Origin of the sequence: Pigmentiphaga litoralis (genome assembly GCF_048632615.1) — a bacterium.
GTDB classification, from domain to species: domain Bacteria; phylum Pseudomonadota; class Gammaproteobacteria; order Burkholderiales; family Burkholderiaceae_B; genus Pigmentiphaga; species Pigmentiphaga litoralis_B.
Window position 1 is genome coordinate 2,247,393 of sequence record NZ_CP184479.1, and the last position, 459,484, is coordinate 2,706,876.

The following is a 459,484-nucleotide window of genomic DNA, read 5'->3' on the forward strand; positions in this document are numbered from 1 at the left end:
CCCTTCCAGCTTGACGTTCTTTTCCAGCAGATATTCGTGGATGTCGATCAGGCGGCATCCCGGAAAGATCTTCTCGAATTCGTAGCCGGCCAGCTGGTCGTAGCAGGTGCCACAGCTGACCACCACCGTCTTGATATCCAGGTAGTTCAGCGTGTTGGCCATGCGATGGAACAGCACGCGGTTGTCGGTGATGATCTTTTCGGCCTTGTCTTCCATGCCGTTGCCGCGTTGCGGGTAGCCGCAGCACAGGTAGCCCGGGGGCAGGACGGTCTGCACGCCCACGTGCCACAACATGGCCTGGGTCGCCAGGCCCACCTGCGAGAACAGGCGCTCGGACCCGCAACCCGGGAAATAGAAGACAGCTTCGGTATCGGCGCTGGTCGCCTGCGGGTTGCGGATGATCGGGACGTATTTGGCGTCTTCGATATCCAGCAGCTTGCGCGCGCTTTGTTTGGGCAGGCCGCCCGGCATCTTCTTGTTAATGAAGTGCACGACTTGCTCGCGCATGGGCGCCTTGCCGACCGTGGCCGGCGGCAACTTGGTCTGCTTGCGGGCGAACTTGCCCAGCACGTCATTGGCCAGCCGCTGGGCCTTGTAGCCGATGTCCACCATGGCCGTGCGGGTCGCATTGATGGTGCGCGGATCCTTGGCGTTCAGGAAGAACATGGCCGCCGTCGTGCCCGGGTTGAACGACTTCTTGCCCATGCGGCGCAGCAGGCTGCGCATCTTCATGGACACGTCGCCGAAGTCGATATCGACCGGACAGGGCTTTTCGCACTTGTGGCAGACCGTGCAGTGGTCGGCCACGTCTTCGAATTCTTCCCAATGCTTGATGCTGATGCCGCGCCGCGTCTGCTCTTCGTACAGGAAGGCTTCGACCAGCAAGGACGTTGCCAGGATCTTGTTCCGGGGCGAGTACAGCAGGTTGGCGCGTGGCACGTGGGTCGCGCACACCGGCTTGCACTTGCCGCAACGCAGGCAGTCCTTGATGGCGTGAGAAATCTCGCCAATGTGGCTTTGCTGCATGATGAGCGATTCATGGCCCATCAGGTTGAAGCTGGGCGTGTAGGCATGACGCAGGTCGCCGCCCGGCATCAGCTTGCCTGCATTGAAGTGATTGTCGGGGTCCACGCGGCGCTTGTAGTCCTGGAACGGCGCCAGTTCGGCTTCCGACAGGAATTCGTACTTGGTGATGCCGATGCCGTGCTCGCCCGAAATCACACCGTCCAGCGACCGCGCCACGTCCATGATGCGCACGACCGCCTCGTTGGCTTCCTGCAGCATTTCGTAGTCGTCGGAATTGACCGGCAGGTTGGTGTGCACATTGCCGTCGCCGGCGTGCATGTGCAGCGCGACGAACACGCGCCCCTTGAGCACCTTGTCGTGGATTTCCTGCGCCTTGGCCAGGATGGGCAGATAGGCCGCCCCCAGAAAAATGCGCTGCAGCGGCGCGCGCAGCTCGGCGCGCCACGAAATTCGCACCGTGCGGTCCTGCACCACGTCGAACACCCGCGCGTCGGGCTGGCGCTGCAGACGTTCCTGCAAGGCGGGCAGCGTATTGCCCAGGCCAATGCGGGCGAATTCGCCCAGCGTATCGGCCAGCGGCAGATCCATGTTGCGCAGAACCCAGTTCCAGCGTTCGCGCACGGCGCTCAGCAGTTCCAGCGCCTGCACCGGCCGGTCGCCCAGCAGGTCTTCCGGCGACAGCTTGTCGCCCTCGCCGTCCTCGCTCTTGCCCAGCGGCAGGTCGCCGTCGAAGAAGGGCATCAGCTGATCGATCAGCTTGAGCTTGTTGCGCGTCGACAGTTCGATGTTGATGCGTTCGACTTCGTCGGTGTACTCGCCCATGCGCGGCAGCGGGATCACCACGTCTTCGTTGAGCTTGAAGGCGTTGGTGTGGCGCGCGATGGCGGCGGTGCGCGACCGGTCGGCCCAGAACTTCTTGCGGGCTTCGGGACTGATGGCAACGAAGCCTTCGCCATGGCGCGTGTTGGCCAGGCGCACGACTTCGGACGCGGCCACGGCCACGGCGTTGTCGTCGTCACCCACGATGTCGCCGATCAGCACCATCTTGGGCAGGGTGCCGCGCTTGCTCTTGGTGGCGTAGCCGACGGCGCGCAGGTAGCGCTCGTCCAGGTGTTCCAGGCCGGCCAGGATCGCGCCGCGCGCCATGCCTTCGCCGTCCAGGTAGTTCTTGATCTCGACGATCGACGGAATGGCGTCGCGCGCCTGACCGAAGAATTCCATGCAGACGGTCCGCACGTGTTTGGGCATGCGATGCAGCACCCAGCGCGCCGACGTGATCAGGCCATCGGTCCCTTCCTTCTGGATGCCCGGCAGGCCCGACAGGAACTTGTCGGTCACGTCCTTGCCCAGGCCTTCCTTGCGGAACACGCGGCCGTGGATCTCGAGCGTTTCGCTGCGCAGCGGACGCTCGCCCGGGGCGTGCGCGCCATCGGACCAGATGCATTCGAAGCGGGCCACCGCCACGTCGTGGATCTTGCCCAGATTGTGGTCCAGGCGCGTCACTTCGAGCCAGTTGCCCTGCGGGTCCACCATGCGCCACCAGGCCAGGTTGTCGAGCGCGGTGCCCCACAGCACGGCTTTCTTGCCGCCGGCGTTCATGGCGACGTTGCCGCCCACACAGGACGCTTCGGCCGACGTGGGGTCGACGGCAAAGACAAAGCCCGCCTTGTCGGCCGCGTCGGACACGCGTTTGGTGACCACGCCCGCGCCGGAGAAGATCGTGGCGACCGGCTTGTCGACCCCGGGCAGCGGGCCGAGCTCGACTTCGCTCAGGGTTTCCAGCTTTTCGGTGTTGATGACGGCCGACTTCCACGTCAGCGGCACGGCGCCGCCCGTGTAGCCCGTGCCACCCCCACGCGGGATGATGGTCAGCCCGAGCTCGATACAGGCGCGCACCATGGCGGCGATTTCGAGTTCGGTATCGGGCGTCAGGACGACGAACGGAAATTCCACCCGCCAGTCGGTGGCGTCGGTGACGTGGGACACGCGCGACAGGCCGTCGAACTTGATGTTGTCCCGCCGCGTGATGCGGCCCAGGGTCTTGAGCGCCCGGCGACGGAGTTCGGCCGTGTCGGAAAATTCCAGTTCGAAGGCCTGCACCGCGGCCCGCGCCATGTCGAGCAGGCGGCCCACCTTGCCGTCGCGTTCGCTGTCGGCGGGTTCGCGGCGGCGCTGCACCTCGCGCAGGCGGTGTTCCAGCGCGTCGACCAGCGCGCGGCGGCGCTTGGGATTGTCGAGCAGGTCATCCTGCAGATACGGATTGCGCCGCACCACCCAGATATCGCCCAGCACTTCGTACAGCATGCGGGCCGATCGGCCCGTGCGCCGTTCTCCCCGCAGGTCGTTCAGCATGTCCCAGGCTTGCGGCCCGAGCAGGCGCTGAACGATCTCGCGATCGGAAAACGACGTGTAGTTGTAGGGGATTTCGCGCAGCCGGGTAGCGGCGGGCGGAGCGACGAGGTCGAGAGGCAGCGGGGCGTTCATGATGGGTAAAACTTCTTCCCTTGGGCCGTCATTCTAGCCGACGGCCCGATGTGCAGGTGGGGAAAGCCCGACAGGACGGGCAAAGGCGAGTCATCCGCGAGGCGGTGGCCGGGCGGCGGGCGCGGGTGACGCTGGCGGAAATCGTCAGCCGAACCGAGCGTTATAGCTTTTTCGGAGAATCCGACACTGACGACGCCGTCGGGCGTCAACAACACCGGCCGCTTGACAAGGGTCGGCTGCGCGGCGATCAGCGCCAGCCATTCGTCATCGGTCTGGGGATTCTTGACCGGGTCCGGCAGGTTGCGCCAGGCCGTGGACGATCGGTTGACCAGCGTTTTCCATCCGCCTACCTGGGCCGACCAGTCTTGCAGGGTAGCGGCCGGCAGCGGCGCCTGGCGGTAATCGACGAAGTCGTGCGCGATGCCCTGGGCGGTCAGCCACTTGCGCGCGTTCCGGCAGGAATCGCAGTTGGGCAGGCCGTAGAGCGTGGTCGAGGTCATGGAACGGATCGCATACAGAAAGGGGTGGCCGAAACCGATGTTACCGGCGGGGCCCCCGCGCGGTCAGTTCGGCGAAAACATCCACAGCAACGCTGCGGTCATGGTGATGTACCGGGCCAGTTTGCCAATCGCCATGTACAGCACGCTGGGCCAGAAATCGAGCTTGAGCCAGCCGGCCACGGCGCACAGCGGATCGCCCACCAGCGGCACCCATGACAGCAGCAGCGTCTTGGGACCCCACCGGTCCAGCCAGCGCCTGGCGTGTGCGTGCCAGCGGCCGTGCTGGGCATGATCGCCATGATGAAGCTCGATCGGCCGCGGCGGCCCGTGGTGCCCTTCGGCCAGGCGGTGCGCTTCGTGGCGGTGCCGCAGGCGGTCCACGCCGTTCTTGGCGGCGCGGCCCATCCAGTAGCTGATCATGCCGCCCACCGTGTTGCCCAGGGTGGCCGTGGCGACCGCGTACCAGAACATCTCAGGCGATATTTTCACATATCCGAACACCGCCGGCTCGGAACCGAGCGGCAGCAGCGTCGCCGAGATCAGGCTGACGACGAAAATCGCCGACAGCCCGACCTCGGGCAACGCCAGGGTGGCGAGCAGCCAATTGACGGAGGATTGGATCCAGGCTTCCATGCGCGGTGTCCGAACGGGGCGCGGTTGCTACGGCGTGGCAACCGCGCCCTGCCCGCCTCACTCCATCCGGATGTCGGCTTCTTTTACCAGCGTCGACCACTTGGTCGATTCGCTCGCGATGAAGGCACCGAAGGTCTCGGGCGTGCCGCCGCCCACCTGGCTGCCCGAATCGAGAATGGCCGTCTTGAGCGGACCGGCATCGAGCAGCTTGTTGATTTCGGTGTTCAGGCGCTTCAGGATGGCTGGCGGAGTACCCGCCGGGGCAACGATGCCCTGCCAGTTATACGACTCGAACCCGGTCAGGCCCGACTCGGCCAGGGTCGGCACGTCGGGCAGCACGGCCAGGCGCTTGGTGGACGTGACGGCCAGCGGCCGGATCTTGTTGGCCTTGATCGACGGCAGCGCCGCATAGCCCATCTCGAACATCATGGGAATGTGCCCGGCCAGCAGGTCGGTCGCAGCCAGGTTGCCGCCCTTGTAGGGCACATGGACGATGTCGATCTTGGCCTGCATCTTGAACATTTCGCCCGACAGATGGTGTGCGCCGCCGACGCCCGACGATCCGAACGCCAGCTTGCCCGGCTGCTTCTTGGCCAGGGCGATCAGTTCCTGCACGGACTTGGCCGGAACCGAATTGGCCACGCTCAGGATCAGCGGACCGGTTTCGATCAGCACCACGGGCGCCAGGTCTTTCAGGGGCTGGTAGGGCAGGTTCTTCATCAGGCTGGGGTTGACCGACAGCGGGGCCAGGTTGCCCATGCCGATCACGTAGCCATCGGGGGCGGCCTTGGCGATCGCGTCCGTGCCGATCACGCCACCCGCGCCAGCCTTGTTTTCCACCACCACGGTCTGGCCCAGGGCCTTGCCCAGTTGCTCGCCGATCAGGCGCGCGCGGGTGTCGGCAAAGCCGCCAGCCGCATACGGGACGATCAGGCGGATTGGCTTGCTGGGGTAGTCGCTTTGCGCGTGGGACGGGGCGGCCGCCGCGAACGCGGCAACGCCTGCCAGTGCGGCAACCAGGGAAGTGAGTCGAGGCAGACGGCCGGTCTGGCGCGTCGTGAAGGAATAAGGCATGCGTGCTCCGTGTCGTGCTGTCGTTTTTGTGTCCGGCCCGCTCGCGCGGCGGACCGTCGGGCAGAGCATATCCCAGGTTGCGGGCGCCCCCGTACGGCAGGTGGTCAGCCCCCACCCTTGCTCACGATTTTTTCCTGCCTGTACAGATGTGTCACACTATTTGGCTTCGCCAACCGCTTACGCATCCACCGCCATGTCTACCGACTACCTCAAGCGCATCCTGACCGCCAAGGTCTACGACGTTGCCGTCGAAACCGCCCTCGACCCTGCCCCGCAGCTGTCGGCGCGCATTGGCAACACGGTGCTGCTCAAGCGGGAAGACACGCAATCGGTGTTCAGCTTCAAGCTGCGCGGCGCCTACAACAAGATGGCGAACCTGCCGCCCAAGGTCCTGGCGCGTGGCGTGATCGCCGCGTCGGCCGGCAACCATGCCCAAGGCGTCGCCCTGGCGGCGCAGCGCATGGGCTGCCGCGCCGTGATCGTCATGCCGGTCACGACGCCGCAGGTGAAAGTGGACGCCGTGCGCGCCCGCGGCGCCGACGTCGTGCTGTTCGGCGAAAGCTTCACCGACGCCTACCACCATGCCAAGGAACTGGAAGCCAAGCAGAAGCTGACCTTCGTGCATCCGTTCGACGACCCGGACGTGATCGCCGGACAGGGCACCATCGGCATGGAAATCCTGCGCCAGCATCCCGGCCAGCTCGATGCCATCTTCGTGGCGATCGGCGGCGGTGGCCTGATTTCCGGCGTGGCGGCTTACGTGAAAGCGCTCAGGCCCGAGATCAAGATCATCGGCGTGCAGACCGAAGAATCCGACGCCATGATGCAAAGCGTGCGCAAGGGCCGCCGGGTGACCCTGCCCGACGTCGGCCTGTTTGCCGACGGCACCGCCGTCAAGCTGGTGGGCGAGGAAACCTTCCGCCTGGCGTGCAAGTACGTGGACGATTTCGTGGTGGTCGACAGCGACGCCATCTGCGCGGCGATCAAGGACGTCTTCCAGGAAACCCGCAGCGTGCTGGAACCGTCGGGCGCGATGGCCGTGGCCGGCGCCAAGCAATACCTGGCCGCCAACAAGTGGAAGAACAAGACCGTGGTGGCGATCGCCTGCGGCGCCAACATGAACTTTGACCGCCTGCGATTCGTGGCCGAACGCGCCGAAGTGGGCGAGGCGCGCGAAGCCGTGTTCGCGGTGACCATGCCCGAAGAACGCGGCAGCTTCCGCCGCTTCTGCGAACTGGTCGGCGGCCGCAGCGTGACCGAATTCAACTACCGCATGGGCACGTCGGCCAAGGCGCACGTGTTCGTGGGCCTGCAGATCTCGGCGCACGGCGAGTCGGCCAAAATTGCCGCCAACTTCCGCCGCAACGGCTTTACCGCGCTGGACCTGTCGCACGATGAACTGGCCAAGACCCACCTGCGCCACATGGTGGGCGGCGCGGCGCCGATGGCCGACAATGAACTGCTGTACCGCTTTGAATTTCCCGAGCGGCCAGGCGCGTTGATGCGTTTCCTGAGCTCGATGTCGCCCACCTGGAACATCAGTCTGTTCAACTACCGGAACCTGGGCGCGGACTATGGCCGCATCCTGGTGGGCCTGCAGGTGCCGCCGTCGGATCAACAGGCCTTTGCCGATTTCCTGAAGGACCTGGGCTACCGGTACTGGGACGAGTCCAAGAATCCGGCCTACGCGTTGTTCCTGCGCTAAGCGTTCTTACGGTCTGACAAAAGCCTCCTGCATGGAGGCTTTTTTCGCCTGGGCGCAAGGCGACTGGCGCCGCGAGGTGCATTGGCCGTACCCGGTTCACGAATCGTGAATTGCCGAACCACGCCCCGCGCGTTGTTCGGCTGGGGGCCTCTCTGTAGATTGCGTCCACCCCGCAATACGGCCGCTGTTTGCCGTCGGTGGCCGTCAATGACCCGATACGGGCCCCCAGGAGACACCCCATGAACACCCACGCACCCGATGCGCCCAAGGCGTCGCGCCAGACTCGCAAGGCGACCGCCAGCGGCTGGATCGGCTCCGCCCTCGAGTACTACGATTTCTTCATCTACGCGACCGCCGCGGCGCTGATCTTTCCGCAGATCTTCTTTCCCAAATCCGACCCGAAGGTCGCCATCATTGCGTCGCTCGCCACCTATGGTGTCGGCTACGTGGCGCGGCCGATCGGCGCCGTCGTCCTGGGCCACTGGGGCGACACGGTCGGCCGCAAACGCGTGCTGATCCTGTGCATGTTCCTGATGGGCCTGTCGACCGTGGCCGTGGGGCTGTTGCCGACCTACGACCAGATCGGCCTGTGGGCGCCCGCCATGCTCGTGGCGCTGCGCCTGGTGCAGGGCTTTGCGGTGGCCGGCGAAATTTCCAGCGCCAGTTCCATGATCCTGGAACACTCACCGTTCGGCCGCCGGGGCTTCTATTCCAGCTTCACGCTGCAGGGCGTGCAGGCCGGCCAGGTGCTCGCCGCCGCCGTGTTCCTGCCGCTGGCGCACTACATGTCGCCCGACGCCTTCCTGTCGTGGGGCTGGCGCGTGCCGTTCATCATGAGCTTCCTGGTTATCGTGGCCGGCTACATCATCCGCCGCCAGGTGCACGAAACCCCCGTGTTCCGGGAAGTGGACGCCAAGGGAAAGGTGCCCAAGGCGCCGGTGATCCAGGCCGTGACCGACAGCTGGCGCGACATGCTGCGCGTGACCTTGTGCTCGCTGATGAACGTGATTCCCGTCGTGGCCACCGTGTTCGGCGCTGCCTATGCCGTGCAGCCCGGCTACGGCATCGGCTTCGCCAAGGACGTCTATCTGTGGATCCCGGTCATGGGCAACATCCTGGCCGTGCTGGTGATCCCGTTCGTGGGCAACCTGTCGGACCGCATCGGCCGCCGCCCGCCCATCATCGTGGGCGCCCTGGTTTCCGGCCTGCTGTCGTTCGGCTACCTGTATGCCATCAGCATCCACAACGTGCCGCTGGCCATCGTGTTGTCGCTGCTGATGTGGGGCGTGGTTTACCAGGGCTACAACGCCGTCTTCCCAAGCTTCTATCCCGAAATGTTCCCGGCGCGCACCCGCGTGTCCGGCATGGCGATTTCGCAGAACGTCGGCACCGCCTTCACCGCCCTGCTCCCCGCGCTGTTCGTGACGGTGGCGCCGCCCGGGTCCACCGACATTCCGTTCACCATCGGCATGATCACCCTGAGCATTTGCGGCATTGCGGCGCTGTCGGCGTGGACGGCCCGGGAAACCTACCGCGTGCGGATGGATGACCTGGGCAATCCGCAGGCCCAGCCGGTGGACAAGGCCGAATACCTGCGGCTGCGCGCCCAGACCATGGCGAAGGGAGACGCGGGCGACCCGGCCGCGGTGCCGCCGACGCCGGCGCGCCATTGATCATCAGGACGCCGCCATGATCTCAGGAACGACCCGGCTCATTGCCCACATCGGCTACCCCACGGAAAGCTTTCGAGCGCCGATGATCTACAACCCCTGGTTCGACAGCCAGGGCATCGATGCCGTAGTGGTGCCTATGGGCATCCGCGCCCAGGACTATCCCGCGACCTTGTGCCAGTTGTTCACGCTGACCAATCTGGCGGGCGCGCTGATCACCATGCCGCACAAGATCACCACCCTGGATCTGGTCGACGAAGTGACCACCACGGCCCGGGTGGCCGGCGCGTGCAACGCCGTGCTGAAGCGGGCCGATGGATCGCTGCTGGGCGATATGTTCGACGGCGCAGGCTTCGTGCGCGGCGTGCAGCGCAAGGGCATCGCACTGACCGGCGCGCGGGTGCTGGTGTCGGGCAATGGTGGCGTCGGCTGCGCCATTGCCGCCTCGCTGGCTGCCGCCGGTGTGGGGGAACTGGCGCTGTATGACGTGTCGGACGCGTCGTCCCACGCCCTGGCCTTGCGGCTGTCTCGAGCACTATCCCGATCTGGTGATCCAGACGGGATCGAACGACCCGGCCGGCTTCGACGTGATCGTCAACGCCAGCCCGCTGGGCATGCAGCCCGGCGACCCCCTGCCCTTCGACGTGTCACGCATCGATCCCCGCATGTTCGTGGGCGAGGTGGTGATGAAGGAAACCATGACGCCGCTGCTGAAGGCGGCGCAGGCGAAGGGCTGCGGTTTCCAGGTCGGTACGGACATGCTGTTCGAGCAGATCCCGGCCTATCTGGAGTTTTTCGGGTTCGGAACGGCGACGGCGGACGAGTTGCGAAAGGTGGCGCGGTTGCCGGCGTAACCAGACCGCGATTTCCCAGACGGCGTCTGGGAAATCGGCTGGCACGCGGCACCGCGATGCCGGAGGTATCAGAACAGGTACGATGCGCTCAGCAACACCCCACGCGGCGCACCCGGCATGCTGTTCGACCGCCAGTAGCGCTTGTCCAGCAGGTTGGTCATGGCCAGCGTGACGGTCCAGGGCATCGGACGCCAGCCAATCGAGGCGTCAACGCGCGCGTAGCCGGGCATGCGGCTGGTGTTGGCCAGGTTTGCCCATTGGGGGCCGACGAAGGTAGCGCCCGCTTCCAGATACCACGCCGGCGCAGGCACGTAGCGCACGAACAGGCTGCCGTTGAAGCTGCCCGTGTTGGCAAGGTGCCGCCCTGTGTTGGCCGGCGTCATGCGGTCCTCACGCACCGTGCTGCGCTGCAGACCCACCCCACTGCGCAGATACCAGTCCGCGGAAACGCGTCCCGATGCACTGAACTCCATGCCGCGCGACCCGTCCGAACCGCGTACGGCGAACGTGTACGGATCGTTGGTCGCGTCAGGCTGGTATCTGACGTTGTAACGACGCAGGTCGTACACCGCGAACTGGGTCGATACACGTCCGTCCAGCCAATCGCTTTTGATGCCCGCCTCGTATTGGCGCGAATATTCAGGTTCCGCATCAAACACGGCGCTGGGCGCAGTCGACACACTCAACATGCCGCGTCCGCCATACGGCGCGAAGCTCTTGCTATACGATCCATACACGCTGTGCGCGTCCAGCGGACGCCACACCAGCCCGACGCGCGGGCTCCACGTTTGTCCGCTGTGATGGCGCTGCGCGCCGGTAATACGATTGGTGCTGTGGAAGCGGTAGCTGTCAAAGCGGACGCCCGTGAGCAATGTCCACTGTGGTGTCAGCGTCATCACGTCTTGCAAGTACGCGGCGCGTGATGTGGCGTCGTGCCGGTTGTGCTGCGTGGGGGCACCCTGCGGCGGCCGTATGACCCAGCCTGCGGGGCCTGGGGGATCGTACGGGTCGATGAATGAATTGGACGAACCGCTGGATAGGCGCGGACTGCGTTCTTCTTCGGTCGCTTCGACCCCCATAAGCAGTTCGTGTTGCACTCCAAACGTGGCCAGCTTGCCCGACACATCAAGAATGTGTGTCTGCGTTACATTGCGCGTCTGCTGCCATGCGTAATTCTGACGGACGCGGCCGGGCCAGGTGCATGACTGGCCTGCACTGGTCTGGCGTGCGGCGTTGCAATAGGTGCCGGCAAAGTAGTGGTCGAAGTCCTGATCTGCCTGGCGATGGCTGGCTATCCAGCGCACGGACCAATCCTGACTGAACTGCCACGACACGTCCGACCGAAACATGCGCAACGTGTCCTGGATGTAGTCGCCTGGGTGCGCAAAGCCATTGCGCACTGAAACGCCGGCAGGCAGATTGTCGTAGCCGGGGCCCCGGTCAGGCACGCGCCAGACGTCGTCGTGGGTGTATTGCGCGACCCATTTGAGGCCGCGCTGGTTGTCGTAAAGGAGGCTGGGCGACACCATCGTGTTGCGGTTGCGGATGCCGCTGCGAAACGCGTGCGCCTGCTCACGATCGGCGCTTAAGCGCACCGCCCAGTTCGGCGACAGCACGCGATTGACGTCGAAGTTCGCGCCTCGGTTCTGCCACGAGCCGGCGCGCAAGCCGACACTGCTGACGGCATCGAAGCTGGCCTGTTTGCTGATCAGATTGACGACGCCCCCACCTGCCCCGCGGCCGTACAACACCGCGGCCGGCCCTTTGAGTACTTCGATCCGCTCGACGTTGGCCGTGCTGCGGCGGACCTGTCCACTTTCGCGGATGCCGTCGCGGTAGAAGTCGCCGTAGCTGGCTTCGAAGCCGCGGATCATGATTCCTTCGCCGCGGGTGTCGTAATAGCTTTCCACCCCGGGTACGCCTTGCAGCATGACGCTCAGGTCGTTGATGCCATAGGCTTTGAACTTGCTGACTTCGATCGAATCGATGGTCTGAGGGATGTCCTTGACCTTCATGTCCGTGCGTGTGGCAGTGGATACGCTGCGTGCACGCGCGTCGTCCGGGTCGAGTGCATCGACGCTGACCTGGATGGTCGATAAGGTGCGGGACGCGTTGGCTGCCTCGGCGCCGTCCTGGCGTTGTGACCCGGACTGCAACTGCCTATCGACGTGCGCTTGCGATGGTGGCGACGCCGAGGACGGCTGCGCTTGCGCCTGTGCTCCGGCGAGTCCTGCGCCCAGCATCCACCCGATCGTCAGGCACTTGCGCGGCCACTGACCTCGACCACGCCTCAATGACATCTCCATTTCGCGCTCCCTGCTGCGTGGCGCAGCAAAAAGCGGTCATGGGACCATGATCTTCCAAGCCGAAATATTGTGAATGATTCTTATTTACTAATAACCCAAGGTTGGATTGACGACCAGTTTTTCTGATGCATTCTTTCTTAGGCACCGCCTTCTACGGCGTCAGCAACACCCCCAAACGGGCTGTGCCGATAGAACGGGCCAAGGTCGTCGGCCAACTGACCCACCACCTCTTTCCAACGCGCGGCGGGGGCGTTGCCCTCTAGGCTCGCGCGGACCTGGGCGATCAGTTCGGCGCGCATGCGGGCTTCGTCGACCGTTATGACGCGGCCGTCTGCAACAACCTGTCGGCCGCCGACATACACCTCCCGCACGTGCCCGGCATGGGCGCGCGCGAGGAGGATGTCGAGCGGGTCGACGTCGTCGAACAAGGCGTCGTCGTCCACGGCGTCCCAATCCAGCACCAGCAGGTCGGCGGGGGCGCCGACGACGAGGCGACCGCCGGATTCCGCGGCGCTATCGTTAACGGTTCGGCCGGCCATGTTGCCAACCCGACTGCTATCGGAACGGCCGCCACGGGCCGACGGGGCGCGCTCTGCGGTATCCGCCAACGCACCCGCCACGCTGCCCTGCAGCTTGCCTGCTTCCCTGCGCTCTCCTTCCATTCCGATCACACTGCGCCGCCCGTTGCGCGCGGCGAAGCGCCACAAATCCGCGGGGGTCATGTCGACGTCGTAGCCCCAGCCGCGGTGCAGGGCGTAGGCCAGGCGCATTTCGCGCAGGGCGTCGTCGTCTTCATCGAGGGCGAGGCCGTCCAGGCCCATGGCGACGCGGCAGCCCTGGCGCAGCATCTCGCCGACGGGGGCGATGCCGGACCGGATGCCGAGGTTGGAGCTGGTGTTGACGGCGATGGTGACGCCGCGCTCGGCCAGTAGCACAAGTTCGTCGGGCCGCGCCCAGACGCAGTGCGCGAGGGTGAGGCGCGGGCTGAGCAGGCCGATGTCGTCCAGGTAGCGGACCATGCCGTCCGGAAAGGTGCGGTCGGCCCACTCGCGCTGGTAGCGGGTTTCGAGCAGGTGCATGTGCACGGGCCGGCCGGTGTCGGCGCTGGCCTGGGCAATGGCGGACAACAGAGGGGTGCTGCACCATTGCACGCCGCCGGGGCCGTATTGTAGGGTGACGTGGCTGGTGTAGCCCCCGGCGCGCAGCATGTCGCCCACGTCGTCCACGCGCGCCAGGTAGTCGGCGGGCGACAGGGGCGATGGTTTCAGGCGCGCGGCGACGTCGTCGCGAATGTCGGGGCGCACGGCGGCAAGTACGGTGGCGTCGTCGGCATAGCCGATGGCGTGGCGGTCGCTGATCGCGACGGCAAAGCCGATGTTGACGCCGACGTCGCGGGCCGCGCGGGCGACGGCCTCGGCTTCGTCGACATACGGCAGGCTGCCTTGCACGCGGGTGTAATGGACCATGAGGTGGGAGACGCCGTGCCGGACCGATCGCGCAAAGGACGTGGCCGCGCCCAGGTAGGGGTCGGCCGGCGGCGTGACGCCCAGAAAGGGCAGCCAGCCTTCCAGGGGCGTGCAAAGGCGCCCAGGGTGGCGCTGCGGAAGGTGCGGGCGTGGTCGTGCGCGTTGGCCAGCGCGGGCAGGATGAGACGGCGGGGTGCCGCGGGCGACGTGTTCGGTGCGGCATCCCGGGAGGCGCCCGGTGCCACATCCGGTGCGGCGTCCCGGGAGGTGCCCCGGGTGGCGTCCCGTGAGGCGCCCGAAGCCTCGTTGATCGCCGCGATCCTGCCGCCTTCGATGACGACCTGGACATGCTTGCGAGCCGCTTCGACCCCCGGGTCGGCCAGCAGAAAATCGGCGTCAAGGACGAGGGCGCTGGCGGCACCCGATGAATGTGGACTGCGTGGGTCTGTCATGGCGCCCTCCCCTTTTCAACCCTGCACCAGGATAGCCCCGCAGCCTTCATGCCGCAGGGCTATCCCCGTTGTTAAGCGGATCGCGATCCCGGCCTGGCGAGCAGGGTCGCGACCATCATGCTCGTTTACTTGGCCGAGAACTGACGTTCCGCCAATGGCGGCAGGAAGCTGCGGTCGAACACGTCTTTGGCCGCGGGTTTGGCCGTCAGTTCGAAGGCCTTGGCCAGCTGGTCGATGGACCGCGCAAAACGTGCGTCGTTGACGTCACCCACGCCGTTCTTCATGGCTTCGGGCGTCAGCACGACGTTCTTCAACGCGTACATCAAGCGGCGCTTTTCCAGATCTTTGTTGATAAGCGGCTCGCGCTTCGCCAGGGCGTCGATGGCGGCATCGGGGTTGGCGATGGAATCGCGCACGCCCTTGTTGATGGCCCGCACAAGGCCGGCCACGACTTGCGGTTTGTCCTTCACCAGCTGGCGGGACACGAGCACGCCGTTGCCATACAGGTCGATGCCGTTGTCCGAATAGTTGATCCAGCGGATGTCTTTGTCGGGGTCCACGTTCTGGGCGACCAGGTTCATGTAGCTGGTGACGGTGAACACGGCGGATGCGTCGACCTGGTCGCGCAGCAGCATCTGTTCTTGCAGGTTGGGAGCCATATTGGTCCACGTCACTTTGGACGGATCGATGCCGTTCTTTTCGGCCAGTACCAAGAACATTTTGTAGGCCGCGCCGCCGGCGGGCGAGCCGATCGTCTTGCCCTGCAGATCCTTGACCGTGCGGATGTTGCTGCTGGCCTTGGTCATGATCGCGTAGGGCGCGGTGTTGTACAGCATGTAGACCATGACGGGCGCCTGATCGGGGCGCGTGGCGGCGGCTTGCACGATGGCGTTCACGTCGCCAAAGGAAGCCTGGTAGGTGCCGGCCATGACCTTGGTCACGGCATTGGCCGACCCGTCACCCTGGTCAACGACGAGGTCGATTTTTTCTTGCGCGAAGTATCCCTTGTCCATGGCCAGGTAGTACCACGCGTGGATGCCCTGGTGCTTCCAGTCGAGCACGAACTTGATCGGCGTCACAACAGCCGGCGCTTGCGCCTGGGCCATGATCGGTGCGAACACGGAGGCGACGAGCGCGCCAAGAAGCACGCGGCGGAGCGGAACGAAACGCATGGTGGAGATCCTGGTGAGTGGAAGAAAAAGGGGTCGCTGGCCGGACGGGCTCCCGGGTGGATTATCGGAAGCACGCCGGCGCGGAAAGACCGGCAGCCTGTTGGCCGATTGCCTCAGATCGCTTCGAACAGCACGTCTTGCGCGCCTTCCCACAGCACCTTCTTGCCCAGGGCTTGCAGGTGTTCCTTGCCCTCGACCAGGGTCAGGAAGTGGTTGCCGGCGAGCTGCCCCATGCGGCTGGAAAACGAGCATGGGCCGTAGGCCAGGATGATCTCGGTTTCGCTGTAGCCGCCCGGATAGAACAGGATGTCGCCCTTGGACGGATGGCTGGTGTGGTTTTCGAAGTCGACACCCAGGCGGAAGTCGCCCAGCGGAATCCAGCAGCCTTCGCCGCTCCAGCGCACGTGGATCAGCTTCTGTCTGTAGGGCAGCAGCTTTTCGAAGGCGGCGACGGTCAGCGGCGCGTCGGGGTGCGTTTCGGCAATGAAGGTGTAGCCGCCCGCGGTCATGCGGATGCGTTTGATCGGCGAGGCAGTGGCGCCTGCGGTACCGCTGTTGCTGTCGGGCGTGTTCGGTGTCGTCATGCTCGTCTCCTGGCTCACGCTTTTTCGATCCATTTGGTGACGGTGGGCGCTTTCCAGTCGGCCAGTCCGTCGAGCAACGATGCCGGGTCGGCATCGATGACGATCATGTCGCGGTGTTCGGTCTTCAGGAAGCCTTCGTCCACCGCGCGCGTCAGCATGGCGCGCATGGGGTCGTAGAAGCCCCGCACGTTGAGCGCACCGCAGGCCTTGGTGTGGTCGCCCAATTGCGTCAGCGTGGCGGCTTCGAACAGTTCTTCAAGCGTGCCCAGACCGCCCGGCATGGCAATGAACGCGTCGACCAGATCGGCCATGCGCGCCTTGCGGGCCCGCATGTCGGTCACGATTTCATGTTGCGTCAGCTTGGGATGCAGATGACCCCGGTCGTGCAGCCGTTGGTTGATGATGCCAACCACTTTGCCGCCGGCTTCCAGCGCCGCGTCGGCCATCAAGCCCATGAGGCCCTTGTGCGTGCCGCCGTAGACCAGGGTCAGTCCGCGGCAGGCGATTTCGGTGCCCAGGGCGCGGGCGGCATGGGCGTATTCAGGGGATGCGCCAAAGTTGGATCCGCAAAAGACCGCCACGCTTTTGAGCAAGGTGGGCGACGCGGTGATCGCGTCGATGGGAGAAGTCGATGTCGTCATGAAGATTCTGGAAAGGTTGATGGGCTCAGGCCATGGCCATGTCGGTCTTGCGTTGGGTCCAGCCGGTCAGCCGGCCTTCGATAAACGCAGAGATGGCATATAAGAGCACACCCAGCACGGCCAGGATGAACAGGCCGGCAAACACCAGCGGCACGTCAAAGTTGCCACTTGCAATCATCATGACGTTCCCGATCCCCTTGTTGGCGGCCACGGTTTCAGACAGCACGGTGCCGACGAACGACAGGGTGATGGCGATCTTGAGCGACGCGAACAGGTAAGGCAAGGCACGCGGCAGGCCCACGTTCCACAGAATGTCGCGCTTGCTGGCGCCCAGCACCTTGAGCACGTCTTCCAGTTCAGGTTCCGTCGTGGCCAGACCGGTCGCGACGTTCACCACGACCGGGAAGATGCTGATGACGAGCGAGGTCAAAATGGCGGGCACGGTGCCCGACCCGAACCACACCACGAAGATCGGCACCACGGCTACCTTAGGGATGCTGGAAAAGCCGACCAGCAGTGGATAGGCCACGTCGTAGGCAAGCCGCGATGAGCCAATGATGACGCCGATCACGATGCCGACCAGCACGCCCAGGGCGAAGCCGACCACGGTCGTGTACAGCGTCTGCACCGTGTGCGGCCACAGCAGCGGAAATTTCTGCCACAACACCACTGCGATCTGCGAGGGTCGCGGCAGCACCAGGTCGGACACGCCGCTGGCCAGACAGATCACTTCCCAGAGCAGGAAGAAGCCGACCAGCGTCAACGCCGACAGCAGGTAGCGTTTGGTCTTTGGGTTCATCCGCGTGGCGGGCTTGGCCGTGGCCTTGACGGTGGGGAGGGAGGGGGATGCCGCGCTCATGCGACTCTCCTTGGGTTGGGGACATCAGGGGTGACGAGGCCAGCGGTCGGTGCTGCGGGGTTCGAGGCTCCCCCGGCAACCGCGTTCGCAACAGCGTCCGACTCGGCCACCGGCTGCACGTCGCCATCGGTCCGAGCATGGGCGATCCGCATGCGCAGTTCCTGCACCAGGGTCGCAAACTCAGGTGCGTAGCTTGATTCCAGCGTGCGCGGGCGTGCGAATTCGACCGGCCGGTCTTCCAGGATGCGGCCGGGGCGCGAGCTCATCACGCAAATGCGGTTGGCCAGGTAGGCCGATTCGCGCAGGTCGTGCGTCACCAGCAGCACCGTGGGCCGCTTGGTGATCCACAGGTCCTGCATGATGGCCCACAGCTCTTCACGCGTGAACTGGTCCAGCGCGCCAAAGGGCTCGTCCAGCAACAGCAGTTGCGGTTCGTGCACCAGCGCGCGGCACAAGGAGGCGCGCTGCAGCATGCCGCCCGACAGCTGCCACGGACGCTTGTCGCCAAAGCCTTTCAGGCCGACCTGCGCCAGCAGCGCTTCGGCGCGCTCGGCAAATTCGCCTTTTTTCTTGCGGGCATATTCCGACCGGAAGGGTTCGACGATCTTGAGCGGGATCATGACGTTCTCGCGGATCGTCAGCCATGGCAGCATCGTCGGGTTCTGGAAAGCCAGCCCGATCCGCACGCGGGGGGCATGCGGGTTGTGGATGCGCGCGCCTGGCGACCCGGCTTCGCGGCCGCCCACGATCACCGCACCCGACGTGGGCGTGAGCAGCCCGCCCACCAGCTTCAGGATAGTGGACTTGCCGCAGCCGCTGGGCCCGACCAGCGCCACGAAATCGCCCTTGTCGATACGCAGGTCGGTGTGGTCCAGCGCGATCGTGCCGCCGCCATATTGCAGCGAGACGTTGGCCAGATCGATGAACGATTGGGTCATGGCAGCTTTCCTTCGATCACGTCGGCGGACGGCCGCGCGCTGATGGGGGCGCCTTCCGGCCGTGTCAGGATCGCGGTGGTGTAGGTCTCGGTATTGCGCGGCTTGGGCGTCGGCATCTTCTGCACGGCCTTGACCGACACGCCCCACCCCGCGGCGTCTTGCACCAGGGCGCCGTCACGCATCACGAAGCGGCCACGCACCAGCGTATGGATCGGGTAGCCCTTGACGACGCGGCCGTTCCACGGCGAGATCTTGCTGACGCTTTGCAGCTTGCCCTGGTTGACCACGCCCTGCTTGTCCATGTCGACGATGGCGATGTCGGCATGCGAGCCGGCGGCGATCACGCCCTTCACGCCATACAGGCCCCAGGCCTTGGCGGGATTGACCGCGCTCCAGCGCACGTAGTCCATCAATGTTGCGCGGTCCTTGTTGATCTCGGTCAGCATCAGCGGCATTTGCGTTTCGACACCCGGGAAACCGCAATCGCAATCCCAGATGCTTTCGCGGGTTTTTTCTTCGGGGGTGTGCGGCGCGTGATCGGTGGCGATCATGTCGATGGTGCCGTCGAGCAGCGCATCCCATAAGGGCTGGTTATGGCGCGCTTCGCGAATCGGCGGGTTCAGCCGCAGGATGCCGCCCAGGCGGGACATCTCGTTCACGTTCATCAGCATGTATTGCGGGCAGGTCTCGGCCGTGACGTCCACGCCGCGGCGTTTGGCTTCGCGCAGCAGATAGAGCGAATCGGCCGAGCTGTGATGCGCGATGTGCACGCGGGCGCCGGTCCATTCGGCCAGCGTGACCACACGGCCAATGGCTTCGATCTCGGCCACGGCCGGACGCGCGGCCAGATGCGCGAAAGGATCATTGCGGCCGGCGGCCTGCAGCTTGGCCTGGCGCCGCGCCATGATGGACGAATTCTCGGCATGCACGACGGTACGAATACCGAGCGGCGCCAGTTTTCGAAGCCTTCGAGCAGGCAGCCGTCGGTGGGCGCCGGCAGGTTGCCGAAGGTGTTGCCTACAAAGGCCTTGAAGCTGGTCACGCCGGCGTCCAGCAGCTCTTCAAGGCGGTCGACGGTATCGTCGCCGAACAGGCCGTGAATGCCGAAGTCCACATACGACGACTCGGCCGCCTTCTGCTTCAGGCGCAGCGCTTCCACGGTGCCGGTGGCCGGGTTGGTGTTGGGCATTTCGAATACGGTGGTCACGCCGCCGCAGGCCGCCGCGGCCGACCCGGTCTTCCAGGTTTCCTTGTTGGGGTAGCCGGGATCGCGAAAGTGCACATGGCTGTCAATGGCGCCGGGCAACAGGTACAGGCCGTCGGCACGGATTTCCTCGCGGGCCGACGGCATCAGGTCGTCATGGCCCACCGCGACGATGATGCCGTTGTCGATGGCAACCGATGCCTCGATGATGTGATCGGGCGACACCACTTTGCCGCCGCGGATAACCAGGTCTACCTGACTCATGACTTCATTCCTTGCTCAAATGCCGTGCGGCAGACGTCGAACCCTGCGTCGGCCGCTGCCGAAAAAATGCTTAGAGAGATGCCCATCCGCCGTCGACCGGCAGATCCGCGCCGGTAATCTGGCGCGACGCATCGCTGGCCAGGAACAGGCAGGCGTTGGCGACGTCCTCGTCGACGGTCACGCGGCGCAGCGCATAGTCCATCGCGTGCCTGGTCATGGCTTCTTCCAGCGTGATGTTCAGGCGCTTGGCCATGTCGGCGCATACCTTCTCGCGGAACCGGGGGCCATCGACCATGCCGGGGGCGACGTTGTTGACATTGATGTTGTGCGGCCCGGCTTCCAGCGCGAAGCTCTTGGTGATGCCGCGCAGGCCCCACTTGGATGCCGAGTACGCCATGCGGCCGGCGCGGCCGCGCATGCCGAAGGTGCCGCCCACGTTGACGATCTTGCCGTAGCGGCGCGCGATCATGCCGGGCAGCACGGCGTGCATGGTGTTGAAGCAGCCGGACATGTTCAGGCGGACGATCTCGTCGAATTCCGCCGCGGTGGTTTCCCAACCCGTCTTGCCGATGGGACCCGATCCGCCGGCCACGTTCACCAGCACGTCGACGCGGCCGAACGCTTCCTCGGCGGCGCGGCCCAGGGCTTCGGTCTGGGTATCGTCCGTCAGGTCGCACGGGACGACCAGGACCTTGACGCCCAGGTCGCGCGCTTCAGCCGCCACGGGGTCGATCGCGGCCACGTCGCGGCCCGTCAGCACCAGCGCGCAGCCTTCCTTGGCGAACGCCAGGGTGATCGCGCGGCCCATGCCTTTGGCCGGACCGGTAATGACCACCACTTTGTCTTTCAACTGCAAATCCATCATCTTTCTCGCGTGTGTTCTGGTGAGCCGGCGCCCGCGCCAGGAGGTTCAGGCGCCGATCGGGGTCAAGGCATCAAAGCTTGGACGGGCGGTCCGCGCGTGCCGGCAGGAAGCTGCTGTCGAACACGTCGCCAGCGGGCGGCGTCGTCGTCAACTGGTTGGCTTTCACAACCAGATCGATCGACTTCTTCAGGCGCGCTTCATCGACGGCGCCCAGGCCGATCCGGGCGACTTCGGGATGGCTCATGTCACGCTTGAGCGTGGCCAGCAGCTTTTCCTTTTCCAGTTCGGGCTTGAGCAGCGGCTCGCGCTTGAGCACGGCGGCCAGGCCCTCGTCAGGATTCGCCACCACTTCCTTGATCGCCTTGTTTAGGGCGCGCAAGAAGCCCTTGACCGCTTCGGGGTTCTCTTTCGTGAACTTGCGCGAGAACATGATCGTGTTGGAATACAGATCGAGGCCGTAGTCGGCGTAGCGGATGAAGCGCAGGTCTTTTTCCGGATCCAGGCCGCTGGCCTTGGCCGCGAAATACACCGTGTTGATGTAGCCGAACACGCCGTCCACCTGATCGCGGATCAACATCTGTTCGCGCAGGTTGGGCGCCATGTTGCTGATCTTGACCTTGTTCAGGTCAAAGCCCGCGGAACCCGCCAACGTGGGAAACAGCTTGAGCGCGCCGTCATTGGCCGGGCCACCCAAGGTCTTGCCTTCGAAATCCTTGGGGGTCTTGATCGGGCTGCTGGCCTTGACGACCACCGTGAACGGGGCCGAGTTGTACAGGGTATAGACGCCCACCGGCGCGTCGGCCGGCCGCTTGGCGGCGAAGTCGATCAGGGCGTTCATGTCGCCAAAGGCGGCGGTGTAGGTACCGGCCGCGACCTTGGGCACACCGGCGGCCGACCCTTCGCCCTGGTCGATCTCGACATCCAGGCCTTCGGCCTTGAAGTAACCCTTGTCCTGCGCCAGGAAGAACCAGGCTTGCGGGCCTTCGTACTTCCAGTTCAAGGTCAGCTTGATCTTGGTCTGCGCGCTGGCTGCGGTCGGCAGCACGGCGAAGGTCAGGCCCAGGGCCGTGGTAGCGGCGGCCGACACGGCAAACTTCTTGAAACTCGCAATCATGAAATGCTCCTGAGGGGTGGCGGAGGACACACGGGGTAATACGCAAAATGCGGGGATCGGTGCTGCGTGATGCGCAGCGTGGGTTGCTGCGGGATCAGCCCTGCTCGCGCAGCGCATCGGTCAGCGCGGCCGACGTCGCCACGAAGCCATGCAATTGCCGCACGATGAAGTGGATGGCCTGGGTCACGTACTCGGGCGACGCGGTGCTGCACGCATCGCTCAACAAAATGTTGTCGTAGCCAATGAAGGCCGCGTCCTGCAGGGTCGAGAACACGCAGCGGTCGGTATTCACGCCGGCATACAGCAGGGTCGTGACGCCCTGCTGGCGCAGCAGGCTGTCCAGTTCGTTGTCCCAGAAGCCGCTCAGGCGATGCTTGTGAACGGTGATGTCGCTGGCGTCCACCGTCAGTTCTTCCACCACCTGGGCGCCCCAGCTGCCTTGCACCACGCTTGGGCCATGGTCGAGCGGCGACGTCTCGGCATAGCCGACGCCATCCCCCGTGCGCTTGCCCTTGAACAGTACGGTGGGCGGCAGGTTGAGGCGGTCGGCACGGATGCCCCAGTTCACCCACACCACGCGGCCCGAGGCGGCGCGCCAGGCGTCCAGCAGGGCCGCAATGGCCGGAATCGGACGGCGCATGGGCGACACGTCGATGCCCTTCTGGCCAAACCAGCCTTCGGGGTGGCAGAAGTCGTTCTGCATGTCGATGATGATGAGCGCCGTGGCCGCTACGTCGATTTCGATTGGATGGTCATCGGCGGCAAACTGCACCGGACGCGGCACATGGGGCGGCCGGACCAGGCTGAGCGCCTCGCCGCGGCGCGTCCAGACGTTACCGGGGGCCGGGCCGAAGGTCGTGGCGGATGTCGAAAAGGTCATGGACGGGGCGCAACAAGAAAGTCGGAATAACGGAAAGGGCGTCGGCATCGAACCCCGGCGGCGGATTCGACAGGCGGGCAGCGCCGCCCCGCGTCAGCAACCCGGCAGGCACCGATAGCGGGCATGCCGTGTCCTTGGCATTACCTAATGCAATGCCCGTACCTGTTTTGCGATTTCACCGCTTCGATTGATTGCCGATTTAGCGTTACTCTGTTGCCGATACGGCATCGGTAGCCCGATAGCGCGGTAAACAGGGCGTCTTGCGGCGGCGTGGGTTGGCGCGTCATTGGAACGCGCGGCCACCTGCGGGGGCTGGCGCGCGGGATCGCGCGAAGCGTGACGTCACGGGGTCCGCGTTGTGCAGCGGCGATAGGCAGGCCGGCGCACCAGACCGGTGCACCACTGTGGGGCAACGATGCCCTAACCAAAGCGGCCCCGCTATAAGGACACCGTCATGAATCACCTGCGTTTTCTGCGTTATGTCGACGAAGTGGCCCGCGTCGGATCGATCCGGCAGGCGGCCGAGCGGCTGCACGTGGCGCCATCCGCCGTGATCCGCCGCATCCAGGACCTGGAAGACGAACTGGGTACGGCGATTTTCGAACGGCTGCCACGCGGGATGCGGCTGACCACGGCGGGCGAACTGTTCGTCGACTACATCCGCAGCCGGAACGCGGAACTGGACGGGGTGCGGTCGCAGATCGAGGAACTCAAGGGACTGCGGCGCGGCAACGTGCGGCTGGTGATCAGCCAGGCGCTGGCGCCTGCTTACCTGCCCCAGGCCGTGGCCACCTTCCGCAAGACGCATCCTCTGGTCGCGTTCGAGGTGGACGTGGGCGACCACGTGCATGCGCTGACGTCGCTGCGCAATTTCGATGTGGACCTGGGATTGGTGTTCAACCTGCCGCCCGAAGCGGACGTGGAAGCGATCGCGCAGTTCGACCAGAAGCTTGTGGCGGTCATGCATCGCGACCATCCCCTGGCGGGCCAGGAAACGGTACGGCTGCGCGATTGCGCGGACTATCCGGTAGTGCTGCCCGACCGGGACATTGCCGGCCGCCAGATGCTGGAACGCTTCATGATGCGGTCATCGATTTCGCTGCGGCCGCTGATCGAAAGCAATTCGTTCGAATTCCTGCGCGGCTGCCTGTATTACGACAACGCCATCTCGTTCCAGATCGATATCGGCGCGGTGACCGACGGCGGCGCGGTGGTCGTCAAGGACATCGCGGACCGAAATTTTCCGCGCGGCAAACTGGTGCTGGCCAGCCTGCGGAACCGGCAGTTGCCGACCATTGCGCATGCGTTTGCCGAACATATCCGGCAGACTTTGCATGGGCGTCAGGACACGCCAGGCGATGAGCCGGCGTGATCAGTCGTCGCCCACCTCGAACAGCTTGCGGTGTTCCCGGATCGCGTAGCGGTCCGTCATGCCCGCAATGTAGTCGGCAATGGCGCGCGCCTTGCCCTTCTCGACCCGTTCCTGGTATTGCGTCGGCAGCATGCGCGGCTCGTCGAAAAAGGCGGTAAACAGGTCCCGCACGATGCGTTTGGCCTTGCTGGTCGTGCGCCGCACCTTGTAGTGCATGTACAGCTGTTCGCGCAGGAATACCTTCAGCTCGTCGGCCTCGGTCCGCACGCCGGGGCTGAAGCCGACCAGGGACGGCGACTGGCGCACGTCGTCGATGGTTTGCGGCGCCGCGTCGGCAATGCGCGCGGCGCTGGTCTGCGTCAGGTCGATGATCAAGGTATTGATCATGCGGCGCACGGTTTCGGTGATCATGCGGCGTTCGGCCAGGCCGGTATATCGCGCTTCGACCATGGCGCGGTGCCGCGCGAAGATCCGCACCGACTGCAGCTGATCGAGCGTGATCAATCCTGAACGCAGGCCATCGTCGATATCGTGGTTGTTGTAGGCGACTTCATCGGCCAGGTTGGTCAGTTGCGCTTCCAGCGACGGCTGCGTGCGCGCCAGGAACCGTTCGCCTACGTCACCCAGCCGTTTGGCGCGTTCCAGCGAACAATGCTTCAGGATGCCTTCGCGCGTTTCGAACACCAGGTTCAGGCCGTCGAAATCGCCGTAGCGTTCTTCCAGTTCGTCCACCACCCGCAGGCTTTGCAGATTGTGTTCGAAGCCCCCGCATCCGGTGCGAATTCGCGCATGCAGGCGTTCAGCACATCCTGCCCGGCATGGCCGAAAGGCGTGTGACCCAGGTCGTGCGCCAGCGAAATGGCTTCGACCAGGTCTTCGTTGAGCCGCAGGTTGCGGGCGATCGACCGGGCGATCTGCGCGACTTCCAGGCTGTGCGTCAGGCGGGTGCGGAACAGGTCGCCTTCATGGTTCACGAACACCTGGGTCTTGTATTCGAGCCGCCGGAACGCGTTGGAATGAATGATGCGATCGCGGTCGCGCTGGAATTCGGTGCGCCCTTCGGCCGGCGTTTCGGCATGCCGGCGGCCGCGCGACTGTTCGGGGTGCGCGGCGTAGGGCGCAAGCATCGTGGGGATGGACAGCGCGGGATTCGGCGGAGTGGCAGACATGGTGTCCCTGGAAAGGCGTGCAGAGGCTGCGGTACAGATGATGCCGAATGCGCAGGATACAAGTCGCGGCAGGACAGAACTGGCGCAGGCGCGAAGGGAGATGGCTCTGGCCGCGGCGAAAGCCAACCCTCAAGACGCCCTGCCATACGTGCTGCGTCACCGGAATGACGCCGCCGGGCCCGCCTGGCTACGCGACGACCGTCGCCTGCGCGCCCGCCGTTTTTGCCACGGTCAGTTCCAGCGCCTGCCGCACCTGGTCTTCGGGCGCGGGCGTGCGGACGGCTTCGCCCAGGCGGGGCAGCAGCACGAAGCGGATCTGGCCGGCTTCGGTCTTCTTGTCGCCCTGCATGTGATCCAGCCAGCGTTCGGCGCCCAGGTCGGGCCCGTACACGGGGCAGCCGATCGCCTGCACCAGGGCCCGGATGCGGTCGGCATCGCGTTGCGGCAGGCCGCAAGCGGTGACCGACAGTTCGGCGGCCTGCACCATGCCGCAGCCCACGGCCTCGCCGTGCAGCCAGGTGCCGAAACCCAGGCCGGCCTCGATGGCATGGGCGAAGGTGTGTCCGAAATTCAGGATGGCGCGCAGGCCGGTTTCGCGCTCGTCTTGCGACACCACGAACGCTTTCAGTTCGCAGGACCGCGCAATGGCATGCGCCACGGCAGCCGGTTCCAGCGCGCGCAAGGCCGCAACGTTGTCTTCGCACCAGGCAAAGAAGTCGGCGTCCAGGATGGCGCCATACTTGATGACTTCGGCCAGGCCCGCGGAGACTTCGCGGGGCGCCAGGGTATCGAGCACGTCGGTGTCGATTTCGACGGCCAGCGGCTGATAGAAGGCGCCGATCATGTTCTTGCCGATCGGGTGGTTCACGGCCGTCTTGCCGCCCACCGACGAGTCGACCTGCGACAGCAGCGTAGTGGGCACCTGGATGAAGCGGATGCCGCGCATGTACACGGCGGCCGCGAAGCCGGCAATGTCGCCGATCACGCCGCCGCCCAGGGCCACGATGACCGCGCGGCGGTCGCAGTGCTGCGCCAGCATGCCGTCGAAGATCAGGTTCAGCGTCTGCCAGTCCTTATAGGCTTCACCGTCGGGCAGTTCGATGCGCAGCACCTTCTTGCCCGACTTGGCCAACGCGGCTTCGGCCCGGTCGGCATACAGGGCGGCCACCGTCGGGTTGGTGACCAGGACCAGGGTGGTGGCGTCGGCCGGCACGGCGTCGGCAAGGTGATCGAGACGGCCGGGAGCGATGCGGATCGGATAGCGTCCGCCCGGCGTATCGACACGGACTTCTTTCATAAACACTCCAGGGGCGGCAAGTCGGAAACCGGTGTGATCGGCTTGTCGAAGCTTAGCAGCAAGGGCAGGATGCGGTGGACCAGGCGGGTCACGGACATCCTGCCGGTATCCACGACCAGGTCCGCGATCTCTTCGTACAGCGGCTCGCGCGCGACCAGCAGCTCGGTAATCTTTGCCAGGGGGTCGGCGGTGCGCAGCAGCGGGCGATTGCGGTCGTAGCGGGTGCGTTGATAGAGTTCTTCGGCGCGGGCCCGCAGGTACAGCACGCGGCCGCGTTCGGCCAGGATGCGGCGGTTGGGCTCGGCCATGACCACGCCGCCGCCGGTGGCCAGCACCACGCCCGACTTGCGGCTGTATTCGTCCAGCACATGGGCTTCGCGGGCTCGGAACCCGGCTTCACCTTCCAGTTCGAATATGGTGGGAATCCGTACGCCGCAGCGGGTTTCGATCACCTGGTCGATATCGACGAATTCCCGGCCCATGGCGCGGGCCAGGCCGCGGCCGATCGTCGTCTTGCCGGCGCCCATCATCCCGACCAGGAACAGCGGCGGGATGAAGACGTCGGCGTCGACACGGACGATCTCGACGGAACAGGAAGCAAACGTAGCGGCAATCACGGCAAGGGCGGCTCGGACGCCGTCGGGTTGGTTACGGCCCCATTATCCCGCAAGGACGACCGTCGCGGCAAAATTCGGGGGCAATCCCCTAGGTAACAGGCCCGATCCCGGGTCCGAATCGCGCCGGCCGCCGGTCCGGCACGCCCCCGACATGGCCGATCCTTCAATGTGCAGCTTGTTACAGGAACACGGCTTGCGCCGGATGGTCTATCCGCCTACGCCGCCCGATGTTCCTATAATGGGTTGGTCTTTGCCCCTCAAGTTGTCCCCCTCATGACCCGAATTTTGCTCAAGGTTGCCGGCGTCCTTGCCGGATTGGCCGTCTGCGTCGCCCTACTGGTCGGGCTGGCGCTGGCGCTCGCCTATCCGAATCTGCCGGACCTGGACGCACTGACCGATTACCACCCGAAGGTGCCGTTGCGTGTCTATACCTCCGACAACGTGCTGATCGGCGAATTTGGCGAAGAACGCCGCAACGTGGTTCGTATCCGCGATGTGCCGGACGTGCTGAAGTCGGCCATCCTGTCAGCCGAAGACGACGGCTTCTACCAGCATGGCGGTATCGACTGGACCGGCGTGCTGCGCGCCGCGTTCACCAACGCCATCAACCTGCAGAAAAGCCAGGGCGCCAGCACGATCACGATGCAGGTGGCCCGCAATTTCTATCTGTCGTCCGAAAAGACCTATACGCGCAAGCTGTACGAAATCCTGTTGACCTTCAAGATCGAGGCCAACCTGACGAAAGACCAGATCCTGGAGCTGTACATCAACCAGATCTACCTGGGCCAGCGCGCCTACGGTTTTGCGTCGGCGGCACGGATCTATTTCGGCAAGCCGGTGGCGGAACTGACGGCGTCGGAAGCGGCCATGCTGGCCGGCATTCCCAAGGCGCCGTCGCGCTACAACCCGGTCGTCAATCCCACCCGCGCCACACTGCGCCAGCAATACGTGCTGCGCCGCATGCACGAGCTGGGCTATCTGACGGACCCGGAATACCGCGCCGCGCTCGAAGACAAGATGAAGATCAAGCCGCTGGGCGGCGAATTCGCGGTGCGGGCCGAGTACGTGGCCGAACTGGCCCGCCAGCTGGTCTATGACATCTATAAGGAAGACACGTACACCCGTGGCCTGAACGTCTATACGACGGTCAACAAGGCGCAGCAGGACGCCGCGTACGAAGCGCTGCGGGACGGCGTGATGGACTACGAACGCCGGCACGGCTATCGCGGCCCGGAAGCGTTCGTGGACTTGCCCGACGGCATTGACCGTGACGCCGAAAAGCTGAACGAAGCGGTGGACGACGCGCTGACCGACCATCCCGACAACGACGACCTGCTGGCCGCCGTGGTGCTGTCGGCCGACGCGAACAAGGTGCGCGTCGCGCGCAGCGCGGGCGAGATCATCGAAATCACCGGCAAGGGCCTGCGCTTTGCGGCGTCGGGCCTGAACGCCAAGGCGCAGCCGACGCAGCGCGTGCGCCGCGGCGCCATCGTGCGGATCATGAAGACCGGCGGCGAGTGGGAAATCCTGCAGTCCCCGGCGGTCCAGGGCGCGTTCGTGTCGACCGACCCTCGCGACGGCGCCATTCGCGCCATGGTGGGCGGTTTCGACTTCCAGCGCGGCAAGTTCAACCGGGTCACGCAGGCCTGGCGCCAGCCCGGATCGAGCTTCAAGCCCTTCATTTACGCGGCATCGCTGGAACGCGGGCTGACACCGTCGACCATCATTTCCGACGCGCCCTTCGTGCTGGAAGCCGCGGCCACGGGCTCGCAGCGCTGGGAACCCAAGAACTACGACGGCAAGAACGAAGCGCCGATGACGATGCGTCAGGGTCTGGCCAAGTCCAAGAACCTGGTGTCGATCCGGATCCTGCAGACCATCGGGCCGCAGTACGCGCAGGACTACATCACCCGCTTCGGCTTCGAGGCGGCGCGTCACCCGGCCTACCTCACGATGGCGCTGGGCGCGGGCGCGGTCACGCCCTTGCAGATGGCGGGTGCCTACTCGGTGTTTGCCAACGGCGGGTATCGCGTCACGCCGTTCCTGATCGACAAGGTGACCGACGGCAGCGGCCGGGTGCTGATGCAGGCCCGTCCGGCCAAGGCGGGAGACGAATCGGTACGCGCCATCGACGCCCGCACCGCCTTCATTACCGACACCATGTTGCGCGACGTGGTGCGCACCGGCACGGCCCGCGCAGCGCTGGCGCTCAAGCGCACCGACGTGGGCGGCAAGACCGGGACGACGAACAATTCGGTGGACGGCTGGTTCGCAGGCTATACGCCGCAACTGGTGGGCATTGCCTGGCTGGGCTACGACCAGCCCAAGTCGCTGGGCGTGCGTGAAACCGGCGGCGGCGCAGCCATGCCGATCTGGCTGGCGTACATGCAGAAGGCGCTGAAGGGCGTGCCGCAGCAGGAACAGGTCATGCCGCCGGGGATCGTGACCGCCAACGGCGACTACTATCTGTCGGAATTCCCGCCTGGACAGGCAGTGGCGACAGTGGGGGTGGCGGCGCCCAAGGAAGAAGATCCGATGTCGCGCCTGATCGACGGACTGGGCAATCTGATCGGAGGCAATGGCAACCCGTCCAACGCCCCGCGACAGGCAACCCAGCCGGACTACCTGCCCTGATGCCAGCGTACGGCGTAAGCTGCCGTACTATGTTCTTTCCAAGGCTGAAGGGCTGAACGCCCGAAGCCGGTTGACTGGCCCCCGCATTGCGCAGGGGGCCGGTGTCCATCAGGGAATGGCGACGACCAGGATGCGGCCGGATTGCTCCGAACAGATGCGGCTCAGGGCGGCGCCCAGTTCTTCGCCCGACCGCGTGTCGATCCACTGGCCGTTGTCCTGATAGCGGTAGTGGAAACCGCCGCTGCGGCCCGCCACCCACATTTCCTTCATGGGCGCCTGGCTGTTCACGACGACCTGGGACCGGTCCTGGAACGTCAGCGTCAGCACATTGCCGCTGCGCTCGCATTCCAGATCGACGTCCAATTCATCGAACCACACATCGGCCTGGGCTTCGATCGATCCGATGATCGCCTCGGCTGCGGCAACAAACTCGCTTTCGTTCATAATTTCACCTATGCCCGACATGACACCTCCACGCACCGCGCGCGCCGCATGCCAGCCATCCTTTGGGTTAGCAGATGCACGCATTGTAGCCAGCGGCGAGCGTCTCGCCCCCAATACCCCTGACGCCACCCGTGCTGCTCCGGCCGCGCGCTGGATGGCGCGGGGTGCGGCCGTCGCGGGGCTGGCATTGCTGGCTGCCTGCGGCCAGAAAGGCCCGTTGTTCGTTCCCGATGACGCCGGCAAGCCGATTCCGCCCACGACCTCCACCACCTATCCAAGCTCGTCGACCGCGACCCGCACTACGTCGCAGAACCGCTCCACCTTCCCCACCCTGCCCTGATTCCGCCATGACCGATACCCGAGTCCCTGCCGCGGGCGCGCAAGCGACCCCTGTCGGCAGCCCCTATTTCGCCTACCGCGACGGCGTGCTGCACGCCGAAAGCGTGTCGGTGGCCGACCTGGCGGATCGCCTGGGCACGCCGTTGTATGTCTATTCGCGCGCGGCCCTGCATGCCGCCTACGGCGCCTACCGCGACGCGATCGGCAGCCACGATGTGCTGGTCTGCTACGGCATGAAGGCCAATTCGAACCTGGCCGTGCTGCGCGAATTCGCCAAGATGGGCGCGGGCTTCGACATCGTGTCGGCGGGTGAACTGCAGCGCGTGCTCGCCGTGGGCGGCGATCCGTCCAAGGTGGTGTTTTCGGGCGTGGGCAAGCAGGCCTCGGAAATGCGGATGGCGCTGGAAGCCGGCGTGAAATGCTTCAACGTCGAGTCCATTCCCGAACTGCACCGCCTGTCGGCCGTGGCCCATGCCATGGGCAAACGCGCGCCGGTGTCGTTGCGGGTGAATCCCGACGTGGACCCCAAGACCCATCCGTACATTTCCACCGGGCTGAAAGAAAACAAGTTCGGCATTGCCATCGAACAGGCGCTGGACGCCTACCGCAATGCCGCCAGCCTGCCAGGCATCAAGGTCGTGGGCCTGGATTGCCACATCGGGTCGCAAATCACCGAAGCGTCCCCCTTCCTGGACGCTCTCGACAAGCTGCTGGACCTGTTGGACCTGCTGGCGGCCCATGACATCCACATCGAACATCTGGACCTGGGCGGCGGCCTGGGCATCCGGTATTCGGACGAAACCCTCCTGTCCCCCACCACCCTGCTGAACGCCGTGTTCGAACGCCTGCTGGCGCGCGGTTATGGCGACCGCCAGATCGTGCTGGAACCTGGCCGTTCGCTGGCCGGCAATTCGGGCATTCTGGTGACACGGGTGGAATACCTGAAGCACACGGATTCCAAGCTGTTCCTGATCGTGGACGCGGCCATGAACGACCTGGTGCGCCCGACCCTGTACGAGGCCTATCACGGCGTGCTGCCGGTCGTGCCGCGAACGGACGTGGTGACGCGCAACTACGACGTGGTCGGGCCGATCTGCGAAAGCGGCGACTGGCTGGCGCGTAACCGCGACCTGGCCGTGGCTGAAGGCGACCTGCTGGCGTTCGAGTCGGCCGGCGCCTATGGCATGGTGATGGCAAGCAACTACAACACGCGCCCGCGCGCCGCCGAAGTGATGGTGGACGGCGCCAACTTCCACGTGGTGCGATCGCGGGAAACCGTGGCGCAGTTGCTGGCGCTGGAATCGACGCTGGGGTGATGGGTTCCGCCTGCTAGCGCTTGCGTCCCTTCCACCACCGCTGCACACGCCAGGCCATCAGCACCGCGAACACCGCCGTGTAGATGCCCACCGTGGCAAAGTCATTCTTGCCGGCTTTCTGCCACCAGTAGTGCAGCAGGCCCAGCGTAACGATCAGGTAGATCAGCTTGTGCAGGGTCTGCCACCGGCGGCCCAGCCGCCGCATCCAGCCCTTGGTCGACGTGACCGCCAGCGGGATCAACAACAGAAACGCCGCAAACCCTACCGTAATGAACGGGCGCTTGATCACGTCCCGCACGATGGCAATCGCGTCGAACCACTGATCCCACCACACATACGTGGTCAGGTGCAGACAGACGTAAAAGAAGGCGAACAGTCCGCACATGCGCCGCACCTGCAGCAGCATGGGCTGCTTGATCCAGCTGCGCAGGGGCGAGATCACCAGGGTGATCAGCAAGGTCACCAGGGTCCAGGTGCCGGACGACCGGGTCAGGAATTCGACCGGGTTGGCGGTCAGATCGTTGGTCACGCCCAGGTAGACCCATCGCGCCAAGGGATACAGGAACGCAATGAACAGCAGGATCTTGAAGGTCCGCAGCGGCATGCCGAAGACCTTGGGCGCAGCGGCGGCGCGGGGCGCGCCGGCCGCTGCCCCGCCGCGCGCCGCGCTAGAAGGGGCGGCGGCAGCGGGCCGCGGCGACACGGCGGGCGACACGGCGGGAGACGGCGAGACGGGCGGCATGGCGTCGGCGCTCAGTAGTTCTTCTTCAGGTCCATGCCCGCGTACAGCGATGCGACCTGATCCGCGTAGCCATTGAACGGCAGCGTCTTGCGCTTGGGCGAGAACAGCCCGTCCTCGCCAATGCGGCGCTCAGTGGCCTGGCTCCAGCGCGGATGCGGCACGTCCGGGTTGACGTTGGCGTAGAAGCCGTATTCGGACGAGGCGGCCTTCATCCAGCTCGTGACCGGCTGCTTTTCGACGAAACGGATCTTGACCAGCGACTTGCCCGACTTGAAGCCGTATTTCCACGGGGCCACGATGCGCACCGGCGCGCCGTTCTGGTTGGGCAGCGTCTCGCCATACACACCAAAGGTCAGCAAGGCGAGCGGATGCATGGCTTCGTCCATCCGCAAGGCTTCGACATAGGGCCATTCCAGCACGCGCGACCGCAGGCCGGGCATGGTTTCCGGCTGCGTGGCGGTCACGAATTCGACAAACTTGGCATTGCCGGTCGGCTCGACACGCTTGATCAGTTCGCTCAGTGAAAAGCCCACCCACGGGATGACCATGGACCAGCCTTCGACACAGCGCAGGCGATACACCCGTTCTTCCATCGGCGCCATTTTGCGCAGATCGTCCAGGCCGATGGTCATCGGCTTCTTGACCTCGCCTTCGATCGCCACTGTCCAGGGCTTGGTCTTGAAGCGGCCGGCATTGTCCACCGGGTCGCCCTTGTCGGTGCCGAATTCGTAGAAATTGTTGTAGCTCGTGACGTCCTTGACCGGCGTCAGCTTGTCCATCACGACGAACTGGGGATTGCGCGTCGCGACCAGTTTGTCGCCGGTGGTGGTCTGGGCAAAAGCCTGGCGATTGGTCCAGCCGGCCAGGCCCATGGCCGCGGCGGCGGCGCCGGCCTGCAGCATGAGACGGCGGCGATCCTGATAGACCGACTGCGCGGTGATCTCGGAGGGAGCGATGTCCCCGGGTCTACGTATCAACATGGCAACTCCTGGCGCTGGACGGGGCGTTCCCCGCCCAAGGTGAAGACTCAGAGTACCTGAGGCATGGGAGCTATTGTCGGGCGGCATCGCGCGGCCATGTATCAACTTTTTATAAACACCGGGGCGCAAACTCCAGCAGGAACCCATCGGGCGCCCCCGAAATGAAGCCGGCATCCGGGGGTTGCGAGGGCGCCGCGCCTTGCCAAGGCGCCCCTGTCCTAGGTGCCCCTGCCCCAAGGCGCCCCTGCCGCTTACCTGGCAAGCGCCGCCTTGACTGACTGCGCCAACGGCGTGGTCGGGTGGCCGATCAACGCCGACAAGGCGCGGCTGTCATCGAATAGCGCCCCTTTGGAGGCGGCAACATCCCACGAGGCCAGGGCGGCGGCAAAGCCTTCGGGCAGGCCGGCCTTGACCAGGGCGGCGGCATAGTCGGCTTCTGGAATGCTCTGGTAAGCGACCTGCCTGCCGGACTGGGCGGTGATCTCGGCAGCCATTTCGGCCAGTGTGTAGGACGTATCTCCGGCCAATTCGTAGGTCTTGCCGTCATGCCCCTGCCCTGTCAGCACCGCCACCGCGGCGTCGGCATAGTCGGCACGCGACGCCGACGCAATGCGCCCGTCCGCCGCGCTGCTGTACAACGTGCCCAGCGCCAGCGCCGGAGCGACCGACGCCGTGTAGTTCTCGGTGTACCAGCCGTTGCGCAGGATCGTGTAGATCAATCCCGACGCCTTGAGTGCCTTTTCCGTCTCGAGGTGTTCCGGCGCCAGACTGAGCGTGGAGCTGTCGGCATGGAGCAGGCTGGTATAGACGACGCGGCCTACACCCGCCTTCCTTGCGGCGTGGATGACGTTGATGTGCTGCGCAACCCGCTGCCCGATCTCGCTGCTGGAGATCAGCAACAGGGTGTCGACGCCGGCCAGCGCCGCTTCCAGCGCGGCGGGCTGGGTGTAGTCGGCGGCCCGGGCGTCGACGCCCAGGGTGCTGGCGCGCTGGACGTCGCGCACGATCGCCACAACGTCGGTGGCTGGCACGCGCTGTTTGAGCCGGTCGATGACAAGACGGCCCAGTTCGCCGGTGGCGCCCGTGACGGCAATGGTCATGATGTGTCCTTCATTTGGAAAATAAGAACACCGACTATAGGCGCTTCGCTTATTATTAGTAAGTACGCACGTAAAGGTAAGTATGCAGAACGATTCGATTGGCCTTGTGACTACTGAACTGGCCTCGGCGTCCCCGCCGTCGCTGTCCGACAAGTTGCAACGCGGCGATGTCATGGCGGCGGACTGCCCGTCGCGGCAGGTCCTGCAGCACCTGACCAGCCGGTGGGGGTGCTGGTGCTCATCGCCTTGTTGCAGGGCACGCAGCGCTTCAGCCAGTTGCGGCGCAAGATCGGCGGAATCAACGAACGGATGCTGGCGCAGACGCTGCAGTGGTTGGAAGCCGACGCCATGGTGCACCGGCGCTCATTCAACACCGTCCCGCCCCATGTCGAGTACACGCTGACGCCGTTGGGGGCCGAAGCGGCCGAGAAGGTGCGCGACCTGGTGGACTGGCTGGAGACGCACATGCCGGCCATCGCGCAGGCCGCACAGGCGGTGGACGGGGTGGAAAAGGCGACTTGACCCGGCCTGAAACGAAACAACCCTGCCTGGGCAGGGTTGTTGTCGAGCCCGACGCCGCCCCAGTCAGGGATGCGGCAGCGGGTGCAATCCGGTCACCGCGCCGCCGTCACAGCTCTCCGTACGAATGCAGGCCCGACAGGAACATGTTCACGCCCAGGAAGGCGAAGCCCGTGACCAGCAGCCCGACCAGCGCCCAGTACGCCGCGCCGTCGCCCCGCAGGCCTTTCATCATGCGCATGTGTAGCCAGGCCGCGTAATTGAGCCAGACGATCAGCGCCCAGGTCTCTTTCGGGTCCCACTGCCAGTAGGCGCCCCAGGCGTCGGCCGCCCACAGCGCGCCCAGAATGGTGGCCACGGTAAAGAAGGCAAAGCCGACGGCAATGGCCTTGTACATGATGTCGTCAAGGATCTCGAGCGCGGGCAGCCGTTCGGCGATCCGCCGGCGGCCAAGCAGGATGCCGCCCACGATCAGCGCCACCACGGCGGCATACACCATCCAGTAGGCGGGCATGCCGCTTTGGCGGAACACCATGGGTTCCAGGCCCAGCAGCACGCCCAGCAGGAACAACGGCGACAGCTTGACCCACGACGTCGTCTGCCCGTGCGACTTGACCAGGTAGGCAAACGCCACCATGGCCGCCAGCGAGAACGTGCCATACCCAATGAAGTTGGCCGGCACATGCAGCTTCATCCACCAGCTCTGCAAGGCGGGCACCAGCGGCTGGATTTCCTGCGCGCCGCGATCGAAGGTGTACCAGAGCAGGAACGCCACGGCCGATGAGATCACCAGCAGCACGAACCCGCCAAGACTGCGCGTATCGTACTTCTGTTCGTAATACAGGTAGAACAGCGCCGTGATCAGCGAAAACAGCACGAATACTTCGTACAGGTTGCTGACCGGAATGTGGCCGATATCGGGGCTGAGCAGGTAACTTTCGTGCCAGCGCACCAGTAGGCCGGTCAGGCCGGCAAACACGGCCGACCAGCTGAGCGCGGTGCCCAGCCAGGCGCCCGTGGCGCTGCGGCCGATCAGGCCGATCCAGTAACAGGCGGTGGCCAGCACGAACAGCGTGCACATCCACAGAATCGCCGATTGCGAGGACAGCAGGTATTTCAGGAAGAACGCCTGATCGCCCCGTGCCAGATCACCGCCATACGCCATGACCGCCAGGCCGCCGCTGATCGTCACCGCGATCATGAGCGAGCGCAGGGGCCGCCACAACCAGCCCAGCCAGGCCAGCACAATGACGCCGCCCCCCAGGATCAGCTTGTCGTAATAATTCATGATGCCGCCGGTGTGGCGGTACGCGAACACGGCGCCGGCCACCAGCAGCAGCGCAAAGACGGCGTCGGTCCAGTCGACGCGGCGCGAACCGGCGTCGACGGGCGGCTTGCGCAGGGGGCCGTTGGCCGTGCGGGAAGAAGTCAGTTCCATCAGCTACCACCTTTGGTGTCATGCGCTTGGATGTCATGGCCTTGCCGGCCCGGGCTGTCGTTGTCGTAATCGTGCGGCTGCCGGTCCCGCAGCACGTCGGCCAGATCCGCCTTGAGCACGTCATATTCCCGATTGAAATCGAGCGTGCGGCGTTGCGAGGTCATCGCCATCCGCGTATCCGAACCCACGTCGCCTGCTGGCGCCGGCTTGATCCACAGCCACACCCGCCGCTCGCGAATGTAGAACATCGAAAACACACCCAGCACCAGCAGCAGGCAACCCAGGTACACGGCCGTCTTGCCCGGCGTACGGCTGACCTGGAACACGCTGGCCTGCACGTGGTTGAAGCTGGACAGGCTGAGCAGCACCGGCGCGGGATACAGGAACATGTCGGACAGGGCCGCCACCGACATCTGGGTCCAGGTGGACGCCTGTTCGACCTCCGGACCCGTGCGGGCCAAGGGCGCCAGGCCCAGGCGTTCGCGCGCGACATTGCGCAGTTCGGCCATGGCGCCGCCCAGCAGTTTTACCACTACATCGGCCGCGCGTTGCTGTTCCGCGGCCGGCACGTTGCCTTCCAGAAAGCGGGCAATCGCTTGCAGGCCGCCCGTGGCGAAGGTGTCCAGCGCGCGCTGCGCGGATTCGCGCAGTTGCTGCGTCAGGGCGTCGCCCCCCGATCCGGCGGCCAGGCGGTTGCTGTCGGCGAACCGGCGCGCCGCCAGTTCGCGGGCAGCCGGGTCCTGCAGCGCGGCGCGCAACCCCAGGAATTCTTCCATGGTCGATTTGGCGTCGGCCGGAATGCGCACGTAGCGGAACTCGTCTTCCGGATTGGCCCGCATGCCGTTCAGGAAGACCGGCGTGCCTTCCACATCCACCGGCAGCATGTAGTTGTTGAATTCGTAGGCCTGGCCGCTGGCGTCGCGCAGCTTGTACTGCACGCTGGGCCCGACGTTGCGGAAGTCCTTGTCGTGCCCGACCTTGGCGGCGCTGCCCGCGACCGACGCCACGTGCTCGCGCAGGGCCTGCGGCGCCGGCGTCCCGACCTGGGACGCAAAGTTTTCGACGTTGATGGGACGAAAGCCGCTGAATTCGACGGTCAGGTCTTTCAGGTCCTTGAGGTCACGCGTGCCGCCCCTGGTGTTGGTGTCGAAGCTGGCGCGCGTCGTGTCATTGGTGTTGCCGTTCGTGCCGCCGTTTGCGCTGCTGGCCGGCACCAGGGACGCCGTCCCCCCACCTTGCCTTCCACCGGAAACGAATAGTTGTCCGCCCCCCGCAGCGCATGCCCGACCAGGCTGAGCGTGCTGCCGCCGTCGTCAAAGCTCGACTGATACACCGTCACGCCCTTGTAGCGCAGCGGCTCATTCACTTCGATCTTTGCGGGAAATTTGTCGCCGGTTTCACCGTCGGTGACTTCGACTTCGCTGGCGAACAGGCGCGGCATGCCGGTCGAGTAGTACTCGACGATGAATTTCTTGAGTTCGATCGTGAAGGGCAGCGGCTGGACCATGGCCCCGTCGCCGACCAGCACAATGGCATTGCGGCTCTGCCCGCCTTCGGGAATCAGCACGTTGGCGCGAAAACTGGGGTTGTCGATGCTGAGTCGACCGCTGGGCGGCACGTCGGCAATCGCCATGTTGTCGTGCAGCGGTATCTTGCTCCCCAGCCACACCTGCAGGCGCACGGGCATCTCGCTATCAAGCAGCCCGCCGATGCAGATGATGACGATGGCGGCGTGCGCAAAGATGTAGCCCAGCCGGTTGCCCGTGCCGGTCTTTGCCGCGATCAGCGTCGCGTCGCCATCCTGCCGCAGGCGCAGCTTGTAGCCGCGGCGCTTGAGCAGCGCCGTCGATGCCTGGACCGCCTCGTCCACCGGCACGGCGCCATCCACATGGGCGCGGTGATGGAAGGAGTTGAAGCTCGACTCGCGCATGTGCTCGCGATAGGTCCGCATCTCCTTGACCATCTTGGGCGCATTGCGCACCAGGCAGATGGTGGTCGACACGACCAGGAAGCCCATGATCAACAAGAACCACCACGCGTTATAGACGTGGTAAAGCGAGAACGTGTCGAACACCTGATACCAGAAGGGCCCGAACTGGTTCACATAATTGTTGGACGGCTGGTTCTGGACCAGCACGGTGCCCACCACGCTGGCGACACAGATGAAGGACAGCAGGCTGACCGCAAAGCGCATGGAGCCCAGCAGTTCCACGACGTCGTCCCGATAGCGGGCGGCTCCCGTGGTGCGTTGGACCGGTGTTGAAGCATTCATGGAATCGAAAACCTTGCCGAGGCGGCACGGGTGGGCGGACACATCGCCCGCTGCGGCAGGGTCGCCGCGCTAGAACGATAACAGGCGGGACCCGGGGAACGTGCGAAAGAGCAGGCCGGGCGTGACAAGGGGCGGATCGCTCCGCCCCTTGTCAAAGACCGATGGCCCGCATGGCGGTTCCAGCCCGGATCAGCGCAGGCCGGCGATGTAGTCGGCCACGGCCTTGATTTCGGCGTCGGACATGCGCGATGCCACGCCGGTCATGGCCACGTTGTTGTGACGCGCGCCACTGCGGAACGCCACCAGTTGCGCTTCGGTGTATTCGGCGAACTGGCCGGCGATGCGCGGATATTGCGCGGGCATGCCGGCGCCGTTGGCCGCATGGCACGACGCGCAGGCCGGGATGTTCTTGGACGCCACGCCACCGCGATAGATGCGCTGGCCAAGTTCGACCGTGTCCTTGTTCTTGGCGGTGGCCGGCTTGAGCGTCTGGGCGCCGATGTAGGCGGCCACGTTACGCATGTCTTCGTCGGTCAGGGGGCCGCCATGGCGTTCATGACCGCGCTGGGCCGCTCGGGCGTCTTGGCGCCTTCCTTGACCTTGAAGTTCACCAGTTGCTTGTACAGGTAGTCGGGGTGCTGCCCGGCAAGCTTGGGATTGGCCGCGCCGGCACTGTTGCCGCCCGGCCCGTGACAGCTCGCACAGGCCACGATGTTGCGGGCGGCGTCGCCGTTCGCGTAGAGCTGTTCGCCCTTGGCCGGGTCGATCTTGGGACGGGCCGGCGCCGCGGCGGGCGCGTCGGCGGCAACGGACGGCGACAGGGCCGTGGCACCAAACATCAGACCGCTCGTGACGAGCATCAGGGACAGCACACGCTTCATGGAAAACCTCGACGTCCTAAATTCCCGCGACCCAAAATCCCGCGAGTCGATACCCGCGAGTCAGATTCCTGAACTGCCAGGCCAATCCGCCGCCGGCGTGCAGCGACTCGGTGCCCGGTATTGCTCAACTCCGGCATGTTCCCCGTCAGTTGCTGAGTGTTCGTTGCTGCTTGTGGTGATGCCTGGTAGTGCTGTTGTGTTGCTGCTGCCGCCGGATGTCTGGCATCCGGTCGTTGGCACGGATGTCTCACATCCGTTCTTGTAAACCGTCGCTTGGGGAAAGTTCAACCGGATACGTTCAAACCGGTGGGTTCAACCTGGTTTGATCAACCTGGTGGTTCAACCCTGCTTTGCGTCTTCCCCCGCGCAAACCTTTATTCGCCTTGCCAATCGCTTCGTGCGATTGCCGTTCTTGTGCGCTCGCCGTTCCATGCCGCTACAGCTTCGTGCCGCTGCAGCTTCGTGCATCCGCACTTCCTGCGCTTCCGGATAGTCGGCGCTCTGGCCGGGCCACTGCACTATGCAGCGATGCGGCTGGCGCTCAATCTTCAGGAAACCTCTTATTATAGCAAGGAGTCAGGACAGAGATCATCGAACCACGATAAAGGAACAACAACGATGGCGATCTACCAGCTTGGGGAAAACACCCCTTCCGTGCCCGAATCGGCCTATGTTGCCGAAGAAGCGGTCCTGATCGGCAAGGTGGTGCTGGGCGAACATGCCAGCATCTGGCCCGGCGCCGTGCTGCGCGCCGACAACGACACCATCCGCATCGGCGATTCCAGCAACGTGCAGGAAGGCGCGGTGCTGCATACCGACCCGGGGCTGGAACTGAACATCGGCGACTTCGTGACCGTGGGCCACCAGGCCATGCTGCATGGCTGCACCATCGGCGACGGGTCATTGGTAGGCATCCAGGCCGTGATCCTGAATCGTGCGGTGATCGGCAAGGACTGTCTGGTCGGCGCGGGCGCCATCGTGACCGAAGGCAAGACCTTTCCCGACCGGTCGCTGATCCTGGGCGCACCCGCCAAGGTCGTGCGGGAATTGAGCGACGAAGACATCGCCCGGATCCGCAGCGGGGTGCAGGGTTATGTCACGCGCCAGGAAACCTTCAAGAAGACGCTCAAGCGCGTGGGCTGACTGAAGGGGTGGACTGTCCCGTCCTACCCCATGGCCCGGCCGCGACAGCCAGGCTTTACAATGGGCGTCCTTGTCCTTCGGCGCTCTTTGCCCCCCTATTGTGTCCATCCTTCATCGCGCCCACTTCACGACCTCCGCTGCCCGGCTGGATCAACTGCCGCCGCCCAGCGCCCCCGAGGTCTGCTTTGTCGGGCGCTCCAACTCGGGCAAGTCGTCGGCCATCAACGTCCTGACCCAGCAGCGCCGCCTTGCGTTTTCGAGCAAGACGCCCGGACGCACGCGCCTGATCAACATGTTCGGCATGCCTGACAAGCTCGAACCCGAACGCGATATCGGCTACCTGGTCGACCTGCCCGGCTACGGCTACGCATCGGTCGCGCGCGAAGACCGCACGGCCTGGGCCCACGTGCTGGGCGGCTACCTGCGCGACCGGCCGTCGCTGGTGGGCATCGTGCTGCTGGTGGACATTCGCCGCGGCGTGACCGACCTGGACCGGAACCTGATCGAATGGATCGCGCCGTCGGGCAAGCCCGTCCTGGCGCTGCTGACCAAGGCCGACAAGTTCGCCTACGGCCAGCGCGTCAAGATGCAGTTCTCGGTCAAGCAGGAACTGGCCGCCATCGGCATGCTGCACACCGTGCCCTTCTCTTCCACGCATCGTATCGGGCTGGAAGACGCGACCACGCACATCGAAAACTGGATCTCGCCCCAGGTTGCCGCCTGACCCCGCTGCGTCCATAGCCGGAAAGCCATCATGAGCCAACACGCCGTATTTGCCGATTTTCCCGCCGGCCGTCCCCGCCGCCTGCGCCGCGACGACTTCACGCGCCGCCTGGTCCGCGAACATGCCCTGAGCGTCGATGACCTGATCTATCCGGTGTTCGTGGCCGAAGGCAATGGCTTGCGCCAGCCCGTGCCGTCCATGCCGGGGGTGGAACGCTACAGCCTCGATACCCTGCTGCCGGTTGCCGAGCAGTGCGTGGAACTCGGCATTCCGGTGCTGGCGCTGTTCCCGGTCATCGACGCGTCGCTCAAGACCCCCGACGGCGTCGAAGCGACCAACCCCGACGGACTGATTCCACGCGTAGTGGCCGAACTGAAGAAGCGCTTTCCTGAATTGGGCGTCATGACCGACGTGGCGCTGGATCCGTACACCAGTCATGGCCAGGACGGCGTGATCGACGACGAAGGCTACGTGATCAACGAGATCACGACCGAGATCCTGGTGCGTCAGGCATTGGTGCAGGCCCGATCCGGCGTGGACATCGTGGCGCCCAGCGACATGATGGACGGCCGCATCGGCGCCATTCGCCAGGCCCTGGAAGCCAATGACCTGATCCACACCAAGATCATGGCCTATTCCGCCAAATACGCCAGCGCCTTCTACGGCCCGTTCCGCGACGCCGTGGGATCGGCCAGCAACCTCGGCAAGTCCAACAAGGCGGCCTACCAGATGGACGCCGGCAACATCGACGAAGCCCTGCGCGAAGTCGCGATGGACCTGCGCGAAGGCGCCGACATGGTCATGGTCAAACCCGGCATGCCCTACCTGGACGTGCTGCGCCGCGTGAAGGACACCTTCCACGTGCCTACCTTCGTCTATCAGGTCAGCGGTGAATACGCGATGCTGAAGGCGGCCGCCGCCAATGGCTGGCTGGACCACGACAAGGTCATGATGGAATCGCTCCTGGCATTCAAGCGCGCCGGCGCGAACGGCATCCTGACCTACTTCGCCATCGACGCGGCGAAGCAACTGCGACGCTCGTGAGCCCGGGCCTGCTCGCCGGCGCGGCCACGGCGCACGGCATGGACGTTCTGTGGATCGCCGATCATGGCACCGCCCATGCGGCGCACAGCGGCGTCATCCCGTCGCTGAAAACCGCGCAGCAGGGTTTTCTGTGGATCGACACCACGGTCGACAGCCTGGTGGCCGACCCGGAAGGCTGGCGATCGCGCATCGAAGAGATGACTGGCGTGCGGCTGCACGACCTTCACCTGCAGGACGCCGCCAACCCGGCCCACCCCTCGTACTTCGACAACACGGCCAGCTACGAGATGGTGATCTTCCGCCGCCTGGCCACCAATGAATCGACCGAGCCCAACGGCACCGCCCTTGGCGAACCCGGCAGCATTCCGCTGCTTACCAATCTGCAGACCCACCCGATTGCATTCTTCGTGCTGCCCCGCGCGCTGGTCACCGTGCGCCATGGCGACAGCACCAGCTGCGCGCAAATGAAGCGGCGTCTGCACGAACTGCGCGACCCGGCCCCTGCCCTGACCATCCACAATGATGGCACCCGTGTGCTGGGCAGCGTCGGCACGCTGGCCCGCGCGCCCGCCGGGCCCGCCGAATTGATGCTGCGGCTGCTGAACGCCATGGTGGATCGCTATCTGGCCATGCGCCAGCCCCTGACGAATCAGCTGGACCGGTGGCAGCGCGAATTGCTGAACCCCAGCGGACGGTTCCGCAACTGGCTGGCCCTGCTGGACGCGCGCATCGTGCTGCGGCGGCTGGAAAACCTGTGCGAAGAACAGTACGACGCCATGGGCGAACTGCGCGACGCGGCCATGGACCGCAGCGACGCCGCAGCGGGCTCGGGCGCTTTCGATGCGCGGCGCGACGCGCTGCTGGTGCGTATCAACGACGTCATGGAACACATCGGCCGCGTGCTGAATCACGCGCGGCGCATGGAATCCTCGGTGGAAAACGCGGTGCAGCTGCACTTTTCAGCAACGGCGCACCGCACCAACGAGATCATGCGGATCCTGACCGTGGTGACCGTGCTGTTCATGCCGCTGACCCTGATCACCGGCATCTTCGGCATGAACGTGGACCAGATGCCGCTGGTGCATCATCCCGAGGCGTTCTGGTGGATCATGATCGGCATGCTGACGGTCGCGACCGCCCTGTGGATCTGGTTTTCGGCACGGCGCTTTCTTGAGTCCCGGCCGTACCGTATCGCCGAGGCGCTGGCCCGCAAGGCCGGCCTGCGCAACGGGCGCGGATCGCATTCCGGGGACAGCCGGATCTGACGCGGTGGTGGTGGCCGTGGCCGTGGCCGTAGCCGCGGCGGTAGCGGCTTGCGGCCCCCGCTTCCGGTAACGCGGCTTGGCTTTGCTCGGCTCTTCTCAGCTCGGCTCTTCTCAGCTCGGCTCTGCTCTGGACTGCTCTGGGCTGCGCTCGCCCCGGCTCGCCGCGGCCCGGTTACCGTGACGCGGCGCTGCTCGCCAGGACTTTGTCCAGCGCGCTGGCAAAACGTTCGGCGTTCTGGAAACCGATCACCCGCACGTCACGAATGACCTCGCCACCCGGGCGGAAAAACACGATGCCCGGCGGGCCGAACAGCGAGAATCGCTTCAGCAAGGCCTTGTCATCCGTATTATTGGCGGTCACGTCCACCTGCACCATGCGGATGTTTGCCAGCCGTTTGACCACCTCGGGCTTCGGAAAGGTGAAGGCTTCCATTTCCTTGCACGACACGCACCAGTCCGCATAGAAATCGAGCATGACCGGACGGTCGGATGCCACGACCAGCGCATCAAGTTCAGCCACGGTGCGAATCTGCTCGAAGTGCTCGGCGCCCTTGCGGGTGACAGGCTTGAGAGCGGGGGCAGTCGGAATCGGAACCGCACCGGGTGCAGCACCGCCCGAAACACTGGCCCCCTCGTTGCTTGCCTGGCCTGCGCGGCCCTCCGGCACGCTGCCTGCAGGACGGCTCTGGGTGATGGCCGAGGCAGTGGACGAAAGGGTGACCGAAGGGGTGGCTGAGAGGCTAGCCGAGGAGCTGGCCGAGGAGCCGCCTGCCAGGCCTTCCCTAAAGCTGCTTGCGCCGCTGCCGACCGTCGCCGCGCCAGGCGCGACGTCCATGCCATGTGCGCCGCCGTTCGCGGCGCCCTGCCACGCGCCAGAGGACACGCCAGAGGACGCGCCTGGCGCAACGCTCATGGACGGGGGTTGCAGGGCGGAACCGAGCACGGCCTGGGCGGATGACGCGGTCGAGGCGCCAGCATCCTGGCCTGCGCCGGCCACTTGCCCGGGACCTGCACCTACACCTACACCTGCACCTGCACCTGCACCTGCATCCGCACTCCCTTCGAAGCCGCCACTCCTCACTGCAACGCCTGTCCCGGCTCCACGCCCTGCCCCGGCATCCGCGTCATATTGCCCACTCGCCAGATGCGCGAGCGGCGTCCACGGATCCCGCCCGCCGCTCGCCACGCCCACCCACTGCAGCAGGCCCAGCAGGGCAAACAACACGCCCACCCCCTTGACCATGCGTTGCCCCACGCTGACGGGCGCCGGCAGCGCGTCAAACGCATGCAGCAGGGCCGCGGTCAGCACCGCGAGGACGCCCCAGCCCGCCATCTGCACCGGGCCAGAGAGGACGGGGGACAGCATCCACCACGCGACCGCAAGCAGCAGCATGCCGAAGAAGCGTTTGACGCCATCCATCCAGGCTCCGGCACGCGGCACCAGGGCGCCGGCCGACGCGCCCGCGAGCAACAGCGGCACGCCCATGCCCCATGCCAGCGCGAACAGCGCCAGGCCGCCCAGCAGCACGTCCCGCGTCTGCGAGATGTACAGCAGGGCTCCGGCCAGCGGCGCCGCCACGCAGGGTCCGACGATCAGCGCCGAGATCGCGCCCATCGCCAGCGCACCCGTCGCCCGGCCTGCCGGCAGACGCGCCATGTGGGCAGACAGCCGGCTCTGCATGCCTACCGGCAACTGCAGCGTGAACACGTCGAACATGGCCAGCGCCAGCACGGCCAGCAGCACTGCAAACGCGCCCAGCACCCATGGCCCCTGCAAGGCGGCGGCCAGGCTTTCGCCGCTCAGTCCCGCGGCCACGCCCACGGCGGTGTAGACAACCGACATGCCCGCCACGTACACGGCTGCCAGACCGAGCCCGCGCAGCCGGGGCCGCGTGCTGCGCGCGGTGTCGCCCACCAGGATCGACGACAGGATGGGTACCATCGGCAGCACGCATGGCGTCAGCGACAGCAGCACGCCCAGCACCAGAAACACCAGCACCGTCTGCATCAGGCCGCCGCCGGCCAGCAGGTCGGCCAGGCCGACGTCGTCGCTGTGGATCATGCGGGTCAGGCGCGAGGCCAGCCCGTCGTCCACGGCAAACCCGCCCGCGACCGACGCCAGCTTGACGGTGTATTGCGTAGGGGGATAACACAGGCCGGCGTCGGCACAGCCCTGGGCAGTGGCGATCAGCGTCAGCGGCCGGGCATCATGACTCGCCCGCACGGGCACCCGCACCGTCACGCTATCCCGGTACGTTTCGACGTCTTTGTTGAACGTCAGGTCGAACTTGATCTTGCCTGGCGGAATCTGTGGCTCGCCCAACACCGTGCTTGCGGGCGCGGTCTCGAACCGGAACTGCTCGCGGTACATGTAGTACCCCGGCGCGATGCCCCAGCGCAGCTCGGCCAGATCGGGCGACGCCATCACCGCCGAAAAGGTGAATGCCTTGTCGGGCGGAAGGAAGTCGGGGTCGGCAGCGCGCGCCGCCGCCGACGTGAACAGCATGATGGCAGCCACCAGGAGCAGCCACGTCAGCGTGATGGCACGACGAACGACGCGATGGACCGTGCCATGAACGCCGCGATCGACCACGCCATGAACACCGCGTTCAATTACGCCATGAACGCCGCGATCAACCACGCCATGAACGGCCTGCTCCACCTCGTCACCCACGGCCCGGCACGCCGCACGGTCGCCGGCAGGCTCACCGGTCTCGGCACGCCCAGGCGAGGCGCTTCGGCCAGGGGTACACGACGCATCCGCGGCAATCACATCGCCACGGCGATCGACAGGCAATGCAGGCATCACGCTTGGGTTTCTTCCCGTATCCAGTCCAGGTAGGCCGGCAAGCCGTCCTCGGCGGGGACGACCAGGATTTCCGGCACGTCGTAAGGGTGCAGTTCGGTCAAGGCCGCGATCAGCGCGTCGCGGCGGGCGGCAATGGTCTTGATCCACATCGGCCATTCCGTGGCATGTTCGACCAGTCCTTGCCACCGGTAGACAGACCGCATCGGCGCGCCGACGTTCACGCACGCCGCCAGCTTCCGATCGACCAGCGTTGTCGCGATCCGGTCCGCCGTCTCGGCGTCGGGGGCGTTGGTAATCACCAGGAGGACAGTGTCGGTCAGCATCGGCGGCACGGAAGACAGGGATCAATGGCCTCAATCTTACCGCGTTGCCCGCGGCGGCCGGCGCGCAGGTCCCGCCCCACACCCGTGCCATGCATTAGCTCAGCTAATGCATCACCGAAAAATGATCGTTTGCGGCCCGCTGGACGCGCGCCCTAGTATGCACTCGACCCAGACTTCGTCGTTCCGATCCCGCTGACTTCTTTTTTCGACTCCGCATGCATCCCATCTTCTTGCACGTTCCTGCATTCCGTTCCGGCCTGACCGCCGCCGCGCTGTGTGTTGCCGCCGTCGTGTGCGCCACGCCTGCTGCCTATGCGCAGGACGCATTTCCGTCCAAGCCGATCACCGTCGTCATCCCGTTCCCGCCCGGCGGCATCAATGACAACGTTGCGCGCCCGGCGCTCAAGAAGATGGGCGACCTGCTGAACGTGTCGTTCGTGGCCGAAAACCGCGCCGGCGCCAGCGGCACCATCGGCACCGGCGCGGTGGCGCGCGCCAAGCCGGACGGCTACACGCTGCTGCTGGGTGCGGCCAGCACCATGGCCGTCGTGCCGAACATGATGAAGACGGCGCCCTACGCGCCCATGAAAGATTTCGTGGCGGTGGGCGGTCTGGCCTCGGTGCCCAGCGTGCTGATCTCGGCCCGCAAGGACCTGTACCCGAACTATGCCGCCGTGCAGGCTGCGGCCAGGCAGACACCCGACCGCCTGACCTTCGGGTCGGCCGGCGCCGGCACGTCGCACCACGTGCAGATGACCTTCCTGAACCAGCAGACCGGTGTGTCCATGCTGCACGTGCCCTATAAGGGCAGCGGTCCGGCCATGGCCGACCTGCTGGGCGGCCAGATCGACTTCCTGATGGACCCGTTGCCCACCACGCTGCCGCAAGTACAGGGCGCCAAGGTCGTGCCGATCGCCATCACCAGCGCCAAGCGGTCGCCGCTGTTGCCCAATGTGCCGACTTTTGTCGAACTGGGCGTGAAGGATTTCGTAGTCACGACCTGGTTCGGCTTTTTGCGCCGGCCGGCACGCCGCCGGACGTCATCGCCAAGCTGTCGAGCACGCTGAAAGAAGCCCTGGCCGACCCCGAAGTGGTCAAGAACATGGAACAGCGTGGGCTCGATCCCATGTACAAGCCATCGGCGGAGATGGCCGATTATGTGGCCAAGGAAAATACCTTGTGGAAGCGCGTGATTGCAGAGACGAAAATGGCGCTTGAATAAGCCCTGATATCGTTGCTTCATGCGCAGAACCCTGCCCCCGCTCACCACCTTGCGGCCGTTCGAATCCGCCGCCCGCCTCGGCTCGTTTTCCGCGGCGGCGGAAGAACTCGCGCTCACGCAGGGAGCAGTCAGCCTGCAGATCCGCAATCTGGAAGACTTTCTGGGCAGGAAGCTGTTCGAGCGCAAGGTGCGCAAGGTCGTGCTGACCGATGACGGCAGGGAGTACTACGACACCTGCCGCCGCGCGCTGGAAGAGCTGGAGCGCGTCACGCGGCGCATGCAGGGGCAGGACGGCCACACCATCGTGACCGTGTCTGCCCTGCCGACCATTGCCACCATGTGGCTGATGCCCAAGCTGTCCGATTTTTCGTCGACCTATCCGGATATCGAGGTCCGTGTCGTGACGTCTATCGCGCCAGTGGATCTGCGCGGCAGCGATGCCGACATTGCCTTGCGCGTCGGCCGCCTGCCCGGCAAGCACTATCCACGCGGCCTGCCAGGCATCGACCTGGTCATGACCGAACATTGGGAAGGCGTGGTTGCCGACTATCTGTTCGACGACGTGCTGGTGCCGGTCATTTCACGCAAGCTGCTGGATCAGGGCGCGCGCGTCGAACAGCCGCGCGACGTACTGAAGTATTCCTTGATCCACACGGCCAGCCGGCGCAACGCCTGGCGCGACTGGCTGCGCGCGCATGACGTGCCCGAAGAAAAGCATCGCAGCCCGGTCGAATACGGGCATTTCTTCATGGCGGCCAAGGCGGCGCTGGACTGCAAGGGCATCGCCATCATTCCGCACAAGCTGTTCGAAACCTATCGCCACCGATCGAACGATCTCATCGCGCCGCTGGCGCCCGACGTTCCAAGCGCGGGCGAGTACTACATGCTGACCCACGAATCGCGGATCGATTCGCCCGCCATCCGGATCCTGCGCAAATGGATCCTGCTGATGGCGGATGCAGAAAGGCCGCTGGCAACATGATGGACCCCGCGTTATCGCGAACGCCTTCCGCCCGATCCAATGTCCCAAGATTCGTTTCTACCCACTCCCTGAACCCGACTACGGCACAACAGCCTTCATAAAGGAGACATCCATGTCCACCCCCGCACCCCGCTTCGCGTCGGTATCGCCGGCCTGGGCGCCGTTGGCCGCCACCTTGCCACCGTGCTCGACGCCGGCATTCCCGGCCTGACCCTGGCGGCGATTGCCGTCCGTGACGAAGCCAAGGCCCGCGCCAGCGTGACGCTGACCGGCTCGCCGGTGTTCACCGACATTGCCAGCCTGGCATCGCATTGCGACATAGTGGTCGAATGTGCACCGGCTGCGCTGATGCGTGACATTGCCGTGCCTACCCTGACGGCCGGCAAGATCCTGGTCGCCCTCAGTTCAGGCGCCCTGCTGTCCAATATGGACCTGGTCGACCTGGCGCGCGAGCACCAAGGCCAGATCATCGTCCCGACCGGCGCCCTGCTGGGCCTGGATGCCGTCAACGCCGCCGCCGAAGGCGTGATCCATTCCGTCACCATGACGACCCGCAAGCCCGTCAAAGGCCTGCTGGGCGCGAAATACCTGGTCGACAACAACATCGACATCGCCGGTATTACCGAACCCATGCGCATCTTCAGCGGCACGCCGCGCGAAGCCGCCGTGGGCTTCGCCGCCAACCTGAACGTGGCGGTGGCGCTGTCCCTGGCGGGCATCGGCCCTGACCGCACCAAGCTCGAAGTCTGGGCCGACCCCAACGTGGAACGCAACATCCACCGCATTGAAGTCGATGCCGACTCGGCCTCGTTCTCGATGGAAATCCAGAACATCCCGACCGAAAACCCCAAGACTGGCCGGATCACCGCGCTGAGCGTGATCGCCGCCCTGCGCAAGCTGACCGCGCCGATGCGCGTGGGTACCTGACATGGCGGGTATCCCCCGGCAATGACCGGCCGCGAGGCAACCGACGCCGCCGCGATCGACGTCGCGCTGTGCTGCGAGCACCCCGAAGCCGCCAGCTGGCAGGCCATGCTGGCCGACTTGCTGCCCGGCGTGCGCCTGCATGCTTGGCCCGCTGCCTGCCCCGACGCCCGCGCCGCTATCGTGTGGTCCCCCAGCCAGGCCTTCTTCGATGCCCATCCGCGTCTCCAAGTCGTGTTCAACATGGGCGCCGGCGTCGACGCGATCCTGAAGCTCAAGCTGCCTGCGGGCGCGCGCATCGTGCGGATCGAAGACGGCGGCATGGCTGTGCAGATGGCCGAATACGCCTGCCACGCCCTGTTCCGCCACGTACGCGAATTCGATGTGTATGACGCCGAGCAGGCTTCCGGCCGCTGGGCGCCCCGCCCTGCCCGCATGCGCCAGGACTTCCCGGTAGGCGTGATGGGCCTGGGGGCGTTGGGCAGCGTGGTCGCCCGCAGCGTGGCCGGCTTTGGTTACCCGGTGCTGGGCTACAGCCACTCGCAAAAGCACATCGATGGAGTGACCTGCTACGCCGGCGACGCGTTGGACGATTTCCTGGCCGCCACCCGCGTGCTGATCTGCGTGTTGCCGCTCACGGCGGCCACCCGCGGCATTCTGCGGCGCGAAACGCTGTCCAGGTTGCTGCCGAACGGCTATGTCATCAACATGGCGCGCGGCGCGCATCTGGTGGAAGACGACCTGCTGGCGCTGCTGGACGAAGGTGTGCTGGCCGGCGCTGCATTGGACGTAATGCAGACCGAACCGCTGCCCGCCGGGCATCCGTTCTGGACGCATCCCCGCATCCGTTTCACGCCGCACATCTCGGCACAGACCATCGTGGCCGAAGCGATTGCGCAGATGGCACCGCGCATTGCTGCCTGGCAGCGGGGCGAGGACGTGGGTGGTGTGGACGCGGCTCGGGGGTATTAAGGCTGCGTCTGCGACCCGGCGTCGCAGCGAGGGGCGCAGGGTGCCTAGTTGGCGAGGCGCTGAGGTGACGAGGCGCTGAGGTGACGAGGTGCTGAGGTGACGAGGCGCCAAGGCGCCAAGGTGCTGATGCGCTGAGGTGCCAAGGTACTGAGGTGAAGAGGTGCCGAAGAGCCAGGTACTCGGGTGACGAAGCGCCCTGCGTAATGCAGCCGGTCCGCCACGCGCGGACGAAAACGCCGACCAAAACGCGGACGAAAAAAGGCCGGGATCTCCCGGCCTTCTTCATTTCGGCACTGCAGAAGTCGTGGCGCGATTACTCGACGTCGACGGCTTCCGTTTCTTCAGCGCGGTCAACCAGTTCCATGTAGGCCATTGGCGCGTTGTCGCCCTGACGGAAACCCATCTTCAGGATACGGGTGTAGCCACCGTTGCGTTCCTTGAAACGCGGGCCGATTTCGGCGAACAGCTTCACGACCAGATCGCGGTCGCGCAGGCGGGCGAACGCCAGACGCTTGTTGGCCAGCGTGTCTTCCTTGGCGAGCGTGATCAGCGGCTCGACGACACGGCGCAATTCTTTTGCCTTGGGCAGCGTGGTTTTGATGGCTTCGTGGGTCAGCAGCGACACGCACATGTTGCGGAACATGGCTTGGCGATGGCTGCTGGTGCGGTTGAGCTTACGAAGACCGTGACGATGACGCATGGTAATTCCTTGTAGATGAATCTATGGTGCGGACGTTGCCGCAGGATCCAGCTCTTCTATCAGCTTGCTTGCGCGCGCTGCGGGCCGGGATAGTGCCCTGGTCGTTGCCAACCAGGGCGCGTAATTGTAGTACGCATCGGGCGTGGGTGGGCAGTTAATTGCCTGCCACGCCCGATGTTGCAGAACTCAAACGGTGCCTGACTGGAGACGGTACGGGGCGAGTCGCCCCGGCACGGCCCATTCCCGGCACCGCCAGTTCCTGCCGAACGCCTTACGGGCGCTCGAGGCCCAGCGGGGGCCAGTTTTCCAGCTTCATGCCGAGCGTCAGACCGCGCGCTGCCAGCACTTCCTTGATTTCGTTGAGCGACTTGCGACCCAGGTTCGGGGTCTTGAGCAACTCGTTTTCGGTACGCTGGATCAGGTCGCCGATGTAGTAGATGTTTTCGGCCTTCAGGCAGTTGGCCGAACGCACCGTCAGTTCCAGATCGTCGACCGGACGCAGCAGGATCGGATCGATCTGCGGCGTGCCGCGGGCAGGCGCTTCGATCGTTTCGGTCGAGCCTTCCAGCGCCGCGAACACCGACAGCTGATCCATCAAGATGCGAGCCGACTGGCGCACCGCTTCCTCGGGCGAGATCACGCCGTTGGTTTCGATGTCCAGCACCAGCTTGTCCAGGTCGGTACGCTGTTCCACACGGGCGCTTTCGACCGTGTAGCTGACACGGCGGATCGGGCTGTACGACGCGTCGAGCACGATGCGGCCCACGGCGCGCGAGTGATCTTCGGCAAAGCCGCGCAGGTTGCCCGGCACATAGCCGCGGCCCTTCTCGACCTTCAGTTGCATCTCGAGGCGACCGTTGTCGGTCAGGTTCGCGATGACGTGATTCGGGTTGATGATTTCGACGTCGTGCGACAGTTCGATATCGGCCGCGGTCACGACGCCTGGGCCTTGCTTGCGCAGGGTCAGCGCGACTTCATCGCGGTTGTGCAGCTTGAACACCACGCCTTTCAGGTTCAGCAGGATGTCGACCACGTCTTCACGGACGCCGTCGATGGCCGAGTATTCGTGCACGACACCGGTGATCTGCACTTCGGTCGGCGCATAGCCCGCCATCGACGACAGCAGGATGCGGCGCAGCGCATTGCCCAGGGTATGACCATAGCCGCGTTCGAACGGCTCCATGATCACCTTGGCGTGATTCGGACCGACGCCTTCGACGTCGATATTGCGTGGCTTCAGAAATGCGGCATTCGCCATGAACGATTCCTTATCAATACCCTCGGCTCGTTACACCGATAAGGCTGGGGAAATACGCGTTAGCGTGGGCCCGAAGTGGGCGTGCAAGCGGACTTGCGGGTAGGCATGCAAGCGGACTTGCAAGGACGTGCGGTAAGGCTTTACAGGACTGAGGCCCCGTGCGGCAACAGGTGCCGGACGGAGCCTTTCAGAAAACCAAAAACCGCGCCACCAGGGCGCGGCTGTCTGGCACTGTCCCGGATTAACGCGAGTACAGTTCGACGACCATCGATTCATTGATGTCGCGGGCGACGTCAGCGCGGTCGGGAACCTGCTTGAAGGTGCCTTCGAGCTTGTTGGCGTCGACGCTGACCCACTGCGGCATGCCTTGCGAGGCGGCCAGGGTCAGGGCTTCTTGAATACGGGCTTGCTTCTTCGCCTTTTCGCGGACGACGACGACGTCGCCGGCCTTGATCTGGATCGACGGCACGTTGGCGGTGACACCGTTCAGAGCGAAAGCCTTGTGGCTGACCAACTGGCGCGCTTCAGCGCGGGTCGAGCCGAAACCCATGCGGTACACCACGTTGTCAAAACGCGATTCCAGCAGCTGGATCAGGTTTTCGCCGGTGTTGCCCTTGCGGCGGTCGGCTTCTTCGAAGTACTTGCGGAACTGCTTTTCCATGATGCCGTACATGCGCTTCAGCTTTTGCTTCTCACGCAGTTGCAGGCCGTAGTCCGAGGTGCGCGAACCAGAGGTGCGACCATGTTGACCAGGCTTGCTTTCCAGCTTGCACTTGGAGTCCAGCGAACGGCGCGCGCTCTTCAGGAAGAGGTCGGTGCCTTCACGACGGGACAGCTTGCATTTGGGGCCAATATAACGTGCCACGATATTCCTTTTATCTGTCAGGCCAGGCGTCTTGCATGCGCCAGGCGAGGAGTTTGCCTGTAACGGGGACGGTCGTTTTCACGAACGCGGCAAACAGTGGTCTTGCATTCAGGCGTTCTTGGCAACCAGGCCAAGGCGCCCCCAACAACTTGCGTACAGCTTGGCAGGGCCAAACTTGAATACGACGACTTAGATACGACGACGCTTCGGCGGACGGCAACCGTTGTGCGGCACAGGCGTGATGTCGGCAATGCTCGAGATCTTGATGCCCAGTGCGTTCAACGCGCGGACGGACGATTCGCGACCTGGGCCAGGACCCTTGATGCGCACTTCGAGCGTCTTGATACCGTATTCCAGCGCAACGCGGCCGGCGGCTTCCGCAGCAACCTGCGCTGCGAACGGGGTCGACTTACGCGAGCCCTTGAAGCCAGCACCACCCGACGTCGCCCACGACAGAGCATTGCCCTGGCGATCGGTGATCGTGATGATGGTGTTGTTGAAGGACGCGTGGACGTGCGCGATACCGTCCGAGACGCTCTTCTTGATTTTCTTGCGAACACGCTGCGAAGCATTGTTGTTCGGTGATTTCGCCATTTTTCAATCCTTGACTGGGTGACAGCCGTCTCAGCTCCAGGTATGCCGTCTGCACGGCGACCCGGATCTGAAATTACTTTTTGAGCGATGCGGCTGCGCGACGCGGACCCTTGCGGGTACGAGCGTTGGTGCGAGTACGCTGACCGCGCACTGGCAGACCGCGCTTGTGACGCAGACCACGGTAAGAGCCGAGGTCGATCAGACGCTTGATCGACAGTTGGATCTCGCGACGCAGGTCACCTTCAACGGTGAATGCGTTCACGTGTTCACGAATCCGCTCGAGTTCAGCGTCGTTCAGATCCTTGACCTTCTTCGAGCCGAGCACGTTCGCCGATTCGCAGATCATGCGAGCGCGGGTACGGCCGATGCCGAAGATTGCCGTCAGACCGATTTCGGTGTGCTGATGCGGCGGAATGTTGATGCCAGCGATACGGGCCATAACGTTTCCTTGAATACCTAAACCGTAGGACGGAACCTGAGGTTCTTAGCCCTGACGTTGCTTGTGGCGCGGGTCGGTGCAGATGATCCGCACTACGCCCTTGCGCTTGATGACCTTGCAGTTACGGCAGATCCGTTTAACTGATGCCATTACTTTCATGATTGACTCCTAGTCTTTCTTCAGCGCACCGGCTGGTTCCCGCCCTTGAAGTTCGCCTTCTTGAGCAAGGAATCGTACTGGTGCGACATCACGTATGCCTGTACCTGGGCCATGAAATCCATGGTGACCACGACGATGATCAGCAAGGACGTGCCGCCGAAATAGAACGGGACGTTCCAACGCAAAACCAGAAACTCTGGCAGCAGGCACACCAACGTGATGTAGATGGCGCCAGAAAAGGTCAGGCGCATCAGGATCTTGTCGATATACCGCGCTGTCTGCTCACCGGGACGGATCCCTGGAACGAACGCGCCACTCTTCTTCAGGTTATCGGCGGTCTCGCGGCTGTTGAACACGAGGGCCGTATAAAAGAAGCAGAAGAACACGATCGCGATGGCATACAGCGAGATGTACAGAGGTTGTCCGGGAGACAGCGCGCCGGCCAGGTCTTTCAACCACCGCATGCCATCGCCACTGGAGAACCAGCTGGCCACCGTTGCCGGAAACAGGATGATCGACGATGCAAAGATCGGCGGAATCACCCCAGCCATATTCAACTTCAGAGGCAGATGCGAGCTTTGGCCGCCGTACACACGATTGCCCACCTGACGCTTGGCGTAGTTGACGACGATCTTGCGCTGTCCGCGTTCGACGAACACCACAAAAGCCGTGACCAACACCACCAGGACGATGATGAACAGCGCGGACAGGACTGCCATGGCGCCCGTATTGACCAACTCGAACAATCCGGCCAGCGCGTGCGGGAGACCCGCGGCGATACCCGAGAAGATCAGGATGGAAATACCGTTGCCCAGACCACGTTCCGTGATCTGCTCACCCAACCACATCAGGAACATCGTTCCCGTGACCAACGAAATCATCGTCGTGACGCGGAAGACCATGCCCGGATCAATGACCAATCCAGCTTGCGACTCCAGGGCGACAGAGATACCCACCGCCTGAACCATCGCCAACGCCAACGTACCGTAGCGTGTGTACTGCGTGATCTTGCGTCGCCCGGCCTCGCCTTCTTTCTTGATCGCTTCCAACGACGGCACGATGACCGACATCAGCTGCATGATGATCGACGCCGAAATGTACGGCATGATCCCCAATGCAAAGATCGAGAAACGCGAAAGCGCACCGCCCGAGAACATATTGAACAGGCCCAGAATGCCGCCCGAGTTCTGGTTGAACAGGGAAGACAACTGGACCGGATCAATCCCCGGAACGGGGATGTGTGTACCGATCCGGTACACCACCAGGGCGAGCAACAGGAAAACCAGCCGACGTTTCAGATCGCCGTACTTGCCTGGTTTACCCAGTGCGTTCGCATTAGCCAAAGCTTAGCCCTCGAGTGTCAGACCAACGAGCCGCCGGCGGCTTCGATCGCTGCCTTGGCGCCGACCGTTGCCGTCAGACCCTTGAGCGCAACCTTGCGGGAGAGCTCGCCGGACTTGATGACCTTGACGTACCGCACGGCCTGGCCAACCACGCCGGCCTGCTTGAGCGCCTGCAGGTCGATATCGTCGACAGGCAGGGCTTGCAGATCGGACAGGCGAACCTGCGCGTACAGATGCTGACCGAGCGAGGTGAAACCGCGCTTGGGCAGACGGCGGTACATAGGCATCTGACCGCCTTCGAAACCGACCTTGTGGAAGCCGCCCGAACGGGACTTCTGTCCCTTGTGGCCGCGACCTGCCGTCTTGCCGAGACCGGAACCGATACCACGGCCGACCCGACGCTTGGCGTGCTTGCTGCCGATAGCCGGCTTGAGCGTATTCAATTGCATGCTAGACCTCTCAGGCTTCCGACACGGTGACCAGATAGGCCACCTTGCGGATCATCCCGCGGACTTCGGGCGTGTCTTGCAGGACGCGCGTGGTGTTGATGCCACGCAGTCCCAGGCCACGCACGGTAGCGCGGTGCGACTCGGGCGTCCCGATAGGGGAGCGCACGAGCGTCACTTTGACGTTCTTGGTGTCTGCCATGGTTTACCCCAGGATCTCTTCGACGGACTTGCCACGCTTGGCGGCGATATCCGACGGGGTCGAGCACAGGCCCAAACCGTTGAGCGTGGCGCGAACCAGGTTGTACGGGTTGGTCGAGCCGAGGCTCTTTGCAACCACGTTCCGCACGCCCAGGACGTCGAAAATCGCGCGCATCGGGCCGCCGGCGATCACGCCAGTACCTTCCGCAGCGGGCGACATCAACACCGTGGAGGCGCCGTGCTTGCCGACGACCGTATGGTGCAACGTACCGTTCTTGAGCGGCACCTTGATCATGCGGCGGCGGGCTTCTTCCATTGCCTTCTGGACTGCGACCGGCACTTCACGCGCCTTGCCCTTGCCCATGCCAACGCGTCCGTCCCCGTCGCCGACTACCGTCAGCGCCGCGAAACCGAGGATACGACCACCCTTCACGACCTTCGTCACGCGGTTGACCGCGATCATCTTTTCGCGAAGACCGTCGTCACGCTCTTCCGACGCGGAATTCTTGCCTTGCATCTTGGCCATGTAATCCTCGCTTAAAACTTCAGGCCGGCTTCACGCGCGGCATCGGCCAGGGCTTTGACGCGGCCGTGGTAACGGAAACCCGAGCGATCGAACGCCACGTTTTCGATACCAGCTGCCTTGGCCTTTTCGGCCACGCGTTTGCCTACCAGGGTTGCTGCAGCAACATTGCCACCCTTGCCGGAGTCGCCCGAAATCTGCTGGCGGACTTCCGGTTCGACGGTAGAGGCGCTGACCAGCACCGTATCGCCTTCGGGAGAGATAATGTTTGCGTAGATGTGCAGGTTCGTGCGGAACACCGACAGGCGATGCACACGCAACTCGGCGATCTTTTTGCGGGTTGGAACCGCACGACGCAAACGAGCTTGCTTTTTGTCCATGATTCGTCCTTGCCAGCGCTTTATTTCTTCTTGGTCTCTTTAATGACGACCTTTTCGCCGACATAACGTACGCCCTTGCCCTTGTAGGGTTCGGGTTCACGGTATGCGCGGATCTCGGCTGCCACCTGACCAACTCGTTGTTTGTCGGCGCCCTTCAGGACCACTTCGGTCTGCGTCGGGCATTCGACCTTCACACCAACTGGCATCGGGTGCACGATGTCGTGCGAATAACCGAGCTGCAGTTTGATGGAGTCGCCTTGTGCCTGGGCACGGTAACCCACGCCAACCAGGCTCAGGCGACGCTCGAAACCCTTGCTGACGCCAGTGACCATGTTGGCCACCAGTGCGCGTACGGTTCCGGACATGGCCTTTGCTTCGCGCGAGTCATCGGCTGCGGCAAACGTCATCTTGTTCGAATCGAGGTCGATCTTGACCTGGCCGGTCAGCGCCTGGGTCAGCGAACCGAGAGGACCCTTGACGGTGATCTCCTGGTCATTGATGCTGGCCTCGACGCCTTTCGGCATTTCGACGGGGTATTTAGCAATACGTGACATATCGAACTCCTTAAGCCACGTAGCAGAGGACTTCGCCGCCCACGCCGGTGGCGCGTGCCTTGCGATCCGTCATCACGCCACGCGAGGTGGAGACGATGGCCACGCCCAGGCCGTTCAGGACCTGAGGAATGGCGTCATGGCCTTTGTAGATACGCAGGCCCGGCTTCGAGACGCGGTCGATGCGCTCGATGACGGGACGGCCTGCATAGTACTTCAGGGTAATTTCGAGTTCCGGCTTGCCACCGTTCGGGTTCACCTGGAAACCGTCGATGTAGCCCTCGTCCTTCAGCACAGCGGCAATGGCCGCCTTCAGCTTCGAGGAGGGCATCGTCACGGAAGCCTTGTCTACGCGTTGCGCATTACGGATGCGCGTCAGCATATCGGCGATCGGATCGCTCATGCTCATAAATGCTCTCCTACCAGCTTGCCTTGGTCATGCCCGGAACTTCGCCGCGCATGGCCATCTCGCGCAGCTTGTTACGAGCAAGACCGAACTTGCGGAATGTGCCACGGGGGCGACCGGTCACCGCGCAGCGATTACGCTGGCGGGTGGGGTTGGCGTTACGGGGCAGTTGCTGAATCTTCAGGCGTGCCTGGTAACGTTCTTCGTCTGTCTTCGACGTATCGTCGATGATCGCTTGCAGGGCGGCACGCTTGGGGGCGTACTTTGCTGCCAGCTTTACGCGCTTTGCATCGCGATTGATGAGTGAGAGCTTAGCCACTGCACACCCCTTAGTTACGGAACGGGAAGCGGAAGGCTGTGAGCAGCGCTTTTGCTTCGTCGTCAGTCTTTGCCGTGGTCGTGATGCTGATGTTCAGCCCACGAAGCGTGTCAATCTTGTCGTAGTCGATCTCTGGGAAGATGATCTGTTCTTTCACACCGACGTTGTAGTTGCCGCGGCCGTCGAATGCACGACCCGAAATACCGCGGAAGTCCCGAACGCGGGGAAGAGCAACCGTCACCAGACGATCGAGGAATTCATACATGCGCTGACCGCGCAGGGTCACCATGCAACCGATCGGGTAGTCCTCGCGGATCTTGAACCCGGCAATTGCCTTGCGCGACTTGGTGATGACCGGCTTCTGGCCAGCGATCTTGGTCAAATCGCCAACAGCGTGCTCGATGACCTTCTTGTCGGCAACCGCTTCCGAGACACCCATGTTCAGGGTGATCTTGGTGATGCGGGGCACCTGCATCGTGCTTTTGTATTCGAACTTGGCAAGCAGATCAGGAACGATCTTCTCGCGGTAGTAGTCTTGGAGACGAGCCATTTCTATGTTCTCCGTTTACGCTTTCGAACCAACGGACTCGCCGCTGGAACGGAAGACGCGCACGCTCTTGCCGTCGACTTCCTTGATCGCCACGCGGTCGGCCTTGCCGGTCGCAGCGTTGAAAATCGCCACATTCGAGATGTGGATAGGCATGGTCTTGTCCACGATGCCGCCCGGCTGGTTCTGCATCGGGTTCGGCTTCACGCTTTTCTTGACGACATTGATGCCTTCGACCAGCACATGGTTTTCGTCGACACGAGCCAGCACGACGCCGCGCTTGGTCTTGTCTTTACCAGTGAGAACGATGACTTCGTCGCCTGTACGGATCTTGTTCATCTTGACCCCTTACAGCACTTCGGGCGCCAGCGACACGATCTTCATGAACTTCTCGGTACGCAGTTCACGCGTAACGGGTCCGAAGATACGAGTACCGATGGGCTCGAGCTTGGCGTTGAGCAACACGGCGGCATTGCCGCCAAAACGGATAAGCGAACCGTCTTTACGACGAACGCCCTTGGCGGTGCGAACCACCACGGCGTTATAGATTTCGCCCTTCTTAACGCGCCCACGCGGAGCCGCATCCTTGACGCTGACTTTGATCACGTCGCCGATGCCGGCATAGCGGCGCTTGGAGCCGCCGAGCACCTTGATGCACATAACTGAGCGCGCACCGGTGTTGTCGGCCACATCCAACTTGGTCTGCATTTGAATCATGGTTTACCCTATTCCAACTTAACCCGAAGCATTCCGGAACCCAGTGCGCAACCTTGGGTTGCTACCAGATCCCACAACGCAGCCGATCAGTTTTGGTCCCGTAAGACTGCCAGCTGATGCCGACCGCCCTGGGTTGAAATTCCTGATGCGAAGGTTTGCACCTACCGCTGCCTGCTTGTAGACCACCGGCATGGCATGAAATGCAGTCATGAAAACGACGCGCACCCCTTGCACACCACCGCTGGGCTGAAGACCTGGCAGTAGACACTGGCCCCTGCTTTTCTGCCCTGATGTGTTCCCGCCTAGAGAGGCTGTGACGCCAGACCAGAAGGAAGCCAATGAATATAGCGCGGTTTTCGTGCTGTGGCAATACCCAGTTCAAGGCGACTTGGTGACACCGCAACAACACACGGGTGCTCATCCATTAGGTGCGGGCGCTTGCGAAAGAACTGGATGGCCCATGGCGCATCTGGCAGACTTGCCGCGCGGTCTGATGATCCGCCGCTGCCGCCAACCGCCATGCCGGACGCCGTCCTGCGGCCGTAAATGCGTCGGCGCGGCCAGGTAGCTTCCTGGCCGGTTCCTTTGCCTATTGGAGCACCGACATGACGGACAAGCCTACGCAGCAACCCATCGACCTTACGGAAGCCGATCTGGACTTGATCATCGGCGGCGGAACCGCGGTCAATGCGGGCAGCCTCAACCTGGCCAACCTCAACGTTCAAGGCATGGATCTCGAGACGGCCATGATGGCCGTCCAGTCGCAGCGCGCCACGTTGCTCGAAGATCAACTGAAATCGCAGATCGCCAGCGTGCAGGCCAAGAACGATCAGATCGGCCATTTGAATGCCGCTGTCGGCAGTTTGACCACCGCGGCCAACTCCTTCCAGTCCGGTGACCACGCCGATACCCAACTGGGTGCGCATCTGTCCGGGTCGGCCAAGACGGACCTGATCAACAGCACGATCAGCTCGCTCAAGGCGCACGGCGTGGGCGAAGAACAGCTCAAGGACGGCCAGCTGACCCGGGGTGAAGTGGAAAGCCTGATCTCGTCCACCAAGTCGCAGATCGACGCCGCGTCGAATTCGCAGCAGATGGACATGCTGCGCCTGCAATCGCTGTCCAACAAGCGCAACGAAGCGTTCGACGTCATGACCAACTTCGTGAAGAAGATGCAGGAAAGCCGCAGCTCGATCATCGGCAACATGCGCTGAAGCCAATTCGCCGGTTTCGTCTGTGCGCAACAGTGCGCATAGGAAACCGGCACTGAATCTGGCAAACTTCACCCGCCGCGGTCGATCCGACCCAAGGGCGGTTCCATCGTGTAACGGGTGACAGGGCGGCGGCTTGCCGCCGGCTGTCCCTCACGCCGGCCGCCTCTCCTCCCGCATTCCTCCAAGCAGACAGGCATGACCCAGCGTGAATCGTTGTTCCGCGCCGCCGCGGCAAATGCCGTGATCGAAAACACGGCGTTCGACGATTCACTAAGGATCATGCGGCCGCGCCTGTGGGTCGCCGGCGCGGTGCTGGCGCTGCTGGTGGCGGGCGCCCTGGCATGGAGCTTCTTCTTCACCATTCCGGTTGCGGTGTCCGGCCAGGGCATCCTGCTGGCGCCGGGCGGCGTGACCGACATCTTTTCCGAAGCCAATGGCCGGCTGCAGGCGATCACCGCCAAGCCCGGCGATGTGGTCAAGGTGGGTGACCTGATCGCCCGCGTGGAACAGCCGGAAGTACGGCTGAAGCTGACGCTGGCGCAGGGAGAACTGCAGGATGCCGAAAAGCTGCGCCGCCAGGTGATCGACCTGCAAGGACGCGACACGGGTGCGCGGGGCGGTTTCGAATCGGCGCGGCTGGTGTCCCTGAACGGGCGCATCGAGGCCCTGCGCAAACGGGAAGCCGTGCTGCGTGAACGGGCCGACGTGATGGGCAACCTGGTCACCAAGGGCTTTGTGACGCGCGATCATGCGCTGTCGGCCAGCCAGGACCTGCTGACGCTGACCAGCCAGATTGCCGATGCCGAAGATGAACGCAACAAGATGCAGGCCGAGGCCGAAGTGCGGCGCAGCGCGGACCAGCGCGCGCTGCTGGAAGCCGATCAGAAGGTGACCAATGCGTCGCGCGGGGTGCAGGCGCTGCGCGAGCAGCTGACGCGCATGGACGCGGTGCTGTCGCCGTTTGCCGGCAAGGTCATCGCCACCAAGGCGAATGTGGGCCAGATCGTGCAACCGGGCACGCCCATCCTCACCCTGGAACGGCAAGGCGCGGCGCGGGCCGGCGTGCCGATGGTGGTGGTGTACGTCACGGCGGCCGATGGCAAGAAGATCAAGGTGGGCATGCCGGCCGAAGTGTCGCCGTCCACCAGCCGGCGCGAAGAAGAAGGCTTCATGCGTGGCCGCGTGGTGCGCGTGGCCGATGTGCCGGCCAGCAGCGCCAGCATGGCCCGCGTGCTGCAGAACGACCGCCTGGTCGAGACCTTCATGAGCGGGCTGCGCACGCCGTTCGAAGTCGAAGTGGAACTGGAAACCGAACCGGGTGATCCGACGACCCCCGTATGGTCGTCGCAGCGGACCCGCGCCCTGAAAGTGGACAGCGGCACCCTGGCCGATATCCGTTTCACGGTGCGCAGCATGCCGCTGATTGCCGTGGCCATTCCTGCGTTGCAGGATCGTGGCCAGGCGGCGCAGCCTTGACCCGTGCCATGAAAGGAAGCCTTTTCGGGCGCCGGCGCACCCCCACCGTCCTGCAAATGGAAGCGGCCGAATGCGGCGCCGCGGCCCTGGGCATCGTGCTGGCGCACTTCGGGCGCTGGATCACCCTCGAGGAACTGCGGGTGGCGTGCAACGTGTCGCGCGACGGCAGTTCGGCCGCGGCCATCGTGCGGGCAGCGCGCCACCATGGCATGCAGGTCGTGGCCCAGCGGATGGAGCCGGCGCACCTGCGCACGAATCCGATGCCGGCCATCGTGCATTGGGGCATGAACCATTTCCTGGTGGTCGAAGGGGTCGGGCGCGGGGTGGTGTACCTGAACGATCCGGCGCAGGGCCCCCGCACGGTGTCGGACGAGGAGTTCGACCGCAACTTCACGGGTATCGTGCTCACGCTGACGCCAGGGCCGGACTTCGTTCCGGCGGGCCACAAGCCGTCGATCCGCCGCGCACTGGAAAGCCGCATCCAGGGCACAGGGGGGCGCTGGCCTTCGTGCTGGCGCTGTCGGCCGTCCTGATCGTGCCGGGCTTGCTGGTGCCGGTGTTCACGCAGGTGTTCGTCGACCAGGTGCTGGTCAATCATTTCGACAGCTGGCTGGTGCCGCTGCTGGCCGGCATGGGCATCTGCGCGGTCGTGCACGGTCTGCTGGTCTGGCTGCAGCGCGACGCCATGCTCCGCTTCGAGACGCGGGTGGCCCTGCTGGGCGCGCTGCGCTTCGTGAATCACGTGGTGCGTCTGCCCGTGGCCTATTTTGCGCAGCGGCACCCCGGCGATGTGTCGAGCCGCGTGATGCTGAATGATCGGATCGCCCAGCTGGCCGCGGGTGACGTGGGACTGCTGCTGTTCAACATGATCACCGCGTCGGCCTACCTGGCCGCGATGACCTGGTATGCGCCTCGGCTGGCGGGCGTCGTGCTGCTGTTCGCGCTGGCGAGCCTGGGCATTCTGTCCTTGCTGTCCCGCGCGCTGGCGGACGACAACCGGCGGTTGCTGTCCGCCTTGACCATGCAGACCGGCTTTGCCAAGCAAGGGCTGCAGATGGTTGAAGGGTACAAGGCCAATGGCACCGAGGACCACCTGCGCAGCCGGCTGGTATCGATGAATGCCCGCGTCATGAATCTGCGGCAGGCGCTGGCCACCCGGCAGGTGCGCCTGACTGCGCTGCCCCGGCTGGTGGCCACGGCCGCTGGCGGCATCGTACTGGTGCTGGGCGGGAATATGGTGGTGGCCGGCGACCTGACGATAGGCATGCTTGTGGCGTTCCAGGCGCTGATGGCGGGCTTCATGTCGCCGGTCGGCCAGCTGGTGCAGCTGGGCAGCAAGATCCAGGACGGCCAGGCCTACCTGCAGATGGTGAACGACACCATGCAACACCCGCTGGCGATCGAGTTCACCGCCCGGCCCGAAGGTGATGGCGGCAAGGCCCGCCCGGCCGGCAAGCTGGAAGTGCGCAACCTGTCGTTTTCGTATTCGCCAGGCGTGGCGCCTTTGCTGGATGGCATTTCCTTCACGCTTGCGCCCGGCCGCCGGCTGGGCATCGTAGGCGCGTCGGGGTCGGGCAAATCGACGCTGGCGTCATTGCTCGCGGGCCTGCTTCCGCCCAATCAGGGCGAGATCCTGATCGACGACCGCAACATTGCCGAGATGCCGCGCGCGGCGTTCCGTCAGGCCCTGGCCTACGTCGATCAACGGTCGGCCATCTTCCAGGGCACGGTGCGTGACAACATCAGCCTGTGGGACCCCAGCCTGCCCGACGACCGCCTGATCGCCGCCGCGCGTCTGGCCCTGATCCACGACACCATCCTGCAACGCCCGGGCGGCTATGGCGCCGCGGTGGCCGAAGGCGGGACCGATTTGTCGGGCGGACAGCGCGCCCGGCTGGAAATCACGCGCGCGCTGGTGCGCGACCCGCGCCTGCTGATCCTGGACGAGGCCACCGCGGCCCTGGACAGTGACACGGAGGCGGCACTGTTCGGCCACCTTCGCGGCATGGGCGCCACGCTGGTGGTGATCGCTCACCGGCTGACTGCCGTGCGGGACTGCGACGAAGTCATCGTCCTGGACAAAGGCCGGATCGTGCAGCAAGGCGACCCCGATGTATTGATCGGTATGGCAGGCCCTTTCCGCACCCTGATGACCGAGGTGGACGCATGAGCGCCCGGCCCCTGCCCCCGGCGGGCTCGCACGACGAACCGCGCGCCGGCGAGCCATCCGCCCAGACGCCTGGACCGGGTGCACCCGACGAACCGGCCTTGCACGAAGTCACGTCCGCCACCTTTGCGCTGGACACGGTCGGCGACTGCTTTGTGGTGGCGACCGGTGAAGTGCGCGTGTTCGCCGCCTCCACCACCGACGCGATCGCCCGCCGGCCCATCGCACGCATCGCTGCGGGCGGATTGCTGTTCGGCGTCGGGACCAGCTTTTTGGCGACGAGACCCTGATCGCCGTCCGGACGCGGGACACGCACGTGTTCCGCCTGCCCGGCCGTTCGTGGGCCGTGCCGCAACCCTCCGCGGAATTTGCCGACGGACTGGACGCGTGGATCGCCACGATCATTGCCGGCGTGGCGCGGGTGATCGAGCCCAAGCCGCGCGCCAACGTGGTGGTTTCCCCGGAACAGGCTTTTGCCGTCGCGCAGGCCGGCGACGTGTTGGGCACCCACGGCCGAAGCATGTGGGCGCGCGTTCATGGCAGCAGCCGCCTGTTGGGCCTGGAAACCGTGTCGCCCGGCCTGGTGCCGCTGACCGCCAGCCACTGGCTGGTGCTGGATGCGGGCGCGCCCATCGAAACCCTGAGCTGGCAGGACGGGCTGGCTGGCGACGACTGGCATGAACGGCTGGACGTGTTCCATGAAGCCATCGTCGAACTGCTGCCGCTGGTGCGGGGCCTGGGCGAAGCGGACGAATTCAACCGCCTGACCGCCCGCCGCGCGGCGGAACGCCATGCCGAACACGACACCGCCGGCCGCTTTGCCGGCGTGCTGGGCAACCCGCTCCCCCAGCGGCGTGGCCAGCGCCGAACCGCTCCTGGACGTCATGCGCCGGATCGGCAAGACACTGGATATGGCCATCGAGGCGCCCGTGCGTGCCCGGCAGGCGCAGGTGGACCGTCCCGCAACGGCGCAGGAAATCGCGCGAGCGTCAAAGATCCGCCTGCAGCCCGCGCGGCTGAAGAACGACTGGTGGCGAGCGGATGGCGGCGCCTTTCTGGCCGAACGACTGACCGGCGAGCCCGTGGCCCTGCTGTTCCGGGGCGGCCACTACGATGAAGTGGACCGGCACGACGGCACGCGCCGCGTCACCGCGACGACCGCGGCCGAACTGTCGGCCTCGGCCTGGACGATGTTCAAGCCGCAGCGGCCCGGCAAGGCCTCCTTCGCCAATCTGTTTTTCGACAGCATGAAAGGGAGCCGCGGCGACCTGCTGGGATTCTTCGCGACCATGCTGGTGGGCAGCGCGCTGGCCCAGGTACTGCCCATGGCGACCGGGTTCATTCTGGGTGTGCTCGCACCGTCCGCCATGACCAGCCAGCTGGCCCAGGTCGGCGTGGCCATCGTCATGATCGGCGTCGTCGGCTACCTGCTGCAGGTGGGCGGAGAGATCGCCAAGCAGCGGGTGCAGGCGCGCAGCAATGGCGAGTTGTATCGGGTGATCTGGGACCGGATCGCCAGTCTTCCGCTCAGCTACTTCCGCACCCAGGGCAGCGCCGAGCTGGTCGGGCGCGCCGGATCGGCGATTTCGGTGCCGACCGGCGTGCAGATCTTCCTGTTCACCGCGGCGGGCAGCCTGGGCATGATGGTGTCCAGCCTGGTCACCTTGCTTCTGAATCATCCGCTGATTGCCCTGGTGGCCCTGGGCCTGGCGACCCTGCAGGTGGGTATCGGCGCGCTGGCCGGCTATCTGCAAGCCCGCGCCTATCTGAATGGCGAACAGCTGGAAGGCCTGGCCGACAGCCTGTTCGTGCAGATGATCAACGGCCTGATCAAGCTGCGGTCGGCTGGCGCCGAAGACCGCGCCGTCACGCGATGGGGCGACCGCTTTGCCGCCATGCGCCGCCGGATGGTCAAGGCACGGCGGGTCATGAATGCGTACGAAGCCACCCTGACGGCCCTGTCCCTGCTGTCCGCCGCCGTGCTATTTGCCGTGGTCCACCTGCTGAATCAGGGCGATCCGGCCAGCGCTTTGCCGGTCGCCAAGGTGGTGGCCACCCTGACGGCGTTTGCCATCCTGCTGTCGGCGGTGGGGCAGCTGACCGCAGGACTCCTGTCGGTGTGGATGCTGGCGCCCAGCTGGAAATATGCGTTGCCGCTGCTCGAAACGCAGCCCGAGCCCACCGCGGGGCGCAGCGACCCGGGCGAACTGACAGGCGCACTGGAATTTTCGAACGTGCAGTTCCGCTACGGCAGCGACGGGACGGTGGTGTTTGGCAACTTGAGCTTCAAGGCCGCGCCGGGCGAAATGATCGCCATCGTCGGCCCGTCCGGCTGCGGCAAGTCCACCCTGGTGCGTCTGGCGCTGGGGCTGGAAACGCCCTCGTCAGGCGCCGTATATGTGGACGGCCAGGATCTCCGGTCCATGCACCCCGCCGCCTACCGGACGCAGGTAGGCGTGGTGCTGCAGGACGGCGCCCTGCCGCCGGGCACTTTGCTCGAGATCGTGCGGGGCACGTCGAATGCCACCGTGGACGAGGTCTGGCGCGCGCTGGCACAGGCCGCCGTGGCCGACGACGTCGCCGCCATGCCCATGGGAATCCATACCCTGCTGCACGATGCGGCCCGCACGCTGTCGGGAGGCCAGGTGCAACGACTGGCCCTGGCCCGGGCCTTCGTGCAGCAGCCCCCATCCTGATCCTGGACGAGGCCACCAGCGCGCTCGACAACACCACGCAGGCGATTGCCATGCGCACCATTCTTGGCCTGTCGTCGACACGTATCGTGATCGCTCACCGTATCAGTACGATCCGGCAGGCCGATCGCATCCTGGTGCTGGGCCAGGGCAAGGTCGTGGAAGAAGGAACCTACGACGAACTGGTGGCGCTGGACGGCGCCTTCGCCAGACTGGCCGCGGCATAGTCGGAAGGAGGAAGAAGGCCGGCGTACGCCGGTCTTTGCTGACGACGGCGGACGTGAGCATCGCTGCCACCGACGCTTCCCAATGGGAGGCTCGCCGCGACGTTCCCGCGCTGACGCCCCTGCATCGACGCCGACGCGGCGACGCCCACGCATCAGAAGCCCCAGACGAAAAAACGCGGAAGTCCTTCCTGCAGTTGCCTGCAGGGCGGTCTTCCGCGTTCCTAGTGCTTGTCGACCCGCGGCTTGCGCCGCCGGGTCACCGCAGGATCAGACGATCCGTGCGGCTTCCAACAGGCGAACCACGGTCCATGCCTTGGTCTTCGAGACCGGGCGTGTTTCCGAGATCTCGACCAGGTCACCGGTCTTGTACTGGTTCGTTTCGTCGTGTGCGTGGTACTTGTTCGAACGCACGATGATCTTGCCGTACAGCGGGTGCTTGACGCGCCGCTCGACCAATACGGTCACGGTTTTGTTCATCTTGTCGCTCGTCACACGGCCCGTCAGAGCACGCTTCAGTTTTGCTTCGCTCATGATTACTTCCCGGCCTTTTCGCGCTGCACGGTCCGTACACGCGCGATGTCGCGCCGTACTTTGCGTAGCTGGCTGCTATTGGAAAGCTGCTGGGTAGCCATCTGCATACGCAGACTGAACTGGGCCCGGAGCAGACCTTCGAGCTCTTTGGTGAGCTCTGCTTCGTCTTTCGAACGGAATTCGCTTGCTTTCATTCCTATCCCCTTACGCGCCGATGTGGCGCGTAACGAAGGTGGTCGAGATCGGAAGCTTGGCGGCCGCCAGGCGGAAAGCCTCGCGCGCCAGTTCTTCGTTCACACCGTCCATCTCATAGAGCACTTTGCCCGGCTGGATCTCGGCAACCCAGTACTCAGGGTTACCTTTACCGTTACCCATCCGAACTTCAGCAGGTTTCTGCGAAATCGGCTTGTCTGGGAAAATCCGGATCCAGATCCGGCCGCCGCGCTTGATGTGACGCGAGATCGCGCGGCGAGCCGCTTCGATCTGACGCGCCGTCAAGCGACCGCGGCCCGTGGCCTTGAGACCGAATTCGCCGAACGACACGTTAGCGCCGCGCGTGGCCAATCCGGTGTTACGGCCCTTTTGTTCCTTGCGGTATTTTCTGCGTGAAGGCTGCAGCATCTTTATTCTCCGTCTTTGGCAGGCGCGGCTGCATCAGCCGGCTTGCGCGGCGCGCGCTTGGCAGCGGCGCCAGCATCCGGTGCGGCAGCTGCGACAGCGCCGTCACCTTCAGGCTTGCGGCCACCACGACCACGCGGGGCGCCAGGACGATTGCCCGGACGCTCGTTGCGGTCATTGCGGTCGTTGCGGGGGCCACGACGCGGCTTGCGCTCATCGTCCTTGCTCGCTTCCGGCACGGCATTCTGTTCGGCTGTGCCAAGGGTATCGCCCTTGTACACCCAAACCTTGATGCCGATCAGGCCGTAGGTCGTGCCGGCTTCCGAAGTGCCGTAGTCGATGTTCGCGCGCAGGGTGTGCAGCGGCACACGGCCTTCGCGGTACCACTCGGTACGGGCGATTTCGATGCCGTTCAGACGACCGGCGCTCATGATCTTGATGCCTTGAGCACCCAGACGCATCGCGTTCTGCATGGCGCGCTTCATGGCGCGGCGGAACATGATGCGCTTTTCGAGCTGTTGCGAGATCGAGTCGGCGATCAGCTGGGCGTCGATTTCCGGCTTGCGGATTTCTTCGATGTTGACGTGCACAGGCACGCCCATCAGACGCTGCAGATCGGCTTTCAGGATTTCGATGTCCTCGCCCTTCTTGCCAATCACCACGCCCGGACGAGCCGAGTAAATGGTGACGCGCGCATTCTTGGCCGGACGCTCGATGATCACGCGACCGACGGAAGCGCCTTTCAGCTTCTTCTTCAGGTATTCGCGAACCTTGATGTCTTCCGCGAGCATGACGGCGTAGTTGCTGCCGTTGGCGAACCAACGGGAGGACCAATTACGGCTGACCGCGAGTCGGAACCCGGTTGGATGAATCTTCTGTCCCATCGTGGCTCCTTAGTTGCCGACCGTGACCACGATGTGGCAGGTCTGCTTCTCGATCTTGACGCCGCGGCCCTTCGCACGAGCGTCGAAACGCTTGAGCGAGGTGCCCTTGTCGACGATGATGGTCTTGACCTTCAGTTCGTCAATGTCGGCGCCGTCATTGTGCTCGGCATTCGCGATAGCGGATTCGACCACTTTCTTGATGATGCCGGCGGACTTCTTGGGCGTGAACGTCAGGATGTTGATGGCCTGAGCGACCGACTTGCCGCGGACCAGGTCCGCAACCAGCCGAGCCTTCTGGGCCGAGACGCGGACGCCGCGCAGTTTTGCTGTGGTTTCCATAGCCCCGATTACCTCTTGGCCTTTTTGTCCGCAGCGTGGCCCTTGAACGTACGGGTCAGCGCGAACTCACCGAGCTTGTGACCAACCATGTTCTCGTTGACATACACGGGAACGTGCTGACGGCCATTGTGCACAGCGATCGTGAGCCCGATGAAATCGGGCAGGATCGTGGAACGGCGCGACCAGGTCTTGATTGGGCGTTTGTCTTTTCCGGCCGTGGCGGTCTCGACCTTCTTGAGAAGGTGAAGATCGACAAACGGTCCTTTCTTGATAGAACGTGACATGCTTGCCTCGCTTACTTCTTCTTGCGCCGCTGGACGATCATATTGCTCGTCCGCTTATTGCGGCGGGTCTTGAAACCCTTGGACGGAGTGCCCCAGGGGCTGACCGGTTCGCGTGCTTCGCCGGTGCGACCTTCACCACCACCGTGGGGATGATCGACAGGGTTCATTGCAACGCCACGAACGGTAGGACGAATACCACGCCAACGCGTTGCACCGGCTTTGCCGATCTGGCGCAGGCCATGCTCTTCGTTGGAAACTTCGCCGATGGTAGCGCGGCACTCGATGTGCACCTTCCGGACTTCGCCGGAGCGCAGGCGAACCTGAGCGTAGGTACCTTCACGAGCCAGCAGCACTGCCGAAGCACCGGCCGAACGCACCATCTGGGCGCCCTTGCCAGGCAGCATCTCGACGCAGTGAATCGTCGAACCGACTGGAATGTTGCGGATAGGCAGGGTGTTGCCAGCGCGGATAGGCGCTTCGACACCCGACAACAGCGTTGCACCGACTTCCAGACCGCGTGGCGCAATGATGTAGCGACGCTCGCCGTCGGCGTAGCACACCAGAGCGATGTGCGCCGTGCGGTTAGGATCGTATTCAATACGCTCGACCTTGGCCGGAATGCCGTCCTTGGTCCGCTTGAAGTCGATGACACGATAGTGTTGCTTGTGACCACCGCCACGATGACGGGTAGTGACATGGCCGTTGTTGTTGCGGCCAGCGTTCTGGATCTGTTTTTCCAGAAGCGCGTCGAGCGGGCGGCCCTTGAACAGGTGGGGATGAACCACCTTGACCATGCCGCGACGGCCGGCGGAAGTCGGCTTTAGCTTAACGAGGGGCATTTACTTCACCTCCTGCGCAAAGTCGATTTCCTGACCTGGCTTCAACGACACGTACGCCTTTCTTTCGTTCCGGCGACGACCCATGAAACGGCCAAAGCGCTTGACTTTGCCCTTGGTATTGAGCACCTGCACGGACTCGACCTGCACCTTGAAGAGCAGTTCGACGGCAGCCTTGATTTCTGGCTTGGTGGCATCCTGGATGACACGGAAAGCCACTTGCTCGTTCTTGTCGGCAATGAACGTGCTCTTTTCGGAGACGATCGGGGCCAACAGGACTTGCATCAGACGTTCATTCTTGCTCATCCCAGCATCTCCTCGAGCTGAGCGATCGCTGGCTTGGTGATCAACACTTTGTTGTAGTGGATCAGCGACAGCGGATCGGCGTAACGGGACTCGACCACGGCGACGTGCGGCAGATTGCGCGTGGCCAGGTAGACATTTTCGTCAACCGTATCGGTGATGATCAGCACCGACGACAGACCGAGCGTCTTGAGCTTGTCAGCGGCCAACTTGGTCTTGGGCGACTCGAGCACAAACGCATCGACGATCGCGATACGGTCTTCACGGGCCAACTGGGAGAGGATCGAGCGCATGCCGGCGCGATACATCTTCTTGTTGACCTTCTGGCTGAAGTTTTCGTCGGGCGAGTTCGGGAAAATCCGACCACCCCCACGCCACAGCGGCGACGACGACATACCGGCACGAGCGCGGCCCGTACCCTTCTGGCGCCACGGCTTCTTGGTCGTGTGCTTGACTTGCTCGCGGTCCTTCTGGGCGCGGTTACCGCTGCGGGCGTTGGCTTGATACGCCACGACCACCTGGTGAACCAGCGCTTCGTTGAATTCGCGGCCGAAAATGGTATCCGGGGCGTTCACGGTTGCGGACGACTGGCCCTGATCATTCAGAAGCTTGAGTTCCATTGTCAGGCTCCTTTGATTGCGGGACGCACGACGACATTCGCGTTGGCGTGGCCAGGGACGGCGCCACGGACCAGCAGCAGGCCGCGTTCGGCGTCCACACGAATGACTTCGAGGTTTTGCACAGTGCGTTGCACGTCACCAAGGTGACCTGCCATCTTCTTGCCTGGGAACACGCGACCCGGATCCTGCGCCATACCGATGGAGCCAGCCGAGTTGTGCGAAACCGAGTTACCGTGCGATGCACGGTTCGACGAGAAGTGGTGACGCTTGATCGCGCCCGAGAAGCCCTTACCGATCGTGGTACCGGTCACGTCGACTTTCTGGCCAACGGTGAACACGGACTCGACAGCGACAACGGCGCCTGGAGCGAATTCGGCCGCTTTGGCCGGATCAAGACGGAATTCTTTGAGCACGCTGCCTGCTTCGACACCCGCTTTCGCGAAGTGACCGGTAAGCGGGCTGGTGACGCGCGATGCGCGGCGCGTACCAAACGTGACCTGGACGGCTGCGTAGCCGTCGGCTTGCGGGGACTTGACCTGGGTCACACGGTTGTTCGACACGTCCAGTACCGTCACAGGGATGGATTCACCATCGTCCGTGAAGATACGGGTCATGCCAACCTTGCGACCCACCAAGCCTAGCCGGAATGCGGCTGGCGTGGAGGTCGTCGATTGGGTCGACATCGTTTTCTCCGTTCCCGACTGCGATTGGCCGGGGCTAAAAATGGCATTACGCCAGAATGTGGTAGGTACTGCGGTAGAGCTTTGATGCGTTGCCAGCAGGGCTGACGCTCGATTCAGGCGATCCACGCGTCTGCCATCTGCTTGTCGGCAATCTGCCAGTCGAACTTATACCCGTGGTCGAGGCAAGGCCCCGGGGCAAAACCCATTGACTACGCAAAAAATTGCTGGCAAGCCGGCAAGTATAGCTTGCACCCCGCGCTCATTACAAGGGCGGGGTGCAAATACGAGACGATTAGTTCAGGGCGATTTCGACGTCGACACCTGCGGGCAGGTCCAGGCGCATCAGCGCGTCAACGGTCTTGTCCGTGGGATCCACGATGTCCATCAGGCGTTGATGGGTGCGGATCTCGAACTGATCGCGCGACGTCTTGTTGACGTGCGGCGAACGCAGCAGATCGTACCGGCGGATACGGGTCGGCAGCGGCACGGGACCACGGACGACGGCGCCGGTCCGCTTCGCGGTTTCAACGATTTCAGCGGCCGATTGGTCGATCAGCTTGTAGTCGAAAGCCTTGAGGCGGATGCGAATCTTTTGCTTTTTCATGGGACATTCCTAAAGAGCGAGGGTGGATGACGCCGTGGCGCCTTCCGAAGCATAGTGGTGGAAAGCGCCGAAGCGCTTTCCGGACGTAGGTACCGAGTCTTACTTCAGGATCGTGGCAACCACACCGGCGCCGACGGTACGACCGCCTTCACGGATGGCGAAGCGCAGACCTTCTTCCATGGCGATGGGGGCCAGCAGCTTGACCGTGATCGACACGTTGTCGCCTGGCAGAACCATTTCCTTGTCTTGCGGCAGTTCGATCGAGCCGGTCACGTCCGTCGTACGGAAGTAGAACTGGGGACGATAGCCGTTGAAGAACGGGGTGTGACGACCGCCCTCTTCCTTCGACAGCACGTACACTTCGGCCGTGAAGTCGGTGTGCGGCTTGATCGAACCGGGCTTGCACAGCACTTGGCCGCGTTCCACGTCTTCGCGCTTGGTGCCGCGCAGCAGGATACCGACGTTGTCGCCAGCCTGACCCTGGTCGAGCAGCTTGCGGAACATTTCCACGCCCGTGCAAGTGGTCTTGACCGTGTCCTTGATACCGACGATTTCGATTTCTTCGCCGACCTTGACAATGCCGCGCTCGATACGACCGGTCACGACCGTGCCGCGGCCCGAGATCGAGAACACGTCTTCCACAGGCATCAGGAAGGCGCCGTCCACGGCGCGCTCAGGCGTCGGGATGTACGAATCCAGTGCGGCGGCCAGCGCATTGATGGCCTGCTCGCCCAGTTCGCCCTTGTCGCCTTCCAGCGCCAGCTTGGCCGAACCCTTGACGATCGGGGTGTCGTCGCCCGGGAAGTCGTACTTGCTCAGCAGCTCGCGCACTTCCATTTCGACCAGCTCGAGCAGCTCGGCGTCGTCGACCATGTCGCACTTGTTCAGGAACACGACGATGTAAGGCACGCCCACCTGGCGAGCCAGCAGGATGTGTTCACGCGTCTGGGGCATTGGGCCGTCAGCGGCCGAGCACACCAGGATTGCGCCGTCCATCTGGGCAGCGCCCGTGATCATGTTCTTGACGTAGTCGGCGTGGCCCGGGCAGTCAACGTGTGCGTAGTGACGCGTTGCGGTTTCGTACTCGACGTGCGCCGTGTTGATCGTGATGCCGCGCGCTTTTTCTTCAGGCGCCGCGTCGATCTGGTCGTAGGCCTTGGCTTCGCCGCCAAATGCCTTCGACAGCACGGTGGTGATCGCTGCCGTCAGCGTGGTCTTGCCATGGTCGACGTGACCGATGGTGCCAACGTTGACGTGCGGCTTGGTACGTTCAAACTTGCTTTTTGCCATGATTTCTCTTCCTGCAGATGCTCTGGAGGTTCAGTGTGATTGCGTGATGCCTGCCAATTACTTGGCGCGGGCGCTCATGATTGCCTCGGCGACGTTCTTAGGCGCTTCAGCGTAATGCTTGAATTCCATCGTGTACGTTGCACGACCCTGGGTCGCGGAACGCAGCGTGGTGGAATAACCGAACATTTCAGCCAGCGGAACTTCGGCCTTGATGGCCTTGCCGCCGCCCACCATGTCGTCCATACCCTGGACCATGCCGCGACGCGAGGACAGATCGCCCATCACGTTGCCTGCGTAGTCTTCCGGCGTTTCGACTTCCACGGCCATCATCGGTTCCAGCAGAACCGGGCTGGCCTTGCGCATGCCGTCCTTGAATGCCATCGAGGCAGCCATACGGAACGCGTTTTCGTTCGAGTCGACATCGTGGTACGAACCGAAGAACAGGGTGACCTTCACATCGACCACCGGGTAACCGGCCATCACGCCAGCCTTCAGCGTTTCGATGCAACCCTTTTCCACGGCCGGGATGAATTCGCGAGGAACCACACCGCCCTTGATGGCGTCGACGAATTCGAAGCCCTTGCCCGGTTCCTGGGGCTCGACCTTGAGCACCACGTGACCGTATTGACCGCGACCGCCCGACTGCTTGACGAACTTGCCTTCGGACTCTTCGCAGGTCTTGCGGATCGTTTCGCGGTACGCGACCTGGGGCTTGCCCACGTTCGCTTCCACGTTGAATTCGCGCTTCATGCGATCGACGATGATTTCCAGGTGGAGCTCGCCCATCCCGGAAATGATGGTCTGACCCGATTCTTCATCGGTATGCACGCGGAACGACGGATCTTCCTGTGCCAGACGGTTCAGCGCCAGGCCCATCTTTTCCTGGTCGGCCTTCGTCTTAGGTTCCACGGCCTGCGCAATCACGGGCTCGGGGAAGATCATCTTTTCGAGGGTGATCACGGCTTCGGGATCGCACAGCGTTTCGCCGGTCGTGACATCCTTCAGGCCCACGGCCGCGGCGATGTCGCCTGCCAGGACCTGCTTGATTTCTTCGCGCTGGTTCGCGTGCATTTGCAGCAGGCGGCCCAGACGTTCCTTCTTGCCCTTGATCGGGTTGAACACCGTGTCGCCCGAGTTGATCGAGCCGGAGTACACACGAATGAAGGTCAGCTGACCCACGAACGGGTCCGACATCAGCTTGAACGCCAGCGCCGAGAACTTTTCCTTGTCGTCGGCATTGCGGGTGATCGGCTGATCGTTGTCGTCGGTGCCTTCGACCGGCGGAATGTCCACGGGCGACGGCAGGAATTCGACGACGGCGTCGAGCATGGCCTGCACGCCCTTGTTCTTGAAGGCCGAACCGCAAAGCATCGGCTGGATTTCGCAGGCGATGGTGCGCACGCGAATACCCTGCTTGATTTCTTCTTCGGTCAGTTCACCGGTTTCGAGGTACTTGTTCATCAGTTCTTCTGACGATTCAGCAGCGCTCTCGACCAGCTTTTCATGCCATTCGTTGCAGGTGTCAACCAGTTCGGCCGGAATGTCGGCGTATTCGAACTTGATGCCCTGGCTGGCTTCGTCCCAGACGATGGCCTTCATCTTGACCAGGTCGACGACGCCCTTGAAGGTGTCTTCGGCGCCGATCGGCACGTGCAGCGGAACCGGATTGGCCTTCAGGCGAAGACGCATCTGGTCGTAGACCTTGAAGAAGTTGGCGCCGGTACGGTCCATCTTGTTCACGAAGGCCAGGCGCGGCACGCCGTACTTGTTGGCCTGACGCCAGACGGTTTCCGACTGGGGCTGAACGCCACCCACGGCGCAGTAGACCATGCAGGCACCATCGAGCACACGCATCGAGCGTTCGACTTCAATCGTGAAGTCGACGTGTCCCGGGGTGTCGATGATGTTGATGTGATGCTCGGGGAAATTCCCGGCCATGCCTTTCCAGAAGCAGGTCGTGGCAGCCGAGGTAATGGTGATACCGCGTTCCTGCTCCTGCTCCATCCAGTCCATCGTCGCTGCACCGTCGTGCACTTCGCCGATCTTGTGGTTGACGCCCGTGTAGAACAGAACACGTTCGGTCGTGGTGGTCTTCCCTGCGTCGATGTGCGCGGAGATGCCGATATTGCGATAACGCTCGATCGGGGTCTTGCGGGCCATGATCGGATTCCTTGTGACTTGAGTAGTCGGCCTGCCGGCAGCCGCCGGCAGGCGCGGTGTTGCTTACTTGCGGGCGATTACCAGCGGAAGTGGCTGAATGCCTTGTTGGCTTCGGCCATCTTGTGCGTGTCATCGCGCTTCTTGACAGCGCCGCCACGGCCTTCGGCCGCGTCGAGCAGTTCGCCGGCAAGGCGAAGGTCCATGGACTTTTCGCCACGCTTCTTGGCGGCTTCACGCACCCAGCGCATGGCCAGTGCCAGGCGGCGCACGGGGCGCACTTCAACCGGCACCTGATAGTTCGCACCGCCAACGCGGCGGCTCTTGACCTCGACGATCGGCTTGACGTTGCCGATGGCCTGACCGAACACCTCGAGAGGGTCTTTGCCGGCCTTGGTCTTGATTTGCTCGAACGCGCCATAAACGATCCGCTCTGCAACGGCCTTCTTGCCGGAGAGCATGATGATGTTCATGAATTTGGCGAGTTCCACGCTTGCGAACTTTGGATCAGGCAGGATTTCGCGCTTGGGTACTTCACGACGACGTGGCATTTGAACACTTCCATATGTCAGTTCAGTTGAACCGCTGAGCAACGCGCTCGCGGCCATGGTTGTCCTTGTGGCTCATGCCTGGACAACCCCTTACTCGCACAGCTTCCTGCAACTTCGGGCAGGTGACGCTGGCGGGACAAAACCGGTAAAACGACCCGGGCGATGCACGATGTGCGATGCCGCGGGCTGAAACGCCCTTAGACCTTCTTGGGACGCTTCGCGCCGTACTTGGAGCGCGACTGCTTGCGGTCTTTCACGCCTTGCAGGTCGAGCGAACCGCGCACGATGTGATAACGCACACCTGGCAAGTCCTTTACCCGGCCGCCGCGCACGAGCACAACCGAGTGCTCTTGCAGGTTGTGGCCTTCACCGCCGATGTACGAGATGATCTCGAAACCGTTGGTCAGGCGGACCTTGGCAACCTTCCGCAGTGCGGAGTTAGGCTTCTTTGGCGTGGTGGTGTAAACACGCGTGCAGACGCCGCGACGCTGCGGGCTGCTTTCCAGAGCAGGACTCTTGCTCTTGGCGTGGCTGGATTCGCGCGGCTTGCGCACGAGTTGGCTGATAGTAGGCATGGCCCTCTTCCGTAACCTGGTTAGGTCTCTGGGGTTAGTCTGTGAGCGGATGCTGGCGAACCGGCATGCACGAGGCCGCACATAAAAAACGAGTGCACGCAAAGACCTGCTTGCACGTATGTGCGGACTAAAAGTTTTACTGCTGGGTTTCTACTGCTGGGGAGGGTTGTGCCGCGACGCGGCTCTTGAACAGCAGATGGGGTACCGCAGCTCGGCAAGGTGTCTAGGCCGGTGGTGTCGGGCAATCTGCAAGGCGTGGTGTCAAGGCACGGCAGGCAAACGGGGTTTTCACCCAGCGGGTTATTCACCCAACGGGCTTTTCACCCTTCCCGACCCCCCGACAACCTGCGTCGGCACTGGGTCAATCTGCAACTAAAGAACGCGCGGCCCGGGCGAGCCGACTCCAGAGAGCCTTTAATGATAGCCCGGGGTTGTGGAACAGTCAAATATGGGGACGGGGAAACCCCAAGGTGACGCCGGGGTGGCGTGTTTACGACATCCCGGCGCGTCGTGCACGCCTCTGTTGCTGGTCAAGGCGAGGTCGGGTCACGGCAGGTGAGGTCAGGCCTGTGCCAGGCCGGGTCAGGCCTTGGCCGTCCCGGTCAGGACCCCCTGCGCATTTGATCCAGCTCGATGGATTCGAACAGGGCCTTGAAGTTACCTTCGCCAAAGCCCTCGTCACCCTTGCGCTGGATGATCTCGAAGAAGATCGGGCCGATCACCGTCTGGGTGAAGATCTGCAGCAGCAGTCCCCCGCCCGGCGCACCGTCCACCAGGATCTTGTTCTTGAACAGCGCCGGCACGTCTTCGCCATGGCCAGGCAGGCGCTTGTCCAGCAGTTCGTAGTAGGTGTCGGGCGTATCCAGGAACACCACGCCCGACTGGCGCAGCGCTTCGACCGTCTGGTAGATGTTGCTGCTGCCCAGGGCGATGTGCTGGATCCCTTCGCCGTGATACAGGTCCAGGTATTCCTGGATCTGGCCCTTTTCGTTGTTGCCTTCTTCGTTGATCGGGATGCGGATCAGGCCGCAGGGCGACGTCATGGCCTTGGACTTGACGCCGGTCACCTGCCCTTCGATGTCGAAATAGCGGATTTCGCGGAAGTTGAAGTAGCGCTCGTAGAAGTCGGCCCATTCGTTCATGCGGCCGCGGTGCACGTTGTGCGTCAGGTGGTCGATGGTGACCAGGCCGGCCCCGCGCGGGTGCAGGTCTTCCTGGGCGTGCTCGGTATCGATGGGCTCGAAGTCCACGTCGTAGATGTCGATGTCGCCAATCCCGCCGTTGCGGCCGCCCTTGCCGCGCCATCGGTCCACGAAATAGATGACCGAGTCACCGATGCCCTTGATGCCAGGAATGTTCAGTTCCATGGGGCCGCTCTTGGCGTCGAAGCCCCAGGCGCCCAGTTCCAGTGCGCGCTTGTACGCGAAGGCGGCGTCTTCGACCCGAAAAGCGATGGCGCAGATGGACGGGCCATGCTGGCGCGCGAACCGCTGCGCGAAGGAGTCGGCCTCGCCGTTGACGATGAAGTTGATGTCGCCTTGCCGGTACAGCACCACGTTCTTGTGACGGTGCCGGGCAATCGCCTTGAAGCCCAGGTTCTCGAACACCTTGCCCAGGGCCTCGGGATCGGGTGCGGCATATTCGACGAACTCGAAGCCGGCGGTGCCCATCGGGTTGTCCCACAGTTCGAATGGGGGGTCATGTCTCGCTCCAGAAGCACGGACGGTTGCCGTGCGCAGGCAGGTGGATAGGGGCACGCCGGACAGCGCGCGCGCTGGCTTTGATTCTAGGGAAGTCACGGAGGCAGAAGATTGCCTTTGGTGCTTCATTCACGACTACGCAAGCAATACTATTGCTGTAATACGCCAATTCATGGCAGGAGATGCCCATGCAGGATTTGGACCGCACGGACCGCCGCATTCTGGAGGTGTTGCAGCAGGACGGCCGCCTGACCAACCAGGAACTGGCCGACCGCGTGTCGCTGTCGCCCAGCCCCTGTTTGCGGCGGGTACGGCGGCTGGAAGAAGCCGGCGTGATCCGTCAGTACGTGGCGCTGGTGGACGCCGACAAGGTCGGCCTCGGGCTGCTGGCGTATGTGAGCGTTCGCCTGCAGAAGCATGTCGGCGGCAGTCACCTGCCGATCGATGAATTCGCGCGCGACGTGCAGCGCTGGCCGGAAGTGGTGGCCTGCTATGCGATGACAGGAGACATGGATTACCTGATGCGTATCCAGGTGGAAGACCTGGCGCATTTTTCTCGGTTTGCCATGGATACGCTGATGAAGCACCCGGCCGTGATCGACATACGGTCCAGCTTTACGCTGAAGAAGATCAAGGAAACGACCGCGCTGGGGGTGTGACCGTTCGCCTTCAGGCGTCCGGCTCGTTAGCCAGCATGCTGCGCACATGGGCGGCCAGGGCATCCAGTACGAAGGGCTTGGCGATCATCTCCATGCCCGGCCGCAGGAATCCCGATCGCAGGGTGGCGTTTTTGGCATAGCCGGTCATGAACAGGATTTTCAGGTCGGGCCGCAGGTCGCGCGCGGCTTCGGCCAGGTCGTGACCGTTCAACCTGGGCATGCCCACGTCGGTCACCATCAGGTCGATCTGCTGGCTGGATTGCACCACGGCCAACCCTTCCAGGCCATCGCACGCTTCGACCGTGCGATACCCCAGGCCTTCCAGCACGTCCAGCACCACCATGCGCACGGCGGCGTCGTCTTCCACCACCAGGACGGTCCTGGGGCCGCCTTCCGGCGCCGAACCATCCAGTTCGAGGTGCGGCGGGTCCTGCGGCACCTCGTTGGCGGTGTCGCCCAGCTGGGCAGGGTCGACACACCGCGGCAGATAGAGCCGCACGCTGGTGCCCACGCCCACTTCGCTGCGGATGCGCACGTGGCCATTCGACTGTTTGGCAAAACCATAGATCATCGACAGGCCCAGCCCGGTGCCCTGCCCGATCGGCTTGGTCGTGAAAAAGGGGTCGAAAGCCTTGGCGATCACCTCGGGCGGCATGCCCACGCCCGTGTCGGTTACCGACAAGGCGACATAATCCCCAGCGCGCATGCCGTCCTGCCGGCGCACGTAGGCGTCGTCCAGGGTCACGTTGTTGGTGGTGATCGCGAGTCCGCCACCTTCGGGCATGGCGTCGCGGGCATTGATGACCAGATTCAGCAGCGCGTTTTCCAGCTGATTCGCATCGGTGTAGGCCGGCCACAGATCCTTCGCCAGCGATACTTCCAGCACGATGCCCTCGCCTATGGTCCGGCGCAGCAATTCTTCAAGCGACGTAACCAGGGTGTTCAGGTCCAGCGCGCGGGGATCCAGCGACTGCCGCCGTGAAAACGCCAGCAGGCGATGGGTAAGCGCCGCTGCCCGCTTGGCGGCGGTGGTGGCGGTATCGATGAAGCGGCCCAGGTTGTCCACCCGGCCCAGCCGGATGCTGCGACGGATCAGGTCCAGCGGGCCGATCACGCCCTGCAGGATGTTGTTGAAGTCGTGCGCGATACCGCCCGTCAGCTGGCCGACGGCTTCCATCTTGTGCGCCTGGCGCAATTGATCTTCGGCCTTGCGCAGGGCTTCCGCAGCTTCCTTTTCGCTGGTGACGTCGCGGCCCACGCCGTGCACGCCCACATCGTCGGCGGCGGCGCGCCACGCGAACCACCGATGGCTGCCGTCCTGGTGCCGCACGCGATTTTCGAACTGGAGCGTGGGCATGCCATGGGACAGCTGGGCCACCGCTGCCTGCGTCGCGGCCTGGTCGTCGGGGTGGACCAGATCCAGGAAGGACGCGTCCACCAGGTCGGCGGGTTCCCAGCCCAGCGCCGTTTTCCAGGCCGGATTGAGCGCCAGGATGCGCATGTCGAAGCCGGTGGCCAGCATCACGTCCGTGGAAAGCCGCCACATCCGGTCCAGGTCGGCGGTGCGCTGGGCAACCCGCTGCTCCAGGGTCTCGTTCAGCCTTTCCAGCTGCAGGGTGGCGCTGGCGCGTTTGAGCGCCGCCCAGGTGCGATCGGCCACGTTGCGCACGAAGTCCAGCTCGGACGCCGCGAAATCCCTGGGCAGGTGATGATGCAGGAAGAACACGCCCTCGAGCTGCCCCTGTTCGATCACGGGCACGTTCACCATGGCCCGCACGCCAAGCCGCAGCAGGGCTTCGGCGTGGATAGTGCTGCGCGTATCCCGCAGCACGTCCGGGATCACGATCGTGTCGCCATCGAGCAGGCGGGCCGTGGTCTGCCCGTAGTCGTCGAACCGGTGTTCGCCGGCCAGACTGACCATCGCCGGGCCGGCGGTCCAGGCGTGTTCGATACGAATGCTTTGCTGGGTCGGATCCACCTGGCCGTAGCCCACGCGCGACAGCCCTCCCATGCGCGCCAGCATCGATACCGCCGCCGACACGATGTCATCGGTGTCATTCAGATCCCGCAGCCGGTCGCCCAAGTCCAGCAGCGCGGACTGGCGTTCTTCGGCCAGCTTTCGAGCGGTCACGTCGCTGACGATGATGCTGGCGAATTCGGGCTTGCCCGACGCATCCTTCAATGCGGAGACATGGTTGCTGACCCAGACGATATCGCCGTCCGGGCGCACGATCCGCTGTTCCACGAAAAACGGTTCGCCGCGCGTACGCAGCAAGGTCATCAGGCGCCGCGTTTCGTTCTGGTCCCTGGCGTGCACCAGTTGCTGGACGTGCTGGCCCACCAAGGTGATTTCAGGCCGTCCCACGATCTCGCAAAAACGCTGATTCACCATGACGATGCGCGCGTCCATGTTGACCTGGACGATGCCCACCGCCGCCTGGTTGATCAGCGCGTCCATTCGGGTACTGTGCAGGCGGGCGGCTTCTTCGGCGCGTTTGCGTTCGGTAATGTCGAACACCAGCACATAGCAGCCACTGACGCGCCCGTCTTTCATCCGGCGCGGCAGGTATTGCATCAAAGCGTGGTGGGGCGTGCCGTCGGCATGCGGCGCGTAGGCTTCGAAGTGGGCCGGGATGCCGACCAGCGCGTCTTCCAGGTGTTTGCGCCGCAGTTCGTAGGCATGGTCGCCCAATACCTCGCGCACCGTCTTGCCGTACAGGGCCTGCGGCGGCAGGCCGAACCATTCCAGGTAGGCCCGGTTGTTGAAACGGAAACGCTGTTCGGCGTCCACGTAGCCGATCAGCGCCGGCAACGCGTCCGTGATCAGCCGCAGTTCTTCGGCGCTTTCGTGCAGGGCCTGTTCGGCACGCTTGTACTCGCTGATGTCCCACGCCACGCCGGAAACGGAACGCGGGGTGCCGTCGTCGTGGTAGCTGCACTGCCCGCGCAGCGCGATCCAGCGCACGCGCCCTTGCGTGACGACCCGGTATTCGTCCTGGTAGGCCTCGCCGCTACGGATGGCCGAGCGGGCCGCCTGTTCGGCGCGCTCGCGGTCTTCGGGGTGGACGTTGCGCAGGAAGTGGGCCAGCGACGCGCCGCGCGCGGCCTCGGCAGCGGTGACGTCATACAGGGCGGCATACCGTTCGTCGGCGTAGACGCGGTCATGCGTGACGTCCCAGGTCCACGAGCCGATCAGTTGCGAGCCGAGCAGGCTGTATTCGGGCGCTTCGTCGCTGGCGCGCAAGGCATCCCGCGTGGCCATGGCCTGGTGGACCAGGGTCACGTCGCATTGCAGGGCGATGTAGTGGGTGACGGCGCCGGTGGCGTCCGCTATCGGGCTCAGGGCGATCCGGTTCCAGAAGAGCGCGCCGTCTTTGCGGTAGTTCTGCACATCGACATACAGGCGCCGGCGTTCGGCGACGGCTTCGCGCATGGCCCGGATCGCGGCGTTGTCGGTCAGCGGCCCCTGCATGAACCGGCAGTTGCGGCCAAGGATTTCGGCCAGCGCATACCCCGTCAGCGCGGTGAACGCTTCGTTGGCGAAGACGATGGGCTGTTCGGCCTCGCGTACATCGGCCACCACCACGGCCATATCGCTGTTGTGAAGCGCATCGAAAAGCCCGCCCAGGCCCGACAGGCTTTGCAGCGTCTCGTGCGGCGCGTTGGCGAGCGATTCCCGCGAAGTAACAGCCATGACATCCCGATAGAGCTTTGTGCCGTCACCACCGACTGGCCAGGCTAGTTTATCAACCTTCCTTCCAGCTCGACCGTTGGAGAGTGTGTATGGATGCGTCCTTCGCAGGGTGCGCGCAACGCCTGGCGTCGTTGCGTCCGGCGCGACAAAACAGCGTCCTGCCGGGCAAACAGGCGAAAAAAGCCGCACTGCGTGAAGCAGAGCGGCTTTTTGGAACGGACGCCCGCACGAAGCGGAACGTCCGGATACTGCAAAGACCTTGCGTTACACCTGGGTGTCGTCGCCAGCGTCGTCCTGGGGAGCTGCGCCCACGGTTTCCGGCGCGGTCGTGAAGATCGTGCTTTCGTCGAAGGTGTTGCCCACATCGGCGAACACGACTTCGCGTTCGGCCGCTTCCAGCGCTTCTTTTTCCTTGCGGGCCTGGTGGAAGGCCATGCCGGTACCTGCGGGAATCAGGCGGCCGACAATGACGTTTTCCTTCAGACCACGCAGTTCGTCGCGCTTGCCCATGATGGCGGCTTCGGTCAGGACACGCGTGGTTTCCTGGAACGATGCAGCCGAAATGAACGAGTCGGTCGACAGCGAGGCCTTCGTGATACCGAGCAGCACGTCGTAGTGCGTGGCAGGACGGCGGTTGTCGGCAGCGCAACGATCGTTCTCGTTGAGCATTTCGGCACGTTCGACCTGTTCACCGGTGATGAAGGACGTTTCGCCCGCATCCACGATGACCACACGGCGCAGCATCTGACGCACGATCACTTCGATGTGCTTGTCGTTGATCTTCACGCCCTGCAGACGGTACACATCCTGCACTTCGTCGACGATGTAGCTGGCCAGCTTCTCGATACCCTGCAGACGCAGGATGTCGTGCGGGTCGGCCGGGCCGTCCACGATCATTTCGCCCTTGTTCACCACCTGGCCGTCGTGCACCAGCACCTGCTTCTCTTTCGGGATCAGGAATTCGTGGCTCACGCCGTCCAGATCGGTGATGACCAGACGCTGCTTGCCCTTCGTGTCCTTACCGAACGACACCGTGCCGGTCACGTCGGCAAGCATGCCGGCGTCCTTGGGCGAACGGGCTTCGAACAGCTCGGCCACGCGGGGCAGACCCCCGGTAATGTCACGCGTCTTCTGCGATTCTTGCGGAATACGCGCCAGCACTTCACCGACACCCACTTCCTGTGCATCGCGCACGGTGATCAGCGCGCCGACCGGGAAGGAGATGCTGACCGAGTGATCGGTACCGGCGATCTTGACTTCTTCGCCCTGCTCGTTGAGCAGCTTGACCTGCGGACGCACCGTCTGCTTGGAGCTGCCACGCGTTTTCGGCGTGATGGCCACCAGGGTCGACAGGCCCGTGACTTCGTCGAGCTGACGGGCCACGGTCACGCCTTCTTCCACGTTCTCGAACTTGATCGTACCGGCATGCTCGGTAATGATCGGACGAGTCAGCGGATCCCAGGTCGCAAGCTGCGCGCCGGCCTTGACCGTCGAGCCGTCGCCATGGACCAGGATGGCGCCGTACGGCACCTTGTGGCGTTCGCGTTCGCGGCCGCTGTCATCGACGATCAGGATTTCACCCGACCGCGAGATGGCGACCTGTTCGTTCTTCACGTTGGTCACGTAGCGCATGGCGCTGGTGAACCGCACCGTGCCGTTCGACTTGGTTTCCACGCCCGACGCCAGCGCCGCACGCGACGCCGCGCCACCGATGTGGAACGTACGCATCGTCAGCTGCGTGCCCGGTTCGCCGATGGACTGGGCGGCGATCACACCGACCGCCTCACCCACGTTGACCGACGTGCCACGACCCAGGTCGCGGCCATAGCAGGCGGCGCACAGGCCATGACGCGTTTCGCAGCTCAGCGGCGAACGCACCTTGACTTCGTCGATGCCCAGGCTTTCGATCAGTTCGACCGCGTCTTCGTCGAGCAGCGTGCCCGCTTCGAACACGGTTTCCTGCGTGTCGGGGTTGATCACGTCGGAGACGGCCGTACGACCCAGGATACGGTCGCGCAGCGGTTCGATGACTTCACCGCCTTCCACCAGCGCCTTCATGTTGAAGCCGAAGGTGGTGCCGCAATCTTCTTCGGTGATCACCAGGTCTTGCGTCACGTCGACCAGACGACGGGTCAGGTAACCCGAGTTCGCGGTCTTCAGTGCCGTGTCGGCCAGGCCCTTACGAGCGCCGTGGGTCGAAATGAAGTACTGCAACACGTTCAGGCCTTCACGGAAGTTTGCCGTGATGGGCGTCTCGATGATCGAGCCGTCAGGCTTGGCCATCAGGCCCCGCATGCCGGCGAGCTGGCGAATCTGGGCCGCGGAACCGCGCGCGCCCGAGTCGGCCATCATGTAGATCGAGTTGAACGATTCCTGGCGCGTGGCATTGCCATGGCGATCGGTCACGGGCTCGGTCGACAGTTGCTCCATCATGGCCTTGCCGACGCGATCGCCTGCCTTGCCCCAGATGTCCACCACGTTGTTGTACCGTTCCTGCGACGTGACCAGACCCGACGAGTACTGCTTGTCGATTTCCTTCACTTCCTTGCTGGCTTCGGCCAGGATGCCGACCTTGGCGTCCGGGATCAGCATGTCGTCCATGCAGATCGAGATACCGCCGCGCGTGGCCAGGCGGAAGCCCGACTGCATCAGCTGGTCGGCGAAGATGACCGTGTCGCGCAGGCCGCAACGGCGGAACGACTGGTTGATCAGGCGCGAGATTTCCTTCTTCTTCAGTGCCTTGTTCAGCACCGAGAAGGGCAGGCCCTTGGGCAGGATCTCGGACAGGATCGCGCGGCCGACCGTGGTTTCAAAGCGGCGCAGCACGGGCTGCCATTCGCCTTGTTCGTCACGTTCGTATTCGTTCAGGCGCACGGTGATCCGCGTCTGCAGTTCCACGAACTTGTTTTCGTAGGCGCGCAGCACTTCCGACACGTCAACGAAGTGCGTGCCTTCGCCGCGACCGTTCACACGTTCGCGCGTGGCGTAGTACAGGCCCAGCACGATGTCCTGCGACGGCACGATCGACGGTTCGCCGTTGGCCGGGAACAGGATGTTGTTCGAGGCCAGCATCAGCGTGCGGGCTTCGAGCTGCGCTTCGATGGACAGCGGCACGTGAACGGCCATCTGGTCACCGTCGAAGTCGGCGTTGAACGCCGCGCAGACCAGCGGGTGCAGCTGGATCGCCTTGCCTTCAATCAGCACCGGCTCGAACGCCTGGATACCCAGGCGGTGCAGCGTCGGTGCGCGGTTCAGCATGATCGGATGTTCGCGGATCACCTCTTCGAGGATGTCCCACACCACCGGTTCCTGCGTCTCGACCAGCTTCTTCGCCGCCTTGATGGTCGTGGCCAGACCCATCATTTCCAGACGGTTGAAGATGAAGGGCTTGAACAGTTCCAGTGCCATCAGCTTGGGCAGACCGCACTGGTGCAGCTTGAGCTGAGGACCCACCACGATGACCGAACGGCCCGAGTAGTCGACGCGCTTGCCCAGCAGGTTCTGACGGAAACGACCGCTCTTGCCCTTGATCATGTCGGCCAGCGACTTGAGCGGACGCTTGTTGGCGCCCGTCATGGCCTTGCCGCGGCGACCGTTGTCCAGCAGCGAGTCGACGGCTTCCTGCAGCATGCGCTTTTCGTTGCGCACGATGATTTCAGGGGCCTTCAGCTCGAGCAGACGCTTCAGACGGTTGTTGCGGTTGATCACGCGGCGATACAGGTCGTTCAGGTCGGACGTGGCGAACCGGCCGCCATCCAGCGGCACCAGCGGGCGCAGCTCGGGCGGCAGGACGGGCAGCACTTCCAGGATCATCCAGTCGGGCTTGATGCCCGACTTCTGGAAGCCTTCCAGCACCTTCAGGCGCTTGGAAATCTTCTTGATCTTGGCGTCCGAACTCGTGGCCTGCAGATCGGCACGGAGCGTTTCCACGTCGCGGTTGATGTCGAGATTGCGCAGCAGTTCGCGCACGGCCTCGGCACCCATCACGGCGCGGAAGTCATCGCCGTACTCTTCCGTTTTTGCCAGGAAGTCGTCTTCCGACATGATCTGGCCGCGCTTGAGCGGCGTCATGCCTGCGTCGATGACGCAATATGCTTCGAAGTACAGCACGCGTTCGATGTCGCGCAGCGTCATGTCCAGGACCATGCCCAGACGCGACGGCAGCGACTTCAGGAACCAGATGTGCGCGACCGGGCTGGCCAGCTCGATGTGGCCCATGCGTTCGCGGCGCACCTTGGCGAGCGTCACTTCGACGCCGCACTTCTCGCAGATCACGCCGCGGTGCTTCAGGCGCTTGTACTTCCCGCACAAGCATTCGTAGTCCTTGATGGGACCGAAAATCTTGGCGCAAAACAGCCCGTCGCGTTCAGGCTTGAACGTACGGTAGTTGATGGTTTCGGGCTTCTTCACTTCCCCGAACGACCATGACCGGATCTTTTCCGGCGACGCGATGCCAATACGGATGGCGTCGAACTGTTCTTCCTGCGTAACTTGCTTGAACAGATCCAAAAGCGCTTTCATGGCGACTCCTATCAGTTACGTTCGAGATCCATGTCGATCCCGAGCGACCGGATTTCCTTGACCAACACGTTGAACGACTCGGGCATGCCCGCATCGATCACGTGGTCGCCCTTCACGATGTTCTCGTAGACCTTGGTACGGCCGTTCACATCGTCGGACTTGACGGTCAACATTTCTTGCAGCACATACGACGCGCCGTACGCTTCCAGCGCCCACACTTCCATCTCCCCGAAGCGCTGGCCACCGAACTGGGCCTTACCGCCCAACGGTTGCTGCGTCACGAGCGAGTACGGGCCGGTGGAGCGGGCGTGCATCTTGTCGTCGACCAGGTGATGCAGCTTCAGCATGTGCATGTAGCCGACAGTCACGGGGCGTTCGAACATTTCGCCGGTACGGCCATCGAACAGGTACGCCTGGGTCTTCGAATTCGCCAGCTTCAGGCGTTCCGCGATGTCGTCCGGGTAGGCGAGATTCAGCATGTCGCGAATGTCGTCTTCGGTCGCACCGTCGAACACGGGCGTGGCGAACGGAACACCGTTCTTCAGGTTGTTGGCCAGTTCGATGACGTCGTCATCGCTGAACTCTTCAAGGCGCGCGGAAGTCCCGGTGGAGTTGTAGATCTTGGTGAGGAATTCACGGATCTTGGCCACTTCGATCTTGCGTGCGTCGCGCAGCATGTCATTGATGCGCAGACCCAGGCCCTTGGCCGCCCAGCCCAGGTGGACTTCGAGCACCTGCCCGACGTTCATCCGCGAAGGCACGCCCAGCGGGTTCAACACGATGTCGGCGGGCGTACCGTCGGCCATGTGCGGCATGTCTTCGATCGGGGTGATCTTGGAGACCACACCCTTGTTCCCGTGACGGCCTGCCATCTTGTCGCCAGGCTGCAGGCGGCGCTTGACGGCCAGATACACCTTGACCATCTTGAGCACGCCCGGGGGCAGCTCGTCGCCCTGCGTCAGCTTCTTGCGCTTTTCTTCGAATGCCAGGTCGAACTGGTGACGCTTCTGTTCGATCGACTCTTTCGCCTGCTCGAGGGCGGTCGCGCCGCCTTCGTCGGCCAGGCGAATGTCGAACCACTGCCAGCGGTCCAGATCCGTCAGGTATTCGCGGGTCAGCTCGGCGCCCTTGGCCAGCTTGCGCGGGCCGCCGTTCACGGCCTTGCCGATCAACGTCTTTTCGATACGATCGAACGTATCGTTTTCGACGATGCGCAGCTGGTCGTTCAGGTCGGTGCGATAGCGCTTGAGTTCGTCGTCGATGATCGACTGCGCGCGCTTGTCGCGCACGATGCCTTCACGCGTGAACACCTGCACGTCGATGACCGTGCCGACCATGCCCGACGGAACGCGCAGCGACGTATCCTTCACGTCGGAGGCCTTCTCGCCGAAGATGGCGCGCAGCAGCTTTTCTTCAGGCGTCAGCTGGGTCTCGCCCTTGGGCGTGACCTTGCCGACCAGCACGTCACCGGCTTCGACTTCGGCGCCGATGTAGACGATGCCCGACTCGTCCAGACGGCCCAGCTGGCCTTCGGACAGGTTGCTGATGTCGCGCGTGATTTCTTCCGAACCCAGCTTGGTGTCACGGGCAACGACCGTCAGTTCCTCGATGTGGATCGAGGTGTAGCGGTCTTCTGCCACGACCCGTTCCGAGATCAGCATCGAGTCTTCGAAGTTGTAGCCGTTCCACGGCATGAACGCGACCAGCATGTTCTGACCCAGGGCGAGTTCGCCCAGGTCGGTCGATGCACCGTCGGCCAGCACGTCGCCACGAGCAACGATGTCGCCCCGGCGCACGATAGGACGCTGGTTGATGTTCGTGTTCTGGTTCGAACGGGTGTACTTGATCAGGTTGTAGATATCCACACCGACTTCGCCGGCGGCGTTTTCGTCGTCATTGACGCGGATCACCACGCGGTCGGCATCGACGTAGTCGACCAGGCCGCCACGCAGGGCCTGCACGGTCGTACCCGAGTCGACGGCCACGGTGCGTTCGATACCCGTACCCACCACCGATTTTTCCGGACGCAGGCAAGGCACGGCCTGGCGCTGCATGTTCGAACCCATCAGTGCACGGTTCGCATCGTCGTGTTCCAGGAACGGAATCAGCGACGCGGCGACCGACACGATCTGCGACGGCGCAACGTCCATGTAGTGCACGTTGTCACGCGCGGTCAGCATGGTTTCGCCGGCTTCGCGGCAGGCCACGAGGTCGTCGGTGAAGTGCCCTTCGGCGTCCAGGCTCGCGTTCGCCTGGGCGATCACGTAGCGGCTTTCTTCGATGGCCGACAGGTAGTCGATCTGATCCGTGACCTTGTTGTCCACGACCTTGCGATACGGCGTTTCAAGGAAGCCGTATTCGTTCAGGCGGGCGTACAGCGCCATGGAGTTGATCAGGCCGATGTTCGGACCTTCCGGCGTTTCGATCGGGCACACGCGGCCATAGTGGGTCGGGTGCACGTCGCGGACTTCAAAGCCTGCGCGTTCGCGGGTCAGACCGCCCGGGCCCAGTGCGGAGACGCGACGCTTGTGCGTGATCTCGGACAGGGGTTGGTCTGGTCCATGAACTGCGACAGCTGGCTCGAACCGAAGAACTCCTTGATGGCGGCCGAGATCGGCTTGGAGTTGATCAGGTCGTGCGGCATCAGGTTTTCGGCTTCGGCCTGGCCCAGACGTTCCTTGACGGCGCGCTCGACACGGACGAGACCGGCGCGGAACTGGTTCTCGGCCAGTTCGCCGACACAGCGGACGCGACGGTTGCCCAGGTGATCGATGTCATCGATCTCGCCACGGCCGTTACGCAGTTCGACCAGGATCTTGATCGTGTCAAGAATGTCCTGGTTCGTCAGCGTCATGGTGCCGGTGATTTCGTTGCCACGGCCCAGACGGCTGTTGACCTTCATGCGGCCCACGCGCGACAGATCGTACGTCTCTTCGTTGAAGAACAGACGATGGAACAGTGCCTCGACGGCGTCTTCGGTTGGCGGCTCGCCAGGACGCATCATGCGGTAGATCGCCACGCGCGCGGCGGTCTGGTCGGTCGTTTCGTCGACGTTCAGCGTCTGCGAAATGTACGGACCCTGGTCCAGGTCGTTCGTGTACAGCGTCTCGATCGTGCGGACGTTGTGGTTGCGCAGCTTGTCGAGCAGCGTTTCGGTCAGCTCATCGTTCGCGCTGGCGACGATTTCGCCGGTTTCTGGATCGACGGCGTTCTTCGCCAGCGAGCGGCCCAGCAGGAAATCTTCGGGCACGGAGATGCGTTCCGTACCGGCGGAAACCAGGTCACGGATGTTCTTGGCGTTGATGCGCTTGTCTTTCGCGACCAGCGTCTTGCCCAGCTTGTCGTTGATGTCGAAACGCGCGACTTCACCCTTCCAGCGCTCAGGCACGAACTCCATCAGGCCACCTTCGCTCTGCAGCTCGAACGTGTCGAAGCTGAAGAAGTGCTCGAGGATGGTCTCGGGGGTCATGCCGATCGCCTTGAGCAGGATCGTCACGGGCATCTTGCGACGGCGGTCGACGCGGAAGAACAGGATGTCCTTCGGGTCGAATTCGAAGTCGAGCCACGAACCGCGGTAAGGAATCACGCGGGCCGAGAACAGCAACTTGCCGGAGCTGTGGGTCTTGCCGCGGTCGTGCTCGAAGAACACGCCCGGCGAGCGGTGCAGCTGCGAAACGATGACCCGTTCCGTGCCGTTGATCACGAACGAACCCGTCGTCGTCATGAGCGGAATCTCGCCCATGTAGACTTCCTGTTCCTTCACTTCCTTCACGGTGGGCTTGCTGGCCTCGCGGTCGAGCAGCACCAGGCGCACCTTGGCGCGCAGGGGCGATGCGAAGGTCAGGCCCCGTTGTTGGCATTCCCGAACGTCGAAGGCGGGTTCGCCAAGCACATAGCTGACAAATTCCAGCCGGGCCATCTGGTTGTGGCTGACGATGGGGAATATCGAGGTGAACGCGGCTTGGAGGCCCTCATCCTTCCGACGCAGAGGAGCGGTCTCTTCTTGCAGAAAGGTCAGGTACGATTCAAGCTGGGTAGCCAGCAGATACGGGACGCTTTGGACGTCCTCGCGCTTGGCGAAGCTTTTGCGGATGCGCTTCTTTTCGGTGAACGAGTAGGGCATGAGCACTCCGACTCAGGTTGCGTGAACCGCGGGCGGCGGTCCTAAAATACGACTTCGAAATCTGGGCAGAACGTCCAGCAGCCTGGCTGGCGTCCCTTCAACCGGAAGGTATCCGGCACGGGTTTCGGGTTCGAAGGCGGCGGCCTGGGCCACCTGCGCACCGGAAATCCGTTACATCGGGCTTTCTATGACACCGGAAAGTCCGAGTAATTCCCCTGATAAGGGGTCAAGAAAACACCCCTTTCAGAACGCAAAAACCCGGAGGTCGTTTTGACGGACCCCCGGGTGCATGCAGAACCGAAATTACTTGATATCGGCCTTTGCACCAGCTTCTTCGAGCTTCTTCTTGGCGGCTTCGGCGTCAGCCTTCGACACGCCTTCCTTCACTGCCTTCGGGGCGCCGTCAACGACGTCCTTGGCTTCCTTCAGGCCCAGGCCGGTCAGCTCGCGAACTGCCTTGATGACGTTGACCTTGTTGGCGCCGACTTCGGCCAGGATGACGTTGAATTCGGTCTGCTCTTCAGCAGGTGCCGCAGCAGCAGCGCCGCCGCCAGCAGCGGCCGGGGCTGCAACAGCAGCTGCCGACACGCCGAACTTTTCTTCCAGATCCTTGATCAGTTCCGACAGTTCCAGAACGGTCAGGCCAGCGATAGCTTCAATGATTTCTGCTTTGTTCAGTGCCATTTTCTTTAGATTTCCAAATAGTTTGATACCAGGTGCGGTAGTCGCTTTTGTCTAACGAAGTCCTTGCAGGCCGGCTTATGCCGCTTCTGCCTGCTTGTCGCGTACGGCGGCAAGGCCGCGCACGAACTTGGACGGAACTTCGTTGAGCGTACGCACAAACGTTGCGATCGGGGCTTGCATCGTGCCGAGCAGTTTTGCCAGCAATTCTTCGCGCGAAGGCAGGGAGGCCAGGGCCTTGATGCCTTCTACGTCCATCTGGCTGCCCGGGAGCGAGCCGGCCTTCAGAACGAGCTTGTCATTGGTTTTGGCAAAGTCAGCCAGTACTTTTGCTGCAGCCACTGGGTCGGCGCTCACTGCATAGATCAGCGGACCGCTCAGTTGCTTGGACAGACCCTCGAAAGGGGTGCCCGCGATGGCGCGAATGGCCAGCGTGTTCTTCAGAACACGCAGGTAAACACCCGACTCACGTGCTTTCTTGCGCAGTACGGTGACGGCAGCGACGTCCAGACCCCGGTACTCTGCGATGATGATCGATTGAGCCTTGGCAACTTCTACCGAGATCTCTTCGATGACCACCGTTTTCTCTTTACGATTGAGACTCACGGTCGAACACTCCATCAAAAGACGCTTGGGGAAATCCCGTTGCGTCAACCGAACGCGGCGAACCTGGTCGAGTTCTTTGGATAAGAATTCTTCCTGGGACCGCCGTCTACGCTGGATCCGCTGCTTGGCCTGTTCTTGGCGCACTGGGCGTTGCAACAGGATTCGCCAACGGTTTTAAGATCTGCGGATCGGCCTCCTGCCTGAGCAGGCGGCACCCTCGTTTCTCTCCCGCGGTCTTTGACAGCAACACCCTTGTTCCGGCGAACCGGCCGCGGGGTGCAGCCCAAAGTTTGGTACTACGGATACTGCAGGGCGTGGCGCGCGGTTTCCCACGCGTTCCACGCCGGACGCCTATCAGGCCGTCAGCGACGCCTGGTCGACGCGAACGCCGCCGCCCATGGTGGACGACACGGCCAGCTTGCGCAGGTAAACGCCCTTGGCCGACGCCGGACGGGCCTTGTTCAGGGCATCGACCAGTGCGACCAGGTTGGACTGGAGCTGTTCGACGTTGAACGATGCACGGCCGATCGTGGCGTGGATGATGCCTGCCTTGTCGGTACGGTACTGGACCTGACCGGCCTTGGCGTTCTTGACGGCGGTCGCGACGTCGGGCGTCACGGTACCGACCTTCGGGTTCGGCATCAGGCCACGGGGACCCAGGATCTGACCCAGGGCACCGACGACGCGCATCGTGTCAGGCGACGCGATGACGATGTCGAAGTCCATCTGACCGGCCTTGATCTGCTCGGCCAGGTCTTCCATGCCGACGATGTCGGCGCCGGCGGCTTTCGCCTGCTCGGCCTTGTCGCCTTGGGCAAACACGGCCACGCGCACGCTCTTGCCGGTACCGGCGGGCAGGACGACGGAGCCACGAACCAGCTGGTCGGACTTCTTGGCGTCGATGCCGAGCTGCACGGCCAGGTCGATGGATTCATCGAACTTGGCGGTGGCGGTGTCCTTCACCAGCGCGAGCGCTTCGGCGACGGGGTACAGCTTGGTGCGGTCGATCTTTGCGCGGACCGCGGTAATGCGTTTCGACAGACGTGCCATGATTACAGACCCTCTACCGTGATGCCCATGCTGCGGGCGCTACCAGCGATCGTACGAACCGCTGCGTCCAGGTCGGCCGCAGTCAGATCGGGTTGCTTGGTCTTGACGATTTCTTCGACTTGCGCGCGCGTCAGCGTGCCCACCTTGCTGGTGTGCGGCGTGGGCGAGCCCTTCTGGATGCCGGCAGCCTTCTTGATCAGGATGGTCGCTGGAGGCGACTTCATCACGAACGTGAAGCTCTTGTCGGCAAAAGCGGTGATCACCACGGGAATCGGCAGACCAGGCTCCATGCCTTGCGTCTTGGCGTTGAACGCCTTGCAGAATTCCATGATGTTCAGACCGCGCTGACCCAGCGCAGGACCGATAGGGGGATGGGTTGGCTTTACCAGCTGGAACTTGCAGCTTGATGAAGCCGACGATTTTCTTCGCCATGGTGTGCTCCTTTCGGGTTCAATCGCCCTGTGACAGGGCTCCCCGAGGTTGCCGGCCGGGATTTTCGGCATCGCAGACGCCGAAACCCGGATGACGCTGGCCGCAGCGCGTCATCCGGTCATACATCCGAGAATCAGGACTTTTCGACCTGACTGAAATCGAGTTCCACCGGGGTCGAGCGACCGAAAATGGTCACGGACACGCGCAGCTTGCTCTTTTCGTAGTTGACGTCTTCGACGTTGCCGTTGAAGTCCGCAAACGGACCTTCCTTGATGCGGACCATTTCGCCCACTTCGAACAGGACCTTGGGCCGTGGCTTTTCCACGCCTTCCTGCATTTGCGACAGCATGTCGTCGACTTCTTTCTGGGAGATCGGCGTGGGCCGGTTGCCCGAACCGCCAATGAACCCCGTGACCTTGTTGGTGTTCTTCACCAGGTGCCACGTTTCGTCGGTCAGATCCATCTCGACGAAGACATAGCCCGGGAAAAAGCGCCGTTCGGTCACGGACTTGCTGCCACCCTTGACTTCGATCACTTCTTCGGTGGGGACCAGGATCTGACCAAAAGAGGTTTCCAGACCGGCGCGCTCCACACGTTCCATCAGCGCCTTTTGAACGCTTTTTTCCATGCCAGAGTAGACATGAACGACGTACCAACGCTTGCTCATCGCTTCATTCCGCCGTTTTATTTCCAACCGAGAAGCAGGTCGTACAGCACCCATTCGATCGATTTGTCAGTCAGCCACAGAAAAACCGCCATGATCACCACGAACGCGAACACGGCGCCGGTGGTCTGGATGGTTTCCTTGCGGTTAGGCCAGACGACCTTGCGGGTCTCCTGGTAGGAGTCTTGTGCAAATGCGATGACCCGGCGGCCGGGTTCGCTGAACCACGCGATCACCAGAGCAACGACCAGGCCGGCAATGACGACGCCAACGCGGGCAATGGTAGGGCTCGACGACAAGGCGTAAAAGCCCACCAGTCCGGCCACGAAGGCGGCAATGGCCAGGCCCACTTTGACACGATCGGTGGAACTCGTTACGGTTTCGACGTTTGGATTCGACATCTGTTCGTCCGGGCCGCTTCAGCAGGACTGAAGGCGGCTGTGCTTGCAAAGACAACCCGGCTCTTGCGGCGCCATGCAAGCTTCAGACCGAAGCTCGGACATAGAACCCGCGAGCTCCGGGAGAAAGTGGCAGGGGAAGAGGGAATCGAACCCACAACCTTTGGTTTTGGAGACCAACGCTCTGCCAATTGAGCTATTCCCCTAAAGTCTCAAGCGCCATCCGGGGATGACGCTCGTTTTTAACCTACCGACGAAGATTTGGCGGCTTCGCCTGACTGCGGCTTTCGGACTTTCTAGGAAGCTTTCAGACCGGCTTTTGGCCCGTCGTCTGCATTCTTGTCCGGCAAGGCAGCCGTTGCAAAAAGCGTTTCCGCTCCTTGCAACCCAGCATATTACTTCAGAATCGTGGCAACCACACCGGCGCCGACGGTACGACCGCCTTCACGGATGGCGAAGCGCAGACCTTCTTCCATGGCGATGGGGGCCAGCAGCTTGACCGTGATCGACACGTTGTCGCCTGGCAGAACCATTTCCTTGTCTTGCGGCAGTTCGATCGAGCCGGTCACGTCCGTCGTACGGAAGTAGAACTGGGGACGATAGCCGTTGAAGAACGGGGTGTGACGACCGCCCTCTTCCTTCGACAGCACGTACACTTCGGCCGTGAAGTCGGTGTGCGGCTTGATCGAACCGGGCTTGCACAGCACTTGGCCGCGTTCCACGTCTTCGCGCTTGGTGCCGCGCAGCAGGATACCGACGTTGTCGCCAGCCTGACCCTGGTCGAGCAGCTTGCGGAACATTTCCACGCCCGTGCAAGTGGTCTTGACCGTGTCCTTGATACCGACGATTTCGATTTCTTCGCCGACCTTGACGATGCCGCGCTCGATACGACCGGTCACGACAGTGCCGCGGCCCGAGATCGAGAACACGTCTTCCACAGGCATCAGGAAGGCGCCGTCCACGGCGCGCTCAGGCGTCGGGATGTACGAATCCAGTGCGGCGGCCAGCGCGTTGATGGCTTGCTCGCCCAGTTCACCCTTGTCGCCTTCCAGCGCCAGCTTGGCCGAACCCTTGACGATCGGGGTGTCGTCGCCCGGGAAGTCGTACTTGCTCAGCAGTTCGCGCACTTCCATTTCGACCAGCTCGAGCAGCTCGGCGTCGTCGACCATGTCGCACTTGTTCAGGAACACGACGATGTAAGGCACGCCCACCTGGCGAGCTAGCAGGATGTGTTCACGCGTCTGGGGCATTGGGCCGTCAGCGGCCGAGCACACCAGGATTGCGCCGTCCATCTGGGCAGCGCCCGTGATCATGTTCTTGACGTAGTCGGCGTGGCCCGGGCAGTCAACGTGTGCGTAGTGACGCGTTGCGGTTTCGTACTCGACGTGCGCCGTGTTGATCGTGATGCCGCGCGCTTTTTCTTCAGGCGCCGCGTCGATCTGGTCGTAGGCCTTGGCTTCGCCGCCAAATGCCTTCGACAGCACGGTGGTGATCGCTGCCGTCAGCGTGGTCTTGCCATGGTCGACGTGACCGATGGTGCCAACGTTGACGTGCGGCTTGGTACGTTCAAACTTGCTTTTTGCCATGGCTGACTCCCGCCTGGATGCCTGCTACTACTGGAATGGAACTGGAAGGGACGCGATGCCCAATGTGATACTGGTGCCCACTACGCGGATCGAACGCGTGACCTCTCCCTTACCAAGGGAGTGCTCTACCACTGAGCCAAGTGGGCGAATTCTGGATACTGCGAATTCGGGGTACTACGATTTGCGATGCTGCGTGTTGCGCGCAGCGGGTACTGGAGCGGGTGAAGGGAATCGAACCCTCGTCGTAAGCTTGGAAGGCTTCTGCTCTACCATTGAGCTACACCCGCCTGCCTAGTTACCACTGGCACTTCTCAACCTGCACTTCGCCATCTGCACTTCGCCATCTGCACTTCGCCGTACTTCACTTCTTCACTGCTTTCACAACGCACTTGCATGCGCATTGGTTGCACGCGCATTTGCTATGCACATCTACCATGCATGCGCATTCATTTGCGCATCTACCATGACGTCCAGCCAAAAAGGACTGGTGGAGGAGATTGGATTCGAACCAATGTAGGCGCAAGGCCAACAGATTTACAGTCTGCCCCCTTTAACCACTCGGGCACCCCTCCGTCAGGGAGCCTGAGATTATGCAGCAGTGATTTTCAGAAGTCAACTCGCGTGGCAGAAAGAATGTGATCAGCGCACCAGGGGCACCGTGCGGATGGTTTCGCCCAGCGGCGGCAAGGTGGCCGCGCGCACCTCGACGCGCTCGCCGCCCTGGTTCAGCACCACCCCGCTGCGGCCGACTTCGGCCAGCGTGACGCCTTCGGCCAGGTCGTTGCCGACCGCATAGGCGCGGGCCGGGCGGCCGTCGATGGCCAGGACGGCCGAGCCGCGCGGGCCGGCCGAGATCAATCCGGCGACCACGACCTGGATCTTGGCGCCGCTGCCTGTGCCGAACCAGCGCGACACGGGTTGCGTATCCGTGGCAAGCGTGGTGCTGGCGGCGGCGGTGGGCGGCGCGGGTGGGGGCGACGGGGCAAAGAGAATGGCCCCCCAGACGCCGATGCCGGCGGCCAGCGCCACGACGGCGGCGCGCTGCACCAGACGGGGAAGATAACGCGGGGTGGTCAACGGCATGGCAGCGTGGCTCCGGCGTGCGCACGGAGCGGTCCGTGTCGCAGAAAACCCTCAATGTTGGGGCCTGAATGTGACAGGAATACCCTGTCATGAAATGTCATATAAAGCAGCGATAATAGATGATGCCTTTCGCGCCTTTGGAGTTTACGCTGTGATCAAGAGCCGTCCCCAGTCCCGCCGCCAGCAGGGTTTCACGCTGATCGAAATCATGGTGGTGGTCGTCATCATGGGCATTCTTGCCGCGCTGGTCGTGCCGCGTGTGCTGGACCGCCCCGACCAGGCCCGCGCCGTGGCCGCCAAGCAGGATGTGTCCGGCATCATGCAGGCGCTCAAACTGTATCGGCTGGACAACGGCCGCTATCCCACTACCGAACAGGGCCTGCGCGCGCTGGTCGAACGGCCGGCCACCGGCCAGGTGCCGCCCAACTGGAAGCAGTATCTGGATCGCCTGCCCGCGGACCCCTGGGGCAATGCCTATCAATACCTGAACCCCGGCGTGCGGGGTGACATCGATGTGTTTTCGCTGGGGGCCGACGGCCAGCCCGGTGGCGACAATGCCAATACCGACGTGGGTTCCTGGGACCTCTGACCGCCTGCTGTGACTCGTCTACGCCCTTCCCCTCCCCGCGGCGCTCGCGCCGCCGGGCGGCCGGTTTCACGCTGATCGAATTGATGGTGGTGATCGTCGTCATCGGCATCGCCGCGGCCGCGATCGGCGTCAAGGCGTTTCCGGATCGGCGGGCGGTGTTGAAGGAAGACGCGCAACGGCTGGCGCAGCTGTTTGCGGTGGCGCAGGGCGAAGTGCGGGCCGACGGCCGGCAGATTACCTGGCAGGCGGACGACGCCGGCTACCGCTTCATGCGACGGGCGCGGGTCTATGCCCCGGGCCGCGCCACGCCCACGGCGCTGTCCAGTACCCAACTGGACGTGTTTCCGCGGGATGACCTGCTGCGCCCCCGGCCCTGGCGGGACGGGCCCGTGAAGGTGTCGGTGCTGCCCGAAGGCGCGCCGGTGTTCACGTCGGAATGGATCGCGCCCCCTATGATCGTGCGGCTGCAGAACCTGGATGCCACGGTCACCATCGTGCGCGACGAGGCGGGACGGTATGCGGTCCAATGAGTCCGGGTTCACGCTGATCGAAGTGCTGGTGGCGCTGGCGATCGTGGCGGTGGCGCTGGCCGCATCGGTGCGAGCGATTGGCGTGATCGCACAGAACAATGCGGCGCTGCGGACCAAGTCGCTGGCGCTGGTCGCGGCCGAAAACCAGATGGCCGAATTGCGGCTGGCGCGGCTGATGCCATCGCCGGGGCGGCAGGTGAACGCCTGTCGGCAGGGCCGGCTGCTGATGCAATGCGAAAGCATCTTCACGAATTCGGATAACACCAATATCCGGCAAGTGACGGTGCGGGTGCACCCGGAAGGCGTGCCGACCGAGACGTTGGCGCAGATCAACGGTTTTCTGACGGCCCTGCCATGACCGCGCGGCAAAGTGGTTTCACCCTGATCGAAGTGCTGGTGGCCATTACCTTGATGGCGCTGGTCAGCATCATTGCGTGGCGCGGGCTGGAAAACGTCAGTTCCCAGCAGCGCCGGCTGACCGATGACGCCGATGAAAACGATACGGTGATCCGGATGCTCGGGCAGTTCGAACGTGACGTGGCCCTGCGGGCGCCGGATGCCTTGCTCGGGACCGGGGTCAATGGCTTGAACGTGGCAACGGGCGGTGGCACGGCGACCGGGACCGGAACCGGCACGAACACCGCGACGAGCGGAGGCGTCACGACCGGCACCTCGACCGGCGCGTCCGGGACGAGCACGGGTACCGGCACCGGCACTGGCACTGGCACGACCGCCATCGCCGGCGTGCCGCCTTCGCTGCTGCCGCAAAGCATTCTGGTGACGACGTCGGGGCAACCGGACGGCCCGGCGCGAGTGGAAATGATCCGCAGCGACGCCGCCAATCCGGGCGCGTGGCAGCGGGTGGTGTGGTTCCAGGACGGCACGGTGCTGCGACGAGCCGTGGGCGCGTCGGCGCGGCGGTATCCGCTGCCGCCCGTGGGCCCGGCCGCCGTGATCCTGACCGGCGTGTACCGCTTTACCGTGCGCGGCTGGCTGCCGGGCAATGGGTGGGTGACGACGCCCTTTCCGACCACGGGAACGCCCTTCACGGGGCTGGAATTGTCGGTGCAACGGCTGCCCGCCGACGGCCGCGAGCGGTACGCCCGCGTGGTGATCCTGGAATGACGAGCATGCCGACAGCGATGCCGCGTCCCACCAGGGGCCGGCCACACATGCAGCGTACGTCCGCCAGCCCGGCGGCCGGCGCAGCAGAACGCCGTGTCTTTTCCGCGTGCCGCCGCCACCAACGCGGCATGGCGGTGATCAGCGCGCTGCTGATCGTCACCGCCGTGGCGCTGCTGATTACCGGGCTGTTCCAGCGGCAGGCCGCGTCGGTGCGCGCGGTGGAAAACGAACAGGCGCGGATCCAGGCGCGGTGGCTGTTGCAGGGCGGGCTGGACTGGGCGCGGCTGGTGCTGCGCGACGACGCGCGGCGCAACAGCACGACGCGGCTCGATACGCTATGGGCGACGCCGGTGGAAGACACCCGGATCCAGCGCCCGGGGGACGATCGTATTGCCGTGTTTTCGGGCCGGATCGAGGACGAACAGGGCAAATTCAACCTGCGCAACTTGGCCAGCGCGGGGATTCCGCAACCGGTCGAGGTCGCGGCCTTCCAAAGGCTGTGCGCGATCCTTGGCCTGCCGGGGTCGCTTGCGCCGCAAGTGGCGCTGCGGGTGGCCAGCGCACAGTCATCGCCCAGCCGCGGCGGCGAGTCGGGCGCCGACGGCGCCGGTTCGCTTGCGGGCGCGGGCGGTTCTACCGGCAGTCTGTCGTCCGGATCGGACAGCGCCGGCCAGGGCCCGACGGCGCCCATGATCCGCGGCGTGGACGATCTGCGCGGCCTGACCGATGTGGACGACGCCGTCATCGACAAGCTGCGGCCCTTCGTGACCGTGCTGCCCGGGATCACTGCCGTGAACGCCAATACCGCCAGCGCGGAAGTCCTGGCCGCCGCGGTGCCCGGGCTGTCGCTGTCGCAGGCCCGCGCGCTGACCGAACGCCGCAACGCCGGCGCCTATTTCAATGATCGTGCCGACTTCGGCAACCGTCTGGCCAATCCGGACATTCAGCTGACCGATACGCAGATCGTGACGGTCAGCAAGTGGTTTTCCGTCAACGGAACCGTGACGCTGGAGCGTGCAGCGGTCACAATGCAAGCGCTCATTTCGCGCGAGAACGCCACCACTCCCAGCGTGGTGTGGAAAAGGGAAACGAATTGAAGACCATATTGCGACTGGAGCTACCGACGCTGCAGGCGCTCACGCCCGGCTCGCTGATCGAGTTTGCGCTGCTTGACCGCCAGCACACCGTGCTGCGCACGGGTGAGATGTCCCTGTCCGAGATCGCGGGCACCGTGCCTGGCGATCGGGTCGAGGCCATTTTGCATCCGGGCGACACCATCGTCACCACGGTCACGGTGCCTCCCTTGCCACCGCACCGGATGGGCGCGGCCGTGGCGGGCGCGGTCGAACCGATGCTGCTGGGCGAGATCGAGACGCTGGCGGTGGCCCATGGCGCCCGGCATGCCGACGGCACCGTGGCGGTGGCATGGGGCCCGCGCGAGCACTTGGCGCGCGCGCTGGCCGTGCTGGCCGACGTGGGCCTGTCGGCCGACGCGCTGCTGCCGGCCCCGCTGGCGCTGGCGCAGACCGACAACGGCTGGACCGCTGCCGTGCGCGATGGCTATCTGATCGTGCGCAGCGGGCCGGAATCGGGCTATTGCTGGGCGGTCGACACCCTGACGCCGCAAGATGGCGTGGAGCCGGCAGCGGCGGCCTTGCTGCTGGCCATGGAACCCGCCATGCCGGCGTCGGTGGGGTGGGTGCCGCCCGCGCCCATCGGCTGGGTGACGCCGGAAGCGGTCGAATCGCGGACGTTGGCGGCTGAAGCGCGCTGGTCGGGCGTGGCGCCTTCGTGGTCGCTGGCCCTGGCCGACCTGCAGCCGCGCCATGCCGGACGCTCGCGCTGGCGCAAGCCGCTGATCTGGACGGCCGCGGCGGCGGCGGTCTGGCTGCTGGGGCTGAACATTCACGCCTGGCAACTGAGCCGGGAAGAGCAGGCGCTGCGCCAGCGGATGGTGGCCCAGGTCAAAGCCGCGTTTCCGGACCTGCCCGTGATCGTGGATCCGCTCAAGCAGGCCGAGCAGCGCCGCGACGCTCTGCGCACAGCCGATGGCAAATTCGGCAGTTCCGACTTCCTGCCGATGTCGCTGGCCGCGGCCGACGCGTTGCCGCAGGCCGCCAGCAACCTGACGGCGGTGTCCTATGCCGACGCGGAACTGCGCCTGAAACTGGTTGACGACGGCATCGGCATGGTCGGTCCCGCGGCCGTGACGGGCTCCACGCCGGGCGCCGGTGCGCCGCCGCGCCGCCTGAGCCTGCAACGCACGCCTTCGCCGGCCACTGGCCGCAATGCGCCCACGGCGCAGACGGCAGGCATCGACCCGGCCGTGCTGCAACGCGCGCAGGCCCTGGGCCTGAACGTGGATCGGGTCGAAGGCATGTGGCGGTTCCGGCTGGCGTCGGCGGGATCGAATGACGCCGCGGGTGGCGCGGGCGTGACGGTTCGCGGCGGGGTGACACGATGAACGCGCGGCTGAACGAACGCATGAATGCCCGCGTGGCGCCCGCGCTGCGCAAGCGCACCGAAGGCCTGTCTCGCCGCTGGGCCCGGCTGGCGCCGCGCGAACGCCGTCTGCTGGCGATCTGCGGCACGGTAGTCGGTCTGGCCCTGGTCTTCCTGGTGCTGATCGAACCGGCGTGGACCACGTATCGCCGTCTGCAGGTCCAATTGCCCCTGTTGCGCACGCAGGCCGCCACGGTGGACGCGCTCACACTGGAAGCGCGCAGCCTGCAGCGTGCATCGGGCGGCAGGATGACGCCGGCGGAAACGCGGCAGGCCTTGGCCGACAGCCTGCGCCAGGCAGGGATTGCGGGCACGCTAGAAGACATTGCGCCGCCTGCCGACCAGCCCACGTCCGACGCGGGGCTGCAGGTCAGTGTCGACAAGGTGTCGGCGACCGCCCTGATGCAATGGCTGGCCGCCGTGCCCGCGCAGACCCGTCTGCGGCTGGTGCAGGCCGAGCTGGAACGGCCGAAAGATGAAAACGGACGCCTGCTGGTCGGCAAGGTGTCAGGCCTGATGCTGTTCGTGGCGAATACGACTCCGGGGGCGACCACCCCCGCGAGCCAGGGACGTTGATGCGCACGATTCCGAAAGTCCTGATCTGTGTCGCGATTGCCGTCGTGTCCGCTCTTGCCGTCCTGCCTGCCCGCTGGTTAATCCGCGCCCTGCCCGATACCTGGCCGCTGGCCATTGTCGATGCGTCGGGCACGGTATGGAACGGGTCGGCGCTGATGGCGATCGGCCCGCCCGAAGCCCGCAGCACCCTGCCCACGCCCTTGAACTGGCGCCTGGCCTTTGACGGGGGACCGCACCTGGTGCTGTCCCACCTGTGGCTGGACGGCCCGATGACCTTGCGTCTGGAAACGCGGGGCGTGATCCTGTCGGCTCGCACGCTGCGCCTGCCGGCCAGCACGCTGGCGCAGCTGGGCGCGCCGTTCAACACCCTGAAGCCGGGCGGCGACCTGTCGCTGCGCTGGCCCGCCATGCGCCTGAACGGCAGCGTGCCCGTGGGCGAGCTGCTGACGGTCGAATGGAAAGACGCATCGACCGTGCTGTCCATGCTGCGCCCGATCGGCCGCTATCAGGTCCGCCTGACCGGGGATGCCGGCGACGCCATCGTGTTTGCCGTCTCGACCCTGGAAGGACCCCTGATGGTCGAAGGCACCGGACGCTGGGCCCAGCGGGGCGGCGTCCAATTCAACGGCGTGGCCCGACCCGCGCCGAATTCCACTCCTGAAGTCCGTGCGGCGCTCGACAGCACCTTGTCCGCGCTGGGCCGCCGCACCGGCGACGATTCACTCCTGCAAGTTGGCCGATAACATCATGCCCACCTCTTTCCTCCAGACGTCCACCTACCGGTCGTCGCCGCGCACCCTGGCTACCCGGGCGATCGTCGCGGCGATGTCGGCCGCGTTGCTGACGCTGGCGCTTCCACCGGCTACCGCGGTCGCGCAGGTTGCGCGCGCCACGGCGCCCGATGGCGGCGTCGTCCTGAATTTCGTCAACACCGAGCTCGACGCCGTAGTGCGCGCGCTGGGTCAGTTCACCGGCAAGAATTTCCTGGTCGATCCGCGCGTGAAGGGTCAGCTGACCCTGGTGTCGGAAACACCGGTCAATCGCGATACGGCTTACCGCATGCTGCTGGGCGCCCTGCGCATGCAGGGCTTTGCGGTGGTGGAAGCCGATGGCATCAGCAAGGTCGTGCCCGAAGCCGACGCCAAGCTGCAAGGCGGCGCGGTGACCAGTGGTGGCCGGGGCGACCAGCTGGTGACCCGGGTGTTCAAGCTGAACTATGAAAGCGCGACCAATCTGGTGCCCGTGCTGCGTCCGATGATCGCGCCCAACAACCCGATCAACGCCTACCCCGGCAACAACACGCTGGTGATCACCGACTACGCGGACAACCTGCGCCGTATCGCCGACATCATCGCCAGTGTGGATACGCAGTCGTCGGTGGCGACCGACATGATCGAGATCAAGAACGGCATTGCCACCGACGTGGCCGCGCTGGTCACCCGCCTGATGGACCCGGGTGCGAGCGGCGAAGCGACCAATCGCGTGACCGCGATTGCCGATCCGCGCACCAACAGCGTGCTGATCCGCGCCAGCAGTCCGGCGCGGACCCGGCTGGCGCGCGACCTGATCGCCAAGCTGGACAATCCGTCGTCCCGCGCGACCAACATGCACGTCGTCTACCTGCGCAACGCTGAGGCCGTGAAACTGGCCGAGGTGCTGCGCGGCGTGTTGACCGGCCAGTCCGGCGGCAGCGGCGGCTTTGGCGGCAGCAACAGCGGCAATCTGCTGGGCGGCACCAGCTTCGGCGGCACCAGCGCCAACACCACCGGCGGCTTTGGCGGCACGGGCAATACGTCAGGCGCGCTGGGCAGCAGCGCGCTGGGCGGCGCCAGCACCACCGGCGGCGTGGGCTCGGCGTTGGGCGGCACCACGGGCGGCTTTGGCGGCACCGGGACCGGCACCGCAACGGGCACCACCTTCAGCGGCGGCGGCGCCACGGTCCAGGCCGACGCCACCACCAACACGCTCATCATCACGGCGCCCGAACCGCTGTACCGCAGCCTGCGCGAAATCGTCGACATGCTGGACGTTCGGCGCGCGCAGATCTTCGTCGAAAGCCTGATCGTGGAAGTGACCGCCAGCACCGCAGCCGAATTCGGCATCCAGTGGCTCAGCGGCGCGGGCAACCTCAGTTCCACATCGAGCGGCACCGGCGCCTTTGGCGGCACGGCTTTTGGCGGCGCGGGCACCAACCTGCTGGGCGTCGCGGCCAATCCGGCGTCGCTGGGCAACGGCCTGAGCATCGGCATCACCAACGGGTCGGTGAGCATTCCTGGTGTCGGCACGGTCACCAACCTGGGCTTCCTGGCCCGCGCCCTGGAAAGCAAGTCGGGCACCAACATCCTGTCGACGCCGAACCTGCTGACGCTGGATAACGAAATCGCCAGCATCATCGTGGGCCAGAACGTGCCCTTCATTACCGGTTCGTACGCGCAGACCGGCACGGGCGGCACCACGGCCAGCCCCTTCCAGACCATCGAACGCAAGGACGTGGGCCTGACGCTCAAGGTCAAGCCGCAGGTGTCCGAAGGCGGCACGGTCAAGATGCAGATCTATCAAGAGGTCAGCAGCGTCGATTCGGCCACCAACACGGCAGGCATCATCACCAACAAGCGCGCGATCGAATCGAACGTGCTGGTGGACGACGGCCAGATCATCGTGATCGGCGGTCTGGTGCAGGATTCGGTGACCGGCGCGGTCGAAAAGGTGCCGGGCCTGGGCGACATTCCCTACATTGGCGGCCTGTTCCGCTATGACAGCCGCCGCCGCGCCAAGACCAACCTGATGGTGTTCCTGCGCCCGTACGTGGTGCGCGAAGGCACGCCCAATTCCAACCTGCTGATCGACCGCTACGAGTACATGCGCGCCACCCAGGCGCAGGTGCAGCCGGGCGAACACTGGCTGCTGCCGGACATCAAGGGCTCGGAACTGCCGCCGCGCGTGCCGGGCGAGGGCGATCCGCTGCCGCGCGCCAATTCACGAGGCATGGTGCCGACCACCATCCCGCGCGACATTTCCGCGACCTTTGCCGAAGGCCCGACCACGGTGCTGCAGATTGCCGCCACCCCGACCGAAAACGATGCGCAACTGACCGCGCGCCGCGTGTCCGATGCCGGCTTCAACGCCTACGTCGAACAAGGCGAAGGCCAGGTCTGGTACGTTCGTTCGCGCGTCGCCCGCGATATGCTGACCCTGGATACCACGCTGTCGACCCTGCGCCAGCTGGGCTACTCCGCCGAGATCGTGACCCGACCATGAATCCCCTGCCCTACACCTGGGCCCGCGCGCAACGGGCGCTGCTGAACATCCGGCCGGATGGGACGACGTTGACGGTCAGTCCGCGCACACCCGCCTGGGCGATTGCCGAAGTGCAGCGCCGGCACGGCGCGCTGCGCATCCAGCGGGTGCCCGATGCCGAGCTGGAAACCAAGCTGGCGGCGTCGTACGCCGACACGGGCGACGCGGCGTCGGTGGTGGGCGCGGCCGAAAACGAGATCGATCTGGCGCGGCTGATGCAGGAGATCCCGGAAATCGAAGACCTGCTGGAAACGCAGGACGATGCCCCGGTGATCCGCATGATCAATGCCTTGTTCACGCAGGCCGCGCGCGACGGCGCCAGCGATATCCACATTGAAGCGTTCGAGACGCATTCGGTGGTGCGCTATCGCGTGGACGGCACGCTGCGCGACGTGGTCAGCCCGCGCAAGGCGCTACACGCCGCCCTGATCTCGCGGATCAAGATCATGGCCAATCTGGACATTTCGGAAAAGCGTCTGCCGCAAGACGGCCGGATCGCGCTGCGGGTGGGCGGCCGGCCGATCGACGTGCGGGTGTCCACCCTGCCGACCGGCCATGGCGAACGCGCCGTGCTGCGTCTGCTGGACAAGGAAGCAGGCCGGCTGGAACTGTCGCGCCTGGGCATGGACGCGACGCTGCTCAAACAGATCGACCGGTTGATCCGCCAGCCGCACGGCATCGTGCTGGTTACGGGCCCGACCGGCAGCGGCAAGACCACCACGCTGTACGCGGCGCTGGCGCGGCTGGATGCCAGCACCACCAACATCCTGACGGTGGAAGACCCGATCGAATACGACCTGCCCGGCATCAGCCAGACCCAGGTCAACGCCAAGATCAACATGAGCTTTGCCATGGCCCTGCGCGCGATCCTGCGGCAGGACCCGGACGTGATCATGATTGGTGAAATCCGCGACCTGGAAACCGCGCAGATCGCCGTGCAGGCCTCGCTGACGGGTCACCTGGTGCTGGCCACGCTGCACACCAACGATTCCGTTTCGGCCGTGACGCGGCTGACCGACATGGGCGTCGAACCTTTCCTGCTGTCGTCGTCCTTGCTGGGCGTGGTGGCGCAGCGTCTGGTGCGGCGGCTGTGCCAGGAATGCAAGGAAGCCAGCATCGAACCCGATGGACGGACCGTGTACCGGCCGGTCGGGTGCCCGGCGTGCAGCCATACCGGTTACAGCGGCCGCACCGGCATCCATGAACTGTTCACCATCGACGAGACGCAGCGCCGCCTGATCCACGAAGGCACGAGCGAAGAAGACATGCGCCAGGCCGCGGCCGCCGATGGCATGCTGAACATGCGGCAGGACGGCGAACGCTGGATCCGGTCAGGGGTGACCTCGCCTGAAGAAGTGATCCGTGTGACGCGGGACGCCTGACCATGCCGTCCTATCGATACGAAGCGTCGGACGCGATCGGCAAGGTCGAACGGGGCCTGATCGACGCCGACAGCCCCCGCGCCGCACGCACTCAGCTGCGGGCGCGCGGCCTGACGCCGCTGGCGGTGGATTCCGTGGCCGCGCAGGACAACGCGGCTGCCGGCGCGCCCCGGCCGCTGTTCGGCGCCAAGATGTCCGACTCGGAACTGGCCTGGACCACGCGCCAATTGGCCAGCCTGCTGTCCGCCCGGCTGCCGCTGGACGCCGCACTGACCGCGACCGCCGAGCAGGCCGAACGCAAGCACATCCGCGAGGTGCTGACTACGATCCGGTCCGACATCCGCGCGGGTCATCGCCTGGCGGATGCGCTGGCGACCCGGCCGCGGGACTTTCCGGAAATCTACCGGGCGCTGATCGCCGCCGGCGAAGAGTCGGGCGACCTGGCGCAGGTCATGGAAAAGCTGGCCGACTACATCGAAGAGCGCAACACGCTGCGCACCAAGGTGCTGACGGCCTTCATCTACCCGGCCGTGGTGGCCTGCGTGTCGGTCGGCATCGTCATCTTCCTGTTGGGCTACGTGGTGCCGCAAGTGGTCAGCGCCTTTTCGCAGGCGCGCCAGGAATTGCCGCTGCTGACCCGGGTGATGCTGGGGCTGAGCGACTTCGTGCGCAGCTGGGGCTGGCTGGTCGGCATCGGTCTGGCGGCGGCCTTTACCGGCTGGCGCATGATGCTGCGGGCGGCGCCAGCCCGGCTGGCCTGGCATTCACGGCTGCTGCGCACTCCGGTGGCCGGGCGGTTCATTCTGGGGCTGGATGCGGCGCGGTTTGCGTCCACGCTGGCGATCCTGACCGGTAGCGGCGTGCCCTTGCTGCGCGCGCTGGATGCGTCGCGGCAGACCCTGGGCAATGACCGATTGCGGGCGTCGATCGACGATGCCACCACCCGGGTGCGGGAAGGCGTGTCGCTGGCGTCGGCCCTGCAGGTCCAGAAGACTTTCCCACCCTTGCTGATCCACCTGACGGCCAGTGGTGAAAAGACCGGCACCTTGCCAGAATTGCTGGAACGCGCCGCGCAGACCCTGTCACGCGAAGTGGAACGCAAAGCCATGGCCATGACGGCGCTGCTGGAACCGTTGATGATCCTGCTGATGGGCGGTTTCGTGCTGCTGATCGTGCTGGCGGTGCTGATGCCTATCATCGAGATCAACCAGTTGGTGCGTTGACGGCCTGCGACTGCCGCTCGCGGCAGGGCGCGATGTCGGCCAAGGCTGTCGTCCAGCAATGCAATCGTTCAGCAATTTTCCGTTGACCAGGAGTGCCCGATGACAAGCGCCTACGACTTTTCCGCCAATGATCTGGATGGCGTCACCCGTTCCCTGGACGCCTACCGGGGCAAGGTGCTGCTGATTGTGAACGTCGCGTCCAAGTGCGGCTTTACCCCGCAATATGCGGGACTGGAAGCGCTGTACCGTGACTACCGGGCGCAAGGGCTGGAAGTGCTGGGCTTTCCGTGCGATCAGTTCGGACATCAGGAACCGGGCGATTCCGAGGCCATCCGCAGCTTTTGCACTCTGACCTACGACGTGCACTTTCCGGTGTTTGCGAAGATCGACGTGAACGGCGACAAGGCGCATCCCCTGTTCCAGTGGCTCAAGTCGAGCAAGCCGGGACTGCTCGGGACGGAAGGCATCAAGTGGAACTTCACCAAGTTCCTGGTCGGACGCGACGGGCAGGTGCTGCAGCGCTATGCGCCAACGGACAAACCGCAGGCGATCGAGCCGGATATCCGGGCCGCGCTGGCTGGCTGATCGCAGACGCGGCGACCGGCCGGCTTCCTGGGCGAACGGCCGGAGCCCGCCCGGTCATTGCCGGACCGCACCGTCCCGCATCATTTCCAGAACGGCCTGGTGTCGTCCAGCGCCTTGAACTCCGCTTCGGCGCCTTGGTACAGCCCCTCCAGCCGCGCGCCGATCCAGCCCACGGCGAACCATGCCGCCGGCTGCGTCTCGGCCAGCTTCAGATAGGTTTCGCGCGCCACCACCAGGTCATTGATCTCACCCAGCGCGTCCTGCAGCACCGACAGGCGCTTGCGGTAAGGCTTGACGTGCTCGGCGTCGAACAAGGACTCGGTAAACGACAGGCCATAACGCAGGCGCTTGGCCAGCTTGCGCAGATCGTGCCGCGCCTCGTCTTCCAGGCAATGGAAACGGCGGCCGTCCGCCACCAGGCGCCGGTGCCACTTCTTGAGGCGCTTGACCACGGGCGTCGCCAGCTTGCCTGGCTGCAACGGCACGGCCACCACCGACGTCATGGGCGCCAGCAGCGGTGCAGGCTCGGGGCGCACGCCCACGCTCCACGCCAGCACATCCAGCAGCCAGGTCTGGAACGGGGGCGACGCGGCCACCACGGCAGCGTCGGGCGCATTGCCCGCCTGCGGCAGATGGACCGGCGGCATGCCCGCGGCGGTCAGCAGGGGCACGACCGTTTCGCCCAGCACATCGCCATCGCGCGCTTCGCCAAACTGGCCGAAGAAATCCGCTGCAGCGTCCTGCGCCGCGTCGTCCGGCAACGGCGCCCAGCCCTTGAACAGCCGCCATGCCGACCGCAAACGCCGCATGCCCACCCGCAACTGATGCACATGCTCGGCGCCAATGGTGGCAGCGCCCACCGCACTGTCGATGCCCGACAGCGCCGCGGCGTTGCGCACGATCTGGTCCAGGCACTCGGCGGTTATCAGGTCCAGCGCCTGCCCCGGCGTTGCGCGCGGCGCCAGCGTGACCTTGCCTGCCAGGGTCGGCGCCCAGTAGCGGGCGATCTGTTCCTGGCGGACCTGCACGCGTTCGGCCTCGGGCGCGGCGGCAATCGCGGCGGCGGCGTTGGCCAGGCGGTCGCCCCGTTCGGCCTTGCTGCGTACGTCCAGCACCAGCTTGTGCTGCACCGTCCACTTCTTGGCCAGCGTGAACAGCGCGCTCACCCGGCCCGACATCAGTTCGAATTCCACCTCGTGCAGCGGCAGTTCCAGGTCGCCCGCGCGCACGACGCCATCGTCGTACGCGGCTTCGACCGTGCCGGTGCGGGTGCGGATTTCACAGCGGGTGCGCCAGACGTCGGTCTCGTACCGCAAGGTCAGGTCGCCCTTCAAATGGGCGAAGACCGCCTCGGCGGGAGTACCGGCATACACCGACAGATCCAGCTGCGGGGTGCCGCGGGGATGATTCATTTCGACCCGGGTCAGGGCATCCTTGCCTGCCATCTTGAAGGTCTGCACCCACCGGCGCCCTTCCTGGCGCAGCCGGATCGCGGCGTGCTGGCGGGCAAGCTGACGGTCGGGCGTGTCGAAATACATGGCACGCAGGCGGAGACGTTTCTGGCCACCCGCGGCCAGCGTGGTGGCAATGGCCTTGCGGGCCTCCACCGGTACGGACAGCTTGATTTCTTGTTCTTGCATTCGGGGTTCTTGGATGAAGACAGGGCGCGAGCCAATATTGAGCGTTGACCGATGGTAGCGTTCCGACCCCGGAAATTTGATGACAGGTCATCAAACGGTCAGATTTGGTCGCCATTTTCCGGGCGCGTGGGGCCTCACTCACGTCAAACGGATCAGTGCGACGGGGCGCCGCATCGATCCACCGGGCGCTTGCCTGTATTCTTGAGCGACAGGGACTAGCCCCGCACAAGACACGGCATGACCGTGCATGGCCCACCCGGGAGACGCATGAACCTCAATCAGCTCGACCTGAATCTGCTCCTGATCTTTGACGCCCTGATGCAGACGCGCAGCGTCACGCTGGCGGGCGAACGGGTCGGACTGTCGCAATCGGCCGCCAGCAATTCGCTGCAGCGCCTGCGCGACGCGTTTGGTGACCCGCTGTTCGTGCGTACCCCGGCAGGCATGCAGCCGTCCGCCCTGGCATTGGAAATGGAAGGCGAGATCCGCGCCGCCCTGGGCGCCTTGCGCGCGGTGGTCGAGCGCGACCGCCATTTCGACCCGGCCACGTCCCGCCGCACCTTCCGCATGCTGATGAGCGACATCGCCCAGCTGGCGCACCTGCCGGCGTTCGTGGCGTCGCTACGCCGCGAAGCGCCGAATGTCGACGTGATCAACGTCGCCCTGCCCCTGCGCGACGCCAAGGTCGCCATGGCCAGCGGCGACCTGGACGTCGCCACCGGCTTCCTGCCCGATCTGGGCGCCGACTTCCATCGCCAAAGCCTCTTCAACGAACACTGGGTCGCCGTCGTCAGCCAGCACCACCCCACCATTGGCGACACCCTGACCCGAGAGCAATACCTGGCCGCCGCCCACGTCAGCTACCGGCCCTCGGTGTCGATCCACGCGTCGCTCGACGCGCTTCTGGAAGCGCAATGCTCTGGCCTGGGCATCCGCCGCCGCGTCATGCTCGCCGTGCCGTTCGTAAGCGGGCTGGCGCAGATCGTGGCCCTGTCCGACCTGGTGCTGACAGGCCCGCACGGCCCGGCCTCGTCAATGGCGGAAGTGGCTGCCGTCAAGATCGTGCCCCTGCCCTTCGAATTGCCGGAAATCGATTTGAATATCCAGTGGCACGAGTGTCTGCACCGGGATCCCGGGAACCAGTGGTTCCGGCAGCGGTTCGCGGCGCATTATTGCGCGGAGCAGGTGCGCTTCGCCCCCCATCACCCGCGTCCATTTCCGACATTCAGACTATCCATTGGACCGATCCGGGGTCCGCTTCCTAAGATGGCTTCGCTTCCCGGCGCATCGATGCGCCGGCGACTTCTTCCCGCCAGACCACGTTCTGCCGGACGCCCGCCATCACAAGAACCCAGAGGCCCCGCCATCATGAGCCTGTCCCCGGATACCCTGACCGCTCCGACCCCCGCCGCGCACAGCACGCCGCCCGTTCCCGCCACCGCGCCCCGTCTGCCCGACCACCGCGACCTGTACTACGGCGGCGCCTGGCATGCCCCGCAGGGGGTATGCCGACACCTTCAACCCGGCCACCGGCGAATCGCTGGGCCCATGCGCCGATGCCAATCCCGACGACGTGAACGCCGCCGTGGCGTCGGCCAAGACGGCGTTCGACACCTGGAGCCGGACCAAACCGGCGGACCGCGCGGTCATGATGCGCAAGGTGGCGGCGGTGCTGCGCGACAACGCGCTGGACCTGGCACTGCTGGACGCCGCCAACTGCGGCAGTCCGGTGCATGAAATGGTGCGCGACGTGCGTAACGCGGCATCGCAATTCGATTTCTTTGCCGGCCTGGTGACCGAGATCAAAGGCGACACGATTCCGATGGGCGAAGGGGTCATCAATATGTCGGTGCGCGAGCCCTATGGCGTCGTGGGCCGCATCGTGGCCTATAACCATCCGTTGATGTTCACGGCCGCCAAGAGCGCCGCGCCGCTGGCGGCCGGCAACACGGTGGTCATGAAGCCGCCGGTGCAGGCGCCGCTGTCGGCCTACCGACTGATGGAATTGGTGGACGGCATTTTCCCGCCCGGGGTGTGGAACGTGATCAGCGGCGGCACGCCCTGCGGCGTGGCGTTGTCCGAGCACCCGGACGTGCCCTTCGTGTCCCTGATCGGCAGTGTGGCGACCGGCCGTGCCGTGGCGCGCGCGGGGGCGGAACGGCTCAAGCGCATCACTCTGGAACTGGGCGGCAAGAATGCGTGCGTGGTCTACCCCGACGCGGATCTGGAGCGCGCCAGCACGGGCGCCGTCAACGGCATGAACTTCACGTGGAGCGGGCAGTCCTGCGGGTCGACGTCGCGGCTGTTCGTGCACGCATCGGTGCACGACGAGGTGGTGGCCAAGGTGCTGGAAAAGATCCGCCACTATCGGCCGGGTATCCCGACCGACATGGACACGACCATGGGCGCCATCGTGTCGCGCGCGCAGCACGACAAGGTGATGCGGTACATCGACATCGGCAAGGCCGAGGGCGCGACCGTGGCGTGCGGGGGCAAGGCGCCTGACGATCCCGCGCTGAGCAAGGGCTGGTTCATCGAACCCACGGTGTTCACCGGGGTGACGGCGGACATGCGTATCGCCCGCGAAGAAATCTTTGGCCCGGTGCTGTCGGTGATTTCCTGGACCGATGAAGACGAGATGTTCAAGCAGGTCAACGCGGTGGAATACGGATTGACCGGCGCCGTCTTCACGCGTGACCTGGCCAATGCGCATCGCGCGGCCGGCCGCATCCAGTCAGGCTTCATCTGGGTCAACAACGCCGGGCCGCACTTTCTGGGCACGGGGTATGGCGGCTACAAGCAGTCGGGCATCGGCCGGGACGAATCGATCGAAGAACTGCTGTCGTACACACAAAGCAAGAACATCAACATCACCCTGTAATGCGGGCCCCGGCCGATGCCGGCGGGTTCGCACCGAACGGGGCTGGGCCGGGTGCGACCCGCGGTGCCCCGGCCTCCCGACAGGCCGCAAGTCCGGGATGACACGACAACAATGAGGAGACATCGATGATCCACCTGTTTACCAAGACCCTGGGCGCCGCCGCCCTGTTCGCGGCCCTGATTCCGATGGCATCCGCGCAGACCGTCGGCGGCGCTTCGAGCGCAGCAAGCAGCGCTGCGGCCGGCGCCAATCCCGGCGCCAACCCAGGCACCGCCTGGTCCCCCACCAAGCCCATCAACCTGGTCGTGCCCGTGCCGCCCGGATCCAGCACTGACATGCTGGCCCGGCTGCTGGCCGAACGGCTCCCGGCCACGCTGGGCCAGACGGTGATCGTCACCAACCGGCCAGGCGCCAGCGGCATGATCGGCGCGGCGTCCGTGGCGCGGGCCGAGCCCGATGGCTACACCTTGCTGCTCAGCCCCAGCACCCTGCTGGGCGCCCCGCATGTGCTGCCCAAGGGTGCGGGCAGCGGGGTGGATGTCGTCAATGACCTGACGGTCATCGTCAAGACGGCGTCGTCCCCCTGGTCATCCTGGCGCACCCGTCCCTGGGCGTGAAAACGCCGCGCGAACTGGCCGCGTACGCCAAGTCGCATCCTGGCTTGCCCTACGCGTCGTCGGGGTCGGGATCGCCGCAGCACATTGCCGGCCAGCTCTTTTCCAAGGCCACCAAGACTGACCTGACCCATGTCCCGTACAAGGGCGTGATGCCGGCCGTCATGGATACCGTGGGTGGCCAGATCAAGCTGGTCTTTTCGGCCCTGGGCGGCGTGACGCAATACATTGACGGCGGGCAACTGGTCGCCATCGCCGTGACCGAAAAGGCTCGCAGTTCCTTGCTGCCCAGTGTGCCCACCCTGACCGAAAGCGGCATTCCGGGCGTCGAGCTGAACGTGTTCTTTCCCGTGATGGCGCCAGCCAAGACACCCGCGCCGGTGCTGGCGCGATTGAACCGCGAGATCAACGCCGTGATGCGGTCGCCCGATGTGAAGGAGAAGATGCGCACGGCGGGAGTGGAAACGCTAGGCAGCACGGTCGACGACGCGCAGCGCGAAGTGCGGGAGGAATACCAGCGTTACGGGCAGGTGGTGGCCGAGTTCAATATCAAGGCGGATTGAGCGGAGCGCGGGCGGCGGCAGGCGATCGCCGTGCCGAAGTTGATGCAAGGCGTCGCGCCCGGGCCAAGCCGCCGAGCAGCAACGCCGGCGACGCGGACCGCTTACCTGAAGACCTGAATACCGAAATACACACCGACAGCCAGGAAAAAGGGCAGACCATCAAGGCCTGCCCTTCTTTTTGCCCCACCGAAAGCGCCTTGCCCGGGAGCCCTTGGCAACGCGTCACCCCGGTCAGAACCGCGTATTGCGCTTGACCGACCACCGCGCCGAAAACGCCCCCAGCGCCGCCACCGCCACCACGAACACCGCCAGCCACAGCGGGTCGGGCATGCGCAGTGCGAACTCCGCACCGTATGTCCGGGCCAGGTCCGCCAGCGCCGCGTTCAGCGGCCCCAGCGCCAGCGCCACCACGCCAATCGCCCCCAGCGCCGAGATCGCGCAACTGACCGCGCCCAGGTACAGGAACGGCCGGCGCACGAAGGATTCGGTGGCGCCCACCAGCCGCGCCACGCCGATCTCTTCGCGCTGCGACAGCGCCTGCATGCGCACGGTGTTGAATACCGCGGCCAGCACGGCCACGGCCACCACCAGCCCCAGGAACAGCAGGCCCATGCGGCCAAAGCGGATGATGGCTTCCAGCCGCTGCACCCAGGCGCTGTCCAGCTGCACCACGTCGACCTTGCCCCACTGGCTCCAGTTCGCCTCCAGGCGTTTGGCGCGCGCGGTCAGGTCTTCATCGCCCGACAGCGTCACCACGACCGCATCGGGCAGCGGATTGCCGGGCAGCACGGCCAGGGCGTCGGCATAGGCCGGATTGGCCTTCAGGTCGGCCAGGGCCTTGTCGCGCGGAATGATGCGGACCTTGTCGACGTCGCCCTGATGGTCCCGGCGGATACGATCGGCCACCGCGGCCGTCTCGTCAGGCGTGGCTTCCACCTTCATGAAGACGGTGATTTCAGGCGCCGCGGCCAGGTGGTTGGCCACCGGCTGCAAGGACAGCAGGGCGGTGGTGCCAAGCAGCGGAATCGCCAGCGCCAGCATGATCACCAGGAAGTTGGCGATCGATGAAAACGGCTGCGCGATCAGGCGGCGCAGCGTGACGGCCAAGGCATACCGGTGTTGCCGGATCAGCGGGCTCATGGGCGCGCTCCGTGGCTGCGGGACGCGCGCGGCGTGCGAGCGCCCAGGTCGGTCAGCCGGCCGCCTTCGATGTGCAGCACGCGGTGCGCGTAGTCGTCGATCAACGATTCGTCGTGGGTCGCAATCACGGTGGTGACGCCGACCTGGTTGAAGTCGCGGAACACGTCGGCAATCCGCTGCGCGCTGTCGCGGTCCAGGTTGGCGGTGGGCTCGTCCACGATCAGCAAGGCCGGGCGGTTGACGATGGCGCGGGCAATGGCCAGGCGCTGCTGGTCGCCGCCCGACAGTTCCTGCGGCCGCAGCTTGTCCTTGTTCGCCAGCCCGACCTTGTCGATGGCGGCGCGGGCGCGTTTTTCGGCGGCGGCCCGCGAATGGCCGGTCACGATCAGGGGAAACAGCACGTTTTCAAAGGCGTTGCGATCCTGGAGCAAGTGCACGTCTTGCAGGATGGTGCCGACGGCGCGGCGAAAGTAGGGGCGGGCGCGGCCAGGCAGCTTGCCGACGTTCTGGCCGTTGACCAGGATGGTGCCGCGCGTGGGAACGTCAAGGCCGCTGATCAGCTTGAGCAAGGTGGACTTGCCGGCCCCGGACGGGCCCGACACGAACACGAACTCGCCGGCGGCTATCCCGAAGTTGACGTCGGCCAGGGTGTCGATGCCGCGCCCGTACGATTTATAGACTTGCTGGAATTCGATCATGAGAAGGAAATAGTAACGCGCCTGACTGCAAGGATATCGCCCGGGCGGTTCTCAGCCCTCGGGACCCATGCTAGGGTACAGGCCAAGTCCCGCAGACGGGTGATTTATAGTCCACCCCCTGCACGCAGAAAGGAAAACGAGATGAAATTGTTGAAATCAGCCGTAGCCGCGATCGGCTTGCTGGGCGCCGTCCAGATGGTCCAGGTCGCGCACGCGGGCGCCACGCTCGATGCCGTCAAAAAGAAGGGCTTCGTGCAATGTGGCGTGTCCACAGGCGTGGCCGGTTTCAGCAATCCCGACAGCAAGGGCGTCTGGACCGGCATCGACGTGGACCTGTGCCGCGCCGTGGCCGCCACCTTGTTCGGGGACGCCACCAAGATCAAGCTCACCCCGCTCAACACGCAACAGCGCTTTACGGCCCTGCAGTCGGGCGAGGTGGATGTCCTGCCCCGCAACACGTCGATCACCCTGCAGCGGGATACCGCGCTGGGTCTGAACGGCGCAGGCGTCAACTTTTACGACGGCCAGGGCCTGATGGTCGCCAAGAAGCTGAACGTGAAAAGCGCCAAGGACCTGAACGGCGCGGCCATTTGCATGCAGCCGGGCACCACCACCGAACTGAACCTGGCCGACTACTTCCGCGCCAACAAGATCACCTTCAAGCCGGTGGTGATCGACAAGTTCGACGAAGTCATCCGCGCTTTCGCGGCCGGCCGCTGCGATGCCTACACCACCGATGCGTCGGGCCTGAACGTGATCCGCACGACCAAGCTGCCGAATCCCGACGACTACGTCGTGCTGCCCGAGCTGCTGTCCAAAGAGCCCCTGGGCCCCATGGTGCGCCAGGGCGACGACCAGTGGCTGGACATCGTGAAGTGGACGCTGAACGCGATGATCGAGGCCGAGGAATACGGCGTCACGTCCAGGAATGTCGACCAGATGCTTAAAAGCCCGAATCCGAATATCCAGCGCCTGCTGGGCGTGGTGCCAGGCGTGGGCAAGAATCTGGGCGTGGACGAAAAGTGGGTCTACAACGTCGTCAAGCAGGTGGGCAATTACGGCGAGAGCTTCGAGCGCAACCTGGGCCAGGGCAGTCCCATGAAGATGCCGCGCGGCGCCAATGCGCTGCACACCCAAGGCGGCCTGATGTACGCACTGCCCCTGCGGTGATGCGCATGTCGATGCCCGCATTGAACGCCGCAGCCGTTGCCGGCGGCGCGGGTGCACGGTTCATCGCTGCGGCCCCATGCGCCTGAGCTGGAGCAACCCGGCGGTCCGCGCCACGGTCTATCAGATCGTGGCGGTGGCCTTGGTCGTGCTGGCCGTGGCCACCCTGGTATCCAACACCCGGGCGAACCTGAACGCGCTCAATATCCAGTCGGGCTTCGGGTTCCTGGATGCCGAGGCCGGCTTTGCGATCGGCGAAACCCCCATCGCCTACGGCCCGCAAGATACCTACGCCAAGGCGATTGCCGTCGGGCTGCTGAACACCTTGCGGGTCGCCGCGATCGGCATCGTGCTGGCGACCCTGCTCGGCACCCTGATCGGCATCGCGCGGCTGTCAAGAAACTGGTTGATCGCCAAGCTGGCCAGCGGCTACGTGGAACTGTTCCGCAACGTGCCGCTGCTGCTGCAACTGTTCTTCTGGTATTCGCTGATCACCGAAAACACGCCGGGCCCCCGGCAGGCGGTTGCCCTGTTGCCGGGCGTGTTCGTGTCCAACCGCGGCATCAAGTTCCCCCTGCCGGCGGAAGCACTGGCGTTCGACCTGGCGCTGGGCGGCTTCGCGCTGGCCGTCGTGGCGTCGCTGGGGTTCGCACATTGGGCGCGGCGCCGGCGGGATGCCGCCGGCCAGGCGCCGCCGGTGGGCCGCTGGGTGGTGGCGATGCTGATCGGCCTGCCGGTGCTGGGATGGCTGGCGGGCGGCGCGCCGCTGGCGCTGGACATGCCGCGCCTGCAGGGCTTCGACTTCGTGGGCGGCGCGACGCTGACGCCGGAATTTGCCGCGTTGCTGATCGGGCTGGTGATCTACACGGCTGCGTTCATTGCCGAAGTGGTGCGGTCGGGCATCCAGTCGGTCGATGCCGGCCAGTGGGAAGCGGCCGAGGCCATCGGTCTGCGCCGGGGCGCCGCGCTGCGCCTGGTGGTGCTGCCGCAGGCGCTGCGCGTGATCATTCCGCCCATGACGAACCAATACCTGAACATCACCAAGAACAGTTCGCTGGCGGTGGCGATCGGCTATCCGGATATCGTGTCGGTCGTGAATACCACGCTGAACCAGACCGGCCAGGCCATCGAAGGCATCCTGATCATCATGGCGGCCTATCTTGTCGTGAGCCTGACGATTTCGGTGCTGATGAACTGGTACAACCGCCGCATGGCGCTGACCGAGCGCTAGCGCATGGCCACCTCGTCCTCACCCATCGTGGATGCGCCCGCGCCATCACAGCGCATGTCGCCGCTTGCCTGGGTCCGCGCCAACCTGCTGTCGTCGCCGCTCAACATCCTGCTGACCCTGCTGGGCGTGTGGGTCCTGGTCATGGTGCTGCCGGCGGTCATCGAATGGGCGCTGATCCGCGCCACCTTCGTTGCGCCGTCGGCCGACGCCTGTCGCGACACGGGCGGCGCCTGCTGGGCCTTCATCGCCGAAAAGCACCGGCTGATTCTGTTTGGCCTGTATCCGTACGACGAGCAATGGCGCCCACTGATCGCGTCCATCGTCCTGATCGCGGCGTTGATCGTCAGTTGCCTGCGGCGGTTCTGGAACCGCTGGCTGGCCGCGATCTGGGCCGTCAGCATCGCGCTGGTCGCGGGACTGATGTGGGGCGGCTTCCTGGGTCTGTCGTATGTCGAGACGACCAAGTGGGGCGGCCTGCCGCTCACCCTGATCCTGTCCACCGTGGGCGTGGCCTTTGCGTTTCCGCTGGGCGTGCTGCTGGCGCTGGGCCGGCGATCGTCCTTGCCGGTGATCAAGGCGCTGTGCGTCGTGTACATCGAACTGATACGCGGCGTGCCGCTGATCAGCCTGCTGTTCATGTCGTCGGTCATGCTGCCCCTGTTCTTTCCGGAAGGCTTTGGTGTCGACAAGCTGCTGCGGGCGCAGATCGCGATCATCCTGTTCGCCGCCGCCTATTTGGCCGAGCTGGTGCGCGGCGGGCTGCAGGCGATTCCCAAAGGGCAGTACGAAGGCGCCGACGCCATCGGCCTGAGCTACTGGCAGCAGATGCGGCTGGTGGTGCTGCCGCAAGCGCTGAAGGTCGTGATCGCGCCGCTGGTCAGCCTGTTCATTGGCGTGTTCAAGGACACGTCACTGGTCGTCATCATCGGCATCTTCGACCTGACGCAGTCGACCAAGGCCGCATTGACCGATGCCGCCTGGCCCGGGTTTTCGACCGAGGCCTACGTGTTCGTCGCGGCCATCTACTTCGTGTTCTGCTATTCCATGTCCAAATACAGCCAGGCGCTGGAACGCCGATTGGAGAACCGTCGTGAGTGATGCCAAGCCCCTGATCGAGCTATCGGGCGTCAACAAATGGTTCGGCCCGTACCACGTGCTGCGCGACATCGACCTGACGGTCGCGCGCGGAGAACGCATCGTGATCTGCGGACCCTCGGGCTCGGGCAAGTCCACCCTGATCCGCTGCATCAACCGGCTGGAACAGCACCAGCAGGGACGCATCGTGGTCGACGGCATCGAACTGACCAACGACCTCAAACATATCGATGCCGTGCGCCGTGATGTCGGCATGGTGTTCCAGCACTTCAATCTTTTCCCGCATCTGACCGTGTTGCAGAACCTGACCCTTGGGCCGATCTGGGTGCTGAAGCAACCCCGCGCGCAAGCCGAAGCCACCGCCATGCGCTATCTGGAACGCGTCCGCATTCCCGAGCAGGCCAACAAGTATCCCGGCCAGTTGTCGGGCGGACAGCAGCAACGCGTGGCCATTGCGCGGTCCTTGTGCATGGCGCCCAAGATCATGCTGTTCGACGAACCCACCTCGGCGCTCGACCCCGAAATGGTCAAGGAAGTGCTGGATGTCATGACGTCCCTGGCCGACAGCGGCATGACCATGCTGTGCGTCACGCACGAAATGGGGTTTGCCCGCCAGGTGGCCGACCGCGTGCTGTTCATGGACCAGGGGCGGATCGTGGAACAGAACGCGCCCGACGCCTTCTTTACCCACCCGCAGCACGAACGCACGCGGATGTTCCTGAGCCAGATCCTGCATTGACGGGCCATGGACCTCAAGCTGTTTGAAGACCTGATTGCCCTGGCGCGCACCCAAAGCTTCGTGCGCGCGGCCGAATTGCGGCATGTGACGCATCCGGCATTCGGCCGCCGCATCCGTGCACTGGAAACCTGGGCAGGCGCACCGCTGGTCGAACGCAACCGCACGCCGGTGCAACTGACGGCCGAAGGCGAAGTCCTGCTCAAGACCGCCGAACGCACCGTGGAAAGCGTCACGCAGGCGCGCACTCAGCTGCAGCAGCACGGCGGCGCGGCCGACACCCGGGTACGGCTGGGCACGGGCCGCACCCTGGCCCACACCCTGGCCGCCGACTGGCTGGCCCGGCTGACCTATATGCCGCGCAGCCCGATCCGAGGCAAGGCGCAGATCGAGATCCTGACCGGCGCCACGCAAGACCTGGCCGTGCACCTGGAACAGGGCAAGGTGGACCTGCTGTGCTGCTATGAACACCGCGCGCTGTCCATCCCGATCAACGGGCACCGCTACCGCCACCTGACCCTGGCCCATGAAAAGCTGGTGCCGGTCAGCATTGCCGATGCGCAGGGCGCGCCGCGATTCGCGCTGGGCCACACCGACCGCGCCGCCCCACTGATCTCGTATGGCCAGACGCTTGCGATGGGCCGGCTGCTGTCCGACCACTTCGAACGCAACGGCGCACCCATCTCGCTTACCCCGTTCGTGCGCTGCGATTCGGCCGACGCCATCTACGAATTCGTCCGCAAGGGCCTGGGTGTTGCGTGGTTGCCATGGTCGATGGTCGCCAGCGACTGCCGCCGCAAGACCATGGCGGTGCTGGGGGGACGCAGCGACGAAGTCCCCTTCGAAGTCCGCCTGTACCGGGCGCGAGCGCGGCAGAGCGACATGCTGGAAGCCATCTGGACCGCCACCGAATCGCATCGCTAGCCGCCTGGCCTGAACCGATACGGCACGGCATGGTGCTGAAACGGCACATTGACGGCATCCCCCTTCGGCAGCATAGACGTTTCTGAAATCTGCCATCCCCCTCCGGAGTCCTCATGTCCCCCTGCTTCCGCCGCCGCGCGCTGGCCGTCACCCTTGCCTTGACCTCCGTGGCTGCCGTGCCGGCCGCCTTCGCCCAGGGCAACTACCCCAGCCGCCCGATCACCATCGTGGTCGGCTATCCGGCAGGCGGCAGCACCGACCTGACGGCTCGCCTGTTCGGCGCCGAGCTGTCCAAAAAGATCGGCCAGCAGGTCGTGATTGAAAACGTCGGCGGCGCCGGCGGCGTGATCGGCGCCCAGCGCGTCATCAAGGCTGCGCCCGACGGCTACACCCTGCTGGTGGGCGCCTCGAACGAAATGGCCATCGCCAAGCTGATCAACAAAGCCGTCAAGTACGACGGCCTGAAAGACTTCACGCCGATCGGCCTGATCAGCACGCAGCCGCTGGTGCTGGTGTCGTCGCTCAACTCGGGCGTCAAGACCGCGCCGGAATTCCTGGCCCAGGTGCGCGCCAACCCGGGCAAGTACAGCTTCGGATCGTCGGGCGTGGGCACCGGCCTGCACCTGGGCGGCGAAATGGTCAAGGAAGCCGCCAAGCTCGACCTGGTGCACGTGCCTTACCGCGGCGTTGCGCCCCTGACCAACGACCTGGTCGGCGGCCAGCTGCAATTCGGCGTGTTCGTGCTGTCGAGCGCCCTGCCCCAGATCCGCGCCGGCAAGGTCCAGCCGATCGGCCTGCTGCAGACCAAGCGCACCCCGCTTGCGCCTGAGATCCCCACCATGGCCGAAACGCCAGAACTCAAGAACGTCAACATCGACCTGTGGTTCGCCCTGTACGGCCCCGCCGGCCTGCCCGAGCCCGTGGCCCAGAAGCTGCAGCAGGCATTGAACGAAGTCGTCAACACGCCTGAGTTCCGCACCAAGATGCAGGAAACCGGCGCCAGCGTTGCCGCTGCCGGCTTCGACCTGGCCAAGTTCCAGGCGGCCGAAACCGCCAAGTACAAGCGCATCGTCGACGTCGCCAACATCCAGGAATAAACCATGGCCAGCCACGATTTCCTGCTGCCCTACCCCGATCTGAGCGTCGAGCGGGCCGGCAATACCGGCGTCGACGGGGTCTGGCATTTCGACTCCGGCGTGCCTGGCCGCCACGTCATGATCAGTGCGCTGGTCCACGGCAACGAACTGGCCGGCGCGTGGGCGATCAAGGACGCCCTGGCGCTGGGTCTGCGCCCCCGCCGCGGCGCGCTGACCCTGGTCTTCGCCAACCTGGGTGCCTTCGATACGTTCGATGCGGCCCAGCACGACAAGTCCCGCTTCCTTGACCAGGACCTGAACCGGGTCTGGAGCGCCGACAAGCTGGCCGACCCCACGACCCGCGAACGCCAGCGCGCCGTGGCCCTGCGCCCGTTCGTCGAAAAAGCGGACTGGCTGCTGGACCTGCATTCCATGCACGAACCGTGTGCGCCGCTGCTGCTGACCGGCATGCAGCCGCGCAACCTGGAACTGGCTCGCCAGATGGGCGCCCCGCGTCACGTCATCGTCGACGCCGGCCACAAAGACGGCGTGCGCATGCGTGACTTCGGCCGTTTTGGCGAAATGGAAGACAACGGCACGCGCAGCCTGCTGATCGAATGCGGCTTCCACGGCGCACTCGAAAGCCGCGACGTGGCCCGCGACCAGGTCGCCCGCTTCGTGCTGGCGTCCGGCATCGTGGATGACGGCGACTTCCCGGCCGACTGGTTCATGCCCCTGCCCGACGAACAGCTGGCCATCCAGGTGACCGATGCCGTCGTGGCGCGCAGCATGGACTTCAGGTTTTCACAGGACTGGCAAGGTCTTGAAGAATTGGAAAAGGCCGGCACGGTGATCGGCTGGTCGGACGGCGAACCGGTCGTGACGCCTTATGACAACTGCACGCTGGTCATGCCGTCGTTGCGGCAACTGCTGCCCGGCGTGACGGTCGTGCGGCTCGCGCGCCGCGTGGCGTGATGCGTGGATGTCTTAATGCGTTGATGCTTTGATGCGTTGATGTAAGTGATGGCGGTTCGGGACCTTGTGTCGTGAACCGCGCAGTTTCCCCAGGCCCTGGCGAGTCGTTCAACGACTTTCCGGGGCCGTCATGTTTTTGAGGACGCGTAAGTGCGGCGGGCAATTCGCGGCGGGGTAGTTGCAGCGGGGTAGTTGCAGCGGGGTAGTTGCGGTGGGGTACTTGCGGTGGGGTAGTTGCGGTGGGGTACTTGCGGGGAACGAGTTGCGGGGTACTTGCGGCGGGGTACTTGCGGAGAGCAAGTTGCTGGGCGGCAGGGGCCGACCGCTGTCTGCTTAGCAGGTGCAGGGCAGACGGCTGCCGCCCAACCGCTGTCGGATGCCCCGCAGGCGAAAAGCCGAGAGACGCGACAGGCCGCACCTAGGCCGAAGCGAAGCCAAGGCTAGCCAAGCATGGGCCGCCTGAATCTTACGACCTTGCGTGCCGGCCGTTTACAGCCCAAGCACCGCGCCCGCGAATTCATCCGCCACGAACGGCTGCAGATCCTCGATCCCTTCGCCCACGCCGATCCAGTACACCGGAATCGGCCGCACGCCCTGCGCACCTGCAGCCACGGCGGCCAGAATGCCGCCCTTGGCCGTGCCGTCCAGCTTGGTCACGATCAGGCCGGTCAGGCCGATCGCCTGATCGAACGCCTTGATCTGCGCCAAGGCGTTCTGGCCTGTATTGCCGTCGATCACCAGCAGCACTTCGTGCGGCGCCGTCGGCTCGGCCTTGCCAATCACCCGCTTGATCTTCTTGATCTCTTCCATCAGGTGCAACTGCGTCGGCAACCGCCCGGCCGTGTCGATCATCACGACACCCATGCCCCGCGCCTTGCCCGACTGCACCGCGTCGAACGCCACCGCGGCCGGATCACCGCCGTCCTGCGCGATCACCGTCACGTTGTTGCGGGCGCCCCACTCCACCAGCTGCTCGCGCGCCGCCGCCCGGAACGTATCGCCCGCCGCCAGCAGCACCTTCTTGCCCTGATTCTGGAAGGTGCGCGCCAGCTTGCCGATCGACGTCGTCTTGCCCGCGCCGTTCACACCGGCCAGCATCGTCACCACCGGGTACGGCCGGTCCAGCGCAAACGTCTTTTCCAGCGGCCGCAAGTGCGCCGCCAGCACGTCGCGCAGCACCACCTTCACCTGCTGCGCATCTTCGATCCGTTCCTGCTTCACGCGGGCACGCAGGCTCTTCAGCAGCGACGTCGCCGCGTCCACGCCCGTGTCCGCCATGATCAATGCGGTTTCCAGCTCTTCAAACAGGTCCTCGTCGACCTTCACGCCAATGAACAGCGACGTGAAGTTCTGACCCGTGCGCGACAACCCCGTCTTCAGCCGATTCAGCCAGCTCGCCTTGGCGGCTTTTGCGGCGGCGGGCGCAGGCTCGGGGATCGGAGCCGAAGGTGCGGGCGCGATCGCGATCGGTGTCGACACGGCGGGCGCCGGTGTCACGCTTGGTGCGGGCGCCGGGACGGTGGGTGTGACCGCATGGTCCGGCAGCACAGGCGTCGGGGCCGCCACCGGCGGCGCCTCTCGCGCCGGTTCGGCGCTGGGAGACAGCCGGGTGAAGAACGACCGCACGGCGGAAACCGCGCCGGCAGGAGCGGGGGCGGAGGCTGGAGCGGAGGCTGGAGCGGGGGCGGGAGCGGGGGTGGGGGCTGGCGCGGGTGTTGAAGCCTGCGCCGGACTGGAGGCAGGCGTCGAGGCCGCAGCGGTCGGCTTCGCGGTTGGGGCTGGGGCCGCTGCCGGGGTTGGAGCCGCTGCCGGGGTTGGAGCCGCCGTTTGCGCGGGTCGTACTGTGGCTGGCGCCGCAGAGGCCGCAGCCGGTGCCGGAGGCGTTACGGACTGAGCCGGTGCGACGGGAGTCGCGGCAGACGGGACCGGCTGTGGGGGTGCAACAGGAGCCGCACTCGGCGCTGCAGCCGGTGGGGCTTGCACCGGCGTCGCGGAGGGCGCGGCAGATGCTACCGAAGGCGTGGAAACTGTCGGGGCGGCGGCGGGGGCGTTTGCAGTGGCGTCGCCGCAGGCGCGGCAGGTGCTACTGGCGCTGCCGCTGGCGCGGGAGGTGGAACCAAAACTGACGGCGTCGGTGCCGCAGCAGCGGGCGATACGGCTGGAGACGCAACATTCGCCGGCACAGCAGCAGCGGCGGGCGCCGCAGGTGCAGGTGCAGGTGCAGGTGCAGGTGCAGGCGCCGAAGACGCAGGAGCCGACATTGGCGCTACTGCAGGTGCAGGTACAGGTGCAGACGTTGACGGAACCGCAGGTGCGGGTGCCGACGTTGCCGGACCTGCAGGCGCAGGTGCAGGTGCAGGCGCAGGTGCAGGTGCCGACGTTGCCGGACCCGCAGGCGCAGGTGCAGGCGTTGGCGCGGCCGGTGGCAGGAAAGATTCGGTTGCTGGGACGTCCGGCAACGGCGAAACGGGCGGAAGGAAAGACTCTGCAGGCGCAACGATGTCAGGCGTTGGCGTGACGGGCGGCAGGAACGATGCCGCAGGCGCCTCGGCCGGCACGGGCGTGACGGGCGTGACGGGCGGCAGGAAAGAGGTCGGGGCTGGAGTCGGGGCAGAAGCCGGCGTCGCGGCACCGGCGGCTGGGACCGCAGCAGCCGCAGGCGCAGACGCAGCAGCCGGCACTGCGGGCGCAATAGCGGCCACCGCGGGCGCAGTAGCGGCCACCGCGGGCGCATCAGCCGGCACCGCGGGCGCGGCGACCGGCGCCGCCGGCGTGCCTGCCGTCGACCCATCAGGCACACTGGGGGTAGCAGGCGAGGAGGCTGGTGCCGCAGGCGCAACCGGTTCAACACCAGGCCGCGCGCCCCCAGCAGGAGCAGAAGCCGGAACCGACGCAGGCGCAGGCGTCGCAGCAGGCGCCGGAACTGACGCCGCCCCTTCCCTTGCCGCGTCCCGCGCTTCCGCCTCGCGCCGCTGCGCGTCCTGGTCCTGAGTGACCTCGTCGGCCTTCGGCTCCGGCGTATCGGTCTTGAAGATTTTTTCTTGAAGAAACTGAACATGAAAACCTGTCTGATGAAGCGTCACGGCGGGCCTGGCGGGCACGGGTCGCCGCGGATCAACCCGTCCACGCCCGCACCGTCCACCATCCGCCAGGTCGTCGCGCCAGCACGCGCGGCGCAGACGACATAGAATCCCCTGATTCTACCGGTCAGACATCATGCCACCATCCACCAAGCCGCGCGTCCGGCCAAAAGCGGTCATCCCGCACAAAATCCGCATCATCGGCGGGCAATTCAAACGGACGACCATCCCGGTCATCGATCGCGCCGGCCTGCGTCCGACGCCCGACCGTGTGCGCGAAACGCTGTTCAACTGGATCACCCATCTGTGGGACGGCGAATTCGACGGCCGGCAGGTGCTGGATGCGTTTGCCGGCACGGGGGCGCTGGGACTGGAAGCCGTGTCGCGCGGCGTCGCCAGCGTCGTCATGGTGGAACACGACCGGGGCGCCATCGCTGCCCTCAAGGCCATCTGCGACAAGCTGCACATCACCAACGTCACCCTGATCGCCGCCGACGCCATGGTGGCCATTCCGCGCCAGGCGCCGACCCGCTTCGACCTGATCTTCCTGGATCCCCCTTTTGGCGGAGACTGGCTGGAACGTGCCATTCCCAAGGCGCTGGCGGTGCTGGCCGATGACGGTCTGCTGTACATCGAAGCCGAAGCCGTCGTTCCGCCGCCACCCGGCATGGAACTGCTCCGCATCGACCGGGCGGGGGCCGTGCATTCGCATCTGTTCCGCCGCCAGGCCACTGCTGAGTAAGCACTCGCTATCGCACCATCGCGCGTCATTCCATGCATGCTCAGCGCTGCCTCGGTCGTGACCGCGTATCCGCCTGCACGGTGGGCGGACGGCCGCAAGCCATGCAATGACGGCGGCGTCTCGGCCTTCCTGTGCGGACTGACCCTGATATCAGCCTGACAACGGTGCCGTCGTAACCCATTAGGTCTAGAATCTGCCGGATGGCGGGCCCGATTTGCTGCAACGCGGAAATAAGGAAATAATCCGGGTAAAGTGCTGACGGGTTCCTGACCGGTGTCCTGGCCCGGTCATGCCCGAACCCGCCAAGCAGGTCCGCACACAGCATCTGCATACGCGAGTCCGCATTACAAGAGGCAGCATGCCCCATCCCCTCGGAGCCTACGCATGATCATCGCCGTTTATCCCGGTACGTTCGACCCCATGACCCGCGGACACGAAGACCTCGTCCGCCGCGCCGCCGGCCTGTTCGACAAGCTGGTGGTGGGTGTCGCGGTCAGCCGCAACAAGGCGCCCTTCTTCACCGTCAGCGAGCGGGTGGAAATTGCGCGCGAGATCCTGGGCCATTACCCGAATGTGCAGGTCGCCAGCTTTTCCGGCCTGCTCAAGGATTTCGTCCGGGAGCAGAACGCCCGTGTGATCGTGCGCGGCCTGCGCGCCGTGTCCGACTTCGAATACGAATTCCAGATGGCAGGAATGAACCGATACCTGCTGCCTGATGTCGAAACCATGTTCCTCACGCCGTCCGATCAGTACCAGTTCATTTCCGGGTCGATCGTGCGGGAAATCGCTCAGCTGGGCGGTGACGTGAGCAAGTTTGTGTTCCCGTCCGTCGAGCGCTGGCTGCAGGCCAAGGTCACCCAGCTGGGCGGTCGCGACATCGGCTGAATCCGGCTTCCGGATCCGGCAAGAACTGCCCAAGGATTGCCGCATATGGCACTGCTCATTACCGACGAATGCATCAATTGCGACGTCTGTGAACCCGAATGTCCCAATGACGCCATCTACATGGGCGAGGCGATCTACGAGATCAATCCTGGCCTCTGTACGGAATGCGTCGGCCACCACGCCGAGCCGCAATGCCAGGTGGTGTGCCCGGTCGAGTGCATCGAATTCAACCCGGAATGGCGCGAAGACCAGGGCCAGTTGATGGCCAAGTACCAGCACCTGACGCAGCGGCTGGAACAGGCGAACCCTTGACGTTTGCCAGCTGACAGTCGCCGGCTGACCGCTCAGGCAGCCCGCCCAGACCCATTCATTCAGGCCCGCGCGGCCTCAAAACTCCAGCGTTATGTCGACCGCATCGCCCACGGCAATGACGGCGTGCGCCGGCGCATCGACAATCGCGTTTTCGCCAAAGGTCACGCCCCCGGTCCGCTGGCTGCGGAAGCCGGTCAGGGTCGTCATGGGTTCGGCATGGCGTTGCCCGGTAACCTGATCGGTATTGGGCACTTCGCAGCGCACGCAGGGCTTGACCAGTCCGAAGCGGATGTCGCCCACCTGCAGCAAGGCCACGTAGTCCTCTTCGAAGGCATCCAGGCCGCTCAGCACGACGTTGGCGCGGAAACGGTCCATGCCGACTTCCTGTTGCCCCCGTTCGACCAACCTGCGGTTCAGTTCCGCCAGGGACGCCTCGTTGGTCACGAGCACCGGATAGCCATCGGCAAACGCGTACACGTGCCGGGGGGCGAAGCCGGCCGTTTCCGGATGGGCCGCCAGCCAGTCGGTCACGTAGTCCACGCCCGCCACGCGATGCGCTTGCGGATGCACCTTGACCAGACGGCAGGGCGTCTGCAGCGCCGCGCTGAACCATTGCGCCGCCAGGTCCCCTTCATCCACGGCGTCCACGGCATCCCGCCACACCGTGACCTGTAAGCGAACACTGTCGTCGTCTTCGATCACGTCGATCGGCACGTCCAGCCGCGGCATGCCCGGATAGGTGACGGTCAGGAAGCCATCGTGGATGCCGGTCCCGATGCGCGCCATGGCGGGCAGGCCGCGTTGCGTGAGGAACAGGCCGTCGGGCGTGACCAGCATCCAGCGGCGATCGTTCTGCAGCCCCGCCATGCCGATGGCGCTGTGTTGCAGAGCGATGCCGCCGCAGGACTTGATCGGATAGATGTAGAGCCCGGAAACGGTGACGGTCATGAATTTTGCCTGATGCCTGATTCGCCTAACGATTGAAAAGACCCTTGAGCCGCTCTCGCAGCGGTTCACGGGCAGGACTGCCACCTTCCATTGGCGCGCCATCGCCCTGGCCGCCCTGCCCCGCAGGCGCCGTAGCGCCATCCCGCAAGGTGTCGGCGCCGGCGCTGATCGCTCCGCGCAGCGCGTCGCTTCCTGCCTGGCTCCAGCGGATGCGGGTGGTCGGCTGGTCGATCGGCCCGCTGACATGCACCGGCACCGCCAAACCGCGCAACAAGGCCAGTTCCTTGCCTTCCTGGCCAGCCAATGCGGCCGTGATGTTGACACGCAGCATCAGGTCCAGCGTGCCCGCCGGCACGTCGATACGGGCCGGATCGCCTTCGGTCACCCGCAACAGCGGCGACTTCAAATTGAAATCGCGCACGGTGCCCAATCCGTTGGCAAAGGTGACGTGCGCGGTCATGTCCGTGAAGTCGGTGCGCCGGGCCGCGTCCTGCTGGGCTGTCATGTCACCGGCGCCCGGCAGCCTGGCGCCCCCGGCCAGCGACCGGAATTCGCGCAGCGACTGGGCCAGATTCACGCCCTGGATCGCCCCGTCGCGCACCTGGGCCTGCACGGTGCCTTCTAGGTTGCGCTTGAGCGCGTCGACGGTCTTGCCGCTGGCGGCCAAAGCCAGGTTCAGCGTACCGCGGCCCGCCAGCGCGCGGGTACCCGTCAGGTCAGACAGTAGCGGCTGCAGTTGCACGCTGGTCAGGGATCCCGATGCCCCCACCCGCTGTGCATTGCTGTCGGCAAACAAAGCGCCATTGAGACGTCCGCCGTACAAGGCGGCCCGCAGATTGGACAGTTCGGCCCGCCCGCCCGCGATCCGCAGGTTGGCGCCGACATCTTTCGCCTTGATGCCGCGCGCCACCAGGGACTTGAATTTGACGGATCCGTTTACCGTCACCCCCTGCAGGCCCGACATATCCACGGGCTCGTCGACCTCGGGCCGCCGGGACGCCGTCGTGCCAGGCGCCGTCGTGCCGGCGCTGCTTCGCGCCCCTGGCCAAAGGGCGTCGAAGTCGAAGGTATCGGCGATCATCGAAAAACTGATGCGGGGCGCGTCCCATTGCGCCGCATCGGCCACGACGGAGAAGGCATCCCCACCCACAAGGCCGTCCAGCCTGGCAGCAAGCACTTGCTTGCCCAGATCGCCCCGCAGATTGCCGGTCAGGGGGATCTGCAAGGTCTTGGCGGGCAGCGCCGGGTCATCGATCTGCACTTGCGCGGTCATCGCGGGCAGCGTCAGGGTCCGCTGTTTCAGGCTGGCTTCGAGTGGCGATTCGCCCGTGACCCGCACCACGCGGGGACCTTGCCGGAATTCGGCATTCACATGGAACTGGTCCAGCCGCAGCCTGTCGCCCGTCCCGGATATGCCCGCCAGGGAAAATCGCGCGTCCATGCCGGGTTGACCCGTCAGCCGCGCACGCCCGGTCATGCCTTCACCGCTTGCCTGCTGCTCGGTGATCGACAGGCGCGGCACGCTTAGCGACGCCTCGAAGGGGTCGCTGTCGGCCTTGCCCTGGGCGGTGACCGACAGCTTGTCGACCTCGAGCCGGCCGGCGCCCAGTTCGACGGCGGCACGGGCAGCGTCGATGCGCGTTTCGATCCCCGTCAACGGCGTTGTTCCGGCCACATCCCCCTGGAACAGAATGGCTACGTTCGTCGCGGCAATGGCCGACCGCCGCACATCGTAGGCCACGTCGCCTCGGGCAGTGAACGCAGTGGCGCGTACCGATGGCAGCACGCCGGTCGCCCGGAAGTCGAGGTTGCTCAGCGCCACGGTGCGGCCCGACGGATCGAACCGCATCGTTCCCTGGCTTTCGACGGCAGCATCGAGCCGGGGCGACTGCCCCAGCACCCGGGCGGACGCATCGAACGCAAACGGCACCCCCGGGGCCATCCGCCCGGTCGTGGCCGCCACCCGTTCGAAACGCAAGGACGTACCGGTCGCAAAGTCGCGGTAGGCCAGTTCGCCGCCCGTGAAGTCCATGCCGGCCACGTCCAGTTGCACCGACGTGCCTTCGGCCGCGATCGCGCCCGCGGTGGCTTCGCGCATCGGCACCGGCGCCGTCTGCAGATCGTTGTTCTGCGCGGTGGCGATCAGGTCATCGAAGTTGAACTTGCCGTTGCGGTTCCGGACGATGTTGGCCTTCAACCCGCTGACCCGGACGTGGTCCAGGACGATCTGCCGGGACAGCAGCGGCCACAGGGCGACCGACACCCGCGCGGAATCGATCACGGCAAAGGTCTGGGTGGAATGCGGTTCGGAAAGCGACAGTTTTTCGACGTACACGCCCGGCCGCGGAAACAGCGCCAGCTTCAGGTCGCCGTCGATCCGCAAGGTGCGGCCGTAGCGCTGCTTGATGGTGTCGGCCACGGGCTTGCGATAGCTGTCGGGGTCGACCAGGACCAGCAGCGCAAGAACGCCTATCGTCACGAGCACCGCCACCGCCACTGCGCCGATCGCGATGCGCCGGAACCACCGCATGAAATTCTCCAGGGTCAACGCGGGCCGGCGCCTTGCGCGCCCCACCCGGTGTAACCCCGAAATCATACCCACTTTCCATCCGGCCCCTTGAGCAGGACCAGGACAAAGTCAGGCAGAGCGATCGATGACTCCACCCGCAAGGCGCAATTGTCGGCCATTCCGGATGGTCATGGATGTCACACTCCCTGCCCGTGCGACCCCGGAATGCAGGTATGCTTTTCAACGACAACGAGGCGGACGGCGTGCTGGCCGCCTGGCTCGTGTGCATGCCTTCACTTCTTTTCGTACCTGGCACAGCCGTCGTGCCCTCAGGAACCCGCCATGCCCTCTTACCCGCAACGCCTGACCGCCCGTGAAGCCGACATCGGCGGCGGTGTGAAGGTGCACCGCCTGATTCCGTCCCGGCAGCGCCGGCTGATCGGCGCCTGGTGTTTTCTTGACCATGCGGGCCCGGCCGTGTTCGAAACGGGCGGCGGCATGCGGGTGGGTCCGCATCCGCACATCGGCCTGCAGACGTTCACCTGGATGCTGGAAGGCGAAGTCCTGCATCGCGACAGCCTGGGCAATGAACAGGTGATCCGTCCCGGCCAGGTCAACCTGATGACGGCCGGCCATGGCATCAGCCATACCGAAGAGTCGCTGCCCGACCAGGAACGCCTGCACGCCGCGCAGCTGTGGATTGCCCTGCCCTACGATGACCGCAACGTGGCGCCTGCCTTCGACCATTATCCCGACCTGCCGCAGTGGACCGACCAGGGCGCCACCTTCACGCTGCTGGCGGGCGAGATGAACGGCGAACGCGCCCCCGCGCGCATCTACTCGGACCTGCTGGGCGTTGACCTGGCCAGCACGGAACGGGTCACGCTGACGCTGCCGTTGCGGCCCGACTGGGAATACGGTTTCCTGCCGCTGCAGGGCGGTATCGAGATCGACGCCGACGCATTCGGCCCCAATGAATTGGCGTTCCTGGCGCCGGGTACCGACAGCATCACCGTCACCCTGGCGCCGGACTCGCGCATCCTGCTGGTGGGTGGCGCGCCGTTTGGCCGCGAGATCGTCATGTGGTGGAATTTCGTTGGCCACAGCAAAGAAGAAGTGGCAGACGCGCAGCACGCATGGGAAGCGGAATCGCCCCGCTTCGGCACGGTGACCGGCTTCGACGGCCCCCGGCTGGTGGCGCCGCCGCTGGCCTGGCGCTGACTTGACGGGCCGCCGATGTCCATCCCGCATCCTGCCGTCACGCGCCGCGCATCGTCTTCGCTGCCGCTCATCATTCTGCTGCTGGTCGGACTGCTGCTGGGCCTGAACGCCAGCCTGGTCAAGCTGGGCATCGCGGCGGGCTGGCCGCCGCTGTCCTTCTTGTTCTGGGGCGTGCTGGGCGGAGGCGTCCTGCTGCTGGGCGCGGCCGTGTTCATGGGCGATCGCCCTGGCACCCGGCCGCAAGACTTCGTCTACTACCTGGTGGCCGCCCTGGTCAGCATGGCGCTGCCCAATGCCCTGGCCTACAGCGCCGTGCCGCATGTGGGGGCTGGCTTCGTGTCCTTGTGCATGGCCTTCCCGCCCCTGTTGACCTACGTGTTCGCGCTGGGCCTGCGCATGGAAACCCTGCGGGTGGTGCGCGGTGTAGGCATCGTGCTCGGCCTGATCGGCGCGCTGATGCTGACCTTGGGCAAGGCGGGCCAGGGTCCGGTCGAACCGCTGTGGATGGCGGCCGCGATGGTCGGACCGGTGTTCCTGGCAATAGGCAACATCTACCGTACCAAGTGGTGGCCCAAGGGCGCCAGCGCCATGTCGCTGGCGCCGGGCATGCTGTTGGGCGGGGCGCTGCTGGTGCTGCCGTGCGCGCTGTTGACCGGGTCACCGGTACTCGATCTGCCCTGGAACGGTGTCGGCGTGTGGATCGTGATCGTCCAGATGGTCACGTTTGCCACCACCTACGCCCTGTACTTCGTGCTGCAGAAAATCGCCGGGCCGGTCTACATGAGCCAGATCGGTTCGATCGGGGCCGTCTCAGGCGCGGCGATTGCCGTGTTCGCCTTGGGGGAACGGGCCAACGTGTTGCTGGTGCTGGCCGCCGTCGTCGTGTTGACCGGGGTCGTGCTGGTGAGCCGCAAACCTGCCTGATCATCGACACAATGAGGACTTGCCATGCCCGCATCGCGTTCGTCTGCTCCTGCTTCGATTCGTGTTGGTATTGGCGGATGGACGTACGAGCCCTGGCGCGAGACCTTTTATCCCGACGATCTGCCGCAGAAAGATGCATTGCACTACGCCAGCCGGCAGGTCACCGCGATCGAGATCAACGGGACCTATTACAGCGGCCAGAAGCCCGAGACCTTTGCCAAGTGGCGCGATGACACGCCCGACGGCTTCCTGTTTTCGGTCAAGGCCTCGCGCTATGCGACCAACCGGAAGGTACTGTCCGAGGCGGGCGAATCGGTAAACCGTTTCGTCAACGGCGGGGTGACCGAACTGGGCGACAAGCTGGGGCCGATCCTGTGGCAATTCGCCGCCACCAAGGTGTTCCAGCCCGACGATTTCAGCGCATTTCTGGACCTGCTGCCCGACCGTGTCGCCGGCGTGCGGATGCGGCATGTGATGGACGTGCGACATCCCAGCTTCATGACGCCCGCCTACCTGGCGCTGGCGCGCAGGCACAAGGTAGCGACGGTGTTCACCGACTCCGACGAATTTCCGTCCTTCGCGGATCCGACCAGCGATTTTGTTTATGTGCGCCTGATGCAGGCGCAGAGCCGGCTCAAGACCGGATATGAGCCCAAGGCCTTGACCCAGTGGGCGGCCCGGGCCCGTGCGTGGGCGGCCGGGTCCTTGCCTGACGACGTACCGATGGTGCCAGGCGCCAAACCCGCGACATCCGGCAAGCGTGACGTCTGGATGTTTTTCATCAACGGCGCGAAGGAACGGGCGCCGGCGGGGGCGATGGCCTTGATCAAGCGTTTGGACAAGGCGGACTGAGCAAGGGGGCTGAGCAAGGCTGACTGAGCAAGTCGGGGCCTGACCAGGTGAGCCCGTTGCCTGCATCCCGAGCGGGTGGTTGCGTCCAGGGTGATTCCGTCCAGGGTGATTCCGTACACGGCGGTTCCGTACACGGTGATTCCGCCTGCGGCCCTCGCGCAAACGGTCAGATGCCCCGCGGCGGCGCGCCCGCATACATCGCCAACCCGGCCTTGAAGGCCTCGTAGCGCACGGCGCCAAGCTCCTTGCACACCTCGTCTTCCGCCGCTTCGACCGCCGCGCGAAACGCCGTCAACCAGGCCAGGCCCTGGGGCGTGAACGACACGATGCGGGCGCGGCCATCGGTCGGATCGTCGCGCCGCTGCACCAGTCCTATCGTTTCCAGTTCGGCCACCAGTGCGCCCATGGATTGTTTGGTGATGCCCGCGCGCGCCGCCAGATCCGTCAGACGGGTCCCGTCCACATCCAGATTGCGGGTGACCTGGATGTGGCACGGCTTGCATTCGCGGTGGCCCGCCTCGGCCATGAACGCAAGGATGCGCGACTCGAAGCGCGCAACGGCGTTGTTCAGAAGACGGCCGACATTATGTCGACGCCATTGATCGGATCGGGATGATGAGGTCATGGCGTCACTCCGAAGGACGTGCCAGCGTGACGGGGAGCAGCGACCGCAGCGCCGGTGGCAGCACCGGCGGCAGCGCCGGTGGCAGCGGCCTGGCTGCGCGACACCGGCCACCCCAGCGCCTGCCCCAGCACACCCGCCGCATCGGCGTCCGAATTGCCGCGCCAGGCCACGATCTGGTCGGGCCGGATCAGCGCCAGGTCGGCCCCGTACAGATCCCGCGCGTCGGGGTGCGCGACGTCCACCACATCCAGCAGGACACCCCGGCGTTTCGCCGCGTCCAGGAACGCCTGGGCATTGGGCGCCGATGCGCTCAGGCGCAGTACCGTCCAGTCGAAGCCGAACGTGTCGTACAAGGACCGCCCATCCTCCAGCCACAGATGTGGCGGCCGGCCCCCGGGCAAGCGGTGGGCACGTAATCGTTCGGCACATCGGGCGGCGGCGCCGTGCCATCGGACACGATGATGGGCGATCCGTCATAGCGGCCGCCAAATGTGATGCCGGGTATGTTGAACTCCCGGCGTCCATGTTCCGACAGATACGCGCCTGCCGCCGCACGCGCCGCTTCTCCGTCTGCCGTGTCGTCCTCGATCTCTGCCGCGGGCGTAAATCGCCCCAGCGACTCGGCAAACGTGCGGGCGTACGCGGTATTGCGTAGCGCCAGCGGCCGACGCTCGATGCCGTAGCTGTCCAACAAAGCGGGGGCGCGTGCCCACGCAGCACCGCCGCCAGCTTCCACGACAGATTCACGGCATCTTCCACGGCCGTGTTGTAGCCCAGGCCGCCCGTCGGCGTGAACAAGTGGGCGGCGTCGCCCGCCAGGAACACCCGCCGTGTCGAGAACGCGTCGGCCACCAGGCAATGCCCGGCTGTCCAGGTCAGCCGCGACAGAATACTGACGCCGAACGTAGCCCCTGTCGCGGCGTGCAGCATGGCCTTGGCGTCGTCTTCGGTCAGTTCGGCTTCCTGCTCGTTCGCGTGCAACTGCGTGTGGAAGGCAAATTCGCCCTTGCCGTCGACGGCCGCCATGAAGGCTCGCCGGTCGCGATTGAAGCTGACGTTCATCCAGGCCGGCGCGTGCGGCACGACCCGGTAGAAATCCGGTGCGCGAAAGTAGATGGCATACATGCGCCCGCCCATGAAATCGCGCTGCACCCCCGTTTCGCCGCCGTACCGGATGCCCAGGTGCTGACGCACCGCGCTGCGGGGCCCGTCCGCGCCGATGGCATAACGCGCGCGCACGGTCTGCCGGTGACGCGTCGCGCTTTCTTCCAGGTCCACCTCAACGCCTTCGTCGTACTCGCGCAGGGCCAGCATCCGCCATCCGTAGTGCACCGACACGCCATCCAGGCTTTCGGCATGGCGCCGCATGACGGCTTCCACGTACTTCTGCGAGACGCGATGCGGCAGTTCGGCCGCGCTCCAGGCGCCTCGCAATGACTTGACCAAGGTCGTGGCGTCGCGGGCCGATGGCAGCCTGAAGCGTGCCAGTTCGTGCCGCGCGTAGCGCGTGAAATAGGCGATGTCGGTTGGAAAGTCTGGCGACAGCCCCTCTGGCGGACCTCGTCGGCAAAACCCAGGCGCCGGTAGTGTTCCATGGTGCGCGCCTGCGTTGCGTTGGCCTGCGGGTTGAAAGCCGTACCGGGCTTGTCGTCGACCAGCAGCACGCGGACGCCCCGGCGTCCCAGCTCGTTGGCGGCCATCAAGCCACAGGGGCCCCCGCCGATGATCACGACTTCGGTCTGTGCTGGAACCATGGGTGTCTCCGGTAAGTGCCGGCCTGATGGCCGATCGTAAGCCAATCTTACCAATTTGCGGCCCTGGGGCAACCCTTGATCCTGCCGTTGCTGCAGACCAGGAGCCCCTGTCAGGTCTGACAGGCTCATGTTTGCGCCGCGACGCCCCCACAAGGGACTCGCCCGCTCTGGGGCGCCCCGTCGGTTTCCCCTTACTCACGTTCCCCCGCCAGGGGCCGACAAGCTGGAACACCCTGCAGGGCGCGCGACGGCGCTGCCGCAGGCGCATCGTCCCGCTCCCGCCCGCCGGCGGTCCCTCAAGGCCCTTTTCATGAAACTCAAACACCAGCTCTGTGCCGCGTTCGGCGGCATGGCATTGATGGTCCTGGCCACCGGCCTCCTTACGTACTGGAGCGTCGCGTCGATCGAAGCGCGCACCATCGACATGGACGCAGCCGCAACCAACACCCAGCTTGCCCTGAAGCTGCCTGACCAGATGGACCTGATCCGCGAACGCGGCATCAAGAGCCTGTTCATCGACGACGCCAACGACATCCGTACGCTCGACGCCCTGCGCGAAGCCGGCATCCGCCAGAACGACGCCACCCTGCAGGCCCTGCAGCGCACGGTCACCACCGAACAGGGCAAGGTCCTGCTCGACGCCGCCCGCGCCGCCCGCCAAGCCTACCGCGAACGCGAGACCGCCCTGCTGCGCGGCGCCCGCAGCGCGGATCGCGACACGCTCATGGCGTCCATCGACCGGCAACTGGGCGATAGCGTCAAGACCTACCGCGCCGCCTTCGACGCGCTAAGCGAATTCCAGACCGCGCGCTTCCAGGCCAGCCGCGAAGCCGCCCACGCCACCGTCAGCCAGGCGCAAGTGCTGGCCATTGTCAGCCTGCTGGCCTCGGTGGTGATCGCCGTCATGCTGACCGCATGGATCCTGCGATCCACCCAGCGCACCATTGGCGGCGACCCGCAAGACGCCGCGCGCAGCGTGGCCTTGATCGCCAGCGGCGACCTGGCGCAGCACATTCCCTCCGCCCACCCCGACAGCCTGCTCGCCAACCTGGAAAAAATGCGGGTGGAATTGAATGCCGTCATCGGCCGGCTGAAGCTCAACGCCAAACAGCTCGTCAGCTTCGCCAGCGAATTGGCCACGGCGTCCAGCGATGTGGCTGCCGGCGCCGGGCGCGGCAGCGAATCGGCGTCCAGCATGGCTGCGGCCATCGAAGAAATGACGACCAGCATCACCGAACTGTCCCACAACGCCGCGGCTGCCGCCACCTCCACCCAGCAGACAGGCACCGTTGCCGCCTCGGGCAGCGCCAAGGTCATGCAGCTGTCCGACAGCATGACGGTGTTGACGGCCAGCGTCACCGACGCAGCCGCCAAGGTCACCGAACTGGGGGATCAATCCGAAGAAATCCGATCGATCGTCGATCTGATCAAATCCATTGCCGATCAGACCAATCTGCTGGCATTGAATGCCGCGATTGAAGCGGCACGCGCAGGTGACGAAGGCCGCGGCTTTGCGGTCGTGGCCGACGAAGTCCGCATGCTGGCCGAACGCACCGCGCAATCGACCCAGGACATCTCGGCCAAGATCCGCAACATCCAGGCCAACGTGGAAGGGGTGATCGGCATCATGTCCGCCACGGTTGCCCAGGTCGCCCAAGGCGAACAACTCGCCGCCGACGGCGCCAAGGCCATTACCGATATCGAAACCGCAACCCGCAGCGTCATCACGATGGTCCACAACATCAGCGACGCCATTCGCGAAAACTCCATGGCCAGCGAAGACATTGCCAAGACCGTCGAACACATCGCCATGCAGTCCGAAGAAAACAGCCAGTCGTCTTCCGTCGTAGCGCGGACGGCCACGCAGTTGAGCGGGCTGGCGGGGGAACTGGATGAAATGTCGGGGCAGTTCAGGACGCGGTAATCAGGGGGCGCAGTGATGCGCTGAAGCCAGCGCGTTCCAGGGCGCTGCCTTCATGCCGCAGTGCTCTGTCCCAAACGCTGTTTAGTGTTACGCCGATGGCGCGACCGCGGCGCCTTCGATGCCATGACGCTTCAACGCATCCGCCACGAAGCCACTGGCCTTCATGGATTCGACAAAGGCAGCCAGGTGCCGTGCCGCCGCCGCATCGCGCGACTTCGGCAAACCCATGGCCTGCCGGATCTCCATGAAGCGCCCCGGCAGCACCCGTAGTCCGCCCAGCCGCTGCGCATCGCCTTCCAGTTGCTGCCGCACACCGGCCGCCACGTCGGCGCCCTCGGCCAGGAAGGTGTCGACCACCGAAGGGGATGTGGGTGCGCGCACGATGCGCGCCTCTTTCAGCGCGCGGGTCAGGTATAGGTCATAGGCACTTCCCTTGCCGACCACCACCGAATGCGCGGCCTGATCGACCTCGTCATTGCGGGTCAGCGGCGATGCGTCGCGCACCAGATAGCAGCCTTCGATCAGCACATACGGTTCGGTAAAGGCAATCGCTTCGCCGCGCAGCGGATCGACCGCAAAAACCCACATCGGCCGCCTGGGCCGATACCGCGGCAACCGACTCGCCCGCACTCTTGAACACAACCAGTTCATGCTCGACACCCAGCTGCCGGGCAAGCTCGCGGGCCAGGTCGATCGAGACACCGAACGGTTCTCCGCTGGCCGGATCGAGGTTGGCAAGAATCGGATTGCCGACATTGATCGACACGCGCAAGCGGCCGGTCGGTGCATAAGCGTCAAGCAAGGAAGCATCGATAGACATAAGAACTCAATTTTCCACAGAAGGGGTCAGAAAGCCCGGGCTCGGGCCACAGCACAAATCGATCGACGTCGTCGTTTCCAGCGTCTCGGAAAACCAGGCGGATATCGCGGCCTGCCGCGTACCCAGGTAGACAGGGTGACTTTCGTCATCCAGGCGCATGCTCAGGTCGTGACCCGGGACAAGCACCGTGCCCTCCCGGCGCCGCCACCAGTGCCATATCGTGTCCAGGCTGCCCAGGCTGCTGGCGCGGTCGCCGGTATCCGCCACATCGCGCGACAGCAGTTCCGCGCGATTCTTGGCCGCGTCGCCGGTAAACAGCACGTCGCCTGCGTCACTTGTCCAATAGAACAGCAGATGGCCTGGCGTATGGCCCGGGGCGTCGATCGCCTGCAGGCCGGGCAGAAAGACATCGCCGCCCTGCAGCCGGCGGACGGAGGGTGATGCATTCAGCTCCCGCACATACAACTCGGGCAGCGGGTTGAAGCCTGGCGGTTGCGCGGCGGCCCATGCCAACTCCGTGGCGCCGATCCACACCGTTGCGTTTGGGAACAGCACGAAGTTCACGGCGTGGTCGTAATGGGCATGGGTCAGCACGACGTCGGTCACGTCGACAGGCGCAACGCCGCGCGCCTGCAGTTGCTTCAGCAGCGGCTTGCGCATGCCGAACGCACCCACATCGATCAGGACCACGCGGCCTTCGGTGCGCAGCAGCGTGACGGTGCTCCAGCCCAGCCCGCCGTGGCAGACGGCGCGGCCGGGGTAGCCCTGGATCAGGACGTCCATCTGTGGTGGACGTGACGGCGTGGATGCAGCGGCGGACCTCGCTGCTGACGGGGTCGCGGCGGGTGTCATCCTCATTCCGCCTTGATGCCCGCATCGCGCACCAGCGTGCGGTATTGCGCCAGTTCATCGCGCATCAGCTTCGCAAAGTCCGCGCGCGTGCCGCCCACGATATCGTTGCCGCCCTCATCGGCCAGCCGGCGGATCACGTCGGGATCCTTCAACGCGGCCACGGCCGCCGTTCGGATCCGCTCAAGGATCGCCGGGTCGGTTCCGGCTGGCGCCAGCAGTCCCTGGAACTGCGTCACCTTGAAATCCTTGAAGCCCAGCTCTTTCATCGTGGGCACGTCCGGCAAGGCGCTTGCCCGCGTATCCCCGGTCACGGCGAACGGCCGAAGCTTGCCGCCGCGAATGTGCGGCACGGCCGTCACGACGGTGTCGAAGCCGAATGACAACTGCCCGCCAAGCAGATCAGCCAGTGCCTGGGCATTACCCTTGTAGGGCACATGCGTCATGCCCGCCTTGGCCGTCAAGGCCAGCAACTCACCCGCCAGATGCCCGCCCGACCCGATGCCCGCCGACCCATAGGTCAACTTGCCCGGCTGACGCTTCGCCGTGTCGACCAGCTCATCCAGCGACTTGATCGGCGACGCCACCGGCACGACCAGCACATACTGGTAACTGGTCAGTTGCGTGATCGGGGCCAGGTCCTTGACCGGGTCATACGGCACCTGCTTGTACAGCACCGGATTGACCACCAATGGGCCGCTGGCGTCCATCAACAACGTGTAGCCATCGGGCTTGGCCTTGGCGACCTGATCCGTGCCGATCTGGCCGTTGGCGCCCGGCTTGTTCTCCACGACAAACGTCTTGCCGAGCGAATCGGACAACTTCTGGGCAACCACCCGCGCCGTAATGTCCGCCGCCCCGCCCGCCACGTAAGGCACCACCACCGTGACCGGCTTAGTGGGATAGGTCGATGCATCCGCTGCCGCGCCCGGGGCGCTGGTCGCCGCGAGCGCCGTCAAAGCCACTGCCAACAGGCATGCTTTCATGTCTTCCTCCAATAATGCTTATGAGTCGTGCCGGGTTCAAGCCGCGGCACCTTGGTCGGACGGCTCAGGGCAACTGACCAGATCACCCCGCCAGCGCCGCGCATTCCCGCAACTGCGCCAGCACCGCCGGATCGGGCACGAACCCGTCCGCGCGATGGCGCGCCAGCTTCTCCAATTCGATCTCGCCCGGCACGATCACCGGCTTGTCGCCATCCACCGCAGGGCTGCCGTGCAGGATGGCCGCGAAGTCATTCATGCGATCCGTCAGCCACGCCGTCGATCCCAGCACCGACGTGTCGATCAGAATGAAGAAGTGCCCCAGGTTCTGCGGCTCGTCGGGCGCATCCACCCACGACTTCACGTGCGTCAGGTAGGCCGCGTTCGACAGCAGTCCGGCAAACAGATCCACCATCAGCGCCAGGCCATAACCCTTGTGACCGCCCACCGGCAGCAAAAAGCCATCCAGCGCCGCTTTCGGGTCGGTCGTCGCGCGGCCGTCCTTGTCGGTCGCCCACGTGTCGGGAATGGCCACGCCCTGCTTCAAGGCGTTGCGGATCTTGGCGCGCGCCACCACGCTCATCGCCATGTCGAGCAGGAAGGGTTGACCGCCCGGGTTGGGCACGCCAAAGCCGATGGGACTGTTGCCCAGCCGCGCGTCGCTGCCACCCCACGGCGCGATGGTCGTGGTGGCATTGCTGCCGATGATGCTGGCAAAACCTGCCTCGGCCGCCATCAACGAGTACGGCGAGATCGGACCGAAATGGTTGCTGCCTCGGGCAAAGGCCACGCCCACGCCGCATGCTTTCGCGGCCTCCATCGCGGCCCGCAAGGCATGCATGCCCACCAGGGGACCCACACCGTTGTCACCGTCAACCAATCGCACCGCCGACGCCACCGCATTCACAGTGACCTGCGCTGTCGGATTGATGCCGCGGACTTTCAGCCGATCGCCATACGATTCGATGCGGCTCAAGCCATGCGTGCTCAGGCCGAACAGATCGGCAAGCACCAGCACCTTGGCCACGTCTGCGGCGTCGGCCTGGGGCAGGCCAAGCCCTTGGAAAGCCCGTGTACCCAGGGCAAGAAGCTCGTCTTCGGACATTGCCGTCGTGGCATGTGTTTGCGAATTCATGATGATTCCTGATGTTCGTTAAGTGACAGGGTGGCTTCAGCGTCAGTTGGCCTGCAGCCGCGCGGCGTGGACTACCTTGGCCCAGCGCTCGCCCTCTGTTCGGATGAAGGCAGCGAACTCGGCGGGGCCCTGCCCCATCGTCTCGCTCGAATCGTGTTCCAGCCGGTGCTGGACCGCGTCCGACCGCAGCGCCTTGAGCGCCTCCGCGTTCAGGCGCGTGATGACCTCGGGCGGCGTATTGGCCGGCGCCAACAGCCCGAACCATTGCGAACTTTCAAACCCGGGATAACCTAGTTCCGCCACGGTGGGCAGGTCGGGCAACACAGGCAGACGCTTGGCCGACCCGACCGCAATCAGACGGATCTTCTGTGCCTGCACGTGGGGCAACAGTCCGGGCGTGCCCGCCGCCGCCGCATCGATATGCCCTGCCAGCAAGTCGGCAATCTGCGCACCCGTGCCCTTGTACGGCACGTGCGTTACGTCGATTCCCGCCGCCGTCTTCAGCATTTCAAACGCCAGATGCCCCGCGCTGCCATTGCCCGCGGACCCATAGTTCAGCGCACCCGGCTTGGACTTGGCCAGGGTCACGAATTCGGCCAGCGTAGTGGCCGGCGTGCCGCTGGCCACGGCAAACACCATCGGTAAGCGGGCCAGCAACGTGATGGGCGCAAAGTCCTTGTTCACGTCATAGCTCAGGTTCGGCATCATCGCCGGGTTGACCGCAAACGTACCCACGTGGCCCAGCAGCAAGGTGTAGCCATCCGGCCGCGCCCGCGCCACTTCCTGCGTCGCGATCGTGCCCTGCCCGCCGCCCTTGTTCTCCACCACCACCGCCTTGCCCAGGCCCTTCGCCATCTCGGTCGCAATGGCCCGCGCGATCACATCGGAACTGCCACCCGGCGCGTACGGCACCAGCAAACGGATGGGGCGGCTCGGCTGCCACGTCTGCGCAAAAGCCGGGGCCGCTACGCAAGCGGACACAGCGGTGATCGCGGCCGCCACACACCAGAAAGGAAGGCGGCCACGGCGCGCCGTCACGGTTGAAACTTGCACTGTCGTCTCCAGAAAGCACCGGTCGTATCGGTTTGTGCAGCCATTCTCGTGACGCTTGAATATGCTGTAAAGTGCAAATATTCGATCAACTCTTGTGCAAAACGCGTGAATTTCGATCTAGCCGACTTGCGCGCCTACCTGGCCGTGGCCGACCTGGGAAGCTTTCGGGCCGCGTCCGAAGCCATGCATCTATCCCAATCCGCCCTGTCCCGGCGCGTGGACAAACTGGAAGATGCCCTGGGCGTAAAACTGTTCGAGCGCACCACCCGGCGCGTCGACCTCACCACCATCGGCCGCGGCTTCGTTCCCAAAGCCCGCAACGTGCTGAACGAGTTGGAGACGGCCTTGCTCGGCGTGCAAGACGTCGCCGAAAAAATCTCCGGCGAAGTCACCATCGCCTGCGTCCCCTCCGCCGTCGCCTACTTCCTGCCCGACGTCATCCGCCAATACCACGCGCGCTACCCACGCATCCGCATCCGCGTCATCGACGAATCGTCATCGGTCATCCTGACCGCCGTCGCGCGCGGCGAAGCCGACTTCGGCCTGACGTACATCGGCACCCAAGACGCCGATATCGAATTCCATTCGTTATTGCGGGAAGCGTTCGTGGTGGCGTTGCGCGGCGATCATCCGCTGGCGCGCAAACGCAAACTGTCCTGGGCCGAACTGAGCGGCCACGACTTCATCAGCCTGGCCCAAGGCAGCGGCAACCGGTTCCTGGTGGATCAGGCGCTGGCCAACAGTCCGCATCGGCCGCGTTGGTTCTGCGAAGTGCAGCACGTACCGGCGCTGGTAAGTTTGGTAGAGGCGGGGGTGGGAATCGGCGTCGTGCCGCAGCTGGCCATGCCGCCGAAGGGGCATGCCACGCTGGCGACGGTGCCCTTGGTCAATCCGGATGTCAGCCGCGAGATCGGACTGATCCACCGGCGCGGGCGGGCGTTGAGCCCGGTTGCGCAGTTGTTGTTCGATTTGTTGGTGGAGATGCGGCGGTAGGGGTGGCAAGGGCCATCGCCGCCACTGGCCTGCGGGATGGCAAGCCTGAGCGGTTACCGCTGTTGCGCTCTGAGCGCAGCATGTGGAGGTCGTTGAATCACGCATCCGCGTCATGATCCACAGAGTTGCCCAACTCCCGCTCGATCTGCTCAATGCTGGGCAAGCTGGTCTGCAATTCGGCAGGTAAAGACTCTCCACCAGCTGATACTCGGCGACGCCCAGCGGTTGGGTGTTATTGCGCAGTGCGTATTGAGCCACTACCTTATTCTTGCCTTTGCACAGCAGCAGGCCGATGGTCGGACCATCGGTCGGATGCTTCACTTGTGTGTCCACCGCCGTCAGGTAGGAACCCAATTGGCCCAAGTGCTCAGGCTTGAACTTGCCACCTTTGAGGTCAATCACCAGGTAGCAGCGCAGTTCGAGGTGATAGAACAGCAGGTCGATGAGAAATTCGTCACCGCGCACGCAGTCGATGGCGGCCGATGTCGGCGAAGCGCGCGCCCAGCTCCAGCAAGATGTCGGCGACGTGCCTTTCCAGCGCCCTTCAACCTACCGTTCTTTAGCATCATCGGTCAGACCGAGTACGTGGAACCGGTACGGATCCTTGATCGACCTGCGTGTCCAGGGAATTGCAGCGCAAGGAGCGTCGCGGAAAGTTGGTGATCGCCTTGCCCGTGGGTACCAGCAGCCAGGACTCGATTTAAGTCACGTAGTAGGTGGCGTGACCAGTTATATTCGACGGCCTTGGCGAGGTACCACTTGTCGGCATCTAAGCCAAGCAGTTCGTCCAACATCGCTAGGTGTTAGTACCAAGCCAATTGTGCAAGCACCGCTTGCACAAACGAATTCTTGGCCCGACCTCACCAAAGGCATATATGTACTTAAGGTTGCGCAGAAAAAAGCCGTTCATGTTAGGAAAGGCGGTGCGCAAATCCCGCAACAGCAGATCAATCACCTTGGTGCCGCCCCTGAACGGCCTGCTGAGCCAGGATGCCGCCAACGCTTCAGCAGTTCTTGATTTTGTTATGAATGTACCAAGATGCTAAAGCCTAGTTGGCTGCCTAGTAAAAAAAGCCTCATAAAAATCTAAAATCTTACGCAAGCTTCCAACCGTCGTCAGCGGAAGCCGATCCGCCACATCGCCTGGCGCCGCGCACGACTCGGCTAAAAACCAGCCGACTTGCTTCTTACTAGGTTTTGCTGAGGTCTGATAATGGGCTCGCACTAGCTCAACAAACTCTTGCCCAAGCAACTTCTCTATTGCCAAACCGCCAAAAGATGCATCTACATCTCTTAATGTCGACAATCTATCGCCGCCTATGAACCAGTCTTCAGCATACTTGGCAGCGGCTTTTCTACCCTCGGCATCATCATCGAGGAGCATAGCAAAATTCTGCCCTTGCGCCATCAGTTGGCTCAGGACCGGACCTAATGCACCAGACCCTGTCCCAGGCAAAACGTTAAACGAATAAATTCTGCCAGAGATGCGCATTGCTAGTGTTAATGCATAGTAGTCAGAAATTCCTTCAACGATGAGGTATGGCGCTGACCCAATAATTTCCGGCGACACATATTCTAGCTTTTCGATAACAGGCTGAAAGTAGCTAGAGCGCGTCGGAAAACTCGAAACGAATTGGCGGTATGGCGTAGCCGTGATATTGGTAGGCTTGGTATCGAGCCCAAAGTTATCCGAGCTATCGTAATCCAACGCAGCATTCTCGATGATAAAAGCCGCGCCGAGCCAACGCGGGTTTATCATATGATGGCTGTGCGTAGAATATATGATCTTGTTCTCGTCCGAAGCAATTTTTGAAAAGCTTGTCAGCAGTTCAGCCTGCGCTTTAGCGTGAAGATTCGCCGCAGGCTCGTCGAAAATAAATATAGTTTTACGTTCTTTACCTTTTTTGAAACCTGTAAAAAGCAGAAATGAAAAGAACCAGCGGAATCCGAGCGACCTTTCGTTAATGGCGTACTTCGACTCTCCATCGGATACATGAAACGTAGCATATGGAAGGTCACCCTTTTCTGCATCAACGTTCCAGTCGATAGAGATTGATTTCGCCGATATAGCGCGCTGAAATACCCTCTGCCAGCTCCCAATCACTTCTTTAGTAATAGCACTCGATATTTTTTGAAAAACTGAATCAATTGGCGTTTTACTTGCACTTCCGAATAACATTGAAAGCCAAGTCGCACTTTTTTGGCTTTCCTTGTAGTCCTCAATCCGCTTTGCCACATGTTTTTCTAACGACAAGCTTTCATGCAGGCTATCAAGAATATCTTGAAGCACAAATCTGTAATGCCTGTTTTGCGCTGTTTCTCCTTGGTGTTCTTGGAGATATATTCTTGCCGGCATGTCGACCAGAAACGTCGGAAAATATGAAACCTGCTGCAGACGATCCTGAACGAAGTCAACGCTTTCAGACCAAAAATCGTCCTGATCACTGTCCGTCGGACGTTTATAGACCTCGAAATTTTTTCCTCGCGCTTTCCTTACCATTAACGGCAAAGCCCAAATATTCTTCGTGCCTTTGAGCGTGCTGTCTTCGAAAGAAAAGGTTCTTGTCGCCGTTATGGGTGTCATAAGGGGAGCGGGATCAAGGACAAGACTGAACTTTTTTGCTAGGGCCTGAAGCCCTTCGATATCCTTCTCAATTAGCGATATTTCAGCACCGACTCTTATTTTTCCAGAGTACGCCGCTTTACGGTGCATCGGGATCAAGCTCAAACCAGTAGCTTTGGCATAGGGACCGTCGAACAAGCTTGCAACCGACCTGTCTCCAGTGACGAAATGCGAGAGTGCCTCAAGAATGGTCGTCTTCCCGCTTTCGTTTAGTCCAATCAACGTCAAAACTGGGCTAGTCGCTTTTCCCTCGAGATCAATTTCAACATTCTCAATCCCCTTAAAATTCTCGATGAAAAACTTGTTGATCCTCGGCATTCCATCCCCTTCACTTAACACAGAATGAAGAAAATCCTTCGATTAAAGCACCTGAGACACGATAATCACACTATCCCAAAGCGACTGATTACGTCTACAGCGAAGCTCCTGCTGCTGCGCTTACGGCTTAATTTGGGGTGTCACTAATGAACGCTTTTTAAGAGTGAAAGTGAGTTTCGGCACTGCAGGCAGTCTTAACTTCGTTACAAGCGTCCTTATCTTGATGAACTAGGCGTAGAAGATCGCAAACGCCCATCATAATATTTTTTGAGTAACAAGCTAGCATTACTCGAGCTGCCGTCACTGTGGCTTTACCCACTGACGGGTTAAGTATGTCGGATTGCGCCGGGAGGAAGCGATCGATTTTCTGCCTAGTTATGTGGATTTGGGGGGCAACATCGCCCTTAAAGGATCGGGGACGAATAACGGTCGGGAGCGCACAGTGCCCATCAGCACCGCGGAGCAACGCGACGTGCTCCAGGCAGCACACCACCTAGCAGGCACAAGGTCATTGATCCCAGCAAACAAGACCTACATCCAGCAACGGCACGTCTACGATGGGCAGTGCAAGGCGGCGGGTCTGAGCCATACGCATGGCCTTCGTCATCAGTACGCGCAAAGCCGCTATGAGGCTCGGACGGGGTGGCCTGCACCAGCAGCGGGAGGGCCACCCGTCAGGACGCTGAGCGATACACAGCGAACCCAGGATACCGCAGCACGACAAATCATCAGCCGAGAGCTTGGGCACGAACGGCTGCAAGTTACGGCTGTTTATCTCGGAAGATAAACAGCTTGGCATCCGCTACTTCACCACCTCCATCAGCTTGCCGAAACTGTCCACCACGTCGTACTTGACGTTCTCCGGGGCGTAGCGGCGGTTCATCTCGTCGAAGAACTTGCGGGCACACTTGATCTTGGTCTTTTCGATCTCGCGCAGGTCCATCGAGGACATGGACCCCTTGGTTTCCGCCACGAAATAGATGTGCTTGACCGCGCCTTCCTTGAAGCTGATCGCCCAATCCGGGTTGTAGTCGCCCACGGGCGTGGGAATAAGGAACCCGCGTGGCAACTTGGCATAGACCACCACTTCATTTGCTGTGTCCAGCTCTTTCACGAACTCCCGCTCCACCTTCGAATCCGTCAGCACATAGTCGTAGATGTGTCGCTGGAGCTTGTCACCGGCCTTGCTGAAGTCCTGCTTGGTCTGCCCGGCAGTGAAGATGTCGAGGTCGAACTTGTCCTCGACGGGATCGTAGGCCAGATGTTCGATGATGACTGTGGCTTTCTGCTCGTTGATAAGTCGCGTGGCCTCGGCGATGAAACTTTCCGGGTTAGTCTTGAACTGCGCAAAAACCGCGACGTTAATACCCTTGAGGATTTCCGCCACCATGCGGCGAGTCAAGTGAGTACCTTCGGCCAGCTTGCCGATCAGGTCGTACTTGACTGCAGAATGAATCGACTGCTTGTTGTATTCGGTCTTCGTTTCGGAAACCTTGAAACCATCGCCATGCTTTAGCGCCTCACCAGTCACCTGGTCGATCTGTTCGCCAGCCTGGATGGTGTATTGCAGCGGGGTCACGCGCAGAGCTGCGTCCAACTCCTTGACCGCCTTTTGCACCAGCTCGTCCGAGTCGAAATCGACACTGTAGGCCGCCTTGCGATTGATGCGGTTCCACAGCGCCTTGAACTCCTGCTTGTCGAAATTGGCGTTGAGCGGGTTCTTCTTAGGTTTACGGTCGTCGCCAATGTCGGGCAACTGGCTGGCGCTGAACACACTGTCGATAAGCTGGTACACCTGCGCGGCGTGCGGCTTCAGCTCGTCTGGCAGATCGGCCAGCGTTCCAGTCTTCTTGGCATCGTGATACGCACCCGCGATCCGATCTGAATCGTCTGTGTAGTCGTTCTTGACCAGATAGCGGTAGATTTGCTTCGCTAGTTGCGGCGTAACCGGCACGTCCCCGGTCGCCGTTTTCAGCACCTTGCCGGTAAAGTATTCCTCGTTTGCCACGCGCGGACGTTCCGACAGCGAATCGCTGATGTCCTTCTGCAGCGCGGCCACAAAGTCCTTGTAGCTCTCGCTGGCGACCACGGTCAGCACGTTCACGTCGTGCACGGTAGCCGGATGATCCATCCGGTCGCCCGTCTGGTTGACGGACAGCCGCAAGCCACGCCCCACCTCTTGTCGGCGTGTGACCTCGTTGTTGTAGTAGGGATGCTTCAAGAAGCAGATCACGAAGACATTAGGGTTATCCCAACCTTCGCGCAGGGCCGAGTGCGAGAAGATGAAACGTACCGGCTCTTCGAATTTGAGGAGTTGCTCCTTCTTTCGCAGAATCAGGTCATAGGCATCCACATCGTCCGACAAGCCTTTGTTTTCACCTGTCTTCGCAATGCTCGGATCAACGTCGCGCTTGCTCTTCTTGTCGATGGAGAAGTAGCCGCTGTGGGTCTTGTCGGCCGGAATGCCCTTCAAGTACTTGACGTAGGCAGTCTCGTCCAGATGGAGCACCTCGTTCAGGTACTGTGTGTATTCCTCTTCAAAGATGCCCGCGTATTGGCCCTTTTCGTCCACCTGTGCGTAGTCGCGGTACTTGACCACCTCATCAATGAAGAACAGGGTCAGCACCTTCACGCCCTGTTGGAACAATGCCTGTTCCTTGTCGAAGTGCGCCTTGATCGCCTCACGAATCTGGATGCGACGCAGCGCCGCTTCAGTCACGTCGCCAGTGGCGTCACCGACCGTCAGCTCCACGCCATTGGTAAAGCTCAGGGTGTCGGTGTTGGCGTTGATGTCTGCCACCACATAGTCGCGGTACTGATCCAGCCCGCCCGACAGATCGAACAAGTTGTTGCCTTTGCTGAGCTTCTTCACCACGCGCTTGATGTTGCCTCCCGTCAGCTTCTGCTCGAACTCGACGCGTGCCTCGGGCGGCTTCTTGCTCGAAATCTCGATGGACTGCAGGTACAGATAACGCGCGGTACCCGCCAGGCCCTTCACCGCGATGCCGCGCACGGCAATTTTCTTAACCAGCTTCTGGTTGTAGGCGTCCAACGCATCCAGGCGATGAATCTTGTTGTGGGTGGTCTTATGGGTGGCCGAGTAGCGCAGCACCATCAGCGCCTTAAACGCCTCCAGCGATTTCACCGTCGCCGCACCTTCCATCTTCTGCGGCTCATCCAGAATCAGGATCGGACGGTTGGCACTGATCACGTCGATGGGTTTGCGGGACTGGAAGTCATCCAACACGTCGTAAATGCGACGGTTTTCCGCCCCGCGCGAGGCGAACGCCTGCACGTTGATCACCATCACATTGATGCCCGCGTCCGACGAAAAACTCTCAAGGTGGTGCAGCTGCTTGGAGTTATAGATGAAGTAGCGCGCCTTCTTCTGGTACATCTCCAGGAAGTGCTCGGCGGTGATGTCCAGCGACTTGGCCACGCCCTCGCGGATGGCGATACTGGGTACCACGATGATGAACTTGCTCCAGCCGAACAGCTTGTTCAGCTCGAAGATGGTCTTGATGTAGCAGTAGGTCTTGCCCGTGCCGGTTTCCATCTCGATGTCGAGATTGACCTTGGCCACCTTGGTTTTGACCAGCGCATCCGACAGCGGCAGATTCTGACCCCGCTGGACGGCCTGGATGTTGTCCAGCAGCGCTGTTTCCGACAGCGTGAGGTCAGCGTTGCGAAACGCAGCCTCCTTTTCCGCCGCAGCCTCAGACGAAGCGGCCTCCAGCGCGAGCGCTGCTTGCGGGCTCTCTAGGGCTGCTTTCCGGCTACCAGGATCGAGCCGGTAGCGAATGCCGCCGTGATGTGGAACCTGCCCCTTGAAGCAGTCCACCACCGCCTGCACTGCCGCCGTCTGGTAGGCCTGCGTCTTGAACTTCAGTTTCATCGCCGCTCCCTCAGATGCTCTTCACTTCGGTGGATGGCGACAGCAGCTTGAAGATCTGCTCCACGTTGATCTTGACGGCGCTGTCCTTGAATCCGGCATCGCGGAACACCACACGCAGGGGCTTGTGCGTGGCCAGTTCCTTGACGAACGCTTCGTCCACACCACCGTGCGCGTCAAAACAAGCAGCCAGAGCGTTGCCATCGCCAAAGAACACGTCCTTGCCCTGGATGACCTTCTTCTCAATGGGTAGGGCGAGGTCAACACCCCAGTCCAGCATCACCTGGAACAGCAGGTCTTCCGCCGTGCGGTCAGGCTTGATGTTGTCGACGAACAGGTTGAGGTTGGCTTTGTCGAGCGCATCGGGGGCGTAGTAGACGTCGGCCATATTGGAGGTTTCAATCCTTAGGACGCGAAAACCAACGTCCACGTTCGGGTACTCATTGCTGATTTTCTTCCCCGCACGACGGATACGTTCTTTGCCAATATCTGCGATGGATTCGTAGCCGGCTTTAAATGCCTCACTATGCATATCAGTTAACTCTGGCAGTTGCACCATAATGAACTTGCGAGCGCCACCATCATCAGCGTTGAGTTGCATGACCGCGTGGGCGGTCGTTGCGCTTCCGGAGAAAAAATCTAGGATCAGGGATTCCTCATTCGACCCTATTGCTGTTATCAGCTTGATCAATGCAACCGGCTTCGGAAAATCGAAAATCCCCTTGCCCAACAATGCCTGCAACTCCTTGGTTCCCTTATTTGAAATAATTTCCTTGTCGGCCAATACCGTTTTCGCCATCTGAGACAGTTTTCGCTCTTTCTGGAAAATCCGAATTTCTCCATCTTGTCCCTCGTAAGCCAGCAAACTATCTTTTTCTTTCTCAGACTTGTCTTTGCCCCAGCGCCAGACGCTCTGCAACCCATCAACAGTACTCGCCTCAACCTTAACGGCTCCATCGAAGGGAACGGTGAATACCTTGAAAAATCCGTTGGCATCCGATTTTTTCTTGTCTACAAAGAACGGATATCTAAGATTGGGCCTGTTCGTTGAATTAAAGGCCTGCACATTTCTGTTTCGCAATCCTTTGAGCGTAAATCCTCCAAATTCATCGCTATGTGGATGTTCAAGACCTTCGACGAATATCTCATTCAAATTGGCATATTCTTGATTTTTGCAGTACGCCAGCATGTAATCATGCGTCTTGGCAAAAGAACCGTACCTCCGCCCCTCTGGTTTGACAATCACGGTTAGTTGAGCCACGAAGTTTTCGCCACCAAAAATCTCATCACAAAGCCGGTGGAGATTGGAACCTTCGTTGTCATCGATTGAAATAAAAATCACGCCATCGTCGGCAAGAAGATTACGCGCCAGCTTTAACCGAGCATAAATCATGCTCAGCCAGTCCGAGTGAAAACGGCCATTGCTCGGCGTGTTGTGTGTTAGTCGATTTCCTTCTTCATCTTTTTGATTGCTGCGAAGTTTGTAAGACTCCATATCCTCGGCAAAGTCATCTTCGTAGATGAAATCGTTGCCCGTGTTGTACGGCGGGTCGATGTAGATCATCTTTACCTTGCCCAGATATGTTTCCTGCAATAGCTTCAAGGCATCAAGGTTGTCGCCTTCGATGAACAGGTTCTTCGTCGTATCGAAATCCACGCTTTCCTCGCGCACCGGGCGCAGGGTCTTGACAATCGGCGCATTGGCCGTCAGCAACGCCTCGCGCTTGCCTGGCCAATTGAGGTGATAGCGCTCCTGCGGCCCCTCGACGATGGAGCTGGACAGCTCCTGCCTGAGCTGGTCGAAGTCCACCTTAAGCGCGACGCTGCCGTCCTCGCCTCGCGCCTCGGTCACGCAGCCGGGGAACAAGTCGCGGATGCGCGCGATGTTGTCTTCGGTCAGGTTGGGCGAGTGCATCTTCAATTTATCCATTACTCAATCTCTTCTTAAACGGGTGTTCTCGGCATCGAAGTGAAAACAGGCTGCAAAGCCTTATTCGTCATCCTCACCGTCAAATCTCTTCAACTCTGAAAATCTGTCTTTCATGGTGGGGTTGCCATGCGTCAGTTTTTTGATCGTCACGTCCTGCGCCTTATTGTTGGCCAGGCGCAGATTGCGATCGGTGCTCAGCAAAGCATCCTTGGTTTTCTGCAGATGATCGATCGACTTGTCGATCTCTTCGATGGCCTTCGTGAATTGCCTAGAAGCGAGATCGTAGTTCCTTTCAAACCCTGTCTTGAACGCTTCCAGCTTACTTTCAAAATTGGTGATATCGATATTCTGGGCCTTGACCAGTGTCAGTTCCGACTTGTAAACCAGGGACTTCATAGCCGCGTTACGCAACAATGTGATGATCGGAATAAAAAACTGTGGCCGGATGACGTACATCTTTGAGTATCTATGGAATACATCGACGATTCCGGTGTTGTACAACTCGCTCTCGGGCTCAAGCAGAGAAAACAGAACGGCGTATCCGCAGCCCTTCTCTGTTCGATCCTTGTCCAGTTCCCTCAAGAAGTCTTCGTTCCTCTTTTTGGTCGCCGTTTCATCGCTCTCATTCTTGATTTCGAACATGATTGAGACGATTTCGATGCCATCCTCATCCAAATCCGGAAAATTTAGTCGCCTTTGCTCCCGCTACGCGCGTCGTTGTCTTTCTCAAAGTACGCTCGCGGAAAGCTGTGGCACGAATCCGGTTGAATTCGATTTCGCAGTGCAGTTCGAGAGTTTCACCAACCATTTTCGTCGACAACCGAGCCTTCATATCCCGAAGGCGTTCGATTTCGTGCTCGCGATCCTTGATCTGTATTTCGTACCTTTCCTTCAGCGACTTTTCGGCCAGATCCTTCTCAAGCTCCTTGCGCTGCAAGCCGCTCTTCAGTTCATCGCGCTCCTTTTCAACTGCGCTGACGGCTTCAGTTACCGCAATTTTTTGCGCAAGATTGCTGGCATCCAGTTTCGATTTCAGCTCTTGTATCTCCGCCTCTCTTGCCGCCGCTATTTTCTGCAATTCACTGGCAAGTCTTGCCTCCGCTAATGCTGACTCGGCTTGCTTGTCGCGCTGTGCTTGAACCAAGTCGCTGGCCAGCGCGTCACGCTCTTTCTCTATGACCTTCAGCGCATCTGCCACTGCCAGTTGCCGCGCAACATCTCCGGCGTCCAGCTTGGCCTTTAACTCTTTGATCTCCCCCTCTTTGTCAGAGAGGGATTTTTGTAGGTTAGCGGTAGCCTGGGCTTCAGCGAGCGCAATGGCGGCTTGCTTTTCAAGCTTGGCTTGATCCAGTTCATTGGCCAGCGTGTCACGCTCTTTTTCCATTGCGCCCAGCGCTTCGGTTACCGCGAGCTTGTGCGCAACCTCGGCGGCATCGAGTCTGGCCTTCAGTTCCTGGAGTTCGGCGTCTTTCGCAGAAGCAGCCTGCTGCAACTCGCTGGTTATCTTGGCCTGAGCAAGCTCAACCGCATTACATTTCTCCTGTTCGGCCAACTCCAGCCGCTCATGCAACTGCTTTTCAAAATCATTGTCGCGTACTTGCTTCAGTATGTCCGCATACCCAGCCTCATCAATCTTGAATGCCTTCCCGCAGTGGGGGCAGATGATTTCATGCACGGTTATTCTCCTTTCGCCCTGGCCAGGATTTGTAGCAGCATCTCGGGCACTTCACCTTCCGCCCTGAGCGTTGCCGTGCGGTATGCAAGTTGATTTTTTGCGAGGCTGATACCTGTACTGCTCTCTAAATCTTGGCAGGCGGCAACCCAAGCCTCCCACTTTTCGGATAAAAATCCCTCAATGTGATCATCTAGAATTGCCACATTCTCAGCCGTCCTAGCCGCCGGGAAATCTTCTTGATCCAGCCCAAAGTACTGGAGTAGTTTCCTGTTCTCTTTTACGTTCTGATTGCGTTCGCTATCAATTTTTTGCTGTATTTTCCCACTAGCTGTTGCACGCGCTACACAACCAGCGTCGGCATCAAAGAGAGCATATGCAGGAACGCCTATCGAATCCAAAATTGCATGCGCAAGTGGAATTGAGGTTTTTCCTCCCACAAAGACTATGGAAACCCCTGCCGCCTCCAGTGAGCCGGGAGACAATCTATCGCCGAGGCCATAGAAAACGGATGACTCTGTCGGGCCCTCTACAAGAAAAACTCGGTTAGCGAAGAGTGCTATGGCTAGCTGGTCGGCTATATTGTGGTCAAGTCGGCGGTCGACCACCTCGCCATCCACGATCCCGTAGAGCTTGGCCTTCACGTCCGCGATAGTTGCATAGTGAATAGAAACCACCGGAGTCTCATCAGCCGACCTTGTTAGCCTCCTGACTTGGTCAAAATGGCGTGCTTCAAGAAAGTATGGGCTATGCGTTGCATAAGTCACCTGGATGCGCTTAGCTGCATCTTCTGCAAGCGACCTGAGAATCTTTGCAAAGGCTTGTGCCTGGATCGGATGCTGAAAGAGTTCTGGCTCCTCAATAGCCAAACAAATAACCCCCTCGGCCGAAGCCGCGCCAGACTGAGCTAGTAGCTGGAGTGCTGAAATCAGGATCGTGCGCTGAAATCCATGACCCTGCCTTTCTACAGCAGTCTCGGTTGCGCCATCAAGTACAGCTACTTCAAATGTCGTCTTAGGGGCCTTAAGCTCTACGTCTGCGGGAGAAACGGTAACGGAGCGCCCCGGCGAATACGACGCGACAACCTCATTTAGCTGAGTCGTGATGGCATCAAGCTGTTCTTTGAACTTCTCTTCATAGACCTGCTGTTGCTTGGCACGCGACTCTTCGACAATTTTCGCAATTTCCTCGTCTGCGGCAGCACGATCAACTGAACGCTCAAGAATTCTGCCAATGATGCTCGACTTGCCATCGATCGACTCTTCGCTTGCGCGAAGGTCGGCAGTAACAAGTACGAAGTCGAAGAGGCCGCTCATCTTGCCACCGCTGTTGAAACCAAAGAAGTTGGTTTGCAGTGCTTCAGGAGCATCAATCAATTGATCGGTGTGAGCGGATTCCCATGCTGTCATTGCCTGTTCAATAGCAGTAGCCGTATTAGCCGATGGCAAACCCAATCCTGGATTATCTGTACGCAGCTTGGAATAAAGTTCTTTCTTGGCAGCAGCACCGCTAGCCGCCTTGATTGCATTGAATTCTGGAAACCCTTTTGCATTAGCGGAGAGAACATCGGAACCGTCTGATGAACGGCGCTTCCATGCAGTGAACGTAACCGCCCCTTCTGGGGTGTACTTTCCAAGCGCCTCTCGATCCTTTTCAGTGAGATCGGCGAATGTGATCTGAACCTCGATATCTTCGTCAATCGCTCCAAAAGAGCAGTCTTTCTCTGTCAGTAAGGCAGGCTTACCGTTGAAGAACCAATCAAGCGCACGAAGCACAGTGGACTTACCAGCCCCGTTCGGCCCGATGAAGGTCGTGACGGAGTCGAAGGGAATCGTAACGTCTTTCAACGTGCGGAAGTTTTTGATGCGGGCGGATTGGATCTTCATTTCGGTTTCAACTCCTTGAACCTGTTATCTGTTTTTTGAGTTCGTCCAGCTCTATTTTCAGCTTCCGCAGTTTGGCATTGATCTCTACCTTGCGATTGAACTGCTTTTCCTTGGCCAGCCGCGCCGTGGTCTTATCCATTTCGCGCTGCTTGGCTTGTGCCTGTTCAACGCGCGCCACCAGCTCGGCCAGTGTTTCCTGTGGCCGCGCTGACAGCGGGATTAAGCGGTGCAGCAATTGCTCGTACATGCCGCCCAGATGCAAGGCCACGGGCATTGCGGTGCGTTCGCTATCCATTGGCAGCCAGTCCGATGCAAAGTAGTCCGAGAGCACCCAGCGGCTAGCGTCGGCTTCGTTCGGGCGCTTGTGGGCGGCAGTCACCTGAGTTCTATCGTCGAAGGTCAGCTCGAACACGATCGGAAACGGGATGGCCCCGTCGATGCAGCGCAGCACATCGGCGTGCAATTCGGCCGTCTTGAGCTGAATGATGAAAATCTGGATTTCCGGTACGCCGTGGCGCGCAGGGAGATGGAGCGTCTCCGGGGCCAGCTTGTACTGCCAGACGATCTGTTCCACCTGTTTGACGAACAGGTCTTTGAGCCGGTCATTAGCTCCGCTGTGCTCGTAGATCTTGCTCTTGGGCAGAACGCGTCCAAAGGCGGCCTGCTTGGGGTAGGCGATCAGCGCACTCATCCAACCTCCTGAATCACGAGGAAGCTGATAAGTTCGAAGTCGTCCAGGCCGGAGATGGTTCCCGTGAGCGCCGTGGTCTTGCCAACGGTGAACAGGCTGTCCAGATCCCTTTCTTCCTTCACCTCGATCATTGAACGAATGGATTGGCCCAGCAGATCGGAGTAGGACTGCATCTTGCGGCCCTCCGATGTTTCCTGATTGAAGCGCTGGCAAGCCTCAATCATGGGCTTGTCCCGCCCTTTGCAGCATGTGCGCGCCAGGTCGAGCAGGCGTTTGACCTCGGTGTGGTCGTGGATCACCTCGCCCTCGCGGTTGATGTAGACGAGGTAGTACGGGTGCAGGCGGTTGTGCTGGTTGAGGTTGACGCCTGAATTGCGATTGCGCAGCGTGAAGATCACCCCTGGGCGCAGCCCCATCTCAGGCTGGGCGGGCACGACGGCGTGCATCCCGTTGGGCCCATTGCTCAGTTCGCCGTGGGCCTTGACGTAGTTAAGCAAGTCCATGCGGAAGTCGTTGAGGCCTAGATCTGTGATGGAGACACCGGTCTTCAAATCTTCCAGCTCGATGACTTCTTCCTGCAAGCGGCGCAGTTGCTCTTTTCGGTACGACACGTCGTTGGCCTGAGCGGACAGCACGTTGTCGTCGCCGGTGGCGGTAACGTCGGCGATCATCATCCGACTCTCAACGCGCTCCTTTAGGTTGATGTATTCATCGAGCGAGATGTCGGGCCAGTAGTTGACAAGCTGGATGCTGCTGTTGGGCGAGCCGATACGATCCACCCGACCAAAGCGCTGGATGATGCGCACCGGGTTCCAGTGAATGTCGTAGTTGATCAGGTAATCGCAGTCTTGCAGGTTCTGGCCTTCGGAAATGCAGTCGGTGCCGATCAGGAGGTCGATTTCGTGCGGCTCGTCCGGCAGCACTACAGCCTTCTCTTTCGAGCGAGGAGAGAACAGGGTGAGCAGTTCCTGGAAGTCGTAGTTGCGCTTGTGTATGCCGCTCTTGATGGTAGACTGCGGCGCGCCCTTGCCGGTGACCTTGGCGGTTTGGATGGCGTCCCTGGCCAGCAGCTCCGGTGCAAGATTGGTGTACAGGTAATCGGCGGTGTCGGCAAAAGCGGTGAAGATCAGCACCTTCCTGTTGCCGGGGTTGATGGGGTTGTCGATCTTCCCGAGCAGTTGCGCCTTGAGGTGCTGCAACTTGGCGTCGTCCTGCGGGGTGATCTTGTTCATTGAGGCCAGCAGAGCGTCGATAACCTGCAAGTCCACCTTGAGTTCGTGCTCCCAGGATGGCAAGTCCATGTCAGCGAGGTTGATCTTGATCTTCCCGCCGATCTCGCCGCCCTCATCACTAAGCATTGGCAGGTCGTCGTCCTCGGCATCCAGCCCCTCCAGCACATCCGTAAGGTCACTCACTGTCGCCGCGCCACCAGATTGGTTGAACGCGGCAATTTTGGCCAGCGTCGCTTCGTTGTTGGCGCGCAGCGATTGCAGGGTGAGTCGGAATGACTGTACCGAGCTTTCGAGGCGCTTGAGCAAGTTGACCGTCATCAGGGCCTGCAGGCTCTTTTCGCGGTCAGCCTGACGCAGCGTGCTCTTGCCGCCAACCTTTGTGTCGTAGATCTCCTCGTACTTTTTCAGACGACTGGGCAGGATGTAGCTGATGGGCGCATACACGGCCAGTCTGAGTAGGGAGAGCTGTTCGAAGATTTCGTTAAAGCCCAGCACGTCTGACCGCTCGGTCAGGCGGCAGTGGAACGACAGCGGCTTGCGGCGCTCGGGAAACTGGCCGATGTCCTTGGTGTCGTAGAAAGTCTGGATGTGCTTGCGCGAGCGGGCGATGGTGACGCTGTCGAGCAGCTCGAAGAAGTCGAAATCCAGCGAGTCAAGGATTGCTCGCGCGGTGCGCCCTTCCGGCGGCAGCTTTGACCAGGTGTTGAAGACTGCCTGGGCATTGCGAAAAACTTCTTCCACCGACTTGCTGGTGCGCAGTTTCTTGCTGAGGCTTTCCGAGTCGCCTTCGTAGGCCAGCGCAAGCTGGTTGCGCAGGTCGTTGAAGCGATTGTTGACTGGTGTAGCCGATAGCATCAGCACCTTGGTCTTCACCCCTTCCTGAATGACCTTGCGCATCAGCTTCTGATAGCGCGTTTCCTTGTCCTTGTAAGCGTCGTTGTTACGGAAGTTGTGCGACTCGTCGATGACGACCAGATCGTAGTTGCCCCAATTTATGCGGTTGAGCGGTGTGCCGAAGGATTCGCCGCTGGTGCGCGAAAGATCCGTGTGACACAGCACGTCGTAGCTGAACCGGTCGCGGGCGAAGATATTGGTCTTGAGGTTGCGGTTGTAGTTGAGCCAGTTGTCGGCCAGCTTCTTGGGGCAAAGTACCAACACGGATTTGTTCCGCAACTCGTAGTACTTGATTACGGCCAGCGCGGTGAAGGTCTTGCCGAGGCCTACGCTGTCGGCCAGGATGCAACCACTGTAGGTTTCCAGCTTGTTGATGATGCCGGTGGCCGCATCCTTTTGGTAGTTGAAGAGCTTGTTCCAGATCAGCGTGTCCTGGTAGCCCGTGCGATCGTTGGGCAACACGTCTTCGTCGATGTCGTCGAGGAACTCGTTGAAGACGTTGTAGAGCATCAGGAAGTAGATGCTCTCGGGCGAGTTCTCCTGATAGACCGAGGCGATGTGCTCGCAGATCTGCTCAGTCACGTCCTCAAGTTTTTCGGAGTCGTTCCAAATCTGGTCGAACAGACTTAGGTAGGTGGCAGAAAAGGGGCCTCGTTCATCTTGTTGACGAGGTTGGACACCGCATTGCCTTGCTGATAGCCGAGATCGACGGCGGTGAACCCATGCAGGGGCATGTACGCCGTGTCGGTGCAGCCAGCCTGCACGCAGACGAATTGCTGCATGGGCGCTTTAGTGCGGTTGCTGCGGAACGTGGCCTTGCGTTGTATCCAGTCGGCACATTCCTTGGCCACCGCCCGCTGGGTGAGCTTGTTGCGAAGCTGGATTTCAAACTCGCTGCCGTAGAGGCTGCGTTCGCGGTCGAGCTTGGGGATATGGAATTCCTTGCGCTCCTTGCGAATTTTGTCGGTAACCTCGTTAGCTACAAAGGTGGGCGAGGTGAAGATGAAGCTCAGCTCGTCAATCTTTTCCAACTCGGTTTTCAGCGCCTCGAAGGCGTACATCGAAAAGCACGAGGCTGCGATCCTCAGGCGCGCGCCGGGCCTGAGGGTCTGCTTAAGATCGTCGCCCAACAGGCGGCTAATGTTGTCGATTATTTCCATCGTGCTCCCCTTACGCTCGCTTGATCCATTTCGCGCCTCGCCCCTTGCCCGTTGATTCGATCAACCCCTCTGATTTCATCGCCCGCAGCACTAGCCGCACCATGTCCCTGCTTACGCCCGGGCAGGCCTCTTCAATTTCGGAAATCGAAAACGGCAGAGTGCGTCCCAGGACTTCCGCACGCACCCGGTCGCCTTTACTGCCACGGCCACGCTCAATGGTGCCGACACCCTCCTCAAACTCGCGATAGGCCCGTAGCAAGGCCCCCAGAAGTAGTCTAGCCAGGGCTTAACGTCGTGCTGCCCCTGGTGCCATCCCTGCGAACTGGCTTCCAGCGTTTCGTCATAACCTTCCTTGGTTTCCTCGAAGATGCGTTCCAAACTGATGTAGCGACCCACGGCATAGTCGAAGTGGTAGAGCAGCAGCAGGGTCAGCAAGCGGGACATGCGGCCGTTGCCGTCCGGAAAGGGGTGGATGCACAGGAAGTCGAGCATTGCCAGCGGCACCAGTACCAGAGGGTCGGTCATATGCTGCTCCAGTGCGGCTGCGTAGCGCCCGGTCAGATCAGCCATGGCCATTGGCGTGAGATGCGCAGCGCCTGGCTGGGTGCGCAAACGCGAAGTGCTATCCGGGTAACGCCCAATGATGTCGTTATTGGTAGCCTTCCAGTTCCTGCCCGCCTTCGGCAAATGGCGGTACAGCAGGGTGTGCAGCTGTCGCACCACTCCCTTACCGAAGGGCATGTGCGCGGCAGACTCGTGGATCAGCGCCATGACATCACGGTAGACGGCGATTTCCTGTTTGCAACGGCTCTTTGGCGTTGCGTTGCGGATGACCAAAGACTTCAGCCGCGAGGGTGCGACGACAACGCCTTCCAGCCGGTCGGATGATTTCGTAAACTCCACCACCGCGATCTGACGTAGCCCCTTGAGGGCTTCGGGCGACTGTGCGGCGAAGAGTTGCTGCCTCCCTTTGTACTCGCCCACTGTGCGCAACGTGGCCACCTGAATGCCATCGAAACCAAGCGCGGCAAGGTACTCGGGTGTGACCGAGTGCATGAAAGTCTGAGCCTAGGTTATCCAAATGGGGCAATCATAGCCATTAAATGGGGCATTTTCTCTAGAATTGCCTCACTAAAGGTGTTTGCCTACCCATATATTTAACAAAGGCGGTCTCAAGGGGCCAGCATGACTAAACGGGAAAGAAATATATAGAACGATCCATAATAAAGGCAATTAATAAGAAATTACGCCTCCCTATTCCACTGCTCACCTCATTTTCAGACTCCACATGGGGCAACGACGAATGGCAAGGGGACGATTAAGGGCAACAGCCTTATTCGATCAAGGAGAACGTCTCTCTGGCCATTCGTTCTGCAATACCCGGCCAGATCGTCCTTATGCTGTGCCACCGATCTCCGATACAGTCGAATAACCCGCCCAGTCTTGCAACAGCGTCCTGCTCTGCTCCAGCAGCAGCACTTTGTTGTACGTCGCCCGCACCTTGTTACTTTCTACCTGGGCAAACACCCGTTCGATTGCATCAGGCCGGTGGTCGTTCTCATCGGCCGAAGTGGAAAAAGGTCGTCCTACAGCAATGCGTCGCTGTGCCCGGCTAGGTCCACGTCGCGCGTCGCGCAGGCGAGCAGATTGGGCGTAAAGAAGCCTTTTTCGCTTCAGCGCGGAAACAGATAGCGGCCACCGCCCGTAATGCACTGCAAACCCCTCAGCGCGGCGATGACCTGCGCAGACATTAGGCTGACATGATTACGTCGCGTTTTCATCTTCGCCGCAGGTCGACGCCACAACACATCCTCAGAGTCGAACTCACTCCACTCGGCATTCGCCGCTTTCTCTGGACGACAGGCGGTCAGCGCAATCAGCCGCAGGCACAACGAAGTTTCCGGATATCCCTGGTAGCTGCGCAACTTTTGATAGAACTTCTAGATTTGCTCTCGCGTCATCGCCGCCTTGTTCTCGCTGAACGGCACGTGCAGCAGCACAGGAAGACTGGGAGGAAATTTAGCCTCGACCAGACCGCGCACCACCGCGAAGTCAAAGATCACCGACAGATCGCCTTTGACATGAATCGCGGCCCAGGCTCCGTGGAACTTTCATTCCTCCAGCAGCGGGCGAATCTGCTTCACCCCAATTTCGCTCATCGGCATCCCATCGAATTTCGGCGACAGGTACTTCCTGATGCAGGATTCTTACGTGCGGTAGGAGTTGAGCGCAAAGACAGGCTTGATCTCGGCCAGGTACGCTTTCGCTACCTTGGCAAACGAGCTTTCACGAGCACGCTTGTGCTCCTCCAGTGCTTCCAGGTTACGCTGCTTGATCTGTTGCCGCTCATGAGCAGGATGGATGCCTTGCTTGACCAAGGCACGCGCTTTCTCGCGGGCCGCGCGCGTCTCCGCAAGGCTTACTTGAGAAAAGCCGCAAATGGCAAAGAGGTTTTCCTTGCCTTGCAGGCGGTACTTCCACCACCAGAGCTTGCCGCCGGTGGGCTTGACCAGCAGGAACAAGCCCCCGCCGTCTAAAAGTTTCCAATCTCGATCAGTCGATTTGGCCGACCTGACCTTGAGGTCGGTGATTAGGTCTTCGGGCATCGTTGGACTCCACTATATGGGTAGAAGTGCCCCCACGGCTGAACACGAGTACCCCCAACGCTACCCCCAATTTTTCAGACCTCGATGAACAATAGGAACGCTCAGTAGACCGTATTGTTTCGCAGGCCCTTATTTTTGAAAGACCCGCTCACTCCGTCAAGCGCTACCGAACGCTGCTGAGTTTCGAAAAATACGTCAGACATTGAACAAAAAGTTCATCACATCCCCATCCTGCACCACATACTCCTTCCCTTCCGCGCGCATCTTGCCCGCTTCCTTGGCCTTCTGCTCGCCACCCAGCGCAACGAAATCGTCGAACGCAATCGTCTGCGCACGGATATACCCGCGCTCGAAATCCGTATGGATCACACCCGCAGCCTGCGGCCCCGTCGCACCAATCGGCACGGTCCACGCGCGCACTTCCTTCACACCCGCCGTGAAGTAGGTCTGGAGCCCCAGCAGCTTGAACGCCGCGCGGATCAGGCGGTTCAGGCCGGGTTCTTCCATGCCCATGTCGGCCAGGAACTCGGCGCGATCGGCTTCTTCCATCTCGCCCAGTTCCGCTTCGATCGACGCGCAGATGGCGACCGTGGGCGCGCCCTGCTTGTTCGCGTATTCCGTCAGGCGATCCAGCAGCGGATTGTTGGTGAAACCGTCATCGGCCACGTTGCCCACATACATGGCGGGCTTGGCCGTGATGAAGCACATTTCGCGGATCAGGAACAGTTCGTCCGCCGACAGGCCCATGCCGCGGACGGGTTTGGCTTCGTTCAGCTGGGCAATGCAGCGTTCCAGCAGCGCGACCAGCTTGGCCGCGTCCTTGTCGCCCGACCGGGCCTGCTTGTTGAAGCGGTGCAGCGCTTTTTCAGCGGTCTGCAGGTCGGCCAGGGCCAGTTCGGTTTCGATGACTTCGATGTCGGAAATCGGGTCGACCTTGCCGGCCACGTGGATCACGTTGGGATCTTCGAAGCAGCGCACCACATTGATGATCGCGTTGGTCTCGCGGATGTGGGCCAGGAACTGGTTGCCCAGGCCTTCGCCCGTGCTGGCGCCCGCGACCAGGCCGGCGATGTCGACGAATTCGACGGTGGCGTGCACGATGCGTTCCGGGTTGACGATCTTGGCAAGGGCGTCAAGGCGGGGGTCGGGCACTTCGACCACGCCGACGTTCGGTTCGATCGTGCAGAACGGGTAGTTTTCGGCGGCGATGCCGGCTTTGGTCAAGGCGTTGAAGAGAGTGGACTTGCCGACGTTGGGCAGGCCGACGATGCCGCATTGGAGCGCCATGGGGTTTCCTTAAAGTAATCAAGGCACTGCCCAACGCAAGCGGGGGCCAGGTGCAAAATGGGGCCGGAACAGCGGGCACCGGATACCACCGGCGCCAAGCACTGAAGCGCCGCGCCGGAAGCCGGCGGCGCTTGGGGAAGACGGGTCAGCGCGGCAGATTCCGGCCTGACCGGAATCTGCCAATCCGCGATTGTATCGTCCCCGGGTGTGGGGGACCAAACGTGGCATTGTGCCGAGTTCACCCAGTAACCCCTCGGAATGCAAACCTTGCATGTGGATTGGCATTGCGCTTCCCATAGGCGTCGAGTTACCTACCGGCTTTGTACAGGCTTTTGTCATTGCGACGGCAGGATGTTTTTGGCAGCGTAATTCCACGACTGACGAAGTCGCCCTAACCGGACATAGCATGCGCTTCAAGAGGGCACCTCCGCTGTGCCGTCAATTACCAGCGTAGCTATGTCAGCAAGCTATCCCCTGCCAAATCGGCCGCACCATCGCCTCCGTCATCCGTCCACCAATGACGACACATTCGGAACGTTCCATATCCACGCGCAATGGTTCCCGCAGATTGCACAGATTGCTGATGCCATTCCGCATGTCGCTGCGATTGTCGCTGGCATGATTGCCCGGGGGTCGAGTATCCATTGCGAATTCGCATCGGTCACCCGGGAAGTGCCATTGGTCATTCGCCAGCCCAACCGCGTCCTTGTGTTGGAACACAGAATCAACCGGGGCACTGACTTTTATTCGGTCAGGACGTTCTACGAAGAAGCTGCAGGAACACAAAAAATAAAGGCCCCAAGATTGGGGCCTTCGAGTGAGTCAGATCCGCGAGTAGCCGAAGATCGCCCTTAGTATGTGTGCATGGCTGCCCATGCAGTGCTGTCGGGGTAGGACAAAGATCGTCCGCTACTATCAGGCTCGCCTGTTTTGCCTGCCGCCTTGGAGTGCATCTGAGCCGATGTCAGGGGGTGCTCAGGCCTCGTGTTCTTGCGGTGATTTGACTCCCGCCCAGCATACCCAACATTGACCAGCAAGGCAACGGTGGGAAACCGCTCCACCGACCACATGGCGGGTCAAAAAAGTGAAACATGCCCGCAAGCAGCGCGGTTTGCGACCGTCCTTGCGATGCACCCGACTCACTGCTGTACAGCACGTACGCGTTGCGCGCGTCGCCTGCCGCGCGTTGATGCGCGGTGGCCAATTGCAGGATCGTGCGTTTGGACAGCGAATAGTTGGATACCAGGTGCACCTGGTGGTACTTGGGCTTGAACCGTGTCGCTGCCACGTCGCCGGTCGTGTACGCATAGCCTGCACCCAGCATCCAGTGCCCGGTCGCATCGAACGACACATTGGCTTCCAGGTTGCGGAAGCGCACGTCGGACGTAGGCAGGCCGATCGCGGAACTGCCGAGGCCGTCGAAGCGGGTCTGCGTGTACACCACCGCGTATTTCAGTTTGTCCGCCTGGTAGTCGGCGCCGATGCCGTAGGTCGTCATGGCGTTGGGCGCAAGCGCGGCGGGCGTGATGGCCGATGTCGGCGTGACGGCGGGGAACACGACGGTGTTCCAGTTGCCTTCGGGCACCGAGGTGGCCGGGTTGTTGACGCGAAGGTAGCCCGCAGCCGCCGAGAATCCACCCTGCCGATAGCGCAGGCCGGCACTGCTGGCGCTGTTGGGCTTGCCCGAACCGGCCGATTCTCCCATTGCGTAGACGGCGCCAGCCTGCACGCCGCCGATGTCGGGACTGACGTACTTGATGCTGTTGTTCAGGCGGAATTGGTAGTTCAGGTTGTCGTTGTCCCCGACGTGCGCTATGTAGCCGTTCCATTTGCCCGTGGCGGCGTACGGCGCAAGAAAGTCGGCAACCATGTCGTACTGCCTTCCAGCAGTCAGCCGGCCCGCCGCGACGTCGGACACGCCTGCATAGGCCTGGCGACCGAACAGCCGGCGGCCCTGGAACGACGAACCACTGCTCAGGTCGAATCCGCTTTCAAGCACAAAGAGCGCTGAACGGCCGCTGCCCAGCGATTCCGTGCCCTTGATGCCCCATCGTGACGGCCCCGTTGCGAGCCCGGTGACGCTATTGCCGCCGCTGTCACTGACGTGGCGCAAGCCTGTGTACAGCAGCCCGTACAGCGTCGTCGTGGATTCGGCGTGCGCCGCGCTGATACATGCGATGGCGAGACCTGCTCCCATTAGCCATGTCTTCATGTTTTCTGCTCCCGGTAAGTCGATTGCAGGACGGCATGTGCCTTCCGCTAACGCAGGCTAGAGGGACTGAAAACGTGTAACAAGACGGGCGCAAGACTTCGTTCGCATCGCCTCACTATCCGGCATTGATCGCCACAATTCGCACGAATTTTGCGGGCGCCGACAGGGTTCCGGCACGGTCACTAGACAGGCGTCGATCCCCTGTCGCGATCCAGGAAAACCATGACATCCGCTTTGCTGGATTGCACCGCGAATAGGCATTGAAGCAAGAACAAAGAGGCAATCGGAACTCGTGATTGGCAGGGTGCGCCGGCATTCGATCGCGGTGCTAAAAAGCGTTCACCTGCAGGCACCTTTTCCACTTACTGCGCCCTGCGGCGCACTCTTTGTCGAGACCCGCCATGCCTTATTCACTTGCCGCGGCGCGCATCGTATTGCGCGCCCTGCTCTTCGCGTTTGCCCTGCCCTTTGCACACGCTGTGCACGCCGACACCACCATCGCCATCGCAAACCTGGGTCCGCACCCGGCGCTGGCGCAGGTCATGGCCGGCTTCAAGGAACAGATGGCACGCCATGGGCATGTCGAGGGCGCCAACACCCGATACCTGTACAGCGACGCGAACTTCACGCCTGCCTTGATGCCGCAGATGTTCTCGCAACTCGCAAGCGCGGCGCCCAGCCTGATCCTGACCATCACAACGTCGGTATCGCAGACGGCGATCTCGGCGGTCAACGACCGCAAGGTGCCGCTGGTGTTCGCCCTGGTCACGGACCCGGTCAAGGCAGGGCTGGTGCCGTCATGGGACAGGGGCAGCGCGCGGTTTGCCGGTTCGTCCGACCTGCAGGACTTCGACGCGGTGCTGGCCATGGGCAAACGGATGTTCCCGCATGCCACATCGTTCAGCACACTGTTCAACCCGGGAGAGGTCAATGATGTCGTGACCACCCAGTTGATGAAGGAAGCCGCCGCGCGTGCGGGCCTGGCGTTCACGGCGATCAGTGTCGACACCGTGGGCGACATTCCGCAACGCGCGCAATTGATGCGCGGCACGGGCTTTGTCTACATCACGGGATCGAACCTCGTGCAATCGGCGATCCCGGCTGTCGCCGCCGTCGCCAAACAATTGAAGGTGCCGGTCTACAGCTCGGAAACGGAGCTTGTGAAAACCGGCTTGGCAGCGGCCAATTTTGCGGTGTCCCTGAAGTCAGTCGGCGCCAATGCCGCCGACGTGGCCAATCAGATCCTGAAGGGCACCCCCACGTCGCAGATCGCCACCATCCGTCCTGCTTTGGCCGACTACATCACCACGATTAGCCGAAAAAATTCCGGGAACTGGGGCTGACAGTGCCATCCAGTTTCGACGACTGCAACTGCTTTGCCGATTGATATATCGGCTGTCCGCAGACCTCTATCAAGACTCTTCTCATGCTTACTATCCAGCACCTTCAGAAGCTGTTCTACGCCGGCACGGCAGACGAACGCATTGCCATCGACGGCGTGTCGCTGACTCTGGCGCCCGGCGATTTTGCGGTGGTCGTAGGCGGCAATGGAGCCGGCAAGTCCACCTTGCTGAACATGATTGCCGGTGAATTGTCGTCCGATGCCGGCGTCATTCGCATCGACGACCAGGACATCACCCACCTGCCCACCCACCGACGCGCCCGGTACATTGCACGCGTTTTTCAGGACCCTGCGATCGGCACAGCGGCTGCCTTAAGCATCGAAGAAAACCTGGCGGTCGCCGCCCAGCGCGGTGCGCGGCGTACCTTCGGCTGTGCGCTCTCGGCATCTGCGCGGCAGGATCTGCAGGCTCGGCTGGCCTCGTTCGGCCTCGGCCTGGAGAACCGCTTGAAGGCACAGGCCGGCCTGCTGTCGGGCGGGCAGCGGCAGGCGCTGTCCCTGCTCATGGCGGTGTGGCGGGAACCCCGCCTGCTGCTGCTCGATGAACACACGGCCGCGCTCGATCCCAAGACGGCCGAGACCGTCATGCGCGTAACCTCGCAGGTCATTTCCGAGACCGGCATTACCACCCTGATGGTCACGCACAACATGCAGCATGCGCTGACCTACGGCAACCGACTGATCATGATGCAGCACGGCCGCATCCTGGCCGACCTGCCCCACCGCGTCAAAAAAACGCTGACGGTGGAACGCTTGGTGGCTGCCTTCGATGACGCCACTCACCTTTCTGTCGCGGCCTAACCATGACCCTTCTCTCCACTTTCGCAAATCTCATACCGATGGGCCTGATGCAGGGCCTGATCTACGCGCTGATTGCCCTCGCAGTCATGATCCCGTTCCGTATCCTCAACTTCGCCGACATGACGGGCGAAGGCACCCTGGCGTTCGGCGCATGCGTTTCCGCCAAATGTCTGGTCTTGGGAATGGAGCCGGTGTCTGCGTTGCTGGTCGGCGCCTTGGCGGGCTTTGCCGGTGGCGCACTGACTGCCGCCGTCCACGAAAAGGTCAAGATCAACTCGCTGCTGTGCGGCATCCTGGTGCTGTCGATGCTGTATTCGATCGACATCCGGGTAATGGGACAGCCGAACATCGCCTTGTTCTCGGTCACCAGCCTGTTCGATTATCTACCCGGTACCGAAGGCGGCCTGCCGCATCGCATCGGCTTGCTGGCGGCTGTCGACGTACTGCTGGTGGCGGCGATCATCTGGTTTCTTGGCACGCAACACGGCATCGCCATCCGCGCGATCGGATCCAGCCCGGCGATGGCGCGCGCACAGGGCATCAACGTCAAAGCCTATACGTTGATCGGCCTGGGCCTGGCCAACCTGATCGCCGCGTTCGGGGGCGGCCTGCTGGCGCAGAATCAGGGCTTTGCCGACGTCAATATGGGTTTCGGCACTCTGATCAACGGACTGGCATCTCTGTTGGTAGGCGAAGCCATCATTGGCCACCGCACCTTGCTGCGGCAGGTCGTCGCGCCGGTGATCGGGTCGGTCGTGTACTTCCAGTTGATCTCGCTCGTGCTGGCATGCGGCTTCCAGCCATCCGACCTCAAGATGGTCACGGCGGTGTTCGTGCTCGTGACGCTCTTTGCATTGGCGAAGCGCAAGCCGGCGCGCGGCAAGGCGTTATCGGGCAGCACACGGGCGTTTGTAGCCAAGGCCGGCGGCTAAGGGGAAGGAGGCCGTATTTCCCCGCCTGACGACCCGTTCCTGCCCCGGCATAGGATGACGAACCTTGGCCTGTAATGCCCGCGCGCCGGATGACCGATCATGCACTCTTCCCTTCCATCTGCTCAATACGACGGTCTATTCCGCACTCGCCTTGCGGGTGCCGGCGCGACGACCACCACCACGTTTGCACGTCTGCGGCATGACACCCTGGCCGATGCACCTACCGACCCCTCCGCGCCCGGCGCGGGCCTGTACGGCTCCCGCGTGCCGGTCTCGGATGATCCCGCCGAAGGGCATTGGGAAATGATGGGCCTGCATGATGACGCCTACCTTGTCATATCGGAATGCCAGTACCTGCGTGCACGAACCGAAATCGTTCCACCCGAAGATTTCGTCGAGTTCCACTTCTACCTGAAAGGCCCTGCGCAGGTTTCGATTCCGGAAGCGGGTGAGGTCCATATCGACGGACCCACGCTTACGATCGTGCAGCAGGGCAGCGTGTGCTGTCGGGTGTCATGCCAACCGGGGCTCTGGCGGGCCGTCAGCCTGTACGTCCGGCGCAGGCGCTTCGAACGTTTTCTGACGGCGGCGTTGGGCCCGGATCATCCATTGCACACAAGATTGCATCCGATCGGCAGCGCGCATCTGTCCTATCTGCACCTGCCCGTGGGTGCCGACGCACTGCATGCCGTCGAAAAGCTGATGGGCAACCCTTACACCGGCCATCGGCGCCTGATGTATGCCGAAGCCAAAGTGTGTGAAATCCTTTGTGCCGCTCTGGATCAGTGGGAAGCATTCGCCGACGCGCATACCGCCGAACACGTCTTTTCGGGCCGTGACCTGCGGCTCATCGAAAAGGCCCGTGACATGCTGCTTGCCGACATGTCGCACATGCCGACGATCCCTACGCTGGCGCGGGCGGTTGGCACCAATACGTCCAAGCTCAAACGCGGCTTCAAGTTCATGTACGGGCAAACGGTGTTCAAGCTGGGCCAGACCCGCCGCATGGAACACGCGCTTGACTTGCTGATGGACAGCCGCATGTCGGTCAGCGAAGTGGCGACTGCGGTCGGGTACCAGCATCAGACAAGCTTTACAGCGTCCTTCCGCGACCACTTCGGCTTCGCGCCACGCGATGCGCGGCGCATGCGGCAAGCGCAGTTGGTGGTGCTACCCGCCACAAGCGCCTGCGGCCCTACAACACCGACGACTCACACCCATCCATCGGAATGATCGCGCCCGACACATAACTGGCCAGGCTCGACGCCAGGAACACCGCCACGTTCGCGATCTCTTCCGGTTGCGCAATCCGTCCCATCGGGATGCCCTTGACCTGCTCGGCCAGCAGCTCTTCGGGCGGCCGGCCCGACGCCCGCGATTGCACGGCCAGGCCTTCGTCCACCCGCGTCGTGTGCGTCAGGCCGGGGTTGATGCCGTTCACCCGCACCCCAAACGGCGCGTAGGCCTTGGCGTAGCCGACGGTGGCCAGCATGAGCGCGGCGTTGGCCGACCCGCCGGCGATGTGCATGGTGCTGGGGCTGCGGCCGCCCTGGCCGATGATGTTGACGATGCTGCCCTTCTTGCGGGCCACCATGCGTTTGGCGACGGGTTCGAGCAGGTGCATGTAGCTGAAGTACTTGGCGTCCATGGCCTGGCGGAAGGCGTCGGGGCCGAGCTCGGCGGGTGCGTTGCGGCGGGCGGCGCCGGCTGAGTTGACCAGTACGCCAATGGGGCCGACGTCGCGCTCGATCGCGTCCACCACGGCCGCGGCGGCGGCCGGGTCGGTCATGTCGGCGGCGTAGACCGCCATATCGTGCCCGGCGGCCTGCAGTTGCGTGCGGGCGGTGGCCAGGTTGCTTTGGCTGCGCGAGATGCCGACCACGCGCGCGCCCGCGGCGGCAAAGGCTTGCGCGCACGCATAGCCAATGCCCTTGCTGGCGCCGGAAACGACGACCACGATCCCTTCGAACGACAACACCATATCCATCACCTCCGTTTCAGGCCTGCAGCAGGCCGGGTGCCCAGGTCCGCAGCGCCACGATCAGCAGCATGGGCCCGGCATTGAATGACGCGTGCAAGGCAATCGACGCGCCGATGCCAAATCGTACCCGCATCCAGCCCAGGACGAGACCGGTGATCCATTGGGGCAGCACGAGCAGGGGGAGCAATGCGAGCCACGCGCCGCCCAGGGAATAGTTGGCCAGGTGCAGGCAGGCGAACAGGGCTGTCAGACCGTGGAAGATGTAGGGGAAGCGGCGGCTGTAGCGGCGCAGGCGGCCAAAGCGCCAGCGATGTTTTTTCGCGGCCAGGATCGATGCGATGCCGCCCGCAGCGATGACCACGCCGGCCACGACAAACGGGCGTGGCCCCAGCAGCAGTCCAACGAACAGCACGGGCGCCAGCCAGACCGCCTGGGCCGGCCGCCGCATGCCCAGGCGGAACAGCAGTTCTTCGATGACGGGCGCCCAGGCAACCACCAGGAACCACGACAGCACGCCTGCAGGCAGCTTGCGTTCGGTGCCAGACAGGGTCGCGACCGATACGGCGAGTGGGCCCAGCACCAGCAGGTTAATGGTCCAGAGCAGCAGCAGCCAGAAGGCGAGCCGGCTCAATGACAAGCCGCCCAGCCATTCCGCGCGCCAGGCCGGCTGCGGGGAACGAGGGCGATGCGGCGTGAGCCGCGGGCGGCGCACGAAGCGCAGCAGGTCCAGGAATTCTTCGGAGAATCGGGTGGCGCGCAGGCGGGCCGAGCTGCCGAGGTTGTCGGGATTGCCTGGGTAGCCGGGTTGGCCGGGGCTGCCGAGGTTATCAGGATTGCCAGCACTGTCCGGCCTTCCGCAGCTATCTGCCTCCGCAGGGTCTCTGACCTGGCGGCCCGAGCTGCCGGCGGCGTCAGGAGCCCCGGACTCAGGCCGGCCGTCCCCGTCAGCCATTCCCGCTATGCAGCTGCTGCATCGCCTGCTCGAAGTCGCCCTTCAACAGTGCGGGAATCACCGCGCGCGACCGCGTTAATGTGTCGTCGATCTTGTCCTGCTCCTCGCGCCGAGGCTGATGCAGCACGAAATCGATCACCTGCTGGGCCAGCCCCAACGAACGCGGATGCCCGATGCCCAGGCGCAGCCGCCAGAACTGCGGCGAGCCCAGCGCGGACTGAATATCCTTGAGGCCGTTGTGGCCCGCATGGCTGCCGCCCTGCTTGATCTTGGCCTGCCCGGGCAGCAGGTCCAGTTCGTCATGGACGACCAGCACCTGCTCTGGCACCAGCTTGTAGAACCGCGCTAGCGCACTGACGCTTTGTCCCGAGCGGTTCATGTACGTCATGGGCTTGAGCAGCAGCACGGCCGCGCCGTCGTGGCGGGCCTTGCCGACGTGGCCAAAGAACGCCTTGTCGGCGGTGAAGGGCGCGCGCAGGTCATCGGCAAGCTGGTCGAGCAGCCAGAAGCCGGCGTTGTGGCGGGTACGTTCGTAGTCGGGGCCGGGGTTTCCCAGGCCAACGATCAGGCGGATAGGTTCGGGCATGACTCAGACGGTATCGTGCGGACGCTGAAAAATCAAAAGCCCTGGTGTGCAGGGCACATCCAGGGCTAGTGAAACGCTGAAACGGATCGGTCCGGCAGGCCGGACCGCGGGCAAAGCCAGATTACTTGGCTGCTTCGTCGCCGGCGGCAGGCGCCGGGGCGTCGGCCACTTCGTCTTCCGTCATCACGTTGGCGGCGCCGCCACCGACCAGTGCGGTCACGATCACCGGATCGTCACCCGAGTGCGACGAGAACGTCACGCCCTTGGGTGGCTTGATTTCCGACAGGTGAATCGACTGACCGGCGACCAGCTGGCCCAGGTCCACTTCGATGAACTGGGGCAGGTTGGCGGGCAGGCAGTTCACTTCGATTTCGGTGAACACGTGGCTGATCGTGGCCGAGCTCAGCTTCACGGCAGGAGACGTTTCCTGGTTCATGAAGTGGAACGGAACCTTGGTGTGCAGCGCCTTGCCAGCGGCGACGCGCTGGAAGTCGATGTGCATCACTTGTTGCTTGTACGGGTGCCACTGAACAGCGCGCAGCAGGACCTGGCTGCTCTTGCCTTCCAGTTGCATGTCGAGGATCGATGCGTGGAACTCTTCCTTGCGCAGGGCATGGAAGACTTCGTTGTGATCGAGCTCGATGTTCAGCGGTTGTGCGTCCGCGCCATAAACGATGGCGGGCACGCGGCCGGCGAGGCGCAGGCGGCGGCTCGCACTCGATCCCTGTTCGCTACGCGGTGTGGCGTTGAATTTCATGGTTTTCTCCAAAGGGCGGCAGGCGTATGCCTGCACGCGACGCACAGGACGCGACCACCGCGTCCCGTCCGACAATGCCGCGACCAGCACCGCCGGTTCACCCGTCGCTTCTGAACACCAGAAGCGATCAGGAAAATAGGGGGTATTACTCGACGAACAGCGAGCTGACCGAGTCAGCGCGCGAGATGCGAAGCATCGTTTCGCCGATCAGTGCCGCGCACGACAGGTGGCGGATACGGCCACATGCGCGGGCAGCGTCGTTGGGCGGAATCGTGTCGGTCACGACGAGTTCGTCGAGATCGGATTCGGCGATGCGGCCAATGGCCCCACCCGACAGCACGGCATGCGTGCAATACGCATACACGGCAACGGCGCCACGCTGCTTGAGCACCTGGGCGGCCTTGCACAGCGTTCCCGCCGTGTCGACCATGTCGTCCATGATGATGCAGGTACGGCCATCGACGTCGCCGATGATGTTCATGACTTCCGACACGTTGGCCTTGGGCCGGCGTTTGTCGATGATGGCCAGGTCGGCTTCGAGCCGCTTGGCCAGCGCCCGGGCCCGCACCACACCGCCAACGTCCGGAGACACGACGATCAGGTTGGCCAGGTTGCGCTTCCAGATGTCGCCCAGCAGGATCGGGGCGGCATAGATGTTGTCGACCGGGATATCAAAGAAGCCCTGGATCTGGTCGGCATGCAGGTCCATCGTCAACACGCGGTCGACACCGACGACCTGCAGCATGTTGGCAACGACCTTGGCCGAGATCGCCACGCGCGCGGAGCGCGGACGGCGGTCCTGGCGGGCATAACCGAAGTAAGGGATGGCTGCCGTGATACGACCCGCGGATGCCCGACGCAGGGCGTCGACCATCACCATGATTTCCATGAGGTTGTCGTTCGTCGGGGCACAGGTGGGCTGCAGAACGAAGACGTCTTTACCGCGGACGTTTTCGTTGATCTCCACCATGACTTCGCCGTCGGAGAACCGACCCACGCTCATCTTGCCCAGTGGCATGCCAAGATGGCTGGCAACGTCTGCTGCCAGCCGGGGATTGGCCGTCCCCGTGAAAATCATGAAATTTTCTTGCGCCATGACGCATCGCCCGTGGCTATGGCTCTAGGAGCCGATCGACAAAACAACAAAGCTGTTGATACCAACGGAGTGATCCGAGGGCATCAACAGCTTTTCGGTCAAGAGCGGTGGCTGGGGAAGAAGGATTCGAACCTTCGCATGCCGGAATCAAAATCCGGTGCCTTAACCAGCTTGGCGACTCCCCAACACTTGGCCCAGATCAAGCACGCCTGATCAAGGCCGTAAAAACTTGCAGCGTACGTTTCCCGGCTGTGTCGGCAAACATCGCGTATAGCAGTCGGCGAATTTTCATCAGCGCGATCGCTATTTTACCTCATGATTCGATCTGTTCAAGCCACCCATTCTAGCAGGGGATGGACAGCGAGGCCGGCACATACACGGTTGATCCTCACGTACGGCAGATCGGTCATGCTTTCTTCTACTGCGGCACTTTCAACACAACAGCGCTGGCGCATTCTACCGGCGATTTGTTCAACCGCCCAGCTTGCCTGTTCAGGCGTGTCGCATTCCACGAACAGACATGCACCCGATCCGGACATCCTGACCTTGCGGCCTGGATCAAGCGCATTGGACTGCATTCCGCTGGCCAACACTTCGGTCACCACGCCCGCGATACGGGCCACTTCCGGAAACCTGGCAAATGCAACCGGCTCAAGGTCATTCTTCAACGCGCCGAAACGATCCGGCGTGTCACTGACCTTACTGTCCTGCCTGCCGCTGTTTTCTCCGGGACAAGTATTGCTCCCAGAAAAGTCCGCTATTCTGACTGGAGCAGAATCTCTTGTCAACTCGGGGGCGCGAAATATCTCTGGCGTAGGCACGCTGGCGTCCGGCTGGACGATCACATACCAACGTGGCGGCAGGTCCAGCGGACGGAGTTGCTCGCCCACGCCCTCGGCGAATGCATTGCGGCCAAATACGAACACGGGCACGTCGGCGCCTAGCGGCAGCGCCAGTTCCATCAGTTGCTCGCGGGTCAATCCGCAGTTCCACAGACGGTTCAGGGCCAGCAGCACGGACGCGGCGTCGCTCGATCCGCCGCCCAATCCGCCGCCCATCGGAATCCGTTTGACCAGTTCGATCTCGGCGCCCAGGGTGCAGCCCGTGGCGGCCTGCAAGGACCGAGCGGCACGCACCACCAGGTCCTCGTCTTCGGGCACCCCAGGAACGTCGTTCAGGCGCGTGATGCGCCCATCCTCGCGCGTGGCGATGTGCAGCGTGTCCTGCAGGTCGATGAAGCGGAATGCCGTCTGCAGCAGGTGATAGCCATCGGCGCGGCGGCCGGTCACGTGCAGGAACAGATTGATCTTGGCCGGGGCCGGAATGTCGCGCAAAGATGGCATGGGTGCGGAAGCAGGAGTGGATGGCTGCGCGGTCAAGGCAAGCAGGCCAGACCGCGCCTGACCCCTACGGCGCCAGCCTACTAGGGCGTGTTGATCACCAGCCGAAGATCGACATTCTGCCCGGTGGACTCTTGCCGCTGCAAGGCCATGCGGGTCGGGCCGGCAGCATCGTATTGCGACGCCTGCACCTGCCAGCCGGCCTGCTCGAAGGCCGTGGGGCGGCCCTGGGCGTCTTTTTCGGTGACGGTGGCGGGTGGGCTGTCGGGCAAGGTGCCGCGCAGCCAGTCGCGCATGCCGGCGACCGGAATGCGGCTGCCCAGCACCAGGGCAACCAGCGCGTCGGGATTCAATGCGTGGGTTTCGGCGCCGTTGGCTTCGCGCAGCATGGCGCCTTGCGGGCCGGCCTCGACGCGGGCCAGGGTCGCACCGAGGGGCGACACCAGATCAAGCACCAGGCTCTGGCCATCGTCGCGCCAGGCAAAGCCGCCCTGCACGGCGTTCTGCTTGCCGCCGACTTCATCGACCCGCAGGGCGAATCGGCCGACCCGCGACAGGGCGGTGGCTGCCGGTGCTTCGGCCGCGCCAACCGGCACAGGAATGGGAACCGGAACGGCGCAGGCGGACAGCGCGCCGATCAGGATTGCGGGAATCAACAGACGCGCCAGACGAGAACGGGTCACACCGGCATTCGCCACCGCTGCATGTGCAGACCTCGTCACTTCCGGCCCTGCTACCACTGCTGACTTCAAAGCGTCGCCTCCAGGCGGGCCAGCGTCGTACGCAGCACTTCGTTGCCGGGATCCTTCTGGCTCACGTCACGCCACAATTGACGCGCCTTGTCCTGCTGGCCCGAAGCCCATAGCACTTCACCAAGGTGGATCGCGATTTCGGCGTCGGGACGCAAGCTGTAGGCGCGCTCCAGATAGGACAAGGCCTTGGCGTTGTCGCCCATCCGGTAATAGACCCAGCCCATGCTGTCGATGATGAAGGCGTCATCGGGCTGCAGATTCAGCGCGCGTTCGACCAGCGCCTTGGCTTCGGGCAGACGCAGTTTACGATCGGCCAGCGAGTAGCCCAGCGCGTTGTAGGCATGCGCATGATCCGGCTTGACCGCGATCACCCGGCGCAACAGCGTTTCCATCTCGGCGATCTTGCCTTCGCGCTCGTTCAGCATGGCAAGGTCGTACATGATGACGGGGTTGTCGGGATACTTGGCGTTGGCATCGGCGAGCACCTTGGTGGCCTCGTCCATCCGGTTCGCGTCGCGCAGGATCTGCGATTCGGTCATGGCGACCTGGACGCCTTCGCGGGTGTCGCGGGGATCCAGGATGGCCAGCACCTTGCGGGCATCGTCCAGACGGCCCTGCTTGGCGCGGATCACCGCCTGGCGCAAGCGGGCCGGGAACGCCGCGGCCGGGTCCTGAACGCCTTGCAGCAACTCGAAGGCGTCGTCATACCGCTTCTGTTCTTCGGCCACCTGAACGCGCAGCAGCAAGGCGGCATTGCCTTCGGGCGGCGTCGGCACGGGCTGGCCAGCCGCCGCGCGCTGATCTTCGATGGCCGAATACTGCTTCAGGTACTTTTCGGCATCGTCGAGCTGACCGGTCTGGTAGGCCAGCGCGCCCTGCATGTACAGCACTTCGAAGTCTTCGGGATTGGCGCGCGCCATGGAATCGAGTTCGGCGCGGGCTCCCTCGACATCCTGCACCTGGGCCAGCGCGCGCACCAGCAGCACACGCAGTTCGCGTGCCTTGGGGTGCGATGCAATGAAGGCGCGGGTGGCCGCGATGACCTTGTCGGGTTCGCTTTCAATGCCGGTCTGCAGCACCAAGGCCGCCGCGGCTTCGGAATCCGGCTGCGCAGCTTGCGCGGCGCGGGCTTCCCGCAAGGCGCGCGGCGCGTCATTGGCGGTAGCCGCCGCACGGGCCAGGGCCATGCGGGCTTCCGGCAGATCGCGTACGTCGGCCAAAGCCTCGTCAAGGATGTCGAGCGCGCGGCGGCGGTCTTCCAGCCGGCCCAGCACGCGGCGTGCTTCAACAATGGCGGCAGGCTTTTCAGAAGCGCTGGCAGTGGCGATGCGCGAACGCAGCGCGGCGCCCAGGCCTTCGATACGGCCGGCCGCGGCAGCCAGCGACAGCGAGGTCTGGCGGGCTTCTACGTCGGCCGGGTCCAGCTCGACCCAGACCTGCGCCGCGTCCAGGGCACGCACCAAATCGCCGGAAGTGAGCGCGAACTCAACCGCGCGGCGCGCCAGGCGGGGATCCCGGGTAAAGCGGGCCAGTTCCAGCGACGTGCCCGTGGCTGCCGACAGGGCGCCCCGCTGGGCCGCGACTTCGGAAGCCAGCACCTGGAACAGGATTTCGCCGGTCAGCTCGACTTGCGGCAGCGCCTTGGGCGCGCCCGCGCGTGGCCCCTGGGGCGACACGCTCAATCCGGGCACCAGGAAGCCGTCGGACGGTTCTTCACCACCCGATTGGGCAAAGGCCATCGTGCTTGCCAACAGGCCCAGCCCGAGCGCCGCCAACTTCCTGCGATACGTGTTTGACAACATGGCACAATTCCTCGGCGCATCCTAGGCGCCAGCCCGACAGTGGGGATGTTAGCACTGGGTTCCTGACGATCAGGCCCCACCTTGAGTCCAGCTGTGGACCAGTTCGGTCCAGTCCTGCGGTCTTGCGCCTTCCGGGTTGCAGTGGATGGCGAAAGGCGCTGACTGGCAGTGGATATATCGGACCACGCCCAGCCTTGCCGGTTCAACCCTTGCTGATCCGGGCAAGGCAAATCGGTCACGGCCACCGAGCCATCCGCCCTATTCCCGCAGCATTTCCGGAAACAAGTCCAGCAACAACTATGCCAGAACTCCCCGAAGTCGAGGTCACACGGCGCGGTATCTCTCCGACGGTCGACGGCCAGGTCTTGCGCCGCCTCGTGGTTCGCGAAACGCGCTTTCGCTGGCCCATTCCCGATGACCTGTCCCAGCAGGTCGACGGCCGCAGCGTGTCGGCAGTCGCCCGGCGCGGCAAGTATCTGCTCTTGCCTTTCGATACCGGCACGATGATCGTCCATCTGGGCATGTCCGGATCGCTGCGCCACGTCCATCCGGACGATGCGCCGCGCAAGCACGATCACGTGGATTGGGTGTTCGATCGCGGCGTGCTGCGCCTGCATGACCCACGGCGGTTCGGCGCGGTGCTGTGGCATCCGGCGGGGGATGGCGACGTACTGGCCCATCCCCTGCTGGGCCACCTGGGCATTGAACCCTTCGACCCCCGCTTCGACGGTGGATGGCTGCATCGCCATACGCGCAATCGCTCGCAGTCGGTCAAGCAGGTCTTGCTGGGCGGGGATATCGTGGTCGGCGTCGGTAATATTTACGCGTCCGAAAGCCTGTTCCGTGCGGGCATTCACCCAAAGACCATTGCGTCCCGGATCGGCCCCAAGCGTTATGACAAGCTTGCCGAGGCGGTCAAGGCCACCCTGGGCAGCGCCATCGATGCGGGCGGCAGTTCGCTTCGGGATTATGTCGGGGCGGGCGGCGAGTCGGGCTACTTCCAGATCGGCGCGTATGTGTATGACCGGGCCGGCATGCCGTGCCGGGTGTGCACGACGCCAATCCGCAAGATCGTGCAGGGTCAGCGGGCCACGTACTATTGCCCACGTTGCCAGAAGCCTTGACCGCCCGGGCGCGAATCGCCGCGGCGGAGTCCTTTGCGGCAAGGCCTTTTGCGGCAAGAGCCTTTGCGACAGGACCCTCTGCGACGGCCTGCCCCGTTCCGGCCTTGCGACTGAGCCGTCTGGCCTTGCAACCAAGCCGTCCGGCCTTGCGACCGAGCCGTCCGGCCTCGCAACCGAGCCGTCCGGCCCATCGCGTCCCACACGACGCGCCTCTTTACCGCTTCGTATTTCCATCCCCATGAGCACGTTTTCCGAGCACGTCGTCACGTGGCAGCGCCAGCACGGCCGCCACGCCCTTCCCTGGCAGAACACCCACGACCCGTACCGCATCTGGCTATCGGAAATCATGCTGCAGCAGACGCAGGTGGCGACAGTCATCCCCTACTACGAACGCTTCCTGGAAAAGTTTCCGACCGTGGCGGACCTGGCGCGCGCGCCGGCTGAAGACGTGATGCAGCTGTGGGCCGGCCTGGGCTACTACACCCGCGCGCGGAACCTGCATGCCTGTGCGCAGCAGGTGCTGGCCAACTGGGGCGGCCAATTTCCACCGACGGCGGCGGATATCGAGACGCTGCCGGGAATCGGGCGATCGACCGCAGCGGCCATTGCGGCGTTTGCGTATGGCGAGCGCAGCCCGATCCTGGATGGAAACGTGAAGCGGGTGTTCGCGCGGCATTTCGGGATCGAAGGGGATCCGTCCAAGCGGCCGGTGGAGCTAATCATGTGGGGACTGGCAGGTGAACACCTGCCCGCGGTGAGCAGCACAACCGCGGACGATATGCGGTCGTATACGCAAGGGCTGATGGATCTTGGCGCGACAGTCTGTACGCGGGGTGCCCCGGACTGCGGGCGCTGTCCGGTGCGCGGGACGTGCGTGGCGCTGCGGGAAGCGCGTCAGTATGATCTGCCGACGCCCAAGGTGCGCAAGAAGTCGCCGGAAAGGGAAACCGGGATGCTGGTGGTGGAGCGGGAGGGATGTGTGCTGCTCAAGATGCGGCCGTCGCCAGGGATCTGGGGCGGGCTGTGGAGCCTGCCCGAGTTTCCCCTGGAGCAGGGCGCGGAGGCGGCTTGGCGGCAACTGGGCGTGCAAGCCGACGAGGCGTTTGCGTTGCCGGTGTTTTCGCACACCTTTACGCATTTCAAGCTGCATGTGACGCCCTGGCATGTCCGGGTGCAGACGGGAGCGGTAGTGGCCGCGGACGCCGGCGCATTGCCAGGGCTGGACGCGCAGACGAGACCTGACACGCAACCGGGATTGAACACGCAACCGGGTCTGGACGCGCAGCCAAGTCTGGACACACAGCCAGGCGTAGATGCGCAGCCAGGTCTGGACACGCAGCCAGGCGTAGATGCGCAGCCAGGTCTGGACACGCAGCCGGGCGTAGATGCGCAGCCAGGTCTGGACACGCAGCCGGGGCTGGATTCCGATCGGACGACGTGGTGGTGGATGCCTGTGGATCAGGCAGCGGATGCCGCGCTGCCCGCGCCAGTCAGGAAGTTGTTGGCGGGGTTGTTCGTGAAAGGTGAGTTGTTCTAAAGGCCAGCGGGTAGGTTGTTTAACAGGACAGCGGGTAGGACGTGTAAAGGCTCAGCAGGCGGGTTGTTCCAAGACGCAGCAGGCAGGTCGTTCTGAGGCGCAGCAGGCAGGTTCTTCTAAGGCGCGGCACGCGGATCGCGCTGCGGTCGGAATGGCACGCGCCTGCTACCGGGTGCTCGCGGGTCCCAGCCGCGCAAGGGCGGCAAGGAACGCAACCCTAGGCGGGAACGGGCACGGCGGGTGGGACGCGCCGGGTACCCGGCGCCGCGGCGTCCGACAGCACGCTTGCGGTCAGGGCGATCTCGGATTGCGCCAGGGCCACAAACCTTGCTGCCAGGTCAGTGGGATGGTCGTTGTGATGCGCGAGGTACAACGGGCAATTGCTGGTCGAAGCCGCCAGCGGCGCGTAATGGATCCCGGCGGTTTGCAGGCTGGCATACACGTCCGGCAGCAGCGAAATACCCACGCCCGCCGACACCAGTCCGACGATGGTGACGGCTTCGCGGGCTTCCTGGCCCAGATGCGGGACCATGCCAGCGTCGTTGAACAGCTGAGTGATCTGTTCGTGCAGGCCGCAGCTGATATCGCGCGGGAAGAGAATCAGCGGTTCGTCGGCCAGTTCCTTCACGGCCAAGGGACGATTCAAGGCCGCCAGAGGGTGATCCGTGGGCATGACCACACGCAACTCGTTGTTCCACAGCTGGACAAAACGCAGATGCGCGGGCGGCTGGAACTGTGGCGCGGGCCGCATCAGGCCAATGTCGATGCTGCGGTCTTCCAGCGCGCGCAGCTGGGGGCCGGTCGGCATATGGACGATTTCCAGGCGGGCAAGCGGATAGTGGCGGCGGAAGCGTTTGATCAACTGGGCAAAGCCAGGGATCAGCGGAACGGAGTTGGTGAACGCAATGCGCAGCAGCCCGGTTTCGCCCTGCCCGGCCAGCTTGGTTAGGCGGACGGCGCTTTCCATCTGGTTCAGCGTAAGCCGGGCCTGTTCAAGGAACACGACGCCCGCTTCGGTCAGCGTGATGCTGCGGTGCGTGCGGTCGAACAGCCGGGTGCCCAGCGCATCTTCCAGCGCGCGGATATGCATGCTTAGCGGCGGCTGGCTGATGTTCAGGTTGCGGGCGGCCACCGTAAAACTCATGGCTTCGGCCACGGCCACGAAGTAACGCAGTTGACGTAAGTCCATCCACTTGCCTTGAAGATCCTGCATCGCAGCACGAACCCATTCATATTTCGGTATAGGTCGGCGCGAAAACATATATTTGACTGCTAGTCGCCACGTCTTGCAACATGACGTACGTGATGTTGCGTGCGTGCCTTGCGTGCATGCCACGCGCCAGCGGCCAGCGCCTAGATCGCATGCCCGCTCTTCTTTCCACCGCGCCGCGCGCGCCCTTTTTCCCGGAACCCCGCAATGATCATCGATTGCCACGGTCACTACACCACCGCCCCCAAGGCGCTTGAAGACTGGCGCAACCAGCAAGTCGCCGCCTTCAACAACAAGACGACGCCGCCCAATCCCGCCAGCCTGAAGATCAGCGACGACGAATTGCGCGAATCGATCGAGACCAATCAGCTCCGGATCATGAAAGAGCGCGGTCACGATGTGACGATCTTCAGCCCGCGTGCGTCTTTCATGGCGCACCACATCGGCGATTTCCAGGTGTCCGCCACCTGGGCCGCCATCTGCAATGAAATCTGTTTCCGTGTGGCCGAGCTGTTCCCCGAACACTTCGTCCCTGCGGCCATGCTGCCGCAAAGCCCGGGCGTGGACGTTGCCACCTGCATTCCGGAACTGACCCGCTGCATCGAAGAATTCCGCAACGTGGCCGTCAACCTGAACCCGGACCCTTCGGGCGGGCACTGGACGGGCAAGCCGCTGAGCGACCGTTCGTGGTATCCGCTGTACGAAAAGCTGGTCGAGTACGACGTGCCTGCCATGGTCCACGTCAGCCAGAGCTGCAACGTGTGCTTCCACACCACCGGCGCCCACTACCTGAACGCCGACACGACCGCATTCATGCAGTGCCTGGAATCCGATCTGTTCAAGGACTTTCCATCACTGCGCTTCATCATCCCCCATGGCGGCGGCGCCGTGCCCTACCACTGGGGCCGCTTCCGCGGTCTGGCCCAGGCTTTGAAGAAGCCTGAGCCGCGCGAGCACCTGCTAAAGAACATCTTCTTCGACACCTGCGTCTACCACCAGCCCGGTATTGACCTGCTGACCGAAGTGATTCCGGCGGAAAACATCCTGTTCGCCAGCGAAATGATCGGCGCCGTTCGCGGCATCGACCCCGACACGGGCCATTACTTCGACGATACCCGTCGTTATGTCGACAACACCGACCTCGCGACCGATACCCGCCAGATGATTTTCGAAGGCAACGCCCGCCGCGTGTATCCGCGTCTGGATGCGCTGTTGAAGTCGCAGGGCCGGTAAGCGCCCAAGGCGGACCTGCCGGCAGGTCCGCTTGGCTCTCCCGGTCGATTTCATCCACAGATTGCCCGGGCGGACACTGCGCTTTGACATAAAAAAGCCCCCGAGATCATCGGGGGCTTTTTAGTTCAAGCCACGCACGGGCCCTAGGTTTGCACCAACGTGCGATGCCGATTGATCCCCATCAGGATCCCCGCGGCGCACCCCAGCGTCAGCAGCGCCGTGCCCCCGTAACTCATGAATGGCAGGGGCACGCCCACCACGGGAAGGATGCCGCTCACCATCCCCATGTTCACGAACGCATAGACGAAGAACACCATCGTCAGCGCCCCGCCCAGCAATCGGGAAAATAGCGTGGGCGCGTTGGCGGCGATGGTCAGCCCGCGGATCAGCAGCAACAGGTACAGGACCAGCAGCACCACGTTTCCGACCAGCCCGAACTCTTCCGCGAACACCGCAAAAATGAAGTCGGTGGTCCGCTCGGGAATGAAGTCCAGATGCGTTTGTGTGCCCTGCATCCATCCCTTGCCCAGCGTGCCACCGGACCCCACCGCAATGGTCGACTGGATGGTGTGGAAGCCCTTGCCTAGCGGATCGGACCCAGGGTTGAGGAGGGTGCACACGCGGTGCTTCTGGTAGTCGTGCAGGATGACCCAGTCCAGATCGCCTTCACACAAGTCATGTTCGAACGTGACCAGCGACCCCAACGCCAGGGTGACGACGACCGTGACCGGGATCAGGAGCTTGAAGGACAGGCCGGCAAAAAACAGCACGAAGAACCCCGCGCCAAACACCAGCAGGGCCGTGCCCAGGTCGGGCTGCAGCACGATCAGCGCGAAGGGCACCCCCATCAGCAGACCGGCCACGACAAAGTCACGCACCCGCAGCCATCCCTGATGCCGATGGAAGTACCAGGCCAGCATGAGCGGCACCGCGATTTTCATCATTTCGGACGGCTGGATGCGCGTGACCCCCAGTTCCAGCCAGCGCGTGGCGCCTTTGCTGGTGATGCCGGCGACTTCGACCGCGATCAGCAGCACCACGCCCAGCACATAGATCGGCACCGCCAGGCGCATCAGCGCATGGGGCGAAAACTGCGCCAGCAGCCACATGGCGGCCAGCGCAATCCCATAGTTGCGCAGCTGATCGGCAAAGCGGCCGTCAAAGCCGCCGCCCGCCGAATACATGGACATCAGGCCGATCGATGCCAGCGCCATCAGCACCAGCAACAGGGGCACGTCAAAGACCAGGATCGCGCGTGCGATCGTCTCGCGCCACGAACGGCGACTGCCAAATGGCGAACGTTCAATCAACCTCGACTCCCCGGTTGGGTGGCGTGGCCGGCGCGGGCTCGCCCGGCTTTTTGCCAAGCAACCAGTAATCAAAGATCTGGCGGCCCAGCGGCGCGGCGATGGACGCGCCCCAGCCGGCGTTTTCAACGATCAGCGCAACGGCAATGGCGGGCTGGTCCATGGGCGCAAAGGCCATGAACAGCGCATGGTCGCGCAGGCGTTCGTCGATGCGGCTGGCGTTGTAGCGTTCGCCGGCCTTCAGGCTGTAGACCTGCGCGGTGCCGGTCTTGCCCGCTGCCTGATAGGGCGCGCCGACGAACGACTTGGCGGCCGTGCCGACCGTGGTCACCGCAGCCATGCCTTCCTTGACCACCTTGATGTTGGCCGGCTTGAGCGGGATGCGATAGCTTTCCTTGCTCACGGTCAGGGTCTGTTCACCGGTGCCGCTGTCTTGCAGCGCCTTGACCAAATGGGGCTTCATGTAGACGCCGTTGTTGGCGAGCACCGACGTGGCCTGGGCCAGCTGGAGCAGCGTGAAGGCGTTGTAGCCCTGTCCCACGCCGACCGACAGCGTTTCGCCGGCATACCAGCGCTGTTGTTCAGGCCGCTTGTAGGCTTTGCGTTTCCAGGCCGTGGACGGCAGCACGCCGGTCCGCTCGCCACCCAGGTCGATGCCGGTGATCTGTCCGAAACCGAAGGGCTTCATGAAGTCGTGAATGGTGTCCACGCCCATTTCGCTGGCCAGCGAATAGAAATACGTGTCCGACGAGACGGCCAGGGCGCGCTTCATATCGATGTGGCCGTAGTGCGCTTCGCCAGCGTTGCGAAAGCGTCGTCCGCCAAACTCGAAGTAACCCGGGTCGTACATCGTGGCGTAGGCCGAACGCGTTCCGGTTTCCAGCCCGGCCAGCGCCATGAAGGGCTTGTAGGTGGAGCCGATCGGGTAGGTGCCGTACAGGGGGCGGTTCAGCAGCGGACGGTCGGGCGATTCATTCAGCGCCTTCCAGCTTTCCACGTCGATGCCGTCCACGAACAGATTGGGGTCGAAGGACGGGCGCGACACGAAGGCCAGGATGTCGCCGGTCTTGGGTTCGATGGCGACCAGCGCGCCGCGGCGGTTGCCGAAGGCCTTTTCGGCTACTTTCTGCAGTTCGATGTCGATGGACAGGATCAGGTTCTTGCCGGACACGGGGGCGTGCGGGACAGAGTGCGGACGGCGCGGCCCCCGGCGGTGACCTCGACTTCTTCGACACCCGTCTTGCCATGCAGGACTTCTTCGTAGGACTTTTCGATGCCTTCCTTGCCGATGTGATCGGTGCCGCGATAGTTGGAGCTGACGCCCTGCTCTTCCAGCCGCAGCTGGTCGCGCTGCGCGATGCGGCCGATATAGCCGACCACGTTGGCCGCGGATTCGCCTTCGGGATATTGCCGCAGCAGGCGGGCCTTGACCTCGACCCCCGGAAAACGGAAGGCCTGGGCCGAAAAACGGGCGACTTCTTCGTCGGTCAGCCGGCTGCGCAGTGGCAGGCTTTCAAAACGGCGCGACTCGCCCACCAGTTGCTTGAAACGGCGGCGGTCGCGCGGTTCGATGGCGATCACCTTGGCCAGCGCGTCGATGGTTTCGTCCAGCTTGCCCGCCTTGGATGGCGTGATTTCCAGGGTGTAGGCCGAGTAGTTGCGCGCCAGCAGCACGCCGTTGCGGTCGACGATGATGCCGCGATGAGGCGTGACGGGCACGATCGAGATGCGGTTCTGTTCCGCCCGCGCGGCGTAGTCGTCGTGCTTGTCGACCTGCAGATACCAGAAGCGCCAGGTGAGCAGGCCAAAGCAGATCAGCACGAAGCCCACCGCGACCACCAGGCGCAGCCGGAAGCGGTGAAGATCGCGTTCGGTGTTCTTGAGTTCAGTCATGCATGCAGGGCCGCGTTCAAAGGCCGATCATCAGATCGGACGGGTATCGTCGGGGTCGACCGGGCGGCGCTGCGGCGCCTGCAGGATCCATCCGGCGATCGGCCACAGCAAGGCGGCAATCACGCAATTCAAGGCCCACCACCAGCCGGGCCACGTGCCATCGAGCCAGCCCCGCAGCAGCAGCACGACAAATTCCGAAAAGAAGAACAGGGGCAGCACGTGCAGCGCCTGCGACCAGGGCGAAAACCAGGCCAGCCGGCGGTGCAGCAAAATCGCAAAGAACGACATCAGGGTGTACGACAGGGCGTGCTCACCCAGCCGGGCGGCGCCATGCACATCCATCAGCAGCCCGAAGCAGAAGGCAGCCAGCATGCCGACCCGCCGCGGTTCGTGCACGCTCCAGAACACGAGGCAGATCGCCAGCACGTCCGGCACCCCGCCCACCTGGCCCCACGGCAGCAGATTGATCAACCATGCGACAAACAAGGTTATCCAGATGAAGCTTGGCTGGACCGGCAGCAGCAGGTGTTCAGTGCGTGTGCGGGGACGCGGAAGCGTAGAAGGCGCTTTCATTGCAAGCCAATCAGGAAGGGGGAGCTGCCGGTTCGTCTTTGTTCGGCGCCGCGAGTTCCGGGGCAAGGGACTGCAACACCAGAAAATGCCGGTATCGGTCCAGACCCGCCACCGGTTTGCACACGACGCGGGCAAAACCGAAGCTGGCGTCGCGCTCGACGATTTCCACCTTGGCAACCGGAAGGCCTTCCGGGTACACCCCGTCAAGGCCACTGGTGACCAGTGTATCCCCAACCTGGATGTCGGCATCCGCGGCCATGAAGCGCAGGCCCAGCCGGCCACCCGATTCCCCCCCGCTGGTGACCCCGCGCAGGCCGTTGCGCAGTACCTGCACCGGGATCGACTGGACGCGATCGGTCAGCAGCGCCACTTCGGAACTGATCGCGGTGGTGCGGATCACCTGGCCGACCACGCCGCCATCGTCGATCACCGGCATGCCGGCCTGGACCCCGGCGCGCGTGCCCTTGTCGACGATCAGCCGGCGATTGAACGGGTCCCGCGCTTCGAACAGCACCTGCACCAGCACGGCAGGCACCTGGGCCCGCTCGCTGGCGCCGAGCAATCGCCGCAACTGGGCGTTTTCGGCCGCCAGTTGCGCCGCCTGGGTGGTGACCTGGGCCATTTCGATGCGCTGGCGCTGCAGCAGTTCGGCTTCCTGTTGCCCGGTGCTGCTGATTTCGAAGAATTCGGCGATGTGACGGATGCCGTCACGCGGCAGCAGCATCGCCCGCTGGAAGGGGTAGACGGCCACGCTGACGACTTCGCGCATGGCGTCGAGCGCGCGCATGCGGCTGTCGACCACCAGCAGCACTATCGAGATGAACGCGAAGAAAGCGAGCCGCACCCAGGCGGGCGGACCTTGCTTGAAGAAGGCGGGGGGACTGTATTGCATGGAGATCGAGGGTACCGCGTCCTGCAATAGAGGGCTTGGCACCCTGGGGATTCAGGAAATCCCGCCCTGCCCGCCGTGATTCAGGTCGGAAGGACGGGACCCGAGCCCGGCGGCGGACTGCGTATGCGTACTGCTTATTCGTACGTGAAGATCGCGCCGAGCTTGTCCATTCTTTCGAGCGCCTGACCGCAGCCACGAACCACGCAGGTCAGCGGGTCTTCGGCAACGATCACGGGCAGGCCGGTTTCTTCCTGCAGCAGGCGGTCCAGATCGCGCAGCAATGCGCCACCGCCCGTCAGCATAATGCCTTTCTCGGTAATGTCGGCGCCCAGTTCCGGCGGCGTCTGTTCCAGCGCGATCTTGACGGCCGACACGATCTGATTGAGCGGGTCGGTCAGGGCTTCAAGGATTTCGTTGGACGAGACCGTGAAGCTGCGCGGGATGCCTTCGGACAGATTGCGGCCCTTGACTTCCATTTCCTTGACTTCGGAACCCGGGAAGGCCGAACCGATGGCCTTCTTGATCAGTTCGGCGGTGGGTTCGCCGATCAACATGCCGTAGTTGCGGCGGATGTAGTTGACGATGGCTTCGTCGAATTTGTCGCCACCGACCCGGACCGAACCCTTGTACACCATGCCGCCCAGCGAGATCACGGCGACTTCGGTCGTGCCCCCGCCGATGTCGACCACCATGGAACCGCTGGCGTCGGACACCGACAGGCCGGCGCCGATGGCCGCGGCCATCGGTTCTTCGATCAGGTACACGTTGCTGGCCCCGGCGCCCAGCGCGGATTCGCGAATGGCGCGGCGTTCGACCTGGGTCGACCCGCAAGGCACGCAAATGATGATGCGCGGACTGGGCGCGAACAGCCCCTTCGGATGCACCATGCGGATGAACTGCTTCAGCATCTGCTCGGTCACGGTGAAGTCGGCGATGACGCCGTCTTTCATCGGACGGATGGCTTCGATGTTGCCTGGCACGCGGCCAAGCATCTGCTTGGCTTCTTTGCCGACCGCCTGAATGGTCTTTTTGCCATTCGGGCCGCCTTCTTGACGAATCGCAACGACCGACGGCTCGTTGAGGACGATGCCCTTGCTGCGGACATAGATCAACGTGTTGGCCGTGCCAAGGTCGATCGCCAGATCGTTGGAGAAGTAACTGCGAAGGAAACCGAACATGGGAATCTTTTTGAAGAGCGGTGCGCGGGGGCGTTCCGGTAAACACGAAATGATAACTTATAATCGACTGCAAATACCCCGGTAACTGCATCAAAGTCTTGCATAAGCGGTCTAATTTGCGGACTACCCCTTGCATCCGGGACGATTCACCCAGCATGACGACAGTTCGTTCCGGACCGTCGTTTGCCATCGTCCTTCCCCTATTGCCATGGCGCTTATCGAAAACGACGTGACGCGCATTGCGCGGCTGGCCCGACTGGATCTGGCGGCCGAACAGCGTCCCCAAGTCCTGAATGACCTCAACGGCATCTTCGGCCTGATCGAGCAACTCCAGTCGGTCGACACGAAGGGCGTCGAGCCCCTCACCCACCCCATTTCGGCGATCGAAGACGTCGTGCTGCGCCTGCGCGCCGACGCCGTGACCGAGACGTCCGGTGTCGAGGCCCGCAGCAGCCTGATCGCCAACGCCCCCGCCATCGACGACGGCCTGTTCCTCGTGCCCAAGGTGATCGAGTAAGCCATGTCCCTTCCCTTGCATACCGAATTCGACGGCATTGCCGCGCTGCGTGTCGCGCTGGCCGAGCGCCGCATTTCCGCGGTCGACCTGGCGCAGAGCGCCCTGGCCGCGATCGACGCGCGCCGCGACCTGAATGCCTTCCTGGATGTCGACGCCGACCTGACGCTGGCCCAGGCCCGCGCGGCCGATGCCGCCTTGGCGGCGGGCCAGACCGCCGGCTCGCTGGCCGGCATCCCGATCGCCCACAAAGACGTGTTCGTCACGCGCGGCTGGAAAACGACCGCTGCCAGCAAGATGCTGGAAGGCTACGTCAGCCCGTTCGACGCCACCGTGGTGGAACGCCTGAACGCGGCCGGCGCGGTCACGCTGGGCAAGCTCAACTGCGATGAATTTGCGATGGGCTCGTCCAACGAAAATTCAGCCTATGGCCCCGTGCTGAATCCCTGGGACATCCGTGCGGTGCCGGGCGGATCGTCGGGCGGGTCGGCGGCGGCCGTGGCGGCCGGACTGGTCGTGGGCGCCACCGCCACCGACACGGGCGGCTCGATCCGCCAGCCGGCTGCCTTCTGCGGCGTGTCGGGCATCAAGCCGACCTACGGCACCGTGTCGCGCTACGGCATGATCGCCTACGGGTCCAGCCTGGATCAGGCCGGCCCGATCGCCCGCCACGCGCGCGACCTGGTGGAATTGCTGGACCCGATCATGGGCTTCGATCCCCGCGATTCGACCAGCCTGGAGCGCTGCGGCGACAACCCCAATGCATCAGGCCGGCTGCGCGACGAATTCGACGCCTTCGTGGCCCAGGCGCAGGCCAGGGGCGACAAGCCGCTGCAGGGCCTGCGGATCGGCATCCCGCGTGAATTCTTCGGCACTGGCCTGGCCGCCGACGTGGCCATGGCGGTCGACACCGCGCTGCAGCAGTTCGAAGCGCTGGGCGCCGTGCGGGTGGATATTTCATTGCCGCGCACCGAACTGTCGATCCCGGCCTACTACGTGATCGCGCCGGCCGAAGCGTCCAGCAACCTGTCGCGCTACGACGGCGTGCGCTACGGCCACCGCGCGAGCCAGTACACCGGCCTGGCCGAGATGACCAGCCGGTCGCGCGCCGAGGGGTTCGGCCCCGAAGTGCAGCGGCGCATTCTGCTGGGCACCTACGTGCTGTCCCACGGGTACTACGATGCGTACTACCTGCAGGCGCAAAAGCTGCGCCGCCTGATCGCCGACGACTACCAGAAGGCGCTGGGCAGCCAGTGCGACGTGATCGTCGGACCGGTGGCGCCGTCGGTGGCGTGGAACCTGGGCGAAAAGTCCAGTGACCCGACCGCCATGTACCTGGCCGACATCTTCACGTTGAGTCTGAACCTGGCAGGTCTGCCAGGGGTGTCCATCCCTTGCGGCTTTGGCCAGGGCGCGGTCAATGCGCAGCGCCCCGTGGGCCTGCAGATCATCGGCAATTATTTCGACGAAGGCCGGCTGCTTGGCATCGCCGACGCGTTCCAGAAGGTCACCGACTGGCATACGCGCCGTCCGGCAACGGTTTAATGCCCGGGCCGTCTGGTAAATCCAGGCGGCGCCCCGATATGCTTTACCTGGGCGCGCGGCTTGTCTTGGCGCCCTTACTTACACACAGGTTCATCGAATGTCTGGCCAGTCCTGGGAAGTCGTCATCGGTCTCGAAACGCACGTGCAGTTGTCCACGTCGTCCAAGATTTTTCGGGCAGCAGCACCCGGTTCGGCGCCGCGCCCAATACCCAGGCCAACGCGGTCGACCTGGCCCTGCCCGGCACCCTGCCCGTCATGAACCGCGGCGCGGTCGATCGCGCCATCGCGCTGGGCCTGGCCCTGGGATCGACGATTCCGACGCGGTCAATCTTTGCGCGCAAGAACTACTTCTACCCCGACCTTCCCAAGAACTACCAGATCACGCAGTTCGAGATTCCGGTCGTGCAGGGCGGCCAGCTCAGCTTCTTTGTTGGTGAAACCGAAAAGACGATCAACCTGACCCGCGCGCACCTGGAAGAAGACGCCGGCAAGTCGCTGCATGATGACTTTGCGGGTCCGCATGGCGAAAAGTCTACCGGCATCGACCTGAACCGCGCCGGCACCCCGCTGCTGGAAGTCGTGACGGAACCCGAAATGCGGTCGGCCGACGAAGCCGTGGCCTATGCCAAGGCGCTGCACGGCCTGGTGGTGTGGCTAGGCATCTGCGACGGCAACATGCAGGAAGGCTCGTTCCGGATCGACGCCAACGTGTCCGTACGCCCGGTGGGCCAGAAGGAATTCGGTACCCGCACCGAGGTCAAGAACGTCAACTCGTTCCGGTTTCTTGAACGCGCGATCCAGTACGAAATCCGCCGCCAGATCGAATTGATCGAAGACGGCGGCACCGTGGTGCAGGAAACCCGTCTGTACGACCCCGATCGCGACGAAACGCGCAGCATGCGGTCGAAAGAAGACGCGCACGATTACCGCTACTTCCCGGACCCCGACCTGCCCCCGCTGGTGATCGGCCAGGACTGGATAGCCCGCGTGCGAGCCGAGATGCCCGAGCTGCCGGCCGCCAAACGTGCCCGCTTCGAAGCCGATTACGGCCTGACGCCCTACGACGCCGCGCAACTGACCGTGTCGCGCGCCACCGCCACCTACTTCGAATCCGTTGCGCAGGCCCTGCCCGCCGGCCAGGCCAAGCTGGCCGCCAACTGGGTGATGGGCGAACTGGCGGCGGCCCTGAACCGCGACGAGCGTGACCTGGCCGACAGCCCCGTCACCCCGGCGCAGCTGGCCAAGCTGATCACCCGCATTGCCGACGGCACCATCTCGAACAAGATCGCCCGCGAAGTGTTTGGCGCGATCTGGGCGGGCGAAAACGGCGGGGACGCCGACGCCATCATCGACGCGCGCGGCCTGAAGCAGATCAGTGACACGGGCGCGATCGGCAAGATGATCGACGACGTGCTGGCCGCCAATCCCGCCATCGTTGCCGAATACCGCGCGGGCAAGGAAAAGGCGTTCAACTCCCTGGTGGGCCAGATCATGAAGGCGGCCAAGGGCAAGGCGAACCCCACCCAGGTCAACGAACTGCTGAAGCAGAAGCTGGCCTGACCATGCCCCCGTCCCCCGTCTGGTTGATCCGGCACGGCGAAAGCACCGCCAATGCCGGGCTGATGACGCGCAATGCGTCCGTCAGCCCGCTGACGGCGCGGGGACGCGAACAGGCCGAACGCACGGCCGAAAAGGTGGTCACGCGGCCCGACCTGCTGATCGTGTCGCCCATGCAGCGCGCTATCGAAACCGCCGCGCCCATCGTGGCGCGTTGGCCCGGCGTGCCGCAGGAAACCTGGCCGATCCAGGAATTCACGTATCTGTCGCACGCCAAGGTGCACGGTCTGAACGTGGCCGGCCGTCGTCCGATGGCAAGCGCTTACTGGCAGCGTGAGAATCCCGACTATGTCGACGGCGACGATGCCGAATCCTTTGCGCAGTTCGCCCGGCGGCTGCAGGCGTTCCACGAACGGCTGCTGCAGCAGACCGGGTTCGTCGTCGTGGTCGGGCACGGGCAATTTTTCCATGCGTACAAGACCGCACTGGAACGCGGCCTGGAAGTATCGCCCCAGTGGATGCGGGAATTCCGGCGGGCGGACCTGGTGACGCCGCTGTCGAATGGCGAAATCCTGGTGGTAGAGCCGGCGGGGATCGTGCTGGCGTGATCTTGCTGGCTTGATCTTGCTGGCTTGACCGTGCTGGCTTGATCTTGCTGGTTTGATCGGGAGGGCTTGATCGGTAGCGCCCGCAGTCGGCGGTGGGCATCGGGTTCTGCGATGCGGCTTTCAGGGCCGGCTGCACTATTGTCCCGGTGTCACCGCGCTTGGGTTCCTGGCAAGGATATGCGGGTGCAAGCCGATGTCCTTTCAGTCGCAGGGCCGACCGTAGATCGTGTCGCACCATGACTCCGAGGCGCCCAGCGTCGCCGACAACGTCCTTCCGTGCTTCATCAACGTCGCTTTGTGCCGCTCTGCTTCCGGCTCGACCCGCGGCGCCAGCCCGGTCAGCGTCAACGCACCCACGAACTGATCCTGGTCCCCGAACACCGGCACCGCCCAGGACGTGGTGAACGGGTTGTACAGGCCGCTGGAATGCGTCGGCAGTTCATCGGGCGTCGCCATCCGCCTGTCCCCTCGCACCCACACATGGAAGATCTGGCCGGTCGCGCTGTCGTCGATATCCAGCAGACTGCCCGCAACCAGTTGATCGTGCACGCCTTCCGTCGGCTGCAGGCGGAACAGACACAGGCGCTGCCCTTCGCTGGGCACGTAGTACGACGCGGTTTCCCCGCTTTCTTTCGACAGCGCTTTCAGGGCCGGCAGCACCATGTCGCCCAACCGAAAGCTGCGTTCGTACACTCTTCCCAGATACAGCACGCGCGGCCCCAGGGCGTATCGGCCATCGTCGTGCCGCACGACATAACGGGTGCGGACCAGGGAATTGAGCAGCCGGAAAATCGTGGTCTTGTGCAGTGGCAGCCGTGCGGACAGATCGGCCAGGCTCAAACGGTCCGCGCCGACCTTGAAGCAGTCCAGCACGGCCAGAGCCCGTTCCACTGCGGTGACGCCGTCATTGCTCATGATGCTTGATGTCCTTGTTCGTTCCAGCTGCGTCGGTGTTCGCGACCTGCACCGTCTTACCTTCCAACTGACCCCGCCGCTTCGTTGTACAGCGTACAACGCTATTGTATATAGTAAATTGCGATGAAACAGCGCTGCATGCACGCAGTCCGCGTTGTTGACCTGCGATCGGGGGCGGCTTCCGCATCGATCCAGGTCGACATCACGGCGTCCAGCTCAAGCCAGTCGACATAACGAGAGACACCCGCCCATGACCTCCCCTTCCTCACCCGCCGACCGCCCGCTGGCCGACCTGCCACTGGCCGACCTTGACTGGCTGACCTCTACCCTGCTCGCCGACGTGGGCGCCCATGCCATGGCCAGCCGCATTCATCCCGTCGACCCGGAAAGCCGCGTGTACGGCCCTGCGCTGACGGTGTCCGTGCCCCCGGCGACAATCTGGCCATTCACTTGGCGCTGACCCTGGGCCGCCCGGGTGACGTGCTGATCGTCGATGGCCAGGGCTACACCGAACGTGCGTTGATGGGCGGCATCATGTGCACACAAGCCAAGGCCACCGGATTTGCGGGCGTCATCGTCGACGGCGCCATCCGCGACCAGCTCGAACTGAAAAAACTGGGCCTTCCCGTATTTGCGGCCGCATCGCATCCCGCCGGCCCGACCAAAAAGGGCGACGGCGCGGTGCTGCAGCCCGTGGTGTGCGCCGGCGCCCCCGTGATGCCCGGCGACTGGATCTTTGGCGACGCCGACGGCGTGGCGGTGCTACCCGCCGCGCGCAAGAGCGAGCTGCTGACCAAGGCCCGCGCCAAGTTCGAACGTGAACAGACAAGAATGGACGCGATTGCCGCCGGCGTGCTGACCCCGCCCTGGCTGGAAGGAGAACTGGCGAAGGCCGAGATCCGCGTTGGCGAACGGCTGACGTAAGCCTTCGACAGGGCGGATGGCCGCTGCGACCCAGACACGTCGGACACGCGCGCGCCACCTGCGCTCGGATCAAGACATCGACATCGGAACGAGACGCCTGCTACCGACTTACGCCTTGCCTACGACACAAGCAAGGCAGGACACCCAAGCCGCCTTGACGCGGCACGTGCCCGCCGTCACTTGCACCACGCATAACACTGGAGACGACCATGACATTACCCGCTACCCGCCCTGCCCGGCGCACCATCTCGAGCACCTTGCTGCGCACGACCCTGAGCGCCACGCTTGCGCTTGGCAGCCTTGCGGCCTTTGGCATCCACTCTGCCCACGCCCAGACCTTCCCCAGCAAATCGATCCGCATGGTCGTGCCCTTTGCCGCTGGCGGCCCGGCGGACGTGGTGGCCCGTGAACTCGCGCAAAAGCTTGGCCAGCAACTTGGCCAGACTGTCGTCGTTGAAAACAGCGGTGGCGGCCATGGCGTGCCGGCCATGAACGCCGTCGGCCGCGCGCCGGCAGACGGGCACACCGTCCTCATGGCGGCGTCCGGCAACGTCACCATCCAGCCGCTGACCATGCGCAGCAGCGCTGAAGCCATGGCCAAGCTCGTTCCGGTCGGCCTGGTATCCAGCAGCCCGCACGTGTTCGTCATCAGCGCCAAACTGCCGGTCACGACCTTCCCGGAATTCCTGGCCTACGCCAAGGCCAACCCCGGCAAGGTCAACATTGCATCGGCCGGCACCGGCGGCGTCGCCCACCTGGGCATGGAATTGATGAAATCGCTTAGCCGCACGCAGATCGAACACATTCCGTACAAAGGCACGTCGCAGGTCATGGTGGACCTGACCTCGGGTCAGGTGCAGGGGCTGTTCAGCAGCATGCCATCCCTCAAGGCCAGCATCGACAAAGGCACCATCCGCGCGTTGGGCCTGACCGCGCCCAGCAAGGCCGCCGACGCCGCCACGCTGCCACAATTGTCGGCTACGTTGCCCGGCATGGAGTACACGACCTGGTACGGCCTGTACACCACCGCCGGCACCCCGCCCGCGATCGTCCAGACGTTGAACGCCGAACTGCGCAAGGCCCTGACCGACGCGGCGCTGGTCGCCAAGCTGCGCGACCAGGGGGTCGACCTGATCGCCAGTTCACCCGAAGAACTCGACGCGCGCACCCGCGCCGACACGGCAAAGTGGGGCAAGCTGATCAAGGATGAAAACCTGAAGCTGGATTGAGGTCACGCACCGCGTCGTTGATCGACGGCTTACAACGCAAAAACGGCGAGCCTGGGCTCGCCGTTTTTGCGTTTGCCTGGACGATGCAAAAAAGGCGCCCATCGGGCGCCTTTTTCGATCACCATCCGCTTACAGCACGCCGTACTTGGCGCGGTAGCTCAGGACCGCTTCGCGGTGCTGTTCGAACTCGCCGTCATGCGTGTTCTGGATCACGTCAAGAATGTCGTCCAGCGACGCGATGCTGACCACCGGGCAACCGTGGGTGTGTTCCACGTCCTGCACGGCGGAATGCTTGGACAGTTCGTCGTCGGCGCCCACGCGTTCCATCCGGTCCAGCGCGATCAGCACGGCGGCCGGGGTCGCCTTGGAGGCCTGGATCAGCTTGACCGACTCGCGCACTGATGTTCCGGCCGAGATCACATCGTCGATGATGACGACGCGGCCGGTCAGGGGCGCGCCCACCAGCGATCCGCCTTCGCCGTGGTCTTTCGCTTCCTTGCGGTTGAACGCGAACGGCACGTCGCGACCGCGGGCGGCAAGTGCGATCGCCGTGGCCGTCACCAGCGGAATGCCCTTGTACGCCGGGCCGTACAGCATGTCGAATTCCACGCCCGACGCCAGCAGCGCCTGCGCGTAGAACTCGGCCAGCTGGCCAACGGCCGCGCCCTTGTTGAACAGGCCGGCGTTGAAGAAGTACGGGCTCAGGCGGCCGGCCTTCGTCGTGAAGGCACCGAAACGCAGCACACCCTGTTCCGTCGCGAAGCGGACGAAATCAGTGCGGAAGCGGCCCGGATCGTCCAGGCTGGCGTTGGTTTGCGGCAGGCCGGATTCGGCGGCGCGGGAGGGGTCGATTGAGTTCTGGGGCACGGCGGTCACGGTACAGGATCACTACGGCGCGGAAACAGCTCCGGCGGCACGCTCGGCCAGCGCGGCGGCGCTGCGGACGCGGCGGATGCACTGACGGAGACTGGCGCGTACCTTACAACATTTGCCCGTCCGCGTCGCGTCCAGCGGGGATTTTTCGGGTCCTGGAAGCAATCTTTACCGTAAGGCGCCGCCTTGCAGCTGTCTCTGACGGCTGGCTGAAGCCGCACGCAAAGCCGGTCGTCTGCCGACCCGCGGCGACGCCGCGGGCCGATCAGACCGCGAAGCATGCCGTGGATCGATCAGGCGTTGCTTGCGCGGGAGTCGCGCGATATCACACAGCGGCACGATAGCGTGGCGCCGGGGTATTGCTGGACAAGTGCGGCGCCATGGTATGCCGCGCCGCTTCGTAGGCGTTCCACTCCTCGACCTGATGCAGCGACGGAATGGTCACGGCCTCGCCCCGCTCGAACCCCAGCAGCGCCGCATCAACCAAGTCTTCGGCGCGCATCACGATCTCCGCCGGAAGGTGCTCCACCGGCAGTCCGCCTGTTGCCCAGAAGTCTGTGGCGGTGGCGCCAGGCAGCACGGCCTGCACGCGCACGCCCTTGTCGGCCAGCTCGTGCCGCAGGGATTGGCTGAACGCCAGCACGAAGGCTTTGCTGCCACCGTATACGCCGTTCAGCGTCTCGGGCGAGATGGCGACAATGGACGAAATGTTGATGATCGCTCCGCTGCCGCGTGCCACGAAGCCCGGGGCGGCTGCGTACGTCAGCCGCGTCAGCGCCGTTACGTTGAGGTCGATCATGCGTGACATCTGCTCCACGTCGCTGTCCAGCAAAGGGGTGTGCGTTCCGCTGCCGGCGTTGTTGACCAGCAGCGTAATGCCGGCGTCCTGGCGAAGCTTGGCTTCTACTTTGGCCAGTGAAACAGCGTCGTTCAGGTCGGCGGGGAACACTTCAACCGCGCGACCCGTGCGGGTACGAATGTCGTTGGCCAGCGCCTTCAAACGCTCCACGTTCCGGGCGACCAGAACCAGGTCGTAACCGCCTTGAGCGAGCCGGTCGGCATACAGGGCGCCGATGCCGCTGGAAGCGCCGGTAATGAGGGCGGTGCCAGGCTGGAATGATGTCATGGTGGGGTTCCCGTGCATTGAGTGGTTGCGATGGGTGGAATCTTCCCAATTCGGCTGAATGGCGTAAATGACGTATATAGTCGTCTTTTCAGACATCCACCCACATCCGTCCATGCACCGCATCGGCTATGTTCTTCCACCAGGCTTCCAGGTCATGGCGCTGGGTACCCAGGCCGTCTTCGAGTTTGCGAACCTGGTCGCCGACGAACCTTTTTACGAGGTGGAAAACTATTCCGTGACAGGCGGTGAAGTTCGCGCTTCGCTAGGCCTCACCGTGCACACCCGGACCTTGTCCGTGCGCAGTACCGCCGACACCTGGATGGTGGTGGGTGTGCTCGACCCCCTGGTCACCACCTTCCCGGGCGAACTGCTCCATTTGCTGGCCAGTTGCAGCGCGCGTGCGCGCCGTACCGCAGGCTTGTGCACCGGGGCATTCGTGCTGGCTCAGGCGGGGCTGCTGGAAGGACGGCGTGCCACCACGCATTGGTCGTTCGCCGACGCTCTGCGCGAACGCCACCCGAACACCCAGGTCGAGCCTGACCGCATTTACATTGCCGACGGTCCCGTGTGGACCTCGGCCGGCATGACGGCCGAATTCGACCTTGCGCTGGGCCTGGTCGAGAAAGACCTGGGCACGGGTGTGGCCCGGGACGTCGCGCACCGGCTGGTGATGCACCAATACCGCAGCGGCGGACAGTCGCAGCACTCTGAAATGCTCAGGTTGGCGCCAAAATCCGACCGCATCCAGGTGGCACTGGACTATGCGCGTCGCAACCTGGCGCGTACGCTAAGTGTGGAAGACCTGGCCGAGGTCGCCAGCCTGAGCCCGCGTCAGTTCAGCCGCGTCTTCACGGCCGAGACAGGCAAGTCGCCGGCCAAGGCGGTGGAGGCGTTGAGACTGGAAGCGGCTCGGCTGATGATCGAACAAAGCCGCCACCCACTGCAAGTGGTCGCGCGGGAGACCGGTTTCCGGGACGGACGTCACATGCGCGAGGTATTCATGCGTGGCTTTGGCGTATCGCCGCAGGCCGTACGCCAGCATGCGCGCACGACGGGCTAGCAGGCCACGCTGCGGAATCGCCTACAGCTGAAAGTCGTAATCGACGGTCAGCGGCGCATGATCGCTGAAACGTTCGTCCTTGTAGATCGCCGCCGCCTTGGCGCTGCCGGCAATGCCGCCCGTCGCGATCTGGTAATCGATCCGCCAGCCCACGTTCTTGGCCCAGGCCTGGCCGCGATTGCTCCACCAGGTGTAGGCCTCGCCAGTGGTTTCGGGATGCAGCTGGCGGTAGACGTCCACCCAGCCCAGCTCTTCAAAGATCCGTGTCAGCCACGCGCGTTCTTCAGGCAGGAAACCACTGTTCTTCAGGTTGCCCTTCCAGTTCTTCAGGTCGATCTCGCGGTGCGCGATGTTCCAGTCGCCGCACAGCACGACCTGGCGGCCGCAGCGGACCAGGTCGGCCAGGTGCTGGAAGAAGTGCGCCATGAACGCGAATTTGGCGCTCTGGCGATGTTCGCCGCTCGATCCCGACGGCAGGTACAGCGAAATGACGGACAGGCCCTCGTAGACCAGTTCCAGGTAGCGCCCCTCGGCATCGATTTCGGGCACGCCCAAGCCCTGGATGACCTGGTCTGGCTGCTTGCGCGCGTACACCCCCACGCCGCTGTAGCCCTTCTTTTCGGCGTAATGGAAATAGCCGTACAGGCCCGGGGGATTCAGCATCTCGGCCGTCAGGTCCGCCGCCTGCGCCTTCAGTTCCTGCATGCAGACAAAATCGGCGTTTTGCGCGGCAAGCCACGGCAGGAAGCCTTTGTTGTAAGCGGAACGGATGCCGTTGAGGTTGGCGGAGATGACGCGAAGCATGGGGTGAAGAATCCTGAAGTGGGACGATGGGTGATCGTGGGGTGCACTTATACACCCTATCCCGGCACGTCGCGCACCAAGTCCTTCAACGCTTCCTACATCCTTAGCAACGCGTGATACAGCAGGTTGGTGCCCGCCATGAAATCATCCATGTCCATGGCTTCTTGCGGGTTGTGCGACCCGTGTTCGTTGCGGATGAAGATCATCCCTGACGGGATGCCGGCATTGGCGAACAGGGCGGCGTCGTGGCCCGCGCCGCTGGCGACTTTTTCGACCGGCAAGGACAGGTGGCCCGCCGTCTCCAGCAGCGTTTTCACAATGCCGGCGTTCATGACGGCAGGCGCCGACGCAATGCGGCGGTCGAACTCGAAACGCACGCCGCGCTGGCGCGCCACGGCTTCGCATTCGTCGCGCATCACCTTGTAGAAGGCCTCCAACGTATCGGTGCTTTCGCTGCGCACTTCAAAGCTGAAGTTGACCTGGCCGGGAATGCGCGACACGGCATGTTCGGCGGGGTCGGTGCCCATGATGCCCGACGTCACCACCAGGTCGTTGCCGCGTTCCAGCAGCACGCGCCAGTGTTCGTCCAGGCGCATCAGCAGGTCGGCCACCGCAAAGACGGCGTCTTTGCGCAGCCAGCGTGGCACGGCGCCGGAATGCCCGGGTTCGCCTATGCATGCCACGCTGTTGTGGCGCAGGTTGCCGCGGATGCCCGAGACGATGGCGGTGGGCCATTTGCGGGCGACCATGATCGGGCCCTGTTCGATGTGCAGTTCCAGGTAGGCGTGCACCTTGGCTACCCAGGGCATGGCCGTGCCGGCTGCAACAACGTCGACATCCACGCCGGCGGCGGCCATGGCTTCACCCATGCTTTTGCCGTTGCGTTTGTTGACGAGGGCCAGGTCGTCGGCGGTCAGTTTGCCGAGGATGGCGCTCGATCCCATGTAGGCCTTGCCGAACCAGGCGCTTTCTTCGCCGCGCATGCCGGCCACCATCAGGGGGTGGGCCAGTTGCCGGCCTTCGTCCTTCAACCGTTTCAGGCAAAGCAGTCCGGAAATGACGCCTGCCAAACCGTCGAAGTTGCCGCCCTGCGGCACCGAGTCGACGTGCGAGCCGACGACCACCGGGGCCGCATCGCCGCTACCCGGCAAGGTGAACAGGCGATTGGCGGCGGCGTCGGTCTCGACCTCCAGGCCTTCCTGTTTCGCCCATTCCGTCAGGTAGTCCAGCGTGGCCGTTTCCGATGCGCCATAGCTTTCACGGGACACGCCCACGCCGTCGAAGCTCAGGTCGCGCACGTGGTCGAACAACGTCGCGGCCAGCGCGTGGTCTTCGGCGCTGAAGGACATCGCCGCGGAGGACGATGCCGCCGAGGACGAGGCCCCGGATGCCGACGTCGACGCCGGCTGCGAGGGAGATGCCGGCGCGGATGTCGACGCCGGTCCGGCGGCAGTTCGCACGGTGTTCTGCAAGGCGGTGTCTGTCATGAACTTCCTTCTGCGGGCCGTCAGGCCATCGCTTCGAATGGCACGAAGCCGGTGTCTTCGACCGCGCCTATCAGACTGCGCAGATCGGTCATGCCCTGCTGCCGGCAGAACGCGCCCAGACCGTCGATCACGTCGATCATGGCCGTGGGGCGAATGAAGGTGGCGGTGCCGACCTGCACGGCCGTGGCGCCGGCCAGCATGAATTCCACGGCGTCATCCGCCGTCGATATGCCGCCGCAGCCGATGATGGGAATCGAGACGGCGCGGTGGCACTGGTACACCATGCGCACCACGATGGGCTTGACGGCCGGACCCGACATGCCGCCCATGACGTTGCCCAGTTTCGGGCGGCGCGTGCGGATGTCGATGGCCATGCCCAGAATGGTGTTGGCCACCACCAAGGCTTCGGCGCCTTCGTCTTCGGCAGCCTTGGCCACCGCGGCGATTTCACCGGTGTTGGGCGTCAGCTTGACCCATAGCGGCAGGCGCGTGGCGGCGCGCAGGGTCCTGACCACCGAGGCCGTGGATCGCGCATGCATCGCGAAGGCCTTGCCGTCTTCTTCGATGTTCGGGCACGAAATATTGGCTTCGATCGCCGCCACGCCCGGCACGTCGGACAGGGCCGCCGCCAGTTCGGCGAAGCCGTCGCTGGTGGGGGCCGAGATGCTGACGACCAGGGGCGGCGTGAAGCCACGATAGAAGGGCACGGACTCACGAATGAAGTACTCGGATCCCTTGCTGGGAATGCCGATGGCATTCAGCATGCCGCCCTGCACTTCGGCCACGCGCGGCACCGGATTGCCGCTGCGCTTTTCGGCCGTAATGGTCTTGGTGACGAACGCCCCCAGCCGATTCAGGTCGATGGTGTTGGCCAGGCCATCGGCAAAGGTGCCCGAGGCCGGCATGATCGGGTTCTGCAGGCGCAGCCCGCCCACGTCGATCGACAGGTCCACCACCGTGTCGTCAGACAGGCCAGGGCGCACCATCACTCCGTCTCTTGCATTCATCACGTCACCTCCGCAAGCGGAAACACGGGGCCATCCCAACAGACCCGTTTGCTGACCAGGTGGTCGCCTTCGCGAAAGGCGCGCACGCAGCAATAGCACATGCCGATGCCACAGGCCATCTGCTGTTCCATGGCCACTTCGCCGGGCACGCCCAGCTCGTTGCCCAGCCGTTGCATCAACGCGGTCAGGCGCTGCGATCCGCAGGTGTAGAAGGCGTCGGCCTTGCCCGCCTTGTGCAGTTCACGCAGCAGGGCTTCGACCTTGTCGACCGAGCTGGTCAGGGCTTCGTCGGTGACTTCGATCACCGTCGCGCCGGTGCCGCTGAAGCGCGTCTGCGACATCAGGTTTTCCGCATCGCGCGCGCTCAGGATCGCGGTCACGCCCACGCCGGCCGCGGCCGCCAGATCGGACAGCGGCGCCAGGGTGGCCAGGCCCACGCCACGGCCAAGCACCACGATGTTGCGGGCCCCGGGCGGCAGCGAGAAGCCCACGCCCAGCGGGCCCAGCATTGGCAGCGTGTCATTGGGCATCAGGGTTGCCAGGCCGCGCGTGCCCGCGCCCGTCACCTTGTACAGAAATTCCACCTGACCCGTTGCGGGATCGGCGCGGTAGGTGCTCATGGGGCGGCGAAAGAACGGCGAATCATCGGCCGTGACCGGGCACAGCAAATGGAAGAACTGGCCGGCCACCGCCTGCGCGGCGCGCCCGTCGGCTTGCAGCACCAGATGCTTGTAGTCGCGATTGATCCAGTCGTTGCTGATGACGCGGCCGGCGGTATCGGGCGCCGGCACGCCGCCGCAGCCCGATGCGCTGCCCGCGCACGACGACGCGCGAGGCGCCGGCTGGGCCGCTGCCGCGCCCGGGTGTTGCAGCGATGGGTCTTGCACCGGTTGGCCCTGCATGGAGGAAGTCTGCATGAGGATGTCCTGAAAACGGGGCGAGGGCCGGCGCTTGCGCGCGGCCCCTTCCCTTGCATCGAAGGTGCGCGGACGGGTCAGTCCAGCGCGGCGCCCTTGCGTTCCGGAATCAGGAACAGGGTGGCAAAGATGTCGAGCACGTAGATCGATGCGAGCAGCGCGATCGCGGCGCTGAACGAATACTTCGAAGCCACGGCGCCCACGGCGAGCGGACCGAAGCCGCCGACCGCGCGGCCGATGTTGAACAGCACGTTCTGGGCCGTGGCCCGGGCGGCCGTGGGGTACAGCTCGGAGATCAGCGCGCCGTAGCCGCCGATCATGCCGTTCACGAACATGCCCATGATGGCGCCGCCGATCAGCAGCGCGTATTGCGATTCGAGCGCCGAGTACGCCAGCACGGTCACGATCGCGCCCACCTGGTAGAACAGGAAGATCGGGCGGCGGCCAACGCGGTCCGCAAGCTGGCCGAACAGCCAGATGCCGAAGGCCATGCCCAGGATCGTGACCGACGTCCACATGGCGGACTTGGTAAGCGAGTAGCCGAATTGCTTGCTCAGGTACGACGGCATCCAGATCATCACGCCGTAGTAGCCGAAGTTCTGCACCGACGTCAGGATCACCACACCAATGCTCATTCGGGTGGTGGCGGCGTCAGCCACCAGCATCTTGAACGAGTTCTCTTTCTTGGCGACCTTCTGGTTTTCGATGAAGATCTTGGGTTCGCCAATGAAGTGGCGAATCACGAAGGCGGCCACCGCAGGCAGTACGCCCACGGCGAACATGCCGCGCCAGCCGATGATGGGCAACAGCAACGGAGTCAGCAGCGCCGCGGCCAGCACGCCCGCTTGCCATCCCAGGCCCACATACGACGACATGCGCGCACGCTGTTCCGGACGGCAGGCTTCGGCGGCCAGCGCCATCCCGATGCCGAATTCGCCGCCCAGGCCGATACCGGCGATGGTGCGATAGATCAGCAGGTCCCAATAGCCGGTGGCCAGCGAGCAGAGGCCGGTAAAGATCGCGAACAGCAGAATGGTCCAGTTCAGCACGCGCACCCGGCCGTACTTGTCGCTGAGCCAGCCAAACACCACGCCGCCAAACACCGCGCCCACCAGCGTCCAGGTAACCAGCGAACCGGCTTGCGTGCCGGAAAAGCCCAGGTCGGCCGAGATCGCCGCCAGGATGAAGCCCAGGATCAGCAGATCGAAGCCGTCCAGCGCGTAGCCCACGGTCGACGCAATGACGGCCTTGCGCGCGTAGCTGTCGGTTTCCACCAGATCAGGCGAGGCGGCGGGCGCACCCGGCTTGCCGGCCATGCTGGCTGTGTTGTTGCTCATGTCCACTCTCCGAGGGAAACGAATATCAGGATCGAATAAGAAGATGGGAAAGCCGGGACCCTGCGTCGTTGCCTATCGCCTTGTGAGCGGACCTGTCCGGGGACTCGTCTTTTTTTAGACTAAGACACTTTTTCTTACTTCTCAAGCGTTTTTTATCTAAGCTGATACTTCGCGCGCTTATGTGGCGAAAGCCGCAATCGCGGCGCACCAAACCCAGGCAAACCCCTAAAACCAAGCACTTGACCGGTGCATTCGAGGGATTTATGCCCTGCCATGGTTCGCATCGAAAAACGCCGTGGCGCAACCGCTTCTAATTTTTTAGACTAGGTGTATGGATACTGCCGTCATTCCCCATCAGTCGATCGACTTCCAGGCCATCGGCGAGCGCCTGCGCGCCTACCGCCTGGGCGCATCGCTGCGTGCCGAAACCGTGGCCGACCAGCTTGGCGTGTCGCGCGCGGCCGTATACCGGATGGAGAAAGGCCATATCGTCAAGATCGAAACGCTGGAACGGCTGGGCGTCATCCTGAACACGTCGCTGGCGTCCCTGCTCGGCGTCGGGGCCGAGTACTACACGTCGCCGGTTGCCTACATCGAACGCATGCGCCAGCTGGAAACCGACGCGACGCGGATCATGGCGCACTTCGAACCGATTTCCTTTCTGCTGACGTCCGATGATTACGCCGCGCATCTGGAACAGATGCTGCGCGAAGGCAATCCCGATCAGGACGACCCGCGCATCGCCGCGGTCATGAAACTGCTGAACGATCGCAAGCGCGCCTTTTCGCGCCGGCGGCCGCCCATCATCAGCCTGATCGGGCTGCGCGAGATCGAACGCTTCGTCCATTTCGGCCTGGTGGGCCGGATCGACCTGCCCCCTCGGTGCGCATGGAACGGTCGCTGGCCGCGCGGCGCGAGGTCGAACGCATCATCGCGCTGCTGCAGGAACACCCCATGGACATGCAGATCGGCATCGTCGACGGCAGCATGCCCAACGCCACCTTCCAGGTGTTCGAACGCCCGGGCGCGTCGTTCGTGGCGGTCAGCCCGTTCCGTTTTGGCGAGCTGCCCAACATCACCACCGGCATCGCGCAGGTGACTGCCGCGCCACAGGCAGTCGAGCTGTATACGAAAATGGTGGAAGATCTGTGGCAACGATCCTATAAGGGACAGAAAGCCGCGGATCTTTTGGGTAGCATGCTAAAAGTTGTCTAATCTCACGCCACACGTCACGCCACACAAAGAAGTCATGGAAGAAACCACTATCGGGCCCGTCGTCGCCAGGTTGTTGCTGGAGTCCGGCGCCGTCCACGTCACCGGCGGCAAGCCTTTCATATTGCGCTCCGGCTGGGCCAGCCCCGTCTATGTGGACGTCCGCAAGCTGATTTCGTCGGTCGCGGCGCGCACCACCCTGAACGAAGCGGCCCTGTCGGTCGTCAAGAACCGCATCGGCCTGACGGAAATCGACGTCATCACCGGCGCCGAAACCGCCGGCGTACCCTACGCCGCCTGGCTGGCCGACCGCCTGTCGCTGCCGCTGCAGATTGTGCGCAAGAAGCCCCTGGGCTTTGGCCGCAATGCACAGATAGAAGGCGAAGTGGTGGCTGGCAACCGTGCGCTGCTGGTCGATGACCTGACCACCGATGGCCAGAGCAAGCGCAATTTCTGCCTGGCGCTGCGCGGCGCCGGACTGCAGGTGCGCCATCTGCTCAGCATCTTCTATTACGATACGTTTGCCGAAAGCCGCCGCACGATGGAAGAACTGGACATCCAGATCCATGCGCTGGCCACCTGGCAGGACATCATCGGGCTGGCCAAGGCCGACAATTTCCTGACGCCCGGCGATATCGACAAGGTCGAACTGTTCCTGTCGCACACGTCCGACTGGTCGAAGGCGCACGGCGGCATCGGCCGCCTGAACTGATTGCTGATTGCCACCGCCCGATCCGTTTTTCCGATTCCCTTACCCGTTGCCCCTTGGTTTATGAACTTCTCTGAATTGATCCAACGTTTCGCCGCCCAGGTCCCGGGGACCGACAGTTTCCTGAAGGTCAAGGAAGGCACGCTGGCGCTGATTTCCAGCGACTCGGAACATGCGGGTGCGTACTTCCTGATCTACGGTTTCGCGCGGTCCTACGTGATCCTGTACGAAGACCAGGGCATCGACCCGGCATTTGCCGAAACCGCGAAGCAGCAGCTGCTGTCCTACATGAATCGCCTGAACGACGCGTTTGCGTCGGGCAAGGCCGAAGACATGGTGGCCGCGCAGAACTGGATCGTGCTCGACTACGGGCGTAGCGGTAAGATATTTTGAACCCGCCGTCCTCGCCGGATAGCCCGGCGGTGGCTGCGTCGTCGCTTTACACCAACCGGCGGGTCGCGCCGCTGCTGGCCCTCGGCTTCGCGAGCGGGCTGCCGCTGGCGCTCACTACCGGCACCCTGCAGGCCTGGGCCACGGTCGACGGCGTCTCGCTGCAGGCGATCGGCTTCCTCACGCTGGTGGGTTCGGCCTACACGCTCAAGTTCTTGTGGGCGCCCCTCATGGACCGCTACACGCCGCCGCTACTGGGCCGGCGCCGTGGCTGGATGGTCCTGACCCAGATCCTGCTTGCGATCGCCATCATGGCGATGGGCGCCCTGTCGCCGCGCGAATCGCTGCTGCCGCTGGCATTGATCGCGGTATTCGTCGCGTTCTGCTCATCCTCGCAAGACATTGCCTTCGATGCCTACCGCACGGACGTCCTGCGGACAGAAGAACGCGGTGCGGGCGCCGCCATCTCGGTGCTTGGCTACCGCCTGGCCATGCTGGTGTCGGGCGGACTGGCGCTGGTGATTGCCGATTCCTGGCTGGGCTGGGGCCCGACTTACGTCGTCATGGGCGGCCTGATGGGCCTGTCGGTCTTGGCCACCCTGATCGCCCCCGAACCGGACCACCCTGCCCGCGCGCCACGCACCCTGGGCGAAGCCGTCACCGGGCCGCTCAAAGAATTCTTCAGCCGCCAGGGCGCGTTGACCGTGCTGCTGTTGATCGTGCTGTACAAGCTGGGCGATGCGTTTGCCGGCAGCCTGTCCACCACCTTCCTGATCCGCGCGGCCGGCTACAGCGCCACTGAAGTCGGCACCATCAACAAGCTGCTGGGCCTGGGCGCCACCATCATTGGCGCCTTGAGCGGCGGCGCCCTGCTGGCGCGCATCGGCCTGTTCCGGTCGCTCATGCTGTTCGGCATCCTGCAGGCCATCTCCAACCTGGGCTTCTGGCTGATCGCCGTCAGCGACAAGAACATCGTGCTGATGGCGTCCGCCGTCGGCGTCGAAAACCTGTGCGGCGGCCTGGGCACGGCCGCCTTCGTGGCCCTGCTGATGGGCCTGTGCGACCGGCGCTTCTCCGCCACCCAGTTTGCGTTATTGTCGGCCCTGTCGGCCGTGGGCCGCACCTACCTGGCCGGCCCCCTGGCGCCGCCCCTGGTCGAAACCTACGGCTGGCCCACTTTCTTCATGCTGACGGTTGCCATCGGCCTGCCCGGACTGGCGCTGCTGTGGTGGCGCCGCGCCGACATTACCCGTCTGGACCGCACGGAGTAAGGCGATGCTTTTCGTCTCGCTGTACGTGATCGCGATCACGGCGGAAGCCATGACGGCCGCCCTGTCGGCCGGCCGCCGCAGCATGGACTGGGTCGGCGTGTGCGTGATCGCCTGCGTCACCGCCCTGGGCGGCGGGTCCTTGCGCGACGTGCTGCTCGGCCACTATCCACTGACCTGGGTCAAGCACCCGGAATACCTGCTGATCACCGCCGCCGCGGCTTTGCTTACGGCGTTCATTGCGCCGGTGATGCGGCGGCTGCGCGCTTTGTTCCTGCTGCTCGATGCGCTGGGGCTGGTGGTGTTTACGGTGATCGGCTGCCAGGTGGCGCTGGAGATGCAGCTGTCGCCAATCATCGTGCTGGTGAGCGGCATGATCACCGGCTGCTTTGGCGGCGTGATGCGCGATGTGCTGTGCAACGAAATTCCGCTGCTGTTCCGGCATGAACTCTATGCCAGCGTGTCGGTGCTGGTGGGTCTGGTGTTCCTTGGCACCCTGTACGTGGGCATGCCGCAGCAGGTGGCGGTGCTGGCGGCGATGGTGACGGGGCTGGTGGTACGGTTGCTGGCGATCCGGTTCGACTGGCACATGCCGAAGTTCGTGTATCGGGACGATTGGAGGTAGAGCCCCCCTAGGCGCTTCGCGCCTCCCCCAGGGGCGGCACTGGCGGGCTGGCAAAGCCAGACCCGCGGTGCCCTGGATGGGGGTGTCTTGGGTCGGGCGGGTGCGCGGTGGTCTGGATGGGGGTGTCTCGGGTCGATGCGCGGTGCGGAGATCGAAAGTCCACGAGCCTTCAGTACCGACAGTTGCTGGACAATCGTCAGGTAGGGCTTGGTGTAAAGAGCCATGCACCCTACAAAATAGAAAACCCGCCCGTACGTCTTTCGACGCAGAGGAGCGGGCCGTGTTGGATGGATAGTATCGAATGACACATTGAAGTCCAGACCTCCAGGCCTGAATCGATATAACTACGCATGCCACCACCACCCATCGGCTGATGCCTGTCGCTGTTCATGCGTAGCGCGCTGGTGCGCGATCGTCGAGGTGGATCCAGGGCACCGCGGAGCTGGCTTTGCCAGTCCGCTGGTGCCGCCCCTGGGGAGGCGCGAAGCGTCAAGGGGGGCTACATACTCCGCGTGACCTCGTTGAAGAGCCAGCTTGGGTTGTATTCCGGGAAGCGGTGCAGGTAGGTCTTGTCGGGGGTGTCGGCCACGGCTTTGGCGCGGGCGTAGTTGCCCCAGCGGGGGTCGTAGGCGTCGGCGTAGGGGAACGGAAGGCCGGGGTCGAACTGCCAGGGTTTGCCAAGCTGGTTGATGTGCAGGCTGGTCTTGTCGGGGGCGTATCGGCTGTTGACATATTCCAGGTGCACGCGGGTCTTTTCGATGTACGGGATCAGGAAGGCCATGGCATTGGCCATGCTGCCATTGCCGGCGGCGGAGGCGCGGTAGTCGTACAGCGACACGCCGTCCACGTTCAGGGCCTGCGCCAGCAGGACCAGGCCGCGCAGGCTGTAGCAGTGGTAGCCCAAAGCGTCGCGGCCGCGGAAATCGACGGTTTCGCCGCCGGGTTCGATGTGTTCGCCCAGGAAAGTGCGAGTGGCGCTGATGACCCAGTCCAGGTCCGCGCGGGAATCGATGGCCAATGCGCTGACGGCGACGTTGCACAGGCCGTGCGACATCCAGTTGTTCCGGCCGGCCGTCCGGTCGGCGGTGATACGTTCGAACCAGATGCGGTTGCGGTCGACGACTTTGCGCAGCCATGGCTCGATGATGGCGCGGTCGGCGTCGGACAGGGCGTCGCGCACGTGAAAGTAGGCGACGGCCGGGTTGAGCAACGTTTCGTCGATCAGGGGATTGCCGTAGGGTTCGTGCACGCGCGCCCAGGCGACCAGCATGTTGCGCAAGACGAGCAGCGTGTCAGCGCGTCGATGGCAGCGCCAGTCGAATGCGGCGGCGCGGATGCGGGACAGGTTGGTTTCGGCCAGGTGGGCAGCCGCGATCTGCGCGGCGGTCATGTCAGGCAGGCTGACCGGCTGGTACTCGGTTTTTGAACCTGCCAGGTAGGTGACGGGTGTGGGCGTGACCTGGGCGAATGCATCGGCGTGGCGCTTCAGTTGGCCTTGCATCTGACGGATCAGGGGTCCCCCTCGGCCATGCCGAGCAGCCGGTCCCATCCCTGCGCCGTCAGGAATTCGCCAATGCCCCCCGCCGCCGCGCTGTACCGCGGCGCCGCGGCGCGCGTATCGGGCACGGTGGCCGAAGGCGGCGTTGTAGCGGGCGGCGCGCCATCCGCCGGCGGCAGCACGGGCATCACGTCATCCACCTCACCACCGCCGCACCCGGCCAGCAGCCAGGGAGCCACGGCCAGCGACGCTCCCGCCGACATCAGGCGGCGGCGAGATGCCGAGTCGGGACCCCAAGCATCGCACCCCGCAGGCGCGTCATAGGAAGCAGGCGAAAAGTCCGCTGCCCCGCAAAAAGGGAAAAGTCGGTCAAGGTGAGTCATCGCAGTCAACCAGTAAGGGACGAAAGACGCACCCATCACCGGATGCGCAGGCAACACGACAACCTATCCGCTACCGACCCGCTGAACCACTGACAATCCTGACAGCTACACTGCGTGCAACAAGCATTGCCACGCACCAAGACACCCCCATCCAGGGCACCGCGGATCTGGCTTCGCCAGTCCGCCAGTGCCGCCCCTGGGGAGGCGCGCAGCGCCTTGGGGGTTACTCCACCAGTGCCGCTCAAAGGGGAGCCGCAAAGCGCCCAGAGCGGCTCTTCCCCCAAGAAGCCAACCCCAACCACCACGCCCCCGCCCGCACCAAGACACCCCATCCAGGGCACAGCGGATCTGGCTTCGCCAGTCCGCCAGTGCCGCCCCTGGGGAGGCGCGCAGCGCCTAGGGGGGTTACTCCACCAGTGCCGCTCAAGGGGAGCCGCAAAGCGCCCAGAGCGGCTCCTCTACCAAGAAGCCAACCCCCAACCACCACGCCCCCGCCCGCACCAAGACACCCCATCCAGGGCACAGCGGATCTGGCTTCGCCAGTCCGCCAGTGCCGCCCCTGGGGAGGCGCGCAGCGCCTAGGGGGGCTTAAAACCTCGCCAATCCCCGCTCCGACAGCAAATCGTGGAACAGGCCCTGCATCGACTCCCTCAGCCACTTGTTCACCGGGTCATGGTGATAGCGCCGGTGCCAGTGTTGCCGCAGCGCAAACACGGGCGAAGGGAACGGCAGGCGGTGGATGCGGATGTTGCTGGCGTGGGTGACGGCGTGGGCCGCCTCGAGGGGCACCGTGGCGATCAGGTCGGATTGCGCGACGATGCCAAGCAGCGCAATGAAGTGCGGCACGCGCAGCTTGACGCGAGGCTGCTCGGCGCCGGAGGCCAATAGAGACCGGTCGAACACCTCCATGCTACGCAGCGCGGTATGGGCGGCAATGTGGGGCGCGTCGAAGTACCGCTTGGCGGTCAGCCGTTTGCCGACATGGGGATTACCCGCGCGTGCAATGCAGACGAAACTGCTGGTGCCCAGTTGCTGCTGAAAGAAATTGTCTTTGCTCAGGTCGGGAAAATAGCCCATCGCCAGGTCGACTTCGCCGTTGGCAAGCGCCGCTTCCAGCCGGTCAGGCGTCAACGACAGCACCCGAAACGTCATGTTGGGGGCGACAGTTTCCGCAAACCGCAGGATTCTTGGCAGGAAATACATCTCGCCAATATCCGCCATACAAAAGCGGATTTCGCGGTCAGACGTGGCGGGATCGAAGGTTCTGGTGTCAAAAACCTCTTTTTCCAGCGTTTCCAGTATCAAACGGATGGGAACGGCCACGGCCTGCGCGCGGGGGTGGGCCGCATTTCGTTGCCGATCCGGACAAACAGGGGGTCGTGCAGCAGCGCGCGCAACTTGTTCAAGCCGTAGCTCATGGTGGGCTGGCTCAGTCCCAGGCTCTCGGCCGCCGCCGTGACGCTGCGGGTCCGCAAGACCGCTTCGAAGGTCTTGAAGAGCTGGAAATCGATGCCATCCAGATTCATTTTTTAAATACCTTCTATCGAAACTATTGGATTGAACAATTCGGGCAGCGCTCACTAAGATAGCCCAAAATATTCTAGAGAGGCTGTCATGGAGACAAGATCCGACACGACGTCCGGCGAGTTCATCATCGCGGGCGGTGGCATCGGGGGCATCGCAACGGCGCTGGCCCTGGCCCGTCAGGGGCGCAAGGTGCGCGTGCTGGAACGTGCGGCCGAGCTGGGCGAAATCGGCTATGGCCTGCAGCTGGGGCCGAACGCCTACCGCATGCTGGAACACCTGGGCGTGGCCGATCAGCTGAAGGACCGCGCGTTTTTCCCCAATAACCTGGTCATGATCGATGCGATCGACGGACGGGAACTGACCCGCATGGCGCTGGGCTCGGATTTCCAGGCCAAGTTCGGCTACCCCTATTCGGTGATCCACCGCAGCGACCTGCACCAGATGCTGCTGGATGCCGTGCGCGACATGCCGGGCGTCAGCATCGAAACGTCCAAGGGTGTGCAAAGCTTTACGCAGAACGCGGATGGCGTGGAAGTGACCTGTGAGGACGGCAGCGTCTATCACGGCACCGCGCTGGTCGGCGCCGACGGCCTGAAATCGCGGGTGCGCGCGACCCTGCTGGACGACGGCGCGCCGCGCGTGGCGGGTCAGGTCGCGTACCGCGGCGTGGTGCCGATGGAAGAGATTACCGACACCACCCATGCGGACGACGTGGTGCTGTGGGTCGGCCCGAACCTGCACATGGTCCAGTACCGCCTGCGCGGCGGCAAGGTCATGAACAACGTGGCCGTGGTCGAGAACGACGACTTGCGCCTGGGCCGCACCGAGACGATCGGGCCGGACGAAATGGAACGCATCTTTGCGCCGTGTACCGAAAACGTCCGCAAGAACCTGGGCTATGTGCGCAAGGACCGCAACTGGGTGCTGTACGACCGAGACCCCAAGGCGGGCTGGTCGCAGGGCCGCGCCACGCTGCTGGGCGACGCCGCCCATCCCACGCTGCAATACATGGCGCAGGGCGCATGCATGGCGCTGGAAGACGCGGCCGTGCTGGCGCACAAGATCACCACGGTGCCCAGCCTGGATCAGGCGCTGCTCGATTATGAGCATGCTCGATATCTGCGCACCGGACGCATCCAGCTGACCTCGCGCTTTTTCTGCGGCATCTGCCACGCCGGCGGCGGCGCGCGCGACGTGCGCAACAGCCTGGTCGAAAACCGGCCGAAGAACAGCACGTTCGAGATCGACTGGCTGTACAGCGGCATCGTTCTGTAAGGCATCCACAAGGCCGCCGCGGGAAGGATTCTTCGCGGCGGCGCAACGTGCTGCCAGCCCGTGATCGGGCCGCGGCAATACGACACGACAGAACACAACAACGCAGCAACACGACGACACAGCAACGCAGCACATCGACATGGCGCACGGACGGGGCACACGACACCGCAGCACCCACCCGCCCGTTCTGACGCGCTGCCCTTTCCCGCTTACTTCTTTCCAGGACATGCCTGATGGCCATCCAGCTTCCCGATTCCGAACTCGTCGACAAACTCGTCTATGCCAACCGCATCCTGTATGACCACGGCATTGTCGATGGCCTGGGGCACGTCAGCGTGCGCCATCCGACCGAGCCCGGCGTGTTCCTGCTGTCGTGCAACCGCGCGCCGGCCATGGTCCGCCGGCAGGACATCGTCTGCTATGACTTCGACGGCAACACGGTGTCGGATTCCAAGGAACGTCCCTACCTGGAGCGCTTCATCCACGCCGAGCTGTACCGCGCGCGGCCGGACGTGATGTCGGTCGTGCACAGCCATTCGATGAGCGTGATCCCCTTTGCCATCACCAAGCATGCGCTCAAGCCGGTGTTCCACATGTCCAGCTTCCTGGGCGCCGGATCGGCCCACTTCGAGATCCGCGACGCGGGTGGCGATACGGACATGCTGATCCGCGACAAGCATTTGGGCGAGGCGCTGGCCAAGTCGATGGGCGACTGCAATTGTGTGTTGATGCGGGGCCACGGGTCGACCGTGGTGGGCGGGTCGATCGAAGCGGCCGTGTTCCGCGCGATCTACACCGAAATCAACGCGCGCCTGCAGCTGGAAGCGCAGGGCCTGGGCGAGATCACCTTCCTGAATGGCGAAGAAGCGCGCCTGGCCACCGAGATGAACGAAGGGCAGCTGCCGCGTTCGTGGAATCTGTGGATCAAGCGTCTGGGCAACGTCGATCTCGACCAGTGAGACAGCGGCAGCGGATCGTTGCCGAAATCAACAGAATGATGGACGGGCACAACGATGCCCGGACCGACCGCGCAAACGCGAGGAGACTGACGTGGCAATGCATTTTTCGATCCAGAAGCGCTGGATGACGAGCGCCCTGGTGGCGGTGGCGGCAACCGGGGCGCTGACCGGCGCCGCGGCACGGGCCGCCGACGCCTACCCCAACAAGACCGTGCGCCTGGTGGTGCCGTATGGCACGGGCGGCGGGTCCGACATCCTGGCGCGCCAGATCGGCGCGGGCCTGGCGCCGATCTGGGGCCAGGGCGTGGCGGTGGAAAACAAGGCAGGCGCCTCCGGCAATATCGGCAGCCAGGACGTGGTCCGCGCGCCTGGCGATGGCTATACCCTGCTGCTGCAGAACTCGACCATGGTTAGCAACCTGGGCCTGACGGGCAAGCTGCCGTACGACGCCGAAAAGGATCTGACTCCGATCATGATCCTGGGCGTGACGCCGATCGCGCTGGCGGCGCATCCGTCGGTCAAGATCAGCAACGTCAAGGAACTGGTTGCGATCGCCAAGGCCAAGCCGGACTCGCTCAGCTACGGGTCCTGCGGGATCGGGACGCCGCAGCACTTCGTGATGGAACTGGTCAAACAGAAGGCCGGCATTACCGCGACCCACGCCGGCTACAAGGGCTGCGCGCCCGCGCTGCAGGACGTGCTGGGCGGCCAGGTGCCGCTGGCGATCGTCAGCGCCAACCTGGTGGCGCCGTACGCCAAGAGCGGCCGCCTGAAGGCCGTGGGCGTGTCCACCGCGCAGCGCTACGAGCTGATGCCCGATACCCCGACGTTCGAAGAACAGGGCCTCAAGCCCTTCGACTTTTCGATCTGGTACGCCCTGATGGGACCGGCAAAACTGCCGGCCGATGTGGTCGCCAAGATCACCGCCGACGTGACCAAGGTGCTGGCCGATCCGAAGGTGAAAGAGAACCTGTCGAATGCCGGCGTGGAAGTCACGAAGGGGTCGGCGCAGGACCTGACCCGGCTGATCAAGGAAGACACGGCGCGCTACATGCAGTTGGCCAAGAGCGCCAACATCCAGGCCGAATGAACGCAGACTGAGCAACACACCGCGATATGACGCAGGCAACAGACCTGCGCGACGCATCCCTTCAATGAAGGACGGAGGAGACAGCATGACCGATGGACGCATGAATGCGGGCAGCAGGATGAATCAAACCCCGATGACGCACGACGCAGCCTCTTCCACGCACGCTTTTCCGGCGCGGTCGCAAACGGACACGTCGGCGCGCGTGCGCCTGGCCTTGTACGTCGCCGCTGCCGTGGCCGGGGCGGCGGTACTGGCGGTGGCCGCCACGTACGCGCCCGCGGCGCGCGCCGCGGACCGCAAGGCCGACAGCTACCCCGATCATCCGATCCGGCTGGTGGTGCCCTTCCCGCCCGGCGGCGGCAATGACACCCTGGGCCGCCTGGTGGCGCAGCGGCTATCGACCACCCTGGGCCAGACGGTGGTGGTGGAAAACCGCGCGGGCGCACTGGGCAATCTGGGCACGGAACAGGTGGCCCGCGCCAAGCCCGACGGCTACACGCTCACCCTGGGCTTCGTGGCCAATTTTGCGATGACGCCCAGCCTGAGCAAGGCGGGTTATGACCCGAACAAGGACTTTGCGCCCATCAGCATGGTCGCGCAGGGCTACCAGATCCTGGTCGTGAATCCGCAATTGCCGGTCAAGAGCGTGTCGGAACTGGTCGCCCTGGCCAAGGCCAAGCCGGGCGAATTGAACTACGCGTCGGGCGGCAACGGATCGCCGCTGCATCTGGTGGCCGAGCTCTTCAAGATGCAGACGGGCACCGACATCCAGCACGTGCCCTACAAGGGCAGCGCGCCCGCGGCCTCGGCGGTCATCAGCGGCGAAACCCAGATGGTGTTCGGCGGCGTGGTGTCCACCCTGCCCTTCGTGCCGACGGGCCGCCTGCGCGCACTGGCCGTCACGTCGCCCACCCGCATTGCCGCGGCGCCGGATGTGCCCACGCTGAACGAACTGGGCTACCCCGGTATCGAAGCCAGTTCCTGGTATGGCCTGTTCGCCCCCGCCGGCACGCCGCCCGCGATCGTTGCACGGCTCAACCAGGAAATGGTCAAGCTGGCCAAGGATCCGGATTACCGCGAACAACTGAACAAGCAGGGACAGGAAGCCATGTCCAGCACCCCCGACGAACTCGCGCGCTACGTCCGGTCCGAATCCGAGAAGTGGGGCCGCGTGATCAAGACCGCAAACATCAAGGCCGATTAATGAATCCCCTTCCGCTTACCCTGGCGCTTGGTCCGTACGACCATACCCGCGACGTGACCGACGGTTCGATCCCCGTCGAAGGCGTCGCGCTGCGCACGCTGAACCTGCCGATCGAAGAAATCTTCTACCGCTTCACCTTGCATCGCGAGTGGGACATTTCCGAGATGTCGATGGGCAAGTACATCGCGCTGCGCTCGCAGGACGACCCGGGCATCCAGGCGCTGCCCATCTTCATTTCGCGCGCCTTTCGCCATTCCATGTTCTACGTGAAGGAAGGCAGCGCCATCCAGCGTCCGGAAGACCTGGCGGGCAAGCGGATCGGCGTGCCGGAATGGGCGCAGACGGCGGGGGTGTATGGCCGCGGATTCCTGAGCGACTATCTGGGCATCGACCTGAAAGGCATTACCTGGGTGCAGTCCGGCGTGAACCAGGCAGGGCGGGCGGAAAAGGTCAAGCTGCACTTGCCCGAGGGCATGCAGTACCACCCCGTCAAAGACAAATCCCTGAACGACATGCTGATGTCGGGCGAGCTGGACGCCGTCATGTCGGCCCGTCCGCCGATGGCCCTGGGCAAGGGCGTCGTGCGCCTGATGCCCGACTACCAGGCCGCCGAAGAACAGTACTTCCGCGATACGAAGATTTTCCCGATCATGCACGGTCTGGTGGTCCGTGGCCCCGTGCTGCAGGAACACCCCTGGGTCGGCATGAACCTGGTCAAGGCCTTTACTCAGGCCAAGCACCAGTCGATGGAGCGGCTGTCGGACGTGACCGCGTCACACGCGCCGTTCGCGTGGATGGCCGAATACGCCAACCGCATGAAGTCCATTTTCGGCGAAGACTTCTTCCCGTATGGCATCGGGCCGGATGCGGGCGGACAGATCAACGTCGCCACCCTCGACGCCTTCTGCAAGTTCGGCCACGAGCAGGGTATCTGCGCGCGCCGGCTGTCGGTCGAGGAATTGTTCCCGAAAAACGTGCTCAGCTCGTTCAAGGTATAGCGCGCGAGCCGAACCGGAGAGATCCCATGAATGACATGAACGTGTATTACAAGACTCTGGACCAGCAGCATCTGGCGCCCCTGTGGGTGGTGTTGAAGGGCCTGGTGCCTTCCGAGCCCAAGTCGAAAGCCGTGCCCTTCCAGTGGCACTTCGACGAGGTCCGCCGCCCGCTGCTCGAAGCGGGTGAACTGATTACCGCCGAAGAAGCCGAACGGCGCGTGCTGGTGCTCGAGAATCCCGGCTGGGCCGGCAAGTCGCAGATCACCGACACGCTGTACGCGGGCCTGCAGCTGATCCTGCCGGGCGAAGTGGCGCCGGCCCATCGCCATACGCAGTCGGCGCTGCGCTTCGTGCTGGAAGGCGCGGGCGGCTACACCGCGGTCGACGGCGAACGCACCACCATGCACCCCGGCGACTTCATCATCACGCCGTCATGGACCTTCCATGATCACGGCCACGACGGCACCGATCCGGTCATCTGGATGGACGGCCTGGACGTGCCGCTGGTGTCCTTCCTGAAGGCCGGCTTTCGTGAAGAAAACGAGTCGGCCTCGCAGACGATCGCGCGGCCCGAGGGCGACGCCCTGGCGCGCTACGGCAGCGGCCTTCTGCCGATCCGCAACAGCCGCAAGACGCACACGTCGCCCGTCTTCAACTATCCCTATGACCGCACGCGCGAAGCGCTGGGCCAGATGGTTCGCTTCGAAGACATCGATCCGCATCGCGGCCTGTGCCTGCGCTACGTGAACCCGACCAGCGGCGACTGGGCGATCCCGACGCTGGGCACCACCATGCAGCTGATCCCCGCGAACTGGCAAGGCAAGACCTACCAGTCCACCGACAGCGGCGTGCTGGTGGTGATCGAAGGCGAGATCACCATCGAGATGTTCGGCACCGACGGCACTGCCGCCGAGCGCTTCACGCTCAAGCCGCGCGATGTGTTCGCGCTGCCAGGCTGGGCCGCGCACCGCATCGTTGGCGGCGCGTCGGACTCGGTGGTGTTCGCGTTCAACGATCGCCCGGTGCAGGAAAAACTCGGCCTCTGGCGCGAAAAGCTGTAAACGCTTCGTTGCACGCAGCCGGTGTCACGTAGGTGGTGTCACGCAACCGGCATCAAGCAGTTCGCAGCATGCAACCCGTTCTACCCGCAACTTTACCCACCGGCCGCATCGTTACCGTGCGGCCGGCTTACCTCGTTTCCAGGAGAATCCCTTGACCATCATCGCCCGCTTCAACGACAACCGCCTTGGCGTGGTGCAAGGTGACGTCATCAAAGACGTGACATCGGTCCTTGACCGGCTGCCCGCCCATCACTACCCCCTGCCGACCCACGACATCTTCATCGCCGCGTTGCCCGAGCTGCTGGGCGCGATCGAAGGCGAAGCCGACAAGGCCGAAGGCATTCCGCTGTCCAGCGTCACCTTCCTGAGCCCGGTCGCCAATCCCGGCAAGCTGGTCGCGGCGCCCGTGAACTACCTGAAGCACCTGGAAGAAGCGCAGACCGATCCGGCGCTGCATCACCAGAACCAGATCGCCACCATCCACCGCGCGGGCCTGTTCCTGAAAGCCACCAGTTCGCTGGTGGGCTCGTCGCACGGCATTGAAGTGGCCATGCCCGACCGCCGCACCGACCATGAAATCGAACTGGCCGCGATCATCGGCAAGCGCGCCAAGAACGTGAGCAAGGAAGAAGCGCTGGAATACGTGGCGGCCTACAGCCTGGGCCTGGACATCACGATCCGCGGTCCGGAAGAACGCAGCCTGCGCAAGTCGCTGGACACCTATTCCGTGCTGGGCCCCTGGATGGTCACGGCCGACGAAATCCCCGATCCGGGCAATCTGGACTTCTCGCTCGAGATCAATGGCGAGGTGCGCCAGCGCGCCAACACCCGCGACCTGATCCTGGGCGTAGCCGAATTGATCGAGCTGGCCTCGCGCTTCTACACCCTTGAGCCAGGTGACATCATCTACACCGGCACGCCGGAAGGGGTTGCCCCTATCTTGCCGGGCGACACACTCCACGCCAGTATCGAAAAAGTAGGTGAATTCACGGTCGAGGTGCGCGCCGCCTGATCGTCAACCACCCCTACAACCAAAACAGAAAGGGATGACATGGATCGGAGACAGTTTGTACAGAACGGCATTGCCCTTGCCTTGGCATCCACGATGGCGCCTGCGTTCGCGCAGACCGCCAGTGGCGCGAAGTGGCCCACCAAGGCCGTGCGCCTGATCGTGCCGTTTCCCGGCGGATCGGCCCCCGACGTGATCGTGCGGCACCTCGCCCAGGTATTGGGCGATAAATGGAAGCAGACGGTGATCGTCGACAACCGCCCTGGCGGCAGCGGCGTGATCGGGCTCAATAATCTGCTCACGTCGCCGGTCGACGATCACACCTTTGCGTTCACGCAAGGGTCGGCCATTTCCATCGTGCCGCGCACGATCAAGAACATCCCTTTCAACATCGAACGCGATTTCGTGCCGGTGTCCTTCAGCATGCTGGCGCCGCTGGTGCTGGCCGTGCCGGTGGACTCGCACTTCAAGTCTGTCCAGCAGTTCATCGACGAAGCCAAGGCCAAGCCAGGCACCTTGCCGGTGGCCGACGTGGGGGTGTATTCCTATCCGCATCTGGCCGGCGAATACTTCGGGCTGAATGCCGGCGTCAAGTTCCTGCACGTCCACTTCACCGGCGGCCCGCCCGCCATCCAGGCCACGATTGGCGGCCACACCCAGGCCGTGATCGAAGGCATGGGCCCGATCCTGCCCTTCGTGCAAAGCGGCCGCTTGCGGGTGCTCGGATCGTTCGGCAGCGAACCCTATCCGGGTCTCGAAAAGGTCGAGCTGATCAGCAAGACCGCACCCAAGACGGTGATCGACGGGTGGTTCGCCACCATCGCGCGCAAGGGCACGTCAGCCTCGGTCATCAATCAATTGAATGCCGACATCAACCAGGCCATGGACGCGCCCGAAGTCCAACGCGCCCTGAAGGACCAGGTGCTGTTCGCACACAAAGGCCCGCCGGCCGATCTGAAAAAGTGGATCGACGACGAAAATGCCAAGTGGGGTCAGGTGATGGACACGCTGGGGATCAAGCCGGAATGATCGATCCGGCGTGATGAACGCCGTGGCGACCCGGGCGGGGCATTCGCCCTGCCACGGTCACCCTGTTGCACTCACCCTGCCGTGAAGCGATACACCGCCAGCGTGCTGCGTAGCCCCGGCGCAACGGTCACTTCGCGATCGTTGGCGAACGTGGCGCGTTCCAGGATGCGCAGGCCCAGCTTGCGGGCCAGGTCTTCGAAGTCGGCCAGCGTGCACAGGTGGATGTTGGGCGTGTTGTACCACTCGTAGGGCATCTGCTTGCTGACCGGCATGCGGCCCCGCAGGATCGACCAGCCGTGCGTCCAGTGGCCGAAATTGGGGAAGGACACGATGCCTTCCCGGCCCACGCGCATCATTTCCAGCAGGATCCGTTCGGTGTTGTGCACGGCCTGCAAGGTCTGCGACAGCACCACCGTATCGAAATGGCCGTCCTGGAACAGGGCCAGCCCGTCTTCCAGGTTCTGCTGGATCACGTTCACGCCGCGGCGCACGCAGGCGATCACGCTGGCATCGTTGATTTCGACACCGACCGTGCGCGCATGCTGCCTGTCGCGCAGGTGCGCGAGCAGCGTGCCGTCGCCGCAGCCCAGGTCCAATACGCGCGAGCCGTCGGCGATCCAGCTTGCGATCCGCGCCAGGTCGGGGCGGATGCCATTGCGATGGCCGGCGTTCATGCGCGCTCCCCCAATCCCAGCTGCATCGCGATCTTGTCGTAATACCCGCTGACTACCGCGTGGTACCGGCTGTCGTCCAGCAGGAAGGCGTCATGCCCGTGCGGCGCGTCGATCTCGGCATAGGTGACCGGCAGGCCGTTGCTTAACAGCGCCTGCACGATTTCGCGCGAACACGATGGCGGAAAACGCCAATCGGTCGCAAACGACGTCAGCAGGAACTCGGCCTTGACCGGCGCCAGCGCCTTGGCCAGGTCGCCCCCTGCATTCTTGGCAGGGTCGAAATAGTCCAGGGCCCGTGTGATCAGCAGATAGGTGTTGGCATCGAAATACTTCGAGAACTTCTCGCCCTGGTAGCGCAGATAGGACTCGACTTCGAATTCCACGTCGTAGCCGTAATGGAAGGCGCCATCGGCCGCCGGGGCACGCTGGGCGCGGCCGAATTTTTCGGCCATGTCGTCGCCGGACAGATAGGTAATGTGGCCGATCATGCGCGCCACCGACAGGCCATGGCGCGGCACCGTGTCGTGCGCGTAGAAGTCGCCGCCATGAAAATCAGGGTCGGTAATGATCGCGCGCCGCGCCACTTCGTTGAACGCAATGTTCTGCGCCGACAGCCGCGGCGTGCTGGCCACCACCACGCAATGGGCCAGCCGGTCCGGATAGGTCACGGCCCAGCCCAGCGCCTGCATGCCGCCCAGGGACCCGCCCATGACCGCCGCGAAGCGTTCGATGCCATACAGATCGGCCACGCGCGCCTGGGCGTGCACCCAGTCTTCGACCGTGACGACCGGGAACGCCGCGCCGTAGGGCTTGCCGGTTGCGGGGTCGATGCTGCCCGGCCCGGTCGAACCAAAGCACGAGCCCAGGTTGTTGATACCGATGACGAAGAAGCGGCGTGTATCCAGCGGCTTGCCCGGCCCGACCATGTTGTCCCACCAGCCCACGTCCGACGGATCATTGGCCGCGATGCCCGCGACATGGTGCGAGGCGTTCAGCGCATGACACACCAGCACGGCGTTGCTGCGGTCGGCGTTCAGGGTGCCGTAGGTTTCGACCATGAGCGAATACGGGCCGAACGACGACCCGCTGGACAACGCCAGCGGCTCGGTGAATTCGATCAGGCGGGACTCGACCACGCCCACGGAACCCGGGTCGCGCGCAGGCGAAGGCGAAGCAGCAGGAACAGGGGTCTGGGGGGAGCGGTCGGGGCTGTGGCAGCCGGCGCCGGGTGCGGGGCAAGCGCCGCGGATGGGCGCACAGTGGGCAAAGACGAAGACACGAAGAGCTCTTTAGCAGGATTTTTATGAGGCGCCCGCAAGCGGGTCAGGCAAATCGGCGCCGGAACCCTGGAATTGTAGCATCGGGGGGTGCAGGGCCTTGTCGAACAGGGTCACACCGGCCGGGCGGGCGGCCTCGACATGCTGGCGCAGCGCCAGCTGGAACGGCGAGAAAGCCTTGTCTTTGCGGTAGACCAGATAAAGCGGAATCGCCATCTCCAGGCCGGGCGTTCGCACCAGGCGCAGCTCGCCATACCGCAGGTCCTGTTCCACCGACGACCTGAGAAAGAAACACACACCCACGTCGCGGCGCACGGCCTCTTTCTGCGCTTCGGGGTGGCCCAACTCCAGCACGATGCGGCGCGAGGGCACGCCGTTGGCCCGCAACTGCCCTTCTTCCAGTTGCTGCATGACGGTGCTGTTGGACGTGCTGACGAACGGCAGGCCGGCCACCGCTTCGCGCTCCACGCTGTCGCCCACCCAGCGGCTGGCAGGCGCGGTCACCAGCCACAACGGTTCGATCCACAGCGGTTGCGCGGTCAGTCCTTCCAGGTTCTGCGTTGGCGCGATGATGGTGACCGCAAAATCGCAGGCGCCGGTGCGAGTGGCTTCCAGCGCCACTTGCGGATTGGAAATCGCCAGCTGCACCAGGCCGTCCGGATACGTCGCGTGGAAGTCGCAGATGATGCCCGGCACCTGGTACGACCCCGCGCTCATGGAAGCGGCCACAACCACCTTGCCCGGTCCGATGTCGGTCGCGCCGCCCAGTTCGCGTTCCAGTTCCCGCGTGCGCGTGACGGTTTCGTGCGCCCACTTCAGGACGCGTTGCCCGGTGGGCGTCAGCGCGATGCCTCGGCCTTCGCGGCGGATCAACCGCGCGCCCAGCGTGGTTTCCAGGCTGCGGATATGGGCGGTCACCACAGGCTGGGAAATGCACAGGAAGTCGGCGGCGCGCGTCACGCTCTGGAGTTCGGCCACGACGCAGAACACCTCCATCTTCTGCAGGGTGAGGTGGGAATCGAAGCCACGCACGGACGTCTCCTGGGACGCGCGCGGTCTCATAGCCGCGCGCCTATGGTTTGTGCCCCCATTTTGAATTGGACGTATGCATGGCGCCTACCTAGGATCGGCCCCATCTACGGAGACACCATGGCACTCGATAACACCAGGAAATGGGTAGAGGGCATCCACCGGGCGGCGACCCTGCTCGAGGTCACGCTTGCCGCCGCGCTGGTCGCGGCCGTCGTCATGAACGTGATCAATATCATTGCGCGGTATGTGTTCGGCCAGTCGCTGACCGGCGTCGATGAATGGCAGGTCTACCTGATGGTGGCCATGGCGTTTGCCGGATCGGTCGTGGCGGCGGTACGCGGCCAGCATCTGCGCATGGATGTGCTGACCCGCTACTTTCCGCGCGTTGCCCGGCGGATCGTGGGCGCGATCGAAGCCGTCAGCGCGGTGCTGCTGTGCGGCTTTGTGTGCGCCATTTCCACGCACTACGCCACCCGCATGCATGCCATTGGCAGCGTGAGCGAAAACGGGCACATCCCGATGTGGCTGCCGCATTCGATCGTGGCGCTGGCCTTTGCGGCCATGACCCTGGTAGGCCTGGCGGATCTGGTGCTGCGGCTGAAGGGCTCGCGCCTGGTGGCCGCGCCGCCCGCGGTCGACGTGGCCGCGCAGGCGCCGGCGCCGGAGGCCGCATCATGAGCTTCGCCCTGGGCGTGCTGCCCATCGCCCTGCTGCTGCTTGGCTTTCCCATCTTCCTGGTGTTGCTGGCGGCGGTCAGTTGTGCATTGGTGTTCTTCATGGACGTGCCCTACACGGCGCTGCACCAGAACCTGTTTGGCGCCATCGACGCCTATGCTTTGCTCGCGATTCCCTTCTTCATTTTTGCGGGCGAATTGATGGGGCGCGGATCGGTGGCGGACCGGTTGGTCGGCTTCGTCAATGCGGGCGTCGGGTCGGTGCGCGGCAGCCTGGCGGTCACGACCGTGGGGTCGTCCGCGCTGTTCGGCGCCATTTCTGGCGTCAGCGCGGCCACGGTCGCGACCATCGGCCGGGTGATGCTGCCGGCGCTTCGGCGCAGCGGCTATCCCGAGAAGTTTTCGGCCGGCCTGCTGACCGCGGTGGGTGCGATCGACATCATCATCCCGCCCAGCATTCCCATGATCGTGTACGGCGCGGCCGCGCAGCAGTCGGTGCCGCGGCTGTATGCGGCCGGTGTGCTGCCCGGGCTGCTGCTGGCCGGCATGCTGTGCATCTACGTGATGGCCTATGCACGCAAGCACCGGATAGGCGGCGGTGAACGGTTTTCGTGGAAAGCGTTTGGCGCGGCGGCGGCGCGCGGCACGGGGGCCCTGGGCGCACCGGTCATCATTCTGGGCGGCATCTACGGCGGCGTGTTTTCGCCCACTGAAGCGGCGGCCGTGGCCTGCCTGTACGCGATCGTCGTCGCCCGCTATTTCTATCGCGAACTGTCGTGGCGCGACATATTGGCCAGCGCGGGCACCACCGCCGTCTTCACCGGGCAGATCCTGATCATCGTGGCCTGCGCCAATGTGTTCGGCTGGCTGCTCACTATTCATCAAGTGCCCGCCAGCCTGGTGCAATGGCTGACCGACCTGCAGCTGCCAGGCTGGACGTTGCTGCTTGCCATCAACGTGCTGCTGCTGGCGGTGGGCTGCTTCATCGACCCCCTGTCGGCCATCCTGTTGTTGTCGCCACTGCTGGTGCCCCTGGTCACGGCCATTGGCGTGGACCCGATCCACTTCGGGATCATTGTCACTGTCAACCTGTCGATCGGCCTCTTCCACCCGCCCTTCGGCATCAACATTTTCGTGGCGCAAAGCGTGCTGAAGCTGCCGCTGGAAACGATCTACCGGGGCATTGTGCCCTTTGTCTTCATCTACCTGATCGCGCTTGGCCTGATTACCTACATCCCCGCCATTTCGCTGCTGGGCGTGCGCCTGCTGGTGAATTGACGGACCACGACGCCTATAAAAAACTGCCTGGAGACACCGCCATGAATCGTCGTCAACACTTGCTGCACCTGGCCAGCCTGGCCGGCTCCGTCACTGCATTGGGGCTGCCGTCGTGGGCCTGGGCGCAGTCCATGACCATGAAGCTGACCGCCACCACGTCGGAAGACCTGGGCATCGACTGGCTGACCGCCTACAAGGCCAATATCGAAGCGGCCACGCAAGGCAAGGTCAAGGGCCAGGTCTACCCGGCCAGCCAGTTGGGCACCGCGCAGCGCACGATCGAAGGCGTGAGCATGGGCACGATCGAAATGGCCATGAATGCGTCGGGCATGTATGAAGGCCTGGATCCGCGGTTTGGCGCGTTGGCCGTGCCGGGCGTGTTCGACAACATCGACCATGGGCTGAAACTGCTGGCCGATCCGGACACGCGCAAGCGGATGGCATCGATCGCCACCGGCAAGGGGGTCGAGGTGCTGACCACGCTGATCCATTCCCAGTGCAGCATCGTGTCGCGCAAGCCGGTGCGCAAGCTGTCCGACCTGAAGGGCCAGAAGATCCGGGTGCCGGGATCGTCCATCCTGATCGCGCAGTTAAAGCAGCTGGGCGCGAATCCCGTCTCGATGTCCCTGGGGGAAGTGCTGCCGGCTTTCCAGAACGGGACGCTGGACGGTGTGTATTCCGGCACGCCGATTCCGTCGGCGCTGAAGTACTTTGACGTGGCCAAGGCGCAGACGCTGCTGCCATCGACCTATATCGCCATCGTCGGCCTGGTCAGCCCGACTTTCTTCAAGACGGCCGGCGCGCTGGATCCGGCCTTGCGGCAGGCGGCCCGCAAGACGGACGACGAGGTGGCGCCCCGTGTGCATGCCCGCGTGCAGGAAGCGCGTGCGATCTGGGAAAAAGGCGGCGGCGAGATGATCGAACTGTCGGCCGCCGACGCCAAGGCCTATCTGGACGCCGTGATCCCGGCCGCGCAAAAGGAACTGACCCCGGCCGCGCGGCAGGACTACGACGCGCTGCGAGCCATTGGCGCCAAGTACCGGAGCTGATGATGACCCGTCACGATCACACGTACGACTACATCATTGTCGGCGCCGGGTCGGGCGGCTGCACCCTGGCCTACCGGCTGGGCGCGGATCCGTCCTTGAAGATCCTGGTGCTGGAAGCCGGCGGTCCGGATCGTTCGCCCCTGATCAAGGTGCCCCTGACCTGGGGCCTGATCCTGAAGCACCGCTTGTACGACTGGGGCTACTTTACCGAGCCCGAGTCCGGCATGGACAACCGCCGCATCGAATGCGCGCGGGGCAAGGTGCTGGGCGGATCCACGTCCATCAATGGCATGGCGTATGCGCGTGGAGCGCGTGCCGATTACGACCACTGGGGACACGACCTGGGGCTGACGGGCTGGAGCTACGCCGACGTGCTGCCCTACTTCAAGCGTGCCGAATCATGGGAAGGCGGGGCCAGCACTTTCCGGGGCGGCAACGGGCCGCTGACGGTCACCCGCATGCAGTACGAAGACCCCCTGGTCGACGCCTTTCTGCAGGCGACCGACCGGATGGGGTATGGCCGCAGCGACGATTACAACGGCGCACGCCTGGAAGGCTTTGGCCCCATGCAGGCCACGATCCGCCGCGGCAAACGGTGGAGCGCCGCATCGGCCTATCTGCGCCCCGCCGTGGCGCGCGGCAATGTCACCGTGCGCACCGGTGCGATGGTGCATCGGGTGGTGCTGGAACACGGGCGCGCGGTGGGCGTGCAGGTGCTGGGCGAGTCCGGAACGGAGCTGATCCGCGCATCGCGCGAGGTGATTCTGGCAGGCGGGGTCATCAATTCACCGCAACTGCTGATGCTGTCAGGTATCGGCAACGCGCAACATCTGCAGCAGCACGGCATTCCGGTCGCGGTGGACCTGCCCGGCGTGGGGCAGAACCTGCAGGACCACATTGTGTGTGACGTGCGATGGAGGCGGACCGAACCGGGCCCGATGCACCGGGCCTTGCGTCTGGACCGCATTGGCGCGGACCTGGCCCGCACCTGGATGTTCGGCACCGGGATATCGAGCAAAGTGCCGGCGGCGGCGGTAGGGCTGGTGCGCAGCGATCCGTCGTTGGCGCTGCCCGACCTGCAGATCATGCTGGCCGCCGCGCCCATGACGGCGGGCCCGCATCTTGGACCTCTGTTGAAACCCTATGTGGATGCCTTTGCGTTGAAGGGCATTTTCATTACGCCGGAAAGCCGGGGGCATGTCGGGCTGGCCAGTGCCGACCCGCGTGCGCCGGCCGTGATCACGCAGAACTTCCTGTCCACCGAGTACGACCGCCGCGCGGTGCGCGAGATGGTGCGCATCATGCGGCGCATTGGCAATTCGGCGTCGCTCGAGCCCTTCCGGGCCGAAGAACTCGCGCCCGGGCCCGACGCCGCCAGCGACGCGGACATCGATGCCTTCATTAGGCGGGTGGCGATCACGCTGCACCATCCGGTGGGTACCTGCAAGATGGGCACGGACCGGGACGCCATGGCCGTGCTGGATACGCAGATGCGGGTGCGCGGGGTGGACGGCTTGCGGGTGGTGGACGGCGCCGCCCTGCCCCGCACGGTGCGCGGGCCCACCAACGCGCCGATCATCATGATGGCGGAGAAAGTGTCGGACGCCATGCTGGGACGGCCGCCACTGGCGCGGGTGGAACTGGAATCTGCGGTGGCAGAGGCCGGAGCGATGACAGCGCCGTCGGCCGGCGCGGACCCTAGATCAGACCCTGAAGGATCGCCTGCGCGACCGCAGCCTGCTTATTCGTGACGTTCAGCTTCAGGAACGCGTTGCCCAGGTGGAAGTTCACGGTGCGTTCGCTGACGCCCAGAATGCAGGCGGTTTCCCAGCTGGTCTTGCCGATCGACGCCCAGCGCAGGCATTCGCTTTCGCGGGCCGACAGGGGCGACTTGCGGGACGGCGGATGCGGCAGCCGGCGGTAGGCGTCCAGCGCCAGCGACGCGGCGTGGGCGATGCAGGCTGGAAAGTGTTCGTTCTTGCGCGCGGTTTGCGACGCGACGTTGTCGGCAAAGGCAAGCAGGATGCAGCCCGCCACTTCGCACGGGCGGCGCGCTTCGGACGGCACCAACAGCCCACGACGCACGCCCAGCTTGCGCAGGCTGGCGTAGTTGCCCGGTTCGTTGTCGCGCCGGTCGGGCCGCACGCAGAACCAGGTATGGGACAGGGGGTGACCCCGCCCAGCGGATGGGGCGCCAGCAGATCGTGCAGCGGCGGGATCAGGTCTTTCCACCACCCGGCCAGGTCGTCGCACAGCCATAGCGCGGGCAGGTTTTCGGCCGACCGGTCAACGACCAGGAAGGCGTGGTGCAAGGCGCCAAGCGCGGCGGCGAAATGGCGCAGGGCGTCGGCAATGTCGACAGCCCCTGCCGCGTCGGCCAGCGGACGCAGCGCAGCCAGGGCTTTCAGCTCTTGCCGATGCAGGGCCGCATCGGCTTCGAGCGAGGCGTCTGGCGCCGGATTCATCATGACTTGCGTGAAAGTAAACATTACCGCAACCTGTAAGATTCGGTAACATAGTATTTCAGTTGCAACAGATTCTCAACGTCAGTGGGCGCTTTATCTGTTTAACAACGTCAAGTCCATTTCGGCCGCTCGGTTCAGTACTGTCGCCACTTTTGCGCGCAAGGCATTGGAATGCGCAGCCAGGATTTCCCGCTTCACGTCCAGCAGCTGGGTCGGGTGCATGGAAAAGTGTGTCAGCCCCAGGCCCAGTAACAACCGGGTCAGTTCCGTGTCTCCGGCCATCTCGCCGCAGACCGACACGCGTTTGCCCGCCCGGGCGCCCGCGTTGATCGAATTGGCGATCAGCCGCAAGACCGCCGGATGCAGCGGGTCATACAGGGCGTCCACGTCCGGGTCGGTCCGGTCGATGGCCAGGGTGTACTGGATCAGGTCATTGGTCCCGATCGACAGGAAGTCGAAGGCTTCGATAAAAGGTTCGATCGCGATCGCCACGGCGGGCACTTCCACCATGGCGCCGACTTCGATGTCGGTGGCATACGCCACGCCCCGCGCGTCCAGGTCGCGCCGGGCCGACGCAATGGCGGCGTACGCTGCCCGCACCTCCCGCAGGTGGGCGATCATCGGGATCAGGATCTGCACCTTGCCATGCACCGACGCGCGCAAGATGGCGCGCAGCTGCGTGGCGAACAGTTCGGGCCGGGCCAGACAGTAGCGGATCGCGCGTTGCCCAAGGGCCGGGTTGGTCGCCACGGTGGCTTCGCCGTCCAGCGTCTTGTCGGCGCCAATGTCCAGCGTGCGAATGGTGACCGTCTTGCCGCCCAGGGTCCGCACCACCATGGCATAGGCTTCGTACTGCTCGTCTTCGTCGGGCAGCGTGTCGCGGCCCATGAACAGGAATTCGCTGCGGAACAGACCGATGCCGTCGGCGCCCGCATCGGCCGCCGCCTGGGCTTCCTCCGGCAGTTCGATGTTGGCGCACAGGGTGATCTCGACGCCGTCCAGCGTGATCGCGGGCACATCCTTGAGCGTGGCCAGGTCGGCGCGTTCCAGGGCGTAGTCGGACTGCCGGCGGCGGTATTCATCCAGCACGCGCGGCGCCGGATTGACGAGCAGTACGCCCGCCTCGCCATCGACGATGACGGTATCGCCATCGCGCATCAATGACCGGGCCGAGCCCAGCGCCACCACGGCGGGTACCCCCATGCTTCGGGCGACGATGGCCGTGTGGGACGTGCCGCCACCCAGGTCGGTCGCGAACGCGGCGAACCGGCCGCCGCGCAGCTTGAGCATGTCGGCGGGCGAAATATCGTGCGCCACCACGATCAGGGGATCGCTGTGTTCCGTCAGGGTCGATTCGCGCCAGGTGCGCTTGCTATCGGTGCCGGCCAGGGCGTGCAGGATCCGTTCGATCACCTGGCGGATGTCGTTGCCCCGCTCCCGCATGTATTCGTCGTCCATCATCGCGAACTGCTCGCCCAGCGCCTGGCCTTGCGCGGTCAGCGCCCATTCGGCGTTGTAATGGCGGGTGCGGATGATTTCGACCGGCTCGACCGAGATCATCGAGTCGGCCAGGATCATGCTGTGGACCTGCAGGAACGCGCCCAGCTCGCGCGGCACGTCGGCCGGCAGGTCGGACGCCATCTGCGCCAGTTCGTCGCGGGCGGTGGCGATCGCGGCCTGCAGGCGCGCGCATTCGGCGTCGACATCTTCGGGGGCGACCCGGTAGTGGGACACTTCGAGCGCCGCGGCGCCGATCACCACCACGCGCCCGATCGCGTAGCCCCGGGACACGCCCAGCCCGTGCAGGGCCAGCATCGCGCCGCTCATGGCTAGTCGCTTTCGCCGAACTTGTTGTCGAACAGCGCCCGGATCTGCTCGAGCGCCTCGGCCGCGTCGTCGCCTTCGGCGTCGACCGTGACGACACTGCCCAGCCCGGCGGCCAGCATCATGACACCCATGATGCTTTTTGCATTGACGCGGCGCGAGCCGCGGGCGATGTGGATCTCGCTGCGGTGCTTGCTGGCAAGCTGCGTCAGCTTGGCCGAGGCCCTTGCGTGCAGCCCCAGCTTGTTGGTAACGGTGATATCTACGGAGGGCATCGTCAGGGTTCTTCAGGTCCGCCGTCGGTGCGCAAAATGCCTTGCGTGCCGCCGGCCAGCGCGCGTTGCGCCGTGTCGTCTAAGGAAAGATGCCGGTACGTGAGTGCCCGCAACAGCATCGGAATATTGGCCCCGGCAATTACCGCCGTGGGTGTGCCGGCGCCCTGCGCCAGACCGGACGCCTTGCCGGCCAGATTGGCCGGGGTCGCCCCCACCATGTCGGTAATCACCAGCACACCCGTTCCGCGGTCGACCGTTTCGATGCAGCCACGCACCTTGTCGAGCGTTACCGCCGGATCGTCATGCGCTCCCACATCATAGGCCAGCACGTCTGACATCGCACCGAATACATGCGCGACACTTGCCAGCAGCGCGGACGCCAGCGGGGCGTGCGCCACAATGACCACGCCGGGCATCAGCGGGTCGCGCGTCCGGGCACCGCCACCGCCGCTTCGAGCGCCTGGGCGAACATCGCGCCCACGTCGAAACCGGTCTGCTCGGTGATTTCGGCAAAGGTGGTCGGGCTGGTCACGTTGATCTCGGTCACGTACTCGCCGATCACGTCCAGGCCGACCAGCAGCAGGCCCCGCGCGGCCAGTTGCGGGCCCAGTTCGCGGGCGATTTCCCAGTCCTTGTCGGACAGCGGCTGGGCCACGCCCCGGCCGCCGGCGGCCAGGTTGCCGCGCGTTTCGCCGGCGGCGGGAATACGGGCCAGGCAGAACGGGACCGGCTCGCCGCCAATGATCAGGATGCGCTTGTCGCCCTGGGTAATCTCGGGAATGAAACGCTGCGCCATGATGCTGCTCTGGCCATAGTTGGTCAGGGTCTCGAGAATGGCGTTCAGGTTCAATTCATCATGGCGCAGGCGGAAGATGCCCGTGCCGCCCATGCCGTCCAGCGGCTTGACGATGACGTCCTGGTACAGCTGGTGGAAGGCCTTGATGCGCGACATACTGCGCGTGACCAGGGTCGGCACGGTCAGGTGCGGAAATTCGGCAATCGACAGTTTTTCCGGATGGTTGCGGATGCTGGCGCCGGAATTGAAGACGCGGGCGCCCTGGGCTTCGGCGCGTTCCAGCATGTGGGTGGAGTACAGGTATTCGATGTCGAACGGGGGTCCTTGCGCATCAGCACGGCGTCGAAGGCGGTCAGGGGCGCGTCGGCCGCCTCGCTTTCGGTCCACCAGTCATGGCCGTGCGGGTCGGCCGCGGGCACCAGCGCGATAGGCGTGGCCGATACGCGGACGTCTCCTTCCATGACATACAGGTCGCCCTGCATGGCCACGCTGAGCGTATGCCCCCGCGCCACCAGCGCGCGCATCATGGCGACGGAGGTGTCTTTGTAGGCTTTTAGAAGGGGGAGCGGGTCCAGAATGAAGAGTACGTGCATGATCGCCTCAGAGTTCCTCCAATAGTAACGCAGCCCCCCGGGCGCTGCGCGCCTAAGGGGGGCTCTACCTCCCGTTGAAGGCTTCGGCGATCTGTTTGGCGCTGGTGCGGATCCTGACGATCGCGTCGCCGGCGGCGTTCGCCAGTTCCATGCCTTTGTGGGCCTGGCCCAGGCTGTCGCCCATGCTTTCGATGGCGACGCGGGCGCCGTCCTGGATGGTGGCGACCATGACGCTGATCTCGCCGGTGGATCCGTTGGTGCGCTCGGACAGTTTGCGCACTTCATCGGCGACGACGGCAAAGCCGCGTCCGGCGTCGCCTGCACGGGCGGCTTCGATGGCGGCGTTCAAGGCCAGCAGGTTGGTCTGCGACGCAATGTCCCGGATCGTCTTGACGATGGACGAGATCTGCTGCGACTGGCTGCCCAGGGATTCGAGCACGGCGGACGTCTTCTGGATCGATTCGGTGATCTTGCGCACTTCCAGCACGGCTTCGTTGATGACCTGGGCGCCCTGCTCCGAAATGGCTTCGGTCTCGTTGGACACCCGGTAGGCGACCCGGGCGTTTTCCAGTTCGTGCTTTTGGGTCGACACCCGGTTGGTGATGTCGGCGGCGAACTTGACGACCTTGATCAGCTTGCCGGTGGCGTCGAACACCGGGTTGTAGGACGCTTCCATCCACACCACGCGGCCGTCCTTGGTCTGGCGCGCGTATTCCCCCGACATGAATGTGCCGGCGTTCAGCTGTTCCCAGAAGCGCGCATATTCGGCGCTGGCCGTGAATTCCTGGTTGCAGAACATGCGGTGGTGACGGCCCAGGATTTCATCGGCCGAATACCCCATGACTTGCAGGAAGTTGTCGTTGGCGGACATGACGGCGCCGTCGGGCGTGAATTCGATCACCGCCATGGACCGGTTCAAGGCGGCCTGGCGGCTGGCCAGTTCGCGTTCTCGGTGCTCGGCGCCGGTCACGTCGGTCGCGATTTCGATCACGCGGCTGACCTGGCCGTCGGCATCGATGACCGGGTTATAGGTGGCGTCGACCCAGATGATGCCGCCGCTGGCCGACAACCGTTGATAGCGGCCGGCCACGGTAACGCCGCGTCGGACCCGGTCCCACACCTCTTTGTAGGCGGCCGACAACCCGGTGGCCGTGTCGCACAGGATGGCGTGGGGCTGGCCGCGCAGGTCGGCCGGATCGCGCTCGAACAGCGCCGCGTAGCGGCGATTGGCCTGCAAAACGATGCCATCGGGCGTGAACTCGGCCATCAGAACGGACTGGTCGATCGCGCGCAGCGAGGCAGCCTGCTCGGCGCTGCGGCGCTCGCTGTCGGCGAGCTCGAGGCGAAGCTTTTTGTCAGAAAGGCAAACATAGGTTCCTGGGGCGCGTGGCAGAACGAGGGGTGATCGGACAGGATTCGCCAACAGCAGCCGCAAGGGTGGGAATTCCGCACGACGCGAACTGCTCGAAAGCTGAAACATATCGTCGCAAGTCAACGTCCCACTGTCGTCCCAGTCCCGTCCCAAGGTCGTCCCAATCTCGTTTTAGCGTCGTCCCAGTCTCGTCCTAGCACCGTCCCAGCCGCGTCGTAGTCAACCTGGGTGAGCTGCCTTCTCCTGGGACGTCCGCTAAAAAAGCCGCATTTTGAACGAATGCGGCCTTTTCGCGACAGCATCAATGCCGCGCCACCCCCAACAGGCCATCCAGCAGGCCCGGGTCGTCCAGCAGGGTTTTCGCCGGCGCGGCATGCACCACGCTGCCCCGTTCCAGCACGATCGCGTCGTGGGTGATGCCCAGCGCCTTGCGGGCGTTCTGCTCGACCAGGATCACCGACATGCCTTCGTCGCGGATGATCTGCTGCAGCACGGCCAGCAGTTCCTGCACGATGATCGGCGCCAGGCCTTCCAGCGGTTCGTCCAGCAGCAGCACCTGCGGGTTGAGCATCAACGCCCGCCCGATGGCCAGCATCTGCTGTTCGCCGCCCGAAAGCTGGTTGCCCAGATTGGCCTTGCGTTCCTGCAATCGCGGAAACATCTGATAGATGCGCTGCACAGTCCATGGGCCGGGAACGGCCACGGCGGTCAGGTTCTCTTCGACCGTCAGCGACTTGAAGATGTTGCGTTCCTGCGGGACCCAGCCAATGCCCGCCAGCGCGCGCTGGTCGGGCCGTAGCGTCGTCAGTTCCTTGCCATTCAGCATGATGCTGCCCGCGAACCGCCGCGTGTGGCCGACGATCGTATTGATCAATGTCGTCTTCCCGGTGCCGTTGCGGCCCAGCAGGGCCAGGGCCTGCCCCTGCCCCAGGGTGACGTCGATGCCGGCCAGCACCTTGGCCTCGCCATAGCCGGCGACCAGGCCGGACACTTTCAACAAGTCAGGCATATGCGCTCCCTGCCAGTTCTTCGCCAAGGTACACGGCCTTGACGCGCGGATCGCGGGCGATGTCGGCATTGCTGCCTTCGGCGAACACGGCGCCATTGACCAGCACCGAGATGCGATTGGCAAAGCTGAATACCAGGTCCATGTCGTGTTCGATCAGCAGGATGGTCACGTCGTCAGGCAGCGCGCCGACCGTGTCCAGGATCTCGCGGCGTTCGCCATCCGGCACGCCGGCCACCGGTTCGTCCAGCAGCAGCACGCGCGGCTTGGCGGCCAGCGCCAGGGCAATTTCCAGCAGGCGTTGTTTGCCGTAGGGCAGCACGCTGGTGCGGCGATCCATGACGTCGGTCAGGTTGCACTGTTCGAGCCAGGCGCCGCACTCGTCCATGATCTCGCCGCGCCGGCCCAGCGCGCGGAACCACGACGACCCGATGCGCTGCCGCTCGGCAATCGCCACCGCCAGCGCTTCGGCCGGGGTCATCTCCGGAAACAGCTGGTTGATCTGGAAGGTGCGGACCAGGCCGCGGCCGGCGCGTTCATGCACGGGCAGCCCGGTAATGTCTTCGCCTTCCAGTTCGATGCGGCCGCTGGTGGGCGGAATCACGCCGGTCAGCAGGTTGATGAACGTGGTCTTGCCGGCGCCGTTGGGCCCGATCAAGGCCTGGCGCGCGCCGCGTTCGACGGTCAGGGACACGTCGTTGGTGGCCACCAGCCCGCCAAAGCGGCGAGTCAGGTTGAAGGTCTGAAGAACGATGCTCATGACGATGTGCTCCCGCCGCTGCGCTTGAACCAGGTCCACGGGCGGACCAGGCGGTCGTGTCCGACGACGACGATGATCACCAGCAGCATGCCGATCCAGAACTGCCAGTATTGAGGGGTGATGCCGGACAGCCAGTCCTGCATCAGTTTGAAGACGATGGCGCCGATGATGCCGCCATACAGGTAGCCCGCGCCGCCGATCACCAGCATCAGCAGCACGTCGGCCGACCGGTGGAAGTCCAGCACGTCGAGCGACGCAAAGCCCGTGGTCTGCGCAAGCAAGGCGCCCGCGACACCCGCATAGGCGCCCGCCATGGTGTAGATGGCGGCGCGGCGGCGGTTGACGTTGACACCCATCGCGGCGGCGCGCAGCGGGTTCTGGCGCACCACCTGCAGGGACATGCCAAAGGGCGACTTGATGACGAAGCGCGCCACGAAGAACAGGATCGCCAGCACGGTAAGCGAGTACAGGTAGGCCGTGCGGCCGAACAGGTCGAATTCGAACGTGCCGAACAGCGGCACCATGGTGACACCGGTCAGGCCGTCCGCGCCGCCCGTCAGCCAGTCCAGTTTGTTCGCGACTTCGTACATGATCAGCGCGACCCCCAGGGTCACCATCAACCGGGTCAGGTCGGTACCGCGCATGACCAGCACACTGCTGACCAGGCCCAGCAAGGCGCTGAGCCCGGCGGCGGCCAGCAGGCCCAGCACCGGGTCGATCCCGAAGTGTTTGGCGAGCAAGGCGGCCGAATAGGCGCCCAATCCGAAGAAGGCGGCGTGGCCCAGCGATACGATGCCGGCGTAGCCCAGGATCAGGTCGAGCGACACGGCGAACAGCGCCAGAATGGTCAGTTCATTCAGCAGCAGAAAGCCGCGAGGCAGCACGAAGGCCGCGGCAAAGGCGACGACCCAGAACAGCACTTCGAGCGGACGCAGCCTGGACCAGCGCGCACCGATCGAACGGATGGCGGCGGTGTCGGCAAGGGGAGCGGCGCCCGCGGCGGTGATCGCCGCGGGTGCGGTAGCGGCGGGCGAGGCGGACTGAAGGGGACGGTTCATTTCACCCCTCCACGCGCGAAGAAGCCCTGGGGACGCCACATCAGGGCGATGATCATGACGCAGTAGATGATGAATGCTCCCATGGTGGGGATGTAGTACTTGCCGGCCACGTCGGCGATGCCCAGCAGCAGCGACGCCAGCAGCGGTCCGGTGATCGTTGTCGTTCCGCCCACCGCCACCACCACCAGGAAATAGATCATGAACTTGAGCGGAAAGGTCGGGTCGAGGCCCAGCAGGTCGGCGCCCAGCGCCCCGCCCAGTCCGGCCAGGCCGGAACCGAAGGCAAAGGTCGACAGGAAGACCAGGTTGATGTTGATGCCCAGCCCGCTGGCGGCGCGGGGGTCGTCCACGGCCGCGCGCAGGCGGCTGCCAAAGCGGGTTTTGGTCAGGATCAGCTGCAGCGCGATAACGAGCGCCACGCAGATCACGATCACGAACAGCCGGTAGTGGCCGATGCCCACGCCGCCGATCTCGGATCGGCCGCTGAGCCATTCGGGCAGTTGCAGGAACTGCTGCTGCGAGCCCAGGAAGTAGTCGACCGCGGCCATGGCCATGAAGGTCAGGCCAATGGAAAACAGCACTTGGTTCAGGTGCGGCTGCCGGTATACACGCCGGTACAGGGCGCGCTCCAGCACCGCGCCCAGCAGCGCCGACACGATGAAGGCAATGGGCAGGCACAGCAGGAAGGGCACGCCGAACCGCGACATGAGCAGGACGGTGACATACCCGCCCGCCATCGCGAAGGCGCCGTGCGCAAGGTTGATGAAGTTCATCAGCCCCATCGTCACGGCCAGCCCGCAGGCCAGCACGAACAGCAACATGCCATAGGCAATGCCGTCAAAAAGAATCGTAAGCATGGTGGTCCACTACATAAGCGGTTGAGGTGGTCATAGGCTGAAAACGACGCGCGGTCATCGCCGGACAGGCGTCCGGATCAATCGCGCGCCGGGAATCTGGTCCAGGGCCTGCTGGTTGCGCAGCACCGCCTGCATATTGCGCAGCGCGATGCGGGCGTGTTCGCGCATCAGCGCTTCGGCGCGCGTGCCTTCACGGCCTTCGATCGCGGCCAGCACCATCCAGTGCTGGTCCTGCGCGACGGTCAGGGTGCGCCACGCTTCCCCGTCGCTGGCCTGCGCCAGCAGGAACCCATTGGGCGACGCGAACGGCAGGCTGCTGGCGCGGCTGATCTGGCGCGCGATCACGGTGCTGCCGGGCAGGTGCATCAACATGCGGTGGAACTGGCGGTTCAGTTCGACATAGCTGGACAGGCTGTCCACGCTCTTGTCGGTATCGCACAGGACGGCGTCGATGTCGGTCAGGCAGTCGCGCATGGCGGACAGGTCGCCGGGGGACACGCCGCGCTCGGCCGCCATCCGCACCGACAGGCCTTCCAGCGTGCCACGCACTTCGATCGCATCGCGGATCTCGTCTTCAGTAAAGGCGCGCACGGCATAGCCGCCCGACGGAATCACTTCGAGCAGGCCTTCGTCTTCCAGACGGGCCATCGCGGCGCGGATCGGGGTGCGGGATATCGCCAGCCGATCGGCCAGGCTGGGTTCGGACAGGCGCATGCCGGGCGCCAGTTCGCCTGACAGGATCAGGTCGCGCAGGCGCAATTCCGCGGCGGTGGTCTGCGTGCCGCCTGCCTTGGGAGTGGCATCGGCGCCGCGCAGGTCGGCTAGCGAGCGCGGTATCATGCCGCGCCTTTCGTGCCTTGACGGCAACGGCGCGTGCGGGACTGACAGCACGTACAGGAAAGAAGATGCGCCATGGTTGTCTCGGACCGGCTGCGTGTTATGAACCGAGACTGTATACAGGATGCGCCGGTAAGAGCAACGACTTCACGGACGCTCTAGGGAAAACGCTCAGCACGGGCAGGATGTATACAGACCCGGTACACATTCGGCAGTGACGGCGCGGCAGTGTGAGCGGTAAGGCGGGCGTGTCACGCGGAGCGGGTGCGACGTTCATGCCGCCCAGCCGCGGCGTTCAAGCTGCGCCCAGGTACGCCTTCTTCACCGCCGGGTCCGCCGCCAGGTCAGCCGCGTTCCCCTGCAGGATCACGTGCCCGTGCTGCAATACATAGGCGCGGTCGGCCAGTTCCAGCGCGATCCGCGCGTTCTGCTCCACCAGCAGGATCGTCTGCCCGGCGGCTTTCCACTGGAACAGCACTTCGTAGACCATGTCCACGAACTTGGGGGACAGGCCCATGGACGGCTCGTCGATGCAGATCAGCCGGCCGCGCCGCAACCAGGCGCGGCCCAACGCCAGCAGTTGCTGTTCTCCGCCAGACAGGGTCCCCGCGGCCTGTTTGCGGCGTTCGGCCAGGCGCGGAAAGGCGGTCAGCACCGCGTCCAGATCAGCGGCGACGCCAGCCTTGTCGGCGCGTCGCGGGTAGGCGCCCATCATCAGGTTGTCGATCACCGACATTTCCGGAAAGACGCGGCGGCCTTCTGGCACGCTGGCCACGCCCAGGTCGATCACGTCGGCCGGGGACATGCCCTGGATGGGTTTGCCCTCGAACAGGATGCGGCCGCGTGACGGATGCGCCAGGCCCAGCACGGATTTGAGCGTGGTCGACTTGCCCGACGCGTTGCCGCCCAGCACCCCCACCACTTCACCGGCCTGCACGTGCAGGCTGACGTTGAACAGGGCCTGCACGGCGCCATAGTGCACGTCGATATCGTCGACGACGAGAAAGGAAGGAGCGGGTTCAGCCAAGATGCGCATCCGACGAAGCAGGTCTGAAAGAGGCCGGGGCTCCGGGCGCCCCGCTGCCCCGGCTGCGGCCCAGGTAGGCTTCCACGACTTCGGGGTGATCGAGCGCGGCCTCGGGCGTGCCTTCAGCCAGCAGCCGGCCGTGATTCAGCACCATCACACGATCGGCCACACGCCGCACCAGCGACAATTTATGTTCGACCACCAGGATGCCCAGGGCCGGACGCAGCCGCCGCAGCGCCAGCACCAGGTCGGTCAGCTCGGCGGTTTCGGTCGGGTTCATGCCGGCGGCCGGTTCGTCCAGCAGCAGGTAGTCGGGCCGCGCGGCCAGCACGCGGGCGATCTCGAGCCGGCGGCGGTTGGCGTACGACAGCGTGTACGCCGGCTGATCGCGGCGCGGCCACAGGCGGTCGCCGAACAACTGCAACGTGTCGCGCACAATGGCTTCCTGCTCGGCTTGGCGCTGGCGCCAGCCCTTCAGACCCAACAGCGCGCCCGCGATTTCGTGCAAGGGATTGGCCATGCGCGTGCCCGTGCCGCGCAGCAGCCGTGCCTGTACGCCAAGCAAGGTGCTTTGCCAGACCGTCAATGCCGGAAACACGCGCGATGTCTGGAAGCTGCGGCCCACGCCCAGCCGCGCAATGCGTTCCGCGGACAGGCCGTCGATCCGCCGCCCGTCCAGCCAGATGCGGCCGCTGGTGATGCGGTCCACGCCGCTTGCCAATTGCAGCAGGGTCGACTTGCCGGCGCCGTTCGGGCCGACCAGCGCCAGCGTCTCGCCAGGCGCCAGCCGCACCGTGACACCGTCAACGGCTTTCACTCCGCTGAAGTGCCGGGCGACGTTGTCCAGAAAGAGGCCCTTGGGTGCCGAGTTTGCGGCCATGATTTGTTCCGCCATGACCTACCGTGCCCCCAGCAGGCCCTGCGGGCGCCACCGCAGCATCAGCAACAACACCAGTCCGTAGGCAATCATTCGCCATTCCGCAAAGGGCCGCAGCACCTCGGGCAGCAGGGTCAGCAGAAAGCCAGCCAGCGCGGCGCCGGTCACGTTGCCCAGGCCGCCCAGCACCGCCATCGTCAGCAGCAGCATCGACGCCTGCACCGTAAAGCTTTCGGGGCTGACCACGTTCTGCACGTACGCGAACAATCCGCCGGCCGTGCCGGCCAGCAGGCCCGACACGGCAAAGCCCATGAGCAGATAGCGCTGCACCGGAATACCCGCGACGTGCGCGGCCAGCCGGTCTTCGCGGATGCCGCGCCACACCCGGCCGATCGACGATTCCATCAGCCGCTGCACCAGGAACAGGCCGACCGCGGCCACGCTGGCCACCAGCCAGAACTTGTCGGTCACCGACCCCAGGCGCAGCCCGCCCAGCAAGGCAAACTGCGGCGCCGGAATGTTGACGAAGCCCATGGGCCCGCGCGTGACGGACAGCCAGGTCATGAAGACCAGGAACAGGATCTGGCCAATGGCCAAGGTGCCCAAGGCGGCGGTATGACCACTCAGGCGCGCCAGGGGCAACGCGGCCACCGTGGCGACGCCCGCCGTCAGCAAGGCCGCACAGGGCAAGGCCAGTTCGGTCGGCAGACCGTAGGTGTGCGACAGCACGGCCACGCCATACGCCCCCACGCCATACAGGCCGGCGTGCCCGATCGACAGGATGCCGATCGCCCCGGACACCAGCGTCACACTGGCGGCCAGCAGCGTAAAGATCATGCCGTAGATCACCGCCTGCAACAGGTAGCCGCTTTGCGTGATCAGCGGCAGCAGGCACAGCACCGCGCCCGCCACCAGAAATCCCCACGGCGGCAGTTCCCACACGCGGTGCGTCCCGCGCTGGCTGGAGGCCGACGCCAGCAGACTGGTGGTGGGCATGGACCCGCTGGCCGCGCCTCCGCCGCCCAGCGCATCCAGCCGCCGGTCGCCCAGCAGGCCCTGCGGACGGAACACCAGGAACACCAGCACCAGCGAAAACGCCACCAGGTCACGAAAGCCTTCACCGATGTAGGCACTCGCCAAGGTTTCGACAATACCCAGCAGGAGTCCGCCCAGCACCGCCCCCGGAATGCTGCTGAGCCCGCCTAGCAAGGCCGCGGCGAAGCCCTTCAGGCCAAAGGGCAGCCCCATCTGCGGGAATACGCTTTTGAAGTACAGCGCTACCAGCACGCCGCTGAGCGCGCCCAACGCACCGGCCAGCCCGAAGGCCAGGCGCTTGACGTCGCCGGTGCGCACACCCAGCTGCGCGGCGGCGTCGCGGTCTTGCGCGGTCGCGCGCAGGGTGCGGCCCATCCAGGAACGGGACAGGAACAGGGTCAGCGCCAGGGCCGCCAGCACGCCGAACCCGAAGATCATCAGGTCGGTGCTGGTCAGGTACGCGCCGCCAAAAAGAAGGTGACCTCTTCGAACGGCAGCGGAAACGGCTGCCCTTCCGGCGACCAGACGATTTCGGCCAGCTGATCGATGATCATGCTGATGGCCAGCGTGGACAGCACGGGCGCCACCCATGGCCCGTTTTCCAGCGGCCTGAGCGCGACACGTTCGAGCAGCATGCCCAGGCCGGTCACCAGCAGCACCGACAGGACGGCCGCGACCACCAGCGGCAGGCCAAGCCAGGTCACGCCGCTGAACGCAAAAAACGCCCCGAGCATGAACAGGGCGCCTTGGGCGAAGTTGATCAGGTTCGAGACCCCGAACACCAGGCTGAAGCCCAGCGCGATCAACGCATAGACCTGCCCGATGGCCAGGCCATTGAGCAGTTGACTGAAGAACAGTTCGATCATGACGACGACGGCATGCAGCGCCCTTTATTGGAACAGCGCGAATTCGCCATTGCGCACGGTAATGAAGGTCGGCGCCTTCTTCACGTTGCCATTGTCATACTTGGTGGTGCCGGTCACGCCTTCATAGGCCGGGCCGTTGGCCAGTTCGTTGCGCACGGCTTCGCCGGTCAAGGGCTTGCCCGATTTCACGACCCGGCGGATCGCCGCCACGCCGACACCCGCAGCGTCGTAGGCCAGTGCCGCGAACTGGTCGGGCAGCTTGCCGTACTTGGCCTTGTAGGCATCGGTGAAGGCCTTCTTGGACGGGTCCTGCGCAAAGAAAATCGTGTGCAGCACGACGCCTTCGGCCGCCTTGCCGCTCAGTTCCACGAACTTGGGCGACGTCAGCGGAATGCCGCCGCCCACCGGAATGTTGACGCCGGCCTGGCGCAGTTGCTGGATGAAGATCGACGCTTCCTGATACGGCAGCGCCAGGAACACGCCTTCGGGCTTGAGCGCCTTGATCTTGCTGACGAACGGGCGGAAGTCCTTGGCGTTGGGCATCACGCTTTCCAGCAGCAATACCTTGCCCCCCGCCTTTTCGATCGCGGCGGCGGTGGCCTTGCCGGTGTACACGCCCCAGTCATCCTGCGAATACGGAATGACGACCGTGTTGGCTTTCAGCTTCTTCTGGATGGTGTCGGCGTTGTATTGCGCCAGCACGTCATCGGTATTGTTCTGCCGGAACAGGTAGTTGCTCTGCTTGGTGAAATCCGGGTGCGACGATGTCGGGCTGATCTGCGGGATCTTGGCTTCGATGAAGACGGGCGCCGCCGCCACCGAGGCCGTCGTCGACCACGAACCGATCGCCAGCACCACGCCCTTGGTGCCTGCGATCTTGCGCGCCACCGAGGCGGCTTCCTGCGGCGAGTTGCGGTCGTCTTCCACGATCAGATTGACCGGCCGGCCTTCGATCCCGCCCTGCGCCTTGACCTGATCCAGGTACAGTTCGACCGCATTCTTGAAGCTCGCGCCGTACTCGGCAAAGTTGCCCGACAGGTGCGAGAAGAAACCGATGCTGATCGGTTCCGCGGCATGTGCCGACGGCGCCGCGAGCAGTACGGGAAACAGGGCGGCCAACAAGGTGGATCGGGACAGGCGGGAACGGGACGAGCGCATGCGGTGACCTCGGAGTTAAGACCGACACGTTAAGACCAAATTGACGAAACGCTAACGTTTTATTGGCAATATGCAAATGTGATGGTGCACGCAAAACGCCGGACGGTCTATGGCTTTTCCAGCTTGCGGGTCAGTTGCTGGCCCAGGTATTCGACCAGCATGTGCAGCCGCGACGGCGTCGGATCGGCGCTGCGGTAGAACAGATACACCGCGCGCGGATCGGCCACCATGTGCCGGGGCAGCACGCGCACCAGTGCGCCGCTGGCCAGGTCGTCGCGCACCAGGAAGTCGGGCAGCCGGCCAATGCCGACGCCCGCACGGGTGATGGCGTAGACGGCATTGGCAAAGCCGCCGAAGTTGCCGGCCACGGCGACCGGTTCGATCTTGCCATCGACCTTGAACAGCCATTTGTCGCGGGTCGCGCCCGACGGGCCGACACTCAGGCAATTGTGCCCGGTCAGGTCATGCGGATGCGCCGGCGTGCCGTGCGCATCCAGGTAATCCGCGGTCGCGCAGAGCACCCAGGGGTTGTCGCCCAGCTTGCGGCTGACGTAGTTCGGCAGCGGCGCGCCCGCCGCGCGGATGATGACGTCGGCGCCGTCGGACTCGGCCGTCTCGACATGATCGCCCAGCATCATCTTGACGCGCACCTTGGGATGCCGCGTCAGGAAGTCGGGCAGCATGGGAAGGATGAAACGTTCGGCGATGCCGGCGTGGCAGCTCAGGCTGACCTCGCCTTCGGGCGCGTTCGACAGATGCCGCACGCCATGCTCCAGCGCGCGCAAATCGTGCAACAGCACGCGTGCGCGATCCAGATAGTGCCGGCCTTCCGGCGTGATCAGCAGTTTGCGGGTGGTGCGTTCGATCAGCGTGACGTTCAGGCGCGCTTCCAGTTGCGCGATGCGCTTGCCGATGGCCGACGGCGTCAGGTGGTGGACGGCGGCGGCCGCGGCAAAACTGCCGCGGTCGGCCACGGTCACGAACAGCTGCATGTCGTCAGTGGGGTCCATGCGGCATTATCGCGGGTAGCGCCCCCGCTGTCCTTATTCCGGCTTGACGCCTGCCTTCTGCAGCAGTTCCTTCCACTGGGCGGTGTCACGCACCACGCGCGCCTGCAGCGCCTGCGGATTGCCCTGGCCATCCATGACCACCGTTCCCAGGTCCTTCATGCGCTTGCGGAACGCCGGGTCGGCCTGCGCCGCCTGCACGGCGGCAGCCAGCTTGTCGATCACGGCTTGCGGCGTGCCTTTGGGCGCCCACAGCGCATGCCAGATGCCCATCTCGAAATCCTTCAGGCCGGATTCCTGCATGGTCGGCACCTCGGGGATTTCCGCCAGGCGCACCTTGGTCGTGACCGCGAAGGTCTTGACCGCCAGACCCGGGGTGTAGCCCGACACGCACATGGCATCGATGCGTTTGCCCAGCACGTCGGTCATGCCCGGCGCGATGCCCTTGTACGGCACGGGCTGGTATTCCGCGCCGATCGCGTTCATCAGCAGCACGGAGCACAGATGCGAGGCCGACCCGACGCCGGCATTGGCGATCGTGATGCCGCCCGGCTGCTTGCGCGCGTGCTGCACGAACTCCTGGAAATTCGATGCCGGAAAGTCCTGGCGGGCCAGCAGCAGCATGGGCAGGTCGGCCACGAGCCCGATCGGCGCGAAGTCCTTGACCGGGTCGAAGCGCAGCTTGGCATACAGGGCTGGCGCCGTCGTCAGGCCGACATGGCCCAGCAGCAGCGTGTAGCCGTCCGCCGGCGCGGCGGCCACGCGCGCCGCGCCAATGGTGGCGCCCGCCCCGCCCACGTTCTCGGCCACCACGGTCTGGCCCAGCGTCGCGCGCATGGCTTCAGCCAGCGAACGCGCCACGGCATCCGTCGGCCCGCCCGCCGCAAACGGCACGATCATGGTGATGGGCTTGGTGGGGTAGGCGTCGGCGGCAAGCGCAGCGCACGGCACGGCCGCCGCGGTGGTCAATCCGGCAAGCAAGGACAGAAGGCGAAGTTTCAGCATGATCGGGATCTCGGATAGGAAAAGGGGCGAGCGACGGTGCGCGGATCAGGAACGTGGCGCGATGGCGGCGGAGATGGCCGGCTCAGCCGCCTCCAGAAATTCGCGCAGGCAAGACGTGTAGATATCGGTCTGGGTGACCGGCGGAAAGTGGCCGCCGGAAAGCGCCGTCAATTGCGCGCCAGCAATGGCCTGCGCCAGGTGCTCGGCATGATGGAACGGGACGATCTGGTCGTCGGTGGCGCCCAGCACCAGCGTAGGCGTGGTGATGCGGTGCAGGTCATCGGCTCGCGAATAGTCGACCAGCATGTCGATGCGCTCGGCGGTGACCTGCACCTCGTTCGTGTCATCACCGTCTCTGCCCGGTGCCGGCAGGGGTGGGGCATGGCGGTCATAGGTGTCGGCCGGATAGGCCAGCAGCACACCGTGCGCCTTGTACAGGCCCAGTCCGGCCTCGGTCAGGATGCGGCGGCGAATCTCGAACAGGTCGCGAAAACGGCGATCGGCCCTGGCCCAGGTGGAGCTCAGCACCAGCCGATGCAACCGGGCCGCGTGGTCCAGCGCCAGCGTCTGCGCCACCAGTCCGCCGGTCGAATGGCCGACCACGCTGAAGCGGCCGACGCCCAGCGCGGCGGTCAGCTCCAGCACGGCATCGGCCAGGTCCGGAATGGTTTGCGGGCCGCGCCGCGCGCTTCCTCCGCTGCCCGGGTGGTCCAGGGTGATGACGGTATGGGAAGCCTGCAGCCGGTCCATGACTGGCGACCAGAATTTCCCCAGGCCGCCCAGCCCGGCAATGAACACCACCGCGGGGCCGGTGCCGCGACACTCGTGACTCAACATGCTGGCTCTGCCTTCCTTTCTCTTGCGTGTGCAATCAGGCGCGTGTGCGCATGCGTATCAGCATAGGCGTCGTTTCGAGCGGATTTTTCTCGAATCACCTATCCAATTCCGATGGGCCAAGACAACGACCGGGCAACGAAAAAGCCCCGGTCAGCGAAACGCTGGCCGGGGCCGATACCGCAAAGGGCAGGTATTACAACAGGCAGGACTTACGAGTGGTAGGCGGTTTCGCCGTGCGTCGTGATGTCCAGACCTTCGCGCTCGTCTTCTTCCGACACGCGCAGGCCGATCAGCGCATCCACCAGCTTGTAGGCAATGAAGGCAACGATGGCCGACCAGATGATCGTGATGCCGACGCCCTTGGCCTGGATCCACAGCTGCGTCATGATCGGGTTCGAACCGACGGTGCCGGCCACCCAGTCAGTGACCAGGCCGGGGCCGCCCAGCGACTGGGCGTTGAACACGCCAGTCAGCAGCGCGCCCAGGATGCCGCCCACGCCGTGCACGCCGAACACGTCCAGCGAGTCGTCGACCTTCAGAATGCGCTTCAGACCCGTCACGCCCCAGAAGCAGACCACGCCCGAGAGTGCGCCGATGACCATCGCGCCAACCAGGCCGACGTTACCGGCAGCCGGGGTGATCGCCACCAGACCCGCCACCGCGCCGGACGCGGCGCCCAGCATCGACGGCTTGCCCTTGACGGCCCATTCGGTCAGCGTCCACAGCACGACGGCGCACGCCGTGGCCGAGAACGTGTTGATGAAGGCCAGCGCGGCGGAGTTGTTGGCTTCGAGTGCCGAACCAGCGTTGAAACCGAACCAGCCCACCCACAGCAGCGAAGCGCCGATCATGGTCATGGGCAGGTTGTGCGGCTGCATGGCTTCGCGGCCATAACCCAGACGCTTGCCGATCACATAGGCGCCGACCAGACCGGCCACCCCTGCGTTGATGTGCACCACGGTGCCGCCCGCGAAGTCCAGCGCGCCCCACTGCCAGATCAGACCGGCGGTGGCGTTCAGTGCATCGACCTTGGACGCGTCGGTGTACGCATCCGGACCAGGCCAGAACCAGACCATGTGGGCAACCGGGATGTACGCGAACGTGAACCAGATCACCATGAACAGCAGCACGGCCGAGAACTTGGCGCGTTCCGCGAACGAGCCGACGATCAGCGCGCAGGTAATGCCCGCGAACGTCGCCTGGAAGGCGATGAAGGTGATTTCTGGAATTGCGACGTCCTTGCTGAACGTGGCGCCATTCGAGAACGTGCCCGCGGCGTTGTCGAACACCCCTTTCAGGAACAGGCGATCAAGCCCGCCGAAGAAGGCATTGCCTTCGGTAAACGCCAGCGAATACCCATAGATGAACCACAGCACGGCAATCAGCGAGAACGTGACCAATACCTGCATCAGGACGGACAACATGTTCTTGCTGCGGACCAGACCACCGTAGAACAGTGCCAGGCCGGGCACCGCCATCATCAGGACGAGCAGCGTCGAAACGCTCATCCAGGCGACGTCGCCCTTGTTCACGGTAGGCGCTGCCAACGCCGGTGCGCCGTACATGAAGGCGCCCAGCGAAAGCAAGCCCAGCACTACTGCCAGATGTTTTCTCATTTTAAAAATCCCTTGGTCCTATCAAAGCGCGTCTTTGCCGGTTTCGCCGGTACGAATTCGAATGACCTGCTCCAGCGGGAACACGAAGATCTTGCCGTCACCGATCTTGCCGGTGCGGGCAGAACTTTCGATGGCTTCCAGCGCGCTTTCCACCAGCTCGTCGGAAAGCGCGATTTCCACTTTCACCTTCGGCAGGAAGTCGACGACGTATTCAGCGCCGCGATAGAGCTCGGTATGACCTTTCTGACGGCCAAAACCCTTAATTTCTGTCACGGTGATGCCTTGCACGCCAATCGCGGACAGGGCCTCCCGGACTTCGTCAAGCTTGAACGGCTTGATGATTGCGGTAATGAGTTTCATACGATCCCCACGGGAAACGGTTCAGGAAGTGCGGCACACGCGCCGCACGGACAATTAAAAAGCGCGGGTCAGGTTCACGACGAGACCGAGACGGCCGGCGTCCTTGCCCTTGGTGGTCTGGTACCAATCCTTCTTGCTGGTGGTGACCAGCGACGCGCCCACGAGCCAGCCGTTCAGGTCCTTGGTCACGCCCGCGCGGTAGTCGATGTAGCCGTTGATTTCGCTGCCATCCGACTTGGTTGCGTTCTTCAACTTCTGGTAGCCGACGTGGGCGTTCGCGCCCCAGCCGTTGCCCAGGTCGAACACGGCCGCTGCATCAAGGTAGAAGTTGTTCTTGCTGCCCGGCGTGCCGAAGAAGTTCGAGACACCGTGCGAATACTTGAGGGTGAACGGACCCCAACCGGCGGCGCCGTAGATTTCCGTGTTGTCGATGGTGTGGCCACCCAGGTTCGAGCCCGGATAGTAGTAATACAGGGTCCCGATATCCCAGGAGAAATCGCCGGTCTTGAACTTATAGCCGCCGTAGAAGTCCATCTCGATGTTGCCACCCGAATACAGTTCGCTGGCGACGTTCGAGTTCCAGTTGCCCAGGTAGAAGCCGGAGCTGTGCGCGAAGTCGAAGCCGCCCTGGAACGCCGGACGCATGTTGGTCTGGCTGAATCCACGGAAACGGTAGTCACTGAAAAGCCCGGCATTGCCGGTGAAGGTGTAGTCCGGCGTCGCGGCAACAACGGCGGTCTGCGCCATGGCCGAGGACGAAGCACACAAAGCCAGGGCGGCGGCGATCAATGTTTTTTTCATAGTGCGTTCCGAGTCAGGGTTGTCGACGGCGTCGTAACAGGACAGCCTCCGGGTGTTACAGAGCATTTCCCGTGCCAGGTTGAGCCCCGGGTGGGCGCACCAAAAGCGCGTTCCCGCCGTACCAGATTGGTGCGTGCGTGTACGCGCCGCGTCGTCGCGCACCAACTCGATGCAGCTCCACATTCACACCCCCTTGCAACCCATCCGAGCGCCCCGACGATCGGCGGACTACACTCCTGCCAGGGAGCTCGATAAAGGACACGCAACATGATCAACCGCACCGCATGGTTCGAAGACCTGCAAAAGAACATTTCCGACCTGATTGCCCGCAGCCCCGCCGCCGACATCGAGCGCAACGTCAAGGGCATGATGGGCCAGGCATTCAGCAAGCTGGACCTTGTCACGCGAGAGGAATTCGACATCCAGACCGAACTGCTGGCGCGCACGCGCATCAAGGTCGACGCATTGGAATTGCAGGTGAAGGCGATGGAATCGCGGCTGGCGGCGCTGGAATCGCCGGCGGCTCCTGCTGCGGCTGCGCCGGTGGCTCCTCCGGGCATTTCATCCGCGCCGCTGTAGGCTGACACCGCACGTGCATGCCCCGGTACGGGGCGTGCCGCCGGCCGAGGCCAACAAAAAGGGCAGGTATCTTGCGATACCCGCCCTTTTCTCCGTCTGCCCTCCGGCCGGCCCTGATCTGCTTATTTCTTGAGCAGGTCCAGCGCCACGTCGACGATCATGTCTTCCTGGCCGCCCACCATCTTGCGCTTGCCCAGTTCGACCAGGATATCGACCGTCTTCAGGTCGTACTTGGACGCGGCCGCTTCGGCATGACGCAGGAAGCTTGAATACACCCCGGCATACCCCAGCGCCAGCGTTTCACGGTCGACACGCACCGGACGGTCCTGCAACGGACGCACGATGTCATCGGCGGCATCCATCAGCTTGAGCAGGTCGCAGCCGTGGTTCCAGCCCATGCGTTCCGCGGCGGCAATGAACACTTCCAGCGGCGCGTTGCCCGCGCCCGCGCCCATGCCGGCCAGACTGGCATCGACCCGGTCGCAGCCTTCTTCGACCGCGACGATCGAGTTGGCCACACCCAGGCTCAGGTTGTGGTGGGCGTGCATGCCCGTCGTGGTTTCCGGCTTCAGGATGTCCTTGAAGGCACGGAAACGGTCACGCACGTCATTCATGTTCAATGCGCCGCCCGAATCGACCACATACACCGTGGTCGCGCCGTAGTCTTCCATCAACTTGGCCTGCTTGGCCAGGGCCGAGGCCGACGTCATGTGGCTCATCATCAGGAAACCCACGGTGTCCATGCCCAGTTCGCGGGCATAGCCGATGTGCTGCTTGGACACGTCGGCTTCGGTGCAATGGGTCGCGACCCGAACGACCCGCGCGCCGGCGTCGTACGCCTGGCGCAGGTCGTGCACGGTGCCGACGCCCGGCAGCAGCAGCGTGGCGACCTTGGCGTGCGTGACCGTTTCAGCCACAGCCTCGATCCATTCCAGATCGGTATGGGCGCCAAAGCCGTAGTTGAAGCTGGAGCCCGACAGGCCGTCGCCATGCGCGACTTCGATGCTGTCGACCTTGGCTTCGTCCAGCGCCTTGGCAATGTCCTTGACGTTCTGGATGCTGTACTGATGGCGGATCGCGTGGCTGCCGTCGCGCAGCGTCACGTCGGAGATATAGAGTTTCTTGTTCGGTGTCATGGTCGTTCCTTAGGCCTGCGCCACAAGGCGGGTTTGCGCAAACCGCTCGGCGCACGCCAGCGCGGCCGAGGTCATGATGTCCAGGTTGCCGGCATACGCGGGCAGGTAGTGGGCGGCGCCTTCGACTTCCAGGAAGACGGACGTCTTCAAGCCGGTCAGCTTGCCCAGACCCGGCACGTTCAGCGGGTTGTCCGCGCCATATTCGTCGAACTGCACGCGCTGCTTCAGGCGGTAGCCGGGCACGTACTGCTGCACGGCCTCTGCCATCTGCGCAATGCTGTCTTCAATGGCCGCGCGGTTGGCGACTTCGGACAAGGTGAAGACGGTGTCGCGCATGATCAGCGGCGGTTCGGCAGGATTCAGCACGATGATGGCCTTGCCGCGCGCGGCGCCGCCGATCACTTCAATGGCCTTGGACGTGGTTTCGGTGAACTCGTCGATGTTCGCACGCGTGCCCGGGCCGGCCGACTTGCTGGCGATCGAGGCGATGATCTCGGCGTAATGCACCTTGGCGACCCGCGACACCGCGGCCACCATCGGGATCGTGGCCTGACCGCCGCACGTGACCATATTGATGTTGGGGGCGTCCAGGTGTTCATCCAGGTTGATCGCCGGGATCACATAGGGGCCGATGGCCGCGGGCGTCAGGTCGATCACCTGCACACCCTTGGCCTGCAGCAATTCATTGTGGCGCTTGTGGGCGCCGGCCGACGTCGCATCGAACACGATGCGGATCTCGTCGAAGTTGGGCATGGCCAGCAGGCCGTCGATGCCGCCAGCCGTGATCGGCACGCCCATGCGCTCGGCGCGGGCGAGGCCGTCGGACGCGGGATCGATCCCGACCATCGCGCCCATCTCCAGATACTTGCCGTGCCGCAAGATCTTGATCATCAGGTCGGTGCCGATATTGCCCGAACCGATGATCGCCACTTTCTGCTTGTTGTCTTCCTGCCGACCCATGAGTCGCTCCTGGTTTTAGGTGGTGCTTCGACGAGTAGTATCTTGCAAATGCACTGAAATAACCTTGCTTTTTCATAGAGAAAAACGATAATCGGCAGAAGAATCTTCTTTTATTAGTTTGATATGAAAAAGAACGCCCCATCCGAAACCTTGGACGAAACCGACGTCCAGATCCTGCGGCATCTGCAGGACGACGGAAGGCTGTCCAACGCCAAACTGGCGCAGCGCGTGGCATTGAGCGAGACGCCCTGCTGGCACCGGCTGCGCAAGCTGGAAAGCGAAGGCTATATCCAGAGCTACCAGGCCATGCTGGATCGCCGCAAACTGGGATTGGGGGAACTGGCCTTCATCAGCCTGAACTTTTCGCCGCATACGGCGGAGGCTTTTGCCAGCCTCGAAAAGCTGGTCGACAATTCGGAAGAAGTTCTGACCTGCCACCGCGTGACGGGGGAAGCCGACTTCGTCATGACCGTGGTGGCCGAAGACCTGGATTCCGTGCGCGACTTCATCGACACCGTGCTGCGATCGCTGCCGAACGTGGCAACGATCCGCACCAGCCTGTCGCTGCGGGAAGTGAAATTTTCCAGCCGGCTGCCGTTGCCGGGGGCGCGGTAGCAGGCGGTTGTTCGCCTACCAGCCGCTGAAGCGTGGCCAGGTGGCTTCGACGTCCTGGCCACCAGCGACCACCTGATACGCCGGATGCTGCGCGGCGGTGGCGCAGGCGTGGTTCGGCAGGATGCGCAGCAGGGTGCCCACCGGCAGCATCGGCGTCGCAGCGGGATCGCCACTACGATGGGCCAGCACGCCATGCTCCTGATTTGCCTGGGCCACGATCAGGTCCGGCATGGGCTGGCCGTCCACGTCGCAGACCACGCCGTAGCCTTGGTCGACTTTCTGCTTTACCGTGCCACGGTCCCGCGACAGGGCCATCCAGCCGCCATCGGTAATGATCCAGCCCTTCTCTTTCTGATGGCCGATCACCGTACACAGCACCGACAGCGCAATGTCGTCCATCGTGCAGACCTGGATGCCGTTCATCACCAGATCAAAGAACACGAACACCCCGGCGCGCACTTCGGTCACGCCATCGAACGCCTTTGCAAAGTGCGCCGTGGGTGAACTGCCCACGCTGACCACCGGCGCGGCATAACCCGCATTGCGCAGGCGCTGGGCGGCATGCACCGCGCCAGCGCGTTCCTGCTCCGCCATCGCCTCGATGGCGGCAATGGAATCGCAGTCGTACGATGCGCCCGCGTGGGTCATCACGCCGGCCACCCAGGCCCCGCCATCCTCCTTCGAGCGGAACAGCTGCGCGGCCACGTCCAGCAGTTCCGGTGCGGCCGGCACCAGCCCGGATCGATGTCCATCGCAATCGATTTCGATCAACACTGGCAGGGTCAGATCCTGGGCCTGGCAGAAGGCGGCCAAAGCCTGCGCGCTGGCGACGTTGTCCAGGATCACCGTCATCTGCGCGCCCTGCTGCATCAACCGCTGCACGTGAGCGAACTTGTTCGTTGCAATGCCGACGGCGTACAGGATGTCGGTCCATCCGTGCGTCAGGAAGTACTCGGCTTCCTTCAGGGTGGACACCGTGATGGGCGTGCCGGGCTCGCCGATGCGCCGCGCCACGTCGGCGGATTTGTTGGTCTTGACGTGCGGGCGCAGGGTCACGCCCAGGCCGGCCAGCCGGTCGCGCAGGCGGGCGATATTGCGATCGACCTTGGTCCGGTCAAGAACGAGGGCAGGTGTTTCGAGGTCGTGCAATTGCATGATCAATTCCATGGAAAGCGGGTCGGACGGTAAAGAAAGTGTAGGCAAGCGGCGCTGCCCTGCGGTTAATACTGCGTTACTTGTCCATTTACCAATAGGTAAATAATCGGTGACGGCAGTCACCCCTCGCGGCCCGACGTCTCTCACGCTTAGCACATGACACTCGATATCGACGACCTGCGGTTTGTTCTGAGCCTGGATCGGCTTGGCAGCCTCGCCGCCCTGGCGCGCGAGACCAACGTCACCCCACCCGCGATCACGAAACGGCTGCACCAGCTCGAAGCGCGCGTCGGTGTGCGCCTCGTCCAGCGCACGACGCGCCGACTGCAACTCACTCACGAAGGGCATCTGCTCGCGCAACATGCGTCGGGCGTGCTCGACCAGATGCGGCGTCTGGAAGAGGCGCTGCACGAACGCACCCAGGTCGTCGCGGGCAAGCTCAAGGTGCACGGCCCGTTGGGCTTCGGGCGACGCTACCTTGCGCCGCTGCTTGCCGACTTCCACAACGCGCACCCGGGCGTCGAAGTGCAACTGGTGCTGTCCGACAACTTCGACCAGGCACAGCAAGCGCCCCACGGCCGCGACGCGTTCGACGTCCTGGTCAGCATCGGCGACCTGCCCGACTCACGTTGGATCGCTCACCCCATTGCTCCCAATCGCCGGATCGTCTGCGCCGCCCCGCGCTACCTGTCGCGCGTCACCCCGCCCGCGGTGCCAGCCGACCTTGCGGACCACAGCTGCCTCGTGCTGCGAGAAAACAGCGAAGACGTCTCGCTCTGGCGCTTCACCGACAAGGCCGCTCGCCGCGGCGCCCGCCCGACCCACACGGTGCGTGTCCATGCCGCCATGGAAAGCAACGACGGCAGCGTCATCCGCGCATGGTGCGCCGCTGGCAAGGGGATCATGGCGCGGTCCGAGTGGGACGTCGCGGCGGATCTGGCGGCAGGCAGGCTGGTGCAGGTCTTGCCCAAGTACCGGATGCCGGACGCCGACGTCGTGGCCCTGGTCCCGCAATCGCGCGTCGCCTCCCGCCGCGCGTCGTTGTTCATCGACGTGCTTCGAAAGGCGTTCAAGCCTGTGGCGCCATGGCGGGCAAAGGGACGAAGTGAATGAGCCGGGAGGGCGACGGTTGCCGGGGCATGACGCAATGGCAAACCACGGGACGGACATGCCGTGCCCAGGCGCGTGGACCTGTCCGCAGCATGACCCGGGTAGGGATGAGCTCGGGCACGAGCGGCATTAGGTACGAGGGCATTAGGTACGAGGGCATCAGGCACGAGTGACATCACGCACTGGCGTCGGAATCGTGGCGGCTCATGCCCAGGCCCATGCCGAGGCCTGCCCCGCCGCCGCCCGCACCGGCACCACCGCCGCCCCCGCCGCCCCGATTTCCTCCGCCACCGCCCTCGCCTTTGGCGCGGCCAGCGCCGCCAGCCTGCACGCGCGTCGGGCCCTGGAAGGGAATGACGACGTCATCGGGAATGGGGCCCAGGTCCAGTGCGGAGCGAACGAAGTCCCGCAACGACACTACCAGCTCCGCGGTGTGGATCGGCTGGCCGGACGCCAGTTCACTCGCCGCCTTGGCGGCCATGCGCACCTGGTCCACGGTGCCCAGCAGCATGATGTCGGACAGCGCCGCCTCGACGGCATCTCGCGTGCGGCGCGACCGTTCGGAGCTGTAAGGCGCCGGTTCCTGCGCGGCGCTACCTGCGGCACCTTCGGCGGCGTCATCGGCCGCCCCATGCGACGGTTCCGGAAGAGCCACCGAAGCCGCATTCCCGGAGGATTCCGCGGCGACCTCACCGGCGGATTGGGCGACCCGCGCGTCCTCGTTACGTGATGCCGGCGCGGCCGCCATCCGGATGTCGCGCAGGTGCGTCGGGTCCACCGACAGCCGCCCCGTGAACGATCCCCCCAACGTGCGATACGCCGCAATGAGGGTCTTCAGCCGCTCGTTGATCTGCCGATTAATGCGCTCCCGCCGCTGCTGCACCGTCTGCATCAACAGCACACGGATACCCACGCCGATCAGCGTGATGACCGCCAGGCCCAGCACGGTGGAAAACACGCCATGCCACGAATTGAAATCCATGAACCTCACATCGTCCTCCAAGTGACACACCACGTATCGACTGTACGGTGACCCGGGTCTCCCATGCCAACGCCGATAAACACGATTACGTCCGTTGCGGTCATGCAAGGCAGCAACCAAGCAGGGCAAAAATAGCCTTGGACAGATGTGTCCCGGTCGGGCCCACAAGCTGCCGGTGACCCGCCATACTGGGCCGCTCCTGCTCACCAGTTCTGTTCACGCATTTGCTTCGGGATCCCCATGACACTCTCCGTTATTGCCAGTTGCGCGCTCGCCGGCCTCGATGCACCCGCCGTGCGGGTCGAGGTTCATCTTGCAGCCGGGCTGCCTGCCTTCAACGTAGTGGGGCTGGCCGATACCGAAGTGCGCGAAAGCCGGGAACGGGTGCGAGCCGCCATTGCCAACGCCGGCTTCGAGTTTCCAGCGGGCCGCCTCATCGTCAACCTCGCCCCGGCCGACCTGCCGAAAGAATCCGGCCGCTTCGACCTGCCCATTGCCATCGGCGTATTGCTCGCCTCGGGCCAGATCGGCCTGCCCGAACTGGCGCCCGGGCGCCGCGCCGCGGCCAAGGCGTCCAGCCTGTCGCGACTGGTGATGGCAGGCGAACTGTCCTTGACGGGCGCATTGGTCGCGATCGCCGGCGCACTGGCCATCGCGCTTGCGGTCGCCCGACGCCAGCCCGATGCCGAACTGATCATGCCCGCGGCCAGCGCCGCCGAAGCCGCCCGAGTGCCCGACCTGCACGTCGTCGGCGCCGCGACACTCGCCGACGTCGTCGCCCACCTGGCCCGGACCGCCGTACTGCCACGTGCAAAACCCGCGCACGTCGACAAGGCGCCCCCGCCCCCTGCCTCTCCGACGTCCGCGGCCAGACCGCCGCCTGCCGCGCCCTGGAAATTGCCGCCGCTGGCGGTCACAGCCTGCTGCTCGTTGGTGCGCCCGGCACCGGCAAGAGCATGCTGGCGCAGCGGCTGGGCGGGCTGCTGCCGCCCTTGGCGGGCCACATCGCACTCGAAGCCGCCGCGCTGGCCAGCCTCTCGCGCACCCAGGCGCCGCCTTACGGCGTACGTCCCTTCCGGTCACCCCATCATTCCACCACCTCGGTCGCCCTCGTCGGCGGCGGCTCGCGTCCCCAGCCCGGCGAAATCAGCCTGGCGCACCATGGCGTGCTGTTCCTGGATGAACTTCCCGAATTCAATCGCCAGGCGCTCGAAGCCCTGCGCGAACCCCTGGAAACCGGCAAGGTCGCCATCGCCCGGGCACGGCATCGCACCGAATACCCCGCGCGCTTCCAGTTCATCGCCGCCATGAACCCCTGCCGTTGCGGCTGGCACGGTCACGCCACCCGCAAATGCCAGTGCACGCCCGAACAGGTCGTTGCCTATCGCAATCGCATTTCCGGTCCGATCCTGGACCGCATCGACATGCAGGTCGAGGTGCCCTCACTCGGCGCAAAATGGGTCGACGCCTCCGCCGGCGAGCGCAGCGCCAGCGTCGCAGTGCGCGTCGCTGCTGCCCTGGCCATCCAGGAAAAGCGGCAGGGTGGCAGCAATGCCACGCTGGACACCAATGGCACCGACCGCCACTGCGCCACCGACTCCGCCGCACGCGAACTGTGGAAGGAATCGATGATCCACCAGAACTGGTCGGCGCGCTCCGCCCATCGGGTACTCAGGGTGGCGCGGACCGTTGCTGACCTGGCAGGTGCGCGCAAGATCAGCGCCGTGCATCTGAGCGAGGCGGTGCAATACCACCAGCCTGGCCAGCAACCGCGCTGACGCATGGCGGACCGCGCCAAATGTAGGCTACGCTCAGCAACCTGCTCCGGGCCAGCGTCCCGGCTCCCACCCTGGATGGTGTCATGCCCCTTGCCGAACTGCTTTCATTCGCTTCCGTGGCCGCCCTTCTGGTGATGTCGCCCGGCCCCAACAGCGTGCTGGTCACAAAGACCGTACCGGCCTCCGGACGCATCGCCGGCTTCGCCAACATTGCGGGCTTCGTCGCCGCGTTCTATCTGCACGGCGCACTGTCCATCCTTGGCATCTCGCTGATCCTTGCGCAGTCGGCGCACGTCTTCTTCCTCGTCAAAATGGCAGGTGCGTGCTACCTCTGCTGGATCGGTATCAAGGCGTTGGTCAGTGCCTGCCGCGGCGACGTCGCACTCCCCAGCGAAGCGCCCACGGCCCGGCCACGCCGCCTACCCCGCGCATTTGCCGAAGGCTTCGTGACCAACGTGCTCAACCCCAAGGTTTCCATGTTCTACCTTGCAGTGTTCCCGCAATTCGTTCCACATGGCGCGGAAGGACACATGGCCATTGCCTCGACCCTTACCCTGGTATCGATCCACGCCCTGCTCAACGCCATCTGGTGCGGCTTGCTGGTGCTGCTGCTCGGCCGCGTTGCCAACGCCGCACGCAAACCCAGCTTTCAACGATGGCTGAAAGGAATCACCGGCGTTGTATTCCTGGGCTTTGGCGCCAAGCTCGCCACCCTGCGCGCAAGCTAAGCGCCGCGGCCGCGGCTTACAGGGTTGCTCAAGGTGCCGATCCGTTCGATCGTCACGCTGACCGGCCCGCCCATCTTGTTCAAGTCCGCGTTCTGCACCGCCCTGCCTGGCTTGCCCCCTGACGCCAGCGCAGTCCCCATGGACACCACATCACCCGCCAGCAGCGTCATGTAGCCGGACAGGAATGCCAGCACCTCGGGCACCTTGTGAAAAAGATTGACGGTGTTGTCGCTGGCAAAACACTCATCCCGCACATGGCATGAGATATCCAGGCTGTGCGGATCGGAGATCTCGTCCTTCGTGACGATCCAGGGACCCAGCGCAGAGAACGTGTCCGACCCCTTGTAGCGACCGCTGTAGGAAACATGACTCTCGACATAGCGGATGCCCTCGCCGTCGCCTTCCGCAGCCGGGTGAATGGCCCGATAGTGGAAGCTGTCTTCGTCCCGCATGGTGGGCGACGTCAGATCGTTATGAATGGTGTAGCCGAACACATGGTCATACGCATCGGCGGCAGCAATGTCGGTGGCCCGTTTGCCGATGATGACCGCCAGTTCCGGCTCAGGATGCACCCGCCCGTAATGCGGCTTGAGACGGATCGGACTACCGTGCCCCACCAGCGCAGTCAGGGGCTTGGTAAAGACTGCGGGATGAGACGGCCCTCTGACGATACGGTCGACATTCGCGCTGTTGTTCAGCGCCAGGCAAGCGAGCTTGGAAGGCGTCTGCACCGCAGGAAGAACGGTCAGCGCACCAAGATCCAACGGCGTCAGTTTCGTGGACGTTGTCAACGAGCGGGACGACCACAACGAGGCCAACGACTCCGCGATGCGGGCAAGCTCATGCCAGACATCGGGCCCGGCCTCGATGGCATGGTGGATGGTCAAGGGAATCAACGGGAGCGTCGTGCCAGCGGTCTGGCATGCTTCCGTCAACGGGAACCATGTCGTGTCGTCGATGACGAAGGCAAGGCGCGCCACGTCGGGCGTGTCGTTCAAGGCGAAGCTGGCGAGTTTCATGCGGGTCTCGGTAGGTGGCGTGCGTTCGTGCGGGCGTGCAACCCGGTTGAATCGAGTCGGGCCGCGGCCGCACTCGGAGGATTAGCGTAGCCAACCCCCGCCTGCCCGCAAACCGTTACGGATCCGCATTCCGTGGCACGGAACAAGCCGGGTCCACCGCAGCATCGCCTTGCGGTGCAAGGCGTTGCATGACTTCCTCCCGACACCGTTCCAACACCGCCAGGCACTCCTTCAACCCGTCGTGCACCAGCAACGCGCCGAATGTGGTCAGCGACAGCACGGCCACCACCTCCCCGTCGGTCAGCACGGGGAGCGCCAAAGTCGCACTGGCGCCGCGCCCATCTGCCGGCCTGAAGCCATACCCTCGCGCACGGGTTGCCGCCATGGCCTCGCGCAACTGCACCTCAAGCAACGCATCGCCATCGATGTCCGATGCATCGAGCAGGAGCCGCTGCATCAGCCGGTTCCGTTGCGTCTCGCTGCACCATCCCAGAAACGCCTGCCCCATGCCCGACCGAAGCAGATCGTGGGCATGCCCGATGGTGCTGTGCTCCGACCCGATCGGGCTGTAAGGCATGCTGCTATACCGTACGACGATACGGCCATGGTCAAGCACGCCAATCGCCAACGGCAACCCCGTGCTGCGGGTGATGCTGCGCAGCACGGGCGCGGCGATATCGACCACGCCCTCCTGTTCGCTATAGCCCTCGCTTAGTTCACGCACCTTGGCGGTCAGCGTATATCGACCTCGGACGACGTCGAGGCGCACATATCCCTCGCGCCGAAGCGTCGCCAGCAAACGATGCAGCGTCGATTTGGGCAGGCCCGTTGCGTGATGCAGGCTGAGCAAGGTGCTCTGCGGCTCGTGATTCATGGCACACAGAACGTCCAGGGCACGCACGACAGGTCCGATTGCGTCGCTCATGATGAGGACGCCAGCGCTGCACCGGCCGTGCACAGGGCAACATAGTCAGGCCGCCCGGTCACTTCTCGCGCCAGGTCGATGAAGGCACGCAGCTTCAGCTGACTTTGCGATCGTGCCGGAAAGCACAGATACATTCCGGCATCGCTCGGTATGAAAGTATCGAGGACCGACTCCAGAACGCCAGCGTCGACACGGTCTCGTACCTCGACGTGCGATGCAAAGGCCAGACCAAGACCTTGAGCCGCCAGATCCACCAGCAGCTGACGGTCATCCACGATCACCTTCCCGCCCACATCCACCACGAACGCCCGGTTGCCGCGGCGAAATCCCCAACGATGCACCGCCCCAGACCCCGGAAAGCGATAACGCACAGCCGTATGGGCGACCAGATCTTCAGGCTTGCGCGGCCGACCCGCCTGCGCAAAATACGCCGGGGTGCCAACGATCGACCATTGGATCTCCGGCGTCAGCGCCACGGCGACCATATCCTTTTCAATAGACTCGCCAAGTCGCACGCCTGCATCAAAGCCCCCTTCGACCAGATCGACGATCGCATCATCGAGCGACACCTCAACCGTCACGTCTGGATATGCGCGCGCATACTCGGCAATCAGCGGCGTTATAAAGCGGCGCGCCATCATCGGCACCGTCAGGCGCAACGTACCGGTTGGCCGATCGCGATAGGTCCCCAAAGCGGCCAATGCGTCACCGATTTCAGCCGCCGCCGGCCGCAGACGCAACCACAACGCCGCGCCTGCTTCAGTCAGGGCAACCCGGCGTGTCGTGCGCTGAAACAGCACGACCCCATGCCGCGCCTCCATCACACGCACCGCCTTGCTCACTGCGGTCGGTGTCACACCAAGGCGAATTGCCGCCCCGGTGAAGCTGCGCGCTTCCGCTACCGCCAGGAAAAGGGTCACGCCGTCGAGGGCATCGATGGATGTCATGCTGAAAGTCCTGGGAGACGACTGAATCGGGGAGCACAAAGGCCCGTGCAAGCCAGCGCCAACGCTATTGAAGTTCGATTGTGAACCGGCGGAACAAAGCGCATTGCGATTTGCAGTCTATATCTTCATAGTGACCGCGCCTAGCATGAGAACCCTGACAACTAGGAGTTCTCCAATGAACCATCAACACACGCTCGCCACTCACCCAGCACCTTCGGCTCCTGCACCCACTCGCAACTGGTTGATCACCGGCACCTCCAGCGGGTTCGGCCGTGCATTGACGGAACAGATCCTGGCTCGCGGCGACCACGTGGTCGCCACCCTGCGAAAGGTGGACGCCCTCAACGATCTGAAAGCGCAATATGGCGATCGTCTCCACGTGGAGGCACTCGACGTAACCGACGGCGACGCCATCCGACGTGTTGTCGACACGGCGTTCGCCACTCTTGGCCGTATTGACGTCATCATCAGCAACGCGGGCTACGGACTGCTCGGCGCAGCCGAAGAAGTGACGGACGCACAGATCCGCCAACAGCTTGACACCAACGTGCTTGGCTCAATCCGACTGGCGCGGGCAGCGCTGCCGCATTTGCGAAAACAAGGCGGGGGCCGGCTCATGCAGTTGTCTTCGATGGGCGGTCACATCGCCTTTCCTGCGCTCAGCCTGTATCACGCCAGTAAGTGGGCAATAGAAGGCTTTTACGAATCGCTCGCCCAGGAAGTCGCACCCTTCAATATCGAGACAACGCTGGTCGAACCGGGCAGCGCGCTCACTAGCTTTGGTTCGACCGGCTTGGTAAGCGCGCCTGCATTGGAGGCTTACGACGCAACCACCGTCGGCGAGACGCGCCGCATGCTCGCGGCGGGTGCATTTCCCACGCCAGGAGATGCCGGCAAGATGGCCGCTGCCATGATCACGTCCGCCACGCAGTCGCCCGCGCCAAAAAGGCTGTTGCTGGGCAGCGACGCATACACCCTCGTCCATGCCGCACTTACTGACAGGCTGGCCGCCTTCGAGGCGCAAAAGGGCGTCGCGTATTCCACCGACGTCGATGTCGGTATCGATAACACGACCAGGTCGAACGTGCCGTGGTCCGCAGCCAAACAGGCCGCGCGCAAGCTAAGGACGGGTGTCAATGCATGTGCGACGGCAAGGCTGTCAGTACCCGGATGATCGCCATCACCGCCGCGGCCACCTTGCGTCGCGGCAGCACTTGCCAGGAAACGGATACGTCATAGTGGGGCAACGGATCCTGAATGCGCAGCGGCACAATGCGCGGCGGATCATCGCAGGGAAGGAGCACCGGATGCGGAACCACGCACAGAAGATCGCTGCGCGCGACGACGTCGAACAAGGCGGGGTAGTCACTGCATTCCACACGAACGCCCGGCAAGGGGAGACGCCGAGCCCGTAGCGCCTCGCGAATGACCGTTGCGCCTGCGCCATCGTCGCTTTCCACGGCCCACCCCGCCCCAACGACCTGCGCCAGCGACGTCGCGCGAGTCAGGGGATGACCCGCGCGAGCACACAACACGGGCGTGGCTGCATGCAACGATTGTGTGGCCCGCCCCGCCGATGGGCGGCTGGAAGACTGCGGCGCGATGACCAGATCAATTTCCGACCGATCCAACGCAGCCAACATGTCTTCCGAATGGCTATTGATGACCTGCAACTTGCCTTCGGGATGATGGCTTCGCCATATCTCCTCAATGACGGGCCCATACAGCGCGGCCGCTGCTGGCGCCATTCCAACGGTCAGCGTAGACGTTGAAGGGGCCGTGGCCGTTGCGCGCTCTGCGCAGTCGTCGGCCGGCTGCGTGGCCAGCGATTCGAGAGCGTTACCGATTTCGGCCAATCGATCCAGGACACGTAGCGCCTGCGCCGTCGGGCGCTTTCGGCGCCCTTCCTTTTCGAACAGCGGAATGCACCACTCGCGCTCGAGCCTTTGCATCGCCTGGCTGATTGCTGGCTGGCTAATACCCGCAGCAAGGCCCGCGGCGCGGAAAGACCCGTGCGCCACCACCAATTGCAGATACCGAAGAGGACGCAAAGATGCTGTGTACATAGGTTCAAGTGTAGCGACGCAAAACCGCACGGCGCGCCCCAATGCCTGGAAATGTCCTAGCGAAATGACTTGTTCAGCAACGATGCTTCGATGCCGCGAGTCGCGTGGCAAGACCATTGCGGCTGCAGCGAGCCAGAGAGCCGCGACCCTGCTCGCAGTCCAGCCGCCGCGAATAGATAAGGGCCCGCTTATCTATTATTGATAAGCCAGATGTTATCTATTGTCCCCATCGGCGATTGAAGATGTCCCGGACGCTGTCGTTTCGGTGACACCCGTAACACCTGCAATGATTCCTGGGGCTAGGACGCTAACACGCCAGTGCTATAAGAAGACGGTCCTGTTCACGTCATTTCACTCATGCGCACTCCTTCCATCCTCACTGCATCGACGGCTGTCGCTTCCCAGGCAGCAGCCCCCTTCGCGCTCGTTGCCATGCTCACCGCTGGTCTGCTTGTCATGGCGTGTTTGCCACCTGCATCGCATGCCCAAGTCGCGGGGTCGATGTCGCTGGGGAAAGCGTTCGCCGATCTTGATCAGCCCGCGCCGGGATGGAGCGTCAAGAAAAGCTTGCTTGGCAAGCCGGTCTACAACGAAGGCGGCGAGCGACTAGGGAAAGTCGAAGACCTGATCATTGATCCAGCCAAAAGCGTGTCTTACCTGATCGTGTCAGCCGGCGGCTTCATTGGTGTGGGCAAGCACGATGTGGCGATTGAAGCGACCAAGATCCGCGAGCAGCAGGGGCGGCTGGTGTTGCCTGGCGCGACCAAGGATCTGGTCAAGGCGATGCCTGCGTTCTCTTATGCAGCCAAGGCTGGCACGAAATAGCTGCCTGGCATCAGAGCAAGCAACGCCACAATGTCTGCTTGGTCGTCAGTTGTCGTCACGAAAGCGTCGAACGCGACCTGAATGCTCACTACGGCCGGAGTGCTCGGGCATGAATGCTGCTTGAGAACAACGGCTTAGGCCCACTCACCTGTTTCCTCGGCAAGGGTTCGCGTTATCCTTGCCGACGCGAATCGCTTGCCGACCGCCCTCCCCCGTGTCTATCCAGTCTGCAACGATGCCTTCCCTGCCGTACTTCAGATCCGCCCTGACCCTCGCCCGTGTTGCGCGAGCCGCATGATGGGTGCGGTCCTTCATTTCTATTTCTCGATGCTGTCAGTGCTCGCCCCCTTGGTGGTGTGCGTGGGCGTGGGGGTGGTCTGGGGCAAGAAGAACTATCCGTTCGCGGCGCAGTTCATTACCGTGCTCGCGACGTCGGTATCAACACCGGCGCTGGTTTTCAGTACGCTGGTTACGGCAAAGCTGTCGAATGAAGTACTGGCCAATGTGGCAGGGGCGACGGCATTGGCCTTGGGGCTGTGTGCCGTGGCTTGTGCGGTGGCCTTGAAGGCAACGGGTCAGCCCGTGCGCAAGTTGCTGCAGACGGCGACCTTTCCCAATGCGGGCAATCTGGGCTTACCTATCTCATACCTGGCGTTCGGCGATGCCGGTCTTTCGACTGCGATTGCATTCTTTGCGGTGTGCTCGTTCATTCAGCACACGATCGGGGTTCGCTTTCTGCCCAACACGCAGGGGATTGCGGCACCGTGGAAGAGCCCTATCCTGATTGCATCGGTATCGGCTGCGCTGTGCCGGCTATTTGCATGGGTGCCGCCTGACTGGATCATCGAGTCGACAAAGCTGTTGGGTAGTCTGACGGTGCCGCTGATGTTGCTCAGCCTGGGTCATGCGTTGGCTGTCATTCCTGCGGCCGGGTTGCGAATTGGGTCCATCGTGGGCACGATGCGATTGCTGCTTGGATTGGCGGCGGGATATGCCGCGGGATGGTTGATCGGTCTGCCGGAAGAGTTCTCGAACATTCTGGCGCTGCAGATGGCCATGCCTTGTGCAGCGGTGAGCTATATGTATGCCCGCCGCTACACCGACATGGGCGATGCGGCTGCGGGGGCGGTGCTGGTGTCGACGCTCAGTTTCCTGGCGCTGGCGCCTGCGCTGCTGTGGCTGGTGGGTTCGACGGCGGGACTGCGCTGAGTCGTAACAAGGGCCACCGGGCTCTTCACTAGGCGCTCGGCCACCGGTACAGTGACGGCGACTCTTGCAAACGCAGTCAACAAGCGACCTCCTCCATGCCACCTAGCGCCAACAGCGACATCGATTTCGACTACGAATCTGCCCTGGCCGCCTGTGCCCGGGGCGAGCGGTTTGCCTTGCGTGCGATCTACATGCGCGAATCGCGGCGGCTACTGGGAGTAGCGACGCGCCTGGTCCGGCGCCGCGAATTGGCGGAAGAGGTACTGCAGGACGCTTTTCTGCAGATCTGGGAGAAGGCGTCGACCTTCGATCCGAGCTTGGGATCGGGCCGTGGCTGGATATACAGCGTAGTGCGATATCGGGCGCTGAACGAGATCCGCAAGGACGCGCGGATGGACGTTACGGAAGACGAGACGCTGCATTACCTGGCCGATCAGCAGCAGCCAGTGGAGCAGGAAGGATTGGATACCGATGCGTTTGCCGAATGCATGAAGCATCTTGATGAAAAACGGCAGCAGTCAATCATGCTGGCATTTGTGGATGGCTATTCGCATGAGCAGATTGCCGAGACGCTCCACACGCCGCTCGGCACGATCAAGTCATGGATACGGCGGGGACTGACCGCGCTCAAGGAATGCATGTCATGAATTTCCAGGACGATGACGAACTGAGCGCGACCGCGGGCGAGTATGTGCTCGGTACCTTGCGTGGCGAAGAACGCGATGCGTTCGAACGCGAGATGGCCAGCAACTTCAAGGTTCGCCGCGAGGTGTACGAGTGGCAAGACCGACTGTTCAGCCTGAACCTGGTGGCCCAGCCCGCGCAGACGCCGGCGACATTGTGGAGTCGGATCGAGCAGCGCCTGCCAGCGTTTTCGCACCGGGATGACACGCGGGGCGCGCAGCCGGCTGGGTTCTGGTCGCGCTTGAGTGTGTGGCGCTGGACCGGCGCCGCGGGTTTTGCGCTTGCCGCATTGCTGGCTGCGGCGTTGGTGCTGCGGCCGACGATCAACACCGTGGAAACGCAGTACGTGGCGGTGCTGCAGTCGCCTGACCGCAGCATGACAGGCTGGGTGGTGGATGCGTCCAATCCGCGCGAGTTGCGGATGATTCCGTTGGTCGACAACACGCTGACGACGCCAAATTCGATGGAAATCTGGACGAAGGCGGAAGGGGCGGCGCGTCCTACTTCGTTGGGCTTGCTGCCGACCAACGCCGTAACGATCATTCCCAAGGATCGGTTGCCCACCCTCGAAGGTAACCAGTTGTTTGAGATCACACTCGAGCCGCCTAACGGTTCACCCACTGGTGGCCCCACCGGGCCGATACTCTTCCTTGGCAAGACAGTTTCATTGCCTTCCAAAAAACGTTATAGCGTTGCATCTAAAGCGTAGTCCCATGTGTAGAGTCGGTTGAGACAGGCAGAACGCTGTCCTTACCTACCAACATCAGGGAGAAAACTATGCGGAAGACGAACTTCAAGCTGGGCGCGGCTGGACTGGCGCTGGTGGCGCTGACGGCATGCGGCAGCATGAATGACAAACGTGACGCCATGGCCCCCGTGACCGGCGGCGATGTGGTTGCGCTGACCAGCGGCAACCGGATCGTGACTTTCAATCGCGCCGATCCGTCGACGATCCTGACGTCGATGCCCCTGACCGGCGTGCCAGTGGGCGAATTCCTGCTGGGTCTGGACTATCGTCCCGCCGACGGCATGCTCTATACGATGGCCAGCGGTGGCGGCATCTACACCATCAACGCCGCTACGGGCGTGGCGACCAAGAAGTCGCAGCTGACCAGCTCGCCGGACAACAAGACGCCGCTGGCATCGCTGACCGGCAGCCGCTTTGCGCTCGACTTCAACCCGGTGGCTGACCGCCTGCGCGTGGTGAGCGACACGGGTCAGAATCTGCGCATCAACGTCGACAACGGCGTGGCGATCAATGATGGCGCCATCAATGGCGTGGCCAATGCACAGATCGTCGCGGGCGCCTACACGAACTCGTATGTGGGCGCGACGGCTACGGCCTTGTACGTGATCAATGGCATCGATGGTTCGGTCTATCTGCAGAACCCGCCGAATAACGGCACGTTGACCACGCCGATGCCTATTGGCGTGGCAAGCAATTCGATTGCCGATTTTGACATCGAGTCGCGCAGCCAGAACGCTTATGCCGTCATGAACGTCAACGGCAAGCCTGGCTTCTATTGGATCGATCTGACCAACAAGGAACGCACCAAACTGATTGGCGAATGGAGTGGTGCTGAATCCATCCGTTCCTTTGCACTCTGGCAGGCCAAGTAAGTCAGGGTCGGCTTCGGGGCTGCCTGCGAGCGGCGGCGGCCCCGGGTTTGCGGAGTGATTGGGCAGGGGCTAGGGACCCTGCCCTTTTTTGTGGGCGGAGCCTGCCGGCCGTGGCCAAAGCGGCCAAAGCTATACTTGGGCAGCACGCACACCGGAACGCCATGACAGAACCCAAGCCCGCCCTCTCCTTTGCCGGTCCCAAGCGCCGCGCACGTACGCTCGCGCAGGAAGTGGTGGCCGAGCTGACCGACGCCATTCGCAGCGGCCAGCTCAAGGTAGGCGGCAAGCTGCCGACCGAGTCGGAGATCATGTCGAGCATGGGCGTGAGCCGTACGGTGGTGCGCGAGGCCTTGTCTCATCTGCAGGCCAGCGGCCTGGTTGAGACACGTCACGGCATTGGCACGTTCGTGCTGGCGCCGGCCACGGCGCAGGCGCCTTTCCGTATCGGTCCAGGCGCCGTGCTGACGGCGATTGATATTCTGGCAATGCTCGAGTTGCGCATCAGTCTTGAAGCGGAAGCCGCCGCGCTGGCCGCGGTCCGGCGCAGCGATGATCACCTTGCCGACATGCGCCAGGCCTTGACTGCGCTGCAGGCCACCGTGGCCGAAGGCGGCGATTCGGTGGAGTCCGATTTCGCGTTCCACTTGACGGTGGCGCGCGCGACCGGCAATCGCTATTTCACCGACATGATGATGCACCTGGGCAACGCGCTGATTCCGCGCAGCCGCCTGCAGGTCGAAGGCGCGGCGCGCCGGCAGTATCTGGATCGCCTTGAACTCGAACACGAGAACATCTTTGATGCGATCGCGCGCGGTGATGCCGAAGGCGCCCGTGCCGCCATGCGCATGCACCTGACGCACAGCCGGGAGCGGTTGCGCGCCGCTTCCGAATCCATCCCGTCACCGCATAGCTGATAGGTCGCAGCGTCCCGCGCGGCGTGGCGCTTGCACCGGTACCCGACTCCACGCCCCACGATGGCGATCATGGCCGCCCCCATGTGGTGCCGCGGTGCAGGGTGGCTTGCCTGTCGCTAGCCTGTCGCCTGCCTGATTCCTGCTGGACACCTGCATTCCCCAACTTGGCACGCCTGTTGCTTTGTACGGACAAGAAGACATTTACGTCGTTCACTCCGTTACGTGGGACATGCCATGCGCCTCTTGAACCTTGCTTCCGCCCTGTTGACCCTGTCCGTCATGTCTGGCGCCGCCGTGGCGCAGGATGCATATCCAAGCAAGCCTATCCGCTTCATCGTGCCGTTCGCACCGGGCGGGGGCGCCGATATTTCGGCGCGCGTGATTGCCATGAAGATGGGCGCGGCAATGGGCCAGACGGTGGTCGTCGAAAACCGTCCTGGTGCGGGCGGAGTGATCGGCACTGACATGGTGGCTAAGGCGCCGGCGGATGGCTATACCATCCTGCTGGGCACCATCGGTCCGATTGCGATCAATCCGTCGCTGTACAAGAAGCTTTCCTACAACGTGGACCGGGACTTCACGCCGATCAGCCTGGTGGGCAACGCGCTCAATGTGCTGGTGGTCAATCCCGCGCTGCCTGTCAAGAGCGTGCCAGAACTGATCTCGTATGCGAAGACGCACCCGGTCGCATTCGGATCGTCCGGTAATGGCGCGACCGATCATCTGGCGGGCGAGATGTTCAATTCGCTGACCGGTCTGTCGATGCTGCATGTCGCCTACAAGGGCGGCGTGCCGGCCATGACCGACCTGATGGCGAACCAGGTGCAACTGGTGTTCTCGACCGTGTCGACCGCGGCGGGCGCCATCAAGGCTGGAAAGGTGATGCCGATTGCGATGACGGGCTCGACCCGCTTCAAGGGCATGCCGGACATTCCGACGATCAAGGAAGCCGGCGTGCCGGCCTTCGAAGTGAACAACTGGTATGGCGTGCTGGTGCCGCGAGATACGCCAGCGCCTATCGTTGCCCGCCTGAATACCGAGCTGGTGGCCGCGTTGAAGACGCCCGAGGTGACCGCCAAATTGCTCGAGTCCGGCATCGAGCCGGCCTGGACGACCCCGAACGAATTCGGCAGCTACATCAAGAGCGAGACCACCAAGTGGGCCCGCGTCGTTGCCGACTCGGGCGCAACAGTGCAGTAAGCGTTTGCACGCCTGACTTTCACCCGATGCCTCTGCCTGCGATACTCGCGGGCGGAGGCCTTTGCATTTCCGAGCTTCCTCCGCTCCCGATCACGCATTCCATTTATCCATGACCCATCTACATGAACTGACGGCCACCGAAATCGTTCAGGCCATCCATGGCGGACGAACCACCGCGGTCGCCGTTGCAGAGGCGTGCCTGTTGCACATCGAAGCCCGTGAAGCCGACGTCCAGGCCTGGGAGTATCTCGATCCCGGCCTCGTGCTCGAGCAGGCCTTTGCGCTTGATCGCGCAGGCGGCAAGGGGCCGTTGCAAGGCGTGCCGGTGGGGTTGAAAGACATCATCGATACGGCCGACATGCCGACCGCGCTGGGCACGCCCATCCATGCGGGCCGGCGGCCGACCATCGACGCCGCGTGTACTGCCCTGACGCGCCGCGCGGGCGGGATCATCATGGGCAAGACGGTCACCACCGAATTCGCCAATCGTTTTCCCGGCAAGTCGCGCAATCCGCATGATGCTGCCCGGACCCCGGGCGGATCCTCCAGCGGATCGGGCGCTGCGGTGGGCGCATCCATGGTGCCGCTGGCCGTCGGCACGCAGACCACCGCGTCGACCATCCGCCCCGCGTCTTTCTGTGGCTGCGTCGGGTACGTGCCGAGCCGTGGCGACATCCGTACCTTTGGCGTGATGGAGGCTGCTGCGTCGTTCGACACGGTGGGCCTGATTGCCCGATCGGTTGAGGACATCAACTTGTTCCGCAACGTCCTGATCGGCACGCCGCCAGCGGCCCTGCCGGAAGTCACGATGAATGAAGCGCGCATCGGCTTCGCCCGCACCGGCTTCTGGAATGAGTGCGACGACGATACCAAGGCCTTCCTGGAAGGCTTTGCGCAGACGCTGGCCGCTGATGGCGCCGCCGTGAGCGAGGTGACCCTGCCTGCCGCGCTGGACGAGGTGCAGGAAGCGCATCGCTGGGTGTCGAGCTTCGAGTTCGTGCGCAACCGGACGTTCGAGATCGATCATCATTGGGAGCGCATCAGCAGCGCGCTGCGCGGCGGCCGGATTCAGGATGGGATGGACTGCACCTTCGAGCTGTACGGGGAATCGCGCGAGACCTTGCGCCGCTGCGCGGCCCTGCTCGACGATGTCTTCAAGGACTATGATGTCCTGCTGACGCCCGCCGTGGCGGGGAAGCGCCCGTGGGCCTGACGTCCACTGGCAATGCGTCGTTTTCGACGCTTTGGACCGCGCTGAATATTCCGGCGGTCACCCTGCCGCTGCACCGTGGGCCGAATGGCATGCCGGTCGGGCTGCAGTTCGTATCACGCCGGTATGCGGACCGCATGTTGCTGGGCATCGCCCGCGCCGTGTCGCGCAAGCACGGCTGATGCTGGCGCACGCCGCAGCAGTTGCGCGGCGTCGCAGTGCATCGCCGCAGTGCATCGCCGCCGGGTTTCCGGCGGCGGTTTTTTCTTAGAGATCGTGTAGTGAATCATCTGAAATCCGCGTCGCGCGTTGCCGCGACCCTTGTCGCGGGCCTGATCGGCGCCGAAGTCTGCGTCTGGCTCAAGACCCCGCTTCCCTGGATGATCGGCCCGTTGCTGGTGGTCGCCGCGCTCAAGATGGCGGACACGCCGCTGCAATTCCCCGTGCCGTTCCGCGCGGCCGGCCAGTGGATCATCGGCACATCGCTGGGCTTGTACTTCACCCCGGCCATCAATGCGCAGCTGGCGCATTATCTGCCGTGGGTCATCGTCAGCGTGCTGTTCGCCATGGCCGCCGGCATCGGCGGCGGGCGGCTGCTGCAGCGTATGACTGGCGTGGATTCCAAGACGGCGTTCTTCGCGGTGGCGATCGGCGGGTCGTCGGAAATGGCGGTGCAGGCCGAGCGCAACGGCGGCCGGGTGGACCTGGTGGCCGCAGCGCATTCGCTCCGCATACTGATGGTTGTGTTGATCATCCCAACCATTTTCCGGCTGAGCGACGTGCATGGGACGGACCCATACACGCCGGGCCTGGGGCACTTCGACCTGCTCGGGCTGATCAAGCTGGGTGGACTGACCGCGCTGGTGGGCTGGTTCCTGAACCGATACAAGATCCCGAATGCATGGGTGATCGGCCCGCTGCTGTTCACCATCGCGCTGACTGCGGCGGGCGTGGACTGGACGACGCTGCCGCGCTGGATCGTCAACGTGGCGCAGCTGTTCATCGGTTGCGCGCTGGGGATTCGTTTCACCAAGAAATTCATTCACACCGCGCCACGCTACATGGCGGGCGTGGCTGTGTCGGTGCTGCTGCTGATGGGCGTCATGGCCGCGTTCGGCTATGTGCTGTCGCTGCTGAGCGGCATTCCCGCGCCGACCGCCGTGCTGGCCACTGCGCCCGGCGGGATCGCCGAAATGAGTCTGACCGCGCAGGTGCTGCATTTTGGCGTGCCGGTCGTGACGGTGTTCCACGTCACGCGGGTGCTGGTCATGGTGCTGTCCGTCGGCCCGCTGTACCGGATCATGAAGCCCTGGCTGGAGCACGACCTGCCGGTGGCCGCGGCGGAAGCGCCGCCGGCGCGGTAGCCGCCTCCAATTCCGTCAGCCACCGGATCGCGTGGCCACGGTCCGGCCCGCACATCTCTGCCGAGGGTTGCAGCCCGCCGCACACAGCCGGCCGGCGCGGGTCGCCAAAAATTGCGCAACGCAGATCGGGCATCAGCTGGATACAGGGCACGCCCGCGGGCTTGCCGTCGGGCATGCCGGGAATGGCGCTGGAGATCGACGGCGCCGTGCAACAGGCGCCGCAGCCCGGCCGGCAGGACAGCGTCGTGACGTCCTCCGTGGCTGCCGCGTCCGTCGTCATCATGACCTCGGGCAGTCCTTTCGCCTCTGTCATCACGACGGCCTGCCACGCGCACGCCGCGTCTGCGACTGCGACTGCCGCAAGGTCCCGCAGGGTCCCGGCATCATTCCGCCTTGACCGACTCGACGAACTGCCTGGCCACATCCGGCGTTAGTTCCGCCTCGGGCCCGAGCGCGACGATCTCGATCAAGCTGTTGCCCAGCACATAGACGCGCCCCAGCAGCCATGACGGCGAGTTCGCGACGGCGCCGTGTACCTCGACTTCGACCGCGCGGAACAGCTTGCGGGTATCGGCGGCCGATTGCTTGAGGGTGACCTCTTGCCGCTGGCGCAGCGTGCCACGCAGGTTGGCGCGCAGGACTTCTTCGAACGCATCGGCCACCTTGGCCATCTCGGCCGGATCGTTCAGCACCGCATCGGGCAGCTTGGCATGGCCGACGGCAAACACCGACGCGTCGACCTGCGCGATCGTGAAGGTCAGGGGCAGCGTGTAGCCGGCCACGTTGACGTCGCGCGTGTCGGCCTGCGGCCGGGCGGGATAGGTGACCTTGACCGCCGAATCGGCCGCGGGCATTTCGCGCCAGTCATACTTGGGCGAGCAGGCCGTCAGTGCGACCAGGGACAAGGCGAGCGACATCGAGACGAACAGGCGGGGCAGCATGCGCATGGTCGGCAGTTTTCCGTAAGTGAATGAGGGCCAGTGGTGGCTACAGGGTCGGGCGAGGGCGGAATGGTCGCAGTTAGCCGATAAAAGGCGAAATAAGCCGACGATGGCTACAACCAGTTACATGACTCGGGACCGAAGGGGCGCCCAAGGTGGGCGACAATCCGCGTTTCGCAACCCCCGACACGGACACGTCAATTGTCGCTGATTTCCATGACCACCGCCTCGGACGGCACCCAGCTGGCCGGCCACCGATGGGCGATGCCCGAGGGCGCCGCGCCTGAGGGCCGTCCGGCGTACCTGTTGCACGGCCTGGGCGAGCATGCCGGACGGTATGACGCGCTGGCTCAGTGGCTGGGCGAGCGCGGCTGGCAACTGGCTGCGCATGACCATCGCGGGCATGGCAAGTCGAGCGGCAAGCGTGGCGCGCTGCGAGACGCCGACGATCTGGTCCTCGATGCCGAACACCGGCTGTCGGAATACTCGCGGGAAACCGGCGCACCGCCCTTGTTGATCGGCGTCAGCCTGGGTGGCCTGGTCGCTGCGCGGGTGGCGCTGCGCGGAAATGTCGAGCTGGCCGCCATGGTGCTGGTGTCGCCTGCGTTTGCGTTCAAGCCTACGGCGGTCCAGCGGCTGATGCTGCGCACCATTGGCAACCTGGCGCCCGACCTGCGCGTCGGGAACGGTATCGATGCCGCCCGGCTGTCGCACGAGCAGGCCGTGGTCGATGCGTATCGCAACGATCCGCTGGTGCACGACCGGGTGACGGCGCGGCTGGTCCGGTTCGTGATCGCGGCCGGGGACGCGGCCATCACGCAGGCATCGGCCCTGCCCTGCCGCACGCTGATGCTGGTGGCGGGCGAGGATTCGGTCGTCGACCCGGCCGGCAGCCGCCGGTTTGCCGATGCCGCCGCGCCAGGCAAGCTCGCGCTGCGCTGGTACCATCAGGCGTTTCACGAGGTACTGCACGAGTCACCCGAGCTGGCGGCGCCCGTGTACGCCGACCTGGATGAGTGGCTGGCGACCCTGGACCCGCCCACCCCGGTTGAAGCCCTGGCCGGCATTGGGCTATCCTGACCCCCATGCACACGACGTTGCGCGCCGCCCTGGCGCGTCTTCTCGCTCTGAATCTTCCCGCACTGACACGCCGCACCGGCCAGCCCGTGCGCCGTGCCGCGCGCGGCTGTCTGCTCATTCCGGTCTTCGACCGCTAAGCCCGGCGATCTTCCTTTCCCCTCCTGCTCATGTCTTGACGGATCGCCGGGCACATCTCCGAGCCACTGCTTTCCCCAGGAACCGGCATGTCGCCTACCGCTACTCAAGTTGTCACGCCTACATTCATTACCGTCACCGAGCTCGACTACGTGCGGCTCAATTCGCTGATCGCGTCGCTGGGCGACGTATCTCCCGCCATCGAACGTCTGGAAGAAGCGCTCGACCAGGCCGACCAGGTCCCGTCGAACACCATTTCCGGTGATGTCATCACCATGCACACCCAGGTGCGCGTGCAGGACACGAACGGAGGCGACGTCCGCACCCTGACCCTGTGCTATCCGAAGGAAGCGGACGCCAGCAAGGGCAATGTGTCCGTGCTGTCGCCGATCGGTGCGAGCCTGCTGGGCAGCCGCGCGCCGGGCCGCGTCAGCTGGGTTGCGCCCGATGGCGCCGAACACGCGCTGGATGTGGTCGAGATCGTGTTCCAGCCCGAAGCACACGGGGACTACACCTCGTGATGAGGCCTGCGGCCTGCTGCGGCAGCAACGCAACAGGTCCGACATTCTTCGGCAGCCTGCCCGGGGCTGCATGCTAGAGTACGCGCCGAGTCGGTGCTTGGTTGCACCCAAGGTAAACGGGAAACAGGGAAGACCACTTGCTGGCCTTAACCTGTGCTGCCCCCGCAACGGTAAGCATTCGTCCATGACCGGTCACGCCGGTCCAGGACACACCACGCCAATCCCACTGTGATGGCCCCTACCGCACCCCGGTGGCGCAGGTCATGGGAAGGGGGTGTGGTCATGAATGCCAGCCCGGATACCGGCCGGCTCTGCGGTTCACCAGACCGTATCCTGGGGAGGCGCTGTCCCCTTGCCGCGCTTCCCTGATTGCATGACGTGCGGGGTCGCACGTCCATCCCAGGCAACAGGCTTTCCATGTCTTCCTTTACCCTTCGGCACCTTAGCGGTGTCGCCGGCGCCGTGCTCGTTTCCGCACCGGCCCTGGCCCAAGTGTCCCCTTCCGCGCAGACCAGCGCCACCCAGCTCGATCCGATCACCGTGACCGCGGCCCGCGCGCCGCAGCCGCTATCGGCGGCGCTGGGCGACGTGACCGTCATCGACGCCGACACCATTGCGCGTGCCGGCCAGAGCAGCCTGGCTGACCTGCTGCAACGCGAGCACGGTATCGACGTCGCGACCAATGGCGGACCGCAGACCGTCACCAGCGTCTTCATCCGCGGCGCGAACAGCGCACAGACCGTGTTCCTGATCGACGGCGCCCGCGTGGGGTCGTCCACCGCGGGCGGCGCCGGCATCAACGCCATTCCGCTGTCGCAGATCGAACGCATCGAAATCCTGCGCGGCCCGGCCAGCAGCCTGTACGGCGCCGACGCGATTGGTGGTGTGATCAACATCATTACGCGCCGCGGCAGTGCCGGCACCGCGCTGGCCCTGACCGGATCGGTCGGCTATGGCAGCTGGAACACGCAGAAGGCCGATATCGGCCTGACGGGCAGCCAGGGCATGTGGAACTATGCGCTGTCCCTGGGCCACGCGCGCAGCGACGGCTATAGCGCCGCCAAGCCGAGCGAGCCAGGCGGCCTCTACAACCCCGACCGTGACGGCTACAAGCTGGATACCGCATCGGGCCGGCTGGGCATGATGTGGGCCGAAGGGCAGGAACTGGAAGCGTCGTTCTTCCAGTCGCGGCTGAACGGCCAATACGACGGCGGCGCCGGCTTCGACCAGCGCGCGATCCAGAAGATCGAATCGCTGGGCCTGGCCAGCAACAACCGCATCAACAGCCTGTGGACCAGCCGCCTGCGCGCCGTGAAGACGGTGGACGACAACGTCAGCCTGTCCGAGCCCTTCCCCGCTTTCGGAGTCACCGGACGCGCGCAGTTCCGCACGCGCCAGACGCAGTTCTCCTGGCAGAACGACCTGGCCATCGCGCCGGGGCAGGAACTGTCGCTGGCAGCCGAGCGCCGCGAGGAAGACGTCGACAGCGACACGCGCTTCAACGCCACGAGCCGCAACACCAACTCGGCGCTGGCCATCTATCGCGCCGACCTGGGTGTCCATCATGTGCAGGCCAACCTGCGCTACGACCGCGTGTCGAGCTATGGCAATCGCACGACGGGCGGCCTGTCGTACGGCTTCGATCTGACGCCGGCCTGGCAGCTGACGGCCGCCGCGAACACCGGCTTTCGTCTGCCGACCTTCAATGATCTGTACTACCCCGGCTTCAGCAACCCGAACCTGCAGCCGGAAAAGTCCAAGAACTACGAAGCCGGCGTGCGCTATCGCCAGGGCGGCGCCACGGGCAGCCTGATTGCGTATCACAACAAGGTCGACAACCTGATCCAGTATCAGGGCCGCGCCACGGTGGTGAACAAGGACGCCACGCTGAAGGGCATCACCTTGACAGCCGCGCAGCAGTTCGGCGCGACCTCGGTCCGCGGCAGCATCGACATCGTCGATCCGAAGGACAACAACACCGGCGAGCAACTGACGCGCCGCGCGCGGCAGGTGCTGAAGCTGGCGGGCGACCACCAGCTGGGCGCCTGGCGCGTGGGTGCGGAGTGGGTGCTGAGCGGCAAGCGCAGCGACACGTCGTACAACGCGAGCATCGGTGCGTTCGGCGCGAACGAGACGACCCGGCTTGGCGGCTACAGCTTGCTGAACCTGACCGCTTCGTATGACATCACGCGTCAGGCGCAGGTGCAGGTCCGCTGGAACAACGTCACGGACAAGGACTACGAACTGGCGCGCGGCTATGCGACGCCGGGATCCAACGTGTTCGTGAATCTGGTGTACCGGCCATAAGACCGGTCTTTGCCATGTCGCTGCCTGTGACGCTTGTCGTGACGCTGGCCGCGGCAGTGGGGGCCAGACCGCCGCCGTGCGCGACGACACGGGGCGCGACGTCCGGCTGACCGCGCCCGCCCGCCGCATCGTCACGCTGTCTCCGCACGCGACCGAGTTGATGGTCGCGGCGGGCGCAGGCGACCGGCTGGTGGGTGTCGATCAGAACAGCAACTACCCGCCTGACGTGAAGCGGCTGGCCCAGGTGGGCAATCCCTTGAACCTGGACATCGAACGCGTGTTGGCGCTCAAGCCCGATCTGATCGTGGCCTGGGACTATGCCGCTTCGGGGTCGACCGCCGGCAAGCTGCCCATGGCCCTGCTCGATAGCCTGGGCATTGCCGTGTTCTACAGTCGGCCGGCAGTGCTGGCCGACATACCGGATACGCTGGAACGATTCGGCCGCCTGGCCGGGACGGGTTCGGTAGCGGCACCCCGTGCCGCGCAACTGCGGGAGCAACTGCACTCCCTGACAGCGGCGTACGCCAGGCAAACGCCCGTGCGCACCTTCTACCAGTTGAGCGGGCAACCGATCTACACGCTCAACAACCGGAGCATCATCGGCGACGCCTTGCGGGTGTGCGGCGCCGACAACGTGTTCGGCACCCTGCCGGCCGCCGCGCCCATGGTCAGTGTCGAGGGTGTACTGCTCGCCAACCCGCAAGTGATCGTGGTGGGCGCATCGCAGGATGCACAGACGGGATCTGGCGCAGGCGACGCCGCGCTGGCGCAATGGAAGGCCTTTGCGCCGGGGCTGACCGCCGCGGCGCGCGGGCACCTGTTCGTGGCCGATGCCGACCGCATGCATCGGCCCGGGCCGCGCATGATCGAAGAAACGCGCACACTGTGCGAGCACATCGATCAGGCGCGCAAGCCGAAGTAACAGCGCCGCGCGAAGCCGGACCGTGGGCGGACGTCGCCCGGACTGTCCGCCGATGCAATGGCGATGCCGCCCTTGATCCGACCACGCCGGCGCGGCTCAGGCGAAGGCGCTGCGGACCTGCTCCACCCGCGCGGCCATGGCCTGACCGTCTTTCGCAGCCGATGCCTCATACCAATCCACGATGTCCTGCCGGTTCAGCCGCCGGTATTTGGCGATCTCCTGGTCCAGCATGCCGAAGGCCCGCGCGTAGTCCGGGCCGATGACATGGAACACCTTCATCCCGCCCAGGTCGAGCACGCCCTTGAAGCCCCGCTGCAACAGGGCGCCGCAGATCGTCGCGCCTATCGGGTAGTACGCCGTGATGGGCAGACGGGTCAGCATCGGCAGGATCCCCCGGTGATACACCGAAAACCAGCCATCCACCGGACCTTCATACAGGCGCTCCGCGGCATCGTAGACGCGGTACTGCGCAAGCGGCGGGCGGGCGCCGGTCGTGTATTCGTCCTGCCAGACATCGGCCACCACCTGACGCACCTGCGGGAAGCGCTTGAACACCTGCGCGGCCCGTTCGGCCAATCCCCGGGAAATGCACACCACGTCATCGTCGATCTGCGCGATGAGCGGATAGCGTGACGCGCGGAACAGTTCGGCATAGGCCGTCATGCCGATGTTGTGGGGCGTGCGGCCGACCACGGTCAGGGGCGCGCCCTGCGCGATCGCAGCGGCGATGTCGGCCTCCAGGCCGGCGTCATCGACGTTGAGCCACAGCAGGATCTCGTACGGCGCCGTCGTCTTGCGCACCAGTTCCTGCAACAGCAGGCGCGCGTAGGTGGGCCGGTAGCAGGCCACGCAATACGAAATCATGAGGCCCACAGCTCCGGATATTGCGCAAGGCGAAACAGGAAGCTGGGCCGGTCGACGTGTTTCCATCGCACACCGCGCCGCATCAGCATGTCCACCAGGTGCCAGTCCCACGCCATCATGTCGAAAGGCAGGTCATTGTTCAGATGCACGTCGAACAGTTCGCGCCGGAACAGGGGCTGCCCCAGGTCGATGCGCCCGGGCCGCGGCACCGGGTGATTCAGCACCAGGCGGCCGTCATAGCGGCATGAGCAATACACGAAACCCAGGGCGGTGTCGCGTTGCAGCGCGTGGATCAGCGGATCGAAGTGATCGGGCGTATAGCCGTTGTCGTCCGACAGAAAAGCCAGATAGTCGCCGCGGGCACGCTGCAGGCCGGCCGCGGCGGGAGCAATGCCCCAGTCATTGTGACGCTCGGCCAGGTTGTAGAAGCCCAGTCGCGGATCGTTGATTTCGTCAACGATCCGGTGGATGGTGGCAACGACATCGGCGGGCGGATGGTCGGCGACGATCAGGTGCTCGTAATCGGCGAAGTCGAGACCTTGCACCGATGCGATGCAGCGGCGCAGGCAGTCGACCCGGTCGTACACCGTGGTGACGATGGACAGCCGGGGCCGCGGCGATCGTACCTCCACCAGCGCGTGCGCACGGCGGCGCTCGGGCGCGGGACCGGTTGGCGTGAGCTGCACTGCGCGCAGGTGGACGACGCCGCCCATCGCGCCCAGAAAGGCATAGCCGCCCGGCAGCACGGTGTCGCGCACGCGGTGCAGCAGCTTGCCATCGCGATAGACCGTCAGAACCCCGTTCGCGGCGGCAAGGCGCCATGCCGTCCATTCCTGCCCGGGTGGGTCGATGTGCTTGAAGACGTGGTCGTGCCGCGCCACGTATGCGCGGCGGCCGCTCATCAGCAGGTGGTAGGAATTGGTGGATTGGTCGATACGATGCTGCTGATGGACCTTGGCGAGCAGGCAGGCGCCCGGCGCCAGGCGGGCCTCGAACGAGAGGTCGACATCGTCGAAGCGCAGGCGGCTGACCAGCCCGCGCTCCAGGGCGGGCCCTCGCTGCGCCCCGGGATCGATGACGAACATGCCGTCATCGGCGGGATGCACGACCGGTCCGGTGCTGTCCCAGTCGGCATCGACGGCCATCACGCCTCGCGGATGGGCGGACAGCGCGATGCCGGCCACTGCATGGCCGCGGGGTGAATGCTCAGGGCCTGTGTCGGTGGGACGTGTGTCGGTGCGGCGTGTGAGCCCGCGAGGCGCAACGGTGCCGGTGCCCGATGTCGATGCCACACCGGGCTCAGCCAGCTCGCCCGGCCATCCCACCGCAATGGCAAGCGCAGACGCCAGCCTGTCCTCGTAACGCGCCTGGCGTATCCGCGCGGCGCAGGCCTGCTGCACCCGCAGGCGCGCGGCGCCGTCCGCAAGCAGGCGCTGGATCAAGGAAATGGCCTGCGCTTCGGTTTGAAAGGTAGGCAGCTCGGGCAGCAGGGTGCTGAGCCCCGGCCGCGGCTCGCTGACCACCGCCGCGCCACAGGCCAATGCTTCGAAGACGCGAGGGTTGGCCGCCTGCCCTGGCAGGGCGTCGCGGTTGTAATGGTGCCTGTCGCGGAACACATTGATCACGATCCGGGTGTCGCGATACAGGGCTGCCGCGTCGGCCGGGGACACGTTGGCCGACAGGCAACGCGCGGCCACGCGCGGGTCGCGCCAGGGGCCGCCCACCACATAGTCGAGCAGTCCGCGGTCCGCGAGGGCCCCCAGCATGCGTTCGCGCGACGGGTTGCCACCGCCGATGAAGCCCACGCCACGCGAACGGTCAGCGGCGCCGGGGTAGTGCAGCGCCGGGGCGTACGCCACTTCCAGCGCATGCGCATTGCGATGCCGCGGCACCGTGGCCGGATCGTTCACGAACACGACATCGAAATGGCCGGACCAGCGCGCGGTGTCATCCACTTCATACGGTTCATCCACCAGCCACACCGCCGACCGCAGGCCCGCAAATCGGGTGCCCCACCGTTTGACGAAGCGGCGTCCGTGCACGACGAACAGCAGATCCGGGCGAAACGCCGCGATCCGCGCATCGAGATCCGGCGCGTCCCAGTCGGCATGGGCGGCAGGAATTCCAAGGCGGTCGGCCGCTTCGCGCAAACCGGTGTCGAACACCGTGCCGCAGGACAGGAAACGGTAGTGCACGAAGAACACGCGCGGCGGGGCGCGGCGTTGCCAGGCTTTGACGGCAATACTGGCGGGACCGGCGGATGTCGCGGGTGGCGTGGCGGCGACGTTGGCAGTGGCGGCGACGTTGGCAGTGCCAGCGACCTTGGCAGTGCCAGCGGCCACGCTTTCCCGCATCCACGCCGGCAAATCCGCCATCGGTACCGACCGCAGGCGGCTGACCGGACTCAGGTTGACCAGCTCGACGCCGTCGGCCTGGCAGGCCGCGGCCAGTGCGCCGTATTCCGCGTCAATCCACGTCAGTTGCCCGGCCAGCGCATGCGGACCCGTCTGCCCGAAAAATGCCGGTCACCGAAATCCACCCCCAGCAGGCCGATGCGGCGGGCGCCCAGGTGCCGCGCAAGCTGGATGGCCACATAGGGCGAGGTATTGGAATACGCCATCGTGTCGTCGTCGCTTAGCTCGGTACCGCCCCGCCGCCCCAGCCGGAACTGCACGACGTCGGGATGGGCGAAACCCGCGGGGTCCAGCTGCGTGACCAGCGTCCCGGCGCGCGATGCGTCGATGTAGGCATACCGATCGGCGGTGAATTGCCGCCGGGTATTGAGCACGACCAGGTAGTCGGGGGTGAACCAGCGGCCGACGTCATTCACGCCAATGGTGATGATGCCTTGCGCTTGCGTCAGCCGCGTGAGCGACTCGCCGCAACCGCACACCAGGATCGTTGCGCCCGCATGATGGTTGCGAAGATCCACGAATGCGCGGGTCGTTGCGACGTCGCGCTCCACTGCACACCGCGCCGTGTCCATGCTTCAGTTCCTGATGCTCACGAGGTTGGCCGCCTGATCGAAGCGCGGCGCGCCGAACAGCAGTGCCGACGTGTCTTGCCCCGGCATCGCCAGGTTGCCAGTGGCGGTGGCGCGCTCGGCAATAAAAACCCCATAGGGGGCGGCCGGTCGCGCGGCACCTCGGCCAGCAGCGTGGAATGGTGCACGGTCAGCATGCGGCCGGCGATGAACAGATTCGACGCTTCGGAAAACGTGTTGTCGCTGATCGTCGCCGTGGCGAACAGCCCGCTGGTGGTCTGGGTTTCCATCAGCTGTTTGCTCATTGCCTGAGCCACGGCAAGCAGGGCCAGGCAGTTGCCGGTCAGCTTCAGGTGGCCGGCGCCCACGACCAATCTGGTGTTGCGGCTGCCTTCATGCAGGCGGCGCAGCAAGGCATCGGGCGGCACGCCCCCGGGTCGCCGTAGAAGCCCAGGATGCCCGACAGCGTGTTGTCCGAGACGTGGCAGTCACCCTGGATGTGCTCGAGCAGGGCAGCCACACCGGGCATCGTGCAGGCGATGGTGCTGTCGGACAGGCGCAGGCTGCGGGCGTCGCCCACATGCAGGCAGGGCGCGCCCCGTTCGGCCCGCCGCGTGATCGTCAGGCCACGGATCTGCACGTCGCCCATTTTGTGCAGGGCCAGCCCGCGTTCGTCGTCGAAGGTCAGGTCCAGGTCCCGCAGTTCGAGCGCGGCGAAACCGGCCAGCAGCATGCCGCCGCGCACGCGGATCTGCGCCGTCGGACCGCAGCCATGCAGACTCAACCGGCTGCGGCCCGTGCCCGCGGCTTCCAGACTTTCGATCACATGGTCGCCGGGCAGAAAGCATAGGCAGGCATGGCCGCTCTCTTCCAGCGCGCGGGCGATGATGGCCGCATCCAGCCGGTCGGCGTCACCGCCCTTGCCTATGGTCAGGCACGCACCGCGGCGCGTGACCTCGCGCACCGGCTCGTCCACGGTCGGATCGCAGCGGCGGGTCAGCGGCGGAAAGATCTCGCGGCAATCGGCCAGCACGCGAAGGGCGCCATCGTGTTCGACTTCGACAATACCCAGGCGGCACCACGCATCGCGAATGCATGCGGGCGCGCGCGCGACGGCGTCCCCCGTGTCGGGATCGCGTGGCCATTCGACGTCACCCGTGATCGTGCGCGCCGGAATCTGCCAGGCGTCCCCCGGCCGCCATTCGCCGGCGGCAAAGCGGATCTCGACCCCCTCTTCCAGTTCGATCCAGCGCCCGGGCTCGATCGGCAGCACATGCGCGGCGCCGTCCGGGCGCTGTTCCCACCTGCGCAGCAGCGGGTGGGCCGACAGATCCTGTCCCAAGCCTGCGGCCGGCACCCCGGCAAGTATCAGTTCGTTTTCGTCGTCGCCGTCGGCCAGGTATTCGAACATCTGTCCGGCGCGCTGCCACCGTTCGCTGGTGTCGTCGACCAGTTCGACCCGGTCGTGCGCGGACAGGTCCAGCGCTTCGTCACGGCCGCGCGCCGCGACCCGCACCGTGGTCTGTTGCAGGCCGGTGTCCACCGTGACACCGATCACGGCATAGGCAACCGACCCGTTTTCCCGCGACCACTTGAAGGTCGGCGCCGCGCCACCGGTGTGGACCTCCACACGATAAAGCTGATTTTCCAGCCGTTGATAGCCCGCGGTGGCCGCGATGTCGCACAGGTTGCGATTGGCAGGCTGCGGCGTGGCGCGCGCGGCGAGCCGGCCGGGCATGGGATGCATCAGCGCTTCCCACGCCGGACTGTAGCTGCCGCAGGTCCACTCGGCGGGACTGGCGTCAGCCAGCGGCAGCGCACGCACTTGCGCCATCATTTGCGCCCGGGTCGCCGTGTCCGGGCCGCCCAATGCGACCTCGCGGATCCAGGGGGCCTGCAGCGCCGAGACGTGCCGTTCCCACACATGCAGCACCATCAGGTGCGCACCGGGCGGCAGGCGCGCGCCCGCGCCGCCGTCGGCCTGGTTGCCATAGGTGACTCGCGCGTCCAGTTCGCACAGCGCGCCGTCGACGTAGTAACGGCCCGGCGCGATCGCCAGGTTGACCGCGGGCAGCGCCAGCGCGGCGGAGTCGGGCGACCCGTTGCCGATGCGCCATGCGGCCCCGCCATCGCCAACCACCCAGCCGCCCGTGCCGCCCCCTTCTCCGCTACCGTCATCGAGCAGACTGATGCCGCGCAAGGACGCGCGTGCGGCGCCCGCGCCCGAGTCTGGCGCGAGGCCCGCCGCACTGCCCGGCCCGGCCGCCGGCGCGCCCATCCAGGCGGTGTCCTCCAGGCTGTCATCCATCCAATAGTTGCCACCGTCAACGGTCATCCAGAACGTGCCGTCATCGCCGGCGGCCCAGCCGCGCTGCGTGTCGGCGAACGCAATGGCCCGCAGGGTCGGGGTCGATGGCGTGTCGCACCGCATCCAGGTGCCGCCGCCATCCTGGCTGTGGATGATGGTGCCGTCGTAGCCGGCGGCCCAGATGCGTTCCGTACCGACACACGCCACGCTCAACAGGTGGGCGGTGGTGCCGCTGTCGACCGCCTTCCACGTCGTTCCGCCATCGGCGGTGACACGCACCGCGCCCTGCAGGCCGACGGCCAGGCCGTTGACGGTGTCAACGAAATGCAGGGCCCGCAGCCGGGCCGTGCCGCTCTGCGCCGCTTGCCAGGTCGCGCCGCCGTCTTCGGTCGAGAGCACGATGCCGTCCGTCCCGACGACCCACGCATGCCAGGCATCGACGGCGGTCACGCCGCGCAGGGATTGCAGGGTGCCGCTGTCCTGGACCTGCCAGCTCAGGCCGCCATCGGACGACGCGCGAATGACTCCGCCGTCTCCCACTACCCATACCGTGCCGCCGGCCGTGGCCAGGGCCCGCAGATGGGCGGCGGTCCCCAGATCGGCCATGTCCCAGGTGGCGCCGCCGTTGGTCGTGCCGAGCAAGGCGCCGTCTTCGGCCGCGATCCACACCACGTTGTCATTGAGCGCCAGCACGGCAAGCGCACGGGTGTCGGCATGCAGGCCGAAGCCTGCCGCGTCGAACGGCGCGCCCGACGGACCGATCACGTCCCGCGCAGTCAGCCGCGCGCGATGCTGCGTCAGGTCGGCCTGCTCGTTCCAGTCCGCATCGGTCACGATGCGGCCCTGCTGCAAGCGCACGGCGCTGTAATGATGCGCCGGGTCGAACGTCGTGCGGGATAGGTCGCCTTTCATGGCATCGCCCCCTGGGTTGATCAAGGCATGAACATCAGGTCACGAAAATCAGGCTGGCTTCCAGACCGAAGCGCAGGTATTCGTCCAGTGCGCCGCGCAGGTTGGCTTCCCGTTGCGGTTGATGCAGGAATTCGAAGGCGCCCATTTCGGCGCCACTTTCAGCGCCCGTGCGCAGTTGCACGGCGCAACGGGTTTCGAGCTGCCCGAAGCCTGGGTCGCCATACACGCGCGACACGAACAGCGGGCGCAGGGACGCGCGGATCTCGGCGCGCAGCGCGGCCCGCGCGCGGCGATTTCCAGATCGGGCTGGCAGCGGTAGCGGCGCGGCACGGCCGATCCGGCCGGCACGTAACTGAAGCGCACGCAGCCCGTCTGCCGCCGTGCCGCCTGCACGCCAGCCGCAAAGATGCAGTCCGACGCGGACAGGGACTGCACGTCGACCGGGCCGAAAAAGGTGCTGCGCAGAAGCGTGGTGGGGGTGCGGGACGCGGCAAGGCAGGGTGCGGCATCCGCCATCGCCTGACCACCGATCAGGCTGTCGATCACGGACACCGCACGGATCGGATCGGCCACGGCCACGGCCGGGCAGATCGACCGTTCAATGCGCAGCGCAAGCTGGGCGTTGCCACCCGGTTGGACGACAAGGGCGGACGGCGCGGCAACGCCCTCGACGCCCGTCACCACCGAACAATGCGACAGCACCAGCTGCCCCAGATTGCCTGCCGCCACGTCCAGCCGGCCTTCCAGCAGCAGGCCGTTGATCACGCACGCGCCGCCGTCGCTCGTGCCGGCGGGCGCGGTGCCCTGCACCCGCACATCGCCAATCAGATGCGCGCGCACACCGCTCGCGTCGACGGTGCCGGCCCGCCGAACCAGGCTCGCGCCTGCATCCGCTTCGCCCATGCCTGGCGCACTGCCCTCCCCCTCCTGGGATTCCCGCGGCCACCGGCCCGCCACGATCAGCAGGCGCGACCGTTCGCCAATGCGGATCTCGAGCGGCAGCGCAGGCGCACCCGGCGCGTCATGTTCGCTCACGCTGTCCATGATCACGATGACACCGGTGCGGCCGGCGGGCAACGCATTCCATGCAGCCACCGCGTCTCGCAAGGACGGAAACAACCGCCCCTGGCCGTCATCGGCAAGCAGATGCGACACACCGGCCTGCCACACATCGGGCGCGTCAAAGACCGGTTCCCCGACGGCGGCCGCGCTGCCCGCCAGTGCCAGGCCAAGGGCGCGCAAGGCGGCATTCCGGTCATACGGCCCGCCCCCAGATCGCCAGAAAACCCATAGCAATGCTGCGTCCAGACCGCATCGACCGGCAGGCCGTCAGCAAAACGGATGCGCCCGCGTTGCGGATCGACAGCCATTGCCAGGGCCGGCAGGGGTTCGCCTGGCCGGGGGCGCGGCAGACGGCACGCAAACATGGCGTCGCGTGGGACTTCAAGCATCGTGGGGCTGCCCGCCAGCCGCGCGAACACGCGCAGCACAGGGGGTTCTTCCGCGCTGGCCTGCGGGAACAGGGGCGCATCGCATCCCACCGGATGCACGCGCCAGTCCCCGTCGGCGTGACGACGCGCGCTGACAAAGTCGGCCGCCTCGTCACCCAGGTCCGCCGCGCCCACGGGATAGCTGCGCAGCCGCCACAGATACACCGCCACATGGGCGATGGCGTGACGACCGCCACGCGCCGCGGACCGCATGTCGGCCGTATGCGAAAACGGATCGAAGGCGCCGCCCGCCCACTCTGCCGCCGCGGCGTCGCGCAGGCCGGCCGTCGCCTTGGGGTTCACCCGCACGTGATTCACGTGCTGCGTCGTCGCAAGCCGCTTGAACGATTCGACGACATGCGCGGGCCAGCCCGTCACGTCCCTGGCCAACTGTTCGAGCACCTGCGCCGTGCCCTTGCGGCGGCGATAGGCGATCGTGTTGGCCACATAGGCGCGTGTGCTGACGCCGGCCGACTCGATGGGGCGGATCGGCCGCACGCCAAGCAGGTCGCCGATATACGGCACGACCCACTCATCGCAGGTCTCGATGAACCAGTTCTCGTACAGGCCCGCGATGTCGGACTCGACGCGTTCCAGTTCGGTTTCGATCACCTGCAGCAAGGTGCGCAGCGGCTCGCCCTGCTCCGCGTCGCGCACGCGATGGAAGGCGGGCAGCAGCGCATACAGGCGCTCGGCGGTCAGCTGGCTCATGGCGTCATGTCCGTCACGGAAAGCGCATCGGCGCTGATGTACAGCAGCGCTGCCGGAATGACGCGGCGGTTGCGTGCGTCCCAACGCGCGCCGTAGGCCGGAAGCCCGGCGGGCACGGCGGCAGGCGACGTGGCATACGCGGCGCCCGGCGGCCCACCCGCCTCCGCGTCATCCAGCAGGGCCAGCGCTTCCAGGTCCACCGCCACCACGCCGGGCACCGCCTGGATGCATGCAATGACCTCGGCCGCGGTCACAGGCTGGCCGATCTCGCGCGCATCGATTCCAAACGTGTCGAGCAGGGCCGATGTCACGCGACCGCTCACATCGGCCTTCACATACCGCGGATCGGCCAGCACCCGCGCCTTGCACCGGAACCGCCGCAACCCGCAGGCCCGCACATCGACGCGTTGCGACGGATCGCTGACACTGGCGATGGACGCGGCCAGGTTGGCGCGCACGGTGTCGCCCGCATCGCCGCCGGTCGCGCCTGTCACGCTCAGGGCGATGCGCGACTGGCCGTCCACCCACAGCACATCGGCGCGCGCCTTGCCGATGCCTGGATAGATCCGGGCGTAGGCCACGTAGTCGAGCATCGACACCACCCGGTCGAAGGCCTGCAGGCTGCGGGGCACGTGCACCCGTGCATCGGCCAGGTGCTCCCGGTCGGCCGCGCCCGTGGCCGGCAAGGGATTGGTGACCCCGCGCAGGCCCAGCGGCATGGCGCGCGGCATCGTCAGGGTGTTCGCGGCCACATTGCCATCGGGACCCATGCCGGTGCGATAGGTAGCTTCGATATTGACCATGCCCGTGGGCAGGCGCGCGCCCGACACGCCATCGCCAAACAGGACTTCGGTGCGGCCGTCGTCATCGACGCGTGTGGTGTACACCTGCTCGTGCGGACCGACGCCATACAACGATGGCACCGGCTCCCACTGCACGCCATTGACCCGTATCGTCAGCGTACTGATGACCCCGTCAGGCGTCGGGGCCGACACCCAGGTGGTGGGCGGACGACGCAACACGAAGCGCTGATGGCGAAGCGCCGCGTTGCCATTGCCAAGCACCTCGCGCACGCTTTCGCCATGGGTCGCGAAGACCGTGTTGGCGTTGATGCGCAGACTGCTGCGCCGATAGCTGAATCGCAGTCCTTCTCGCAGTCGCAGGATGGTGCGCCCATCGGCAGGCTCGACCCCGGTCAACACGGCGATTTCCGCTGCCTCCATGCCGGCCAAGTCCGACCGCAGGCCGGTCAGCGCCAAGGGCTGGCCCGCGGCCAGGCCCGGCGCCAGCGAGTCCAGTTCGATGCGGTCCGTGTCCGCGGCCACGGGCGCGTCGATCGGCAAGGCCGCCAGATCGAGCTTGCGGCTGACCGCATGCGCCGTGCTGCCGCGGAACGAGAAGTCGGGCTTGGACAAGGCGCCCGGCGGCTGGGCGCCGTCGGCCAGGGTGACTTCCATGGCGCGGCCCGACATGCCGAAGTCGGCCCGCGAGACGGCGCGCGCGTCCGCCGCCACATACACCTCGGCCGGCAGGTAAGGCGAAGCTATCACCACCCAGCTGCCGGGTACGAGGTCAGGCACCGGACGTTCCAGGTAGACGCGCGGGCCCTGCGACTTGGCTTGCGAGGTCTGCCAGATGGTGCGATCCGCCACAAGCGGCTGGCCATCGCTGCCGGTATCGCCGCGGTCCCACGGCAGCGGATAGGGGTCGGACCGCAGACTGTCAGGCTTGGGCAGCATCCCCCACTTGGGCGCGTTGTTGCCAAAGAAACCGACCTGGGCGCCAAAGGCAAAGATCCCGGCGAACGCACTGGCGGACGCACCCGTGGCTGCGGCACCTGCCACGCCGCTGTTCACCGACACGATCTGCGCGCCGTGTACGCCCACCGGCACAGGCAAGTATTCCAGGGCCACCTTGACGCGATGCAAGGCCGCTTCCGGGGTGATGGCCACCACCCGCATGACCAGCCGCGACAAGGCCGCGCCGTTGCGGGCGGCGAACAGCAGCAGGTCGCCGGCCGCCACCGCCGCGCCCGACCCGGCGCCCGTATCCGACAGGAACACCTGCCCGATCTCGATGGCATCCGACACCGCATCCGCCGGCAGGCCCGGATCCAGCCGGTACAGGTTTGCGGTGACCAGCCCCTCATGCAGCCCCGGATGGAGACTTGGATTCGCCCCGCCCGCCGCCGTGCCGAAGCTTCCTGCGGCGCCAAGCAGCGCCAGGACCCGCCGCGTCGTTGCCGCGCCGTTGGGGTCCGGTGGGCCCGCCACCTCGAGCACCGCAATGTCGGCAGGCCGCGTCAGCCGCGGCCGCAATGCATTCCACTGCGCATGCGCAATGAAGGCGTCGCGTGTTTCGAAGACCTGCGGCAGCTTGCCTTGCGGCGGAATGCTCTGCACCGGCAAGCCGGCGGCCAGGGCGCAGATGCCGGGGGCGCCCGGCGCGTCTTCGACCGTGAACGCTAGATGCACGCTGGCCGCCACGCCGGGCCGCAGCGCATAGCCGACCGCGCGCGCCATTTCCAATACCGAACGCCGTTCGGTGGCGGTGGACAGGAAGCCCTCGTTCGCCATGCGCTCCTGATAGAAGGTCAGCACGTCGGCCACGCACGCGGCCGCGTCGATCAGGGCCATGCCCGGATCATCCGGCCGCCGCGTCAGCAACCGCGACAACCCCTCGCCCGCCAGCGGCAGACTCTGCACCATCCGCGCACGGAAGCCTGGCTGCGTATCGATGCGATAGCGCAGCGCCGTCAGACCGGGCGCATTGGCCGGCCGCGCGGGCAGGGGCAGCCCCGAGCAGCAGCCGCAGTCCGCATCGGCGGCATCGCCGACGACATCGCGCGTGACATCGCTCATGACGTCCCTCCGGGCTCGACCTGGAACTGCATGCGCCCGTGTTCCGGCGCGTTGGGATCGTTGTCCAGCCGGGCGATTTCCAGCCGCCCCATGGCGATGCGGCCGCTGTCGATTTCGCCCGCGGCTGGCCGGCCCAATCGCTGGAAGCGCAGCGGCGCGACATAGGCCACGCCCGGCACCTGCATGGCCGCGGCAATCACGGCGCTCAGATACACCGGCTCGCCAAAGCTGAAGCGGTCCGCATGAAAGAAACCGGTGCGCCCGTCGGCCAGGCGATCCGCGCCGAAGACCTGCAGCAGGCGCCGTTCGACGTCATCGACGAAGTAGCCCGGACGGGTGCACACATGCAGGGCCACATCGAGCGAGACATACCGCGGCGCATCGAACTCCAGGTCATGCCCCGCCAGCCGGTAGCTTTCCACGAAGTCCGCCAGGCGGGCCTCGAAGGCGGGATCCAGGGTGCCGGCCGGGCCCGGCGCGACACCCGCGCGCGGGTCCACCGTAATGAACATCGTGTACCAGCTGCCGGTCCAGCGGCGCGTCGCCACGGCGCGCTGCACGCCGGGCGCCTGGGTGACACGGTCCGCGTAATCGCGCGCCGTCACGGCCCGCTGCTGCCGCCGGAAGGCCTGCGGCGCATACAGGATCGCCTCTTCCAAAGGCTGCGGGTCCACGCCCCCCGATGCGGGCAGCGGGTTGCGCACGCGCACCACGTCACCCGCCTGCGCCACCACATGCGCAAGCGACCCGGCGCCGATATTGCCGCGGACGCCATTGCCCGTGCGCACCCGCGCCAGCAGGCTTTCACTGGCGGCCGGCGCGCTGCCGTTCACATCGTCGCCAAAGCGCAGCACTGCCGCGCCGGTGTTGTCGGTCTCGACGACGAACTCCCGCGCCATCGGCCCGCTGCCCAGCAAGTCCCGCTTGGGGGTCCACGACGGGGCCTTGCCGTCCTGGCGCGCGCCCTCGGTCCGCACGTCGATCGCGGGCCGCGCATCATCCCTGTCCCAGACCATGGCCGACACGGCGCTGCCCACGGGGTCGATCAGCACCGGCGGGCCCGCGCTGCCGTCCGCCCGCAAGGCGCGCACACGGCTTTGCCGCGTCAAGGGACGCACCTCGGTCTGCGGCAGCCGATAGGGCGCGGACCGTTGACCGATGCGCAGCCGCGCCGCGGGAACCAGCCGGTCCGCCCGCGATGCGCTCACGCCATGATCGGCCAGGCCCACGTTGCCGCATGCGCCCGACATGTCACGCACCATCACCCCGTTGATCCGTTTGGACAGACACAGCGCGAAAGGCAGGGCGTCCGCCGCGCCCCAGCGCACGGTCACATAGGCCTGGCCGGTGACGGGATCGCGGCGCACCGGCCCCGGCTGGCGCGATCCGCCCACGGGTCTCGCGGCTGGATCGACGTGCGTCAGCCGCACCACCCAGCGGCGATGCGGATCCGCATCGGCCGCAGCGCCGGTGGTGTCGCCCGCCCGCGCTTCCAGCAGCAAGAGATCCCCTGGCATCAGGCGAACGCGGGCGCCATCGTCATCGCACAGGGTGGCGTCCGTGGCGCCGGCCGGCAGGCAGCACTCGTCGTCGCTCCAGCTGTAGAAGCGCAGTTCGTTGTGGGCCGGGAACAGGGTCACCGGCGTGACGAGTTCGAAGGGTTCGGCCCCCGCGGCAAGGGCGGTGCGCAGCGCATCGGCCTGCCCGCTTATCGCCGCAGGCAGCCCCGGCACCGCTGTCAGCAGCAGCGTTCCGTCCATGCCGGTATCGGAATTGCAGCCCTTCAAGGTCAGCCCATCCCCGCCCGTACCCGCTTCGAACGCCACCCATACCCGGGCGTTGTTCCCATCGTGCAGCGTGTAGTCCAGCAGCCGCGCGTGACGGCGCACCGACACCCGCTGCCGCGCGGAACCCAGATACGCCTCGGTGGCGACGGCGTCCTGGTAGTACGACAGCTCGTCCCCTCGGTAGGCAAGCGCCTCGGCCAGCGTCACCCACAGGTCCGCCGGGTTGCGCTCGGTCCAGTCCGGCATGAGCGTGGCGAGCCGGTCCAGCACCATCCGCCGCAGACTGGGGTAATCGCGCGCCAGGTAATCGATGGGCGGTGCGGCCTCGGTCGCTTCCCCACACGTCGGTTCGATCCGGCAATCGAAGTCGCTCGGGCAATCGACCTTGAAACGGAACGGAATGCGGGAGAGCGCCGGATCGATGCCGTCGGGCGGCGCGTCCGACCCCGGACTGGCCACCAGCCGCAGCACATACTCGGAAAAATCCCCCTCGGTCGACAGGTCCACCGTCAGCACATGGCCCTGCCATGCAATGCCGGTCACGGCCGGGTCGCGCACCCGGCTGCCCCCGCGCACTTCCACCTGGATCCGCTTGAGCGGCTGCACCGGCACCTGGTCCAGCGCGTGCACGAACACGACGCGCAACTGCGTTTGCGACGGCGCGACTTCCAGGTAGTCGATGCCATTGATCCATCGCGGAGGCGTCTGAAGCGCGGCCGCGCGCACCGCTGCAACGCGCCCGGGCGACGCGCATCGATAGGGCGCGGCCTGCGTCGATGCGCCGGCGCCCGGCGCCACCAGCGATCCGGTCGCGCTCATGCCGGCACCTCGCGCACGAAGCTGGCGGTGCGCGTCGACTGCGTGCGCAATACCGTGTAGCGCACCGCCACCGTCAAGGTCGCATCCATGCTTTGCGCCGTCACATCGTCCACCCGTATGCGCGTACCCAGCGTCTGTTGCAGCGCGCCTTGCACCAGGGCCTGCAGCGTGGCCACCAGCGCGTCGCTGTTCGGCGCGAACACCAGCTGCAGCAGGCCGCATCCAAAATCGGGCCGCATCACGCGCTCACCGGGTACGGTGAACAGCACCTGTTCGATCAGGTCGCGGATGTGCGCATCGTCGGACTCCGCCATGGCGGTCCTGCCGGTGCCGTCGACCCGATACGGAAACGCGATGTCCATGGCTCAGCTCCCGATCACCCGCGTCTGCATCGCCACGGGCAGCAGCGGCGTCCCGGTCGGCGCGCAGATGGCCTGGCTGTCGGCCAGCACCACAGGCATCCCGCCCACCAGCACGCGGGTGGCCGCCGTCACCCATTGCGCCGTCACGCAAGGTCCGTTGCCCGCCGGCGGCACGAAGGCGCAGCCCGCGACGACATACGGCGCGGCCATTGTCACCACGGGCTGGCCCGACACCATCACGCGCGGATTCGGCGCGGTCGGCTGGGCAGGCCCGCCGTGCATGCACATGACGGTCGCGCCCAGATGGAGCAGAGGTCCTGGCATGGCGCCCTCCTACACGATGACCAGCGCGCCGGCATTGACGGTCACGGTGGGACCGGTCATCACGATCGACGCGCCCTTTCCGTTCTGGATATAGATGCCGGTGTCATTCACGATCAGCGTCGCCCCCGTCGTGCTCTTGAGCATGATGCCGCCGGTAGGCCCGGGCACATCGCTGATCGTCAACCCGTTCTGCAAGGCCGTCTGCATCGTGATGCCCTGCACACCCGGCGGCGTGGCGTTCGCCAGCAAAGGCACTTCGACCGCGCTGCCCCAGAAGCATCCGACCCAGATCGGATAGTCCGGGTCGCCCTGTTCGAACTCGACCCACACGCCGGACCCGATCAGGGGCAGCGCCACGATGCCGTTCTGCAATCCGGCCACCGGCACGCAGGGCATGGCCCACGTGACCGGCATCAGCCCGCTTACGTCCGGCACCTGGACCTGCAGACGATTCAGCCGCATCGGATCGATGTTGTTCAGCACCATCCCTCGGTACTTGCCCAGATACTTTTCGCTCATGTGGGCACCTGCGGCGTGATGGATACGAGCCCGTTGCGGCTCAGGTCGAAGCTCTGCCTGAACTCGCCGCGCTTGAGGGTGCTGGTCACGCTCTTCACGAAATAGAGTCCGTCATAGGCGACCCCGACGCCACGCACGCCCACCAGTCCACGGGCCTTGAGCAGACGGCCATAGCGCAGCACGTCCAGGCTGCCATGACCGCTGACCGCATCCTGCGAGGTCTTGGCCTCGGCCAGTCCGCGCGACAGCGCCTGCATCGGCGACAGCTTGGCCGTGTCCTTCAGCAGCTTCAGGTTCGCGATCGGCGCGGGCAAGGCGCCGAGCGGAGGCTGCAATGGATTGAGATTCGGGACGGGAATGGGAATGGGCAAGCGCGTCAGCGCATTCTGGATGAACACCACGGGCAGCACCCCTTTGGTCGGCTCGAAATTGAAGGTCAGCGACTCGACATTCGTGCGTGCATCCATGTCGACATTGAGCGCGGACTGCGGAATGCCTAGCTTCAGTTCGGGCCCGAAGTACGCGATGTTGGTCCCGGGCGCCGGCCCCGGCTCGATATAGAACACGTAGCCGACTTCATCGGCCAACTGCCGGATATAGGCCAGGTCGGTGCCCTGCTGCGCGGGGATCCTGTCGATCGGGATCGGCACTTCAGGGAACAGCACGGGGATCACCAGCGGGATCACGCCGAACGGCGCGTACTTGGCGCACAGCAGGGCCACGCGCGCTTCGATCGGCATGGCCGGCAAGGGCAGCCCGCTGAAGTCCTGCATGTCCATGACCTTGCTCACGTCTTCCCCCGTGACGGTCAGGCTGCCCGCGGTTCCCTGCATGCCAGGCTGCACCTCCACGTTCGTCATCACCCCGTCGAACAGCGCATGCGGCGTGCCGTCCAGCGTGACCACCATCAGGATGCGCAGCGGCGGCGTGCCCATCGATGTGTTGGTGCCGCCCGCCAGCACGAAGATGGCGTTGAGCGCCGACCGCGCCGTGATCTGGAACGTCAGCTGGAAGCCGCTGGCGCTGCCGGCCGATGTCTTGACTTCGACCTTGTCGAGCGCGTCCAGCACCACGCGCGGCACGGGCAGCGGAATGATCGGCCCCATCGACAGGCTCAGCTGGATGCCCTGGCTCAGCATGGCGGCCTCCGGTCAGTCGGCATCGCTGACTCCCGCCACGCCTTCGGGCAGCGTGATGACCACGCCTGCACCGGGCTGCCCCAGCGCATCGGCGATCACGGCTTCGGGCAGCATGGCGCCATTGCCATCCGCGATCCGCCACCATTGCAGGGGGTCGCCCAGGTGCTGCGCGGCCACGGAGTCAAGCCTGTCGTCGGGCGCGACCGCCACGGTCTTCAGCACACTGAAGGCCGACGACGGGGGCAGAAAGCGCCGCCGCAGATAGACCACGGTCATGCCATCGGGCGTCGTCATCTGCGCCGTGGGCACGCCGTAATACCGGCTGCCGGGCGCATGCGGCGCGGGCGTCAACGCGTTGGCCTGCAGGAATGCCTGGACCGGATCCATCAGCCTATCCCCCCGATGCCCATTGCTGCGAAGGTGCCGGGCTGCGCCTTGGACGCCAGCGCTTCCTTGCCCTGCAGATAGGCCAGGAACAGGCCGCCGCCCTTCGAGGAAAAGCCCAGGTCGTCCACCGACATGACACGCATGCCCAGGCTGACGCGCGCGCGGATCGGATTGAGCGCGGGGTCGAACGCTTCCTCGGTGATCGAAAAATCGTTGAGCCGCACGGGCACGATGCGATGCTTGCCCCACACGAACAGGGTCAGCGGCGCCAGCATGGGGGCGATTTCCAGCACGCCGGAATTGGCGGCCCGCTCGACGCCGCTCAATTGCGACGTGCCCGGCTGCACCAGCGATTCGAGCAGGGCCAGTTGCGGCGCAATGCCATAGGCGGTCGCGGCGGGATGCTGTCCGGGCTGCTCCAGCTGATCGGTGGCGTCGATATCGGCATCGAGCTTGATGGTCTCGACCGCCGGCCCCTTGAAGCGCAGCGGCTCGGTGCGCGCGCCGCTCTCGGATCCAGCCGCCTGCGCCTGCAGCGTGCGGGTCAACGAGTCGGCGTTGTACTGCAGCGAGATGATGCGCAGCAGGGCCGCCGTCTTGGGATCGACCAGCACCAGGCCGCCCTTGACCACCCGTGGCGAATTCGCAAACCCGGTCATGACAGACCGCCCACCGGCCACAGGCCCACGCCGCGTTCATGGCGGTATCGGCCGGCCATGAGGTCGCCCGCGGCTTCCTCGATCCAGTCGGCCAGGCCCGGATACAAGGTGCGCCGCTCGGGCGCATCGTGCGCATACAACAGCAACTGTCCCACCGTGCCACCCGGGGGCGGCGCCTGGTCGATGCAGACCAGATCGCCCGTGCCGCATTCGCACAGCGGGATCCACGCGTAGTCCCACCAGACGGCGGCAACGGGGCCTTCCGCGCGCACCGGCACCACGGACAGCAAGGAACGCGCAACCTCGGACAGCCGCTGCACTTCCGCGCCGATCTCGGCCGCCGACAGCATGCGCCAGCACGTCGGTTCCGTTGCGCGCATCGGCAGGGGATAGCGTCCGTCCACACCGCCATCATGCCGCCGCAACAAGGTCTCGACGGACTCCGGCAGCAGGCCGCCCACCTGCTGCACCAGCATCGACAGACCCGCCACCGATACCGGCGGCCGGAACCCCGGATCGAGCGGTGGATCGGTCGCGTCGTACCACTGTTCGATGCGCTGCCAGGCATCGATCAGCCGGGCAGTGTTGTCGGGGCGGCGGGCGCCATTGGGGCGCGGCGGGTCGTCAAGGCGCATGATGGTTCTCGTAATAGTCGAGTTGCTGGCCCGCGCGGATGGCATCGATGCTCCAGCGCTCGCCATCGAATCCGCCGGCCATCACCACCGAATCGAAGGGAATCACCGCATTGGCCAGCGACGGGTCGTGCGCCACCTGGATGGCGCGTTCGGCCGCGATGCTGGCCGACAGTTGCGACCCCGACGACCCATTTGCCGCGCGGTCCAGCAGCTCGAAGTTGTCAGGCTCGTTGAACACGCCGCGCATCGATTGCGGCGTGACCTGCAGTTCGATGATGTGGTCCACCTCCATCGGCTTGGATGCCGTGCGCGACCAGTTCGGAACCCGGATGCGGCGTTCGCCCTCTTCGCCCACGAACCCCATGCGATGGCCGCGCTCATAAACCTCGGCGGGTATCCCGTGCGAGCCCCCCAGGCGCAGCGCCATGTGCCAAGCCGAGAGCTGGGCCGGATCGCCGCGCTGATAATTGGGGTCGGACTGCAGCACCCCGAGATAGGCCCGGTAGGTGGCCAGATGCGGGGCCTTCTGCTGCGGCAGGCGCAACACGAAAGGCGGACGGCGCCGGGCCTGCGGCTGGGACTGGGTTTGCGGCAGCACGCCTGGCTGCGTGCCTGGCACCAGGGGCGGCAGCGGCACGGCGCCCGGCGAAGGCGCAAGCGCCGTGGCTGGCGCGGGACGCGGTTTGGGAAGCGGCAGCGCGTGCACATTGGGCTTGACCGAGGGCAGCGCGGGTTCCGGCTGCACCAGCCGCAGCGCCGGCGCGGCCGGCGCGGGCTGCACCTTGACCGCCAGCGAGCCGCGCACGACCGGAGCGCCCCCGGCGCCGCCACCGGTGCGGAAGGCGCCACCGTCTGCACCCGCCCCCACGGGCCCTGCAGCAGCACGCCCCCTTCGGACGACGCGGCCAGCGCGCGTTCCGCATCGCCGATGGCCTTGACGCCATTGGGAAGTCCCTTGGGGGTCGGCAACTTTCCGCCGATCAGCAACGACGCAAGAAAGATGATCAGGTCGACCGTGATCGCCCCCATCCGCTTGCCGAAATGTTCCGCGGCTTCTTCCACCTGGGCATCCGACGTGGCCGCTTCCGACTCGCGTTGCACGCCCATCCAGGCCTCGGCCAGGTTCCGGATGGTCGAGACGGTGAACACGCCCGTCGACAGCACGGCAATCGTGGTCGCCGCGGCCGCCAGCTTCGTAAACACAGGTTCGGGAAACAGCCACAGTCCAAGGTAGACACCCACCGCTGCGACCAGGCTGCCGATGAAGACCTTGTCAGTGAGCAAGGCCAGCAACTGCTCGCCCCCGCCGCCCGGCATGTACCGCGCCGACCGCCGGATCGCATCGGCCAGCCGCGCCGCCGCGGCCCGCTCGCGCGCGGCATCGGGATCGCCGCGCGGGCATTTGGGCGCCTTCAACGCGGTCCGGTCCTCGGCGCTCAGGCCCACATCCGGACCGGTGTAGCCCGACTCCTTGCGGCAGGACCGGTTGTACTCGACCATCTCTTCTGGCGTCTCGACGCCCGAACGGTCGCCATTGAATCCCCCGACGATGTAGATGCACAGCTTGTGCTGGTACAGCGGCGAACACTCGTCGGCGTCCTTCTGGGTCAGTTCGCCCGACGGCTCGGCCGGGGCGGGTGGGGCGGGCGGCGTGGCTAGTGCTGCGGGTCCTGTTGCGGAATGTGCTACGTTTGCTGACGGGGATCCCGCTGCCTGCGCGGGCGCTGCCGGCCGGTTGCACACCTCGGCTGCACGTTCGCCGGTGGCGACGGCCGGGCCCCGTTCCAGCAGATAGTCGGCTTCGGTCATCTGCCCGATGTTCGAGCACAGTCCCGGCCAGGTCCGCGCGGCCTCGTGCAGCTTGGCGCGATAGGCACGCGACAGGTTCTTCAGGACCTGTCGGATCACCGCTTCCGGCTCCCCATTCAAATGCTCGGCGGCCGTGGCCCAATCCGGCTCGGGCTTGCGGTTCATCGCCGCCACGTAGGTCTTCATGCTGAACAGGGTGCGCGGCGCGGCCGGGCGTCCACCGGGTGGGGCCTGCTGCAGCACGTGGGCCAGTTCGTGCGCCAGCAGATGCCGGCCCGCCGCGCCGTGCAGGTCCGAGGCCGACTGCCCGAGGACGATGTCCGCACCATGAGCAAATGCCTGCGCACCCGCCAGCCGCGCGAGCGCATGGGCATCGGCGCTGCGGTGCAGCCGGGCGTGTGCTAGATCGGGACGCAGCGTTGGCGAGAACTGCCGCAGGACACCATGCGGGACGGGTTCATGCGGCGTGGCCACCGCGGCCGCGACGGTCGCCTGCATCAAGGGATTGGTGTCGGTGGAAACGTGGCGCGCCGCGCCGCGGGAGAGGGAGGGCGGGTTGGCGACCCGGTCCGCACGCACGTGCGCGTCGGCAAACTGATCGGCTTCGCGTTCGAGCGATGCCACGCTGCCTGAAAGCGATGCATGCAGCGGCAGCGACGAAAATGGCCTGCGCGCAGGCGGGCTGCACGTCCTGCAGGATCGGGATTCGTCCGTCGAGGCCGTGACATCGTGGCGGCGCGCCTTGCTGGCCTTCGCCGCGCACGCGCTGCATGGTCTGGCCGACTGACTGAATGTGGATGCCGGTCCGGATGTCCTTGTGGAGGCCGGTCCTGTCGACGACAACGACCTGCCCGGCATCCGGTCGGACGCGCTGACATGCACGGCCGTTGCGCCGCTCATGGCAACCACCCCGACACGATGCCCCGCGCCACGCTGCTGCCCAATGCGGCAGGCGACTCGCCGGCCGTCACCTGCACCGGTCCACGCGCTGGCGCACCTGCCTGCAACGCCGCCAGCACGCCCCCCGCAACATCCCCCTGCGGCATGGCATCGACGCGCTCCCGCAGCGCGCTCGCCAAGGTTTCCTGCAACGCCCGCGCCACCGCCTCGCCTTCGGACGCGTCAACCCCATGCAGCCTGAGCCGGTCGATGCGCAGCACGATGCGTGTCATACCCACCCCCGCGTTTCCGTATCCGACACAGGCCGGTCGAACCGCGTACCGTCCGTCCGCACCGCGTTCAGCACATGCGCCATCGTGACCGCGCCGCCGTCCGCCGCGGCCAGGAAGGCGGCGCCCAGCGCCATGTTCTGGATCTGTCCGCCCGATGCCTGCAGCCGCGCCAGCTTGTCGAACGACAGGCCGTCCACCGGCGTGGCCAGCGGAAAGGCCCGGCGCCAGATGGCCTCGCGTTCAGCGGTTTCAGGAAACGGAAACTGCACCACGAAGCGCAGCCGCCGCAGGAAGGCGCTGTCCAGCGCCGCCTTGTGATTGGTCGTCAGGATCGCCAGGCCACGATAGGTTTCCATGCGCTGCAGCAGGTAGCTGACTTCGACATTGGCGTAGCGGTCATGGCTGTCGCGCACGTCACTGCGCTTGCCGAACAATGCATCGGCCTCATCGAACAACAGCATGGCGCCGCTTTCTTCGGCCGCATCGAACACCCTGCGCAGATTCTTTTCGGTCTCGCCGATGTATTTGCTGACCACACCCGACACGTCCACACGAAACAGATCCAGCGACAGTTCGGTCGCCAGCACCTCGGCCGCAAACGTCTTGCCCGTGCCGCTGTCCCCCGCGAACAGCACCGTGATGCCCAGCCCGCGCCCGCCGCGATCGGCAAAGCCCCAGGTTTCGAACACCTGCCGCCGATGCCGCACATGCGTCACGATCTGCGCCAGCGTGGCCTTTTGCGCCGCCGGCAGCACCAGATCGTCCCACCTCGCGCGGGTCACGATGCGATGCGCCAGCTCGCCAAGCGGCGCCGATGCCCGTTCACGGCACACCTGCCACAGGGCGCCGTGGGGGTGATGCTGCGGCAGCCAGGGCCTCGGCGGATGCCTCTGCCGCACTCGCGATCGCTCGCGCACTCAGCCGGAACTGCCCGGCGACGGCCTCGATCTCCGCCTCGCGTCCTGCTGCCGCGGGCCCCAGCGCCGCCGTCCACAGCGCACGTTGCTCGGCGGCGGACGGCCGGTCCACCAGGTGGAACCGCGCGTCCCGCCGCAATGCCATTGGCGTGCGCGCCCCCATGAAGATCAGCCCGTCCACCCCTTCGGCAAACGCCTTGGCGCGCGCGGCGACCGGCGCGTCCGTGCCGGCTGCCGACGCGCCTGCGCCTTGCCCCGGGCCGGTGGCCGCGTCTTCCTCGCACGCAATGAACAACGCGCCCGCGCCCAATGCCGCCTCGCGTTCCCACAGCACGGCCACGTCCGCCAGCTCCGCCAGGCTGCCCGGCAAGCCCTGCGCGTCCAACGCATGCAGACGCAGGCCCAGCAGATACGCGCAGCGCGCGGCGACGTCTTCACGGCCCGTCGCATCGTCGCCGTGAAGGAGATTCAGCGGTGTAGGACCCGGCCTGGCAGCCGCGCCGGCCGTCGAGGCGCTCGATCCCGCCGATCCGCTTGATCCCGTCGATTCGCCCGATCCGGTCGATCCATCCGGTCCCGTCGATCCACCCGGTCCTGTCGATCCATCCGGTCCCGTCGATCCACCCGGTCCCGTCGATCCACCCAATCCCGCCGACCCACCGGGCTTCGTCGGTGCGCCCGACGCCATCTCCGTATCTGAGTCATCCCCGCGACCCATCAGTTGCGCCGCCATCGCCTGCGCCAGCGCCTCGTGCGACTCGGCGACCAGGGCGGGCGGCGGGACGAACCGCAGCAGCGGCTGCAGCCGCGCATCCATCAGGTTCATGCCCGCCAGATAGTGCAGCACACGTTCATCCAGCCGCAGCCGCGCGGTCACCAGCGCGCTGTCGGAATCGACCTCGATCAGCCGCCACCGGCGCAGCGGCTGCGTGCGCGCCAGCGCGCTCCAGTGCGGATCGGGCAGCAGATTCAGCGCCAGGCCGAACGTGGCCCACGGATGTTGCGGCTGGCCGACGGCATGGCCGCACAGATCCGCCAATTCGGCATCCATCTCGGCGCCGGCCACCAGCAGCACCAGCGATCGTTCAAACAGGCTCAACCCGAAGGCGTCGGTCAGGGTATCGATCGGCGCGCGGGCAGGCATCGCCTCGCGCGCGGCCTGCAGCGCGGCGTGCGCGTCGGCCCTGACACGCCCATCGCCCTCCGCACCCGCATCGCCCTCCACATGCTCATCGCCCTCGGCACGCGCCACCCCGTCCGCCTCTGGAACCGACGTCGCGTCCACCGTGGTCAGGCGTGCTTTCAACACGCCAAACTCCGCCCCCAGCAGAGCCTGGTTGGCGGCCGTCCACGCGTTGATCCAGTCGGCGGCGTTCATTCGATCTCTACCCATTGATCCAGGAACGTGGGCGTCTTGGGCGGATCCGCCGACAGGTCCACGATCGGACTGTCGATACCATCGATCCGCAGCCGCGCCAGATGACGGCCGACAGGCGCATCGGCAATGACGAAGCTCAGCGTGCGGGCCGGCAACGGCCTTTCGCGCGGCAGATACTGCGCACTGCCCAATACCAGCACCGCCTGCTGACCCGCCCGCAAGGCCGGCACGAAGTCGATGTCGAACGCTGCGCTGCCGGCGGCGTCGCGGGTCACGGTCATCGGCAGATTGGTCATCCTTGGCGCCAGCACCAGCGCGACGTCATTGGTGGATCGCGCGCGCGATTCGGTGGGCGGCGTGACCCGTGCGCGCACCCGGTACAAGCCGACGGGCAAGGTGTCGGCCAGACCTGCGTCAAGCGGGAACCGGATGCGGGTTGCCGCGTCAGGCGAGGCGGCGTCCGCCGTGATCGCCGGCACCCCCTCATCGATCTGCAAACGGTCGTGACTCAGCACCACCTCGCGCGCGCTGCCGTCCAGACGCTGCCCCTGCAGTTCCACCACGTCGCCAATGCGCGCCACCGGTTGCCGCAGCGGCGGCGCCGCCAAGGTCAGCATCGGCACGGACGCAGCCAAGGTCGGCTCGACCACCACGCCGCGATCCCGGCCCGTGATCGGGTCGACCTTGCCGCGGCTCAGCACAGGCAAGGGCGCCCGGGCCGGCTCATTGGCTTCCATCAGCACCACGGACGCCATATAGCCCGCCGTTGGCCGGAAGTGGCTTTGGATGGCGGACCACAACCTGGACGACTCTTCGCCTGTCAGGTTCTCGGGCACGAGCTTGATCAATTCGACCTGATCCGCCAACCTTGAAGCCGCCAGTGCGCGCAACGCGGGTGTGGCGGCCCCACCGCCTGCGGGCGCCAGAGCCGCGCGGATGCGTTCGCGTGTCAGCACCGGCGTTTCGTGCAACACCTGCATGGCCACGCCCAACAGCATTTCCGCATGCAGATCGCCCCCGCTATACGCCGACACCAGGTAGTGCAGGTCGAGCGCCAAAGGCGCGTTCGACAGCCGCGTCCGGCCTGCCCCATCGCGCGACGGCAGTCCTTCGTTGCGCCACCCCAGGTTGGGCGTGACCGCGTACAGGAACAGATTGAGCTGCGATGTTTCGGACGCGCTGCCAAGCACCACGCGGTCGGGCGCCAGCACACTGACCGCGGCCGCGCTGCCCAGCACGCCGCTCAGGTTCGCGCGGATCAACCCATCGTTGAGCAGATCGCGCAGCACGGCCGTGACTGCGGCGATGGCCAGCGCGGAACTCATGTGCCGCTCCGTTGACGGCGCGACAGATAGGTGTCGAGCGACATGGCCGTGGCCGCTTGCGCCGGCGCCTTGACTGGCCGGGCGGCAGGCGCCCGCGTGGCCGTCACATCGATGCGGCCGATGTGGATGGTGATTTCGGTGTCAGTCCCAGGCGCGGCGGACGCCGCCTGTGCCGCCGCGATGCCGGCGGCCATGTCCCGCGCGACGGCCCGCACCGTGGCCTGGACGCGCGTATCACTCAGCAAGCTGACAGTTGACGTTGACAACGATCCGTTCGATGTCAGGAGGCGGGTCGGGTAGACGGCGTGATGACCCAAGACGCCGGCCTCGCCAAACCCGCCCACATTCGACGTGGCGCGTCCATCGCCCTGGACGCCGTTTGCCGCGTCGAATGCGCCGCGCGCTTCGTTCGTGGACGCGGACAGCGTGCGTGACGACCCTGCCCCTGATGACGATGACGCATCCGCCATTGCCGATGGCAGACCGGTTGTCTTCTTCAACGAGTCCGCCCCGTGCGAAGCACCCGCCGGCAAATCCAGCAATCGAGTGGGAACGCCCCCGCCGGTGTCCCACGACACCCGCCATGCATCGCCCGAGCCTGCACCGAAGCCCAAGCCCAAGCCTGAACTGACGCCGCCACCTACGCCCGGCCCGCGCGCGCGGCCGGACGGATCGAGGCCCAAGGCACCCCGCCCCCGCGCGTCCCTGCCAGCCGCGCCGGATCCGCCCGCACCGAATCCCTGCCCACCAAATTCCTGCGCACCGAATCCCTGCGCGTCATGTTCCCGCCAACTCCCGGCCTGCGCTCCGCCTTCGAACGCACCCACCGCGCCCCCTTGCCCCGCCGCATCTGCCCCCTGCATCCCCCCGACGCCCCACCCGGCCCCTGCAACGCCCAGGTCCGGTCCCACCCCCACCGTTCCACCGCGCAGCCGCGCATCCGCCCTGGCCGTCACCGCCGTGCCCACCGCGCGCGCGGCCAGTCGATGCAGGATCCCGCTCATGGCGACACCATCGCCAGATAGGCCGCCCGCCGTGCCGGGCCCAGCGCCAGGATCTCGCTCTCGGTCCACCCGTAGGCCACCGCCAGGACATGCACCATGCGCAGCAGCATCCTGCCCTGCGCTTCGATTTCGTCCCACAACACGACGCCGGCATCCAGCGTGGCCAGCACGGGCTTGCCGCAATCGGTGCAGTCCACCTGCAAGCCCAGATCGGCGCTGGGGTCGAGCGCATCGAACACCGCCTCGATCTCGGCCAGGTCCTTGTCCAGCAAGGACGCCGGCGCCGACGCGGCCATGCACCGCTGCAACAGGCGCCGCGCGCCCTCCTCCGCATCCGCCACATCGGCCACCGCCGCCAGATCGCGCAGCGTTGGCGGCCGCAGTCCGTGTGTCCGTGCGACGTCCCGCGCCATTGCCGCCCCGGGATCCCTGCCCGGGTCATCCGCCGCCCCGCCCTCGGCCCCCTCGGTGGCCGCCGTCACGTCTTGCGCAGGCAGTACGTCTGATGTCATTACCGACACCGCCAGCCGCGCGCCGCAAAGGGGCAATCGACATGGCTGTCGATCCGCGCGCCAAACGTCGCCTCGCGAAGCCGCAACACGCTGCGGGTGACCTCGCCCAGCGGCAGGTCCACGATGGCCTCGGCGGGCAGGTCGCTGCGCGCCCGGGCGCACAGCAGCGCGCTGCGGTCGAGCGGATGCCGTTGGGCACCCTCGTCCCACAAGGCAAGCACGTCATCGGGCGTCAGCGCGCGCATGGCTCATGCCGTCAGACGGCGGGCTCGGTATAGCTGGGCTCGGACGGTTCGACCACGTCGTAGTCGCGTTCCCACCCTTCGTTTTCGAGCTTGATGTGCTGGATCGCGATCGCATTCGCGTTGGCGTCCAGATCAGGCAGCGCCTGGTATTCGGACACCCAGCAGCGATACACCTTGTAGGCCAGCACGACCTGCCCGGCTTCGTTGTAGACCTCGATGATCAGGTCCTTGCGAAAGTCCTTGAGCGAAACCTCGGCGCCCAGGCCCGACCCGTAGTTCCAGACCTTGTTGGCCCACTTTTCGAACTCGGTGTCGTGCGTCACGCCGCGTTCCAGCGTGATCGCGTCGTACTTGGTGCGGCCGGGCGATTTGCGGGTGGTGGACGGATCCCCGCCTTCGCGGTGTTCGACCGGTTCGGTGCTGCGTTTGAGCGCGCCCACCTTGGTCACGCCGGCCACATACCGGCCGTCCCACTTCACGCGGAATTTGAAGTTCTTGTACGGGTCGAAACGTTGTGCGTTGACACTGAACTGGGCCATGGCGACCACCTCTCGGTTGGGTCCGAAGCAAACATCGTGAAGCCGGAAAATGCAGTGACCGCAGCGCGTCAGGTCGCGATCTGCCCAGCCATCTGCTGGATCTGGATGACCACGAACTCGGCCGGCTTGAGCGGCGCGAAACCCACCGACACATTCAGGATGCCAAGGTCGATATCGTGCTGGGTGGTGGTCTGCGCATCGCATCGCACGAAGTAGGCATCGCGCGGCGACGCGCCCTGGAAAGCGCCCTGCCGGAACAATCCCTGCATGAAGGCGCCCACGTTCAGGCGAACCTGCGCCCACAGCGGTTCGTCGTTCGGTTCGAACACCACCCACTGCGTGCCCCGATACAGGCTTTCTTCAATGAACAACGCCAGCCGCCTGACAGGCAGGTATTTGTATTCGTCGGCGCTCTCATCGGCACCGCGCAAGGTACGCGCGCCCCACACGATCCGGCCGTTCACGCCGAACGATCGCAGGCAATTGATGCCCAGCGGGTTGAGCTGCCCGTTGTCCAGATCGTTCATGTTCAGCTGCAGGTCCTGCACGCCATTCAGCGCAGCGTCCAACCCGGCGGGCGCCTTCCACACGCCGCGCGACGCATCGGTCCGCGCGATCACGCCCGCGATGATGCCCGAGGGCACGAACGTGTCGAGGCGGCCGTCACGCAGCGGATCGGCTTCTCGCACGCAGGGGAAGTACAGCGCCGCGTTGCGTGCCGACGGGCCCGACAGGTTGAGACCATTGCGGCCCTGCATGGCATTGCGGATGGCCTCGTCCACCGGCGTGGCCCAGGCCGGGTCCGGATCGACGATCAGCACGGCGCGCCGTTCCACGCAGTAGTCGAGCGCTGCGCTATAGACCGCGGCCGACGGCATCACATAGGTCGACGGGAAAGCCGACGTGTCGCGGCTCAGGGGCGCGATGCAGAGCAGGTTGAACAGGTCGGCGCGATCCAGCGCGTAGAGGCCGGTCTTGGGGTCGCGTTCGCCCAGCACCTGGGCATCGGTCAGCGTGCCCCCATCGTCGCCCGACCCCGCGTTCGCAGCAATCCAGGTGGGCTTGCGCAGGGGCCCGGTCCCGGTGGTGAATTCGGGTGGGCGCTCCGCCGGCAGGTCGCCCTTGACGCGCACGTACATCGACTCGCGTTCCAGCACTTGTGGCAGATAGCGGGGGTCCCCTGGCGTGAGCGACACCGCCCCGAAACGCTCCAGCGCGAATTCATCGCGCCCGGGCCGGCGCTGATAGCGCACGACCAGGTTGAACGATTTTGATGGGGTGGGCGGGGATGTGACCGGCATGGCCAGGTCGGTGTCGTGGTCCACGGTGGCGCTGAGACGGTTGCCCCACGCCCCCGGGCTGGACGCTTCCAGCATCAGTCCGGCCGAAGGACTGCCTTCGTCGTCCAGCACGATCGTGGCCGCGCGGGCCGTGGCGGACGCGACCCGCACCACCAATGCCAAAGAGCCGCCATTGGCATAGAAGTCGCGCACGGCGTAGCTCATCGGGCACGCCAGATCCAGACCGCCGAACCTGCGTTCGAAATCCGCGAAGCCGGTCAGCATTTGCGGATCGTCGATCGGCCCGGCGGCGGCCCGGCCAATGAAAGCCGTGACCGACGTCGCCACGCCGGTAATGGTCCGCACGCCGCTTGGGATTTCCTGGAGATAGACACCGGGGTAGGACAAAGCCGCTGGCATGGAATGCTCCCTGAAAGCCCAAACCGGCCTATAGTCTCCCTCAGCTTTACGCCGACGGGCACTCCCATTTGGGGGGAAATGGGCGGCGACCTGGAGGTGACCATGACGCGCATCGACACGGTTCATCGGGCGATCCGGCACATCTACGAAGCCGCGCTTGCGCCCGGCCAGTGGTCCGGCGCCGTCACGGCGGTCGCGCAGGCGATCGGCGGCCACAAGGCCATCCTCAGCGCCCAGGGCAGCGGCACGCCGGGCCTGGCGGTCATGTCAGGCGGCGAGCTCCCGCCGCCATGGATACAGCGCGAAGTCGAACATGGACTCATCCGCTGGACGCACGCCTGCCCGATCGGCAAGCCGCTGCGCGAACATGCGCTGATGGCCGACCCGGCCTTTCGCCAATCCGCGCTCTACACCGACATCATCGGGCCGGCCGGCGGCTTCCATGGCATTGCCGCGCCGCTGCTGCGCCTGCCCGACCACCAGGTCGTGTTCGCCGCGGGCCGGGAGTCGTGCGCGGTGGATTTCAGCCCTAAAGACGTGAACGCCGCGCGCCGCATCGTGCCGCACCTGGCAGCCGCCGTGCAGGTGCAGAGCCGGCTCGACCTGGCCGACCGCCGCGCCCGCGACGCGTACGAGGTGATCGCCCGGCTGGACTTTGGCGTGATCCTGCTCGATGCGCGCATGCGGCCGATCTTTGCGAATCCGCGCGCCGAGCGGCTGGCGCGGGATGGCGACGGGCTGATCCTGACGCGGCACCATGTATCCGCCGTGTCGGCCGGCGACGCGCGCGCCCTGCAGGATGCGATCGCCGCCGCGGTCGGCGTCAATGGCCGGGGCGCGGGGGTCGACGGCGTGGCAGCGGTGCCGCTGGCGCCCATGCGGCGCGCCGTGACCCGCCGGCCGCCGCTCGCGCCGCTGGTGGTGCGCATCCTGCCGGTGGACGCGTCCGACGTGCCCGACGGAATCAGTACGGCGACCCGCGTCATCCTGTTCCTGATGGAGCCCGATCGCCCGCCCGGCATCGACCCGGTGCTGCTGGCCACGACCTTCCGGTTCACGCGGCGCGAAGCGGCGCTGGCAATCCTGCTGGCGCGCGGCATGGATCTGGCCGAGGCGGCAACGGAACTGGGAATCGCGAAAGGCACGGCGCGAAGCTACCTGAAGCAGGTGCTGGCCAAGACGTACACGCACCGGCAGGCCGAAATGGTGTCGGTGGTGCTGCGGGTGGGAATGGAGGTGTCGCGCTGAGGTATTGCGCTGGACGTATTGCGCTGACGTGTCCCACCGCGCTGGACGCTATGGGGTGGACGCTGCGTTGGCTGCGGACGGCGCCGGCATCTGGATGAATGCCTGGCGAAGATCCGAGAAATTGGTGCGCCCGGCTGGGATCGAACCAGCAACCCCTGCCTTCGGAGAGCAGTACTCTATCCATTGAGCTACGGGCGCTAAGTCGACTATTGTAGCCTGCATTCGCGCGTTCGTCCTGTGGTCGGCCGCGCGTTTGCCAAATTCCTGTCGTGTCGCCGTTGCAACGCCACTTCGCAAGCGGGCTTACCCGGGGTGTATCCCAATCGAGCACCCTGAGGGTCCATCCCGCTATAATCAGGCGGTTGTGTGCAAAAATGAATCGGCCGCCATGCCCGCGCTCTTGTTGGAGACCCCAGAGCAGCATGCCCTCGGCGCCGGAATAAAAGCAGTCAAGACCGTATCATTCCCCCGTAACCGTCCCGCGCCGGCGCTCCCCTGTCTCGGCTGGTGGACCTGCAGGATTTCGCAATGAGCAACGCGCATCACGACCACACGCAAGATCACCAATCCCCGATCCGGACGCCTCGCCAGCTGATCACGGTCATCGTGATCTCCCTGCTTGCCCCCGTCCTCATCATCATCCTGCTGGTCCACTTCGTCGTGAACGGCACGCGAACCAACGCGGGGGCCGATGCGCAGACGCCGGCCGCGATCGAAGCGCGCATCGCGCCCGTGGCCGGATTCGAGATCCGCGACGCCAACGCGCCGCGTGTGTTCCAGACCGGCGAAGCGGTCTACAAGGCCGTGTGCGCCACCTGTCATGCCGCCGGCGTGGCTGGCGCACCAAAGTTCGGCGACAACGGCTCCTGGGCCAAGTACATCCAGACCGGCCTGGAAGAGATGGTGAAGGTCGCCATCGCGGGCAAGGGCGCCATGCCCGCCAAGGGCGGCAACCCCGACCTGGACGACTTCGAAGTGGCGCGCGCCGTTGCCTACATGGCCAACGCCAGCGGCGCCAGCTTCAAGGAACCCGAAGCCCCCGCCCCGGCAGCGCCCGCCGCAACGGCCGATGCGTCGGCAGCGGCGCCGGCAGCCGCCCCGGCCGCTGCAGCCCCGGCCGCCGCCGTACCCGCTCCCGCTCCGGCAGCTCCTGCCGCGCCGGCCACAGCCCCGACGTCTCCGGCCGCTGCTGCCGCTCCCGCCGCCGCGGCTCCCACCGCCGCCGCATCCACCGGCGATGGCAAGAAACTGTATGACAGCACCTGTTTTGCCTGTCACGGTGCCGGCGTTGCGGGCGCACCCAAGTTTGGCGACAAGGCCGCCTGGGCGAAATACATCGCCACCGGCATGGACACCATGGTGGCCACCGCGATTGCCGGCAAGGGCGCCATGCCTCCGAAGGGCGGCGCCGCCAACGCTACCGAAGCCGACATCCGCGCCACCGTCCAGTACATGGTCGACGCCGCCAAGTAAGGCGCAAAGCCGCCTGCCATGCCGCGCCCGCGGTTGTCGCAGGCGCATCGGCAGGCCGAGCAAGCCACGCCGCAGACAACAAAAACCCCTGACGGGCATCCCCTCGGGGGTTTTTGATTTTTCTGCGTTGCCGATCCGCACAAGGCGCCGGACAGCCCGCCCCCCAATGCCGTCCGGCAGCCACCCGTCAGCCCGGTTTCGCCGCCATGTCCTTCCCTGCCGTCAACGCCGCGACTTCATCCGCACCCCAGCCCAGCACTTCCCGCAGCACCTCATCCGTATGCTGACCCAGCACCGGCGGCGCGGCGCGGTACTGCACGGGGGTATCCGAAAACCGCAACGGACTGGCCACGCTCGGCGCCGTCCCGGCCGCGGCGTGCGGCAGGTCCATCCGCAGGCCACGCGCCTGCACGTGCGGGTCGGCAAACACCTGCTCGATCGTGTTGATCGGCCCGCAAGGCACGCCCACCGCCTCCAGCCGTTCCAGCCAGTAATCGCGCGGCCTGGCCGCCATGATCTCGGCCAGTTGCGGCACCAGCACGTCGCGATTGATGGTGCGTGACTGATTGGTCTGGAAGCGCGGGTCGGACGACAGATGCATCGCATCCATCGCCACGCAATACGCGCGGAACTGGGTATCGTTGCCAACGGCAACGATCAGGTGGCCGTCCGTTGCGGCAAACACCTGGTAGGGCACGATGTTCTGGTGCGCATTGCCGGAACGCCCGGGCGCCTTGCCCGTCGTCAGGAAATTCATGTTCTGGTTGGCCAGCATGGCGACCACGCTGTCGAGCAACGCGATATCCAGGCGCTGGCCCAGGCCGCTCTGGTGCCGTTCCTGCAGCGCCGCCAGGATGCCGACGCTGGCGTACATGCCCGTCACGATGTCGACGACTGCCACACCGGCCTTTTGCGGTCCGGCGCCCGGCAGGCCATCCCGTTCGCCCGTGATGCTCATCAGGCCGCCCAGACCCTGGATCATGAAGTCATAGCCGGGCCGGCTTGCATAGGGGCCGCTCTGACCGAAGCCAGTAATCGAACAGTAGATCAGCCGCGGATTGATCGCCTTCAGGCTGTCATAGTCCAGCCCGTACTTGGCCAGACCGCCCACCTTGAAGTTTTCCACCAGCACGTCGCTGACCGCGGCCAGTTCCCGCAGCACCCGCGCGCCATCGGGCGTGGCCAGGTCCACTGCCACCGACCGCTTGTTCCGGTTCGCACACAGATAGTAGGCCGCATCGCGTGTGTCCTTGCCCTCTGCATCCTGCAGATACGGGGAGCCCCAGGAACGGGTGTCATCCCCGCTGCCGGGCTTTTCGATCTTGATGACATCGGCGCCCAAATCGGCCAGATTCTGGGTGCACCAGGGACCGGCCAGCACCCGCGTCAGGTCAAGAACGCGAATGCCCGCCAGGGGAAGGGAACGTTGAGTCATGCGATGCCCGTTTGCGCCAATAACGGGCGTAACGATATCAGAGCACCGCGATCCGGCCCATCACCGCTTTGCCGGCACGCGCCGCGCTGATGTGCGGAAGGTGATCGAGTAGCGCAGCGAACGGGTAGGCGAGACGCTGTGCTGCCAGTCCCAGCGCGCCGGACCCCGCAGCAGATAGATGGAGCGCGGCGCCAGGGTGTACTTCAACACATCGGCCCGCGACACCGGCTGCCCGTTCCGCCGATACGGCCGAAAGCGCATCGTGGCTTCGCCAGCCAGCGACACGCCGACCACGTCTTCGAAGTCCGGCACGTCGCGGTGCCATCCCAGCGGCGTGCCTGGCGAATATTCGGCCACCAGGACCTGTGTGAACGCATGGGGCGGCAGGCCCACCCATGCAGCGATACGGTGTTGCAGCGGCAGCACCCAAGGCGCCGGCGCATCGGTTGCCAGCAGCTGGTTGCGGTCGAAGTCAAAGCGCCCGCCATAGCTGACGACGCGTCGCTGCGCGACATACGCCTTGTAGCGCATGGCTTCGAACGGCAGACCTGCCATGTGGGCAAGCAGGTCCGATTCTTCGTCGGGGCTCAGGAACCCGGTTTCGTAGCGAAAGCCCGGCGGACCGGCCAGCGGTGGAAGGGATGCGCCAGCGGCATCGTCATCGAACAGCGATGCCTGGCTTGGGGTTGACGTCGGCATGGCCGCCCCACTGCATCCAACCCGCTCAGTCGTCGCCGTCGCTATCGCTCGCGCCCGGGACGCCCGTGCCTTCGGCATCGGTCCGGATCGACGTGTGATCGCGATGGTCGCGCACCTTGCCGAGCGCGCTGTCCAGCGCGCGGCGAGCCTTGTTTTCGGCGCCATTCAACGCCTGCTCCAAGGTCGGGGCGTTGTGGCTTACGGCCACGGCTTTCTGCCCGATCACATGGGCTTCGATCATGCAGCGCTTGTCGTCCGCGCCGCCCTTCTGGCTGTTCTCGTCCGACAAATGCACTTCGATACGGCGCACGTCGTCGGTGAATCGGCCGAGACTACGGCGGATCTCACTGTCTGCCCATTGTTCGAGCTTGACCCGGTTTTCCATGCCATTGCCAGTATTGATATGAATTTCCATGAGGCTCTCGTGCTTGGTTTCGGGACAGAATCCTCGCAAGCCACGTGCCCGATGGGCGCTCAGCAAAAGGGCTGGGCCCATGGCGATTTACCATCTCATGCAAGGTAAAACGCCTGGATCGCGGCATGTAAGAACTGCATGGCGGCGTGTGGATCGTCAGGCCGGGTCCGCCCTGCTCCCTCCCCCATCCGGGGGTTGGGATGACGCCGCGCCGGTGCGATACTGGCCCTTCACATTTCTGCATCCGGCCGCTTCAGCCCCCTCAGCAAGGAACGCCATGAGCACGTCCTGCACGCATACGTCCAGCATTGCCCACGTCACGCCCAGCGCCCTGGGCTGCGAAGAATGTCTGAAGTCCGGCAGCCGATGGGTGCATCTTCGCCTGTGCCGCACCTGTGGTCATGTCGGTTGCTGCGACGATTCGCCCCATCGTCACGCGCGCGCACTTCCACGCCACGCAGCACCCGATCATCGAAGGCTACGATCCACCCGAAGGCTGGGGCTGGTGCTTCGTGGATGACACCGAGGTCGACCTGCCCGACATGACGCCGCACAACGGGCCGATTCCGCGCTACGTGTAGCGGGCGCAACGCCGGCGGCAGCTTGGTCGGGAAGCCGCCGTGAAAAACGGCAGCGACGCGCCTCCGCCGCAAGCCGCTTCAACCGCCCTTGTTCAGCAGCGCCTTCAGCATTCCCAGCCGGTCTTTCGCGCTCATTGCGGGAGTGGTATCGACGATCTTTTCGCCGCCCAGTCCCATCTCTTCAATGAAGCGCGATGGTTCGCGCGCGACATCTTCGCGTCCGCGTTTGCGCTTCTTGCACCAGGTCACGTGCAGGCTGCGTTGCGCGCGGGTGATGCCGACATACATCAGCCGCCGCTCCTCCTGCACGCGGGCGACCAGCGACTCGGCGGCCTTGGCCGGGTCGCCTTCTTCGTCATCCTTGCCCAGGTGCGGCAGCAGGCCCTCTTCCACGCCCACCAGGTACACATGCGGGTATTCGAGCCCCTTTGACGCATGCAAGGTCGACAACCGAACGACGTCCGGGTCTTCTTCATCGTTCTTTTCGAGCATGCTGATCAGCGCAATGTGCTGCACCAATTCGACCAGCGTCATGTTGTCTTCCTCGGCCTTGCGCCGCAGCCAGCCGGTCAGGTCCAGCACCGTCTGCCACCGTGTCTGCGCGCCGCGTTCGTCAAAGGTGTCGTACAGATAACGTTCGTAGTTGATGGCGCGCAGCAGGTCGTCCAGGATCTCTCCCGCCGGTTCGGCCGACGTGATCGCCTCGCCACTGGCGCCCCGCCCCGCACGCCACTGCATCCGGTGGATGAATTCGCCGAACTCGCGCAACTGGCCCAGCTGGCGCGCCGCCAGCCGCTGCTCCAGGCCGGTTTCGAAGATCGCCGCGAACAGCGGAATCTCGCGTTCGCCCGCATAGTTGCCCAGCACTTCCAGCGTGGCCTGCCCCACGCCGCGCTTGGGCGTGGTGATCGCGCGGATCATGGCGGGGTCGTCTTCGTCATTCGCGATCAGCCGCAGGTAGGCCAGCACGTCGCGCACTTCGGCCTTATCAAAAAGCTCTGGCCGCCCGACACCATGTACGGAATCTTCAGGTTGCGCAGCGCCTGCTCCATGGCGCGCGCCTGATGGTTGCTGCGGTACAGGATCGCAAAATCTTTCCACTGCGCCTTCTTTTCGAAACGGGCGGCCGAAATGCGCACGGCCACCGATTCCGCTTCGGCTTCTTCGCCATCCATCGGCACAACCACGATGGGATCGCCCGCCCCCAGGTCGGACCACAGTTTCTTATCGAACAGCTTGGGATTCTTTTCGATCACCCGGTTGGCCGCGGCCAGGATCCGTTGCACCGACCGGTAATTCTGCTCGAGCTTGATGACCTTCAGATTGGGGTAGTCGGTCGTGAGCTTCGCCAGGTTTTCAATGGTCGCACCGCGCCAGGCGTAGATGGCCTGGTCGTCGTCACCCACGGCGGTGAACATGGCGCGTGGCCCGGTAATCAGCTGCACCAGCCGGTACTGGCAGGCATTGGTGTCCTGGTATTCGTCGACCAGCATATAGCGCAGGCGGGACTGCCAGCGTTCACGCGCTTCGTCATCGCGTTCCAGCAGTTGCGCGGGCAGGCGGATCAGGTCATCGAAATCCACCGACTGGTAAGCCCGCAGTGTGGCGTTGTAGCTGCGGTAAGCGCGCGCGGCTTCCCGCTCGCCTTCGGTGGACGCAATCCGTTCGGCCTCGTCGGGCTCGACCAAGGCGTTCTTCCACAAGGAAATCGTGTTCTGCACGGCGCGCAGGCGGCCCTTGTCGGTAGTCGCGATCAGGTCCTGCACGATGCCCAGCGCGTCGTCCGATGCCAGAATCGAAAAGGCCGGTTTCAGTCCGACCTTCTTGGCTTCCTCGCGCAGCAGCCGCACCCCAGCGAATGGAAGGTGCTGATCGTCAGGCCCTTCAGTTGATTGGGCGACGCCACGGATTTGACCCGCTCGGCCATCTCTTTCGCGGCTTTGTTGGTGAAGGTCAGCGCGGCTACGTTGCGCGCGTTGTAGCCACAGTCGCGCAGCAGGTACCCGATCTTCTGCGTGATCACGCGAGTCTTGCCGCTGCCCGCACCGGCCAGCACAAGGCACGGACCGTCCAGATGCCGCACGGCTTCGCGCTGGGCATCATTCATGCCCCCGGCGATGGGCGGCAACACGAACGGCTCATCGGGCGCGCCTTTCGCGTCGAGCTGCGACTGGGCGCGGTCGAGCTTGCGGACCGTCGAGGACACGGGAGGAAGGTCAGGAGTCGATGAAGCAGTCATGCGGGACACCAGAGAAGAGCTTGCGGTCACCCCTGCGCCGGCTTGCGGTCAGGTGGGACGTAAATGATGCGGCCATCAGATTTCGAGCGGGTCGACCTCCAGATGCCAGCGCACCTTGGCCGCCGACGCCAGGGCCGGCAGGCGGGCGCCCCACACGTGCAGGAAATGCTGCAGCGCTGGCCGGTGATCGCTTTCGATGAGCAACTGCGCCCGCTCGACATTGGCCACCCGCACGACGCGCAGGGGCACTGGATCATAAAGCGTAATCCGGGCCAGGGCCGCGCGGGTCGCGTCGTCGGCGCCTTCCAGCATGCCGTCTTCGGATTCGGCGCGGGCCTGCGCCAGGAAGCCCGCCGCCTGCGCCAGCTCGGGCGCCTCGGCCGTCAGCAAGGCCTGGAACGCGAACGGCGGCAGGCCAGCCGCCTTGCGCTCGTCCAAGGCGTAGCGCGCAAAGCCGTCGTAGTCATGCTTGATCAGCGACTGGTACAGCGGCTGTTCCGGATAGCCGGTCTGCACGAACACTTCACTGGCCACCCCGCTGCGCCCCGCGCGCCCGGCCACCTGCATCAGCTGCGCGAACAGCCGTTCGGGGGCGCGAAAATCATGCGAGAACAGCATCGCGTCGGAATTGAGCACGCCGACAAAGCCCAGGTTCTGGAAGTCGTGCCCCTTGGCCACCATCTGCGTGCCGACCAGAATGTCGATCTCGCCAGCGTGCATCTGCGAAAACAACGCATGCGCGCTGCCCTTGCGCCGTGTGCTGTCGGCATCGATCCGTGCAATGCGCGCGGTGGGGAACAGTTCGGCCAGGTGTTCTTCCAGCCGCTGCGTGCCCCGTCCCATGGGCTGCAGATCCTGGTTGCCGCAATCAGGGCAGGCGGGCGGCACCCGCTCCTGCCAGCCGCAATGGTGGCAGCGCAGTTCGTGCCGCGCGTGACCTCCCCGCTGCGGCGCCGATCGATGCAGCACCATATAAGCCGAACACCGCTTGCATCCACTCACCCACCCGCAGGCGTCGCAGTGCAGTACCGGCGCATAGCCCCGCCGATTCAGGAAGATCAGGGATTGTTCGCCCCGCGCCAGGCGTTCACCCACGGCGGTCAGCACCTGCGGCGACAGCCCTTCCTTCAGCTTGATCTGCCGCGTGTCGATCAGCCGGATCTTGGGCGGCGCGGCGGCCTGCGCGCGATCGGGCAAGGACAGCTTCAGATAGCGGCCGCTTTCGGCGTGTTGCCAGGTTTCCAGCGACGGCGTGGCCGATCCCAGCAGCACCGGAATGTCCAGATCTCGCGCCCGCCAGATCGCCAGGTCCCGCGCTGAATAGCGCAGGCCTTCCTGCTGTTTGTAGGACGGATCGTGCTCTTCGTCGACCACGATCAGCCCCAGGTTCGGGATCGGCGTGAACAACGCCAGCCGCGTCCCGACCAGCACCCGTGCCTGCCCGCGCACGATCCGCAGCCACGCCGACAGCCGCTCGCCATCGGCCAGACCACTGTGCAGCACGGCCACGCCGTCCTTGCCCGCGGTGGCTTCCAGCCGGCGGCGCAGCACGCCTTCCAGCTGGGGGTCAGGTTGATTTCGGGCACCAGCAGCAACACTTGCCGGCCTGCCGCCAGCACCCGCTCGGCCGCGTGCAGATAGACCTCGGTCTTGCCGCTGCCCGTCACGCCATGCAGCAGCACCGGCTGAAAGCCTTGCAGCGTCGCCAGCGTGTCGACCGCTTCCTGCTGCGCACGGCCCAGGACGGGCCGAGTGATGGCAAGAGGGCTGCCGATGGGGTCGATGTCCGCGTTGGACGGATTGGGGGCGGACGCGTTGGCGGGGGCGTCGGTCAGGGCGCCGGACGGCGCGTCAACCAAGGCATGGACCGAGCCGTCCACAGGCATGTCCACTGACTTATCCACAGCCGATGCAGGAGCAGCCGATGTCGTTGCTTTTGCAGCCGCTTTGGCCGCCTTCTCAGCAGCCTTCGCGGCCTTCTCGGTGGCCCGCGCAACTTTGGCCGCCGCCTTGGCCGCCGCCGCGGCGGCGCGGCCGGCGCGCTCGTCCAGGCGGGCGATCGGCCCGTCCCCGGACCGCAGGCCATCGTACGACGATGGTTTGCGCAGCGGCCCGGGCAGTGCCGGCAGCATCACCTCGCCCAGCGGCCGCTGGTAATACTCGGCCGCGAAACGCGCCAACCGCAGCCAGTCATCCGGCAACGGCGGCAGGTCATCCAGCACACGGATCACGTCGCGCAGTTTCGATTCGTCCAGCGCCGGCGCGGCAGGCAGCTCGACTACCACACCGATCAGGTCACGGCGTCCGAAGGGCACCACCACCCGCAGTCCGACCGTGACCGGCTGAGTCACCCGGTAATCGAACAGTCCTGGCAGCGGCACGTCGAGCGCAACCCGCACCCATCCAGGTGGAGATTGAGCCTCGGTATCAGCAGGAATCGATAATGCACTGGTTTGGTTCATTGCGAGTCGGCATAGAGCAATCGACGGGCAGTCACTCATGCATCAGGAGGATGAAAAACAAAGGCCGTAAGGAGTCAAGACTTCGCAGAGCCCCCACCACCGCATCACACTTAAAGTAAAACCTTGGAGTGGCCCCTAAACCACTGCATGAACGACACATTTTGCTGTCCCCAAAATGCCTGTGGACAACTTTGGGGACAACACCGGCGCAAGTCTCGGAGTACGGTCCGGAAGGCTTAGCACATCCAAAGCCCTGGTCGGAAAACTATTTTATTTCCCGTTATGGATCAATGACTTAGGCATAAAAATACAGCCTTGCCGGCCTCTTCGTAAGCGGAAATGGAAGACGTCAACAATGTGAATAAGTCACCGTCTACATATCCCTGCGGCCATATCACGAGGCAGTCGGAACTGCAAATCGGTGCCATCCCCCAAGGTGTAGGCGGTGTTACGACACTGGCTTTCAGCAACCGCCCAGTGTCTCGCCACCCTCTGTCGTATCGGTCTGTACACCCTGGGCCTGCGCCGGACCGACCCGAGATCGACCGGTGACCGGTCAGCCTCGCAGCGCCCGGCTATGCCGATGCACGGCATCCACCAGTGTCACGACCGCTTCGGGCGGCGTGAATTGCGAGATCCCGTGACCCAGGTTGAACACATGCCCCGGATGGTTGCCAAAACTGTCCAGCGTGCGGATCACTTCGGACCGGATACGGTCTTCACCGCCAAACAGCGTCATCGGGTCCAGATTGCCCTGCAAGGCCACACGGTCGCCGACCCGCTCACGGGCCTTGCCAAGGTTGACCGTCCAGTCGAGCCCGATTGCATCACAGCCCAGATCGGCGATATCGGTTATCCACTGACCGCCCCCTTGGTGAACACCACGGAAGGCACCGAGCGGCCATCGTTTTCACGGATCAGCCTGGCCAGCGCCTTGCGCGTGTAGGCCAGCGAAAACTCCTGGAACAGCCCGTCGGCCAGCACGCCTCCCCAGCTGTCAAAGATCATGACTGCCTGTGCGCCCGCCTGGATCTGGGCATTCAGGTAGACGGCCACCGCCTCGGCATTGATTTCCAGGATCCGATGCATGAGGTCGGGACGCTGATACATCATGCTCTTGACGGTACGGTAGTCGCTGGACCCCGCACCTTCCACCATGTAGCAGGCCAGCGTCCAGGGGCTGCCCGAAAAGCCGATCAAGGGCACCTTGCCCGCCAGTTCGCGCCGGATCTGCGTGACGGCATCAAAGACATAACGCAGTTCATTCATGTCAGGCGCCGTCAGCGCCGCCACGTCGGCTTCGGTGCGCAGCGGACGCGCGAATCGCGGGCCTTCCCCAGTTTCGAAACTCAAGCCCAATCCCATGGCGTCGGGAATGGTCAGGATGTCGGAAAACAGAATGGCCGCGTCCAGCGGGAAACGCGCCAGCGGCTGCAGCGTGACTTCGGTTGCGTAGTCGGGATTCTTGGCCAGCCCGAGGAACGAGCCAGCCCGCGCGCGCGTGGCGTTGTACTCAGGCAGGTAGCGGCCGGCCTGGCGCATGAGCCAGACAGGCGTGTACTCGGTCGGTTGGCGTGCGAGGGCCCGCAGGAAAACATCGTTCTGGAGTGTAGGGGCGGACACGGGGAGCCCTCGGCGTGGGGAAAGACAGGGATTTTACCCTTCCGCAGGCGCCCACCCACGTAAGAGGAGGACAAAGCCGTCATACCGTTACGTCTCGAGGCGCCGCTGCGTCTTCGCGCGCCTGCGTCTTCGCGAGCCTGCGTCCCGTACGAGCCTGCTTCCTTCGCGAGCCTGCGTCCTCTTACGAGCCTGCATTCTTCACGACGCCTGCATTCTTCACGAGCCTGCGTTCTCTGCAAGCGTTACGACCTTCACGAGCCACCGCGTCTGACGGGCCGCTGCGTCCCGCCAGCGGCGCTCAGGCGAATTTCATCATCAACAGCCCGCCAACCAGCAGGGCGATGCCGGCCCAGCCAGCCAGCTGGATACGCTGCCCGAACATCCACCAGCCGACCAGCGCGGTCGCCAGAATGCCCAGGCCGCCCCAGGTGGCATAGGCCAGCGTCAGCGAAATGCCTTCCAGGGACAGGTATAGACAGCTGAACGCCGCAAGCACCAGCGCGATCGACAGCACGCCGTACGCGCGCCGCCGGAAGCCTTCGGACAGCTTCAGGAAAATATTGGCCGTTACCTCGAACACCACGGCGCACAGCAGCATGGCGCCGTGGAACCAGGTGTAGGTGTCAAGCATGGCTGGCGCTCCAGCCATGCGGCGCGCGGTCAGGCTGAACCGTCGGGACGCGCTGAACCGGGATGCACTGAACCGTCAGGACGCGCTGCGCTGCCGGGGCGAGCGTCGCTGTCACGGCCGGCTCGCCGCAGCCACGGTCAGGCTCCTGTCCGCTGCGCGGTCGCCCGCAATGCCGCGCTTGAGCAACACGATGCCGCCCAGCACCGCGGCGATGCCCAGCGCCTTGCCGACGCTCAGGCTTTCGTTGAACACCAGCAGGCTGATCAGCGCGATCGACACGATGCCGACACCTTCCCAGATGGCATACGCCACCCCCATGGGAACACGTTCGACGGCCAGCGACAGCGCGTAGTAGGACACGGCCAACAGCACGAACATGCCAAGCAGGCCGCCCGGGTGGCCGCTGGTGCTGCCCCATTTCATGAGGCTGGTGCCGGTGACTTCCGCCGCGATGGCGAGAAACAGAAAAAACCAATGACGCATGACGAACTCTCTTTCTAATTATGGGCAGTGCGGCCGGACCTCGAGGTCCGGCAAGGGACTGCAGCCGCGCAGTAGGCACGGCATGAAACACCCACGCGCGGTGCACACGCGCAGGCGCTGGCGCCGGACACCATGTCCGGCCTTCGCGGTTTTGACTGATTGTTACCCGTTCAGCAACAATATCCCGGCCATGGCGGCGTACGGCAACAGTACGATCGCCGCGGCGCACACACACTGGCGCAAGGTCGGCTTGAAGGCGGTAACGGGGGTGGATGCGGCGTGCATCACCGGGCTGTGGGCGGTGGTCATGATAGGTCTCCCGAAAGCACGCATAGCGCATTGAAGCAGCGCGCAGGCGTGCGGGACGTGGTTCTTCGAACAGAAGTCGTCGTACGGAACCAGGGCGTGCGACATCGAAGCGGGCCCACCTGGAAGCAGGCGGCTACCCTCCGATGCGAAGCACTAACGCTCGGGGGACGGCAGCAGTGATGGCAGCGAATGCAGGGCCAGGCGGATACGGGCAGGACGGCCATTGCGGGCGTCGGCACCAGCCAACCCGACGACGGAAGTCGTCAGTGAAGATCCGGCAAGCGCCGGCACTGTCTTGGCAGGGCGCCTTGCGCTCGCGCCGCAACTCAGCGGGCTGAACATGGGGTCGCTCCTTGTTTGAGGACGCAGTAATCGATGCGATAAGTATACGTAGCCATTGCTTGCATGCGGCGTCGCCATTGTTTGCTAGATTTGAACAATGGACAAACTGACTCCGATACGAGCATTCCTGGCGGTGGCCGACGCGGGCAGCTTTACCGGCGCAGCCCGCAAGATGGGCGTGTCACGCTCGGCCGTGACCGGCCATGTGCAGGAACTGGAACAGCACCTGGGCGTGCGACTGCTGAACCGGACCACGCGGCGCGTTTCACTGACCCGCGAAGGCGAACGGTACGCCGAACGCGCCGGCCTGTTGCTCCAAGGACTCGCCACCCTGGACGCCGAAATCCAGACCCGTAGCGGCCGCACGGAAGGCCATCTGCACGTCGAGATGTCGGAATCCGTCGCCAACGCCCGCGTGCTTCCGCGCCTGCCAGAATTCATCCGAGCCTACCCCGACGTGTCGTTGCGCATCTCGCTCAACGAAGGCGCGGTGGATCCCAGCGTGTCGGGCGCCGACATCGGGCTGCGGGTGGGCCTGCTGCGCGATTCGCCTTTGCGCTTCAAGCTGCTGGGCCGCGGCAACTACATCATGGCCGCCAGCCCGTCGTACCTGGCAATGGTGGATGCGCCCCGTCATCCGAACGAACTGCGCCGGCACCGGCTGATTGATTTCTGGGACGCCGAATCGGGCCGGCCCTTCGACTGGCAATTGGTCAAGGGCAAGCAGACCGTGACCTTTGCGGCCAAAGGCGACCTGACCGTCGACAACGCTCGCGCAGGCCTGACCTGCGCGCTGGCCGGCCTGGGCGTGTATGAAGACCTCGACTTCCTGCTGGCCCAGCCCCTGGCCGAAAAGCGCCTGGTACAAGTGCTGCCCGACTGGCGCCGCCCGGGCCCGCCCATCGCTGCGCTGTTCACCGCGCAGCGGCCCACGCCTCCGCACGTCAAGGCCTTCGTCGACTTCCTGGCGTCGGTGTTCGGCTCGTCGCGCAGCTAGCCTACCGGAACAGATCCGCGCCGATCTCGTGCTTGCGCATCAGCTCCCAGAAGGCGCGCCGGTTCTTGTTCGCCGCCTTGGCGGCCTGCGAAATATTGCCCTGGTGCAGCAGCAGCAATTCGTTGATGTACTGGCGCTCGAATTCGGTCACGATGCGCGCCTTGGCCGCGCGGAACGGCTCGCCCACTGCCGGGGACAGCAGGGTCTGGACCATCTGGTCTATCCTGGCGGCCGATAGGTTTGCCGGGTCGTCCGCCGAGTCGTTCAACACGGGCAAGGCCGAGCCGGCGGCGACACGCTGCGCCAGCCGGATCTTCAACTCTTCGGTGCATACCGGGTGCCGCAGGAAGTCGACCATGCCCAGCGCCAGCAGGTCCTGCAGGCCAGCGGCTTTCAGGTCCCGCGAGATTCCGATCAGGGGCGTGTCGATGACTTCGCGCGCGTTGGCCAGCGCCAGCCGGGTCCAAGCCAGCGTGTCCAGCGCGATCGGCAGCAGGCACACGTCGTAGCGTTTGAGCTGCAGCGCCGCCTTGCGCAGCACGTCGGCCGACCATCCAGTGTCGCGCGCAGGGCCCGGTGGCCACGCCGTGCCATCCAGCCCCAGCGGATGCAGCTTGAGCCGCCCGTTGGGCAGGGCATCGGGGGCCAGCAAGGGGTCCACCCAGTGTTTGTGCGCCGGCACCATCAGCACCGCGCAATCGATCGATGCTCTCATCGCGTTCTCCTGCCTGTCCAAAACCCCAGACTAGGCACGAACGAAACCCCTCTCAATCAGAGATGAGCACAAAGGGGCCGGCACGTAAGCGGCATTGGGATCGGACCCTTGCCGGCGCGGCCTCTGGCGCAAAACGGTGCGTTCTGTACTGGTTCCGCCACGACTGTATGGCACGCACCGACATAACGCCAGCCATTACGGCGCGTACCATCGCACGCCATCCCTCGCGCGACAAGCTCCGACGCCAAGCGGCGTGCACGACACGTACAGATCGTGCAATGTGCCGCACGTGTCGTCCTCGGTTTCGGTGGGCGCGCGCCACTTGCATCCACTCTCTCGCCCGCTGTTGACCTGTCGATTACGGATGGATGTTTTTGTCCATGGTGACAAGCAACTAGACGCTGCAATCCCCGCACAATAGGGCGCATGACAGCCGCCCTGCGCCTTGCCGCCCGACTACTGACAGACCTGCATGAACGACAGGCGGAACCGGGTCTCCCCTGCCTGCCCGGCAACTGGCTGAACAGTGGGGGTGTCCCGTTCGCCCGTCAACGCGGCGCTGGCACTGCTGCATGCCAGGGGACTGATTTCGCACGCATGCGGCAAGGGATATACGGTGGGGCCAGTGTTCGCACGCGATCCGGCGTCCGGCACTGCCCGCGACGCTGAGGCTCACCTTTCCCATCTGCTCAGTCGGCTGGACCCCTCGGGCGTAGGCACGCCGCTGTCCCTGACCGACCTGTGCCACGCGATTGCGGACGACCGGCGGGCTGGCCTGCTGCCCGATATGTTCACCGAAGCCCAGCTCCAGTCCCGCTACCAGCTGTCCCGCGGCCGTCTGGCCGTCCTGCTCGGCCAGCTGGCGCACGACGGCTGGGCCGATCGCCAGGCCGGGCAAGGCTGGACCTTTTCACCATTGCTGACCTCGCCGGACGCTTTGCTGCAGGCCAGCCGCAGCCGGATGGTGCTCGAGCCCGCCGCGCTCAAGGAGCCGGGCTACTGTCTGGCGCCGGACGCACTCGCACGATGCCGGGAAGCCGAACGACGCATCCTTGGCGGTACCGCGACGAGCCTGCACGCCCGCGGCGTCCGCTTCCATCAAACCCTTGCCGCCGGCTCCAACAATCGCTTCCTGGTCGACGCGCTGAACCGCATCCACCGTCTGCGCACCGCCCTGCCCCATGGCGCCATTCAGGACCCGGCCCGCGTCCATGAGCAGGCCGGGGAACACCTGGTCATTCTGGACGCCGTGGCCCGCGGCCGCACCAGACATGCGGCCACCCTTCTGCACCGCCATCTGCGCGCCGCTCACGCGGATCTGGAGCAGGCCCTGGCATTGAACCGTCTGCGGAAACCTGTCTGAATCTTTGGATGGAGACCGCCGGCCATCGCGAAGACCGCACGCCGATTGCCCAGAACGCACGCCGATTGCGCAGACCGCGCGCCCATGCGCAGATCGACGGGCCAGGACAATCATGCCGCGGCACAAGAACGCACGCTCGCTTCCACGCGATCAACGGTTGACACGATTCCTGGCAGTCCGCAGACTTTGATCGGTCATTCGACGTAATCGACTTTCCGACACAATCGGCGACCGACGTGATTCGGCGACTGACGTGATTCGGCGACTGACGTGATTCGGCGACTGACGTGAGTCGGCGACTGACGTGATCGGCGTCCGACGTGATCGTCGTCCGACGCGATCGACCTTCCGACGTTGCCGACCTTCCGACGTTGCCGACCTTCCGACGTTGCCGACCTTCCGACGTTACCGACCTTCCGACGTGATCGACCTTCCGACGTGATCGGGGTCCGACCAGAACAATCAGGAAACCACCATGTTCCAGATGCCCATCGTCGACCTCATCAAGGAAGGCGAACAACTCAGTGCCACCGGCAAGCGTGTCAGCGTGCTGTGGCAGGCTCCTGAGTCACTCGTGTTCGTGGCGCGCGGCCGTGAATACCGCAGCGAATTCCACATCAATCCCAGCGACGAAATGATGTACATGATCAAGGGGAGATGAACCTGCACTACCGCACCGCCGACGGCAAGGAAGAAATCGCCGTGCTGAAAGAAGGCGCCGTCATCTATACGCCGGCCGGCATTCCGCACTCCCCCGCTTCCCGCCCGATGCCTATCTGCTGGTGCAGGAACGCGCGCGGCGGAAAGGCGAGGTCGACCGCTTCCAGTGGTTCTGCCAGACGTGCGATCACCCCCTGCACGAAGAAAGCTTTACGGTGGCCGACTACAACGCCGACCCCGTGTCCAAGGCCTACCGTAATTTCTTTGAGAGCGAAGCATTCCGCACATGCAAGGCTTGCGGTACGGTCATGCCCGCGCCCGAGTCCACCTGACCCGAGGCCACTTGAACAAAGGCTGCCTGACCTGCGTCCTCCTGACCTGCGACCACCCGACCTGCGTTACCTGACCTGAATTACCTGACCTGGGTCCACCCGACCTGAGTCACCTGACCTGAATTATCTGACCGGAGGGCACCAGACCTGAGTCGCCTGACCCGGCTGGCGCGCCACACACCGCGCAGCCCCCGACCCAGCCCCTATCCACCGTAGTGCGCCGCCCTGCCACACGTGTGCAGGACCAAAAAAACGGCCGCCTCGAGGTGTTTCCACCCCAAGACGACCGTCTTTCCTCCCACGCCGCCGACTGCCGGGTACCAGATACCAGATACCAGTCGCCCGGCGCGGGCCTTCAGTTACTACGCAGATCAGTTGCGATTGCCACGCAGCTTGCGGATCGCCGCCAGCTGAGCTGCCAGCATGGCCAGTTCGGCTTCGACCACGGCGATCTCGGCCTTGTCCTTGGCGTTGCGCAGGGCGTCTTCCGCCTGCGCACGCGCCTTGGTCGCTTTCGCTTCGTCCAGCTCGCCGCTGCGGATGGCCGTATCGGCAAGCACCGTCACGACGCCCGGTTGAATCTCGAGCAGACCGCCAGCCACGAAGATGTCTTCTTCGGTGCCATCGGTGCGCGAAATCCGCACGGTTCCCGGACGGATGCGCGAGATCAGCGGCGTGTGGCCGGGCAGAATCCCGAGCTCGCCCGCTTCACCGGGCAGCGAGACGAACTTCGCCTCGCCCGAGAAGATCGAGGCTTCCGCACTGACCACGTCAACATGTAAAGTTGCCATAAGATCCCTTCAGAGAGGTGCCGAAAAAATCCTTATTGGATCTTCTTGGCTTTCTCGAACGCTTCGTCGATCGTGCCGACCATGTAGAACGCCTGTTCGGGCAGTGCATCGCACTCGCCGTCGACGATCATCTTGAAACCACGGATGGTTTCCTTCAGTGGCACGTACTTGCCAGGCGCGCCGGTGAACACTTCGGCCACGTGGAAAGGCTGCGACAGGAAACGCTGGATCTTCCGCGCGCGGGACACGGCCTGCTTGTCTTCCGGCGACAGTTCGTCCATGCCCAGAATCGCGATAATGTCGCGCAATTCCTTGTAGCGCTGCAGCGTCGACTGCACGCCACGGGCCACCTGGTAATGCTCGTCGCCCACGACTTGCGGGTCGAGCTGACGGCTGGTGGAGTCGAGCGGATCGACGGCGGGGTAGATACCCAGCGCGGCGATGTCACGCGACAGCACGACGGTCGAGTCCAAGTGCTGGAAGGTCGTTGCAGGCGACGGGTCGGTCAAGTCATCCGCAGGGACGTACACGGCCTGGATCGACGTGATCGAACCGTTCTTGGTCGACGTGATGCGCTCTTGCAGCTTGCCCATTTCTTCGGCCAGCGTCGGCTGATAGCCCACGGCGGAAGGCATACGGCCCAGCAGTGCCGACACTTCGGTACCGGCCAGCGTGTAGCGATAGATGTTGTCGACGAAGAACAGGATGTCGCGGCCTTCGTCACGGAACTTCTCGGCCATCGTCAGGCCCGACAGCGCGACGCGCAGACGGTTGCCCGGGGGCTCGTTCATCTGACCGAACACCATCGCCACCTTCGATTCCTGGATGTTCTCCAGGTTGATGACGCCGGCTTCCGCCATTTCGTGATAGAAGTCGTTGCCTTCACGGGTACGTTCACCCACGCCGGCAAACACCGACAGACCCGCGTGCTGCTTGGCGATGTTGTTGATCAGCTCAAGCATGTTCACGGTCTTGCCCACGCCGGCGCCGCCGAACAGGCCAACCTTGCCGCCCTTCGCGAACGGGCAGACCAGGTCGATCACCTTGATGCCGGTTTCGAGCAGTTCGACCGACGGCGACAGATCGTCGAATGCCGGTGCGTCCTGGTGAATGGCGCGACGCTCGTCGGTCGCGATCGGACCGGCTTCGTCGATCGGACGGCCGAGGACGTCCATGATGCGGCCCAGCGTCGCGAGGCCGACCGGCACGGAGATCGGTGCGCCGTTGGCGGCAACCGACATGCCACGACGGAGACCGTCGGACGAACCCATGGCGATCGTGCGAACGATACCGTCGCCGAGCTGTTGTTGCACTTCGAAGGTCAGGCCTTTTTCCGCAAACGACTGGCTGTCGTCGGCGAGGGTCAGGGCTTCATAGACCTTGGGCATGCTGTCGCGGGGGAACTGAATGTCCACCACGGCACCGATGCACTGAACGATGGTTCCGTTGCTCATATCGATTCCTCGATTGCTGTTTCCAGGAGTGTTCGCGTCGGCTTAAACGGCCGCCGCGCCACCCACGATTTCCGAAATTTCTTTGGTAATGGCTGCCTGACGGGTCTTGTTGTAGACCAGTTGCAGGTCGCCGATCACCTTCTTGGCGTTGTCCGATGCAGCCTTCATTGCCACCATCCGCGCCGACTGCTCGGACGCCATGTTTTCGGCAACGGCCTGGAACACCAGGGCTTCGACGTAGCGCAGCAGGAGTTCATCGATGACCGACTGTGCGTCCGGTTCATAGATGTAATCCCACGAGTAGGCCCGCTTTTCGGCCTCGCTCTGTTCGAAGCGGTCCGCCGACAAAGGCAGCAACTGCTCGATGACCGGTTCCTGCCGCATGGTGTTGATGAAGCGGTTGTACGCGATGTACACCACATCCACCTTGCCCTCGGCATACGCGTCGAGCTGCACCTTGATCGCGCCGATCAGGCGTTCCAGATTGGGCGCATCGCCCAGCTGGACCACTTGCGACACGACGTTGGCATTCACCCGGGTCAGCAGGTTCGCACCCTTGTTGCCGATGGCAGTGGTTTGCGGCTTGATGCCCTTGGCCTGGAACTCTTTCAAGCGTGCAAGCACCGCGCGCAGCACGTTGGTGTTCAACGCGCCGCACAGTCCCTTGTCGGTCGTGACGACGATCAGGCCGGCGGCCTTGTGGTCATCGCGACGGGCAAGAAACGGGTGCTCGTAATCGGGGTTGGCCTGAGCCATGTGCGCAGCAATGTTGCGCACCTTGTCGGCGTATGGGCGAGCCGCGCGCATCCGGTCCTGCGCCTTGCGCATCTTGGACGCGGCGACCATTTCCATCGCCTTCGTGATCTTGCGCGTGTTTTGCACGCTCTTGATCTTGGTACGGATTTCCTTGATTCCGGGCATGTGTCTTCCCCTGTCAGTGATTAGGGACGCAAGCTATGCGCCCCAAGAATCCCGCTTCAGAAGGCTCCGTTTTTCTTGAAATCCTTGACGGCGTCGTGCATCGCTGCGTCGTCGTCCTTGGAGATTTCCTTGGTGTCTTCAATGCGGCCCACCAGCGCGGCGTACTTCGACTTCAGGTAGTCCTTCAGGCCCTTTTCGAAGGCCAGGACGTCCTTCACTTCGACGTCGTCGATGTAGCCGTTGTTGGCGGCGAACAGCGAGACAGCCAGTTCCCACACCTGCAGCGGCTGGTACTGGGGCTGCTTGAGCAGTTCCACCACGCGGCGGCCACGTTCCAGCTGGCGGCGGGTCGAATCGTCCAGGTCCGAAGCGAACTGCGCGAACGCAGCCAGTTCACGGTACTGGGCCAGGTCGGTACGGATACCACCGGCCAGCTTCTTGATGACCTTGGTCTGCGCGGCGCCACCGACTCGCGACACCGAGATACCGGCGTTGATAGCGGGACGGATACCAGCGTTGAACAGGTCCGATTCCAGGAAAATCTGGCCGTCGGTGATCGAGATCACGTTGGTCGGGACGAAAGCGGACACGTCGCCGGCTTGCGTTTCGATGATCGGCAGGGCGGTCAGCGAACCGGTCTTGCCGGTCACGGCGCCGTTGGTGAACTTCTCGACGTACTCTTCGTTCACGCGAGCCGAACGCTCCAGCAGACGCGAGTGCAGGTAGAACACGTCGCCCGGGTAGGCTTCACGGCCTGGCGGACGGCGCAGCAGCAGCGAGATCTGGCGATACGCCCAGGCTTGCTTGGTCAGGTCGTCATAGATGATCAGCGCGTCTTCGCCGCGATCGCGGAAGTATTCGCCCATCGTGCAACCCGAGTACGCCGAGATGTACTGCATCGCGGCCGAGTCGGATGCCGTGGCGGCCACGACGATGGTGTATTCCAGCGCGCCGTGCTCTTCGAGCTTGCGGACCACGTTGTTGATCGTCGATGCCTTCTGGCCGATGGCGACGTACACGCAGGTAACGCCCTTGCCCTTCTGGCTGATGATCGTGTCGATGGCGACCGCGGTCTTGCCGGTCTGACGGTCACCAATGATCAGCTCGCGCTGGCCGCGGCCGACCGGCACCATCGCGTCGATAGCCTTCACGCCCGACTGCAGCGGCTGCGACACCGACTTACGTGCGATCACGCCCGGCGCAACCTTTTCGATCACGTCGGTCATCTTTGCGTTGACCGGACCCTTGCCGTCGATCGGCGCGCCCAGCGCGTTGACCACACGGCCCTTCAGTTCCGGACCAACCGGCACTTCCAGAATGCGGCCCGTCGTCTTGACGATGTCGCCTTCGGAGATGTGCGTGTATTCACCCAAAATCACGGCACCGACGGAATCGCGCTCGAGGTTGAGCGCCAGACCGAACGTGTTGTTCGGGAATTCGAGCATTTCGCCCTGCATCACGTCGGACAGGCCGTGAACGCGGGTAATACCATCGGTCACGGAAACGACCGTGCCCTGGGTGCGGATGTCAGCCGAATTGCTCAGGCCCTGGATACGGCTCTTGAGCAGTTCGCTGATCTCGGACGGGTTGAGTTGCATATTGACTCCTGGAATCCTTTCTCTCGGTGCGGTTCAGTTGAACGCAGCGACCGACTATGCGACTAGGGCGTCGCGCATACGATCAAGCTGCGCACGCACGGACGTATCGAGCACCTGATCACCCACTGCCACGCGCACACCGCCAATCAACGATGCATCGACGCTAACCACGGGTTTGATTTTCACGCCAAATTTCTTTTCCAGCCCGGCAACCAATTCGGCCACCTGAGCGTCGGCCAGCGGAAACGCGCTGACGATTTCGGCATCGGCTTCGCCCTGGTGGCGGTTCTTGAGCCACAGGAACTCGGATGCGATTTCCGGCAACAACAGCAGACGACCGTTCTCGACCAGCAGCGCAAGGAAATTGCGTGCATCGATCGACAGGGGCGTCTTCAAGGTCGACGCAAACAATTCGACGCGTTGCGCGCTGTCGAATTTCGGATCGGCGACGGCGCTGCGCACGTCGGGGTGCGACGCGGCCTGCGCCATCTCGGCGACCAGTTCGGCCCAAGCGGTCAAGCCTGCGCTATCTGCACGGGCGACGCCGAACAGCGCTTCAGCGTAGGGCCGGGCGATGGTGGACAGTTCAGCCATGTTGGCTCTCGATGCCTGATACGGTTAGCGAGGTGATTCGCAAACGCGAGGCGCACGCCATGGCGTGCGTCCGCGCGGGTTCTTTTAAAGCTGCGCCTTGAGCCGGCCGAGCATCTCGGCATGCGTCTGGGCGTTCACTTCGCGCTTGAGGATTTCCTCGGCGCCTTTGATTGCCAGTGCGGCCACCGCATCGCGGAGGCTGTCGCGGGCACGTTGCGCTTCTTGCTGCGCATCCTGCTTCGCTTGTTCCAGGATCCGGGCGCGTTCGAGTTCGGCGTCCTTCCTGGCTTGTTCGATCAGTGCAGCAGCCTGCTTTTCGGCTTGAGCCAGACGGGTCTGGTTCTCGGCCTTCGCGGACGCTTCCACCTGGCCTACGCGGGCCTGGGCCTGCGCGAGATCAGCCTTGCCTTTCTCGGCGGCGGCGAGGCCTTCCGCAATCTTCAACTGACGCTCTTCGATGGCTTTCATCAACGGCGGCCATACGAATTTCATCGTAAAGAGGGCCAGGACGAAAAACACCAGCGTCTGGAAGATCAGTGTCGCGTTCAGATTCACGGTATTTCCCTCTTCGGAAAAGAACATCATCCCTGGTGCAGGCGACTAGGCCTGGCACCACGGAGCGGTCATGTCGAAGTTGAGGCTTAGCCGACGAACGGGTTGGCGAACGCGAACAGCATGGCGATACCCACGCCGATCAGGAATGCCGCGTCGATCAGACCAGCCAGCAGGAACAGCTTGGTTTGCAGCGGGTTCATCAGTTCAGGCTGACGAGCCGATGCTTCGATGTACTTGCCACCGACGATCGCGATACCCAAGCATGCGCCAATGGCACCCAGACCGATGATCAAACCGCAAGCGAGAGCGACGAAAGCGACGTTGGTCATGACAACTCCTTGATATGAATCAGAGACCGAAAGATTAAAAAATAACGAAAGACAACACGAACTGCTTTACTGAATCAGCAAGGCCGGAACACGCACCCCGCCGACGATTCCTTTAGTGCCCTTCGTGAGCCTGGCCGATGTACACCAGCGTCAGCATCATGAAGATAAAGGCTTGCAACAGCACGATCAGGATGTGGAAGATCGCCCAGACCGAACCTGCCAACAGATGGCCGACGCCCAGGACGACGCTTTGTGCGTTCCATCCGGCCCAGGCACCGCCCAGGAGTGCGATCAGCATGAAAATCAATTCGCCGGCAAACATATTGCCGAACAGCCGCATGCCCAGGGACACGGTCTTGGCTGCGTATTCGATCAGGTTCAGCAGGAAGTTCGCGGGGGCCAGGATGATGGCGCCGATACCGTGGCCGTGGAAGGGCGCGGTGAACAGTTCCTTGACGAAGCCGCCCGGGGTCTTGATCTTCAGGCCGTAATACAGCATCAGCAGCAGCACGCCGAACGACATGCCGATGGTGGCGTTCAGGTCGGCGGTCGGGACGATACGGTGATAGTGGATCACGTCAGCCAAGCCCAGCGCACCGAAAATGTAGTGCGGCAGGTCGACCGGCAGCAGGTCCAGCGTGTTCATCAGGATGATCCAGAGGAACACGGTCAGGGCCAGCGGCGCGACGAAGCGGCGCGACACTTCGTTGTGCACGATGTTCTTGGCCTGTTCATCGACCATCTCGACCAGCATTTCGATGGCGGCCTGCATCTTGCCGGGCACGCCCGACACGGCGCGGCGCGCGCCAAGCCACATCACGAGGCAGGCGAGCACGCCCATCGAGATGGACCAGAACAAGGTGTCGTAATTGACGATGGAAAAATCGGCAATGACGCTTTGTTTGTGACCGGTGCTGTTCAAGTGTCCAAGGTGATGGACGATGTACTCGGATGCGGTCGGCGCTGCGGTGGAAGCCATGATGGGGTTTCGATCCTACGACCAGATTTACGAAAATACGGTGCTTGTCTTGAACCTGGCGGGAAATACCAGGTCAGTACTGCATAGGGTGGTACTGCAAAGGGTGGTGCAACGATGACGTTCAGGCGCCTTGCGGATCCTTGCGTCCAGAGTCCTTGCGTCCAGAGTCTTTACGTCCAAACGCCAGGGCAAGCCACTGGCTTTTCAGCGCGAAGATCAGCCCCGCCAGGAACGCAGGCCAGACGAGCACTTCATGACCCACGCTGGCGACCGCGACGATCAGCAGCCCCGCAAATGCGATCTTGAAGAACTCACCCAGGAAAAACGTTACGGGATTGGCCCCACCCGGCTTGTTAACACTCACGATAAGCCTGAATGCGAACAAGGCGTTGGGGATGGCATAGACTGCCGCGCCGATCAGGGCCGAAACCCCCGCGCCGGCACCTGCGACCACCAGGGCGACCAGCGCCACGGCGATGCTGACCGCCATCTGCACGGCAACCGCGTTGAACAGCCCCCGGATGGCCGCCTTTCGCTGCGCTGCGCGCTCCGATTCGGTAAACCGGACCGGTTCAATGGCATCGGGACCAGGGCCCGATGCAGGATTTCCTGCAGCCGGGCTTCGTGCCGACGCCTTATTGCTTGCCAAACGTGCGTTTGCCGACTCTTCGTCTTTCCAGGATGGTGGCCAGCGCGCATCCACTTCGTCCGGACCGAAATACCTGGATTGAACCTTGGGTTGATCCGCCGCGATTCGGCCAGTCCCCCCACATTCACCCTGCGTATGTTCCGGTCGGGCGGCTTCTGCTGATTTGGTCTGATCCATCCCGTCCCCCGCGGCCCCTGCCCTCTGGTACCTACCTCCCGGTATCTACCTTCCTTCCCGTACCTGCTTTCGAGCACGTACCTGTCGGCAAGCCACGCAACATCCGCTGTCGATCAACCTTGCTGCTCAAGGTCCGGGGATTCGCGCTGCAAGCAACGTGCTATCAGCGGCAATTCCGCACCAGACCGGCGCTAAAGTCGACTTCCATCGGTGTCCACAAGGCACCAGGCAAGGGCATTGGAGTGCCCCCTAGCCAACTACATTTACTTCGGCAAACCCAAAGAGTATAGCGGGAACTTGTTCAGCGATCAAACCAAGTTCTTAAAAGTCGTTGATAATCAACCAACTGCACGGATCTTGTTGAGTAAGACCGCAATAACCACGCAGCGTGTGTGGCGCCCACCTGACAATTGGCTGAGTGGCCGACATGATGCCCTAAAGTTGTTCATCGGAGTTGACTGTGGAGTTTCGCCAGATCCAATACTTCATCTGTCTGTTCGAAGAAGGATCGGTTACCCGGGCCGCCCGGCGCGTCCACGTCGTCCAGCCGGCGCTCAGCGTCCAGATCGCCAAACTTGAAGAAGAACTTGGCCAGCCGCTGTTCACCCGCAGTCCGCGCGGCATGGAGCCGACCGACGCCGCCCACCGCATGTACCAGCTCTATCTGCCCCTGATGCGCGACTTTGCCCACGCACGGGAACAGATGCTGTGCCGCGACGGCGAGATCACCGGGCAGGTCACGATCGGAATGATCACCTCGCTGGCCGAAGGGGTATTGTCCGAAACACTCACGGAATTCGCCCGCATGTATCCCAAGGTCCGGGTCAGCGTGTCGAACGGGCGTCTGCTGGAATGGGTATCGACGGGCCAGATCGATGCGGCGATCGTCGACATGCCGCGCCAGCCCCTTACCTTGAACGTCGAAGCGATCGGCGACGAAGACATGGTGTTGATGGGCCCGCCCGATGGCACCCCGGCATGGTCGCCCATCGCGTTCGTCGACCTGGCGGCCCTGCCCCTGGTTACGACCACGCGCCAGCACGTGCTGCGACGGATCCTGGACGACTACGCCCAATCCCTCAAGCTCACGATCACTCCAGCAGTGGAAGTCGATTCCATTATCACGACCGTCAAGCTGATTGCCGCGACCGGCATGTATGCGGTCCTGCCGCGCAGCGCGGCCAGCAATCGGCTGGCCGACCGCGCAGTTCACGTACGACGCATCGTCGACCCCACCCCTGTACGGCAGATCGGCTGCGTCACCCATCCCCGCCGCCCGATCAACACCGCCACGTCGCTCTTCATCGAAATGCTGGCCAGCCATATGAGGGCTCGTCCCTCGGCGGGCGAACCGCCGCCGGGCGACCCTAGTAATGACCCGGACATCACCGATCGCTATACCGCCGATCATAATTAATCATGACCGAATAGTGCTCCGCGCGGCCTTCGCGGCGGGCGAATCGACTTAGAATTTCCTGGACCGCTACGTAGAGAGCGCCATCCCCCGGGCCGTGCCGGCCGGGTCATGAGACATGCCGCGTTCGCGCGGCCCCCCGTACACCGTTGCCCTTATCGGCGCCGTCTGGCCGAGGCGTCCTGCCGTCCGCATCCTGGCCGGGCAGGCCCCGTGCCCGGCACCATGAGGGAGCGCTTCAAACGCGATGGAGACCGCAATGAAGACCCTGCTTTCCACTCTATTCATCGCTGCCGCCTTGGCGGGCAGCGCCGCCCCAAGCTGGGCGGCCGACGCCTACCCGTCCAAACCCGTGCGGGTGATCGTTCCAGTCACTGCCGGCGGCGGCGTCGACACGCTGGCCCGGCTCATGGCGCAACACCTGCGCACCGAACTGGGCGGCGAACCGTTCATCGTCGAGAACAAGCCGGGCGCTGGCGGCAACATCGGCCTGGACCTGCTGGCCAAGTCGGCGCCCGACGGATACACCCTGGCGGTCGTGCCCAACACCATGACCATCAATCACACGCTGATGGCCAGGCTGCCGTTCGACACCATCAAGAGCTTTGCCCCGGTCGGCCAGATCGCCACGTCCACCTCGATCATCGGATCGCGCGCCGGCCTGCCGCCCAAGACGCTGCAGGAACTGGTGGCCTACGCCAAATCGCGTCCGGGCACCCTGACCTTTGCCGGCTGCGATACGGGCTCGATCCTGCATCTGTCGGGCGAGATGTTCAAGCAGCAGGCCGGCGTCGACATCACGCACGTGCCCTACAAGGGTTGCGCCGACTCGATTCCCAACGTGCTGGGCGGACAGGTGGACCTGATCTTCATCACCCTGTCGAACGTGGCCAACTACATCCCACAAGGCCGCGTGCAGGCCTACGCCGTTGCCAGCAGCAAACGATCGCGTTTCGCGCCCGACATTCCGACCGCGGCTGAACTGGGCTACCCCGGCGTGGCCGTGGACATCTGGTACGGCATGCTGGCGCCCGCGGGCACCCCCGCCGACATCGTTGCAAGACTCAACAAGGCACTGAATACCGTGCTGGCCAGATCCGACGTGCAGGCGTCCATGGCCACCGCCTACCTGGAACCCGCCGGTGGCACGGCCGAACAGTTCGGCTCGCTGATCAAGACCGACATCGACCGGTACGGCGCTGTCATCAAGAAGGCCGGCATCAAGATCGACTGATCCATTTTCTAAAGGAATTCGCATGGCGAAGCTCAAACTGTCTTTTGGTTGCTGGAACTACGACCGCACACGCGCGCTGCTGGACGGCACGGTGCAGCCTGACGGCATCGACCTGAACTACCTGAACATGCCGGTGGAGGAGACCTTCTTCCGCATGCTGCGCAATCAGGAATTCGACGTGGCGGAAATGTCGCTATCGTCCTATTCGGTGTCCTTGTTCAGGGAAGACCAGCCCTTCATCGCGATCCCGGTTTTCCCGTCACGGTTTTTCCGTCACTCGTGCATCTTCGTGAATGCCGACGCCGGCATCAAGGAACCGAAGGACCTGATCGGCAAACGCATTGGCGTTCCCGAATACCAGATGACCGCGCCGGTATGGATCCGCGGCATCCTGAGCGACCATTACGACGTGCCGGTCGATAGCGTGACCTATTACTCGGGCGGCGAAGAAACCCCGGGCCGCGATGAGAAGCTGAAGCTCTCGCTGCCGCCCAACATCAAGGTCGAACCGATTGGCCCGACGCAGACTTTGTCGCAGATGCTGCTGGACGGCGAGATCGACGCCCTGCACACCGCGCGCATGCCATCCTCGTTCCTGAACGGCAAGGGCAAGGTGCAGCGTCTGTTCCCGAATTTCATGGAGGTCGAGCGCGACTATTACCGCAAGACGAAGATCTTCCCGATCATGCACACGCTGGTGATCCGCCGCAAACTGTATGAAGAGAACCGGTGGATCGCGCAGTCGCTGTTCAAGGCGTTCGAACAGGCGCAGAAGATCGCGTATGAGGATTTGCGCGAGACGGCGGCGCTGAAGACGATGATGCCGTGGCTGCTGGCGGATATGGAGAATGTGATCCGCGAGATGGGGGAGGATTATTGGCCGTATGGGCTGGAGCGCAATCGGGAGACGTTGCAGACGTTTTTGCGCTATCACCACGAGCAGGGGCTGTCGAAGCGGTTGCTGAAGCCTGAGGAGTTGTTTGCGCCTGAGACGTTTGAGGCGTTCAAGATTTGAGGTTTTGGTTCTTGGCTCTGGCTGGGGTTCTTGCTTCTAGCTGAGGTTCTTGCCTGGGCTTCTGTTGAGGGCTTGTTGTTGCCTCCAGCTGGGGTTCTTGCCTGGGGCGGCGGCGAGGCTTTGTTCTTGCTTCGGGCTGGGGTTCTTGCGGGGCGGGTGTGGAGAGTTCGGTTGAAAGGCCGAGCTCGCTACCCCGGCCTACGCCGGGGCTTCACGCTTAGCAAAGCCTTCCAACCGAACTCTCCACACCCACCCTTGCGATGGAGTGACTCTTTGCGTTTCGGGGTTTGGTGATTGCGTGCGTGCGTTGCTTGGCGAGGTAGCTTTGCCCCATCGCTTTGTGGGATAGCTTCTTCGATTGCCCTCTCGAATCGATGCGGTCCGTGTTCGCTAGAGGTGTGCCCTACTCGCGCGCAACACGCAATGCAAAAACCGATGTCGCCAAACGCAGCAGCATCTCGCGACAAGGCGAAACCACAACATCGCCAAAAAACAACCAGAAGTCCGAACCAGAATTCTTCCGAGGCCTTGAGGCGTGCGGGGGCGGTCGGGTGGCAAGGCTTTGCCAAGCGTGAAGCCCCGGCGAAGGCCGGGGTAGCGAGCTCGGCCTTACCACCCGACCGCCCCCGCGCGCCAACAGCAACTCTTAAGAACCAACTACAAATCTAAAGAACGAAAAACCCCATCCGACCAAGCTCAATATTGAGCAAAGACCACCAGCATCAAACCCAAGGATCGATCGTCATATGCACCGGTCCTTCCACCCCGTCCCCCACCAGACTCCGCAACGCCAGATCCGTATCCGCCAGCCCGAACGTATGCGTACTCATCTCCGTCACCCGATGCCGATCCCCCGCAATCAGTTGCAACGCCAACTCCACCGACTCATAGCTATGCCCCCGCATGCCCTTCACCGTCAAGAACCGCGCGATGATGATGTCGCTATCGAACTCCGGTAGCTTGCGCCGCTTCTGCCCGCCCAGAATCACCCGCCCCCGCTTACGCGCCAGCTGCATCGCCGTCGTCACCGACTCCGTGCCGCCCGCCGCGCAATCGATCACCAGATCCGCCATCGACCCGCCCGTCAGATCGGCCACCGTCTGCAACAGATCCTGCTCGCCGATATCGATCGTGTGATGCGCCCCCAAGCGCCGAGCCAACGCAAGGCGCGCGCGGTCGGTCTCGGTGGACAGGCCGGTCACGATGATCATCTGCGCCCCCGCCTCGCGCGCCGCCACCACGCACGACAAGCCCTGCTGACCTGGCCCCTGGATTACCACCGTCTGACCGGGCCCGGCGCCGCCATGCAGATACGTCCACTCGATCCCGTTGGCCAGCGGCAATGCCAGCGCCGCATGACGTGGCGACACGCCCGACGGCACGCGGTGGAACACGGTGTTCAGGTGCAGGTGCTGATACTGCGCGAAGCCGCCCCATAACCCGGGCGCCGTCTTCAGACCTGTCGCCCCATATCGCAGGCCGCCCAGCCGCCAATCCGTTGCGTCGCACAACCGGAACTCACCACTGCGGCAGAACTCGCAATGGCCGCAGGGAAGGTACTCTTCCAGGGCCACCAGGTCGCCTTCCTCCACGCCCCACTTGGCGCGCGCCACCGAGCCCAGCCGGTCGATGTGGCCGACGGTTTCATGGCCCAGGATCAAGGGCCCGCGGCTGGCCGGAAGTTGTTGGTAATAAGGCCAGTCGCTGCCGCACACGCCTGTGATCGCGATCTTGAGCAGGCCGCTGGTCTCGGTCTCGGGCGGGGCAGAGAATTCGCGGAGCACGATGCGATTGGCCGAACCCGTGGCGCCCGCCGGCGCCGACGCAGCGCTCGAAGGTGATGACGCGGCGGACGACGCTGCAGAGGTGGACGCTGCGGTTGCGGAAGCTGCGGCTGCGGACCCCGCAGCCACGTACGGCTGCGCCCCCGGTTCGGCCACCGCCGCCAGAAAGGATGCGCTCATGATCAGACCGACGCGTGGCCGCGGTCGGGCTGTACGCGCAAGGCGTCCTTGGCGGCAACGCGGAAGTCTTCATCACGCCCGATCACCACGGCCGCCGATCGTACGTGGTGGGCTTCAGGCCGAAGGGCGGGCGGCTCGATGCCTTCCTGCATTTCCTTGATCACGCGCATCAGGCGGCGGCGCATCATCACGATGCCGTTGTCGGTGGAGGTCAGGAATTCGCGCGTGCGGTCCTGGATCGGTCCCATGCTTTCCTGCAAGGACGCGTCCTGCATGCCGATGCCCTCCACACCACTATAGGTGCGGCCTTCGCGCTGGGCCTGGCGGTCGATCAAATAGTTGTTGGCTTTGTTCTGCAGGGGAATGAAGGTGCCTGGCACGTACTTCACGTGAATGCCCTTGCCGTCGCGCATGGCTTGGACTTCGTGTTCCGTCAGGTCGCGGCGCGCGTGGTAATCGAAGCTCCAGGTCCAGCAATGCTCGTCGTCGATCGGCACCCAGAAGTGACCATGGATGGGGTGATCGCCCCGCGGCGGCACCATCGTGAAGTACGGCACGATCCACGGCGTCACGCGCCAGTAGTAGGAGTCGGGGCCAGCGTTGCGGCGCACGCCCACAAAAAGGCCGTCGTCACTGTCCACGACTTCGAACACCGGCCGCATGTCTTGCAGGTTGTACTGATTGCCCGCCGCGCCTTTGAACAAAGGATCGCTGTTCAGGCTGTCGCGATGCAGCCAGGACACATGACTGGAATCGATGCCACCTTCCAATGCCTGCAGCCAGTTGCTTTCCTGAATGCGTTTGGACGTGAAGCGCTGGGAACTCGGCACCATCGCGAATTCGAATTCGGGCAGCGGCGGTTGCATCTCGGGCGGGCCCATATAGGTCCACAAGATGTCGCCGCGTTCAACCAGCGGATAAGCCTTCAGTTTGATGCGATCGCACAGCTTGCTGCCTTCGGGCTCGGACGGCACTTCCACGCACTGGCCGTCGGTCCGGTATTTCCAGCCGTGATACGGGCAGCGGATGCCGCCCGGCTCGTGGCGGCCGAACCACAGCGACACACCGCGATGCGCACAGAACTCGTCCATCAGGCCGTAGTTCCCGTCAGTGTCGCGGATGGCGATCATGCGTTCCGACAGCAGCTGCACCCGCACCGGCTCACAGCCGGGTTCCGGCAGCTCTTCCTTCAACAACACGGGCAGCCAATAGCGGCGGAACAGGTCGCCCATGGGCGTGCCGGGACCGGTTTGCGTGAGCAGGTCGTTCTGTTCTTTTTTCAACATGGGGTGTCTCCTCGACTTCCTGAATGCGCTTGCTTCAATTGCTTGCGTTCCGTATATAAGAACGTTGTTCCTTATTAAGAAACGACGTTATCATTGCTTTTCGACATCTGTCAAACACAACGCGGATGTGATCTGGAGCACGCACAACGAACTCGCATCACGCGCCAGCCGGCCTCAGAGCCGGCCACGCGACAACATCAGGAGACATGCATGAACCAACATCGACGGGCGTTCGCACGCCTGCTGCTCAGCACCGCCGCGCTTGCGGCCACCACCGGTATGGCCTGTGCGCAGACCGCCGCCTGGCCCACCAAACCCGTCCGCGTCATCGTTCCGTACGCCCCCGGCGGCAGCTCGGACACCCTGGGCCGCGTCATCGCCAAACACCTGTCCGACGTCTTCAAACAAACCTTCGTGGTGGAAAACCGCGGTGGCGCCGGCGGCATCATCGGATCGCAACTGGTGGCGCGCGCCGAACCCGACGGCTACACGCTCGTCGTCTCGGGCATCGGCTCGCACGTGGTCGCGCCGGTCGACAATCCGAATGCCTATGACCCCATCAAAGACTTCACCCACATCGCCATCCTGGGCGGTCCCCCGGCCGTGCTGGCCGTCAATGCCACGCTGCCGATCAAGGACCTGGCAGGCTTCATCGTCTATGCCAAGTCGCGCCCCGAAGGGCTCAGCTGGGGATCGCCCGGCCAGGGCACGCACGCCGCACTGATCGGCGAAGCCTTCCGCGCCGAGACCGGTTTGAACCTGGTGCAGATCAGCTACAAGGGCGCCAATCCCGCCGTGGCCGACGTGGCCGCGAACCAGGTGCCGGCCGCCTTCACGACCCTGACCACCGCTGCCGGCAACATCCGCTCAGGCCGGCTGCGCGCCATTGCCGTCACGTCATCCAAACGCATTGCCGAGTTTCCCGACGTGCCCACCTTTGCAGAACTGGGCTATCCGCGCTTGGTGGGCACCACCTGGTTTTCGCTGTCCGGTCCCGCGGGCATGAACCCGGCCTTGGTCGACAAGCTGAACGCCGAAGTCCGGCGCGGTCTCAAGACGCCAGCCGCCGTGCAGGAACTGGCCACGCAGAACATGGAAACCTTCGACTGGGATGTCCCCACCTTCAATCAGTATGTGAAGAAGGAAATCGAGCACTGGACGCCGTACGTGAAGGAAGCGGCTGTCGCCAAGAAGTGATCGTGGCAGGCGGTGGCCGGACGGCGGCCTTTTGTGCCGCCAGGGTGATGCAGGTATAAAGAGGGCCTTCTCCGGAACCGCCATCCATGACTTCACCTGATCAGATCGAAACCCCAGAAGGACGTTTGTCATCGGTCACCTCCGCCATCCGCCTGCTCAAGACCTTTTCGGAAGACGAGGTCGAGATCGGCATCAGCACTCTGGCCAAACGCCTTGGCGTGGCCAAAAGCACGGTGCACCGGCTTGCCTCGACGCTAACGGCGGAAGGCCTGCTGGAACAGAATCCCGACAGCGGACGCTACCGCCTGGGCCTTGGCCTGTTCGCGCTGGGCGCGCTCGTGCGGCGCCGCATGGACGTGCCCAACCTGGCGTTGCCGCATCTGCACACCCTGCGCGAAAAGACGGGCGAAACCGTGCATCTGGCCACCTTGGATCACAGCAGCATCATGTATCTGTTCAACCTGGAAAGCCTGCAGGCGATCCGCATGAACAGCTACATTGGCGCACGCAAGCCCGCGTTCTGCACCAGCGAAGGACGCGCCCTGCTTGCCTATCAGCCGGTCGACGTGATCGGACGCATCCTGAAGGAACCCCTGATCGCGCGCACCCCGAATACCACGACGGATCCGGTCGAACTGCGCAAGACGCTCGACGCCGTCCGCCGAAATGGCTTCGCGGTGGACGATGAGGAAAGCGAACTGGGCATGCGCGGCATTGCCGCGCCGATCCGCGATCTGGGCGGCAATGTCATCGCGGCGATTGGCGTCGCCGGCCCCATCCAGCGTCTGTCGAAAAAGACGCTGCGCAGCTTCGTGCCGGCGTTGCTGGAGGCCACAGAGGCGGTGTCGCAAAGGCTGGGGCATACCGCATCGTGATGGGGGCGGCGGCGCAGGCGGCCCGTTTTTTGCAGCGTCACGCATCTCGGCGCTCCCTCTTGCGCAACCCTATCCAGGCCTTGTGGCTTCGTGACCATGACCATCGCCCGCATTCCCGTCTATCTTGTCACCGGCTTTCTGGGCAGCGGCAAGACCACCCTCCTCTGCCGCTGGCTGCGCAGCGCCGCACTGAAAGACGCCGCTGTCATCGTCAATGAGATCGGCGAGGTCGGCTATGACGATCAGATCATCGCGGCAGCCAGCGACACGCCCTCCCTTATCGCGAACGCCTGTGTGTGCTGTACCGGCTTGCCGGGGCTGGAAGAAGCGCTGGAATCCCTGTTCTGGGCGCGCCTGCAACGGCGCATGTTTGCGTTTCCTTCGGTCGTGATCGAGACGACCGGACTGGCCGATCCCGGCCCGGTCATCGCTGCCTTTGAACAGGTCACGCTGCTGCGCGAGCGCTATCAGCTGGCGGGTGTCATCACCACCTTGAGCGCGACGGCCGCCGACACCGTGCTGACCCGCCACGCCGAAGCCAGGTCGCAAATCGCCCATGCGCAGGCGCTGGTGATCACCAAGACCGACCTTGCGGAGACGGCCGACGTGGATGCGCTGAGCGCCCGGCTGCATGGACTGAACGCGGCAGCGGCGCAGATGCGATCCGCGGCAGGTGACCTGGAATGGGCAACCGTTGAAGGTGCGTTGAAGCAGGCGCAAGAGGGAGTTGTGGGTGCGGGGACGGGTGCGGGTTCGGGTGCGGGTTCGGGTGTGGGTAATGGTGCGGGTGCCGGTGTGGGTGTTGGTTCGGGTGCTGGTGTAGGTACTGATGTGGGTGCTGGTGCAGGCGCTGGTGTGGGTGCTGGTGCGGGTGCGGTCAAGGTCATGAAGAGCAATGACGGCTCTTTCGAAACGCTCAAATTTGATCACGATCAATCTTTGACATCCGCGAATATTGATCACATGCAATTTCGATCAGACGAGAATTTTGAGCGCGGGGTGCAGCAACATCCGCAGACGGAGGCATCCGACCGTGCCGGCCGCAATGACGCTGAGGATTGCCTTCCAGCCAAGCATCACGACACCGATCAGGACGCCCAAAGCGATGATGCTGTCCGCGACTACCGAGGCGACGCTCAAGATCATCAAACGCCCGGTCACGGGCACTCCACGTCCGGTCAGAATCACAACGTGTCCAATTACGACACCGACGTGTCCGATCAAGATCACGACGTCTCCAATCGCGATCATGCCGCCCCTGCTCACGTCCCGAGCCATCCCCACGACCACACACACGACCACACACACGACCACCCTCACGACGCCATCACGACCTTCGTCGTCATGTCGGAACCTCTGGCGCACGACGACTTGCTCGGACGCCTGCAGGCCTTGACCGACGATTTCGGCCCGGCTTTGCTACGCGTCAAAGGCTGGGTGCAACTCGACGACGGTAGTGACGCGTCGGTTCAGTTGTCGGTTGGAAAACGCGGGATGGAGGCACAGGTGCGAATCCAGCCTTTGTCCACGATTTCGGGACGGCGGCGTGGATTGACCGTTATTTCACGTGGATCCGCGGCCCGTGCAGGTCTGATCCTGTCGATGCCGACGTAAACGTGCATCCGGCTCGAATCGTTCGAACTGCTGGCTGGCTCACCGGCATGCCATTGGCGTAACGGGTCTGCAAATCTTGAGCGCCCATAGAAAAAGGCGGCAGCGCCGCCTTTTTCAAATATCCAGGGTACCGGGCCGCATTACTGCCCGATTCCCATCAGCTGCCTTCCAGCACGTCGCCAAAACCCTGCTTTTCCAGCAACGACGACAAATGCTCCCACCCGTGGAAGTCGATCACGATCTGGCCCTTGTCTTTAGCGCCGATCTTGAACACCACCTGGGTACCGAGCCGGTCCGACAACGCTTCTTCCAGACGGGTCACGTCGCGGGATTTGGCGGACGATTTCTTGCCGCCTGCCTTCTGCTGTGACACTTCCTGGGTCTGTGCCACCAGCTTTTCAGCCTCTCGCACCGACAGGCGCTTGGCTACGATCTCCGTCGCCAATTGAATCTGCGTTGCCGCGTCGACCGACAGCAGCGCGCGTGCATGTCCCATGTCCAGATCGCCGGCCAGCAGCATGGTCTGCACCGGCGCCGCCAGGTTCAACAGGCGCAGCAGATTGCTGGTTGCCGACCGCGACCGGCCGATCGCCTGCGCCGCCACTTCATGCGTCATCCCAAATTCGTCGATCAGACGGTGCACCCCCTGCGCTTCCTCAAGCGGATTCAGGTCCTCGCGCTGAATGTTCTCGATCAACGCCATTACGGCAGCATTTTCGTCCGTCACTTCCCGGACCAGCACCGGCACCTCGGTCAGGCCGGCCAACTGCGCCGCACGAAAGCGCCGTTCGCCGGCAATGATCTCGTACTTGCCCTGCCCTAACGCACGCACCAGGATAGGCTGCATGATCCCCTGGGTGCGAATGGACTCGGCCAGTTCGGCCAGTGCGCCCTCGTCCATGCGTGACCGCGGCTGGTATTGGCCGGCCTGCATCTGGGCTATCGGCAGCACCGCGGGTGGGCCACTGGCCACCGCCTCGCTGCCCCGCTTGCCCAGGCCACTCACGGCAGGCGCGTCGGCGCCAAGCAAGGCGTCGAGTCCACGGCCAAGGCCTTTGGGTTTCTTGATGGTCACTTTTTTGAGTCCTGCTTTCGTTTCCATGGATGCTCCGGACTACAGCGTCTTCACGCGCTCGATCATTTCGGCGCCGAACGCAAGGTAGGCCTGAGCCCCTTTGGAATTCGGATCAAAAACCACACCCGGCATGCCATAACTTGGCGCCTCGGCAAGACGGACGTTCCGCGGAATCACCGCAGCGAACACCTTGTCTCCAAAGTGGCTTTCCAGTTGTGCGGACACCTGCTGCTGAAGCGTGATGCGCGGGTCGAACATGACTCGCAGCAGACCGATCACGCGCAGGTCGGGATTTAGATTCGCATGTACTCGCTTGATGGTATTGACCAGATCGGACAGGCCTTCCAGGGCAAAGTACTCGCATTGCATAGGGATGATGACCCCGTGCGCGGCGGTCAGTCCATTCAGCGTCAACAACGACAACGTAGGCGGGCAGTCGATCAGAACGAAGTCATAGCGGTCCGCCACGGTGGCGATCGCATGCTTCAACTGCTGTTCACGGTCATCCAGACCGACCAGGTCGATCTCGGCCCCCGCCAGTTCGCGGTTGGAGGGCAGGACGTCGTACCCTCCGGCCTCCGACGGCACCGCTGCGGTGGCGATGGTCGCCTCGCCAATCAGGACCTGATAGAGCGTGGCGGCCAGTTGACGCTTGTCGATGCCACTGCCCATGGTCGCGTTGCCCTGCGGGTCGAGATCGATCAGCAGTACCCGCTGGCCATGCGACGCCAGCCCCGCCGCCAGGTTGACAGCCGTCGTGGTCTTGCCCACCCCGCCCTTCTGATTGGCGATGCAAAACACCCGGGCAGTTGCGCGGGCGCTCTTTGCGTTGAGCGGCTCGACCCCGGTGATTGCATCGAGACTGACGGGGCTTTCGCCGTCCGTTACCGGACTGGGCATGCTGGAATCTGCAGACATCTAATCGTGGTTTCGCTTCATTTTTGAGTGGAGTTGCCGGTCTGCTCGGTGCGTTGCAGCTTGCTTGTGTCGTAGCCCTGATCCGCCAGCTTCGACATGATGTCACGCTGGTCCTCGGGCGACAGTGTGGGGCTGCGTGCCAATATCCATAAGTATTCGCGGTCGGGTTCGCTGACCACCGCATACCGATAGTCGGGAGCGAGCTGGATCACCCAGTATGGGGCCCACACCCATGGCAGGAAAGACAACCAGGACGGCGCAAAACGCACTTCCAGCTGAGACGACGTCTTGCCTGGACGCGCTCGCCCCACGGCCTCTTCCACCTTTCCGTTTTCCTGCTCGCATCGATTGACCACCTCGATGCCGCCTTCAGGCAAGGCACGATACGTGGCCGTCGTGTTGCGCCGGCAATCTTTCTGGAATCGGTTCGGATACTTGGAGATTTCGTACCACTGACCCATGTAGTTGACCACGTCCAGCTGCGGGACCGACGTTACCGGAGGGGCCGCGGCGAACGACGCCGCCGACAGGGTAGCCATCGACAGCGCCACGCAGGTCCGGGCAACAAGCCGGCGAACCATCATGCTTCTCCTTCCTGAGACACATCGCCACGGTCCATCCAGACCAGGCAGCGGCGTGCGGATAAACGTGGAACATACAAAGGCATCACCCCCGTCACGCGCCATTCACCCTGGTCGCGCACCGTTGTGATTTCCTCTTCGGGCGGGTGCCCCTTCATCGCGACAAGGCTGCCACCCGGACGCACATGCCGCCCGGCCAACGCAGCAAAATCCTGAAGCGAAGCGAACGCACGAGAAATCACAATGTCACTGTTGGTCAACGCCAGATCTTCGACGCGGGAGTGAACGGCGCTCAAATTCTTGATGCCCTGCACACTGGCAATGTGGCGAACAAACGAGGTCTTTTTCTCCACCGCATCCACGCAGCAGACCTCCCAGTCAGGCTTGGCAATCGCCAGGACCACGCCCGGCAGCCCACCGCCCGATCCAACATCCAGGATCCGAGCCGGTTTACCCTTCAGATGCTGTGCCAGTTCGGGCACCACCGACAGGCTGTCGACGATGTGATGCAGCAGCATCTGTTCGGGCTCACGAATGGCCGTCAGGTTGTAGGTGCGGTTCCATCGCAACATCTGCGCCAGGTAGTTCAGCAGCCGGTCGATCTGGACATTGTTGAGCGGAAGGCGCAACGTCGCGCAATCCGCCGCCAGCTTGTCAGCAAACACGCCGCCATTGAACGGGCCGTCAGTCAGGGATAAATCGGATTTGGTCGACTCTGCCACGGCTCAGGCTGCCACTTGATTGGATGATCCGTCCGCTGCGCGCCGGGCATGCTGGCGCCGTTTCAGGTGAATCAGCAGCAGAGAAATCGCCGCCGGCGTAACGCCGGAAATGCGGGCAGCCTGGCCCACGGTTTCCGGACGGTGGGTCTTGAACTTCTGGCGAACCTCGAAAGACAGGCTGGTGACACTGTCGTAGTCGATGTCTGCAGGAATACGCTGATTCCCGTGCCCGGCCTGCTTTTCCACATCATGCTGTTGGCGGGTGATGTAGCCGGCGTACTTCACCTGCACTTCGACCTGATCGGCCACGATAGTATCGGCTACTCCCGGGCCTGCCAGCAGACCGGCATCCCCGTTTTCGGCTTGCATCAAAGCCGAGTACGACACATTCGGCCGCTTGAGCAGATCAAACAGGCTGTATTCCCGTTCGATGGCTTTACCCAGCAGCTGCGTCGCAGCCTCCGCGTTGAACGACCGTGGGTTGACCCACGTCGACTTCAGGCGTTCGACCTCGCTGGCGACAGCATCACGCTTGCGATTGAAGGCGTCCCAGCGAGCGTCGCCCACCAGGCCCAGCTCCCTGCCAACCTCCGTCAATCGTGCATCGGCATTGTCTTCCCGCAGACTTAGACGGTACTCGGCCCGCGACGTGAACATCCGGTACGGTTCCGTCACGCCCCGCGTAATCAAGTCATCCGCAAGCACGCCCAGGTAGGCCTGGTCACGGCGTGGCGTCCAGGCATCCTTGCCCTGCGCCTGCAGCGAGGCGTTGATGCCCGCCAGCAGCCCTTGCGCGGCCGCCTCTTCGTAACCCGTCGTGCCGTTGATCTGCCCGGCAAAGAACAGGCCACCGATCGCCCGCGTTTCGAACGATGCCTTCAATCCACGTGGATCAAAGTAGTCGTACTCGATCGCGTACCCAGGGCGAAGAATGTGCGCGTTTTCCAAGCCTGGCAGCGACCGCACCAGATCAAGCTGCACATCGAACGGCAGACTGGTCGACACGCCATTGGGATAGAACTCGTTGGTCGTCAGCCCCTCGGGTTCCAGAAAGATCTGATGCGATGCTTTGTCGGCAAAGCGGTGGATCTTGTCTTCAATCGACGGGCAGTACCTGGGGCCTACCCCTTCGATCACACCCGTGTACATCGGCGATCGGTCCAGACCCGCGCGAATAATGTCGTGTGTCCGCTCATTCGTATGGGTGATCCAGCAAGGCACCTGCTGCGGATGCATGGCCGTGGTTCCCAGATACGAGAACACCGGCACGGGATCCAGGTCACCCGGCTGCTCTTCCGTTTTGCTGAAGTCGATGCTACGACCGTCGATGCGAGGCGGTGTACCAGTCTTTAACCGCCCCTGCCCCAGCTTCAACTCCTGCAGCCGCATGCCGAGCGAGACAGCTGGAGGATCGCCGGCGCGTCCAGCAGGATAATTCTGAAGACCAACATGGACCAGACCGTTCAGAAATGTACCCGCAGTCAGGACGACCGTGCGGCTGCGAAAGCGCAAACCGATCTGCGTAACCGCGCCGACGACGCGGTCGCCCTCTACCATCAGATCGTCGACAGCTTGCTGGAACAGCCAAAGATTGGGCTGATTTTCAAGCCGGTCACGAATCGCCTTGCGGTACAGCACCCGGTCTGCTTGCGCGCGTGTGGCACGAACAGCAGGCCCTTTCGAAGCATTCAAAATCCGAAACTGGATGCCCGCTTCGTCGGTAGCCAGCGCCATGGCCCCGCCAAGCGCATCGACTTCCTTGACCAGGTGACCTTTGCCGATCCCACCAATGGAGGGGTTGCAGGACATCTGGCCAAGCGTCTCAATGTTATGCGTGAGCAACAGCGTCTTGCTTCCCGAACGGGCAGCAGCCAGCGCAGCTTCGGTTCCGGCATGACCGCCGCCAACCACAATGACGTCGAATTCGGTGGGGTACAACATGATGAGCATCCAGTTAGAGACGCAGGTTCGGTCTCGTCGCCCTGCTCCAAACTGCACAGAGTTTAGGCAAGACCCATGATTATAGGTGCGTCGGGCGGTAATGAGCGAACGTTTAGGCTGTTCTGGTCCCAGGCAAACGGTCGATGTTTCACGTGGAACACATCGCGGGTGTGTTGTTTCACGTGAAACATTGAGGGGGCAAGTGTGCTCTATCGCGACTGGTATGTGCGCCGAGCTACTGATAAGGCGTCTATGAAACGCCTTCCTTACTAAGATTCTGCTACGGTAGCGCTCGTACCCCTGGTGGTCAGGCGGGAATCAGGCGCAAGTTATCCCATTTTATCCCGTCGTTATCCCCAACTTTTTCCACAAACCGACGATGTATCCAGATTTCCGGCACGCTGAGTACGCAGTTGCGGATGATCGGTCTATCCCGACACGCGCAGCGTGCGGAACACTAGCAGCCTGCGACCAATGTTCCACGTGAAACATCGTCGAAGGCGACTAATTGAAATGTCAGTCCGACAGGCGCGGTGAAGAACCATATGCACCCGACGGCATCGGGACCCCCGATCGCCTTGATCGTTCCGCCCAAAACTGCAAGGCAGATTTCGTTGACCGTGCCTGTTGACCGCGCCTCGTCTGATTCGCGCCATCTCCCGCGATACGAGGGAGCACTCAGCTGAGCGAATGACGAACATCGCCAAAATACAAATGCGTTTGTTTCATTGATGATGAGCAGTTCCGTGCCAATGATCATCCAGCATCGCTGCCTAGGGAGGACAGGAATGGCTTCGAAGCCGCTTGTCAGGACGTCTAAGCGTCCTGGCGAGCGTATCGACGGGCGCTATCCGGTCATCCTGACGGGTCAATGTTGATGTGCTGCGGCAACGCTCCATATACCGGCGATCACGCACTCCTCCGCCTGCCGCACCCCTTTCTACGCTGTTGATCATCCTGACTGGCTAATGTTGATGTGATGCGGCAACGGCCCATATGCCTGCGATCATGGATTCCTCCGCCTGTAGCATTCTTTTCTACGCCGTCGGTCAATGTCGGGTTCATTGCGCAGGCTACCAAACTCCTCGCCAGTCAGCTGGCCAAACCGGACATCGACTCGCTCATGCTTCGCTACGCTGATTATGCCGCCGCAGTCCCTCACTCGAGTTGCAGTGCTGCTATCTCAACATCGCGACCAATCTTAAATTCTTCGCCAAGCACGCGCGTCCTGCTGTGTGCGCGTCCTGCTGTGTGCGCGTCCATGGCAGATGGAGGCGCGGCACGGCGAATCACTCCAGGTGGCGGGTCGATGCCGAAATCGACATCCAGCAGGTGGGCCGATCGCGGCTACTGCTGCGACGGACAAAGTGGCTCCCAGCACCGGCACTCTGGGTGAACCGATCAGCCTGCGCTCGAATTCTGCCCGGTCACTTCCGCTGCCTGGGTGGTCTTCATTCTGCAGGCGTCAAGTCATGGTCGTTGCTCCTGTCAGGCAGCCCGCAAGACTATGGTCCTTGCCTGTCCGCGTGGCGAGGGGAGATAGCACGATGTTGGTCTCCCTGACCCTGCCGCTTGGACGTTTGACTTCCTGCTAACGCACGCCGGACCAGACGGCTACTCCGGTTGATATTGGAGGGTGTATCGAACGTCGCATAGCGCTGATCAATCGCATTGCATTCGACATTGGTGACGCTCGCGCCGCGCAACAGGCTTTCACCTTGAAGCCTTCGTGTGTACGAGATCTTTGCGTAGTGCCGGCTGATTAACGACTCGGCGATGTGCGTTCTCCCGACTACGCATAGGCACCGTCGGCTCTGACTTGCGTTTGCCTATCTCCGAGCAGCCGACCAAATTTCTAGGTATCTCGAACCACTTTAGAATCGCCACGCGCTCAGCGGCGGTAGTTGCTTGGCACAGGCTTTAGTTCTGACATCGATCCTGATCGTCAGCGTTTCACGTGTATCCCTCGCCACCGAGAGGTTCGCATCGCCAAACATGGTCTGTATGCTGATGCTCGGTCCCAGCCCGCCTCTGGTCAACAACAGCCCGGATTATTTGCCAACCTGTCGATGCTTGGCCTAACCCGTCGATGTCTGGTCCAACCCGTCAATGCTTGGTCCAACCCGTCGATGCCTGGTCCAACCTGTCGATGCTTGGCCCAAACCGTCGATGCCTGGTCCAACCTGTCGATGCCGGGTCCAACCTGTCGATGCCGGGTCCAACCTGTCGATGCCTGGTCCGACCTGTCGATGCCTGGTCCAACCTGTCGATGCCTGGTTCAACCAGTAGGTTGCCTGGGCCAACCTGTCGATGCCCCGCCCAACCTGCTAATACTTGGCTCAACCTATTAATGCTCGGCTCGACCGGTTGATGCTCTGCGCAACTTGTCTTCCATCCCTAGCTCTTGTTCGCACACACACGCCACTGGCCTTGACCTCCGAATAGAGGCCAGCACAAACGACGGCCACGCTTCAGGTAATGTTCCGCATGCTCCGGTCGCCACTGCACCTGCTATCCCTCCTGCGTCTTGGCAGTTCCCACCTCAGCTCTTTCTTTCCTAGCCTATACACCCATCGGACCTTCGATCGCCCATCGACCTCGTAGCACTAGTAATCCGCCTTGGCTATTGCTCCTGGAGCCTGCAGCCTCCTTACGGGTACCCGGTACCGTGAGGCCCTCACCCCTAAAAGTGCTCCAAGAGTCACATAACCCCTGCACCATCACACGTTTCTGTACATCCGACTTAGGCGTATCGGCTATGCCGAGTGGCTTTACGCGGCCTCGTCTACTTCGACCGGCTTGCGCCTGGTATCGCCGTACTACCCGCAGTTGAAAAAGCTCGCCTTGTTTGATGCCACGAACATGTACTTGGACCTGTCGTCGGGTATGGAGGGATTTAGCAGCGACGAAAGCCAACACTAAAGACTCCCTGGCACACTTGTGAGGCTGGAAGCGTTCACTGCCCCCTGCCCTGGTCGTTGCCGCCATCCGGGCCACCCGCGCCAGTGCACATGCGCAGTCCCGCCATGGTTCTCGCATGGTTGACGGTTTTACGTGGCCTTATGTCACTACGTGTTTTCGTTTCCCCGGTCGTCGCGTGCCGTGGTGCTTGTTCGTCTCCAAGTCGGCTAGCCCTAGTTCTGGCTGTCACCGTGGGCCGGCATTTAGCCTGATGCAACACTCGACTCCTGCCGTCACTTGAGCGCATACCGGTCCTTACTTCTTCGCAACGGCCAGCACAGCGGTCCGCACACGCATCATCAAACGTTTCACGTGACTCTGGCATGCTAGGTGGGTCGTCACCCGCAGCACCATGTCCAGTGTTTGTGGCGGATAACTCCTCTCGCCCGACGAATGACAAGCACCTATTCGCGCGTGTCGACGCTCTTGAGGATCCTCTCCAGCGGTAAGCGATCTGTGCTGCCAAGTACCGGTACGCGACGTCAGCTGCTGACGATCCATCCGGTTGCTCAAGCGTCGTTTCTCGTCGCGTGCCGAAGCCCTTTCAACGCTTGGCGTTGCTGACGCCTGGTTGTCCGATCCCGTCGCACTCGGCATATTGCGTCGTGGCAAGTTGCGGCACCTCACGTCCCGGTCATGCATTCCGTTGTGTGCCGTCGCGCTGGCTGCGCTGCTCGCCCTAGTGTGCATCTTCGGCAATGCAGGCGATTCGTTGCAGATACCCACACGCGGTTATTCCCATGCACCGCTGTGCGTCGGCTTTCAGAAGGAACCGCTGTCCAGCTCCACGGTGCATATGTCCTTCCGTCCGCGCGAGCGCGCACTGTTCCCACCGGAAGCGTCACGTTTCCCAGCGTGCCGTTCCTTGCCGTACCAGCCGTCGTCCCGCGTGAATGCCTTCGAGCGCCCGGGCCCGCCAGTCCTGTGGGTGTGCTCCTCATTGACGGCCCTGCCCTACCTCGCCAGCCCTGGCCGCAGCCGACGCCGCCCAGTATGTGGCCCGGTCACTCGGCAAAGGGCGCCATTTCGGCGGCCTTCACCCTTCGAGGACACTGCCATCATCCACCGCAATCGTAATCGTGGACGGCAGTACCCACATCACTGACGGCACCCTCTTCGCCGCTAGCGTCCTAACCAACGGCAGTGGCACGCGCCTACCGCAGCGCCATCATCGATTGCGGCGCGACTCGGTAACGGCGACGATGCCCCCCATCAAACCCAACACCGCTGATCGACCGCACTACACTCGTCAATTGGAGCACCGCTTATTAGCAGACTTGCTGCTTACTGACGGCAAAGCCACTCATCAACGGCAATGCACTTACTGACGGCAACGTTCTTCACTGGAGGCAACGCCACTCACTGACGGCGACGCCATTCACTGACGGCAACGCCACTCACTGACGGCAACGCCACTCACTGACGGCAACGACCCTCGCTGACGGCGGCGCCATTCAATGAAGGCAACGCCACTCACTGACAGCAGCGTCAGTCACCGACCGCAGCGCTACTCACGGAAAACAGCGCCAATCATCGGCACTACGAGGCTTCGTTACCAACCGCGTGTTGCCCCGGATGTTGCGACGGTTCCACGTGAAGCCGCAGGGAGCCGCAGGTCCATCAGGTCGTCTGAGTCAACGCCTCGATCAAACGGCAGCGTGTGTATAGCCAGGATCTATGCGTTGACGCAACGGCGAAATGCAACGCACGTGCCTGGGTTCCGATAGCACCACTTCCAGGATTGCGACGGTTCCACGTGAAGCCGCAGGGATCCGCAGGTCCATCAGGTTGTCTGAGTCAACGCCTCGATCAAACGGCAGTGTGTGTCGGGCCAGACTTTATGCGTTGGCGCAATGGCGAAATGTGACGCACGTGCCTGGGTTCCGATAGCACCACTTCCAGGAAATCTGCAGTCCACTAACACGCGTCACAGATGCTACGGGGGCTGAGAGACAGTCCCTCACCTACGACTTGGTCTCGGCTCCCAAGAGTCGATGTACCAACCATGAACAAGCGCAGTGTGTTCAGGAAATAGGCATCGTTGTTTCGCATAATTCCACTCACGGCGTCCCCTTTGTCCCCAAAGTTGCCCACAGTGCCGATCCCGGCCGCACAGGTGCCCGACCCTTTCTTTCTGGTTGAATGTATTAGGTACGCGAAGTCTGGTGGCAAGACCGAGATTGGATAGCCCTGACTACCAATATCTGACGTCAGCACCTCGCACGGCAAAGGTCTGCCGCCATCCTCTTTAACACGGCCATTGCACTGCAGACGGAATACCGCGCCATTATTGCTTCGCCATGCGTTCTACGTGTCCTTCGCCAGAAATCATGCAAAGCAGTTGGATACCGGCCCGATCATCTGATGGGCCCTCCCAACTTGTGGCAGTTGTCCACAAACTCAGTAAGTTACCGGGAAGCACTTGTCCACATGGTTATTCACTAGACGCCGCATAATGAAGGGCCGTCTACAACAACGGGTGCATTGCGTTTGGGCATGGTCGTATCGGCCGAGATAGGTGCCCGCTCGGATTCTTTTCCCCAAAGTTGCCCACAGGCCATACCGTGACCAGATCGAAGATTCAACTTTTCCATTTCGTTGAGCCTAAGCGCTCGAGATAGAGCGCCACTTTTCTGGTTCTGCAGCGGGCAATAGTGGGCATTTCAAGCGCTCGAACTGCCAAGTGGCGATAGATCAAGGCCAAACCGCGGTGCATTTCTGCTGTTTCACGTGAAACCAAGCCAGTCATACTCCTGGACATGTCGTCATTAGGTGTATGCCGACAACCGCCTGCGAAGCTTCTCGGTTCGCCATTCGGCAAAAAACGAAGGTAAAAGACAGGCAGTGCAGTCGTACAACGAGAAGATATCTGCACTTATCCACAAAATAAGAATTGTTGTCTGGAACTACTTATCCACAGCCTTGCATACTTAGCACCTTGCGCTGCTACAGAAATCTCGACACGCGCCGACCGCAACAAGCCCCTAAAAACCGGGCGTTTGGTCGGTAGTCGGATTAGGTGACAAGGCGGAATGCGTATAGCAGGATAGGACCACCGCAGCCTGAGCGGTGCCTAATGCAAGCGGTCAGCGCTTACGAACTAAGAAACTTGCGTGACCGACAGCGCGCACAGACGGTACGGCATGTGCAGAGTGCTTTTTCTGCACGTGGACAAGAAAGACAGCAACGCGGCGCATCGTGATGTGCCGGTTCGAATGGTGAACCTCAATGCAGTCAATTGCGCTTTTCGGTACAGCCATGAAAAGCTCATCCCGATTTCTTTGCAGGAAATCGTGCGGCACTTCGACCTGGCAACACCGCATCCAACATCTACTGCGGCGTCAGATGAAGCTGAGCACCCCAAAAAGTCGTATGCCTCGTTTTTTTAGAAGCACTATTGCGAACCCACGTAATCCTGCTCAAACGTGCAAAACGAAGATCCAAAATCTGTTCCTAGCCTATTCCAAATTAGTCACTAAAACGAAAAAATTGGATATCGGGTAATGGACGTCCTTAAATACAGGACAAAGCCAGTTTCGCTGCGGCCATCGCGATCAGTCAAATCGGCAGCCATCAGCTCAGCCATGGTCCCGTGAACAGCACTTGACGCTACTCGGAAAGTTGCCTTGCCGGCGCAATGCACTCAAAAACTCGCGTTGCGGTGGGCAGCACGCATGGCCAACCAAGGTACCGGTCCTCGAACCACAGCAACCCTCGATTCGCCGACGCCAAACCTCCGGCGCCGCAACACAATGCGCGATGCGCGATGCACGATGCACAATGCACGATCCACGATCCACGATCCACGACGCACGATGCACAACAACCGCAGCCTTCACCTCTTCCAGCAAGCTCGCAACTAGTCCGCAGCAGAGCAAAGCCTACCCGCGACCGCATACCAGTCGGGCCACCGAACACCACAACACACGGCCAGACGCGTTTGCGGTCGGTTCCTAGCCCCGCCCCCGCCCCCACCCCACTCCCACGCCCAAACCTCCAAACAAACCGACCAAAATTTTTCCTTAGACCGCTAATGACCACCAATGCTCAATAACGAACGCACTCACCAATGAGCATGTTCAACAATGATCAACAAACAAAAAAAGAGCGCCGAAGCGCTCTTTTTTGTACCGCTGGACCTGCTCTTGAACGTACATCCGGGATCGAATCAAGACCGGGATCACCGTCAACAGACCGTCAGATGCCGACCAAATCACCCTTGGCTGACCATCCCCCAATCCGCGACCTATGACCAATCAGTCCCATAGAACGTCGTCCAATCGACCACGAAGCAACCAGCATCTCGTGATCAACCAAACAGCCAACCACCGATCGATCCATGGCCAATACGCAGTCAATCACCGGTCAGGTAAAGCTCTCGCCAACAGCCGTCGGCCAGGAGCTTTCCCGACCCGGCAAATCACGCACCCAGACGTTGATCCAGCTGCTTGCGCACGGCCAGCAACTCAGCCGGCAGGCGCTGTTGCAGCAGGGCGAACAACTCGTCGTGCAGCTTGAGTTCTTCGCGCCATGCGGCGGTGTCGATCGCGGTGATCTGGTCGAACTGTTCACGCGTGAAATCCACGCCTTCCCAGGTCATGTCGTCGTAGTTCGGCGACACGCCGAACACGTGTTCGGTACCGGTACCCGCACCTTGGACACGCTCCAGCATCCACTTCAGAACGCGCATGTTCTCGCCGAAACCCGGCCACACGAACTTGCCGTTTTCGTCGGTGCGGAACCAGTTGACGCAGAAGATGCCAGGCAGCTTGGCGCCCGAGGCTTCGAGCTTTTCGCCCAGCGCCAGCCAGTGCTGGAAATAGTCGCTCATGTTGTAGCCGCAGAACGGCAGCATGGCGAACGGGTCGCGGCGCACCACGCCTTGTTTGCCGGCAGCGGCGGCGGTCGTTTCCGACCCCATCGTTGCGGCCATGTAGACGCCTTCTTTCCAGTTGCGCGCTTGCGTGACCAGCGGGACGGTCGTCGAACGACGGCCACCGAAGATGAACGCGTCGATCGCCACACCGGCGGGATTGTCGTACTCGGGATCGATCACCGGGTTCTGCACGGCAGCGACCGTGAAGCGGGCGTTCGGGTGGGCAGCCTTGCGGCCGGTGGATTTGCCGATTTCCGGCGTCCAGTCCTTGCCTTGCCAGTCGATGCAATGCGCCGGCGGTTCGCCCATGCCTTCCCACCACACATCGCCGTCGTCGGTCAGCGCGACGTTGGTGAAGATGACGTTCTCGCGCAGCGAGGCCATGCAGTTGTAGTTGGATTTTTCGTTCGTGCCCGGGGCCACGCCGAAGTAGCCATTTTCCGGATTGATCGCGTACAGGCGGCCATCCTTGCCAGGCTTGATCCATGCAATGTCGTCACCGATGGTGGTGACCTTCCAGCCTGGCAGCGCGGCCGGCGGGATCATCATGGCGAAGTTGGTCTTGCCGCATGCCGACGGGAATGCCGCGGCCACGTGCATCTTGGCGCCGTCCGGTGCGGTCACGCCCAGGATCAGCATGTGTTCGGCCAGCCAGCCTTCGTCCTGCCCCATCTTCGAAGCGATACGCAGCGCCAGGCACTTCTTGCCGAGCAGCGCGTTGCCGCCGTAACCCGACCCAAAGGACCAGATCTCGCGCGTTTCGGGGTAATGAACGATGTACTTGGTGTTGTTGCAGGGCCAGCGCACGTCGGCCTGGCCGGGTTGCAGCGGAGCGCCGACGGTATGGACGCACGGCACGAATTCGCCGTCGGTGCCCAGCACGTCATAGACCTTCTTGCCCATGCGCGTCATCAGCTTCATGTTGACGACCACATAGGGCGAGTCGCTCAGTTCGACGCCAATGTGCGCGATCGGCGAGCCCAGCGGACCCATCGAAAACGGGATGACATACAGCGTGCGGCCACGCATGGCGCCTTCGAACAGACCGTGCATCGTGGCACGCATCTCGGTCGGGTCGGTCCAGTTGTTGGTCGGGCCGGCATCTTCCTGGCGTTCGGAACAGATGAACGTGCGGTCTTCCACACGCGCCACGTCGTCGGGATCGGACCAGGCCAGATAGGAATTGGGGCGCTTTTCGGCGCTGAGGCGGCGCAGCATGCCGGACTCAACCATCTGCGCGCAGAGGCGGTCATATTCTTCTTGGGAACCGTCGCACCATTCGATACGGTCAGGTTGCGTCAAAGCCGCGACATCTGCCACCCACGCCTTGAGGGCTTCATGCTGAACCCACTCGGGGGCGTTGATTGCGGGAAGCATGCTGCCTTCCGCTGTCTTGGGAATTGCGTTCATGACGTACGTCTCTCCTGGGGTGCGATTGCACCGAATTTATCAATAGCCCGAACAACGATGGGTTCGGCAGACTTAATATACTGCACCCGATCCCACCGCATGACGTGGCCTGGAAAGGGTTGGTTACCGCGGGTGGCGCTGCCGGACCGACTCGTTACTCACCACCGCAAAACATATCAGGAACCCAAGAATGCGCATCACTATTCTGGATGACTACCAAGATGCCGCCCGTAAGCTCCATTGCATTTCTTTGCTCGATGGGCATGAGGTCAAGGTCTACAACAACACCGTAAAGGGCCTGGGCCAACTGGCGGTCCGCCTTCGTGATACCGAAGCCCTGGTGCTCATCCGTGAACGCACGTCGATCAGCCGCGCATTGGTCGAGAAACTGCCTCAGCTGAAGTTGATTGCGCAAACCGGCCGCGCGGGATCGCATGTCGACATCGAAGCATGTACGGCACGCGGCATTGCGGTGGCCCAAGGGGTGGGTTCGCCGGTCGCCCCGGCCGAATTGACGTGGGCTCTGATAATGACAGCGATGCGGCGTATTCCGCAATACGTCGCAAACCTTAAGCACGGCGCATGGCAGCAATCGGGCATGAAGGCCTCGTCGATGCCGGCGAACTTCGGGCTCGGCAGTGTATTGCACGGCAAGACGCTGGGCATTTACGGGTATGGCCGCATCGGCAAGCTGGTGGCGGGCTACGGCAAGGCATTCGGGATGAAAGTCGTGATCTGGGGCCGTGAGTCGACCCTGGAACGCGCCAAGGCAGACGGTTGGGACGTGGCGCCTGATAAAGCCACTTTCTTCCAGACATGCGACGTCATCAGCCTGTTGCTCAAGCTGACCGACGATACCCGTGGGATCGTGAGCAAGGCAGACCTGAACTTGATGAAGCCCACCGCGCTGATCGTGAACACCTCGCGAGCGGAGTTGATCGAGTCCGATGCGCTGGTGCTGGCGCTTAACCGTGGGCGCCCTGGCTTGGCCGCGATCGACGTGTTCGAGTCGGAACCCATCCTGCAGGGACACCCCCTGCTGCGGATGGAAAACGTCATTTGCACGCCGCACATCGGCTTTGTCGAGGCCGACAGCTACGAGATGTACTTCAGGGTCGCCTTCGAAAACATCGTGGCCTGGGTGCAAGGCCAGCCCAAGAACATCGTCAATCCGGAAGTGTTGAGCACACGGTAATGACAAAGCCCCCTGGCGAACCAGGAGGGCTTTTTTAACGCCGTACCACCCGGCGAAGCTTGCGCCCCGCCAGTGTCGCTTACAGCGGCTTGATGTCCGCTGCTTGCGGGCCTTTGGGGCCGTCCTTGACTTCGTATTCCACGTCCTGGCCTTCCGTCAGGCTGCGGTAACCGCGGCCCGTGATGGCGGAGAAGTGTGCGAATACATCAGGACCACCGGCATCGGGGGTAATGAAACCGAAGCCCTTGTCCGCGTTGAACCATTTAACCTTGCCCTTTTGTGCCATGATCGGCGTCCTCTAAATATGTGCCAATAGATCAGACAATGCAAAACAAGAACGCCGACACGAACTGACTGCGGTATTCCCACACGCGCAGATGGCAGACGGGACTTGCGTGATACTTGAATCCACTGCGAAATGCAGCATACCTGCGTGGATTGGGCGAATCAATACCCCTTTTTGTGAAGTATGCGAAATGCCGCAAGGGGGCGCTACAACGGGGCATACGCACCTTTCTGGAACCGGTTTCCGTGCGTGCACCAGCACCGTGCGAATTACCGGCCGAACGGCAATTGGTATGCCGTAGTCTGCGTCTCGCCGCCATCGGTATTAAGGGCGGCATTAATAATTCCGCAACGACCCTGGCGTTGCTGTCATGCGCATCTAACGTTCCGGAAAGTGCGGCCGAGATAATAAATACCTACTCGGCAGTCAGCAAAAGCCAGTAATCCTGACCCCGGCGGTCGTCGCGCCGTCGGTGGCGGAACGCGGCTGTGCGGGTAGACTGGCGCGGCTGCCCTTATCCCTCAGGGACTCCTTCCTTATGTTGAACTCGAAACTTCCCGACGTCGGCGTCACCATCTTTACGGTGATGAGCCGGCTCGCGGCTGAACACCAGGCCGTTAATCTTGGCCAGGGCTACCCGGACTTCGATCCCGACCCCGAGCTGCTGTCGCTCGTGAACCGGGCGATGCTGGACGGGCAGAACCAATACGCCTTCATGCCGGGCATTGCCGCCCTGCGCGAGGCCATCGCGCTTAAGACGACGCGGTTGTACGGCTCGAACTACCATGCCGACAGCGAGATCACGGTCACCAGCGGCGCGACCCAAGCCTTGATGACCGCCATCCTGGCGTGCGTCCATACGGGCGACGAAGTGATCGTGCTCGAGCCCAATTACGACTCGTACGTGCCCGCGATCCGTCTGGCCGGCGGCATTCCCGTGCCGGTGGCGCTGACACCGCCCGGCCCCTTGCAGCCCACCTTCCGCCCCGATTGGGACAAAGTGCGCGCCGCGATCACGCCACGCACACGCCTGCTGATGATCAACTTCCCGCACAACCCGACCGGCGCCGTGCTAAACGACGCCGATCTGGATGCCCTGGAACGCATCGTGGCCGAGACAGGCGTCTACCTGATCTCGGACGAAGTCTATGAACACATCGTGTTCGATGGCGTGCCGCATGCATCGGTAGCGCGCCGCCCAGCGCTGGCGGCGCGCAGCTTCGTCATTTCGTCCTTCGGCAAGACCTACCACACGACCGGCTGGAAGATCGGCTACTGCTGCGCCCCGGCGTCTCTGACGGACGAGTTCCGCAAGGTGCACCAGTTCATGGTGTTTTCGGTCGCGACACCGCTGCAAGCCGGCCTGGCGGCGTTCATGGCGGAACCTCGCCACTATCTGGACCTGCCCGCCTTCTACCAGGCAAAACGCGATCAGCTGGCTGCCGGTCTGGCCACGACGCGCTTCAAGGTGCTGCCTTCTCCGGGCACCTTTTTCCTGATGGCCGATTACAGCGCCATCTCCGACTTGCCGGAGGCCGAATTCGCGCGCTGGCTGACCTTGAATCACGGCGTTGCCGTCATTCCGATCGCGGCGTTTTACGGCGATCCGCATGCTGCGTCATCCAACCGCCAGCTGGTCCGCTTCTGTTTTGCGAAACGCGCCGAGACGCTCGATCTGGCCATCGAACGACTTCGAACGGTGTGACCTGGCAAACGGTGGCTGTCGCCCCCTCTTGACCTTTCTTGCACCTACCGCCCGGCTCACCGCCGGGCTTTTTTTGCCTGTGAACAACCCGACCGATCAATCAGCGCATTGCCTAACTTTTGAGCAGTCGAATGGAACCGCAATTTTCCCTGCCTTCAAGCTTCGCGCCGTGGGCAAGGTCGACGGCAGCTTGACCTCACCTGACAACGCACCTGCGCGATCAGATCTCCGATAGCCCGTCCTTGCAACTTGACGAAGGAAGGCCGGTTCCCTCGGTAACGCATCCTTTCCGAGATGCGAAGCCTGAAGAATGCCGGAACGAAACGGCCTTGTCCATGGCCCTGGCCGATGCTCGGCACAGGGTTGTGGATTGACGTGAGGGGTTGAATTACTCAGAGCTATCTGTACAGATAGCACACAGATAGTAGGTGCCTGTGGATAAGTCGAACAAGACATAAAGATTCAATCGAATCATTGACTTAGCAGCGTCTTCCAACCCGAGTAAGTCCCAGGTTGGACGCTGTGAAGCAATGAACAACTTTTCGCGAAGGACGAAAAAACCTGTTTGTGCAGGATCGATCAACAGCTTGTACACAGAGCGCCTTCCAAGGCGTTATCCACACGCAACTATTTTTTCTTCCTGGGAAAAAAGATGTGCTGATGCAGAAACAGGCGTTGTTTTCGATCAAAAAAGGAAGCGTGTCGGTCAGACGAAGGCGTTGCCGACGCTTCAATTTTGGAAAAAACGGTTCCGATCTCGCTGCCAGCGGCCTATATGTGCTGTTCATAACTCCAATACCGATGCACGAACGCCTATTTTGTGAGCACCATTCGACTCAGGCATGCCACTTTGCATATTTTTTGAGCAATACGGGCTGCTCCTATCGACAGGCTCGACGTTTGGCATTCGTCCAAGTCGGTCATAACAAGCCTAATTCCCACCTCTTCCTTTCGATTTTTTCCCATGCGCTTTCCTGCGTCGACGTGCGTGTAGCGTGCCATCCTTCTCGTTCCGGAAAGCTACCGGTGTTCCATGAATAACTATGTATTGACATAGTGGCAGCTAATAGGAGGGTGTGGATAAGTCGAACAACCTGGTTTTTCTTTTCACAATCAACGCCTTAGACAGCTTTGCCGTTCCGCACAACCCTGATCAACTGCTGCACGCCATCTTGGACAACTTTTCGCGAAGGCAGAAAAAACGCGCTTGTTCAGAAAGGGTCAACACCTTGTACACACTAGCGCCAGCTAGAGCTTGTCCACAGGGCAAGTAGCCACGGATCCGTGCTGGACGGCGCTTGACTTCGTGCCAGGGAAAGGTCGGAGCGGCGAAAATCGCCAGGGCGCGGCCCAGGAAATAGGTCGAAACTCGGGCACGAGGGCAGCTATCCCTGCCCGAACCAAAAAGCACCTTCCGTCCGAAAGGTATTCCCCAGTGGAATAGTGGCGTCTGCACGTCGGTAGTCCTGGCCACGAACGGGTCGCCAGCGCTTCGCATTCCGTAGAGTCCTACGCGGGGTTGCCTAGAGCCGTGTCGCAGGTCGCGGTGCTAAGCTCATTGCCAGAACCTCCACACTTACCCGCACGCGCGCACCGGCATCGCCCGGATGCGTCATCTGATTAGCAAGAGGACTTCCGTGTCAGAAGACATGCACTTCTATGAACCGGCGCAGGGGCACCGGCTGCCGCACGATCCGTTCAACGCCATCGTCGGGCCGCGTCCGATTGGCTGGGTCTCTTCCCGATCGGCCGACGGCGTGCTGAATTTGGCGCCCTACAGCTTCTTCAACGCGTTCAACTACACACCGCCGATCGTGGGCTTCGCTAGCATCGGGTCGAAAGACAGCCTGCACAACATCGAAGCCACCGGCGAATTCTGCTGGAACTTGGTGACGCGTCCCTTGGTCGAGCGCATGAATGCCACGTCCGCCATGGTCGCCCCCGATGTGGACGAGTTTGCGTTGTCAGGTCTGACGCCGGTTGCGTCGAAAGTCGTGAGCGTGCCCCGCGTTGCCGAAAGCCCGGTTTCTTTCGAATGCCGCTTGTCCCAGCTGATCCAGTTGCAGAGCGCCGCGGGCGAAAAAGTCGAGACCTGGCTGGTGCTGGGCGAAGTGGTCGGTATCCACATTGCGCCGTCCAGCTTGCGGGAAGGCATCTACGACACGGCGCACGCCGGGCATGTACTGCGTGCGGGCGGTCCAGCGGATTATTTTGAAATCCTGCCTGAAGGGCTGTTCAAGCTGCGCCGTCCCAAATAAGCACGCATACCAAGTCTTGGAGAACACCATGTCCGATCTGCTCGATGTCCACATCACTTATGACTTCGTCTGCCCGTGGTGCTGGATTGGTCATCACCATCTTCGCGCGGCATTGACGCAGACCGGCATGGCCGACCAGGTGGCCCTGCATTTTCATCCGTTCGAGCTCAACCCGGGCCTGCCGCCCGAGGGCATCGCACGGCGTGAATACCGCACGCGCAAGTTTGGCAGCTGGGAGCGGTCCCTGGCGCTGGACGCCCAGGTCGCCCGCGCGGGCGAAAACGCAGGCGCCGTATTCGCGTTCGACAAAATGGACATCACGCCCAACTCGAGGCTGGCCCACCGGTTGATCCGCTTTGCCGAATCGCAGGGGGATGCGGCGAGGCGCGTGCATCTGCATGATGCGATCTACTCGGCGTATTTCCAGGAAGGCCGCAACATTGGCAGTCCCGACGTGCTCGCGGAGATTGCCGGCAAGCAGGGTTATGACGTGGCCGAGGTGCGAGCTTTTCTTTCTGGCAGCGCGGGTGAAGCCGAGGTCGTTGCGGAAGAAAACCAGGCGCATCAGGACGGCATCGACGCCGTGCCGCACTTTCGGGTGGGCTGGAACGATGTCAGTGGCGCACAGCCGCCGGCAGTGCTGGCGCAACTGTTGATGGCGAGCCGCTAACCGTCACGCGAGCTCGCGCCGACCGATACGCGATGCATCTCGGCCTGCATGCGGACCGCATCGCGCTGTTCCGCATCCAGCCGATCCAGATGCTTCAAAGGCATCTTCATACGTTCGTTGGACTGCAGTCTGCTCTCATGCCGCAGCAGGAAGTCCCAATACAGCGTGGTGAACGGGCAGGCCCTGGCCCCGGTCGACACGCCGGGATCGAAGCGGCAGCCTTTGCAGTAGTTGCTCATACGATCGATATAACGCCCGGTGGCGACATAGGGCTTGCTGCCCATCAGCCCGCCATCGGCGTACTGGCTCATGCCTATCGTATTGGGCATTTCGACCCACTCCACCGCATCGACGTAGACCGCCAGATACCACTCATGCACGTCGCGCGGCCGCACGCCCAGCATCATCGCGTACAGGCCGGTCACCATCAGCCGCTGGATATGGTGCGCGTAGCCGTGTTCCAGTGTCTGGCCGATCGCGGCGCGCAGGCAGGCCATGTCGGTATCGCCCGTCCAGTAGAAGGCGGGCAGGTCTCGTGTGGCTTGCAATTCGTTCCGGTCGACATAGCCCGGCATCTGCGTCCAGTACACACCGCGCACGTATTCGCGCCATCCCAGAATCTGCCGCACGAAGCCTTCCACCGACGCCAGCGGGGCATGTCCCGACTGCCACGCGTCCACCGCAGCCTGGACCACTTCCCGCGCCGTCAGCAGCTTCAGGTTGAGTGACGAGGACAGATGCGAATGGTACAGCCAGGGCTCGTGCGTCCACATCGCGTCCTGGTGCGTGCCGAAGCCTGGCAACCGCTGCGATACGAAGTCCTGCAGGGCCTGCAGTGCCTGCGGCCGTATCATCGGCCAGGCAAATGATGCAAGCGAACCGGGGTGTTCCGCGAACCGGGTGTTGACCTCGGTGATCACGCCGGTCGTGATGTCGTCAGGTGCGAACCGGGTTGGCGGCGGAACGTCTTTCGGACCCGCCTTGCCGAAGGATTTCCGGTTGTCGGTATCGAAGTTCCACCGTCCGCCCACCGGCTTGCCCTGCTCCATCAAAATGCCGAAACGCTGGCGCATTTCGCGATACCAATACTCCATGCGCAGCGGGCGATGCGTGCGTGCATGGTCGGCAAATTCCCTGACGGTACTGAAGAAATGCCGGTCGTCGGACAGGTGCAGCGGCAACTGATGGTGGCGAGCCACGTCGCGCAACGCATGCAGCACGCGCCAGTCGCCCGGCGCGGTCATGCCCAGCGCCTGGGGGTGCAACCTGGCGATGGCGTCGGTCAGCGCCGCCTGCAAGGTGCCTGGATTGGCGGGGTCCGACAGCGCCAGGTAGTGCACGGTGACCCCGCGCGCGACCAAGGTTTCGCGAAAGTGGCGCATCGCGCCCAGAAACACGGCAATGCGCGGCTTGGTGCTCCAGACGTGCGTGGATTCTTCCGCGACCTCGGCCATCCATACCGCGTCCTGCGCGGCGTCGAAGCCGTCGAAGGCCGACGCCTGCTCGTCGAGCTGGTCACCCAGAACGATCACCAGCCTGCGCAGTGGCGGCTGCGGCGCGGCCGGGGGCGATGCCCGGCGTGCGACGGCGAATGCGTGTGCGCGCGCGTTCGTGCGTCCGCTTGTGCTTGCGCCTCTGCCCGCGCCTTCGGTTCGGCGCTGTCCGGTAACTCAGTCACGGGCAGGTCCGGCAGGCCCGGCGCGGCCAGCGGCGCGGCAGCGGTCCGAGCAATAGCGCACCGACTCCCAGTTCTTCGACCATGCCTTGCGCCAGGTCATGGGCCGGCCGCAGGCCTGGCAGGGCTTGCTGGGAAGGTTGGCCTTGTTGCCAGGGTGGCTGCTCTTGAGTCGGGTGTCGCCGCGGGGCATGACAGGCTATCTGATCCTGGATGGGGCATGTGAACAGGGTGGCCGGTAAAAACGGATCGCATTGCCTGCCGGTATCGGCATCGCCCCGCGAATAGCAAGCATGCCATGGAACCCGGCGGCTCTGCCGTGCCTTACGCAACGGCCCGTTACGCCGTTGTCGTCCAACCTTTGGCACACTGGCGCATCCGTTCGCTCACTGGGCGCCGCTGCCCCCTTCAAGAGGTCCGTCATGTCTTTTCCCCAGTACGCCACCCTGCTCGTTGAACAACGCAACGATCACGTCCTGCATGTCACGCTGAACCGCCCGGAAGTGCTCAATGCGATCAACACGCAAATGGGGGAAGACACGCTGGACCTGTGGACGCGCCTGACGGCCAGGCCCGGCGCGCTGCGGTGTGTGGTGCTGACCGGCTCGGGCGACCGCGCGTTCTGCGCCGGCGGGGATCTGAAAGAGCGGGACGGCATGACCAACGAGGCGTGGCGCGCCCAGCACGAAATCTTCGAACGCATGTTCATCACCCTGCTCGACTGCCCTATCCCCGTGATCGCGGCGGTGAACGGGCACGCCTTTGGCGGCGGCTGCGAAATGGTGCTGGGTTGCGACTTCGTCTATGCGGCGCGTACGGCCCGCTTTGCGTTGTCGGAGACCAGGCTGGGCATCATGCCCGGCACCGGCGGCACGCAGACCCTGGCCCGCGCGGTGGGCGAGCGGCGCGCCAAGGAACTGATCTTCAGTGCCCGTCCCTTTTCAGCAGAGGAGGCCTATGAATGGGGCATGGTGAATCGGGTGTGCGAGCCGGCCGCGCTGCTTGACGAGGCGTTTGCAACCGCGGACGCGATCGCCGCCAATGCGCCTCTGTCCATCCGTCAGGCCAAGAAGTCCATCCATCATGGACTGCAGGGCGATCTGCTGACCGGCTATCGCTTCGAGATCGAAGCGTACAACCGCCTGGTCACGACCGAAGACCGCATCGAGGGCGTGCTGGCGTTCAACGAAAAGCGGAAGGCGGACTTCAAGGGACGGTGATGCCGAGCAATGCCGTAGCGGCATAACAGCTGGAAGCCCGCGGGGGAGACGGGACGGGGCGTGCGTTACACAATGCCGGCATGCGCGGATGACCGCCACAGCAGCGCCCATGCGGCGCCACCCCAAGCCCCCCGCAGGAGACACGATGACCCCCTCGACAACGCCCTGGTGGCGGCGCGGCGCACGCCTGGCCGTCGCGCTGCTGGGACTGAGCATGCTCAATCTGGCACAGGCCGCTTCCGCAACTGTCTCCGCGTTTCCGGCCAAGCCGATCCGGATCGTCGTGGGCTTCGGTCCGGGCGGCCTTGGCGATACCGTCACGCGGGCGCTGGCGCAGAAGATGTCGGAATCCACCGGCCAAAGCGTCGTGGTCGAAAACGCGCCGGGTGCGGGGGCATCACCGCCGCATCGACCGTCGCGCGTGCGGCGCCCGACGGCTACACCCTGCTGCTGGTCAGCGGGCAGAACGCCTTCAGCCCCTATCTGTTCAAGTCCCTGCCCTACGATCCGGTGCAAAGCTTCTCGATGATCTCGACCATCGGCACCTTTCACTTCCTGCTGGTGGTCGACAAGGACAGCCCGCTCAGGACCGTGAACGATCTGGTCGTTGCCGCACGCAACGATCCGGCGCGCGTCAACATCGGCACCATCAGCGTGGGCAGTGCGCAGCACCTGTCCGCCAGCCTGTTCAGCTCCATGGCCCGCATCTCCGTGCCCATCGTCCCGTTCAAGTCCACTGGGGAAGTGGTGGGCGCCTTGCGAGGCCGCAACGTGCAGGTCGCCATGGAGACGGTGACGGGCGTGCTGGGCCAGGTCAAGGGCGGCGCCCTGCGCGCCATTGGTACGTCGTCCACCCAGCGCCTGTCCTTCCTGCCCGATGTGCCGACCATTGCGGAAAGCGGCGTGCCTGGCCTTGCGTCCTATGAATCGGATTCATGGAACGGAATCGTCGCGCCGGCCCATACACCGCCGGAGATCGTTGCGCGTCTCAACCAGGAGATCGCCAAGGCGCTGCAATTGCCGGACTTGCGGCAGCGTTTCATCGACCTGGGCATCGAGCCGGGCAGCAGTACCCCCGAGGCGCTGAAAGCGGTTTTTGAAAAGGACGCCCGGAAATGGCGTACTGTTATTGAGCAGGCTCAAATCGAAAAGCAGTGACCGGACTCGAAAGGATGCGCACCATGCAAGCTCTGTTTTCTTCCCGCTCCGCCCCGGTGATCAGCGACGCCGAACGGCAGCTGCGGATCGACCTGGCCGCATGTTACCGGCTGATCGATCTGTTCGGCATGAGCGACATGATCCTGAACCACATCTCGGCCCGGGTACCCGGCGACGATGTGCACTTCCTGATCAATCCCTTTGGCATGATGTATGAGGAAATCACGGCGTCCAGCCTGATCAAGATCGATCTGGACGGCAACATCATCCACAACCCCAACACCGACTACACGATTAACCTGGCGGGCTATGTCATCCACAGCGCCATTCATGGCGCGCGGCACGACGTGGGTTGCGTGCTGCACACGCACACGCCCGCGGGCATGGCCGTATCGGCGCTGGAATGCGGCCTGTTGCCCCTGAACCAGACCGCCATGCGGTTTGCTGGCGGCGTGGGCTATCACGAGTTCGAAGGCGTGGCCGTGGATACCGACGAGCGGCGCCGCCTGGTCAGCAGCCTGGGCGACAAGGATGCCCTGATCCTGCGCAACCATGGTCTGTTGACTGTGGGGCAGGACGTGGCTGAAGCCTTCGTCAACATGCAGCGGCTGGAGCGCGCGTGCCAGACCCAATTGTTGACGATGTCCGCCAACAGCCCCATCCACATGCCGCCGCAGGCCGCGGTCGACAAGGCGTACAACCAGTTGCGGCGCGCACCGACACCCGACATCCACGGCAACTATCCGCCGCACGGGCGCCGCGAATGGCCGGCCCTGCTTCGCATGCTGGACCGCCGCGACGCCAGCTACCGCAACTGAAGGATATCCATGACCCACCGCCTGCTCCAGATCGGTCCCATCACACCCGCGGTCGATGCCCGGCTGGCCAAGGAATATGCCGTGCATCCGCTCTGGAAAGAGTCCGACCCGGCTGCCTTCCTGACGCAACATGGCGCCGAATTCGAGGCTGCCGCCACTCACCTGCGCTTTGCGTGCGATGCATCGTTGTTCGCGGCGATGCCCAACCTGAAGGTGCTGGCCAACTTCGGCGCCGGCTACGACAAGATCGACATCGACGCCGCGCATCGCCACGGCGTGCAGGTCAGCAACACACCCGACGTGCTCAATGGCTGCGTGGCCGACCTGGCGATGGGACTGCTGATCGACGTTGCGCGCGGCATCAGCACCACTGACCGGTTCGTGCGCGCGGGCGGATGGAAGACCGGACAACGGCCCCTGATGACGCGGGTCCATGGCAAACGACTGGGCCTGCTCGGCTTTGGCGGCATCGGCCAGGAAGTCGCGCGGCGCGGCGTCGGATTCGGCATGACGGTGCGGTATCACACGCGCCGGCCGGTCGCCGATACGCCGCACGAGCATGCGGGATCGCTGCGCGAACTGGCCGAGTGGGCGGACTTCCTGGTGGTGGCGTGCGTCGGTGGCGCTGCGACAAAGCATCTGGTGTCGGCCGAGATCCTGGATGCGCTCGGCCCCCAAGGCATCCTGGTCAATATCGCGCGCGGCAGCGTGGTGGATGAAGCCGCCTTGGTCTCGGCCTTGCAGGAAGGCCGCCTGGGCGGTGCGGGCCTTGACGTGTACGAGAACGAACCCAACGTGCCCGAGCCTTTGCTGAGCATGGACCAGGTGGTGCTGATGTCGCACATTGCGGGCTTTACGCGCGAATCGCGTGCCGACATGGAACGGCTGGTGGGCGACAACCTGGCGGCCTACTTCGATACGGGCAAGGTGCTGACATCAGTTTGACGCAGCTATAGTGTCAGTCCCTTTCCCCGCAGCAGGAGCCACCATGTCCTCTCCCACCCTGGCCATCCTTCACCCCGGTGCGATGGGCGCCGCCGTTGGCGCCTGCCTGCGGGGACTCGGGCATCGGGTCCTGTGGACGTCGGAAGGACGCAGCGACGCAACCCGCCGCCGCGCCGAGGCGGCGGGACTGGAAGATTGCGGCAGCCTGACCACGCTGGTGGGAAGCGCCGACATCATCCTGTCCATCTGCCCACCGCATGGCGCCCTCGCGCTTGCCCGCGACGTCGCGGCGCTGGGCTTCAAGGGCATCTATGTCGATGCCAATGCGATCTCGCCCGACACCGCGCGCGAGGTGGCGCAGGCCGTGGCCAACGCCGCGGGCTTCGTTGATGGCGGCATCGTCGGGCAGCCGCCCAAGACTGCCGGGTCCACCCGCCTGTATCTGTGCGGAAAGGATGCGGCAACGGTCGCCGCCCTGTTCGAAGGCAGTCCCTTGCAGGCCATCGCGATTGACGGCCCGCCGGGCAGCGCGTCGGCGCTCAAGGTCTGCTATGCCGCGTGGTCCAAAGGTGCGACTGCGTTGCTTGCCAACATCCGCGCGCTGGCCCGTCACGAGGGCGTGGAACAGGCGCTGCTGGATGAATGGCAGCTATCGAGCACGCCGACCGTGAAGCGGTCGGCCGAGGTCGCGGCCAAGGCCGACAAGGCCTGGCGCTGGGTGGCAGAGATGGAAGAGATCGCAGCCAGCTTCGCAGCAGCCGGGTTGCCGCCCGGCTTTCATGAAGGCGCAGCCGAGATCTATCGCCGGCTGGACCAGTTCAAGGATGCGCCGTCGGCGCCCGATATCGACACCGTGCTTGACCAGTTGCAATCGTCAAGCAACGGCCTTACCCCAGGCAAGCGTCAGCCCCAGGCCCAGGCCTAAGCCCCTGTCCATATCCATGCCCAGATTCGCCGCCAACCTCACGATGCTGTATCCGGAGCTCGATTTCCTGGACCGCTTCGAAGCGGCGGCGGCTGACGGGTTCGAAGGCGTCGAGTTCTTCTTTCCCTACGCCTACCGCGCGACGCAATTGAGCACGCGGCTGCGCGACCATGGCCTGGAACTGGTGTTCTTCAACGCCACGCCGCGCGCGCATCCGGACGATCGGGGCATTGCCTGTCTGCCCGACCGGAAAACGGAATTCCGCGATGGCTTTTTGCGCGCGCTGGAATATGCCCAGGTGCTGTCCTGTCGCCGCCTGCATGTCATGGCGGGTATCGTGCCGCCGGGTGCCGACCTGGAGCGCCTGCGCGCCACTTTTATCGACAACCTGACCTGGTGCTGTGCCCAGGCCCGCGCGGCGGGCCGCGACATCCTGATCGAGCCGATCAACCCGCGCGACATGCCGGGGTTTCTGCTAAGCCGGCAGGACGATGCGCATGCCATCATCAAGGCAGTAGGCGCGGCCAATCTGAAGGTCCAGATGGACCTGTATCACTGCCAGATCGTCGAGGGCGACGTCGCGCAGAAGCTGCGCACCTATCTGCCGACCGGGCGAGTCGGTCATCTACAGATTGCCGGCGTGCCGGACCGGCACGAACCGGATACCGGCGAACTGGCCTACGGGTATCTGTTCGACCTGATCGACGAATCGGGCTATACGGGCTGGACCGGGTGCGAGTACCACCCGCGATCCACGGCACGCGGCGGCACGTCGGCCGGACTCGAGTGGATGCGGGCCAGGCAAGCCCGACGGGAACCCCTGCCGGCTTCCGCGCCCGTAAGCGTATGCCACCCCGCCCTGCTCGCCGCCATCAAGCCGGAGCCGGTTCCGGCGCCGTCAGCGGGTTCTCCAGCAGGGTACTGACGAGTTCACGCACGACCGACTGCATGGCCTGCTGCGTCAGCGTCGCAGGCCGGCGCGCGCTTACGCCCACTGCCAGGCGCGCGCGCAGGTAAGGATCGACGATGGGCACCGCGTGGAACAGGTGGCGTCGTTCGGCCGTGTCCACCGCGTTCTTCGACAGCACCGCCGCGCCTGCGCCATCGGCCACCAGATCCAGGATGGCGGCAATGCCATCGATCTCCAGCGCGATGCGGGGTCGCTTGCTCAATCGCGCAAGCTCCGTCTCTACCAGCATGCGGATCGTGTTGGGCCGAGTCGGGATGACCAGCGCATGGTTGGCCACGTCGCGCAGCGGAATGCTGTCCGCGCCATGGCTGTCCTGCGTGCGCGTGACGAAGTAGAAGTTCTCTTCCAGCAGCACCGTGCTCTCGATATCCGCCGAGGCGGGCGGGTTGTAGAGCAAGGCGATGTCGAGCCGGCCGCTGACCAGCGATTCGTGCAAGGACGTCGACAGGTTCTCGGTGATCGACAGCGTGGCATTGGGCATGCGCTCGCGCACCGCGCGGGTCAGGGGCACGGTCAGGATCTTGGCAAAGCACGGCGGCAAGCCGACGGCCACGCGCCCGGCCAACGCGCCACTGACGCGGCCCAGTTCTTCTTTGGTGCGCGACACCTGGTACAGAATGCCGCGCGCATGCTCCAGCAGTTGTTTGCCGGACTCGGTCAGCGTCACGCCCCGCCCATTGCGGATGAGCAGCGTATGGCCCAGCTCGACTTCGAGCTGACGTACCTGCCGGCTGAGCGCAGGCTGCGCGATATCGAGCGCGATGGAAGCGCGCGTGAAACCGCCCAGCTCTGCGACGCGGATGAAGTATTCGAGTTGTTTGAGGTCCACGCGGCAGTATAGGGAGCCTTGCGTGTCGTCAGGGCACCGGACAAACCCTTGCAATCATCAACTATTTCAGCAAGGCGTCCGCCAGACGGCGCGCTCCCTCGGTGGCTTCCCGGGGCAAGGAGTGCCTGCGCGGGAAGGGTTTGCGCTTGATGGTGGCGTCGATGATGAGCTTGGCGGTCTGCCCCGCATGGTTGGACGGATCCAGGATGGCGCCCATGCCGACCTTGATGGTGTCGGTATCGCTATCGGCCTGGAACCGCGTGGCCATCGCCCAGATCACTTCCTGTTCGTTGAACACATCGATGTCATCATCCACGACCACCACCAGCTTCAGGCTCAGGTTGTCGCCCAGCGCCGCCAGGGCGATATTGCGCGCCTCGCCCGGCGCGGGGTCCTTGACCGACACGTACACGTGCAGCAGGCAGGTACCCGACTTCGGGTAGTGCACGGCCGTCACATTGGGGTACTGCACCCGCAGCGCCTTAAGCTGCCGCGCTTCTTGCGAAATGCCCAGCAGCATCGTGTGTTCGTCCGAGATGCCGCCAACGATGGTGTGATAGAAGGCGTCCTTGCGGTGAAGGATGGCGGTGACTTCCAGGGCATGACGGGTCGAGCGTTCGGACGCATAGCCCGTGAATTCACCGAACGGGCCTTCGTCTTCATCGGCGTCGAGCAGCAACCGGCCTTCAATCGCGATCTCGGCAAACGCAGGGATCTCGACCGGCCCGGTCACGCCTTCGACGACTTTCAGCGGCTCGCCCAGGAAGCCCCCGGCCGCCTCGTATTCGTCCGCATCGATCGGCCCCTTCCACAAGCCGGACCCGATCGTGATCAACGGATGGCAGCCAATCACCACCACCACCGGCAGTTCCGTCAGCCCCATCGCCTTGGCCTTGCGGGCGTAATTCCACAAGTGCCGGCGGCTGTGCAGGCTGGTGCCGAAGCGGGTCTTGCCTTTGACGTGCAGCCGGTGGAAAGACGCATTGCGCACGCCGGTTTCCGGGTCTTTGGCAATGAACATGGCATTGGTCACATACGGGCCGCCATCTTCGACAAAGTTGCGCATGATGGGCAGGTAGCCCAGGTCGACGTCGCCGCCCGTCAGCACCACGTCCTTGACCGGTCCGGTTGGCAGGACATCCGGAGGTATCGGCCGGGTGTCGTTCGACGCCCAGGCCTGCGGCAGCTCTTGCGCGGTCACGCCCAGTGCCGCGGCGTAGCGATCGCGCGCGCCGAACAGATTCATCAGCACTGGAAAACGCGAGCCCGTCACGTTGTCGAAGATCAGCACCGGGCTGCGCTTGCGCGCTTCGAGCTCGAAGGCCAGTGCGACCGTGTCGTAGTCCAGGGCGACTTCTTGCGAGACCCGCAACACCTGGTCCGGATGGCTTGCTTCATACCGCGTCAAAAAGCTGCGCAAGTCCTGCCTGTCGTAGACGCAGGCCTGCGGTGCCGTCGATGATGCGGACGTCGCGGGAAGGTCGTCAGGTGTGTCCATGAGGCGGTCTCGTCCTATCAGTCTTGCGTGGGCATGCTCGCCCGGTCCAGGCGGGATGGGGTCAGGCGAACTTGAGCGTCTGGCCAAGACCCATGGAGCGGGCCTTCATGAGCATGGCGTGACCAAGCGCGATGTCGGTGGTCGACAGGCCGCGATGCCAGAACAGGATGGTCTCGTCGTCCCGTTCACGCCCTGACTTCCTGCCCGCCACGATCTGGCCCAGCTCGGCATGCAGATTCTGTTCGCTCAGGCGATCGCTTTCGACATGCGGCCGCAGTGCGCCGAAGGGCAAGCCCTTGCGGCACTGGCCCCAGTCATCCACCACCATCTTGCTCATGATGTCGGTCAATGACAGTTCCACGGCGCTCATGGTGCCGTAGGGCACGACGAACGCCCCTGGCTTGATCCATTCGGTCTTGAGCATGGGCGTCGGCTCGGGCAGGCGCGAGGCCTCGACCACGATGTCGGCGCCGCGCACGCACGACTCCCAATCGGTGGTCACGATAATGGGCTTGCCCAGGTCCTGTTCCAGCCGCGCCGCGAAGGCTTCCCGGCTTTCCGGACGGCGCGAATGCACGCGGATCTCGTCGAAGTCATACAGGCTGTCGAGCAGCCGCACGTTCCAGTACGACGTGCCGCGCGCACCGATGTGCCCAAGGATCTTGCTGTCCTTGCGTGCCAGATGCTTGGCGCCCAACGCGGTCATGGCGCCCGTGCGCATGTCGGTAATCGCGGTCGCGTCCACCACGGCCAGCGGCTTGCCCGTGTCCGGATCGAACAGATTCAGCAGCGCCATTTCCGACGGCAGGCCCACTTTGTAGTTGTCCACGAAGTCGCTGACCACCTTCACGCCAGCGACGTGCAGCGGCTTGATGTAGCCCCGCAGCACATTGAAGTGCCCCTTGTCCGACGATTCAGGCACCAGGTGCATGCGCGGTTCGATGACCGTCTCGCCGCGGCCCTGCGCATCGAGCGCCGACTCCACGGCGGCAAGGATTTCCGCATCGGTCAGCGCAAGCGCCTTGACGTCCGGGCCGTTCAGGTAAGTGATGTCTATGGATTGCATGGCGCGCTTACTCCAGCGGTTGGATGTTGGCTTGGCGGACGATGTCCGTCCACTTCTTGGTTTCGACCTGGATCATGCGGCCGAACTCGGCAGGCGTATTGCCCAGCGGGTCGACACCCATTGCCGCGAACTTGGCCTTGATGTCGTCCTGCTTCAACACGCCGGCGATGTCCTGCTGCAGCTTCTGCACGATGGCCGGCGGCGTGGCCGATGGCACGACCAGGCCGTACCATGACGTCACGTCGAATCCCGGATATCCGCTTTCAATCACGGTGGGCACGTCAGGCAGCACCGCCAGGCGCTTGGGACCGGCCACGGCCAGGGCACGCAGGCGGCCCGACTGCACGTGCTGCACGATCGTCGACACGCCCGCGAACATCATCTGCACCTGGCCACTCAGCACGTCGTTCACCGCCGAGGCCATGGCGTTGTAGGGCACGTGCACGGCGTCGATGCCGGCGCTGATGTTCAACAGTTCACCCGCCAGATGCGCGCCCGTGCCGGTGCCGGGCGACGAGTAATTGAGTTTGCCCGGGTTGGCCTTGGCGTACGAGATCAGCTCGGGCATGGTCTTGACCGGCAACGACGCGTTGACGACCAGCACGTTCGGCGACGTGGCCAGCACCGTAACGGGCGACAGGTCCTTGGCGGTGTTGAAGGTCAGCTTGGGGAACAGCAAGGGATTGACCGTCAGGTTGCCCGACGGCGCCAGGGTCAGCGTGTAGCCGTCAGGCGCGGCGCGCGCTCCTGCTTCCATGCCAATGTTGCCGGCCGCGCCTGCCCGGTTTTCCACCACGACCGGAACGCCCCATTGTTCGGACAATCGCTGACCCACAATGCGCGGCAGGCTGTCGGCAATGCCGGCCGGGCCGAACGGCACGATGATGCGAACGGGTTTGTTCGGGAACGGTTCGGCGGCGGACGCGCTGCCAACGACGCCCGTGGTGGCTGCGATCCCGGACACCAGCGCAACCACGCTGGCGACGATCTTGATCCCTGCTTTCATATGACTCTCCAGATTGACAAGATGCTTGCCGGCACGACCCTTGGGCCATGCCGGGTGGTGATACGTAAACACGGTGTCTCCCGTCTGCCGGTCGTGCCGGGTTCTCTGGTCGGGTGGAGCGGATTGCGGGTAATGCGGAAAAAAGGGTTTGATACGGATGGCGCGGGTTGCGGTAAGGCGGAGTTCTGTGGGCCGATGGAGTGATGCTATCCGCCGCTTCAGCGGACGCGCTTCAGCGCAGCCTTGCCCACCGGCGGTTGCAGCACCACCATCCCGCCGCCCAGCCGGTAGCGCGAGCCCGGATGAATCAGCCGCGCAAAGGTCGCGACTTCGCCCTGCGACCACGTGCGGCGGTTCACCTGCAGGCAGGCTTGACCTGGGGCCAGTGCCAGCCACTGCGCCATCTCGGGCGACGGAGTGACGGCTTCCACTGTGTGCTCCGCCGCGCCCAGCGGAGCGACGCGCGACAGATAGGCGTTGGGAGTTTCTTGCGTGAAGTCCTGCGCCAGGTAGTCGGGCGCGACCGCGGGGTTCGTGTAGCGGTCTTCCAGCTGCACCGGCACCTGGTTGTCCAGGTGCACGATGATGGAATGATGGACGGGCGAGCCGGTCGCCACGCCCAGATACAAGGCCATGACTTCTGACGCCTGCTCAGTATTGAGCAGGATCACCTGGTTGCTGTAGCGGTGCCCGCGCTCGGCGATCTCGTCGGCAATGTTGCGCACTTCCAGCACCGACAGCATTGGCTTGCGGTCCGCCACAAACGTGCCGACGCCCTGGCTGCGCATCAACACGCCGTCCTGCGTCAGTTCCAGAATCGCGCGCCGCGCCGTCATGCGCGACACGCCAAATTCCGCGGCCAACTGATGTTCCGACGGCACCCGCGCACCTACCTCCCACTCGCCTGAGTCGATCTTGCTCAAGACATGCATCTTGATGCGGGCGTACGGGGCTTGCAGCGCGGCAGAATGTGTCGGGGACATGGCATCTCGCTAAGGCATGTCCAGACTTTATGTTGGCTAGACTTGCATAGTCAAGCTTGAATATGCGGTCTGCTCGATATCGAGCACGCTCGGATTTGAGCGCGCCATACTGTGTTGGCGAGCCTGGGCCCCTAGCGCGGTCCCCCGCCACGCCTGCTTCCTTGCGCCATATGTCGTCGCGCGGCATGCTCGGGTTGGATGGCCGGGTGTCGTAATAGGTCATGAGCGGCACGTACAGGCCATACAGGCGGCGCAATTCCCCGATGGGCTCGTTGTGCTCGTCCGCCCGCAGATCGACCCACGCATAGGACTTCTTGTTATGCACCAGCAAGGCCGCGGAATGCTGGCCGGCCACCTGGCCTCCGGCATCGCGCGCGGCTTCCAGCACGGTCACCAGGCGATCACCGAGATCGAGGTTCTCATTGTCCTCGAACGCCTGCTCCATGGCCGTCAACGTGCGTTCGCTGGTCAGGCGATTGCCCAGCACCGCGAAATCCTGCTTGGCAACGTGGCCGGCCCATTCCTCGTTGGTCTTGCCGGTGTAGGCGGCCGTCTTGCCATCTTTGTCGATGACGGCGATCTGTCGCCACTCGATGTTGTCGGGTCCATCGCTGTCGATGATGTCACGAAGCACCTTGCTTGCCGAAAAGCCCTGCTCCAGCAAGGCAAGTCCTAGTGGGCCGAGGCGCGGGTCGCCGTTTGCCTGGACGACGAGCCCACCAATGGCAGGGCGAAGAAAGGGGCACTTCGCGCCGATGGCCATCGGCCGCGTCGCGATGGCGATACCGAACATTCCTGTTCGCTTGCATCTGGCAATCACCGAGAACGTCATGAGGTTCCTTTGAAGTGGAAGGGTGCCGGCGAGATCGGCTGCCGGCCTGCCATGCCGCGGACGCTCCGCGGCCCAGTGTGCGCAGGTGGCGCAGCGGTCAGTCGATCTTGACGTTCGCCGCCTTGATGATGGACGCCCACTTGGGTATCTCCGCCCGGAGGTAGGCATCGAATCCATCGGGTCCCTGACCCACGATCTCGGCGCCGAAGCCATCCATGCGGGTCTTGATGTCGGGCGACGCCAGCGCGCTCTGGAATTCGCGATTCAAGCGATCGATGATGGGCCTGGGCGTGCCTGCGGGCGCAAAGACACCGAACCAGACGGACACGTCATAGCCTGGCACGCCCGCCTCCGCCACGGTCGGCAGGTCGGGCAGCGATGCCGAGCGCTTGCTGCCTGCCACGGCGAGGGCGCGCAAGCGTCCGGCCTGAATGTGCGGCAGCAGCGCTGGCGGATTCTCGAAAGCCATCTGCACGTTGTTCGCGAGCAGGTCGTTGAGTGCGGGAGCCGTGCCCTTGTAAGGCACGTGCACCAGGTCGGTCTTGGTCAGGTACTTGAAGAGTTCGCCGAACAAGTGCTGCGACGACCCGTTGCCAGTCGATGAAAAATTCAACTTTCCCGGATGTGCCTGCGCGTAGGCGATCAACTCCTGGACGGAATGGATGGGCAAGGAAGGATGGACGACCAGGATGTTCGGCACGACCGCCGCCAAGGTGACGGGCGTGAAGTCGCGTAGCGGGTCGTACGGGAGCTTGGGGTACAGGCCAGGTGCGATCGAATGCGTGGGCGAGCTTCCCATGACTAGGGTATAGCCATCAGCCGGCGCCTTCGCTGCCATATCCGATCCAATGGTCCCTGCGGCACCGGGACGGTTCTCGACGACAACGGGCTGGCCCATGGACTCGGTCAGTTTCTGCGCCAGTGCCCGGCAGAAGATGTCATTCGCTCCGCCGGCTGCCCAGGGACTGATCAGTTTGACGGGACGGACGGGATAGTCGGCCGCGTCTGCCAGCGCGGGGTACATCGCGGTAACCATGGAACTCGACACACAGGCGACGCTGACAACGGCGCCTTGCAGCCAGCGGGCCGCACTACGGTGGGTGAACGCAAACATGGAAGGCCTCTTGGGCTGACAGGGAAACCGGCTACCCCTCCGTGCGGGGATACAGCGTTGCCGTATAGCGGTAACGCTCGGGGTGGTACACCGCGTCGACGATCTCGACCGGATTCGAAAGCGTGTCGTAGTAGATGCGAATCGCGCGCAGCACCGGCGTACCCTTGGGCACGTCCAGGCGCCGCGCGATGTCGGCGGTTGCCTTCATCGGCTCGACGATCTGGTCGGCGTGGTCGATGCGCACACCCAATTGCACCTGCAGGAACTTGATGGGTGGCAACGGCCCGGCCACGTCCTTGCCGGTGATCGATGCGCCGATGGCGGGCGGGAAATAGAAGTGGGCATAGTCCAGCGGCTCGTGCCGTCCGACGTGGTTGACGGCACTGATGCACTTCCAGAGCGCATCGTCCAGGCCGAACAGATCGACCAGTTTCGAAGGCAGCGCAACCACCGATTCGTCGACGACTTCGATCTGGTTTCCCGGCAACACGTCGTCGATCACTCCCGTCAGCGTGACGGACTTGGTGGCGCGCCGCGGATCGTTGACGAAGGTCCCGACACCGCGCCGGCGCACGACCAGATGGCGAGCCAGCAATTCTTCGATCGACTTGCGTACGGTAATGCGGCTGACGCCAAACGTCTGGCACAAGGCGTCTTCAGCAGGCAGCGCGTCGCCAGGCCGGAAATCCCCTGATTGGATCTGCGCGATAAGACGATCGGCCACCTGGCGATACAGGGGAGCGGACGTTTCCGGAAGGCGGCTATTCGGTATGGACATGACGACGGAGTTTGAGCAGTTGTAGACATCATGATGTCATGACGTCATGATGTCAATGCCCGTCGAGCCGCGTTGATGGCCGGATATCAGTCGGCCGCCATGGCATACACTCGCACGCGGTGATGGTCCGGGTCGGATGCAAGAAACGTGAACCCGAAATCGAGGGTGACCGGTGGCTGCAGGATGGAGACGCCGTCAGCCGTCCACGCATCGAACAGTGCCTGGACTTGCGCCGCGCTGGCGACCGCGATCGCAAGTTCAGCGCCGCCACCCCCGGCGTCGGGCGCCGGGATGCACGTGTGCTTGGACCACAGACCAAGCTTCAACCCGTTGTCCAGCACGAAGAGCACGAAGGTAGGAGAGGCTTCCACGGGCTGTCGGTCCAGCAGGCGCGCGTAGAACGCCCCGCTCTGCTCGGCGTTGTCGACATACAGAATGGTCATCGAAGGGATGGGCATGCAAGGCTCCGGAAGTGGATAAGGATCGTGCTGATCGAAGGTGTTCGTGTCAGCGCAGAGTCGTATCTTCTTCCAGCCCACTGACAGATTCTGTCAGCAGTCGAACGAGCGTGCTCACTGCTCGCCTGTGATCCCCACCTCGGCGCGCCACCGTTTCAGCAGACCCAGCCGGCGCTGCGGGTAGCGCACGGTTTGCGTCGTTACGTTGGTCAGGCGATCCGCCCGGAAATGGCGGAACCCCTGCCGTTTTTCGCACCACGCGACCACCACCCGTTGCCGCTCGAAAAAGCCCAACGCAAACGGCCAGATGGTGCGCGAACTGGGCGCGCCATTGGCGTCCGTGTAATCAATGTCCAGCTTGCGTTCGCGCCGGATGGCGTCCCGCAATTGCGGCAGGTGCTCGGTCAGCGCGGGCGGATCGTCGCGCGGTCCCACCAGCAAGGTATTGGCATCCAGCTCGCGCCGCATCTCGACCGGCAGCACCGACGAAATCTTCGCCATCGCCTGCTTTGCCGCCGCACCCAGCTCGTCATCCGTGCTGCGATTCACCCACCGCATGCCCAGCACCAAGGCTTCCAGCTCCGTCACCGAAAACATGAGCGGCGGCAGCAGATAACCCGGCTTGAGCACATAGCCGACCCCCGGTTCACCGGTAATGTCGGCGCCCTGCGCCTGCAGGCTGGCAATGTCGCGGTAGAGCGTGCGCAAGCTGACGCCCATCCGCGCCGCCAGCGTCGTTCCCGTTACGGGATGCTTGTGGCTGCGCAGGTGCTGCATGAGGGAAAGAAGGCGTTCAGCGCGGGACATGGTTGGTCGACAACAGGCGCTCGAAGGAGGCCTCGCCAAGGAAGCTGCTGCTCTCCATGCGCTGGCGATTCAGGAACAACTCCACCATCCATTTCTGAGACAACCACACCGTCTCGTCTTCATAGCGTGCTTCGATGCTCTGTTCACCGGTTTGTCCGGTAAAAATCAGAAAGTCGGCGGTACTGTTGCGTATCAGTTTTTTGCCGGTCATAAGGGGCCTCCAGGCGCGATCACTTGCCAATACAGAACCGCGAAAAGATCACCCCCAGCAGATCATCGCTTGTGAACTCGCCGGTGATTGACGTCAACGCGCCGTGCGCCAAGCGCAGTTCTTCGGCAAACAGATCCAGCACCCGGTCGCTCAACGCCGCATGTTCCCCGGCGATTTCCAGGTGGTCGGCCGCCTGCAGCAGCGCCTGGATATGCCGTTCGCGAGCAAGGTAAGGCGATTCGCCAGACGGGTTCCAGCCGGCGATCGCCAGCAGTTCCTGCCGCAGCGTGTCCAGCCCTTGCCCGGTCATGGCCGAGATGCCCAAGCGCTTGGCGGGGTGGCCGGCTACGGTGGCACTGTCGGCGGCACTTGTCACACCAGATCCCTTGTCGGCATCACTCCTGGCGTCGGCACTCGCCTTCAAGCTGCCGCCCATGCCGGTATCGGCATCTGCATTGGCCCCTGCGCCCGCCCCCGCCCGATCGTTGCCGTCGTCCACCAGATCCATCTTGTTGACGATCTCAAGCACCGGCGTCCTTGCAGGCAGCCGCGACGTGATGGCCGCATCCAGCTCCGGCTGCGGCTGCGTGGCATCCAGCAGGTGCAGGATCACGTCCGCCTGTTCGATCTCGGCCCACGTTCGTGCGATGCCGATCTGCTCGACCGTATCCGTCGTCTCGCGCAGCCCCGCCGTATCCACGATGTGCAGTGGAACCCCTTCGATCGTGATCTGCTGCACGACCTTGTCGCGCGTGGTCCCGGCGATCGGTGTGACGATGGCCGCTTCGAAGCCGGCCAGCGCATTGAGCAGGCTCGATTTGCCGACGTTGGGCTGGCCGGCCAGCACCACGTGCAAGCCTTCGCGCAGGATCGCGCCCTGGCGAGCCTGGGCGAGCAGGTGCGACAGGTCCGATGCGATCGCATCGAGCACGCTGCGCGCCTGGTATTTCTCCAGGAACTCGATCTCTTCTTCAGGAAAATCCAAGGTCGCTTCGACCAGCATGCGCAGGTGCACGATGCGGTCGGCAAGGCCTGTCACCTGATCTGAAAACGCTCCTGTCATGGACGCAGCCGCACTGCGCGCCGCGGCTTCGGATGACGCATCGATCAGGTCGGCCACCGCTTCGGCCTGGGCCAGGTCCATGCGGTCGTTCAGGAATGCGCGGCGCGTGAATTCGCCCGGTTCAGCCAGGCGGATGCCCTGCTCCCGTCCGGCTTCCAGGCAGCGCGCCAGCAGGCGCCGCAGGACGACCGGGCCCCCGTGGCCCTGGAATTCGACCACGTGTTCACCGGTGTAGGAATGCGGGGCGGGAAAGGCCAGGGCGATGCCTTCGTCGATCAGCACGCCGTCGGCGTCCTTGAAGGGCAGATAGTGCGCATGCCTCGGCGTGAGTTGCCGGCCCACGATGGCTTCGATCAACGCATCCAGCCGGGCAGGCGACGACACGCGCACGACGCCAATGCCGCCGCGGCCGGGAGCGGTTGCAATCGCAACGATAGGGTCGTGATCGGAAATCATCGGAAGATCCTGAAAAAAATGCGCCGCCACAAACAACACAGGCCGCCCGGAAACCGTGGCGGCCTGTGAAGTGTACCGGCGGCGGGTTCGAACCAAGAACCCGGCCGGCTTATCGATCCATCGACATTACGCTGCTGCCAGCGCCTTGTCCGCCTGCTTGCCCACATACCATTGCTGGGCAATCGACAACAGGTTGTTCACCACCCAGTACAGCACCAGGCCGGCCGGGAAGAAGAACATCATGCCGCCGAACACCAGGGGCATGAACATCATGACCTTGGCTTGCATGGGGTCCGGCGGTTTCGGGTTCAGGCGCATCTGCAGGAACATCGTGCCCATCATCAGCGCGGGCAGGATGAAGAAGGGATCGGGCGAGGCCAGGTCGCGCACCCAGCCGATCCACGGCGCATTGCGCATTTCGACCGACGCCAGCAGCACCCAGTACAGCGAGATGAACACCGGAACCTGAACGATCATCGGCAGGCAACCACCCAGCGGATTGATCTTCTCGTTCTTGTACAGCTCCATCATCGCGGTGTTGAGCTTGGTGCGATCATCCTTGTACTTGTCGCGCAGCGCGGTCATGCGCGGCGTGACCTTCTTCATGCGGGCCATCGAGCGGTAGCCGGCGGCCGACAGGGGGTAGAAGGCCAGCTTGATCAGCACGGTCAGCGCCACGATGGTCCAGCCCCAGTTGGCCAGGATCGAGTGCAGCCAGGTCATGAGCAGGAACACCGGCTTGGCGATGATGGTCAGCCAGCCATAGTCGACGACCAGATCCAGGCCCTGGGCCACGGCAGCCATGGCCTGCTGGTCTTGCGGACCGATCCAGAGCTTGGCTTCGATGCTGTTGCCGGTGCCCGGAGACAGCGTGCCGACGGGCTGCACGGCGCGAACGGCGTACAGACGGGAATCGAGCTTGGTGATGTCGTACGTGCGCGGCGCGCCTTCGGGCGGCACCCAGGCCACGGCAAAGTAGTGCTGCACCATGCCCAGCCAGCCGTCATTGGAAGACTTGGCGAACGTGGCTTTGTTCTTGTCGACGTCGCTGAACTGCACCTTCTGGAACTTGTGTTCCGAGGTGTAGATGGCCGGACCCGTGAACGTGCTGTAGAAGTGGCTTTCGCCGGGCGGCTTGCCGCCGTCACGCGTCAGCTGCAGGTACAGCGACGGTGCCAAAGGCGCATCGCTGACGTTCGACAGGTCGTGGCGCACGTCGATGTCGTAGCGGCCTTGGCGCAGCGTATAGGTCTTGATGACCTTGACGCCGCCGCTTTCGGCTTCGAACGACACGTCCATGGCGTCGCCCGACAGCTGGCGCGCGTCGGTGACCGGACGGAACAGGGTGCGATGCGTCGGGAATGCCGCGCCGGCCGGTGCGCCAACCACGCCGCTCTGGGCCAGGTAGGTGCGGCTGGTCGATTCGTCGAGCAGCACGGTGGGCTTGGTGTGGTCTTCGACGTCGGGCTGCTTGAGCAGCTCGGCCTTGACGATCTGGGCGCCCAGCGTGTCGAAGGTCAGGCGCAGCACGTCGGTCGTGACGACGATCTTTTCGGCCTTGGCTTCGACCGGCGCCGGGGCAGGCGCCGAGCCGGGCACGGCGGTGCTGCCCGCGGCGGCGCCAGGCGCGGCCGACGGAATGCTGCCGTCAGGCGCGGTCACCGGGGGCTTGGCGTCGGTGGTGGCGGTCTTGACCGGCGTCGTGCCGAACATGGACGGCTGCCCATTGTATTTTTGCCATCCATCCCATAGGAACAGGAGAGAAAGCGAGAAGATCATCCAGAGGATGGTGCGTTGCATGTCCATGGACGGTTGGTTCCAGTCGTCGCGGCAAAGTCCGCTAGTTTAGCTGCCTTGAGCTGACAGATCTCATACAGGCGGCTTGGAAGTCGAATGATCGGTGGAGGATGTGTCGGCAGTGCGTCGGCCAGCTGCGCCGGGCGCGGGCGGCACGGGATCCAGGCCCCCCGGAGAAAACGGGTGACACCGGCAAATACGCTTGAACCCCAGATACACACCCGCCCCGGGGCCGTGCACGTCGATGGCTTCCATCGTGTACACGGAACAGGTGGGCGTGAACCGGCAGGACTGGCCGATCCAGGGGCTCAGGAAATAACGGTAGAAACGGATGGGCCAGATCAGCAGGCGCCGCAGCGGCGTCGATCCATGCGGAACGCCGCCGCCCTGGCTTGTCGGAGCCTGGGCCTGGCCGTCCTGCTGAGCTTGGGCATCCTGTTCAGACACGAGTTCCATCACGTTCCGCACCTTTGTCGGGCGTCACTGCGTTGTCCGCGACCCGCGGGCCGGGCCGACCTGCGGGTTGGCTCACGCCCCGGAGGTCCAGGCCAGCACCGGTCCGGGCGTCGGGTCGTGCATCGGCCCGAGCGTCGTTCCTGCCCGATCGCGCCGCGCGCAGCCAATGCCCGTCCATTTCCAGACGGGTCATGTGCTTGAGCGCCGTCAACGAGACGGATGGGATCCGCGTGTGCAAACGCACCACGTAGTCGCCCGCAGGCAGGGCCAGCCGCTTGTGGCGGAAGGCTTCCCGGATCACCCGTTTGATCGCGCTCCGGCTGACCGACAAAGGCGCATACCGTTTGCCGATCACCAGGCCCAGGCGTGCTTGGGGTGTTGCCGCAGTCTGCGTGTCGGTGTCGCCAGACGGCGCGTCCTGCACCGCTGGCGGCGGCGCGACGCTCAAAACAAAAAGCGCCCCTCTTGCAAGGCGGCGCCCTTTCAGCGCAGGGGCGAATTCCGCCGGACTACGCAGCCGCGCGGTGCCGGGAAACGACGCGCGCGATGTCAACGACATGACCTGGTCATGGGGTGTGGAATCGGGACATCGATCCCGCGCCAGATGGGTTCAGCGGCAAGACCTGCCCGCCAGACATTGAGCACACCTGGTACGCACACCCCGTGATGGGCGTGGCGTTTATACAGCCAGACGCTTGCGGCCCTTGGCGCGGCGCGCGTTGATGATCGCGCGGCCTGCACGGGTAGACATACGCACACGGAAACCGTGGGTGCGCTTGCGGCGGGTAACTGAAGGCTGATAGGTACGTTTCATGACGATTCCGGTTGGTGGTTGGCCGCCCCGGAGCATTGCCTAGCTCGCTGCCGCCCCCATCTATCAGTACGTACACATACAAGAAGTACGTGAACCTACAAGACAGGAACCGCAGGCTGCTACCAACCCAGGGCCTTTCCGATGATTCTTCGTCCGATCTGGACGCAAGCACGCGTTCCAAACTCCGGACAGCCTTACATTTCATCAAACTTTTGTGCGTCTGTCAATGCGGAAGCGGGCTGGAGACGTGGGGAAAAGTCGCTTCCCTGTGGATAACTTGGTGTTGGAGGAGTAGAATGGAACGTTTCGGACCGACGTTTTTGTCGTTCGCCCGGGCAGTGATGCACTCCCTTGCAGGGGGTGATTACACTAAGCACTGACTGTGGCTGAGTGGCTGGACCTCGAGGCTGCGCTTGAGCGGTTGTACGTAAACAGCCGCACTTGGACAGCCGCACTTTGGCAGCCGCACTTTGGCACAGCGACGCCCAAGCGCGATCCCGTCCGCAAAGGCTGCGTGATGTGGGCCTACTATCTAGCGAGATTCATGGAAGATTTTTGGCAAACCTGCGCCCAGACGCTCGAGCGCGAACTGCCGCCACAGCAATACAGTGCGTGGATCCGGCCGCTCGTCCCGGTGGCCTTTGACGAATCCGCCGGGGTCTTGCGGGTGGCTGCCCCGAACCGTTTCAAGATGGACTGGGTACGCAGCAACTACTGCGGCCGCATCGAATCGATCGCGGCGGAATGGTTCCAGCGCCCGATACAGGTGAAGTTCGAGCTCGACGCCCCTCGCGCGGTCGAACCTCCCCCGCCCCGGTCGCAGAACGGCTTGCAGCACCTGCAACAGCCCAACCCGGGTCGGGGCGCCAGCGCGCCGTTGCAGTCACGTGCGCCGCAGCAGCCCGCCTACCCCGGTGATGGTCCCAGCTACAACGGCCAAGGCAACGGCAGCCTGCCCGCGCAGCAGACCGGCCCGTATTCGGGTCCGTATACCGGCCCGGGCAATGGCGGTGCGCAGCATGGCGGTCAACAAGGTTCCGGTGATGCCGGCGGCGCTCGCGCGCCTGTGCATAACGCCAAATCCGATTTGAACGAGGCCACCGGCATTTACGAGCGGTCGCGTCTGAACGTGGACCTGACCTTCGACAATTTCGTGACGGGTAAGGCCAACCAGCTGGCGCGCGCCGCGGCATTGCAGGTCGCTGAAAATCCGGGCACGTCCTATAACCCGCTGTTCCTGTATGGCGGCGTGGGCTTGGGCAAGACCCACCTGATTCACGCGATCGGTAATTCGATGGTGGCCGACAACAGCGGCGCGCGGGTGCGGTATATCCATGCGGAACAGTTCGTGTCCGACGTGGTGAAAGCCTATCAGCGCAAGGCCTTTGACGAGTTCAAGCGGTATTACCATTCGCTCGATCTGCTGCTGATCGACGATATTCAGTTCTTTTCTGGAAAGAACCGTACGCAAGAAGAATTCTTCTATGCGTTCGAAGCGTTGGTGTCGTTGCGCAAGCAGATCATTATCACCAGCGATACCTATCCGAAGGAACTGGCGGGTATCGACGATCGCCTGATCTCGCGATTCGATTCCGGTCTGACCTGCGCGATCGAACCGCCGGAACTGGAAATGCGGGTGGCCATTCTGCTCAAGAAGGCAGAAACCGAGGGCATGCCGCTGCCCGAAGAATGTGCATTCTTCATTGCCAAACATTTGCGCAGCAATGTTCGCGAACTGGAAGGCGCGCTGCGTAAAGTGCTGGCTTATGCCAAGTTTCACGGCCGCGCGATTGGCGTTGAAGTCTGCAAGGACGCCTTGAAGGATCTGCTGTCGGTATCGAACGGCCAGATCACCGTCGAAAACATTCAGAAAACCGTCGCGGACTTCTACAAGATCAAAGTCGCCGACATGTATTCGAAGCGCCGGCCTGCCAATATCGCGTTGCCGCGGCAGATCGCCATGTACCTGGCCAAGGAACTGACGCAGAAAAGCCTGCCGGAGATCGGCGAACTGTTCGGCGGCCGCGATCACACCACGGTGCTGCACGCAGTACGAAAAATTTCGGAAGCCCGGACCAAACAGGCCGAGCTGAACCACTCGTTGCATGTCCTCGAACAGACGCTGAAGGGCTGATCGCCGCGCGTGACGTGTAGGGTTGACATGGTTGTTGGTCATACTCGCGCCACGCTTGCGGCAGGGTCGCCCCGCAGAGCAACCAAGCTGTTGATTTAAAATACGTTTTGCTGATGTTCGAGTTATCCACAGGCTCCTATTTAACGACCAACCCCAAGAAGGATTGGATATGCAATTGGTGAAAGCCTCACGCGACGCACTCCTCAAGCCGCTCTCGACCGTGTCAGGGATCGTGGAGCGTCGGCACACGCTTCCCATCCTCGCCAACATCCTGTTGCGCAAGGACGGCAGCCGCGTGTCGTTCGTATCGACCGATATCGAGGTTCAGATCACCACCCATGCCGACTTTGGCGTGGGTGATGCGTCTGAATCGACGACGGTCGCGGCGCGCAAACTGCTGGATATCCTGCGCGCCCTGCCCGACACGGGTGACGTGTCGCTGTCGCTGGCGAACAAGAAACTGTCCGTGCAATCCGGCAAAAGCCGGTTCGCGCTGCAGACCCTTGCCGCCGAGGAATTCCCCACGGTCGCCCAGCCGGCGACCTGGAACGCGTCGCTCACCATGACGCAAAAGTCGTTTAAGCATCTGCTGAACATGGTCCATTTCGCGATGGCCCAGCAGGACATCCGGTATTACCTGAACGGCATGCTGCTGGTCATCGACGGTTTTGACGTGCGCTGCGTGTCGACCGACGGTCATCGCCTGGCCTATTGCTCGGTCACGACCGAAACCGAATCGCCCAAGCAGGAAGTGATCATTCCGCGCAAAACGGTGCTGGAACTGCTGCGCCTGCTGGATGATTCCGAAGAGCCCGTGCAGATCGACGTGGCCGCCAACCAGATCCGTTTCCGTTTTGCCGAAATCGAACTGATTTCCAAACTGGTGGAAGGCAAGTTCCCCGATTACCAGCGCGTAATCCCGAGCGGCTATACCAAGCATTTCCTGATCGCCCGCGAAGCGCTGCAGCGCAGCCTGCAGCGCGCCGCCATCCTGACCACCGACAAGTTCAAGGGTGTCCGGATGCAGATGGCCGATCACGTATTGAAAATCTCGGCCAGCAACGCCGAACAGGAAGAAGCGCAGGAAGAGCTCGATATCGATTTCAGTTTCGAACCGCTCGATATCGGATTCAACGTCAGCTACCTGCTCGACGTGCTGGGCAACCTGAAGGCCGAAACCGTGCAGTGGGGCGTCGGTGACGCCAACTCGTCGGCGCTGATCACGCTGCCCGACAACGCCGACTTCAAGTACGTCGTGATGCCCATGCGCATCTGACGCGCCGCAGTCTGCTTTCTATCGTCTCGTAGTTTTTTAACTGCCGGGCCCGGAGTCACGGGGCTCGGCAGTGTGGATGGTTTACACGCTTATGACCGAACAGAACACTTCGCCAGAAACCGGCGACACGGATAACAGCCACCTGACGTCGAACACGGCGATCAATGCCCACATCGCTGGTGCGTCGGACGCCTATGGCTCCGATTCCATCAAGATGCTGAAGGGGCTGGAGGCCGTGCGCAAGCGTCCAGGCATGTACATCGGGGACACGTCCGATGGCACCGGCCTGCATCACATGGTGTTCGAGGTGGTCGACAACGCCATCGACGAAGCGCTTGCCGGTCACTGCGACGAAATCGTCGTGACCATCCACACCGACAACTCCATTTCCGTGACCGACAACGGCCGCGGGATCCCCACCGACATCCACAAGGATGACGAATTCCAGCGCAGCGCCGCCGAAATCGTCATGACCGAACTGCATGCCGGCGGCAAGTTCGACCAGAACTCGTACAAGGTGTCGGGTGGCCTGCACGGCGTGGGCGTGTCCTGCGTGAACGCACTGTCCGAATGGCTGCGCCTGACCATCTATCGCAACGGCGACGTTTACAAGATGGAATTTCGCCAAGGGGCGCGCGTCGAACCGCTGGCCAAGGTCGGCCCGACGGAAAAGCGCGGCACCGAAGTGCACTTCCTGGCCGACACCGCCATCTTCACGACGGTCGAATTCCATTACGAAATCCTGGCCAAGCGCTTGCGCGAACTCTCCTTCCTGAACAACGGCGTCAAGATCAAGCTGGTCGACCAGCGCCAGGGCAAGGAAGAAGACTTTGCGTTCAGTGGCGGCGTGAAAGGCTTCGTTGATTACATCAACCGTGCCAAGACCGTTCTGCACCCGAACGTGTTCAACGTCGCCGTCGAATCGGCAGCCGGCGGCGTGCCCGTGGGCGTCGAAATCGCCATGCAGTGGAATGACAGCTACACCGAAAGCGTCCTCTGCTTCACGAACAACATTCCGCAGCGCGACGGCGGCACCCACCTGACCGGCCTGCGCGCCGCGATGACGCGTGTCCTGAACAAGTACATCGAACAGAACGAGCTGGCCAAGAAAGCCAAGGTCGAAACCACCGGGGACGACATGCGCGAAGGCCTGACCTGCGTGCTGTCCGTCAAGGTGCCCGATCCCAAATTCAGCAGCCAGACCAAAGACAAGCTGGTCTCGAGCGAAGTGCGCCCCGCCGTCGAAGACGCCGTGGGCCGCGCGCTTGATACCTGGCTGCAGGAACGCCCCATCGACGCCAAGGCCCTGTGCGCCAAGATCGTCGAAGCCGCGCGCGCCCGTGAAGCCGCCCGCAAGGCCCGCGAAATGACGCGCCGCAAAGGCGTGCTCGAAGGCGCAGGCCTGCCCGGCAAACTGGCCGACTGCCAGGAAAAGGACCCGGCCCTGTCCGAAATCTACGTGGTCGAGGGCGACTCCGCAGGCGGATCCGCCAAGCAAGGCCGCGACCGCAAATTCCAGGCAATCCTGCCCCTGCGCGGCAAGGTCTTGAACGTCGAAAAAGCCCGCTTCGACAAACTGATCGCATCCGAACAGATCGCCACGCTGATTACCGCGCTGGGCACCAGCATCGGCGCCGAAGACTTCAACATCGACAAGCTGCGCTACCACCGCATCATCATCATGACCGACGCGGACGTCGACGGCGCGCACATCCGTACGTTGTTGCTGACCTTCTTCTACCGCCAGCTGCCGCAACTGATCGAACGCGGCCACATCTACATCGCCCAGCCGCCCCTCTTCAAGGTCAAGGTAGGACGTGATGAGCGGTACTTGAAGGACGAAGAAGAAGAAACCGCGTTCATGCTGACCCTGGCCCTGCGCGACGCCAAGCTCTACCCCACCGAAGGCGCCGACCCCATTGCCGGCGACGCCCTGACCGAACTCGCCCGCCAATACAACCTGGCCGACGCAGTCATCGCGCGCGTCACCCGCTTCATCGACGAAAAAACGCTGAGCGCCATCGTTCAAGGCACGGTCGTTGACGTCAGCAACGAAACCGCCGCAGTCGCCTCCGCCGAACGCCTGCAAATCGCGCTGGAAAACCCGTCACTGCCGGGCGTGGTGCAGGTGTTTGCGAAGTACGACGAAGCCGCCGAAAAGTGGCGCATTGAGGTGCATCGCAACCACCACGGCAACATCCGCGTCAGCGTGATCGATGAGGCATTCGTTGCCGGGTCGGATTACGGCATTCTTCATCACGCTGCGGAAACGTTCCAGGGCTTGATCGGGGAACGTGGCCGTATCGTTCGTGGTGAGGGCGAGAAGGCCAAAGAGATGTATGTGAATGACTTCCGCGAAGTCATGCAGTGGCTGCGGTCTGAAGCCGAGCGTTCGATCTCGAAGCAGCGGTATAAGGGTCTGGGTGAGATGAATCCTGCGCAGCTGTGGGAGACGACGATGGATCCGACTGTGCGCCGGTTGATGAAGGTGCAGATTGAGGATGCGATTTCAGCGGATGAGATTTTCACTACGCTGATGGGGGATCATGTGGAGCCAAGACGCGCGTTTATTGAAAAGCATGCGTTGATGGCGGGGAATATTGATATTTGAGGGTGTGAATTTCTGTGGGAATCTAGATTTATCCTAAATGAGTTAGATGTATTAGAGAGGCTGCCGTGAGGTGGCCTCTTTTGTTTGGAGCGTACCGAGCTTTCTGGGGCTTTGATTCCGACTCACATCGGTGGAGATCATGGCAATCGTAAGTTCTTGCAGATACTGCCAAGCGTGGAAGTTAGTATCAAGAGATTCTCAGAGTTAGTACCAGATCGCTTGGCTCGGGGCAAAACTGCATAGCTCAACCTCGTGACTTGAAGTCATAGAGGTCTGGTTCCAACCTAAAGTAGACAGCCAAATTACTAAAACGCCAAAGCTAAACGTCACGCATGCTCGTAGCGGGACTGTCAGCTTGAGCGCTTCGTTGCACCTAGAGCTCCCTTTGGTACTGTTCCCGCCTATTCTGAGCTTCCGCGCGTTCCTCTTCACGATCCGCGCTTGTGTAAATATTCGCCTTAATTCGATGAAAGCCGGTGGTGAGATGGTGAATATCCTTCTGCAACTTCTCCAAGCTCTGAGCAATTGCATATGCATGGGGCTTGCCTAGCTGGTAACCACCTTTCAACTCGGACATATCTACCACAAGCGAGTCCCAGTAGCGCTTACCGGTAGCGCTACTGTATGTCACGTCTATCGCTAGCACTGAAGCCATTTTTCCGTCGTGATCTTCTGTCAGTTGTGTATAAGCGGAGACCCTTTCTTGTGCCGGGCCGAAATGCTTAAGCCCAACGGTGAAAAAGTTTACGTTTGTAAATTCAGCAAGTAGCTTTTCAGCAGACTGACCTCCAGCGAGAACCTTAGGCTTGAAGGTCACATTCAAGGCCGGCCCAAGGCCGACATTACGAACATATAGGCGGACAATGTTGATTGCGAAGTCGAATGAGCTGACTGTTACCTGTAATTTAGGCTCGGTTTGGACTTCTCTCATCATACGGGTCTCTTTAACGAGAACCCAAGTCAAGGCGGCGTAAACTGCGGTAGCGACGGTAACAACGGCCGTGAAGATTACCGTCAACGCACCGGAGTTTTTGTTTAAGAAGTCGAGAAGCTCGGTCATATTCTATAGGCTCAATGTTTGAATGAATTGTTAGGCGACACTACAAGAAGTCGAATCGCTGAATGACGCTAGGACACCGTAAAGCAACCTGGTAAGATTGCTGCAGCATTGTGCCAACACATCGGCAGCAGTCTCGACGTTTAGGATGCGGCCTTCTTAATTGATCAAACTAATCCTGTCGGTCATCAGCTTTTATCATCTGCCTCTGTATCAATTATCTGGCTCCTATATCGCAAATCTTGACCGAAAACTTTTATCTGTTTGCAGCGCTTCCAGTCTCGGCAAGATCTATGAGGGCTTTACTTAATCTCGAATTCTGTTCGACAGAGAGATTAACTGACAAGTAGTCTATCGGTATTCCAAATTGAGTCCTCAGTCGCTCAAGATATCGTACGCTGACCTCGTCAATGGGATGTTCGCCTACGGCAAACAACTTCACCGGTTCGACCCCGCCGTCACGATAGCTGTACTCCAACAACTGCCCGATTGCCTCGCGAATTACTGCATGCGCTGTGGCGGCAACCTTTATTTCATAAATATTAAACCTGTCACCGCTGATCCTTGCTACCGCATCGACCCTACCGCCAGTCCCACTCTTATATTCAAATTCGTAGTTTCCCGCACCAAAATCGTTGTGCAGGATTTGGCTTAGTGCCTCCGCAAGCATGCCATGACGCAGTGCCATTGGCCGATCTTGAATGCTGGCTGACCGCATCGCGGCTAATTCTAACGGTTTAAACCCCGCCATATCTGGTAAATTGGTCTTTCCAATTTCCAACGCATTAACTTGTGCATATTGTGAGTCTAACTGCTCCCAGACATACCAAGGAAATGAGTTGCGGTCGAACAGGCTGGCAAATCGATACGATTGATCGAGGTATTTCACAAGGGCATTAGCTTGATGAGCCCAATTGCTAGAAGCAGGGGCAACGAATGACGTGTGGTTAGCGAACCATTTGACAACCGCGTTGTGTGCCACTTCCTTCACAGTGGTATGGTATCTGTCGGGGTGAATAGCTGCAAATGCGCGGTTGCGCAGTAGCGGAGCCCTATGTTCAAGTTGTTCTGAGGCAAACCAGCTTTGAAATAACGACTCAATGCGAAGGTGGTTTTCTGGGCTGCCGTCTTGATAGATCTCTTGAGTCAGATGTCTGAGCGACGATAAAAGTGAATTTATGGTTTTTCCTTTCAGTCGCGCATTAGCAGTCAGATTCGAAATACCATTGTTCTTGGTCCAAATTAGTTCATGGACTTCGGCAGATCGATTAGCTTTCAAGGCATCAGAAATTTTTCTTGTAGTATCGACAAATTGCTCAGGCCAGTTTTTGTTAACATGGTATGGGCGCTTTTGTACGTAGCCTTCTAAAAACCCAAGCGCTGTGCCATCCCAATTTGAAGGCATTGTTGACAATTTCGAGTCTGCTGTAGTGTGCATATTTGCTTTGATTGGTTAGGTACTTTGTTCGACGACGTCATGTGCAGCAGAATAGAGCGACAACTTATTTTAGTGCCGCTGCAACTTGCGTTATTGAGGTAATCACTCTTTATATCTCAGCTCCGCGTTGCCGCGCGACGTACACCGCCTGGGTCTTGTTGGTCACCCCTAGCCGCTGATACAGCGACGATGCATGCGTCTTGGCCGTCGCCACCGATATCTCCATCCGCCGGGCCACGGTCTTGATCGGGTCGCCCTTGGCCAGCAGCGACAGGACTTCGAATTGGCGCGGCGTGACGTCCAACGCGTCGGCCTGGTCCGCGATGGACTGCAATTGAGCACTTTCAGGAGAACCGGCCTCGACCGGCCAGCGGGTGTCATGAAAGACCGAACCCATGCCACCCCCCGCACCCGACCTTGACCGCCGCACCGGCCCACCATCATTCAGCACCCTTTTCAGGCACCGTGGAAAGCACTCCCCACCCGCATCGATCATCATGATCGCCGCCTTGATCTCGGCGGGGGTGGCGTTCTTGGCGACGCAGCCGGCAATGGTGTCGTTGGCGTGCGCGTCGCGCAGCAGGTCGTGCGTGACGGTGTCGGGAAGGAGCAGGACGCGGCGGGGGGCGATCTCTTGCTGCGCGTGGTGCAGGTGGGGCCAATCGTGGGTCCCATCGCCCGACATGCCGTAGATCATGATGTCGGGGGCACTGCCCGCCAGGGCGGCCCGTTCGGGGTCGTGGGGGCCGCAGGACTGCAGGAACGCGTCGTCGTTCAGCGGCTGCAAGACGCCGGCCATGCCCAGGCGGATCAGGGGCTGTGCTTCGATGAGGATCAGTTTGGCCATGGGGCTCCAGAGTGGATTGGCTGCGGACACGGGCCTGGCGTCAAGCCGGGTGTCGTTGGCGGATGCAACCATTCTGGAGTGGCATTCGGACATTTCGCGGACGAATGATGAGCGATCGAATGAACGCCCAAGACGTGGGGAAATTGCGACGGCGTCGACCGACTGCGCCTGAGGTGGCAGCGCGATCAGCTACTCAAAAAGATAGAGCGAGAAGGTAGCTTTTCTTGTAGCCGCAAATCACGAACACCCGCCGCTCGCTAAGTGGCTAAACCGTCAGGAAGGGCCTACCCTACGCGTCGAGCACCGCGGTCAACGCGTCCGCCGCAGCAGGTGTCATGACAAGCGCCGCGGCCATCGTTGCGCGCGTCAGGCCGACGAATAGCTTGCGGCGGTCAGTGGTGGTCACGCTTGAAAAGTCCACGTCGGTCAGGATGACGACGGGGGACGAGCAGCCCTTGAAGCGGTAGATGCTGTCGCAGGAGATGGCGTCGTCGTTCACCGGCGTGCCGGGTTGGTGCAAGGGATAGCTGCCCAAGGACTCGCTCTGGAACAACGCCGACCTGGCAAGGCCGACGTAGCTCAGCACCACGATGTCGTTGCGGCTGTAGCCGTCGGCCAGGTAGCGGTCGATGCAGTTGACGACGGCAACTTCTTTTTCGGAGGGCGTGGCGCACGCGATGAAGTCGGGCGTGTCCCCTAGGTAGGGGCTGACGCCAACCACCGTGTGGTCCGCCAGGCCAAAGGCGTTGATGGTGTCGACGACGGCGCGGGGGCTGCGGAAGTTGTCGGTGCAGGTCAGGCGGGTGGCGTCGGGCAGCGCGATGGGTTGGGTGCGGTACAGGCGCTGGTCGGTGTCTTCCAGCACGTGGGTCGTGCCGCTGACACGGATCAGGCGGCGCAGGCAGGTGATCCATTCGGGGTGGAAGTCCTGGCCTTCGTCGATGACAAGGACATCGTACAGAGCCGTGAAGGTTGATGCGTCGGCCACGTACCGTTCGGCGTTGCGGTTGAATTCGTCTTGCGAGTCTAGCTCGGTGCCGACGGCGCCGATGCCTGCGCAATAGGTGCGCGCCAACTCGTGGAAGGTGGCAACCATCGCACTCGCAGGCGCGAGGCGGCGGACTTCGTTCGATAGCGGCCGGTTGAAGCAAACGTAGAGGGCCTGGCGTCCGGCTGCGGCGGCGTCTTCGAGCAGGCGCAGTGCCAGTTGCGTCTTGCCCGATCCCGCGGTGGCCTGAATCCAGAACAGTCCATTCGGTGTGTACAGCCGCGGCACCCAGGTGGCCAGGCCGCTGGCCAATCGATGACTGGCCTGGGCCAACTGGTTGCGAAAAACACCCAATGATCGCGCGACCTTGAACTCGTTCAACAGGAAGCTGCGGACGTGGTCGGCGCGTTCGGTGGGGAAACCTGCGGGCATGAGGACGGCAATATGCCGGTGCAGGTCGTCGATCTGGTCGGCGTCGATGATGCGTTCACGCGGCAACGCAGCAGATCCCTGCCCTACCATTCGATGGTCGGGCAGCACCAGAAGCTGCCTGACGTGGGTGCCCAGATCTGCTTGCTTGAGACGCCCGCGCAGCGCGGTGTAGTGCTTGCGGCACTGGGCGGCAATGTCTTTGCGGGCGGTGGGATAGCGCTTGTACAGGGAGTCGTCCGCCTCTTCGACCTGGCCTGCCTTGACCTCCAGGATCAACAGATCGCCTCCGGCGTTCATGACGATGATGTCGATCTCGCCGCGCGTTTCGTGGCCCGCATGGACGGACACCCAGTCGATGCTGTGGAATATGCTGTAGTCATTGCTCAGTGCCAGTTCCAGGCGCTCGAGTACGTCGAGTTCCCGGCGCAGCCCGCCGTCTGCACGGGCGCGGGGGTCGGACGAGGTATCGCTGGGAAACATGCGCGCCATGGGAAAGCACCTGAAGAGCAAAGAGGGTTGATCAAGCAATCGAAAGGATCCAACCGGCGCAAACCGTCAGCACATTGCTGATCAGCGGTATCGCTCCGCCAGCATCAGCGCTTCGTCCCGAAACCGTTTGCGTATCCAGTCCGGCGCGATGACTTCGACCGACGACGCGTGGCTGTGCAGCAGCTGCCACAGCATGACCGACGGCTTGACCTTGGCCCGCAGCAGGAAGCCGCCGTCGGCATCTTCGGCAAGCTGGTCTTCGCACAGGCGGAATTCACGCAGGGGATGGCGGCGCGGCTTGCCGTCGGTACGTAGGGGCTCGCACACGAACAGCTGGATCTCGATGTCGTCGTCGGACCCGAAGTTGAGTGCTTCTTCGTTCATCACATAATCGTGCAGGTCGAAGGTCGGGTCGGGTTCGCCGGCTTGTTCGGATATCCGGACATTCGACAGTCGGTCCATGCGGAATAGGAAACGCTGCCCGGGCCGCCGGCTGCCCCACGCCACGAGGTACAGCACCCCCGCCCGGTCCACCAGAGCCAGCGGCGTCATGGTGTAGGTGCGGGCGCTGGGTTGCTCTTCACCAAACGGGCGATTCGAGAAGACAAGCTGGCGGTCGTAGAACAGGGCTTCGGTGACAGCCTTGTAGACACCGGGATCGACCTTGGGCAGCACGACAGGCTGACTGCCGTCGATGCGCAGGGTCTTGCGCGACCAAGCCTGCCCTCGCTCGCTATCGGGCGAACCGGAATGGCTCGCTAGATACCGGTCGGCGATATGGAATGTCTTTTCCAGGTCTTCCCATACCACCCCGGGAAGGTGGTGGGCGGCCACGCGGCGCACCGCATTGATTGCCATGGCGACGTTGACCGTCATATTGCTGATCTCGGCCTGCGGGCGCGAGATGGTGCGGTACCACTTGGTGGACCGTGTGCTGCCGACCGAGCCGAATGCGTCGGTCATGTCCAGGAGCGCCCGGCGAATATGGCGATCCGACGGCACTTCGGCCATATGCATCGCCAGCCGCCGGGTGATCTCACTCATCGACATGCCGCTGGCATTGGTCGACTCATCGTCGACCAAAGGCAATATGGTGAGCAGCTTGTCGCGCAATATCGAGGCTTTGGCCATGGGTCAAAAAGAGCGCAGCAGGTTCAGTAAGTATTCGTTACATGAATGCTAGCTCAAACTGGCATTTTCTTAAACCGCTAAGTCCCCCAAAAACCTTCTCCACTACGCGCCCAAGTCACCTGGCTTTAACTGCTGCAGCATCGACGCATGCCGTTCCTTCATTTCTTCTTTCGGTATGGTCAGCGCGCGGTGCACGTCCCCCCAGTGGCGTGACCGCCCTCACCTGCGCACCCCGGAAACGCTATCAAGGTACCGCGCTCGCAATTCCGGTTGGTATACCGGATCGGCGTGTAATCGATGTCCCCAAACAGGCCATCAATCCGCCCGGCTTCGCCTTCCAGGTCATGGCCACCGGGGTATGGCCGATGCGCACTTCATGGCATATAACTGGAGATGCTGCCGTTGCCAGAGCTTCCGTGCTGGCCATCACATTGGAATGCAACGGCGCCCTGAACCTGCTTGAGCCCATGCAAGGAGCTCGCAATGATCACCGTCACCGCCATGAAATGGGCGCCGCCATTCGCGGCGGGCCAAGTACGCGACCACCGCGTCCGTTGGATCCTGAACGAGGTCGGCTGGCCCTACACCGTCCGGCTGGTCGACGCGCCGACGATGAAATCGCAAAGCTACAAGACCAGCCTGCAACCATTCGGGCAGTTGCCCGTCCTGGAAGAGGACAACCGGCCGCCCATGTTCGAGAGCGGCGCTATCGTCCTGGACGTCGCCATGCGGGCGAAACGGTGTATCGGTGGGGAAGGAACCGCCGAGCGGGCCGCTGCGCTGCAATGGGTGGCCGCCGGGCTGAATTCGATCGAGCCCTTCCTGTTCAATGTCGCCGAAGTCGAATATTTCATGAAGGACGAAGCGGCAAAAGCTGCCAGGCGGCCGGACGTGGTCGCGCGGGCCAAAGAGCGGCTTGCCGCACTGGAGCGAGCGCGCCAGGGGCGCGACTATTTCGTGGGGGATGACTTTACGGTGGCTGATCTCATGCTTGCGTCAATCCTGAAAATCGCCGCAAGGCTTGATTTACTGGAGGAGCTTCCAGACCTTGCGGACTGGCATCGGCGCATTCTGGCCCGGCCGGCACATATCAAGGCGGAGCAGGATCAGATTGCTGAAATTTCCCGCCATGCGCCTGCTGACATGCGGTACGACGCGCTTCCGGACTAGCCGTACTTCAAACCCCCAAATCCCCCAAGAACCTCCTCCACCACGCCCCCAGATCGTTCGTCTTCAACTGCTGCAGCATCGACGCGTGCCGCTCCTTTCTTTCCTCGCGCGGCATGGTCAACGCACGGTGCATCGCTTCCGCCATCCCCAGCGTGTCATACGGATTGACCAGCAAGGCCCCATCGAACTCCGCCGCCGCCCCGGCAAACCGCGACAGCACCAGCACCCCGGGATCATCCCGATGCTGAGCCGCGACATATTCCTTGGCTACCAAATTCATCCCATCCCGCAACGGCGTAACCGCCCCTACCTGCGCACCCCGGAAAAACGCCATCAGGGTGCTGCGTTCGTAGTTGCGGTTGATATACCGAATTGGGGTGTAATCGATATCCCCAAAGCGGCCATTGATGCGCCCGGCTTCGCCTTCCAGGTCATGCCGAATTTTCTGGTACGTCTTGATGTCCGACCGGGACAGCGGCGCGATTTGCACCATCGATAGTGCACTGCGGTGCGAGGGTTGTATCTCCATCAGCTTTTCAAACGCACGGAAGCGTTCGAACTGCCCCTTGGAATAATCCAGCCGGTCGACGCTGATGATCAGTTTGCGATCCAGCAGGCTTTGGCGCAGCCGGCGCAGGTGCCTGCGGCTGGCCGCGGTGTGGGCCTGGTCTTCGATTTCATCCGGGTAGACGCTGATGGGGTAGACGCCGGACCGGACGACGCGGTCTTCCATCTGCAGGTTGTCTTCGTCCAGTTTGCGCGCGCCGGACTCGCGGGTCAGGCAGTCGACGAAGGCCTGGCGGTCGCTGGGGGTCTGGAAGCCGACAAGGTCGTAGTGGCTGAGGGCGCGCAGCAATTCCGACGACGGCGGGATGCAGGTCAGGATGGGCTGGGTGGGAAAGGGAATGTGGAGAAAGAAGCCGATTTTGTTCTTGACGCCCATGGCGCGCAGGGCGGCGGCCATGGGGATGAGGTGGTAGTCGTGCACCCAGATGGTGTCGTCGGGTTTGAGCAGGGGGAAGAGCTTTTCGGCCAGCCAGAGGTTGGCGCGTTGGTAGCCTTCGTATTCGTCGCGGTGATAGCGGATCAGGTCGCTGCGGTAGTGGAAGGCGGGCCACAGCACATTGTTGGAGAAGCCCAGGTAATACTGTTCGTAGTCTTTGCGGCTGAGGCCGATGGTGGCCAGGGTGATGTTGCCGTGCTCGGTCACCTGGACCTGTTCTGGCGCATGCGGAGAGGTTTCGCCGTTCCAGCCGAACCAGAGTCCGCCGGCTTTGCCGAGGACGTCGCCGATGCCGACGGCCAGGCCGCCGGTGGACGCTTTGCCTGGGGTGATGGATGCCACCCGATTCGAAACGATGACCAGACGGCCCATGGTGTTGCTCCTTTTTTAGTGGGCTGACGGCGCGTGTGCGGCGAGGTCGGCTAACCAGTGATGAACCGCGGCGACGTCCGGCAGGCGGCACGGGGCGATGGTGGGGCCTTCGCCGACTTTTACCGCAAGGCCGTCCAGCCGGCGCAGGGTGGCGAATCCTTTTTCGTCGGTCAGGTCGTCGCCCAGGAAGACAGCGCGTCGTCCGGCAAACGGGGCTTCTTGCATGAAGGCGGCAATAGCGCTGCCTTTGTCGAGGCCGCGCGGTTTGATTTCGACCACCATCTTGCCGGGCTGCACCGTGAAGGACCGGCGGCGCGGCGCGATCAGGGTGATCGCCAGCCTGCGCACGGCGTCGGCGTGTTGGGGAGCCAGGCGGTAATGGATGGCGATGCCGATGCCTTTGTCTTCAAGGAGCAATCCCGGGTTGGCATTCACGAAGGCTTGCGCAGCATGGCGCATGGTGGCGACTTCATCGCGATCGACATGGAAGCGGCGGACGGTGCCGTCCAGGCTGCGTCGTTCGGCGCCGTGCAGCCCTGCGGCGGGCAGCTGCAGGGGCGCAAGGTAGTGGTCGATTTCGGCGATGGGACGTCCCGAGACGAGCGCCAAGGCGCCCCCGGTTCGTGCAGCAAGATTGCGCAACGAATGGCGCACGGGGTCGGGCAGGTGGACGAGGTCTGGGCGCGGTGCGAGATCGACTAGGGTGCCGTCAAAATCGAGAAATAGCGCCAGACCGTCAATGGAAGTAGGCAGTTGGTGCATGCTTGCGATTATGCGCGCACGAACGTAAGGAAGGTTTAAGGCTCGGTAACAGACTGCTTGGAAAACGCAGCCGCTCGACGGCGTGTTGAGCCAGCTCAGGCATTCCCTGTCACGCGATGGCTTGCCGGCTGGCACAACTAGCCAACCGGGTTTTGATACATCGGCTGCCCAATAAAAAGGACCGGCAAAGGCATTGCTGCCTGTGCCGGCCTGGAGCGAGCCGAGCTAGAAGTCAGGGAAATGACACGCCATCGATGGTGGCGCTGACCCCCTACTCTCTGAATCCGAAGTCGAATACCGCATACCCGCCGTGCCGATGGAAGTGGTGCATGGACGGGTGCTGTTCCTTGACGAAGTCCGGATATTGCACCGCGCCGCTTTCTTCCCGATACGTGGTCGGGGTCAGTTCGACGATGCGGTTCAAGGACAGGCCTTTGCCGTAGTGGCAGAAGCCCTGGTATTGCGCGGTGCGGACGATGTCGCCGTTTTCGGTGATGATGATGCCGCCGTTGCGAGCCTTGTCCGGATCGCAGACGATCGGGTTCAGGGCATGCGGCGTCCAGTCGGTCGACGTGGGCGAGTCCGCGTAGAACGCGAACAGTTCGTCGCTGTGGCTGCTGTTGTTGGTACGGTCAATATTGGTCAGCATCCACCAGCGCTTGTCGTGCGGGAACAGGATGGTGTCGACCGCCGAGATGTCGCTCATCAAGGTCGTCGCCAGTTCCCACTTCAACGGGAATTCGGTACAGCGCCACAGTTCGATCGTGCGGTTGCCGCAGGTCTCGGGCAGCATGTACAGCTCGCCTTCATGTTCGAACAGGAAGGGGAAGGACAGGTGGTAGGGCAGGTCCAGCACGACGCCCAGGAATTCGAATTGTCCGTCTTTGCAGACAGCTGCCGATATCTTGCCTCGCCCTTCTGCGAATGCGTAGTCTTCAAAGAAGATGTACGGCTGGCCTTGATGGGTATAGACGAAGGGGTCGGCAAAGAAGCGGCCCTTGGGCGGACGCAGCGTGGCCGGGATCGCGCCAGTAGGCGTGCCGTTGGTCAGCGCGACGCGCCACACGACATCTTTCTTCTGGTAGCGGCGCATCAGCATGCCGGCCATGACCGACGATTGACGCGTGACGTAGCTGGCGATCTGCCAGCCTGGCTTGAGCGCCTGTTTGGTGCGCTTGGACAGGGCATGCGGCGCGGGCACACGTGATACGCGGGCCTGCGCGGCGGGGGCGGTGTCGAGTTCGGCCAGCACGTCGAGCAGGGCAAGATTGCCAAGGCTCAATGCGCGCGCCTTGTTCTTCAGCCAATAGAATTCGGTATTGAAGCTGCGCGACACGACCCGTTCGTCGCTGCCGGCATCCGCGCCCAGGCGCACGATCGACAGGGTGGAATGATCGCGGGCGCCGCGCACTTCCCAGAAGCCCGCGTGACGGTCGGTGGCCAGCGACAGGTCGGAGTGCTGGATGGTCCACGCGCCAAGGCGCGCCATGGTGATGATGTCGCCCCGCACGATGGGCATGCCCAGCACGAGCACCAGGTCGAATTCCCCCGATGACCGCAGCTGCCGTGTATCGTCGGTCGTCCACTCGCGGGGGGACGTCGCCGACTGGGTGACGACCAGACCACGCACTCGGGCATTGGGAACCTGCGGACGCATGTCTTCGCGATGGAACAGCTGCACTTCGGCTGCGTTCAACAGATGCGATTCCGCGCGTTGCAGTGCGCCCAGCGCCAGGTCGGACAGCTTGTCCGACAGGGTGTTCTTGGGCAGTTCATTGATCTGATACTCGGCCAGTATCAAGGTCAAACTTTCAGTGTCCGGATCTTCGGACAATCGGACAGCCAGATCGCGGATCCAGCCCGGTTGGTCGATGCGGTCGATAAGCAGACCGATCCGACGTTTCCGTGTACCTGTTGTGTGCATGACGCCCCCTTGAAGGCTTACACCTGTCTTTGCGCAGGGTTGCAGTGGTTCGGGCCCGGCATGTGGAGATGTCGGCAAGTGGGGTCATGCTGCGCCCGGAACCCCTGTGAAGCCAGCGTGCGATCGGGCTAGGGCGAACGTCGGTGCAATCCCACGGATCGCTTAGCGGATGGCTACGGATCAGTCGTTTTGGACGAGCGCCGTTTGGGTTGGGGGTTGGGATGAAATACGCAATAGAGGCGGCTGAATCTAAACTGAATATGCACGCCGCGTACACCCGAAGTCCAGCACTGACGCGGTTTTCGCGCTCAGCGGTGGATAGTCTTAAAAGTTGGGGGGGTTGTTCGCGAGGTGGAACGAGAGGCTGGGCTGGCCGCCCGAAGGTGGACGGCCAGCAGGACGAGCAATTATTTGATTTTTGCGGGGTCCTTGACCGCTTCGATCTTGTCGAACGGCACGTTGTACAACGCGCCGTTGACCCGTTCGACCTTGCTGATATAGATGTTCTGAACGATCTCGCGCGTGGCGCCATCGAGCATGACCGGACCGCGCGGGCTGTCCCACTTCAGGTTCTTCATGGCGGCCAGCAGTGCGTCGCCTTTCGCATCCCCCTTGGTGGCCGCCAGCGCGGCGTAGATGACGTGCATGCCGTCATAGCCGCCCACGCTGTGGAAGTTCGGACGCAGGCCGTTGTTGGCCTTGCCGAAGGCTTCGACGTAGGTCTTGTTGGCGGGCGTGTTCAACGCGGCCGTGTAGTTCATGGACGTCACGACGCCCATCGCGGCATTGCCCATGTCGTTCAACAGATCGTCATCGGTCACGTCGCCGGTGCCGATCAGCTTGATGCCGGCCTTGTCCAGACCGCGCTCGGTGAACTGCTTCATGAACGCGGCGCCGACGCCTGACGGTACGAATACAAAGACGGCATCGGGCTTGGCGTCCCGCACGCGTTGCAGGAACGGTGCGAAGTCCGGGTTGCGCACGGGCACGCGGATTTCTTCGGCAATCGTTCCGCCACCCGCCGTGAACACCTTCTTGAAGGAGTCCTGTGCGTCGATGCCTGGACCATAGTCGGACACCAGCGTCACGACCTTCTTGATGCCGTTCTTGGGCGCCCATTGCGCGATGCCGAGCGTGGCTTGCGGCAAGGTGAATCCGGTGCGCACGATGTACGGCGACTGCTCGGTGATCATGGCGGTCGCGGCAGCCATCACGACCATCGGCACCTTGGCCTGGGTCGCGATCGGCGCGGTGGACAGCGCAAGCGGCGTCAGGCCGAAGCCGGCCAGCACATTCACTTTGTCATTGACGACCAGTTCCTGCGCCATGCGCTTGGTGGTGTCGGCGACGCTGGCATCGTCGCGCACGATCAGTTCGATCTTCTTGCCGGCCACGGTCGACCCGTGCTGCGCCATGTACAGGCGGGCGGCGGCCTGGATCTGCCGGCCGGTGGACGCGAAGGGACCGGTCATGGGCAGGATCAAGCCGATCTTGACGACTTCCTGGGCCTGGGCATAGGCCGGCAGGCCGGCGGCGCCCATCACGGTAATGGCCGCGGCGAGTTTGAGCAGATTGCGTTTGTTATTCATGAGGTCTCCGTAAAACAGGTGGGGGAGCCGGGCGCGCGCTACGGCATCGCACGTCGCGGCAGGCGCAGCAAATCGCCTGAGCAGGCTCTGGCGGAATCGTAGCGGGTTTCCGGGGGAATCCCCAGAATGTAAACCCCAATATGAGGGGGATTTCCCGTGGGAGGCCGTAGCGGGGTCGCCGTCTGCGGTGACTGGCGGTGGCGGGCGCTTGCCAGCGAACAGGCCCCTGTTGCGATCGCTTGCGGCTGCCTTGTGCCGTAATGGCTATGATGGAAGCGCCTGAGCCGTGTCGACTTCCGGCCGCGCCTTTCAATGGATACCTTATGACCTCATCCCAAGACAACGTCAGCATGGCGGTGTTCTGCGACTTCGAAAACGTCGCCCTCGGCGTGCGGGACGCCCAATACGAAAAGTTCGACATCAAGCTGGTGCTCGAACGCCTGCTGCTCAAGGGCAGCATTGTCGTCAAGAAAGCCTATTGCGACTGGGAACGCTACAAGAACTTCAAGGCGACCATGCACGAGGCCAATTTCGAGCTGATCGAAATTCCCCACGTGCGCCAGTCCGGCAAGAACTCGGCCGACATCCGCCTCGTGGTGGACGCGCTGGACCTTTGCTACACCAAGTCGCATGTCGACACCTTCGTCATCGTCAGCGGCGATTCGGACTTTTCGCCGCTGGTGTCCAAGCTGCGCGAGAACGCCAAGAAGGTGATCGGGGTGGGCGTGAAGCAATCCACGTCGGATCTGCTGATCGCCAATTGCGATGAATTCATCTTTTATGACGACCTGGTCCGCGAGATCCAGCGTGCCGCGGCCAAGCGCGAGACGCGGGCCGTGCAGGCCGCGCCGGCTCGCCGCACCCGCGACGACGAGCCCGCCAGGAAACGCCGCGACGATGCCAATACGCGCCGCACGACGGCGGTCGAGATCGTGGCCGAGACGTTCGAAGCGCTGGTGGCCGAGCGTGGCGACAGCGGCAAGATCTGGGCGTCGGTGCTGAAAGAAGCGATCAAGCGCCGCAAGCCGGATTTCAACGAGTCCTATTACGGCTTCCGGGCCTTCGGCAACCTGCTGGACGAAGCGCAATCGCGCGGCCTGCTGGAAGTCGGCCGGGACGACAAGTCCGGCACCTTCGTGTATCGCGGCAATGGTGTGGGGGCGTCGGCCAGCGGGGCGTTGATGGAGGCGCCGTCGCAGGGTGAATTGCAGGGTGCGCGAGGTGGGCAGGGTGGTCAGGGCGCGCAGGTCGCGTCCGACGAGTCGCCGGCCCGGGGCGAATCCCGCCGTCGTGGCCGCGGCAGCCGCCGCAATGAGCGTCGCGATGACAGCGATACGCCGGGCCTGTTCGAAGACGGCGGCGATGCCATGGCCGCGAACTTCGTGTCGCATGACTTGACCGAGCCCGTGGTGGACAAGCCCGTGGGGTCCGGTCATCCGTTACCCGACGTGCGCTTCGATGCCGAGGCGTTGAAAGCGGCCGCGCGGTCGCGGGATGACGCCGACGACGGGTTCATGGATGACCCGTTCGAGGATCGCCGACATGCACGCGGCGGGGATGCCCGATCGGAGCCGGTGCAGTCGGATTACCGGTTTGCTGACGACGACGATGAGCTGGATGGCGGCGAAGCGGATCGAACGCCGATGCCTGGGGAGCCAGGTAACCGGACACCTTCGGGGGATGCCGGTGCCGATGACGGCGGCATGGAGGGTGCAGGGCGTGATGACGCAGGGACCGACGATTCACGATCCGACACTGCAAGAACCCATGCTGCATCGGCCGGCGATGCGTTGACTGGCGATGACTTGACCGGCAATGGCTTGACAGGCGATGCCATGACCGGCGACGCCCTGGCCGGCGACGCAGGCATGGCCATCGCTGCCGCCACGCCGTCCGGCAATCGCCGCCCGCCACGCGGCCGCCGCAAGGCGGGTGCTGCGGGACGATCGACCGCCGATCAGACACTGTTCGATGCCGCTGCGCCCGAGGCCTCGGGTGCAACGGACGCGCCCGCGTTTTCCCAGGCGGATGCCGACGTGTCGGGGGCGCGGCGGGACTGCGCCTGGGCATGGATGAGTCGCCCGCACCCGTGGGCCGCCGTCCGGGCCGCACTGCGCAGCGGCGGCGGAACGATGCCGGGACGACGCCGTCGTCGGATGCATCGTCGACGCCGGGAATGCCTGAGTCGGCGGATAGCGTGGCGGGTGCGGCTTCTGTCGCGGCGCCTGAAGGGAATGGTGGCGCCGCAGGCGGCACCCTGGGCAGCGCTACGGCAATCGCCGCTGGCGCGACGGATAGTGCCGATAACCCGGGTGACACCGCTGCGCCGGCCAAACGCGCCGCCAAGTCCGCGCGCAAATCGCCTCGCCCGGTCCCGGCGCGCAGCCGCCTGCCCCGCAAACCCAAGGAGGGCTGACCCCGGCCTGTCCGTGTGTGTTGAACGGCGGCGTCCGGCTACCCGGCCATCACGGTCGCCAGCCTCTTTGCGGCATCCGGCTCACCCAGCCTGACGCCGTCCACGGCGGCCAGCAGGGCATACAGCCGGGCGTCGGCCCGTGCCGCTTCGGGTGCGGACCAGAACAGCGGTGCCACGGCGGGCCCACCGCCCCGGCCGGCCGGATCAGGCCACACCGGCGCCAGGGCGTCGCCTGCTGTCAACCGCGCCGGACCTGGCACCGCAGCGCCGCCGGTAATGATGCCGCGCGTCAGCGGACCGGGGGCCGCAGGGTAGACATAACGCACACCATGCGTCAGGAATTCGATCAACGCCGGGCGGACCGCCAGCGGAATGTCCGTACGCACATCCCGCCGGGCCAAGCCATTGGCAAAGCTGCGCTGCAAGGCCAGCGCGACTTCGGACTTGCTGATGCCGGTGGCCTGGGCCAGCGCCCTAACACTGTGCAGGGCGATCAGGGCGGGGTCGGTCCAGTCGTCCCGTTCAGGCGTCTGGAGGCTGACGAGTTTGAGCAGCAGCAGGATGTCTTGGGGTTTCATGCGAAGGAAGACGAGGTACGTGGCGGATACGACTGCCACTGCGGAACGCCCATTGAGGCTCAGCACAAGGCATTTGGGCCGACGGCGTCCTGAAGTCAAGGACAGGCCCGCCAGTGTAGCCGTCACGTAACGGCCGCGCCCGCCGTCTCAGACGCGCCACGCCTCACGGCGCCCCACCCCTCAAGCATCCACGACCACCTGGAACCCGCCGTAGATCATCCGCTTGCCATCGAACGGCATAGGTTCCACGTCCGACTGCAGCCGGGGGTCGTTCATCACCTTGTCCATGCCGACGTCCCTCACGTCCTTGGACGGCCAGACGATCCACGCAAACACGACCGTCTCGTCGTCGCCCCGCTTCACTGCCATCGGGAACGAGGTCAGCTTGCCTTCGGGCACGTCGTCGCCCCAGCACTCCACCACCTGCAGCGCGCCGAAGTCCTTGAAGACTTCGGCGGCCCGTGTGGCGTGGGCAATGTATTTGTCGCGATTGGCGTTGGGTACGGCGGCTACGAATCCATCGATGTAGTTCATGACGTCTCCTGGGTGTGAAAAGGCGCCGGCGGCAAAGGCCCCGGCATCCATGACGCGTTGCGTCTGTCCACCCTGTCGACGATCGGGATTCCGTCAGATCGACAGGTCAGGTCCCCTTGTCACAACAAAATCGGCCACCGCTGCCCGTCACGCCCGAAGCTTGCGGGCCAGATCCGCCAGGCGATACGGCTTGTTGATGAACGCAAACTGGTCGAGGTCGTGGAAGTCGCTCTTCAGTGCCGGCAGGGGATAGCCGGACGCCAGCACCACTTTGACGCCGGGCGCGATCTCCGACGTCAGCCGTGCCAGCTCGATGCCGCTCATGCCCTGCGGCATGACCACGTCGGTGAACAGGATGTCGATGTCATTGCGCCGCCGCAGCAGTTCCAGCGCGTCGGGGCCGTTGCTGGCGGTGATCACCGCATAGCCGATGCTGCGCAGCAGTTCCGCCGCGGCATCCATGACGTCGGGTTCGTCGTCCACCAGCAGCACCGTTTCGACGCCGCTGTCGACGCCCGCCTCGCTATCGGCCGCGGTGTCCGTGGCAATGGCGGGCAGATAGGCGGTGACGGTGGTGCCCAGGCCGGGCCGGGTTTCCAGGACGATCTCGCCGCCCGACTGCGCAAAAGCCGTACACCTGGCTCAAGCCCAGGCCGGTCCCCTTCCCCACGGGTTTGGTGGTGAAGAAGGGTTCGAAGGCGCGGGCTGCCACCTCGGGCGGCATGCCCGCGCCGGTGTCGCGCACCGATACCTTGACGTAAGGACCCGCCGGCAGACGGCCAACCGCATGCTCCGCCAGATCGACATCGGCTGTCGAGACGATCAGTTCGCCGCCCTCGGGCATGGCGTCGCGCGAGTTCACGACCAGGTTCAGCAGCGCCGCTTCGAAGCGCGCGGCGTCGACACGCACGGGGCGCAGTTGCGGCGCCAGGTCCAGATCGAAGCGTACGGATGAGCTGCCGGCGCGTTGCAGGACGGATTCGAAGCCCTGGATGACGGCGTTCAAATCGTGGGTGTCGACCTTCAGCGGCTGCTGGCGCGCAAACGACAGCAGCTGTTGCGTCAGCGTGGCGCCGCGGTCCACGGCGCGGCGCATGGCGTCCAGGATGCGCACGTCGGCGTGTTCATGCAGCCGGGTGGCCAGCACTTCCAGGCTGTTCGACACAACCGACAGCAGGTTGTTGAAGTCATGCGCGATGCCGCCGGTCAGCTGGCCGATGGCTTCCATTTTCTGCGCCTGGAACAGGGCGGTATTGGCGCGCTCCAACGCCTCGGCCGCCAGCTTGCGTTCAGTCACGTCGCGCGTCACTTTCGCAAAGCCGACCAGCTCGCCCTCTTCGCGAATGGCATCGACCACCACGTGCGCCCAGAAGCGTGTGCCGTTCCTGCGTACTCGCCAGCCTTCCTGCTCATAGCGGCCTTCGCGCGCCGCCAGCGCCAGGCTGCGGCCCGGCACGCCATCGTTGCGATCGGCCTCGGCGTAAAAGCACGAAAAATGCATGCCGATGGCTTCGGTCGAACTGTAGCCCTTGATGCGTTCGGCGCCCTGATTCCAATTCGTCACCACGCCTTCGGGCGAGAGCATGTAGATCGCGTAATCGGTCACGCCCTGCACCAGGCGGCGGAACTGGTCTTCGCTTTTGCGCAGCGCGTCCTGCGCCGCCTTGCGATCGGTGATGTCGCGCGTGATCTTGCCGTAGCCGATCAGCACGCCCTGATCGTTGCGGATCGCATCTATCACCACGCTGGTCCAGAAGCGCGTGCCGTCGCGGCGGACACGCCAGCCTTCGGATTCGAAGCGGCCTGTTTCGCGCGCGATGGTCAGCGCCCGGGCAGGCAGTCCGCTGGCCCGGTCTTCGTCGGTATAGAACACCGAAAAATGCTGGCCAATGATCTGCTGCGGCAGATAGCCCTTGAAGCGTTGGGCGCCCAGGTTCCAGCTGCTGACGTAACCATCGGGATCGAGGATGTAGATGGCGTAGTCGGTCACGCCTTCGACAAGAAGGCGGATACGTTCGGACTCCGCGAGATCGCGCAAGGTCTGGGGAGGCGGGCTCGTCATCGGAAAATCGGTTCCATCAGGGGAAGACATGTGGTGCACCCGGGCTAAGAAGGCGTCCTGGCCGCCCGATAATCTCACAGATTTCTTACGCAGTAACCAAAGCCGGCACGGCCATGAGGGGCTTTACGCGGTCTTCAAGGATCCAACCCGCGGCCTTCTCGGCGATCATCAAGGTAGGCGAATTGGTATTGCCGCTGACGATGCTCGGCATGACGCTTGCATCGACCACACGCAGTCCCGCGACCACGCCTCCTCGGCCATCCCGCACGCGCAGGCGCGCATCCACGACGGCGTGGGTGTCATCCACACGGCCCATGCGGCACGTACCCACCGGATGGAAGATGGTCGTGGCGATGTCGCCTGCCAGCTTGGCCAGCGCCTCGTCCGACTGGTACTGCACGCCCGGTTTGAATTCTTCGGGCAGGTAGGGCGCCAGCGCCGGCTGCGCAACGATGCGCCGCGTCACCCGCAAGGAATCCGCCGCAACCTTGCGATCTTCCGATGTGCTGAGATAGTTGGGCGCAATGGCCGGTGCATCACTTGCGCGCGGACTGCGCAACATGACCGTGCCACGGCTGGTCGGGTTCAGGTTGCACACGCTGGCGGTAAAGGCGTCGAAGCGGTGCAGCGGTTCGCCAAACGCGTCCAGGCTGAGCGGCTGTACGTGGAACTCCAGATTGGGATGGCGCTGGTCGGGCGAACTGCGGGTAAATGCGCCAAGCTGACTCGGCGCCATGCTCATCGGACCGGTACGGTGCAGCGAATACTCCAGCCCGATACGCGCCTTGCCCCACCAGGTCGATGCCAGCGTATTCAGCGTGCGGGTGTTGCGCAGCGTGAATACCGCGCGGATCTGCAAGTGGTCCTGCAGGTTGGACCCGACACCCGGCAGGTCGTGGCGCGGCGTGACACCCTGCCGTGCCAGCAACGCTGCCGGACCCAACCCCGACAACTGCAGCAGATGCGGCGACCCGATGCTGCCGGCCGACAGCACGACTTCATGCCGGGCGGTCACGTCGATCCGGCGCCCATCGCGCACCACGGTCGCGCCGCTGCAGCGGGGCTGCCATCGGCCTGCGCCGTCATCGTCAGGCCTTGTACATGGGTGCGCGTCCACAGCGTGAAGTTGCGGCGCTGCATGCAGATGGGTCTCAGGAACGCCTTGGCCGTGTTCCATCGCCAGCCATTCTTCTGGTTGACTTCGAAGTAGCCCACCCCTTCGTTGTCGCCCAGGTTGAAGTCGTCGGAAGCGGGAATGCCCGCCTGTTCGGCGGCCTTGGCAAAGGCATCCAGGATGTCCCACCGCAGGCGCTGTTTTTCGATGCGCCATTCGCCGCCCGCTCCATGCATGGCGTTCGCGCCGCGGTAGTGGTCTTCATGCTTCTTGAAGGCGGGCAGCACGTGTTCCCACTTCCAGGTGTCGTCACCGGTGGCATCGGCCCACCCGTCGTAATCGCGGGCCTGGCCGCGCATGTAGATCATGCCGTTGATGCTGGAGCATCCTCCCAAGGTCTTGCCGCGCGGGTAACGCAGGCTGCGGCCGTTCAGGCCGGCATCGGGTTCGGTCGCGTAGAGCCAGTCGGTGCGCGGATTGCCGATGCAGTACAGGTAGCCCACCGGAATGTGGATCCAGTGATAGCTGTCATTGGACCCCGCTTCGATCAGCAACACGCGGCAATCCGGGTCTGCGCTCAGCCGGTTCGCCAGCAGGCACCCGGCCGACCCCGCGCCGATGATGATGTAGTCGAACGCTGTGGAGTCGGTCATGAGCACTCGCCGAAGGGGAAAGAGGGATCCTGGCGACGATATCAGTAGCTGAGTGGCGAAGTTGCCGGTCTAGGGTATGCCCCAGGCCAATTCCGTCCTACTCGGGATCGGGGAAACCACGTATCGCCAGCGAGCGGCTTGCGCTACGGTTAGCCCTTTTCCTGGTTGGCGACCCGCTGTCATGCTGGATCTGAACGAATTCGTCACCTTCGCGGCGGTTGCCGATCTGGGCAGCTTTTCGCGCGCCGCGGCCAAGCTGGATCTGTCCAAGGCGTTGGTCAGCAAACACATTGCGGACCTGGAACGCACCTTGGGCGTGAAGCTGGTGAACCGCACCACACGCCGCGTCGGCCTGACGGCGGCCGGCGAAATCTTTCACCGCCGGTGTCACGAACTGATCGCGCATGCCAATGGCGCGCGGCATGAACTCGAACAGTTCCGCGATGCACCCGGGGGCACGGTCAAGGTCAGTGCATCGATGTCGTTCGGGCGCCTGCATCTGGTACCGGCCATTGCGCGTTTCCTGAAGCGCTACCCGAACGTGTCGATCGAACTCGAGCTGAGCGAAAAGTTTGCCGATCTGGTCAGCGGCAACACCGATGTCGTGGTGCGGCAGGCCGAAGAACCCAGGCTGCTGTCCTTCGTGGCGCGGCGCCTGCTGCCGCTGCGGCAGGTGGTGTGCGCCACGCCTGCGTATCTGGAGCGGCACGGCCGGCCTGCGTCACCCGACGACCTGACCCGCCACAATTGCATCGTGCGGACCGCCAACAGCAAAGGGGAATGGATCTTTGAGGGTCCGTCGGGAGCGCGGATGGTCCGTGTGACAGGCAATCTGCGCGCGAACAATGCCGATGCGGTATTGCAGGCCGTGCTGCAGGATCTGGGCATCGGCGCCATGCCGTCCATGGTGGCGGGTGACCTGTTGCGTGAAGGCCGGCTGGAGCGCCTGCTGCCGGATCATGCCCTGCCCGACCTGGTGTTGTACGCAGCCTACCTGCCCAACCCCACCATGGCCACGTGCGTGCACACCTTCGTGGATTTTCTGGGCAGTGCGTTCGGGCACCCGCCGTATTGGGATGAAGGGCTGGGCCTGTGGCCGGACGCCACGCATCCAACCACAAGGGCGGACAGCGCGACCTAGATGTTTTTCGAGATGCCGCGGACGGTTTCCAAGCGGCTCTGCTCGATCGACGACAGCTTGTCGCGCACGTCGCGAATGACGTCCTGCATGGCCTTCATCATGTCGTTGGCGTCCTGCTGCTGCTGTCCGCCCACCTTCGCAGCGGCTTCCATTTCGGCGCGTTTGGCGTCGTGTTCGGCGGCGTGAGACTGCAATCCCGCGCCGGCGATGGAACCGGCCCCGCTGATGATGCCCGACGCGCCCGCATGCAAGTTGTCCTGTCCCTGGGAGGAATGGATAAATTGCCCTTTGGCTCCAAGGGTGTCGTGGGGCGCTTCCATCCCGGCGCCTTTCGAGCCCATCGCCGTCAGGGCAGACGCACCCGCGCCGATGTGCATGCTGCCGGCGACCACCGATGCAACACTTCCGACGATCGCTGCCTGGAACCGTTCCTCGGCCCCCGCCCGGATGTCCTGGGCCGCGTTCTTGAGCGCATCGACCTGGGCGGACATCTCCGAGGTGCGGACCTCGCGTGCCGCATTGCGCGTTTCCTGCGCCATCTCCTGGTACAGCTTCATGGCGCTGTAGATGTCGGCGGTAGGGTCGCTGAGCTTGCTTGAAGGAAGCGCCCCAGCGCCCCCCACCACGTTGGACAGGTCGTCGTCATTCAGGGGGATCGGGGCATCGGGCATGGCGGTCTCGGTGAGGTGGGCGATCGGTGCCCGATTCTTTCCTGCGCGGCCTGTGCTGTCAATGGCGGCGCGGGATGAGGCCTTGCTTGTTGGTTGCGGGCGTCAACTTCGTGAACACACTGTTCACCGGAAGCCGTTGCTGATGTCATCCACTTTGCCCACACTGTGTCGCATCCGCGGCGCGACCTGGACACCAGGCACAAGACCGCGGACCGGAATACACGCCGACGCATCGGCGGTCTGGAGACACGCATGGTCATGCAACGCCTGATGGCAGCGATCGCTGCCGTGCTGTGGGTAGCCGCCGCTCCGGCGGTGGCGCAGACGGACAAGGTCTGGCCCGACAAGCCGATCAATCTGGTGGTGGGCTTCACGCCGGGCGGGCCGAGCGACGTGCTGGCGCGGCTGGTGGGCAAGAAGATGGGCGATGCCCTGGGGCAGACCGTGGTGGTGGTGAGCCGGCCGGGGGCGGGTGGCAATATCGCCGCGGCGGCAGTGGCCAAGAGCCCGCTCGATGGCTATACCTGGCTGTTCGGCAACAACTCGATCCTGTCGACCAATGCGGCGCTGTACAAGACGCTGCCGTTCGATCCGGACAAGGACTTCGACGCCGTCGGACTGGTGGCGGTGCAACCCAGCATTCTGGTTGTGAACAGCAACGTTCCGGCCAAGTCCGTGCAGGAGCTGGTTGCGCTGATCAAGGCCAGACCGGGCGAGCTGAATTACGCGTCCTCGGGCGCGGGGCCGCGGCGCACCTGGTGGGGCAATGGTTCAAGACGTCGGCGGGGCTGACGCTGGAGCATGTGCCGTACAAGGGCGCGCAGCCGGCATTGACGGACCTGATTGCCGGGCAGGTGCAGATGATGTTCGCGACGTCGGCATCCGCCCTGCCCTACATCAACCAGGGGCGGCTGCGCGCGCTGGCCGTAACGGGGCCGAAGCGCATGAACGAGTTGCCGCAGGTGCCGACCATGGTCGAGGCAGGCATGCCGCAGTTCGTGGCGGAAAGCTGGCATGGCATCGTGGTGCCGGCCGGCACGCCGCCGGCCATCATCCAGCGGATGAACCAGGTCATGGTGAGCGCGCTCAACAGCCCGGATGTGCAGGCGCAGTTCCGGGAACTGGGCGTGGACGCCGCGCCGGGCACGCCAGAGTCGTTTGCGTCATTCATCCGGTCCGAGACGCCCAAGTGGACGCGGCTGGTGCAGGATTCGGGCGCGTTCGTGGAATGAGGGTAAAAACGGTGCATGATCTGAGCCGGACATCTCCCCGCGATTGCCTGCCCTGGACCTCCTGCCCATGCCTACGCCCAAGCCTCAATCCATGTCGAACCAAACGCCCTCTTCCGACCCGATCCAACAAAGCGCGCCCCTGTGCGCTGCACCCGATCCGTCGCCACGCCCGCCTGCCTTCGTCGTGCCCGCCGGCAGCTGTGACTGCCACGCCCACATCTGCGGTCCGGCCGATCGCTACGCCTATTCGCCCGACCGCATCTACACCCCGCCCGACGCGCTGCTGCCCGCCTACCGTTCGATGCTCAGTGTGCTGGGCATCACCCGCGCGGTGCTGGTGCAGCCCAGCGTATACGGCAGCGACAACACGGTGCTGATGGCCGCCTTGAAAGCGGGCGGCGACGCGTTTCGCGGCGTGGCGGTGATCGATGAGTCGATGGATGCCAGCGCGCTGCAGGCTTTGCATGCGGCCGGCGTGCGCGGCGTGCGCGTCAACATCGTGGACCGCAAGACCGGCAAGGGCGAACTGCCGATGGACGAAGTGCGCGCCCTGGCGGACCGTATTGCGCCGCTGGGCTGGCACCTGGAACTGCTGATGCATGTCGATGCCTTCCCGGATCTGGCAACGTCCTTGGGCGATCTGCCCGTGCAACTGGTGTTCGGTCACCTGGGCTATATGGCGCCGGGCGCGGCGTCCGACACGCCCGCGTTTCAGGGCTTGCTGGACTTGATGTCGCGGGGCCGCGCGTGGGTCAAGCTGACCGGGCCCTACCGCATTTCGACCACCGCAATGCCGCATGCCGATATCCACCCGCTGGCGGGTGCCCTGCTTGAAGCGGCGCCCGACCGGGTCGTGTGGGGCAGCGATTGGCCGCACGTGATGGTCAAGCGCGACATGCCCAATGACGGCGACTTGCTGGACCTGTTGCAGACGTGGGCGCCCGATGCGGCTCTGCGGCGCCGCGTGCTCGTCGACAACCCCGCCGTGCTCTACGACTTTCCGCCGCTGCCCTGAGGGCGGCGCCCCGTTTCGTTCGCCCAAGCTTTCCAGGAGTCCACCGTGTCCGCCCACCCGCCGCTTACGCAGAACATCAACCGCCTGTCGCGCCTCGAGCTGCCTGGCGCGGGCCAGGTGACCGTGCAGGGTCACCATGCCTACGTGGGTCACATCCCGAACAAGGCCGGGCTGGGCACCAGCATCCTGGACGTGTCGGACCCGCGCAACCCCCGCATCATCAGCCAGATCATGCTGGACGATCCGGAATCGCACACGCACAAGGCACGCGTGGTGGGCGACATCATGATCGTGAACAACGAACGCAACATGACGCTGATCGGGCGCAAGGCAGATGAATTGCCGGGGCTGCGGATCAAGTTGCGCGAACGCTTTGGCCGTGACGCGACGCACGCCGAACTGGCCGACGCGCTGAACGTGCGCGAAGCCGACATTCCCGCGGTCGAGGCTGCCGAAAAGCAGCCGTACGACCGCGGCGGCTTCAAGATCTATGACGTGTCGGACAAGACGCGCCCTCGCCTGCTGTGTCACCAGAAGACGGGCGGGATCGGCGTCCACCGTTTCGACATGGACGAAAACTATGCGTATATCTCTACGGAAATGGCCGGCTATATCGGCAACATCCTGGTGATCTATGACATTCGCAATCCGTCCAGGCCGCAAGAGGTGTCGCGGTGGTGGATTCCGGGCCAGCATCTGGCGGGGGCGAAACGCCCACGTGGAACGGGCGCCGCACCCGGCTGCACCATGCGCTGCGGTATGGCGACGAACTGTGGGCGGGACTGTGGCACGGCGGGGTCGGAATCATCGACATCCGCGACATCCGCAAGCCGACCACCCTGGGCTTGTACAACTATCATCCGCCCTTCCCCGAGCCGTCGCACACCTTCATGCCGCTGGAGCAGCCGATAGGCGGGCGACGCATTGCGCTGGCGATCGACGAGGAAGACCATGCGCACGATGCCGAAGAACTCGACCGGCGCAAGGGCCGGCCGCATGGGTGCCTGTGGGTCATGGATGTGACCGACCCGTCCAACATCAAGGCGCTGTCGAGCTATGAGGTCAGCGAACTGGATTCTCCGTGGAGCCGCGCGACGCCCGGACGGTTCGGCGCGCATCAGTTCCAGGAGCAGCGCCGCGGCACGATGGTGTATTGCGCGTGGTTCGCGGGCGGCTTGCGGGTGGTGGACGTGGCCGATCCGATGTCACCCCGCGAGGTGGGCTACTTCATTCCCGACCCGGCCGAAGGTCGCGCCGCGCCGCAGACCAACGACGTGTTCGTTGATGATGACAACCGGATCTATATGGTGGACCGGTATGCGGGATTCGACATTCTTGAGCATGCTCGATGATTCAGGCGGAGACCGGCGGCGGCGACGCCGCCTTTGCTGCCAGCCCGCCGCGTAGCGATGCGCCCCGCCGGTGCCCGCCCTGGCGGTCCTTTCCAAGCCGGTGTTGCTTACGCGGGCGTGAACACCTCGTCGGGCATCACCGCCGGCACGAAGGCATCGCAGAAGAAGGCATCGCGCGGCAGGCCGCGTTCGTCCACGAAGGCCTGCCGTGCGGCCTGGATCATGGCGGGTGACCCGCAGGCATAGACCTCGTGTCCGGCCAGGCTGGCGTGGTCGTCCAGCACGGCCTGGTGGACGAAACCGGTGCGGCAGCCGGCAAGGGCCGAGGCGGCGTCGCCCGCGGTTTCTCCATCGGCGGCGTCCCCACTCGGCACAGCACCTTCCGACAGCACCGGCACGAAGCTGAACCACGGATACTTCTGCGCCCACTTGGCGGGCAGGTCCGCCAGGTACACATCGGCCGCCTTGCGTGCGCCCCAGTACAGCGTCATGGGCCGTGTGGTCTTGCGCTTGATGGCGTCTTCGACAATCGACTTGACCGGCGCGAAACCCGTGCCGCTGGCCAGCAGAATCATGGGCTTGTCGGTGGCGTCGCGCACCGTGAAGTCACCAAACGGCAAGGTAACGTCCAGCAGGTGGCCCACCTGCATCTCGCCCGCCAGATGCGCGGTAAAGCGCCCGCCCGCAACATGGCGGATGTGCAGCTCGACCCCGTCGTTCTGCTGCGGCGGGTTGGCCATCGAATAGTGCCGCACGGTGCCGTCTTCGAGCCGGGCGTGCAGGTACTGGCCCGCCTTGAAGCGCACCTTGGTGCCGGCCGGAAAGCGCAGGTTCACGATCGTGACGTCGGGCGCGGCCCGGGTCAGCTTGTGCACCTTGGCCTTGATCGACTTGGTCGCGTCGGGGTTGCGCTTTTCGATGTCGCGCACCGCAAGAGTCAGGTCAGAGCAGGCCTGTGCCTGGCAGAGCAGTACGTGTCCTTCCCTGCGTTCCTCATCGCCCAGCACCCCCACCCCGCTTCCGCCTCGGACCTCGCCAGCAATGACCTTGCCGCGGCAACTGCCGCAGATGCCGCTGCGACAGGAATACGGGATGTCGTAGCCGGCGGCCAGGGCGTTGTCGAGCACCGACCGGTTTTCATCGGCGGCAAAGGCAATGTCGTGGTCAGCGATCTGGATGGTATGTGCCATGAAAGTCTCAAAGATAAAGGCCGCGGGCCGGCCAGAGCAGATGGCCGTCACAGACTGCCAGCGGATGCCGGCAATCCATCGCCGCCCATGTCGAGCTGACAGCCACGCGCCGACGACTCGTCACGCGGGCAGCCCGGCCAGCGATCGCACGGTGCGGATCGTGGCGGTCGCGTCAGCCACGCCGCGTCCCGCGATATCGAAGGCGCAGCCGTGGCCGACGCTGCTGAAAAAGATGCCGCCACCGACTGAAAGCGCACTCGACTGCAGGGGGCTGAGCAGCTTGACGGGGATATGGCCCTGGTCGTGATACATCGCCAGGTAGACGTCGTGCTTGCGCTGCGACAGCAGCAGATCGGCGCCGATGGGACCATCGACCTGCAGGCCACGCGCGCGCAGACGGGCCACGGCGGGTTTGGTAATGGTTTCGTCTTCGGTGCCGAACAGGCCGTCTTCCCCGCATGCGGATTGATGCCGAAGACGCCCATGCGCGGATGGGCGACGCCCAGCGCGCCCATGGCGTCGGCCACGGCCACGGCCGCGTCCACCACCAGGTCCGGCGTCAGCCGGGCCAGCGCGGTGGTCAGGGGTTCGTGCAACGTCACGTGGCCGATCTTCAGGTCCGGGCAGACCAGCAGCAGGAACACGTGGTCGGGCGCCGTGCCGGTCAGGTCGGCAATCAGTCCGGGATAGCCCGAGAAAGGGATGCCGGCCTGATGGATGGACGTTTCCGAATGCGGGCAGCCCACCACGGCGTCCACCTCGCCCCGCTGCGCCATGCCGACCGCCGCCCGCACATAGGCCACGGTGGCCGCGCCCGCTTCGGCGCGCACTTGGCCGGGTACGAAGGCATCGCGCGGCAAGGCAGCCACGTCAACGATGTTGACGGCATCGGCGCTCTCCTCCATGCGTTCCAGTTGCGCGTGCAGCACGTAAGCGTCGCCCACCAGCACCACATCGACCGGTTCGCCGCGCAAGGCCAGCGCCGCCTTGACGGCGATTTCCGGGCCGATGCCGTTGGCGTCGCCCAACGCGACGGCGATCCGTTTGCGTGCGCCGGTCGTCATAGCGGAATGGCCAGCAAGGTATCGATGTTGTTGCTGTCGCAGACCGCGATGCGTTCCGCGAACTTGAGCGTGCCCGCTTCGTCCACGATGCGATCCACGTAGCGGCCGCTGGCGAACACATCGGTCTGTCCGTCACGCATGATGCGCACGACCACGAACGGGGTTTCTGCCGTCACGCCCTCTTCCGTGCGTTCCAGCACCAGCGGCGTGCCGACGATGTGCCGGTAGCGCTGCTGCTCGTAGATGTTGGCGTCGCGCAGCGCCGAGACCCGATCGTGCAGCATGGCGCGGCTGTCGGCATAGATCACGCCCGCCTGCATGCCCTGCGCGTGGTTGTCGGCGGTGTTCACCACGTACAGGCAGCGCTCCACGAAAAAGTCGGGCCACTGCTCGACCGCGTCGTTGTCGATGCAACGAACATACTCAGCATTGAGCACGCTCAGGCGTTCACTGGAAAAGTCGGCCATGCTCAGATCTCCATGTAGTCGCGGTAGGCATTCCAGAAGCCGCGTACCGACGCTTCGGTCGTGCGGTTTTCCTGGGTCTCGATGCCCGCGCCACCCATTTCCAGAATGGCTTCTTCGCCATCGGCCGTGCCGGCGATGCCGCGTTGCACGAAGCCGCCAACGGCGCCGTCTTCCATCGACACGAAGCCTGCCGGGCCCGTCAGGTTCGATTGCTTGAGCCGCATGCGCCGCAGTTCGGGCGTGTCGTCCGTGAACCCCAGGTAGGTCCAGTTCAGGACCGTCTTGTCGATGCCCGTGGGCAGCACCTGCCGGATCGCCAGCGTGTTCTGGATCTGCGCCAGCACGAAGCCCGGGAACACCGACAGGATCTGCAGGGTGATGCCATCCCCGAACTCGTCACAGCCGTCGAGCATGGTCGGGTCGGCCAGCGCGTAGCCCTCCTTGTCGGACCGCAGCTTTTCCGCGCTGTATTCGGTGCTGGCCTGCGGCTGGTGCGACACCTTGGAATAGCTGACGTGATGCGCGCCGCTTTCGCTCACGATCACCCCGCCCTTCTGCGACAGCCGGTTGATGTTGAAGGTGGTGAAGAACACGTGCAGCAGGCTCGCGTGGTACGAGTCCTTCACGTTTTCCATGTACAGCTTCCAGTTGTTCGGAATGGTTTGCTTGAAGCGGCCGATCACCTCGACCGGCTTGCACATCACCCGCTCGATCCGTTCGACGATGTCCTCGCCCAGGTATTCCTCGATGTCGGGCACGTCGTCATGCAGGCTGCCGAACACGATGCCCGACATGCTGGCCGTGCGCAGCTTGCGCGGACCATGGTCTTCCTTGCAGAAGTCGGGCGGCATGCCACCCTTTCCGTTCACGCCGTTTTCGAAGGCGACGCCCTTCAGGTTGCCCTGCAGGTCGTAGCGCCACGCGTGGTAGACACAGCTGAAGTCCTGCGCCTTGCCGCCTTCCTTGAGCGCGATCAATGCGCCGCGATGCGCGCAGCGGTTTTCGAAGGCCTGCAGTTCGCCCTCCTCATCGCGCACCACGATCACGGGCATGTCACCGACGAATGTCGTTCGGTAATCACCGGGTTCCGGGATCTCGGCTTCCAGGCACAGGTAGTTCCAGGTCGGGCCCTGGAAGACCTTTTGCTGCTCATCGCGGTAGACGGGCTCGTCGCGATACAGCCAGTACGGCACGCGGGTCAGGCCGGGGGCCCACTGGCGGGCGTCCTGAAGGGGATGGATATCGCTCATGCGCGGTCCTTGTGGTGTGTCGGTCAGTTGATCGAGACGTCGGCGGTGGCGATCGCCTTCTTCCACTTGATGCGTTCGGCATCCAGGAAGTCGGCCATCTGCCTGGGCGTATCGCCCACCACCTGGGCGCCCTGCTCGATGAATTTCTGCTGCACGTCGGCCATTTTCAATACGTCGACGATGCCGGCATTGAGCTTCTGGATGACTTCGGCGGGCGTGCCCGCCGGGGCGACCACGCCGAACCAGGTGCTGACGTCAAAGCCCGGCAAGCCGGACTCGGCCAGGGTCGGCACCTTGGGCAGCAAGGGGCTGCGGGTGTTGCTGGTGACGGCCAGGATGCGGACCTTGCCCGCTTCGTGCTGACGGTAGGCCGAACTGATGTTGTCGAAGAAGGCATCCACCTGTCCGCCCATCAGATCGGCCAGGGCGGGCGCGGTGCCCTTGTAGGGCACGAACACGAAACCGGTGCGGGCCTGGTTCGCGACCATGGCGCCGGTCAGGTGCGACGTGGTGCCGTTGCCCTGCGTCGCGACCGTGACTTCGCCATTGCGGCTGCGCGCGTAGTTCAGGAACTCGGTGGCGGACTTGGGCGGCAGGTTGTTCTGCACGGCAAGTACGTTGGGCACCTTGGCCAGGATGGTCACCGGCACAAAGGCCTCGGGTTCGAACGGCAGGCTCTTGTACAGGTAGCGATTGATCGCAAGTGGCGCGGGCGGCGTGGCCATCAACGTGTAGCCATCGGGCGCGGCCTTGGCAACCATGTCGGCGCCGATGTTGCCCCCTGCCCCCGGACGGTTGTCGATGATGACCGGCTGGCCCCACATGGCGGTCAACTTTTCGCCGATGATCCGCGGCAGCACGTCGGCGGTGCCACCGGCCGAATACGGTACGACGATGCGGATCGGTTTGGTGGGAAAGTCCGCGGCGCCGGCCATTGGCGCGACAACGGCGAACGTACAGGCAAGAGCCGCCGAACAGGCGGTCAGCAGGGGGTGTCTCATCCGGGTCTCCTCAGATTCGCGCAGCGCCACCGGCGCCGCATCTTGTTTTATCGAACAGCTTGTCGCAAAGCGAACACTAGTTCGTCGCATTTTCGAGGTCAACGGAAGCGGCTACTATGTTCGCAAAACGAACAAATGCCGGGGTGAGAGATGGCCGAAGAGGTTCGCAGCAAGGAAGACAAGGAATACGTGGCTGGCCTCGAAAAGGGCCTGGCGGTGATCGAAGCCTTTGGCATCCGCAACGGTCCGCTGACGCTAAGCGAAGCGGCGGACATCACGGGACATCCGCGCGCGACCACACGGCGATCCTTGTTGACGCTGCAGCGGCTGGGATATGTCGAATCCGATGGCAAGACGTTTCGCCTTGCGCCGCGCGTGCTGCGCCTGGGCCATGCCTATGTCACCTCCAGCCCGTTGCCCAAGCTGGTGCAGCCGGTGCTCGAGGCGATCAGCGAACGCACGCAGGAATCGAGTTCGCTGGCGGTGCTCGATGGGACGAACGTGGTGTTCGTGGCGCGTGCCGCCACACGGCGCAGCCTGTCGCATGGACTGGGCATGGGATCCCGCCTGCCGGTGCATGGCGCCGCGACGGGCAGGGTGTTGCTGGCCGCGCTGGCGCCGGACGAGGCCGAGCGCATCCTGCTTCGGATGGCGCGGCGGCCGCTGACACCGCGTACCCGCATCGACGTGCCCGAGTTGCTGGCCTTGCTGGAGGATGTCCGGCGCGATGGCTACGCGGTCAGCGACGAGGAACTGGAATTGGGTTTGCGGTCGATCGCGGTCCCCGTGCACGACATGCATGGGCGCACCGTCGCGGCCATGAGCATCGTGGCCTCCACGTCGCGCTTTACGCTGGCGGCCATGATCGACACCTTGTTGCCCGAAGTGCAGCGCGGCCGGCGGATGCTGACGGCGATGCTGTGATGACGGTGCTGCGGTGCTGCCGCGGCGTCAGGGCGTCGCGGCCTTCAACGGCACGTGTGCCAGCATGCGATAGCGCGGCCCGCCTGGCGCGTCTGACCGCGTGTACAACGCCAGCTGCGTAAAGCGCGCGGCCGGCAGCCGGCAGGCGGGCGGGGGACCCATCGGAGGATCGGATATCTGCGTCGGGATACCGGCGACATCGAGCGTCACCGTCGCACGCCGTCGTGCATACCGTGCCATCGTGATGTGCGCACGGAACGGCCGCGAGTCGATCGGCAACCCCGCGCCCGACACCAGTTGCTGGACATTCTCAACCAGTTCGGCCAGCGGGGGCGGAACCCGATAGGTGGCGACCAGGACGCGCGGCGCTTCGCCCTCGGGCCAGCGTTCCAGCCCGTCGAACGGCAAGGCAGGCAGGTCGATGGCAAGCGCGGCCAGGGCAGCAGCCAGGTAATCGGCCTGCGCCTGCGTCAGTCCTCCCAGGAAGGCCAGCGTCAGATGCAAATCATCGAACAGGGTGGCTCGCGCCTGGGCCGGCGTGCGGAAGCCCGACAGCAGGGTCCGCGTGGGCAGGTCGGGGGCGAGGGCAAGGAAGCAACGCTGCCACGCTGGACGCGCGGCGGCGTCCGCGGCAGTCTGGGCGTTCGCAGCGAGGTCGGGCGCAAGGAGATCGCTCGCGGGCTGATCGGACACCTGTCGATCGGGTGCGGAATGATCGTGTGCGCGATCGGCGCCGGCCGCCGGGTGCATGCTGGAGGACGAGGCGGTCATGCTCAGGCCACCGATGGTTGCGCCGCGCGCGCATCGGCAAGCTGCAAGGCAAAAGCCGCGGTGGCCATCGTTACGCGCTGCGCGGCAGCAGCGGCGCCCCACGCATCTCCCCGTTCCATGGCCGCCACCATGTCGCTCCACAGGCGGTTGGATTCCCGTCGCCGCTCGATCGTCGACTGGCCAAGAAAGCAGTAATACCAAAGCAGCCGTTGCCGAAAGTCGGTCACCAGGCGATGCAGATAGCGGTTGCCGGTCATCTCGGACAGCATCGCGCTCAAGGCGGCCGTGGCCTGCTTGTACTCGCGTTCGTCGCCGCCGGCTTCGGTCAGCGCCGACAGGCCATCGATGGCGGCGCGCACCGCCTGCAGCTGCGCGGGGTCGCCTCGGGCAACGATGCGCTGCACGCACATGGCGAGCAGGTCGGCGCGGATCTCGAACAGTTCGCGGATTTCGTCGCGCGTGTAGTCGGCCACGCATACGCCGCGCCACGGCATCATGCGGATCAGGCCGTCTCGCTCGAGCAGGCGGAAGGCTTCGCGCAAGGGCGCGCGGCTGGTGCCGAAGCGCGCGGCAATGTCCTGCTCCTTGAGTCGTTCGCCCGGCAGGTAGACCCCCGTAACGATGTCATCCGCCAGGCGCGCGGCGATCTGCTCGACCAGGGACTGGGTCGAGACGGGCATCGGCAAGGCGGAGCGCAGCGTGGCCATGGCGGCAATCCGGGTTCGCGTAGTCAGAGCGTGATGTCGAGTTGCTGAACCAGTGTGCCCCATTTGCGCACGCCTTCGGTAATCGACCTGGCCGCATCGTCAATGCTGCCGCCGACGGGATCGGCGCCTTCGGCGGCCAGGCTGGCGCGCACTTCGGGCGTCTTCAGGATACGGTCGACTTCGGTGTTGAGCTTGCTCAAAATCGAGCGGGGAGTACCCGCTGGCGCCATCAATGCAAACCAGCCGATGGCTTCGTACCCCTTCAGGCCCGCTTCCGCCACGGTGGGCACCTGGGGCAGGGCAGGCGAACGGGTCGCGCCCGTGACTGCCAGCGCCTTCAGCTTGCCGGCCTTGATCTGTTCCAGCACCAGCGGAAACGGGGCGAAGGACACCTGGATCATGCCGCCCACCAGATCGTTGACGGCCGGGCCGCTGCCCTTGTAGGGCACATGGGTCATCTTCACGTTGGCCATGGACGCGAACAAGGCGCCAAACAGATGGTTGGACGACCCGCTGCCCGAGGACCCGTAGTTGAGCGCGCCCGGGTGCGCCTTGGCGTAGGCGATCAGTTCCGTCACGGAATTGGCCGGCACGCCCGGATGCACGACCAGTGCGGTGGCAGGCTCGGCCAGCAGGATGATCGGCGCCAGGTCTTTGACGGCGTCATAGGGCAGGTTCTTGTACAGCCCCGGCGCGGTCAGGATGTTGCCGAAGGTGCCCAGTACGATGGTGTAGCCGTCGGGTTTCGATTTGGCGACCAGGTCCACGCCGATCGTGCCCGCCGCGCCGGCACGGTTTTCGACCACCACCGACTGCTTCCAGGCCTCGCCCAGCTTCTGCGCAATGATGCGGGCCAGCAGGTCGGTGTTGCCGCCGGGGGTATAAGGCACCACAAGACGCACGGGCCGGTCGGGATAGGCGTCGGCCGCACGTGCGGGCGCCGGTGTCAGGCCTGCGGTCAGGCCCAGGGTCAAGGCGATCGTCAGGCAAAGGCCAGGCACCAGCGAAAACGCGCGTTTGAGCATGGTCGATTTCCAGAAAGGCAGCGAAGGGGAGGGGGCATGCGGCTCACATCGGCACGCAGGCCGGGCAGACGCGCCGGCACAGGCACCGCGTCCGTTCCGTCAGGCAGGCTGCGCGTCGCCATGACGGCTGGCGTAGGACTGTGAAAATTCCCGCGTCAGGCCGAACGCTTCGGGCAGCGGCCGTCCGTTCGGCAAGGTCAGCCAGGCCCGCAGCAAATGCCGCCGCCGCGCTGGATCGTCCACGTCTTCGTATTTGCTACGCGCGTGCAGCACCGAATAGTTGTTGGCGATCTGGATGTCGCCCGCTTCCATGTAGAAATTGAGCTGCACATCGGGATCGTTGCATAGGCTTTCGATCAGGTCGATGGCGTCCTGCTGCGCCTGGGTCAGGCGCGGCACGTCGGGATTTTCCTGCGCCAGCCGCAGATAGCGGCGTTTGTACAGGGCGCTCAGCCGGCCTGCATGGAAGTTCAGGATCGGCACCGACTGGATCTTCAGGCCGGTGGGATGCTGGCCGCGCGTATCGAAGTGGAAGGGTTCCTGCAGCGTTGCGATCAGGTCCGGACGGCGGCGCAGGACTTCGTTGTACAGATGCGCGACGCTGACCAGCTTGCTCATGCCGCCCGACTTGGCGGGCCGCAAACAGAGCAGCATGAACGCATCGCCGCCGTCGTTGTGGAAGGTCAGCTCGTCATCGGTCTGGAAGCTGCGGACCGAATTGCCGGGTTCGACGCGCATGCCGGTGTTGGTCACGCTGTGCAACCGGTTGCCGGCTCCGTCCTGCCCCTGCGGGTCGCCCAGGTGCTGCGCCAGTCCCCAGAACAGCAGCCGGGCATCGGCGTCGGAATAGTCCGCCATGGGCAGGCCACGCAACAGCGCGAAGCCACGGCCACCTTCCAGGGTGTCGCGCACCTGGGCCAGGCGCTGCGCCACCAAAGGAATACGGAAGTCGCTGGCGTCGAATCCCATATCGGGCGTGCCCGCCGCTTTCAAGGCGGCCACCGCACCGGCCAGTTCGGCGATCTCGGGCGGGGTAAGGTAAGTGATCCAGTCGGTGCGGTCGCGCAGGCTGGCGCCACTCCAGACTTCGGGACCTTCAAGAGGGCGGCCGGAAGGGGTCGTCGACATGGCTTGTCTCCTTGTAACTGCGGCCCTATGCAGACATGCCGGCCTGACAGGGCGGTGACGCACGGTCACGGGAAGTCCCCATTCCGCGCGTTCTTGAACCCAGTTTTTAGGATTGTCGACAATCTGTCAATCCTGGGGTTTTCCAGCGCCCACGCGGGTTGGCGCGGGTTCGGCCAGACTTTGCATAGCAGGTTTGATCCGGCCCGGACTGCCTTTCGGAAGCCCCGACTTGCACACTTCGAGTGAACCGGGCGCCATCGCCCCCTATCATCGCGGCAGCACCGACTGCCGCCGGAGACATCGTCCAATGAATGCCGGTCGTGGGCCACTGTCGCACCTGAAGGTGCTCGATCTGAGTCGTATCCTTGCCGCGCCGTGGGCAGGCCAATTGCTTGCCGATCTGGGCGCCGAGGTGATCAAGGTCGAACGCCCCGGCGCGGGCGACGACACGCGGTCCTGGGGGCCGCCGTTCCTGAAGGATGCCGAGGGCCGCGATACCGCCGAGGCCGGCTACTACCTGGCCGTCAACCGCGGCAAGCAGTCGATCACCGTCAGCCTGGACCATCCCGACGGCCAGAAGGTCGTGCGCGAACTGGCGGCCAATGCCGACATCGTGCTCGAAAACTTCAAGGCCGGCACCCTGGCGCGCTATGGCCTGGATGCCGCATCGTTGCGGGCGATCAATCCCAAGCTGATCTATTGCTCGGTGACGGGATTCGGCCAGACCGGCCCGCGCCGCGATCAGCCTGCCTATGACTTCCTGATCCAGGCCATGGGCGGTTTGATGAGCGTGACCGGCGAGCGCGATGGCCTGCCCGGCGGCGGTCCGCAGAAGGTGGGCGTGCCCATCGTCGACCTGATGACGGGCATGTACACGGCGGTGGCCGTGCTGGCCGCGGTGGCGCGGCGCGACCAGACCGGGCAGGGCGAGACCATCGACATCGGCATGCTGGACGTCCAGGTCGCCACCCTGGCCAACCAGGCCATGAACTACCTGGTGTCCGACAAGGTGCCGCAGCGCAACGGCAATGCGCATCCCAACATCCAGCCGCAGGACGTCTTCCGGTGCAATGACGGCAACGTGATCCTGGTCGTTGGCAACGATGGCCAGTTCGCGCGCCTGTGCGACGTGCTGGGCCAGCCGGACTGGGCGCGCGACGAGCGCTTTGCCACCAACGCGCAACGGGTGCGGAATATCGGTGTACTGAAGGCGATGCTGGACGAAGCCTTCTCGGGCTATTCTCGTGCCGAACTGACGGCTGCGCTGGACCGCGTAGGCGTCCCCTGCGGCCCGATCAACACCGTGCCCGAAGTGTTCGAGGACCCGCAGGTGCGCGATCGCGGCATGCTGATGCATCTGCCGCATCCGTCGGGCCGCGACGTGCCGCAGGTGGCCAACCCGATCCGCTTCAGCGACGCGCCGATCCAGTACGAGATGCCGCCGCCGCTGCTTGGTCAGCATGCTGACAAGATCCTGCGCGATCTGGGCTACGACGACGACGGCATTGCCGCCTTGCGCGCATCGGGCGCGATCTGATCCGGCTACCACCCCATCCCTCTATAACGACATCGAGACAGGAAGACCCCATGGACGGCATCATCGTCGAGAAAGCCCAACGTATTGCCACCGTCACGCTCGACTATCCCCCCGTCAACGTGCTGACGCTGGCCCGCTACGCCGAGATCACGCGCGTGTTCGACGAGATCAGCACGATGGACGACGTCAACGTGGTGGTCTTCACCGCCAAGGGCACCAAGGCATTCTGCGCCGGCCTGGACCTGCAGGAATTCCTGGCCGCCACGCCGGAAGAAGACCCGCATCGCGCCAGCATCGTGCGCGCCACGTTCAAGGCGATCCGGCATTGCAAGGTGCCGGTGATTGCGGCCGTCAACGGTCCGGCGCTGGGCGCGGGCTGCGTGCTGGCCGGCGCCAGCGACATCCGCATCGCGTCCGAGAAGGCCACCTTCGCGATGCCCGAAATCAACGTTGGCCGCTGCGGCGGCGGCGCGCATACGGGGCGCCTGGTGCCGCAGGGCACACTGCGCCTGATGGCCTTTACGGGCGAGCCGATCAGCGCCTGGGAAGCGCATCGCGTGGGCATGGTGGAACAGGTCGTGACGCCGCGCCGCCTGATGCCGACCGCGATGGATCTGGCGGGCATCATCGCCAAGAAGAGCCCGATCGGCTTGCGTCTGATGAAGGAAGCGCTGAACCGCATCGAAACCATGCCGGTGGACGAGGGCTATGAACTCGAACAGCAATACAGCACCCGCTTGATGATGACCGAAGATGCGCGTGAAGCGACGCGTTCGGTCGTTGAGAAGCGCGCGCCGGTATTCACGGGACGCTGATAACGCCGGTTGAACTTGCCGCGCCCAGGCCTTCCCACTCCCTGACGTTCCCATTCCAAGATGGCCCGCCGGCAACGGTGCGGCCCGGAGACACCCCGATGAAACTGCATTGGTCGCCCAAGTCGCCCTACGTGCGCAAGGTCATGATCGTGGCGCAGGAAACCGGCCAGCTCGACACGTTCGAGAAGGTGCGTTCGGTCGCCGCGATGCTCAAGCCCAACGAAGCACTGATGCGCGACAACCCGCTCAGCAAGATCCCCACGCTGGTGCTCGATGACGGGTCCACCTTGTTCGACTCCGTCGTGATCTGCGAATACCTGAACGACACGGCAGGCGGCACCTTCTTTCCGTCGGGCGACGCCAATGGCCCGCGCTGCGCTGGCAGGCCCTGGGCGACGGCATGCTCGACGCCGAGATCCTGTGGCGCAACGAACGCGAACGCAGCGACGCGTCCCGTTCCGACGTGCTGATCGCGGCCTTCGAAACCAAGACCATCGCCGCGCTGGCGCTGCTCGACAACGAAGCCGAGGCCCTGGCTTCAACGCCCTTCGCCATCGGCCATGTTGCCGTGGCGTGTGCGTTGGGCTACCTGGACTTCCGCTTCGATGCCTTCGGCTGGCGCGACCGCGCGCCCAGGCTGGCGGCGTGGTTCGCCACGGTCGAGGCGCGGGATTCGTATCGCGACACCTCGCCCGACCTGGGCGAATGACGCCATGACGACGTCATTGCCATTGGTGCGCACCGAGAAGCAGGGCAGGGTGGGCATCGTCACCATCGATCGGCCCGACCGCAAGAACGCGCTCAACCTGCAGGTGAAGCAGGAACTGGTCGCCGCCTTCCAGCACTTCGAAGCCGATGACCAGGTCGCCTGCCTGGTGCTGACCGGCGCGGGCGGATTTTTCGTGGCGGGCACGGATATCGTCGAGATGTCGGACATGCGGCCCACCGATCATGTCCTGCTCGAGACCGACCAAGTCTTCCGTGTACTGAAGGGATTGAGCAAACCGGTGATCGCTGCCGTCGAGGGCTATGCCCTGGGCGGCGGCTGCGAACTCGCGCTGGCCTGCGACATCGTGATTGCGGCCGAAGGCGCAAGCTTCGGTCAGCCCGAGATCCGCGTGGGCATCATGCCGGGCGCCGGCGGCACGCAGCGGCTGTTGCGCGCGGCAGGGTCGTACAAGACCTTGCTGTGGACGCTGACCGGGGAACGCATTCCGGCCTCCGCTTTCCATGCCGCGAACCTGGTAAGCGATCTGGTTCCGGACGGCAAGGCGCTGGAGCGCGCGGTCGCCGTGGCCGCGCAGATTGCCGACGCGCCCCCGCTGGCGGTCAGGGCGATTCGCGAAGTGGTGCGGTTTGGCGGTGATGCCAGTCTGGATGCCGGGCTGGCGCTGGAGAGGCGCGCGTTTGAACGCCTGTTCGATAGTGACGATCAGAAGGAAGGCATGCGGGCGTTCATGGAAAAGCGGAAGCCGAAGTTCGAGGGGCGGTAGTCAGGCAAGCCGCCGGGTGTGTCGCTTGGGCGGTCAGGCCGGTGCCGATCCGACACTACCACCACCGCAGACAAACAGATTCTGGCCAGTGACGAAGCCAGACGCATCGGACATGAAAAAGCCCACGGCATTCGAAACGTCTTCAGGCAGACCAATGCGACCTACCGGCAATCCCGCAAGGACCGCATTGGTTTGCGCCGCACCTGGAGGATGATTCAGTCTGAACAACTCGGTTTCGATCGGTCCCGGACTGACCATGTTCACGGTAATGCCGCATGGGGCCAGTTCCAAGGCGAGGCTGCGGGACATGCCAAGCAGGCCGGCCTTCACCATTCCATAGACGGTACGGCCCGAACGGCCGAGCATCATGCGACTGCCGATGCTGACTATGCGACCGTAGCCCGCTTGCTTCATGCCAGGGACCACCGCCTGAATGCATTGAGCGGCAGCGCGCAAATGGATTTCGATCATGGCCTGCATGCGATCCAGGTCCAGTGATTCCAGGTTGGTCACATAAGTAAAGCCTGCGTTGTTGACCAGCATGCGCACGTCATGCGAAGCAATGATACGTGCAAGTACGTCGGCAGTTGCCTGCCGATCGGTCAGGTCTGCGCAGTAGGTCGTCGCCGGAAGATCGTCTTGCGGCTCTTCCAGGGACAGATTGATGACTTCGTGGCCGCGTGCGGCGAGCATGCGAACTACCGCGCCGCCGATGGCGCCGCTGCCGCCGGTGACCAGGCATGTTGGAGTGTGAGTGGTCATGTCGTTGTCCTGATGAATAGGTAATGCGCCTGCCGAGTATCAGCGTGTGGCGCTTGCGCCTGCCGATGCGTACGCCTGCATGATGACGTCCATTGTGCGTTCAAGGTCTCGCAAGCCCGCAACAGGGGGCATCCCGTTTCGGGCTCGTGCAACGGTCTCCCGTACATAGTCCGCAAAGTAGTCCTTGAAGCTCCAGCATGTCGCGCGATGGCTCGTGCACCCTGTCTCGACGTTGGTGATCGTGAACGCCTCGGCCTCGCGCTTTGCACTGAATTGCCGATGAGCAATTTCGACGTCAAATGCCATGTACTCTGCAGCGGTCTGTGGCTGTGTGTACCCGGTTTCGATGCTTGCGGTAGTCCCATCGCTTAGCGTCAGTGTCAGTACTGCGTGGTCCTCCACAGGCAATCCAAGCGACTTGCTTGAAAGCGCTGCGCCGACATGCCGGACTTCCGCTCCAGTGGCTTGCAACAGGAAGTCGATCGGATGGTGCGCAAGATTCATCATGCATCCGCCGCCCGCGCGTGCTGGATCGATCAACCAGGGCGACGATTGCTCGAATCGCAGAGGTGATCCGGCATTGACCCGGAACCGGAAGTGCGTGAAATCGCGTGAAGGAAGCGCAATGCACCCGGCCAAGGCGTTTCTGAGGTCGCTCAGCCGATAGTGGAAAGGGACGGAGACGAAGACATTCATCGCCTCGGCGACATCTCGCACCGCTGCAACGTCGCTACGTCTGACGCCACAAGGTTTCTCGATTGAAAAAGGGATGCGTCGTCTCAGCAGATCAAGGGCCAGCGAAGGCATGTCCGCATGCGCCCCAAAAGCAAAGACGAAGTCGGGCGCAGCGTATCGAACGAGGGCACCGACGTCTTGGAACACCGGACAGTCAAAATCGGCCGCAACCTGGTCCGCCTGCAACGGCATCGGATCCACGATTCCAACGACACGGATTGACGCGTCGCGCAGCCCCGGCAAGTACATGGGATAGTGCCAGTGACTCGGCGCAACAATGGCAACCCTGAAAGGCGCAGACCCGGCCCCTGTCTGCACAGTCATTCCGCCCGGACGTTGTTTGCGGCAATCAACTTTGCCATCCGCACTTTTTCGGAAGCGAGCCATTTTGCAGCGGCATCGGTGTCCATTGCGCTGGGCGTCAGACCCAGCGCTTTGAGCTTGTCTTGCACGTCCTTGTCCGCCGCCGCCGCCATAACCTTCGTGGCGAGCGCCTGAACTACCGCGTCAGGCGTCCTGGCGGGCACCATCACGAAATACGCGCCTTGTTCCGAGAAGCCTGGAACGCCCGATTCAGTGACGGTAGGAACATCCGGCAGGATGGGCACGCGCCGGTCGCTGGATACGGCAAGGGCGCGCAACCGACCGCTCTTGATGAATCCTATGGCCCCGGCGACACCGACGAACGCCGCGGGTATCTGGCCCCCTACCAAGTCATTCATTGCAGGAGCTCCACCCTTGTAAGGCACATGGGTCATTTCGAGCTTGGTTGCGTTGGCAAATGACGCCATCGTCAGGTGGCCTTGAGAGCCGATGCCGCCTGATGCATAGTTGATCGGGCTCTTGCGGCCGTATTCAATGAACCCCTTCACGTCCGTCGGCGTAATCGCGGGATTGACCACCAGAACGGCGGGTTGCAATGCGACGCTGGCGACGACACGCAAGTCTTTTTCGACGTCGAAACTGGCATCTTTGGGATACAGCTTTGGATTGACGGTGACCATGGCACCGTCGGCAAACAACAGGTTCTTCCCGTTCGCTTCGCCCAGTCCGGCGGCCTTTGCGCCAATCATCCCGTTTGCACCTCCACGGTTGTCGACGACGAACACATCAGAGGTTCCCTGCTGCATTTTCGCAGTGATGATTCGAGCGACCAGATCCAGCGGACCGCCTGCCGGGAAGGGAACGATGGCCTGTACTGTGTCTGCCCGGCTCGCCTGCGCTATGGCAACGCCCGCAAGCGCCGCAACGATCATGAGCGATTTCATGCATGTCTCCGATGTGAAGGGGTCTGCTCAGCAGCCCTTCGTGTTGTCATTGACACGGAGCGTAAGGGCAGCGACTTACAGGCGTAAAACGAATGTTTCGCCTTTCAGTTGCCGCTTTGTTCAAGTAAATTTGCGTTGGTCCGGACGGAGTGTTTGTCGCAGGATATCGAGGAACCGACGGCACATCGGACGGAATGAGCGTTCCGGTTTGCTGATGATGCCAAGAGGAGATTCCAGCATTGAACAGTCCACCGGCAACTGAACAAGCGCGCCTTGGGCAAGGTCTGCTTGCACATGCAGGGTGGATGCAAACCAAAGCGCATCGGTTCGCAAGGTGTGTGTGCGGCTGATTTCAAGGTAAGTCGTTTCGATACGCGCGCTGGCCATTCTCGCCCCATGCGACACGTACAGGCGTTCGATCTCGGACCAGGTCACGGTTTCACGAGAAGGAAGCACCAGGGGATAGCCTGAAAGCTCAGCTAACCGCTTTGCATGGCCTGTTGCAGCCGGGTGAGCAGGCCGAGCCACCAGGACGTACCTGTCGACCAACAACTGTTCAAACGTCAATCCCGACATATCTGATGCAGGGGAAGCCGCCCCAACACCACGTCCAGGCTTTCGCTACGCAACGAGTCAAGTAGCGTCGACTTGGAGCCGGATACGATTTCAATCGCGGCGCGTGATGAAGGCTGACTGAAGGCCTCGATCACTGCAGGAAGTAATGCAGCGGCGAATACAGGCATGGCACCGACACGGAGGGCCAACTGCTCTGACAGGACGTCGCCGCGAGCCATCGAAGCGCCGACGCGTAATGACTCGACTGCGTTCGCGGCGTAACTGGCAAAGCGTTTTCCAGCCTCGGTTGGCGTTGTGCCAAGCTTGGACCTGAGAAAAGTACTACACCGAGTTCGGTTTCCAGCTCTTTGAGCGTCTTGGAGGCGGCCGATTCGGTGACGGAAAGGTTTTGCGCAGCCTCGCGAAGGCTTCCCGTCTTATACACCTCCAGCATGCAGTCCAGATGGCGGAGCTTGACGCGGCGCAAGACCGCTTCGGGTGTCGATGGCTGGGACGACCTGTCTCGCTTTTTTATGGGGGACGGCGGCGGCACGGGCATATGAGGTTGAAACGCATCATCGATGCGAGCATCTTAACTGTGCAGTGTGCTGACCCTGCATCTGGTCGAGGGCCTCAATGGGCGAATGATGCCCATGCTTCGCCTCAATCCACCGTCGCGCCCGACTTCTTCACCACCTCCGCCCACTTCGGAATCTCTTTCACCACCAGCGCCTTGAACGCCTCGGGCGTGCTGGACGTGGTCTCGATGCCGCTGGCGGCCAGGTGATCGCGCATGGCCTTGTCCGACGCGGCCTTGACCACGGCGGTATTCAGGCGGGCAACGACCTCGGGTGACGTGCCCTTTGGGGCAAGCAGGCCCAGCCAGTTCGACACGTCGTAGCCCTTCAGGCCTGATTCCGAAATCGTGGGGATGTCCGGCGCGCTAGTGATGCGGGTGATGCTGGTGACGCCCAGGGGCCGGACCTTGCCGCTCTTGATGTGCTCGCCATAAACGGCGTACGAATCGAAGGTCATCGACAGGCGGCCGGCGATCAGGTCATTGAGCAGCGGTGCGCTGCCCTTGTACGGAATGTGCAGCATTTCCACGCCCGCCATGGATGCGAACAGGGCGCCCGACAGGTGGCTGGAACTGCCATTGCCGGCGGACCCGTAGGTCAGCTTGCCGGGGTTTTTCTTGGCCAGGACGATCAGTTCCTGCACCGATTTTGCATCGACCGACGGGTGCACGACCAGCACGCGCGGCGTGGTGTGGGTCAGGCTGACGTATTCGAAGTCCTTGACCGGGTCGTAGCGCAGCTTGGGGTACAGGGCCGGGTTGATGGCCTGGGTGCCCATGGTGCCGAAGAACAGGGTGTAGCCGTCGGGATTGGCTGCGGTGGCGGCTTCGGCCGCGGTGGTGCCGCCGGCGCCGCCCCGGTTGTCGACGACAACTTGTTGGCCCAGCTGTTCGGACAGCTTTTGCGCCAGGCTGCGCGCCATCATGTCGGCCGCGCCACCGGCGGGGAAGGGCACGATCAGGCGGACGGCGCGTTCCGGATAGGCGGCATGCGCGGTGCTGGCCGCGACCGTCAGCATGCTGATGAAGCCGGAGGCGACCAGGCCAGCGGTCAGGCTGACGGCAACGCTGCGGCGGCGTGGGGAAGCGATGGTCTTGGACATGCGTGTCTCTCTTTCTGATTGAATGTGTTGTCCGCGGGGATCGTCAGCAACCTATGCGAACCGTGGCAGGATCGTGTCGGCAAAGTCCGCCAGGGCATCGGCCACCGCGACAGGCTGGTCGGGCAGCAGGGCATGGCCCGCCGGTCCCACCACGCGCACGGTCACGCGGTCGGCGCCCAGTTCTTCGCGAAGCAGATGCGCGCCACTGGCTGGCGCGAACGGGTCATTGGCGGCCTGCACGTCCAGTACGGGCACGTTGCCGGCTTTCCACCAGCCGGCCACGGGGGTGGCGGCGGACGCGGCGCGCTGCGCGCGGGCCACATCGGGGTGCCAGCCGTCCAGCCATGGCGACGGATCACCCCCGCCGAAAAGAAAGCAGCGCGCAGGTGCGCCAGGCGCTGGTCGCGGTCGACCGTGACGTCCATCGCGCCATCGATATGGGCACGCAGTTCGCGTGGAAAGTCCTTGTGCGCCGCGGCCAGGACGGCCACGCCCGCAACGCGGTCCGGGTGATCGATCGCGGTGTTGCGCGCGACCCAGTTGCCGAAGGCATGTCCCGCCACCAGCGCAGGCCGCGGGCCTTCGTGCGCGATGACGGCGGCAATGTCATGCGCAAAGTCATGCAGGGTGATGCCGGTCAACGGCCCGGTGCTTGCGCCCATGCCCCGTGGGCTGGGCATGACGGCGCGATAGCCGCGCGCGGCCAGCAGGGGGCAAGGGGAAAGAAGTCTTCGACGTCTCGTCCCAGGGATGGCAGCAGCACGATGGCCGGGCCGGTGCCGCAGGCCGCGACGGCAATGCAAACATCGCCGTGGGTCACCCTGTGGCGGGTGATCGGGTGTCGTGTGCCCGGTCGTGCATCGTGCCCGGCGGACGTAACCGCAGGGGCTGCATCGGATACGGAAGCAGTGTCAGGTGCCGCGCCAATCGCTTGCACACTATTCATGGCCGCCACCGGCTTCAATCCCACTTGATGCCCAGTTCCTTGGTCAGGCCGCCCCACACGCTGCTTTCCTTGGCCAGGAAGGTGCCGAATTCGGCCGACGAACTGGCCACGGCATCGGCGCCTTCCTTCTCCAGGCGCTGTTTGATCTCGGGCATGTCGATGGCCTTGCGGATCGCGGCGTGCAGCGTCTGCAGCAAGGCGGGCGGCATGCCGGCCGGTCCGACGATGCCATGCCAGTTCGACACGACCATGCCCGGTACGCCGGCTTCGGCGGTGGTGGGCACCTTGGGCAATTCGGACACCCGGGCCGGGCCCGCCACGGCCAGGCCGATCAGGCGGCCGGCTTCGATGTGCGAGCGGACCAGGGTGATGTCGGACACCATCATCTGCACCTGGCCGGCCAGCAGGTCGTTCAGAGCCGGGCCTGAACCGCGGTAGGGAATGTGGACGATGTCGATGTTGGCGGTGCGCTTGAACAGTTCTCCGCCCAGATGCGGGATGGTGGCATTGCCGGCCGACCCGAAGTTGACCTTGCCCGGATTGGCGCGTGCATACGCGATCAGTTCCTGCAGCGTCTTCACGCCCAGCTTGGGATTGACCACGATGATTTCGGGCACGGCCACGACCTGCGACACGGGTGTCAGGTCGCTCATCTGGTAAGGCATACGCGTGGCGATGTGCGGGGCGACCGTCAACGCGCCGGCCAGCGAGTAGCCCAGGGTGTAGCCATCGGGCTTGGCGCGCGCGACTTCCGACAGGCCGGTAATGCCGCCGGCGCCCGGCTTGTTTTCCACGACGACCGTCTGCCCGAGTACCTGGCCCAGCCCATTGCTGAGCAGGCGGCACACCGCGTCGGCCGACCCGCCCGGCGCCAGGGGCACGATGATGCGCAAGGGGCGGTCAGGCCAGCCCGCCTGCGCCAGGGCGCGGGTGGACAGCGATGCGAAGGGCAGCGCGAGCGCGCCCAGGACGAGGGTACGGCGTGTGGTATTGGTCAATGCTGTCTCCCGACGATGTTGTATCGCGGCCGGCGTGGGGGACACGCTTGCGGTCACGCGTTTTCCGTCATGGTGGCAGAAGCTGGCCGCCAAGCCAGCCGCCGGGAGAGCAAAGCAGATATGCCGAAAGGGCGGGGCAGCCTGGCCGGACAAGGCAATCCGGCCGGGCCGGGGTAGCGTCAGGCGCGCTGGTCTGGGCTCACGCGTACAGGCGGGCCGGGTTGTCGATCAGCACGGCGCGCACGCGCTCGTCGCTGCCCGCCCAGCGGCGGAAGGCCGCGAGCAATTCGGCGGCATCGGGCGCGGGTTCGACGCGCAGGTGCGGCCAGTCGCTGCCCCACACCAGGCGATCCGGATTGGCCGCCATCATTGCCTCCTGGAAGGGCTGTGCCTGCTCCAGCGAGCCGCCCAGCGTGTTCCGGTAGGCGCAGAGCTTGACCCACACCTGCCCGCTTTCCAGCAGCGACAGCAGGGCGCGAAAGCCGGGCGCGTCGATGCCCGCCTTGACGTCGAAGCCGCCCATGTGGTCGATCACGACAGGGATCGGCAGCTTGCCGATCGAGTCGGCCAGCGTGTCCAGGGTCAGGCAGTCGGTCCAGAGTTCGGCATGCATGCCCGCGTTGGCAAGGTCGGGCGCCATGGTCTGCAGGTCGGCAAACGACGCGCTGCCCGCGAAATTGGCGCCGGCGCCGCTGCGCTGGCTGAAGCGCGCGGCGCGCACGCCCAGGTCGCGCAATTCGACCAGTTCGGCGCGGGTGGCGCGCTGCTTGACGATGACACCCCGCCAGTCCGGATGCGCGGCCAGCGCGTTGCGCAGCAGGCTGTCGTCTTCGCCATAGGCGCTGGGGTGCACCAGCACGCCATGCCTGAGACCCAGGCGGGCCAGGTGCGCCACGTAGTCATCCTGGGTGGCTTCGGGCGGCGTGTAGCTGCGGTCTTCGGCCAGCGGAAAGTCGGCATAGGGACCAAACACGTGGGTGTGGCAGTCCCATCCGCCCGCGTGCAGGTCGGCATCGACATTCAGGGTCATTTGAGTTCTTCCTGTTGTGGCAGGGGAAACGCCGGCGCCACGCCTTCGGGCAACGGGATTTCCTGCGAGTTCAGGGTCATGGCGACCAGGGTGTAGTAGCCCACCAGCGCCGTCAGTTCGACCGTGCCCCGTTCGCCCAGAGCCGCGACGGCTGCCGCGTGGGTTGCGTCCGACACCGACCGGAACTGGTTGAGTTCCATCGCGTAGGTGTACACAGCCAGGTCGGCGCCAGCCAGGTCAGGCGTGCGCTGCGCGAGCAGGTCTTCGATGATCGCGTGTTCGAGCCCGGCTTTTTCCGCGGCGGGACGATGCGCGAACCATTCGAAGGGCGAACGGCAATAGCGGCCCGTGACCATGATCGCGAGTTCGGAATGCCGCGGCGACAGCGAGGTGCGATAGCGCAGCAGGGCGCCCATCGCCTGCCAGCAATCGGCCAGTTCGGCATTGACCAGGGCCGCGCGCAACGGGCCCTCGATCTTCCCGCGCGGACCGTTCACGACCTTGTCGTAGACGGCGCGCTGGTCGGCGTTCATGGTGTCGGGAGAGGGCAGCTTGATACGAGGCATGGCATGGGTACGAACGGAATGGAGCGGTCAGAAGGACAGGCTTCAAGAAGCCCGGGGTGGCGCGGCCAGCGACCGCGTCCTTAGCGTAGCGCGCGGCCGCCCTGGCGGCCATTGCGCAAGCGCCAATTCAGCTTTGCGCCGATGTCTTTGCGGGCGCCTTGGCCGATGTCGCCGCCGGGCCATCGGGCGCCGCACGCATCTGCCCCACGTCATCCAGCCGGTGCCACAGCCCGCTGCGGCCCATGTCGTTGACGATGTCCACGATCGCGGAAGCCACCTCGGCCACCGCGCGCGCCGGGCCTTTCGACTTCGACAGGGACATGGAAATGGTGCGCGCCATGCCCGGGCCGATCACCTTCGCGGCCTGCAGCGTGCCTTCGGACACCTCGTTCCACACCGCATGCAGCGGCAGCACCGTGTACAGGCCGTCCTGCGCCACCAGCAGTTTCTGCAGCGGCAGGGAATCGGCTTCCATGCGCGGCTGCAGCGTCAGCTTGCGCTCTTTCGCGGCGCGGTCCAGGGCATTGCGCAAGCCATTGGGCGCGCTGGGCAGAATGAAGGGCAGCTTGTCGAACACGTCGAACGACACTTCCGGCGACCGCGTGACCGGATCGCCCTTGCCGCCGATCAGATAGGTGTCGACGATGGCCAGCGCCTGGTCGCCTTCGGGCAAGGTCGCGCCATAGCGGTACAGGATCGCAATGTCGACGCGCGCATCGGCCAGCCATTCTTCGACCTGTCCGCTGGACCCTTCCAGCACCTTGAGATGGATGCCCGGAAAGCGCTCCCGCATGCGCACGAACAGGTTGTGGATCAGCGGGTTGGAGATCGACGGGATCAGCGCAATGGTGACCTGCCCGGTGGGCACGCGCGACTCGCCCTTGATGTCTGCTTCAAGCTGTTCCGCATCGGACAGCAGGCGCTTGACGTTCGGGAAGATGCGCGCGCCGACTTCCGACAGTTCGACGCCGCGGCCGGTCCGGTTGAACAGCCGCGCGCCGCACTCGCGTTCCAGTGCGTTGATGCGGCGGCTCAGTACCGACTGGTCCACGTCGAGATACAGCGCGGCGCGCGTCAGGCTGCCCAGCTCGGCGATGGCCAGGAAGGCGCGCCATTTGTGCAGGTCCGCCGTGACGTCCAGCTGGATGCCGGTGGCCTTGTTGATGGATGGGTGCAAGCGTGTCTCCGCCTCTGTGATCGGGCCCATTGTAGGGGTCGGCCCGGCAGGGGGATAATCCTTTCTCCGCCTTACCCCCTACCGGAGACGCCGCGCCATGCCTTATTCCCTTGAAGCCTTCATTGCCGATTGCCGTGCCGCGCTGCAGCACGATCCCGGCCCTGCCGGCCGTGAAGCGGTAAAGCAGCTGGTGGAACGGGCGACGAGCGATGCGCAATTCGTCGAAAGGAATATTCGCCCCGATCAGGAAAAGGAACGTCACCTGCTGTACGAAGATCCGGATCTGAAGTTCTGTGTGCTGGCCCACGTCTACCACGATGCCAAGGGCAGTTCACCGCATGATCACGGACCAAGCTGGGCCATCTACGGGCAGGCATCGGGCACGACCGACATGACCGACTACCGCATCCTTGAAAAGGCGCACGACGGCCAGCCCGGCAAGGCCGTTGTCATCCGCAACTATGCGCTGACGCCCGGCACCGCGTACGTCTACAACGAGGGCGACCTGCATGCCCCAAGCCGCTCGGGGCCGACGCGGCTGCTGCGCATCGAAGGCATCAATCTGCTGGGGGTGAAGCGCGACAAATACGAGGTGGTTCCAGGCTGACGCGCCCACCATCGTCCGTATGGATGACGGGACATTTGAACGGTTGGGGATACTCTGCGGTACCTCGTCGCGGCAGCCTGCCGCGGCAGTGGATAGAGCCCGATCCCCGCATGACAAGTCATAAAAAGTTCATCTTTCTGGGACTGGTATTTGCGGGGAGGACCACCGTCCAATCGAACAGGAATTTTTGTCATGCGCGCGATCAAGAAAGCCCGGAAGTACATTTCCGAACATCCCGAAAAGCAGGATGCCAAGACGCTGGCCAAGCTGGCCGTCGCCTTGCAGTCGAATGAAGATTTTCCCTTGCACGAGCTGTATGAGATGAAGCTCGACACCTTCGAGCTGGCACTGGAAGTCTTGAAGGACTGGCGGCTGGACCGCTACTACACCGGCAAGGAAAAGCTGGTGGAAGTGGCCACCGGCATCGGCGGCCATGAAGAGCACAGCGGCATCGTGATCGCGCAATAAGCGACTGGCTCAGTCAGCGCGGATGCCGAAGTCCTTGATGATCTTGCCGTACCGGGCGTCTTCGGCGGTGATGACGGCGCCCATCTGTTCCGGCGTACCGCCGGTGGGCAGGATGGCCAGTGCCTTCATGCGATCGGCCACGTCAGGCATTTTCAGGATGTCGTTGACGGCCAGGTTCACCTTCTGGACGACCTCGGGCGGCAGGCCGCGCGGACCGAGAATGGCCTGCCAGGCGCTGACTTCCACGTCTTTGTAGCCCAGCTCGGCAAAGGTCGGCACATCGGGCGCGAAGGGTGAGCGCACCTTGTCGGCCACTCCAAGCAGGCGGACCTTGCCGGTTGCCATGTACTGCGCGAGCGGGCCGATCGTCGAATACATGACCGGCACCTGGCCCCCGACGAGATCGACGATGGCGGGCGCGCTGCCTCGATACGGGATCTGCGTCAGCTTGATGCCCGCGGACCGGTCGAACAGTTCCGACAGGATATGCATGGGCGAGCCGCTGCCCGGGCTGGCGTAACTGGTGACCTTGCCCGCGCGGGCTTCTTTCACGACCTGGTCCACCGACTTCAGGCCGGCATGGTCGGCGCCCACCATGAACAGCGATTGGCGCCCGATTTCGGAGATGGGCGTGAAGTCGGTCTTGGCGTTGTACTCGCCGCCGCTGCCAGGCTTGAGCACATAGGGAACGATGGCCAGGGTGTTGGGCGCCACCAGCAGCGTGTAGCCGTCCGCGGAAGCACGGGCAACGTACGCGCTGCCGATCGACCCCGCCGCGCCGGCGCGGTTTTCCACGACGACCGGCTGACCCCATTTGGCGGCCAGCTTTTCGGCAATCCACCGCGCGATGACGTCGGTATCCCCCCGGCGGGATAGGCCACGACGATCCTGACCGGCTTGACGGGGTAGTCGGCTGCCTGGGCAGGCGCAGCCAGGGCAAGCAACGAAGCGATGGACAGTGCGATGGCACTTGCGAATGCTGTCCGCGGCGATACAGGATGTGAAGTTTTCATTGGGTGTCCTTGGTGGACAGGTCGGGATAACCTGCGACAGAGCGTATTGCCGTATACCCGCTTATATGAACTCTCTGTTCATATAATTTATGAAAAAATTATAAATTATTGCGCTCGATTCGTTGTGATGGTTTACCCGTGATCAGCTCACGACCAGCTTGCGCGGGTTTGGCGGAATCGACAAGGACTGGAAGTAGACGGCTTCGCCGCGCCGGTCGAAGGCCGAAATGTCCAGGGTGGCGCCCGCCGATCCCTTGGGAAGCTTCAGCAGCTTGCACACTGCCGGCGGAAACGCGCTGACCGACAGCTTTTCGGAAAAGCGCGTGGCGGGCCGCCGGTATTCGCGTTCCAGCAACTCCTTGATGTTGATGCCGCTCAGGGCATCCAGCGGAGAGTCATCGAGCAGGGGAAAGACGCCCCGCACGATGTACGCACGTGTGTAGACATCGAATTCGTTGTTGATCGAAAACATGCGTTCGATGCACACATGTTCGTCGCCCCGCAGATGGTCGCTCCATGCGCCCGTGCCGGTGACTACGCTTCGGCCCAGGATGCGCGAGTAGATCGGCAGGATCTCGCCCGACGCTTCGTCCAGAAACTTGCAGTGATAGAAAGGCGCGCGCATCGGCGCTTCCTTGTCGGCCACGAAGGTGCCCGATCCCTGCTTGCGCGTCAGCAGGCCGTCATCCACCAGCACGCTCAGCGCGCGCTGCACGGTGCCAAGACTGAACCCGCTCATTTTCACCAACACCTCTTCGGCCGGCAGCTTTTCGCTTTCGGTCAGGGTGGTATCGGCGATCGCGTCGGAGATGGCCTTGCGCAATTGCAAGTACTTGGGCAGGCCCGAACCAGCGTCGTTCTTCAGGCGGCCCGCGAGCCAGTTGGGGGCGGAGGTCATGGGCTGCATTCTACAAAACCGGATGCGAAGGAATGATTGACATGGGTTTTCTCAAGCCTATAATCCAAAGCACTATATAGGACTATAGTAATCGAGAGGAGACCTCGTGATCGTCGAAGAACGAACCTACACCTGCCATTGCGGCAAAGCCCTGCCCTATGTCCGTGCCTACGAAGCGGAAGGGCTGGCCATCCAGCGGCCCATCCTGGGCAACCTCGTCGGGTACTTCACCACGGAGATCGGCACGCTGAATCAGGTCGTGCACCTGTGGGCGTATGAAAGCCTGGCCGACCGCGCCGCGCGCCGCGCGACCCTGCTGCAGAACCCCGACTGGCAAGCCTATGCGGCCAAGGTCCAGCCCTTCGTGCTGACCCAGGAAAACCGCATCCTCGTGCCCGCGCCGTTTTCGCCGTGGGCCGATGGCCCCGCGTACTGAACCCCGCCATCCCCCTTACCCGCACTTCCTGTTCGAGAGCCCCACATGAAAATTACCGATGTCATCACCCACCAGTTGCTGGTCAATGTCGATGAGCCCTTTACCTCGTCGCGCGGCTGGTTCTACAAGACCAAGGGCGCGCTCGTCGTCGAGATCGTGACCGACGAAGGCGTCATTGGCTGGGGCGATTGTTATGGTCCGGCTGCGGTCAACAAGGCCATCGTCGACACCGTGCTGCGCGCGAGCCTGATCGGCCGCGACCCGTTCGATGTCGAAGTGATCTGGGAAGAGCTGTACAACAAGGTCAAGGACTACGGCCTGACCGGCATGACCATCTCGGCCATCAGCGGTGTGGACATCGCGTTGTGGGACATCATCGGCAAGGCGGTCGGCAAGCCCATCCACAAGCTGATCGGCGGCGCCTTCCGCACCGAACTGCAGGCGTATGCGACCGGCCTGTACTTCAAGGACATGGACCGCCTGAACGAGCAGGCCGTGGAAGAAGCGCGCGGCTATGTGGACCAGGGATTCAAAGCGATCAAGATGAAGATCGGCCTGGGGTCGCAGACCAGGGACATCGACCGCGTCGCGGCCGTGCGCGATGCGATCGGCAACGACATTCAATTGATGGTCGACGCCAACCATTGCTTCACGGTGCCGCAGGCCATCAACCTGGGCCGGGAACTGGAAAAGCTGGGCGTGCACTGGTTCGAAGAGCCGATCTCGCCCGAAGACCTGGATGGCTATGTCGAGGTCTCGCGCAAACTGGACATGGCGGTGGCCGGCGGCGAAAACGAGTTCACCAAGTTCAGCTTCCGCCGCATTCTGGAAAAGCGCGCGATGGACATCGTGCAGCCCGATGTATGCGCCGCGGGTGGCATTACCGAATGCAAGAAGATCGCCGCGCTGGCGCAGGCGCAGGCGATCCAGTGCGTGCCGCATGCGTGGGGCACGGCCATCGGCCTGGCCGCGACCATGCACTTCCTGGCGTCGTTGCCCAACACCCCGCCCTGCCTGGTGCCGCAGCCGCCCATGCTCGAGTACGAGCAGACCTTCAATCCGTTCCGCGACGAACTCAGCAGCACCACGCTGACGCATGTGGGCGGCATCGTGCATGTGCCGACCGGGCCGGGGCTCGGCATCGAGATCGACCGCGCCGTCCTCGACAAATACCGTGTCGCATAAGCCGGCATCAAGGAGATCCCGATGACCCGACCCGTGGTGCTCTGCACCTTGCCCATGCACCCGTCCGGCGACGCCATGCTTGCCGGCATCGCCGACATCATCGTCGCGCCCGATACGCAGGCGGATACGTTCCGCCGCATGGTGGGCGATGCCGACTATCTGCTGGTGCGCAACCATCTTCCGGCCGACCTGCTGGACCGGCCGCACCGCCTCAAGGGTATCGTGCGTAACGGCACGGGCCTGGACATGATCCCGGTGGCGGCCGCGACCGCGCAAGGCGTGCCAGTGGCCAACGTGCCCGGCGCCAATGCACAGGCCGTGGCCGAGTACGTGGTGGGCAGCCTGCTGCATGCCGCGCGTCGGTTCGGCGCCATCGACCGCAGCCTGCACGAAACCGACTGGGGCACTGCCCGGGCCTTGTCCGGCGCCACCTTCGAATGGTCGGGCAAGACGATAGGCATCGTGGGTGTCGGCGACATCGGCCGGCGCGTGGCGCGCATCTGCCATGACGGCCTGGGAATGAAGGTGCTGGGCTATCAGCCCAACGCCGCCGGCCTGCCCGATGACGTCGAGGCGGTGCCGCTGGAAGACCTGCTGGCGCGCAGTGACGCCGTGACGCTGCATTGCCCGCTGACGGACCAGACCCGGCACATGATCACGCTCGATCGCCTCAAGACCATGAAGCCGTCGGCATGGCTGGTCAATGCGGCGCGCGGCGAAGTGGTGGATGAACTGGCGTTGGCCGAGGCCTTGAATGCGGGCGTCATCGCCGGCGCGGCGATCGACGTCTATGCAGACCAGCCGCTGCGGCGCGACCACCCGCTGCTGACCGCGCGCAATGCGATGCTGACGCCGCACGTGGCGGCCCTGACCGAAGAAAGCTCGGTCAAGATGAGCGAGGGCGCAGCCCGTCAACTGGTGCAGCTGATCCGCGGCGAGCGGCCCACCCATCTCGTCAATCCGGAAACCTGGGACGGCGCGGCGGCTCGGCAGCATGCGAAGGAGGCCGCTGCATGATCAACGCCGACAGCAGTCTGAAGATCGCGCGCATCGAAGGGTTTGCGACCTCGTTTCCGGTCAAGCAGGGCGTGACCCTGGGCATCGGCCGCGCCGTCAAACGCGATGCATTGATCGTGAAGGTGACCACCGAAAGCGGCATCGTGGGTTGGGGCGAATCGCACCATGGCCGCTGCCCCGGCGCCATTGTTCAACTGATCAACACCACGCTGAAGCAACTGGTGCTGGGCATGGACGCGTCCGACGTGGTGGGCGTCTGGTCGCGCATCTATCAGCGGCAGCTGGCCAGCCATGGCATGGGCACGGCGTGCGCGCTCGCCATGAGCGGTATCGACCAGGCGCTGTGGGACATCCGCGGCAAGGCCGTGGGGTGGCCGCTGTACAAGTTGCTGGGCGGAAGCCGCAAGCCTTTGCCTGCCTACGCGGGCGGTATTTCGCTGGGCTTCCAGCCGCCGTCGGAACTGGTGGACGAGGTCGAGGCCCTGCGGGCGCAGGGATATCGCACCGTCAAGCTCCGCTTTGGCGACACGGCCAGGCGTGATATCGAACGCCTGACCGCCGTGCGGGAAGCATGTGGCGATGACCTGGGCATCATGGTCGATGCCAACACCGGCTACACGCTGGCCGACGTGCGCAAGGTCATGCCGGCGCTGGACGCGCTGGGCGTGTTGTGGCTGGAAGAGCCGTTCGCCCCGCACGATTACCGCAGCTACCTGGATGCGTCGCAGCTGGGCGCCGTGCCGCTGGCTGCCGGGGAAAACCACTTCACGCGCTTCGAATTCAACCGCCTGATTGCCGACGGCGCGGTGCAGGTGCTGCAGCCTGATCTGTCCAAGACAGGCGGGATCACCGAAGCCCTGCGGATTGCCGCGATGGCGTCCAGCGAGAAGCTGCAGATCCATCCGCACACGTCAGCCAGCGGGCTGAACATGTCCGCCAGCATCCATTTCCTGGCCGCCATCGACAACCCGGGTTACTTCGAGGCCGACGTCGCGAAAGAAAACCTGTTCCGCGATGCCCTGACCTCGCGCCCCGATCTGCTCGATGACAACGGCTGCGTCATGCCTGGCGACAAGCCCGGCCTGGGCGTGGACGTGGACGAAGACTTCTTGCGTGCCCATCCGGGCATCGAGGGACCGGCCTATGTGTGAGCCGGCATGACCTGACGCTTTTTGTTCCACCCCAACCAAAATGGCCCGACGAGGCCCCTGGAGGAGACGACGATGAACACCCGCATTCTGCTGACGGCCTGCCTGGCGCTGGCCACGCCCCTGACCGCCTTTGCGCAGGGCTATCCCAACAAGCCCATCCGCATCATTGTTCCTTACGTGGCGGGCGGCACCACCGACCTGCTGGCGCGCGCCGTGGGCCAGCGCCTGTCGGAACGCATGGGGCAGACGGTGGTGGTGGAAAACCGCCCCGGCGCCAACGGCATGATCGGCGCCGACGCGGTCGCCAAGGCCGCGCCTGACGGCTACACCCTGGGCATTGCATCGCCCGGCACCCATGCCGCCAACGCCAGCCTGTACAAGAACGTGACGTATGACACCATCAACGACTTCACGCCGATTTCCCTGGCCGTGTCGGCGCCGATGATCCTGATCGCGCATCCGTCGCTCAAGGTGCGCAACGTCAAGCAATTGGTCGAGAAGGCCAAGGCATCGCCCGGCGGCATCAGCTACGCGTCGGGCGGCGGCGGATCGTCGCAGCATCTGGCCATGGAACAGTTTGCGCACATGGCGGACATCAGCATGGTGCACGTCCCGTACAAGGGCTCATCCAACTCCTATACCGACTTGTTGGGGGGCCGCGTCGTGCTGGAGTTTGACGTGCTGCCTACCGCCATGCCGCATGTGAACAGCGGCAAGCTGCTGCCCTTGGCGGTGGCGTCGGCGCAGCGCCTGCCGTCCTTGCCGGACGTGCCGACCGTGGCCGAGTCTGGCGTGCCGGGATATGAGGCGACGTCGTGGTATGGCTTCGTCGGCCCGGCCAAGATGCCCAAGGACGTCTTGAGCAAGCTCAATACGGAGATCGTTGCGGCGTTGAAGGATCCTGGCATCCAAGAGACCCTGACCAAGGCCGGTGTGCTGATCGTGGCGAGTTCGCCCGATCAGTTCGCGGCGCATATCAAGTCGGAAATGGACAAGGCCGCGAAGATCATCCAGGTGGCGAATGTGAAGCCGGATTGATATCTGGCTGCAGCTTGCGCCACAGCGTGCTGCGGCTGATGCCCAGGCGGCGGGCGGCTTCGGCCTGGTTGCCGCCGCAGGCCGCCACCACGGCGCGCACGTGGCGGCGTTCCTGCTCGCGGGTCGAGGCGGCCAGCGCACGGGCCGGTGTGGAGCCGGCCACGTCCGCGTCCGGGTCCAGGTCCAGCAGGGACCGCATTTCCCGTGCACTGATCGGCCGGTCGAATTCGGCGCAGGCCAGCGCAATGCGCCGCGCAACGTTGTCGATTTCGCGCACGTTGCCAGGCCAGGTGTGGCCGGCCAGTCCTTCGGCAAGCACGTCCAGAACGGATGCCAGGTACGGTTCCACGCCCGCATCACGCAGGGCCGCGCCGACATAGTGGCGGGCCAGCGCATCGATGTCTTCCGGGCGATCGCGGAGGGGCGGAACGTCGATGCGAAGTACCGCGAGGCGGTAATACAGATCCTGTCTGAAGCTGCCTTCGCGCACCTTGGCCGCCAGGTCGCCATGGGTCGCGGCAATGATGCGCACGTCGACCGCGGTGGGCTGCACCGCACCGACGCGGGTGACCTCCCGTTCCTGCAGGACCCGCAGCAACCGCGTCTGCATCAGCAGCGGCAGTTCCGCGATCTCGTCAAGGAACAGCGTGCCGCGATGCGCGGCTTCGAACAGACCCGCCTTGCCGCTGCGGCGTGCGCCGGTGAACGCACCGTCTTCATACCCGAAGAACTCGCTTTCGATCAGGCTGTCGGTCAGCGCGCCGCAGTTGACCGCGACAAAGGCATGCGCCCGCCGCCGGCTGGCGTGATGGATGCCCTGCGCCAGCAATTCCTTGCCGACGCCGCTCGGTCCACGGATCAATACCGTGGCGTCGCTGCGAGCGGCAATGGTGTTGCAGCGCCTGACGACGGCCTGCATGGGCGGCGATGCCTGCACGATCTGCGCCAGCGTGTATCGCGTCGCGGGGGCCGGGCCTTGTCATGCGCCCGCAATTTGCGGAACGCGCTGGCGACGGCGGTTGCGGCGTGCAGGGTATAGGCAACGCCCGCGGGGCGGCCTTCGTCGAACAAGGCGACGGCGTCGACCGCCACGCTCTGCTGATCGAAGCGATGGACGTCCGACCGCCGCGACTCGCCGTGGACGAACAGCGATGCCGGGTCCAGCGGGGGAATGACGTCGCGCAGGGGACGGCCTAGCGCAACGCCAAGGCCGCGTCCGGTCAAGGTATCGGCCGCACGGTTGGCGGCCGTGATGCGCCCCTGAGTGTCGACGGCGATGACGCCTTCATCGAGATGGGCCAGCACCGACGACAGGGTGCGCTGTTGCGCCGCTTCACGGCGGCGCGCCACGACGCCTTGCACGGCATCTTCGATCGCCTGCGCAACCGAAGCGGCCGAATAGAGGAAGACGCCTGCCAGGCCGTGGTCGCGCGCCACGCGCATCGCCAGGCCTGCGCCGATAACGACCCGCACGCCTTGCTTTGCAAGCTTCTTCACGACATGGCGGGCTTCGGATTCGGTGTCGTAGGCGCGCACCTCCAGCTCGATGCCGAAGGTGGCCAGAAACGCGTCGATCTCGGCGGGTACCTCACGGTGCAGCAACAGCGCCATGCGTCCTGACAACTGGCGGGCCTGGGTCAAGGCGCGCATGACGTCATAGCCGCCAACCCGTACGGTCACGACCGGCAGGTTGAATGTGGCCCGCAAGTAATCGGCATTTGCGCCTGCGCTCAGCAGCACGTCGCAGTGCGCATGATGCAGCCGCTGGCGGATCTTGTCGGCGGCGCCCTCGAAGTGGTCGTCAATGATCTGGACACGTGCGCGGCCGGCAAATGCGGGCGCGGAAAGCGCAATGAGTTCGGCCAGGTCGAACGCGCTGACGCCCCATATGTCGACGGGAGCAGACGGCGCAAGGTCCGGTTCGGAGGTCATGGGGATGTGCATCAGGCATCGTACCGCGGCGTTGCAGGCTTGGACATACCGTGCCAGAGATGAAACACCGGCCGGTCTGCGGAACATAAAAAACGCTTTTTCATCAATGACTTATGGAAGGTTCTGGCCTGGCACCGCGCTTGCATTGTCAGGGTCCGCTGACAAGAACGGAGACATGCATGCAACGCCGCACCTTCCTGAAAACAACCGCCGCCGCCCTGGCCGCACCTTCCCTTGCCGCGTCCGCTGACGGCCCGGGGCGCTACCCTTCGCGGCCGATCACCCTGATCGTTGCCTATGTGGCCGGGGGAAGTACCGATCAACGCGCCCGCCAGCTGGCCCGTTTCATGGCGTCCGCGCTTGGACAACCCGTGATCGTCGAGAACCGGCCGGGCGCCAATGGCAACATCGGCACGGATGCCGTCGCGCGCGCCGAACCCGATGGCTACACGATAGGCATGGGCAACCTGGCGCCGCTTGCCGTCAACCCGGCGCTATATCGCAAAACGTCGTTCGACCCGATTACGCAGCTCTCGCTGATTGCGTTGATCGAACGCGGACCGCTGATGCTGATGGTCCCGGCGGAATCGAGCTATCGCACCGTGGCGGATCTGCTGGAAGGCGGACGCCGCAAGCCGGGCGGGCTGTCCTACGGGTCCAGCGGCACGGGAAGCGCGCATCATCTGTCGGGCGAGCTCTTGCGATCGATGACCAAAACCGACCTTGTCCATATTCCCTACAAGGGTGGCGCTGCCGCCGTGGTGGCGTTGATGGGCAATCAGCTGGACTTCGTTTTCGAGCCGATGTATTCCGCCATGCCTTCCATGAAGTCAGGAAGGTTGCGCGCCCTGGCCATCACCAGCGAGCACCGATCGCCGGTCGCGCCCGGGATCCCGACGATGGCGGAAGCGGGGCTTCCAGGCTTTCATATCGAGAACTGGCAAGGCCTGATCGGGCCGGCGGGCATGCCCCCTGCGACCGTGCAGGTGTTGAATGCAACCCTTAACCGCGCATTGGCCGATCGGGACATCCGCGCGCAGATGCTTGCCCAGGGCAACGAAATAGGAGGCGGGTCGCCGGAGCAGTTCGCGGCGTTCGTCAAGACAGAATCCGAGCGATGGCGCGCCGTCATCGCCGCCAATGGAATCCAACCGGAATGACTACCATGCGTGCCATCACCATCGCTGCCTACGGCGGCCCCGAGGTCCTGCAATGGCGCAGCGACGCGCCCGTCCCAGTACCGGGCGCCAACGACGTGCTGGTGCGGGTCGCCTGCGCCGGCATCAACTTCATGGACATCCACACGCGGCAGGGCAAGTATGCCCAGTCACGGACCTACCCGGTACGACTGCCGTGCACGCTGGGCATGGAAGGCGCAGGAGAGGTCGTTGCGATCGGCAACGAGGTGCGCCATCTGGCCGTCGGTGACCGGGTCGCCTGGTGCATCGCGTGGGGCAGCTATGCCGAGTACGCGGCGATTCCGGCGGCGTCTGCCGCGCGTATCGCGCCCGACGTTCCCTATGACCTGGCCGCCGCGTCCATGTTCCAGGGCTGCACCGCGCATTACCTGGTCGAAGACGTCGCGCGCCTGCAGGCAGGCAATACGTGCCTGGTCCATGCGGCATCCGGCAGTATTGGCCAGATCCTCATCCAGATGGCCAAGGCGCGCGGCGCCATGGTGTTCGCCACTGCCAGCACCGACGACAAACGCGCCGTTGCGTGGGCCTGCGGCGCGGATCACGTGATGGGTTATGACGACGGGCGTTTTGCCGATACGGTCCGCGAGGCCGCGCGCGGCGAGGGCGTCGACGTGGTGTTCGACTCGCTTGGAAAGTCCACGCTGCGCGACAGCATGCGGGCCGCGCGCGTCAGCGGCCTGATCGTCAATTACGGCAATGTGTCGGGGTCGGTGCGGGATCTCGATCCGATCGAACTGGGGGAAGCGGGATCCTTGTTCCTGACCCGCCCCCGGCTGGCGGACCACATGCGGGGCGCGGCCATCGTGCAACGCCGCGCCGATGCCGTGTTCGGCGCGCTGCGCGAGGGCACGCTGCGGATCGACGTGGCCGCGCGTTATACGCTGGACGATGTCCGCGCGGCGCACGCGCGCATCGAAAACAGGGAACAGGTGGGCAAGGCCGTCGTGATGCTGGAGCGGTAACAGCTGGGCGGCAAGGACGTCCTGCCTGGGCGGATCCGGTCCTGGCCGCGCAAGTCGGCTCGCGCTACCTGGGCGCCGTCCGCAACACGAACTCCGTGATCTCGGACGGCACGCCCAGGCGCACCGGAAACCCATTCCACAGCCCGGTGCCGTTGCTGACATACAGCGTCATGCCGCCCATGTCGTACCTGCCGGACACCACGCCGCCGTTGGCCTGCTTCACGATCAGGTCGAAACCGCGGATCATGCCGCCGTGCGTGTGCCCGGAAAGTTGCAGACCGACACCCGCGGCGGCGTTGCGCAGCATGTCGACCGGGCGGTGGCTCAGCAGCACGACGGGCGCGCCGGCAGGAACACCGCTCATTGCGCGGCTGAGGTCGGGCGCGTTGTCCAGACCGAAGCGGGTCGCGACCATGTCCGTCACGGCGGCCACGTACAGCGCCTTGCCCGGCTCGCCAATGACCGCGTGTTCATTCACGAGCACCCGCATGCCCAGCCGCTGGAACTCGGCCGTCCATTCCGGCGCGCCGAAGTAGTACTCGTGATTGCCCAGGCTGGTGATGACGCCGTGGCGTGCCTTCAGGTCCGACAAAGGCTGAATGTCCGCGCGGCGCGCATCCACCTTCCCGTCGATCAGGTCACCCGTGATGACGACCAGGTCGGGCGACAGTGCATTGGTGCGTGCCACGACCTG

404 protein-coding genes, 6 tRNA genes, 40 pseudogenes and 2 riboswitches (2 of these 452 only partly in view) are annotated in these 459,484 nt (G+C 64.1%); of the genes and pseudogenes, 164 read left to right on the forward strand and 286 right to left on the reverse strand.

The window, feature by feature from the left end; all coding sequences use genetic code 11:
* From ACNANG_RS09905 to ACNANG_RS09920, 4 genes and pseudogenes are all read right to left on the reverse strand, one after another.
* A pseudogene (locus ACNANG_RS09905) lies at positions 1-3,510 on the reverse strand (DUF3683 domain-containing protein); it reaches 419 nt to the left of the window's first position.
* Between the two features lie 167 nt (positions 3,511-3,677).
* Positions 3,678-4,010, reverse strand: a pseudogene (locus ACNANG_RS09910) (arsenate reductase); the annotation flags it as partial.
* Between the two features lie 63 nt (positions 4,011-4,073).
* Positions 4,074-4,643 carry a YqaA family protein gene (locus ACNANG_RS09915; RefSeq protein WP_420227046.1) on the reverse strand — a complete coding sequence of 190 codons (570 nt, stop codon included), beginning with the start codon at positions 4,641-4,643 and terminating at the stop codon, positions 4,074-4,076.
* Between the two features lie 57 nt (positions 4,644-4,700).
* Entirely contained in the window at positions 4,701-5,681 is a 981-nt protein-coding gene (locus ACNANG_RS09920) for a Bug family tripartite tricarboxylate transporter substrate binding protein (RefSeq protein WP_420227501.1), read from the reverse strand.
* A 229-nt stretch (positions 5,682-5,910) separates the two neighbouring features.
* On the opposite strand from ACNANG_RS09920, the gene ilvA reads away from it, so the two are divergent.
* The 3 genes and pseudogenes from ilvA (at position 5,911) to ACNANG_RS09935 (ending at position 9,946) form a co-directional block, all read left to right on the forward strand.
* On the forward strand, positions 5,911-7,422 hold the full coding sequence (ilvA, locus tag ACNANG_RS09925) for a threonine ammonia-lyase, biosynthetic (protein WP_420227047.1): 1,512 nt from the start codon (positions 5,911-5,913) through the stop codon (positions 7,420-7,422).
* 239 nt (positions 7,423-7,661) lie between these two features.
* Positions 7,662-9,095, forward strand: a complete 1,434-nt coding sequence (locus ACNANG_RS09930) for an MFS transporter (protein WP_420227048.1) — start codon at positions 7,662-7,664, stop codon at positions 9,093-9,095.
* 16 nt (positions 9,096-9,111) lie between these two features.
* Positions 9,112-9,946, forward strand: a pseudogene (locus tag ACNANG_RS09935) (shikimate dehydrogenase family protein).
* Between the two features lie 68 nt (positions 9,947-10,014).
* On the opposite strand, the gene ACNANG_RS09940 reads toward ACNANG_RS09935, so the two are convergent.
* The 12 genes from ACNANG_RS09940 to ACNANG_RS09995 form a co-directional block, all read right to left on the reverse strand.
* Positions 10,015-12,102 carry a TonB-dependent receptor gene (locus ACNANG_RS09940; protein ID WP_420227049.1) on the reverse strand — a complete coding sequence of 696 codons (2,088 nt, stop codon included), beginning with the start codon at positions 12,100-12,102 and terminating at the stop codon, positions 10,015-10,017.
* 287 nt (positions 12,103-12,389) lie between these two features.
* The gene (locus ACNANG_RS09945; protein ID WP_420227502.1) at positions 12,390-13,823 is read right to left on the reverse strand and encodes an amidohydrolase family protein; all 1,434 of its coding nucleotides are present in this window, start codon (positions 13,821-13,823) and stop codon (positions 12,390-12,392) included.
* A 472-nt stretch (positions 13,824-14,295) separates the two neighbouring features.
* Positions 14,296-15,342: an ABC transporter substrate-binding protein gene (locus tag ACNANG_RS09950; protein ID WP_420227050.1), complete on the reverse strand. Its 1,047-nt coding sequence runs from the start codon at positions 15,340-15,342 to the stop codon at positions 14,296-14,298.
* 113 nt (positions 15,343-15,455) lie between these two features.
* Positions 15,456-15,866, reverse strand: coding sequence for a DUF3830 family protein (locus ACNANG_RS09955; protein ID WP_420227503.1), 411 nt, complete (start codon positions 15,864-15,866; stop codon positions 15,456-15,458).
* Between the two features lie 74 nt (positions 15,867-15,940).
* Positions 15,941-16,567 (reverse strand): TIGR00730 family Rossman fold protein, encoded by a 627-nt coding sequence (locus ACNANG_RS09960; protein WP_420227051.1) that lies wholly within the window; start codon positions 16,565-16,567, stop codon positions 15,941-15,943.
* 25 nt (positions 16,568-16,592) lie between these two features.
* Complete coding sequence (locus ACNANG_RS09965; protein ID WP_420227052.1) at positions 16,593-17,426, reverse strand: ABC transporter permease; 834 nt, start codon at positions 17,424-17,426, stop codon at positions 16,593-16,595.
* Positions 17,423-18,364 carry an ABC transporter ATP-binding protein gene (locus ACNANG_RS09970; protein ID WP_420227053.1) on the reverse strand — a complete coding sequence of 314 codons (942 nt, stop codon included), beginning with the start codon at positions 18,362-18,364 and terminating at the stop codon, positions 17,423-17,425. The genes ACNANG_RS09965 and ACNANG_RS09970 overlap by 4 nt, the downstream gene beginning before the upstream one ends.
* Positions 18,361-19,134 (reverse strand): dihydroorotase, encoded by a 774-nt coding sequence (locus ACNANG_RS09975; protein WP_420227504.1) that lies wholly within the window; start codon positions 19,132-19,134, stop codon positions 18,361-18,363. Before ACNANG_RS09975 ends, ACNANG_RS09970 begins: the two co-directional genes overlap by 4 nt.
* The gene (locus tag ACNANG_RS09980; RefSeq protein WP_420227054.1) at positions 19,029-19,832 is read right to left on the reverse strand and encodes an amidohydrolase family protein; all 804 of its coding nucleotides are present in this window, start codon (positions 19,830-19,832) and stop codon (positions 19,029-19,031) included. Before ACNANG_RS09980 ends, ACNANG_RS09975 begins: the two co-directional genes overlap by 106 nt.
* Before the next feature lie 70 nt (positions 19,833-19,902).
* A complete protein-coding gene (locus tag ACNANG_RS09985; RefSeq protein ID WP_420227055.1) occupies positions 19,903-20,697 on the reverse strand; it encodes an SDR family NAD(P)-dependent oxidoreductase in 795 nt (264 codons plus the stop codon).
* A gap of 70 nt (positions 20,698-20,767) precedes the next feature.
* Positions 20,768-21,811 (reverse strand): ABC transporter substrate-binding protein, encoded by a 1,044-nt coding sequence (locus ACNANG_RS09990; protein WP_420227056.1) that lies wholly within the window; start codon positions 21,809-21,811, stop codon positions 20,768-20,770.
* Between the two features lie 94 nt (positions 21,812-21,905).
* Positions 21,906-22,691, reverse strand: coding sequence for a cysteine hydrolase (locus ACNANG_RS09995; RefSeq protein ID WP_420227057.1), 786 nt, complete (start codon positions 22,689-22,691; stop codon positions 21,906-21,908).
* A 454-nt stretch (positions 22,692-23,145) separates the two neighbouring features.
* Here ACNANG_RS09995 and ACNANG_RS10000 point away from each other — a divergent pair, with 454 nt between their 5' ends.
* Positions 23,146-24,063, forward strand: coding sequence for a LysR family transcriptional regulator (locus ACNANG_RS10000; RefSeq protein ID WP_420227058.1), 918 nt, complete (start codon positions 23,146-23,148; stop codon positions 24,061-24,063).
* On the opposite strand, the pseudogene ACNANG_RS10005 reads toward ACNANG_RS10000, so the two are convergent.
* From ACNANG_RS10005 to ACNANG_RS10015, 3 genes and pseudogenes are all read right to left on the reverse strand, one after another.
* Positions 24,064-25,232 (reverse strand): annotated as a pseudogene (locus tag ACNANG_RS10005) (deoxyguanosinetriphosphate triphosphohydrolase).
* Positions 25,233-25,419: 187 nt separating this feature from the next.
* Positions 25,420-26,529: a 3-dehydroquinate synthase gene (aroB, locus tag ACNANG_RS10010; protein ID WP_420227059.1), complete on the reverse strand. Its 1,110-nt coding sequence runs from the start codon at positions 26,527-26,529 to the stop codon at positions 25,420-25,422.
* Entirely contained in the window at positions 26,526-27,059 is a 534-nt protein-coding gene (locus ACNANG_RS10015) for a shikimate kinase (RefSeq protein WP_420227505.1), read from the reverse strand. Before ACNANG_RS10015 ends, aroB begins: the two co-directional genes overlap by 4 nt.
* Before the next feature lie 360 nt (positions 27,060-27,419).
* Here ACNANG_RS10015 and ACNANG_RS10020 point away from each other — a divergent pair, with 360 nt between their 5' ends.
* Positions 27,420-29,780 carry a penicillin-binding protein 1A gene (locus ACNANG_RS10020; protein ID WP_420227060.1) on the forward strand — a complete coding sequence of 787 codons (2,361 nt, stop codon included), beginning with the start codon at positions 27,420-27,422 and terminating at the stop codon, positions 29,778-29,780.
* Positions 29,781-29,888: 108 nt separating this feature from the next.
* Here ACNANG_RS10020 and cyaY read toward each other — a convergent pair whose 3' ends face one another.
* Positions 29,889-30,224: an iron donor protein CyaY gene (gene cyaY / locus ACNANG_RS10025; protein WP_420227061.1), complete on the reverse strand. Its 336-nt coding sequence runs from the start codon at positions 30,222-30,224 to the stop codon at positions 29,889-29,891.
* Between the two features lie 154 nt (positions 30,225-30,378).
* Between cyaY and lptM the strand changes: the two genes are divergently transcribed.
* On the forward strand, positions 30,379-30,564 hold the full coding sequence (gene lptM / locus ACNANG_RS10030; RefSeq protein ID WP_420227062.1) for an LPS translocon maturation chaperone LptM: 186 nt from the start codon (positions 30,379-30,381) through the stop codon (positions 30,562-30,564).
* Between the two features lie 7 nt (positions 30,565-30,571).
* A complete protein-coding gene (lysA, locus tag ACNANG_RS10035) occupies positions 30,572-31,879 on the forward strand; it encodes a diaminopimelate decarboxylase (RefSeq protein WP_420227063.1) in 1,308 nt (435 codons plus the stop codon).
* 13 nt (positions 31,880-31,892) lie between these two features.
* On the opposite strand, the gene ACNANG_RS10040 is transcribed toward lysA, so the two are convergent.
* From ACNANG_RS10040 to ACNANG_RS10050, 3 genes are all read right to left on the reverse strand, one after another.
* Complete coding sequence (locus ACNANG_RS10040) at positions 31,893-32,621, reverse strand: sulfite oxidase heme-binding subunit YedZ (protein WP_420227064.1); 729 nt, start codon at positions 32,619-32,621, stop codon at positions 31,893-31,895.
* Between the two features lie 11 nt (positions 32,622-32,632).
* Positions 32,633-33,601, reverse strand: coding sequence for a protein-methionine-sulfoxide reductase catalytic subunit MsrP (gene msrP / locus ACNANG_RS10045; protein ID WP_420227065.1), 969 nt, complete (start codon positions 33,599-33,601; stop codon positions 32,633-32,635).
* Positions 33,602-33,852: 251 nt separating this feature from the next.
* Positions 33,853-34,701 (reverse strand): SDR family oxidoreductase, encoded by an 849-nt coding sequence (locus ACNANG_RS10050; protein ID WP_420227066.1) that lies wholly within the window; start codon positions 34,699-34,701, stop codon positions 33,853-33,855.
* A gap of 222 nt (positions 34,702-34,923) precedes the next feature.
* On the opposite strand from ACNANG_RS10050, the gene ACNANG_RS10055 reads away from it, so the two are divergent.
* Positions 34,924-35,223: a winged helix-turn-helix transcriptional regulator gene (locus ACNANG_RS10055; RefSeq protein ID WP_420227067.1), complete on the forward strand. Its 300-nt coding sequence runs from the start codon at positions 34,924-34,926 to the stop codon at positions 35,221-35,223.
* A gap of 106 nt (positions 35,224-35,329) precedes the next feature.
* Here the strand turns inward: ACNANG_RS10055 and ccsB are convergent, their stop codons facing one another.
* From ccsB to ACNANG_RS10070, 3 genes and pseudogenes are all read right to left on the reverse strand, one after another.
* Positions 35,330-36,658 (reverse strand): c-type cytochrome biogenesis protein CcsB, encoded by a 1,329-nt coding sequence (gene ccsB, locus ACNANG_RS10060; RefSeq protein ID WP_420227068.1) that lies wholly within the window; start codon positions 36,656-36,658, stop codon positions 35,330-35,332.
* A gap of 74 nt (positions 36,659-36,732) precedes the next feature.
* Positions 36,733-38,930: pseudogene (locus ACNANG_RS10065) on the reverse strand (cytochrome c biogenesis protein ResB); the annotation flags it as partial.
* A 189-nt stretch (positions 38,931-39,119) separates the two neighbouring features.
* Positions 39,120-39,811: pseudogene (locus ACNANG_RS10070) on the reverse strand (c-type cytochrome).
* A 618-nt stretch (positions 39,812-40,429) separates the two neighbouring features.
* Here ACNANG_RS10070 and ACNANG_RS10075 point away from each other — a divergent pair.
* The 4 genes from ACNANG_RS10075 (at position 40,430) to ACNANG_RS10090 (ending at position 43,987) form a co-directional block, all read left to right on the forward strand.
* Complete coding sequence (locus tag ACNANG_RS10075) at positions 40,430-40,954, forward strand: gamma carbonic anhydrase family protein (RefSeq protein ID WP_420227069.1); 525 nt, start codon at positions 40,430-40,432, stop codon at positions 40,952-40,954.
* A 100-nt stretch (positions 40,955-41,054) separates the two neighbouring features.
* Positions 41,055-41,678: a ribosome biogenesis GTP-binding protein YihA/YsxC gene (yihA, locus tag ACNANG_RS10080; protein WP_420227070.1), complete on the forward strand. Its 624-nt coding sequence runs from the start codon at positions 41,055-41,057 to the stop codon at positions 41,676-41,678.
* A 30-nt stretch (positions 41,679-41,708) separates the two neighbouring features.
* The gene (hemB, locus tag ACNANG_RS10085; RefSeq protein WP_420227071.1) at positions 41,709-42,722 is read left to right on the forward strand and encodes a porphobilinogen synthase; all 1,014 of its coding nucleotides are present in this window, start codon (positions 41,709-41,711) and stop codon (positions 42,720-42,722) included.
* Positions 42,719-43,987: a magnesium transporter CorA family protein gene (locus ACNANG_RS10090; protein WP_420227072.1), complete on the forward strand. Its 1,269-nt coding sequence runs from the start codon at positions 42,719-42,721 to the stop codon at positions 43,985-43,987. The genes hemB and ACNANG_RS10090 overlap by 4 nt, the downstream gene beginning before the upstream one ends.
* 172 nt (positions 43,988-44,159) lie before the next feature.
* Here ACNANG_RS10090 and ACNANG_RS10095 read toward each other — a convergent pair whose 3' ends face one another.
* The 3 genes and pseudogenes from ACNANG_RS10095 to cutA all read right to left on the reverse strand — a co-directional run bounded on the left by ACNANG_RS10095 (position 44,160) and on the right by cutA (position 47,119).
* Positions 44,160-44,900: a thioredoxin domain-containing protein gene (locus ACNANG_RS10095; protein WP_420227506.1), complete on the reverse strand. Its 741-nt coding sequence runs from the start codon at positions 44,898-44,900 to the stop codon at positions 44,160-44,162.
* A 165-nt stretch (positions 44,901-45,065) separates the two neighbouring features.
* Positions 45,066-46,493 (reverse strand): annotated as a pseudogene (gene dsbD / locus ACNANG_RS10100) (protein-disulfide reductase DsbD); the annotation flags it as partial.
* A 299-nt stretch (positions 46,494-46,792) separates the two neighbouring features.
* Positions 46,793-47,119, reverse strand: a complete 327-nt coding sequence (gene cutA / locus ACNANG_RS10105; protein ID WP_420227073.1) for a divalent-cation tolerance protein CutA — start codon at positions 47,117-47,119, stop codon at positions 46,793-46,795.
* A 410-nt stretch (positions 47,120-47,529) separates the two neighbouring features.
* Here cutA and ACNANG_RS10110 point away from each other — a divergent pair.
* From ACNANG_RS10110 to ACNANG_RS10125, 4 genes and pseudogenes are all read left to right on the forward strand, one after another.
* Positions 47,530-48,341: pseudogene (locus ACNANG_RS10110) on the forward strand (Bug family tripartite tricarboxylate transporter substrate binding protein).
* Between the two features lie 19 nt (positions 48,342-48,360).
* Positions 48,361-49,323 (forward strand): LysR substrate-binding domain-containing protein, encoded by a 963-nt coding sequence (locus ACNANG_RS10115; RefSeq protein ID WP_420227074.1) that lies wholly within the window; start codon positions 48,361-48,363, stop codon positions 49,321-49,323.
* A 183-nt stretch (positions 49,324-49,506) separates the two neighbouring features.
* Positions 49,507-50,250, forward strand: coding sequence for an aspartate dehydrogenase (locus ACNANG_RS10120; RefSeq protein ID WP_420227075.1), 744 nt, complete (start codon positions 49,507-49,509; stop codon positions 50,248-50,250).
* Positions 50,251-50,271: 21 nt separating this feature from the next.
* Positions 50,272-51,219 carry a 2-hydroxyacid dehydrogenase gene (locus tag ACNANG_RS10125; RefSeq protein ID WP_420227076.1) on the forward strand — a complete coding sequence of 316 codons (948 nt, stop codon included), beginning with the start codon at positions 50,272-50,274 and terminating at the stop codon, positions 51,217-51,219.
* A 313-nt stretch (positions 51,220-51,532) separates the two neighbouring features.
* On the opposite strand, the gene rplQ is transcribed toward ACNANG_RS10125, so the two are convergent.
* The 17 genes from rplQ to rplN all read right to left on the reverse strand — a co-directional run bounded on the left by rplQ (position 51,533) and on the right by rplN (position 60,667).
* Positions 51,533-51,919: a 50S ribosomal protein L17 gene (rplQ, locus tag ACNANG_RS10130; RefSeq protein WP_179590887.1), complete on the reverse strand. Its 387-nt coding sequence runs from the start codon at positions 51,917-51,919 to the stop codon at positions 51,533-51,535.
* Between the two features lie 271 nt (positions 51,920-52,190).
* Positions 52,191-53,177, reverse strand: a complete 987-nt coding sequence (locus tag ACNANG_RS10135; RefSeq protein WP_179590885.1) for a DNA-directed RNA polymerase subunit alpha — start codon at positions 53,175-53,177, stop codon at positions 52,191-52,193.
* A 241-nt stretch (positions 53,178-53,418) separates the two neighbouring features.
* Positions 53,419-54,042, reverse strand: a complete 624-nt coding sequence (gene rpsD, locus ACNANG_RS10140; protein WP_179590883.1) for a 30S ribosomal protein S4 — start codon at positions 54,040-54,042, stop codon at positions 53,419-53,421.
* A 189-nt stretch (positions 54,043-54,231) separates the two neighbouring features.
* Complete coding sequence (rpsK, locus tag ACNANG_RS10145; protein ID WP_179590882.1) at positions 54,232-54,636, reverse strand: 30S ribosomal protein S11; 405 nt, start codon at positions 54,634-54,636, stop codon at positions 54,232-54,234.
* Between the two features lie 73 nt (positions 54,637-54,709).
* The gene (rpsM, locus tag ACNANG_RS10150) at positions 54,710-55,075 is read right to left on the reverse strand and encodes a 30S ribosomal protein S13 (protein ID WP_179590881.1); all 366 of its coding nucleotides are present in this window, start codon (positions 55,073-55,075) and stop codon (positions 54,710-54,712) included.
* A gap of 45 nt (positions 55,076-55,120) precedes the next feature.
* Positions 55,121-55,234, reverse strand: a complete 114-nt coding sequence (rpmJ, locus tag ACNANG_RS10155; protein ID WP_179590879.1) for a 50S ribosomal protein L36 — start codon at positions 55,232-55,234, stop codon at positions 55,121-55,123.
* A 20-nt stretch (positions 55,235-55,254) separates the two neighbouring features.
* Positions 55,255-56,577, reverse strand: a complete 1,323-nt coding sequence (gene secY / locus ACNANG_RS10160; protein WP_179590877.1) for a preprotein translocase subunit SecY — start codon at positions 56,575-56,577, stop codon at positions 55,255-55,257.
* 17 nt (positions 56,578-56,594) lie between these two features.
* A complete protein-coding gene (rplO, locus tag ACNANG_RS10165; RefSeq protein ID WP_179590875.1) occupies positions 56,595-57,026 on the reverse strand; it encodes a 50S ribosomal protein L15 in 432 nt (143 codons plus the stop codon).
* Between the two features lie 10 nt (positions 57,027-57,036).
* The gene (rpmD, locus tag ACNANG_RS10170) at positions 57,037-57,225 is read right to left on the reverse strand and encodes a 50S ribosomal protein L30 (protein ID WP_179590873.1); all 189 of its coding nucleotides are present in this window, start codon (positions 57,223-57,225) and stop codon (positions 57,037-57,039) included.
* A 3-nt stretch (positions 57,226-57,228) separates the two neighbouring features.
* On the reverse strand, positions 57,229-57,750 hold the full coding sequence (rpsE, locus tag ACNANG_RS10175) for a 30S ribosomal protein S5 (RefSeq protein WP_179590871.1): 522 nt from the start codon (positions 57,748-57,750) through the stop codon (positions 57,229-57,231).
* Between the two features lie 11 nt (positions 57,751-57,761).
* A complete protein-coding gene (rplR, locus tag ACNANG_RS10180; RefSeq protein WP_179590869.1) occupies positions 57,762-58,127 on the reverse strand; it encodes a 50S ribosomal protein L18 in 366 nt (121 codons plus the stop codon).
* Positions 58,128-58,147: 20 nt separating this feature from the next.
* Entirely contained in the window at positions 58,148-58,681 is a 534-nt protein-coding gene (rplF, locus tag ACNANG_RS10185) for a 50S ribosomal protein L6 (protein WP_179590867.1), read from the reverse strand.
* A 10-nt stretch (positions 58,682-58,691) separates the two neighbouring features.
* A complete protein-coding gene (rpsH, locus tag ACNANG_RS10190; protein WP_179590865.1) occupies positions 58,692-59,087 on the reverse strand; it encodes a 30S ribosomal protein S8 in 396 nt (131 codons plus the stop codon).
* A 10-nt stretch (positions 59,088-59,097) separates the two neighbouring features.
* Positions 59,098-59,403, reverse strand: coding sequence for a 30S ribosomal protein S14 (rpsN, locus tag ACNANG_RS10195; protein WP_179590863.1), 306 nt, complete (start codon positions 59,401-59,403; stop codon positions 59,098-59,100).
* Positions 59,404-59,413: 10 nt separating this feature from the next.
* On the reverse strand, positions 59,414-59,953 hold the full coding sequence (gene rplE / locus ACNANG_RS10200; protein ID WP_189616677.1) for a 50S ribosomal protein L5: 540 nt from the start codon (positions 59,951-59,953) through the stop codon (positions 59,414-59,416).
* A gap of 15 nt (positions 59,954-59,968) precedes the next feature.
* Entirely contained in the window at positions 59,969-60,289 is a 321-nt protein-coding gene (gene rplX, locus ACNANG_RS10205) for a 50S ribosomal protein L24 (RefSeq protein WP_179590859.1), read from the reverse strand.
* A gap of 9 nt (positions 60,290-60,298) precedes the next feature.
* Entirely contained in the window at positions 60,299-60,667 is a 369-nt protein-coding gene (rplN, locus tag ACNANG_RS10210) for a 50S ribosomal protein L14 (RefSeq protein WP_179590857.1), read from the reverse strand.
* 605 nt (positions 60,668-61,272) lie between these two features.
* Here rplN and ACNANG_RS10215 point away from each other — a divergent pair.
* From ACNANG_RS10215 to ACNANG_RS10250, 8 genes are all read left to right on the forward strand, one after another.
* Positions 61,273-61,881: a hypothetical protein gene (locus tag ACNANG_RS10215; protein ID WP_420227077.1), complete on the forward strand. Its 609-nt coding sequence runs from the start codon at positions 61,273-61,275 to the stop codon at positions 61,879-61,881.
* 195 nt (positions 61,882-62,076) lie between these two features.
* Positions 62,077-63,357, forward strand: a complete 1,281-nt coding sequence (locus tag ACNANG_RS10220) for an NHLP bacteriocin system secretion protein (RefSeq protein ID WP_420227078.1) — start codon at positions 62,077-62,079, stop codon at positions 63,355-63,357.
* Positions 63,358-63,365: 8 nt separating this feature from the next.
* Positions 63,366-63,890: a cysteine peptidase family C39 domain-containing protein gene (locus ACNANG_RS10225; RefSeq protein ID WP_420227079.1), complete on the forward strand. Its 525-nt coding sequence runs from the start codon at positions 63,366-63,368 to the stop codon at positions 63,888-63,890.
* Complete coding sequence (locus tag ACNANG_RS10230; protein WP_420227080.1) at positions 63,866-65,527, forward strand: ATP-binding cassette domain-containing protein; 1,662 nt, start codon at positions 63,866-63,868, stop codon at positions 65,525-65,527. The genes ACNANG_RS10225 and ACNANG_RS10230 overlap by 25 nt, the downstream gene beginning before the upstream one ends.
* Positions 65,524-65,814 carry a hypothetical protein gene (locus tag ACNANG_RS10235; protein WP_420227081.1) on the forward strand — a complete coding sequence of 97 codons (291 nt, stop codon included), beginning with the start codon at positions 65,524-65,526 and terminating at the stop codon, positions 65,812-65,814. Before ACNANG_RS10230 ends, ACNANG_RS10235 begins: the two co-directional genes overlap by 4 nt.
* Positions 65,815-65,840: 26 nt before the next feature.
* Positions 65,841-66,641: a hypothetical protein gene (locus ACNANG_RS10240; protein ID WP_420227082.1), complete on the forward strand. Its 801-nt coding sequence runs from the start codon at positions 65,841-65,843 to the stop codon at positions 66,639-66,641.
* Positions 66,642-66,849: 208 nt separating this feature from the next.
* Positions 66,850-68,220: an ATP-binding cassette domain-containing protein gene (locus ACNANG_RS10245; protein ID WP_420227507.1), complete on the forward strand. Its 1,371-nt coding sequence runs from the start codon at positions 66,850-66,852 to the stop codon at positions 68,218-68,220.
* Positions 68,221-68,270: 50 nt separating this feature from the next.
* A complete protein-coding gene (locus ACNANG_RS10250; RefSeq protein ID WP_420227083.1) occupies positions 68,271-68,444 on the forward strand; it encodes a hypothetical protein in 174 nt (57 codons plus the stop codon).
* A gap of 267 nt (positions 68,445-68,711) precedes the next feature.
* Here the strand turns inward: ACNANG_RS10250 and rpsQ are convergent, their stop codons facing one another.
* The 16 genes from rpsQ to hppD all read right to left on the reverse strand — a co-directional run bounded on the left by rpsQ (position 68,712) and on the right by hppD (position 80,389).
* A complete protein-coding gene (rpsQ, locus tag ACNANG_RS10255) occupies positions 68,712-68,975 on the reverse strand; it encodes a 30S ribosomal protein S17 (protein ID WP_420227084.1) in 264 nt (87 codons plus the stop codon).
* A gap of 2 nt (positions 68,976-68,977) precedes the next feature.
* Positions 68,978-69,169 (reverse strand): 50S ribosomal protein L29, encoded by a 192-nt coding sequence (gene rpmC / locus ACNANG_RS10260; protein ID WP_179590847.1) that lies wholly within the window; start codon positions 69,167-69,169, stop codon positions 68,978-68,980.
* A gap of 10 nt (positions 69,170-69,179) precedes the next feature.
* Positions 69,180-69,596 (reverse strand): 50S ribosomal protein L16, encoded by a 417-nt coding sequence (rplP, locus tag ACNANG_RS10265; RefSeq protein ID WP_420227085.1) that lies wholly within the window; start codon positions 69,594-69,596, stop codon positions 69,180-69,182.
* A 2-nt stretch (positions 69,597-69,598) separates the two neighbouring features.
* Positions 69,599-70,477 carry a 30S ribosomal protein S3 gene (rpsC, locus tag ACNANG_RS10270; protein ID WP_420227086.1) on the reverse strand — a complete coding sequence of 293 codons (879 nt, stop codon included), beginning with the start codon at positions 70,475-70,477 and terminating at the stop codon, positions 69,599-69,601.
* Positions 70,478-70,486: 9 nt separating this feature from the next.
* Positions 70,487-70,816: a 50S ribosomal protein L22 gene (rplV, locus tag ACNANG_RS10275; protein ID WP_420227087.1), complete on the reverse strand. Its 330-nt coding sequence runs from the start codon at positions 70,814-70,816 to the stop codon at positions 70,487-70,489.
* Between the two features lie 8 nt (positions 70,817-70,824).
* The gene (gene rpsS, locus ACNANG_RS10280; protein WP_179590839.1) at positions 70,825-71,100 is read right to left on the reverse strand and encodes a 30S ribosomal protein S19; all 276 of its coding nucleotides are present in this window, start codon (positions 71,098-71,100) and stop codon (positions 70,825-70,827) included.
* A gap of 11 nt (positions 71,101-71,111) precedes the next feature.
* The gene (gene rplB / locus ACNANG_RS10285; protein ID WP_420227088.1) at positions 71,112-71,939 is read right to left on the reverse strand and encodes a 50S ribosomal protein L2; all 828 of its coding nucleotides are present in this window, start codon (positions 71,937-71,939) and stop codon (positions 71,112-71,114) included.
* A complete protein-coding gene (rplW, locus tag ACNANG_RS10290; RefSeq protein ID WP_179590835.1) occupies positions 71,940-72,242 on the reverse strand; it encodes a 50S ribosomal protein L23 in 303 nt (100 codons plus the stop codon).
* Positions 72,239-72,859, reverse strand: a complete 621-nt coding sequence (gene rplD, locus ACNANG_RS10295; RefSeq protein WP_420227089.1) for a 50S ribosomal protein L4 — start codon at positions 72,857-72,859, stop codon at positions 72,239-72,241. Before rplD ends, rplW begins: the two co-directional genes overlap by 4 nt.
* A gap of 2 nt (positions 72,860-72,861) precedes the next feature.
* Complete coding sequence (gene rplC, locus ACNANG_RS10300) at positions 72,862-73,542, reverse strand: 50S ribosomal protein L3 (RefSeq protein WP_179590831.1); 681 nt, start codon at positions 73,540-73,542, stop codon at positions 72,862-72,864.
* A 292-nt stretch (positions 73,543-73,834) separates the two neighbouring features.
* On the reverse strand, positions 73,835-74,146 hold the full coding sequence (gene rpsJ, locus ACNANG_RS10305) for a 30S ribosomal protein S10 (RefSeq protein ID WP_179590829.1): 312 nt from the start codon (positions 74,144-74,146) through the stop codon (positions 73,835-73,837).
* 99 nt (positions 74,147-74,245) lie between these two features.
* Positions 74,246-75,436 carry an elongation factor Tu gene (gene tuf, locus ACNANG_RS10310; protein ID WP_420227090.1) on the reverse strand — a complete coding sequence of 397 codons (1,191 nt, stop codon included), beginning with the start codon at positions 75,434-75,436 and terminating at the stop codon, positions 74,246-74,248.
* A gap of 57 nt (positions 75,437-75,493) precedes the next feature.
* The gene (gene fusA / locus ACNANG_RS10315) at positions 75,494-77,596 is read right to left on the reverse strand and encodes an elongation factor G (RefSeq protein WP_420227091.1); all 2,103 of its coding nucleotides are present in this window, start codon (positions 77,594-77,596) and stop codon (positions 75,494-75,496) included.
* A 77-nt stretch (positions 77,597-77,673) separates the two neighbouring features.
* The gene (gene rpsG / locus ACNANG_RS10320; RefSeq protein ID WP_179591046.1) at positions 77,674-78,144 is read right to left on the reverse strand and encodes a 30S ribosomal protein S7; all 471 of its coding nucleotides are present in this window, start codon (positions 78,142-78,144) and stop codon (positions 77,674-77,676) included.
* 197 nt (positions 78,145-78,341) lie between these two features.
* Positions 78,342-78,719 (reverse strand): 30S ribosomal protein S12, encoded by a 378-nt coding sequence (gene rpsL / locus ACNANG_RS10325; protein ID WP_179591025.1) that lies wholly within the window; start codon positions 78,717-78,719, stop codon positions 78,342-78,344.
* 602 nt (positions 78,720-79,321) lie between these two features.
* Complete coding sequence (gene hppD / locus ACNANG_RS10330) at positions 79,322-80,389, reverse strand: 4-hydroxyphenylpyruvate dioxygenase (protein WP_420227092.1); 1,068 nt, start codon at positions 80,387-80,389, stop codon at positions 79,322-79,324.
* A gap of 218 nt (positions 80,390-80,607) precedes the next feature.
* Here hppD and ACNANG_RS10335 point away from each other — a divergent pair, with 218 nt between their 5' ends.
* Positions 80,608-81,078 (forward strand): Lrp/AsnC family transcriptional regulator, encoded by a 471-nt coding sequence (locus ACNANG_RS10335; RefSeq protein WP_420227093.1) that lies wholly within the window; start codon positions 80,608-80,610, stop codon positions 81,076-81,078.
* Positions 81,079-81,088: 10 nt separating this feature from the next.
* On the opposite strand, the gene ACNANG_RS10340 is transcribed toward ACNANG_RS10335, so the two are convergent.
* The 15 genes and pseudogenes from ACNANG_RS10340 to ACNANG_RS10410 form a co-directional block, all read right to left on the reverse strand.
* Positions 81,089-84,772: a PAS domain S-box protein gene (locus tag ACNANG_RS10340; RefSeq protein WP_420227094.1), complete on the reverse strand. Its 3,684-nt coding sequence runs from the start codon at positions 84,770-84,772 to the stop codon at positions 81,089-81,091.
* 264 nt (positions 84,773-85,036) lie between these two features.
* Positions 85,037-89,293 (reverse strand): DNA-directed RNA polymerase subunit beta', encoded by a 4,257-nt coding sequence (gene rpoC / locus ACNANG_RS10345; RefSeq protein ID WP_420227095.1) that lies wholly within the window; start codon positions 89,291-89,293, stop codon positions 85,037-85,039.
* Positions 89,294-89,304: 11 nt separating this feature from the next.
* Positions 89,305-93,416: pseudogene (gene rpoB / locus ACNANG_RS10350) on the reverse strand (DNA-directed RNA polymerase subunit beta).
* Between the two features lie 303 nt (positions 93,417-93,719).
* Positions 93,720-94,100, reverse strand: a complete 381-nt coding sequence (gene rplL, locus ACNANG_RS10355; protein ID WP_179591034.1) for a 50S ribosomal protein L7/L12 — start codon at positions 94,098-94,100, stop codon at positions 93,720-93,722.
* Positions 94,101-94,175: 75 nt separating this feature from the next.
* Entirely contained in the window at positions 94,176-94,703 is a 528-nt protein-coding gene (gene rplJ / locus ACNANG_RS10360; RefSeq protein ID WP_420227508.1) for a 50S ribosomal protein L10, read from the reverse strand.
* A 354-nt stretch (positions 94,704-95,057) separates the two neighbouring features.
* A complete protein-coding gene (gene rplA, locus ACNANG_RS10365; RefSeq protein ID WP_420227096.1) occupies positions 95,058-95,753 on the reverse strand; it encodes a 50S ribosomal protein L1 in 696 nt (231 codons plus the stop codon).
* A gap of 2 nt (positions 95,754-95,755) precedes the next feature.
* Positions 95,756-96,185: pseudogene (gene rplK / locus ACNANG_RS10370) on the reverse strand (50S ribosomal protein L11).
* 133 nt (positions 96,186-96,318) lie between these two features.
* Positions 96,319-96,852 carry a transcription termination/antitermination protein NusG gene (nusG, locus tag ACNANG_RS10375; RefSeq protein ID WP_420227097.1) on the reverse strand — a complete coding sequence of 178 codons (534 nt, stop codon included), beginning with the start codon at positions 96,850-96,852 and terminating at the stop codon, positions 96,319-96,321.
* A 17-nt stretch (positions 96,853-96,869) separates the two neighbouring features.
* Positions 96,870-97,250, reverse strand: coding sequence for a preprotein translocase subunit SecE (secE, locus tag ACNANG_RS10380; RefSeq protein ID WP_420227098.1), 381 nt, complete (start codon positions 97,248-97,250; stop codon positions 96,870-96,872).
* Positions 97,251-97,377: 127 nt separating this feature from the next.
* Positions 97,378-97,453 (reverse strand) — tRNA-Trp (locus ACNANG_RS10385).
* Between the two features lie 189 nt (positions 97,454-97,642).
* Positions 97,643-98,833 carry an elongation factor Tu gene (tuf, locus tag ACNANG_RS10390; RefSeq protein WP_420227090.1) on the reverse strand — a complete coding sequence of 397 codons (1,191 nt, stop codon included), beginning with the start codon at positions 98,831-98,833 and terminating at the stop codon, positions 97,643-97,645.
* Positions 98,834-98,904: 71 nt separating this feature from the next.
* Positions 98,905-98,979: transfer RNA gene (locus ACNANG_RS10395), tRNA-Thr, on the reverse strand.
* 67 nt (positions 98,980-99,046) lie between these two features.
* Positions 99,047-99,120: transfer RNA gene (locus tag ACNANG_RS10400), tRNA-Gly, on the reverse strand.
* A gap of 198 nt (positions 99,121-99,318) precedes the next feature.
* A tRNA-Tyr gene (locus ACNANG_RS10405) sits at positions 99,319-99,405 on the reverse strand.
* Between the two features lie 67 nt (positions 99,406-99,472).
* Entirely contained in the window at positions 99,473-99,916 is a 444-nt protein-coding gene (locus ACNANG_RS10410) for a hypothetical protein (RefSeq protein WP_420227099.1), read from the reverse strand.
* Positions 99,917-100,124: 208 nt separating this feature from the next.
* Between ACNANG_RS10410 and gspG the strand changes: the two genes are divergently transcribed.
* From gspG to ACNANG_RS10470, 12 genes are all read left to right on the forward strand, one after another.
* Positions 100,125-100,505: a type II secretion system major pseudopilin GspG gene (gspG, locus tag ACNANG_RS10415; RefSeq protein ID WP_229828507.1), complete on the forward strand. Its 381-nt coding sequence runs from the start codon at positions 100,125-100,127 to the stop codon at positions 100,503-100,505.
* 83 nt (positions 100,506-100,588) lie between these two features.
* Positions 100,589-101,035 (forward strand): type II secretion system protein GspH, encoded by a 447-nt coding sequence (locus tag ACNANG_RS10420; protein WP_189614762.1) that lies wholly within the window; start codon positions 100,589-100,591, stop codon positions 101,033-101,035.
* Positions 101,022-101,393 carry a type II secretion system minor pseudopilin GspI gene (gspI, locus tag ACNANG_RS10425; protein WP_420227100.1) on the forward strand — a complete coding sequence of 124 codons (372 nt, stop codon included), beginning with the start codon at positions 101,022-101,024 and terminating at the stop codon, positions 101,391-101,393. Before ACNANG_RS10420 ends, gspI begins: the two co-directional genes overlap by 14 nt.
* Positions 101,390-102,160, forward strand: a complete 771-nt coding sequence (locus ACNANG_RS10430) for a PulJ/GspJ family protein (RefSeq protein WP_420227101.1) — start codon at positions 101,390-101,392, stop codon at positions 102,158-102,160. Before gspI ends, ACNANG_RS10430 begins: the two co-directional genes overlap by 4 nt.
* 47 nt (positions 102,161-102,207) lie before the next feature.
* A complete protein-coding gene (gspK, locus tag ACNANG_RS10435) occupies positions 102,208-103,257 on the forward strand; it encodes a type II secretion system minor pseudopilin GspK (RefSeq protein WP_420227102.1) in 1,050 nt (349 codons plus the stop codon).
* Positions 103,254-104,624 carry a type II secretion system protein GspL gene (gene gspL, locus ACNANG_RS10440; protein WP_420227103.1) on the forward strand — a complete coding sequence of 457 codons (1,371 nt, stop codon included), beginning with the start codon at positions 103,254-103,256 and terminating at the stop codon, positions 104,622-104,624. Before gspK ends, gspL begins: the two co-directional genes overlap by 4 nt.
* The gene (gspM, locus tag ACNANG_RS10445) at positions 104,621-105,238 is read left to right on the forward strand and encodes a type II secretion system protein GspM (RefSeq protein WP_420227104.1); all 618 of its coding nucleotides are present in this window, start codon (positions 104,621-104,623) and stop codon (positions 105,236-105,238) included. Before gspL ends, gspM begins: the two co-directional genes overlap by 4 nt.
* Entirely contained in the window at positions 105,238-105,981 is a 744-nt protein-coding gene (gene gspN, locus ACNANG_RS10450; RefSeq protein ID WP_420227105.1) for a type II secretion system protein N, read from the forward strand. The genes gspM and gspN overlap by 1 nt, the downstream gene beginning before the upstream one ends.
* Before the next feature lie 4 nt (positions 105,982-105,985).
* Positions 105,986-108,496, forward strand: a complete 2,511-nt coding sequence (gene gspD / locus ACNANG_RS10455) for a type II secretion system secretin GspD (protein ID WP_420227106.1) — start codon at positions 105,986-105,988, stop codon at positions 108,494-108,496.
* On the forward strand, positions 108,493-109,917 hold the full coding sequence (gene gspE, locus ACNANG_RS10460) for a type II secretion system ATPase GspE (RefSeq protein WP_420227107.1): 1,425 nt from the start codon (positions 108,493-108,495) through the stop codon (positions 109,915-109,917). Before gspD ends, gspE begins: the two co-directional genes overlap by 4 nt.
* 2 nt (positions 109,918-109,919) lie before the next feature.
* On the forward strand, positions 109,920-111,140 hold the full coding sequence (gene gspF, locus ACNANG_RS10465; protein WP_420227108.1) for a type II secretion system inner membrane protein GspF: 1,221 nt from the start codon (positions 109,920-109,922) through the stop codon (positions 111,138-111,140).
* A 99-nt stretch (positions 111,141-111,239) separates the two neighbouring features.
* The gene (locus ACNANG_RS10470; RefSeq protein WP_420227109.1) at positions 111,240-111,725 is read left to right on the forward strand and encodes a glutathione peroxidase; all 486 of its coding nucleotides are present in this window, start codon (positions 111,240-111,242) and stop codon (positions 111,723-111,725) included.
* Positions 111,726-111,805: 80 nt separating this feature from the next.
* Here ACNANG_RS10470 and ACNANG_RS10475 read toward each other — a convergent pair whose 3' ends face one another.
* Complete coding sequence (locus ACNANG_RS10475; RefSeq protein ID WP_420227111.1) at positions 111,806-113,365, reverse strand: CYTH and CHAD domain-containing protein; 1,560 nt, start codon at positions 113,363-113,365, stop codon at positions 111,806-111,808.
* Positions 113,366-113,683: 318 nt separating this feature from the next.
* Here ACNANG_RS10475 and ACNANG_RS10480 point away from each other — a divergent pair.
* The 3 genes and pseudogenes from ACNANG_RS10480 to ACNANG_RS10490 form a co-directional block, all read left to right on the forward strand.
* Positions 113,684-114,475: pseudogene (locus tag ACNANG_RS10480) on the forward strand (LysR substrate-binding domain-containing protein); the annotation flags it as partial.
* A 379-nt stretch (positions 114,476-114,854) separates the two neighbouring features.
* Positions 114,855-116,246, forward strand: coding sequence for an aldehyde dehydrogenase family protein (locus ACNANG_RS10485; protein ID WP_420227112.1), 1,392 nt, complete (start codon positions 114,855-114,857; stop codon positions 116,244-116,246).
* Positions 116,247-116,581: 335 nt separating this feature from the next.
* Positions 116,582-117,423, forward strand: a pseudogene (locus tag ACNANG_RS10490) (Bug family tripartite tricarboxylate transporter substrate binding protein).
* 231 nt (positions 117,424-117,654) lie between these two features.
* Here the strand turns inward: ACNANG_RS10490 and ACNANG_RS10495 are convergent.
* Both ACNANG_RS10495 and ACNANG_RS10500 read right to left on the reverse strand, forming a co-directional pair.
* Positions 117,655-118,563, reverse strand: a complete 909-nt coding sequence (locus ACNANG_RS10495; protein WP_420227113.1) for a cell division protein FtsX — start codon at positions 118,561-118,563, stop codon at positions 117,655-117,657.
* Positions 118,560-119,261: a cell division ATP-binding protein FtsE gene (locus ACNANG_RS10500; protein WP_420227114.1), complete on the reverse strand. Its 702-nt coding sequence runs from the start codon at positions 119,259-119,261 to the stop codon at positions 118,560-118,562. Before ACNANG_RS10500 ends, ACNANG_RS10495 begins: the two co-directional genes overlap by 4 nt.
* 141 nt (positions 119,262-119,402) lie before the next feature.
* Here ACNANG_RS10500 and ACNANG_RS10505 point away from each other — a divergent pair, with 141 nt between their 5' ends.
* The 7 genes from ACNANG_RS10505 to ACNANG_RS10535 all read left to right on the forward strand — a co-directional run bounded on the left by ACNANG_RS10505 (position 119,403) and on the right by ACNANG_RS10535 (position 126,465).
* Positions 119,403-120,431 carry an amino acid ABC transporter substrate-binding protein gene (locus tag ACNANG_RS10505; protein WP_420227115.1) on the forward strand — a complete coding sequence of 343 codons (1,029 nt, stop codon included), beginning with the start codon at positions 119,403-119,405 and terminating at the stop codon, positions 120,429-120,431.
* 76 nt (positions 120,432-120,507) lie between these two features.
* Positions 120,508-121,659: an amino acid ABC transporter permease gene (locus tag ACNANG_RS10510; protein ID WP_420227116.1), complete on the forward strand. Its 1,152-nt coding sequence runs from the start codon at positions 120,508-120,510 to the stop codon at positions 121,657-121,659.
* Positions 121,660-121,662: 3 nt separating this feature from the next.
* Entirely contained in the window at positions 121,663-122,757 is a 1,095-nt protein-coding gene (locus ACNANG_RS10515) for an amino acid ABC transporter permease (RefSeq protein WP_420227117.1), read from the forward strand.
* Positions 122,750-123,493 (forward strand): amino acid ABC transporter ATP-binding protein, encoded by a 744-nt coding sequence (locus ACNANG_RS10520; protein WP_420227118.1) that lies wholly within the window; start codon positions 122,750-122,752, stop codon positions 123,491-123,493. The genes ACNANG_RS10515 and ACNANG_RS10520 overlap by 8 nt, the downstream gene beginning before the upstream one ends.
* A gap of 6 nt (positions 123,494-123,499) precedes the next feature.
* Positions 123,500-124,414: a LysR family transcriptional regulator gene (locus ACNANG_RS10525; protein WP_420227119.1), complete on the forward strand. Its 915-nt coding sequence runs from the start codon at positions 123,500-123,502 to the stop codon at positions 124,412-124,414.
* 113 nt (positions 124,415-124,527) lie between these two features.
* A complete protein-coding gene (locus tag ACNANG_RS10530) occupies positions 124,528-125,511 on the forward strand; it encodes a Bug family tripartite tricarboxylate transporter substrate binding protein (protein WP_420227120.1) in 984 nt (327 codons plus the stop codon).
* A gap of 3 nt (positions 125,512-125,514) precedes the next feature.
* Positions 125,515-126,465, forward strand: a complete 951-nt coding sequence (locus tag ACNANG_RS10535) for a succinylglutamate desuccinylase (protein WP_420227121.1) — start codon at positions 125,515-125,517, stop codon at positions 126,463-126,465.
* 489 nt (positions 126,466-126,954) lie between these two features.
* Here the strand turns inward: ACNANG_RS10535 and ftsY are convergent, their stop codons facing one another.
* Positions 126,955-128,091 (reverse strand): signal recognition particle-docking protein FtsY, encoded by a 1,137-nt coding sequence (gene ftsY / locus ACNANG_RS10540; RefSeq protein ID WP_420227122.1) that lies wholly within the window; start codon positions 128,089-128,091, stop codon positions 126,955-126,957.
* Between the two features lie 454 nt (positions 128,092-128,545).
* On the opposite strand from ftsY, the gene ACNANG_RS10545 reads away from it, so the two are divergent.
* The 5 genes from ACNANG_RS10545 (at position 128,546) to ACNANG_RS10565 (ending at position 131,484) form a co-directional block, all read left to right on the forward strand.
* Positions 128,546-128,983 carry a hypothetical protein gene (locus ACNANG_RS10545; protein ID WP_420227123.1) on the forward strand — a complete coding sequence of 146 codons (438 nt, stop codon included), beginning with the start codon at positions 128,546-128,548 and terminating at the stop codon, positions 128,981-128,983.
* A 538-nt stretch (positions 128,984-129,521) separates the two neighbouring features.
* Entirely contained in the window at positions 129,522-129,653 is a 132-nt protein-coding gene (locus tag ACNANG_RS10550) for a hypothetical protein (protein WP_420227124.1), read from the forward strand.
* 28 nt (positions 129,654-129,681) lie between these two features.
* A complete protein-coding gene (rsmD, locus tag ACNANG_RS10555; protein ID WP_420227125.1) occupies positions 129,682-130,287 on the forward strand; it encodes a 16S rRNA (guanine(966)-N(2))-methyltransferase RsmD in 606 nt (201 codons plus the stop codon).
* A 384-nt stretch (positions 130,288-130,671) separates the two neighbouring features.
* Positions 130,672-131,172 carry a pantetheine-phosphate adenylyltransferase gene (gene coaD, locus ACNANG_RS10560; protein ID WP_420227126.1) on the forward strand — a complete coding sequence of 167 codons (501 nt, stop codon included), beginning with the start codon at positions 130,672-130,674 and terminating at the stop codon, positions 131,170-131,172.
* A 45-nt stretch (positions 131,173-131,217) separates the two neighbouring features.
* A complete protein-coding gene (locus tag ACNANG_RS10565; RefSeq protein WP_189614329.1) occupies positions 131,218-131,484 on the forward strand; it encodes a YfhL family 4Fe-4S dicluster ferredoxin in 267 nt (88 codons plus the stop codon).
* Between the two features lie 75 nt (positions 131,485-131,559).
* Here the strand turns inward: ACNANG_RS10565 and ACNANG_RS10570 are convergent, their stop codons facing one another.
* Together ACNANG_RS10570 and ACNANG_RS10575 are read right to left on the reverse strand one after the other, a co-directional pair.
* Positions 131,560-132,432, reverse strand: coding sequence for an MOSC domain-containing protein (locus ACNANG_RS10570; RefSeq protein WP_420227127.1), 873 nt, complete (start codon positions 132,430-132,432; stop codon positions 131,560-131,562).
* A 25-nt stretch (positions 132,433-132,457) separates the two neighbouring features.
* Positions 132,458-134,962 carry an AsmA family protein gene (locus tag ACNANG_RS10575; RefSeq protein ID WP_420227128.1) on the reverse strand — a complete coding sequence of 835 codons (2,505 nt, stop codon included), beginning with the start codon at positions 134,960-134,962 and terminating at the stop codon, positions 132,458-132,460.
* 321 nt (positions 134,963-135,283) lie between these two features.
* Here ACNANG_RS10575 and ACNANG_RS10580 point away from each other — a divergent pair, with 321 nt between their 5' ends.
* From ACNANG_RS10580 to ACNANG_RS10590, 3 genes are read left to right on the forward strand one after another with little or no spacing between them, the layout of a single operon-like run.
* Positions 135,284-136,162, forward strand: a complete 879-nt coding sequence (locus ACNANG_RS10580; protein ID WP_420227129.1) for a pirin family protein — start codon at positions 135,284-135,286, stop codon at positions 136,160-136,162.
* Positions 136,163-136,177: 15 nt separating this feature from the next.
* On the forward strand, positions 136,178-137,086 hold the full coding sequence (locus ACNANG_RS10585; RefSeq protein ID WP_420227130.1) for a DMT family transporter: 909 nt from the start codon (positions 136,178-136,180) through the stop codon (positions 137,084-137,086).
* Between the two features lie 24 nt (positions 137,087-137,110).
* On the forward strand, positions 137,111-137,938 hold the full coding sequence (locus ACNANG_RS10590; protein WP_420227132.1) for a DUF72 domain-containing protein: 828 nt from the start codon (positions 137,111-137,113) through the stop codon (positions 137,936-137,938).
* Positions 137,939-138,104: 166 nt separating this feature from the next.
* Here the strand turns inward: ACNANG_RS10590 and ACNANG_RS10595 are convergent, their stop codons facing one another.
* From ACNANG_RS10595 to ACNANG_RS10615, 5 genes and pseudogenes are all read right to left on the reverse strand, one after another.
* The gene (locus tag ACNANG_RS10595; RefSeq protein ID WP_420227509.1) at positions 138,105-138,563 is read right to left on the reverse strand and encodes a MarR family winged helix-turn-helix transcriptional regulator; all 459 of its coding nucleotides are present in this window, start codon (positions 138,561-138,563) and stop codon (positions 138,105-138,107) included.
* The gene (locus ACNANG_RS10600; RefSeq protein WP_420227133.1) at positions 138,560-138,916 is read right to left on the reverse strand and encodes a hypothetical protein; all 357 of its coding nucleotides are present in this window, start codon (positions 138,914-138,916) and stop codon (positions 138,560-138,562) included. Before ACNANG_RS10600 ends, ACNANG_RS10595 begins: the two co-directional genes overlap by 4 nt.
* Positions 138,874-139,299 carry a hypothetical protein gene (locus tag ACNANG_RS10605; protein WP_420227134.1) on the reverse strand — a complete coding sequence of 142 codons (426 nt, stop codon included), beginning with the start codon at positions 139,297-139,299 and terminating at the stop codon, positions 138,874-138,876. The genes ACNANG_RS10600 and ACNANG_RS10605 overlap by 43 nt, the downstream gene beginning before the upstream one ends.
* Before the next feature lie 20 nt (positions 139,300-139,319).
* Positions 139,320-139,931, reverse strand: a pseudogene (locus ACNANG_RS10610) (FAD-dependent monooxygenase); the annotation flags it as partial.
* Between the two features lie 224 nt (positions 139,932-140,155).
* A pseudogene (locus ACNANG_RS10615) lies at positions 140,156-140,446 on the reverse strand (FAD-dependent monooxygenase); the annotation flags it as partial.
* A gap of 181 nt (positions 140,447-140,627) precedes the next feature.
* Between ACNANG_RS10615 and ACNANG_RS10620 the strand changes: the two are divergent.
* Positions 140,628-142,241 carry a methyl-accepting chemotaxis protein gene (locus ACNANG_RS10620; RefSeq protein WP_420227135.1) on the forward strand — a complete coding sequence of 538 codons (1,614 nt, stop codon included), beginning with the start codon at positions 140,628-140,630 and terminating at the stop codon, positions 142,239-142,241.
* Between the two features lie 87 nt (positions 142,242-142,328).
* On the opposite strand, the pseudogene ACNANG_RS10625 reads toward ACNANG_RS10620, so the two are convergent.
* From ACNANG_RS10625 to ACNANG_RS10645, 5 genes and pseudogenes are all read right to left on the reverse strand, one after another.
* Positions 142,329-143,061 (reverse strand): annotated as a pseudogene (locus ACNANG_RS10625) (transporter substrate-binding domain-containing protein).
* 6 nt (positions 143,062-143,067) lie between these two features.
* A complete protein-coding gene (locus ACNANG_RS10630) occupies positions 143,068-143,844 on the reverse strand; it encodes an MBL fold metallo-hydrolase (protein WP_420227136.1) in 777 nt (258 codons plus the stop codon).
* Positions 143,845-143,915: 71 nt separating this feature from the next.
* The gene (locus ACNANG_RS10635; RefSeq protein ID WP_420227137.1) at positions 143,916-144,896 is read right to left on the reverse strand and encodes a Bug family tripartite tricarboxylate transporter substrate binding protein; all 981 of its coding nucleotides are present in this window, start codon (positions 144,894-144,896) and stop codon (positions 143,916-143,918) included.
* An 82-nt stretch (positions 144,897-144,978) separates the two neighbouring features.
* Positions 144,979-146,028 (reverse strand): Ldh family oxidoreductase, encoded by a 1,050-nt coding sequence (locus tag ACNANG_RS10640; RefSeq protein ID WP_420227138.1) that lies wholly within the window; start codon positions 146,026-146,028, stop codon positions 144,979-144,981.
* Positions 146,029-146,070: 42 nt separating this feature from the next.
* Positions 146,071-147,081 (reverse strand): Bug family tripartite tricarboxylate transporter substrate binding protein, encoded by a 1,011-nt coding sequence (locus ACNANG_RS10645; protein ID WP_420227139.1) that lies wholly within the window; start codon positions 147,079-147,081, stop codon positions 146,071-146,073.
* A 105-nt stretch (positions 147,082-147,186) separates the two neighbouring features.
* Between ACNANG_RS10645 and ACNANG_RS10650 the strand changes: the two genes are divergently transcribed.
* Positions 147,187-148,074, forward strand: coding sequence for a LysR family transcriptional regulator (locus ACNANG_RS10650; protein ID WP_420227140.1), 888 nt, complete (start codon positions 147,187-147,189; stop codon positions 148,072-148,074).
* Positions 148,075-148,329: 255 nt separating this feature from the next.
* Here ACNANG_RS10650 and ACNANG_RS10655 read toward each other — a convergent pair.
* Positions 148,330-148,539 (reverse strand): annotated as a pseudogene (locus tag ACNANG_RS10655) (PDDEXK nuclease domain-containing protein); the annotation flags it as partial.
* Positions 148,540-149,116: 577 nt separating this feature from the next.
* On the reverse strand, positions 149,117-151,015 hold the full coding sequence (locus tag ACNANG_RS10660) for an ATP-dependent nuclease (protein WP_420227141.1): 1,899 nt from the start codon (positions 151,013-151,015) through the stop codon (positions 149,117-149,119).
* A 337-nt stretch (positions 151,016-151,352) separates the two neighbouring features.
* Between ACNANG_RS10660 and ACNANG_RS10665 the strand changes: the two are divergent.
* Positions 151,353-151,802 (forward strand): annotated as a pseudogene (locus ACNANG_RS10665) (integrase domain-containing protein); the annotation flags it as partial.
* 15 nt (positions 151,803-151,817) lie between these two features.
* Here the strand turns inward: ACNANG_RS10665 and ACNANG_RS10670 are convergent.
* From ACNANG_RS10670 to ACNANG_RS10725, 12 genes and pseudogenes are all read right to left on the reverse strand, one after another.
* Complete coding sequence (locus ACNANG_RS10670) at positions 151,818-154,910, reverse strand: type III restriction-modification system endonuclease (protein ID WP_420227142.1); 3,093 nt, start codon at positions 154,908-154,910, stop codon at positions 151,818-151,820.
* A gap of 10 nt (positions 154,911-154,920) precedes the next feature.
* A complete protein-coding gene (locus ACNANG_RS10675) occupies positions 154,921-156,837 on the reverse strand; it encodes a site-specific DNA-methyltransferase (protein ID WP_420227143.1) in 1,917 nt (638 codons plus the stop codon).
* A 60-nt stretch (positions 156,838-156,897) separates the two neighbouring features.
* Positions 156,898-158,512, reverse strand: a pseudogene (locus tag ACNANG_RS10680) (DUF2130 domain-containing protein).
* A gap of 2 nt (positions 158,513-158,514) precedes the next feature.
* On the reverse strand, positions 158,515-160,395 hold the full coding sequence (locus ACNANG_RS10685) for an ATP-dependent nuclease (protein WP_420227144.1): 1,881 nt from the start codon (positions 160,393-160,395) through the stop codon (positions 158,515-158,517).
* Positions 160,396-160,402: 7 nt separating this feature from the next.
* A complete protein-coding gene (locus ACNANG_RS10690) occupies positions 160,403-161,086 on the reverse strand; it encodes a DUF4391 domain-containing protein (RefSeq protein ID WP_420227145.1) in 684 nt (227 codons plus the stop codon).
* The gene (locus tag ACNANG_RS10695; RefSeq protein ID WP_420227146.1) at positions 161,083-163,794 is read right to left on the reverse strand and encodes a helicase-related protein; all 2,712 of its coding nucleotides are present in this window, start codon (positions 163,792-163,794) and stop codon (positions 161,083-161,085) included. The genes ACNANG_RS10690 and ACNANG_RS10695 overlap by 4 nt, the downstream gene beginning before the upstream one ends.
* Positions 163,795-163,838: 44 nt before the next feature.
* Positions 163,839-164,372 carry a hypothetical protein gene (locus ACNANG_RS10700; protein ID WP_420227147.1) on the reverse strand — a complete coding sequence of 178 codons (534 nt, stop codon included), beginning with the start codon at positions 164,370-164,372 and terminating at the stop codon, positions 163,839-163,841.
* A 10-nt stretch (positions 164,373-164,382) separates the two neighbouring features.
* Positions 164,383-165,428 (reverse strand): annotated as a pseudogene (locus tag ACNANG_RS10705) (Fic family protein).
* 884 nt (positions 165,429-166,312) lie between these two features.
* Complete coding sequence (locus tag ACNANG_RS10710; RefSeq protein ID WP_420227148.1) at positions 166,313-166,435, reverse strand: hypothetical protein; 123 nt, start codon at positions 166,433-166,435, stop codon at positions 166,313-166,315.
* A gap of 144 nt (positions 166,436-166,579) precedes the next feature.
* Positions 166,580-166,978 carry an Arm DNA-binding domain-containing protein gene (locus ACNANG_RS10715; protein WP_420227149.1) on the reverse strand — a complete coding sequence of 133 codons (399 nt, stop codon included), beginning with the start codon at positions 166,976-166,978 and terminating at the stop codon, positions 166,580-166,582.
* Positions 166,979-167,173: 195 nt separating this feature from the next.
* Positions 167,174-168,265: a redox-regulated ATPase YchF gene (gene ychF / locus ACNANG_RS10720; RefSeq protein WP_420227150.1), complete on the reverse strand. Its 1,092-nt coding sequence runs from the start codon at positions 168,263-168,265 to the stop codon at positions 167,174-167,176.
* Between the two features lie 964 nt (positions 168,266-169,229).
* Positions 169,230-170,477 carry a porin gene (locus tag ACNANG_RS10725; protein ID WP_420227151.1) on the reverse strand — a complete coding sequence of 416 codons (1,248 nt, stop codon included), beginning with the start codon at positions 170,475-170,477 and terminating at the stop codon, positions 169,230-169,232.
* Between the two features lie 401 nt (positions 170,478-170,878).
* Between ACNANG_RS10725 and ACNANG_RS10730 the strand changes: the two genes are divergently transcribed.
* The 4 genes from ACNANG_RS10730 to ACNANG_RS10745 all read left to right on the forward strand — a co-directional run bounded on the left by ACNANG_RS10730 (position 170,879) and on the right by ACNANG_RS10745 (position 174,845).
* Positions 170,879-171,820: an ABC transporter substrate-binding protein gene (locus ACNANG_RS10730; RefSeq protein WP_420227152.1), complete on the forward strand. Its 942-nt coding sequence runs from the start codon at positions 170,879-170,881 to the stop codon at positions 171,818-171,820.
* An 83-nt stretch (positions 171,821-171,903) separates the two neighbouring features.
* Positions 171,904-172,680 (forward strand): ABC transporter ATP-binding protein, encoded by a 777-nt coding sequence (locus tag ACNANG_RS10735; protein WP_420227153.1) that lies wholly within the window; start codon positions 171,904-171,906, stop codon positions 172,678-172,680.
* 2 nt (positions 172,681-172,682) lie between these two features.
* Positions 172,683-173,612 carry an ABC transporter permease gene (locus tag ACNANG_RS10740; protein WP_420227154.1) on the forward strand — a complete coding sequence of 310 codons (930 nt, stop codon included), beginning with the start codon at positions 172,683-172,685 and terminating at the stop codon, positions 173,610-173,612.
* A gap of 99 nt (positions 173,613-173,711) precedes the next feature.
* Entirely contained in the window at positions 173,712-174,845 is a 1,134-nt protein-coding gene (locus tag ACNANG_RS10745; RefSeq protein WP_420227155.1) for a helix-turn-helix transcriptional regulator, read from the forward strand.
* Here the strand turns inward: ACNANG_RS10745 and ACNANG_RS10750 are convergent.
* From ACNANG_RS10750 to ACNANG_RS10790, 9 genes are all read right to left on the reverse strand, one after another.
* Positions 174,808-175,593 (reverse strand): SDR family oxidoreductase, encoded by a 786-nt coding sequence (locus tag ACNANG_RS10750; protein ID WP_420227156.1) that lies wholly within the window; start codon positions 175,591-175,593, stop codon positions 174,808-174,810. The two genes, ACNANG_RS10745 and ACNANG_RS10750, sit on opposite strands and share 38 nt — an antisense overlap.
* A gap of 16 nt (positions 175,594-175,609) precedes the next feature.
* The gene (locus ACNANG_RS10755) at positions 175,610-176,545 is read right to left on the reverse strand and encodes a type II CAAX prenyl endopeptidase Rce1 family protein (RefSeq protein WP_420227157.1); all 936 of its coding nucleotides are present in this window, start codon (positions 176,543-176,545) and stop codon (positions 175,610-175,612) included.
* Positions 176,538-177,131, reverse strand: a complete 594-nt coding sequence (pth, locus tag ACNANG_RS10760) for an aminoacyl-tRNA hydrolase (protein ID WP_420227158.1) — start codon at positions 177,129-177,131, stop codon at positions 176,538-176,540. Before pth ends, ACNANG_RS10755 begins: the two co-directional genes overlap by 8 nt.
* Before the next feature lie 121 nt (positions 177,132-177,252).
* Positions 177,253-177,888, reverse strand: coding sequence for a 50S ribosomal protein L25/general stress protein Ctc (locus tag ACNANG_RS10765; RefSeq protein WP_420227159.1), 636 nt, complete (start codon positions 177,886-177,888; stop codon positions 177,253-177,255).
* Positions 177,889-178,033: 145 nt separating this feature from the next.
* The gene (locus ACNANG_RS10770) at positions 178,034-178,984 is read right to left on the reverse strand and encodes a ribose-phosphate pyrophosphokinase (RefSeq protein ID WP_179582248.1); all 951 of its coding nucleotides are present in this window, start codon (positions 178,982-178,984) and stop codon (positions 178,034-178,036) included.
* Positions 178,985-179,092: 108 nt separating this feature from the next.
* Positions 179,093-179,169: transfer RNA gene (locus tag ACNANG_RS10775), tRNA-Gln, on the reverse strand.
* 144 nt (positions 179,170-179,313) lie between these two features.
* Positions 179,314-180,327, reverse strand: a complete 1,014-nt coding sequence (ispE, locus tag ACNANG_RS10780) for a 4-(cytidine 5'-diphospho)-2-C-methyl-D-erythritol kinase (protein WP_420227160.1) — start codon at positions 180,325-180,327, stop codon at positions 179,314-179,316.
* An 80-nt stretch (positions 180,328-180,407) separates the two neighbouring features.
* Positions 180,408-181,007 (reverse strand): outer membrane lipoprotein LolB, encoded by a 600-nt coding sequence (locus ACNANG_RS10785; RefSeq protein ID WP_420227161.1) that lies wholly within the window; start codon positions 181,005-181,007, stop codon positions 180,408-180,410.
* Positions 181,008-181,072: 65 nt separating this feature from the next.
* Positions 181,073-182,878 carry a tetratricopeptide repeat protein gene (locus ACNANG_RS10790; protein WP_420227162.1) on the reverse strand — a complete coding sequence of 602 codons (1,806 nt, stop codon included), beginning with the start codon at positions 182,876-182,878 and terminating at the stop codon, positions 181,073-181,075.
* Between the two features lie 299 nt (positions 182,879-183,177).
* On the opposite strand from ACNANG_RS10790, the gene mutM reads away from it, so the two are divergent.
* Together mutM and mutY are read left to right on the forward strand one after the other, a co-directional pair.
* On the forward strand, positions 183,178-184,002 hold the full coding sequence (gene mutM, locus ACNANG_RS10795) for a bifunctional DNA-formamidopyrimidine glycosylase/DNA-(apurinic or apyrimidinic site) lyase (RefSeq protein ID WP_420227163.1): 825 nt from the start codon (positions 183,178-183,180) through the stop codon (positions 184,000-184,002).
* A 238-nt stretch (positions 184,003-184,240) separates the two neighbouring features.
* Positions 184,241-185,191 (forward strand): annotated as a pseudogene (gene mutY, locus ACNANG_RS10800) (A/G-specific adenine glycosylase); the annotation flags it as partial.
* Positions 185,192-185,756: 565 nt separating this feature from the next.
* Here mutY and ACNANG_RS10805 read toward each other — a convergent pair.
* Complete coding sequence (locus tag ACNANG_RS10805) at positions 185,757-186,728, reverse strand: LysR family transcriptional regulator (protein WP_420227164.1); 972 nt, start codon at positions 186,726-186,728, stop codon at positions 185,757-185,759.
* 228 nt (positions 186,729-186,956) lie between these two features.
* Here ACNANG_RS10805 and ACNANG_RS10810 point away from each other — a divergent pair, with 228 nt between their 5' ends.
* On the forward strand, positions 186,957-187,982 hold the full coding sequence (locus ACNANG_RS10810) for an amidohydrolase family protein (RefSeq protein ID WP_420227165.1): 1,026 nt from the start codon (positions 186,957-186,959) through the stop codon (positions 187,980-187,982).
* A gap of 143 nt (positions 187,983-188,125) precedes the next feature.
* On the opposite strand, the gene rodA is transcribed toward ACNANG_RS10810, so the two are convergent.
* The 5 genes and pseudogenes from rodA to ACNANG_RS10835 all read right to left on the reverse strand — a co-directional run bounded on the left by rodA (position 188,126) and on the right by ACNANG_RS10835 (position 193,825).
* A complete protein-coding gene (gene rodA / locus ACNANG_RS10815; protein ID WP_420227510.1) occupies positions 188,126-189,244 on the reverse strand; it encodes a rod shape-determining protein RodA in 1,119 nt (372 codons plus the stop codon).
* 40 nt (positions 189,245-189,284) lie between these two features.
* Positions 189,285-191,182, reverse strand: a pseudogene (gene mrdA / locus ACNANG_RS10820) (penicillin-binding protein 2).
* Positions 191,183-191,212: 30 nt separating this feature from the next.
* Positions 191,213-191,755, reverse strand: a complete 543-nt coding sequence (mreD, locus tag ACNANG_RS10825) for a rod shape-determining protein MreD (RefSeq protein ID WP_420227166.1) — start codon at positions 191,753-191,755, stop codon at positions 191,213-191,215.
* Positions 191,756-191,765: 10 nt separating this feature from the next.
* Positions 191,766-192,647 carry a rod shape-determining protein MreC gene (gene mreC, locus ACNANG_RS10830; protein WP_420227167.1) on the reverse strand — a complete coding sequence of 294 codons (882 nt, stop codon included), beginning with the start codon at positions 192,645-192,647 and terminating at the stop codon, positions 191,766-191,768.
* A 134-nt stretch (positions 192,648-192,781) separates the two neighbouring features.
* Positions 192,782-193,825, reverse strand: a complete 1,044-nt coding sequence (locus ACNANG_RS10835; protein ID WP_179582281.1) for a rod shape-determining protein — start codon at positions 193,823-193,825, stop codon at positions 192,782-192,784.
* Positions 193,826-194,033: 208 nt separating this feature from the next.
* Here ACNANG_RS10835 and gatC point away from each other — a divergent pair, with 208 nt between their 5' ends.
* The 4 genes and pseudogenes from gatC to ACNANG_RS10855 all read left to right on the forward strand — a co-directional run bounded on the left by gatC (position 194,034) and on the right by ACNANG_RS10855 (position 198,049).
* On the forward strand, positions 194,034-194,342 hold the full coding sequence (gene gatC, locus ACNANG_RS10840) for an Asp-tRNA(Asn)/Glu-tRNA(Gln) amidotransferase subunit GatC (protein ID WP_420227168.1): 309 nt from the start codon (positions 194,034-194,036) through the stop codon (positions 194,340-194,342).
* Positions 194,343-194,345: 3 nt separating this feature from the next.
* Entirely contained in the window at positions 194,346-195,884 is a 1,539-nt protein-coding gene (gene gatA, locus ACNANG_RS10845; protein WP_420227169.1) for an Asp-tRNA(Asn)/Glu-tRNA(Gln) amidotransferase subunit GatA, read from the forward strand.
* A 97-nt stretch (positions 195,885-195,981) separates the two neighbouring features.
* Positions 195,982-197,444, forward strand: a pseudogene (gatB, locus tag ACNANG_RS10850) (Asp-tRNA(Asn)/Glu-tRNA(Gln) amidotransferase subunit GatB).
* Positions 197,445-197,446: 2 nt separating this feature from the next.
* A complete protein-coding gene (locus tag ACNANG_RS10855) occupies positions 197,447-198,049 on the forward strand; it encodes a histidine phosphatase family protein (RefSeq protein WP_420227170.1) in 603 nt (200 codons plus the stop codon).
* A gap of 201 nt (positions 198,050-198,250) precedes the next feature.
* Here the strand turns inward: ACNANG_RS10855 and ACNANG_RS10860 are convergent, their stop codons facing one another.
* Positions 198,251-198,964 (reverse strand): IclR family transcriptional regulator, encoded by a 714-nt coding sequence (locus ACNANG_RS10860; RefSeq protein WP_420227171.1) that lies wholly within the window; start codon positions 198,962-198,964, stop codon positions 198,251-198,253.
* Positions 198,965-199,214: 250 nt separating this feature from the next.
* Here ACNANG_RS10860 and ACNANG_RS10865 point away from each other — a divergent pair, with 250 nt between their 5' ends.
* The 3 genes from ACNANG_RS10865 (at position 199,215) to ACNANG_RS10875 (ending at position 201,117) form a co-directional block, all read left to right on the forward strand.
* Positions 199,215-199,424, forward strand: a complete 210-nt coding sequence (locus tag ACNANG_RS10865; RefSeq protein WP_420227172.1) for a hypothetical protein — start codon at positions 199,215-199,217, stop codon at positions 199,422-199,424.
* Positions 199,415-199,888, forward strand: coding sequence for an RraA family protein (locus ACNANG_RS10870; protein WP_420227173.1), 474 nt, complete (start codon positions 199,415-199,417; stop codon positions 199,886-199,888). Before ACNANG_RS10865 ends, ACNANG_RS10870 begins: the two co-directional genes overlap by 10 nt.
* Before the next feature lie 209 nt (positions 199,889-200,097).
* Positions 200,098-201,117, forward strand: a complete 1,020-nt coding sequence (locus ACNANG_RS10875; protein ID WP_420227174.1) for a Bug family tripartite tricarboxylate transporter substrate binding protein — start codon at positions 200,098-200,100, stop codon at positions 201,115-201,117.
* Between the two features lie 129 nt (positions 201,118-201,246).
* Here the strand turns inward: ACNANG_RS10875 and pyrE are convergent, their stop codons facing one another.
* Positions 201,247-201,918 (reverse strand): orotate phosphoribosyltransferase, encoded by a 672-nt coding sequence (gene pyrE, locus ACNANG_RS10880; RefSeq protein WP_420227511.1) that lies wholly within the window; start codon positions 201,916-201,918, stop codon positions 201,247-201,249.
* 397 nt (positions 201,919-202,315) lie between these two features.
* Positions 202,316-203,116: an SDR family NAD(P)-dependent oxidoreductase gene (locus ACNANG_RS10885; RefSeq protein WP_420227175.1), complete on the reverse strand. Its 801-nt coding sequence runs from the start codon at positions 203,114-203,116 to the stop codon at positions 202,316-202,318.
* Positions 203,117-203,228: 112 nt separating this feature from the next.
* Here ACNANG_RS10885 and ACNANG_RS10890 point away from each other — a divergent pair, with 112 nt between their 5' ends.
* Positions 203,229-204,176: a GlxA family transcriptional regulator gene (locus tag ACNANG_RS10890; RefSeq protein WP_420227512.1), complete on the forward strand. Its 948-nt coding sequence runs from the start codon at positions 203,229-203,231 to the stop codon at positions 204,174-204,176.
* Between the two features lie 21 nt (positions 204,177-204,197).
* Here the strand turns inward: ACNANG_RS10890 and ACNANG_RS10895 are convergent, their stop codons facing one another.
* The 5 genes from ACNANG_RS10895 to ACNANG_RS10915 all read right to left on the reverse strand — a co-directional run bounded on the left by ACNANG_RS10895 (position 204,198) and on the right by ACNANG_RS10915 (position 209,707).
* A complete protein-coding gene (locus ACNANG_RS10895; protein ID WP_420227176.1) occupies positions 204,198-204,980 on the reverse strand; it encodes an exodeoxyribonuclease III in 783 nt (260 codons plus the stop codon).
* 95 nt (positions 204,981-205,075) lie between these two features.
* A complete protein-coding gene (locus ACNANG_RS10900) occupies positions 205,076-206,329 on the reverse strand; it encodes a hydantoinase/carbamoylase family amidase (RefSeq protein WP_420227513.1) in 1,254 nt (417 codons plus the stop codon).
* A 158-nt stretch (positions 206,330-206,487) separates the two neighbouring features.
* On the reverse strand, positions 206,488-207,474 hold the full coding sequence (locus tag ACNANG_RS10905; protein ID WP_420227177.1) for a dihydroorotate dehydrogenase: 987 nt from the start codon (positions 207,472-207,474) through the stop codon (positions 206,488-206,490).
* Entirely contained in the window at positions 207,474-208,391 is a 918-nt protein-coding gene (locus ACNANG_RS10910; protein ID WP_420227178.1) for a dihydroorotate dehydrogenase electron transfer subunit, read from the reverse strand. Before ACNANG_RS10910 ends, ACNANG_RS10905 begins: the two co-directional genes overlap by 1 nt.
* A gap of 77 nt (positions 208,392-208,468) precedes the next feature.
* The gene (locus ACNANG_RS10915; protein WP_420227514.1) at positions 208,469-209,707 is read right to left on the reverse strand and encodes an MFS transporter; all 1,239 of its coding nucleotides are present in this window, start codon (positions 209,705-209,707) and stop codon (positions 208,469-208,471) included.
* Positions 209,708-210,059: 352 nt separating this feature from the next.
* On the opposite strand from ACNANG_RS10915, the pseudogene ACNANG_RS10920 reads away from it, so the two are divergent.
* The 6 genes and pseudogenes from ACNANG_RS10920 to ACNANG_RS10945 all read left to right on the forward strand — a co-directional run.
* Positions 210,060-210,212 (forward strand): annotated as a pseudogene (locus ACNANG_RS10920) (helix-turn-helix domain-containing protein); the annotation flags it as partial.
* A 404-nt stretch (positions 210,213-210,616) separates the two neighbouring features.
* Positions 210,617-210,943, forward strand: coding sequence for a hypothetical protein (locus tag ACNANG_RS10925; RefSeq protein WP_420227694.1), 327 nt, complete (start codon positions 210,617-210,619; stop codon positions 210,941-210,943).
* 34 nt (positions 210,944-210,977) lie between these two features.
* Positions 210,978-211,652, forward strand: coding sequence for an orotate phosphoribosyltransferase (locus ACNANG_RS10930; RefSeq protein WP_420227179.1), 675 nt, complete (start codon positions 210,978-210,980; stop codon positions 211,650-211,652).
* Between the two features lie 75 nt (positions 211,653-211,727).
* Positions 211,728-212,042, forward strand: a complete 315-nt coding sequence (locus ACNANG_RS10935) for a hypothetical protein (protein WP_420227180.1) — start codon at positions 211,728-211,730, stop codon at positions 212,040-212,042.
* Positions 212,039-213,310: a muropeptide transporter gene (locus tag ACNANG_RS10940; protein WP_420227181.1), complete on the forward strand. Its 1,272-nt coding sequence runs from the start codon at positions 212,039-212,041 to the stop codon at positions 213,308-213,310. The genes ACNANG_RS10935 and ACNANG_RS10940 overlap by 4 nt, the downstream gene beginning before the upstream one ends.
* Positions 213,311-213,314: 4 nt before the next feature.
* The gene (locus ACNANG_RS10945; RefSeq protein WP_420227182.1) at positions 213,315-213,932 is read left to right on the forward strand and encodes a trimeric intracellular cation channel family protein; all 618 of its coding nucleotides are present in this window, start codon (positions 213,315-213,317) and stop codon (positions 213,930-213,932) included.
* Positions 213,933-214,431: 499 nt separating this feature from the next.
* Here ACNANG_RS10945 and ACNANG_RS10950 read toward each other — a convergent pair whose 3' ends face one another.
* From ACNANG_RS10950 to ACNANG_RS10965, 4 genes are all read right to left on the reverse strand, one after another.
* A complete protein-coding gene (locus ACNANG_RS10950) occupies positions 214,432-215,433 on the reverse strand; it encodes an alginate lyase family protein (protein WP_420227183.1) in 1,002 nt (333 codons plus the stop codon).
* A gap of 8 nt (positions 215,434-215,441) precedes the next feature.
* Complete coding sequence (locus ACNANG_RS10955; protein ID WP_420227184.1) at positions 215,442-215,693, reverse strand: hypothetical protein; 252 nt, start codon at positions 215,691-215,693, stop codon at positions 215,442-215,444.
* 708 nt (positions 215,694-216,401) lie between these two features.
* Complete coding sequence (locus tag ACNANG_RS10960; RefSeq protein ID WP_420227185.1) at positions 216,402-217,136, reverse strand: LysR substrate-binding domain-containing protein; 735 nt, start codon at positions 217,134-217,136, stop codon at positions 216,402-216,404.
* A complete protein-coding gene (locus ACNANG_RS10965) occupies positions 217,115-217,339 on the reverse strand; it encodes a helix-turn-helix domain-containing protein (RefSeq protein ID WP_420227186.1) in 225 nt (74 codons plus the stop codon). Before ACNANG_RS10965 ends, ACNANG_RS10960 begins: the two co-directional genes overlap by 22 nt.
* An 88-nt stretch (positions 217,340-217,427) precedes the next feature.
* Between ACNANG_RS10965 and ACNANG_RS10970 the strand changes: the two genes are divergently transcribed.
* From ACNANG_RS10970 to ACNANG_RS11005, 8 genes are all read left to right on the forward strand, one after another.
* The gene (locus ACNANG_RS10970; RefSeq protein ID WP_420227187.1) at positions 217,428-218,615 is read left to right on the forward strand and encodes an FAD-dependent monooxygenase; all 1,188 of its coding nucleotides are present in this window, start codon (positions 217,428-217,430) and stop codon (positions 218,613-218,615) included.
* 233 nt (positions 218,616-218,848) lie between these two features.
* Entirely contained in the window at positions 218,849-219,574 is a 726-nt protein-coding gene (locus ACNANG_RS10975) for a class II aldolase/adducin family protein (protein WP_420227188.1), read from the forward strand.
* Positions 219,575-219,671: 97 nt separating this feature from the next.
* Positions 219,672-220,664 carry a Bug family tripartite tricarboxylate transporter substrate binding protein gene (locus ACNANG_RS10980; RefSeq protein ID WP_420227515.1) on the forward strand — a complete coding sequence of 331 codons (993 nt, stop codon included), beginning with the start codon at positions 219,672-219,674 and terminating at the stop codon, positions 220,662-220,664.
* An 85-nt stretch (positions 220,665-220,749) separates the two neighbouring features.
* A complete protein-coding gene (locus ACNANG_RS10985) occupies positions 220,750-221,868 on the forward strand; it encodes a Bug family tripartite tricarboxylate transporter substrate binding protein (RefSeq protein ID WP_420227189.1) in 1,119 nt (372 codons plus the stop codon).
* Positions 221,868-222,866, forward strand: coding sequence for a 4,5-dihydroxyphthalate decarboxylase (locus ACNANG_RS10990; protein ID WP_420227190.1), 999 nt, complete (start codon positions 221,868-221,870; stop codon positions 222,864-222,866). The genes ACNANG_RS10985 and ACNANG_RS10990 overlap by 1 nt, the downstream gene beginning before the upstream one ends.
* A gap of 26 nt (positions 222,867-222,892) precedes the next feature.
* Positions 222,893-223,927, forward strand: coding sequence for a gentisate 1,2-dioxygenase (gene gtdA / locus ACNANG_RS10995; protein WP_420227191.1), 1,035 nt, complete (start codon positions 222,893-222,895; stop codon positions 223,925-223,927).
* A gap of 151 nt (positions 223,928-224,078) precedes the next feature.
* The gene (locus tag ACNANG_RS11000; RefSeq protein WP_420227192.1) at positions 224,079-224,939 is read left to right on the forward strand and encodes a fumarylacetoacetate hydrolase family protein; all 861 of its coding nucleotides are present in this window, start codon (positions 224,079-224,081) and stop codon (positions 224,937-224,939) included.
* A 39-nt stretch (positions 224,940-224,978) separates the two neighbouring features.
* Positions 224,979-225,965, forward strand: coding sequence for a Bug family tripartite tricarboxylate transporter substrate binding protein (locus ACNANG_RS11005; protein ID WP_420227193.1), 987 nt, complete (start codon positions 224,979-224,981; stop codon positions 225,963-225,965).
* A 71-nt stretch (positions 225,966-226,036) separates the two neighbouring features.
* Here ACNANG_RS11005 and metW read toward each other — a convergent pair whose 3' ends face one another.
* From metW to ACNANG_RS11020, 3 genes and pseudogenes are all read right to left on the reverse strand, one after another.
* Entirely contained in the window at positions 226,037-226,639 is a 603-nt protein-coding gene (gene metW, locus ACNANG_RS11010) for a methionine biosynthesis protein MetW (RefSeq protein WP_420227194.1), read from the reverse strand.
* Complete coding sequence (gene metX / locus ACNANG_RS11015; protein WP_420227516.1) at positions 226,636-227,889, reverse strand: homoserine O-succinyltransferase MetX; 1,254 nt, start codon at positions 227,887-227,889, stop codon at positions 226,636-226,638. Before metX ends, metW begins: the two co-directional genes overlap by 4 nt.
* An 18-nt stretch (positions 227,890-227,907) precedes the next feature.
* Positions 227,908-227,988, reverse strand: a riboswitch (SAM riboswitch).
* Positions 227,989-228,108: 120 nt separating this feature from the next.
* A pseudogene (locus tag ACNANG_RS11020) lies at positions 228,109-228,978 on the reverse strand (LysR family transcriptional regulator); the annotation flags it as partial.
* An 87-nt stretch (positions 228,979-229,065) separates the two neighbouring features.
* On the opposite strand from ACNANG_RS11020, the gene ACNANG_RS11025 reads away from it, so the two are divergent.
* The 4 genes from ACNANG_RS11025 to ACNANG_RS11040 are packed head-to-tail and all read left to right on the forward strand — an operon-like array spanning position 229,066 to position 233,700.
* The gene (locus tag ACNANG_RS11025) at positions 229,066-229,626 is read left to right on the forward strand and encodes a TRAP transporter small permease (protein WP_420227195.1); all 561 of its coding nucleotides are present in this window, start codon (positions 229,066-229,068) and stop codon (positions 229,624-229,626) included.
* Positions 229,623-230,900 (forward strand): TRAP transporter large permease, encoded by a 1,278-nt coding sequence (locus ACNANG_RS11030; RefSeq protein WP_420227196.1) that lies wholly within the window; start codon positions 229,623-229,625, stop codon positions 230,898-230,900. Before ACNANG_RS11025 ends, ACNANG_RS11030 begins: the two co-directional genes overlap by 4 nt.
* A 41-nt stretch (positions 230,901-230,941) precedes the next feature.
* Positions 230,942-231,949, forward strand: a complete 1,008-nt coding sequence (locus ACNANG_RS11035) for a TRAP transporter substrate-binding protein (RefSeq protein WP_420227197.1) — start codon at positions 230,942-230,944, stop codon at positions 231,947-231,949.
* Positions 231,950-231,951: 2 nt separating this feature from the next.
* Positions 231,952-233,700 carry a GMC family oxidoreductase gene (locus ACNANG_RS11040; protein ID WP_420227198.1) on the forward strand — a complete coding sequence of 583 codons (1,749 nt, stop codon included), beginning with the start codon at positions 231,952-231,954 and terminating at the stop codon, positions 233,698-233,700.
* Here ACNANG_RS11040 and ACNANG_RS11045 read toward each other — a convergent pair.
* The gene (locus ACNANG_RS11045; RefSeq protein ID WP_420227199.1) at positions 233,648-234,094 is read right to left on the reverse strand and encodes a helix-turn-helix transcriptional regulator; all 447 of its coding nucleotides are present in this window, start codon (positions 234,092-234,094) and stop codon (positions 233,648-233,650) included. The genes ACNANG_RS11040 and ACNANG_RS11045 overlap by 53 nt on opposite strands.
* A gap of 161 nt (positions 234,095-234,255) precedes the next feature.
* Between ACNANG_RS11045 and ACNANG_RS11050 the strand changes: the two genes are divergently transcribed.
* On the forward strand, positions 234,256-234,453 hold the full coding sequence (locus tag ACNANG_RS11050) for a hypothetical protein (protein ID WP_420227200.1): 198 nt from the start codon (positions 234,256-234,258) through the stop codon (positions 234,451-234,453).
* Between the two features lie 54 nt (positions 234,454-234,507).
* On the opposite strand, the gene ptsP is transcribed toward ACNANG_RS11050, so the two are convergent.
* The 22 genes and pseudogenes from ptsP to ACNANG_RS11160 form a co-directional block, all read right to left on the reverse strand.
* Positions 234,508-236,205, reverse strand: a complete 1,698-nt coding sequence (gene ptsP, locus ACNANG_RS11055) for a phosphoenolpyruvate--protein phosphotransferase (RefSeq protein ID WP_420227517.1) — start codon at positions 236,203-236,205, stop codon at positions 234,508-234,510.
* A 38-nt stretch (positions 236,206-236,243) separates the two neighbouring features.
* Complete coding sequence (locus ACNANG_RS11060; RefSeq protein WP_420227201.1) at positions 236,244-236,513, reverse strand: HPr family phosphocarrier protein; 270 nt, start codon at positions 236,511-236,513, stop codon at positions 236,244-236,246.
* Positions 236,514-236,515: 2 nt separating this feature from the next.
* Positions 236,516-236,929 (reverse strand): PTS sugar transporter subunit IIA, encoded by a 414-nt coding sequence (locus ACNANG_RS11065; protein WP_420227202.1) that lies wholly within the window; start codon positions 236,927-236,929, stop codon positions 236,516-236,518.
* Positions 236,929-237,902: pseudogene (gene gshB, locus ACNANG_RS11070) on the reverse strand (glutathione synthase). The gene ACNANG_RS11065 and the pseudogene gshB overlap by 1 nt, the downstream one beginning before the upstream one ends.
* A 64-nt stretch (positions 237,903-237,966) precedes the next feature.
* Entirely contained in the window at positions 237,967-239,169 is a 1,203-nt protein-coding gene (locus ACNANG_RS11075) for a methyl-accepting chemotaxis protein (RefSeq protein ID WP_420227203.1), read from the reverse strand.
* Between the two features lie 406 nt (positions 239,170-239,575).
* Positions 239,576-240,283: an ABC transporter ATP-binding protein gene (locus ACNANG_RS11080; protein WP_420227204.1), complete on the reverse strand. Its 708-nt coding sequence runs from the start codon at positions 240,281-240,283 to the stop codon at positions 239,576-239,578.
* Complete coding sequence (locus ACNANG_RS11085) at positions 240,276-241,040, reverse strand: ABC transporter ATP-binding protein (RefSeq protein ID WP_420227205.1); 765 nt, start codon at positions 241,038-241,040, stop codon at positions 240,276-240,278. Before ACNANG_RS11085 ends, ACNANG_RS11080 begins: the two co-directional genes overlap by 8 nt.
* The gene (locus ACNANG_RS11090) at positions 241,037-242,098 is read right to left on the reverse strand and encodes a branched-chain amino acid ABC transporter permease (RefSeq protein WP_420227206.1); all 1,062 of its coding nucleotides are present in this window, start codon (positions 242,096-242,098) and stop codon (positions 241,037-241,039) included. The genes ACNANG_RS11085 and ACNANG_RS11090 overlap by 4 nt, the downstream gene beginning before the upstream one ends.
* Positions 242,095-242,955, reverse strand: coding sequence for a branched-chain amino acid ABC transporter permease (locus ACNANG_RS11095; protein WP_420227207.1), 861 nt, complete (start codon positions 242,953-242,955; stop codon positions 242,095-242,097). Before ACNANG_RS11095 ends, ACNANG_RS11090 begins: the two co-directional genes overlap by 4 nt.
* 54 nt (positions 242,956-243,009) lie before the next feature.
* The gene (locus tag ACNANG_RS11100) at positions 243,010-243,795 is read right to left on the reverse strand and encodes a GntR family transcriptional regulator (RefSeq protein ID WP_420227208.1); all 786 of its coding nucleotides are present in this window, start codon (positions 243,793-243,795) and stop codon (positions 243,010-243,012) included.
* Positions 243,796-244,087: 292 nt separating this feature from the next.
* Complete coding sequence (locus ACNANG_RS11105; protein ID WP_420227209.1) at positions 244,088-244,828, reverse strand: ABC transporter ATP-binding protein; 741 nt, start codon at positions 244,826-244,828, stop codon at positions 244,088-244,090.
* On the reverse strand, positions 244,812-245,099 hold the full coding sequence (locus ACNANG_RS11110) for a hypothetical protein (protein WP_420227518.1): 288 nt from the start codon (positions 245,097-245,099) through the stop codon (positions 244,812-244,814). The genes ACNANG_RS11105 and ACNANG_RS11110 overlap by 17 nt, the downstream gene beginning before the upstream one ends.
* A gap of 66 nt (positions 245,100-245,165) precedes the next feature.
* Positions 245,166-245,642, reverse strand: a pseudogene (locus tag ACNANG_RS11115) (ATP-binding cassette domain-containing protein); the annotation flags it as partial.
* A 75-nt stretch (positions 245,643-245,717) separates the two neighbouring features.
* Positions 245,718-247,169, reverse strand: a complete 1,452-nt coding sequence (locus ACNANG_RS11120; protein WP_420227210.1) for an ABC transporter permease — start codon at positions 247,167-247,169, stop codon at positions 245,718-245,720.
* Positions 247,170-247,183: 14 nt separating this feature from the next.
* On the reverse strand, positions 247,184-247,597 hold the full coding sequence (locus tag ACNANG_RS11125; RefSeq protein ID WP_420227211.1) for a branched-chain amino acid ABC transporter permease: 414 nt from the start codon (positions 247,595-247,597) through the stop codon (positions 247,184-247,186).
* 24 nt (positions 247,598-247,621) lie between these two features.
* Positions 247,622-248,755, reverse strand: coding sequence for an ABC transporter substrate-binding protein (locus ACNANG_RS11130; protein WP_420227212.1), 1,134 nt, complete (start codon positions 248,753-248,755; stop codon positions 247,622-247,624).
* A gap of 107 nt (positions 248,756-248,862) precedes the next feature.
* Positions 248,863-249,765 carry a LysR family transcriptional regulator gene (locus ACNANG_RS11135; protein WP_420227213.1) on the reverse strand — a complete coding sequence of 301 codons (903 nt, stop codon included), beginning with the start codon at positions 249,763-249,765 and terminating at the stop codon, positions 248,863-248,865.
* A 33-nt stretch (positions 249,766-249,798) separates the two neighbouring features.
* The gene (locus ACNANG_RS11140) at positions 249,799-250,767 is read right to left on the reverse strand and encodes a tripartite tricarboxylate transporter substrate-binding protein (protein ID WP_420227214.1); all 969 of its coding nucleotides are present in this window, start codon (positions 250,765-250,767) and stop codon (positions 249,799-249,801) included.
* Positions 250,768-250,812: 45 nt separating this feature from the next.
* Positions 250,813-251,604, reverse strand: a complete 792-nt coding sequence (locus ACNANG_RS11145) for an alpha/beta fold hydrolase (RefSeq protein ID WP_420227215.1) — start codon at positions 251,602-251,604, stop codon at positions 250,813-250,815.
* A gap of 209 nt (positions 251,605-251,813) precedes the next feature.
* Positions 251,814-253,220, reverse strand: a complete 1,407-nt coding sequence (locus tag ACNANG_RS11150; protein WP_420227216.1) for an ammonium transporter — start codon at positions 253,218-253,220, stop codon at positions 251,814-251,816.
* 21 nt (positions 253,221-253,241) lie between these two features.
* On the reverse strand, positions 253,242-253,580 hold the full coding sequence (locus ACNANG_RS11155) for a P-II family nitrogen regulator (RefSeq protein ID WP_179582367.1): 339 nt from the start codon (positions 253,578-253,580) through the stop codon (positions 253,242-253,244).
* A 54-nt stretch (positions 253,581-253,634) separates the two neighbouring features.
* Complete coding sequence (locus tag ACNANG_RS11160; protein ID WP_420227217.1) at positions 253,635-254,381, reverse strand: TorF family putative porin; 747 nt, start codon at positions 254,379-254,381, stop codon at positions 253,635-253,637.
* Positions 254,382-254,648: 267 nt separating this feature from the next.
* Here ACNANG_RS11160 and ACNANG_RS11165 point away from each other — a divergent pair, with 267 nt between their 5' ends.
* Positions 254,649-254,960 (forward strand): accessory factor UbiK family protein, encoded by a 312-nt coding sequence (locus tag ACNANG_RS11165; protein WP_420227218.1) that lies wholly within the window; start codon positions 254,649-254,651, stop codon positions 254,958-254,960.
* A 122-nt stretch (positions 254,961-255,082) separates the two neighbouring features.
* On the opposite strand, the gene dmpG is transcribed toward ACNANG_RS11165, so the two are convergent.
* Together dmpG and ACNANG_RS11175 are read right to left on the reverse strand one after the other, a co-directional pair.
* A complete protein-coding gene (gene dmpG, locus ACNANG_RS11170; protein ID WP_420227219.1) occupies positions 255,083-256,096 on the reverse strand; it encodes a 4-hydroxy-2-oxovalerate aldolase in 1,014 nt (337 codons plus the stop codon).
* Between the two features lie 9 nt (positions 256,097-256,105).
* Entirely contained in the window at positions 256,106-257,056 is a 951-nt protein-coding gene (locus tag ACNANG_RS11175; protein WP_420227220.1) for an acetaldehyde dehydrogenase (acetylating), read from the reverse strand.
* 123 nt (positions 257,057-257,179) lie between these two features.
* On the opposite strand from ACNANG_RS11175, the gene ACNANG_RS11180 reads away from it, so the two are divergent.
* On the forward strand, positions 257,180-257,671 hold the full coding sequence (locus ACNANG_RS11180) for an Lrp/AsnC family transcriptional regulator (protein WP_420227221.1): 492 nt from the start codon (positions 257,180-257,182) through the stop codon (positions 257,669-257,671).
* Between the two features lie 15 nt (positions 257,672-257,686).
* Here ACNANG_RS11180 and ACNANG_RS11185 read toward each other — a convergent pair whose 3' ends face one another.
* Complete coding sequence (locus ACNANG_RS11185; protein ID WP_420227222.1) at positions 257,687-258,826, reverse strand: DSD1 family PLP-dependent enzyme; 1,140 nt, start codon at positions 258,824-258,826, stop codon at positions 257,687-257,689.
* Between the two features lie 156 nt (positions 258,827-258,982).
* Between ACNANG_RS11185 and ACNANG_RS11190 the strand changes: the two genes are divergently transcribed.
* A complete protein-coding gene (locus ACNANG_RS11190) occupies positions 258,983-259,939 on the forward strand; it encodes a LysR family transcriptional regulator (protein ID WP_420227223.1) in 957 nt (318 codons plus the stop codon).
* Positions 259,940-260,111: 172 nt separating this feature from the next.
* Here the strand turns inward: ACNANG_RS11190 and ACNANG_RS11195 are convergent, their stop codons facing one another.
* On the reverse strand, positions 260,112-260,927 hold the full coding sequence (locus tag ACNANG_RS11195) for a hypothetical protein (protein WP_420227224.1): 816 nt from the start codon (positions 260,925-260,927) through the stop codon (positions 260,112-260,114).
* A 231-nt stretch (positions 260,928-261,158) separates the two neighbouring features.
* Between ACNANG_RS11195 and ACNANG_RS11200 the strand changes: the two are divergent.
* Positions 261,159-262,696, forward strand: a pseudogene (locus ACNANG_RS11200) (YifB family Mg chelatase-like AAA ATPase).
* A gap of 83 nt (positions 262,697-262,779) precedes the next feature.
* Positions 262,780-263,424: a LysE family translocator gene (locus ACNANG_RS11205; protein WP_420227225.1), complete on the forward strand. Its 645-nt coding sequence runs from the start codon at positions 262,780-262,782 to the stop codon at positions 263,422-263,424.
* On the opposite strand, the gene ACNANG_RS11210 is transcribed toward ACNANG_RS11205, so the two are convergent.
* The 3 genes from ACNANG_RS11210 to ACNANG_RS11220 form a co-directional block, all read right to left on the reverse strand.
* Positions 263,421-264,443: a fumarylacetoacetate hydrolase family protein gene (locus tag ACNANG_RS11210; RefSeq protein WP_420227226.1), complete on the reverse strand. Its 1,023-nt coding sequence runs from the start codon at positions 264,441-264,443 to the stop codon at positions 263,421-263,423. The genes ACNANG_RS11205 and ACNANG_RS11210 overlap by 4 nt on opposite strands.
* A gap of 115 nt (positions 264,444-264,558) precedes the next feature.
* Positions 264,559-265,368 carry a helix-turn-helix domain-containing protein gene (locus tag ACNANG_RS11215; RefSeq protein WP_420227227.1) on the reverse strand — a complete coding sequence of 270 codons (810 nt, stop codon included), beginning with the start codon at positions 265,366-265,368 and terminating at the stop codon, positions 264,559-264,561.
* Positions 265,365-266,315: a LysR family transcriptional regulator gene (locus ACNANG_RS11220; protein ID WP_420227228.1), complete on the reverse strand. Its 951-nt coding sequence runs from the start codon at positions 266,313-266,315 to the stop codon at positions 265,365-265,367. Before ACNANG_RS11220 ends, ACNANG_RS11215 begins: the two co-directional genes overlap by 4 nt.
* Before the next feature lie 175 nt (positions 266,316-266,490).
* Between ACNANG_RS11220 and ACNANG_RS11225 the strand changes: the two genes are divergently transcribed.
* Positions 266,491-267,489, forward strand: a complete 999-nt coding sequence (locus ACNANG_RS11225) for an SDR family oxidoreductase (protein ID WP_420227229.1) — start codon at positions 266,491-266,493, stop codon at positions 267,487-267,489.
* Here ACNANG_RS11225 and ACNANG_RS11230 read toward each other — a convergent pair.
* A complete protein-coding gene (locus ACNANG_RS11230) occupies positions 267,449-268,423 on the reverse strand; it encodes a LysR family transcriptional regulator (RefSeq protein WP_420227230.1) in 975 nt (324 codons plus the stop codon). The genes ACNANG_RS11225 and ACNANG_RS11230 overlap by 41 nt on opposite strands.
* Positions 268,424-268,738: 315 nt before the next feature.
* Here ACNANG_RS11230 and ACNANG_RS11235 point away from each other — a divergent pair, with 315 nt between their 5' ends.
* The 10 genes from ACNANG_RS11235 to ACNANG_RS11280 all read left to right on the forward strand — a co-directional run bounded on the left by ACNANG_RS11235 (position 268,739) and on the right by ACNANG_RS11280 (position 277,407).
* Positions 268,739-269,206, forward strand: coding sequence for a PRC-barrel domain-containing protein (locus tag ACNANG_RS11235; RefSeq protein ID WP_420227231.1), 468 nt, complete (start codon positions 268,739-268,741; stop codon positions 269,204-269,206).
* 297 nt (positions 269,207-269,503) lie between these two features.
* Entirely contained in the window at positions 269,504-270,415 is a 912-nt protein-coding gene (locus ACNANG_RS11240) for an AEC family transporter (RefSeq protein ID WP_420227519.1), read from the forward strand.
* 95 nt (positions 270,416-270,510) lie between these two features.
* Positions 270,511-271,062 (forward strand): sigma-70 family RNA polymerase sigma factor, encoded by a 552-nt coding sequence (locus ACNANG_RS11245; protein ID WP_420227232.1) that lies wholly within the window; start codon positions 270,511-270,513, stop codon positions 271,060-271,062.
* Positions 271,059-271,808: an anti-sigma factor gene (locus ACNANG_RS11250; protein WP_420227233.1), complete on the forward strand. Its 750-nt coding sequence runs from the start codon at positions 271,059-271,061 to the stop codon at positions 271,806-271,808. Before ACNANG_RS11245 ends, ACNANG_RS11250 begins: the two co-directional genes overlap by 4 nt.
* Before the next feature lie 68 nt (positions 271,809-271,876).
* Positions 271,877-272,719, forward strand: coding sequence for a DUF4394 domain-containing protein (locus ACNANG_RS11255; protein WP_420227234.1), 843 nt, complete (start codon positions 271,877-271,879; stop codon positions 272,717-272,719).
* 161 nt (positions 272,720-272,880) lie between these two features.
* Positions 272,881-273,633, forward strand: a complete 753-nt coding sequence (locus tag ACNANG_RS11260; RefSeq protein WP_420227235.1) for a FadR/GntR family transcriptional regulator — start codon at positions 272,881-272,883, stop codon at positions 273,631-273,633.
* Positions 273,634-273,867: 234 nt separating this feature from the next.
* On the forward strand, positions 273,868-274,833 hold the full coding sequence (locus ACNANG_RS11265; RefSeq protein WP_420227236.1) for a Bug family tripartite tricarboxylate transporter substrate binding protein: 966 nt from the start codon (positions 273,868-273,870) through the stop codon (positions 274,831-274,833).
* Positions 274,834-274,942: 109 nt separating this feature from the next.
* Positions 274,943-276,046: an amidase gene (locus ACNANG_RS11270; RefSeq protein WP_420227237.1), complete on the forward strand. Its 1,104-nt coding sequence runs from the start codon at positions 274,943-274,945 to the stop codon at positions 276,044-276,046.
* Positions 276,037-276,225, forward strand: a complete 189-nt coding sequence (locus ACNANG_RS11275; protein ID WP_420227238.1) for a hypothetical protein — start codon at positions 276,037-276,039, stop codon at positions 276,223-276,225. Before ACNANG_RS11270 ends, ACNANG_RS11275 begins: the two co-directional genes overlap by 10 nt.
* A 99-nt stretch (positions 276,226-276,324) precedes the next feature.
* On the forward strand, positions 276,325-277,407 hold the full coding sequence (locus ACNANG_RS11280) for an AbrB family transcriptional regulator (protein ID WP_420227239.1): 1,083 nt from the start codon (positions 276,325-276,327) through the stop codon (positions 277,405-277,407).
* Here ACNANG_RS11280 and ACNANG_RS11285 read toward each other — a convergent pair.
* Positions 277,343-277,687 (reverse strand): YkgJ family cysteine cluster protein, encoded by a 345-nt coding sequence (locus ACNANG_RS11285; RefSeq protein WP_420227520.1) that lies wholly within the window; start codon positions 277,685-277,687, stop codon positions 277,343-277,345. The genes ACNANG_RS11280 and ACNANG_RS11285 overlap by 65 nt on opposite strands.
* Before the next feature lie 103 nt (positions 277,688-277,790).
* The gene (locus ACNANG_RS11290) at positions 277,791-278,354 is read right to left on the reverse strand and encodes a hypothetical protein (protein ID WP_420227240.1); all 564 of its coding nucleotides are present in this window, start codon (positions 278,352-278,354) and stop codon (positions 277,791-277,793) included.
* A 195-nt stretch (positions 278,355-278,549) separates the two neighbouring features.
* Between ACNANG_RS11290 and ACNANG_RS11295 the strand changes: the two genes are divergently transcribed.
* The 5 genes from ACNANG_RS11295 (at position 278,550) to ACNANG_RS11315 (ending at position 283,313) form a co-directional block, all read left to right on the forward strand.
* On the forward strand, positions 278,550-279,428 hold the full coding sequence (locus ACNANG_RS11295; protein ID WP_420227241.1) for a lysophospholipase: 879 nt from the start codon (positions 278,550-278,552) through the stop codon (positions 279,426-279,428).
* Between the two features lie 5 nt (positions 279,429-279,433).
* Positions 279,434-279,565, forward strand: a complete 132-nt coding sequence (locus tag ACNANG_RS11300; protein ID WP_420227242.1) for a hypothetical protein — start codon at positions 279,434-279,436, stop codon at positions 279,563-279,565.
* Positions 279,566-279,652: 87 nt separating this feature from the next.
* Entirely contained in the window at positions 279,653-280,084 is a 432-nt protein-coding gene (rnk, locus tag ACNANG_RS11305; RefSeq protein WP_420227243.1) for a nucleoside diphosphate kinase regulator, read from the forward strand.
* Between the two features lie 74 nt (positions 280,085-280,158).
* A riboswitch (cobalamin riboswitch) is annotated at positions 280,159-280,409 on the forward strand.
* Between the two features lie 92 nt (positions 280,410-280,501).
* Positions 280,502-282,391, forward strand: coding sequence for a TonB-dependent receptor domain-containing protein (locus tag ACNANG_RS11310; protein WP_420227244.1), 1,890 nt, complete (start codon positions 280,502-280,504; stop codon positions 282,389-282,391).
* A gap of 76 nt (positions 282,392-282,467) precedes the next feature.
* The gene (locus tag ACNANG_RS11315; protein ID WP_420227245.1) at positions 282,468-283,313 is read left to right on the forward strand and encodes a cobalamin-binding protein; all 846 of its coding nucleotides are present in this window, start codon (positions 282,468-282,470) and stop codon (positions 283,311-283,313) included.
* A gap of 96 nt (positions 283,314-283,409) precedes the next feature.
* Here the strand turns inward: ACNANG_RS11315 and ACNANG_RS11320 are convergent, their stop codons facing one another.
* The 17 genes from ACNANG_RS11320 to ACNANG_RS11400 all read right to left on the reverse strand — a co-directional run bounded on the left by ACNANG_RS11320 (position 283,410) and on the right by ACNANG_RS11400 (position 302,941).
* Complete coding sequence (locus ACNANG_RS11320; RefSeq protein WP_420227246.1) at positions 283,410-284,177, reverse strand: glycosyltransferase family 2 protein; 768 nt, start codon at positions 284,175-284,177, stop codon at positions 283,410-283,412.
* On the reverse strand, positions 284,174-286,519 hold the full coding sequence (locus ACNANG_RS11325) for a glycosyltransferase family protein (protein WP_420227247.1): 2,346 nt from the start codon (positions 286,517-286,519) through the stop codon (positions 284,174-284,176). The genes ACNANG_RS11320 and ACNANG_RS11325 overlap by 4 nt, the downstream gene beginning before the upstream one ends.
* Positions 286,520-286,653: 134 nt before the next feature.
* Complete coding sequence (locus ACNANG_RS11330) at positions 286,654-287,163, reverse strand: hypothetical protein (protein WP_420227248.1); 510 nt, start codon at positions 287,161-287,163, stop codon at positions 286,654-286,656.
* 17 nt (positions 287,164-287,180) lie between these two features.
* Positions 287,181-287,528 carry a hypothetical protein gene (locus ACNANG_RS11335; RefSeq protein WP_420227249.1) on the reverse strand — a complete coding sequence of 116 codons (348 nt, stop codon included), beginning with the start codon at positions 287,526-287,528 and terminating at the stop codon, positions 287,181-287,183.
* Positions 287,510-290,380 (reverse strand): DUF6519 domain-containing protein, encoded by a 2,871-nt coding sequence (locus ACNANG_RS11340; protein ID WP_420227250.1) that lies wholly within the window; start codon positions 290,378-290,380, stop codon positions 287,510-287,512. The genes ACNANG_RS11335 and ACNANG_RS11340 overlap by 19 nt, the downstream gene beginning before the upstream one ends.
* Before the next feature lie 48 nt (positions 290,381-290,428).
* Complete coding sequence (locus tag ACNANG_RS11345; RefSeq protein WP_420227251.1) at positions 290,429-291,475, reverse strand: hypothetical protein; 1,047 nt, start codon at positions 291,473-291,475, stop codon at positions 290,429-290,431.
* A complete protein-coding gene (locus ACNANG_RS11350; protein ID WP_420227252.1) occupies positions 291,427-292,581 on the reverse strand; it encodes a hypothetical protein in 1,155 nt (384 codons plus the stop codon). The genes ACNANG_RS11345 and ACNANG_RS11350 overlap by 49 nt, the downstream gene beginning before the upstream one ends.
* Positions 292,578-295,442, reverse strand: coding sequence for a hypothetical protein (locus ACNANG_RS11355; protein ID WP_420227253.1), 2,865 nt, complete (start codon positions 295,440-295,442; stop codon positions 292,578-292,580). The genes ACNANG_RS11350 and ACNANG_RS11355 overlap by 4 nt, the downstream gene beginning before the upstream one ends.
* Positions 295,439-298,048 carry a putative baseplate assembly protein gene (locus ACNANG_RS11360; protein ID WP_420227254.1) on the reverse strand — a complete coding sequence of 870 codons (2,610 nt, stop codon included), beginning with the start codon at positions 298,046-298,048 and terminating at the stop codon, positions 295,439-295,441. The genes ACNANG_RS11355 and ACNANG_RS11360 overlap by 4 nt, the downstream gene beginning before the upstream one ends.
* On the reverse strand, positions 298,045-298,410 hold the full coding sequence (locus tag ACNANG_RS11365; protein ID WP_420227255.1) for a GPW/gp25 family protein: 366 nt from the start codon (positions 298,408-298,410) through the stop codon (positions 298,045-298,047). The genes ACNANG_RS11360 and ACNANG_RS11365 overlap by 4 nt, the downstream gene beginning before the upstream one ends.
* A 3-nt stretch (positions 298,411-298,413) precedes the next feature.
* A complete protein-coding gene (locus ACNANG_RS11370; protein WP_189614233.1) occupies positions 298,414-298,734 on the reverse strand; it encodes a hypothetical protein in 321 nt (106 codons plus the stop codon).
* A 9-nt stretch (positions 298,735-298,743) separates the two neighbouring features.
* Positions 298,744-299,253 carry a phage baseplate assembly protein V gene (locus tag ACNANG_RS11375; protein ID WP_420227256.1) on the reverse strand — a complete coding sequence of 170 codons (510 nt, stop codon included), beginning with the start codon at positions 299,251-299,253 and terminating at the stop codon, positions 298,744-298,746.
* Positions 299,250-300,392: a hypothetical protein gene (locus ACNANG_RS11380; protein ID WP_420227257.1), complete on the reverse strand. Its 1,143-nt coding sequence runs from the start codon at positions 300,390-300,392 to the stop codon at positions 299,250-299,252. Before ACNANG_RS11380 ends, ACNANG_RS11375 begins: the two co-directional genes overlap by 4 nt.
* A 12-nt stretch (positions 300,393-300,404) precedes the next feature.
* Positions 300,405-300,779, reverse strand: coding sequence for a LysM domain-containing protein (locus ACNANG_RS11385; RefSeq protein ID WP_420227258.1), 375 nt, complete (start codon positions 300,777-300,779; stop codon positions 300,405-300,407).
* The gene (locus ACNANG_RS11390) at positions 300,779-301,438 is read right to left on the reverse strand and encodes a hypothetical protein (protein WP_420227259.1); all 660 of its coding nucleotides are present in this window, start codon (positions 301,436-301,438) and stop codon (positions 300,779-300,781) included. The genes ACNANG_RS11385 and ACNANG_RS11390 overlap by 1 nt, the downstream gene beginning before the upstream one ends.
* Positions 301,435-302,073, reverse strand: coding sequence for an SMI1/KNR4 family protein (locus tag ACNANG_RS11395; protein ID WP_420227260.1), 639 nt, complete (start codon positions 302,071-302,073; stop codon positions 301,435-301,437). Before ACNANG_RS11395 ends, ACNANG_RS11390 begins: the two co-directional genes overlap by 4 nt.
* Positions 302,063-302,941 (reverse strand): hypothetical protein, encoded by an 879-nt coding sequence (locus tag ACNANG_RS11400; RefSeq protein ID WP_420227695.1) that lies wholly within the window; start codon positions 302,939-302,941, stop codon positions 302,063-302,065. Before ACNANG_RS11400 ends, ACNANG_RS11395 begins: the two co-directional genes overlap by 11 nt.
* Positions 302,942-303,334: 393 nt before the next feature.
* Between ACNANG_RS11400 and ACNANG_RS11405 the strand changes: the two genes are divergently transcribed.
* The gene (locus ACNANG_RS11405; protein WP_420227696.1) at positions 303,335-303,535 is read left to right on the forward strand and encodes a hypothetical protein; all 201 of its coding nucleotides are present in this window, start codon (positions 303,335-303,337) and stop codon (positions 303,533-303,535) included.
* Positions 303,536-303,927: 392 nt separating this feature from the next.
* A complete protein-coding gene (locus ACNANG_RS11410; protein WP_420227697.1) occupies positions 303,928-304,287 on the forward strand; it encodes a hypothetical protein in 360 nt (119 codons plus the stop codon).
* Here the strand turns inward: ACNANG_RS11410 and ACNANG_RS11415 are convergent.
* From ACNANG_RS11415 to ACNANG_RS11460, 10 genes and pseudogenes are all read right to left on the reverse strand, one after another.
* A pseudogene (locus ACNANG_RS11415) lies at positions 304,171-304,782 on the reverse strand (eCIS core domain-containing protein); the annotation flags it as partial. The gene ACNANG_RS11410 and the pseudogene ACNANG_RS11415 sit on opposite strands and share 117 nt — an antisense overlap.
* Entirely contained in the window at positions 304,779-305,054 is a 276-nt protein-coding gene (locus tag ACNANG_RS11420) for a hypothetical protein (protein ID WP_420227261.1), read from the reverse strand. The pseudogene ACNANG_RS11415 and the gene ACNANG_RS11420, both read right to left, overlap by 4 nt.
* Positions 305,051-305,836: an ATP-binding protein gene (locus ACNANG_RS11425; RefSeq protein WP_420227262.1), complete on the reverse strand. Its 786-nt coding sequence runs from the start codon at positions 305,834-305,836 to the stop codon at positions 305,051-305,053. The genes ACNANG_RS11420 and ACNANG_RS11425 overlap by 4 nt, the downstream gene beginning before the upstream one ends.
* Before the next feature lie 40 nt (positions 305,837-305,876).
* A complete protein-coding gene (locus tag ACNANG_RS11430) occupies positions 305,877-307,349 on the reverse strand; it encodes a hypothetical protein (protein WP_420227263.1) in 1,473 nt (490 codons plus the stop codon).
* Entirely contained in the window at positions 307,346-308,674 is a 1,329-nt protein-coding gene (locus ACNANG_RS11435) for a DUF4255 domain-containing protein (RefSeq protein ID WP_420227264.1), read from the reverse strand. Before ACNANG_RS11435 ends, ACNANG_RS11430 begins: the two co-directional genes overlap by 4 nt.
* Complete coding sequence (locus ACNANG_RS11440; RefSeq protein WP_420227265.1) at positions 308,671-309,678, reverse strand: hypothetical protein; 1,008 nt, start codon at positions 309,676-309,678, stop codon at positions 308,671-308,673. Before ACNANG_RS11440 ends, ACNANG_RS11435 begins: the two co-directional genes overlap by 4 nt.
* On the reverse strand, positions 309,675-310,190 hold the full coding sequence (locus tag ACNANG_RS11445) for a hypothetical protein (RefSeq protein ID WP_420227266.1): 516 nt from the start codon (positions 310,188-310,190) through the stop codon (positions 309,675-309,677). Before ACNANG_RS11445 ends, ACNANG_RS11440 begins: the two co-directional genes overlap by 4 nt.
* Positions 310,190-310,435 carry a hypothetical protein gene (locus ACNANG_RS11450; RefSeq protein WP_420227267.1) on the reverse strand — a complete coding sequence of 82 codons (246 nt, stop codon included), beginning with the start codon at positions 310,433-310,435 and terminating at the stop codon, positions 310,190-310,192. The genes ACNANG_RS11445 and ACNANG_RS11450 overlap by 1 nt, the downstream gene beginning before the upstream one ends.
* 11 nt (positions 310,436-310,446) lie before the next feature.
* Complete coding sequence (locus ACNANG_RS11455) at positions 310,447-310,974, reverse strand: phage tail protein (protein ID WP_420227268.1); 528 nt, start codon at positions 310,972-310,974, stop codon at positions 310,447-310,449.
* Positions 310,975-311,042: 68 nt separating this feature from the next.
* Positions 311,043-312,674, reverse strand: coding sequence for a phage tail sheath family protein (locus tag ACNANG_RS11460; protein WP_420227269.1), 1,632 nt, complete (start codon positions 312,672-312,674; stop codon positions 311,043-311,045).
* 102 nt (positions 312,675-312,776) lie between these two features.
* Between ACNANG_RS11460 and ACNANG_RS11465 the strand changes: the two genes are divergently transcribed.
* The gene (locus ACNANG_RS11465; RefSeq protein WP_420227270.1) at positions 312,777-313,922 is read left to right on the forward strand and encodes a helix-turn-helix transcriptional regulator; all 1,146 of its coding nucleotides are present in this window, start codon (positions 312,777-312,779) and stop codon (positions 313,920-313,922) included.
* A 122-nt stretch (positions 313,923-314,044) separates the two neighbouring features.
* Here the strand turns inward: ACNANG_RS11465 and ACNANG_RS11470 are convergent.
* Positions 314,045-314,120 (reverse strand) — tRNA-Arg (locus tag ACNANG_RS11470).
* Positions 314,121-314,450: 330 nt separating this feature from the next.
* Between ACNANG_RS11470 and ACNANG_RS11475 the strand changes: the two genes are divergently transcribed.
* Entirely contained in the window at positions 314,451-315,395 is a 945-nt protein-coding gene (locus ACNANG_RS11475; RefSeq protein WP_420227271.1) for a c-type cytochrome, read from the forward strand.
* A gap of 187 nt (positions 315,396-315,582) precedes the next feature.
* Here ACNANG_RS11475 and ACNANG_RS11480 read toward each other — a convergent pair whose 3' ends face one another.
* The 3 genes from ACNANG_RS11480 to ACNANG_RS11490 are packed head-to-tail and all read right to left on the reverse strand — an operon-like array spanning position 315,583 to position 317,944.
* A complete protein-coding gene (locus ACNANG_RS11480; RefSeq protein WP_420227272.1) occupies positions 315,583-316,830 on the reverse strand; it encodes a CaiB/BaiF CoA transferase family protein in 1,248 nt (415 codons plus the stop codon).
* A gap of 60 nt (positions 316,831-316,890) precedes the next feature.
* Positions 316,891-317,529: an alpha-ketoglutarate-dependent dioxygenase AlkB gene (locus ACNANG_RS11485; protein WP_420227273.1), complete on the reverse strand. Its 639-nt coding sequence runs from the start codon at positions 317,527-317,529 to the stop codon at positions 316,891-316,893.
* Positions 317,530-317,554: 25 nt separating this feature from the next.
* A complete protein-coding gene (locus ACNANG_RS11490) occupies positions 317,555-317,944 on the reverse strand; it encodes an HPF/RaiA family ribosome-associated protein (protein ID WP_420227274.1) in 390 nt (129 codons plus the stop codon).
* Between the two features lie 401 nt (positions 317,945-318,345).
* On the opposite strand from ACNANG_RS11490, the gene ACNANG_RS11495 reads away from it, so the two are divergent.
* On the forward strand, positions 318,346-318,525 hold the full coding sequence (locus tag ACNANG_RS11495) for a hypothetical protein (RefSeq protein WP_420227275.1): 180 nt from the start codon (positions 318,346-318,348) through the stop codon (positions 318,523-318,525).
* 78 nt (positions 318,526-318,603) lie between these two features.
* Here ACNANG_RS11495 and ACNANG_RS11500 read toward each other — a convergent pair.
* The 7 genes and pseudogenes from ACNANG_RS11500 to ACNANG_RS11530 all read right to left on the reverse strand — a co-directional run bounded on the left by ACNANG_RS11500 (position 318,604) and on the right by ACNANG_RS11530 (position 326,272).
* Positions 318,604-319,931: pseudogene (locus ACNANG_RS11500) on the reverse strand (3'-5' exonuclease).
* Positions 319,911-320,764: pseudogene (locus tag ACNANG_RS11505) on the reverse strand (UvrD-helicase domain-containing protein); the annotation flags it as partial. The pseudogenes ACNANG_RS11500 and ACNANG_RS11505, both read right to left, overlap by 21 nt.
* Positions 320,765-320,839: 75 nt before the next feature.
* Positions 320,840-323,226 (reverse strand): annotated as a pseudogene (locus tag ACNANG_RS11510) (primosomal protein N').
* A 556-nt stretch (positions 323,227-323,782) separates the two neighbouring features.
* Positions 323,783-324,849 (reverse strand): annotated as a pseudogene (gene hemE, locus ACNANG_RS11515) (uroporphyrinogen decarboxylase).
* Between the two features lie 298 nt (positions 324,850-325,147).
* On the reverse strand, positions 325,148-325,480 hold the full coding sequence (gene mdtI / locus ACNANG_RS11520; protein ID WP_420227276.1) for a multidrug/spermidine efflux SMR transporter subunit MdtI: 333 nt from the start codon (positions 325,478-325,480) through the stop codon (positions 325,148-325,150).
* A 111-nt stretch (positions 325,481-325,591) separates the two neighbouring features.
* Entirely contained in the window at positions 325,592-325,963 is a 372-nt protein-coding gene (locus ACNANG_RS11525) for an SMR family transporter (RefSeq protein ID WP_420227277.1), read from the reverse strand.
* A 162-nt stretch (positions 325,964-326,125) separates the two neighbouring features.
* Complete coding sequence (locus ACNANG_RS11530) at positions 326,126-326,272, reverse strand: hypothetical protein (RefSeq protein ID WP_420227278.1); 147 nt, start codon at positions 326,270-326,272, stop codon at positions 326,126-326,128.
* Between the two features lie 439 nt (positions 326,273-326,711).
* On the opposite strand from ACNANG_RS11530, the gene ACNANG_RS11535 reads away from it, so the two are divergent.
* Complete coding sequence (locus ACNANG_RS11535) at positions 326,712-327,611, forward strand: LysR family transcriptional regulator (RefSeq protein ID WP_420227279.1); 900 nt, start codon at positions 326,712-326,714, stop codon at positions 327,609-327,611.
* A 1-nt stretch (position 327,612) separates the two neighbouring features.
* On the opposite strand, the gene ACNANG_RS11540 is transcribed toward ACNANG_RS11535, so the two are convergent.
* Entirely contained in the window at positions 327,613-328,326 is a 714-nt protein-coding gene (locus tag ACNANG_RS11540; RefSeq protein ID WP_420227280.1) for a hypothetical protein, read from the reverse strand.
* Positions 328,327-328,858: 532 nt separating this feature from the next.
* On the opposite strand from ACNANG_RS11540, the gene ACNANG_RS11545 reads away from it, so the two are divergent.
* The 3 genes from ACNANG_RS11545 (at position 328,859) to ACNANG_RS11555 (ending at position 330,681) form a co-directional block, all read left to right on the forward strand.
* A complete protein-coding gene (locus tag ACNANG_RS11545) occupies positions 328,859-329,689 on the forward strand; it encodes a GntR family transcriptional regulator (protein WP_420227281.1) in 831 nt (276 codons plus the stop codon).
* A 475-nt stretch (positions 329,690-330,164) separates the two neighbouring features.
* Complete coding sequence (locus tag ACNANG_RS11550) at positions 330,165-330,350, forward strand: hypothetical protein (RefSeq protein ID WP_420227282.1); 186 nt, start codon at positions 330,165-330,167, stop codon at positions 330,348-330,350.
* A 121-nt stretch (positions 330,351-330,471) separates the two neighbouring features.
* Positions 330,472-330,681 (forward strand): hypothetical protein, encoded by a 210-nt coding sequence (locus ACNANG_RS11555; RefSeq protein WP_420227283.1) that lies wholly within the window; start codon positions 330,472-330,474, stop codon positions 330,679-330,681.
* A 371-nt stretch (positions 330,682-331,052) separates the two neighbouring features.
* Here ACNANG_RS11555 and ACNANG_RS11560 read toward each other — a convergent pair whose 3' ends face one another.
* The 9 genes from ACNANG_RS11560 to ACNANG_RS11600 all read right to left on the reverse strand — a co-directional run bounded on the left by ACNANG_RS11560 (position 331,053) and on the right by ACNANG_RS11600 (position 338,728).
* Complete coding sequence (locus ACNANG_RS11560) at positions 331,053-331,472, reverse strand: F0F1 ATP synthase subunit epsilon (RefSeq protein ID WP_420227284.1); 420 nt, start codon at positions 331,470-331,472, stop codon at positions 331,053-331,055.
* Positions 331,473-331,504: 32 nt separating this feature from the next.
* A complete protein-coding gene (gene atpD, locus ACNANG_RS11565) occupies positions 331,505-332,926 on the reverse strand; it encodes a F0F1 ATP synthase subunit beta (RefSeq protein ID WP_420227285.1) in 1,422 nt (473 codons plus the stop codon).
* A 42-nt stretch (positions 332,927-332,968) separates the two neighbouring features.
* Positions 332,969-333,847: a F0F1 ATP synthase subunit gamma gene (gene atpG / locus ACNANG_RS11570; protein ID WP_420227286.1), complete on the reverse strand. Its 879-nt coding sequence runs from the start codon at positions 333,845-333,847 to the stop codon at positions 332,969-332,971.
* 56 nt (positions 333,848-333,903) lie between these two features.
* Positions 333,904-335,445 carry a F0F1 ATP synthase subunit alpha gene (gene atpA / locus ACNANG_RS11575; RefSeq protein WP_420227287.1) on the reverse strand — a complete coding sequence of 514 codons (1,542 nt, stop codon included), beginning with the start codon at positions 335,443-335,445 and terminating at the stop codon, positions 333,904-333,906.
* 54 nt (positions 335,446-335,499) lie between these two features.
* The gene (locus tag ACNANG_RS11580) at positions 335,500-336,039 is read right to left on the reverse strand and encodes a F0F1 ATP synthase subunit delta (protein WP_420227288.1); all 540 of its coding nucleotides are present in this window, start codon (positions 336,037-336,039) and stop codon (positions 335,500-335,502) included.
* Positions 336,040-336,123: 84 nt separating this feature from the next.
* The gene (locus tag ACNANG_RS11585) at positions 336,124-336,594 is read right to left on the reverse strand and encodes a F0F1 ATP synthase subunit B (RefSeq protein ID WP_420227521.1); all 471 of its coding nucleotides are present in this window, start codon (positions 336,592-336,594) and stop codon (positions 336,124-336,126) included.
* 86 nt (positions 336,595-336,680) lie between these two features.
* Complete coding sequence (gene atpE / locus ACNANG_RS11590) at positions 336,681-336,923, reverse strand: F0F1 ATP synthase subunit C (protein WP_124692009.1); 243 nt, start codon at positions 336,921-336,923, stop codon at positions 336,681-336,683.
* Between the two features lie 112 nt (positions 336,924-337,035).
* Entirely contained in the window at positions 337,036-337,902 is an 867-nt protein-coding gene (atpB, locus tag ACNANG_RS11595; protein WP_420227289.1) for a F0F1 ATP synthase subunit A, read from the reverse strand.
* Between the two features lie 121 nt (positions 337,903-338,023).
* The gene (locus ACNANG_RS11600; protein ID WP_420227290.1) at positions 338,024-338,728 is read right to left on the reverse strand and encodes an ATP synthase subunit I; all 705 of its coding nucleotides are present in this window, start codon (positions 338,726-338,728) and stop codon (positions 338,024-338,026) included.
* 460 nt (positions 338,729-339,188) lie between these two features.
* Between ACNANG_RS11600 and ACNANG_RS11605 the strand changes: the two genes are divergently transcribed.
* From ACNANG_RS11605 to ACNANG_RS11615, 3 genes are all read left to right on the forward strand, one after another.
* Positions 339,189-340,145 carry a LysR family transcriptional regulator gene (locus tag ACNANG_RS11605; protein WP_420227291.1) on the forward strand — a complete coding sequence of 319 codons (957 nt, stop codon included), beginning with the start codon at positions 339,189-339,191 and terminating at the stop codon, positions 340,143-340,145.
* A 256-nt stretch (positions 340,146-340,401) separates the two neighbouring features.
* Positions 340,402-341,376 carry a Bug family tripartite tricarboxylate transporter substrate binding protein gene (locus tag ACNANG_RS11610; RefSeq protein WP_420227292.1) on the forward strand — a complete coding sequence of 325 codons (975 nt, stop codon included), beginning with the start codon at positions 340,402-340,404 and terminating at the stop codon, positions 341,374-341,376.
* 22 nt (positions 341,377-341,398) lie between these two features.
* Complete coding sequence (locus ACNANG_RS11615) at positions 341,399-342,391, forward strand: ABC transporter substrate-binding protein (RefSeq protein WP_420227293.1); 993 nt, start codon at positions 341,399-341,401, stop codon at positions 342,389-342,391.
* A 722-nt stretch (positions 342,392-343,113) separates the two neighbouring features.
* On the opposite strand, the gene ACNANG_RS11620 is transcribed toward ACNANG_RS11615, so the two are convergent.
* Together ACNANG_RS11620 and ACNANG_RS11625 are read right to left on the reverse strand one after the other, a co-directional pair.
* A complete protein-coding gene (locus ACNANG_RS11620) occupies positions 343,114-344,355 on the reverse strand; it encodes a zinc-dependent alcohol dehydrogenase (protein ID WP_420227294.1) in 1,242 nt (413 codons plus the stop codon).
* Between the two features lie 2 nt (positions 344,356-344,357).
* Entirely contained in the window at positions 344,358-345,641 is a 1,284-nt protein-coding gene (locus ACNANG_RS11625; protein WP_420227295.1) for a Rieske 2Fe-2S domain-containing protein, read from the reverse strand.
* Positions 345,642-345,851: 210 nt separating this feature from the next.
* Between ACNANG_RS11625 and ACNANG_RS11630 the strand changes: the two genes are divergently transcribed.
* The 3 genes from ACNANG_RS11630 to ACNANG_RS11640 all read left to right on the forward strand — a co-directional run bounded on the left by ACNANG_RS11630 (position 345,852) and on the right by ACNANG_RS11640 (position 349,327).
* Complete coding sequence (locus ACNANG_RS11630) at positions 345,852-346,838, forward strand: Bug family tripartite tricarboxylate transporter substrate binding protein (protein ID WP_420227296.1); 987 nt, start codon at positions 345,852-345,854, stop codon at positions 346,836-346,838.
* 86 nt (positions 346,839-346,924) lie between these two features.
* Positions 346,925-347,713, forward strand: coding sequence for an IclR family transcriptional regulator (locus ACNANG_RS11635; protein WP_420227297.1), 789 nt, complete (start codon positions 346,925-346,927; stop codon positions 347,711-347,713).
* Positions 347,714-347,809: 96 nt separating this feature from the next.
* On the forward strand, positions 347,810-349,327 hold the full coding sequence (locus tag ACNANG_RS11640; RefSeq protein ID WP_420227298.1) for a GTP-binding protein: 1,518 nt from the start codon (positions 347,810-347,812) through the stop codon (positions 349,325-349,327).
* A gap of 157 nt (positions 349,328-349,484) precedes the next feature.
* Here the strand turns inward: ACNANG_RS11640 and ACNANG_RS11645 are convergent, their stop codons facing one another.
* The 5 genes from ACNANG_RS11645 to mnmG are packed head-to-tail and all read right to left on the reverse strand — an operon-like array spanning position 349,485 to position 354,564.
* A complete protein-coding gene (locus ACNANG_RS11645; protein ID WP_420227522.1) occupies positions 349,485-350,402 on the reverse strand; it encodes a ParB/RepB/Spo0J family partition protein in 918 nt (305 codons plus the stop codon).
* Positions 350,403-350,441: 39 nt separating this feature from the next.
* Positions 350,442-351,302: a ParA family protein gene (locus tag ACNANG_RS11650; RefSeq protein WP_420227299.1), complete on the reverse strand. Its 861-nt coding sequence runs from the start codon at positions 351,300-351,302 to the stop codon at positions 350,442-350,444.
* Positions 351,303-351,337: 35 nt separating this feature from the next.
* Complete coding sequence (locus ACNANG_RS11655) at positions 351,338-351,904, reverse strand: lipocalin family protein (RefSeq protein ID WP_420227300.1); 567 nt, start codon at positions 351,902-351,904, stop codon at positions 351,338-351,340.
* Positions 351,901-352,593 carry a 16S rRNA (guanine(527)-N(7))-methyltransferase RsmG gene (gene rsmG, locus ACNANG_RS11660; RefSeq protein ID WP_420227523.1) on the reverse strand — a complete coding sequence of 231 codons (693 nt, stop codon included), beginning with the start codon at positions 352,591-352,593 and terminating at the stop codon, positions 351,901-351,903. Before rsmG ends, ACNANG_RS11655 begins: the two co-directional genes overlap by 4 nt.
* 33 nt (positions 352,594-352,626) lie before the next feature.
* Positions 352,627-354,564 carry a tRNA uridine-5-carboxymethylaminomethyl(34) synthesis enzyme MnmG gene (mnmG, locus tag ACNANG_RS11665; RefSeq protein WP_420227524.1) on the reverse strand — a complete coding sequence of 646 codons (1,938 nt, stop codon included), beginning with the start codon at positions 354,562-354,564 and terminating at the stop codon, positions 352,627-352,629.
* A 6,074-nt stretch (positions 354,565-360,638) separates the two neighbouring features.
* Between mnmG and ACNANG_RS11670 the strand changes: the two genes are divergently transcribed.
* Positions 360,639-360,914 carry a hypothetical protein gene (locus ACNANG_RS11670; RefSeq protein WP_420227301.1) on the forward strand — a complete coding sequence of 92 codons (276 nt, stop codon included), beginning with the start codon at positions 360,639-360,641 and terminating at the stop codon, positions 360,912-360,914.
* 1,031 nt (positions 360,915-361,945) lie between these two features.
* Here the strand turns inward: ACNANG_RS11670 and ACNANG_RS11675 are convergent.
* Positions 361,946-363,811 (reverse strand): phosphoenolpyruvate carboxykinase (GTP), encoded by a 1,866-nt coding sequence (locus ACNANG_RS11675; RefSeq protein ID WP_420227302.1) that lies wholly within the window; start codon positions 363,809-363,811, stop codon positions 361,946-361,948.
* 190 nt (positions 363,812-364,001) lie between these two features.
* On the opposite strand from ACNANG_RS11675, the gene ACNANG_RS11680 reads away from it, so the two are divergent.
* The gene (locus tag ACNANG_RS11680; protein WP_420227303.1) at positions 364,002-365,006 is read left to right on the forward strand and encodes a D-2-hydroxyacid dehydrogenase family protein; all 1,005 of its coding nucleotides are present in this window, start codon (positions 364,002-364,004) and stop codon (positions 365,004-365,006) included.
* 79 nt (positions 365,007-365,085) lie between these two features.
* Here the strand turns inward: ACNANG_RS11680 and ACNANG_RS11685 are convergent, their stop codons facing one another.
* Complete coding sequence (locus ACNANG_RS11685; protein ID WP_179582560.1) at positions 365,086-365,292, reverse strand: cold-shock protein; 207 nt, start codon at positions 365,290-365,292, stop codon at positions 365,086-365,088.
* A 538-nt stretch (positions 365,293-365,830) separates the two neighbouring features.
* Here ACNANG_RS11685 and ACNANG_RS11690 point away from each other — a divergent pair.
* The 3 genes from ACNANG_RS11690 to ACNANG_RS11700 all read left to right on the forward strand — a co-directional run bounded on the left by ACNANG_RS11690 (position 365,831) and on the right by ACNANG_RS11700 (position 369,925).
* Positions 365,831-366,997: a pyridoxal phosphate-dependent aminotransferase gene (locus ACNANG_RS11690; protein WP_420227304.1), complete on the forward strand. Its 1,167-nt coding sequence runs from the start codon at positions 365,831-365,833 to the stop codon at positions 366,995-366,997.
* 1,649 nt (positions 366,998-368,646) lie between these two features.
* Positions 368,647-369,255: a flavin reductase family protein gene (locus tag ACNANG_RS11695; protein ID WP_420227525.1), complete on the forward strand. Its 609-nt coding sequence runs from the start codon at positions 368,647-368,649 to the stop codon at positions 369,253-369,255.
* Positions 369,256-369,283: 28 nt separating this feature from the next.
* The gene (locus tag ACNANG_RS11700; protein ID WP_420227305.1) at positions 369,284-369,925 is read left to right on the forward strand and encodes a DsbA family oxidoreductase; all 642 of its coding nucleotides are present in this window, start codon (positions 369,284-369,286) and stop codon (positions 369,923-369,925) included.
* Here the strand turns inward: ACNANG_RS11700 and ACNANG_RS11705 are convergent.
* Entirely contained in the window at positions 369,922-371,457 is a 1,536-nt protein-coding gene (locus ACNANG_RS11705) for a cryptochrome/photolyase family protein (protein ID WP_420227306.1), read from the reverse strand. The two genes, ACNANG_RS11700 and ACNANG_RS11705, sit on opposite strands and share 4 nt — an antisense overlap.
* 138 nt (positions 371,458-371,595) lie before the next feature.
* Positions 371,596-371,793 carry a DUF2256 domain-containing protein gene (locus ACNANG_RS11710; protein WP_420227307.1) on the reverse strand — a complete coding sequence of 66 codons (198 nt, stop codon included), beginning with the start codon at positions 371,791-371,793 and terminating at the stop codon, positions 371,596-371,598.
* A 229-nt stretch (positions 371,794-372,022) separates the two neighbouring features.
* On the opposite strand from ACNANG_RS11710, the gene ACNANG_RS11715 reads away from it, so the two are divergent.
* From ACNANG_RS11715 to otnI, 6 genes are all read left to right on the forward strand, one after another.
* On the forward strand, positions 372,023-372,820 hold the full coding sequence (locus ACNANG_RS11715) for an enoyl-CoA hydratase/isomerase family protein (RefSeq protein WP_420227308.1): 798 nt from the start codon (positions 372,023-372,025) through the stop codon (positions 372,818-372,820).
* Between the two features lie 72 nt (positions 372,821-372,892).
* Complete coding sequence (locus ACNANG_RS11720; protein ID WP_420227526.1) at positions 372,893-373,978, forward strand: tripartite tricarboxylate transporter substrate-binding protein; 1,086 nt, start codon at positions 372,893-372,895, stop codon at positions 373,976-373,978.
* A gap of 14 nt (positions 373,979-373,992) precedes the next feature.
* Complete coding sequence (locus tag ACNANG_RS11725) at positions 373,993-374,796, forward strand: class II aldolase/adducin family protein (RefSeq protein ID WP_420227309.1); 804 nt, start codon at positions 373,993-373,995, stop codon at positions 374,794-374,796.
* A 9-nt stretch (positions 374,797-374,805) separates the two neighbouring features.
* Positions 374,806-375,741 (forward strand): 2-hydroxyacid dehydrogenase, encoded by a 936-nt coding sequence (locus tag ACNANG_RS11730; RefSeq protein ID WP_420227310.1) that lies wholly within the window; start codon positions 374,806-374,808, stop codon positions 375,739-375,741.
* A 43-nt stretch (positions 375,742-375,784) separates the two neighbouring features.
* Positions 375,785-376,666 carry a DUF1932 domain-containing protein gene (locus tag ACNANG_RS11735; protein ID WP_420227311.1) on the forward strand — a complete coding sequence of 294 codons (882 nt, stop codon included), beginning with the start codon at positions 375,785-375,787 and terminating at the stop codon, positions 376,664-376,666.
* A 16-nt stretch (positions 376,667-376,682) separates the two neighbouring features.
* Positions 376,683-377,591 (forward strand): 2-oxo-tetronate isomerase, encoded by a 909-nt coding sequence (otnI, locus tag ACNANG_RS11740; protein WP_420227312.1) that lies wholly within the window; start codon positions 376,683-376,685, stop codon positions 377,589-377,591.
* On the opposite strand, the gene ACNANG_RS11745 is transcribed toward otnI, so the two are convergent.
* The 16 genes and pseudogenes from ACNANG_RS11745 to rpmH form a co-directional block, all read right to left on the reverse strand.
* Positions 377,539-378,465, reverse strand: coding sequence for a LysR substrate-binding domain-containing protein (locus ACNANG_RS11745; RefSeq protein WP_420227313.1), 927 nt, complete (start codon positions 378,463-378,465; stop codon positions 377,539-377,541). The genes otnI and ACNANG_RS11745 overlap by 53 nt on opposite strands.
* 61 nt (positions 378,466-378,526) lie before the next feature.
* Positions 378,527-379,963, reverse strand: coding sequence for a UbiD family decarboxylase (locus ACNANG_RS11750; RefSeq protein ID WP_420227314.1), 1,437 nt, complete (start codon positions 379,961-379,963; stop codon positions 378,527-378,529).
* 61 nt (positions 379,964-380,024) lie between these two features.
* Positions 380,025-381,029 carry an ornithine cyclodeaminase family protein gene (locus tag ACNANG_RS11755; RefSeq protein ID WP_420227315.1) on the reverse strand — a complete coding sequence of 335 codons (1,005 nt, stop codon included), beginning with the start codon at positions 381,027-381,029 and terminating at the stop codon, positions 380,025-380,027.
* Between the two features lie 7 nt (positions 381,030-381,036).
* Positions 381,037-382,035, reverse strand: coding sequence for a Bug family tripartite tricarboxylate transporter substrate binding protein (locus ACNANG_RS11760; protein ID WP_420227316.1), 999 nt, complete (start codon positions 382,033-382,035; stop codon positions 381,037-381,039).
* Positions 382,036-382,253: 218 nt separating this feature from the next.
* Positions 382,254-383,018, reverse strand: a complete 765-nt coding sequence (gene hutC, locus ACNANG_RS11765; RefSeq protein ID WP_420227317.1) for a histidine utilization repressor — start codon at positions 383,016-383,018, stop codon at positions 382,254-382,256.
* Positions 383,019-383,331: 313 nt separating this feature from the next.
* A pseudogene (locus tag ACNANG_RS11770) lies at positions 383,332-384,063 on the reverse strand (DUF1028 domain-containing protein); the annotation flags it as partial.
* A complete protein-coding gene (locus ACNANG_RS11775) occupies positions 383,948-384,964 on the reverse strand; it encodes a Bug family tripartite tricarboxylate transporter substrate binding protein (protein ID WP_420227318.1) in 1,017 nt (338 codons plus the stop codon). The pseudogene ACNANG_RS11770 and the gene ACNANG_RS11775, both read right to left, overlap by 116 nt.
* Before the next feature lie 31 nt (positions 384,965-384,995).
* A complete protein-coding gene (locus tag ACNANG_RS11780) occupies positions 384,996-385,742 on the reverse strand; it encodes a GntR family transcriptional regulator (protein WP_420227319.1) in 747 nt (248 codons plus the stop codon).
* Between the two features lie 86 nt (positions 385,743-385,828).
* On the reverse strand, positions 385,829-386,200 hold the full coding sequence (locus ACNANG_RS11785) for a VOC family protein (RefSeq protein WP_420227320.1): 372 nt from the start codon (positions 386,198-386,200) through the stop codon (positions 385,829-385,831).
* A 114-nt stretch (positions 386,201-386,314) separates the two neighbouring features.
* Positions 386,315-387,007, reverse strand: coding sequence for a helix-turn-helix transcriptional regulator (locus tag ACNANG_RS11790; protein WP_420227321.1), 693 nt, complete (start codon positions 387,005-387,007; stop codon positions 386,315-386,317).
* Positions 386,994-387,218 carry a hypothetical protein gene (locus ACNANG_RS11795; protein ID WP_420227322.1) on the reverse strand — a complete coding sequence of 75 codons (225 nt, stop codon included), beginning with the start codon at positions 387,216-387,218 and terminating at the stop codon, positions 386,994-386,996. The genes ACNANG_RS11790 and ACNANG_RS11795 overlap by 14 nt, the downstream gene beginning before the upstream one ends.
* Positions 387,219-387,237: 19 nt before the next feature.
* Positions 387,238-388,734: a tRNA uridine-5-carboxymethylaminomethyl(34) synthesis GTPase MnmE gene (gene mnmE / locus ACNANG_RS11800; protein WP_420227527.1), complete on the reverse strand. Its 1,497-nt coding sequence runs from the start codon at positions 388,732-388,734 to the stop codon at positions 387,238-387,240.
* Between the two features lie 129 nt (positions 388,735-388,863).
* Entirely contained in the window at positions 388,864-390,543 is a 1,680-nt protein-coding gene (gene yidC / locus ACNANG_RS11805) for a membrane protein insertase YidC (RefSeq protein ID WP_420227323.1), read from the reverse strand.
* A 63-nt stretch (positions 390,544-390,606) separates the two neighbouring features.
* Complete coding sequence (gene yidD / locus ACNANG_RS11810) at positions 390,607-390,891, reverse strand: membrane protein insertion efficiency factor YidD (protein WP_420227528.1); 285 nt, start codon at positions 390,889-390,891, stop codon at positions 390,607-390,609.
* 247 nt (positions 390,892-391,138) lie between these two features.
* Positions 391,139-391,549, reverse strand: a pseudogene (locus ACNANG_RS11815) (ribonuclease P protein component); the annotation flags it as partial.
* Positions 391,550-391,669: 120 nt separating this feature from the next.
* Entirely contained in the window at positions 391,670-391,804 is a 135-nt protein-coding gene (gene rpmH / locus ACNANG_RS11820) for a 50S ribosomal protein L34 (protein WP_179582598.1), read from the reverse strand.
* 544 nt (positions 391,805-392,348) lie between these two features.
* Here rpmH and dnaA point away from each other — a divergent pair.
* The 3 genes from dnaA (at position 392,349) to gyrB (ending at position 397,825) form a co-directional block, all read left to right on the forward strand.
* On the forward strand, positions 392,349-393,938 hold the full coding sequence (dnaA, locus tag ACNANG_RS11825; RefSeq protein WP_420227324.1) for a chromosomal replication initiator protein DnaA: 1,590 nt from the start codon (positions 392,349-392,351) through the stop codon (positions 393,936-393,938).
* Positions 393,939-394,107: 169 nt separating this feature from the next.
* Positions 394,108-395,214, forward strand: a complete 1,107-nt coding sequence (gene dnaN, locus ACNANG_RS11830; RefSeq protein ID WP_420227325.1) for a DNA polymerase III subunit beta — start codon at positions 394,108-394,110, stop codon at positions 395,212-395,214.
* Positions 395,215-395,428: 214 nt separating this feature from the next.
* Positions 395,429-397,825, forward strand: coding sequence for a DNA topoisomerase (ATP-hydrolyzing) subunit B (gyrB, locus tag ACNANG_RS11835; protein ID WP_420227529.1), 2,397 nt, complete (start codon positions 395,429-395,431; stop codon positions 397,823-397,825).
* Between the two features lie 373 nt (positions 397,826-398,198).
* On the opposite strand, the gene ACNANG_RS11840 is transcribed toward gyrB, so the two are convergent.
* The 6 genes and pseudogenes from ACNANG_RS11840 to ACNANG_RS11865 form a co-directional block, all read right to left on the reverse strand.
* On the reverse strand, positions 398,199-398,885 hold the full coding sequence (locus ACNANG_RS11840; protein WP_420227326.1) for a hypothetical protein: 687 nt from the start codon (positions 398,883-398,885) through the stop codon (positions 398,199-398,201).
* Between the two features lie 253 nt (positions 398,886-399,138).
* Entirely contained in the window at positions 399,139-400,320 is a 1,182-nt protein-coding gene (locus ACNANG_RS11845; protein ID WP_420227327.1) for a hypothetical protein, read from the reverse strand.
* A gap of 109 nt (positions 400,321-400,429) precedes the next feature.
* Positions 400,430-401,167 carry a response regulator transcription factor gene (locus ACNANG_RS11850; protein WP_420227328.1) on the reverse strand — a complete coding sequence of 246 codons (738 nt, stop codon included), beginning with the start codon at positions 401,165-401,167 and terminating at the stop codon, positions 400,430-400,432.
* A gap of 289 nt (positions 401,168-401,456) precedes the next feature.
* A complete protein-coding gene (locus tag ACNANG_RS11855; RefSeq protein WP_420227329.1) occupies positions 401,457-403,076 on the reverse strand; it encodes an ATP-binding domain-containing protein in 1,620 nt (539 codons plus the stop codon).
* Between the two features lie 81 nt (positions 403,077-403,157).
* Positions 403,158-404,207: a helix-turn-helix transcriptional regulator gene (locus ACNANG_RS11860; RefSeq protein ID WP_420227330.1), complete on the reverse strand. Its 1,050-nt coding sequence runs from the start codon at positions 404,205-404,207 to the stop codon at positions 403,158-403,160.
* 202 nt (positions 404,208-404,409) lie between these two features.
* Positions 404,410-404,548: pseudogene (locus tag ACNANG_RS11865) on the reverse strand (alpha,alpha-trehalose-phosphate synthase); the annotation flags it as partial.
* A gap of 142 nt (positions 404,549-404,690) precedes the next feature.
* Here ACNANG_RS11865 and ACNANG_RS11870 point away from each other — a divergent pair.
* Positions 404,691-405,377, forward strand: a complete 687-nt coding sequence (locus tag ACNANG_RS11870; protein ID WP_420227331.1) for a glutathione S-transferase family protein — start codon at positions 404,691-404,693, stop codon at positions 405,375-405,377.
* A gap of 7 nt (positions 405,378-405,384) precedes the next feature.
* Here the strand turns inward: ACNANG_RS11870 and otsA are convergent, their stop codons facing one another.
* The 4 genes from otsA to ACNANG_RS11890 form a co-directional block, all read right to left on the reverse strand.
* A complete protein-coding gene (gene otsA, locus ACNANG_RS11875; RefSeq protein ID WP_420227332.1) occupies positions 405,385-406,752 on the reverse strand; it encodes an alpha,alpha-trehalose-phosphate synthase (UDP-forming) in 1,368 nt (455 codons plus the stop codon).
* 15 nt (positions 406,753-406,767) lie between these two features.
* The gene (gene otsB, locus ACNANG_RS11880; protein WP_420227333.1) at positions 406,768-407,649 is read right to left on the reverse strand and encodes a trehalose-phosphatase; all 882 of its coding nucleotides are present in this window, start codon (positions 407,647-407,649) and stop codon (positions 406,768-406,770) included.
* Positions 407,650-407,785: 136 nt separating this feature from the next.
* Positions 407,786-409,321 carry a glucosamine inositolphosphorylceramide transferase family protein gene (locus tag ACNANG_RS11885; protein WP_420227334.1) on the reverse strand — a complete coding sequence of 512 codons (1,536 nt, stop codon included), beginning with the start codon at positions 409,319-409,321 and terminating at the stop codon, positions 407,786-407,788.
* Between the two features lie 524 nt (positions 409,322-409,845).
* Entirely contained in the window at positions 409,846-411,027 is a 1,182-nt protein-coding gene (locus ACNANG_RS11890; protein WP_420227335.1) for an ABC transporter substrate-binding protein, read from the reverse strand.
* A 323-nt stretch (positions 411,028-411,350) separates the two neighbouring features.
* Here ACNANG_RS11890 and ACNANG_RS11895 point away from each other — a divergent pair.
* A pseudogene (locus tag ACNANG_RS11895) lies at positions 411,351-412,173 on the forward strand (NYN domain-containing protein); the annotation flags it as partial.
* A 1,308-nt stretch (positions 412,174-413,481) separates the two neighbouring features.
* On the opposite strand, the gene ACNANG_RS11900 reads toward ACNANG_RS11895, so the two are convergent.
* The 5 genes and pseudogenes from ACNANG_RS11900 to ACNANG_RS11920 all read right to left on the reverse strand — a co-directional run bounded on the left by ACNANG_RS11900 (position 413,482) and on the right by ACNANG_RS11920 (position 418,384).
* Complete coding sequence (locus ACNANG_RS11900; protein ID WP_420227336.1) at positions 413,482-414,021, reverse strand: hypothetical protein; 540 nt, start codon at positions 414,019-414,021, stop codon at positions 413,482-413,484.
* A 180-nt stretch (positions 414,022-414,201) separates the two neighbouring features.
* Positions 414,202-414,555, reverse strand: coding sequence for a DUF1428 domain-containing protein (locus tag ACNANG_RS11905; RefSeq protein WP_420227337.1), 354 nt, complete (start codon positions 414,553-414,555; stop codon positions 414,202-414,204).
* Positions 414,556-414,702: 147 nt separating this feature from the next.
* Positions 414,703-415,038 (reverse strand): response regulator, encoded by a 336-nt coding sequence (locus tag ACNANG_RS11910; RefSeq protein WP_420227338.1) that lies wholly within the window; start codon positions 415,036-415,038, stop codon positions 414,703-414,705.
* Positions 415,039-415,078: 40 nt separating this feature from the next.
* Entirely contained in the window at positions 415,079-416,617 is a 1,539-nt protein-coding gene (locus ACNANG_RS11915; RefSeq protein WP_420227339.1) for a PAS domain S-box protein, read from the reverse strand.
* A gap of 85 nt (positions 416,618-416,702) precedes the next feature.
* Positions 416,703-418,384: pseudogene (locus ACNANG_RS11920) on the reverse strand (GMC family oxidoreductase).
* Positions 418,385-418,565: 181 nt separating this feature from the next.
* Here ACNANG_RS11920 and ACNANG_RS11925 point away from each other — a divergent pair.
* Positions 418,566-419,525, forward strand: a complete 960-nt coding sequence (locus tag ACNANG_RS11925) for a LysR family transcriptional regulator (protein ID WP_420227340.1) — start codon at positions 418,566-418,568, stop codon at positions 419,523-419,525.
* Here ACNANG_RS11925 and sctB read toward each other — a convergent pair.
* Positions 419,522-420,196, reverse strand: a complete 675-nt coding sequence (gene sctB, locus ACNANG_RS11930; protein ID WP_420227341.1) for a type III secretion system translocon subunit SctB — start codon at positions 420,194-420,196, stop codon at positions 419,522-419,524. The genes ACNANG_RS11925 and sctB overlap by 4 nt on opposite strands.
* Before the next feature lie 420 nt (positions 420,197-420,616).
* Here sctB and ACNANG_RS11935 point away from each other — a divergent pair.
* The 4 genes and pseudogenes from ACNANG_RS11935 to ACNANG_RS11950 all read left to right on the forward strand — a co-directional run bounded on the left by ACNANG_RS11935 (position 420,617) and on the right by ACNANG_RS11950 (position 423,795).
* Positions 420,617-421,428: pseudogene (locus ACNANG_RS11935) on the forward strand (Bug family tripartite tricarboxylate transporter substrate binding protein).
* A gap of 91 nt (positions 421,429-421,519) precedes the next feature.
* Positions 421,520-422,443: an amidohydrolase family protein gene (locus ACNANG_RS11940; RefSeq protein WP_420227342.1), complete on the forward strand. Its 924-nt coding sequence runs from the start codon at positions 421,520-421,522 to the stop codon at positions 422,441-422,443.
* 45 nt (positions 422,444-422,488) lie between these two features.
* Entirely contained in the window at positions 422,489-423,355 is an 867-nt protein-coding gene (locus tag ACNANG_RS11945; protein WP_420227343.1) for an LVIVD repeat-containing protein, read from the forward strand.
* Positions 423,334-423,795 (forward strand): LVIVD repeat-containing protein, encoded by a 462-nt coding sequence (locus ACNANG_RS11950; protein WP_420227344.1) that lies wholly within the window; start codon positions 423,334-423,336, stop codon positions 423,793-423,795. The genes ACNANG_RS11945 and ACNANG_RS11950 overlap by 22 nt, the downstream gene beginning before the upstream one ends.
* A gap of 107 nt (positions 423,796-423,902) precedes the next feature.
* Here the strand turns inward: ACNANG_RS11950 and ACNANG_RS11955 are convergent, their stop codons facing one another.
* The 5 genes and pseudogenes from ACNANG_RS11955 to ACNANG_RS11975 form a co-directional block, all read right to left on the reverse strand.
* Positions 423,903-424,985, reverse strand: coding sequence for a 2Fe-2S iron-sulfur cluster-binding protein (locus ACNANG_RS11955; RefSeq protein ID WP_420227345.1), 1,083 nt, complete (start codon positions 424,983-424,985; stop codon positions 423,903-423,905).
* Positions 424,986-425,105: 120 nt separating this feature from the next.
* Positions 425,106-426,049, reverse strand: a pseudogene (locus ACNANG_RS11960) (PdxA family dehydrogenase).
* Positions 426,046-426,516 (reverse strand): aromatic-ring-hydroxylating dioxygenase subunit beta, encoded by a 471-nt coding sequence (locus tag ACNANG_RS11965; RefSeq protein WP_420227346.1) that lies wholly within the window; start codon positions 426,514-426,516, stop codon positions 426,046-426,048. The pseudogene ACNANG_RS11960 and the gene ACNANG_RS11965 overlap by 4 nt, the downstream one beginning before the upstream one ends.
* A gap of 2 nt (positions 426,517-426,518) precedes the next feature.
* On the reverse strand, positions 426,519-427,766 hold the full coding sequence (locus ACNANG_RS11970) for an aromatic ring-hydroxylating oxygenase subunit alpha (RefSeq protein WP_420227347.1): 1,248 nt from the start codon (positions 427,764-427,766) through the stop codon (positions 426,519-426,521).
* A gap of 23 nt (positions 427,767-427,789) precedes the next feature.
* Positions 427,790-428,767, reverse strand: coding sequence for a Bug family tripartite tricarboxylate transporter substrate binding protein (locus tag ACNANG_RS11975; protein ID WP_420227348.1), 978 nt, complete (start codon positions 428,765-428,767; stop codon positions 427,790-427,792).
* Positions 428,768-428,917: 150 nt separating this feature from the next.
* Between ACNANG_RS11975 and ACNANG_RS11980 the strand changes: the two genes are divergently transcribed.
* Positions 428,918-429,691, forward strand: coding sequence for an IclR family transcriptional regulator domain-containing protein (locus tag ACNANG_RS11980; RefSeq protein WP_420227349.1), 774 nt, complete (start codon positions 428,918-428,920; stop codon positions 429,689-429,691).
* Between the two features lie 27 nt (positions 429,692-429,718).
* On the opposite strand, the gene thpR is transcribed toward ACNANG_RS11980, so the two are convergent.
* The 4 genes from thpR to ACNANG_RS12000 all read right to left on the reverse strand — a co-directional run bounded on the left by thpR (position 429,719) and on the right by ACNANG_RS12000 (position 433,322).
* Positions 429,719-430,462, reverse strand: a complete 744-nt coding sequence (gene thpR, locus ACNANG_RS11985) for an RNA 2',3'-cyclic phosphodiesterase (RefSeq protein ID WP_420227350.1) — start codon at positions 430,460-430,462, stop codon at positions 429,719-429,721.
* A gap of 2 nt (positions 430,463-430,464) precedes the next feature.
* Positions 430,465-431,169 carry a GntR family transcriptional regulator gene (locus ACNANG_RS11990; RefSeq protein ID WP_420227351.1) on the reverse strand — a complete coding sequence of 235 codons (705 nt, stop codon included), beginning with the start codon at positions 431,167-431,169 and terminating at the stop codon, positions 430,465-430,467.
* Between the two features lie 23 nt (positions 431,170-431,192).
* Positions 431,193-432,194, reverse strand: a complete 1,002-nt coding sequence (locus ACNANG_RS11995; protein ID WP_420227352.1) for a Bug family tripartite tricarboxylate transporter substrate binding protein — start codon at positions 432,192-432,194, stop codon at positions 431,193-431,195.
* Positions 432,195-432,293: 99 nt separating this feature from the next.
* A complete protein-coding gene (locus tag ACNANG_RS12000; protein WP_420227353.1) occupies positions 432,294-433,322 on the reverse strand; it encodes a TauD/TfdA family dioxygenase in 1,029 nt (342 codons plus the stop codon).
* Between the two features lie 307 nt (positions 433,323-433,629).
* Here ACNANG_RS12000 and ACNANG_RS12005 point away from each other — a divergent pair, with 307 nt between their 5' ends.
* The 5 genes from ACNANG_RS12005 to ACNANG_RS12025 all read left to right on the forward strand — a co-directional run bounded on the left by ACNANG_RS12005 (position 433,630) and on the right by ACNANG_RS12025 (position 437,167).
* Positions 433,630-434,859 (forward strand): CaiB/BaiF CoA transferase family protein, encoded by a 1,230-nt coding sequence (locus ACNANG_RS12005; RefSeq protein ID WP_420227354.1) that lies wholly within the window; start codon positions 433,630-433,632, stop codon positions 434,857-434,859.
* Between the two features lie 50 nt (positions 434,860-434,909).
* A complete protein-coding gene (locus ACNANG_RS12010) occupies positions 434,910-435,674 on the forward strand; it encodes an enoyl-CoA hydratase-related protein (protein ID WP_420227355.1) in 765 nt (254 codons plus the stop codon).
* A 98-nt stretch (positions 435,675-435,772) separates the two neighbouring features.
* A complete protein-coding gene (locus ACNANG_RS12015) occupies positions 435,773-436,144 on the forward strand; it encodes a glutathione S-transferase N-terminal domain-containing protein (protein WP_420227356.1) in 372 nt (123 codons plus the stop codon).
* Positions 436,075-436,383, forward strand: a complete 309-nt coding sequence (locus ACNANG_RS12020) for a glutathione S-transferase C-terminal domain-containing protein (RefSeq protein WP_420227357.1) — start codon at positions 436,075-436,077, stop codon at positions 436,381-436,383. The genes ACNANG_RS12015 and ACNANG_RS12020 overlap by 70 nt, the downstream gene beginning before the upstream one ends.
* Before the next feature lie 4 nt (positions 436,384-436,387).
* Positions 436,388-437,167: an enoyl-CoA hydratase-related protein gene (locus ACNANG_RS12025; protein ID WP_420227358.1), complete on the forward strand. Its 780-nt coding sequence runs from the start codon at positions 436,388-436,390 to the stop codon at positions 437,165-437,167.
* Positions 437,168-437,200: 33 nt separating this feature from the next.
* Here ACNANG_RS12025 and ACNANG_RS12030 read toward each other — a convergent pair whose 3' ends face one another.
* The 11 genes and pseudogenes from ACNANG_RS12030 to ACNANG_RS12080 all read right to left on the reverse strand — a co-directional run bounded on the left by ACNANG_RS12030 (position 437,201) and on the right by ACNANG_RS12080 (position 446,884).
* The gene (locus ACNANG_RS12030; RefSeq protein WP_420227359.1) at positions 437,201-437,860 is read right to left on the reverse strand and encodes an SDR family oxidoreductase; all 660 of its coding nucleotides are present in this window, start codon (positions 437,858-437,860) and stop codon (positions 437,201-437,203) included.
* A 108-nt stretch (positions 437,861-437,968) separates the two neighbouring features.
* Entirely contained in the window at positions 437,969-438,913 is a 945-nt protein-coding gene (locus tag ACNANG_RS12035) for a Gfo/Idh/MocA family protein (protein WP_420227360.1), read from the reverse strand.
* A gap of 71 nt (positions 438,914-438,984) precedes the next feature.
* On the reverse strand, positions 438,985-439,932 hold the full coding sequence (locus ACNANG_RS12040; protein ID WP_420227361.1) for a Bug family tripartite tricarboxylate transporter substrate binding protein: 948 nt from the start codon (positions 439,930-439,932) through the stop codon (positions 438,985-438,987).
* A 120-nt stretch (positions 439,933-440,052) separates the two neighbouring features.
* Positions 440,053-440,726, reverse strand: a pseudogene (locus ACNANG_RS12045) (LysR substrate-binding domain-containing protein).
* Positions 440,639-441,046: a LysR family transcriptional regulator gene (locus tag ACNANG_RS12050; protein WP_420227362.1), complete on the reverse strand. Its 408-nt coding sequence runs from the start codon at positions 441,044-441,046 to the stop codon at positions 440,639-440,641. The pseudogene ACNANG_RS12045 and the gene ACNANG_RS12050 overlap by 88 nt, the downstream one beginning before the upstream one ends.
* 104 nt (positions 441,047-441,150) lie before the next feature.
* Positions 441,151-442,167 carry a Bug family tripartite tricarboxylate transporter substrate binding protein gene (locus ACNANG_RS12055; RefSeq protein ID WP_420227363.1) on the reverse strand — a complete coding sequence of 339 codons (1,017 nt, stop codon included), beginning with the start codon at positions 442,165-442,167 and terminating at the stop codon, positions 441,151-441,153.
* 161 nt (positions 442,168-442,328) lie between these two features.
* Positions 442,329-442,847 (reverse strand): alpha/beta fold hydrolase, encoded by a 519-nt coding sequence (locus ACNANG_RS12060; RefSeq protein ID WP_420227364.1) that lies wholly within the window; start codon positions 442,845-442,847, stop codon positions 442,329-442,331.
* Positions 442,848-443,127: 280 nt separating this feature from the next.
* Complete coding sequence (locus ACNANG_RS12065; protein ID WP_420227365.1) at positions 443,128-444,111, reverse strand: Bug family tripartite tricarboxylate transporter substrate binding protein; 984 nt, start codon at positions 444,109-444,111, stop codon at positions 443,128-443,130.
* Positions 444,112-444,310: 199 nt separating this feature from the next.
* Entirely contained in the window at positions 444,311-445,141 is an 831-nt protein-coding gene (locus tag ACNANG_RS12070) for an amidohydrolase family protein (RefSeq protein ID WP_420227366.1), read from the reverse strand.
* The gene (locus ACNANG_RS12075; RefSeq protein ID WP_420227367.1) at positions 445,138-445,707 is read right to left on the reverse strand and encodes a carboxymuconolactone decarboxylase family protein; all 570 of its coding nucleotides are present in this window, start codon (positions 445,705-445,707) and stop codon (positions 445,138-445,140) included. The genes ACNANG_RS12070 and ACNANG_RS12075 overlap by 4 nt, the downstream gene beginning before the upstream one ends.
* Before the next feature lie 127 nt (positions 445,708-445,834).
* A complete protein-coding gene (locus tag ACNANG_RS12080; protein ID WP_420227368.1) occupies positions 445,835-446,884 on the reverse strand; it encodes a LysR family transcriptional regulator in 1,050 nt (349 codons plus the stop codon).
* Positions 446,885-446,981: 97 nt separating this feature from the next.
* Here ACNANG_RS12080 and ACNANG_RS12085 point away from each other — a divergent pair, with 97 nt between their 5' ends.
* Both ACNANG_RS12085 and ACNANG_RS12090 read left to right on the forward strand, forming a co-directional pair.
* Positions 446,982-447,491, forward strand: a complete 510-nt coding sequence (locus tag ACNANG_RS12085; RefSeq protein ID WP_420227369.1) for a hypothetical protein — start codon at positions 446,982-446,984, stop codon at positions 447,489-447,491.
* A gap of 192 nt (positions 447,492-447,683) precedes the next feature.
* Positions 447,684-447,959, forward strand: coding sequence for a hypothetical protein (locus tag ACNANG_RS12090; protein WP_420227370.1), 276 nt, complete (start codon positions 447,684-447,686; stop codon positions 447,957-447,959).
* Between the two features lie 9 nt (positions 447,960-447,968).
* Here the strand turns inward: ACNANG_RS12090 and ACNANG_RS12095 are convergent, their stop codons facing one another.
* Together ACNANG_RS12095 and ACNANG_RS12100 are read right to left on the reverse strand one after the other, a co-directional pair.
* Positions 447,969-448,754: a Bug family tripartite tricarboxylate transporter substrate binding protein gene (locus ACNANG_RS12095; protein ID WP_420227371.1), complete on the reverse strand. Its 786-nt coding sequence runs from the start codon at positions 448,752-448,754 to the stop codon at positions 447,969-447,971.
* A 360-nt stretch (positions 448,755-449,114) separates the two neighbouring features.
* Positions 449,115-449,870, reverse strand: coding sequence for a GntR family transcriptional regulator (locus ACNANG_RS12100; protein WP_420227372.1), 756 nt, complete (start codon positions 449,868-449,870; stop codon positions 449,115-449,117).
* Positions 449,871-449,976: 106 nt separating this feature from the next.
* Here ACNANG_RS12100 and ACNANG_RS12105 point away from each other — a divergent pair, with 106 nt between their 5' ends.
* The 5 genes from ACNANG_RS12105 (at position 449,977) to ACNANG_RS12125 (ending at position 454,697) form a co-directional block, all read left to right on the forward strand.
* The gene (locus ACNANG_RS12105; protein WP_420227373.1) at positions 449,977-450,306 is read left to right on the forward strand and encodes an NIPSNAP family protein; all 330 of its coding nucleotides are present in this window, start codon (positions 449,977-449,979) and stop codon (positions 450,304-450,306) included.
* Between the two features lie 45 nt (positions 450,307-450,351).
* Entirely contained in the window at positions 450,352-451,491 is a 1,140-nt protein-coding gene (locus tag ACNANG_RS12110) for a mandelate racemase/muconate lactonizing enzyme family protein (RefSeq protein WP_420227374.1), read from the forward strand.
* Positions 451,492-451,512: 21 nt separating this feature from the next.
* The gene (locus ACNANG_RS12115) at positions 451,513-452,508 is read left to right on the forward strand and encodes a hydroxyacid dehydrogenase (protein WP_420227375.1); all 996 of its coding nucleotides are present in this window, start codon (positions 451,513-451,515) and stop codon (positions 452,506-452,508) included.
* Positions 452,505-453,659: a mandelate racemase/muconate lactonizing enzyme family protein gene (locus tag ACNANG_RS12120; protein ID WP_420227376.1), complete on the forward strand. Its 1,155-nt coding sequence runs from the start codon at positions 452,505-452,507 to the stop codon at positions 453,657-453,659. Before ACNANG_RS12115 ends, ACNANG_RS12120 begins: the two co-directional genes overlap by 4 nt.
* A 72-nt stretch (positions 453,660-453,731) precedes the next feature.
* Positions 453,732-454,697, forward strand: coding sequence for a Bug family tripartite tricarboxylate transporter substrate binding protein (locus ACNANG_RS12125; protein WP_420227377.1), 966 nt, complete (start codon positions 453,732-453,734; stop codon positions 454,695-454,697).
* Here ACNANG_RS12125 and ACNANG_RS12130 read toward each other — a convergent pair.
* Positions 454,666-455,616 carry a sigma-54 interaction domain-containing protein gene (locus ACNANG_RS12130; protein ID WP_420227378.1) on the reverse strand — a complete coding sequence of 317 codons (951 nt, stop codon included), beginning with the start codon at positions 455,614-455,616 and terminating at the stop codon, positions 454,666-454,668. The genes ACNANG_RS12125 and ACNANG_RS12130 overlap by 32 nt on opposite strands.
* Positions 455,556-456,629, reverse strand: coding sequence for a PrpR N-terminal domain-containing protein (locus ACNANG_RS12135; protein WP_420227379.1), 1,074 nt, complete (start codon positions 456,627-456,629; stop codon positions 455,556-455,558). Before ACNANG_RS12135 ends, ACNANG_RS12130 begins: the two co-directional genes overlap by 61 nt.
* A gap of 179 nt (positions 456,630-456,808) precedes the next feature.
* On the opposite strand from ACNANG_RS12135, the gene ACNANG_RS12140 reads away from it, so the two are divergent.
* Positions 456,809-457,789 (forward strand): Bug family tripartite tricarboxylate transporter substrate binding protein, encoded by a 981-nt coding sequence (locus ACNANG_RS12140; protein ID WP_420227380.1) that lies wholly within the window; start codon positions 456,809-456,811, stop codon positions 457,787-457,789.
* A gap of 5 nt (positions 457,790-457,794) precedes the next feature.
* Positions 457,795-458,790, forward strand: a complete 996-nt coding sequence (locus ACNANG_RS12145) for a quinone oxidoreductase family protein (protein WP_420227381.1) — start codon at positions 457,795-457,797, stop codon at positions 458,788-458,790.
* Positions 458,791-458,854: 64 nt separating this feature from the next.
* Here ACNANG_RS12145 and ACNANG_RS12150 read toward each other — a convergent pair whose 3' ends face one another.
* Positions 458,855-459,484 carry the 3' portion of a metallophosphoesterase gene (locus ACNANG_RS12150; RefSeq protein WP_420227382.1) on the reverse strand. 504 nt of this gene lie beyond the right edge of the window, so only the last 630 of its 1,134 coding nucleotides appear in the window; its start codon lies off the right edge, out of view; it ends in the stop codon at positions 458,855-458,857.

Bases quoted from the DNA above. Each gene is read 5' to 3' on its own strand.
- ACNANG_RS09915 (WP_420227046.1), bottom strand. From the start codon at position 4,643: ATGGAAGCCTGGATCCAATCCTCCGTCAATTGGCTGCTCGCCACCCTG.
- ilvA (WP_420227047.1), top strand. From the start codon at position 5,911: ATGTCTACCGACTACCTCAAGCGCATCCTGACCGCCAAGGTCTACGAC.
- ACNANG_RS09930 (WP_420227048.1), top strand. From the start codon at position 7,662: ATGAACACCCACGCACCCGATGCGCCCAAGGCGTCGCGCCAGACTCGC.
- ACNANG_RS09950 (WP_420227050.1), bottom strand. From the start codon at position 15,342: ATGCGTTTCGTTCCGCTCCGCCGCGTGCTTCTTGGCGCGCTCGTCGCC.
- ACNANG_RS09960 (WP_420227051.1), bottom strand. From the start codon at position 16,567: ATGACGACATCGACTTCTCCCATCGACGCGATCACCGCGTCGCCCACC.
- ACNANG_RS09965 (WP_420227052.1), bottom strand. From the start codon at position 17,426: ATGAGCGCGGCATCCCCCTCCCTCCCCACCGTCAAGGCCACGGCCAAG.
- ACNANG_RS09970 (WP_420227053.1), bottom strand. From the start codon at position 18,364: ATGACCCAATCGTTCATCGATCTGGCCAACGTCTCGCTGCAATATGGC.
- ACNANG_RS09980 (WP_420227054.1), bottom strand. From the start codon at position 19,832: ATGAGTCAGGTAGACCTGGTTATCCGCGGCGGCAAAGTGGTGTCGCCC.
- ACNANG_RS09985 (WP_420227055.1), bottom strand. From the start codon at position 20,697: ATGATGGATTTGCAGTTGAAAGACAAAGTGGTGGTCATTACCGGTCCG.
- ACNANG_RS09990 (WP_420227056.1), bottom strand. From the start codon at position 21,811: ATGATTGCGAGTTTCAAGAAGTTTGCCGTGTCGGCCGCCGCTACCACG.
- ACNANG_RS09995 (WP_420227057.1), bottom strand. From the start codon at position 22,691: ATGACCTTTTCGACATCCGCCACGACCTTCGGCCCGGCCCCCGGTAAC.
- ACNANG_RS10000 (WP_420227058.1), top strand. From the start codon at position 23,146: ATGAATCACCTGCGTTTTCTGCGTTATGTCGACGAAGTGGCCCGCGTC.
- aroB (WP_420227059.1), bottom strand. From the start codon at position 26,529: ATGAAAGAAGTCCGTGTCGATACGCCGGGCGGACGCTATCCGATCCGC.
- ACNANG_RS10015 (WP_420227505.1), bottom strand. From the start codon at position 27,059: ATGATGGGCGCCGGCAAGACGACGATCGGCCGCGGCCTGGCCCGCGCC.
- ACNANG_RS10020 (WP_420227060.1), top strand. From the start codon at position 27,420: ATGACCCGAATTTTGCTCAAGGTTGCCGGCGTCCTTGCCGGATTGGCC.
- cyaY (WP_420227061.1), bottom strand. From the start codon at position 30,224: ATGAACGAAAGCGAGTTTGTTGCCGCAGCCGAGGCGATCATCGGATCG.
- lptM (WP_420227062.1), top strand. From the start codon at position 30,379: ATGGCGCGGGGTGCGGCCGTCGCGGGGCTGGCATTGCTGGCTGCCTGC.
- lysA (WP_420227063.1), top strand. From the start codon at position 30,572: ATGACCGATACCCGAGTCCCTGCCGCGGGCGCGCAAGCGACCCCTGTC.
- ACNANG_RS10040 (WP_420227064.1), bottom strand. From the start codon at position 32,621: ATGCCGCCCGTCTCGCCGTCTCCCGCCGTGTCGCCCGCCGTGTCGCCG.
- msrP (WP_420227065.1), bottom strand. From the start codon at position 33,601: ATGTTGATACGTAGACCCGGGGACATCGCTCCCTCCGAGATCACCGCG.
- ACNANG_RS10050 (WP_420227066.1), bottom strand. From the start codon at position 34,701: ATGACCATTGCCGTCACGGGCGCCACCGGCGAACTGGGCCGTCTTGTC.
- ccsB (WP_420227068.1), bottom strand. From the start codon at position 36,658: ATGGAACTGACTTCTTCCCGCACGGCCAACGGCCCCCTGCGCAAGCCG.
- ACNANG_RS10075 (WP_420227069.1), top strand. From the start codon at position 40,430: ATGGCGATCTACCAGCTTGGGGAAAACACCCCTTCCGTGCCCGAATCG.
- hemB (WP_420227071.1), top strand. From the start codon at position 41,709: ATGAGCCAACACGCCGTATTTGCCGATTTTCCCGCCGGCCGTCCCCGC.
- ACNANG_RS10095 (WP_420227506.1), bottom strand. From the start codon at position 44,900: ATGAGCGTTGCGCCAGGCGCGTCCTCTGGCGTGTCCTCTGGCGCGTGG.
- cutA (WP_420227073.1), bottom strand. From the start codon at position 47,119: ATGCTGACCGACACTGTCCTCCTGGTGATTACCAACGCCCCCGACGCC.
- ACNANG_RS10115 (WP_420227074.1), top strand. From the start codon at position 48,361: ATGCGCAGAACCCTGCCCCCGCTCACCACCTTGCGGCCGTTCGAATCC.
- ACNANG_RS10125 (WP_420227076.1), top strand. From the start codon at position 50,272: ATGACCGGCCGCGAGGCAACCGACGCCGCCGCGATCGACGTCGCGCTG.
- rplQ (WP_179590887.1), bottom strand. From the start codon at position 51,919: ATGCGTCATCGTCACGGTCTTCGTAAGCTCAACCGCACCAGCAGCCAT.
- ACNANG_RS10135 (WP_179590885.1), bottom strand. From the start codon at position 53,177: ATGGCGAATGCCGCATTTCTGAAGCCACGCAATATCGACGTCGAAGGC.
- rpsK (WP_179590882.1), bottom strand. From the start codon at position 54,636: ATGGCGAAATCACCGAACAACAATGCTTCGCAGCGTGTTCGCAAGAAA.
- rpsM (WP_179590881.1), bottom strand. From the start codon at position 55,075: ATGGCCCGTATCGCTGGCATCAACATTCCGCCGCATCAGCACACCGAA.
- rpmJ (WP_179590879.1), bottom strand. From the start codon at position 55,234: ATGAAAGTAATGGCATCAGTTAAACGGATCTGCCGTAACTGCAAGGTC.
- rplO (WP_179590875.1), bottom strand. From the start codon at position 57,026: ATGCAATTGAATACGCTCAAGCCGGCTATCGGCAGCAAGCACGCCAAG.
- rpmD (WP_179590873.1), bottom strand. From the start codon at position 57,225: ATGGCAGACACCAAGAACGTCAAAGTGACGCTCGTGCGCTCCCCTATC.
- rpsE (WP_179590871.1), bottom strand. From the start codon at position 57,750: ATGGCCAAGATGCAAGGCAAGAATTCCGCGTCGGAAGAGCGTGACGAC.
- rplR (WP_179590869.1), bottom strand. From the start codon at position 58,127: ATGGACAAAAAGCAAGCTCGTTTGCGTCGTGCGGTTCCAACCCGCAAA.
- rplF (WP_179590867.1), bottom strand. From the start codon at position 58,681: ATGTCACGTATTGCTAAATACCCCGTCGAAATGCCGAAAGGCGTCGAG.
- rpsH (WP_179590865.1), bottom strand. From the start codon at position 59,087: ATGAGCATGAGCGATCCGATCGCCGATATGCTGACGCGCATCCGTAAT.
- rplE (WP_189616677.1), bottom strand. From the start codon at position 59,953: ATGGCTCGTCTCCAAGACTACTACCGCGAGAAGATCGTTCCTGATCTG.
- rplX (WP_179590859.1), bottom strand. From the start codon at position 60,289: ATGAACAAGATCCGTACAGGCGACGAAGTCATCGTTCTCACTGGTAAA.
- rplN (WP_179590857.1), bottom strand. From the start codon at position 60,667: ATGATTCAAATGCAGACCAAGTTGGATGTGGCCGACAACACCGGTGCG.
- ACNANG_RS10215 (WP_420227077.1), top strand. From the start codon at position 61,273: ATGACGGACAAGCCTACGCAGCAACCCATCGACCTTACGGAAGCCGAT.
- ACNANG_RS10220 (WP_420227078.1), top strand. From the start codon at position 62,077: ATGACCCAGCGTGAATCGTTGTTCCGCGCCGCCGCGGCAAATGCCGTG.
- ACNANG_RS10225 (WP_420227079.1), top strand. From the start codon at position 63,366: ATGAAAGGAAGCCTTTTCGGGCGCCGGCGCACCCCCACCGTCCTGCAA.
- ACNANG_RS10235 (WP_420227081.1), top strand. From the start codon at position 65,524: ATGAGCGCCCGGCCCCTGCCCCCGGCGGGCTCGCACGACGAACCGCGC.
- ACNANG_RS10245 (WP_420227507.1), top strand. From the start codon at position 66,850: ATGGCGACCGGGTTCATTCTGGGTGTGCTCGCACCGTCCGCCATGACC.
- ACNANG_RS10250 (WP_420227083.1), top strand. From the start codon at position 68,271: ATGCGCACCATTCTTGGCCTGTCGTCGACACGTATCGTGATCGCTCAC.
- rpsQ (WP_420227084.1), bottom strand. From the start codon at position 68,975: ATGAGCGAAGCAAAACTGAAGCGTGCTCTGACGGGCCGTGTGACGAGC.
- rpmC (WP_179590847.1), bottom strand. From the start codon at position 69,169: ATGAAAGCAAGCGAATTCCGTTCGAAAGACGAAGCAGAGCTCACCAAA.
- rplP (WP_420227085.1), bottom strand. From the start codon at position 69,596: ATGCTGCAGCCTTCACGCAGAAAATACCGCAAGGAACAAAAGGGCCGT.
- rpsC (WP_420227086.1), bottom strand. From the start codon at position 70,477: ATGGGACAGAAGATTCATCCAACCGGGTTCCGACTCGCGGTCAGCCGT.
- rplV (WP_420227087.1), bottom strand. From the start codon at position 70,816: ATGGAAACCACAGCAAAACTGCGCGGCGTCCGCGTCTCGGCCCAGAAG.
- rpsS (WP_179590839.1), bottom strand. From the start codon at position 71,100: ATGTCACGTTCTATCAAGAAAGGACCGTTTGTCGATCTTCACCTTCTC.
- rplB (WP_420227088.1), bottom strand. From the start codon at position 71,939: ATGCCCCTCGTTAAGCTAAAGCCGACTTCCGCCGGCCGTCGCGGCATG.
- rplW (WP_179590835.1), bottom strand. From the start codon at position 72,242: ATGAGCAAGAATGAACGTCTGATGCAAGTCCTGTTGGCCCCGATCGTC.
- rplD (WP_420227089.1), bottom strand. From the start codon at position 72,859: ATGGAACTCAAGCTTCTGAATGATCAGGGCCAGTCGTCCGCAACCGTG.
- rplC (WP_179590831.1), bottom strand. From the start codon at position 73,542: ATGTCGACCCAATCGACGACCTCCACGCCAGCCGCATTCCGGCTAGGC.
- rpsJ (WP_179590829.1), bottom strand. From the start codon at position 74,146: ATGAAAAAGCAAAAGATTCGCATCCGCCTCAAGGCTTTCGACTACAAG.
- tuf (WP_420227090.1), bottom strand. From the start codon at position 75,436: ATGGCAAAAAGCAAGTTTGAACGTACCAAGCCGCACGTCAACGTTGGC.
- fusA (WP_420227091.1), bottom strand. From the start codon at position 77,596: ATGGCCCGCAAGACCCCGATCGAGCGTTATCGCAATATCGGCATCTCC.
- rpsG (WP_179591046.1), bottom strand. From the start codon at position 78,144: ATGCCACGTCGTCGTGAAGTACCCAAGCGCGAAATCCTGCCTGATCCA.
- rpsL (WP_179591025.1), bottom strand. From the start codon at position 78,719: ATGCCTACTATCAGCCAACTCGTGCGCAAGCCGCGCGAATCCAGCCAC.
- hppD (WP_420227092.1), bottom strand. From the start codon at position 80,389: ATGGGCACCGCCGGCTTCGAGTTCGTCGAATATGCCGCACCCGATCCC.
- ACNANG_RS10335 (WP_420227093.1), top strand. From the start codon at position 80,608: ATGCAGGATTTGGACCGCACGGACCGCCGCATTCTGGAGGTGTTGCAG.
- ACNANG_RS10340 (WP_420227094.1), bottom strand. From the start codon at position 84,772: ATGGCTGTTACTTCGCGGGAATCGCTCGCCAACGCGCCGCACGAGACG.
- rpoC (WP_420227095.1), bottom strand. From the start codon at position 89,293: ATGAAAGCGCTTTTGGATCTGTTCAAGCAAGTTACGCAGGAAGAACAG.
- rplL (WP_179591034.1), bottom strand. From the start codon at position 94,100: ATGGCACTGAACAAAGCAGAAATCATTGAAGCTATCGCTGGCCTGACC.
- rplA (WP_420227096.1), bottom strand. From the start codon at position 95,753: ATGGCACGTCTGTCGAAACGCATTACCGCGGTCCGCGCAAAGATCGAC.
- nusG (WP_420227097.1), bottom strand. From the start codon at position 96,852: ATGAGCAAGCGTTGGTACGTCGTTCATGTCTACTCTGGCATGGAAAAA.
- secE (WP_420227098.1), bottom strand. From the start codon at position 97,250: ATGTCGAATCCAAACGTCGAAACCGTAACGAGTTCCACCGATCGTGTC.
- tuf (WP_420227090.1), bottom strand. From the start codon at position 98,833: ATGGCAAAAAGCAAGTTTGAACGTACCAAGCCGCACGTCAACGTTGGC.
- ACNANG_RS10410 (WP_420227099.1), bottom strand. From the start codon at position 99,916: ATGCCGTTGACCACCCCGCGTTATCTTCCCCGTCTGGTGCAGCGCGCC.
- gspG (WP_229828507.1), top strand. From the start codon at position 100,125: ATGGTGGTGGTCGTCATCATGGGCATTCTTGCCGCGCTGGTCGTGCCG.
- ACNANG_RS10420 (WP_189614762.1), top strand. From the start codon at position 100,589: ATGGTGGTGATCGTCGTCATCGGCATCGCCGCGGCCGCGATCGGCGTC.
- gspI (WP_420227100.1), top strand. From the start codon at position 101,022: ATGCGGTCCAATGAGTCCGGGTTCACGCTGATCGAAGTGCTGGTGGCG.
- ACNANG_RS10430 (WP_420227101.1), top strand. From the start codon at position 101,390: ATGACCGCGCGGCAAAGTGGTTTCACCCTGATCGAAGTGCTGGTGGCC.
- gspK (WP_420227102.1), top strand. From the start codon at position 102,208: ATGCAGCGTACGTCCGCCAGCCCGGCGGCCGGCGCAGCAGAACGCCGT.
- gspM (WP_420227104.1), top strand. From the start codon at position 104,621: ATGAACGCGCGGCTGAACGAACGCATGAATGCCCGCGTGGCGCCCGCG.
- gspN (WP_420227105.1), top strand. From the start codon at position 105,238: ATGCGCACGATTCCGAAAGTCCTGATCTGTGTCGCGATTGCCGTCGTG.
- gspD (WP_420227106.1), top strand. From the start codon at position 105,986: ATGCCCACCTCTTTCCTCCAGACGTCCACCTACCGGTCGTCGCCGCGC.
- gspE (WP_420227107.1), top strand. From the start codon at position 108,493: ATGAATCCCCTGCCCTACACCTGGGCCCGCGCGCAACGGGCGCTGCTG.
- gspF (WP_420227108.1), top strand. From the start codon at position 109,920: ATGCCGTCCTATCGATACGAAGCGTCGGACGCGATCGGCAAGGTCGAA.
- ACNANG_RS10470 (WP_420227109.1), top strand. From the start codon at position 111,240: ATGACAAGCGCCTACGACTTTTCCGCCAATGATCTGGATGGCGTCACC.
- ACNANG_RS10475 (WP_420227111.1), bottom strand. From the start codon at position 113,365: ATGCAAGAACAAGAAATCAAGCTGTCCGTACCGGTGGAGGCCCGCAAG.
- ACNANG_RS10485 (WP_420227112.1), top strand. From the start codon at position 114,855: ATGCCCCGCAGGGGGTATGCCGACACCTTCAACCCGGCCACCGGCGAA.
- ACNANG_RS10495 (WP_420227113.1), bottom strand. From the start codon at position 118,563: ATGAGCCCGCTGATCCGGCAACACCGGTATGCCTTGGCCGTCACGCTG.
- ACNANG_RS10500 (WP_420227114.1), bottom strand. From the start codon at position 119,261: ATGATCGAATTCCAGCAAGTCTATAAATCGTACGGGCGCGGCATCGAC.
- ACNANG_RS10505 (WP_420227115.1), top strand. From the start codon at position 119,403: ATGAAATTGTTGAAATCAGCCGTAGCCGCGATCGGCTTGCTGGGCGCC.
- ACNANG_RS10510 (WP_420227116.1), top strand. From the start codon at position 120,508: ATGCGCCTGAGCTGGAGCAACCCGGCGGTCCGCGCCACGGTCTATCAG.
- ACNANG_RS10515 (WP_420227117.1), top strand. From the start codon at position 121,663: ATGGCCACCTCGTCCTCACCCATCGTGGATGCGCCCGCGCCATCACAG.
- ACNANG_RS10525 (WP_420227119.1), top strand. From the start codon at position 123,500: ATGGACCTCAAGCTGTTTGAAGACCTGATTGCCCTGGCGCGCACCCAA.
- ACNANG_RS10530 (WP_420227120.1), top strand. From the start codon at position 124,528: ATGTCCCCCTGCTTCCGCCGCCGCGCGCTGGCCGTCACCCTTGCCTTG.
- ACNANG_RS10535 (WP_420227121.1), top strand. From the start codon at position 125,515: ATGGCCAGCCACGATTTCCTGCTGCCCTACCCCGATCTGAGCGTCGAG.
- ACNANG_RS10550 (WP_420227124.1), top strand. From the start codon at position 129,522: ATGAAAACCTGTCTGATGAAGCGTCACGGCGGGCCTGGCGGGCACGGG.
- rsmD (WP_420227125.1), top strand. From the start codon at position 129,682: ATGCCACCATCCACCAAGCCGCGCGTCCGGCCAAAAGCGGTCATCCCG.
- coaD (WP_420227126.1), top strand. From the start codon at position 130,672: ATGATCATCGCCGTTTATCCCGGTACGTTCGACCCCATGACCCGCGGA.
- ACNANG_RS10565 (WP_189614329.1), top strand. From the start codon at position 131,218: ATGGCACTGCTCATTACCGACGAATGCATCAATTGCGACGTCTGTGAA.
- ACNANG_RS10570 (WP_420227127.1), bottom strand. From the start codon at position 132,432: ATGACCGTCACCGTTTCCGGGCTCTACATCTATCCGATCAAGTCCTGC.
- ACNANG_RS10575 (WP_420227128.1), bottom strand. From the start codon at position 134,962: ATGCGGTGGTTCCGGCGCATCGCGATCGGCGCAGTGGCGGTGGCGGTG.
- ACNANG_RS10580 (WP_420227129.1), top strand. From the start codon at position 135,284: ATGCCCTCTTACCCGCAACGCCTGACCGCCCGTGAAGCCGACATCGGC.
- ACNANG_RS10585 (WP_420227130.1), top strand. From the start codon at position 136,178: ATGTCCATCCCGCATCCTGCCGTCACGCGCCGCGCATCGTCTTCGCTG.
- ACNANG_RS10590 (WP_420227132.1), top strand. From the start codon at position 137,111: ATGCCCGCATCGCGTTCGTCTGCTCCTGCTTCGATTCGTGTTGGTATT.
- ACNANG_RS10595 (WP_420227509.1), bottom strand. From the start codon at position 138,563: ATGACCTCATCATCCCGATCCGATCAATGGCGTCGACATAATGTCGGC.
- ACNANG_RS10620 (WP_420227135.1), top strand. From the start codon at position 140,628: ATGAAACTCAAACACCAGCTCTGTGCCGCGTTCGGCGGCATGGCATTG.
- ACNANG_RS10630 (WP_420227136.1), bottom strand. From the start codon at position 143,844: ATGGACGTCCTGATCCAGGGCTACCCCGGCCGCGCCGTCTGCCACGGC.
- ACNANG_RS10635 (WP_420227137.1), bottom strand. From the start codon at position 144,896: ATGAAAGCATGCCTGTTGGCAGTGGCTTTGACGGCGCTCGCGGCGACC.
- ACNANG_RS10640 (WP_420227138.1), bottom strand. From the start codon at position 146,028: ATGAATTCGCAAACACATGCCACGACGGCAATGTCCGAAGACGAGCTT.
- ACNANG_RS10660 (WP_420227141.1), bottom strand. From the start codon at position 151,015: ATGCCGAGGATCAACAAGTTTTTCATCGAGAATTTTAAGGGGATTGAG.
- ACNANG_RS10670 (WP_420227142.1), bottom strand. From the start codon at position 154,910: ATGAAACTGAAGTTCAAGACGCAGGCCTACCAGACGGCGGCAGTGCAG.
- ACNANG_RS10675 (WP_420227143.1), bottom strand. From the start codon at position 156,837: ATGGATAAATTGAAGATGCACTCGCCCAACCTGACCGAAGACAACATC.
- ACNANG_RS10685 (WP_420227144.1), bottom strand. From the start codon at position 160,395: ATGAAGATCCAATCCGCCCGCATCAAAAACTTCCGCACGTTGAAAGAC.
- ACNANG_RS10690 (WP_420227145.1), bottom strand. From the start codon at position 161,086: ATGAGTGCGCTGATCGCCTACCCCAAGCAGGCCGCCTTTGGACGCGTT.
- ACNANG_RS10700 (WP_420227147.1), bottom strand. From the start codon at position 164,372: ATGGAAATAATCGACAACATTAGCCGCCTGTTGGGCGACGATCTTAAG.
- ACNANG_RS10715 (WP_420227149.1), bottom strand. From the start codon at position 166,978: ATGCCCGAAGACCTAATCACCGACCTCAAGGTCAGGTCGGCCAAATCG.
- ychF (WP_420227150.1), bottom strand. From the start codon at position 168,265: ATGGCGCTCCAATGCGGCATCGTCGGCCTGCCCAACGTCGGCAAGTCC.
- ACNANG_RS10725 (WP_420227151.1), bottom strand. From the start codon at position 170,477: ATGAAGACATGGCTAATGGGAGCAGGTCTCGCCATCGCATGTATCAGC.
- ACNANG_RS10730 (WP_420227152.1), top strand. From the start codon at position 170,879: ATGCCTTATTCACTTGCCGCGGCGCGCATCGTATTGCGCGCCCTGCTC.
- ACNANG_RS10735 (WP_420227153.1), top strand. From the start codon at position 171,904: ATGCTTACTATCCAGCACCTTCAGAAGCTGTTCTACGCCGGCACGGCA.
- ACNANG_RS10740 (WP_420227154.1), top strand. From the start codon at position 172,683: ATGACCCTTCTCTCCACTTTCGCAAATCTCATACCGATGGGCCTGATG.
- ACNANG_RS10745 (WP_420227155.1), top strand. From the start codon at position 173,712: ATGCACTCTTCCCTTCCATCTGCTCAATACGACGGTCTATTCCGCACT.
- ACNANG_RS10750 (WP_420227156.1), bottom strand. From the start codon at position 175,593: ATGGTGTTGTCGTTCGAAGGGATCGTGGTCGTCGTTTCCGGCGCCAGC.
- ACNANG_RS10755 (WP_420227157.1), bottom strand. From the start codon at position 176,545: ATGGCTGACGGGGACGGCCGGCCTGAGTCCGGGGCTCCTGACGCCGCC.
- pth (WP_420227158.1), bottom strand. From the start codon at position 177,131: ATGCCCGAACCTATCCGCCTGATCGTTGGCCTGGGAAACCCCGGCCCC.
- ACNANG_RS10765 (WP_420227159.1), bottom strand. From the start codon at position 177,888: ATGAAATTCAACGCCACACCGCGTAGCGAACAGGGATCGAGTGCGAGC.
- ACNANG_RS10770 (WP_179582248.1), bottom strand. From the start codon at position 178,984: ATGGCGCAAGAAAATTTCATGATTTTCACGGGGACGGCCAATCCCCGG.
- ispE (WP_420227160.1), bottom strand. From the start codon at position 180,327: ATGCCATCTTTGCGCGACATTCCGGCCCCGGCCAAGATCAATCTGTTC.
- ACNANG_RS10790 (WP_420227162.1), bottom strand. From the start codon at position 182,878: ATGTTGTCAAACACGTATCGCAGGAAGTTGGCGGCGCTCGGGCTGGGC.
- mutM (WP_420227163.1), top strand. From the start codon at position 183,178: ATGCCAGAACTCCCCGAAGTCGAGGTCACACGGCGCGGTATCTCTCCG.
- ACNANG_RS10805 (WP_420227164.1), bottom strand. From the start codon at position 186,728: ATGGACTTACGTCAACTGCGTTACTTCGTGGCCGTGGCCGAAGCCATG.
- ACNANG_RS10810 (WP_420227165.1), top strand. From the start codon at position 186,957: ATGATCATCGATTGCCACGGTCACTACACCACCGCCCCCAAGGCGCTT.
- mreD (WP_420227166.1), bottom strand. From the start codon at position 191,755: ATGAAAGCGCCTTCTACGCTTCCGCGTCCCCGCACACGCACTGAACAC.
- mreC (WP_420227167.1), bottom strand. From the start codon at position 192,647: ATGCAATACAGTCCCCCCGCCTTCTTCAAGCAAGGTCCGCCCGCCTGG.
- ACNANG_RS10835 (WP_179582281.1), bottom strand. From the start codon at position 193,825: ATGTTCGGTTTCCTTCGCAGTTACTTCTCCAACGATCTGGCGATCGAC.
- gatC (WP_420227168.1), top strand. From the start codon at position 194,034: ATGGCGCTTATCGAAAACGACGTGACGCGCATTGCGCGGCTGGCCCGA.
- gatA (WP_420227169.1), top strand. From the start codon at position 194,346: ATGTCCCTTCCCTTGCATACCGAATTCGACGGCATTGCCGCGCTGCGT.
- ACNANG_RS10855 (WP_420227170.1), top strand. From the start codon at position 197,447: ATGCCCCCGTCCCCCGTCTGGTTGATCCGGCACGGCGAAAGCACCGCC.
- ACNANG_RS10860 (WP_420227171.1), bottom strand. From the start codon at position 198,964: ATGAGCAATGACGGCGTCACCGCAGTGGAACGGGCTCTGGCCGTGCTG.
- ACNANG_RS10865 (WP_420227172.1), top strand. From the start codon at position 199,215: ATGACCTCCCCTTCCTCACCCGCCGACCGCCCGCTGGCCGACCTGCCA.
- ACNANG_RS10875 (WP_420227174.1), top strand. From the start codon at position 200,098: ATGACATTACCCGCTACCCGCCCTGCCCGGCGCACCATCTCGAGCACC.
- ACNANG_RS10885 (WP_420227175.1), bottom strand. From the start codon at position 203,116: ATGACATCATTCCAGCCTGGCACCGCCCTCATTACCGGCGCTTCCAGC.
- ACNANG_RS10890 (WP_420227512.1), top strand. From the start codon at position 203,229: ATGCACCGCATCGGCTATGTTCTTCCACCAGGCTTCCAGGTCATGGCG.
- ACNANG_RS10895 (WP_420227176.1), bottom strand. From the start codon at position 204,980: ATGCTTCGCGTCATCTCCGCCAACCTCAACGGCATCCGTTCCGCTTAC.
- ACNANG_RS10900 (WP_420227513.1), bottom strand. From the start codon at position 206,329: ATGTCCTTCAGCGCCGAAGACCACGCGCTGGCCGCGACGTTGTTCGAC.
- ACNANG_RS10905 (WP_420227177.1), bottom strand. From the start codon at position 207,474: ATGAATGCAAGAGACGGAGTGATGGTGCGCCCTGGCCTGTCTGACGAC.
- ACNANG_RS10910 (WP_420227178.1), bottom strand. From the start codon at position 208,391: ATGCAGACTTCCTCCATGCAGGGCCAACCGGTGCAAGACCCATCGCTG.
- ACNANG_RS10915 (WP_420227514.1), bottom strand. From the start codon at position 209,707: ATGGCCGGCAAGCCGGGTGCGCCCGCCGCCTCGCCTGATCTGGTGGAA.
- ACNANG_RS10925 (WP_420227694.1), top strand. From the start codon at position 210,617: ATGGAACGGTCGCTGGCCGCGCGGCGCGAGGTCGAACGCATCATCGCG.
- ACNANG_RS10930 (WP_420227179.1), top strand. From the start codon at position 210,978: ATGGAAGAAACCACTATCGGGCCCGTCGTCGCCAGGTTGTTGCTGGAG.
- ACNANG_RS10945 (WP_420227182.1), top strand. From the start codon at position 213,315: ATGCTTTTCGTCTCGCTGTACGTGATCGCGATCACGGCGGAAGCCATG.
- ACNANG_RS10950 (WP_420227183.1), bottom strand. From the start codon at position 215,433: ATGCAAGGCCAACTGAAGCGCCACGCCGATGCATTCGCCCAGGTCACG.
- ACNANG_RS10955 (WP_420227184.1), bottom strand. From the start codon at position 215,693: ATGTCGGCGGGAGCGTCGCTGGCCGTGGCTCCCTGGCTGCTGGCCGGG.
- ACNANG_RS10965 (WP_420227186.1), bottom strand. From the start codon at position 217,339: ATGAATCTGGATGGCATCGATTTCCAGCTCTTCAAGACCTTCGAAGCG.
- ACNANG_RS10970 (WP_420227187.1), top strand. From the start codon at position 217,428: ATGGAGACAAGATCCGACACGACGTCCGGCGAGTTCATCATCGCGGGC.
- ACNANG_RS10975 (WP_420227188.1), top strand. From the start codon at position 218,849: ATGGCCATCCAGCTTCCCGATTCCGAACTCGTCGACAAACTCGTCTAT.
- ACNANG_RS10980 (WP_420227515.1), top strand. From the start codon at position 219,672: ATGCATTTTTCGATCCAGAAGCGCTGGATGACGAGCGCCCTGGTGGCG.
- ACNANG_RS10985 (WP_420227189.1), top strand. From the start codon at position 220,750: ATGACCGATGGACGCATGAATGCGGGCAGCAGGATGAATCAAACCCCG.
- ACNANG_RS10990 (WP_420227190.1), top strand. From the start codon at position 221,868: ATGAATCCCCTTCCGCTTACCCTGGCGCTTGGTCCGTACGACCATACC.
- gtdA (WP_420227191.1), top strand. From the start codon at position 222,893: ATGAATGACATGAACGTGTATTACAAGACTCTGGACCAGCAGCATCTG.
- ACNANG_RS11005 (WP_420227193.1), top strand. From the start codon at position 224,979: ATGGATCGGAGACAGTTTGTACAGAACGGCATTGCCCTTGCCTTGGCA.
- metW (WP_420227194.1), bottom strand. From the start codon at position 226,639: ATGAACGCCGGCCATCGCAATGGCATCCGCCCCGACCTGGCGCGGATC.
- ACNANG_RS11025 (WP_420227195.1), top strand. From the start codon at position 229,066: ATGGCACTCGATAACACCAGGAAATGGGTAGAGGGCATCCACCGGGCG.
- ACNANG_RS11030 (WP_420227196.1), top strand. From the start codon at position 229,623: ATGAGCTTCGCCCTGGGCGTGCTGCCCATCGCCCTGCTGCTGCTTGGC.
- ACNANG_RS11035 (WP_420227197.1), top strand. From the start codon at position 230,942: ATGAATCGTCGTCAACACTTGCTGCACCTGGCCAGCCTGGCCGGCTCC.
- ACNANG_RS11040 (WP_420227198.1), top strand. From the start codon at position 231,952: ATGACCCGTCACGATCACACGTACGACTACATCATTGTCGGCGCCGGG.
- ACNANG_RS11060 (WP_420227201.1), bottom strand. From the start codon at position 236,513: ATGCCCTCCGTAGATATCACCGTTACCAACAAGCTGGGGCTGCACGCA.
- ACNANG_RS11065 (WP_420227202.1), bottom strand. From the start codon at position 236,929: ATGCCCGGCGTGGTCATTGTGGCGCACGCCCCGCTGGCGTCCGCGCTG.
- ACNANG_RS11075 (WP_420227203.1), bottom strand. From the start codon at position 239,169: ATGGCCGAGTTCACGCCCGATGGCATCGTTTTGCAGGCCAATCGCCGC.
- ACNANG_RS11080 (WP_420227204.1), bottom strand. From the start codon at position 240,283: ATGCCTGACTTGTTGAAAGTGTCCGGCCTGGTCGCCGGCTATGGCGAG.
- ACNANG_RS11085 (WP_420227205.1), bottom strand. From the start codon at position 241,040: ATGAGCATCGTTCTTCAGACCTTCAACCTGACTCGCCGCTTTGGCGGG.
- ACNANG_RS11090 (WP_420227206.1), bottom strand. From the start codon at position 242,098: ATGAACCGTCCCCTTCAGTCCGCCTCGCCCGCCGCTACCGCACCCGCG.
- ACNANG_RS11095 (WP_420227207.1), bottom strand. From the start codon at position 242,955: ATGCTTACGATTCTTTTTGACGGCATTGCCTATGGCATGTTGCTGTTC.
- ACNANG_RS11100 (WP_420227208.1), bottom strand. From the start codon at position 243,795: ATGATACCGCGCTCGCTAGCCGACCTGCGCGGCGCCGATGCCACTCCC.
- ACNANG_RS11105 (WP_420227209.1), bottom strand. From the start codon at position 244,828: ATGCGCATCTTGGCTGAACCCGCTCCTTCCTTTCTCGTCGTCGACGAT.
- ACNANG_RS11110 (WP_420227518.1), bottom strand. From the start codon at position 245,099: ATGAACCCGACCGAAACCGCCGAGCTGACCGACCTGGTGCTGGCGCTG.
- ACNANG_RS11120 (WP_420227210.1), bottom strand. From the start codon at position 247,169: ATGATCTTCGGGTTCGGCGTGCTGGCGGCCCTGGCGCTGACCCTGTTC.
- ACNANG_RS11125 (WP_420227211.1), bottom strand. From the start codon at position 247,597: ATGATCGAACTGTTCTTCAGTCAACTGCTCAATGGCCTGGCCATCGGG.
- ACNANG_RS11130 (WP_420227212.1), bottom strand. From the start codon at position 248,755: ATGCGCTCGTCCCGTTCCCGCCTGTCCCGATCCACCTTGTTGGCCGCC.
- ACNANG_RS11135 (WP_420227213.1), bottom strand. From the start codon at position 249,765: ATGGACCCCACTGACGACATGCAGCTGTTCGTGACCGTGGCCGACCGC.
- ACNANG_RS11140 (WP_420227214.1), bottom strand. From the start codon at position 250,767: ATGCTGAAACTTCGCCTTCTGTCCTTGCTTGCCGGATTGACCACCGCG.
- ACNANG_RS11145 (WP_420227215.1), bottom strand. From the start codon at position 251,604: ATGTTGAGTCACGAGTGTCGCGGCACCGGCCCCGCGGTGGTGTTCATT.
- ACNANG_RS11150 (WP_420227216.1), bottom strand. From the start codon at position 253,220: ATGAGAAAACATCTGGCAGTAGTGCTGGGCTTGCTTTCGCTGGGCGCC.
- ACNANG_RS11155 (WP_179582367.1), bottom strand. From the start codon at position 253,580: ATGAAACTCATTACCGCAATCATCAAGCCGTTCAAGCTTGACGAAGTC.
- ACNANG_RS11160 (WP_420227217.1), bottom strand. From the start codon at position 254,381: ATGAAAAAAACATTGATCGCCGCCGCCCTGGCTTTGTGTGCTTCGTCC.
- ACNANG_RS11165 (WP_420227218.1), top strand. From the start codon at position 254,649: ATGATCAACCGCACCGCATGGTTCGAAGACCTGCAAAAGAACATTTCC.
- dmpG (WP_420227219.1), bottom strand. From the start codon at position 256,096: ATGACACCGAACAAGAAACTCTATATCTCCGACGTGACGCTGCGCGAC.
- ACNANG_RS11175 (WP_420227220.1), bottom strand. From the start codon at position 257,056: ATGGGTCGGCAGGAAGACAACAAGCAGAAAGTGGCGATCATCGGTTCG.
- ACNANG_RS11180 (WP_420227221.1), top strand. From the start codon at position 257,180: ATGAAAAAGAACGCCCCATCCGAAACCTTGGACGAAACCGACGTCCAG.
- ACNANG_RS11185 (WP_420227222.1), bottom strand. From the start codon at position 258,826: ATGCAATTGCACGACCTCGAAACACCTGCCCTCGTTCTTGACCGGACC.
- ACNANG_RS11190 (WP_420227223.1), top strand. From the start codon at position 258,983: ATGACACTCGATATCGACGACCTGCGGTTTGTTCTGAGCCTGGATCGG.
- ACNANG_RS11205 (WP_420227225.1), top strand. From the start codon at position 262,780: ATGCCCCTTGCCGAACTGCTTTCATTCGCTTCCGTGGCCGCCCTTCTG.
- ACNANG_RS11210 (WP_420227226.1), bottom strand. From the start codon at position 264,443: ATGAAACTCGCCAGCTTCGCCTTGAACGACACGCCCGACGTGGCGCGC.
- ACNANG_RS11215 (WP_420227227.1), bottom strand. From the start codon at position 265,368: ATGAGCGACGCAATCGGACCTGTCGTGCGTGCCCTGGACGTTCTGTGT.
- ACNANG_RS11220 (WP_420227228.1), bottom strand. From the start codon at position 266,315: ATGACATCCATCGATGCCCTCGACGGCGTGACCCTTTTCCTGGCGGTA.
- ACNANG_RS11225 (WP_420227229.1), top strand. From the start codon at position 266,491: ATGAACCATCAACACACGCTCGCCACTCACCCAGCACCTTCGGCTCCT.
- ACNANG_RS11235 (WP_420227231.1), top strand. From the start codon at position 268,739: ATGCGCACTCCTTCCATCCTCACTGCATCGACGGCTGTCGCTTCCCAG.
- ACNANG_RS11240 (WP_420227519.1), top strand. From the start codon at position 269,504: ATGGGTGCGGTCCTTCATTTCTATTTCTCGATGCTGTCAGTGCTCGCC.
- ACNANG_RS11245 (WP_420227232.1), top strand. From the start codon at position 270,511: ATGCCACCTAGCGCCAACAGCGACATCGATTTCGACTACGAATCTGCC.
- ACNANG_RS11250 (WP_420227233.1), top strand. From the start codon at position 271,059: ATGAATTTCCAGGACGATGACGAACTGAGCGCGACCGCGGGCGAGTAT.
- ACNANG_RS11255 (WP_420227234.1), top strand. From the start codon at position 271,877: ATGCGGAAGACGAACTTCAAGCTGGGCGCGGCTGGACTGGCGCTGGTG.
- ACNANG_RS11260 (WP_420227235.1), top strand. From the start codon at position 272,881: ATGACAGAACCCAAGCCCGCCCTCTCCTTTGCCGGTCCCAAGCGCCGC.
- ACNANG_RS11265 (WP_420227236.1), top strand. From the start codon at position 273,868: ATGCGCCTCTTGAACCTTGCTTCCGCCCTGTTGACCCTGTCCGTCATG.
- ACNANG_RS11270 (WP_420227237.1), top strand. From the start codon at position 274,943: ATGACCCATCTACATGAACTGACGGCCACCGAAATCGTTCAGGCCATC.
- ACNANG_RS11285 (WP_420227520.1), bottom strand. From the start codon at position 277,687: ATGACGACGGACGCGGCAGCCACGGAGGACGTCACGACGCTGTCCTGC.
- ACNANG_RS11290 (WP_420227240.1), bottom strand. From the start codon at position 278,354: ATGCGCATGCTGCCCCGCCTGTTCGTCTCGATGTCGCTCGCCTTGTCC.
- ACNANG_RS11300 (WP_420227242.1), top strand. From the start codon at position 279,434: ATGCACACGACGTTGCGCGCCGCCCTGGCGCGTCTTCTCGCTCTGAAT.
- rnk (WP_420227243.1), top strand. From the start codon at position 279,653: ATGTCGCCTACCGCTACTCAAGTTGTCACGCCTACATTCATTACCGTC.
- ACNANG_RS11310 (WP_420227244.1), top strand. From the start codon at position 280,502: ATGTCTTCCTTTACCCTTCGGCACCTTAGCGGTGTCGCCGGCGCCGTG.
- ACNANG_RS11320 (WP_420227246.1), bottom strand. From the start codon at position 284,177: ATGATTTCGTATTGCGTGGCCTGCTACCGGCCCACCTACGCGCGCCTG.
- ACNANG_RS11330 (WP_420227248.1), bottom strand. From the start codon at position 287,163: ATGGACACGGCGCGGTGTGCAGTGGAGCGCGACGTCGCAACGACCCGC.
- ACNANG_RS11340 (WP_420227250.1), bottom strand. From the start codon at position 290,380: ATGAAAGGCGACCTATCCCGCACGACGTTCGACCCGGCGCATCATTAC.
- ACNANG_RS11350 (WP_420227252.1), bottom strand. From the start codon at position 292,581: ATGAGCCAGCTGACCGCCGAGCGCCTGTATGCGCTGCTGCCCGCCTTC.
- ACNANG_RS11355 (WP_420227253.1), bottom strand. From the start codon at position 295,442: ATGAGCGATGTCACGCGCGATGTCGTCGGCGATGCCGCCGATGCGGAC.
- ACNANG_RS11360 (WP_420227254.1), bottom strand. From the start codon at position 298,048: ATGAGCGCGACCGGATCGCTGGTGGCGCCGGGCGCCGGCGCATCGACG.
- ACNANG_RS11365 (WP_420227255.1), bottom strand. From the start codon at position 298,410: ATGGACATCGCGTTTCCGTATCGGGTCGACGGCACCGGCAGGACCGCC.
- ACNANG_RS11370 (WP_189614233.1), bottom strand. From the start codon at position 298,734: ATGCCAGGACCTCTGCTCCATCTGGGCGCGACCGTCATGTGCATGCAC.
- ACNANG_RS11375 (WP_420227256.1), bottom strand. From the start codon at position 299,253: ATGAGCGAAAAGTATCTGGGCAAGTACCGAGGGATGGTGCTGAACAAC.
- ACNANG_RS11380 (WP_420227257.1), bottom strand. From the start codon at position 300,392: ATGCTGAGCCAGGGCATCCAGCTGAGCCTGTCGATGGGGCCGATCATT.
- ACNANG_RS11385 (WP_420227258.1), bottom strand. From the start codon at position 300,779: ATGGATCCGGTCCAGGCATTCCTGCAGGCCAACGCGTTGACGCCCGCG.
- ACNANG_RS11390 (WP_420227259.1), bottom strand. From the start codon at position 301,438: ATGACCGGGTTTGCGAATTCGCCACGGGTGGTCAAGGGCGGCCTGGTG.
- ACNANG_RS11395 (WP_420227260.1), bottom strand. From the start codon at position 302,073: ATGCGCCTTGACGACCCGCCGCGCCCCAATGGCGCCCGCCGCCCCGAC.
- ACNANG_RS11405 (WP_420227696.1), top strand. From the start codon at position 303,335: ATGAAGACCTTGTCAGTGAGCAAGGCCAGCAACTGCTCGCCCCCGCCG.
- ACNANG_RS11420 (WP_420227261.1), bottom strand. From the start codon at position 305,054: ATGACACGCATCGTGCTGCGCATCGACCGGCTCAGGCTGCATGGGGTT.
- ACNANG_RS11430 (WP_420227263.1), bottom strand. From the start codon at position 307,349: ATGAACGCCGCCGACTGGATCAACGCGTGGACGGCCGCCAACCAGGCT.
- ACNANG_RS11435 (WP_420227264.1), bottom strand. From the start codon at position 308,674: ATGAGTTCCGCGCTGGCCATCGCCGCAGTCACGGCCGTGCTGCGCGAT.
- ACNANG_RS11440 (WP_420227265.1), bottom strand. From the start codon at position 309,678: ATGAGCGGGATCCTGCATCGACTGGCCGCGCGCGCGGTGGGCACGGCG.
- ACNANG_RS11445 (WP_420227266.1), bottom strand. From the start codon at position 310,190: ATGACATCAGACGTACTGCCTGCGCAAGACGTGACGGCGGCCACCGAG.
- ACNANG_RS11450 (WP_420227267.1), bottom strand. From the start codon at position 310,435: ATGCGCGCGCTGACGCCCGATGACGTGCTTGCCTTGTGGGACGAGGGT.
- ACNANG_RS11455 (WP_420227268.1), bottom strand. From the start codon at position 310,974: ATGGCCCAGTTCAGTGTCAACGCACAACGTTTCGACCCGTACAAGAAC.
- ACNANG_RS11460 (WP_420227269.1), bottom strand. From the start codon at position 312,674: ATGCCAGCGGCTTTGTCCTACCCCGGTGTCTATCTCCAGGAAATCCCA.
- ACNANG_RS11465 (WP_420227270.1), top strand. From the start codon at position 312,777: ATGACGCGCATCGACACGGTTCATCGGGCGATCCGGCACATCTACGAA.
- ACNANG_RS11475 (WP_420227271.1), top strand. From the start codon at position 314,451: ATGAGCAACGCGCATCACGACCACACGCAAGATCACCAATCCCCGATC.
- ACNANG_RS11480 (WP_420227272.1), bottom strand. From the start codon at position 316,830: ATGACTCAACGTTCCCTTCCCCTGGCGGGCATTCGCGTTCTTGACCTG.
- ACNANG_RS11485 (WP_420227273.1), bottom strand. From the start codon at position 317,529: ATGCCGACGTCAACCCCAAGCCAGGCATCGCTGTTCGATGACGATGCC.
- ACNANG_RS11490 (WP_420227274.1), bottom strand. From the start codon at position 317,944: ATGGAAATTCATATCAATACTGGCAATGGCATGGAAAACCGGGTCAAG.
- ACNANG_RS11495 (WP_420227275.1), top strand. From the start codon at position 318,346: ATGTCGGTTGCTGCGACGATTCGCCCCATCGTCACGCGCGCGCACTTC.
- mdtI (WP_420227276.1), bottom strand. From the start codon at position 325,480: ATGCTTGACACCTACACCTGGTTCCACGGCGCCATGCTGCTGTGCGCC.
- ACNANG_RS11525 (WP_420227277.1), bottom strand. From the start codon at position 325,963: ATGCGTCATTGGTTTTTTCTGTTTCTCGCCATCGCGGCGGAAGTCACC.
- ACNANG_RS11530 (WP_420227278.1), bottom strand. From the start codon at position 326,272: ATGACCACCGCCCACAGCCCGGTGATGCACGCCGCATCCACCCCCGTT.
- ACNANG_RS11535 (WP_420227279.1), top strand. From the start codon at position 326,712: ATGGACAAACTGACTCCGATACGAGCATTCCTGGCGGTGGCCGACGCG.
- ACNANG_RS11540 (WP_420227280.1), bottom strand. From the start codon at position 328,326: ATGAGAGCATCGATCGATTGCGCGGTGCTGATGGTGCCGGCGCACAAA.
- ACNANG_RS11550 (WP_420227282.1), top strand. From the start codon at position 330,165: ATGTTCCAGATGCCCATCGTCGACCTCATCAAGGAAGGCGAACAACTC.
- ACNANG_RS11560 (WP_420227284.1), bottom strand. From the start codon at position 331,472: ATGGCAACTTTACATGTTGACGTGGTCAGTGCGGAAGCCTCGATCTTC.
- atpD (WP_420227285.1), bottom strand. From the start codon at position 332,926: ATGAGCAACGGAACCATCGTTCAGTGCATCGGTGCCGTGGTGGACATT.
- atpG (WP_420227286.1), bottom strand. From the start codon at position 333,847: ATGCCCGGAATCAAGGAAATCCGTACCAAGATCAAGAGCGTGCAAAAC.
- atpA (WP_420227287.1), bottom strand. From the start codon at position 335,445: ATGCAACTCAACCCGTCCGAGATCAGCGAACTGCTCAAGAGCCGTATC.
- ACNANG_RS11580 (WP_420227288.1), bottom strand. From the start codon at position 336,039: ATGGCTGAACTGTCCACCATCGCCCGGCCCTACGCTGAAGCGCTGTTC.
- atpE (WP_124692009.1), bottom strand. From the start codon at position 336,923: ATGACCAACGTCGCTTTCGTCGCTCTCGCTTGCGGTTTGATCATCGGT.
- atpB (WP_420227289.1), bottom strand. From the start codon at position 337,902: ATGGCTTCCACCGCAGCGCCGACCGCATCCGAGTACATCGTCCATCAC.
- ACNANG_RS11600 (WP_420227290.1), bottom strand. From the start codon at position 338,728: ATGGATCAGACCAAATCAGCAGAAGCCGCCCGACCGGAACATACGCAG.
- ACNANG_RS11610 (WP_420227292.1), top strand. From the start codon at position 340,402: ATGAAGACCCTGCTTTCCACTCTATTCATCGCTGCCGCCTTGGCGGGC.
- ACNANG_RS11615 (WP_420227293.1), top strand. From the start codon at position 341,399: ATGGCGAAGCTCAAACTGTCTTTTGGTTGCTGGAACTACGACCGCACA.
- ACNANG_RS11620 (WP_420227294.1), bottom strand. From the start codon at position 344,355: ATGAGCGCATCCTTTCTGGCGGCGGTGGCCGAACCGGGGGCGCAGCCG.
- ACNANG_RS11625 (WP_420227295.1), bottom strand. From the start codon at position 345,641: ATGTTGAAAAAAGAACAGAACGACCTGCTCACGCAAACCGGTCCCGGC.
- ACNANG_RS11630 (WP_420227296.1), top strand. From the start codon at position 345,852: ATGAACCAACATCGACGGGCGTTCGCACGCCTGCTGCTCAGCACCGCC.
- ACNANG_RS11635 (WP_420227297.1), top strand. From the start codon at position 346,925: ATGACTTCACCTGATCAGATCGAAACCCCAGAAGGACGTTTGTCATCG.
- ACNANG_RS11640 (WP_420227298.1), top strand. From the start codon at position 347,810: ATGACCATCGCCCGCATTCCCGTCTATCTTGTCACCGGCTTTCTGGGC.
- ACNANG_RS11650 (WP_420227299.1), bottom strand. From the start codon at position 351,302: ATGCCCAGTCCGGTAACGGACGGCGAAAGCCCCGTCAGTCTCGATGCA.
- ACNANG_RS11655 (WP_420227300.1), bottom strand. From the start codon at position 351,904: ATGATGGTTCGCCGGCTTGTTGCCCGGACCTGCGTGGCGCTGTCGATG.
- mnmG (WP_420227524.1), bottom strand. From the start codon at position 354,564: ATGTTGTACCCCACCGAATTCGACGTCATTGTGGTTGGCGGCGGTCAT.
- ACNANG_RS11675 (WP_420227302.1), bottom strand. From the start codon at position 363,811: ATGAACGCAATTCCCAAGACAGCGGAAGGCAGCATGCTTCCCGCAATC.
- ACNANG_RS11680 (WP_420227303.1), top strand. From the start codon at position 364,002: ATGCGCATCACTATTCTGGATGACTACCAAGATGCCGCCCGTAAGCTC.
- ACNANG_RS11685 (WP_179582560.1), bottom strand. From the start codon at position 365,292: ATGGCACAAAAGGGCAAGGTTAAATGGTTCAACGCGGACAAGGGCTTC.
- ACNANG_RS11690 (WP_420227304.1), top strand. From the start codon at position 365,831: ATGTTGAACTCGAAACTTCCCGACGTCGGCGTCACCATCTTTACGGTG.
- ACNANG_RS11695 (WP_420227525.1), top strand. From the start codon at position 368,647: ATGCACTTCTATGAACCGGCGCAGGGGCACCGGCTGCCGCACGATCCG.
- ACNANG_RS11700 (WP_420227305.1), top strand. From the start codon at position 369,284: ATGTCCGATCTGCTCGATGTCCACATCACTTATGACTTCGTCTGCCCG.
- ACNANG_RS11710 (WP_420227307.1), bottom strand. From the start codon at position 371,793: ATGCCCCGCGGCGACACCCGACTCAAGAGCAGCCACCCTGGCAACAAG.
- ACNANG_RS11715 (WP_420227308.1), top strand. From the start codon at position 372,023: ATGTCTTTTCCCCAGTACGCCACCCTGCTCGTTGAACAACGCAACGAT.
- ACNANG_RS11720 (WP_420227526.1), top strand. From the start codon at position 372,893: ATGCCGGCATGCGCGGATGACCGCCACAGCAGCGCCCATGCGGCGCCA.
- ACNANG_RS11725 (WP_420227309.1), top strand. From the start codon at position 373,993: ATGCGCACCATGCAAGCTCTGTTTTCTTCCCGCTCCGCCCCGGTGATC.
- ACNANG_RS11730 (WP_420227310.1), top strand. From the start codon at position 374,806: ATGACCCACCGCCTGCTCCAGATCGGTCCCATCACACCCGCGGTCGAT.
- ACNANG_RS11735 (WP_420227311.1), top strand. From the start codon at position 375,785: ATGTCCTCTCCCACCCTGGCCATCCTTCACCCCGGTGCGATGGGCGCC.
- otnI (WP_420227312.1), top strand. From the start codon at position 376,683: ATGCCCAGATTCGCCGCCAACCTCACGATGCTGTATCCGGAGCTCGAT.
- ACNANG_RS11750 (WP_420227314.1), bottom strand. From the start codon at position 379,963: ATGGACACACCTGACGACCTTCCCGCGACGTCCGCATCATCGACGGCA.
- ACNANG_RS11755 (WP_420227315.1), bottom strand. From the start codon at position 381,029: ATGCAATCCATAGACATCACTTACCTGAACGGCCCGGACGTCAAGGCG.
- ACNANG_RS11760 (WP_420227316.1), bottom strand. From the start codon at position 382,035: ATGAAAGCAGGGATCAAGATCGTCGCCAGCGTGGTTGCGCTGGTGTCC.
- hutC (WP_420227317.1), bottom strand. From the start codon at position 383,018: ATGTCCCCGACACATTCTGCCGCGCTGCAAGCCCCGTACGCCCGCATC.
- ACNANG_RS11775 (WP_420227318.1), bottom strand. From the start codon at position 384,964: ATGTTTGCGTTCACCCACCGTAGTGCGGCCCGCTGGCTGCAAGGCGCC.
- ACNANG_RS11780 (WP_420227319.1), bottom strand. From the start codon at position 385,742: ATGTCCATACCGAATAGCCGCCTTCCGGAAACGTCCGCTCCCCTGTAT.
- ACNANG_RS11785 (WP_420227320.1), bottom strand. From the start codon at position 386,200: ATGCCCATCCCTTCGATGACCATTCTGTATGTCGACAACGCCGAGCAG.
- ACNANG_RS11790 (WP_420227321.1), bottom strand. From the start codon at position 387,007: ATGTCCCGCGCTGAACGCCTTCTTTCCCTCATGCAGCACCTGCGCAGC.
- ACNANG_RS11795 (WP_420227322.1), bottom strand. From the start codon at position 387,218: ATGACCGGCAAAAAACTGATACGCAACAGTACCGCCGACTTTCTGATT.
- yidC (WP_420227323.1), bottom strand. From the start codon at position 390,543: ATGGACATGCAACGCACCATCCTCTGGATGATCTTCTCGCTTTCTCTC.
- rpmH (WP_179582598.1), bottom strand. From the start codon at position 391,804: ATGAAACGTACCTATCAGCCTTCAGTTACCCGCCGCAAGCGCACCCAC.
- dnaA (WP_420227324.1), top strand. From the start codon at position 392,349: ATGGAAGATTTTTGGCAAACCTGCGCCCAGACGCTCGAGCGCGAACTG.
- dnaN (WP_420227325.1), top strand. From the start codon at position 394,108: ATGCAATTGGTGAAAGCCTCACGCGACGCACTCCTCAAGCCGCTCTCG.
- gyrB (WP_420227529.1), top strand. From the start codon at position 395,429: ATGCTGAAGGGGCTGGAGGCCGTGCGCAAGCGTCCAGGCATGTACATC.
- ACNANG_RS11840 (WP_420227326.1), bottom strand. From the start codon at position 398,885: ATGACCGAGCTTCTCGACTTCTTAAACAAAAACTCCGGTGCGTTGACG.
- ACNANG_RS11845 (WP_420227327.1), bottom strand. From the start codon at position 400,320: ATGCACACTACAGCAGACTCGAAATTGTCAACAATGCCTTCAAATTGG.
- ACNANG_RS11850 (WP_420227328.1), bottom strand. From the start codon at position 401,167: ATGGCCAAACTGATCCTCATCGAAGCACAGCCCCTGATCCGCCTGGGC.
- ACNANG_RS11855 (WP_420227329.1), bottom strand. From the start codon at position 403,076: ATGGCGCGCATGTTTCCCAGCGATACCTCGTCCGACCCCCGCGCCCGT.
- ACNANG_RS11860 (WP_420227330.1), bottom strand. From the start codon at position 404,207: ATGGCCAAAGCCTCGATATTGCGCGACAAGCTGCTCACCATATTGCCT.
- ACNANG_RS11870 (WP_420227331.1), top strand. From the start codon at position 404,691: ATGATCACCGTCACCGCCATGAAATGGGCGCCGCCATTCGCGGCGGGC.
- otsA (WP_420227332.1), bottom strand. From the start codon at position 406,752: ATGGGCCGTCTGGTCATCGTTTCGAATCGGGTGGCATCCATCACCCCA.
- ACNANG_RS11890 (WP_420227335.1), bottom strand. From the start codon at position 411,027: ATGAATAACAAACGCAATCTGCTCAAACTCGCCGCGGCCATTACCGTG.
- ACNANG_RS11900 (WP_420227336.1), bottom strand. From the start codon at position 414,021: ATGAAACCCCAAGACATCCTGCTGCTGCTCAAACTCGTCAGCCTCCAG.
- ACNANG_RS11905 (WP_420227337.1), bottom strand. From the start codon at position 414,555: ATGAACTACATCGATGGATTCGTAGCCGCCGTACCCAACGCCAATCGC.
- ACNANG_RS11915 (WP_420227339.1), bottom strand. From the start codon at position 416,617: ATGACGAGCCCGCCTCCCCAGACCTTGCGCGATCTCGCGGAGTCCGAA.
- ACNANG_RS11925 (WP_420227340.1), top strand. From the start codon at position 418,566: ATGCTGGATCTGAACGAATTCGTCACCTTCGCGGCGGTTGCCGATCTG.
- sctB (WP_420227341.1), bottom strand. From the start codon at position 420,196: ATGCCCGATGCCCCGATCCCCCTGAATGACGACGACCTGTCCAACGTG.
- ACNANG_RS11940 (WP_420227342.1), top strand. From the start codon at position 421,520: ATGTCGAACCAAACGCCCTCTTCCGACCCGATCCAACAAAGCGCGCCC.
- ACNANG_RS11950 (WP_420227344.1), top strand. From the start codon at position 423,334: ATGCCGCTGGAGCAGCCGATAGGCGGGCGACGCATTGCGCTGGCGATC.
- ACNANG_RS11955 (WP_420227345.1), bottom strand. From the start codon at position 424,985: ATGGCACATACCATCCAGATCGCTGACCACGACATTGCCTTTGCCGCC.
- ACNANG_RS11965 (WP_420227346.1), bottom strand. From the start codon at position 426,516: ATGGCCGACTTTTCCAGTGAACGCCTGAGCGTGCTCAATGCTGAGTAT.
- ACNANG_RS11970 (WP_420227347.1), bottom strand. From the start codon at position 427,766: ATGAGCGATATCCATCCCCTTCAGGACGCCCGCCAGTGGGCCCCCGGC.
- ACNANG_RS11975 (WP_420227348.1), bottom strand. From the start codon at position 428,767: ATGAGACACCCCCTGCTGACCGCCTGTTCGGCGGCTCTTGCCTGTACG.
- ACNANG_RS11980 (WP_420227349.1), top strand. From the start codon at position 428,918: ATGGCCGAAGAGGTTCGCAGCAAGGAAGACAAGGAATACGTGGCTGGC.
- thpR (WP_420227350.1), bottom strand. From the start codon at position 430,462: ATGACCGCCTCGTCCTCCAGCATGCACCCGGCGGCCGGCGCCGATCGC.
- ACNANG_RS11990 (WP_420227351.1), bottom strand. From the start codon at position 431,169: ATGGCCACGCTGCGCTCCGCCTTGCCGATGCCCGTCTCGACCCAGTCC.
- ACNANG_RS11995 (WP_420227352.1), bottom strand. From the start codon at position 432,194: ATGCTCAAACGCGCGTTTTCGCTGGTGCCTGGCCTTTGCCTGACGATC.
- ACNANG_RS12000 (WP_420227353.1), bottom strand. From the start codon at position 433,322: ATGTCGACGACCCCTTCCGGCCGCCCTCTTGAAGGTCCCGAAGTCTGG.
- ACNANG_RS12005 (WP_420227354.1), top strand. From the start codon at position 433,630: ATGAATGCCGGTCGTGGGCCACTGTCGCACCTGAAGGTGCTCGATCTG.
- ACNANG_RS12010 (WP_420227355.1), top strand. From the start codon at position 434,910: ATGGACGGCATCATCGTCGAGAAAGCCCAACGTATTGCCACCGTCACG.
- ACNANG_RS12015 (WP_420227356.1), top strand. From the start codon at position 435,773: ATGAAACTGCATTGGTCGCCCAAGTCGCCCTACGTGCGCAAGGTCATG.
- ACNANG_RS12020 (WP_420227357.1), top strand. From the start codon at position 436,075: ATGCTCGACGCCGAGATCCTGTGGCGCAACGAACGCGAACGCAGCGAC.
- ACNANG_RS12025 (WP_420227358.1), top strand. From the start codon at position 436,388: ATGACGACGTCATTGCCATTGGTGCGCACCGAGAAGCAGGGCAGGGTG.
- ACNANG_RS12030 (WP_420227359.1), bottom strand. From the start codon at position 437,860: ATGCTCGCCGCACGCGGCCACGAAGTCATCAATCTGTCCCTGGAAGAG.
- ACNANG_RS12035 (WP_420227360.1), bottom strand. From the start codon at position 438,913: ATGTACTTGCCGGGGCTGCGCGACGCGTCAATCCGTGTCGTTGGAATC.
- ACNANG_RS12040 (WP_420227361.1), bottom strand. From the start codon at position 439,932: ATGAAATCGCTCATGATCGTTGCGGCGCTTGCGGGCGTTGCCATAGCG.
- ACNANG_RS12050 (WP_420227362.1), bottom strand. From the start codon at position 441,046: ATGCCCGTGCCGCCGCCGTCCCCCATAAAAAAGCGAGACAGGTCGTCC.
- ACNANG_RS12055 (WP_420227363.1), bottom strand. From the start codon at position 442,167: ATGTCCAAGACCATCGCTTCCCCACGCCGCCGCAGCGTTGCCGTCAGC.
- ACNANG_RS12060 (WP_420227364.1), bottom strand. From the start codon at position 442,847: ATGCCCAGCCCACGGGGCATGGGCGCAAGCACCGGGCCGTTGACCGGC.
- ACNANG_RS12070 (WP_420227366.1), bottom strand. From the start codon at position 445,141: ATGACCCTGAATGTCGATGCCGACCTGCACGCGGGCGGATGGGACTGC.
- ACNANG_RS12075 (WP_420227367.1), bottom strand. From the start codon at position 445,707: ATGCCTCGTATCAAGCTGCCCTCTCCCGACACCATGAACGCCGACCAG.
- ACNANG_RS12085 (WP_420227369.1), top strand. From the start codon at position 446,982: ATGCCTTATTCCCTTGAAGCCTTCATTGCCGATTGCCGTGCCGCGCTG.
- ACNANG_RS12090 (WP_420227370.1), top strand. From the start codon at position 447,684: ATGCGCGCGATCAAGAAAGCCCGGAAGTACATTTCCGAACATCCCGAA.
- ACNANG_RS12100 (WP_420227372.1), bottom strand. From the start codon at position 449,870: ATGACCTCCGCCCCCAACTGGCTCGCGGGCCGCCTGAAGAACGACGCT.
- ACNANG_RS12110 (WP_420227374.1), top strand. From the start codon at position 450,352: ATGAAAATTACCGATGTCATCACCCACCAGTTGCTGGTCAATGTCGAT.
- ACNANG_RS12115 (WP_420227375.1), top strand. From the start codon at position 451,513: ATGACCCGACCCGTGGTGCTCTGCACCTTGCCCATGCACCCGTCCGGC.
- ACNANG_RS12120 (WP_420227376.1), top strand. From the start codon at position 452,505: ATGATCAACGCCGACAGCAGTCTGAAGATCGCGCGCATCGAAGGGTTT.
- ACNANG_RS12125 (WP_420227377.1), top strand. From the start codon at position 453,732: ATGAACACCCGCATTCTGCTGACGGCCTGCCTGGCGCTGGCCACGCCC.
- ACNANG_RS12130 (WP_420227378.1), bottom strand. From the start codon at position 455,616: ATGCAGGCCGTCGTCAGGCGCTGCAACACCATTGCCGCTCGCAGCGAC.
- ACNANG_RS12135 (WP_420227379.1), bottom strand. From the start codon at position 456,629: ATGACCTCCGAACCGGACCTTGCGCCGTCTGCTCCCGTCGACATATGG.
- ACNANG_RS12140 (WP_420227380.1), top strand. From the start codon at position 456,809: ATGCAACGCCGCACCTTCCTGAAAACAACCGCCGCCGCCCTGGCCGCA.
- ACNANG_RS12145 (WP_420227381.1), top strand. From the start codon at position 457,795: ATGCGTGCCATCACCATCGCTGCCTACGGCGGCCCCGAGGTCCTGCAA.